This is a genomic window from Streptomyces sp. NBC_00259 (assembly GCF_036181745.1).
In the GTDB taxonomy this organism is placed as follows: Bacteria; Actinomycetota; Actinomycetes; order Streptomycetales; family Streptomycetaceae; genus Streptomyces; species Streptomyces pratisoli.
Map to the genome: position 1 here is coordinate 5,376,576 of NZ_CP108080.1, position 461,373 is coordinate 5,837,948.

Annotated in this window: 397 protein-coding genes, 6 tRNA genes, 3 rRNA genes, 4 pseudogenes and 1 riboswitch (1 of these 411 cut by a window edge); of the genes and pseudogenes, 258 read left to right on the plus strand and 152 right to left on the minus strand. The window is 70.6% G+C overall.

Annotation, left to right across the window (positions count from 1 at the left end):
* The first annotated feature begins 190 nt into the window (after window positions 1-190).
* From OG766_RS24460 to OG766_RS24505, 10 genes are all read left to right on the plus strand, one after another.
* A complete protein-coding gene (locus tag OG766_RS24460) occupies window positions 191-628 on the plus strand; it encodes a hypothetical protein (RefSeq protein ID WP_266383254.1) in 438 nt (145 codons plus the stop codon).
* A gap of 274 nt (window positions 629-902) precedes the next feature.
* Entirely contained in the window at window positions 903-1,673 is a 771-nt protein-coding gene (gene atpB, locus OG766_RS24465; protein ID WP_266384465.1) for a F0F1 ATP synthase subunit A, read from the plus strand.
* 78 nt (window positions 1,674-1,751) lie between these two features.
* Complete coding sequence (gene atpE, locus OG766_RS24470; protein ID WP_017949948.1) at window positions 1,752-1,988, plus strand: ATP synthase F0 subunit C; 237 nt, start codon at window positions 1,752-1,754, stop codon at window positions 1,986-1,988.
* Between the two features lie 39 nt (window positions 1,989-2,027).
* Complete coding sequence (locus OG766_RS24475) at window positions 2,028-2,576, plus strand: F0F1 ATP synthase subunit B (RefSeq protein ID WP_266383256.1); 549 nt, start codon at window positions 2,028-2,030, stop codon at window positions 2,574-2,576.
* A complete protein-coding gene (locus OG766_RS24480) occupies window positions 2,573-3,388 on the plus strand; it encodes a F0F1 ATP synthase subunit delta (protein WP_266383259.1) in 816 nt (271 codons plus the stop codon). The genes OG766_RS24475 and OG766_RS24480 overlap by 4 nt, the downstream gene beginning before the upstream one ends.
* A gap of 123 nt (window positions 3,389-3,511) precedes the next feature.
* Window positions 3,512-5,110 (plus strand): F0F1 ATP synthase subunit alpha, encoded by a 1,599-nt coding sequence (gene atpA, locus OG766_RS24485; protein WP_266383261.1) that lies wholly within the window; start codon window positions 3,512-3,514, stop codon window positions 5,108-5,110.
* Window positions 5,111-5,130: 20 nt separating this feature from the next.
* A complete protein-coding gene (locus tag OG766_RS24490; RefSeq protein WP_266383264.1) occupies window positions 5,131-6,054 on the plus strand; it encodes a F0F1 ATP synthase subunit gamma in 924 nt (307 codons plus the stop codon).
* The gene (gene atpD, locus OG766_RS24495) at window positions 6,054-7,496 is read left to right on the plus strand and encodes a F0F1 ATP synthase subunit beta (RefSeq protein WP_266383267.1); all 1,443 of its coding nucleotides are present in this window, start codon (window positions 6,054-6,056) and stop codon (window positions 7,494-7,496) included. Before OG766_RS24490 ends, atpD begins: the two co-directional genes overlap by 1 nt.
* A gap of 164 nt (window positions 7,497-7,660) precedes the next feature.
* The gene (locus tag OG766_RS24500; protein ID WP_266383270.1) at window positions 7,661-8,032 is read left to right on the plus strand and encodes a F0F1 ATP synthase subunit epsilon; all 372 of its coding nucleotides are present in this window, start codon (window positions 7,661-7,663) and stop codon (window positions 8,030-8,032) included.
* Window positions 8,033-8,166: 134 nt separating this feature from the next.
* Window positions 8,167-8,613 carry a DUF2550 domain-containing protein gene (locus OG766_RS24505; protein ID WP_266383272.1) on the plus strand — a complete coding sequence of 149 codons (447 nt, stop codon included), beginning with the start codon at window positions 8,167-8,169 and terminating at the stop codon, window positions 8,611-8,613.
* A gap of 106 nt (window positions 8,614-8,719) precedes the next feature.
* On the opposite strand, the gene OG766_RS24510 is transcribed toward OG766_RS24505, so the two are convergent.
* From OG766_RS24510 to OG766_RS24520, 3 genes are all read right to left on the minus strand, one after another.
* Window positions 8,720-10,570: a glycoside hydrolase family 18 chitinase gene (locus OG766_RS24510; RefSeq protein WP_266383275.1), complete on the minus strand. Its 1,851-nt coding sequence runs from the start codon at window positions 10,568-10,570 to the stop codon at window positions 8,720-8,722.
* 157 nt (window positions 10,571-10,727) lie between these two features.
* Window positions 10,728-11,375 carry a response regulator gene (locus tag OG766_RS24515; RefSeq protein ID WP_266383278.1) on the minus strand — a complete coding sequence of 216 codons (648 nt, stop codon included), beginning with the start codon at window positions 11,373-11,375 and terminating at the stop codon, window positions 10,728-10,730.
* Window positions 11,372-12,583, minus strand: a complete 1,212-nt coding sequence (locus OG766_RS24520) for a sensor histidine kinase (RefSeq protein WP_266383280.1) — start codon at window positions 12,581-12,583, stop codon at window positions 11,372-11,374. The genes OG766_RS24515 and OG766_RS24520 overlap by 4 nt, the downstream gene beginning before the upstream one ends.
* Before the next feature lie 152 nt (window positions 12,584-12,735).
* Here OG766_RS24520 and OG766_RS24525 point away from each other — a divergent pair, with 152 nt between their 5' ends.
* Window positions 12,736-13,362, plus strand: a complete 627-nt coding sequence (locus OG766_RS24525) for a hypothetical protein (RefSeq protein ID WP_328726216.1) — start codon at window positions 12,736-12,738, stop codon at window positions 13,360-13,362.
* Here the strand turns inward: OG766_RS24525 and OG766_RS24530 are convergent.
* The 3 genes from OG766_RS24530 to OG766_RS24540 are packed head-to-tail and all read right to left on the minus strand — an operon-like array spanning window position 13,279 to window position 15,438.
* Window positions 13,279-13,851 carry a cob(I)yrinic acid a,c-diamide adenosyltransferase gene (locus OG766_RS24530; RefSeq protein ID WP_266383285.1) on the minus strand — a complete coding sequence of 191 codons (573 nt, stop codon included), beginning with the start codon at window positions 13,849-13,851 and terminating at the stop codon, window positions 13,279-13,281. The genes OG766_RS24525 and OG766_RS24530 overlap by 84 nt on opposite strands.
* A gap of 29 nt (window positions 13,852-13,880) precedes the next feature.
* Window positions 13,881-14,630 (minus strand): ABC transporter permease, encoded by a 750-nt coding sequence (locus tag OG766_RS24535; protein ID WP_328726217.1) that lies wholly within the window; start codon window positions 14,628-14,630, stop codon window positions 13,881-13,883.
* Window positions 14,631-14,655: 25 nt separating this feature from the next.
* Window positions 14,656-15,438 (minus strand): ABC transporter ATP-binding protein, encoded by a 783-nt coding sequence (locus tag OG766_RS24540; RefSeq protein ID WP_266383289.1) that lies wholly within the window; start codon window positions 15,436-15,438, stop codon window positions 14,656-14,658.
* A gap of 80 nt (window positions 15,439-15,518) precedes the next feature.
* On the opposite strand from OG766_RS24540, the gene OG766_RS24545 reads away from it, so the two are divergent.
* The 4 genes from OG766_RS24545 to OG766_RS24560 all read left to right on the plus strand — a co-directional run bounded on the left by OG766_RS24545 (window position 15,519) and on the right by OG766_RS24560 (window position 20,462).
* Entirely contained in the window at window positions 15,519-16,157 is a 639-nt protein-coding gene (locus tag OG766_RS24545; protein WP_266383292.1) for a TetR/AcrR family transcriptional regulator, read from the plus strand.
* 242 nt (window positions 16,158-16,399) lie between these two features.
* The gene (locus tag OG766_RS24550; RefSeq protein WP_266383295.1) at window positions 16,400-17,248 is read left to right on the plus strand and encodes a 3-hydroxyacyl-CoA dehydrogenase family protein; all 849 of its coding nucleotides are present in this window, start codon (window positions 16,400-16,402) and stop codon (window positions 17,246-17,248) included.
* A gap of 190 nt (window positions 17,249-17,438) precedes the next feature.
* The gene (locus OG766_RS24555; protein ID WP_041984301.1) at window positions 17,439-17,762 is read left to right on the plus strand and encodes an STAS domain-containing protein; all 324 of its coding nucleotides are present in this window, start codon (window positions 17,439-17,441) and stop codon (window positions 17,760-17,762) included.
* Between the two features lie 219 nt (window positions 17,763-17,981).
* A complete protein-coding gene (locus tag OG766_RS24560) occupies window positions 17,982-20,462 on the plus strand; it encodes an ATP-binding protein (RefSeq protein ID WP_328726218.1) in 2,481 nt (826 codons plus the stop codon).
* A gap of 537 nt (window positions 20,463-20,999) precedes the next feature.
* Here OG766_RS24560 and nucS read toward each other — a convergent pair.
* Window positions 21,000-21,662 (minus strand): endonuclease NucS, encoded by a 663-nt coding sequence (nucS, locus tag OG766_RS24565; RefSeq protein WP_266383301.1) that lies wholly within the window; start codon window positions 21,660-21,662, stop codon window positions 21,000-21,002.
* A gap of 286 nt (window positions 21,663-21,948) precedes the next feature.
* On the opposite strand from nucS, the gene OG766_RS24570 reads away from it, so the two are divergent.
* Window positions 21,949-22,341, plus strand: coding sequence for an SCO5389 family protein (locus OG766_RS24570; protein WP_266383303.1), 393 nt, complete (start codon window positions 21,949-21,951; stop codon window positions 22,339-22,341).
* Window positions 22,342-22,469: 128 nt separating this feature from the next.
* On the opposite strand, the gene OG766_RS24575 is transcribed toward OG766_RS24570, so the two are convergent.
* Complete coding sequence (locus tag OG766_RS24575; protein ID WP_328726219.1) at window positions 22,470-23,498, minus strand: LLM class flavin-dependent oxidoreductase; 1,029 nt, start codon at window positions 23,496-23,498, stop codon at window positions 22,470-22,472.
* A 216-nt stretch (window positions 23,499-23,714) separates the two neighbouring features.
* Between OG766_RS24575 and OG766_RS24580 the strand changes: the two genes are divergently transcribed.
* Entirely contained in the window at window positions 23,715-24,044 is a 330-nt protein-coding gene (locus OG766_RS24580; protein WP_266383309.1) for an ATP/GTP-binding protein, read from the plus strand.
* Window positions 24,045-24,074: 30 nt separating this feature from the next.
* Here the strand turns inward: OG766_RS24580 and OG766_RS24585 are convergent, their stop codons facing one another.
* The 7 genes from OG766_RS24585 to mce form a co-directional block, all read right to left on the minus strand.
* Window positions 24,075-24,935 (minus strand): ABC transporter permease subunit, encoded by an 861-nt coding sequence (locus OG766_RS24585; protein WP_266383312.1) that lies wholly within the window; start codon window positions 24,933-24,935, stop codon window positions 24,075-24,077.
* Window positions 24,935-26,152 carry an ABC transporter ATP-binding protein gene (locus OG766_RS24590; protein ID WP_328726220.1) on the minus strand — a complete coding sequence of 406 codons (1,218 nt, stop codon included), beginning with the start codon at window positions 26,150-26,152 and terminating at the stop codon, window positions 24,935-24,937. The genes OG766_RS24585 and OG766_RS24590 overlap by 1 nt, the downstream gene beginning before the upstream one ends.
* Window positions 26,153-26,285: 133 nt before the next feature.
* Complete coding sequence (locus tag OG766_RS24595) at window positions 26,286-27,065, minus strand: ABC transporter permease (RefSeq protein WP_266383317.1); 780 nt, start codon at window positions 27,063-27,065, stop codon at window positions 26,286-26,288.
* A gap of 3 nt (window positions 27,066-27,068) precedes the next feature.
* Complete coding sequence (locus OG766_RS24600) at window positions 27,069-28,019, minus strand: ABC transporter ATP-binding protein (RefSeq protein WP_266383320.1); 951 nt, start codon at window positions 28,017-28,019, stop codon at window positions 27,069-27,071.
* 142 nt (window positions 28,020-28,161) lie between these two features.
* Window positions 28,162-29,100: a cellulose-binding protein gene (locus OG766_RS24605; protein ID WP_266383323.1), complete on the minus strand. Its 939-nt coding sequence runs from the start codon at window positions 29,098-29,100 to the stop codon at window positions 28,162-28,164.
* Between the two features lie 114 nt (window positions 29,101-29,214).
* Window positions 29,215-33,198, minus strand: coding sequence for a polarized growth protein Scy (scy, locus tag OG766_RS24610; RefSeq protein WP_266383326.1), 3,984 nt, complete (start codon window positions 33,196-33,198; stop codon window positions 29,215-29,217).
* Window positions 33,199-33,373: 175 nt separating this feature from the next.
* Window positions 33,374-33,814 (minus strand): methylmalonyl-CoA epimerase, encoded by a 441-nt coding sequence (gene mce, locus OG766_RS24615; RefSeq protein ID WP_266383329.1) that lies wholly within the window; start codon window positions 33,812-33,814, stop codon window positions 33,374-33,376.
* A gap of 148 nt (window positions 33,815-33,962) precedes the next feature.
* Between mce and OG766_RS24620 the strand changes: the two genes are divergently transcribed.
* Window positions 33,963-35,165 carry an acetyl-CoA C-acetyltransferase gene (locus OG766_RS24620; RefSeq protein WP_328726221.1) on the plus strand — a complete coding sequence of 401 codons (1,203 nt, stop codon included), beginning with the start codon at window positions 33,963-33,965 and terminating at the stop codon, window positions 35,163-35,165.
* Between the two features lie 23 nt (window positions 35,166-35,188).
* A complete protein-coding gene (gene meaB, locus OG766_RS24625; RefSeq protein WP_266383335.1) occupies window positions 35,189-36,145 on the plus strand; it encodes a methylmalonyl Co-A mutase-associated GTPase MeaB in 957 nt (318 codons plus the stop codon).
* Here meaB and OG766_RS24630 read toward each other — a convergent pair.
* Window positions 36,132-36,371 (minus strand): hypothetical protein, encoded by a 240-nt coding sequence (locus OG766_RS24630; protein WP_328726222.1) that lies wholly within the window; start codon window positions 36,369-36,371, stop codon window positions 36,132-36,134. The genes meaB and OG766_RS24630 overlap by 14 nt on opposite strands.
* An 80-nt stretch (window positions 36,372-36,451) precedes the next feature.
* Complete coding sequence (locus tag OG766_RS24635; RefSeq protein WP_266383338.1) at window positions 36,452-36,985, minus strand: PepSY domain-containing protein; 534 nt, start codon at window positions 36,983-36,985, stop codon at window positions 36,452-36,454.
* Between the two features lie 129 nt (window positions 36,986-37,114).
* On the opposite strand from OG766_RS24635, the gene OG766_RS24640 reads away from it, so the two are divergent.
* Both OG766_RS24640 and OG766_RS24645 read left to right on the plus strand, forming a co-directional pair.
* On the plus strand, window positions 37,115-37,780 hold the full coding sequence (locus tag OG766_RS24640) for a response regulator transcription factor (protein WP_266383342.1): 666 nt from the start codon (window positions 37,115-37,117) through the stop codon (window positions 37,778-37,780).
* The gene (locus tag OG766_RS24645) at window positions 37,777-39,144 is read left to right on the plus strand and encodes a sensor histidine kinase (protein ID WP_328726223.1); all 1,368 of its coding nucleotides are present in this window, start codon (window positions 37,777-37,779) and stop codon (window positions 39,142-39,144) included. Before OG766_RS24640 ends, OG766_RS24645 begins: the two co-directional genes overlap by 4 nt.
* Window positions 39,145-39,346: 202 nt before the next feature.
* On the opposite strand, the gene OG766_RS24650 is transcribed toward OG766_RS24645, so the two are convergent.
* The 4 genes from OG766_RS24650 to OG766_RS24665 form a co-directional block, all read right to left on the minus strand.
* Complete coding sequence (locus tag OG766_RS24650; RefSeq protein WP_266383347.1) at window positions 39,347-39,823, minus strand: MarR family winged helix-turn-helix transcriptional regulator; 477 nt, start codon at window positions 39,821-39,823, stop codon at window positions 39,347-39,349.
* A gap of 130 nt (window positions 39,824-39,953) precedes the next feature.
* Complete coding sequence (locus OG766_RS24655) at window positions 39,954-40,739, minus strand: AIM24 family protein (protein WP_266383350.1); 786 nt, start codon at window positions 40,737-40,739, stop codon at window positions 39,954-39,956.
* Window positions 40,736-41,386 carry an AIM24 family protein gene (locus OG766_RS24660; RefSeq protein WP_266383354.1) on the minus strand — a complete coding sequence of 217 codons (651 nt, stop codon included), beginning with the start codon at window positions 41,384-41,386 and terminating at the stop codon, window positions 40,736-40,738. Before OG766_RS24660 ends, OG766_RS24655 begins: the two co-directional genes overlap by 4 nt.
* Window positions 41,386-42,018, minus strand: coding sequence for an AIM24 family protein (locus OG766_RS24665; protein ID WP_328727523.1), 633 nt, complete (start codon window positions 42,016-42,018; stop codon window positions 41,386-41,388). Before OG766_RS24665 ends, OG766_RS24660 begins: the two co-directional genes overlap by 1 nt.
* Window positions 42,019-42,198: 180 nt before the next feature.
* Between OG766_RS24665 and OG766_RS24670 the strand changes: the two genes are divergently transcribed.
* The 6 genes from OG766_RS24670 (at window position 42,199) to OG766_RS24695 (ending at window position 46,104) form a co-directional block, all read left to right on the plus strand.
* Window positions 42,199-42,543 carry a DUF3817 domain-containing protein gene (locus OG766_RS24670; protein ID WP_266383358.1) on the plus strand — a complete coding sequence of 115 codons (345 nt, stop codon included), beginning with the start codon at window positions 42,199-42,201 and terminating at the stop codon, window positions 42,541-42,543.
* Entirely contained in the window at window positions 42,540-42,842 is a 303-nt protein-coding gene (locus OG766_RS24675; protein ID WP_266383360.1) for an MTH1187 family thiamine-binding protein, read from the plus strand. The genes OG766_RS24670 and OG766_RS24675 overlap by 4 nt, the downstream gene beginning before the upstream one ends.
* Window positions 42,843-42,965: 123 nt before the next feature.
* Window positions 42,966-43,475: a MarR family winged helix-turn-helix transcriptional regulator gene (locus OG766_RS24680; RefSeq protein WP_266383362.1), complete on the plus strand. Its 510-nt coding sequence runs from the start codon at window positions 42,966-42,968 to the stop codon at window positions 43,473-43,475.
* Window positions 43,476-43,531: 56 nt separating this feature from the next.
* Complete coding sequence (locus tag OG766_RS24685; RefSeq protein ID WP_328726224.1) at window positions 43,532-43,864, plus strand: DUF3817 domain-containing protein; 333 nt, start codon at window positions 43,532-43,534, stop codon at window positions 43,862-43,864.
* Between the two features lie 72 nt (window positions 43,865-43,936).
* Window positions 43,937-45,637, plus strand: a complete 1,701-nt coding sequence (locus OG766_RS24690) for an acyl-CoA mutase large subunit family protein (protein ID WP_266383368.1) — start codon at window positions 43,937-43,939, stop codon at window positions 45,635-45,637.
* A 53-nt stretch (window positions 45,638-45,690) separates the two neighbouring features.
* The gene (locus OG766_RS24695; RefSeq protein ID WP_266383371.1) at window positions 45,691-46,104 is read left to right on the plus strand and encodes a hypothetical protein; all 414 of its coding nucleotides are present in this window, start codon (window positions 45,691-45,693) and stop codon (window positions 46,102-46,104) included.
* Here OG766_RS24695 and OG766_RS24700 read toward each other — a convergent pair.
* Both OG766_RS24700 and OG766_RS24705 read right to left on the minus strand, forming a co-directional pair.
* Window positions 46,070-47,473, minus strand: coding sequence for a sensor histidine kinase (locus OG766_RS24700; protein WP_266383374.1), 1,404 nt, complete (start codon window positions 47,471-47,473; stop codon window positions 46,070-46,072). The genes OG766_RS24695 and OG766_RS24700 overlap by 35 nt on opposite strands.
* Complete coding sequence (locus OG766_RS24705) at window positions 47,470-48,159, minus strand: response regulator transcription factor (protein WP_328726225.1); 690 nt, start codon at window positions 48,157-48,159, stop codon at window positions 47,470-47,472. Before OG766_RS24705 ends, OG766_RS24700 begins: the two co-directional genes overlap by 4 nt.
* Window positions 48,160-48,222: 63 nt before the next feature.
* On the opposite strand from OG766_RS24705, the gene OG766_RS24710 reads away from it, so the two are divergent.
* The gene (locus OG766_RS24710; protein WP_328726226.1) at window positions 48,223-49,497 is read left to right on the plus strand and encodes a UDP-N-acetylglucosamine--N-acetylmuramyl-(pentapeptide) pyrophosphoryl-undecaprenol N-acetylglucosamine transferase; all 1,275 of its coding nucleotides are present in this window, start codon (window positions 48,223-48,225) and stop codon (window positions 49,495-49,497) included.
* On the plus strand, window positions 49,494-50,474 hold the full coding sequence (locus tag OG766_RS24715; protein ID WP_266383382.1) for an SDR family NAD(P)-dependent oxidoreductase: 981 nt from the start codon (window positions 49,494-49,496) through the stop codon (window positions 50,472-50,474). Before OG766_RS24710 ends, OG766_RS24715 begins: the two co-directional genes overlap by 4 nt.
* Window positions 50,475-50,514: 40 nt before the next feature.
* Here the strand turns inward: OG766_RS24715 and OG766_RS24720 are convergent, their stop codons facing one another.
* Window positions 50,515-51,147: a TetR/AcrR family transcriptional regulator gene (locus OG766_RS24720; protein ID WP_266383385.1), complete on the minus strand. Its 633-nt coding sequence runs from the start codon at window positions 51,145-51,147 to the stop codon at window positions 50,515-50,517.
* Window positions 51,148-51,409: 262 nt separating this feature from the next.
* Between OG766_RS24720 and OG766_RS24725 the strand changes: the two genes are divergently transcribed.
* The 4 genes from OG766_RS24725 to OG766_RS24740 all read left to right on the plus strand — a co-directional run bounded on the left by OG766_RS24725 (window position 51,410) and on the right by OG766_RS24740 (window position 55,605).
* Complete coding sequence (locus OG766_RS24725) at window positions 51,410-52,384, plus strand: tetratricopeptide repeat protein (protein WP_266383388.1); 975 nt, start codon at window positions 51,410-51,412, stop codon at window positions 52,382-52,384.
* A 649-nt stretch (window positions 52,385-53,033) separates the two neighbouring features.
* Window positions 53,034-53,687 (plus strand): DUF6230 family protein, encoded by a 654-nt coding sequence (locus OG766_RS24730; protein WP_266383390.1) that lies wholly within the window; start codon window positions 53,034-53,036, stop codon window positions 53,685-53,687.
* A gap of 96 nt (window positions 53,688-53,783) precedes the next feature.
* Window positions 53,784-54,323: a DUF6114 domain-containing protein gene (locus OG766_RS24735; RefSeq protein WP_266383393.1), complete on the plus strand. Its 540-nt coding sequence runs from the start codon at window positions 53,784-53,786 to the stop codon at window positions 54,321-54,323.
* Window positions 54,298-55,605: a hypothetical protein gene (locus tag OG766_RS24740; RefSeq protein ID WP_266383395.1), complete on the plus strand. Its 1,308-nt coding sequence runs from the start codon at window positions 54,298-54,300 to the stop codon at window positions 55,603-55,605. Before OG766_RS24735 ends, OG766_RS24740 begins: the two co-directional genes overlap by 26 nt.
* A gap of 76 nt (window positions 55,606-55,681) precedes the next feature.
* Here the strand turns inward: OG766_RS24740 and OG766_RS24745 are convergent, their stop codons facing one another.
* A complete protein-coding gene (locus tag OG766_RS24745) occupies window positions 55,682-55,972 on the minus strand; it encodes a hypothetical protein (RefSeq protein WP_328726227.1) in 291 nt (96 codons plus the stop codon).
* A gap of 82 nt (window positions 55,973-56,054) precedes the next feature.
* Here OG766_RS24745 and OG766_RS24750 point away from each other — a divergent pair, with 82 nt between their 5' ends.
* Window positions 56,055-56,435, plus strand: coding sequence for a hypothetical protein (locus tag OG766_RS24750; protein WP_328726228.1), 381 nt, complete (start codon window positions 56,055-56,057; stop codon window positions 56,433-56,435).
* 41 nt (window positions 56,436-56,476) lie between these two features.
* On the opposite strand, the gene OG766_RS24755 is transcribed toward OG766_RS24750, so the two are convergent.
* The gene (locus tag OG766_RS24755; protein WP_328726229.1) at window positions 56,477-57,202 is read right to left on the minus strand and encodes an XRE family transcriptional regulator; all 726 of its coding nucleotides are present in this window, start codon (window positions 57,200-57,202) and stop codon (window positions 56,477-56,479) included.
* A gap of 131 nt (window positions 57,203-57,333) precedes the next feature.
* On the opposite strand from OG766_RS24755, the gene OG766_RS24760 reads away from it, so the two are divergent.
* Entirely contained in the window at window positions 57,334-57,558 is a 225-nt protein-coding gene (locus tag OG766_RS24760; RefSeq protein ID WP_328726230.1) for a hypothetical protein, read from the plus strand.
* Between the two features lie 309 nt (window positions 57,559-57,867).
* On the opposite strand, the gene pyk is transcribed toward OG766_RS24760, so the two are convergent.
* The 3 genes from pyk to pta all read right to left on the minus strand — a co-directional run bounded on the left by pyk (window position 57,868) and on the right by pta (window position 62,715).
* Window positions 57,868-59,298, minus strand: a complete 1,431-nt coding sequence (gene pyk, locus OG766_RS24765; protein WP_266383406.1) for a pyruvate kinase — start codon at window positions 59,296-59,298, stop codon at window positions 57,868-57,870.
* Between the two features lie 97 nt (window positions 59,299-59,395).
* Complete coding sequence (locus OG766_RS24770; RefSeq protein ID WP_328726231.1) at window positions 59,396-60,637, minus strand: acetate kinase; 1,242 nt, start codon at window positions 60,635-60,637, stop codon at window positions 59,396-59,398.
* Complete coding sequence (gene pta / locus OG766_RS24775; protein ID WP_328726232.1) at window positions 60,634-62,715, minus strand: phosphate acetyltransferase; 2,082 nt, start codon at window positions 62,713-62,715, stop codon at window positions 60,634-60,636. Before pta ends, OG766_RS24770 begins: the two co-directional genes overlap by 4 nt.
* 245 nt (window positions 62,716-62,960) lie before the next feature.
* Between pta and OG766_RS24780 the strand changes: the two genes are divergently transcribed.
* Window positions 62,961-63,986: an ATP-dependent 6-phosphofructokinase gene (locus tag OG766_RS24780; protein ID WP_266383413.1), complete on the plus strand. Its 1,026-nt coding sequence runs from the start codon at window positions 62,961-62,963 to the stop codon at window positions 63,984-63,986.
* A 109-nt stretch (window positions 63,987-64,095) separates the two neighbouring features.
* On the opposite strand, the gene OG766_RS24785 is transcribed toward OG766_RS24780, so the two are convergent.
* The 7 genes from OG766_RS24785 to OG766_RS24815 form a co-directional block, all read right to left on the minus strand.
* Complete coding sequence (locus OG766_RS24785; RefSeq protein ID WP_328726233.1) at window positions 64,096-64,755, minus strand: HAD family acid phosphatase; 660 nt, start codon at window positions 64,753-64,755, stop codon at window positions 64,096-64,098.
* Window positions 64,756-64,920: 165 nt separating this feature from the next.
* Window positions 64,921-65,529: a helix-turn-helix domain-containing protein gene (locus tag OG766_RS24790; protein WP_266384472.1), complete on the minus strand. Its 609-nt coding sequence runs from the start codon at window positions 65,527-65,529 to the stop codon at window positions 64,921-64,923.
* Between the two features lie 143 nt (window positions 65,530-65,672).
* Window positions 65,673-66,533, minus strand: coding sequence for a carbohydrate ABC transporter permease (locus tag OG766_RS24795; RefSeq protein WP_266384476.1), 861 nt, complete (start codon window positions 66,531-66,533; stop codon window positions 65,673-65,675).
* Window positions 66,534-66,544: 11 nt separating this feature from the next.
* A complete protein-coding gene (locus OG766_RS24800) occupies window positions 66,545-67,426 on the minus strand; it encodes a carbohydrate ABC transporter permease (RefSeq protein WP_266383418.1) in 882 nt (293 codons plus the stop codon).
* Between the two features lie 4 nt (window positions 67,427-67,430).
* Window positions 67,431-68,798, minus strand: a complete 1,368-nt coding sequence (locus tag OG766_RS24805) for an ABC transporter substrate-binding protein (RefSeq protein ID WP_266383422.1) — start codon at window positions 68,796-68,798, stop codon at window positions 67,431-67,433.
* A gap of 259 nt (window positions 68,799-69,057) precedes the next feature.
* Window positions 69,058-69,747 carry a response regulator gene (locus tag OG766_RS24810; RefSeq protein WP_266383425.1) on the minus strand — a complete coding sequence of 230 codons (690 nt, stop codon included), beginning with the start codon at window positions 69,745-69,747 and terminating at the stop codon, window positions 69,058-69,060.
* Window positions 69,744-71,468 (minus strand): sensor histidine kinase, encoded by a 1,725-nt coding sequence (locus tag OG766_RS24815; protein ID WP_266383429.1) that lies wholly within the window; start codon window positions 71,466-71,468, stop codon window positions 69,744-69,746. The genes OG766_RS24810 and OG766_RS24815 overlap by 4 nt, the downstream gene beginning before the upstream one ends.
* A 127-nt stretch (window positions 71,469-71,595) precedes the next feature.
* Here OG766_RS24815 and OG766_RS24820 point away from each other — a divergent pair, with 127 nt between their 5' ends.
* Window positions 71,596-72,975, plus strand: a complete 1,380-nt coding sequence (locus OG766_RS24820; protein WP_266383432.1) for a cation:dicarboxylate symporter family transporter — start codon at window positions 71,596-71,598, stop codon at window positions 72,973-72,975.
* Between the two features lie 111 nt (window positions 72,976-73,086).
* Here the strand turns inward: OG766_RS24820 and OG766_RS24825 are convergent, their stop codons facing one another.
* Window positions 73,087-73,620 (minus strand): PaaI family thioesterase, encoded by a 534-nt coding sequence (locus OG766_RS24825; protein WP_266383435.1) that lies wholly within the window; start codon window positions 73,618-73,620, stop codon window positions 73,087-73,089.
* A gap of 71 nt (window positions 73,621-73,691) precedes the next feature.
* On the opposite strand from OG766_RS24825, the gene OG766_RS24830 reads away from it, so the two are divergent.
* Window positions 73,692-74,654: a GlxA family transcriptional regulator gene (locus OG766_RS24830; protein WP_266383438.1), complete on the plus strand. Its 963-nt coding sequence runs from the start codon at window positions 73,692-73,694 to the stop codon at window positions 74,652-74,654.
* A 132-nt stretch (window positions 74,655-74,786) separates the two neighbouring features.
* Window positions 74,787-75,107 (plus strand): GYD domain-containing protein, encoded by a 321-nt coding sequence (locus OG766_RS24835; RefSeq protein WP_266383441.1) that lies wholly within the window; start codon window positions 74,787-74,789, stop codon window positions 75,105-75,107.
* Between the two features lie 154 nt (window positions 75,108-75,261).
* Here the strand turns inward: OG766_RS24835 and OG766_RS24840 are convergent, their stop codons facing one another.
* From OG766_RS24840 to OG766_RS24855, 4 genes are all read right to left on the minus strand, one after another.
* A complete protein-coding gene (locus OG766_RS24840; RefSeq protein ID WP_266383444.1) occupies window positions 75,262-76,206 on the minus strand; it encodes a DUF1996 domain-containing protein in 945 nt (314 codons plus the stop codon).
* 16 nt (window positions 76,207-76,222) lie between these two features.
* The gene (locus OG766_RS24845) at window positions 76,223-77,686 is read right to left on the minus strand and encodes a glycoside hydrolase family 16 protein (RefSeq protein WP_266383447.1); all 1,464 of its coding nucleotides are present in this window, start codon (window positions 77,684-77,686) and stop codon (window positions 76,223-76,225) included.
* A 178-nt stretch (window positions 77,687-77,864) separates the two neighbouring features.
* Window positions 77,865-78,746, minus strand: a complete 882-nt coding sequence (locus OG766_RS24850; RefSeq protein WP_266383450.1) for an aldo/keto reductase — start codon at window positions 78,744-78,746, stop codon at window positions 77,865-77,867.
* Window positions 78,746-79,684 (minus strand): NAD-dependent epimerase/dehydratase family protein, encoded by a 939-nt coding sequence (locus OG766_RS24855; RefSeq protein ID WP_328726234.1) that lies wholly within the window; start codon window positions 79,682-79,684, stop codon window positions 78,746-78,748. The genes OG766_RS24850 and OG766_RS24855 overlap by 1 nt, the downstream gene beginning before the upstream one ends.
* A gap of 113 nt (window positions 79,685-79,797) precedes the next feature.
* Between OG766_RS24855 and OG766_RS24860 the strand changes: the two genes are divergently transcribed.
* The gene (locus OG766_RS24860) at window positions 79,798-80,280 is read left to right on the plus strand and encodes an Lrp/AsnC family transcriptional regulator (protein WP_266383456.1); all 483 of its coding nucleotides are present in this window, start codon (window positions 79,798-79,800) and stop codon (window positions 80,278-80,280) included.
* Window positions 80,281-80,362: 82 nt separating this feature from the next.
* A complete protein-coding gene (locus OG766_RS24865) occupies window positions 80,363-81,247 on the plus strand; it encodes an NAD(P)-dependent oxidoreductase (protein ID WP_328726235.1) in 885 nt (294 codons plus the stop codon).
* Here OG766_RS24865 and OG766_RS24870 read toward each other — a convergent pair.
* On the minus strand, window positions 81,244-82,335 hold the full coding sequence (locus OG766_RS24870) for an IS630 family transposase (RefSeq protein ID WP_328727524.1): 1,092 nt from the start codon (window positions 82,333-82,335) through the stop codon (window positions 81,244-81,246). The two genes, OG766_RS24865 and OG766_RS24870, sit on opposite strands and share 4 nt — an antisense overlap.
* A 109-nt stretch (window positions 82,336-82,444) precedes the next feature.
* Window positions 82,445-83,731, minus strand: coding sequence for a DUF418 domain-containing protein (locus OG766_RS24875; protein WP_328726236.1), 1,287 nt, complete (start codon window positions 83,729-83,731; stop codon window positions 82,445-82,447).
* Between the two features lie 294 nt (window positions 83,732-84,025).
* Between OG766_RS24875 and OG766_RS24880 the strand changes: the two genes are divergently transcribed.
* A complete protein-coding gene (locus tag OG766_RS24880) occupies window positions 84,026-86,284 on the plus strand; it encodes a HelD family protein (RefSeq protein WP_328727525.1) in 2,259 nt (752 codons plus the stop codon).
* Here OG766_RS24880 and glgB read toward each other — a convergent pair.
* From glgB to OG766_RS24900, 4 genes are all read right to left on the minus strand, one after another.
* Complete coding sequence (gene glgB, locus OG766_RS24885) at window positions 86,241-88,451, minus strand: 1,4-alpha-glucan branching enzyme (RefSeq protein WP_323137328.1); 2,211 nt, start codon at window positions 88,449-88,451, stop codon at window positions 86,241-86,243. The genes OG766_RS24880 and glgB overlap by 44 nt on opposite strands.
* A gap of 58 nt (window positions 88,452-88,509) precedes the next feature.
* The gene (locus OG766_RS24890) at window positions 88,510-89,925 is read right to left on the minus strand and encodes a maltokinase N-terminal cap-like domain-containing protein (protein ID WP_266383467.1); all 1,416 of its coding nucleotides are present in this window, start codon (window positions 89,923-89,925) and stop codon (window positions 88,510-88,512) included.
* A 286-nt stretch (window positions 89,926-90,211) separates the two neighbouring features.
* Entirely contained in the window at window positions 90,212-91,987 is a 1,776-nt protein-coding gene (treS, locus tag OG766_RS24895) for a maltose alpha-D-glucosyltransferase (protein ID WP_266383470.1), read from the minus strand.
* The gene (locus OG766_RS24900) at window positions 91,984-93,969 is read right to left on the minus strand and encodes an alpha-1,4-glucan--maltose-1-phosphate maltosyltransferase (protein ID WP_266384480.1); all 1,986 of its coding nucleotides are present in this window, start codon (window positions 93,967-93,969) and stop codon (window positions 91,984-91,986) included. The genes treS and OG766_RS24900 overlap by 4 nt, the downstream gene beginning before the upstream one ends.
* A 452-nt stretch (window positions 93,970-94,421) precedes the next feature.
* Here OG766_RS24900 and glgP point away from each other — a divergent pair, with 452 nt between their 5' ends.
* A complete protein-coding gene (glgP, locus tag OG766_RS24905; protein ID WP_328726237.1) occupies window positions 94,422-96,998 on the plus strand; it encodes an alpha-glucan family phosphorylase in 2,577 nt (858 codons plus the stop codon).
* An 87-nt stretch (window positions 96,999-97,085) separates the two neighbouring features.
* Here glgP and OG766_RS24910 read toward each other — a convergent pair whose 3' ends face one another.
* From OG766_RS24910 to OG766_RS24930, 5 genes are all read right to left on the minus strand, one after another.
* Window positions 97,086-99,116 carry a M4 family metallopeptidase gene (locus OG766_RS24910; protein WP_328726238.1) on the minus strand — a complete coding sequence of 677 codons (2,031 nt, stop codon included), beginning with the start codon at window positions 99,114-99,116 and terminating at the stop codon, window positions 97,086-97,088.
* Between the two features lie 170 nt (window positions 99,117-99,286).
* A complete protein-coding gene (locus tag OG766_RS24915; protein ID WP_266383478.1) occupies window positions 99,287-99,454 on the minus strand; it encodes a hypothetical protein in 168 nt (55 codons plus the stop codon).
* 153 nt (window positions 99,455-99,607) lie between these two features.
* Window positions 99,608-100,663 carry a YVTN family beta-propeller repeat protein gene (locus OG766_RS24920; RefSeq protein WP_266383481.1) on the minus strand — a complete coding sequence of 352 codons (1,056 nt, stop codon included), beginning with the start codon at window positions 100,661-100,663 and terminating at the stop codon, window positions 99,608-99,610.
* Between the two features lie 122 nt (window positions 100,664-100,785).
* A complete protein-coding gene (locus tag OG766_RS24925; RefSeq protein WP_328726239.1) occupies window positions 100,786-102,825 on the minus strand; it encodes an ABC transporter ATP-binding protein in 2,040 nt (679 codons plus the stop codon).
* Window positions 102,822-104,618 (minus strand): ABC transporter ATP-binding protein, encoded by a 1,797-nt coding sequence (locus tag OG766_RS24930; protein ID WP_328726240.1) that lies wholly within the window; start codon window positions 104,616-104,618, stop codon window positions 102,822-102,824. The genes OG766_RS24925 and OG766_RS24930 overlap by 4 nt, the downstream gene beginning before the upstream one ends.
* Window positions 104,619-104,767: 149 nt before the next feature.
* Between OG766_RS24930 and OG766_RS24935 the strand changes: the two genes are divergently transcribed.
* From OG766_RS24935 to OG766_RS24950, 4 genes are read left to right on the plus strand one after another with little or no spacing between them, the layout of a single operon-like run.
* Window positions 104,768-105,670, plus strand: a complete 903-nt coding sequence (locus OG766_RS24935) for an ABC transporter ATP-binding protein (protein ID WP_328726241.1) — start codon at window positions 104,768-104,770, stop codon at window positions 105,668-105,670.
* Window position 105,671: 1 nt separating this feature from the next.
* On the plus strand, window positions 105,672-106,415 hold the full coding sequence (locus OG766_RS24940) for an ABC transporter permease (RefSeq protein ID WP_266383492.1): 744 nt from the start codon (window positions 105,672-105,674) through the stop codon (window positions 106,413-106,415).
* A 32-nt stretch (window positions 106,416-106,447) separates the two neighbouring features.
* The gene (locus OG766_RS24945) at window positions 106,448-107,686 is read left to right on the plus strand and encodes a sensor histidine kinase (protein WP_328726242.1); all 1,239 of its coding nucleotides are present in this window, start codon (window positions 106,448-106,450) and stop codon (window positions 107,684-107,686) included.
* Window positions 107,679-108,317 (plus strand): response regulator transcription factor, encoded by a 639-nt coding sequence (locus OG766_RS24950; protein ID WP_328726243.1) that lies wholly within the window; start codon window positions 107,679-107,681, stop codon window positions 108,315-108,317. The genes OG766_RS24945 and OG766_RS24950 overlap by 8 nt, the downstream gene beginning before the upstream one ends.
* 8 nt (window positions 108,318-108,325) lie before the next feature.
* On the opposite strand, the gene glgX is transcribed toward OG766_RS24950, so the two are convergent.
* Entirely contained in the window at window positions 108,326-110,596 is a 2,271-nt protein-coding gene (gene glgX, locus OG766_RS24955; RefSeq protein ID WP_328726244.1) for a glycogen debranching protein GlgX, read from the minus strand.
* 201 nt (window positions 110,597-110,797) lie between these two features.
* On the opposite strand from glgX, the gene OG766_RS24960 reads away from it, so the two are divergent.
* The 5 genes from OG766_RS24960 to OG766_RS24980 all read left to right on the plus strand — a co-directional run bounded on the left by OG766_RS24960 (window position 110,798) and on the right by OG766_RS24980 (window position 116,670).
* Window positions 110,798-112,027: a L,D-transpeptidase gene (locus OG766_RS24960; RefSeq protein WP_266383503.1), complete on the plus strand. Its 1,230-nt coding sequence runs from the start codon at window positions 110,798-110,800 to the stop codon at window positions 112,025-112,027.
* 176 nt (window positions 112,028-112,203) lie between these two features.
* Entirely contained in the window at window positions 112,204-113,451 is a 1,248-nt protein-coding gene (locus OG766_RS24965) for a L,D-transpeptidase (RefSeq protein ID WP_328726245.1), read from the plus strand.
* Between the two features lie 85 nt (window positions 113,452-113,536).
* On the plus strand, window positions 113,537-114,304 hold the full coding sequence (locus tag OG766_RS24970; RefSeq protein ID WP_328726246.1) for an enoyl-CoA hydratase/isomerase family protein: 768 nt from the start codon (window positions 113,537-113,539) through the stop codon (window positions 114,302-114,304).
* A gap of 274 nt (window positions 114,305-114,578) precedes the next feature.
* Complete coding sequence (locus tag OG766_RS24975) at window positions 114,579-115,082, plus strand: ATP-binding protein (protein WP_266383513.1); 504 nt, start codon at window positions 114,579-114,581, stop codon at window positions 115,080-115,082.
* Window positions 115,083-115,491: 409 nt separating this feature from the next.
* Window positions 115,492-116,670: a YVTN family beta-propeller repeat protein gene (locus OG766_RS24980; RefSeq protein WP_266383515.1), complete on the plus strand. Its 1,179-nt coding sequence runs from the start codon at window positions 115,492-115,494 to the stop codon at window positions 116,668-116,670.
* Between the two features lie 100 nt (window positions 116,671-116,770).
* Here OG766_RS24980 and OG766_RS24985 read toward each other — a convergent pair whose 3' ends face one another.
* A complete protein-coding gene (locus tag OG766_RS24985; protein ID WP_328726247.1) occupies window positions 116,771-117,409 on the minus strand; it encodes a GNAT family N-acetyltransferase in 639 nt (212 codons plus the stop codon).
* A 94-nt stretch (window positions 117,410-117,503) separates the two neighbouring features.
* On the opposite strand from OG766_RS24985, the gene OG766_RS24990 reads away from it, so the two are divergent.
* A complete protein-coding gene (locus OG766_RS24990; protein ID WP_266383520.1) occupies window positions 117,504-117,719 on the plus strand; it encodes an EF-hand domain-containing protein in 216 nt (71 codons plus the stop codon).
* A 119-nt stretch (window positions 117,720-117,838) separates the two neighbouring features.
* Window positions 117,839-118,417: a hypothetical protein gene (locus tag OG766_RS24995; RefSeq protein WP_266383523.1), complete on the plus strand. Its 579-nt coding sequence runs from the start codon at window positions 117,839-117,841 to the stop codon at window positions 118,415-118,417.
* Between the two features lie 140 nt (window positions 118,418-118,557).
* Here OG766_RS24995 and OG766_RS25000 read toward each other — a convergent pair whose 3' ends face one another.
* The 4 genes from OG766_RS25000 to gcvT form a co-directional block, all read right to left on the minus strand.
* On the minus strand, window positions 118,558-119,925 hold the full coding sequence (locus OG766_RS25000; protein WP_266383526.1) for an L-serine ammonia-lyase: 1,368 nt from the start codon (window positions 119,923-119,925) through the stop codon (window positions 118,558-118,560).
* 142 nt (window positions 119,926-120,067) lie between these two features.
* Window positions 120,068-121,327, minus strand: a complete 1,260-nt coding sequence (gene glyA / locus OG766_RS25005) for a serine hydroxymethyltransferase (protein ID WP_328726248.1) — start codon at window positions 121,325-121,327, stop codon at window positions 120,068-120,070.
* Between the two features lie 26 nt (window positions 121,328-121,353).
* Window positions 121,354-121,728: a glycine cleavage system protein GcvH gene (gene gcvH, locus OG766_RS25010; protein ID WP_266383531.1), complete on the minus strand. Its 375-nt coding sequence runs from the start codon at window positions 121,726-121,728 to the stop codon at window positions 121,354-121,356.
* Between the two features lie 64 nt (window positions 121,729-121,792).
* The gene (gcvT, locus tag OG766_RS25015; protein ID WP_266383533.1) at window positions 121,793-122,908 is read right to left on the minus strand and encodes a glycine cleavage system aminomethyltransferase GcvT; all 1,116 of its coding nucleotides are present in this window, start codon (window positions 122,906-122,908) and stop codon (window positions 121,793-121,795) included.
* 150 nt (window positions 122,909-123,058) lie between these two features.
* A riboswitch (glycine riboswitch) is annotated at window positions 123,059-123,156 on the minus strand.
* 128 nt (window positions 123,157-123,284) lie between these two features.
* Here gcvT and OG766_RS25020 point away from each other — a divergent pair.
* The 10 genes from OG766_RS25020 (at window position 123,285) to OG766_RS25065 (ending at window position 133,774) form a co-directional block, all read left to right on the plus strand.
* Complete coding sequence (locus OG766_RS25020) at window positions 123,285-123,980, plus strand: AAA family ATPase (RefSeq protein WP_328726249.1); 696 nt, start codon at window positions 123,285-123,287, stop codon at window positions 123,978-123,980.
* Window positions 123,981-124,236: 256 nt separating this feature from the next.
* A complete protein-coding gene (locus OG766_RS25025; RefSeq protein ID WP_266383538.1) occupies window positions 124,237-124,977 on the plus strand; it encodes an enhanced serine sensitivity protein SseB in 741 nt (246 codons plus the stop codon).
* A gap of 114 nt (window positions 124,978-125,091) precedes the next feature.
* A complete protein-coding gene (locus OG766_RS25030; protein WP_328726250.1) occupies window positions 125,092-125,877 on the plus strand; it encodes an enhanced serine sensitivity protein SseB C-terminal domain-containing protein in 786 nt (261 codons plus the stop codon).
* 209 nt (window positions 125,878-126,086) lie between these two features.
* Window positions 126,087-127,757 (plus strand): ABC transporter substrate-binding protein, encoded by a 1,671-nt coding sequence (locus tag OG766_RS25035; RefSeq protein ID WP_266383544.1) that lies wholly within the window; start codon window positions 126,087-126,089, stop codon window positions 127,755-127,757.
* Window positions 127,758-127,863: 106 nt separating this feature from the next.
* Window positions 127,864-128,868 carry an ABC transporter permease gene (locus tag OG766_RS25040; protein ID WP_266383546.1) on the plus strand — a complete coding sequence of 335 codons (1,005 nt, stop codon included), beginning with the start codon at window positions 127,864-127,866 and terminating at the stop codon, window positions 128,866-128,868.
* A complete protein-coding gene (locus tag OG766_RS25045) occupies window positions 128,868-129,830 on the plus strand; it encodes an ABC transporter permease (RefSeq protein ID WP_266383549.1) in 963 nt (320 codons plus the stop codon). The genes OG766_RS25040 and OG766_RS25045 overlap by 1 nt, the downstream gene beginning before the upstream one ends.
* Before the next feature lie 4 nt (window positions 129,831-129,834).
* Window positions 129,835-130,827, plus strand: coding sequence for an ABC transporter ATP-binding protein (locus OG766_RS25050; RefSeq protein ID WP_328726251.1), 993 nt, complete (start codon window positions 129,835-129,837; stop codon window positions 130,825-130,827).
* Window positions 130,824-132,050 carry an ABC transporter ATP-binding protein gene (locus tag OG766_RS25055; RefSeq protein WP_328726252.1) on the plus strand — a complete coding sequence of 409 codons (1,227 nt, stop codon included), beginning with the start codon at window positions 130,824-130,826 and terminating at the stop codon, window positions 132,048-132,050. The genes OG766_RS25050 and OG766_RS25055 overlap by 4 nt, the downstream gene beginning before the upstream one ends.
* Window positions 132,051-132,172: 122 nt before the next feature.
* Complete coding sequence (locus OG766_RS25060; RefSeq protein ID WP_266383559.1) at window positions 132,173-132,835, plus strand: trimeric intracellular cation channel family protein; 663 nt, start codon at window positions 132,173-132,175, stop codon at window positions 132,833-132,835.
* A gap of 66 nt (window positions 132,836-132,901) precedes the next feature.
* Window positions 132,902-133,774 (plus strand): thioesterase family protein, encoded by an 873-nt coding sequence (locus OG766_RS25065; protein WP_328726253.1) that lies wholly within the window; start codon window positions 132,902-132,904, stop codon window positions 133,772-133,774.
* 172 nt (window positions 133,775-133,946) lie between these two features.
* On the opposite strand, the gene OG766_RS25070 is transcribed toward OG766_RS25065, so the two are convergent.
* Window positions 133,947-134,624: a TetR family transcriptional regulator gene (locus OG766_RS25070; protein WP_266383563.1), complete on the minus strand. Its 678-nt coding sequence runs from the start codon at window positions 134,622-134,624 to the stop codon at window positions 133,947-133,949.
* 91 nt (window positions 134,625-134,715) lie between these two features.
* Here OG766_RS25070 and OG766_RS25075 point away from each other — a divergent pair, with 91 nt between their 5' ends.
* The 3 genes from OG766_RS25075 (at window position 134,716) to OG766_RS25085 (ending at window position 136,393) form a co-directional block, all read left to right on the plus strand.
* Entirely contained in the window at window positions 134,716-134,874 is a 159-nt protein-coding gene (locus OG766_RS25075; RefSeq protein WP_266383564.1) for a hypothetical protein, read from the plus strand.
* A gap of 21 nt (window positions 134,875-134,895) precedes the next feature.
* Window positions 134,896-135,168: a DUF4190 domain-containing protein gene (locus OG766_RS25080; RefSeq protein WP_266383565.1), complete on the plus strand. Its 273-nt coding sequence runs from the start codon at window positions 134,896-134,898 to the stop codon at window positions 135,166-135,168.
* A gap of 61 nt (window positions 135,169-135,229) precedes the next feature.
* Complete coding sequence (locus OG766_RS25085; RefSeq protein WP_266383567.1) at window positions 135,230-136,393, plus strand: cysteine desulfurase family protein; 1,164 nt, start codon at window positions 135,230-135,232, stop codon at window positions 136,391-136,393.
* Here the strand turns inward: OG766_RS25085 and OG766_RS25090 are convergent.
* Window positions 136,386-137,075, minus strand: coding sequence for an N-acetylmuramoyl-L-alanine amidase (locus OG766_RS25090; RefSeq protein WP_328726254.1), 690 nt, complete (start codon window positions 137,073-137,075; stop codon window positions 136,386-136,388). The two genes, OG766_RS25085 and OG766_RS25090, sit on opposite strands and share 8 nt — an antisense overlap.
* Before the next feature lie 83 nt (window positions 137,076-137,158).
* Here OG766_RS25090 and mnmA point away from each other — a divergent pair, with 83 nt between their 5' ends.
* Complete coding sequence (mnmA, locus tag OG766_RS25095) at window positions 137,159-138,286, plus strand: tRNA 2-thiouridine(34) synthase MnmA (RefSeq protein ID WP_266383573.1); 1,128 nt, start codon at window positions 137,159-137,161, stop codon at window positions 138,284-138,286.
* A gap of 18 nt (window positions 138,287-138,304) precedes the next feature.
* Here the strand turns inward: mnmA and OG766_RS25100 are convergent, their stop codons facing one another.
* Window positions 138,305-139,150 (minus strand): alpha/beta fold hydrolase, encoded by an 846-nt coding sequence (locus tag OG766_RS25100; protein WP_423247095.1) that lies wholly within the window; start codon window positions 139,148-139,150, stop codon window positions 138,305-138,307.
* Window positions 139,151-139,260: 110 nt separating this feature from the next.
* On the opposite strand from OG766_RS25100, the gene OG766_RS25105 reads away from it, so the two are divergent.
* The 5 genes from OG766_RS25105 (at window position 139,261) to OG766_RS25125 (ending at window position 146,094) form a co-directional block, all read left to right on the plus strand.
* On the plus strand, window positions 139,261-139,800 hold the full coding sequence (locus OG766_RS25105; protein WP_266383576.1) for a TIGR00730 family Rossman fold protein: 540 nt from the start codon (window positions 139,261-139,263) through the stop codon (window positions 139,798-139,800).
* Window positions 139,801-139,816: 16 nt separating this feature from the next.
* Entirely contained in the window at window positions 139,817-140,506 is a 690-nt protein-coding gene (locus OG766_RS25110) for an SDR family oxidoreductase (RefSeq protein ID WP_266383579.1), read from the plus strand.
* The gene (locus OG766_RS25115) at window positions 140,503-141,501 is read left to right on the plus strand and encodes a methionine synthase (protein WP_266383582.1); all 999 of its coding nucleotides are present in this window, start codon (window positions 140,503-140,505) and stop codon (window positions 141,499-141,501) included. The genes OG766_RS25110 and OG766_RS25115 overlap by 4 nt, the downstream gene beginning before the upstream one ends.
* A 35-nt stretch (window positions 141,502-141,536) precedes the next feature.
* A complete protein-coding gene (ligA, locus tag OG766_RS25120) occupies window positions 141,537-143,720 on the plus strand; it encodes an NAD-dependent DNA ligase LigA (RefSeq protein ID WP_266383585.1) in 2,184 nt (727 codons plus the stop codon).
* Window positions 143,721-143,961: 241 nt separating this feature from the next.
* Window positions 143,962-146,094, plus strand: coding sequence for a putative bifunctional diguanylate cyclase/phosphodiesterase (locus tag OG766_RS25125; protein ID WP_266383588.1), 2,133 nt, complete (start codon window positions 143,962-143,964; stop codon window positions 146,092-146,094).
* Window positions 146,095-146,203: 109 nt separating this feature from the next.
* Here OG766_RS25125 and OG766_RS25130 read toward each other — a convergent pair whose 3' ends face one another.
* Complete coding sequence (locus tag OG766_RS25130) at window positions 146,204-148,180, minus strand: phosphocholine-specific phospholipase C (RefSeq protein WP_328726255.1); 1,977 nt, start codon at window positions 148,178-148,180, stop codon at window positions 146,204-146,206.
* A 50-nt stretch (window positions 148,181-148,230) separates the two neighbouring features.
* Window positions 148,231-149,661, minus strand: coding sequence for an endonuclease/exonuclease/phosphatase family protein (locus tag OG766_RS25135; RefSeq protein WP_328726256.1), 1,431 nt, complete (start codon window positions 149,659-149,661; stop codon window positions 148,231-148,233).
* A 336-nt stretch (window positions 149,662-149,997) separates the two neighbouring features.
* Here OG766_RS25135 and gatC point away from each other — a divergent pair, with 336 nt between their 5' ends.
* From gatC to gatB, 4 genes are read left to right on the plus strand one after another with little or no spacing between them, the layout of a single operon-like run.
* Window positions 149,998-150,294: an Asp-tRNA(Asn)/Glu-tRNA(Gln) amidotransferase subunit GatC gene (gene gatC, locus OG766_RS25140; RefSeq protein ID WP_015036350.1), complete on the plus strand. Its 297-nt coding sequence runs from the start codon at window positions 149,998-150,000 to the stop codon at window positions 150,292-150,294.
* A 6-nt stretch (window positions 150,295-150,300) separates the two neighbouring features.
* Complete coding sequence (gene gatA, locus OG766_RS25145; RefSeq protein ID WP_266383596.1) at window positions 150,301-151,800, plus strand: Asp-tRNA(Asn)/Glu-tRNA(Gln) amidotransferase subunit GatA; 1,500 nt, start codon at window positions 150,301-150,303, stop codon at window positions 151,798-151,800.
* Window positions 151,797-152,036, plus strand: a complete 240-nt coding sequence (locus tag OG766_RS25150; protein ID WP_266383598.1) for a hypothetical protein — start codon at window positions 151,797-151,799, stop codon at window positions 152,034-152,036. Before gatA ends, OG766_RS25150 begins: the two co-directional genes overlap by 4 nt.
* A 16-nt stretch (window positions 152,037-152,052) precedes the next feature.
* Complete coding sequence (gene gatB, locus OG766_RS25155; RefSeq protein WP_266383601.1) at window positions 152,053-153,567, plus strand: Asp-tRNA(Asn)/Glu-tRNA(Gln) amidotransferase subunit GatB; 1,515 nt, start codon at window positions 152,053-152,055, stop codon at window positions 153,565-153,567.
* 323 nt (window positions 153,568-153,890) lie between these two features.
* Here gatB and OG766_RS25160 read toward each other — a convergent pair whose 3' ends face one another.
* Window positions 153,891-154,799, minus strand: coding sequence for a hypothetical protein (locus tag OG766_RS25160; protein ID WP_266383603.1), 909 nt, complete (start codon window positions 154,797-154,799; stop codon window positions 153,891-153,893).
* A 190-nt stretch (window positions 154,800-154,989) separates the two neighbouring features.
* Here OG766_RS25160 and OG766_RS25165 point away from each other — a divergent pair, with 190 nt between their 5' ends.
* The 3 genes from OG766_RS25165 to OG766_RS25175 all read left to right on the plus strand — a co-directional run bounded on the left by OG766_RS25165 (window position 154,990) and on the right by OG766_RS25175 (window position 160,395).
* Window positions 154,990-157,134, plus strand: coding sequence for a phosphocholine-specific phospholipase C (locus OG766_RS25165; RefSeq protein ID WP_328726257.1), 2,145 nt, complete (start codon window positions 154,990-154,992; stop codon window positions 157,132-157,134).
* A 204-nt stretch (window positions 157,135-157,338) separates the two neighbouring features.
* Window positions 157,339-159,807 carry an MMPL family transporter gene (locus OG766_RS25170; protein WP_328726258.1) on the plus strand — a complete coding sequence of 823 codons (2,469 nt, stop codon included), beginning with the start codon at window positions 157,339-157,341 and terminating at the stop codon, window positions 159,805-159,807.
* Window positions 159,808-159,831: 24 nt separating this feature from the next.
* Window positions 159,832-160,395: a GNAT family N-acetyltransferase gene (locus OG766_RS25175; protein WP_266383609.1), complete on the plus strand. Its 564-nt coding sequence runs from the start codon at window positions 159,832-159,834 to the stop codon at window positions 160,393-160,395.
* Window positions 160,396-160,470: 75 nt separating this feature from the next.
* On the opposite strand, the gene OG766_RS25180 is transcribed toward OG766_RS25175, so the two are convergent.
* The gene (locus OG766_RS25180) at window positions 160,471-161,547 is read right to left on the minus strand and encodes a phosphotransferase family protein (RefSeq protein WP_443045617.1); all 1,077 of its coding nucleotides are present in this window, start codon (window positions 161,545-161,547) and stop codon (window positions 160,471-160,473) included.
* 291 nt (window positions 161,548-161,838) lie between these two features.
* Here OG766_RS25180 and OG766_RS25185 point away from each other — a divergent pair, with 291 nt between their 5' ends.
* Complete coding sequence (locus tag OG766_RS25185) at window positions 161,839-162,033, plus strand: hypothetical protein (RefSeq protein ID WP_266383611.1); 195 nt, start codon at window positions 161,839-161,841, stop codon at window positions 162,031-162,033.
* A 60-nt stretch (window positions 162,034-162,093) separates the two neighbouring features.
* Window positions 162,094-165,165: a helix-turn-helix transcriptional regulator gene (locus tag OG766_RS25190; protein WP_423247201.1), complete on the plus strand. Its 3,072-nt coding sequence runs from the start codon at window positions 162,094-162,096 to the stop codon at window positions 165,163-165,165.
* A gap of 122 nt (window positions 165,166-165,287) precedes the next feature.
* On the opposite strand, the gene OG766_RS25195 is transcribed toward OG766_RS25190, so the two are convergent.
* Together OG766_RS25195 and OG766_RS25200 are read right to left on the minus strand one after the other, a co-directional pair.
* Window positions 165,288-166,448: a PQQ-dependent sugar dehydrogenase gene (locus OG766_RS25195; protein WP_266383617.1), complete on the minus strand. Its 1,161-nt coding sequence runs from the start codon at window positions 166,446-166,448 to the stop codon at window positions 165,288-165,290.
* 147 nt (window positions 166,449-166,595) lie between these two features.
* Complete coding sequence (locus OG766_RS25200) at window positions 166,596-167,597, minus strand: aldo/keto reductase (RefSeq protein ID WP_266383620.1); 1,002 nt, start codon at window positions 167,595-167,597, stop codon at window positions 166,596-166,598.
* A gap of 90 nt (window positions 167,598-167,687) precedes the next feature.
* Here OG766_RS25200 and OG766_RS25205 point away from each other — a divergent pair, with 90 nt between their 5' ends.
* The 6 genes from OG766_RS25205 (at window position 167,688) to serA (ending at window position 177,610) form a co-directional block, all read left to right on the plus strand.
* Complete coding sequence (locus OG766_RS25205; RefSeq protein WP_266383623.1) at window positions 167,688-168,638, plus strand: 2-hydroxyacid dehydrogenase; 951 nt, start codon at window positions 167,688-167,690, stop codon at window positions 168,636-168,638.
* Between the two features lie 383 nt (window positions 168,639-169,021).
* On the plus strand, window positions 169,022-171,874 hold the full coding sequence (locus OG766_RS25210) for a putative bifunctional diguanylate cyclase/phosphodiesterase (RefSeq protein WP_328726260.1): 2,853 nt from the start codon (window positions 169,022-169,024) through the stop codon (window positions 171,872-171,874).
* A 228-nt stretch (window positions 171,875-172,102) separates the two neighbouring features.
* Window positions 172,103-173,989 (plus strand): acetolactate synthase large subunit, encoded by a 1,887-nt coding sequence (locus OG766_RS25215; protein WP_328726261.1) that lies wholly within the window; start codon window positions 172,103-172,105, stop codon window positions 173,987-173,989.
* Between the two features lie 22 nt (window positions 173,990-174,011).
* A complete protein-coding gene (ilvN, locus tag OG766_RS25220; protein ID WP_019889675.1) occupies window positions 174,012-174,536 on the plus strand; it encodes an acetolactate synthase small subunit in 525 nt (174 codons plus the stop codon).
* Between the two features lie 183 nt (window positions 174,537-174,719).
* Window positions 174,720-175,721, plus strand: a complete 1,002-nt coding sequence (gene ilvC / locus OG766_RS25225) for a ketol-acid reductoisomerase (RefSeq protein WP_266383631.1) — start codon at window positions 174,720-174,722, stop codon at window positions 175,719-175,721.
* A 287-nt stretch (window positions 175,722-176,008) separates the two neighbouring features.
* On the plus strand, window positions 176,009-177,610 hold the full coding sequence (gene serA / locus OG766_RS25230) for a phosphoglycerate dehydrogenase (protein WP_328726262.1): 1,602 nt from the start codon (window positions 176,009-176,011) through the stop codon (window positions 177,608-177,610).
* Between the two features lie 170 nt (window positions 177,611-177,780).
* Here the strand turns inward: serA and OG766_RS25235 are convergent, their stop codons facing one another.
* From OG766_RS25235 to OG766_RS25250, 4 genes are all read right to left on the minus strand, one after another.
* The gene (locus OG766_RS25235) at window positions 177,781-178,161 is read right to left on the minus strand and encodes a peptidase inhibitor family I36 protein (protein ID WP_266383636.1); all 381 of its coding nucleotides are present in this window, start codon (window positions 178,159-178,161) and stop codon (window positions 177,781-177,783) included.
* Window positions 178,158-178,835, minus strand: a complete 678-nt coding sequence (locus OG766_RS25240) for a hypothetical protein (RefSeq protein ID WP_328726263.1) — start codon at window positions 178,833-178,835, stop codon at window positions 178,158-178,160. The genes OG766_RS25235 and OG766_RS25240 overlap by 4 nt, the downstream gene beginning before the upstream one ends.
* A gap of 3 nt (window positions 178,836-178,838) precedes the next feature.
* On the minus strand, window positions 178,839-179,222 hold the full coding sequence (locus OG766_RS25245; protein WP_328726264.1) for a hypothetical protein: 384 nt from the start codon (window positions 179,220-179,222) through the stop codon (window positions 178,839-178,841).
* A gap of 154 nt (window positions 179,223-179,376) precedes the next feature.
* On the minus strand, window positions 179,377-180,783 hold the full coding sequence (locus tag OG766_RS25250) for a helix-turn-helix domain-containing protein (protein ID WP_328726265.1): 1,407 nt from the start codon (window positions 180,781-180,783) through the stop codon (window positions 179,377-179,379).
* A gap of 183 nt (window positions 180,784-180,966) precedes the next feature.
* Between OG766_RS25250 and OG766_RS25255 the strand changes: the two genes are divergently transcribed.
* The 6 genes from OG766_RS25255 (at window position 180,967) to OG766_RS25280 (ending at window position 186,289) form a co-directional block, all read left to right on the plus strand.
* Window positions 180,967-181,893 (plus strand): proline dehydrogenase family protein, encoded by a 927-nt coding sequence (locus tag OG766_RS25255; protein ID WP_328726266.1) that lies wholly within the window; start codon window positions 180,967-180,969, stop codon window positions 181,891-181,893.
* 56 nt (window positions 181,894-181,949) lie between these two features.
* Window positions 181,950-183,581: an L-glutamate gamma-semialdehyde dehydrogenase gene (gene pruA / locus OG766_RS25260; protein WP_328726267.1), complete on the plus strand. Its 1,632-nt coding sequence runs from the start codon at window positions 181,950-181,952 to the stop codon at window positions 183,579-183,581.
* Window positions 183,582-183,730: 149 nt separating this feature from the next.
* Entirely contained in the window at window positions 183,731-183,967 is a 237-nt protein-coding gene (locus OG766_RS25265; RefSeq protein WP_266383651.1) for a hypothetical protein, read from the plus strand.
* Window positions 183,968-184,141: 174 nt separating this feature from the next.
* Complete coding sequence (locus OG766_RS25270; RefSeq protein ID WP_266383654.1) at window positions 184,142-185,194, plus strand: S1 family peptidase; 1,053 nt, start codon at window positions 184,142-184,144, stop codon at window positions 185,192-185,194.
* A gap of 160 nt (window positions 185,195-185,354) precedes the next feature.
* On the plus strand, window positions 185,355-185,909 hold the full coding sequence (locus OG766_RS25275; protein WP_328726268.1) for an aminoglycoside 2'-N-acetyltransferase: 555 nt from the start codon (window positions 185,355-185,357) through the stop codon (window positions 185,907-185,909).
* Between the two features lie 236 nt (window positions 185,910-186,145).
* A complete protein-coding gene (locus OG766_RS25280) occupies window positions 186,146-186,289 on the plus strand; it encodes a hypothetical protein (protein ID WP_266383659.1) in 144 nt (47 codons plus the stop codon).
* Between the two features lie 40 nt (window positions 186,290-186,329).
* Here OG766_RS25280 and OG766_RS25285 read toward each other — a convergent pair.
* A pseudogene (locus OG766_RS25285) lies at window positions 186,330-186,506 on the minus strand (phosphoesterase); the annotation flags it as partial.
* A gap of 140 nt (window positions 186,507-186,646) precedes the next feature.
* On the opposite strand from OG766_RS25285, the gene OG766_RS25290 reads away from it, so the two are divergent.
* Window positions 186,647-187,690, plus strand: coding sequence for a 3-isopropylmalate dehydrogenase (locus tag OG766_RS25290; RefSeq protein WP_266383665.1), 1,044 nt, complete (start codon window positions 186,647-186,649; stop codon window positions 187,688-187,690).
* 247 nt (window positions 187,691-187,937) lie between these two features.
* A complete protein-coding gene (locus OG766_RS25295) occupies window positions 187,938-189,026 on the plus strand; it encodes a branched-chain amino acid aminotransferase (RefSeq protein WP_266383668.1) in 1,089 nt (362 codons plus the stop codon).
* A 200-nt stretch (window positions 189,027-189,226) separates the two neighbouring features.
* Here OG766_RS25295 and OG766_RS25300 read toward each other — a convergent pair whose 3' ends face one another.
* Window positions 189,227-190,654: a cytosine permease gene (locus OG766_RS25300; protein ID WP_266383671.1), complete on the minus strand. Its 1,428-nt coding sequence runs from the start codon at window positions 190,652-190,654 to the stop codon at window positions 189,227-189,229.
* A 193-nt stretch (window positions 190,655-190,847) separates the two neighbouring features.
* Between OG766_RS25300 and ureA the strand changes: the two genes are divergently transcribed.
* The 4 genes from ureA (at window position 190,848) to OG766_RS25320 (ending at window position 195,012) form a co-directional block, all read left to right on the plus strand.
* Window positions 190,848-191,588 (plus strand): urease subunit gamma, encoded by a 741-nt coding sequence (ureA, locus tag OG766_RS25305; RefSeq protein ID WP_266383674.1) that lies wholly within the window; start codon window positions 190,848-190,850, stop codon window positions 191,586-191,588.
* Window positions 191,585-193,276, plus strand: coding sequence for an urease subunit alpha (locus OG766_RS25310; RefSeq protein ID WP_266383676.1), 1,692 nt, complete (start codon window positions 191,585-191,587; stop codon window positions 193,274-193,276). Before ureA ends, OG766_RS25310 begins: the two co-directional genes overlap by 4 nt.
* Window positions 193,277-193,286: 10 nt before the next feature.
* Window positions 193,287-194,306, plus strand: a complete 1,020-nt coding sequence (locus tag OG766_RS25315) for an agmatine deiminase family protein (RefSeq protein ID WP_266383678.1) — start codon at window positions 193,287-193,289, stop codon at window positions 194,304-194,306.
* 82 nt (window positions 194,307-194,388) lie between these two features.
* On the plus strand, window positions 194,389-195,012 hold the full coding sequence (locus OG766_RS25320; RefSeq protein ID WP_266383681.1) for a TetR/AcrR family transcriptional regulator: 624 nt from the start codon (window positions 194,389-194,391) through the stop codon (window positions 195,010-195,012).
* 63 nt (window positions 195,013-195,075) lie between these two features.
* Here OG766_RS25320 and OG766_RS25325 read toward each other — a convergent pair whose 3' ends face one another.
* Window positions 195,076-195,915 carry a hypothetical protein gene (locus OG766_RS25325; protein ID WP_266383685.1) on the minus strand — a complete coding sequence of 280 codons (840 nt, stop codon included), beginning with the start codon at window positions 195,913-195,915 and terminating at the stop codon, window positions 195,076-195,078.
* A gap of 368 nt (window positions 195,916-196,283) precedes the next feature.
* On the opposite strand from OG766_RS25325, the gene cimA reads away from it, so the two are divergent.
* From cimA to OG766_RS25350, 5 genes are all read left to right on the plus strand, one after another.
* A complete protein-coding gene (cimA, locus tag OG766_RS25330) occupies window positions 196,284-197,909 on the plus strand; it encodes a citramalate synthase (protein ID WP_266383688.1) in 1,626 nt (541 codons plus the stop codon).
* 92 nt (window positions 197,910-198,001) lie between these two features.
* A complete protein-coding gene (locus tag OG766_RS25335; RefSeq protein ID WP_266383690.1) occupies window positions 198,002-199,333 on the plus strand; it encodes a hypothetical protein in 1,332 nt (443 codons plus the stop codon).
* On the plus strand, window positions 199,333-199,605 hold the full coding sequence (locus OG766_RS25340; RefSeq protein ID WP_266383692.1) for a DUF1876 domain-containing protein: 273 nt from the start codon (window positions 199,333-199,335) through the stop codon (window positions 199,603-199,605). Before OG766_RS25335 ends, OG766_RS25340 begins: the two co-directional genes overlap by 1 nt.
* Window positions 199,606-199,831: 226 nt before the next feature.
* Window positions 199,832-200,347, plus strand: a complete 516-nt coding sequence (locus OG766_RS25345) for a GNAT family N-acetyltransferase (protein ID WP_328726269.1) — start codon at window positions 199,832-199,834, stop codon at window positions 200,345-200,347.
* Between the two features lie 74 nt (window positions 200,348-200,421).
* Complete coding sequence (locus OG766_RS25350) at window positions 200,422-200,697, plus strand: DUF2087 domain-containing protein (RefSeq protein WP_328726270.1); 276 nt, start codon at window positions 200,422-200,424, stop codon at window positions 200,695-200,697.
* Window positions 200,698-200,801: 104 nt separating this feature from the next.
* On the opposite strand, the gene OG766_RS25355 is transcribed toward OG766_RS25350, so the two are convergent.
* A complete protein-coding gene (locus OG766_RS25355; RefSeq protein ID WP_266383701.1) occupies window positions 200,802-201,410 on the minus strand; it encodes a YceI family protein in 609 nt (202 codons plus the stop codon).
* Between the two features lie 254 nt (window positions 201,411-201,664).
* Between OG766_RS25355 and OG766_RS25360 the strand changes: the two genes are divergently transcribed.
* The 3 genes from OG766_RS25360 (at window position 201,665) to OG766_RS25370 (ending at window position 207,876) form a co-directional block, all read left to right on the plus strand.
* The gene (locus OG766_RS25360; RefSeq protein ID WP_328726271.1) at window positions 201,665-205,504 is read left to right on the plus strand and encodes an endo-alpha-N-acetylgalactosaminidase family protein; all 3,840 of its coding nucleotides are present in this window, start codon (window positions 201,665-201,667) and stop codon (window positions 205,502-205,504) included.
* A gap of 563 nt (window positions 205,505-206,067) precedes the next feature.
* Entirely contained in the window at window positions 206,068-207,651 is a 1,584-nt protein-coding gene (locus OG766_RS25365; RefSeq protein WP_266383707.1) for an acyl-CoA carboxylase subunit beta, read from the plus strand.
* 21 nt (window positions 207,652-207,672) lie between these two features.
* Window positions 207,673-207,876, plus strand: coding sequence for an acyl-CoA carboxylase subunit epsilon (locus OG766_RS25370; protein ID WP_266383710.1), 204 nt, complete (start codon window positions 207,673-207,675; stop codon window positions 207,874-207,876).
* A gap of 176 nt (window positions 207,877-208,052) precedes the next feature.
* On the opposite strand, the gene OG766_RS25375 is transcribed toward OG766_RS25370, so the two are convergent.
* The 8 genes from OG766_RS25375 to OG766_RS25410 all read right to left on the minus strand — a co-directional run bounded on the left by OG766_RS25375 (window position 208,053) and on the right by OG766_RS25410 (window position 218,455).
* Window positions 208,053-208,634, minus strand: a complete 582-nt coding sequence (locus tag OG766_RS25375; RefSeq protein ID WP_266383712.1) for a GTP-binding protein — start codon at window positions 208,632-208,634, stop codon at window positions 208,053-208,055.
* Entirely contained in the window at window positions 208,615-209,181 is a 567-nt protein-coding gene (locus OG766_RS25380; RefSeq protein WP_266383714.1) for a DUF742 domain-containing protein, read from the minus strand. Before OG766_RS25380 ends, OG766_RS25375 begins: the two co-directional genes overlap by 20 nt.
* A gap of 99 nt (window positions 209,182-209,280) precedes the next feature.
* A complete protein-coding gene (locus OG766_RS25385; RefSeq protein ID WP_018551717.1) occupies window positions 209,281-209,694 on the minus strand; it encodes a roadblock/LC7 domain-containing protein in 414 nt (137 codons plus the stop codon).
* A 10-nt stretch (window positions 209,695-209,704) separates the two neighbouring features.
* Complete coding sequence (locus OG766_RS25390; RefSeq protein ID WP_266383716.1) at window positions 209,705-212,974, minus strand: sensor histidine kinase; 3,270 nt, start codon at window positions 212,972-212,974, stop codon at window positions 209,705-209,707.
* 337 nt (window positions 212,975-213,311) lie between these two features.
* Window positions 213,312-213,893: a GTP-binding protein gene (locus OG766_RS25395; protein ID WP_266383718.1), complete on the minus strand. Its 582-nt coding sequence runs from the start codon at window positions 213,891-213,893 to the stop codon at window positions 213,312-213,314.
* Entirely contained in the window at window positions 213,874-214,281 is a 408-nt protein-coding gene (locus tag OG766_RS25400; RefSeq protein ID WP_266383720.1) for a DUF742 domain-containing protein, read from the minus strand. The genes OG766_RS25395 and OG766_RS25400 overlap by 20 nt, the downstream gene beginning before the upstream one ends.
* A 157-nt stretch (window positions 214,282-214,438) precedes the next feature.
* On the minus strand, window positions 214,439-214,852 hold the full coding sequence (locus tag OG766_RS25405; RefSeq protein ID WP_266384487.1) for a roadblock/LC7 domain-containing protein: 414 nt from the start codon (window positions 214,850-214,852) through the stop codon (window positions 214,439-214,441).
* Window positions 214,853-214,861: 9 nt separating this feature from the next.
* Window positions 214,862-218,455 (minus strand): sensor histidine kinase, encoded by a 3,594-nt coding sequence (locus tag OG766_RS25410; RefSeq protein WP_328726272.1) that lies wholly within the window; start codon window positions 218,453-218,455, stop codon window positions 214,862-214,864.
* A 563-nt stretch (window positions 218,456-219,018) separates the two neighbouring features.
* On the opposite strand from OG766_RS25410, the gene OG766_RS25415 reads away from it, so the two are divergent.
* The 10 genes from OG766_RS25415 to OG766_RS25460 all read left to right on the plus strand — a co-directional run bounded on the left by OG766_RS25415 (window position 219,019) and on the right by OG766_RS25460 (window position 223,825).
* The gene (locus tag OG766_RS25415) at window positions 219,019-219,195 is read left to right on the plus strand and encodes a hypothetical protein (RefSeq protein WP_266383724.1); all 177 of its coding nucleotides are present in this window, start codon (window positions 219,019-219,021) and stop codon (window positions 219,193-219,195) included.
* 98 nt (window positions 219,196-219,293) lie between these two features.
* Window positions 219,294-220,079: a fumarylacetoacetate hydrolase family protein gene (locus tag OG766_RS25420; protein WP_328726273.1), complete on the plus strand. Its 786-nt coding sequence runs from the start codon at window positions 219,294-219,296 to the stop codon at window positions 220,077-220,079.
* Window positions 220,072-221,550: a glutamate--tRNA ligase gene (gene gltX, locus OG766_RS25425; RefSeq protein WP_328726274.1), complete on the plus strand. Its 1,479-nt coding sequence runs from the start codon at window positions 220,072-220,074 to the stop codon at window positions 221,548-221,550. The genes OG766_RS25420 and gltX overlap by 8 nt, the downstream gene beginning before the upstream one ends.
* Window positions 221,551-221,672: 122 nt before the next feature.
* Window positions 221,673-222,353 carry a DUF4241 domain-containing protein gene (locus OG766_RS25430; protein WP_266383729.1) on the plus strand — a complete coding sequence of 227 codons (681 nt, stop codon included), beginning with the start codon at window positions 221,673-221,675 and terminating at the stop codon, window positions 222,351-222,353.
* 146 nt (window positions 222,354-222,499) lie between these two features.
* Complete coding sequence (locus tag OG766_RS25435; RefSeq protein ID WP_328726275.1) at window positions 222,500-223,222, plus strand: HAD family hydrolase; 723 nt, start codon at window positions 222,500-222,502, stop codon at window positions 223,220-223,222.
* Between the two features lie 92 nt (window positions 223,223-223,314).
* Window positions 223,315-223,386 (plus strand) — tRNA-Gln (locus OG766_RS25440).
* A 21-nt stretch (window positions 223,387-223,407) separates the two neighbouring features.
* Window positions 223,408-223,480: transfer RNA gene (locus OG766_RS25445), tRNA-Glu, on the plus strand.
* A gap of 84 nt (window positions 223,481-223,564) precedes the next feature.
* Window positions 223,565-223,637, plus strand: a tRNA-Glu gene (locus OG766_RS25450).
* A gap of 16 nt (window positions 223,638-223,653) precedes the next feature.
* Window positions 223,654-223,725: transfer RNA gene (locus OG766_RS25455), tRNA-Gln, on the plus strand.
* A 27-nt stretch (window positions 223,726-223,752) separates the two neighbouring features.
* A tRNA-Glu gene (locus tag OG766_RS25460) sits at window positions 223,753-223,825 on the plus strand.
* A gap of 58 nt (window positions 223,826-223,883) precedes the next feature.
* Here the strand turns inward: OG766_RS25460 and OG766_RS25465 are convergent.
* A complete protein-coding gene (locus OG766_RS25465) occupies window positions 223,884-224,522 on the minus strand; it encodes a MerR family transcriptional regulator (protein WP_266383733.1) in 639 nt (212 codons plus the stop codon).
* Between the two features lie 111 nt (window positions 224,523-224,633).
* Between OG766_RS25465 and OG766_RS25470 the strand changes: the two genes are divergently transcribed.
* Complete coding sequence (locus OG766_RS25470) at window positions 224,634-225,092, plus strand: DUF4188 domain-containing protein (protein ID WP_266383735.1); 459 nt, start codon at window positions 224,634-224,636, stop codon at window positions 225,090-225,092.
* An 87-nt stretch (window positions 225,093-225,179) separates the two neighbouring features.
* On the opposite strand, the gene ndgR is transcribed toward OG766_RS25470, so the two are convergent.
* Complete coding sequence (ndgR, locus tag OG766_RS25475) at window positions 225,180-225,896, minus strand: IclR family transcriptional regulator NdgR (protein WP_266383737.1); 717 nt, start codon at window positions 225,894-225,896, stop codon at window positions 225,180-225,182.
* 179 nt (window positions 225,897-226,075) lie between these two features.
* Between ndgR and leuC the strand changes: the two genes are divergently transcribed.
* From leuC to OG766_RS25495, 4 genes are all read left to right on the plus strand, one after another.
* Window positions 226,076-227,500 carry a 3-isopropylmalate dehydratase large subunit gene (gene leuC, locus OG766_RS25480; RefSeq protein WP_266383739.1) on the plus strand — a complete coding sequence of 475 codons (1,425 nt, stop codon included), beginning with the start codon at window positions 226,076-226,078 and terminating at the stop codon, window positions 227,498-227,500.
* A 5-nt stretch (window positions 227,501-227,505) separates the two neighbouring features.
* Window positions 227,506-228,099 carry a 3-isopropylmalate dehydratase small subunit gene (leuD, locus tag OG766_RS25485; RefSeq protein ID WP_266383741.1) on the plus strand — a complete coding sequence of 198 codons (594 nt, stop codon included), beginning with the start codon at window positions 227,506-227,508 and terminating at the stop codon, window positions 228,097-228,099.
* A gap of 104 nt (window positions 228,100-228,203) precedes the next feature.
* Window positions 228,204-228,431, plus strand: coding sequence for a hypothetical protein (locus tag OG766_RS25490; RefSeq protein WP_093653521.1), 228 nt, complete (start codon window positions 228,204-228,206; stop codon window positions 228,429-228,431).
* Between the two features lie 171 nt (window positions 228,432-228,602).
* Window positions 228,603-229,232, plus strand: coding sequence for an HU family DNA-binding protein (locus OG766_RS25495; protein ID WP_266383743.1), 630 nt, complete (start codon window positions 228,603-228,605; stop codon window positions 229,230-229,232).
* A gap of 76 nt (window positions 229,233-229,308) precedes the next feature.
* Here OG766_RS25495 and OG766_RS25500 read toward each other — a convergent pair whose 3' ends face one another.
* Together OG766_RS25500 and cofC are read right to left on the minus strand one after the other, a co-directional pair.
* Complete coding sequence (locus OG766_RS25500) at window positions 229,309-229,512, minus strand: hypothetical protein (RefSeq protein ID WP_266384490.1); 204 nt, start codon at window positions 229,510-229,512, stop codon at window positions 229,309-229,311.
* A gap of 74 nt (window positions 229,513-229,586) precedes the next feature.
* Complete coding sequence (cofC, locus tag OG766_RS25505) at window positions 229,587-230,228, minus strand: 2-phospho-L-lactate guanylyltransferase (protein WP_323137329.1); 642 nt, start codon at window positions 230,226-230,228, stop codon at window positions 229,587-229,589.
* Between the two features lie 147 nt (window positions 230,229-230,375).
* Here cofC and OG766_RS25510 point away from each other — a divergent pair, with 147 nt between their 5' ends.
* The 3 genes from OG766_RS25510 (at window position 230,376) to OG766_RS25520 (ending at window position 233,438) form a co-directional block, all read left to right on the plus strand.
* The gene (locus tag OG766_RS25510) at window positions 230,376-231,128 is read left to right on the plus strand and encodes a lysophospholipid acyltransferase family protein (RefSeq protein ID WP_266383747.1); all 753 of its coding nucleotides are present in this window, start codon (window positions 230,376-230,378) and stop codon (window positions 231,126-231,128) included.
* Window positions 231,125-232,162 (plus strand): NAD(P)H-dependent glycerol-3-phosphate dehydrogenase, encoded by a 1,038-nt coding sequence (locus tag OG766_RS25515; protein ID WP_328726276.1) that lies wholly within the window; start codon window positions 231,125-231,127, stop codon window positions 232,160-232,162. Before OG766_RS25510 ends, OG766_RS25515 begins: the two co-directional genes overlap by 4 nt.
* A 103-nt stretch (window positions 232,163-232,265) precedes the next feature.
* Complete coding sequence (locus OG766_RS25520) at window positions 232,266-233,438, plus strand: D-alanine--D-alanine ligase family protein (protein WP_266383751.1); 1,173 nt, start codon at window positions 232,266-232,268, stop codon at window positions 233,436-233,438.
* Here the strand turns inward: OG766_RS25520 and OG766_RS25525 are convergent.
* On the minus strand, window positions 233,435-233,935 hold the full coding sequence (locus OG766_RS25525; protein ID WP_328727527.1) for a DUF3515 domain-containing protein: 501 nt from the start codon (window positions 233,933-233,935) through the stop codon (window positions 233,435-233,437). The two genes, OG766_RS25520 and OG766_RS25525, sit on opposite strands and share 4 nt — an antisense overlap.
* Window positions 233,936-233,958: 23 nt before the next feature.
* Complete coding sequence (locus OG766_RS25530; RefSeq protein ID WP_017947604.1) at window positions 233,959-234,192, minus strand: Lrp/AsnC family transcriptional regulator; 234 nt, start codon at window positions 234,190-234,192, stop codon at window positions 233,959-233,961.
* A gap of 242 nt (window positions 234,193-234,434) precedes the next feature.
* Between OG766_RS25530 and OG766_RS25535 the strand changes: the two genes are divergently transcribed.
* Together OG766_RS25535 and thiD are read left to right on the plus strand one after the other, a co-directional pair.
* Window positions 234,435-235,397 (plus strand): thiamine-phosphate kinase, encoded by a 963-nt coding sequence (locus OG766_RS25535; RefSeq protein WP_266383753.1) that lies wholly within the window; start codon window positions 234,435-234,437, stop codon window positions 235,395-235,397.
* On the plus strand, window positions 235,394-236,191 hold the full coding sequence (gene thiD, locus OG766_RS25540) for a bifunctional hydroxymethylpyrimidine kinase/phosphomethylpyrimidine kinase (RefSeq protein ID WP_266383756.1): 798 nt from the start codon (window positions 235,394-235,396) through the stop codon (window positions 236,189-236,191). Before OG766_RS25535 ends, thiD begins: the two co-directional genes overlap by 4 nt.
* Before the next feature lie 132 nt (window positions 236,192-236,323).
* On the opposite strand, the gene rpmB is transcribed toward thiD, so the two are convergent.
* On the minus strand, window positions 236,324-236,509 hold the full coding sequence (rpmB, locus tag OG766_RS25545; protein ID WP_003957616.1) for a 50S ribosomal protein L28: 186 nt from the start codon (window positions 236,507-236,509) through the stop codon (window positions 236,324-236,326).
* A gap of 266 nt (window positions 236,510-236,775) precedes the next feature.
* Between rpmB and OG766_RS25550 the strand changes: the two genes are divergently transcribed.
* Window positions 236,776-238,368, plus strand: a complete 1,593-nt coding sequence (locus tag OG766_RS25550; RefSeq protein WP_266383759.1) for a DAK2 domain-containing protein — start codon at window positions 236,776-236,778, stop codon at window positions 238,366-238,368.
* A gap of 598 nt (window positions 238,369-238,966) precedes the next feature.
* Here the strand turns inward: OG766_RS25550 and OG766_RS25555 are convergent.
* The gene (locus OG766_RS25555) at window positions 238,967-241,957 is read right to left on the minus strand and encodes a tetratricopeptide repeat protein (RefSeq protein ID WP_266383762.1); all 2,991 of its coding nucleotides are present in this window, start codon (window positions 241,955-241,957) and stop codon (window positions 238,967-238,969) included.
* Window positions 241,924-243,747 carry an HSP90 family protein gene (locus OG766_RS25560; RefSeq protein WP_266383764.1) on the minus strand — a complete coding sequence of 608 codons (1,824 nt, stop codon included), beginning with the start codon at window positions 243,745-243,747 and terminating at the stop codon, window positions 241,924-241,926. Before OG766_RS25560 ends, OG766_RS25555 begins: the two co-directional genes overlap by 34 nt.
* A 171-nt stretch (window positions 243,748-243,918) precedes the next feature.
* Here OG766_RS25560 and recG point away from each other — a divergent pair, with 171 nt between their 5' ends.
* The 8 genes from recG to mutM all read left to right on the plus strand — a co-directional run bounded on the left by recG (window position 243,919) and on the right by mutM (window position 251,376).
* The gene (recG, locus tag OG766_RS25565) at window positions 243,919-246,096 is read left to right on the plus strand and encodes an ATP-dependent DNA helicase RecG (protein WP_266383766.1); all 2,178 of its coding nucleotides are present in this window, start codon (window positions 243,919-243,921) and stop codon (window positions 246,094-246,096) included.
* A 133-nt stretch (window positions 246,097-246,229) separates the two neighbouring features.
* Complete coding sequence (gene rsmD / locus OG766_RS25570; RefSeq protein ID WP_328726277.1) at window positions 246,230-246,814, plus strand: 16S rRNA (guanine(966)-N(2))-methyltransferase RsmD; 585 nt, start codon at window positions 246,230-246,232, stop codon at window positions 246,812-246,814.
* A complete protein-coding gene (coaD, locus tag OG766_RS25575; protein WP_266383772.1) occupies window positions 246,811-247,320 on the plus strand; it encodes a pantetheine-phosphate adenylyltransferase in 510 nt (169 codons plus the stop codon). The genes rsmD and coaD overlap by 4 nt, the downstream gene beginning before the upstream one ends.
* A 153-nt stretch (window positions 247,321-247,473) precedes the next feature.
* On the plus strand, window positions 247,474-248,532 hold the full coding sequence (locus OG766_RS25580) for a cell division initiation protein (RefSeq protein WP_328727528.1): 1,059 nt from the start codon (window positions 247,474-247,476) through the stop codon (window positions 248,530-248,532).
* A gap of 75 nt (window positions 248,533-248,607) precedes the next feature.
* Window positions 248,608-249,306, plus strand: coding sequence for a YceD family protein (locus tag OG766_RS25585; RefSeq protein WP_266383775.1), 699 nt, complete (start codon window positions 248,608-248,610; stop codon window positions 249,304-249,306).
* 2 nt (window positions 249,307-249,308) lie between these two features.
* Window positions 249,309-249,482, plus strand: coding sequence for a 50S ribosomal protein L32 (gene rpmF / locus OG766_RS25590; protein ID WP_026165248.1), 174 nt, complete (start codon window positions 249,309-249,311; stop codon window positions 249,480-249,482).
* 19 nt (window positions 249,483-249,501) lie between these two features.
* Window positions 249,502-250,335 (plus strand): ribonuclease III, encoded by an 834-nt coding sequence (gene rnc, locus OG766_RS25595; RefSeq protein ID WP_266383778.1) that lies wholly within the window; start codon window positions 249,502-249,504, stop codon window positions 250,333-250,335.
* 159 nt (window positions 250,336-250,494) lie between these two features.
* Window positions 250,495-251,376 carry a bifunctional DNA-formamidopyrimidine glycosylase/DNA-(apurinic or apyrimidinic site) lyase gene (mutM, locus tag OG766_RS25600; RefSeq protein WP_328726278.1) on the plus strand — a complete coding sequence of 294 codons (882 nt, stop codon included), beginning with the start codon at window positions 250,495-250,497 and terminating at the stop codon, window positions 251,374-251,376.
* On the opposite strand, the gene OG766_RS25605 is transcribed toward mutM, so the two are convergent.
* Window positions 251,328-251,747, minus strand: a complete 420-nt coding sequence (locus tag OG766_RS25605; protein ID WP_266383784.1) for a winged helix-turn-helix transcriptional regulator — start codon at window positions 251,745-251,747, stop codon at window positions 251,328-251,330. The two genes, mutM and OG766_RS25605, sit on opposite strands and share 49 nt — an antisense overlap.
* Window positions 251,748-252,094: 347 nt before the next feature.
* On the opposite strand from OG766_RS25605, the gene OG766_RS25610 reads away from it, so the two are divergent.
* Window positions 252,095-252,787, plus strand: coding sequence for a calcium-binding protein (locus OG766_RS25610; RefSeq protein WP_328726279.1), 693 nt, complete (start codon window positions 252,095-252,097; stop codon window positions 252,785-252,787).
* Window positions 252,788-252,927: 140 nt separating this feature from the next.
* On the opposite strand, the gene OG766_RS25615 is transcribed toward OG766_RS25610, so the two are convergent.
* Window positions 252,928-253,788, minus strand: a complete 861-nt coding sequence (locus OG766_RS25615) for a CAP domain-containing protein (protein WP_266383790.1) — start codon at window positions 253,786-253,788, stop codon at window positions 252,928-252,930.
* A 154-nt stretch (window positions 253,789-253,942) separates the two neighbouring features.
* Between OG766_RS25615 and OG766_RS25620 the strand changes: the two genes are divergently transcribed.
* The 4 genes from OG766_RS25620 (at window position 253,943) to OG766_RS25635 (ending at window position 260,480) form a co-directional block, all read left to right on the plus strand.
* Window positions 253,943-254,224: an acylphosphatase gene (locus OG766_RS25620; RefSeq protein ID WP_266383791.1), complete on the plus strand. Its 282-nt coding sequence runs from the start codon at window positions 253,943-253,945 to the stop codon at window positions 254,222-254,224.
* A 381-nt stretch (window positions 254,225-254,605) separates the two neighbouring features.
* Entirely contained in the window at window positions 254,606-254,821 is a 216-nt protein-coding gene (locus OG766_RS25625; RefSeq protein WP_266383794.1) for a hypothetical protein, read from the plus strand.
* Window positions 254,822-255,059: 238 nt separating this feature from the next.
* Window positions 255,060-258,824 carry an AAA family ATPase gene (locus OG766_RS25630; RefSeq protein ID WP_328726280.1) on the plus strand — a complete coding sequence of 1,255 codons (3,765 nt, stop codon included), beginning with the start codon at window positions 255,060-255,062 and terminating at the stop codon, window positions 258,822-258,824.
* Window positions 258,825-259,052: 228 nt separating this feature from the next.
* On the plus strand, window positions 259,053-260,480 hold the full coding sequence (locus OG766_RS25635; protein WP_266383800.1) for a sugar porter family MFS transporter: 1,428 nt from the start codon (window positions 259,053-259,055) through the stop codon (window positions 260,478-260,480).
* A 49-nt stretch (window positions 260,481-260,529) separates the two neighbouring features.
* On the opposite strand, the gene OG766_RS25640 is transcribed toward OG766_RS25635, so the two are convergent.
* Window positions 260,530-261,501: an LLM class flavin-dependent oxidoreductase gene (locus tag OG766_RS25640; RefSeq protein ID WP_328726281.1), complete on the minus strand. Its 972-nt coding sequence runs from the start codon at window positions 261,499-261,501 to the stop codon at window positions 260,530-260,532.
* A 60-nt stretch (window positions 261,502-261,561) separates the two neighbouring features.
* Window positions 261,562-263,037: a cytosine permease gene (locus OG766_RS25645; protein ID WP_328726282.1), complete on the minus strand. Its 1,476-nt coding sequence runs from the start codon at window positions 263,035-263,037 to the stop codon at window positions 261,562-261,564.
* Window positions 263,038-263,223: 186 nt separating this feature from the next.
* Here OG766_RS25645 and ftsY point away from each other — a divergent pair, with 186 nt between their 5' ends.
* Window positions 263,224-264,447, plus strand: coding sequence for a signal recognition particle-docking protein FtsY (gene ftsY / locus OG766_RS25650; protein ID WP_266383808.1), 1,224 nt, complete (start codon window positions 263,224-263,226; stop codon window positions 264,445-264,447).
* A gap of 145 nt (window positions 264,448-264,592) precedes the next feature.
* On the opposite strand, the gene OG766_RS25655 is transcribed toward ftsY, so the two are convergent.
* Window positions 264,593-265,255, minus strand: coding sequence for a bifunctional DNA primase/polymerase (locus OG766_RS25655; RefSeq protein ID WP_266383811.1), 663 nt, complete (start codon window positions 265,253-265,255; stop codon window positions 264,593-264,595).
* A 489-nt stretch (window positions 265,256-265,744) separates the two neighbouring features.
* Here OG766_RS25655 and nsdA point away from each other — a divergent pair, with 489 nt between their 5' ends.
* From nsdA to ftsH, 6 genes are all read left to right on the plus strand, one after another.
* A complete protein-coding gene (nsdA, locus tag OG766_RS25660; protein ID WP_328726283.1) occupies window positions 265,745-267,220 on the plus strand; it encodes a transcriptional repressor NsdA in 1,476 nt (491 codons plus the stop codon).
* A gap of 383 nt (window positions 267,221-267,603) precedes the next feature.
* On the plus strand, window positions 267,604-268,959 hold the full coding sequence (locus OG766_RS25665) for an ammonium transporter (RefSeq protein ID WP_266383815.1): 1,356 nt from the start codon (window positions 267,604-267,606) through the stop codon (window positions 268,957-268,959).
* Entirely contained in the window at window positions 268,956-269,294 is a 339-nt protein-coding gene (locus tag OG766_RS25670) for a P-II family nitrogen regulator (protein WP_266383816.1), read from the plus strand. Before OG766_RS25665 ends, OG766_RS25670 begins: the two co-directional genes overlap by 4 nt.
* A 14-nt stretch (window positions 269,295-269,308) precedes the next feature.
* On the plus strand, window positions 269,309-271,762 hold the full coding sequence (locus OG766_RS25675; protein WP_328726284.1) for a [protein-PII] uridylyltransferase: 2,454 nt from the start codon (window positions 269,309-269,311) through the stop codon (window positions 271,760-271,762).
* A 109-nt stretch (window positions 271,763-271,871) separates the two neighbouring features.
* Entirely contained in the window at window positions 271,872-273,422 is a 1,551-nt protein-coding gene (gene ffh, locus OG766_RS25680; RefSeq protein ID WP_328726285.1) for a signal recognition particle protein, read from the plus strand.
* A 191-nt stretch (window positions 273,423-273,613) separates the two neighbouring features.
* Window positions 273,614-275,536, plus strand: a complete 1,923-nt coding sequence (ftsH, locus tag OG766_RS25685; protein ID WP_328726286.1) for an ATP-dependent zinc metalloprotease FtsH — start codon at window positions 273,614-273,616, stop codon at window positions 275,534-275,536.
* A 102-nt stretch (window positions 275,537-275,638) separates the two neighbouring features.
* Here ftsH and OG766_RS25690 read toward each other — a convergent pair whose 3' ends face one another.
* A complete protein-coding gene (locus OG766_RS25690; protein WP_266383827.1) occupies window positions 275,639-276,502 on the minus strand; it encodes a methyltransferase domain-containing protein in 864 nt (287 codons plus the stop codon).
* Window positions 276,503-276,709: 207 nt separating this feature from the next.
* Between OG766_RS25690 and proS the strand changes: the two genes are divergently transcribed.
* From proS to OG766_RS25785, 19 genes are all read left to right on the plus strand, one after another.
* The gene (gene proS, locus OG766_RS25695) at window positions 276,710-278,125 is read left to right on the plus strand and encodes a proline--tRNA ligase (protein ID WP_328726287.1); all 1,416 of its coding nucleotides are present in this window, start codon (window positions 276,710-276,712) and stop codon (window positions 278,123-278,125) included.
* A 221-nt stretch (window positions 278,126-278,346) separates the two neighbouring features.
* Window positions 278,347-278,976: a hypothetical protein gene (locus OG766_RS25700; RefSeq protein ID WP_266383833.1), complete on the plus strand. Its 630-nt coding sequence runs from the start codon at window positions 278,347-278,349 to the stop codon at window positions 278,974-278,976.
* Between the two features lie 230 nt (window positions 278,977-279,206).
* Complete coding sequence (gene rpsP / locus OG766_RS25705; protein ID WP_266383836.1) at window positions 279,207-279,650, plus strand: 30S ribosomal protein S16; 444 nt, start codon at window positions 279,207-279,209, stop codon at window positions 279,648-279,650.
* A gap of 2 nt (window positions 279,651-279,652) precedes the next feature.
* Window positions 279,653-279,892 carry an RNA-binding protein gene (locus tag OG766_RS25710; protein WP_266383839.1) on the plus strand — a complete coding sequence of 80 codons (240 nt, stop codon included), beginning with the start codon at window positions 279,653-279,655 and terminating at the stop codon, window positions 279,890-279,892.
* Window positions 279,893-279,971: 79 nt separating this feature from the next.
* Window positions 279,972-280,529, plus strand: a complete 558-nt coding sequence (gene rimM / locus OG766_RS25715) for a ribosome maturation factor RimM (RefSeq protein WP_266383842.1) — start codon at window positions 279,972-279,974, stop codon at window positions 280,527-280,529.
* Window positions 280,529-281,350 carry a tRNA (guanosine(37)-N1)-methyltransferase TrmD gene (trmD, locus tag OG766_RS25720; RefSeq protein ID WP_266383845.1) on the plus strand — a complete coding sequence of 274 codons (822 nt, stop codon included), beginning with the start codon at window positions 280,529-280,531 and terminating at the stop codon, window positions 281,348-281,350. The genes rimM and trmD overlap by 1 nt, the downstream gene beginning before the upstream one ends.
* Before the next feature lie 129 nt (window positions 281,351-281,479).
* A complete protein-coding gene (gene rplS / locus OG766_RS25725) occupies window positions 281,480-281,830 on the plus strand; it encodes a 50S ribosomal protein L19 (protein WP_266383848.1) in 351 nt (116 codons plus the stop codon).
* Window positions 281,831-281,902: 72 nt separating this feature from the next.
* Window positions 281,903-282,688 (plus strand): signal peptidase I, encoded by a 786-nt coding sequence (gene lepB / locus OG766_RS25730; RefSeq protein ID WP_266383851.1) that lies wholly within the window; start codon window positions 281,903-281,905, stop codon window positions 282,686-282,688.
* Window positions 282,681-283,703: a signal peptidase I gene (gene lepB / locus OG766_RS25735; protein ID WP_266383853.1), complete on the plus strand. Its 1,023-nt coding sequence runs from the start codon at window positions 282,681-282,683 to the stop codon at window positions 283,701-283,703. The genes lepB (OG766_RS25730) and lepB (OG766_RS25735) overlap by 8 nt, the downstream gene beginning before the upstream one ends.
* The gene (lepB, locus tag OG766_RS25740; RefSeq protein ID WP_328726288.1) at window positions 283,657-284,496 is read left to right on the plus strand and encodes a signal peptidase I; all 840 of its coding nucleotides are present in this window, start codon (window positions 283,657-283,659) and stop codon (window positions 284,494-284,496) included. Before lepB (OG766_RS25735) ends, lepB (OG766_RS25740) begins: the two co-directional genes overlap by 47 nt.
* Window positions 284,497-284,887: 391 nt before the next feature.
* Window positions 284,888-285,802, plus strand: a complete 915-nt coding sequence (gene lepB, locus OG766_RS25745) for a signal peptidase I (RefSeq protein ID WP_443045536.1) — start codon at window positions 284,888-284,890, stop codon at window positions 285,800-285,802.
* Between the two features lie 50 nt (window positions 285,803-285,852).
* Window positions 285,853-286,602: a signal peptidase I gene (gene lepB, locus OG766_RS25750; protein ID WP_266383859.1), complete on the plus strand. Its 750-nt coding sequence runs from the start codon at window positions 285,853-285,855 to the stop codon at window positions 286,600-286,602.
* Window positions 286,595-287,134: an NUDIX hydrolase gene (locus OG766_RS25755; protein ID WP_443045537.1), complete on the plus strand. Its 540-nt coding sequence runs from the start codon at window positions 286,595-286,597 to the stop codon at window positions 287,132-287,134. The genes lepB (OG766_RS25750) and OG766_RS25755 overlap by 8 nt, the downstream gene beginning before the upstream one ends.
* Window positions 287,135-287,189: 55 nt before the next feature.
* On the plus strand, window positions 287,190-287,498 hold the full coding sequence (locus OG766_RS25760) for a DUF2469 domain-containing protein (RefSeq protein WP_003965949.1): 309 nt from the start codon (window positions 287,190-287,192) through the stop codon (window positions 287,496-287,498).
* A gap of 167 nt (window positions 287,499-287,665) precedes the next feature.
* Complete coding sequence (locus OG766_RS25765; RefSeq protein WP_328726289.1) at window positions 287,666-288,046, plus strand: YraN family protein; 381 nt, start codon at window positions 287,666-287,668, stop codon at window positions 288,044-288,046.
* Window positions 288,046-289,671: a YifB family Mg chelatase-like AAA ATPase gene (locus tag OG766_RS25770; RefSeq protein WP_328726290.1), complete on the plus strand. Its 1,626-nt coding sequence runs from the start codon at window positions 288,046-288,048 to the stop codon at window positions 289,669-289,671. The genes OG766_RS25765 and OG766_RS25770 overlap by 1 nt, the downstream gene beginning before the upstream one ends.
* A 28-nt stretch (window positions 289,672-289,699) precedes the next feature.
* Window positions 289,700-290,866: a DNA-processing protein DprA gene (gene dprA / locus OG766_RS25775; protein ID WP_328726291.1), complete on the plus strand. Its 1,167-nt coding sequence runs from the start codon at window positions 289,700-289,702 to the stop codon at window positions 290,864-290,866.
* 255 nt (window positions 290,867-291,121) lie between these two features.
* Complete coding sequence (whiG, locus tag OG766_RS25780) at window positions 291,122-291,958, plus strand: RNA polymerase sigma factor WhiG (protein ID WP_266383870.1); 837 nt, start codon at window positions 291,122-291,124, stop codon at window positions 291,956-291,958.
* Window positions 291,959-292,053: 95 nt separating this feature from the next.
* Window positions 292,054-292,614 carry a TetR/AcrR family transcriptional regulator gene (locus tag OG766_RS25785; RefSeq protein WP_266384502.1) on the plus strand — a complete coding sequence of 187 codons (561 nt, stop codon included), beginning with the start codon at window positions 292,054-292,056 and terminating at the stop codon, window positions 292,612-292,614.
* A gap of 340 nt (window positions 292,615-292,954) precedes the next feature.
* Here the strand turns inward: OG766_RS25785 and OG766_RS25790 are convergent.
* Window positions 292,955-293,341: pseudogene (locus tag OG766_RS25790) on the minus strand (peptidoglycan DD-metalloendopeptidase family protein); the annotation flags it as partial.
* Window positions 293,342-293,600: 259 nt separating this feature from the next.
* On the opposite strand from OG766_RS25790, the gene rpsB reads away from it, so the two are divergent.
* From rpsB to OG766_RS25840, 11 genes are all read left to right on the plus strand, one after another.
* Window positions 293,601-294,539 (plus strand): 30S ribosomal protein S2, encoded by a 939-nt coding sequence (gene rpsB, locus OG766_RS25795; RefSeq protein WP_266383873.1) that lies wholly within the window; start codon window positions 293,601-293,603, stop codon window positions 294,537-294,539.
* 109 nt (window positions 294,540-294,648) lie between these two features.
* On the plus strand, window positions 294,649-295,485 hold the full coding sequence (tsf, locus tag OG766_RS25800) for a translation elongation factor Ts (RefSeq protein WP_328726292.1): 837 nt from the start codon (window positions 294,649-294,651) through the stop codon (window positions 295,483-295,485).
* 158 nt (window positions 295,486-295,643) lie between these two features.
* Window positions 295,644-296,426, plus strand: a complete 783-nt coding sequence (gene pyrH / locus OG766_RS25805) for a UMP kinase (RefSeq protein WP_266383878.1) — start codon at window positions 295,644-295,646, stop codon at window positions 296,424-296,426.
* 216 nt (window positions 296,427-296,642) lie between these two features.
* Entirely contained in the window at window positions 296,643-297,200 is a 558-nt protein-coding gene (gene frr / locus OG766_RS25810) for a ribosome recycling factor (protein WP_266383881.1), read from the plus strand.
* The gene (locus OG766_RS25815) at window positions 297,200-298,306 is read left to right on the plus strand and encodes a phosphatidate cytidylyltransferase (RefSeq protein ID WP_266383883.1); all 1,107 of its coding nucleotides are present in this window, start codon (window positions 297,200-297,202) and stop codon (window positions 298,304-298,306) included. Before frr ends, OG766_RS25815 begins: the two co-directional genes overlap by 1 nt.
* Before the next feature lie 230 nt (window positions 298,307-298,536).
* Window positions 298,537-299,067, plus strand: a complete 531-nt coding sequence (locus tag OG766_RS25820) for a hypothetical protein (RefSeq protein ID WP_328726293.1) — start codon at window positions 298,537-298,539, stop codon at window positions 299,065-299,067.
* 223 nt (window positions 299,068-299,290) lie between these two features.
* Window positions 299,291-299,509, plus strand: a complete 219-nt coding sequence (locus OG766_RS36765) for a DUF2180 family protein (RefSeq protein WP_443045618.1) — start codon at window positions 299,291-299,293, stop codon at window positions 299,507-299,509.
* A 201-nt stretch (window positions 299,510-299,710) separates the two neighbouring features.
* A complete protein-coding gene (gene rlmN, locus OG766_RS25825; RefSeq protein WP_266383889.1) occupies window positions 299,711-300,817 on the plus strand; it encodes a 23S rRNA (adenine(2503)-C(2))-methyltransferase RlmN in 1,107 nt (368 codons plus the stop codon).
* 243 nt (window positions 300,818-301,060) lie between these two features.
* The gene (locus OG766_RS25830) at window positions 301,061-302,161 is read left to right on the plus strand and encodes a thiamine ABC transporter substrate-binding protein (RefSeq protein ID WP_266383892.1); all 1,101 of its coding nucleotides are present in this window, start codon (window positions 301,061-301,063) and stop codon (window positions 302,159-302,161) included.
* 92 nt (window positions 302,162-302,253) lie between these two features.
* Window positions 302,254-303,879: an ABC transporter permease gene (locus tag OG766_RS25835; RefSeq protein WP_328726294.1), complete on the plus strand. Its 1,626-nt coding sequence runs from the start codon at window positions 302,254-302,256 to the stop codon at window positions 303,877-303,879.
* Window positions 303,879-304,907, plus strand: a complete 1,029-nt coding sequence (locus OG766_RS25840; RefSeq protein ID WP_328726295.1) for an ABC transporter ATP-binding protein — start codon at window positions 303,879-303,881, stop codon at window positions 304,905-304,907. Before OG766_RS25835 ends, OG766_RS25840 begins: the two co-directional genes overlap by 1 nt.
* 56 nt (window positions 304,908-304,963) lie before the next feature.
* Here OG766_RS25840 and OG766_RS25845 read toward each other — a convergent pair whose 3' ends face one another.
* From OG766_RS25845 to OG766_RS25870, 6 genes are all read right to left on the minus strand, one after another.
* On the minus strand, window positions 304,964-305,908 hold the full coding sequence (locus OG766_RS25845; protein ID WP_266383902.1) for a hypothetical protein: 945 nt from the start codon (window positions 305,906-305,908) through the stop codon (window positions 304,964-304,966).
* Between the two features lie 160 nt (window positions 305,909-306,068).
* Window positions 306,069-307,217, minus strand: a complete 1,149-nt coding sequence (locus OG766_RS25850; protein WP_328726296.1) for an LOG family protein — start codon at window positions 307,215-307,217, stop codon at window positions 306,069-306,071.
* Between the two features lie 42 nt (window positions 307,218-307,259).
* Entirely contained in the window at window positions 307,260-308,402 is a 1,143-nt protein-coding gene (locus OG766_RS25855; RefSeq protein ID WP_328726297.1) for a hypothetical protein, read from the minus strand.
* A complete protein-coding gene (locus OG766_RS25860; protein ID WP_266383908.1) occupies window positions 308,384-309,112 on the minus strand; it encodes an ABC transporter ATP-binding protein in 729 nt (242 codons plus the stop codon). The genes OG766_RS25855 and OG766_RS25860 overlap by 19 nt, the downstream gene beginning before the upstream one ends.
* A gap of 213 nt (window positions 309,113-309,325) precedes the next feature.
* Window positions 309,326-310,705 carry an aspartate aminotransferase family protein gene (locus OG766_RS25865; RefSeq protein WP_266383911.1) on the minus strand — a complete coding sequence of 460 codons (1,380 nt, stop codon included), beginning with the start codon at window positions 310,703-310,705 and terminating at the stop codon, window positions 309,326-309,328.
* Window positions 310,690-311,181, minus strand: coding sequence for an Lrp/AsnC family transcriptional regulator (locus OG766_RS25870; protein WP_262007703.1), 492 nt, complete (start codon window positions 311,179-311,181; stop codon window positions 310,690-310,692). The genes OG766_RS25865 and OG766_RS25870 overlap by 16 nt, the downstream gene beginning before the upstream one ends.
* A gap of 192 nt (window positions 311,182-311,373) precedes the next feature.
* On the opposite strand from OG766_RS25870, the gene OG766_RS25875 reads away from it, so the two are divergent.
* Entirely contained in the window at window positions 311,374-312,813 is a 1,440-nt protein-coding gene (locus tag OG766_RS25875) for a gamma-aminobutyraldehyde dehydrogenase (RefSeq protein WP_266383913.1), read from the plus strand.
* A 320-nt stretch (window positions 312,814-313,133) separates the two neighbouring features.
* On the opposite strand, the gene OG766_RS25880 is transcribed toward OG766_RS25875, so the two are convergent.
* Both OG766_RS25880 and OG766_RS25885 read right to left on the minus strand, forming a co-directional pair.
* Entirely contained in the window at window positions 313,134-313,691 is a 558-nt protein-coding gene (locus tag OG766_RS25880) for a TetR/AcrR family transcriptional regulator (RefSeq protein WP_266383916.1), read from the minus strand.
* Window positions 313,688-314,050 (minus strand): DUF1304 domain-containing protein, encoded by a 363-nt coding sequence (locus OG766_RS25885; RefSeq protein WP_266383919.1) that lies wholly within the window; start codon window positions 314,048-314,050, stop codon window positions 313,688-313,690. The genes OG766_RS25880 and OG766_RS25885 overlap by 4 nt, the downstream gene beginning before the upstream one ends.
* 135 nt (window positions 314,051-314,185) lie before the next feature.
* Between OG766_RS25885 and OG766_RS25890 the strand changes: the two are divergent.
* Both OG766_RS25890 and OG766_RS25895 read left to right on the plus strand, forming a co-directional pair.
* Window positions 314,186-314,587: pseudogene (locus tag OG766_RS25890) on the plus strand (HXXEE domain-containing protein); the annotation flags it as partial.
* Window positions 314,588-314,618: 31 nt separating this feature from the next.
* Window positions 314,619-315,197: a hypothetical protein gene (locus OG766_RS25895; RefSeq protein ID WP_328726298.1), complete on the plus strand. Its 579-nt coding sequence runs from the start codon at window positions 314,619-314,621 to the stop codon at window positions 315,195-315,197.
* A gap of 21 nt (window positions 315,198-315,218) precedes the next feature.
* Here OG766_RS25895 and OG766_RS25900 read toward each other — a convergent pair whose 3' ends face one another.
* The 3 genes from OG766_RS25900 to OG766_RS25910 are packed head-to-tail and all read right to left on the minus strand — an operon-like array spanning window position 315,219 to window position 317,767.
* Window positions 315,219-316,019: an SAM-dependent methyltransferase gene (locus tag OG766_RS25900; RefSeq protein WP_266383928.1), complete on the minus strand. Its 801-nt coding sequence runs from the start codon at window positions 316,017-316,019 to the stop codon at window positions 315,219-315,221.
* Window positions 316,016-316,723, minus strand: a complete 708-nt coding sequence (locus OG766_RS25905) for a glycerophosphodiester phosphodiesterase (protein ID WP_328726299.1) — start codon at window positions 316,721-316,723, stop codon at window positions 316,016-316,018. Before OG766_RS25905 ends, OG766_RS25900 begins: the two co-directional genes overlap by 4 nt.
* A gap of 18 nt (window positions 316,724-316,741) precedes the next feature.
* Window positions 316,742-317,767 (minus strand): adenosine deaminase, encoded by a 1,026-nt coding sequence (locus tag OG766_RS25910; protein WP_328726300.1) that lies wholly within the window; start codon window positions 317,765-317,767, stop codon window positions 316,742-316,744.
* Between the two features lie 107 nt (window positions 317,768-317,874).
* Here OG766_RS25910 and OG766_RS25915 point away from each other — a divergent pair, with 107 nt between their 5' ends.
* Window positions 317,875-318,600: a DUF4190 domain-containing protein gene (locus OG766_RS25915; protein ID WP_266383934.1), complete on the plus strand. Its 726-nt coding sequence runs from the start codon at window positions 317,875-317,877 to the stop codon at window positions 318,598-318,600.
* A 90-nt stretch (window positions 318,601-318,690) separates the two neighbouring features.
* Here OG766_RS25915 and OG766_RS25920 read toward each other — a convergent pair whose 3' ends face one another.
* Window positions 318,691-319,272: an NADAR family protein gene (locus OG766_RS25920; RefSeq protein ID WP_266383936.1), complete on the minus strand. Its 582-nt coding sequence runs from the start codon at window positions 319,270-319,272 to the stop codon at window positions 318,691-318,693.
* Between the two features lie 175 nt (window positions 319,273-319,447).
* Here OG766_RS25920 and OG766_RS25925 point away from each other — a divergent pair, with 175 nt between their 5' ends.
* The 8 genes from OG766_RS25925 to OG766_RS25960 all read left to right on the plus strand — a co-directional run bounded on the left by OG766_RS25925 (window position 319,448) and on the right by OG766_RS25960 (window position 329,231).
* Entirely contained in the window at window positions 319,448-320,965 is a 1,518-nt protein-coding gene (locus OG766_RS25925; RefSeq protein ID WP_328726301.1) for a gamma-aminobutyraldehyde dehydrogenase, read from the plus strand.
* Window positions 320,966-321,035: 70 nt separating this feature from the next.
* Window positions 321,036-322,286: a polyamine ABC transporter substrate-binding protein gene (locus tag OG766_RS25930; RefSeq protein WP_266383940.1), complete on the plus strand. Its 1,251-nt coding sequence runs from the start codon at window positions 321,036-321,038 to the stop codon at window positions 322,284-322,286.
* A gap of 45 nt (window positions 322,287-322,331) precedes the next feature.
* Window positions 322,332-323,483: an ABC transporter ATP-binding protein gene (locus tag OG766_RS25935; protein ID WP_328726302.1), complete on the plus strand. Its 1,152-nt coding sequence runs from the start codon at window positions 322,332-322,334 to the stop codon at window positions 323,481-323,483.
* Window positions 323,480-324,415 carry an ABC transporter permease gene (locus tag OG766_RS25940; protein WP_328726303.1) on the plus strand — a complete coding sequence of 312 codons (936 nt, stop codon included), beginning with the start codon at window positions 323,480-323,482 and terminating at the stop codon, window positions 324,413-324,415. The genes OG766_RS25935 and OG766_RS25940 overlap by 4 nt, the downstream gene beginning before the upstream one ends.
* Window positions 324,415-325,212 carry an ABC transporter permease gene (locus OG766_RS25945; protein ID WP_266383947.1) on the plus strand — a complete coding sequence of 266 codons (798 nt, stop codon included), beginning with the start codon at window positions 324,415-324,417 and terminating at the stop codon, window positions 325,210-325,212. The genes OG766_RS25940 and OG766_RS25945 overlap by 1 nt, the downstream gene beginning before the upstream one ends.
* 20 nt (window positions 325,213-325,232) lie before the next feature.
* Window positions 325,233-326,648: an NAD(P)/FAD-dependent oxidoreductase gene (locus OG766_RS25950; RefSeq protein WP_328726304.1), complete on the plus strand. Its 1,416-nt coding sequence runs from the start codon at window positions 325,233-325,235 to the stop codon at window positions 326,646-326,648.
* Window positions 326,649-326,863: 215 nt separating this feature from the next.
* A complete protein-coding gene (locus OG766_RS25955) occupies window positions 326,864-327,340 on the plus strand; it encodes a hypothetical protein (RefSeq protein ID WP_328726305.1) in 477 nt (158 codons plus the stop codon).
* Between the two features lie 94 nt (window positions 327,341-327,434).
* Window positions 327,435-329,231 carry a chitinase gene (locus OG766_RS25960; RefSeq protein ID WP_328726306.1) on the plus strand — a complete coding sequence of 599 codons (1,797 nt, stop codon included), beginning with the start codon at window positions 327,435-327,437 and terminating at the stop codon, window positions 329,229-329,231.
* Here OG766_RS25960 and OG766_RS25965 read toward each other — a convergent pair.
* Together OG766_RS25965 and gabT are read right to left on the minus strand one after the other, a co-directional pair.
* Window positions 329,170-329,982 (minus strand): phosphatase PAP2 family protein, encoded by an 813-nt coding sequence (locus OG766_RS25965; RefSeq protein ID WP_266383957.1) that lies wholly within the window; start codon window positions 329,980-329,982, stop codon window positions 329,170-329,172. The two genes, OG766_RS25960 and OG766_RS25965, sit on opposite strands and share 62 nt — an antisense overlap.
* 124 nt (window positions 329,983-330,106) lie before the next feature.
* Window positions 330,107-331,441, minus strand: coding sequence for a 4-aminobutyrate--2-oxoglutarate transaminase (gene gabT, locus OG766_RS25970; protein ID WP_328726307.1), 1,335 nt, complete (start codon window positions 331,439-331,441; stop codon window positions 330,107-330,109).
* 331 nt (window positions 331,442-331,772) lie between these two features.
* On the opposite strand from gabT, the gene OG766_RS25975 reads away from it, so the two are divergent.
* The 12 genes from OG766_RS25975 (at window position 331,773) to OG766_RS26030 (ending at window position 348,939) form a co-directional block, all read left to right on the plus strand.
* Complete coding sequence (locus OG766_RS25975) at window positions 331,773-334,055, plus strand: ATP/GTP-binding protein (RefSeq protein WP_266383961.1); 2,283 nt, start codon at window positions 331,773-331,775, stop codon at window positions 334,053-334,055.
* A 115-nt stretch (window positions 334,056-334,170) separates the two neighbouring features.
* Entirely contained in the window at window positions 334,171-335,754 is a 1,584-nt protein-coding gene (locus tag OG766_RS25980) for a PucR family transcriptional regulator (protein WP_328726308.1), read from the plus strand.
* 131 nt (window positions 335,755-335,885) lie between these two features.
* Window positions 335,886-336,896, plus strand: coding sequence for an EamA family transporter (locus OG766_RS25985; protein ID WP_328726309.1), 1,011 nt, complete (start codon window positions 335,886-335,888; stop codon window positions 336,894-336,896).
* Window positions 336,897-337,073: 177 nt separating this feature from the next.
* Window positions 337,074-338,519, plus strand: a complete 1,446-nt coding sequence (locus OG766_RS25990; protein ID WP_266383966.1) for an aldehyde dehydrogenase family protein — start codon at window positions 337,074-337,076, stop codon at window positions 338,517-338,519.
* A gap of 192 nt (window positions 338,520-338,711) precedes the next feature.
* A complete protein-coding gene (locus OG766_RS25995; protein WP_328726310.1) occupies window positions 338,712-340,694 on the plus strand; it encodes an acyl-CoA dehydrogenase family protein in 1,983 nt (660 codons plus the stop codon).
* Window positions 340,695-340,775: 81 nt separating this feature from the next.
* Window positions 340,776-341,630, plus strand: a complete 855-nt coding sequence (locus OG766_RS26000) for a hypothetical protein (RefSeq protein WP_328726311.1) — start codon at window positions 340,776-340,778, stop codon at window positions 341,628-341,630.
* A gap of 47 nt (window positions 341,631-341,677) precedes the next feature.
* Window positions 341,678-342,940, plus strand: coding sequence for a 1-deoxy-D-xylulose-5-phosphate reductoisomerase (dxr, locus tag OG766_RS26005; RefSeq protein ID WP_266383972.1), 1,263 nt, complete (start codon window positions 341,678-341,680; stop codon window positions 342,938-342,940).
* The gene (locus tag OG766_RS26010; protein WP_266383975.1) at window positions 342,937-344,238 is read left to right on the plus strand and encodes a M50 family metallopeptidase; all 1,302 of its coding nucleotides are present in this window, start codon (window positions 342,937-342,939) and stop codon (window positions 344,236-344,238) included. The genes dxr and OG766_RS26010 overlap by 4 nt, the downstream gene beginning before the upstream one ends.
* 162 nt (window positions 344,239-344,400) lie before the next feature.
* The gene (gene ispG, locus OG766_RS26015) at window positions 344,401-345,558 is read left to right on the plus strand and encodes a flavodoxin-dependent (E)-4-hydroxy-3-methylbut-2-enyl-diphosphate synthase (RefSeq protein WP_266383978.1); all 1,158 of its coding nucleotides are present in this window, start codon (window positions 344,401-344,403) and stop codon (window positions 345,556-345,558) included.
* A gap of 188 nt (window positions 345,559-345,746) precedes the next feature.
* On the plus strand, window positions 345,747-346,592 hold the full coding sequence (locus OG766_RS26020) for a GNAT family N-acetyltransferase (RefSeq protein WP_266384507.1): 846 nt from the start codon (window positions 345,747-345,749) through the stop codon (window positions 346,590-346,592).
* A 28-nt stretch (window positions 346,593-346,620) separates the two neighbouring features.
* Complete coding sequence (locus OG766_RS26025; RefSeq protein WP_266383981.1) at window positions 346,621-347,163, plus strand: GNAT family N-acetyltransferase; 543 nt, start codon at window positions 346,621-346,623, stop codon at window positions 347,161-347,163.
* Window positions 347,164-347,244: 81 nt separating this feature from the next.
* A complete protein-coding gene (locus OG766_RS26030) occupies window positions 347,245-348,939 on the plus strand; it encodes a proline--tRNA ligase (RefSeq protein ID WP_266383983.1) in 1,695 nt (564 codons plus the stop codon).
* A 413-nt stretch (window positions 348,940-349,352) separates the two neighbouring features.
* Here the strand turns inward: OG766_RS26030 and OG766_RS26035 are convergent, their stop codons facing one another.
* Genes OG766_RS26035 through OG766_RS26045 form a run of 3 tightly spaced genes read right to left on the minus strand, consistent with a single transcriptional unit; the run spans window position 349,353 to window position 351,219 of the window.
* Window positions 349,353-350,225, minus strand: a complete 873-nt coding sequence (locus tag OG766_RS26035) for an aminoglycoside phosphotransferase family protein (RefSeq protein ID WP_266383985.1) — start codon at window positions 350,223-350,225, stop codon at window positions 349,353-349,355.
* Window positions 350,226-350,242: 17 nt separating this feature from the next.
* Complete coding sequence (locus OG766_RS26040) at window positions 350,243-350,668, minus strand: ferritin-like domain-containing protein (protein WP_266383987.1); 426 nt, start codon at window positions 350,666-350,668, stop codon at window positions 350,243-350,245.
* Window positions 350,668-351,219, minus strand: coding sequence for a hypothetical protein (locus OG766_RS26045; protein ID WP_328726312.1), 552 nt, complete (start codon window positions 351,217-351,219; stop codon window positions 350,668-350,670). The genes OG766_RS26040 and OG766_RS26045 overlap by 1 nt, the downstream gene beginning before the upstream one ends.
* 152 nt (window positions 351,220-351,371) lie before the next feature.
* Between OG766_RS26045 and rimP the strand changes: the two genes are divergently transcribed.
* The 9 genes from rimP to OG766_RS26090 all read left to right on the plus strand — a co-directional run bounded on the left by rimP (window position 351,372) and on the right by OG766_RS26090 (window position 363,283).
* Window positions 351,372-351,884 carry a ribosome maturation factor RimP gene (gene rimP, locus OG766_RS26050; RefSeq protein WP_266383993.1) on the plus strand — a complete coding sequence of 171 codons (513 nt, stop codon included), beginning with the start codon at window positions 351,372-351,374 and terminating at the stop codon, window positions 351,882-351,884.
* Window positions 351,885-351,886: 2 nt separating this feature from the next.
* Entirely contained in the window at window positions 351,887-352,882 is a 996-nt protein-coding gene (gene nusA / locus OG766_RS26055; RefSeq protein WP_266383995.1) for a transcription termination factor NusA, read from the plus strand.
* 158 nt (window positions 352,883-353,040) lie between these two features.
* Entirely contained in the window at window positions 353,041-353,334 is a 294-nt protein-coding gene (locus OG766_RS26060; protein ID WP_266383998.1) for a YlxR family protein, read from the plus strand.
* A 156-nt stretch (window positions 353,335-353,490) separates the two neighbouring features.
* The gene (infB, locus tag OG766_RS26065) at window positions 353,491-356,595 is read left to right on the plus strand and encodes a translation initiation factor IF-2 (RefSeq protein WP_266384001.1); all 3,105 of its coding nucleotides are present in this window, start codon (window positions 353,491-353,493) and stop codon (window positions 356,593-356,595) included.
* A 139-nt stretch (window positions 356,596-356,734) separates the two neighbouring features.
* Window positions 356,735-357,028, plus strand: a complete 294-nt coding sequence (locus tag OG766_RS26070) for a DUF503 domain-containing protein (protein WP_266384004.1) — start codon at window positions 356,735-356,737, stop codon at window positions 357,026-357,028.
* A gap of 27 nt (window positions 357,029-357,055) precedes the next feature.
* Window positions 357,056-357,508 carry a 30S ribosome-binding factor RbfA gene (gene rbfA / locus OG766_RS26075; RefSeq protein WP_266384006.1) on the plus strand — a complete coding sequence of 151 codons (453 nt, stop codon included), beginning with the start codon at window positions 357,056-357,058 and terminating at the stop codon, window positions 357,506-357,508.
* Window positions 357,505-358,407, plus strand: coding sequence for a tRNA pseudouridine(55) synthase TruB (truB, locus tag OG766_RS26080; protein WP_266384009.1), 903 nt, complete (start codon window positions 357,505-357,507; stop codon window positions 358,405-358,407). Before rbfA ends, truB begins: the two co-directional genes overlap by 4 nt.
* A gap of 239 nt (window positions 358,408-358,646) precedes the next feature.
* The gene (locus tag OG766_RS26085; RefSeq protein ID WP_328726313.1) at window positions 358,647-362,279 is read left to right on the plus strand and encodes a trypsin-like peptidase domain-containing protein; all 3,633 of its coding nucleotides are present in this window, start codon (window positions 358,647-358,649) and stop codon (window positions 362,277-362,279) included.
* A gap of 53 nt (window positions 362,280-362,332) precedes the next feature.
* Window positions 362,333-363,283, plus strand: coding sequence for a bifunctional riboflavin kinase/FAD synthetase (locus OG766_RS26090; protein ID WP_266384015.1), 951 nt, complete (start codon window positions 362,333-362,335; stop codon window positions 363,281-363,283).
* A 62-nt stretch (window positions 363,284-363,345) separates the two neighbouring features.
* On the opposite strand, the gene OG766_RS26095 is transcribed toward OG766_RS26090, so the two are convergent.
* The 9 genes from OG766_RS26095 to eccE all read right to left on the minus strand — a co-directional run bounded on the left by OG766_RS26095 (window position 363,346) and on the right by eccE (window position 375,354).
* Entirely contained in the window at window positions 363,346-364,359 is a 1,014-nt protein-coding gene (locus OG766_RS26095; RefSeq protein ID WP_266384017.1) for an ABC transporter ATP-binding protein, read from the minus strand.
* Window positions 364,356-365,327, minus strand: coding sequence for an ABC transporter ATP-binding protein (locus tag OG766_RS26100; protein WP_266384018.1), 972 nt, complete (start codon window positions 365,325-365,327; stop codon window positions 364,356-364,358). The genes OG766_RS26095 and OG766_RS26100 overlap by 4 nt, the downstream gene beginning before the upstream one ends.
* A complete protein-coding gene (locus OG766_RS26105; RefSeq protein WP_266384020.1) occupies window positions 365,324-366,205 on the minus strand; it encodes an ABC transporter permease in 882 nt (293 codons plus the stop codon). Before OG766_RS26105 ends, OG766_RS26100 begins: the two co-directional genes overlap by 4 nt.
* Entirely contained in the window at window positions 366,202-367,281 is a 1,080-nt protein-coding gene (locus tag OG766_RS26110) for an ABC transporter permease (protein WP_328726314.1), read from the minus strand. The genes OG766_RS26105 and OG766_RS26110 overlap by 4 nt, the downstream gene beginning before the upstream one ends.
* A gap of 3 nt (window positions 367,282-367,284) precedes the next feature.
* Window positions 367,285-369,192: an ABC transporter substrate-binding protein gene (locus tag OG766_RS26115; protein ID WP_266384025.1), complete on the minus strand. Its 1,908-nt coding sequence runs from the start codon at window positions 369,190-369,192 to the stop codon at window positions 367,285-367,287.
* Between the two features lie 208 nt (window positions 369,193-369,400).
* Window positions 369,401-372,397 (minus strand): SCO5717 family growth-regulating ATPase, encoded by a 2,997-nt coding sequence (locus tag OG766_RS26120; RefSeq protein WP_328726315.1) that lies wholly within the window; start codon window positions 372,395-372,397, stop codon window positions 369,401-369,403.
* Between the two features lie 439 nt (window positions 372,398-372,836).
* Window positions 372,837-373,070 carry a DUF397 domain-containing protein gene (locus OG766_RS26125; protein WP_266384031.1) on the minus strand — a complete coding sequence of 78 codons (234 nt, stop codon included), beginning with the start codon at window positions 373,068-373,070 and terminating at the stop codon, window positions 372,837-372,839.
* 230 nt (window positions 373,071-373,300) lie between these two features.
* Window positions 373,301-374,020, minus strand: coding sequence for a hypothetical protein (locus OG766_RS26130; protein WP_266384034.1), 720 nt, complete (start codon window positions 374,018-374,020; stop codon window positions 373,301-373,303).
* Complete coding sequence (eccE, locus tag OG766_RS26135) at window positions 374,020-375,354, minus strand: type VII secretion protein EccE (RefSeq protein WP_266384038.1); 1,335 nt, start codon at window positions 375,352-375,354, stop codon at window positions 374,020-374,022. Before eccE ends, OG766_RS26130 begins: the two co-directional genes overlap by 1 nt.
* A 181-nt stretch (window positions 375,355-375,535) precedes the next feature.
* Between eccE and eccB the strand changes: the two genes are divergently transcribed.
* From eccB to OG766_RS26170, 7 genes are all read left to right on the plus strand, one after another.
* Window positions 375,536-377,056, plus strand: a complete 1,521-nt coding sequence (eccB, locus tag OG766_RS26140; RefSeq protein ID WP_266384040.1) for a type VII secretion protein EccB — start codon at window positions 375,536-375,538, stop codon at window positions 377,054-377,056.
* A gap of 14 nt (window positions 377,057-377,070) precedes the next feature.
* Window positions 377,071-378,351 carry a type VII secretion-associated serine protease mycosin gene (gene mycP / locus OG766_RS26145; RefSeq protein ID WP_328726316.1) on the plus strand — a complete coding sequence of 427 codons (1,281 nt, stop codon included), beginning with the start codon at window positions 377,071-377,073 and terminating at the stop codon, window positions 378,349-378,351.
* A 235-nt stretch (window positions 378,352-378,586) separates the two neighbouring features.
* Window positions 378,587-379,036, plus strand: a complete 450-nt coding sequence (locus OG766_RS26150; RefSeq protein WP_328726317.1) for a hypothetical protein — start codon at window positions 378,587-378,589, stop codon at window positions 379,034-379,036.
* 6 nt (window positions 379,037-379,042) lie between these two features.
* Window positions 379,043-380,788 (plus strand): hypothetical protein, encoded by a 1,746-nt coding sequence (locus OG766_RS26155; protein ID WP_328726318.1) that lies wholly within the window; start codon window positions 379,043-379,045, stop codon window positions 380,786-380,788.
* 75 nt (window positions 380,789-380,863) lie between these two features.
* Window positions 380,864-382,069 (plus strand): S8 family serine peptidase, encoded by a 1,206-nt coding sequence (locus tag OG766_RS26160; RefSeq protein ID WP_328726319.1) that lies wholly within the window; start codon window positions 380,864-380,866, stop codon window positions 382,067-382,069.
* Window positions 382,070-382,190: 121 nt separating this feature from the next.
* Window positions 382,191-382,544, plus strand: a complete 354-nt coding sequence (locus OG766_RS26165) for a WXG100 family type VII secretion target (RefSeq protein ID WP_266384053.1) — start codon at window positions 382,191-382,193, stop codon at window positions 382,542-382,544.
* 67 nt (window positions 382,545-382,611) lie between these two features.
* On the plus strand, window positions 382,612-382,914 hold the full coding sequence (locus tag OG766_RS26170; protein WP_266384055.1) for a WXG100 family type VII secretion target: 303 nt from the start codon (window positions 382,612-382,614) through the stop codon (window positions 382,912-382,914).
* A 159-nt stretch (window positions 382,915-383,073) separates the two neighbouring features.
* On the opposite strand, the gene OG766_RS26175 is transcribed toward OG766_RS26170, so the two are convergent.
* The 7 genes from OG766_RS26175 to eccCa all read right to left on the minus strand — a co-directional run bounded on the left by OG766_RS26175 (window position 383,074) and on the right by eccCa (window position 393,049).
* Window positions 383,074-383,508, minus strand: coding sequence for a hypothetical protein (locus tag OG766_RS26175; protein ID WP_328726320.1), 435 nt, complete (start codon window positions 383,506-383,508; stop codon window positions 383,074-383,076).
* A 414-nt stretch (window positions 383,509-383,922) separates the two neighbouring features.
* On the minus strand, window positions 383,923-384,579 hold the full coding sequence (locus OG766_RS26180) for a hypothetical protein (RefSeq protein ID WP_328726321.1): 657 nt from the start codon (window positions 384,577-384,579) through the stop codon (window positions 383,923-383,925).
* 185 nt (window positions 384,580-384,764) lie between these two features.
* The gene (locus OG766_RS26185) at window positions 384,765-385,313 is read right to left on the minus strand and encodes a hypothetical protein (RefSeq protein WP_328726322.1); all 549 of its coding nucleotides are present in this window, start codon (window positions 385,311-385,313) and stop codon (window positions 384,765-384,767) included.
* Between the two features lie 73 nt (window positions 385,314-385,386).
* Entirely contained in the window at window positions 385,387-387,699 is a 2,313-nt protein-coding gene (locus OG766_RS26190) for a hypothetical protein (protein WP_328726323.1), read from the minus strand.
* A 2-nt stretch (window positions 387,700-387,701) separates the two neighbouring features.
* The gene (locus OG766_RS26195) at window positions 387,702-388,205 is read right to left on the minus strand and encodes a hypothetical protein (RefSeq protein WP_266384064.1); all 504 of its coding nucleotides are present in this window, start codon (window positions 388,203-388,205) and stop codon (window positions 387,702-387,704) included.
* 62 nt (window positions 388,206-388,267) lie between these two features.
* Entirely contained in the window at window positions 388,268-388,831 is a 564-nt protein-coding gene (locus tag OG766_RS26200; RefSeq protein ID WP_266384066.1) for a hypothetical protein, read from the minus strand.
* A 249-nt stretch (window positions 388,832-389,080) separates the two neighbouring features.
* Window positions 389,081-393,049, minus strand: coding sequence for a type VII secretion protein EccCa (gene eccCa, locus OG766_RS26205; protein WP_266384068.1), 3,969 nt, complete (start codon window positions 393,047-393,049; stop codon window positions 389,081-389,083).
* A 224-nt stretch (window positions 393,050-393,273) separates the two neighbouring features.
* Here eccCa and eccD point away from each other — a divergent pair, with 224 nt between their 5' ends.
* The 6 genes from eccD (at window position 393,274) to OG766_RS26235 (ending at window position 400,499) form a co-directional block, all read left to right on the plus strand.
* Complete coding sequence (gene eccD, locus OG766_RS26210) at window positions 393,274-394,776, plus strand: type VII secretion integral membrane protein EccD (RefSeq protein WP_266384070.1); 1,503 nt, start codon at window positions 393,274-393,276, stop codon at window positions 394,774-394,776.
* A 307-nt stretch (window positions 394,777-395,083) separates the two neighbouring features.
* Window positions 395,084-395,371, plus strand: a complete 288-nt coding sequence (gene rpsO, locus OG766_RS26215) for a 30S ribosomal protein S15 (RefSeq protein WP_030943387.1) — start codon at window positions 395,084-395,086, stop codon at window positions 395,369-395,371.
* Window positions 395,372-395,649: 278 nt separating this feature from the next.
* Window positions 395,650-397,878, plus strand: a complete 2,229-nt coding sequence (locus OG766_RS26220) for a polyribonucleotide nucleotidyltransferase (protein WP_266384072.1) — start codon at window positions 395,650-395,652, stop codon at window positions 397,876-397,878.
* Window positions 397,875-399,254 (plus strand): M16 family metallopeptidase, encoded by a 1,380-nt coding sequence (locus OG766_RS26225; protein WP_266384074.1) that lies wholly within the window; start codon window positions 397,875-397,877, stop codon window positions 399,252-399,254. The genes OG766_RS26220 and OG766_RS26225 overlap by 4 nt, the downstream gene beginning before the upstream one ends.
* Before the next feature lie 13 nt (window positions 399,255-399,267).
* Window positions 399,268-400,047 carry a 4-hydroxy-tetrahydrodipicolinate reductase gene (gene dapB, locus OG766_RS26230; protein ID WP_266384075.1) on the plus strand — a complete coding sequence of 260 codons (780 nt, stop codon included), beginning with the start codon at window positions 399,268-399,270 and terminating at the stop codon, window positions 400,045-400,047.
* An 8-nt stretch (window positions 400,048-400,055) separates the two neighbouring features.
* Window positions 400,056-400,499 carry a tetratricopeptide repeat protein gene (locus OG766_RS26235; protein ID WP_266384076.1) on the plus strand — a complete coding sequence of 148 codons (444 nt, stop codon included), beginning with the start codon at window positions 400,056-400,058 and terminating at the stop codon, window positions 400,497-400,499.
* Between the two features lie 53 nt (window positions 400,500-400,552).
* Here OG766_RS26235 and OG766_RS26240 read toward each other — a convergent pair whose 3' ends face one another.
* Both OG766_RS26240 and OG766_RS26245 read right to left on the minus strand, forming a co-directional pair.
* A complete protein-coding gene (locus OG766_RS26240) occupies window positions 400,553-401,110 on the minus strand; it encodes a hypothetical protein (RefSeq protein ID WP_266384078.1) in 558 nt (185 codons plus the stop codon).
* A gap of 125 nt (window positions 401,111-401,235) precedes the next feature.
* Window positions 401,236-401,484: a hypothetical protein gene (locus OG766_RS26245; RefSeq protein ID WP_328726324.1), complete on the minus strand. Its 249-nt coding sequence runs from the start codon at window positions 401,482-401,484 to the stop codon at window positions 401,236-401,238.
* Window positions 401,485-401,673: 189 nt separating this feature from the next.
* On the opposite strand from OG766_RS26245, the gene thyX reads away from it, so the two are divergent.
* The 7 genes from thyX to OG766_RS26280 all read left to right on the plus strand — a co-directional run bounded on the left by thyX (window position 401,674) and on the right by OG766_RS26280 (window position 411,231).
* A complete protein-coding gene (gene thyX, locus OG766_RS26250; protein ID WP_266384081.1) occupies window positions 401,674-402,411 on the plus strand; it encodes an FAD-dependent thymidylate synthase in 738 nt (245 codons plus the stop codon).
* 189 nt (window positions 402,412-402,600) lie between these two features.
* On the plus strand, window positions 402,601-403,500 hold the full coding sequence (gene dapA / locus OG766_RS26255; RefSeq protein ID WP_266384083.1) for a 4-hydroxy-tetrahydrodipicolinate synthase: 900 nt from the start codon (window positions 402,601-402,603) through the stop codon (window positions 403,498-403,500).
* Window positions 403,501-403,612: 112 nt separating this feature from the next.
* The gene (locus tag OG766_RS26260; RefSeq protein WP_266384085.1) at window positions 403,613-405,298 is read left to right on the plus strand and encodes a ribonuclease J; all 1,686 of its coding nucleotides are present in this window, start codon (window positions 403,613-403,615) and stop codon (window positions 405,296-405,298) included.
* Window positions 405,299-405,828: 530 nt separating this feature from the next.
* Window positions 405,829-407,354 (plus strand): 16S ribosomal RNA (locus tag OG766_RS26265).
* 309 nt (window positions 407,355-407,663) lie between these two features.
* Window positions 407,664-410,788: ribosomal RNA gene (locus OG766_RS26270) — 23S ribosomal RNA — on the plus strand.
* A gap of 86 nt (window positions 410,789-410,874) precedes the next feature.
* Window positions 410,875-410,991, plus strand: a 5S ribosomal RNA gene (gene rrf / locus OG766_RS26275).
* The 16S, 23S and 5S rRNA genes sit together here with 1 tRNA gene alongside, the layout of an rRNA operon.
* Before the next feature lie 167 nt (window positions 410,992-411,158).
* Window positions 411,159-411,231: transfer RNA gene (locus OG766_RS26280), tRNA-Thr, on the plus strand.
* A gap of 61 nt (window positions 411,232-411,292) precedes the next feature.
* On the opposite strand, the gene OG766_RS26285 is transcribed toward OG766_RS26280, so the two are convergent.
* Window positions 411,293-413,947, minus strand: a complete 2,655-nt coding sequence (locus OG766_RS26285) for a SpoIIE family protein phosphatase (RefSeq protein ID WP_266388558.1) — start codon at window positions 413,945-413,947, stop codon at window positions 411,293-411,295.
* Window positions 413,948-414,216: 269 nt separating this feature from the next.
* On the opposite strand from OG766_RS26285, the gene OG766_RS26290 reads away from it, so the two are divergent.
* From OG766_RS26290 to OG766_RS26335, 10 genes are all read left to right on the plus strand, one after another.
* Window positions 414,217-419,718 carry a HAMP domain-containing protein gene (locus tag OG766_RS26290; RefSeq protein ID WP_266388554.1) on the plus strand — a complete coding sequence of 1,834 codons (5,502 nt, stop codon included), beginning with the start codon at window positions 414,217-414,219 and terminating at the stop codon, window positions 419,716-419,718.
* A gap of 306 nt (window positions 419,719-420,024) precedes the next feature.
* Window positions 420,025-420,705 carry a response regulator gene (locus OG766_RS26295; RefSeq protein ID WP_266388550.1) on the plus strand — a complete coding sequence of 227 codons (681 nt, stop codon included), beginning with the start codon at window positions 420,025-420,027 and terminating at the stop codon, window positions 420,703-420,705.
* Between the two features lie 147 nt (window positions 420,706-420,852).
* Window positions 420,853-423,609, plus strand: coding sequence for a DNA translocase FtsK (locus tag OG766_RS26300; protein WP_266388546.1), 2,757 nt, complete (start codon window positions 420,853-420,855; stop codon window positions 423,607-423,609).
* A 187-nt stretch (window positions 423,610-423,796) separates the two neighbouring features.
* Window positions 423,797-424,618, plus strand: a complete 822-nt coding sequence (locus OG766_RS26305; RefSeq protein ID WP_266388887.1) for a helix-turn-helix domain-containing protein — start codon at window positions 423,797-423,799, stop codon at window positions 424,616-424,618.
* A gap of 95 nt (window positions 424,619-424,713) precedes the next feature.
* Entirely contained in the window at window positions 424,714-426,216 is a 1,503-nt protein-coding gene (gene rimO, locus OG766_RS26310) for a 30S ribosomal protein S12 methylthiotransferase RimO (RefSeq protein WP_266388541.1), read from the plus strand.
* A complete protein-coding gene (pgsA, locus tag OG766_RS26315; protein ID WP_266388539.1) occupies window positions 426,213-426,890 on the plus strand; it encodes a CDP-diacylglycerol--glycerol-3-phosphate 3-phosphatidyltransferase in 678 nt (225 codons plus the stop codon). Before rimO ends, pgsA begins: the two co-directional genes overlap by 4 nt.
* Complete coding sequence (locus tag OG766_RS26320; protein ID WP_266388536.1) at window positions 426,887-427,396, plus strand: CinA family protein; 510 nt, start codon at window positions 426,887-426,889, stop codon at window positions 427,394-427,396. Before pgsA ends, OG766_RS26320 begins: the two co-directional genes overlap by 4 nt.
* A gap of 109 nt (window positions 427,397-427,505) precedes the next feature.
* Window positions 427,506-427,886 carry a helix-turn-helix domain-containing protein gene (locus OG766_RS26325; protein ID WP_266388533.1) on the plus strand — a complete coding sequence of 127 codons (381 nt, stop codon included), beginning with the start codon at window positions 427,506-427,508 and terminating at the stop codon, window positions 427,884-427,886.
* Window positions 427,887-428,006: 120 nt separating this feature from the next.
* On the plus strand, window positions 428,007-428,477 hold the full coding sequence (locus OG766_RS26330; RefSeq protein WP_266388530.1) for a Dps family protein: 471 nt from the start codon (window positions 428,007-428,009) through the stop codon (window positions 428,475-428,477).
* Between the two features lie 188 nt (window positions 428,478-428,665).
* A complete protein-coding gene (locus OG766_RS26335; protein ID WP_266388527.1) occupies window positions 428,666-428,920 on the plus strand; it encodes a hypothetical protein in 255 nt (84 codons plus the stop codon).
* On the opposite strand, the gene OG766_RS26340 is transcribed toward OG766_RS26335, so the two are convergent.
* The 3 genes from OG766_RS26340 to OG766_RS26350 are packed head-to-tail and all read right to left on the minus strand — an operon-like array spanning window position 428,868 to window position 435,195.
* Entirely contained in the window at window positions 428,868-429,644 is a 777-nt protein-coding gene (locus OG766_RS26340) for an SDR family NAD(P)-dependent oxidoreductase (RefSeq protein ID WP_266388524.1), read from the minus strand. The two genes, OG766_RS26335 and OG766_RS26340, sit on opposite strands and share 53 nt — an antisense overlap.
* Before the next feature lie 49 nt (window positions 429,645-429,693).
* Complete coding sequence (locus tag OG766_RS26345) at window positions 429,694-430,515, minus strand: Fpg/Nei family DNA glycosylase (RefSeq protein ID WP_266388521.1); 822 nt, start codon at window positions 430,513-430,515, stop codon at window positions 429,694-429,696.
* A gap of 57 nt (window positions 430,516-430,572) precedes the next feature.
* Entirely contained in the window at window positions 430,573-435,195 is a 4,623-nt protein-coding gene (locus OG766_RS26350) for an ATP-dependent helicase (RefSeq protein WP_328726325.1), read from the minus strand.
* Between the two features lie 55 nt (window positions 435,196-435,250).
* On the opposite strand from OG766_RS26350, the gene OG766_RS26355 reads away from it, so the two are divergent.
* The 3 genes from OG766_RS26355 (at window position 435,251) to OG766_RS26365 (ending at window position 437,299) form a co-directional block, all read left to right on the plus strand.
* Window positions 435,251-436,084 (plus strand): AraC family transcriptional regulator, encoded by an 834-nt coding sequence (locus OG766_RS26355; RefSeq protein WP_328726326.1) that lies wholly within the window; start codon window positions 435,251-435,253, stop codon window positions 436,082-436,084.
* Window positions 436,085-436,205: 121 nt separating this feature from the next.
* On the plus strand, window positions 436,206-436,994 hold the full coding sequence (locus OG766_RS26360; protein ID WP_443045539.1) for an AzlC family ABC transporter permease: 789 nt from the start codon (window positions 436,206-436,208) through the stop codon (window positions 436,992-436,994).
* Window positions 436,991-437,299: an AzlD domain-containing protein gene (locus OG766_RS26365; protein ID WP_266388512.1), complete on the plus strand. Its 309-nt coding sequence runs from the start codon at window positions 436,991-436,993 to the stop codon at window positions 437,297-437,299. The genes OG766_RS26360 and OG766_RS26365 overlap by 4 nt, the downstream gene beginning before the upstream one ends.
* A gap of 20 nt (window positions 437,300-437,319) precedes the next feature.
* Here the strand turns inward: OG766_RS26365 and OG766_RS26370 are convergent, their stop codons facing one another.
* A complete protein-coding gene (locus OG766_RS26370) occupies window positions 437,320-438,225 on the minus strand; it encodes a hypothetical protein (protein WP_266388509.1) in 906 nt (301 codons plus the stop codon).
* A gap of 79 nt (window positions 438,226-438,304) precedes the next feature.
* On the opposite strand from OG766_RS26370, the gene OG766_RS26375 reads away from it, so the two are divergent.
* Entirely contained in the window at window positions 438,305-438,499 is a 195-nt protein-coding gene (locus OG766_RS26375; protein WP_266388506.1) for a DUF3046 domain-containing protein, read from the plus strand.
* Between the two features lie 265 nt (window positions 438,500-438,764).
* Entirely contained in the window at window positions 438,765-439,907 is a 1,143-nt protein-coding gene (locus tag OG766_RS26380; protein WP_323137369.1) for an AI-2E family transporter, read from the plus strand.
* A gap of 65 nt (window positions 439,908-439,972) precedes the next feature.
* Here OG766_RS26380 and OG766_RS26385 read toward each other — a convergent pair whose 3' ends face one another.
* Window positions 439,973-440,566 carry an MBL fold metallo-hydrolase gene (locus OG766_RS26385; protein ID WP_328726327.1) on the minus strand — a complete coding sequence of 198 codons (594 nt, stop codon included), beginning with the start codon at window positions 440,564-440,566 and terminating at the stop codon, window positions 439,973-439,975.
* 131 nt (window positions 440,567-440,697) lie between these two features.
* Here OG766_RS26385 and OG766_RS26390 point away from each other — a divergent pair, with 131 nt between their 5' ends.
* Window positions 440,698-441,606 carry a GlxA family transcriptional regulator gene (locus tag OG766_RS26390; protein ID WP_328727530.1) on the plus strand — a complete coding sequence of 303 codons (909 nt, stop codon included), beginning with the start codon at window positions 440,698-440,700 and terminating at the stop codon, window positions 441,604-441,606.
* Between the two features lie 398 nt (window positions 441,607-442,004).
* Here OG766_RS26390 and OG766_RS26395 read toward each other — a convergent pair whose 3' ends face one another.
* Window positions 442,005-442,556: a putative immunity protein gene (locus tag OG766_RS26395; RefSeq protein ID WP_328726328.1), complete on the minus strand. Its 552-nt coding sequence runs from the start codon at window positions 442,554-442,556 to the stop codon at window positions 442,005-442,007.
* An 868-nt stretch (window positions 442,557-443,424) separates the two neighbouring features.
* Here OG766_RS26395 and recA point away from each other — a divergent pair.
* Together recA and recX are read left to right on the plus strand one after the other, a co-directional pair.
* Window positions 443,425-444,552: a recombinase RecA gene (gene recA, locus OG766_RS26400; RefSeq protein WP_266388494.1), complete on the plus strand. Its 1,128-nt coding sequence runs from the start codon at window positions 443,425-443,427 to the stop codon at window positions 444,550-444,552.
* Window positions 444,435-445,154, plus strand: a pseudogene (gene recX, locus OG766_RS26405) (recombination regulator RecX); the annotation flags it as partial. The gene recA and the pseudogene recX, both read left to right, overlap by 118 nt.
* 299 nt (window positions 445,155-445,453) lie before the next feature.
* Here the strand turns inward: recX and OG766_RS26410 are convergent.
* From OG766_RS26410 to OG766_RS26440, 8 genes are all read right to left on the minus strand, one after another.
* Window positions 445,454-445,858, minus strand: a complete 405-nt coding sequence (locus OG766_RS26410) for a rhodanese-like domain-containing protein (protein ID WP_266388491.1) — start codon at window positions 445,856-445,858, stop codon at window positions 445,454-445,456.
* Complete coding sequence (locus OG766_RS26415; RefSeq protein WP_266388489.1) at window positions 445,855-446,382, minus strand: cysteine dioxygenase; 528 nt, start codon at window positions 446,380-446,382, stop codon at window positions 445,855-445,857. The genes OG766_RS26410 and OG766_RS26415 overlap by 4 nt, the downstream gene beginning before the upstream one ends.
* Before the next feature lie 148 nt (window positions 446,383-446,530).
* Window positions 446,531-446,617, minus strand: a complete 87-nt coding sequence (locus OG766_RS36770) for a putative leader peptide (RefSeq protein ID WP_311307652.1) — start codon at window positions 446,615-446,617, stop codon at window positions 446,531-446,533.
* Between the two features lie 31 nt (window positions 446,618-446,648).
* Window positions 446,649-448,283: an FAD-dependent monooxygenase gene (locus tag OG766_RS26420; protein WP_328726329.1), complete on the minus strand. Its 1,635-nt coding sequence runs from the start codon at window positions 448,281-448,283 to the stop codon at window positions 446,649-446,651.
* Window positions 448,284-448,457: 174 nt separating this feature from the next.
* Window positions 448,458-449,369, minus strand: a complete 912-nt coding sequence (locus OG766_RS26425) for an amino acid ABC transporter permease (protein WP_266388483.1) — start codon at window positions 449,367-449,369, stop codon at window positions 448,458-448,460.
* Window positions 449,366-450,031 carry an amino acid ABC transporter permease gene (locus OG766_RS26430; protein WP_328726330.1) on the minus strand — a complete coding sequence of 222 codons (666 nt, stop codon included), beginning with the start codon at window positions 450,029-450,031 and terminating at the stop codon, window positions 449,366-449,368. Before OG766_RS26430 ends, OG766_RS26425 begins: the two co-directional genes overlap by 4 nt.
* Before the next feature lie 84 nt (window positions 450,032-450,115).
* On the minus strand, window positions 450,116-450,967 hold the full coding sequence (locus tag OG766_RS26435; protein ID WP_328726331.1) for a glutamate ABC transporter substrate-binding protein: 852 nt from the start codon (window positions 450,965-450,967) through the stop codon (window positions 450,116-450,118).
* Between the two features lie 82 nt (window positions 450,968-451,049).
* On the minus strand, window positions 451,050-451,835 hold the full coding sequence (locus OG766_RS26440) for an amino acid ABC transporter ATP-binding protein (protein ID WP_266388476.1): 786 nt from the start codon (window positions 451,833-451,835) through the stop codon (window positions 451,050-451,052).
* Window positions 451,836-452,085: 250 nt separating this feature from the next.
* Between OG766_RS26440 and OG766_RS26445 the strand changes: the two genes are divergently transcribed.
* A complete protein-coding gene (locus OG766_RS26445) occupies window positions 452,086-452,787 on the plus strand; it encodes a response regulator transcription factor (protein ID WP_266388473.1) in 702 nt (233 codons plus the stop codon).
* 15 nt (window positions 452,788-452,802) lie between these two features.
* A complete protein-coding gene (locus tag OG766_RS26450) occupies window positions 452,803-454,221 on the plus strand; it encodes a sensor histidine kinase (RefSeq protein WP_266388470.1) in 1,419 nt (472 codons plus the stop codon).
* Here OG766_RS26450 and OG766_RS26455 read toward each other — a convergent pair.
* Window positions 454,211-455,209, minus strand: coding sequence for a TAXI family TRAP transporter solute-binding subunit (locus tag OG766_RS26455; RefSeq protein WP_266388467.1), 999 nt, complete (start codon window positions 455,207-455,209; stop codon window positions 454,211-454,213). The genes OG766_RS26450 and OG766_RS26455 overlap by 11 nt on opposite strands.
* Window positions 455,210-455,304: 95 nt before the next feature.
* Between OG766_RS26455 and miaB the strand changes: the two genes are divergently transcribed.
* Window positions 455,305-456,795 (plus strand): tRNA (N6-isopentenyl adenosine(37)-C2)-methylthiotransferase MiaB, encoded by a 1,491-nt coding sequence (gene miaB, locus OG766_RS26460; protein WP_328726332.1) that lies wholly within the window; start codon window positions 455,305-455,307, stop codon window positions 456,793-456,795.
* A 65-nt stretch (window positions 456,796-456,860) separates the two neighbouring features.
* Window positions 456,861-457,577 carry a class III extradiol dioxygenase subunit B-like domain-containing protein gene (locus OG766_RS26465; protein ID WP_266388461.1) on the plus strand — a complete coding sequence of 239 codons (717 nt, stop codon included), beginning with the start codon at window positions 456,861-456,863 and terminating at the stop codon, window positions 457,575-457,577.
* Between the two features lie 52 nt (window positions 457,578-457,629).
* On the opposite strand, the gene OG766_RS26470 is transcribed toward OG766_RS26465, so the two are convergent.
* The gene (locus OG766_RS26470; RefSeq protein WP_266388459.1) at window positions 457,630-457,902 is read right to left on the minus strand and encodes an antitoxin; all 273 of its coding nucleotides are present in this window, start codon (window positions 457,900-457,902) and stop codon (window positions 457,630-457,632) included.
* 23 nt (window positions 457,903-457,925) lie between these two features.
* Window positions 457,926-458,231 carry a hypothetical protein gene (locus OG766_RS26475; protein WP_328726333.1) on the minus strand — a complete coding sequence of 102 codons (306 nt, stop codon included), beginning with the start codon at window positions 458,229-458,231 and terminating at the stop codon, window positions 457,926-457,928.
* Between the two features lie 356 nt (window positions 458,232-458,587).
* Here OG766_RS26475 and miaA point away from each other — a divergent pair, with 356 nt between their 5' ends.
* The 4 genes from miaA to OG766_RS26495 all read left to right on the plus strand — a co-directional run.
* Window positions 458,588-459,526, plus strand: coding sequence for a tRNA (adenosine(37)-N6)-dimethylallyltransferase MiaA (miaA, locus tag OG766_RS26480; protein WP_266388455.1), 939 nt, complete (start codon window positions 458,588-458,590; stop codon window positions 459,524-459,526).
* Between the two features lie 107 nt (window positions 459,527-459,633).
* Window positions 459,634-460,086: a hypothetical protein gene (locus OG766_RS26485; protein ID WP_266388875.1), complete on the plus strand. Its 453-nt coding sequence runs from the start codon at window positions 459,634-459,636 to the stop codon at window positions 460,084-460,086.
* Between the two features lie 66 nt (window positions 460,087-460,152).
* Window positions 460,153-461,034: a diaminopimelate epimerase gene (gene dapF / locus OG766_RS26490; RefSeq protein ID WP_266388453.1), complete on the plus strand. Its 882-nt coding sequence runs from the start codon at window positions 460,153-460,155 to the stop codon at window positions 461,032-461,034.
* A gap of 228 nt (window positions 461,035-461,262) precedes the next feature.
* On the plus strand, window positions 461,263-461,373 hold the 5' end (the start) of the coding sequence (locus tag OG766_RS26495; RefSeq protein WP_266388449.1) for a RelA/SpoT family protein. It continues 2,022 nt past the right edge of the window; only the first 111 of its 2,133 coding nucleotides appear in the window; it begins with the start codon at window positions 461,263-461,265; its stop codon lies beyond the right edge, outside the window.

Below are 461,373 nucleotides of genomic sequence, written 5' to 3' on the forward strand. Positions count from 1 at the left end.
ATGTGTGACAGTTGGCACACCCTATGGGTAAAGACCTATTCAAATAGTTTGTGATACGGTTCACGAGAGCCGGAGACAGAGCCGAAGGACCGTAGTGCGCGGTTTCCTCGGCCCCGGGACCTGCCTCGGACCGGATCTACGCTCGTCCATGACGACACCACTGCCCCCACCACCCCGCGGAGCTGCCGCCATGCCGTCCAACGACGTCCGGACTCTCCTCCAGACCGCCGTGCCCACTGCTGCCGTCGGCGTGATCGCCGCCGTGATCAGCGGTGTGCTCGCCGGCGGCAAGGGAGCGCTCGGCGCGGTCGTCGGCACCCTGGTGGTCATCCTCTTCATGGGCATCGGGATCGTCATCCTGCAGCGGACCGCCAAGCAGTTCCCGCAGCTGTTCCAGGCGATGGGCCTGATGCTCTACACGACGCAGTTGCTCGTGCTGTTCATCTTCGTCGCCGCCTTCAAGGACACCACCCTGTTCAACCCCAAGGCCTTCGCCGCCTCGCTCGTCGCGGCGACGCTGGTCTGGGTGGCCGCACAGGCCCGTGCCCACATGAAGGCCAAGATCCTTTACGTCGAGCCGGAGCCGTCCGATCCCCGCAAGGGCGAAAAGACGGGGCCGTCGTCGTGACGGGTAGGGCCGGGATAAGTAGGCGTTCGAGATCCTGCTATCGTCCGGTGCCAACTGCGGCACTGCGGGCGCGGGCATCTGAGCTGACGCCTGCTCGAACGCGAGGCCTCGATGCCTGACCGCCGCCCCCACATCCGAAACACCAGTCCGGTGCCGACTCGCGGCTGCGCGCCGCGCCGACACAACGAGGTTGCCGAACCCATGCGTCACGCCGAAGGAGCCCGCGGTGAGTGCTGAACAGACCACGCTCGCCTTTGACTGGAGCTGCCGCATCCTGGCCGACAACGGCTGTGGCTTTCCGGCACCGGGCCTGCACTCCTTCCTCTTCCAGCCGCTTTTCCACGTCGGCGGCTTCGAGTTCAACAAGGTGATGCTGCTCGCGCTGCTCACCACGCTGGTGGTCGTCACCTTCTTCTGGGTGGCCTTCGGCAAGGCGAAGGTCGTCCCGGGCAAGGTGCAGATGATCGGCGAGGCCGGCTACGACTTCGTGCGCCGCGGCATCGTCTACGAGACCCTCGGGAAGCGGGAGGGCGAGAAGTACGTCCCGCTGATGGTCTCGATCTTCTTCTTCGTCTGGATCATGAACATCTGGTCCGTGATCCCGCTGGCCCAGTTCCCGGTGTCGTCGATCATCGCGTACCCGATCGTTCTCGCGGTCATGGTCTACGTGATCTGGGTGTCGCTGACCTTCAAGCGCCACGGTTTCGTGGGCGGCTGGAAGAACATCACGGGCTACGACCCGTCGCTGGGCCCGATCAAGTGGCTCGTCTCGTTCATCGAGCTCTTCTCGAACCTGCTGGTCCGCCCGTTCACGCACGCGGTGCGACTCTTCGCCAACATGTTCGCCGGTCACCTGATGCTGGTGATGTTCACCGTCGCCTCCTGGTACCTGCTGAACAGCTACATGATCCCGGCCGCCGGCGTCTCGTTCGTGATGACGATGGCCATGATCGTCTTCGAGCTCTTCGTCCAGGCCGTCCAGGCGTACGTCTTCGTCCTGCTGGCCTGCTCCTACATTCAGGGCGCTCTCGCCGAGCACCACTGAGTCAACTCCCGCCCGCACCACCCCGGAAACGTCCGGTGGCCAACCCCCACCGGTCCGTAAAGAAAAGGAAGAATCAGCATGGCTGCCACTGAGACCCTCGCCGCCGTCACCGGTTCGCTCGGCTCCATCGGCTACGGCCTCGCCGCCATCGGCCCCGGCATCGGCGTCGGCATCGTCTTCGGTAACGGCACCCAGGCTCTGGCCCGTCAGCCCGAGGCTGCCGGCCTGATCCGTGCCAACCAGATCCTCGGCTTCGCGTTCTGTGAGGCGCTCGCCCTCATCGGCATCGTTATGCCGTTCGTGTTCGGTCGCTAATTCTCAGCTACCTGACACTTTTCGACGAAAGGCATTGATGTGATCGCCAACTTCGTTCAGCTGGCGGCCGGGGAGGAGCAGAGCCCGCTCGTTCCTCCGGGTCCCGAGCTGCTCATCGGCGCCATCGCCTTCGCCATCGTCTTCTTCTTCCTGGCCAAGAAGCTCCTCCCGAACATCAACAAGGTTCTGGAAGAGCGCCGCGAGGCCATCGAAGGTGGGATGGAGAAGGCCGAGGCGGCCAAGGTCGAGGCCCAGAGCGTGCTGGAGCAGTACCGCGCTCAGCTCGCCGAGGCCCGCCACGAGGCCGCACGGCTGCGCCAGGAGGCCACGGAGCAGGGCGCCGCGATCATCGCTGAGATGCGCGCGGAGGGTCAGCGGCAGCGCGAGGAGATCGTCGCCGCCGGTCACGCCCAGATCGAGGCCGACCGCAAGGCCGCGGCGTCCGCGCTGCGCCAGGACGTGGGCAAGCTCGCCACCGACCTGGCCGGCAAGCTGGTCGGTGAGTCGCTCGACGACCACGCCCGCCAGAGCCGCACCATCGACCGGTTCCTCGACGAGCTCGAGGAGAAGGCCGAGGCTGCCCGATGAACGGAGCGAGCCGCGAGGCACTGGCTTCCGCACGTGAGCGTCTCGACGCGCTGACCGACAACACGTCGGTCGACGCGGCGAAGCTCGCCGAGGAGCTGGCCGCCGTTACCGCGCTGCTCGACCGCGAGGTGTCGCTGCGTCGGGTCCTGACCGACCCGGCGCAGGCCGGTGAGGCCAAGGCCGAGCTCGCCGCGCGACTGCTGAGCGGTCAGGTGGGCGGCGAGACCGTCGACCTGGTCTCCGGCATGGTGCGTTCCCGCTGGTCGCAGTCGCGTGACCTGGTGGACTCGGTCGAGGAGCTGGCGGCCACCGCCGACCTCACCGCCGCCCAGCGGGCCGGTGCACTGGACAACGTGGAGGACGAGCTGTTCCGGTTCGGCCGGATCGTCGCCTCCAGCACCGAGCTGCGTGCCGCGCTGACCGACCGGACCGCGAAGGTCTCCGCCAAGGGCGAGCTGCTCCGCAGCCTGCTCGGAGGCAAGGCCAACCCGGTCACCGAGCGTCTTGTGGTCCGTCTTGTGACCGCGCCCCGGGGACGTAGCCTGGAAGCGGGCCTCGAGTCCCTTTCCAAGCTCGCCGCGGCGCGCCGGAACCGGACGGTCGCCGTGGTCACCACGGCGGTGCCGCTGAGCGACCAGCAGAAGCAGCGTCTCGGAGCCGTACTGGCGAAGCTGTACGGCCGTGAGATGCACCTGAACCTGGACGTGGACCCCGAGGTCCTCGGCGGGATCTCGGTGCTGGTCGGCGACGAGCAGATCGACGGGACGATCGCGGACCGGATCGCCGAGGCGAACCGCCGCATCGCCGGCTGACAGGCCACCAACTCAACAAGCATGTGCTAGAGCGGCCCGGTTGGGCCGCAGAGGATTCCTGGGGGTCGCCCCCAGACCCCCAAAGTGAAACTTCGGGCCCAACAAGGAGAGCAGGGAACCCAGATGGCGGAGCTCACGATCCGGCCGGAGGAGATCCGGGACGCGCTGGAGACCTTCGTCCAGTCGTACAAGCCGGACGCGGCCTCGCGCGAGGAGGTCGGCACGGTCAGCCTTGCCGGCGACGGCATCGCGAAGGTGGAGGGTCTTCCCTCGACCATGGCCAACGAGCTGCTGAAGTTCGAGGACGGCACCCTCGGCCTCGCCCTCAACCTCGAGGAGCGCGAGATCGGTGCCATCGTCCTCGGTGAGTTCAGCGGCATCGAGGAGGGCCAGCCGGTCCAGCGCACGGGCGAGGTCCTGTCCGTCGCCGTCGGCGAGGGCTACCTCGGTCGCGTTGTCGACCCGCTCGGCAACCCGATCGACGGCCTTGGCGAGATCGAGACCTCGGGCCGCCGCGCCCTTGAGCTGCAGGCCCCCACGGTCATGCAGCGCAAGTCGGTGCACGAGCCGATGGAGACGGGCTACAAGGCCGTCGACGCGATGACCCCGGTCGGCCGTGGCCAGCGTCAGCTGATCATCGGTGACCGTCAGACCGGCAAGACCGCGCTGTGCATCGACACGATCATCAACCAGCGCGAGAACTGGCGCTCGGGCGACGTGAACAAGCAGGTCCGCTGCATCTACGTCGCCATCGGCCAGAAGGGCTCCACCATCGCGTCCGTGCGCGGCGCGCTGGAGGAGGCCGGCGCCCTCGAGTACACGACGATCGTCGCCGCCCCGGCGTCCGACCCGGCCGGCTTCAAGTACCTCGCGCCGTACACCGGTTCGGCCATCGGTCAGCAGTGGATGTACGAGGGCAAGCACGTCCTCATCATCTTCGACGACCTGTCGAAGCAGGCCGACGCCTACCGCGCCGTGTCGCTGCTCCTGCGCCGCCCGCCGGGCCGTGAGGCCTACCCGGGTGACGTCTTCTACCTGCACTCCCGTCTGCTGGAGCGCTGCGCCAAGCTCTCCGACGACATGGGTGCCGGCTCGATGACCGGTCTGCCGATCGTCGAGACCAAGGCGAACGACGTCTCGGCGTTCATCCCGACCAACGTCATCTCCATCACCGACGGCCAGTGCTTCCTGGAGTCCGACCTGTTCAACGCCGGTCAGCGTCCGGCCCTGAACGTCGGTATCTCGGTCTCCCGAGTCGGTGGCTCCGCCCAGCACAAGGCGATGAAGCAGGTGTCCGGCCGACTCCGTGTCGACCTGGCCCAGTTCCGTGAGCTGGAGGCCTTCGCCGCCTTCGGTTCCGACCTGGACGCCGCTTCGAAGTCCGCCCTGGAGCGCGGCAAGCGCATGGTCGAGCTGCTGAAGCAGGCCCAGTACGCGCCGTACTCGACCGAGAACCAGGTCGTCTCCATCTGGGCCGGCACCACCGGCAAGATGGACGACGTCCCGGTCGAGGACATCCGCCGCTTCGAGGCAGAGCTCCTGGAGTTCCTGCACCGTGAGCACAAGGGGCTGATGACCTCCATCGCCGAGGGCGGCAAGATGTCGGACGACCTGCTCGAGAAGCTCGCGGAGCAGATCGCGGCCTTCAAGAAGCAGTTCGAGACCTCCGACGGCAAGCTGCTCGGCGAGGACGCTCCGGCGACCGTCAACGCCTCGAAGTGACGACGGAAGGGACCTGACTCATGGGAGCCCAGCTCCGGGTCTACAAGCGTCGTATCAAGTCGGTCACCGCGACGAAGAAGATCACCAAGGCGATGGAGATGATCTCCGCCTCGCGCATCGTCAAGGCACAGCGCAAGGTGGCCGCCTCCACGCCGTACGCGACCGAGCTGACCCGCGCGGTCACGGCGGTGGCGACCGGATCGAACACCAAGCACCCGCTGACCACGGAGGCGGACGCTCCGAGCCGCGCCGCGGTACTGCTCCTCACGAGCGACCGCGGTCTGGCCGGCGGCTACTCCTCCAACGCCATCAAGTCGGCCGCCCGGCTCACCGAGCGGCTCCGTGGCGAGGGCAAGGAGGTCGACACCTACATCGTCGGCCGCAAGGGTGTGGCCTACTACGGCTTCCGTGAGCTGAAGATCGCGGACTCGTGGACGGGCTTCACCGACAATCCGTCGTACGCCAACGCCAAGACGGTCGCGGAACCGCTGATCGAGGCGATCGAGAAGGAGACGGCAGAGGGCGGCGTGGACGAGCTCCACATCGTCTTCACCGAGTTCGTCTCGATGCTGACGCAGTCGCCGGTGGACAACCGGCTGCTGCCGCTCAGCCTCGCCGAGACCAAGGCCGCGGCCGAGAGCGGCACGAAGGACGAACTGCTTCCGCTGTTCGACTTCGAGCCGTCGGCCGAGGACGTCCTCGACGCACTGCTTCCGCGGTACGTCGAGAGCCGCATCTACAACGCCCTGCTTCAGGCCGCCGCTTCCGAGCACGCGGCCCGGCGCAAGGCGATGAAGTCGGCGACCGACAACGCGGGTGACCTGATCAACACGTACACCCGACTTGCCAACGCGGCCCGCCAGGCCGAAATCACCCAGGAAATCAGCGAGATCGTCGGAGGCGCGAGCGCCCTGGCCGACGCGACCGCGGGGAGTGACTACTAATGACCACCACTGTTGAGACGGCCACGGCGACGGGCCGCGTCGCGCGGGTCATCGGCCCGGTCGTCGACGTGGAGTTCCCCGTCGACGCGATGCCGGAGATCTACAACGCGCTGAAGGTCGACGTGCCGGACCCGGCCGACCCGGGCACCACGAAGACCCTGACCCTCGAGGTCGCCCAGCACCTCGGCGAGGGCGTGGTGCGTACGATCTCGATGCAGCCCACCGACGGTCTGGTCCGCCAGGCCCCGGTGACCAACACCGGCAAGGGCATCACCGTCCCCGTCGGCGACTTCACCAAGGGCAAGGTGTTCAACACCCTCGGTGAGGTGCTGAACGAGCCGGAGGCCAACGGCCAGGAGACCGAGCGCTGGGCGATCCACCGCAAGGCCCCGAAGTTCGAGGACCTCGAGTCGAAGACCGAGATGTTCGAGACCGGCCTGAAGGTCGTCGACCTTCTCACCCCGTACGTCAAGGGTGGAAAGATCGGTCTGTTCGGTGGCGCGGGTGTGGGCAAGACCGTCCTCATCCAGGAAATGATCATGCGTGTGGCCAAGCTGCACGAGGGTGTTTCCGTGTTCGCCGGTGTCGGTGAGCGCACCCGTGAGGGCAACGACCTCATCGCGGAGATGGAAGAGTCCGGCGTTCTGGACAAGACCGCGCTGGTCTTCGGCCAGATGGACGAGCCCCCGGGCACCCGTCTGCGCGTGGCCCTGGCCGGTCTGACCATGGCGGAGTACTTCCGCGATGTGCAGAAGCAGGACGTGCTGTTCTTCATCGACAACATCTTCCGCTTCACCCAGGCCGGTTCCGAGGTGTCCACCCTGCTCGGCCGTATGCCGTCCGCGGTGGGTTACCAGCCGAACCTGGCGGACGAGATGGGCCTCCTGCAGGAGCGCATCACCTCGACCCGTGGTCACTCGATCACCTCGATGCAGGCGATCTACGTCCCCGCGGACGACCTGACCGACCCGGCGCCGGCCACCACCTTCGCCCACCTCGACGCGACGACGGTTCTGTCCCGTCCGATCTCCGAGAAGGGCATCTACCCCGCGGTGGACCCGCTGGACTCCACGTCCCGCATCCTGGACCCGCGCTACATCTCGCAGGACCACTACAGCGCGGCCATGCGCGTCAAGGGAATCCTGCAGAAGTACAAGGACCTCCAGGACATCATCGCGATCCTCGGTATCGACGAGCTGGGCGAGGAGGACAAGCTCGTTGTCCACCGTGCCCGTCGTGTCGAGCGCTTCCTGTCCCAGAACACCCACGCGGCGAAGCAGTTCACCGGTGTGGACGGTTCGGACGTGCCGCTGGACGAGTCGATCTCCGCGTTCAACGCGATCTGCGACGGTGAGTACGACCACTTCCCGGAGCAGGCGTTCTTCATGTGCGGTGGCCTCGAGGACCTCAAGGCCAACGCCAAGGAGCTCGGCGTCTCCTGAGTCCCGGGACTCGTAGAGGGGGGCGGGGTCCCTCCCGTCCCCCTCTTCACGCCCTCCCCGGGACCCCCCGGGGGTGAGCCCCGGCGCTTGTGCGTCCGGAGCACTACTAGACTTATGACCCAACACCCGGCATGACCGCCGGGTGGTGACCCGAGGAGCCACCCTTGGCTGCTGAGCTGCACGTCGAGCTGGTCGCCGCCGACCGCCAGGTCTGGTCCGGCGAGGCCACCCTGGTCGTGGCGCGCACCACGTCCGGCGACATCGGCGTCATGCCCGGTCACCAGCCGCTGCTCGGTGTGCTGGAGTCGGGCCCGGTGACCATTCGTACGAGCGAGGGAACGGTCGTCGCCGCTGTGCACGGCGGCTTCATCTCGTTCGCCGACGACAAGCTGTCGCTGCTGGCGGAGATCGCCGAGCTGGCGGACGAGATCGACGCCCAGCGCGCCGAGCGTGCGCTGGAGCGCGCCAAGGCCGACGACGACGCCGTCGCCGCGCGGCGCGCCGACGTCCGGCTGCGCGCGGTGGCGGTGCACTGATCGCACCCCCGCCGATGAACCACACTCAGCCGCGGCCCGGGCTGGACTTCTCCAGACCGGGTCGCGGCTGAGGCGATGCAGGTGCAGATGCAGGTTGTATTCCGCTACGGGACGAAGCGAGGAGGTCGGTGGAGATGTTCCTCGCTCTGCTTGTGAGCGGACTGGTCGTCGCACTGGTGGTGATCGGGCTCTTCGTCTTCGGCCTGCGCCGCAGGCTGATCCAGCGCTCGGGCGGCACCTTCGACTGCAGCCTGCGCTGGAACGTGCCGGAGGAGAGCGATCACTCCGGCAAGGGCTGGGTGTACGGGGTGGCCCGCTACAACGGCGACCGGGTCGAGTGGTTTCGCGTCTTCTCCTACGCGCCCCGACCGCGCCGCGCCCTGGAGCGCTCGTCGATCGAGGTCCTCTCCCGTCGTACGCCGGAGGGCGAGGAGGAGCTCGCGCTGCTGTCGGACGCGATCGTGCTGGGCTGTCTCCACCGGGAGACGCGCCTCGAGCTGGCGATGAGCGAGGACGCGCTGACCGGCTTCCTCGCCTGGCTGGAGGCGGCGCCTCCCGGCCAGAGAGTGAATGTGGCCTAGCCGGCGCAGAGCATGAAGCGGGCGCGGAGTACGAACTGGCCGCAGAGCATGAAGCGGGGGCGGTGCGTGATGCACCGCCCCCGCTGCCGTACCCGGCCGAAGGGTGTTATCCCAGGCCGCTGTTGATCGCGCTCACCAGTTCACCGTTCGTGGTGTCACCGCTGAACTCCCAGAAGAAGGCGCCTCCCAGGCTCTGGTTCTTGGCCCAGCTCATCTTTCCGCCGATCGTCGCCGGCGTGTCGTAGCTCCACCAGTTGCTGCCGCACTTGGCGTAGGCGGTGCCGGCGATGGTGCCGGTGGACGGGCAGGACGTCTTGAGGACCTTGTAGTCCTCGATGCCCTGCTCGTACGTGCCCGGGGCGGGACCGGTGGCCGATCCGCCCGGTGCCGCCTGGGTCACGCCCGTCCAGCCGCGGCCGTAGAAGCCGATGCCGAGCAGCAGTTTCGCCGCCGGCACGCCCTGGGCCTTGAGCTTGGCGATGGCGTCAGCGGAGGTGAAGCCCTGCTGCGGGATGCCGGTGTACGAGGTCAGCGGCGAGTGCGGGGCGGTCGGACCGTCCGCGTCGAAGGCGCCGAAGAAGTCGTACGTCATGACGTTGAACCAGTCGGAGTGCTGCGAGGCGCCCGCGTAGTCGGTCTTCTCGATCTTGCCGCCGCTGCTCGCGTCGGCCGTGATCGCCGCGGTGACCAGGTTGTTCGGGCCGAACCTGGCGCGCATGGCCTGCATCATGTTCTTGAACGCGGCCGGGCCGCTGGTGTCACAGGACAGTCCGCACGCGTTCGGGTACTCCCAGTCCAGGTCGATCCCGTCGAAGACGTCCGCCCAGCGCGGGTCCTCGACCAGCTGGTAGCAGGACTCGGCGAAGGCGGTCGGGTTCTGGACGGCCTGCGGGAAGCCGCCGGACCAGGTCCAGCCGCCGAAGGACCAGAGCACCTTGATGTGCGGGTAGCGGGCCTTGAGCTTGCGCAGCTGGTTGAAGTTGCCGCGCAGCGGCTGGTCCCAGGTGTCGGCGACACCGTCGACCGACTGGTCCGCGGTGTAGGCCTTGTCGTAGTCGGCGTAGGAGTCACCGATGGTGCAGCGGCCGCCGGAGACATTGCCGAAGGCGTAGTTGATGTGCGTGATCTTCGACGCGGAACCGGAGGTCACCAGGTTCTTCACGTGGTAGTTGCGCTGGTAGACGCCCCAGTTGGTGAAGTAGCCCAGCTTGACCTTGCCGCCGGGGCCGGGGTCCGGGTCACCGCCACCGGTGGTGCGCACCGCGCGGGCGCCGCTGACCGGGCCGGTCTGGTCGGCGGTGTCGCGGGCCTGGATCGTGTACGAGTAGTCCGTGCCCGCGGTCAGCCCGGTGTTGGTGTACGTCAGCCCGGTGACCGTGGCGACCCTCGTGCCGTCGCGCAGGACGTCGTAGTTCTTGATGCCCTTGTCGTCGGTGGCGGCGGTCCAGCTCAGCGTCACGGCGGTGTTGGTGATGCCGCTCGCGGACGGGGTGCCGGGGGCGGACGGCGGGTTGTCGCCGGGGACGGTGCCGCCGTCGCAGGAGCCGCCGTTGAGGCGGCAGTTGGAGGGCGAGCCGGGGCCGGCGCCGTTGAACCCGAAGGACACGGAGGCGCCGGGGGCGAGGGTGCCGTTCCAGCTCTTGTTCTTGGCGGTCCAGCGGGTGCCGGAGCTGGTGACGTCGGCGTCCCAGGCGGAGGTGACGGACGTACCGGAGGGGAAGTCCCACTCGACGGTCCAGGACGCGATCGAGGTGGTGCCGGTGTTCTTCACCGTCCACTTGCCCTCGAAGCCGCTGCCCCAGTCCTGGACCTTGGCGTACGTGGCGGTCGCGGAGGTGGCCGCCGCGGCGGGCGTGGCGAGGCCGACCATGGCGGCGAGGGGGAGCAGCAGGGCGGTGAGTCCCGCCGTCGCTCTGGATCTGAATCTGCTTCTGGTACGGGGGGTGCTCGTGCTCAAGGGATGCTCCTCGAGTTCGCGGACGGACAAAAGGGGGGCCGGTCCGTGCAGCACTCCGCGGGGCTCACCACGGTGTGCGTGCGGTGAGATTAGGAAGGTCTGGACCAATCGTCAAGAGGTCCAGACCAAAGTCGAAGGCCGGTGCGCCCCAGGTCCCTCAGATCCCCAACTCCTGCGCCAGAACGGCCGCTTGAACCCTGCTGCGCAACTCCAGTTTCCCCAGCAGTCTGCTCACATGAGTCTTCACGGTCGCCTCCGCCATCTGCAGCCGCACCGCGATCTCGGCGTTCGACATGCCCTCGCCCAGACACGAGAGCACTTCGCGCTCACGCCTCGTCAGGACGTCGAGTACGGCGGGGTCCGGGGCGTCCGGCGAACGTACCGGGGAGGGTGAGGCGAACTCGGCGAGCAGCCGTCGGGTCACGGCCGGCGCGATCAGCCCCTCGCCGCGCCCCACCGTCCGTACCCCCTCGACCAGATCCTTCGCCTCGGCGTTCTTCAGCAGGAAGCCGGCGGCGCCCGCGCGCAGCGCCCCGAACACGTACTCGTCGAGATCGAAGGTCGTCAGCACGAGAACGTCCGCGAGCCCTTCCCCGACGACCTGCCGGGTCGCCGAGACCCCGTCCAGCCGTGGCATCTGCACATCCATCAGCACCAGGTCCGGCCGCAGTTCACGGGCGAGGCGCACCGCCTCCTCCCCGTCCCCGGCCTCGCCGACCACCTCGATGTCCGGGGCACTGCCCAGGATGAGGACCAGACCGGCCCTGACGGCGCTCTGGTCCTCCGCGACCACGACCCGGATCATGCCGAGGGCTCCTTGTCGTCCACCATGGGCAGCACCGCCCGCACCCGCCAGATCTTCGCCGGGCCGTCGGCCGGGCCGGGCTCGGGGCCCGCCTCGAACACGCCGCCCAGCAGCGCGACCCGCTCCCGCATCCCCACCAGTCCGGAGCCGGAGCCCGGCACGCGCGGCCCCCGCGTCCTGCCGTAGGGGCTGGTCACCGTCACGGTCAGGGCGTCGCCCGGCGCGCCGCCCGTCAGCCGCACGACGACCTCGCCCGCGTGCGCGTGCTTCAGCGCGTTCGTCAGCGACTCCTGCACGATCCGGTAGGCGGCGAGCGCCACCGGCGCGGGCGGCGCCGCGTCCTCCTCGACGGCGTCGTCCAGGGTGAAGCTCAGCCCGCTCGCCTCGCCGTTCGTACGGGCCTGGACGACCAGTGCGTCCAGGCCGGCCAGCGTGGGAGCGACGGCCGGCTCGGCGTCGTCCCCGCTGTCGCGCAGCAGCCCGATCAGCCGGCGCATCTCCGCGAGACCCTCCACGCTGTTCTGCCGGATGACCGTGAGCGCCTGCCGGGTGGTCGCCGGCTCGTCGAGGGAGAGCGCGGCGGTGGAGTGGATGGCGATCGCCGAGAGATGGTTGGCGACCATGTCGTGCAGTTCGCGGGCCATCCGGGCACGCTCGGCGATGACCGCCTGGCTGCGGTCCATCTCGGCGAGCAGCGCGGTCTGCTCGGCCCGCAGCCGCGCCGCGTCCGCGGCCTCGCGGTGGTTGCGTACGAGCGCGCCGGTGGCGGCGGGACCGAACGCCACCAGCCCGACGACCACCCCGAGCAGCAGCGCGGCGGGCTTCTGGAACCAGGCCAGGAAGCCGACCGTCGCCGCGACCGTGACCAGCCCCGTGGTGTAAGGGATGCGACGGGCCGAGGCGGGCGTCCCGTACACGACGGCGGCGTACACGATGTCCGTGTACATCAGGACCGTCGCGATGTTGCCCGGAGTGAACTGGTCCACCACGATCGCGAGCGTGCCCACGGCGAGCGCCGTCCTCGGCATGGTCCGCCGCAGCAGTTCCATGCAGGACATGACGACGAGCGGCCCGAGCGTCGCCCAGTCACCGGAGAGCGGGCGGCGGTCCTCGGTGAGGTTCAGGCCGAGCGACCACAGGAGCAGACCGCCGACGAGACCGGCGGCCGCGATGAGCGCGTCGTCGCGGTGGGGGCGGGGGAGTCTCACCACCCCATGAAACACGGAAGGGGAGGCTCCTGGCCTCCCCGTCCGGGCTGAGCCGGCGATACATCGAAGGATGCAGTCGCGGTTCCTCACTCACGACGACGAATCCCCGCTGCGGGCCCGCGAGCCTGGAACGGTACGAAGGGAGAGCCGTCGTGATCGTCACGCTCATCGTGATCTGTGAGATCGGTTTCTGGGTGCTGCTGGCCGCCGGTCTGGCCGTGCGCTATCTGCTGAGGATGCCGCGGACGGGACTGGCCGTCCTGCTGATGGAGCCGTTGCTGGAGATCGTTCTGCTGGTGGTCACGGCCATCGACCTCAAGAACGGAGCCGAGCCGAGCTGGAAGCACGGGCTCGCCGCGCTCTACATCGGCTACACCGTCGGTCACGGCCACCGCACCATCAAGTGGCTCGACGGCCACGCCGCGCACCGCTTCGGCGGCGCACCGCCGCCGGTGAAGCCGCCGCGCCACGGACTGGGCCGCGCCAAGCACGAGGGCAAGGTGTGGCTCGGCACCGCCGTCCCGGCCGCCGTCACCACCGCGCTGCTCCAGATCGCCGTCTGGTACGTCGGCGACCCGTCCAGGACCGGCTCGCTGCAGGATTGGATGCAGGTCGCCTGGCGGGCGGCCGCCATCCACGGCCTGATCGCGCTCAGCTACGCGATCTGGCCGAAGAAGGCACCGGCCCCTGCCGGGTCAGCGCTCCCCGCCCGGCACCCAGAGGACGTCCCCGACCTCCTTGTTGGCGGTACGGGCAAGGATGAAGAGCAGATCCGATAGCCGGTTGAGGTACGTCGCCGTCAGCACGTTCATCGTGTCGCCGTGCACCTCCAGGGCCGCCCAGGTGGAGCGCTCGGCACGCCGGACCACCGTGCACGCCTGGTGCAGCAGCGCCGCACCGGGCGTACCGCCCGGGAGGATGAAGGAGCGGAGCTTGTCCAGCTCCGCGAGGAAGCGGTCGCAGTCCGCCTCCAGTTTGTCGATGTACGTCTGCTCCACGCGCAGCGGCGGGTACTCCGGGTTCTCCACGACCGGCGTGGAGAGGTCCGCGCCCACGTCGAAGAGGTCGTTCTGGACCCGGACGAGGACCTTCACGACCTCTTCGGGGAGCCCGCCGAGCGCGATGGCCGTGCCGAGCACCGCGTTGGCCTCGTTGGCGTCCGCGTACGCCGAGATCCGCACGTCCGTCTTGGCGGTGCGGCTCATGTCGCCGAGCGCCGTGGTGCCCTTGTCGCCGGTGCGCGTGTAGATGCGCGTCAGATTGACCATGTGACCAGCCTAGGCTCGGCCCCGCCCGGTCACGCGCCCGCCCTGCGGAAGACCCGTGTGCCCGCGGTCACCCCGAGCGCCGCGAACGCGAGGGCGACCAGCGCGCCGTACAGCATCGTCGTGCTCGCGTAGTCGCCGACGTAGCCGGCCCGGACCGCGTCCACCAGGTAGCGGAACGGCATGACGTGCGACAGGGCGTCCAGCCAGCCCGGTGCCAGTGCCATCGGCAGCATCAGCCCGGACAGCAGCATCGACGGCATGGTCAGCGCGTTGACGACCGGCCCGAACTCGTGCGGCCCGGCGACCTTCATCGCCAGCGCGTACGACAGCGAGGCGAGCGCGACCGTCAGTACGGCGAGGAAGGCGAAGCCGATCAGGATGCCTCCGAGCGGTGCCCGCAATCCCATCGCCAGCGCGGCCAGCACCAGCAGAAGGGCCTGGAACAGCAGGACCGCGGTATCGCGCAGCACCCGGCCCAGCAGCAGCGCGAGCCGGCTGACGGGGGTCACCCGCATCCGCTCGACGACGCCCGTGTGCTTCTCGGCGATGATGGCGAACCCGGCGAACGAGGCACCGAACAGACCGAGTTGGAGCAGCAGTCCCGGCACCAGCATCTGCCAGGAGTCGCCCTGGGTGCCGAGGGGCAGTCCGGTGAGCAGTGGCCCGAAGAACACCAGGTAGAGCAGCGGCATCAGCATCCCGAAGAGCATCTGGAGCCTGGAGCGCAGGGTCTGGCGGGCGTACCGGCCGAAGACCAGCGCGGTGTCGTGCATGAGCACGGGGAACTCCTTGACGTACGGCCGGTCAGACGGCGACGGGTGTGGTGTCCACCGGCGCGGGGCCGCGTCCGGTGATGGCGAGGAAGGCGTCCTGGAGGGAGGCGTCCGCCGATCCGGCGTGGCGCTCCTTCAGCGCCGCCGGGGTGCCCTCGGCGACGACGGTGCCGTTGTCGATGACGACGAGTCGGTCGGACAGCTCGTCCGCCTCGTCGAGGTAGTGCGTGGTGAGGAAGACGGTCGTGCCGTACTCGTCACGCAGCCGCCGCACGAGCTTCCACAGGTCCGCGCGGCTGCCCGGGTCGAGTCCGGTGGTCGGCTCGTCGAGGAAGAGGACCTCGGGCCGGTGGGTGAGCGCCATCGCGATGTCGAGCCGGCGCCGCTGGCCGCCCGAGAGCGCGGCGCAGGGGCGGTCGAGAAGCCCGGTGAGGTCGAGTTCGTGCGCCAGTTCCTCGGCTCGGGCGGCCGCGTCGGCCCGGGAGAAGCGGTAGAACCGCGCCTGGGTCGCGAGCTCTTCGCGCACGGTGACGGTCGGGTCGACACCGCCGGACTGGGCGACGTACCCGATCTTCTCGCGTACGCCCGCGGGGTCGGTCGTGAGATCGCGGCCGGCGACGGTGGCGGTGCCGCCGGTGGGCGGCAGCAGCGTCGTGAGCATGCGCAGGGTCGTGGTCTTGCCCGCGCCGTTCGGGCCGAGGAATCCGAGGATCTCGCCGCGCTCGGCGGTGAGGTCGATGCCGCGGACCGCGTCGACGGGGCCGCTCTTCGTGGTGAACGTCCGGGCGAGGCCGGAGGTCATGAGGACTGCCATACGGCAAGAAAAACAGAGTCAGTGAAAGTTTGCAATGACTCCAAAAAACAAATGTCCCCAGCGACGGCTACGATGGGCGCATGGCTGAGGGGCTCAGGGAGCGGAAGAAGCGCCAGACCAGGCAGCACATCTCGGACGTGGCCACGGGCCTGTTCATGGAGCGCGGCTTCGACGCGGTGACCATCGCGGAGATCGCGCAGGCCGCGGACGTCTCCGTCAACACCGTCTACAACTACTTCCCGGCCAAGGAGGACCTCTTCTTCGACCGTGAGACCGCACTCGTCGACCGGCTCGCGCGCTGGGTCCGCGGGCGGGACGAGGGCGAGTCGGCGGCCGTGGCCGTCCTGCGCGAACTGCGCACCGAGGTCGAGGCCGTCTCGCCACAGGTCGGACTGATGGAGGGATATGACCGCTTCCTTCGTGTCATCCACGGTGCCTCCACCCTCCAGTCGCGGGTGCTGACCTTCCAGCGGGAGATCGTCGACCGCCTGGCCCGGACGCTGCGCGAGGAGACCGGCGCCGCCCCCGACGACCCGATGCCGGCTCTGATGGCGGGTCAGATCAACTGGCTGTACGAGACCGCGATGGGCACCATCGGGCGGGAGATGATGGCCGGCCGCCGCCCCGTCGAGGTCTCCCGCGAGGTCCTCGTGCTCCTCGACGTGATGGAGGAGCTGCTCGGCGAGAGGGTCCTCGGCTACGCGGTACGGTCCGGCTGAGGGCCCGCGGCTCACCCGACGGCGATGCGCCCCACCCCACCGCGGTGCACCTCACCTGACGGCCCATATCGGTGTGATGTCCGTCATGGGAGAAGGAACTGCGGCCGGGAAGTCCTCGTTGAGGGCCTGCGGCCGGGCGACGGGCGGGCGTGACGCGCATCTCTTCACCGCCACAGGGCCGCCCGTGACCGCTAATCTCCGGCAGAGATCGGATAAATAAACGTGTGTTAAGGGGTGCAGCAGTGGCCAGGAAGCTTGCCGTCATCGGGGCCGGACTCATGGGGTCCGGAATCGCGCAGGTCTCCGCCCAGGCGGGCTGGGACGTCGTGCTGCGTGACGTGACCGACGCGGCCCTGACCCGTGGCACCGATGGCATCAAGGCCTCGTACGACAAGTTCGTCTCCAAGGGCAAGCTCGAAGCGGCCGACGCCGAGGCGGCCTTGGCGCGCATCACCACGACCACCGACCTCGACGCCGTCGCCGACGCGGACATCGTCGTCGAGGCCGTCTTCGAGAAGCTCGAGGTCAAGCACGAGATCTTCCGCACCCTCGACAAGCTCGTACGGGACGAGACGGTCCTCGCCTCCAACACCTCGGCCATCCCGATCACCAAGATCGCGGCCGTGACCGAGCGCCCGGAGCGCGTCGTGGGCGCGCACTTCTTCTCGCCCGTCCCGATGATGCAGCTCTGCGAGCTCGTCCGCGGCTACAAGACCAGCGACGAAACCCTCGCCACCGCTCGCGAGTTCGCCGAGTCCGTCGGCAAGACCTGCATCGTCGTCAACCGTGACGTCGCGGGCTTCGTGACCACCCGCCTCATCTCGGCGCTCGTCGTCGAGGCCGCCAAGCTGTACGAGTCGGGCGTCGCGACCGCCGAGGACATCGACATCGCCTGCAAGCTCGGCTTCGGCCACGCCATGGGGCCGCTCGCCACCGCCGACCTGACCGGCGTCGACATCCTGCTGCACGCGACCAGCAACATCTACACCGAGTCGCAGGACGAGAAGTTCGCGCCGCCGGAGCTGATGCGCCGGATGGTGGACGCCGGTGACATCGGGCGCAAGAGCGGGCAGGGCTTCTACAAGCACTGAGTGCGCAGGGGGCCGTACGCCCCTGCGCATCGTCACCCCTCAGGGTGAATTCGGTATCGGTTCGCTTACAGGCGGCAACTTCTATGCCCGTAGGGCAGTCAGTTGTTGCAAAAGAACAACGCAGTCGGAACGCGAGCAGAGCAGACAGAGAAGTCGGATCTGACAGACAGAGCACTCTCGGGGAGCGCATATGCACATCAGGGGCGACCACGCCGAGCTGGTCGTCGGGGGCCGCCTCGACGTCCGTAGCGCGGCGGACGCCCGAACGGTCCTGCACTCGGCCGTCGACGACGGAGTCGGCGACCTGGTACTCGACCTGACCGATCTGGACTCCTGGGACGCGACCGGACTCGGGGTCATCATGGGGGCGCACCGACGGGCGGGCCGCTGCGGCCGACGGCTCGTCCTGCGCGGCGTACCGCCGCAGATGCAGCGCCTCCTGGTGGCCACCCGGCTGCACCGAATCCTGGCCATCGAGGGCGGAATCGCCGCAGAGTCCCTGCCTCGGGTCTGAGCGGACGACACCTGGCAGGGTGCGCAATCCTCACGAGACCGTGACGTCCTGGGCGGCCCGCGACCCCGGCTGTTCCCGGATACTCGACAACGGTCTAGGGTTCGGTCGCCCACCGATTCACAGACCCACACGGCGGGCACCGGACCAGGAGCGGCAGCGGAGCGTGCAGACCGGCCGGGAGGGGCTTCCGCACGAGACGCCATCTGGGGGGCTTTGACCATGGACCCGATGAACCGGGGACCGGAAGAGTACGGCCACGACAACGAACGCGGCGACGACGGCGCAGGCGCGCAGCGCCCGCCGCGCGACGCCGTGCCGGCCGACTTCGCGCAGACACCCACGCCCGCCCGCACCGTCCGGCTGGTCGCGGGCGACTTCACGCTCACCGTCAATCCCGTCGACGGAAGCGAGATAGAGCCCGGCCGCCCCGGCGAGCAGCCGGCCGCGCCCGCGCGCCACACCGCCGAGGAGCGCGAGGAACTGCGGCGCGCCGGCCGGCCACCGGTGCCGGCGGGCCCCGCCGCGCCCCCGCTGCCCCTGCTGGAACGCCAGGAGGAGCGTGAGCGGCTCGTACGACTCCTCGGACGCGGCCGGTCGGTCCGGCTGACCGGGCCCGCGGGATCGGGCCGTAGCGCCCTGCTCGACGCCGTCGCCGCGGACTGCGCGGGCCTCGCGCCCGACGGAGTGATCCGGCTCTCCGGCTACCGCCGGACGGCGACCGAGCTGCTGTACGAGCTCTTCACCGCCGTCCACAGCGCCACGCTGCACCGGCCCGACCGGACGACGCTGCTCGAACACGTCCGTGGGATCGGCGCCGTCGTCCTCCTCGACGACCTGGAGTTCGGCGGCAGCGCGCTGGACGAGCTCCTCGACGCCACACCGGAGTGCGCCTTCCTGCTCGCCGCCACCCCCGATGTCGCGGCGCCGACGGCAGACTCCCACCTCGAAGAGGTGTTCCTTTCCGGGCTCGAACGCGGCGCGGCGCTGGAGCTGCTGGAGCGGGCCGTGGACCGGCCGCTCACCGACGACGAGGCGAACTGGGCGGGGGACCTCTGGTTCGAGTCGGAGGGCCTGCCGCTGCGGTTCGTCCAGGCGGGCGCGCTGCTCCGGCAGCGCGACGCCCTGCGCGCCCTGGCCGAGGGACCGGGCCACGACGACGATGACGACGACGCGGACGACGTCTTCGCCGACGGGCACGACGTACCGCTTCCGACGATCGGTGAGGGCGCGGCCCCCGCCGCGCTCCTCGCCTCCCGGCTCAGCGAATCGGCGCGCGACGCCCTGCGGTTCGCCGTCGCCCTCGGCGGCGAGGTACCGCATCAGGCGCATCTGCCGGCGCTCGTCGGCGACACCCACGCGGACGCCGCCATCGGCGAACTGACCAGCTGCGCCCTGCTCACCCCCGTCGGCTCCCGCTACCGGCTGGCCGCCGGTGTCGCCGCACAGCTGGAGGCCGTCGGCTACGGCGAGGGCGCCGTGGCCCGGGCCCACACCGCCGCCCAGCACTACGCCTGGTGGGCCGGCCACCCTTCGGTGGCGCCGGCACGCGCGGCCGCCGAGGCCGACGCGATCCTCGCGGCGATGGGCGTACTGGTGCCGGGCCAGGAGGCGGGGCACGCCAGCGCCGCGGTGCTGCTGGCCCGCAGCGCCGCGCCCGCGTTCGCCGCCGGGCTGCACTGGGGCGCCTGGGAGCGCACCCTGCGGAACGGGCAGGAGGCGGCCCGGATCGCCGGCGAGGTCGCCGAAGAGGCCTACTTCCACCACGAGCTGGGCGTGCTCGCCCTCTGCACGGGGAATCTGGACCGGGCCCGCGCCGAGCTGGAGGCGTCCATCGCCCTGCGCGGCGCGCTGGCCGACAAGCGCGGCACGGTCGCGGGACGACGGGCGCTCGCCCTCGTCGCCGACCGTGAGGGAAGCCTGCCGCCCGACGGGCGTTCAGCGGCGGGGGAGGAGAACCCCGCCGCGGGCAACGAGGAGTCGGCGTCCCCGTCCGGCGGCGTCCCGGCCGCTGTTCCGTCCCTGGAAACCCTCGTCACCCGTCGCGACACCCCGACGCCGACGTCCCTGCTCGCCGGCGCCCGCCGCGCCGTCCTGTCCGGCACCCGCCGCAACCTGGTCGCGGCCGGTGCGGGCGCGCTGCTCGCCGTCGTCCTCGGCACGGTGGTGACCCTGGGAGCGACGTCCGGCAACGAGGACCCCGCGGACCGGGTGACCAACGAGCAGTCGGCGAACGAGGACGACGGCAGCGACAGCCTCAACGCGGACGAACCGGCCGACGACTCCACCGGCAGCCCCGCCGCCACACCCGACGCCACCAAGTCGGGGAAGCCCACCACCGCCCAGCCGGGCGAGAGCGGCTCGGCGGACGACCCGTCGGCGCCGGGCGACGGCTCGTCGTCGACGACGGGCGGCGGCGGCTCCGGCACGAGCGGTTCGACGACCGGGGGTTCCTCCACGACGGGCGGGACCTCGGGCGGACCGTCCACGACGGGGGGCACGTCGACAGGCCCGACGGGCACGCCGAGCGAGACCCCCACCGGTACGCCGAGCGAGAGCCCCACCAGTACGCCGACGGAGCCGACGGGCACGCCGAGTGAGACGCCGCCCTCCGGCACGGCCGTCGGCATGAGCAACGGGGCAACAGCCACCACCGGCAGCCCCAGCAGCAGCCAGGCGCTGTCGAGCAGCTCCTCGACCTGACGGAGCGTCCCGTGAGGGACGACGTACGGGCGTATCGGCGCCGGGTCCACCGCCCCGTCGGGGGTGGCACCCGGCCGTCCCCGCGCCTTGCCCTGCTGCGGGCTGTGCGGTCCGACTGTTCGGCTGCTGACGGCTGCGGTCTGCCGGTGCGTCGGACAGGTCCGGCGGCCCGGCCGGGAGCGTGCCGGACGGTCCGGAGCCGACGGCTGCCCCTGCCCCACAACCCGCGCCAGTCCGCGCCGCGGACTGCCGTGCCGGGGGCGCAGGCGCCGTGAGGTCCGTGCTGAGCGCTGCGGCGGGCTGTGTCTGCCCGGCTCAGTTCACCCTGGGGTGGGTCGCCCGCGCGGTCCGGTGCCGACGGCTGCCGTCCGCCGCTGCCTCAGGCAGTGACACGGGCCCGGCACGGGGCTGTGGACCGGTTCCGTGGCCGGCCTTGCCCGCGCCGGGCGGGTCGGCCGCCGGCTGTGGCCCCCGTACCCCCGAACCGGAACCGGGCCGGGACCGGGTGCACCGGGTCCGGCCCGGAGGGGGGTCCCGTCAGAACAGACGCAGCTTGTCGTCCTCGATGCCGCGCAGGGCGTTGTAGTCCAGCACCACGCAGCCGATGCCGCGGTCCGTCGCCAGTACCCGCGCCTGGGGCTTGATCTCCTGCGCCGCGAAGACACCGCGGACCGGCGCCAGATGAGGGTCGCGGTTCAGCAGTTCCAGATAGCGGGTGAGCTGCTCGACACCGTCGATCTCGCCGCGCCGCTTGATCTCCACCGCCACCGTCGCGCCGTCGGAGTCCCGGCAGAGAATGTCCACCGGGCCGATCGCCGTCGGGTACTCGCGCCGGATCAGGCTGTAGCCCTCGCCGAGTGTCTCGATCCGGTCTGCCAGAAGCTCCTGCAGGTGTGCTTCCACGCCGTCCTTGATGAGGCCCGGGTCCACACCCAGCTCGTGGGACGAGTCGTGGAGGACTTCCTCCATCGTAATGATCAGTTTCTCGCCCGTTTTGTTGATGACCGTCCAGACGTTGTCATCACCCTCCTTGAGCGTGCACGGAGGGGACATCCAGTTGAGCGGTTTGTACGCCCGGTCGTCCGCGTGGATGGAGACGCTGCCGTCTGCCTTGACCAGGATCAGACGGGGGGCGGAGGGCAGGTGGGCGGTGAGCCGGCCCGCGTAGTCCACGGAACAGCGGGCGATGACGAGACGCATGGGGCGCAACGCTACTCGACCGACCTCCCCGCGCGCGATTCCTCCACCTGTCGCCCACCCCGCCCCTGTCCGAGTCCCTACGGGTCGCCCCTCTTGTGCACTTACGTTATTGGCCGGTTGTGTTCCCATTCTCCTGGTGCGGACCAGACAGCGCGCCTAACGTGGAAGCAGGAGGTCGTCGGTCGTGCACTCTGCGTCGTCGTTATCGCCGTACTCAGGCATGCGCCGTCGCGCCTCCTTCCCTGCCCGTAAGACCCCGCTCGTCGGGGTCGCGAGAGGAGAACCCATGTCGCTCGACGTCTCACCGGCGCTGTTGGAACAGGCCGAGCGAGGCGAGGTCGACGAAGCTGCATTCGTCGACTGCGTCCGGACCTCCCTGCCTTTTGCATGGGAGATGATCAGTTCTCTGGTGGCTCAGCTGAAGGTGGACGGCGGAGAGTTCGCCGACAACCAGACGCCGCCGCCGGACGAGCAGGCACGTGGTCAGCTGTTGCGCGCACTCGCGAGTGACGCCATCCGGGGTGCGCTGCAGCGGCACTTCGGGGTGCGGCTCGCTTTCCAGAACTGCCACCGCGTCGCGGTGTTCCCGCTGGACCCCTCGGTGGACGAGCGGCACGCCCGCTTTACTTCCGTAAGGGCCCAGCTGCTCAATCAGTCGCCCGAACTGCGCGACTGCTGATGTCTTTTGCTGCCGCTCCGCACCGCCGGAGGCTCTTCGCACACCGGGGCGGCAGCCTCCGCCGGACGACGGGCCGGGGGAGGAGCGCGGGCCGCACGCAGGTGCGGCCCGCCTGCTCGTCCGCCCGCTCAGCGGAGCAGCGGCAGCACCTCGGTGCCCAGCCGCCGTACGTTCTCCTCCGTGGCCGCCAGATCACCGGAGCCCTCGGAGAGCAGTGCGAAGCGGGTGATGCCGGTGCGCTCCGACGTCGCCGCCAGCCGGTCCGCCGCCAGTTGGGGCGGGCCCACCGGATGCAGCCTGCACAGCAGCTCCGTGTACGCGACGGGGTCGCGCATCGCGCGCGTCCTGCCGTCGACCGTGACATGGGCGTCCAGTCCCTGCTTGAGCCAGCCGGGCATGGCCTTGACGAGAGTCTCCTCCGCCACGGCTCGGCTGTCCTCGATCTGTGCCACGCCGGCCGACACATGCCCGGCTCCCGCGACGGCGTCCGGCGCATGGCCCGCCGCGAGGGCGTGACTGCGCCACAGGGCGACCATGTCGGCCTTCTCCTCGTCGCCGCAGTGCATCCCGAGGAGCATCGGCAGCCCACGCTCGGCGGCCAGCCGCACGCTCGCGGGCGAGGTGCAGGCAACGATCACTTCCGGTCCTTCGGGGCCGTCCAGCAGCTCGTCCGGCCGCGGTACGACGGGGACTTCACGGAAGGCGAATCGCTCGCCCTCGGCCGAGACGCGGGGGTCGCGCAGCCAGCGCAGCAGCAGATCCAGCGACTCGGGGAAGCCCTTCTCGTAGGACGCGAGCCCGGAGCCGAAGACCTCCAGGTCGACCCAGGGGCCACCGCGGCCGACCCCGAGCGAGAACCGCCCACCGGACGTGAGATGCAGCAGCGCCGCCTGCTCGCCCAGCGCCACGGGATGGGCGGTCGGCAGCACGCTCACCGCAGTGCCGACCTGGATCCGCTGCGTGCGGCCGAGCAGCAGTGCGGCCAGGGTCACCGCCGACGGGCACACCCCGTACGGCACGAAGTGGTGCTCGGCCAGCCAGACCGAGTCGAGCCCGGCCGCCTCCGCTGCTTCGGCGGACCGCACCGCCCGGTGCAGCGCCTCCCCGTGGCCCTGCCCCGGGAACTGGGCGGCCAGTACAAAAGCTCCAACGCGCATCGCCTTTTGCCTCCTTGCGGCCGACGCGGCACTCCCCCCACATAGGCAACAACGTCTGACACGTGCCAAGGGCACGGCCCCACGTGAAGTTGTTGCGATTTTCCGGTAACTGGCCCCTGTGGGTGCCGTGCTCCGGCGTCGTACGGGGCGTCTACCCGGGGCCGGGGACCGTAGGCTTGAAGGGAACTGTCCGCTCTGCCCCCCCTGAGGTGCCACGTGTCCCCGCGCCGGAACCGCCCCCGTGGCGGCGAGAAGCCGACCGACCGCGCGAGCGAGGCGGGCGAGCGCTACGGCGGCGTGGAGCGGTCCGAGAGCTGGCAGGGCGAGGACTGGCGGGTCAGGCTGGTCGCCGGGGCGAGCGCGGCGGGCAAGCGCTACCGCTGCCCCGGCTGCGACCAGGAGATCCCGTCCGGGACGCCGCATGTGGTGGCCTGGCCGGAGCACGGCGGCGTGGACGACCGGCGCCACTGGCACAAGGCGTGCTGGAACGCGAAGGACCGCCGCACCTCCCGGGTGCAGCGGTCCCGTAACGCTCCCCGGTACTGAGCGGCGGCCGCCGCTCAGTACCGGACAGGATCAGACGTCGCGCCTGGCGAGCGAGAAGCCGGCGCCCACCAGCGCGACGACCGTGGCCCCCAGCATGATGAACAGCGGGTCCCAGCCGGTCGGCCCCGAGTCCGTGACCGGGGCGCTGTACAGCACACCGAGCTGGCTCGGGATCGAGTACTCGAAGAGCGCCTCCTGCACCTCGCGCAGCGACGGCGAGAACATGAACAGCGCCAGGACCAGCGGCAGCAGCACCAGGCCGATCATGATCGTGATCGCGCCCGCGGAGTGCCGGATCAGCGCCCCGACGGCGAGCGAGAGCAGACCGAGCAGCGCGACGTACAGGCCGACGCCCACGGTGGCCCGGAGCCAGTCCTCGCCGGTGTTGACGCCGCTGGTCACGATCGACGTCTGCAGGGCGCCGACGATCCCGGCGGTCACGGACGTGATCACGAAGACCAGGAGGAAGAAGACGATCGCCTTCGCCGTCAGCACCCGGCCGCGGCTCGGGCAGGCGGTCAGGGTCGTCCGGATCATTCCGGTGCCGTACTCGGAGGCGATGGTCAGCACGCCGAGCGTGATCACACAGATCGAGCCGAGCAGAACGCCGAAGAAGCCGAGGCTGAGGACCGACTCCTCGCCCAGCGGGGCGTCGGAGGCGGACACGGCGTAGGCGGAGAGCAGGCCGATGCCCACCATGAGCACGATCATGATGCCGAGCGTCCACATCGTGGACCGGACCGAACGGATCTTGGTCCACTCGGAGGCGAGCGCGTCGCCGAGGTGCGCGGCCCGCACGGGAATCGGGGAGTCGTACCCGGCCTGTGGGTAGGCGGCCGGGGAGTAAGCGGCCTGCGGGTGCGCGCCCTGCTGCTGGTACGGGGTCGTCATCAGGCGTCCTCGGTGTTGCTCTTGGTCAGGTCTGCGGGGGCGGGCGCGGGCGCCGGGGCGGGCGCGGGCGCCGGGGCGGGCGCGGCGCCGGCCGGAGATGCGGCCGGCGCGGCGGGAGGCGCGGCCTGGGGTGCGGCCGGTGCGCCGGACGGAACGGGCGCCGGTGGAGTCGCGTACGGGTTCTGCCCGGGCGGCGGCGGGGCGTACCAGCCCTGCTGCGGCACCTCGGGCACGACGACCGGCTGCGCCGGCGGGGCGTACCCCATCGGCGGCTGCTGCATCAGACCGGCCTTCTGGTCGTCCGTCGAGCGGTAGTCCACGGCGCCCTGCGTCATCCGCATGTACGCCTCCTCCAGCGAGGCCTGGTGCGGTGAGAGCTCCCACAGCCGTACGTCGGCGCCGTGCGCCAGATCGCTGATCGCGGGCAGCGCGAGCCCCGTGACCCGCAGCCCCCCGTCCGGCTCCGGCATGACCTGGCCGCCGGCCTCGGTGAGGACGTTCGTCAGCTTCTCCCGCTGCTGCGGCTCGGTCGCCGGCGTCCGCACCCGGGCGAAGTCGGCCGAGTTGTGCGAGATGAAGTCCTTGATGCTCATGTCCGAGAGCAGCTGTCCGCGCCCGATCACGATCAAGTGGTCGGCGGTGAGGGCCATCTCGCTCATCAGATGCGAGGAGACGAAGACGGTACGGCCCTCGGCGGCCAGCTGCTTCATCAGATTGCGCACCCAGAGGATGCCCTCGGGGTCGAGTCCGTTGACCGGCTCGTCGAAGAGCAGCACCTGTGGGTCGCCCAGCAGCGCCGCCGCGATCCCGAGCCGCTGCCCCATACCGAGCGAGAAGCCCTTGGAACGCCGCTTGGCGACGTCCTGCAGCCCGACGACGCCGAGGACCTCGTCGACCCGCCGGGCCGGGATGCCGGACAGCTGGGCGAGCGACAGCAGGTGATTGCGCGCGCTGCGCCCGCCGTGCACGGCCTTGGCATCCAGCAGCGCCCCGACCTGGCGAGGTGCGTTGGGCAGGCTCCGGAAGGGATGGCCACCGATCGTGACATGGCCGGAAGTCGGCTGGTCAAGTCCGAGGATCATGCGCATGGTCGTCGACTTGCCGGAGCCGTTGGGCCCGAGGAAGCCGGTGACGGCACCGGGCCGTACCTGGAAGGAAAGGTTGTACACGGCCGTCTTGGCGCCGTAGCGCTTTGTCAGGCCGACTGCCTCGATCATTACTCCAGCCCCATCGACAGGTCAGGTCGTCGGGGCACGGACCATGCTGCGGCCGCAGGCCCCCGTAAGAGTTAGGAGGATATCCGCGGCTTGACGGTTCCAGCCAAGCTGCACGAGTCCCACATCTGGCGGATCAGGCGTCCCGCTCCTTGAGCACCAGGAATCCGCCGAGCAGGGCCACCGCCACCCAGATGAGCATGATGCCGAGGCCGCCCCAGGGGCCGTACGGAGCCTCCGCGCTGTTCATCGCCTGCGGCACCACCTGCATGATCTTCGAGCCCGCCTGGTCCGGGAAGTAACGGGCGACGTCCTTCGCGTACGGCACGGCCGCCAGGATCTGGGAGACCAGGAAGAAGAACGGCATCAGGATGCCGAGCGACAGCATCGAGCTGCGCAGCATCGCCGCGACGCCCATCGAGAAGATCGCGATCAGGCTCATGTACAGCCCGCCACCGATCACCGCGCGCAGCACGTTCTCCTCGCCGATCGAGGTGCCGTGCTCACCGAGCAGGGCCTGGCCGAGGAAGAAGCTGAGGAAGCTCGTCGCCATCCCGACGAACAGCGCCAGCACCCCGGCCACCACGACCTTGCTGAAGAGGAACGTCGCGCGCTGCGGCACGGCGGCCAGCGAGGTGCGGATCATGCCCGAGCTGTACTCGGTGCCGACCACGAGCACGCCGAAGACGACCATCGCGAGCTGGCCCAGCGCCATTCCGGAGAAGCTGATGAGCGTCGGGTCGAACGTGGCGCGCTCCGGCGCCGGCAGATCGTCGAAGTTCGAGGACAGCAGCGCGGACAGCAGGCCGCCGAGGGCGACCGTCACGGCGAAGGCGCTGACCAGGGTCCAGGTGGTGGAGGCGACCGAGCGGATCTTGGTCCACTCGGACCGGAGAACGGCGGGTACCGAGGCCATGGGTCAGGCTCCCTTGTCGCGCGGGGCCCACTGGGGGCCGGAACCGGGGGCGGAATGGGCGTGGTACTCCACCGCGCTCGCCGTCATCTGCATGAACGCCTCCTCCAGCGAGGCACGCTGGGCGCTCAGTTCATGGAGCACGATCCGGTGCTCTGCGGCCAGCTCACCGAGCCGTTCCGTGGTGGCGCCGTCGACCTCCAGCGTGCCGTTGCCGGCCTCGACTGCGGTCAGTCCCGACTCGTGGATGACGTCCCGCAGCCGCTCCTGCTGCGGGGAGCGCAGCCGGACATAACTGCGCGAATTCTGATGAATGAAATCAGCCATCGATGTGTCCGCGAGCAGCCGGCCCTGGCCGATGACGATCAAGTGTCCGGCGGTGAGGGCCATTTCGCTCATCAGATGCGAGGAAACGAAGATCGTCCGCCCCTCGGCCGCGAGCTGCTGCATCAGATTGCGGATCCAGTGAATTCCCTCGGGGTCGAGTCCGTTGACCGGCTCGTCGAACATCAGGATCTCCGGATCGCCGAGCAGCGCGGAGGCGATTCCCAGCCGCTGGCCCATGCCGAGGGAGAAACCCTTCGTCTTCTTCCTGGCCACCGCTGTCAGCCCGACCAGGTCGAGGACTTCGGCCACCCGGCTCTCCGGGATCCGGTTCGCCTGGGCCAGGCAGAGCAGATTGTTGTACGCGCTGCGGCCGCCGTGCATCGCCTTCGCGTCCAGCAGCGCGCCGATGTACTTGAGCGGCTCCTGAAGGTCCCGGTAGTGCTTGCCGTCGATCCGGACCGTCCCGCTCGTGGGATTGTCCAGATCCAGCATCATGCGCATCGTCGTCGACTTGCCCGCGCCGTTCGGCCCGAGAAAGCCGGTCACGACGCCCGGTCGCACCTTGAAGGTGAGATGGTCGACCGCGACCTTGGCGCCGAAGCGCTTGGAGAGACCCTCGAGCTCGATCATGCGTTCACGCTACGGGCGGCGGATGCCCTGCGCCACCGCTTTGGGTAACCGGAGGATGACGCCGCCGTGCCCCCAGCGCAACGGCAAACGCCCGTGCCCGGCGCCGTGGAGGCGCCGGGCACGGGCGTAGGAGAGCGACGCGTCAGCGGGTCTGCTGCGCCGGCACACCCCGGGAGATCGGCTCGTCGTCGGCAGGCGTACCCGCCGCGGCGACCGCCGCACCCGTCAGCGTGGCCAGCATCTCGCGGACGTTGGTCAGCTGGGCGTTGATGGAGTCGCGACGGTTCGTCAGCGCCGCCAGCTCGCGCTCCGATTCGCTGCGGATACGGTCCGCCTTCGCGTTCGCGTCCGCCACGATGTCCTCGGCCTGGCGCTGCGCGGTCTCGACGGTCTGACGCGCCCGGCGCTCCGCGTCCGTACGCAGCTTCTCGGCCTCCAGGCGAAGCTGCTCGGCCCGGTGCTCGATCTCGGCGAGCCGCTTCTCCGCCTTGGCCTGACGCGACGCCAGGTCACGCTCGGACTGCTCGCGGCGCTTCGCCAGGTTCGTCTCGAAGTCCGCGGCGGCCTGGGCGGCCTTGGCGCGGGTCTCCTCGAAGAGGGCGTCCGCCTCCTCGCGCTTGGACTGGGCGTCCTTCTGCGCGTCGGCGCGCAGCGAGTTCGCCTCGCCCTGGGCCTTCTCGACGATGCGGACGCCCTCGTCCTCGGCCTTCTGCTTGCGCTCGGACGCGAACGCCTCCGCGTCGTTGCGCACCTGCTGGGCCGCCGACTCGGCGAGCTCACGGTGCTGCTCGGCGGCGCGACGGGCCTCCTCGCGCAGGTCCTTCGCCTCCTCCTCGGCGAGACGGAGGATCTTCTCGACACGCGCACCGAGTCCCGCGTACGACGGTTCCGCGTCGTTGACCTGGGCCTGGGCATTCTGCGTCTCGAGGTGGAGCTCCTCGATGCGCTTTTCCAGAGAGGTGATTCGTGCAAGAGCACTGTCACGATCGGCGACGAGTTTGGTAATGCGGTCATCCACCTGACCGCGGTCGTACCCACGCCGCACGAGCTCGAAGCCGAAGGGGGAGGAAGTGTCGCTCATGGGGTTCCTGTCGAATGAGACCGGTGAGGTGTTAGGGGGAATCCTAGGCGCCGAGGCGGCGTGTCATCGAGCGGATGCCCGTTTGATATGGAGAATGTCCAGCCTTTTGAGTGGCTAGCCGTCGGAGGACTTGCCACTCGAACGTGTAACCCCCGCTGTCGCCCCCGCCTTGACCCCGCCGGAGCCGCTGTTGGCGCCGCTGTTGGACCCGGACTTGCCGCCGCCCGGCGCCTCGAACGACTCCAGTGCTTCCAGAACGTCCTGAACCCGGGAGATCTCCGCCTGGATGTCCTCGCGCCGGCGCACCAGCACATCGAGCTCCCGCTTGCCCTCCGCGATCATCTGTTCGGCCTCGCGCTCCGCCTCCGCCTTGACCTTCTCGGCCTCGCGCACCAGCTCGGCCTTCTTCAGCTCGGCTTCCTTGAGCAGCGCCTCGGCCTTCCTCACCGCGGCGATCCGCACCTTGCCGGCCTCCGAACTGGCGTCCGACAACAGCTCCTTGGCCTTCGCCCCGGCCTCGGCCTGCTGCTCCTGCGCCGCCTTCACCAGCTGGTCGCAGCGCTCGCCCGCGGCCTTCATCTGCTCGGCGGACTCCCGGCGGGCCCGCTCGTGCAGCTCCTCGACCTCGCCCTCGACGCGGGTCCGCAGCTCGTCCGCGCGCTCCCTGATGGCGGTCGAGTCGCTGCGCGCCCCCACCAGCAGCTCATCGGCGTCCGTACGGGCCTTCTCCACCAGCGAGTTGCCCTCGACGGTCGCCTCGGCGACCAGCCGCTCGGCCTCCTTGCGGGCCGCGCCGACCATCGTGTCGGCCTGCGACTCGGCCTCGGTGGTGGCGCGCAGCGCCTCCTCCTGGGCCTTCGCCATGAGCTGGTCGGCCTGCTCGGCCGCGTCGGCACGGCGCTTCGCCGCGTCCTGACGGGCCGTGTCGAGCGTACGGTCGGCCTCCTCGCGGGCCTCCGCGCGCATCTGCTCGGCCGCGCTCTCGGCGTCCGTACGCACCCGGTCCGACTCGGTCCTGATGCGCTCGGCGGCCTGCTGGGCGGAGCCCACGGTCTCGGCCGCCTCGGCCCGCAGCCGCTCGGCCTCGGCCGCCGCCTCGGCGATGAGCTGGTCGGCCTGCTCGGCCGCGTCGGCGCGGCGCTTGTCCGCGGCCTTCCTGGCCTCGTCCAGCACCCGCTCGCCGTCCGCGCGGGCGGCCGCGCGCAGTTCCTCGGCCTCGCGCTCGCCGTCCGCCCTGACCTGCTCGGCCTCGGTACGCAGTCGGGTCGCGTCCTGCTCGGCCAGCGACAGCAGCTCCGTGGCCTCGGTGGTGATCCGGTCCGACTCGCTGGTGGCCTCGCCCACCAGCCGGTCGGCCTGCGCCGCGGCCTCGGAGCGGATGCGGTTGGCGTCCTCACGGGCCTCGGCCCGGGTCCGCGACGCGTCCTGCTCCGCGGAGGCGAGCGCGTCCGACGCCTCCGTACGCATCCGCTGGGCGTACTCCGCAGTGTCCGCGCGCAGCCGGTCCGACTCGGAGATCGCGTCGGCCATGGTCCGCTCGGCGAGCGACTGGGCGGCCTCCGCCTCCTCGTCGGCGCGGGCCCGGACGCGGCGCGCGTCCTCGGCGGCCCGCTCCCGCTCCGCGTAGGCGTCGGCGCGGACGCGGTCCGCCTCCTCCTGCGCCTCGGTCCTCGTGCGCTCCGCCGCGTGCTCGGCGGCGTTGCGCAGTCCGGTGATCTCCTGCTCGGCCTGCTCCTGCAGACCGGAGACGGAGTCCCGTACCTGCTGGGCGGTCTGCTCGGCCGCCGACACCATCTCGGTGGCCCGCCGGTCCGCCTCCTCGACCAGCCGCTGGGCCTCGGTCTGCGCCTCCTCGACCCGGTTGCGGGCGGAGGCGAGCAGTTCCTCGCTCTGCTCGCGGGCCAGTTCCCGCTCCTGGTCGGCCTCCGTACGGGCCGCGCCGAGCGTCTCCTCGGCCTCCCGGCGGCGCCGGTTGGCCTCCTCCTGCGCGGCGGCGAGCGCCTCGGTGGCCTCCTGACCGACCCGCTCGGCGGCGGCCCCGGCCTCGCTGCGGATCCGGTCGGCGCTCTCCTGCGCCTCCGACTTGAGCCGCTCGGCCTCCGTGGCGGCCTCGGTGCGCAGCCGTACGGCCACGGCCTCGCCCTCGGCCCGCGACGCCGAGGCGTCCGAAGCGGCCTCGTCGCGCAGCCGTTCGGCCTCCTGCTCGGCCTGAGCCTGGAGCGTACGGATCCGCTCGGCGGCCTCGGTGCGCAGCCGCTCGGTCTCCTCCGCGGCCTCCCTGCGGATCCGCTCGCTCTCGGCGCGCGCCCCGGTCAGCGCCTCCTCGGAGGACGCGAGACGTGACTCCGCCTCCGTGTGCAGCCGGGTCAGCTCGTCGGCCGCCTCGGCCTGACGGGCGGCGACCCCGCGTTCGGTCTCCTCGCGCATCTCGGCGGCGGCGCGCTCGGCGGCCGCCTTCGCCTCGTCGGCCTGCTCCTCGGCCTCGGCGCGCAGCCGGTCCGCCTCGGTGCGGGTGCGCTCCAGCGTCTCCTCGGCCTGCCGGCGCAGCGTCGTGGCCCGCTCGATGGCCTCCGTGCGGACCCGCTCGCTGTCCGTGGTGGCCTTGGAACGCGCCTCGTCGGCGTCGGCCTTCGCCTTCGTCAGCAGCTCTTCGGCGGACCTGGCCGCCTCCTCGATCTGCTGGACGGCCTCACGGCGCGCCTCGCCGCGGATCCGCTCGCCCTCGGCGACCGCCTCCGCGCGCAGCTGCTCGGCCTCGCCGCGCAGCCGGCGCGCCTCCTCCTGCAGTTCGACCGTCTTGGCGCGGTACTCCTTGGTGTCGTCCTTCGCGGCGCCCTTGAGTTCCTCGGCCGTGTCGTGGGCCTCGCCGCGCAGGCGGTCCGCCTCCGCCTCGGCCTCGCGGCGGATCCGCTCGGCCTCCTCGGTGGCCTTGCGCGTGGTGTCCTTGGCGTCCTCGGAGGCCTTGTTCAGGACCTCCTCCGCGGTACGGGCCGCCTTCGCGAGCTGGGCGGCGGAGTCCTCCGCCGCAACCGTACGGGCCTTCTCGGCGGCCTCCGCGACGAGCTTCTCCGCCTCGGCCCTGGCGTCCGCGAGCGACTGCTCGGCGTCGGCCTTGAGGGTCTCGGCCTCCTTGGTGGCCTCGCCGACCAGACGGGCGATCTCCGACCTGGCGGTACGTGTGCGCTGCTCGTTCGCCGACTCGGCGCTCGCGAGCAGCTTGCCCGCGGCGTCCTTGGCCTCGCTGACGGCCTTCTCGGCCTCCGCGCGGGCCTCGCGCAGCTTCTCCTCGGCCTCCTGCATCCGCTGCTCGGCGGCCCGGCTGAGTTCCGTGGCCTGCTGGCGGGCCTGGTCGGACTCGGCCGTGGTGGTGGAGCGCAGCTGCTCGGCGTGGCTGGTGGCTTCCTGGGCCTGGTTGGACGCGGCATTCAGCAGCCGCTCGGCGTCCTTGCGGGCGCGCAGCAGGATCGCTTCGGCTTCGGCGCGGGCGGACTCCGCCTCGGAGCCGAGCCGCTGCCGTGTCTCCTCGGCGACCCGGGCGGCCTCGCTCCTGGCCGCGGCCAGCCCCTGCTCGGCCTCCGCGCGCGACTCGTCGAGCAGCCTGCGGGCCTGGGACTCGGTGCGGGCGCGGAGCTGCTCGGCCCAGGCCACGTTCTCGTTGACGTGCGCCTCGACGGTCTGGCGGCGCTCGGCCAGCTCCTGGTCCAGGCGCTGGCGGCGCTGATTGGCCTCGGCGTGCAACTCCGCCTGGAGCCGCGCCTGGTGCTCGGCGTGCTCCTGGAGGATGCGCTGCGTCTGCGCACGGACGTCGCGCAGCTCGCGCTCGGCGTCGGAGCGCAGCTGGTCGGCCTGGACCTGGGCGTTACGCAGCAGCTGCTCGGCCTGGTAGCCGAGGTCGGCGCTGTCGTAAGCGGGACGGGACGCGAGGGAGCGGCGCGCCTCGTGGAGCTTGGCGCGCAACACCTCGACCTGGTATCCGAGGTCCTCGGCGTGCTGGACGGCCTTCTCCCGCTCGGTCTTCAGCCGGTCCATCTCGGCTTCGAACCGCGAGAGGTGGTCGTCGTCAGCTCGGTGGCTCTCCTGGCGTTCGTAGCCCCGCACTGCGCGGTCCCATCCGTCCCCTGGTCGCAACTCAACTCAGACGAGAACCGTTCGCGGTGAACGGCCCCCCGGGGAATGGTGTCAGATCAGATACGTCAACCATGAGCCGCGGCGCGGCTCCGGTCCCGGCCCCGGCCCGGAGCGGCCCACTCTACCGGGCCGGGATTCGTGTCGTTCAGTGCTCCGCTGAGGACGGGTCGGCGGAAGTGACCAGTTCGGTGAGGACACCGTGGCAGTCCTTGGGGTGCAGGAAGGTGATCCGGGACCCCATCGAGCCGATGCGCGGCTCGTCGTAGAGCACCCGTACCCCCTTGTCCCGGATCGCCTGGGCGTCGCCGTCGACGTCCGCCGTGCCGAAGGCGATGTGGTGGACCCCCTCGCCGTTCTTCGCCAGCCACTTGCCCACGGCGGAGTCCTCGCGGGTGGGCTCCAGCAGCTGGAGGTAGGAGGCGCCGCCGTCCGAGGTCTCGTTGATCTTGAGCATGGCCTCCCGTACGCCCTGCTCCTCGTTGACCTCCGTGTGGAAGACCTCGAAGCCGTACGTGGCCCGGTAGAACTCGACGGTCTTGTCGAGGTCGAAACAGGCGATCCCGATGTGGTCGATTCGCGTCAGCATGGCTCCAGTGCAGCGCTCCCGGCGGTGATTACGCAACGTGCGCGCGATCACACCGGTCGGCCGGTGACCCGAACGCATACCGCTCAGTACAGTTCGAGTAAACCCTCGTTCACTCCTCAGCCGCCGCGCTGGAAGGGGAACCCCTCTCATGACTGGAACGAACAGCACCACCTCCGTGATCGTCGCCGGGGCACGCACGCCCATGGGGCGGCTGCTCGGGTCCCTGAAGTCCTTCTCCGGCGCCGATCTGGGCGGTTTCGCCATCAAGGCCGCGCTGGACCGGGCGGGGATCGGCGGCGACCAGGTGCAGTACGTGATCATGGGCCAGGTGCTGCAGGCCGGCGCCGGGCAGATCCCGGCCCGGCAGGCCGCCGTCAAGGCCGGCATCCCCATGAGCGTCCCGGCGCTGACCATCAACAAGGTCTGCCTCTCCGGACTCGACGCGATCGCGCTCGCCGACCAGCTGATCCGAGCGGGTGAATTCGACGTCGTGGTCGCCGGCGGCCAGGAGTCCATGACCAACGCGCCGCACCTGCTGCCGAAGTCCCGCGAGGGCTTCAAGTACGGCGCGATCGAGATGCTCGACGCGATGGCGTACGACGGTCTGACCGACTCCTTCGAGGGCATCGCCATGGGCGAGTCGACGGAGAAGCACAACACGCGGCTCGGCATCGCCCGTCCCGAGCAGGACGAGATCGCCGCGCTGTCCCACCAGCGCGCCGCGGCGGCGCAGAAGAACGGCCTGTTCGAGGCCGAGATCACGCCCGTCGAGATCCCGCAGCGCAAGGGCGAGCCGGTCCTCTTCAGCCAGGACGAGGGCATCCGCGCCGAGACCACCGCCGAGTCGCTCGGCAAGCTGCGCCCCGCGTTCGCCAAGGACGGCACGATCACGGCCGGTACGTCCTCGCAGATCTCCGACGGCGCGGCCGCGGTCGTCGTGATGAGCAAGGCCAAGGCCCAGGAACTCGGCGTGGAGTGGATCGCGGAGATCGGTGCGCACGGCAACGTCGCGGGCCCCGACAACTCGCTCCAGTCCCAGCCGTCCAACGCGATCGCGCACGCGCTGAAGAAGGAGGGCCTGGAGGTCTCCGACCTCGACCTCATCGAGATCAACGAGGCGTTCGCCGCGGTCGCCGTGCAGTCGATGAAGGACCTCGGGGTATCCCCGGAAAAGGTGAACGTCAACGGTGGTGCGATCGCCCTGGGCCACCCGATCGGCATGTCCGGCGCGCGTCTCGTCCTGCACCTGGCGCTGGAGCTGAAGCGGCGCGGCGGCGGGGTCGGCGCGGCCGCGCTGTGCGGCGGTGGCGGTCAGGGCGACGCGCTGATCGTCCGCGTACCCGGCAACTGACGACCCACGAAGGAGCACGCACGATGGTGGACGTCCCCCAGCTGGTCGCCCAGGCGAGGGAGGGCAGGCCGCGGGCCGTGGCCCGGCTGATCTCGCTCGTCGAGGGGGCGTCCCCGCAGCTGCGCGAGGTCATGGCGGAGCTGGCGCCGCTGACCGGCGGTGCGTACGTGGTGGGCCTGACCGGTTCGCCGGGCGTCGGGAAGTCCACGTCCACCTCGGCGCTGGTGACGGCGTACCGGCGGGCCGGGAAGCGGGTCGGCGTCCTGGCCGTCGACCCGTCCTCCCCGTTCAGCGGCGGGGCGCTGCTCGGCGACCGGGTCCGGATGTCCGAGCACGCCTCCGACCCCGGCGTGTACATCCGCTCGATGGCCACCCGCGGCCATCTGGGCGGTCTCGCCTGGGCCGCGCCCCAGGCGATCCGCGTCCTGGACGCGGCCGGCTGCGACGTGGTGCTCGTCGAGACGGTCGGCGTCGGCCAGTCGGAGGTCGAGATCGCCTCCCAGGCCGACACGTCGGTGGTGCTGCTCGCGCCCGGCATGGGCGACGGAATCCAGGCCGCGAAGGCGGGCATCCTGGAGATCGGCGACGTGTACGTCGTCAACAAGGCGGACCGTGACGGCGCCGACGCGACGGCCCGCGAGCTGAACCACATGCTCGGGCTGGGCGAGTCCCGGGCGCCGGGTGACTGGCGGCCGCCGATCGTGAAGACGGTCGCGGCGCGATCGGAGGGCATCGAGGAGGTCGTCGAGGCCCTGGAGAAGCACCGCGCCTGGATGGAGGAACACGGCGTCCTCACGGAGCGCCGCGCCCGCCGCGCGGCGCACGAGGTCGAGACCATCGCGGTCACGGCCCTGCGCGAACGCATCGGCGACCTCCGCGGCGACCGCCGCCTCGACGCACTCGCGACACGCATCGTCGCGGGCGAACTGGACCCGTACGCGGCGGCGGACGAACTGGTCGCGGGCCTCACCGGCGAATAGCCCGGGGCAGGCCTTCGGGGGCGGGGCCGTGTGCCTCGGTCATCATGCCCGCGGGGCCGTGTGCCTGGGCCATCATGCCCGCGGGGCCGTGTGCCTCGGTCATCATGCCCGCGGGGCCGTGTGCCTGGGCCATCATGCCCGCGGGGCCGTGTGCCTCGGTCATCATGCCCGCGGGGCCGTGTGCCTGGGCCATCATGCCCGCGGGGCCGTGTGCCTGGGCCATCATGCCCGCCCGGGCCCCGCGCGGTGGACCGGCGATCGGGCCGGTCGGCGCGGGGCTCGGTGAGGGCCGGTGAAGGGGGCCGGTCAGTCGTGGTCCGGCGACTCGACGGTGACCTTCTCCGTCCTCGCGTCCACCGTCAGCTCGTGGTGCCGACCGTCCTTGCCCCGGACGTCCGCCTCCCAGACGAGCCCGTTGGCGCTGTGCCGGTGGTCCAGGTCGATCGAGGTCACCGTGCCCGGGACGGCCTTGGTGGCGGCCTGGGCCGCGACGGAGGCGGAGACCGGGGCGTCCGTGGGGGAGGGGGCGCGATCGTCGCTGTCCGAGCGCTCGTCCTCCCTGACCTTGCCCGTGGTCGCGTCGAGCGTCACGTCGTGCCAGACGCCGTCCTTGCCATGGACGTCGATCTCCCATGCGGAGTCGTCCAGCCCGGCGCTGGTGACCGTGCCGGGCACGGCGCGCAGGGCCGAGTCGATGGCATCCGTGACGGTGACCTTCACGGTGCCGCCGTTCCCGTCGTCGTCCCCGTTCCCGTGCGAGACGGCGAAGGCCGTGGCGGTCCCGCCGCCGGCGAGGACAGCCGCGGTGAGGACCGCGATGGTCAGCTTGCGTCGCTTCATGAGTCGTACCTTCCGGTGACTGGTCGTGATGACGTCTGTGATCACGTGGACCACACTGCCCGGGCGACGCTGAAGCCCACCTGAAGGCGCCTGAAGGCGCCTTCAGGTTCCGTTTGCGACCCTGTGCCCATGAGGCTGTTGATCGTGGAGGACGAGAAGCGACTCGCGCTGTCCCTCGCCCGGGGGCTCACCGCGGAGGGCTTCGCCGTGGACGTGGTGCACGACGGCCTGGAAGGGCTGCACCGCGCCGGCGAGGACGCGTACGACCTCGTCGTCCTCGACATCATGCTGCCGGGGCTGAACGGATACCGCGTCTGCGCCGCCCTCCGCGCCGCGGGCAATGACGTCCCGATCCTGATGCTCACCGCCAAGGACGGCGAGTACGACGAGGCCGAGGGCCTCGACACCGGCGCCGACGACTATCTGACCAAGCCGTTCTCGTACGTCGTCCTCGTCGCCCGCGTCAAGGCGCTGCTGCGCCGCCGCGGCCGCGCCGGGGCCGCCTCGCCGGTGCTCCGCGCCGGCGGGCTCACCGTCGACACCGCCACCCGCCGTGTGCATCACGGGGAGGAGGAAGTCGTCCTGACCGCGAAGGAGTTCGCCGTACTGGAACAGCTGGCCCTGCGGCCCGGCGAAGTGGTCGGCAAGCCGGAGATCCTGGAGCACGTCTGGGACTTCGCCTACGACGGCGACCCGAACATCGTCGAGGTGTACGTCAGCGCGCTGCGCCGCAAGCTGGGCCCGTCGGCGATCCAGACCGTGCGCGGCGCCGGCTACCGGCTGGCGGACCGGTGACGTCGGTACGGGCGAAGGCCGCGCTCGGCGCCACGCTCGTCGTCGCCGCCGCGCTGATCGCCGCCGGGCTGGCCGTGGTGCTCGTCCTCCGGGCGAACCTCACCGGCCAGGCCGGGCTCCAGGCCGAGGTCGCCGCGCGGGAGGTCGCCACGCAGATCGACCGCGGTGTCGCGTACTACCGGCTGGACCTGCCGGACGGCGAGGACAGTCCCGTACGGGTGATCGACGAGGACGGCCGCGTACTGGCCGCGGGCGAGGACGTGCAGGCCATGTCCCTGACCCCGTCCGGCGGCGACGACGGCGGGGACGGCGACGACGACGAACCGAGGCTCCGCAACGGCACCGCGACGGTGGACGGGAAGACGGCGGAGTACCGCTTCGCGGCGGTACGCGCGACGGACAGCGCGGGCGAGACCGTCACCGTGTACGCCGGGGTGCCGCTCACCACCGAGCAGCGCGCGGTCGGCACGGTGCGCGACGCGATGCTGATCGGCCTGCCCGTGCTGCTGCTGGTCGTCGGGGGCGTGACCTGGCTGGTGACGCGGCGCGCGCTGCGGCCCGTCGAGGGCATCCGGGCCGAGATGGCGGCGATCACCGCCTCCGAGGACCTCTCGCGGCGCGTGCCCGAGCCGGACTCGCGCGACGAGGTCGCCCGGTTGGCCCGTACCACCAACGAGACGCTCGCCGCACTGGAGGCCTCGGTCGAGCGCCAGCGGCGTTTCGTCGCGGACGCCTCCCACGAACTGCGCAGCCCGATCGCGTCGCTGCGCACCCAGCTGGAGGTGGGCGCCGCGCACCCGGACCTGCTGGATGTCCCCGGTGCGGTCGCCGACACCGTACGGCTGCAGCAGTTGGCGGCCGATCTGCTGCTGCTGGCCCGGCTGGACGCGGGGGAGCGGCCCGGGCGGGCGCGCTTCGATGCGGTGGCGATGGTCCACGAGGAGGTGGCCCGCCGGGGCGCGGCCGACCGGCTGCCGGTGGACGTGAACGTGACCGTGGCCGCCGACGAGGCGGTGGACGTGGTCGGATCGCGGGGGCAGTTGGCGCGGGTCCTCGGAAATCTGCTGGACAACGCGCAGCGGCACGCGCGCAGTGAGGTCTCGGTGACCGTGCGGCGTGAGGGCGCCGACGAGATCGTGCTGGCGGTCGCGGACGACGGTCCGGGCGTGCCTGAAGCCGAGCGTGAGCGGATCTTCGAGCGCTTCGTACGTCTCGACGCCGCCCGCACGCGCGACGCGGGCGGCGCGGGTCTCGGCCTCGCCATCGCCCGGGACGTGGCCCACCGCCACGGCGGCACCCTGACCGTCTCCGGCGCCCCCGGGGGTGGCGCCCTCTTCGAGCTCCGCCTGCCCACGGCCTCCTGACCCGCCCGGCCGGGCGGGCCCGTGCCGGGGCCGGCCCACCCCGGACCGCTCACCCCGGACCGCTCACCCCGGACCGCTCACCCCGGACCGCTCATCCCGGACCGCTCACCCCGGACCGCGCCCGGGCGGCGCTGCCCGAAGGCCGGTCGTGGGCCGGTCGTCGGCCGCGCGGCGTGGGGTCCGGCGGGGGAGCGGACCCCCGTCAGATCCTGCCGCGACGGCCGCGCAGATGCTCCGCCACCGGCCTCAGCGACTCGTGCAGGTCGGCGAGCGCCTCCGGCGACAGCAGGTCGATGAAGTGCTGGCGCACGGACTCGACGTGGTGCGGCGCGACCTTCTGCATCGTCTCCATGCCCTGGTCGGTGAGCACGGCGTACAGCCCGCGACGGTCGGACTCGCAGTTCTCCCGGCGGACCAGTCCCGCGTTCTCCATGCGGGTGATCTGGTGGGAGAGCCGGCTCTTCGACTGGAGCGTGGCCCCCGCGAGATCGCTCATCCGCATGCGCCGGTCCGGGGACTCGGAGAGATTGACGAGGATCTCGTAGTCGTTGTTGGTCAGGCCGAACGGCTGGAGGTCCTTCTCCATCTGATACGTCAGCAGCCGATTGACGTCCAGATACGTGCGCCAGGCGCACTGTTCCGTATCGCTCAGCCAGCGCGTGGCAGTCTCGGTCTCCATGTATGGATACTACCCTAAGAAGTTGAAATCCGGACGAAGATGGGGGTAGTGACATTGGTAGCGACATCTGGCGCCCAGGTTCCCCCGCCAAGGGCGCACACGTTCGATGTCACACTCCGCAGCCTACCGCTCACAAGCCGAAGCGACGCTGGAGGTCCCCCAGTTGACCGGGGAGGCGAGGGGAGGACCCGTGTTGACCAGGCGCTCCGTGGCCGCCGTGACCTCCGCCCGGCACCCCGTCCGCATGGGGCACCGTGCCCGTCGCCTGCTCGGGCATGAGGGTCTCGGTCGACTGCAGCAGCACCGTGCCGGCGCCCACGAACTCGAACTGGTGCTCCTCGCCGGACGCCCCGCCGATCCCGGACAGCTGCCGCAGACCGCCCATGACCCCGCTCATGTACCCGTGGTCGTAGTGGTGGCACGGCGACGGGCAGTCCGCCCACCCGACCAGCGCCTGCGGGTCCACCCGGATCGGCGGCTCCAGGAAGACGACGGGCCCGTTCGACGCCGCCACGAACTTCCCCGTACCGATCAGCGTCAGAAAGCCCGGCACGATCGACTGCTTGAGGGCCAGCGTCGGCTGGTACGCGAGGAGGTTCCCGGCCCGGATCGTCAGATTGCCCTCGTCCAGGTCGAACGAGTTGACGTCGAAGGCCCGGTCCGCGAGCAGCATCTTCCCGCTGCCCTCGGCCACCACCCAGTCGCTCGCGTGCAGCGGCGAGTGGAAGCTCGTACGCATCAGCCGGTCCAGCCGGCCGTGGCCGATCCCGTTGAAGTCGATGCGCCCGTAGTAGGCGATCATCTTGCCCTTCTGCAGGAACCACTGCGATCCCTTGAGCTCCACGCAGAAGGTGTACGGATTGACGTTGTCGTCGCTCGGCAGGGTCATCGGGTCAAGAACCACGGGCGTGCTCACAGCTTCTCCTCCGACGCCTGGACGTAGACCGCACCACTGCCGCTCAGCTCCAGCTGGAACGCCTCGCCCGAGCCGCGCCCCACCATGTCGCGCCAGCCCAGCGCGGTGGAGAGCTTGTTCCGTACGTCGCCGTGGTGCGCGACGTAGGCCTGCGGGTCGACATGGACCGGCCGGCCGGGGGTGATCGGCAGTTCGATCACTCCGCCGTGCGCCATGACCGCGACCGCGCCGTGCCCCTTCAGGGTCGTGGTGAACAGGCCCTGGCCGGTGACCTGGCCGCGCACCATGCCCATGACCCCGCCCTGCGAGCCCATGAACATCGTGCCTTGCTGCAGCGTGCCGTCGAAGGCGAGCAGCCGGTCCGCCTCGACGTAGAGGGTGTCGCCGGTCAGGCCGATGATCTGGATGTGGTGGCCGCCGTGGCCGAACATCACGGTCCCGGAGCCCTCGACGGTCATCAGCGGGGTCGCCTCGTCGGCCACCCGCCGTCCGATCATCGACATCAGGCCGCCCTGGCCGCCCGCCGTGTTCGGGGTGAAGGAGACGTCCCCCTTGTACGCGAGCATCGCGCCGCGCTGGCTGAACATCTTCTGGCCGGGGACCACCGTCGCCTCGACCACTTTCGAGTTGATCTCACGGAACGGCATCAGACGTCTCCTCCGATGGTGTTCCGCTCGCTCGGCTGTACGTACACGAGCCCGTCGCCCTCGAACCGGATCTGGAAGGCCTCGCCGCCGCCCTCGCCCATGAGCGTCCGGAACGTGACTCCGGACTGGAAGTTCTGCTGGAGATTGCCCTGGTGCGCGACATAGGCGCCCGGGTCGACGGAGAGCGGGTACTGGGGCGTCACCCGCAGCACCACGGCCGGGCCGTCCGACATGATCGCCGCCTGACCGCTGCCCTCGATGGTCGTCGTGAAGAGACCGTTGCCGGTGGCGCCGCCGCGCAGCCCGGTGAAGCTGGTGCCGGTGCGCAGTCCGCCGTCCGTGCAGAGCAGATTGCTCGATTCGACGTACAGCTTGTCGCCGTGCAGCGAAACGAGATTGATCTCGGACGCGCGATCGGCGAAATAGCAGGTGCCCTGGCCCTTCACCTCCATCATGGTCATCTGCTCGCCGGTGAGCCGGCGGGTCACCATGCCGCGGATGCCCTCACCGCCGCCGGAGAGCTTCTTGAAGTTCATCTGGCCGTCGTACGCGACCATCGACCCGTTCTTCGCCTTGACGGAGTCCCCGGTCATGTCGACGGCGAGCACTTTGCTGCCTTGAAGTCGGAACATTGCCACGGAGTGAAGGTACTGGGCAGGGTGCGTTCCCGGACAGGCCCTCCTGAATGAACCTGAACCGTGACCCGGCCCCGAGCCCACCCGGGTAAAGAACCGGGAAAGCGCGATGCCACAATGGACCCGCTTGTGCGTGCGTTCACAAGACCATCGCCCCCTCCACCGAAGGTGCTTTTCGTGGACTTCAAGACCGCCTCCGCCCTGCACCGCCTCCGGCTCGTCTCGGCGCCGGAGGCCGTGTCGTTCCTGCTGCTGCTCGTCTGCTCTGTGCTCAAGCGCACGACGGAGTTCAACGCGGTTCCGGTCATGGGCGCCATCCACGGCGTCCTCTTCATCCTGTACGTGATCTTCTGGCTGGACGCCTGGAACCGCACCAAGTGGGACATCAAGACGGCCGCGCTCTACTTCGTCCTCTCCGTCCTGCCCTTCGGTGGCTTCTTCGCCGAGCGCAAGCTCAAGCGCGCCGCCGAGGACGCCGTCATCGCCGCCCGCGCCCGTCGCGAGGGAAAGGTGAGCGCATGATCGTCGCCTTCTCCGTCAGCCCGCTCGGCGTGGGCGAGGACGTCGGTGAGTACGTCGCCGACGCCGTCCGCGTCGTCCGCGAGTCCGGGCTGCCGAACCGCACGGACGCGATGTTCACCTCGATCGAAGGTGAATGGGACGAGGTCATGGACGTCGTCAAGCGCGCCGTCGCGGCCGTGGAGGCCCGCGCCCCGCGTGTCTCCCTCGTCCTCAAGGCGGACATCAGGCCCGGCGTCACGGACGGCCTGACGAGCAAGGTCGAGACGGTCGAGCGGCATCTGTCGGCAGAGTCCTCCTGATGACCCTCCTGCCGGGCTCCGCACGGGGCCCGGCAGTGGTCCGGCAGCGGTCCGGCAGCGGTCCCAGTACCGAAGTTCGAGACAGGGCTGACCAGCATGTGACCAGTGGGTAAGGTCGGTGCCGTGCCGAAGCCGCTCAGCCTCCCGTTCGACCCCATCGCCCGAGCCGACGAGCTCTGGCAGCAGCGCTGGGGCCCCGTGCCCTCGATGGCCGCGATCACCTCCATCATGCGCGCGCACCAGATCCTGCTCGCCGAGGTCGACGCCGTCGTCAAGCCGTACGGACTGACCTTCGCCCGGTACGAGGCGCTGGTGCTGCTCACCTTCTCCAAGGCCGGTGAGCTGCCGATGTCGAAGATCGGGGAGCGGCTGATGGTGCACCCGACCTCCGTGACGAACACGGTGGACCGGCTGGTGACGTCCGGTCTGGTCGCCAAGCGCCCCAACCCCAACGACGGCCGCGGCACGCTCGCCTCCATCACCGAGAAGGGCCGTGAGGTCGTCGAGGCGGCCACCGGCGATCTGATGGCGATGGACTTCGGGCTCGGGGCGTACGACTCCGAGGAGTGCGGGGAGATCTTCGCCCTGCTGCGGCCGCTCAGGGTCGCCGCGCACGACTTCGACGAAGGCTGAGCCGAGGGTCCGACCCGCTGCAAGATCGGCCGAAGTGGGCCGTTACGCTCGTCGGCATGAAGAAGAGCGTCCTGACCCGCTACCGGGTGATGGCCTACGTCACCGCCGTCATGCTGCTCGTGCTGTGCACCTGCATGGTGTTCAAGTACGGCTTCGACACGGGTGAGGACATCACGTTCGCCGTCTCCCAGGCGCACGGCATCCTCTACATCATCTATCTGATCTTCGCCTTCGACCTGGGCTCCAAGGCCAAGTGGTCGTTCGGCAAGCTGCTGTGGGTGCTGCTCTCCGGGACGATTCCCTTCGCCGCCTTCTTCGTGGAGCGCAAGGTCACACGCTCGGTAGAGCCGCTGGTCACAGGCCCTGTCCCCGCGGTCGCCAAGGCGTAACGCCACCGCCGTACGACACGTACGGCGGTCTGCCATCGACATTTACTAGGACGTCCAAGTAAATTTGAGGGCATGGACGCTGACGCCATCGACGAGGGCCGCCGCCGCTGGCAGGCCCGGTACGACACCGCAAAGAAGCGGAACGCCGACTTCACCACGCTCTCCGGTGATCCGGTCGAGCCGGTCTACGGGCCGCGGCCCGGCGACACCTATGACGGCTTCGAGCGGATCGGATGGCCCGGCGAGTACCCGTTCACCCGCGGTCTGTACCCGACGGGCTACCGCGGTCGCACATGGACCATCCGCCAGTTCGCCGGCTTCGGCAACGCCGAGCAGACCAACGAGCGGTACAAGATGATCCTCGCCGCCGGCGGCGGTGGGCTCAGCGTCGCCTTCGACATGCCGACGCTGATGGGGCGCGACTCCGACGACCCGCGCTCGCTCGGCGAGGTCGGCCACTGCGGTGTCGCCATCGACTCCGCCGCCGACATGGAGACCCTCTTCAAGGACATCCCGCTCGGCGACGTCACGACCTCGATGACGATCAGCGGCCCCGCCGTTCCGGCCTTCTGCATGTACCTCGTCGCGGCCGAGCGCCAGGGCGTCGACCCGGCCGTGCTCAACGGCACGCTCCAGACCGACATCTTCAAGGAGTACATCGCGCAGAAGGAGTGGCTCTTCCAGCCCGAGCCGCACCTGCGCCTCATCGGCGACCTGATGGAGCACTGCGCCCGCTCCATCCCCGCGTATAAGCCGCTGTCCGTCTCCGGCTACCACATCCGCGAGGCGGGCTCGACGGCCGCGCAGGAGCTGGCGTACACGCTCGCGGACGGCTTCGGATACGTCGAGCTCGGCCTGAGCCGCGGTCTGGACGTGGACGTCTTCGCGCCCGGACTGTCCTTCTTCTTCGACGCGCACCTCGACTTCTTCGAGGAGATCGCCAAGTTCCGCGCCGCCCGTCGCATCTGGGCCCGCTGGATGAAGGAGGTCTACGGCGCGAAGACCGACAAGGCGCAGTGGCTGCGCTTCCACACCCAGACAGCCGGTGTGTCGCTGACCGCCCAGCAGCCGTACAACAACGTCGTACGCACGGCCGTCGAAGCCCTCGCCGCCGTCCTCGGCGGCACCAACTCGCTGCACACCAACGCCCTCGACGAGACCCTCGCCCTGCCGTCCGAGCAGGCCGCCGAGATCGCCCTGCGCACCCAGCAGGTGCTGATGGAGGAGACCGGCGTCGCCAACGTGGCCGACCCGCTGGGCGGCGCCTGGTACGTGGAGCAGCTCACCGACCGGATCGAGGCCGACGCCGAGAAGATCTTCGAGCAGATCAAGGAGCGCGGACTGCGCGCCCACCCGGACGGCAAGCACCCCATCGGGCCCATCACCTCCGGCATCCTGCGCGGCATCGAGGACGGCTGGTTCACCGGCGAGATCGCCGAGTCGGCCTTCCGCTACCAGCAGTCGCTGGAGAAGGGCGACAAGCGGGTCGTCGGCGTCAACGTCCACCACGGCTCGGTCACCGGCGACCTGGAGATCCTCCGCGTCAGCCACGAGGTCGAGTGGGAGCAGGTCCGCATCCTGGGCGACCGCAAGGCCGAGCGCGACGACGCACGCGTACGGTCCTCGCTGGACCGGATGCTCGCCGCCGCCCGTGACGGCTCGAACATGATCGAGCCGATGCTCGACGCGGTGCGTGCCGAGGCGACGATGGGCGAGATCTGCGGCGTGCTGCGCGACGAGTGGGGGACGTACACGGAGCCGCCCGGCTTCTGAGCCGCCCCGTAAACCGCTGGATGGACCGGCCATCACGCCCCTACCGTGGCGGGATGGCCGGTCTTCCCGTTCCCGTGCGCGGCGTTCGCGTCGCCTTCCAGTACATCTGCTGCGGCCCCTTCGCGCGGCTCACCGCCGACTTCGAGCCGCCCGGGGACGGCGACGAGCCGGACATCGTGAACACCGTGCCCGACGAACTGCTGCCCGCGGAGTACCTGCCCGCGATCCGGGCGGGCCTGCTGGAGGGCCTCGACGGAGTGGCCGCCCGCGTCCGGATCACCGACGGCCGCCACCACGAAGTGGACTCCTCCGAGTACGGCTTCAAGATGGCCGGGCGGATGGCGGGCCGTGCCGCGCTCGTCGGTGCCGGTCTGCTGCCGCCCGAGGAGGCGGAGCAGCTCCCCAAGGTGACCTGGCCGGGCAAGCCCGCGCTCACGGATGACCGGGGGCGGCGGCCGGAAACGTGAGACGGAACAGCGCACCGCCGCCCGGGGCGTTCTCCGCCGTCAGCTCGCAGCGGTGGGCCCGGGCGATCTGCCGGGCCATCGCCAGTCCGAGACCCGAGCCGGGCAGCGCCCGCGCCGACTCCGCACGGTAGAAGCGGTCGAAGACATACGGAACGTCCTGTGGCGCGATCCCCGGACCGTGGTCGCGGACCGTCAGGCCCACGGTGGTCAGCGCGACCTCGACGGCCGCTCCCGGAGGGCTGAACTTCGCCGCGTTGTCCAGCAGGTTCGTCAGCAGCCGGGACAGCCGTGCCGGCACACCCGGCAGGGTGAGTTCCGCCACCGCGTCATCGGTCCACAGCGTGAAGCGCGTGGCCGGCCAGTGTGCCCGCGCCGTCTCGACCACATGCTCGGTGAGCTGCCGGAGCGCCACGGCCTCCAGCAGCGGATCCGGCTCCTCGTCCCTGGCCAGCTCGATCAGGTCGTTCACCAGCCCCGTCACCTCGCGCAGCTGCCGGGCGAGCGCCGCCGACGCCCGCTCGCGCTGGGAGTCCGTGAGCCGGTCGGCGCGGGCGAGCAGCTCGGCGTTGGTCCGCAGCGAGGTGAGAGGTGTACGCAGTTCGTGGGAGGCGTCCGCCACGAGTCGCCGCTGCGCCGTGACCGACTTCTCCAGCTCGCCCAGCATGGTGTTGAACGTGGTGGCGAGCCGGGTCACCTCGTCCTCGCGCCCCGGCGGGCCGGGCGGCAGCTCGATCCGGTGACGGGGGTCGCGGGTCGCGGCGATACGCTCCGCCGTCGCGGTGAGCCGGGCCACCGGGGCCAGACCCGTGCGCGACACCCCGTAACCCAGCGCCCCGGCCAGCACCACCCCGGCCGCCCCGACCAGCGACAGCAGCCAGGCCGCCTGCCGCACACCCTGCTCCACCTTGTCGGCGGAGAGGGCGACCTGGAGCGCCTTGTCCCGCCCGAAGGTGGTGGTGAGCATCCTGGCCGGACCGCCCGCGACCGTGATGTTGGTGAAGTACGGCGCCCGCGCGCCCGCCGCCACCTCGCGGACCGGAGCCGAGACCGGCAGCGGATACGGCGGTGCGGACGGATCGTCCGCCGGATCGGCGGGCACGATCTGCGCGCAGGCGGGAGCAGCCAGAAAGCGGCACTCGCCCGCCAGGACATCCGGCGCCGCACCCCGGTGCTGCTGGGTGACCTGGGTCGCGGACTGGGTCAGGTTCAGATCCAGCTGGCGGTACATCGCGTAACGGAGCACGACGAACGCGGCGGCGCACACCCCCACCGCGACCACCGCGACGGCAGCGGAGGCGGCGAGGGCCAGCCTCGTACGCACCGGCCTGCGGCGCCGCCAGCGCGCGCCCAGCCTGCGTACGCCGCTCACGGGACGTCCAGCCGGTAGCCGACGCCGTGCACCGTGTGGACCAGTCTCGGCTCACCGCCCGCCTCCAGTTTGCGCCGCAGGTAGCCCACGTACACGGCGAGCGAGTTGGAGGCCGGCCCGAAGTCGCGGCCCCAGACCCGTTCGTGGATCAGCTCCCGCGTGAGCACCTGCCGTGGATGGCGCAGCAGCAGCTCCAGCAGCGCGCACTCGGTACGGCTGAACTCCAGGGGGCGTCCGCCCCGGCTGCCGGTGCGGGAGTCGGGGTCCACCACCAGATCCGCGAAGCGCAGTTCGGCCGCGTCGTCCGGGTCGCCGGGAGCCGCCCGGCGCAGCAGGGCGCGTACCCGCGCGGTCAGTTCGTCGAGGGCGAAGGGCTTCACCAGATAGTCGTCCGCCCCCGCGTCCAGGCCGTCCACGCGCTCGCTCACCGAGTCCAGCGCGGTGAGCACGATCACCGGCGTGCGGTCCTCCAACGCGCGCAGCCGCCGGCACACGGCGAGCCCGTCCAGGACCGGCATCATCACATCGAGGACCAGCGCGTCCGGCTGCCAGGCGGCCATCTCCGAGAGCGCGGACAGACCGTCCGGCGCCTCCCGCACCTCGTAGCCCTCGACACAGAGGCCGTCGGCCACCGCGGCCCGCACCTCCGGATCGTCGTCGACGACCAGGATCTTCGCTGCTCCCATGACCTCAAGACTGCCAAACCGGCTTCTTAGATCTCTCTTAAGGCGTTCCGCGAGCGTGCCGTCATGCGTACACCACCACAGCCCCGCCCGGCGGAGCGACCCCGGCCCGCGCCGGCGAACGGTCCGTCGACCGATTCCTCCCACGGTCCCTGGCACGGCCCGTCGACCGTCTCGCAGCCAGGTGCGCGACCCGGTCCGTGGACCGCCGCGGAGCCGCTGTCCGTCGTCATCGGCGCCGGCGGTACCGGTGGCCACATCTACCCGGGCCTCGCGCTCGCCGAGGCGCTGCGCCGGGCCGTACCGGAGGCGGTGATCTCCTTCGTCGGCACGACGCGCGGTCTGGAGACCGAGCTGATACCGGGCGCGGGACACCGCCTGCACACCGTCGACATGATCCCCTTCGACCCCTCGCTGGGCGCCAGACGCTATCTGCTGCCGGCCGCGCTGCTGAGGTCCGGCGCCCAGTGCCGCACGATCCTGCGCGCTCAGCGGGCACACATCGCCGTCGGTATGGGCGGCTACCCGAGCGCGCCCGTCATCCTCGGCGCCCGACTGGCCGGGCTGCCCAGCCTGATCCACGAGTCCAACGCCGTACCCGGCCGGGCCAACCAGTTCGCCGCCCGGCTCACCCCGCATCTCGCGGTCGCCTTCGACCGCAGCCGCGCGCACCTGTCGGGCGGCGAGAACGCCCTGACCACCGGAATGCCCATCGCCGCGGCGCTCGCCGGACTCGACCGCCCATCGCTGCGCGAGCACGCCCGCCGCGAACTGAGCATCCCCGACGGGGCGCGGCTGCTGCTGGTCAACGGCGGAAGCCTCGGCGCTGCCCGGCTCACCGAGGCCGCGATCGGCCTCGCACAGCGATGGCACGGGCGCACCGACGTCCATCTCCTCATCAAGACCGGGCCCGCCGCACTGCAGGAGACCCGCCGCCGGCTCGGTGACTCGCCCGTGGCCCGGGCCGTCCCCTACCTCGACCGGATGGACCTCGCCTACGCCGCCGCCGACCTCGTCGTCAGCCGGGCCGGCGCGGCGACCGTCGCCGAACTCGCCACCACCGGAGTGCCGGCCGTCCTCGTCCCCTATCCCCACGCCCCGGGCGACCACCAGACGCACAACGCCCGGGTCCTCACCGACGCCGGCGCGGGACTGCTGCTCCCGGACGCCGACACCACCGCCGAACGGCTCGACGCGCTCACCGCTCCGCTGCTCGCCGATCCGGCGCGGCTGGCCGCGATGAGCACGGCCGCCGACCCGGGGCCGCACGCCCGTGCCGCGGATCTGCTGGCCGCCCGTGTCCTCGAACTCGCCTCGTCCACCAAGGAGTACGCAGCATGAACTGGAACGACCGCACCGTCCTCGTCACCGGCGCCGAGGGCTTCATCGGCTCCACCCTCGTCGATCTGCTCGTGGAACGCGGGGCACGCGTCCGTGCCTTCGTCCACTACAAGCCGTACGCGGAGAAGGGCCATCTGGCGCACCTCATGGGCGAGGTGGAGATGCTCGCGGGCGATGTGCGCGACGCGGGCCGGGTGATGGACGCCGTCGCCGGCTGCGACACGGTCTTCCATCTGGCGGCGCTGATCGGCATTCCGTACAGCTACGACTCGCCCGGCGCCTACGTCCAGACGAACGTCAACGGGACGGAGAACATCGCCGAGGCCTGCCGCAGGCACGGGGTCCGCCGGCTGGTGCACACCTCGACGAGCGAGGTGTACGGCACGGCCCTCACCGTCCCCATCTCCGAGGACCACCCGCTCCAGCCGCAGTCCCCGTACTCCGCCTCGAAGATCGGCGCGGACATGATGGCGCTGTCGCACCGGCACGCCTTCGACCTGCCGGTCACGGTGGTCAGGCCCTTCAACACCTACGGTCCGAGGCAGTCCGCGCGGGCCGTGATCCCGACCATCCTCGCCCAACTGCACGCCGGCGCACGGGAGATCAGGCTCGGCTCGCTCAGCCCGACCCGGGACTTCACCTATGTCACGGACACGGCCCGCGGCTTCCTCGCGACGGCGGCCTGCGACCGGGCTCTCGGACAGGTCGTCAATCTCGGTACGGGGCGCGAGATCTCGATCGGGGACCTTGCGGCCGAGCTCATCGAGGCCTCGGGGCGGCGGGCCGAGATCGTCGTCGACCCGGCGCGGCTGCGGCCGTCGGGCAGCGAGGTGGAGCGGCTGCTGTCCGACAACCGGCGTGCGCGGGAGTGGGCGGGCTGGGAGCCGGAGGTCCCGCTGGAGGAAGGGCTGAAGCGGACGTCGGAGTGGGTGGCGGAGAACCTGCACCTCTTCGCCGCGGACCGGTACCAGGTCTGACTCCCGAGCGAGGCGGGGCGGGGCGGGGCGGGAGCGCGGCTCAGGCCTCTCGGGCCGTCGCTCCCAGGCCGCCCAGAAGGACCGCGGTGAAGCGACGTACCCAGTCCTCGTCGACCGGTTCGCAGCTCACCAGTGCCCGGTGCACCACCGCGCCCGCGATCACGTCGAAGATCAGGTCGGCGGTGCGGGCGGCCGCCACGGGGTCGGACTCCGTCGGCAGCTCGCCACGCGCCTGGGCCCGCTCCCGTCCCTCCAGGACGAGCCGTTTCTGGCGGTCCACGATCGAGACCCGGATCCGCTCGCGCAGCGGCTCGTCGCGGGTCGACTCGGCGACCACCGCCATCAGCGCGGTCCTGGCCTCGGGCCGCTCCAGCAGCGCCGCGAACTGGAGCACGACACCCTCCACGTCTGCGGCCAGACTGCCCCGGTCCGGCAGCTCCAGCTCGTCGAAGAGGACCGCGACCGCGTCCACGACCAGTTCGTTCTTGCCGGCCCAGCGGCGGTAGAGGGTGGTCTTGGCCACGCCGGCGCGGGTCGCCACATCGCCCATCGTCAGCTTGGACCAGCCCAGCTCGACCAGGGCGGCCCTGGTCGCGTCGAGGATGGCGGCGTCCGCCTCGGCGCTGCGCGGACGGCCGGTGCGGGTCGTGCTCCGGCGGCTGTGACTACACATGACGGCGACCATACCGGCCAGTAGGTGGATTGCTGTGAGCCACTTCACCGGGTGAACCTTCCCGGTGAAGTGGTACAGGAGTTACGCTACGACTCGTAGCGAAAGCTGAGCGCGAGTTCGGCCAAAGCGACAGCCACAGGCGCCAGGTGGGGACCCGGTGCCACACGGTACCGACGCACAGGAGTGGTGCTCGGGACCGGAGTACACGACCGGTACTCCACGGACTTTTCACTCGTGCGCGCGGAAGGGGGAGGATGTACTCATGCAGCCTAGGAACATGTCCATGAGCGGCGTCGTCGACCTCGCCGCGGTGAAGGCGGCCGGTGAGGCCAAGGTCAAGGCGGAGCAGACGCGCGCGGAAACCGCCCGCCAGGGCGGCGGCGGTGCCGTGCCCCCCTCCAGCCTGGTGATCGATGTCGACGAGGCGGGCTTCGAGCGCGATGTCCTCCAGCGCTCCGCGGAGGTCCCGGTCGTCCTCGACTTCTGGGCCGAGTGGTGCGAACCGTGCAAGCAGCTGAGCCCTGTGCTGGAGCGGCTGGCCACGGAGTACAACGGCCGCTTCGTGCTCGCCAAGATCGACGTCGAAGCCAACCAGATGCTGATGCAGCAGTTCGGGATCCAGGGCATCCCGGCCGTCTTCGCGGTGGTCGCCGGCCAGGCGCTGCCGCTCTTCCAGGGCCTCGCGCCCGAGCCGCAGATCCGCCAGACCCTGGACCAGCTGATCCAGGTCGGCGAGCAGCGCTTCGGCCTGACCGGCCTCACCGTCGACACGGACGCCGAGGAAGGCGCCCCCGCCCCCGAGGCCGAGATCCCGGCGGGACCGTACGACGCGCTGCTCGAAGCGGCCGTCCAGGCGCTCGACGCGGGCGACCTCGGCGGCGCCGTGCAGGCGTACAAGAACGTGCTCGCCGACGACCCGGGCAACTCGGAGGCCAAGCTCGGCCTCGCCCAGGCCGAACTCCTGTCCCGGGTGCGGGACATGGACCCCCAGAAGGTGCGCACGGACGCGGCGGACGCGCCGGGCGACGTCCAGGCGCAGATCGCCGCGGCCGATCTGGATCTGGTCGGCGGCCATGTCGAGGACGCCTTCGGCCGGCTCGTCGACACCGTGCGGCTCACCGCGGGCGACGACCGCGACGCGGCCCGGCTGCGACTGCTGGAGCTCTTCGAGGTGATCGGCCCGGACGACCCGCGGGTGTCCGCGGCACGTACGGCGCTCGCGAGGGTTCTGTTCTGACGGCCCTGGTTTGAAGTCGACCGCCCTGCGCGAGCAGCGGCAGGGGGCGCCGGCGCCCGGCTGATATCGCCCGGAGCGGTGGCCGATTTGGCGACAGAGTGACAATGGGCGGCCGCGCTTTACCAAAACTTGGTAAACGCGGCCGCTGTTACTCGCAGTAAATCAACGCCGTTGTTCTGTCCGCTTTTTCACTCCAATCTCCGCATCTGTCGATGGGGCCCGAGGCACCCTGTGTTGCCGGGCGACACCACCCTGTCGTGGCGTGGTTATCCGTCCGTTACTAGTCAGTAACGAACCCCCTTGTGCCCCGGCTCGTAATGCACCACGATCGGCGACGCTCGGTCCATCACCGCACCAGCCCGGCAGCCAGCCGCGTACCGCGGTCCTGGGTCCCCACCGAGTCGGCCGGCGGCAGAGGCGCCGACCGCGGACAGGGGGGTTCCTGCCCGACCGGCAGGGCCTGTCCATCGAGGTTGCGCGAAGGCGTGGCCAGTGGTTGTCGCTCGGGGGTGATCGCCGGTGATTCGGACGCGGCTCGCGCCTGATGCACAGGCGCTCTCCTTCCCGAGGACGTAGCACTTCTCCCATCCCAGGTCCGGATCCTTCGAGGTCCGTACCGGAGATGTACGTCCGAGAAGGAGGAACTTATATGTCCCAGGTACGTGGTGGGACCAGATGGAAGCGGTTCGCCGTTGTCATGGTGCCGTCCGTGGCCGCGACGGCTGCGATAGGCGTCGGACTGGCACAGGGCGCGCTCGCCGCGTCGTTCGCGGTGTCGGGCCAGGAGTTCAAGGTCGAGGCCGGTTACCTGCATGGCTACGGCTTCGCCCAGTACGGCGGCGTCGACATGGGGTACAAGGACCTCAAGGGCGACGAGAAGGTAGCCCGTCCGGTCGCGATCTCGACCTTCGAGACCGCGACGATCACGGACATGTGTCAGTCCGTTGTCTCCGACGTTCCGCTGCTCGGCAAGATCACGCTGCAGCTGAACGCCGGTCAGGACGGCAAGAAGGTCAAGGCCAAGGACCTCTACCTCGACGTCACCGACCTCAAGGCCGACGCGAAGTTCACGAACATCGACATCGGCGTCGCGGCCAAGGACACCGACCAGCGCGCCGGTGGCAAGGGTCCGATCGTCAAGGACAAGTCGATCCTGCCCAACGGCTTCGCTCAGCAGGCCGATGAGGCGGAGCTGACCGGGGTCCAGCAGAAGGCGTGGGCGACCACTGCCGGCACGTTCGAACTCGGCGGACTCCAGATGAGCCTGCACAAGGGCGACGGCCCCAAGGTCGAGTGCTACTGACGGTCATCCCGTCCGGGCGGGCGGGGGAGCTGATACGGCTTCGCCCGCCCGCCCAACTCTCCACACTGCAACACCAGTTCCAGGGAGCTGTTTTCCATGAGCGCCGAGTCCACGGGGCAGAACGAGCAATTCCTCCGCGTCATCCGGCAGCGCTTCCGCGACTGGCGGGGGCAGCGACCCTTCTGGGCAGGCCTGTTCACCCTGCTCGGTGGCATTCCGATCGCCTACTTCCCGTACGCGAGTCTCAAGCTCGGGCACATGACGCTCTCCATGGCGACCACGGCGGGCGCGGGCTCACTGATCATCGGCGTACTGCTGGTCACGCTCGGCCTGACCATGTGGTACCAGCCCCTCGTCAGGGTGTTCGCGGGTGTTGCCGCGATCCTGCTCGCGCTGGTGTCCATCCCGGTCGCCAACCTGGGCGGCTTCATCATCGGCTTCCTGCTCTCGCTCATCGGCGGTGCGCTCTCGCTCTCCTGGGCACCGGGCAAGCCGAAGGCGGAAGCGGACAGGGCCGAGGAGCCGGTGCCCGCCGGTGCTCCGGACAAGGCCGACCAGGAGCCGTGGGGCCCGTACGACCCGAACACGCACGAGACCACCATCGACGCCCATGGCGGGAGGAACAGTGCAGGGTGATGTCACACCGCTGACCACGGCCGGGGGCGATGGGGCGGAAGCGAGAAAGGGGCCGCGTCACGCGGCTCCGCGCAAGTCCCTGCTGACCAAGCTCCACAAGCCGGCCGGCAAGGCGATAGCCCTGGCCGCGATGCCCACCGCCGTGTTCGTGGGCATGGGCCTCACTCCCAAGCTCGCACTCGCCGACGAGAAGGACATCCCCTTCGCCGCCGGCCCGTGCGTGACCCGCTCCGACGAACCCGCGGAGTCCGAGTCGCCCAAGCCCTCCGAGTCGGCGAAGCCGTCCGACGAGGAGTCCGACAAGCCCGAGCCGTCCCCGAGCGGTTCCGCGGACGACAAGGACGACGAGCCCGAGCCGGGTGCGACTCCGTCGGCCTCCGAGTCCGGCCGTACGGACGAGAAGGATCCGGAGCAGACGAGCCCGTCCCCGGCCCCGAGCGAGTCGGAGACGCGTAACCCGCTCGACCCGCTGGGAGTCGGCGACGCCCTCAAGGACCTCTTCGACGGCCCCGACAAGGAGCCGACGGCGACACCGACGCCGAGCGAGACGGCGAAGCCGTCCGAGACGGCCTCGCCCAAGCCCGCCGAGGACGCCACGTCCAAGCCGGCGGACGCGGTCAAGGACGTGACGGACGAGGTCGACGAGGCGACGGACAAGACCAAGGACGCCATCAAGGACGCGGCCGACAAGGCCGGCGCCGAGGTGGAGGAGCTGGACGACAAGGTCAAGGGCCTCGACCCCATCAAGGACGAGGACATACCCGTGGGCGCGGACGGCAAGCCGCGCTTCCCGTGCCCGACCGCCGACCCCGAGGCCCTGGCCGCCGCCGAGCTGGAGCCGGGCATCCCGTCTCTGCCGGACGACCCCTGGGTGCTGGAGAGCTCGAAGCTCACGCTGACGGGCCTCGACTACAAGGGCATCGTCGAGGTCAGGACCGGTGGCGGCAAGACCAAGAAGGTGCTGAAGTTCACGGCTTCGGGCGTGGACATCAAGGACCTCCACCAGCTGGTCGTCGGCCCGAACGGGACCACGGCACACGTCGAGGCGGAGAAGGGGTCGACCTCCACGATCCGCAACGGCACGGTGACGATGTACACGGAGGAGCTGAAGGGCAACCTCTTCGGCCTGATCCCCGTGACCTTCAGCCCCAAGACCCCGCCGCCGCTGAACGTCCCGTTCGCCTTCTTCACCAACGTGAAGGTGACTCAGGCCGGCCAGTTCGGCGGCACGCTGTCGGTGCCGGGATTGCACAACTACTTCACCGGTGGCAACGCCGGCTGATTTTCCGGGAGCCGCGGAAAAAGCTGTGGGCCGCACCCCTTCGGGGGTGCGGCCCGCAGCTCTTGTGCACGGACGGTCAGTCACCGACGAAATAGAGGTAACCGGACGTGCGGATGGCCGGCTTCGCGGCGTCGAGCACCCGCTGGATCACCGGAGTCATCTCTTCCTCCGGAAGGCTCTCCAGCTCTTCCACGAAGCGATACAGCTGGAACGAGTTGAACATGGTGTGCCCGTGCGCCAGAACGCCGCTTCGCAGACTGGTGTCCGGCGCCCTGTCGCACATGCGCCGGAACGAGTCGTCAGGACTGTCCCCGAAGACGTCGATCTGATCATGCCTGAGATCCCTGACGTAGATGTCGAGGCTCATTCGAGTGCAGTCCTCCTCGCGGGAATGCCTCACCCCGATATTTCGAGGAGTGAACGCCCGTGAGGATCCGACAATGAGTCGCATGCTGTTCGTGCTCCGGTACAGCAACGGTGAGCCTGAGCCCTTGGACATGGATCTCGTACGGGACGTCCTGGGATCGTACGTCGTCGACACCGACGACGATCTCATGAACGGGGTGCTGATCCGGACTGCCGACGACCGCGAGGTCGGGTTCGACGTCAACCCGCTCTGTCTCGCCGTCAGCCGCTTCCCGCCCGGACAGTTCTTCGACATCCTGGCCCAGCTTGTGGACCGCCTCGGTGCAAGCGTGCTCCCGACGGATCGCCCGGCGATCCTCCGTGAGGAGGGGCACCGGGCCCACCTTCCCGAGCCGGCCCGGGAATCCGCCGCCGTCGTCGAGATGACGGGGTCGGCCCTGGAGAACTTCCTCAGCGGCTCCTGATCGGGAGCCCGTGTCGGTTACCGGGGACGACGCCCGCGAGCTCAGAGTGATGCGCCCCTGCTCCACAGCTCCTCCGTGTGCTCCGCGAACCTGTCGAACATGCCACCGTCGCCTTGGCGCCGCAGGTGCAGCAGCGGGGAGTCGTGGCCGACCAGCCTCGCCAGGTGCGGGGTGACGAGAGCGTTGTCGTCGAAGCGGAACACGGACAGGGAAACGTGATTGACGGCGTCGTCCGCGTTGCTCAAGCGGGCCTCCAGGCCCTCCATGGGGCCAAGGCGCTCCAGGTTTTGAAGGGTGACTCTGATGCGCGTGGAGACACTGAGTGTGACGTCCTCGATTGCCTCGCGCCGACGGGTGACCTCCGCATCGGGATCCCCCAGCAGGAATCGCACCCGGCAGCCGGACGCAACCTTCCGGCGCAGGGTATCCACGAACGCCGGCTGCTCCAGCCAGACGAAGTAATTCGTGTACCCGGCAAAGAAGATCTCTTCGGTCGCGCCCTCGATGAGCTCGCCCCACACGGTGGACGGGCAGGCGGACCGGTACGGGTAGGCGTGTACCAACTCCCGGTCGTGGCCGGTCTTGACGCGGTCCTGTACAGCTTTCGGCCAGATCATCTCTTCGTCCACCTTCAGCGCCGCGCAGGCGTCGACACGGTTCCTTGCATGGGGTACGAGCTCGGCGTCGGCCAGCCACCGTTCCACGGTCTTGGGTGCCACACCGATGCGAACGGCGAGCTTCCGGGGTGTGAGCTTGGCGTCTGCCATAGCTGATCGTAGAGCGACGTTCAAGGCTTCCCCCAGCGACGTTTGGGCCTTCTTGAACCGTAGCGAGGGAAGGCTCAACTGTCCTTGGTCCGGGCGAAGATACGTCCCTGAGGGGGCGCCACTATCGCGCCATGAGCACCGAGAAGACCACCATGGGCCCAGCTGTACATCTGATGTACCCGCCGGAGCCTCCGCTGCCGATCCCGGACTGCGGAGTGTGTGTGGCTCTGGCCAAGCAGCGGCAGCAGGCCAGGGACCGTGGCGACTTCTCCGCGGCGACGGACGCCGACGTGGAGATCCGTAACCATCCGCACCGGACAAGGGGGCGCGGCGATGGACATGCAGCGATGGCGTGACGGTCGCGCGGCAGCCGACGGAGCGACCCACGCATTCAAGCGGGTCCTTGGCCGGCTTGGCGTCCCGGAGCGCCATTACAGGCACGTGCGCTCAAGGGTCGCCCCCTCCGGAAGGCCGTACGTGTACGTCGGGCAGGTCCCCGTTGAGATCGTCGAGGTGATGGTCGAGGCATTGCGCTCGGCATCGACGGCCGACTCTTGGCAGCACGCGCGCAGATCGACTTCCCGGGCCGTCCGCTGGGCGATGAAGCGGCTGTGGGCCGCACCCCCACAGGGATGCGGCCCACAGCCGTACGTGCGCGAAAGGCGTCAGTCGTGCTTGCCGCCGCCCAGGTGGTGCACCCGCACCATGTTCGTCGTGCCCGGGACGCCGGGAGGGGATCCGGCCGTGATGATCATGGTGTCGCCCTCGTTGAAGCGCTGGAGCTTCAGCAGGGCCGCGTCGACGAAGTCGACCATCGCGTCCGTGGTCTCCACGAAGGGGGCGATGAAGGGCTCCACGCCCCAGCTCAGGGTGAGCTGGTTGCGGGTCGACTCCTCCGTCGTGAAGGCCACGATGGGCGGCTGGGCCCGGTAGCGGGAGAGGCGGCGGGCCGTGTCGCCGGACTGGGTGAAGGCGACCAGGGCGCGGCCGCCGAGGAAGTCGGCGATCTCGCAGGCCGCGCGGGCGACGGAGCCGCCCTGGGTGCGCGGCTTCTTGCCCGGGACCAGGGGCTGGAGGCCCTTGGAGAGGAGTTCCTCCTCCGCGGCCGTGACGATCTTGGACATCGTCTTGACCGTCTCGATCGGGTACGCGCCCACCGAGGACTCCGCCGACAGCATGACCGCGTCGGCGCCGTCCAGGATCGCGTTGGCGACGTCGGACGCCTCGGCGCGGGTCGGGCGGGAGTTGGTGATCATCGACTCCATCATCTGGGTCGCGACGATCACCGGCTTGGCGTTGCGGCGGCACAGCTCGATGAGCCGCTTCTGCACCATCGGGACCCGCTCCAGCGGGTACTCGACGGCCAGGTCGCCGCGCGCCACCATCACGCCGTCGAAGGCCATGACGACGTCCGCCATGTTCTCGACGGCCTGCGGCTTCTCCACCTTGGCGATGACGGGGACCCGGCGGCCCTCCTCGTCCATCACCTTGTGGACGTCCTTGACGTCGCTCGCGTCGCGCACGAAGGACAGCGCGACGAGATCGCAGCCCATCCGCAGCGCGAAGCGCAGGTCCTCGACGTCCTTCTCGGAGAGGGCCGGGACGTTCACCGCCGCGCCGGGCAGGTTGATGCCCTTGTGGTCGGAGATGACACCGCCCTCGATGACGACCGTCTTGACCTGCGGGCCGACGACCTCGACGACCCGCAGCTCGACGTTGCCGTCGTTGATCAGGACCTGGTCGCCCTTGGAGACATCGCCGGGCAGGCCCTTGTACGTCGTACCGCAGACGGACTTGTCCCCGGCGACGTCCTCGGTGGTGATGGTGAACTCGTCACCGCGGACCAGCTCGACCGGGCCCTCGGCGAAGGTCTCCAGACGGATCTTCGGCCCCTGGAGGTCGGCGAGCACGCCCACGGGGCGGCCGGTCTCCGCCACCGCCCTGCGGAGACGGTCGTACCGCTCCTGGTGCTCTGCCTGGGTTCCGTGGCTCATGTTGAATCGGGCCACGTTCATGCCGGCCTCGATGAGCGCTTTCAGCTGCTCGTAGGAGTCGACGGCGGGGCCCAGTGTGCAGACGATTTTGGAACGGCGCATGAGGCGGATCCTATCGGTTTGTTTCTACGCGGAATATTCCGTCTGGTGGAATGTACAAATGGGCGCTCGGCCGCTCAGGCGTGGCCTGCCGGGCCGCTCAGGCCCCGGCCGGCCGGCCCGCGTCGTCCGGCCCCGCGTCGACCAGGGCGAACGTCTGCCGGGCGATCTCCAGTTCCTCGTCGGTCGGCACCACCGCGACCGCCACCCGCGCGTGGTCGGGCGAGACGATCCGCGGCTCGTCCGACCGTACGGCGTTGAGGTCCGTGTCCACCACAAGGCCGAGTTCCTCCAGACCGGCGACGGCCGCTTCCCGCACGGGAGCCGCGTTCTCGCCCACGCCCGCAGTGAACACCACCGCGTCCACGCGCCCGAGAACCGCGTAGTAAGCGCCGATGTACTTCTTGAGCCGGTGGACGTAGATCTCGAAGGCGAGCCGCGCGCTGCGGTCGCCCTCGTCGATCCGCCGCCGGATCTCCCGCATGTCGTTGTCGCCGCACAGTCCGACCAGACCGCTCTTCTTGTTCAGCAGGACGTCGACATCATCCTCGGACATCCCGGCGACCCGCTTGAGGTGGAAGGTCACCGCCGGGTCGATGTCACCGGAACGGGTCCCCATGACCAGCCCCTCCAAGGGGGTCAGCCCCATGGACGTGTCCACGCAGCGGCCGCCCGCGACCGCCGACGCGGACGCCCCGTTGCCCAGGTGCAGCACGATGACGTTGACGTCCTCCGGCGCCCTGCCCAGCAGCTCGGCCGCCTTGCGCGACACATACGCGTGCGAGGTGCCGTGGAAGCCGTAGCGGCGGATCCGGTGCGCGTCCGCCGTCTCGACGTCGATCGCGTACCGGGCCGCGTACTCCGGCATCGTCGTGTGGAACGCCGTGTCGAAGACCGCGACCTGGGGGAGGTCGGGGCGCAGGGCCTGGGCCGTGCGGATGCCGGTGATGTTGGCCGGGTTGTGCAGCGGCGCCACCGGCACCAGGCGCTCGATCTCCGCCATCACCTCGTCGGTGATCACGGTCGGGGCCGTGAACTTCAGGCCGCCGTGCACCACGCGGTGGCCGATCGCCGCCAGCTCGGGGGAGTCCAGGCCGAGCCCGTCGTGCGTCAGCTCCTCGGCGACGGCCTTCAGCGCGGCGGCGTGGTCCGCGATCGGGCCCGTACGCTCACGCTTCCCGGCCCCGTCGCCGGCCAGCGGGGTGTGCACCAGCCGGGACGTCTCCTCGCCGATCCGCTCGACCAGGCCGACGGCCAGCCGGGAGCCGTCGCGCATGTCGAGCAGCTGGTACTTCACCGACGAGGAGCCGGAGTTGAGGACGAGGACGCGCGAGGCGGTCATGCGGGAAGCTCCTGAGCCTGGGACTGGATCGCGGTGATCGCGACCGTGTTGACGATGTCGCTGACCAGCGCGCCCCGCGACAGGTCGTTGACCGGCTTGCGCAGACCTTGCAGCACCGGTCCCACGGCCACCGCGCCGGCCGAGCGCTGCACGGCCTTGTAGGTGTTGTTGCCGGTGTTGAGGTCGGGGAAGATCAGGACGGTCGCCTGGCCCGCCACCTCGGAGTCCGGCAGCTTGGTCGCCGCGACGGACGGCTCGACCGCCGCGTCGTACTGGATCGGGCCCTCGATACTCAGCTCCGGGTGGCGCTCACGCACCAGCTTGGTCGCCTCGCGCACCTTGTCCACGTCCGCGCCCGAGCCGGACGTCCCGGTGGAGTACGACAGCATCGCGATCCGCGGCTCGACGCCGAAGCGGGCCGCCGTCGCCGCCGACTGCACCGCGATGTCCGCGAGCTGCTCGGCGTCCGGGTCCGGGTTGACCGCGCAGTCGCCGTACACGAGCACCTTGTCGGCGAGGCACATGAAGAAGACGGAGGAGACGATCGAGGCCCCGGGATCGGTCTTGATGATCTCGAAGGCCGGGCGGATCGTCGCCGCGGTGGAGTGGACGGAGCCGGAGACCATGCCGTCCGCGAGGCCCTGCGAGACCATCAGGGTGCCGAAGTAGTTGACGTCCGAGACCACGTCGTGCGCCAGCTCCACCGTCACGCCCTTGTGGGCGCGCAGCCCCGCGTACAGCTCGGCGAACTCCTCGCGGAGCTCGGAGGTGGCCGGGTCGATCAGCTGCACCTGGGAGAGATCGATGCCGAGGTCGGCGGCCTTCTTGCGGATGACGTCGGTGCCGCCGAGGAGGGTCAGGTCGCAGACGCCGCGCCGCAGCAGGACGTCGGCCGCGCGCAGCACCCGCTCCTCGGTGCCCTCGGGCAGCACGACGCGGCGGCGCTGGGAACGGGCCTGCTCCAGCAGGTCGTGCTCGAACATCATCGGGGTGACCCGGCCGGTACGGGCCACCTCGAGGCGGGCGAGCAGCCCCGCCGTGTCGACGTGGCGCTCGAACAGACCGAGCGCGGTCTCCGCCTTGCGAGGCGTCCCGGCGCTCAACTTGCCTTCGAGCGCGAAGAGTTCGGCCGCGGTGGGGAAGGAGCCGCCGGGCACCGAGAGCACGGGTGTGCCCGGCGCCAGCCTGGCGGCCAGCGTGAGGATCGAGTCGGCCGGGCGCTCGTCGAGGGTGAGCAGCAGGCCCGCGATGGGCGGGGTGCCCGCGGAGTGCGCGGCGAGCGAGCCGACCACCAGGTCGGCGCGGTCGCCGGGGGTGACGACCATGCAGCCGGGGGTCAGGGCCTTCAGCAGGTTCGGCAGCATCGCGCCGCCGAAGACGAAGTCGAGCGCGTCCCGGGCGAGCCCGGAATCGTCCCCGAGCAGCACGGTGGCCCCCAGGGCCTGGGTGACCTGCGCGACCGTGGGCGCGGCGAGCGCCGGCTCGTCGGGCAGCACGTAGCAGGGGACGGGGACGCGGGCCGCGAGCCGCTCCGCGATCACCTGGCGGTCCTCCGGGGCCACCCGGTTCACGGCCATCGCGAGGATGTCGCAGCCCAGCACCTCGTAGGCGCGGTGGGCGTTGCGGGCTTCCGCCCGTACGGACTCCGCCGTCTGGCCCTTGCCGCCCACCACGGGTATGACCGAGGCGCCGAACTCGTTGGCCAGCCGGGCGTTCAGCGCCAGCTCGTCGGGGAGTTGGGTGGCGTGGAAGTCCGTGCCGAGGACGAGGACGACCTCGTAGTCGCGTGCGACCTGGTGGAAGCGGTCGACCAGCTGGGACACCAGCTCGTCGGTGCCCTTCTCGGCTTGCAGCGCGGCGGCCTCGTAGTAGTCCATGCCGTACACGGACGCCGGGTCCTGGGAGAGCCGGTAGCGCACACGCAGGAGATCGAACATGCGATCGGGTCCATCGTGCACGAGTGGGCGGAAGACCCCCACCCGGTCCACCTGGCGCGTCAGGAGCTCCATGACCCCCAGCTCCACCACCTGGCGACCGTCTCCGCGATCGATCCCGGTCACGTACACGCTCCGCGTCACGCGTGCTCTCCTGTCCTGCTCATCGGTGAGTGTCCTGCTGAACTGCGAGCTCATGTGTGCACTCATGCGCTCGAAATAACTCGATAGGGTGGCATTGCCCCCTTGACAATACCTCTGCGGGTGGGTAGGGCGCCCGCCATGCGAAGCCGGACCGGCGGAGGGTCCGGAACGGCGCGGTCCAGACCGGGCGTGTGAGAATCGAGAAGGGCTCACAGGTACCGCTAGCGAGCAGGAGACACAGCACGATGCGCATCGGAATTCTCACCGCAGGCGGTGACTGCCCCGGCCTGAACGCAGTGATCCGGTCGGTCGTGCACCGTGCCATGACCGGTCACGGGGATGAAGTCATCGGCTTCGAGGACGGGTTCAAGGGGCTGCTCGACGGCCACTACCGGCCCCTCGACCTCAACGCGGTGAGCGGCATCCTCGCCCGCGGCGGCACGATCCTCGGCTCGGCCCGCCTGGAGCGCTCCCGGCTGCGCGAAGCCGCCGAGAACTCCGGGGAGTTGGCACGCCGGTACGGCCTCGACGCGCTCATCCCGATCGGCGGCGAGGGCACGCTCACCGCGGCCCGGATGCTGGCGGACGCCGGGATGCCCGTCGTCGGCGTACCGAAGACCATCGACAACGACATCTCCTCCACCGACCGCACCTTCGGCTTCGACACCGCCGTCACCGTCGCCACCGAGGCCATCGACCGGCTCAAGACCACGGCCGAGTCCCACCAGCGGGTCATGGTCGTGGAGGTGATGGGCCGGCACGCCGGCTGGATCGCGCTGGAGTCCGGCATGGCGGGCGGCGCCCACGGCATCTGCCTGCCCGAGCGGCCCTTCCATGTCGAGGACCTGGTGAAGATGGTCGAGGAGCGCTTCTCCCGCGGCAAGAAGTTCGCGGTCATCTGCGTCGCCGAGGGCGCACATCCGGCCGAGGGCTCCATGGAGTACAAGAAGGGCGAGATCGACCAGTACGGTCACGAGCGCTTCACGGGCATCGGCACCCGGCTCGCCGGGGAGCTGGAGCGCCGGCTCGGCAAGGAGGCCCGCCCCGTCATCCTCGGCCATGTGCAGCGCGGCGGCGTCCCGACCGCGTACGACCGGGTGCTCGCGAACCGCTTCGGCTGGCACGCGGTGGAGGCCGTGCACCGCGGCGAGTTCGGCATGATGACCGCGCTGCGTGGTACGGAGGTGGCCATGGTCCCCCTCGCGGAGGCGGTCACCCGGCTGAAGACCGTGCCCGAGGACCGGATGCACGAGGCCGAGTCGGTCTTCTGAGCCCGTCCGGGACCCGGGAGCCCGGGACCGGGACGCGTGGTGCACCGTCCGCCGGTCGCGGCCGTGAGGCGGCAGGACCGGCGGACGGGCGGGTTCGCGCGGGAACGCGTCAGGACAGCTTGCCGTCGTAGTCCGGCAGCTTGAACGTGCGCTCGGCGTGACCGCCGACCAGGTCGCTGGACCTGTTGCCGACGTTCGCGATGATCGTGTAGCCCTTGGCCTCGATCTCCGCGCGCTTACCGGTCTTGTACGCGCTGACCTCCTCGAACAGATCGGGGATGCTGCGTACGTACAGCCCGTCGACCGGGTAGCCGGCCTTGTGGAGGTTGTACGAGGTCAGCGACTCGATGATGCCGGGCCGGGCCGTGACGAAGAAGATGTCCACGCCGCGGGAGTCGGCGTAGCGGGCGAGGTCCAGCACCTGCTCGACCGCGGGGGTCGGGTACTCCCAGAAGTAGTGGAAGTCCGTCTCCAGCGAGGTGTTGTCGATGTCCAGCACCATCGCCAGCCGCCGGCCGGACGCGTCGGCCGTGCGCTGCTCGATGTACGGCCGTGCGGTGGCGACGACCGCCGAGACATCGCGCTGCCAGGTCGCGTAGTCGACACCGCCGAGCGCGGCGAAGGTGGCGCCGGTCCGCTGCACCGCGGGAGTGGGTGCGGGTGCCGTGGTGGGTGCGGTCGCGGCCGTGGCGGTGGCCGTCATCGACGCGGTGAGGGCCAGCGCGGCGAACGAGACCGCGGCGCGGGAGGTCCATCTGCGTACATGCATGGGGGGTTCACTCCTGAGGAGGTCCGGTGGACGCCTTGTCGGGCACGGAGTGCCGAAAGGGCCTTGGCATGTTCGCGTTCAACAATGGACGGAATGCGGCGTTCCCTCTACCCCCGGGTAACTACGTTGTTTCGGAAGGGAGTAGGGCGCGTCGCGGCCACGGGCTCAGCCGGGAGCCAGTATCCAGAACTCGTGCACGATCCGGTCGAGGAACTCCTTGCCCGACTCGCCGGAGCTCTCCGAGGCACCCCAGCTGGAAGTGGCCGCCATACGGGCGTGGTAGCCGGCGTGCAGCTGTTGCAGGATGCCCTCCAGCCGGCGCTTCGGCATCGGCAGAATCTTCGCCACCGGGCGTACGTACGCTTGCCAGCGGGTCGTCGCCGCGCTGCGGAGCAGATCCGCCAGCTCCTCGTTCCGGCCGGTCGCCGTCAGCAGCTCGCGCGGGGACAGGGCCAGGGCCTGGGCGAGCGCCGCGGTCTGGCGTTCGTTGCCGCGCCAGTGGTTCGCGTCCTCCATGCGCCGGTACGCGGCGGAGTCCAGGCCGACGCGGCGCGCCAGGTCGTCGGGGCTCAGTGCGCGGGCCATCCGGTGCTCGCGCAGGCTCTGGGGTGCGCCGAGCAGTTCGGCGGGGGAGCACCACAGCACCCCGGCGAGCGCGGTCAGTTCCTGGGAGTCCGGCGCCAGCTGACCTCGTTCCCAGGCGACCACGACGTCCGGCGTTGTCCGGAGGCCGTACTGTGCCTGGAGTCCGTAGGCGACATGCCCGGGTGCCATCCCCAGGGCCTCGCGCAGGCGGCGGGCGGCGGGGGCGTTGAAGGGCGGGGTGGAGTGCACGCGCACACCGTAGGAGCGGACAGTCACTGCTGGCTACGGTGGGTTTACCCAAAGCCCGGAACTCGTAGGAAACTCCAGAGTGATCATCCCTTGACCGAGCCGCCGAGCGTGAAGCCGCCCCCGAGCCGCCGGGCGATCAGCACGTACAGCACCAGCACCGGCAGCGAGTAGAGGATCGAGAACGCCGCCAGCTGGCCGTAGACCACCGAGCCGTAGTTGCCGAACAGGGTGAAGACGGAGACGGACGCGGGAAGCTGCTCGGGGGAGAGCAGCAGCATGAAGGGGACGAAGAAGTTTCCCCAGAGCATGATGAACGTGTAGATCATCACCACCGTGACCCCCGGGCCCATCAGGGGCAGCACCACCCGGGTCAGGGTCTGCGTCATCGACGCTCCGTCGGTCCACGCCGCCTCCTCCAGCACGAGCGGGACGCCGTCCATGAAGTTCTTCATCAGCCAGATGGCGAACGGAAGCTGGGAGGTCGCGAGGAACAGCGCCGTCCCGTGCATCGTGTCGATCAGCTCCACCTGGACGAACAGGCCGTACACCGGAACCATCACCGCCGTGATCGGCAGACAGGTCGTGAAGAGGATCGTCAGCAGGAACGGCCGGTTGAAGCGGGACCGGTAGCGGGAGAGCGGATAGGCCGCCAGCGCCGCGCAGACGACCGTGACGACGGTCGCACCGCCGCACAGCAGCAGACTGTTGAGCATCGGCGTGAAGGTGATCTCGTCGGTGAGTACGGCGTCGAAGTGCTCGGCCGTGACCGAGCCGGGCAGGCGTACCCGCAGATCGGCGTCCGCGTTCACCGACGCCAGCACCAGCCAGAGCAACGGAAGCGCGAAGCCCGCCGCGGTGAGCAGCAGCGCGGCGTCGGCGGCGAGGCGGGCCTTCGTACGCCGGTGCACCGGCCCCCGTGCCCGGCCGCGCAGCGATCCGCGCATCGGACCACGCATCAGACCTCCACCTTCAGCAGCCGCAGGTACACGACCGAGAACAGCGAGCCGACCAGGAGCAGCAGCAGCGCCACCGCCGTCCCGTACCCGATCAGACTCTTCAGGAACGCCTGGTCGTACATGAACACCGGCAGGGTCTGGCTGCGATTGCCGGGCCCACCGCGCGTCATCGCCCAGATGAGACCGAAGACGGACAGCGTGGAGAGCGTGTTGAGCATCAGCGTCGTCCCGATGGAACGGCGGATCATCGGCAGCGTGATGTACCGCAGCCGGCGGACGCCCCCGGCGCCGTCGACCTCGGCGGCCTCGGTGACGTCGCGCGGGACCTCGGCGAGCGCGGCCGAGTAGATCAGCATCGAGAACGCGGTGCCGCGCCAGACGTTGGCGAACGACACCGCGAGGATCGGCAGCGTGAACAGCCAGTTCTGGGACGGCAGATGCAGCCAGTCCAGCACGGCGTTGAGCGTGCCCTCGCGACGGAAGAACGCGTACAGCAGGAACGCCGCGACGATCTCCGGCAGCACCCAGGCCGTGATGACGAGCGCGCCCGTGAGCGTACGCACCGGCCGGGACGCGGCCCGCATCAGCCCGGCAAGCGCCAGCCCCAGCGTGTTCTGCCCGAGGACCGCCGAGACCACGGTGAAGACCAGCGTCAGCCAGACCGCGTTGCGGAAGTCCTCGTCGGCGAAGGCGCGGCGGAAGTTGTCCAGGCCGACGAAGTGCGAACCGGACGCCCCGGTCAGCTGGGTGTCGGTGAAGGCGATCCACACGCAGTAGCCGATCGGCCCGGCGAGGAACAGCAGCAGGAGCAGCGTGGCGGGGGTCAGCGGCACCCACCGCCACGCCCGGGCTCCGCGGGAGTCCCGGCTGTCCCGGCTCACCGGCTCACTTCTCCACGACCGCGCCGTCGGCGATGGTCCGCAGCTGTTCGTCGTACGCCTTCGCCGCGGCCGCCGGAGAGGCGTCACCGGTCGTCACCTTCTCCATCGCCTCGCCGATGGCCGTGGACACCTGGGGATAGACGGGCAGCGCCGGCCGGTAGTGCGTGTACGGCACGAGCTGGGTGAAGAACCTGATGCCCGGCATGGACGACAGATAGCGCGGGTCCGCGGCCACGTCCTTGCGCACGGCGATCTGGGCGCCCACGACGTCCCACCGCACCGCGTTCTCCCGCGACTGCAGCGTCTTGAGGAACTCCCAGGCCAGATCCGGGTTGTTCGCCTTCTGCGGGATCGCCCAGGTCCAGCCGCCGGACATGGACACCTTGCCGGGAGCCTGGCCGTGCTGCGTGGGCATCGGGGCCTGCGCCAGGTCCTTCTCCCAGGCCGGCCACTCCTTGGGGCCCTTGTTGATCCAGTTCTGGCCCATCCAGGAGCCGTCGAGGGAGATGGCGAGCTTGCCCTCGGGGAAGAACTCGGTCGCGACACGGGTGCCGACGTTCGGGTCGAGCGCGTCCGAGACGTCCGGGCCGAGCTTCTCCCCGTACACGGTCCGTACGAATCCGAGTGCGTCCTGGAAGCCCTTGCCGCCCGCGACCCACTTCTTGGCCGCCGGGTCGTACAGCGGGTCCGCGCCCGTGCCGTACAGCAGCATCTCGAAGCCCTGCATCACGGCCGCCTCGCCGGGGCCCTTGCCGGTGTAGACGTTGAGCGGGATGACGCCGGGGACCTCGCGCTTGACGGTGCGGGCGGCGTCGAGGACCTCGTTCCAGTTCCTGGGCCGCCAGTCGGCGGGCAGGCCCGCCTTGGCGAAGATCTCCTTGTTGTACCAGAGGCCACGGGTGTCCGTGCCGTCCGGGACGCCGTACGTCTTGCCGTCCTCGGCCTTCGCTGCCGCGCGGGCCGTGTCGACGAACTGGTCCCAGGCGTCCCACTTCGCGAGGTAGTCGTCGAGGGGCTTCAAGTACCCGGCCTTGATGTCGGAGTTGATGCGGAAGGTGTCCTCGTAGACCAGGTCGGGGGCGGTCTTCGGGGAGCGCATCATCTGCTGCGCCTTGGTGGCGTAGTCGTTGTCCGGGGCCTGGACGGGGATCAGTTTGACCGTCTTGCCGGGGTGGGCCTTCTCGAACTCCTTCTTCACGGACTCCAGGAAGGCGTCCTTGAAGCGGATGTTGTTGTCGGTCGAGCGGTTGTAGACCACCTCGACGGTGTTCGTGTCGCCCGCGCCGGAGCCGCCGCCGCAGGCGGTGAGGACGAGCCCGAGGGCGAGGGCGAGTACCGGAGGGGCGAGGGTCGGTGGAGCGTTGGGGCGCACGGGCACGACCTCCTCTGTCAGCCGTGGGGGCTGCCAGGTGACCGTAGGTCCGGCCCGGAATCAAGGTCAATGCCCGTGCACGAAAGGGCTTTCGGTCGGATGGTCCGGCGGTCCGGCGTCACGGCTCCGGTGGTCGCGTGATGCGGCGGTGCGGCGTTACGGCTCCGGTGGTCGCGTGGTGCGCGTTACGGCTCCGGTGGTCACGTGGTGCGGCGGTCCGCTCCGGTGGTCGCGTGGTGCGGTCGGCCGCCGGGGCGGCTCAGCGGGCCGAGCGGATCCAGCGGTACTGGAGCTCCGGGCGGCCGATCTGGCCGTACTGAGGGCTGCGGGCGGCGCGTCCCTCGGTGACCAGGTGCTCCAGGTAGCGGCGCGCGGTGATGCGCGAGATGCCGACCGACGCGGCCGCCTCGGCCGCGGTGAGGCCGGCCTCGGTGTCCCGCAGGGTGCGGGTCACGGCCTCCAGCGTGGGCGCGCTGAGGCCCTTCGGGAGGGTGGTGGGCTGAGGGGTTCGCAGCGTCGCGAGCGCCCGGTCCACCTCGTCCTGACCGGACGCCTCGCCCGCGGTGGCGCGGAACTCGGCGTACCGGTCGAGCCGGTCGCGGAGCGTGGCGAAGGTGAACGGCTTCAGCACGTACTGGACCACGCCGAGGGACACGCCCTCGCGGACGATGGCCAGATCGCGCGCGGACGTCACGGCGATCACGTCGGCGGAGTGCCCGGCGGCGCGCAGGGAGCGCAGCAGTTGCAGCCCGTGCCCGTCGGGCAGATACAGGTCGAGCAGGATCAGCTCGACGGGTGTGCGCTCCAGCACCCGGTACGCCTCGGCCCGTGAATGCGCCACCCCGGCGACGGTGAACCCGGGCATGCGGCGGACGTACAGGGCGTGCGCGTCGGCGGCGACGGGATCGTCCTCGACGACGAGTACGCGGATGGCGGCGGGTGCGGTCATGCGCTCACCTCCGCGGCTCTGAGCGGCAGTCGTACCGTGAACTGAGCGCCACCGTAAGGGCCCTGCTCCACCTCGACCGTGCCCCGGCCCCGGTGCGCGGCCTGCCGCACAAGCGCGAGCCCCAGCCCCCGCCCGGGGCCCCTGGTCGACCAGCCGCGCTCGAACACGGCCTCCACGTCGCCGGAACGCACCCCGGGGCCGGAGTCGCTGACGCGCAGGACGAGTTCGCCGTCGTCGGTGCGGGCCGTGACGACGACCCGGGGGTGGCGGTGCGCGGACCCCGCCGTCCCCGGCGAGGAGGAATGAGGGTCTGCCTCCGTGTCCCCGGACCGGGAACTCCGGGCGCCGGGGACGGTGGCGTGCGGGCGGGGCGCGGCGTCGGCGGGCGCGTCCGTGGCCGGGGCGCCCGACGACGCCTCGACCGCGTTGTCGATGAGGTTGCCGAGCACGGTGACCAGATCCCGCGGCGGCAGCCACGGCGGCAGGACCCCGTCGTCGATGCGGCTGTCGTCGGTCAGGACCAGTTCGACGCCGCTCTCGTTGGCCTGGGCCGCCTTGCCCAGCAGCAGCGCCGCCAGCACCGGCTCGCCGACCGCGCTCACCACACGGTCCGTGAGGACCTGGGCCAGTTCGAGCTCGGCCGTGGCGAACTCGACCGCCTCGTCCGCGCGGCCCAGCTCGATCAGGGAGACCACGGTGTGCAGCCGGTTCGCGGCCTCGTGGGCCTGGGCGCGCAGCGCCTGGGTGAAGCCACGCTCGGAGTCGAGCTCGCCGGTGAGCGCCTGGAGTTCGGTGTGGTCCCGCAGGGTCACGACCGTGCCCCGGCGCTCGCCGCCGACCACCGGCTGGGTGGACACGACCAGCACCCGGTCCGCGGTCAGATGCAGCTCGTCGACCCGCGCCTCACTCGCCAGCAGCACCCCCGTCAGCCCGGGCGGCAGGCCCAGTTCGCCCGCGCTCCGGCCCACCACGTCCGCGTCCAGGCCGAGCAACTCGCGTGCGCCGTCGTTGATCAGGGCGATGCGCCGCCGCCCGTCGAGCATCAGCAGCCCCTCACGTACCGCGTGCAACGTGGCCTCGTGGTAGTCGTGCATCCGGCTTAGCTCCGATGCGTTCATCCCGTGCGTGTGCCGGCGCAGCCGTGCGTTGATCACGTACGTACCGACGCCGCCCAGCGCCAGTGCCACCCCCGCCATCCCCAGCAGCGCGGTGACCTGCTCCCGTACCTGCTCGCTGATCCTGTCGATGGTGATGCCCGAGCTCACGAGCGCGACGATCCGGCCGTCCTCGCGCACCGGCGCCACCGTCCGTACCGAGCGGCCCAGCACTCCCATGTGCGTCTCCGAGAACGTACGCCCGCGCAGCGCCTCGTCGATGTGCCCCAGATACGTGCGGCCGATCTGGTCCGGCTCCGGATGCGTCCACCGTGTGCCGTCCGGAGCCATGATCACCACGAAGTTGACGCCCGAGTCCTTCCGCAGTCGCTCGGCGTAGGGCTGCAGCACCGCGGTCGGATCGGGTGACCGCACGGCGGCCACCACCGAAGGCGAGTCCGCCACCGCGGTCGCGGTGGCGGTCACCTGCCGGCGGGCCGTTTCCTCGGCCTGCTCGCGATCGGTGAGATAGGCGAAGAACGCGCACCCCGCCACGATCGCGGCGACCAGGACCACCTGCATCGCGAAGAGCTGGCCGGCGAGGCTCCGTGGGCGGGGTATGTGCATGGGTCAAGTCTGCCTGGCTGATTTCGTGTGAACGAAACGCACGCAAGGGTGACCGGAGTCACAGGCTGCTGAATAGTCACCGGCATCCACCGGGACGTGGATGCTCATCAGCCGAGGAGGAATCCCTGTGGCAAGCGCAGCCGCACCAGCAGCCGCAAGGCGGGACCGCACCCACTATCTGTATCTCGCCGTCATCGGTGCCGTCGTCCTCGGCATCATCGTGGGCTTCGCGGCCCCCGGAGTCGCCGTCGAGCTCAAGCCGATCGGCACCGGGTTCGTCAACCTGATCAAGATGATGATCTCCCCGATCATCTTCTGCACGATCGTGCTCGGCGTCGGCTCGGTCCGCAAGGCCGCCAAGGTCGGCGCCGTCGGCGGCCTCGCCCTCGGCTACTTCCTGGTCATGTCGACGGTGGCGCTCGCCATCGGGCTGATCGTGGGCAACATCCTGGAGCCGGGCGCCGGACTGGACCTCACGGAGGCCGCGAAGGCCGCGGGCGAGAAGCAGGCCGCGGGCGCCAGCGAGGGCACCGTGGACTTCCTCCTCGGGATCATCCCGACGACGCTGGTCTCCGCCTTCACCGAGGGCGAGGTGCTGCAGACGCTGGTGGTCGCCCTGCTCTCGGGCTTCGCGCTGCAGGCCATGGGCACGGCGGGTGAGCCGATCCTGCGCGGTATCGGGCACATCCAGAAGCTCGTCTTCCGCATCCTCGCGATGATCATGTGGGCGGCGCCCGTCGGTGCCTTCGGCGCGATCGCGGCGGTGGTCGGCGAGACCGGTGTCGACGCGCTGAAGTCGCTCGCGGTGATCATGATCGGCTTCTACATCACCTGTGCGCTCTTCGTGGTCCTGGTGCTCGGCGGACTGCTGCGGCTCGTCGCCGGCATGAACCTGTTCGCGCTGCTGAAGTACCTCGGCCGGGAGTTCCTGCTGATCCTCTCCACCTCGTCGTCCGAGTCCGCCCTGCCGCGGCTCATCGCCAAGATGGAGCACCTGGGCGTCTCGAAGCCCGTCGTCGGCATCACCGTCCCGACCGGCTACTCGTTCAACCTCGACGGCACCGCGATCTATCTGACGATGGGCTCGATCTTCGTCGCCGAGGCGATGGGCACCCCGCTCTCGATCAGCGAGCAGATCTCGCTGCTCGTCTTCATGGTCATCGCGTCCAAGGGCGCGGCGGGCGTCACCGGAGCGGGTCTGGCGACCCTCGCCGGCGGCCTCCAGTCGCACAAGCCCGCGCTGGTCGACGGCGTCGGTCTGATCGTCGGCATCGACCGGTTCATGAGCGAGGCCCGGGCCCTCACCAACTTCGCGGGCAACGCCGTCGCCACGGTCCTCGTCGGCACCTGGACGAAGGAGATCGACAAGGAGCGGGCTGCCGGGGTCCTCGCCGGGCACATCCCGTTCGACGAGAAGACCCTCGTCGACGACCATGCCCCGGCCGCCCACGCCGACGTACCGGAGCAGCGGGACGGGGCCGTCGCCGAGCCGGTCGCCAAGGTCTGAGCACCTCGACACCCCCGTCCGAGAACCCCGGACACCTCGTCCGAGAACCCCGGACACCCGTCCCGCGACACCCCCAGGGGCCCCGGCACCACGCCGGGGCCCCTGCCCGTGTCAGCCGACGGGGAAGGAGAACACCGCACACGTCGTCGACCCGTGCGCGTACAGCTTCCCGTCCTCGATCCCCACCACCCGCGCCTCGGCCGTCGCCGTGGTCCGCCCGACGTGCAGCGCCGTCCCCGTGACCCGCAGCGGCGGGGTGTCCGCGAAGACCGGACGGATCAGATGCAGACCCAGCTGCGTCGTGGTGTACGTGGAGCCCGCGGGCAGCCGGCTCATCACCGCCGAGCCGAGCGCCGCGTCCGTCACCGACGCCAGATAGCCGCCGTGCACGCTGCCCATCGGGTTGTAGAGGTGCTCGCCGTGCTCGGTCTCGAAGACCGCGAGGCCGTCCCCGACCTCGACGAACCGGAACCCGAGCGTGCTCATGATGGGCGCGGAGGGGAAGCGGCCGTCGATCCCGGCCTGCAGGATCTCCCGCCCGGTCATCCCGAGGATGTCGGCCGTCGGCCGTACCGGCGCGCCCCAGGTGTGCGTACGGGACCGGGTGTCCCGGAGGGCTTCTTCACTGCTGATGTCCATGCTCATACGGAGAATCCAAGCCCGGCGCCGATCGCCACGGGAGTGTCGGATCCGACGTCGTTGATACGATTCCCGACATGAAGGTGGCCGTACTCGCGCTCGACGGGGTGTTCGGCTCCGGGCTCTCCGCGATCCTCGACGTCCTGCACACGGCGAACGCCCTGCGCGGTGAGCTGCCTCAGCCCCCGCCCGAGTGGGAGATCCACACCGTCGGATTCCGCCGCCGGGTCACCACCGGCGTGGGCCACACCGTGCACACCGAGCCGGCCGGCTCCGTCGCCGACGCGGACCTGCTCGTCGTCCCCGCCACCACGGAGCGCCGCCCCGACGCCCTGGTCACCTACGTCTCCGGAGACACGACCCGGCCCGCGCGCGGGCTGCTCACCGAGGTCCGGTCCGCGGGCACACCGGTCGCCTCCGCCTGCACGGGCACGTTCCTGCTCGCCGAGTCCGGGGTGCTCGACGGACAGCGGGCGACGACGAGTTGGTGGCTGTCGCCCGTGTTCCGGGCCCGCTACCCGGCCGTCGGCCTCGACGAGACCTCGATGGTGACGGTCTCCGGCGGGATCACCACCGCGGGAGCCGCCTTCGCGCACCTGGACCTCGCCCTGTCCGTGGTCCGCACCGCCAGCCCGGCCCTCGCCGAACTCGTCTCCCGCTATCTCGTCGTGGACGACCGGCCCTCCCAGGCCGCGTACGCCATCCCCGCCGCGCTCGCCCAGAGCGACCCGACCGTCTCGGCCTTCGAACGCTGGGCCCGCGAGCACCTCCACGAGCCGCTCGTCGTCTCCGAGGCGGCGCGGGCGCTGGGCATCAGCGAACGCACCCTGCAACGGGCCGTGTCCAGAACGCTGGGCACCACCCCGGTCCGCTTCGTCCAGGATCTGCGGGTCGAGCAGGCGAGCCATCTGCTGCGGACCACGACCCTGCCCCTCCCCGTCATCGCCCGCCGCGTCGGCTACGAGAACCCGGGCACCCTTCGACTGCTGCTCCGTACCCGCGCGGGCACGACGGCGACGAGCCTGCGCGGCCGGGCCTGAAGCCCGCCGGGCCGCCGGCCGGCGAGTCCCGGCCCCCGGGCCCCGCCCGGACCCGCTCGGATGGCCCGAACCCGGCCGCTGCCCAAGGGTGGATCCCAGGTGGATCCCCAGGCGATCGAACGGAAGAGGCACATGCCGAAATACCTGATCCAGGCCAGCTACAGCGCCGAGGGCACCAAGGGCCTGCTCGCCGAGGGCGGCACGGGCCGCAGGGAGGCCGTGGTGCGGACCCTCGCGTCGTGCGGCGGCACCCTCGAATGGATGTACTTCGCCTTCGGCGACGACGACCTGTACATCGTCGCCGACATGCCCGACGACGTCTCCATGGCCGCCACATCCATCGCGGTGCGTGCCACGGGGGCGATCCGCTCCCGGGCCGTACCCCTGCTCAGCCCGGAGGACATCGACGCGGCCACCACGAAGGCCGTCGACTTCCGGGCGCCGGGTGCCTGACCGTCCGGAACATCACGCCGTACGGAATGCCGTACGGCATGCCGACGCCGCCGGGACACCCGTCCCGGCGGCGCGGCACTCCTGTCCGCCGTCTGGCGGCTCCTTGCCTTCTGCCGGCTCCTGTCCGCCGGCTCAGGACTGCTGACTCATCGGCTCACTGCTCGATCGGACGTCCGTCCGTCCCGCACACGTAGCCCGCGACGATGCAGTCCCGCACCCGGCGCTCCAGCTCCGCCTGGTCCCAGGCGTTGAAGAAGTCGCCGTGGAAGGTGTAGCCGGGCGCGTCGGTCACGTTCGCCCCGTCCCGGGTGCCGGCGAGGGTGAGCCCGCCGCCCTGAACCGGCCAGGTGATCAGCAGCTCCAGCCGGGGCACGACCACGGGGTGACTGGACGGGCACGTCTGGCCGGTCGCGTACGCCATGTGGTCACGATGGTTGGCGCTGTCCAGGTTCTTCCCGTCCCAGCAGGTGGGGAAGTCCAGATAGTTCTCCAGCTTGGTGCCGGCCGGGCAGTTCATGAAGTCCCGGCTCGACTCGGGCCGTCCGACACAGGACCAGCGCGCGGCCGGATTCTGGTCGGGCGAGGTGGCGAGGGCGTTGCCGACGACGTACCGCAGTCCGCGCGGGTGGGCGACGGCACGCGTCCGGTCGGTGATGCCCTGGTAGTAGACGGTGACCCGCTCGGGGGCCACGGGCACTCCGTTCCGGTAGAGGGTGGGCGTCCAGTAGGAGGAAAGGTCGGTCTGCGGGGTGCAGTTGGTGGTGCCCGCGCTCAGCGACTGGAGCGTCGAGGAGGCGTTCGCCGTCCTGTTCCCGTAGAACTCGTGGATGTGGGAGCGGCCCGCCTGGCCGGGGAAGACGATCGGGTCGTCGCCCTGCCGGTGGCTGGAGAAGCAGTCGGCGCGGAATTCGCTCCCCCGCAACGGGGCCGCGGCCTGGGCGGTGATCGCCGCCGCCTGGGCCTTGGTGTACGTGTAGGCGTGGGCTTTGTGGTTCGTCCGGTCGTGGCCCGCGCCGCCGTGGTCGTTCCCGGTCGCGCATCCGGCCGTCGTCAGGAAGAGCACGGCCGCCGCGCCCGCGAGCAGCCTGCGGATCAGCATGTCCGTCGTCCTCCTGTCAGCCGAACGGGATGCGGACGACGGACTGGTTGCCGATGCCCAGGGTGCTGGCGCCGTTGCCGATGGCGTTCCACACCTCGATCCGCACCTTGCCGTTCGTCAGGTTCCCGTGCGTACCGGTGGCGGACTGCAGTCCTCTGGCCTGTGTGTAGTGCTCGTAGCCCGGCGCGGGATCGGTGGCGAAGTAGTGGTACGTCTCGGTGCGGTCCCAGGTCCCGTCCCCCGTGCGGTCGTAACTCACCCTCACCTGCTGGCCGTTGGCGACGGTCGTGCCCGCGTCCACGAAGAGGTCGAACTGGGTCGAGCCGCCGTTGTACGCCCTGGTGATCGGGCCCGAGGTGAACACCTGAGGACTGTGCGGGCTGCCGTCGTGGTTCGCGCCCCCGGCCGAGGCGAGCGCGACGGTGGAGCCTGCGCCGGTCGCGTCACCGGCGGCGCCGCTGCCCCGCAGATACAGCTGGGAGGAGCCGGACGGGGGCGGGTCGGTCGGGTCCGGCGGGGTCGTGCTGCCGCCCCGGGTCCACACGCCGACGTAGTCGACCAGCATCGGGCGCCCGGGGACGGTCGCGGCCGTCGGGGTCTTCCCGGCCAGCGCGTCCGGGAAGGCACCGCCGATCGCGACGTTGAGCAGGAGGAAGTAACCCGCGTGCTCGGTCATGTTGGCCCAGGTGCCCGCGTCCACCCGGTTCTGGTCCACGCTGTGGAAGAGCTGGTCGTCCACGTACCAGCGCAGCGCGTTGGGCGAGGCGGAGCGGTCCCACTCGAAGCGGTACGTGTGGAACGCCGACTGGCAGCTGGCGCCGGGGCAGGTGCGGCTGGCGCCGAGGCCGGTCGTCTCGTTGCACGGCCCGCCCGGGTTCACCCCGCAGTGGAGCACGCCCCAGACGGAGTTGATGCCGTTGACGTTCTCCATGATGTCGAACTCGCCGATGCCGGGCCAGTTCCAGTAGTTGCCCCGGTACGGCGCGCCGAGTGCCCAGAAGGCGGGCCAGTAGCCGAGTGCCGCGTCACCGGTCACATTGGGCATCTGGATGCGGCCCTCGATACGGAGGGTGCCGCCGGCCGGGGCCTTGAAGTCGGCGCGGCGGGTCTCGATCCGGGCGGAGGTCCAGTTCCCGGCGCCGTCGCGGAGCGGGGTGATGCGGAGGTTGCCGTTGCCGTCGAGGCTGAGGTTGTCGGGACTGGACGTGTAGTTCTGGATCTCGCCGGTGCCCCAGTTGCCGGGGCCGCCGGGGTAGCCGTGACCGGTGTCGATCTGCCAGTCGGCGGAGGACGGCAGGGACCGGTCAGGACCGGTGAAGTCGTCGCTCCACTGCAGGGTCCAGCCGGGTGCGGGCGGTACGTCCCCGCGCGCGGTCCCGGCGCCGCCGACGGCGAGGAAGCCGGTGAGGGCGACCACGGCGGCGAGGACGGCGGTGAGGGCGGGGAATCGCGAGAGTCTGCTGATGCGGCTCGTGCTCAAGGAAGACCTCCGGAGGGGGGTGGTGCCGGAGTGGGGCTGAGAGCGCTCTCAGAGAGTTTTTGTAGATGGAGACAGGGCAGCCGTCAATGCCTTGCGTGCCTTAACTTCCCGAACGCACAAGCTGGTTGGCGACACGGCAGTGGCCCGTACGGTGTCGCCGGGCACCCCCTCGACCGCGTCACGCCGCGTCGAGCAGCCGGACCTCTTCGTCGCTGAGCACGATCCCGGCCGCGGCGGCCGAGTCCCGTACCGACTCCGGTCTGCTCGCCCCCGGGATCGGGATCACCACGGGCGATCGCGCCAGCAGCCAGGCGAGCGCCACCTGCTGGGGGCTCACCCCCCGCTCCCTGGCCACCCGGTGGAAGCCCGCGAACGCCGGCTCCTCGGCCTGCCCCGACGTTCCGTCCAGTGAGCTGCGCGAGATCCCGCCGAGCGGACTCCACGGCAGGAACGCCAGCCCCAGTCCGGCACAGAGCCGAAGCACCTGCTCGCTGTCCCGCACGGCGGGCGAGTAGCGGTTCTGCACCGACACCAGCCGCTCGCCGAGAATCTCGCGGGCCTGGCCGATCCGCGCCGCGTCGGCGTTGGAGATTCCGGCCAGCCGGATGGTGCCCTCGTCGAGCAGCTCGCGGATGGCGCCCAGCGAATCGGCGTACGGCACCGCGGGATCGGGCTTGTGCAGCTGGTACAGCCCGATGGCCTCGACGCCCAGCCGCTGGGCGGACTCCCGCGCGGCACGCTTGAGATGGCGGGGGTCGCCGTTCACGGACCAGCCGCCGTCGGCGGCGCGGCCCCTGCCGCCCTTGGTGGCGACGAGGACATCGCCGGTGTCGCCGCCGTACGCCGCGAGCGCGCGGGCGACCAGCAGTTCACCGGAGCCCGGCTCGCCGCTCGGCGGATGGTAGGAGTCGGCCGTGTCGATCAGCGTCACCCCGGCGTCGAGGGCGGCGTGGACCGTGGCGACGGCGCGTGCCTCGTCCGGGTGGCCCTCGATGGACAGCGGCATGGCGCCGAGCCCTATCGCGCCGACCCGTACGCCTCCGATCGTGCGGTGGTGCATCACCGTTCGCCCTTTCCGTCCTGCGTCGCGTGCACGGCCTCGGCGATCGCCCGCGCCAGCCAGTCCGAGGTGTGGCGGAAGGCGAAACCGAGCCGCTCGGCGCGGGAATTGTCCATTCCGTAGGAGCGCGTGAAGGAGAACGGTGAGGTCTCACCGTCCTCGACCTCACGGAACACGGCCTTTCCGCCCACTTCCGTTTCGATCGCGGCGCAGATGTCCGACGTGGTGAGGGGGCCATGGGAATGGGCGTTGACCGGGCCGGTGAAATCCTGGACCGCCGTCCAGGCGAGGAAGTCGGCGATCTCCTCGACGTACACATACGTCGCGGGCTGGTTCCCGACCGGTACGCGCACGGGTTCGCCGGACCGGATCCGCCGCGCGTAGTGGTCGACGCGCCCGGTGAAGTCGTCGTCCCCGCCCAGCACATGAGCGACGCGCACCGCCACGTACGAGAAGGCCGGGTCCCGGGCGAAGACCGCTTCGGCCTGCCGCTTTCCCTCTCCGTAGTGCGCGTCGAGGAAGTCCGGGTCGTCCCAGGGCAGGGTGGTGTCCACCGGCACGGAACGCGGATCGACAGCCTCCTCGCGGACCGGCAGCGGCGAGTGCTCGTACTCGTACACCTCGACCGTCGACGTCATGACATAGCGCCGGGTGCGCGGCCCGAACACACGGCGGGCGATCTCCGCCTGGCGCGGTGTGTAGCAGACCTGGTCGATGACGACGTCGAAAGTGCGTGAGGCGAGCGCGGCATTCAGGGAATCCTCGTCATCACGGTCGGCCATGAGATGAGTGGCACCCGCGGGCGGTCTCGACGAACCTCGATTGACGACCGTCACCCGGTGTCCGCTCCGCAGGAGCCGCGATATCAGCCGTCTGCCGAAATAGCGGTTCCCGCCGATGACGCATATCCCGAGCTCCCCGCCCTTGTCGCTGCCCATTACCGGTTCCCTTCAACTCCCTTTTGCGGCACACCAAGTGTTACGTTTGCGGGCCATGACCTGAAGGGGGAACCGTGGGAGATCCGACTGCCGCACCGAAAGAACCACGGCATTTGCGCCCCGCCACTGTCGAAACCTCGGCGGCCGCCTTCGACGCCGTCGACCGGCAGATCCTGGAGCTCCTCCAGAGCGACGGCCGCATCAGACTCAGCGAGCTCGGCCGCCGTGTGCGGCTCAGCCCGGCGGCGGTGACCGAGCGGGTGCGCCGGCTGGAGGCGTGCGGCGCGATCACCGGGTACGGCGCGCATGTGTCCCCGGCCCGCCTGGGGTACGGCATCCAGGCCTTCATCCGGGTCGACCCGCACGGCGGCTACACCCTGAAGCACCCCAGGACGCTGGAGCTGACCTCCCGCCCCGAGGTCCTGGAGGTCCACCACGTCGTCGGCGAGGACTGCTGGATCATCAAGGTCGCCGTGACGGACACCGTGCACCTGGAGGACGTTCTGGAGCAGACCTCGGCGCTCGGGCGTACGACGACCTCGATCGTGCTGTCGTCACCGGTGCAGCGGAAGCCGCTGCTACCCCCGAGCCGCTGAGCTGGATCATTACCTCCAGGTGAGTATCCGACTTCTTTGTCGGTACTTGTGGGGTTGTGTGCGGCGAACAAGCATGATCCGTATGCCTACCGACAGCACCACCAAGCCTCCCGTCACCGTCCTCGGCCTCGGCGCCATGGGCCAGGCCCTCGCCGGAGCGCTGCTCGCCGCCGGCCATCCGACCACCGTCTGGAACCGCTCGCCGGGCAAGGGCGACGCACTCGTCGCACGCGGCGCCGTGCGCGCCGCCAGTGCCGAAGAGGCCGTACGCGCCGCCGAGTTGACCATCATCTGCGTGGTGGACCACGAGGCGGCCGGGGCGATCCTCGAACCGCTCGCCGACGCGCTCCGGGGCCGGGTCCTGGTCAACCTCACCTCCGACACCCCCGAGCGCTCCCGCGAGAGCGCCGCCTGGGCCGCCGGGCACTCCATCGCGTACGTCGGCGGCTCCGTGATGGTGCCGACCCCGCTGGTCGGCACGGCCGACGCGCTGCTCTTCCACTCCGGCTCGCAGGAGGCGTTCCAGCGGCACGAGTCCACCCTGAAGGCGCTCGGCGGCCGGACCGTCTTCGTGGGCACGGACCCCGGACTGGCCGCGCTCTACGACCTCTCGCTGCTGGACTTCTTCTACGGCAGCATCTCGGGCCTGGTGCACGCGTACGCGCTGGCCGCGGCCGACGGTGTCAGGGCCGTGGACATCGCGCCGTACCTCGGGACGATCGTGCAGATCCTGCCGCCCATCGCCGAGTACACGGCGGAGAACATCGACGCGGGCACCTACCCGGGCGACCAGGCCAACCTCGGCATGATGGCGACGGGCGTCGACCACATCCTGCGCGCCGCCCGCCACCGCGGACTCGATGTCTCGCAGCTGGAATCCATCAAGGCCGTGGCGGACCGGGCGATCGCCAAGGGGCACGGTGGCGACGACTGGGCGAGCACGGTGGAGGCGCTGCGGGGCGCCTAGTGACCCGGTTCGGAGATGCGTGAGCAGTAGCGGCAGATGCGGTCGAGGATCTGGTCGGCGGTCTTGGTCCACTTGAAGGGCCGGGCGTCGTCGTTCCAGACCTTGGTCCAGTTTTCGAGTGCGGTCTTGAGGTCGTCGAGGGAACAGAACACCCCACGTTCCAGGCAGCGCCGTTCCAGCTCGGCGAACCATCGTTCGACCTGGTTGATCCAGGACGAGTAGGTGGGGGTGAAGTGCAGCTGGAACCGGGGGTGCGCGAGCAGCCACGTGTGCACCACCGGTGCTTTGTGGGCGGAGAGGTTGTCGCAGATGACGTGGACCGCCAGGCCCTTGTCGGTCTGGCGGTCGATCTCGTCGAGGAAGTCGCGGAAGTCCACGGCCCGGTGCTGGGCGGACAGTTTCGTGATCACTTTGCCGGTGGCGGTGTTCAGGGCGGCGAACAAGTCGACGGTGCCGTGCCGGACGTAGTCGAAACTGCGCCGCTCGGGCACTCCCGGGATCATCGGAAGCACCGGCGCGGTCCGCTCCAGGGACTGGATCTGAGGTTTCTCGTCCACCGCGAACACCACCGCGTTCGCCGGCGGAGCGAGATACAGGCCCACGACGTCACGGATCTTGTCGATCAGGAACGGGTCCGGGGAGATCTTGAACGTCTCGGTTCGCCATGGCTGCAGACCGAAGGCGTGCCAGATCCGCAGGACACTGGCCGGCGAGATCCCCACGGCCTTGGCCAGCTCCCGCTTGGACCAGTGGGTCCCGCCGGGAGGCGTCTCCTCCAGAGTACGGACCACCACGTCTTCGACCTGGGCGTCTGTGATGGTCCGCGGCACCCCCGGCCTCGGCTCGTCGGCGAGTCCGTCGAGCCTGGCCCGCAGGAACCTTGTGCGCCATTTGGCGACGGTGCCCCGGCTGACTCCCAGGCGGGCAGCGACCGCCAGGTTCGGCCCGCCCTCCGCACACGCCAGCACGATCCGGGCCCGCAGGGCCAGACCCTGCGCGGTCGTCCGGCGCTTGACCCAGTCGTTCAGTACCTGCCGCTCGGTCTCACTCAGAACCAACGGCTCCAGCCTGCTGTCACCCACAACCAACAGCAGACCGAAGCTGTCCAGCACCCGTCAGGCAAACCCACGAATTGGTACGCAAAGCAACTCATGGGGTGCCCAACGAACTCACAACCAGATCACTAGGCCTGCGTCGTCAGGCCCGCCCCGCCCGCCTCGTTCCGCCGTACATCAGCCGCCGCAGCACCGCCTCGGCGGGGCCGCGGCGGCCCCGGCCTTCCAGGGCGTACGCGCCGGCCACCGTGAGCAGCCAGACGGCGGTCGCGAACAGGGCCGTCGTCGCGCTCGTGAGGTGCTCGCCGAGGCCCAGGCCCCAGGCCGCGAGGAGCGGCGCGAAGACGAGTGAGTGCGCGAGGTAGCAGGACAGCGACCGCTTGCCGACCGCGGACACGGCGGTCACGGCCGTGGCGCCCGGAGTGCGCCCGCGGGCCGGACGAGCGGTCCACCAGTGCGCGAAGAGGGCGATCGCGGCGACGTATCCGAGGCCGGCGGCGTTGCCGGTGACGTCGCGGAGGACGGTCAGGGCTCCCGACTCGCTCTGCGCCGCGTCCGGTACGCGCAGTGCGCCGATGTGGGCGAGGGCGGCGGGCAGTCCGCCGAGCCAGCCGACGGTGATGCCGACGACGGCTGTGCGGCGCAGCAGCGGCAGATGGCGACCGGGCTCCTCCAGGACGCGCCGCCGGGCGGCCCGGAAGCCGAGCAGGAAGATGACGTAGGTGCCGCCGACGAGGGAGAGCGGCGCGGCGGCGAACGTCACGAACAGGCCGGTGGTCAGCCGGGTGCCGGCCGCGGCGAGCCAGCTCTCCTCACCGCCGGCGTACGCCAGGTGTCCCGGCTCCGCGCCCGCGTCCCCGAGCGAACCCAACTCGCCCCGGATCAGGGCGAACAGCGCCGGCCCCGCCGTCAGGAGCACCAGCTGAGCGGTCGCGATCCCGATCCACCAGGTCAGCGCGCGGTCGCTGCGGCGCAGGAAGAACCAGCCGAGCACGAGGCTCAGCAGCCCGTAGTAGCCGAGGATGTCGCCGGCCATCAGCAGGGTCGCGTGCGCGAGACCGATGACGAGCAGCCACAGGCTGCGCCTGCGCAGAATGCCGACCGCGTCGCGCTCGGAGGTCCCGGCCGCGGTCTGGCGCAGGTAGAGCTGCGTCATCCCGTAGCCGAAGAGGAACGCGAAGAGCGGGTAGACGCGCAGATCCAGCACCACGATCATCGTGAACTGCACCGCCCGGTCCGGCCACGACCCGTCGACCGGCTGCCATCCCGAGGGACCGCGACGTGCGGTCCACAGATGGAACGCGGTGTTGGACAGCACGATGAGCAGGAGCATCAGCCCCCGCGCGAAGTCGGGCGCGAGCGCGCGTTCCCCGGTGCGTACGGGCACGGGCCCGGGGCGGGACGCCGGCGACGTGGTCTCAGCGGTCATGCGGGCACGCTAGGGAGGCCGACCGGCTGCCGGACATCGGTCTTACGTCCATGCCGGACCGACGAAGGTATGCGGCCTTCCGTGAGCACGCTGCCCGCCGGGCGTGAGCCGCGTCCCGGCGCCGCGTACACAAACAGGCCCCGTACACAAACACAAAAGCCCCGGTCCGCATTTGACGGCCGAGGCATTTTCTCGCGTATATTGAATAGTTCCGTGTGCGCACGTGACAAAGCGCACGGAGAAGTTCAATAAACTTACTCTAGCGGTTCAGGAGCTGCATTGTCAACCGAGGAAATGCGGCAGGAACAACGATTCGTCTCGCTCGCCCATGAGCGCCTCGACCAGCTCCGGGCCGAGGCCGAGGCCGCCGTCCGCGCCACGATCGCGCAGGTCAGCACCGACCGGCAGGCGCGTGTGGAGCGCGATATCGGCGTGGCCGAGCACTCCGCGTCGCTCGCCGCGCTGAATGCCGCGGACGCCGGGCTCTGCTTCGGGCGTATCGACCGGCGTGACGGAGTCACCCATCACATCGGGCGCACCGGAATCCGCAAGGACGACACCGAGCGCACTCCGCTGCTGATCGACTGGCGCGCTCCAGTCGCGCGTCCGTTCTATCTCGCGACCGGATACGAGCCGATGGGGCTGCGCCGCCGCCGGCACATCACCAGCGAGGGCCGCACCGTCACCGCGCTGCACGACGAGATCATGGATCTCGCCGATCCCACCCGCACCGGCTACGAGTCGCACGACGCCGACGAGGTGCTGCTCGCCGCGCTCGGCAGTGCCCGCACCGGACGCATGGGTGACATCGTCTCGACGATCCAGGCCGAGCAGGACCACATCATCCGCGCCCCGCAGCGCGGACTGCTCGTCGTCGAGGGCGGGCCGGGCACCGGGAAGACCGCGGTCGCGCTGCACCGGGCCGCGTACCTGCTGTACGCGCACCGGGAGCAGCTCGCCAAGCGGGCCGTGCTGATCGTCGGGCCCAACCCCGCCTTCCTCGGCTACATCGGAGAGGTGCTGCCCTCGCTCGGTGAGACGGGCGTACTCCTGGCGACGGTCGGCGAGTTGTTCCCCGGTGTGCACGCCACGGGCACCGACAGCCCCGCGGCCGCCGCAGTCAAGGGCCGCGCGGACATGTCCGCCGTGCTGGCCGAGGCCGTACGGGACCGGCAGCGGGTGCCCGAGAAGGGCGAGCCGATCGTCATCGCGCACGACGACGGGGAACTGGTCCTCGACTGGGACATGGCCGTGGAGGCACGTCACAAGGCCCGCGAGACCGGACTTCCGCACAACCTCGCCATGCCCTACTTCGCCTTCCGGATCGTCGACGACCTGACCGACCAGCTCGTCGACCGCATCGGCGCCGACCCCTACGGCGGCCCGAACTTCCTCGGCCCCGACGACATCGCCCAGCTGGGCAAGGCCGTCGCCGCCAGCAGCGAGGTGCACGCCGCGATCAGGTCGCTCTGGCCGTCGCTCACCCCGCAGGAGTTCCTCGCGGACTATCTCGCCGACCCCACCGGTCTCCCCGACGAGGACGCCGCCCTGATCCGGCGCACCCGGGGCCCCTGGACATCCGCCGACGTGCCCCTCCTCGACGAGGCCGCCGAGCTCCTCGGCGAGGACGACTCCGCGGCGCGCGCCGCCGCCGAGGCCGAGCGGGCCCGCCGTATCGCGTACGCGCAGGGCGTCCTCGATGTCTCCTACGCCTCCCGTACGTACGAGTTCGAGGACAAGGAGGACGTCGACGCCGACGCCTCGGAGGTGCTGTCCGCCCACGACATCATCGACGCGGAGCGGATGGCCGAGCGGCACGAGGAGGCCGACCACCGCAGCGCCGCCGAGCGCGCGGCCGCCGACCGGACCTGGGCGTTCGGGCACATCATCGTCGACGAGGCACAGGAGCTGTCGGCGATGGCCTGGAGGCTGCTGATGCGCCGCTGCCCGACACGCTCGATGACCCTCGTCGGCGACCCGGCGCAGACCGGTGACCTGGCGGCACCTCCCACGCCCAAGGCCGTGGGGGACGGAGGGGACTTCTGGCAGCAGATCCTCGGGCCGTTCGTCGAGGACCGCTGGGAGCTGGCGCGGCTCGGGGTCAACTACCGTACGCCCGCCGAGATCATGGAGTACGCGGCCGGGCGGCGCCGGGCCGGCGACCCCGGATTCACCCCGCCGCGCTCCATCCGCTCCACGGGCGTGCACCCCTGGGAGCGCACCGTCGCGCTCGCCGAGGTGGCGCGGCTGGCGCAGGAAGAGGCACCGGCCGAGGGCCGGCTCGCCGTCATCGCCCCGCGCGAACTCCACGCGCGGCTCACGGGCCTCGGCGACGACGGGCCGCTCGACCTCTCCCGGCCCGTCGTGCTGATCGACCCGCGCCAGGCCAAGGGCCTGGAGTTCGACACGGTGCTGGTCGTCGCGCCCGAGCTGATGCTGCCCAACGACCTCTATGTGGCGCTGACCCGGGCCACCCAGCGGCTCGGGGTCATCACACCGGCCGCCCCGGTCACACCGGCTTCAGCCACACCGTCGCCAGTGGCGGCAGGGTGAGCTGGACGCTCGTACGGTGGCCGTGGGCGGCGACGGACTCCGGCTTCAGCGGCTCCTCGGTGCCGACGTCGCCGCCGCCGAACCGCGCCGCGTCCGTGTTCAGCACCTCCGCCCAGGCGGACACGGACGGCGGGACCCCGATCCGGTACTCGTGGCGCACCACGGGCGAGAAGTTCGACACCGCGAGCAGCGGGGCCCCCTCGGCGTCGAAGCGGAGGAAGGCGAGGACATTGTCGTCGGCGGCCCCGCCGTCGACCCAGGCGAAGCCCTCGGGGACGGTGTCCTGCTGCCACAGCGCCGGGGTCGCCGCGTACACCGCGTTCAGCTCGCGCACCAGGTCCCGTACGCCACGGTGGTCCGGCTCGGCTTCGTACGACGGGTCGAGCAGCCACCAGTCCGGGCCGTGGCCCTCCGACCATTCCGCGCCCTGGGCGAACTCCTGCCCCATGAAGAGCAGTTGCTTGCCGGGGTGGGCCCACATGAAGCCGAGGTACGCCCGGTGGTTGGCGCGCTGCTGCCACCAGTCGCCGGGCATCTTCGACACCAGTGCCCGCTTGCCGTGCACGACCTCGTCGTGCGAGATCGGCAGCACGTAGTTCTCGCTGTACGCGTACACCATCGAGAACGTCATCTCGTTGTGGTGGAACTTGCGGTGCACCGGCTCGTGCTCCATGTAGCCGAGCGAGTCGTGCATCCAGCCCATGTTCCACTTCAGGCCGAAGCCGAGTCCGCCGAAACCTCCCGGTCCGACATGGTGGGTCGCCCGGGTCACCCCGTCCCAGGCCGTGGACTCCTCGGCGATCGTGACGACGCCCGGACACCGGCGGTAGACGGTCGCGTTCATCTCCTGGAGGAAGTCGACGGCGTCCAGGTTCTCCCGGCCGCCGTGCTCGTTGGGGCTCCATTCGCCGTGCTCGCGCGAGTAGTCGAGGTAGAGCATCGAGGCGACCGCGTCCACCCGCAGTCCGTCGATGTGGAACTCCTCGCACCAGTACACGGCGTTGGCGACGAGGAAGTTACGGACCTCCTTGCGGCCGTAGTCGAATTCGAGGGTGCCCCAGTCGGGGTGCGCGGCACGGGCCGGATCGGAGTGCTCGTACAGCGGACGGCCGTCGAACTCGGCCAGCGCCCAGTCGTCCTTGGGGAAGTGCGCGGGCACCCAGTCGACGATGACCCCGATGCCGGCCCGGTGCAGTGCGTCGACCAGATGGCGGAAGTCGTCCGGGGCGCCCATCCGGGCCGTCGGCGCGTAGAAGCCGGTGACCTGGTAGCCCCACGACCCGCCGAAGGGATGCTCCGCGACCGGCATGAACTCGACATGGGTGAAGCCGAGATCCCTGACGTAGGCGGGGAGTTGGGTGGCGAGCTGCCGGTACGTGAGCCCCGGACGCCAGGACGGCAGATGCACCTCGTAGACGGAGAGCGGCGCCTCGTGCACGGGCCGGCTGCCGCGCTGCTCCATCCACTCCGCGTCGTGCCACACATGGTGGGACTCGGTGACGACGGACGCGTTGGCGGGCGGAGCCTCGGTGCGGCGCGCCATCGGGTCGGCGCGGACCGTGCGGGTGCCGTCGGGCCGGGTGATCTCGAACTTGTAGAGCGTGCCGTCGCCGATGCCGGGGAGGAACAGCTCCCAGATCCCCGACGAGCCGAGCGAGCGCATCGAGGAGGCCGTGCCGTCCCAGTAGTTGAAGTCCCCGACGACCCTGACGCCGCGCGCGTTCGGCGCCCAGAGGGTGAACCGGGTCCCGGTGACGCCCTGGTGCGTCATCGGCCGGGCCCCGAGGGCCTGCCACAGTTCCTCGTGTCGGCCCTCGCCGATCAGATGCAGATCGAGGTCGCCGAGCGCGGGCAGGAAGCGGTACGGGTCGGCGAACTCGACCGTGGTGTCCTCGTACGCCACCTGGAGCGTGTACTCGGGCGCCTTGCGCAGCGGCAGCAGCGCCGAGAAGAAGCCGTCGCCGTCCGCGTGCAGCTCGGCACGCAGCCCCTTGGCCAGCAGCGTCACCGACTCCGCGTACGGCCGCAGCACGCGGAACACCACCCCGCCGCGGACGACGTGCGCGCCGAGCAGGGCATGCGGATCGTGATGCGTGCCACTGAGCAGCCGCTCCCGGTCGGATTCATCGAGCGGTTTGGCGGGGCGAATGCCATTGCGGGGAGTCACGGGGGACGGCCTCCTTGTACGTGGGCGGGGGGAGTGGGCAGGGTCAGGGCAGGCGGGGTCAGCCCGCCGGGCCGGCGAGTCGCCGGATCGCGGACATCGGGACCGGCAGCCAGTCCGGCCGGTGCCGGGCCTCGTACACGACCTCGTACACCGCCTTGTCGGTCTCGTAGGCACGCAGCAGTTCCGGCTCGGTCCGCGGGTCGCTGCCCGAGGCCTCGGCGTAGCCGTCGCAGTACGCCGCACGGCAGCGCGCCGCCCATGCCGGGTTCCAGGGGCGGTGCGAGCGGGCCGCGTAGTCGAAGGAGCGCAGTATCCCCGCGATGTCGCGCACCGGCGGCTGGACCTCGCGGCGCTCGTCGAGCGGACGGGCCGGTTCGCCCTCGAAGTCGATGACCGACCAGCCGCCGTCGGGGGTGCGCAGCGTCTGGCCGAGATGCAGATCGCCGTGGATGCGCTGGGCCCGGCCGTCGCCGTCGAAGGTCGCCCCGGCGATCGCGTCGAAGGCGGTGCGCAGCCCCCGGACGTACGGCAGCAGGGCGGGCACGGCGCGCACGGCCGCGTCCAGCCGTTCGTTCATCGCGGTCGCCAGATCCTCGGTCTGCGGGCGGCTCAGCGACACCGTCGGCAGGGCCGCCGCGAGCGCGGTGTGCACCTCGGCGGTGGCCCGGCCCAGGGCCTGGGCCTCCGCGGTGAAGTCCCGCCCCGCGGCGAGCGCCTTCAGCGCCAGCTGCCAGCCGTCCTGGGAGCCGCGCAGATAGGGCTGGAGGACGCCCAGGGTGCAGGGTTCGGGAGCGTCCGACTCGAACCAGGCGACGGGTGCGGGCACCCGGTCGCAGCCCGCCCCGGCGAGTGCGAGCGGCAGCTCCAGATCGGGGTTGATGCCCGGGTACACCCGACGGAAGATCTTGAGGATGTACGAATCCCCGTACACCAGCGAGGAGTTGGACTGCTCGGCGTCCAGCACCCGGGCGGGCAGCCCGCCCAGCACGGGCACCGCCCGGTCGAAGCGGAGCGGGCCGAACCGGCCGGGGGTGCGCAGCCGCTCCAGCAGCAGCGCCGCGAGCCGTGGGTCGTGCAGGCCCTCGTAGACGGTCCGGCCGGCCAGCGGGCCGTCGGTCACGCGGCCGATCAGCGCGGAGGCGAGATACGGCGGCGGCGTCGTCCTGACGCCGAGCAGCAGCTGGTAGCAGTCGCCGCCGTGCGGCGCGTCCCGCTTGCCGCCGGCGGTCCTGCCCCCGGCGCCGGTGGCCTTCCCGGTGGCCTGCCCGGCCTGCTGGACGCGCAGCAGCAGATGCAGCAGACCGGGGCCGGTCGAGTCGACCGGCAGCAGCTCGGCCGCCGCCACCAGGGAGAAGCCGGTGACCGGGCGTCCCTTTCCCGCGAACCACCGCTGCCGGGGCAGCCACTCGCGCAGCAGTGGCGAGAGCGAAGGCAGCAGGGCGACGGGGGTCCGGGTGGATGCAGCCTCCGACATGGCATCGCGTCCTTTCCCCGGGCACACCACAGGATGCGAAGAGTGTCCCGGATTGCGGCAAATAATAGCTGTCCGGGCTGTGCATGGGGCTCCCCCCGCCGCAGGCTGGGGGAGTGTCGGGTGAGGATGGTCCGTACGGACTCGGAACCGGTCACGGAACAGGTCGCGGAACCGGTCATGGAACCGGTCTCGCGATCCGTCCTGGAACCAGCCTCGATATGAGGGGAATCGTGCCCCGTGCGGGGCGGTGACAACCGCCCCGCACACGACATGGCATGTGCCGGAATCACGCGCGCCTGGGGGCCGCCGTCTTCCGTGCCGTCCCGTTCGCCGCGGTCTCGCCGGCGACGGCCTCGCCGCGCAGCCGGAACCAGTAGAAGCCGTGCCCCGCGAGCGTCAGCAGATACGGCCACTCACCGATCGCGGGGAACCGCACCCCGCCGATCAGCTCCACCGGATGACGGCCGTTGTACCTCCGCAGGTCGAGCTCCGTCGGCTGGGCGAACCGCGAGAAGTTGTTCACGCACAGCACCAGATCGTCCGTGCCGTCCTCCGTCGAGGGGGCCTCGCGCAGATACGCCAGCACGGCCGGGTTCGACGACGGCAGTTCGGTGAAGGAGCCGAGCCCGAAGGCACGGTTCTGCTTCCGGATCTCGATCATCCGCCGGGTCCAGTGCAGCAGCGACGACGGCGACGCCATCGACGCCTCGACATTGGTGACCTGGTAGCCGTAGACCGGGTCCATGATGGTCGGCAGATACAGTCGGCCGGGATCGCAGGACGAGAAACCGGCGTTGCGGTCCGGCGTCCACTGCATCGGCGTGCGCACCGCGTCCCGGTCGCCCAGCCAGATGTTGTCGCCCATCCCGATCTCGTCGCCGTAGTACAGGATCGGCGAGCCGGGCAGCGACAGCAGCAGCGCGGTGAACAGCTCGATCTGGTTGCGGTCGTTGTCGAGCAGGGGCGCGAGCCGCCGCCGGATGCCGATGTTGGCGCGCATCCGCGGGTCCTTGGCGTACTCCGCGTACATGTAGTCGCGCTCCTCGTCGGTGACCATCTCCAGGGTCAGCTCGTCGTGGTTGCGCAGGAAGATCCCCCACTGGCAGTTCTTGGGGATCGCCGGGGTCTTGGCGAGGATCTCGGACACCGGGTAGCGGGACTCCCTGCGTACCGCCATGAAGATGCGCGGCATCACCGGGAAGTGGAACGCCATGTGGCACTCGTCGCCGCCCGCCGGGAAGTCGCCGAAGTAGTCGACGACGTCCTCGGGCCACTGGTTGGCCTCGGCCAGCAGCACCGTGTCCGGGTAGTGGGCGTCGATCTCCTTGCGGACGCGCTTGAGGAACTCGTGCGTCGCCGGGAGGTTCTCGCAGTTGGTGCCCTCCTCCTGGTAGAGGTAGGGCACCGCGTCCAGCCGGAAGCCGTCGATGCCGAGGTCGAGCCAGAAGCGCAGCGCGGAGACGATCTCCTCCTGCACGGCCGGGTTCTCGTAGTTGAGGTCCGGCTGGTGGGAGAAGAAGCGGTGCCAGTAGTACTGCTTGCGGACCGGGTCGAAGGTCCAGTTGGAGGTCTCCGTGTCGACGAAGATGATCCGCGCGTCCTGGTACTGCTTGTCGTCGTCGGCCCAGACGTAGTAGTCGGCGTACGGGCCGTCCGGGTCCTTGCGGGACTCCTGGAACCACGGGTGCTGGTCGCTGGTGTGGTTCATGACGAAGTCGATGATGACCCGCATACCGCGCTGGTGCGCGGCGTCGACGAACTCGACGAAATCGGCGAGGTCGCCGAATTCGGGGAGGACGGACGTGTAGTCGGAGACGTCGTAACCGCCGTCCCTGAGCGGGGACTTGAAGAACGGCGGCAGCCACAGGCAGTCGACGCCCAGCCACTGCAGATAGTCCAGCTTGGCGGTGATGCCCTTGAGGTCACCGACCCCGTCGCCGTTGCTGTCCTGGAAGGACCGTACGAGCACTTCGTAGAAGACGGCGCGTTTGAACCAGTCGGGATCCCGGTCCTTGGCCGGGGTGTCCTCGAAGAGGTCGTGGACGGGCTCGTTGACGATCATGATGTGGGTGACCCTCCGATCGGCGGGGACGGTCGCAGGACCACGATGTGCGCAGGCGTGACGCCCGGCTCGAGGCGCACATAGGCGGCCCTGCCCCAGTGATAGGTCTCGCCGGTGAGCTCGTCGCGCACCGGTACGGTCTCGTGCCAGTCGAGGCCGAGTTCCGGCATGTCAAACGAGACCGTCGCCTCCTGGGTGTGGTGGGGGTCGAGATTGACGACCACCAGAACGATGTTCGAACCCGTTCGCTTGCTGTACGCGATCACGGCGTCGTTGTCGGTGTGGTGGAAGTGGATGTTCCGCAGCTGCTGGAGCGCCGGGTGACGACGCCTGACCCGGTTGAGCGTGGTGATGAGCGGGGCGATGCTGCGCCCCTCGCGCTCCGCCGACTCCCAGTCCCGGGGCCGCAGTTGGTACTTCTCGGAGTCCAGGTACTCCTCGCTGCCCGGCCGCAGCGCGGTGTTCTCGCACAGCTCGTACCCGGCGTACACGCCCCAGGTGGGCGAGAGCGTCGCGGCAAGCACCGCACGCGCCTCGAACGCCGGCCGGCCGCCCTCCTGGAGGTAGGAGTGCAGGATGTCCGGCGTGTTCGCGAAGAAGTTGGGGCGCATGTACGCGGCCGACTCGCCGGACAGCTCGGTCAGATACTCGGTCAGCTCCTGCTTGGTGTTGCGCCAGGTGAAGTACGTGTACGACTGCTGGAAGCCGATCGCGGCCAGCGTGTGCATCATCGCGGGGCGGGTGAACGCCTCGGCCAGGAAGATCACGTCGGGATCGGTGCGGTTGATCTCACCGATGACCTTCTCCCAGAAGACCACCGGCTTGGTGTGCGGATTGTCGACGCGGAAGATGCGCACCCCGTGCGCCATCCAGTGCCGCAGCACCCGCAGGGTCTCCTTGACCAGGCCCTTCATGTCCTGGTCGAAGGCGATCGGATAGATGTCCTGGTACTTCTTCGGCGGGTTCTCGGCGTAGGCGACGGTCCCGTCTGCGCGGTGGTGGAACCACTCGGGGTGCTGCTCCACCCAGGGGTGGTCCGGGGAGCACTGCAGCGCGAAGTCCAGAGCCACCTCCATCCGCAGATCGCGGGCGCAGCGGACGAAGTCGTCGAAGTCGGCGAGGGTCCCGAGGGCGGGGTGGACCGTGTCGTGGCCGCCCAGGGGCGAGCCGATCGCCCAGGGAACGCCGACGTCGTGCGGACCGGCCTCCAGCGAGTTGTTGGGGCCCTTGCGGAAGGTGTTGCCGATGGGATGGATCGGCGGCAGGTACACCACGTCGAAACCCATCGCCGCGATGGCGGGCAGCCGCTGCGCCGCGGTCCTGAAGGTTCCCGAGACCGGCCTGCCGCGGTTGACCGTCGCGCCCTCGGACCGCGGGAAGAACTCGTACCAGGACCCGAACAGCGCCCTGGTGCGCTCCACCTGGAGCGGCAACGGCGGCGAGGACGTGACCAGTTCGCGCAGCGGATGGCGGTCGAGGGCGGCCACCGCCGCCGGGTCGAGCGCGGCCGACAGCCGCTCCCGGTCCGTCCGGCCGCCGTCCCGCAGTCCGTCCGCGGCGGCGAGCACCGCCTCCCGGCCGTCCTTCTTCGGCACGCCGGCGGCGGCCCGCTCGTACAGCTCGGCGCCCTCGGCGAGCACCAGCGCCGTGTCGATCCCGGCCGGGATCTTGATCCCGGCGTGATGGCGCCAGGTGGCCACCGGATCGCTCCACGCCTCGACGCCGTACGTCCACTGCCCCTCGGCGTCGGGGGTGACCTCGGCCCCCCAGCGGTCGGTACCGGGCGCCAGCTCACGCATCGGGGCCCAGGGACCCGGCCTGCCGCCGGGGTCGCGCAGGACGACGTTCGCGGCGACCGCGTCGTGCCCTTCACGGAACACGGTGGCGGTGACATGGAAGGTCTCGCCGACCACCGCCTTCGCGGGCCTTCGGCCGCAGTCGACGAGCGGGCGTACGTCCAGGACGGGAATGCGGCCAATCAGAGGGTTCACGGCATCACCTGGGGGCTGTGCGGGCATGGCGGGTCGAACGGGCGGTTCCGCCTCACGGGATGCGGCTTCACGGGGTGTGTCTCTGCGGGACGCGGCTTCACGGGGTGCGGGAGTTCTTTGTAGCTGCTCCGTTGACGGCTGGCGGGCTGCGGGCATGGCCGCTCCTGTCCGCGTTCACTCGAATGGAAGGGTCGCGAGTGTGCTCCGGTGCGTACCGGGGGAGCCTTCCCACGCCCTTCGGGTGCGCAATCCGGTGGTTCGTTAACTACTGGGTCGTAGCCGTACGGGCAAGACGGTTCAGACATCCGCCGAAGGTGGCACGGCCCGATGCGCCCTCCTCGCGCCGTGGTCGCTGAACGCGCGACGCCACTACGGTCGAAGGGTTGGGCGGACGCACAGCGCTGTGCGTCCCCGGCTGAACCTCCGCTTCGAAGGTGGGACCTGTGAAGGCCATTCGTCGATTCACCGTCCGCCCCGTCCTCCCCGAACCCCTCGCCCCGCTCAGCGAGCTGGCCCGCAATCTGCGCTGGTCGTGGCATGCGCCGACGCGGGAGCTGTTCCGCACCGCGGACCCCGCCGGATGGCAGGCGGCGGGCGGCGACCCGGTGCGGCTGCTCGGCTCCGTGTCCGCGGGGCGGCTCGCGGAACTCGCCACCGACCCGGACTTCCTGGTCCGCGTCCAGGACGCCGCCCGCGATCTCGACGACTATCTGCGCGGACGCCGCTGGTACCAGGAGCAGTCCGGCGACGGGGTGCCGCTGCCCGGGGCCGTCGCGTACTTCTCGCCGGAGTTCGGCATCACCGCCGCGCTCCCGCAGTACTCGGGCGGTCTCGGCATACTCGCCGGAGACCACCTCAAGGCCGCCAGCGATCTCGGTGTCCCGCTGATCGGCGTCGGGCTGCTCTACCGGCACGGCTACTTCCGCCAGACGCTGTCACGCGACGGCTGGCAGCAGGAGCACTACCCCGTCCTCGACCCCGACGAGCTGCCGCTGACCCTGCTCCGTGAGCCCGGCGGCGCACCCGCCCAGGTGTCCCTCGCGCTGCCCGGCGGCCGGGCGCTGCGGGCCCACCTCTGGCAGGCGCAGGTCGGCCGCGTACCCCTGCTGCTCCTCGACTCCGACGTCGAGGAGAACGCGCCGGGCGAGCGCGACGTCACCGACCGGCTGTACGGCGGCGGCAGCGAGCACCGGCTGCTCCAGGAGATGCTCCTCGGCATCGGCGGCGTCCGCGCGGTCCGCACGTACTGCCGGCTCACCGGCCATTCGGAGCCCGAGGTCTTCCACACCAACGAGGGCCACGCCGGATTCCAGGGCCTCGAACGGATCCGTGAGCTCCTCCCGTACGGACTCGACTTCGACGCCGCGCTCGAGGCGGTCAGAGCCGGCACCGTGTTCACCACCCACACCCCCGTCCCGGCCGGGATCGACCGCTTCGACCGTGAGCTGGTCGCCCGTCACTTCGGCGACGGCGGCGAGCTGTCCGGGGTGGACGGCGGACGGGTCCTGCGCCTCGGCATGGAGAGCTACCCGGGCGGCGAGCCCAACGTGTTCAACATGGCCGTGATGGGCCTGCGCCTCGCGCAGCGCGCCAACGGCGTCTCGACGCTGCACGGCGCCGTCAGCCGCGAGATGTTCCAGGGCCTGTGGCCGGGCTTCGACGCACCGGAGGTCCCGATCACCTCCGTCACCAACGGGGTCCACGCCCCCACCTGGGTGGCGCCCGAGGTGCTCGCTCTGGGCGACGACTTCGCCGCCACACCGGGTGCCGACCTGTGGGAGCTGCGCCGGGAGCTGCGCGAGCAGCTGGTGCACGAGGTACGGCGGCGGCTGTACGCGTCCTGGCGCCAGCGCGGTGCCGGGACCGCGGAACTGGGCTGGATCGACGGGGTGCTGGATCCCGATGTGCTCACCATCGGTTTCGCCCGCCGTGTTCCCGCCTACAAACGGCTCACCCTGATGCTGCGCGACCGCGACCGGCTGATGGAGCTGCTGCTGCATCCGGAGCGGCCGGTGCAGATCGTCGTCGCGGGCAAGGCGCATCCCGCGGACGACGGGGGGAAGCGGCTGGTCCAGGAGCTGGTGCGGTTCGCGGACGACCCGCGGGTGCGCCACCGGATCGTCTTCCTGCCCGACTACGGCATGGCGATGGCTCGCACGCTCTACCCGGGCTGCGACGTGTGGCTCAACAATCCGCTGCGGCCGCTGGAGGCGTGCGGCACCAGCGGAATGAAGGCCGCCCTCAACGGCGGGCTCAACCTCTCGGTGCTCGACGGCTGGTGGGACGAGTGGTACGAGCCCGACTTCGGCTGGGTCGTGCCCACGGCCGACGGCAGCGCCGCGGACGACGAGGACCGCCGGGACGATCTGGAGGCCGCCGCGCTGTACGGGCTGATCGAGGAGCGCATCGCGCCGCTGTTCTACGGCCGGGACGCGGACGGGCTTCCGGGCCGCTGGGTCGAGATGGTCCGCCGCACGCTCACCTCGCTCGGACCGAAGGTGCTGGCGGACCGGATGGTGCGCGAGTACGTGGACCGGCTCTACGCTCCGGCGGCCGGCGCCCATCGTGCACTCGCCCTGGACGGGGAGACCGCCCGTGAACTGGCCCGCTGGAAGGGCCGGGTGCGGGTGGCCTGGCCCGGTGTCTCCGTCGACCATGTCGAGGCGGGCGCGGCCGTGGGCACGGCGGAGCTGGGATCCACACTCGCCCTGCGCGTCTGTGTCACCCTCGGCGCACTCCAGCCGGAGGACGTGGAGGTGCAGGCCGTGGCGGGGCGGGTCGACCCGGACGACGCGATCGGCGACGCCCAGACCTTCCCGCTGAAGCCGGCTCCCGGAGGTCCCGACGGGACCGGCCGCCGGATCTACGAGGGCCCGCTCGCGCTCGACCGCACCGGGCCCTTCGGCTACACGGTCCGTGTGCTGCCCGCCCATCCGCTGCTGCCGCACGGCGCCGACCTCGGGCTGGTGGCGCTGCCGACGGGGACGACGGCGGAGGGCGCGGGGGTGCTGATGCGCTGACGCGGCGCGTCCTTCGGAAGCCGCGGTCCGAAACGCGGAGGCTGCCCGGGGGCAAGGGCCCCCGGGCAGCCTCGGTTGCGCGTCGGCTCAGAAGGTGAGCTTGACGCTGTTGATGTAGCCCGTGTCGTACGCCGCCCGGTCCTGGACGCGCAGCTTCCAGACGCCGTTGGCGACCTCGGAGGAGGCGTTGACCGTGTAGGTCGTCTGCACGTTGTCCGCCGAGTCGGAGGAGCTGAACGGCTTCAGGTTGTAGACCGTCCCGTCCGGGGCGACCAGGTCGACGACCAGGTCACCGCGCCAGGTGTGGATGATGTCCACGCCGACCTTGAGGGCGCTCGGCGCGTTGCCCGAGCGGCCGGAGACGGTGACCGAGGAGGTGACCGCCGCGCCGTTGTCCGGGATGGAGACGTCCGCGGTGTTCTCGAAGACGGTGCCCGGGTCGGGGTCGCCGCCGCCGGGCCGGGAGCCGACGTTGATGCCCGCCCAGGCGTCGGTGACGGACTTGACCTCGGCGCTGGCCGCGCCGTACAGCTCGGTCGCGACCGCGATCGTGCCGGTGCGCGCAGCCGCGTAGTTGGTCGTCGAGTTGAACTTCGTGGTGAGCGCCTTGAACCAGATCAGGGAGGCCTTGTCGCGGCCGATCCCGGTGACCGGCAGACCGTCCGAGGTCGGCGAGTCGTAGTTCACGCCGTTGATGCTCTTGGCGCCGCTGCCCTCGGAGAGCAGGTAGTACCAGTGGTTCGCCGGGCCCGAGGAGTAGTGCACGTCGATGCCGCCGAGGCCCGAGTACCAGGCGTCCTTGGAGGCACCGTCCTTGCTGGGCTTGTCCATGTAGCGCAGCGGGGTGCCGTCGCCGTTGATGTCGATCTTCTCCCCGACCAGGTAGTCGCCCTTGTCCTGGGGGTTGTTGGCGTAGAACTCGACGGCGGCCGCGAAGATGTCGGACGTCGCCTCGTTGAGGCCGCCGGACTCCCCGCTGTAGACGAGCTTGGCGGTGTTGGAGGTGACGCCGTGCGTCATCTCGTGCGCGGCCACGTCGATCGACGTGAGCGGCTTGGCGTTGCCGGAGCCGTCGCCGTACGTCATGCAGAAGCAGCTGTCGGACCAGAAGGCGTTGACGTAGTTGTTGCCGTAGTGGACCCGGGAGTACGCGCCGACGCCGTCGCCCTTGATGCCGGAGCGGCCCTGCACGTTCTTGTAGTAGTCCCAGGTGAGCGCCGCGCCGTAGTGCGCGTCGGCCCCGGCCGTCTCGGCGTTCTGCGCGGTGCCGTCGCCCCAGATGTCGTCGGAGCCGGAGAACAGGGTGCCGGTGCCGGACGTGCCGCGGTTGAGGTTGTACGTCTTGTGGTTGCCGCGTCCGGTGTCGGTCAGGGTGTACGACGGCGCGGTGCCGAGCGTGACCTGGCCGCTGTACATCGTGTTGCCGGTGCCCTGGTGGATCGACTGCCACTCGTAGAGCTTCTTGCCGGTGGTGGCGTCGGTGACGACGTGCAGCTCGTTGGGCGTGCCGTCGTGCTGCAGGCCGCCGACGACGGTCTCGTACGCGAGAACCGGCTTGCCCTGGGCCAGCCAGACGACCTTGCGCGGCGCCCGGTCGGCGGCCGTCTCCTTCGAGCCCTCGGAACGGGCGGCGGCGACGGCCTGCCGTGTGGCGGCGGCAGGGGTGACGTCCGCGCTGGTGTCGACGTTCTTCAGCACGGCCGCGGACGCCTTGGTGACGGACTCGGTCCGTCCGGCCTTGGTCTCGGCGACGACCAGGTCACCGCCGAGGACGGGCAGGCCCGCGTAGGTGCGCTCGTAGCGGGTGTGCGTGGTGCCGTCCCGGTCCTGGACGACATCGCGGACGACGAGCTTCTCCTGGGCGCCGAGGCCGAGTTCGGCGGCGGTGGCCGCCGTGGTGGCGGTGGCGGCGCGAATGAGCTCCGCCCGCTGGGCGGGGGAGAGCTGCGCGGGCAGCGCGCCGGGGTCGGCCGCCGAGGCGGCCTGCTGCTTGGGGGCGGCCGGGGCGGCATCGGGTGCCGCGGAGGCGGCGCCGGACTGGACTCCGACGGCCAGGAGGGCTGCGGCTGCGAGCAGAGCGCCGGTCGCGGACGCGCGACGGCTGGGCGTGGGTCTCACGCGAACTCCTTCTGCGAGGGGGGTTACGGGCGGCTGGGTGGGCCGTCCGGCAGAGCGACGGAGCATGTGGTGCGTGGATCGATGGAAGAGTCGCAGGAACAGACAACTGCTGTCAGGAGCGCGTCAAGAGAATGGCCGGAATGCGTCCGTTGTGTGAAAGCCCGTGTTCGTTAAGCGGACGTTTCATGGATCTTCACGGCGGCGTCGCCGAACGGGCGGGCCAGCCCGAATCCGAGGAGCGTGCCAGGATCCGGGCCGCACACGTCCCGCTCGAAGAGAGCGGTGAGCAGAGGGTACGCGTCACACGTCGCGATGTCCTCGAACGTGGCCCGTTCCATGCCCTCACCCCACCGCCCGACGGAACCGCTGTCCTGCGGCGCCGGTGATTCCGGTTCGGCCGCGGTCGGCACTCCCCGCGCCGGGCGAGGGCGCGGGCTGCGTGGGGATTGTCTGAAAAGGCGTCAGACATGCGGAGGAGCGGGATCCGTTGTTCACCGCAGGGCCCCGGCAGCCGCGGGCGCGGAGCGGCTCCGGTGGCCATCGCGCCGCCTTGCCGGGGTGATCGCCACTCCGGTGGGGCTGTCGCCGACGTCGATCGTGGCCGTGACGGCGTCGGTCGCGGTGTCGATCACCGACACGTCGTCCGTGTCGGCGTTGGTGACGTGGACGCGGGAGCCGTCAGGCGTGACGGCGACGCCGTTGGGGCCGTCGCCGACGGGGACGGTGGCGAGGACCCGGTCGGTGCGGGTGCCGATCACTGTCACATCGCCCGAGCCGAAGTTGGCGACGTACACGTGCCGGCCGTCCGGCAGCACCACCAGTCCGCTGGGCTCGTCGCCGGCGTCGACGGTGTCGACGACCCTGCCGGTGCGGACGTCGATCACCGACACGTCGTCCGAGGTGAGATTGGTGACGTAGACCCGGGAGCCGCGCGGGGTGATCGCCAGTCCGGTGGGTCCGCTGCCCACGGGGACGGTGCCGACGACCGTGTTGGTCGCGGTACGGACGACCGAGACGTCGTCGCTGCCGGCGTTCGCGACGTAGAGCGCGGAGCCGTCCGGCAGTACCGCCAGGCCCAGCGGGAAGTCGCCCACGTCGATGGTGTCCTCGACCGTGCCGGTGCGGGTGTCGATCACGGACACGTCGTCCGAGGCGACGTTGGCGACGTACACGCGGCGGCCGTCCGGGGACACCGTCACCCGGCTCGGTTCGTCGCCGACACCGATGGTGTCCGTGACGTCGTTCGTGCGGGCGTCGATGACGGAGACCGTGTCCGCCGCGGAGTTGGTGACGTAGACGCGCGATCCGTCCGGGGAGACGGCCACGCTGTCGGGTCCGCTGCCGACGGGGACGGTGTCGACGACCGCGTTGGTGCGGGTGTCGATCACCGAGACGGTGTCCGAGCCGAGGTCGGCGACATAGGCGAACGCCGCCCTGGCGGGCGGGGAGACGGGGGAGGAGGCCGACGGGGAGGCGGAGGCGGCCGGTACGGACAGCATCATCAGCCCCGCCAGTCCCGCCGCTGCCTGCCATCCGATACCCGGCATGAGGACCTCCCGCGACGCACCGCCGACACGTTGCCTCCAGGGAAGCTACGGGCCGTGCCGCCTCCCGGGCGCGAGGCTCGCCACGCCGGACCCGCCATGGGCACCCGCTGGAGCAGGCGACGTCAGACCAGGCTCTCCTGCCACGCCCGGTGCAGCCCCGCGAACCGCCCCGTTCCACCGATGAGTCCGGCCGGCGCGCCGTCCTCGACGATCCGGCCGTGCTCCATCACCAGCACCCTGTCGGCGATCTCGACCGTCGACAGCCGGTGGGCGATGACGATCGCCGTACGGCCGCTCAGCACCGTGTTCATCGCGCGCTGCACGGCCCGCTCGCCCGGGATGTCCAGGGAGCTCGTCGCCTCGTCGAGGATCAGGACCGCCGGGTCGGCGAGCAGCGCCCGCGCGAAGGCGACGAGCTGGCGCTGGCCGGCCGAGATCCGGCCGCCGCGCTTGCGTACGTCCGTGTCGTAGCCGTCCGGCAGCCCGCAGATGAAGTCGTGCGCGCCGATCTCCTTCGCGGCCTGCTCGATCTCCTCACGGGTCGCGTCCGGCCGGCCGATCGCGATGTTCTCCGCGACCGTGCCGGAGAACAGGAACGCCTCCTGGGTCACCATCACCACCCCGCGGCGCAGTTCCGGCGTGGCCAGCTCGCGCAGGTCGACGCCGTCGAGGAGGACGCGCCCCTCCGTCGGGTCGTAGAAGCGGGCCAGCAGCTTCGCGAGCGTGGACTTGCCCGCGCCGGTGGAGCCGACGACCGCGACGGTCTGGCCGGCCGGGATCGTCAGCGCGAAGCGGGGGAGGACCTCGCCGCCGGTGCGGTAGGCGAACCGGACGTCCTCGAAGACCACCTCCCGGCCGGGTCCCGCGGCACCTTCCCGGTCGGGTCCCGCGGCCGGGCCGGCGCCGGTGCGTGCCGGCAGCCGCGAGGGGCGCTCGGGCTCCGGCACGGACGGCCGCTGGGCCAGCAGGCCCGCGATCTTCTCCAGCGACGCGGCCGCCGACTGGTAGGAGTTGAGGAACATGCCGAGCCGGTCGATCGGGTCGTACAGCCGCCGCAGGTACAGCACGGCGGCCGCCAGCACTCCGAGCGCCAGCGTCCCCTCGGTCACCCGGTACGCGCCCCACAGCACCATGCCCGCCACCGCGGTGTTCGCCACCAGCCGGGAGCCGACGACATAGCGGGCCATCTCCAGCAGCGCGTCGCCGTTGCTGCGGGCGTGCCGCTCGTTCAGCACACGGAAGCGCTCGTCGTTCGCGCGCTCACGGCGGAAGGCGCGCACCGGCCGGATGCCGTTCATCGTCTCCGCGAACTTCACGATGACGGCGGCGATCGCGGTGGACCGCTCGGCGAACACGACTCCGGCCCGGCGCTGGTAGAGCCGCACGAGCAGATACAGCGGTACGAAGCTGAGGACGGCGAGGCCGCCGATGCCGAGGTCCAGCCAGAGCAGCATCGCCGAGATGTAGACGAAGGCCAGGACGACGCCGATGAGCTCCTGCAGTCCCTCGCTGAGGAGCTCGCGCAGTGACTCGACATCGGTGGTGGAGCGGGAGATCAGCCGCCCCGAGGTGTACCGCTCGTGGAAGTCCACACTGAGCGCCTGGGCGTGCCGGAAGATGCGGCCGCGCAGATCGAGCAGGACGTCCTGGTTGACGCGCGCTGCGGCGCGGATGAAGGCGTACTGGAACGCGCCGGACGCGACCGCGCACACGGCGTACCCGGCGCCGACCACCACGAGGGGCCCGTGGTCGCCGCGTCGCAGCGCGGGCACACCGCTGTCGATGGCGTACGCGACGAGCAACGGGCCCGCCTGCGCGGCGGCCTGCTGCAGGAACAGGAGCAGCGCGGCGAGGACGACACGGGCACGGCGGGGCGCCAGCAGTGACCGCAGCAGCGCTCCGGTGGCGCCCTCTGGCGTGGGCAGGGAGTCCCGGTCGAAGGGATCACCCTTGTCCGTGTCCGTGTCCGTGTCCGCGTCGGTGTCGGCGTCTGCGTCCGGCGTGCTCGCTCGTCGGGTGTCCTTGTGTCCACCGCCGGCGGAACCGGCGACCGCGGAACCGGCGACCGCGGAACCGACGGCCGTGGAGGCGCCGACCGCGGTGCTCCCGTCCGCCGCCCCGTCCGCGTCCGGCTGCGGCGTCGTGTCCGTCGATGAGGTCATCGGGCTCGCTCCTCGGCGTGATCGCCCGACATCAGCCAGGCGTACTCGGCGTTGTCCCGCAGCAGTTCGTGATGCGTGCCGACGGCGGCGATACGGCCGCCCGACAGCAGCGCCACCCGGTCGGCCAGCAGCACCGTGGACGGCCGGTGCGCCACGACCAGGGCGGTGGTGTGCTCCAGGACGCGCCGCAGCGCGGCCTCCACCAGCGCTTCCGTGTGCACGTCGAGCGCCGACAGCGGGTCGTCGAGCACCAGGAACCGCGGTCGCCCGACGACCGCACGCGCGAGCGCGAGCCGCTGCCGCTGACCGCCCGAGAGGCTGAGGCCCTGCTCACCGACCTGGGTGCGGGCGCCCTGCGGCAATGACTCCACGAACCCGGCCTGTGCCACGTCCAGTGCCCGCCGCACCTCCTCGTCCCCCGCGTCCTCGTCGCCCATCCGCACGTTCTCCCCGACGCTCGCCGAGAAGAGCGTCGGCTCCTCGAAGGCCATCGACACCAGCCGGCGAAGCTCCTCGCGGGGCATCGCGGTGATGTCGCGCCCGTCCAGGGTGATCCGCCCGCCGGTCACCTCGTACAGCCGTGGCACGAGCGCGGTCAGCGTCGTCTTGCCGCTGCCCGTGCCTCCGACGAGGGCCATGGTCTCCCCGGGGCGGATGTGCAGATCGATGCCTCTCAGCACGGGTGCCGCGTCCGCGGACGCGTCGGGGAAGCGGAACTCGACCCCCTCGAACCGCAGTCCACCGGCGGCCGCCCCGCCCCGGCCGGGCCGGGAGAAGGGCCTTTCCTCCCCGTCGGACTCCTCCGCCGCGTCCAGGACCTCGAAGTACCGGTCCGTGGCCGTCGCCGCCTCCTGACTCATCGCGAGCAGGAACCCCATCGCGTCCACCGGCCAGCGCAGCGCCAGCGCCGTGGACAGGAAGGCGACGAGGGTGCCGGCCGACAGCGTGCCGTCCGCGACCTGCATCGTGCCGGCGACCAGCGCCGCACCGATCGCCAGTTCGGGGATGATCATGATGGTCGCCCAGATGCCCCCCAGGAGCCGGGCCTTGACCAGCTCCGTGCCGCGCAGCCGCCCGGCCAGAGCGCGGAAGGCAGCCGCCTGGCTGCGGTGCCGGCCGAAGCCCTTGACGATGCGGATGCCGAGCACGCTCTCCTCGACGACCGTCGTCAGATCGCCGACCTGGTCCTGCGCCGTCCGCGCGACCGTCGAGTAGCGCCTCTCGAACCTCGCGACCACGAACACCAGCGGGGCGACCGGCGCCAGCAGCATCAGCCCCAGCGTCCACTCCTGGGCGAGCAGAATCCCCGCGCCGACGAGGATCGTCACCCCGTTGACGAACAGGAACGTCAGCGGGAACGCGAGGAACATCCGCAGCAGCATCAGATCCGTCGTCCCGCGCGACAGCAACTGTCCCGACGCCCACCGGTCGTGGAACGCCACCGGCAGACGCTGCAGATGCCGGAACAGGTCGGCGCGCATGGCGGCCTCCACCCCGGCCAGCGGGCGGGCCACCAGCCACCGCCGGAAGCCGAAGAGCACCGCCTCCGCGAGGCCGAGCAGCAGGAGATACAGCGCCCCCAGCCACACCCCGCCGGTGTCCCGCTCCGCGACCGGCCCGTCCACCATCCACTTGAGGACCAGGGGGATCACCAGGCTCAGACAGGACGCGACGACCGCGACGCACGCCGCGGTGAACAGCCGGGCCCGCACCGGCCGTACGTACGGCCACAGCCGGAGCAGTGAGCGGACGGCGGACCGGTCATCGTGGGTGACTGCAGCTGTGGTGGACATCAGGAGCGAGCCTACGGTTCACCACTGACAGAGCCCACCGAGTTTTCGCGCCCCCGCGAGGTCGTACGGCCCATCAACCGATCGGCTGATGCGTCTTCGAGCGCGTCGGCCGATACCGCGCACGGACGCCGGCCAGCACCCTCGTACCCATGGCGATTGTCGAAGTGCAGGGACTGCGCAAGTCCTACGCCGGCCGGCCGGTGGTGGACGGAGTGACCTTCCGCGTCGAGCAGGGCGAGATCTTCGGGATCCTCGGCCCCAACGGCGCGGGCAAGACCACCACCGTCGAATGCGTCGAGGGACTGAGGCTGCCCGACGCGGGCACGGTCCGCGTCGCCGGGTTCGACCCGGTGACCGACCACGACCGCGTGACGCGCATCCTCGGCGCGCAGCTCCAGGAGAGCGAACTGCAGCCGAAGCTGACCGTGCGGGAGGCCCTGGAGCTGTACGCCGCGTTCTACCCGGAGCCCGCCGACTGGCGGCCGCTCGCCGAACGGCTCGGACTCACCGGCAAGCTGACCACCCGCTTCGCGAAGCTCTCCGGCGGCCAGAAGCAGCGGCTGTTCATCGCGCTCGCGCTGATCGGCAACCCCCGCGTGGTCGTCCTCGACGAGCTCACCACCGGACTCGACCCGCGGGCCCGCCGTGACACCTGGAGCCTGATCGAGGAAGTCCGGGCCGGCGGCGTCACCGTCCTCCTGGTCACGCACTTCATGGAGGAGGCTCAGCGGCTCTGCGACCGGATCGCCGTCATCGACAGGGGCAGGATCGCCGCACTCGACACGCCGTCGGGCCTCATCCGCCGCACCGGCGGCGGCACCGTCATCTCCTTCACCCCGTCACGGCCCCTCGACGAGGCCGACCTGGCCGGACTGCCCCGAGCGGCCTCCGTCGAGACCAGGGAAGGCCGGGTCGTCATCCACGGCACCGACGAGACGGCCAACGCCGTGATCACGCTCCTCGCCCGCCATCGCGTCACCGCCCACCAGCTCCGCGTCACCGAGGCCACCCTCGACGACGCGTTCCTGGACCTCACTGAGGAGAAGATCTGACATGCCGTCTCCCGCAGCCGCCGTCCTGAGGACCGAGTCGCGGCTCTTCACCCGCGAACCCGGCAGCCTCTTCTGGATCCTCGTGTTCCCCTCCGTCCTGCTCACGATCCTCGGCCTCGTCCCGTCCTTCCGGGTGGTCTCCGACGACCTCGGCGGCCGGCGCGTCATCGATCTGTACGTCCCCGTCGCCGTGCTCCTCGCCATGATCGTGGCCGGGCTCCAGGCCATGCCGCCCGTACTCACCGGCTACCGGGAACGCGGCATCCTGCGCCGGATGTCGACCACACCGGTGCGCCCGGCCGCGCTTCTCACCGCGCAGCTCGTGCTGCACGGCGCCGCGGCCCTGCTCTCGGCGCTGCTCGCCCTCGCCGTCGGGCGGATCGCCTACGGCGTCGAACTGCCCCGGCAGCCCGTCGGCTACCTCCTTGCCCTCGTCCTCACCACGGCAGGCGCGCTGGCACTCGGCGCGACCGTCTGCGCGGTCTCCCGTACGCAGAAGATCGCGACGGCGATCGGCTCGGTCGTCTTCTTCCCCGCGATGTTCACCGCCGGGGTGTGGCTGCCGGTGCAGGCCATGCCGGACATGCTCCAGCGCATCGTGGGCTTCACCCCGTTCGGCGCGGCGTCCGAGGCACTGGACCGGGCGGCGGCGGGCGGCTGGCCGGGCTGGACCGCCATCGGGGTCACCGCGCTGTGGACGGCGTTGCTGACCGGTGTCGCGGTCCGCTGGTTCCGGTGGGAGTGACCCTTCCCCGGCACCCGGGGGACACTGGGCGCATGACCACCGCCGAACAGCGCTGGGAACAGTTCCTCCGCCACGGCCCGTACGCCCTGCTCGGCCTCTCCGCCCCGATCGCGGCCGCCACCGCGCCGTCGCTGACGCCCGGCACCGAACGGTACGTGGCGCTCGTCCTGCTGCCGGTGGCACTCGTCCTGGAGCTGTGGTGGAGCCGCACCCGGCCCGGGACACCGGAGTTCGCCGCACCCGCGCGGATCTACTACGCGGCCCGTACCGTCCTCGCGTTCGCGCTCACCTGGCTCAACCCGTTCTTCGCCATCTACGCCGTGCTCGGCTACTTCGACGCCGGCATCCTGCTGCCGCGCCGCTGGGCGTACGCCGGACTGGTCGCCACCGCCGTGACGATGGCGGGCTCGCAGTCCGGCGGGCTGCCGCCGGCGACGGCGATGAACTGGGTCGCGTTCGGCGCGCTGTTCGCCCTCAACGCCTGTCTGTCGCTCGTCTTCGCCAGGATCGCGGTGGAGGAGGCCGAGAGCGCTCGGCAGAAGGCCGCCACGATCGCCGAGCTGGAGCGCACCAACGCCCGTCTGGAGCAGGCGCTGGAGGAGAACGCGGGGCTGCACGCCCAGCTCGTCGTCCAGGCCCGGGAGGCGGGCGTCGCCGACGAGCGGCGCCGGCTCGCCGCCGAGATCCACGACACGATCGCCCAGGGACTGACCGGCATCGTCGCCCAGTTGCAGGTGGTCACCGGCACCGACGACGCGGCCGTCGCCCGCACGCACGCGGAGCGGGCCGCCGCCCTCGCCCGGCACAGCCTCGGCGAGGCCCGCCGCTCGGTGCAGAACCTCTCCCCGTCGGCCCTCGCCCACGACGAACTGCCCGAGGCGCTGGAGAAGACGGTCGCCCAGTGGTCGGAACGCAGCGGTGTCCCGGCCCGCTTCACCGTCACGGGAGCCGTGGAGACCCTGCACGTCGAGGTCGCCGCCACGCTGCTGCGGATCGCCCAGGAAGCCCTCGCCAACACCGCCCGGCACGCCCGCGCCGACCGGGCCGGGGTGACCCTGTCGTACATGGGCGACGAAGTGACGCTCGACGTCCGGGACGACGGGCGCGGCTTCGACCCCCGCGTCCTGCCCGCCCGTACCGGCACGAGCGGCTTCGGTCTGGACGGTATGCGCGCCCGCGCCGCACGCATCGCCGGCACGGTCTCCGTCGAATCCGAGCCGGGCGGCGGTACCGCGGTCTCGGCTCGCGTACCGTTGGTGCGCCATGGCTGACCGGACCATCTCCGTGCTGATCGTCGACGACCATCCCGTCGTACGGGACGGGCTGCGCGGCATGTTCGAGTCGGCGCCCGGCTTCGCGGTGCTCGGCGAGGCGGCCGACGGGGTCCAGGGTGTCGCGCTCACCGAGCGGCTCGACCCCGATGTCGTCCTCATGGACCTGCGGATGCCCGGCGGTGGCGGGGTCGAGGCCATCGCCGAGATCACCCGCCGGCGATACCGTGTCAAGGTCCTCGTCCTCACCACGTACGACACCGACGCCGACACGCTCCCGGCCATCGAGGCGGGCGCGACCGGCTACCTCCTCAAGGACGCCCCGCGCGAGGAGCTGTTCACCGCCGTCCGTGCCGCCGCCGAGGGCCGTACGGTCCTCTCCCCGGCGGTCGCCTCACGGCTGGTCTCCCGCGTCCGCAATCCCGTCCCGCGCGACGAGCCCCTCAGCGCACGCGAGCGCGAAGTGCTCGCACTGGTCGCCAGGGGCACCTCGAACCGCGAGATCGCCGCCGTGCTGTTCATCAGCGAGGCCACCGTGAAGACCCATCTCACCCACATCTACGCCAAGCTGGCGGTCAAGGACCGCGCGGCGGCCGTGGCGGCCGGCTACGACCGGGGCATCCTGGGCTGACCGGCGCGTCACCGCCCGTCGCACACCCGCAGCAGCAGCACCGACCGCCCCGGCACCGTCACCCGCTCGCCGCCCCGGTGCACCGTTCCCGGCGCCGACGACTGCTCCTCCAGCGAGGTGTCGACGACCAGTTCGTACGCCTCCGCCCACGGCGGCCCCGGCAGCTGGAAGGCCGTCGGCCGGTCGGCCGCGTGCAGGATCGTCAGAAAGCTGTCGTCGACGACCTGTGCGCCGCGCGTGTCCCGGCCGGGGATGTCCCGGCCGGAGAGGAAGAGCGCGACCGTCGAGGCGGGCGCGTACCAGTCCTGTTCGGTCATCTCCTTGCCGCGCGGGGTGAACCACGCGAGGTCCCGCAGTCCGTCGGCGGTCTGCGGCCGGCCGGAGAAGAACGCCCGGCGGCGCAGCACCGGATGCGCCCCGCGCAGGGCGAGCAGCCGGGAGGTGAGGGCCAGCAGCCCGCTCGACCCAGGCTGCTCCAGCAGCGACCAGTCGAGCCAGCCGACCTCGTTGTCCTGGCAGTACGCGTTGTTGTTGCCGCCCTGCGTACGGCCCATCTCGTCGCCGGCGACCAGCATCGGCACACCCGTGGACAGCAGCAGGGTGGTGAGCAGGTTGCGGATCTGGCGCCGACGCAGCGCGTTGATCCGGGGGTCGTCGGTCTCGCCCTCGGCACCGCAGTTCCAGGAACGGTTGTCGTTCGTGCCGTCCCGGTTGCCCTCGCCGTTCGCCTCGTTGTGCTTGCGCTCGTAACTGACCAGGTCGCGCAGGGTGAAGCCGTCGTGGGCGGTGATGAAGTTGACCGAGGCGTACGGCCGCCGGCCGCCCCAGGCGTACAGGTCGCTGGAGCCGGAGAGGCGGTAGCCGAGGTCGCGTACGTCGGGCAGCGCACCGCGCCAGAAGTCCCGGACCGCGTCCCGGTAGCGGTCGTTCCACTCCGTCCACAGCGGCGGGAACGCCCCCACCTGGTAGCCGCCGTTGCCGACGTCCCACGGTTCGGCGATCAGCTTCACCCGCCGCAGCACGGGGTCCTGGGCGATCACGGCGAGGAACGGGGAGAGCATGTCCACGTCGTGCATCGAGCGGGCGAGCGCCGCGGCGAGATCGAAGCGGAAGCCGTCGACGCCCATCTCGGTGACCCAGTAGCGCAGTGAGTCGGTGATCAGTCGCAGCACATGGGGCTGGACGACATGGAGGGTGTTGCCGCAGCCGGTGTAGTCGGCGTAGCGGCGGGCGTCTGCCTGGAGGCGGTAGTAGCCGCGGTTGTCGATGCCCTTGAGACTGAGCGTCGGCCCCAGTTCGCCCGCCTCCGCCGTGTGGTTGTAGACGACGTCGAGGATCACCTCGATGCCCGCGGCGTGCAGTGCCCGCACCATCCGCTTGAACTCGCCGACCTGCTGCCCGGCCGTCCCGGACGCGCTGTAGGCGGCGTGCGGCGCGAAGTAGCCGATGGAGTTGTAGCCCCAGTGGTTCCTCAGCCCGCGCCGCAGGAGATGGTCCTCGTGGGCGAACTGGTGCACCGGCAGCAGCTCGACCGCGGTCACCCCGAGCCGTACGAGATGCGCGATCGCCGCCGGATGGGCGAGGCCCGCGTACGTACCGCGCAGCTCCTGGGGGATGTCCGGGTGGAGCTTGGTGAAGCCGCGTACGTGCAGTTCGTAGATGACCGAGTCGGCCCACGGCGTCTTGGGCCGCCGGTCGTCGGCCCACTCGTCGTCCGGCGCGTCGTCGTGGACGACGACGCCCTTGGGGACGTACGGCGCCGAGTCCCGGTCGTCGCGCACGGTGTCGGCCACATGCTGCTGCGGCCAGTCGCGCACATGCCCGTACACCTCGGGCGGCAGGGCGAACTCGCCGTCGACGGCACGGGCGTACGGGTCGAGGAGCAGCTTCGCCGGGTTCCAGCGGCCGCCGGTCCAGGGGTCCCAGCGGCCGTGGACCCGGAAGCCGTAGCGCTGGCCCGGCCGTACGCCGGGTACGAAGCCGTGCCAGATCTCATGCGTCAGCTCGGCCAGCGGCAGCCTGGTCTCCGTCCCCGCCCCGTCGAACAGACACAGCTCTACGGCCTCGGCCCCGCCAGCCCACAGCGCGAAGTTGGTGCCGGCGACCCCGTCGGGACCGACCCGGTACCGCGCGCCCAGCGGGGTCGGTGCCCCCGGCCAGACGGGCGGTACGGGGACCTCCGCCTCCCCGCGCCGTCCGTTCGGGCCCGGACGCCGCCCCACGGCGGGAAGGGGACGCTCCCCTTCCCGCACTGCCTCCTGCTCGGCTGCGCTCGACACGTGTCGGCCTCCCGCGGCTCGTCGGGCCCCGCCGGCTGCTGCACACGGCGTCCCGGCCGCTGCCCCCGCGCGTGGTCCTCCCACCAGTTCTGCCCGCGCTGTGCTACTCCCAACATGACCCGCTGTCACGTTTCCCCAGGAGGGTGGCGGTCGTTGGGCGGAACGTGCTGTGTCTTTGCGACCCCCACGAGGTGGACTGAAGTGAGCAACGCGGTGAGGCGGACGAGGGCCACGCTGGTCGTCGCCCTGCTGTGGACAGGACTGCTGGCCGGGCTGACCGGCTGTACCGGCGGCGTTCCGGGCACCGAGGGCGACAAGCCACGGGCGCCCGGGGACACCATCCGGATCACGCCCGAGGACGAGGCCGAGGGCGTCGCCGCGGACGGCAGGCTGGAAGTGACCGTGCCCGACGGGCGGCTGGAGCGGGTCGAGGTGACGCAGATCGAGGACGCGCGGCCCGCCAAGGTCCCCGGTGCGATCTCGCAGGACGGGCTGAGCTGGCGGCCCGCCGACGGCACCCGGCTGGCACTGGCCGCCAAGTACCGCGTGGACGCGGTGGCCCTGGACGCCCACGGCCGTCGTTCGGCCCGGCACACCACGTTCACCACCGTCGTGCCCGAGCAGCGGTTCACCGGCTACGTCATCCCGGAGAACCGCACCACCGTCGGCACCGGCATGATCATTTCGTTCGACTTCAACCGGGGCATCAAGAACCGCGCCGCCGTGGAACGCGCCATCCGGGTCACCTCCGTACCGCCGGTGGAGGTCGTCGGCCACTGGTTCGACGCGGAACGGCTCGACTTCCGTCCGCGCGCGTACTGGAAGCCGGGCACCAAGGTGACCGTCGACATGCGGCTGCGGGACGTCGAGGGCGCGCCCGGTGTGTTCGGCATCCAGCGCAAGACCATCGCTTTCACCGTGGGACGTTCGCAGACCTCCGTGGTCGACGCCAGGGAACGCACGATGGAGGTACGCCGCGACGGCCGGCTGGTGACGACCCTGCCGGTCACCACCGGGGGGAAGAAGACGCGGACGTACAACGGCAAGATGGTCGTCAGCGAGATGTTCGACGTCACCCGCATGAACGGCGCCACGGTCGGCTTCACGGACCGGCAGGGCAAGAGCGAGTACGACATCAAGGACGTGCCGCACGCGATGCGGCTCACCACCTCGGGCACCTTCCTGCACGGCAACTACTGGGTCGACCCGCGCATCTTCGGCCTGCGGAACGTCAGCCACGGCTGCATCGGACTGCGCGACGAGAAGGGCGGCAGTCAGGACTCCCCGGCGGGCTGGTTCTTCGACCGGACACTGATCGGCGACGTGGTGGAAGTGGTCAATTCCCCTGACCGGGTCGTGGCGCCCTGGAACGGTCTGAGCGGCTGGAACATGAACTGGCGGGATTGGCAGATCGGCTCGGCGCTGAGATGACCCCGGCCGTTCCGCATGGCCTGCATGGTTACCGGGCAGATTTGCGACGGAACGGTGACATTTGCAAGAAGCTCCCGAGGCTTGCGGTGTGATTATCTATCGCAGTACGCGCCGGTCGAGCGCGTGGGGGTGCGGGCCATGGCGGGGCCAGGCCGTGCGAGGGGAGACAGCACATCGTGAACGGGCAGCCGATATCGGGGGCATCGGTCCGCAAGGGCCGGCGACGCGGGCGTGCCGCGCTGCCGGCCCTCGCCATGGGGGCGTTGCTGCTGCTGGTGTCCGCCTGCGGGGGCGGCGGCAACGACAGCGGCAGTGGCGGCGACAAGGGCGTCAAGGACGGCGGCAAGGTCGGTACGGCGGCCTCGCAGGCGGTCGTCACCATCGCGCCCAAGGACGGCGCCGACTCGGTCGCCACCAGCGGCGCGCTGAAGGTGAGCGCCGACAAGGGCAAGCTGACCGAGGTCGCCGTCCAGGACGACAAGGGCAACGCGGTCGAAGGGAAGATCGCCGCGGGCGGCACGAGTTGGGAGCCGCTCGCGCATCTCGCCGCCGCGACCAAGTACAAGGTGCACGCGGTCGCCAAGGACGCCGAGGGCCGGGAGTCCGCGAAGGACACGACCTTCACCACGCTCGTCCCGAAGAACACCTTCGTGGGCCACTACACGCCGGAGGACGGTTCCACCGTCGGCGTCGGCATGCCGGTCTCCATCAACTTCACCCGCGGCATCACCAACCCCGAGGCCGTCGAGAACGCCATCAAGGTGACCGCCGAGCCGTCGGTCCCGGTCGAGGGCCACTGGTTCGGCAACGACCGGCTGGACTTCCGCCCCGAGAAGTACTGGGCCGCGGGCACGAAGGTGACGGTCAAGCTGAACCTCGACGGCGTCGAGGGCCGGCCCGGCGTGTACGGCAAGCAGGCCAAGACGGTGACGTTCACCATCGGCCGCAGCCAGGTCTCCACCGTGGACGCCAAGGTCCACACCATGAAGGTCGTGCGTGACGGCAAGGTCGTCAAGACCATCCCGATCACCGCGGGCGCCCCGTCGACGACCACGTACAACGGCCAGATGGTCATCAGCGAGAAGTACAAGGTGACGCGCATGAACGGCGCCACCGTGGGCTTCGGCGGGGAGTACGACATCAAGGACGTGCCGCACGCGATGCGCCTGTCCACGTCGGGCACCTTCATGCACGGCAACTACTGGGCATCGAGGGGCACCTTCGGTTCCGCCAACGTCAGCCACGGCTGTGTGGGTCTGCGCGATGTGCGCGGCGCGTACGACGGCGGTACGCCGGCGGCGTGGATGTACAACAACTCGATCATCGGCGACGTCGTGATCGTGAAGAACTCCAAGGACAAGCAGATCTCCCCGGACAACGGCCTGAACGGCTGGAACATGTCCTGGGCGGAGTGGACCAAGTAGGTCCGCGACGCATACGGACGCGGGGCCCGGTGCTGTGACGGACAGCACCGGGCCCTCGTGCGTTAACGGGGGCTAACCTCCCCGTATGACAGTCGAACTCGAAGTCTCCGAAGGCGTCGGCACCATCCGCCTGGACCGCCCGCCGATGAACGCCCTGGACATCGCCACCCAGGACCGGCTGCGCGAACTCGCCGCCGAGGCGACCGACCGCGACGACGTACGGGCCGTGATCATCTACGGCGGGGAGAAGGTGTTCGCGGCGGGCGCGGACATCAAGGAGATGCAGGTCATGGACCACGCCGCGATGGTCAAGCGGTCCAAGGCCCTCCAGGACTCGTTCACCGCCGTCGCCCGTATCCCCAAGCCCGTCGTCGCCGCCGTCACCGGCTACGCCCTGGGCGGCGGCTGCGAGCTGGCGCTCTGCGCCGACTTCAGGATCGCCGCCGACAACGCCAAGCTGGGTCAGCCGGAGATCCTGCTCGGCCTGATCCCGGGTGCGGGCGGCACCCAGCGGCTCGCCCGGCTGGTGGGCCCCTCCAAGGCCAAGGACCTGATCTTCACCGGTCACCAGGTGAAGGCCGAGGAGGCCCTGGCCATCGGCCTGGTCGACCGGGTCGTCCCGGCCGCCGAGGTGTACGAGCAGGCCCACGCGTGGGCGGCGAAGCTGGCCCAGGGGCCGGCGCTGGCCCTGCGGGCCGCCAAGGAGTCCGTCGACGCCGGGCTGGAGACCGACATCGACACCGGTCTCGCCATCGAACGGAACTGGTTCGCGGGGCTGTTCGCGACCGAGGACCGTGAGCGGGGCATGCGCAGCTTCGTCGAGGAGGGCCCGGGCAAGGCGAAGTTCGTCTGAACTGCCCTTGCCGGGCTCCTGGTTGGACACGGAGGCTCGGAGCGTCAACCTCGTGTGCGGCTTAATCGAGCCTTAAAGAAACCTTAAGGCGTTTGGCGTCACTGCTTGTGGCGAGCATGCGTGTGCGGTGCGTCACCGCAGGTCAGTCGGGCTGTGATGGTCCTCCTCCTGTCAGGGGCATATGTCGGGCCGATGTCCCGGAACGGTGCGTTCCGGGACATCGATTCCTGGGGAACGGCCCCTGGAGGGGCCTGATGCGGCCATGATGGGGGCCATGGCGGGGCTGGAAGGTGCTGAGCAACCGTGGGCGCGGGGCGGCGCGACCGCCGCGCGGTGGTTGCCGGCCGTCGAGGACGAGCAGGCGCTCAGGGCGGTCGAGTTGTTCGGTGATCCGACGGACGAGGAGGTCCAGCTCCCGTCCCGTCCCGAGTCCGCGGCCACCGCCCGAAGGCTGACGCAGTGTGTGGTCCTGCGTCAGTGGGCGCTTTCGCCGCAGATCGCCGAGCACGCGATCCTGCTCGTCTCCGAGCTCGTGGGCAACGCGGTGCGGCACACCGGCGCGCGGGTGTTCGGGTTGCGGATGGTGCGACGGCGCGGCTGGATCCGTATCGAGGTGCGTGACCCCTCGCGCGGGCTGCCCTGTCTGCTGCCCGTGCACGAGCTGGACACCAGTGGGCGCGGGCTCTTCCTCGTCGACAAGCTCTCCGACCGGTGGGGTGTCGATCTGCTGCCGCGCGGCAAGACCACCTGGTTCGAGATGCGGGTCTCCGAACGCTGACGCACGAAAGCCCCCTGTCCGCCGTGCTGCGGCGCTGAGGGGGCTTCGCGTGTGCGGTCGTGGACGGAGGGGGTGTATCCACGGCCCGCTTCTTCTGGACGACCTGGCCCGGGTCAGTGGGGGTCGTGCCACCGACTATGGCAGACATGCGACCTACTGCCAAAAGTACCTATCAGTTCAAACTCGGACATAAGTTGACATTTTAATGTTGAATTAAAGGTGAACTGGGCCACTCACCTGGTAAACCGTGAATAGGTATGGGCGCATCCGGGTGAAGCATCGGTTGGTGTAGACCTGACGCGCGAGCCGCGAAGGTCCTGAAGTGTGCCAATCGTTACTTTTCGCCTGCATCGCCCCTACCGTGCGGGCACCGACCGCCCGCGGTGCCGATCACGGAGCTGCCGACCTGATGCTGCATCTCACCAAGCGATCCCTGCCTCTCCTCGCGGCCGCCCTGCTCGCCGTCCCCGGTGCCGGCTGCAGCGCACCCGAAGAGCGGGACGCGGACGTCCCGCGGTCCGCGCTGCCGCTTCGGAGCAGGGAGGCCGTCGCTCCGGCCGGGCTGCCCGGTATGCCGCCGCTCCTCGATCCCAAGGACGTCTACGCCGCCGACCGCCCCGGCAGGCTCTCGCCGGTGGTGAGGGACTTCCCGTCGCGGGTCTACGTCCCCAACACCAACTCCAACACGGTCTCGGTCATCGACCCGGCCACGTACAAGGTCGTCGAGACCATCCCGGTCGGTGTCCAGCCCCAGCACGTCGTGCCGTCCTGGGACCTCAAGACCCTCTGGGTGAACAACAACCGTGGCCACTCCCTCACCCCGATCGACCCGGCCACCGGCATCGCGGGCGAGCCCGTCGAGGTCCATGACCCGTACAACCTCTACTTCACGCCCAACGGCCGCCACGCCGTCGTCATGGCCTCCCTCGACCGGGAACTGGTCTTCCGTGACCCGCACACGATGCGGACGGTCAAGACCACGCCGGTCTCCTGCTACGGCGTCAACCACGCCGACTTCTCCGCGGACGGGCGGTACTTCATCGTCTCCTGCGAGTTCTCCGGGGAACTGCTCAAGGTCGACACGGAGACGATGGAGGTCATCGGCCAGCAGAAGCTTCCGTACGGCGGCGCGATGCCGCAGGACGTGAAGATCTCGCCGGACGGCAGGACCTTCTACATCGCCGACATGGTCGCCCACGGCGTGTGGGTCCTGGACGGAGAGAAGTTCACCACGCCGAACCTGCTGCTCACCGGCAAGGGCTGCCACGGCCTCTACGTCAGCCGTGACTCGCGGGAGATGTACATCACCAACCGTGGCGAGGGATCCATCTCGGTCTTCGACTTCGCCCGGGACAGGCTGACGAAGAAGTGGCAGCTGCCGGGCGGCGGCTCACCGGACATGGGCGGCGTCTCCGCGGACGGCCGGGTCCTGTGGCTGTCCGGGCGCTACCACTCCGAGGTGTACGCGGTCGACACCACGACCGGTGAACAGCTCGCCCGCATCCCGGTCGGCAGCGGCCCGCACGGACTCGCGGTGTATCCGCAGCCGGGACGCTACTCGCTCGGCCACACCGGGGTCTTCCGCTGACCCGACCGCGGGTTGGGCTCCGGAGACGACCGCACGGCCGGGCGACGGTACGGCCGGGCGACGGCGCGCGCGGCGCCCGGAGCGTGCGGCGCCCGGGGCGTCAGCCGGCGGTCAACAGGGCCTCGGAGCCGACCGGTCGATAGCCGGCCTGCTGGAACGTCCGTACGCTGCGGGCGTTTCCGGGTGACTGCTGGGCCCAGATGTGTGTGCCGGGGACCAGATGGCGTGCCGCGAGCGCGAGCTCCACCCCCAGTCCCGCGCCACGAGCCTCCAGGTCGACCTCGATCGCGGCCTCCCAGCGCCCGGCGACCCCGCGGCCCAGCACCAGCACCCCGCCGTCCGCGGCCCACACCCGTACCTCGTCGCGGTACTTGAGCGCCCGTGCGACCCGCGGATGCGCCGGGTCCTCGATCTCCCGCAGCGCGAGCCCCGGTGGCCCGGGACGTGCGTCGGCGACGGTCAGCAGATCGATGGTGTTCATGGAACGGCCGGTCCTGGTCATCAAGGCGTGCAGGAAACCGGGGTTCATGCTCGCGGCGAGGGGATCGCTCGCCGCGGCGGCCAGGGCGCCCCGTACCCACTGCGGATCCTCGTCGGTGAACACCACCGAGTGCGCCGTGAAGGCCAGCACGCCCGCGTCCCGCGCACCGGGCTGCGGGACCACGGTGGTACGGCCGTCCTGCGGCGGGAAGTCTCCGCGCGCGGCCGCTGCCAGGATCCGTGCCACCGATTCGCTCATGTCCCCATCGTCCCCGATGCCCCCGCGGGCCGGATCACCGCCCGCCGCCGATAATCTGGCCTCCGTCAGTGATGCATGAAGAAGGGGTGGACCTGTGGCGGACATCGAGTCGGCACGTAAGGCCTTCGATCGATTCGACCTGAACGGCGACGGGCTGATCTCTGCCGCCGAGTACAAGAGCGCCATGGCGCAGCTCGGCGACTTCCACGTGACCGAGACGGTCGCGGAAGCTGTCATCAAGACCAAGGACGGCAACGGCGACGGCATGCTGACCTTCGACGAGTTCTGGGCGTCGATCGACCAGGCCTGACCGGTCCCGACGCCGACGGCGTACATAGGACGGCCCCGGCGCATGCGCCGGGGCCGTCCTCGTGTCGTCGGGGCCGGCCCTCGCAGGAGAGCCTTGACATCGGGAAGGAGGCCTTGAACATGCCGGAATCCCCATCCTCTGACCGTTCCCCTGAAGCGCGCGGCTGCCACGGGAGCGGGCGCCGGTTCCTCGGTTCTTCGCTGGAGGACCTGGAACGGTACGTGCTGACACCCGAAGCGGGGGCCCGCTCGCTGGAGTACTGGGAACAGGTGCGTGATTTCGCCGTCGGCGGCATGCAGTCCCACGATCTCTCGTGCGAAACCAGGCTCCGATGGGGTCGTCTTGCTCTCTCCGCAATCTCAAGAAAGGAGCGGAGCCGGACGCCACAGCAGGCGATGGCCGAGTCCGCCCACGTGCGTGCCTACATGATCCGGGAGTTCGGGGTCAGCACCGCGGATGCGGCTCGGGACCTTCCCGCTCTCTGCTCAGAGATCCTGCGGAACGTGGGAGTGTCCCCGGAGGCAGGCGCGCGGCTCGCCGAAGGGTGGAGATCGGCGTCGCGGGATCAGATGCTGCACCTGCGCCGAATCAAGAACATGCTGACTCCGCTGCTTCCCCTCCGCGCACTCCTGGAAGGTGACGACCGCGCCTTCCGGGAGACGCGAGCCTGGCTGGAGCTCGTTCCGCGCCTTCCTTGAACGACGCTCTTCCCGCTCAAGTTTGTGCTGGATGAGGGGCCTCCGTCGGAGGTCAGGCAGCCATGGCGTCCCCGCCGCGGAGGCAAGGAAGGCCCTGACAGCGCTGAAAGACATGAAAGCGCTGGTCAGGGCCTAGGTCCTCAGCACTCGATGATGTTCACCGCGAGACCGCCGCGCGCGGTCTCCTTGTACTTCACGGACATGTCCGCGCCGGTCTCCTTCATGGTCTTGATGACCTTGTCCAGGGAGACCTTGTGGCTGCCGTCGCCCCGCATCGCCATCCGGGCCGCCGTGACGGCCTTGACCGCCGCCATGCCGTTGCGCTCGATGCACGGGATCTGCACGAGGCCGCCGACCGGGTCGCAGGTCAGGCCCAGGTTGTGCTCCATGCCGATCTCCGCGGCGTTCTCCACCTGCTCCGGGGAGCCGCCGAGCACCTCGGCGAGCGCGCCGGCCGCCATGGAGCACGCCGAGCCGACCTCGCCCTGGCAGCCGACTTCGGCGCCGGAGATCGACGCGTTCTCCTTGAAGAGCATGCCGACCGCTCCGGCCGCCAGCAGGAAGCGGATCACCCCGTCCTCGTCGGCGCCGGGCACGAAGTTCATGTAGTAGTGCAGGACCGCGGGGATGATGCCCGCGGCGCCGTTCGTCGGGGCGGTGACGACGCGGCCGCCCGCCGCGTTCTCCTCGTTCACGGCCATCGCGTAGAGCGTGATCCACTCCATCGAGAGCGCCAGCGGGTCGCCCTCGGAGCGCAGCTTGCGCGCGGTGGTGGCGGCCCGGCGGCGCACCTTCAGACCGCCCGGCAGGATCCCCTCGCGGGACATGCCGCGCGAGACACAGGCCTGCATGACCCGCCAGATGTCCAGCAGGCCCTCGCGGATCTCCTCCTCGGTGCGCCAGGCCTTCTCGTTCTCCAGCATCAGCGCGGAGATCGACAGGCCGGTCTCGCGGGCGAGCCGCAGCAACTCGTCACCGGTGCGGAAGGGGTACTTCAGCACGGTGTCGTCCAGCTTGATCCGGTCCTCGCCGACGGCGTCCTCGTCGACGACGAAGCCGCCGCCTACCGAGTAGTACGTCTTCTCCATCAGCGTGGCGCCCTCGGCGTCGTACGCCCACAGGGTCATGCCGTTCGCGTGGTACGGGAGCGCCTTGCGGCGGTGCAGGACGAGGTCCTCGTCGAAGTCGAAGTCGATCTCGTGTGCCCCGAGCACGTTGATCCGCTTGGTGGCCTTGATGCGCTCGACCTGGTCGTCGGCGGTCTCGACGTCGACGGTGCGCGGGGACTCGCCCTCCAGGCCCAGCAGGACGGCCTTCGGGGTGCCGTGGCCGTGGCCGGTCGCCCCCAGCGAGCCGTACAGCTCGGCCCGTACCGCGGTGGTGTGGGCGAGCACGCCCTCGTTCTTCAGCCGGCGGGCGAACAGGCCGGCGGCTCGCATCGGGCCGACCGTGTGGGAGCTGGACGGGCCTATGCCGATCGAGAACAGGTCGAAGACCGAGATGGCCACGGGGTACTCCTTGAGGTGGTAGACGCCGTCGTCTGCCAGGGGTGTGGTGCAGAGGGGCGGTACGTGGTGCGGGGCACCGCACTCACTGTCCAGTGTGCGCGGTGCCCCTGTTGTTCTGCTGCGGGCTGCTTGCGGGCTTCGCTTACAGACCAGGGTAAAGCGGGTGCTTCGCGGCCAGCGCCGAGACGCGTGCCTTCAGGGCCTCGGCGTCGTACGACGGCTTGAGCACCTCGGCGATGACGTCGGCGACCTCACGGAAGTCCTCCGCCTGGAAACCGCGGGTGGCGAGCGCCGGCGTACCGATACGCAGGCCCGAGGTGACCATCGGCGGACGGGGGTCGTTCGGGACCGCGTTGCGGTTGACCGTGATGCCGACCTCGTGGAGCCGGTCCTCGGCCTGCTGGCCGTCCAGCTCCGAGTGTCGCAGGTCCACCAGGACCAGGTGGACGTCCGTGCCGCCGGACAGGACCGAGACACCCGCCTGCTTGACGTCGTCCTGGACCAGACGCTCGGCGATGATCTTCGAGCCGTCCAGGGTGCGCTGCTGGCGCTCCTTGAACTCCTCGGAGGCCGCGACCTTGAAGGAGACCGCCTTCGCCGCGATGACGTGCTCCAGCGGACCGCCCTGCTGGCCGGGGAAGACCGCGGAGTTGATCTTCTTGGCCAGCTCGGAGGTGCAGAGGATCACGCCACCGCGCGGGCCGCCCAGCGTCTTGTGCGTGGTCGTGGTCACGACATGGGCGTGCGGCACCGGGTTCGGGTGCAGACCGGCCGCGACCAGACCCGCGAAGTGGGCCATGTCGACCATCAGGTACGCGCCGACCTCGTCCGCGATCCGGCGGAACGCGGCGAAGTCCAGCTGGCGCGGGTACGCGGACCAGCCGGCCACGATCAGCTTCGGCTTGGACTCCTTGGCGAGCCGCTCGACCTCGGCCATGTCGACCTGGCCGGTGGCGTCGTCGACGTGGTACGCGACCACGTTGTAGAGCTTGCCGGAGAAGTTGATCTTCATGCCGTGGGTCAGGTGCCCGCCGTGGGCGAGGTTCAGACCCATGATCGTGTCGCCCGGCTTGAGCAGCGCGAACATCGCCGCCGCGTTGGCCTGGGCACCCGAGTGCGGCTGGACGTTGGCGTGCTCGGCGCCGAACAGCTCCTTGATGCGGTCGATGGCGATCTGCTCGACCACGTCGACGTGCTCACAGCCGCCGTAGTAGCGGCGGCCCGGGTAGCCCTCGGCGTACTTGTTGGTGAGGACGGAGCCCTGTGCCTCCATGACCGCGACCGGGGCGAAGTTCTCCGAGGCGATCATTTCCAGGGTGGACTGCTGACGGTGGAGCTCGGCGTCGACGGCGGCGGCGACATCCGGGTCGAGCTCGTGGAGAGAGGTGTTGAGAAGCGACATCACGCGATCCCTACGGTCGGGTCTGGTCAGCTGGCGAAATCGGTGTACTCGGCGGCGGAGAGCAGGTCCTTCGGCTCCTCCGCGACGCGCACCTTGAACAGCCAGCCACCCTCGAACGGGGCGGAGTTCACCAGCGACGGGTCGTCCACGACGTCCTGGTTGGCCGCGACGACCTCGCCGGTCACCGGGGAGTACAGGTCGCTGACCGACTTGGTCGACTCCAGCTCACCGCAGGTCTCGCCCGCGGTCACCGTGTCACCGACCTCCGGGAGCTGGACGTACACGACATCGCCGAGGGCGTTCGCCGCATGCTCCGTGATGCCGACCGTCGACACGCCGTCCTCGGCGGCCGACAGCCACTCGTGCTCCTTGCTGTAACGCAGCTGCTGGGGGTTGCTCATGACCTGAATTCTCCTGTACGCGGGGGAGTGCTGCTGATGGGGGCTGCTGAAGCTGCTGGAGTGACTACTTCTGGCGCTTGTAGAAGGGGAGCGCCACGACCTCGTACGGCTCATGGGTACCGCGGATGTCGACGCCCACGCCTTCGCTGCCCGCTTCGGCGTGCGCCGCGTCCACGTAGGCGATCGCGATCGGCTTGCCCAGGGTCGGGGACGGGGCACCGGAGGTGACCTCGCCGACGACCTCGCCGCCGGCGACCACGGACATGCCCGAGCGCGGCACCCGGCGGCCCTCGGCGATCAGGCCGACGAGCTTGCGCGGCGGGTTGTCCGCGGCACGCTCGGCGGCGGCCTCGAGAGCCGCACGCCCGACGAAGTCGCCTTCCTTCTCGAACTTCACGACCCGCCCCAGACCCGCGTCGAAGGGGGTGAGCGAGGTGGTCAGCTCATTGCCGTACAGCGGCATGCCCGCCTCCAGGCGCAGCGTGTCGCGGCAGGACAGACCGCAGGGGACGAGACCGACCGGCTCTCCCGCCTCGGTCAGCGCCTTCCACAGCTTCTCCGCGTGCTGCGGCTCGACGAACAGCTCGAAGCCGTCCTCGCCGGTGTAGCCGGTACGGGCGATCAGGGCGGGGACGCCGGCGACGGTGCCGGGGAGGCCCGCGTAGTACTTCAGTCCCTCCAGGTCGGCGTCGGTGAGCGACTTGAGGATGCCGGGGGACTCGGGGCCCTGTACGGCGATGAGCGCATATGCGTCACGGTCGTCGCGTACAGCCGCGTCGAAGCCGCCCGCCCGCTCGGCGAGGGCGTCCAGGACGATCTGCGCGTTCGAGGCGTTGGCGACGACCATGTACTCGGTCTCGCCGAGGCGGTAGACGATCAGGTCGTCGAGGATGCCGCCGTCCTCACGGCAGATCATCGTGTAGCGGGCACGGCCGACGGCGACGCCGCCGATGTTCCCGACCAGCGCGTGGTCCAGCAGGGCTGCGGCCTGCGGCCCGGTGACGGTGATCTCGCCCATGTGGGAGAGGTCGAACAGACCGGCCTTGGTGCGTACGGCGTTGTGCTCGTCGCGCTCACTCGCGTATCGCAGCGGCATGTCCCAGCCGGCGAAATCGGTCATCGTCGCGCCCAGCGAGCGATGCAGGGCATCGAGGGCGGTGAGACGGGGGGCGTTGCTCATGGATGGGGCTCCCAGGGCATGACTGGCGAGGACGATCCTCCCCATCTGTCATCGAAACCTGAGAGGTTCATCACGACCACATATGCGGGTGATCGCGACTTGCACCTTGGGTGGAGCCACAGGAGCTGCGGCCCGCTTTTCAGATCTGCCTCATCGCGCGCGGTACGGGGCCTGAGAGATTCAAGGGAGGGACTTGCTCCTTCGGCGCCCGGCCCACACAGTGGCCAGGACTCTCCCGCGCGGATTCAAGCGGCCGGTATGCAGTTTGCGCGGACATCATTGCACGGGCGCCCTGATCGGCAAATCACTTGTTGGTCATTACCTTTTCTTTAAGCTTCTTGGGCAGGGTCTCGTCAGACCCGACAGGGGGAGAGTGATGACGTTGCATCGGACCGGTGCGTATCCGGCGACGGCCGGGGTGCCCGCCCGGCCACGAGTTCCGGCTCGGCCGGGTGCGCCACGGCGCGAGCTCCTGGGTGTCGCCACGGACACGCCGGTCGTGCGTGACCTGCGGGAACGGGGCGGGCGCGGCCCGCGCGTGCTCGCCTTCGGCCGCGGGGACGTGGTGGTGATCTCCGGGCTGCCCGGAAGCGGGAAGTCCACGCTGATCCGGCGCACGGCCGAGGGCGGCGGGATCGACTCGCAGGACGCCCGCGACCGCTGGGCCCGCTGGATGCCACGGCGGCTGCCGTACGCCGTCTACCGCCCGCTCGTCCGTCTGGCCCACTACGCCGGGCTGTGGCGCGCACTGCACTCCGGAGCGAGCGTGGTCGTCCACGACTGCGGGACGCAGTCCTGGGTGCGGCGCTGGCTGGCCCGCGAGGCCCGCCGCCGTGGCCGTGCCCTCCACCTCCTCCTGCTGGACGTGACCCCGGACGTCGCCCGCGCGGGCCAGCGGGAGCGCGGCCGGGGCGTCTCCGGCTACGCCTTCGCCCGCCACCGGCGCGCGGTGGGCCGCCTCATCCGCGACGCGGAGCGCGGCCGCCTTCCCGCGGGCTGTGCCTCCGCGGTCCTCCTGGACCGCGAGGGCGCCTCGGCCCTCTCCCGCATCGCCTTCACCGAGGCGCCCTGACCGGAGCGTTCGATCCCCATCGCCGGACGGACCCGGCTGGAGCCGTCCGGCGACGGGGGATGCGGCCACGGTGGCCTGCCTCGCCCGTTCCCCGCGCCCGCGGGGGACGCGGCGAGCGGGCTCAGGGGCCGGGAGCGGGTTCGCGGGCCGGAGCCCCGGAAGCGGGCGCCCGGGACGGGGCCGCGTCCGTGCCCGTTACCCTGCTGCGCAGGACATCACGGCCCCACGGGGCCGGACGGGGAAGCAGGGAACGCACGTGGACACGACATGGCCCGCCAATGAGCTCGAAGAGGTGCTCGCCGCCTCGGTCGGCAACCCCGCGGCCGGTGGCCGCCTCGTCGAGGTGCTGGCCCGCAGCGCCGTCTGGGTGCCCCTGCCCAACGGCGGCGGCCCCGACAGCCCCGGCCTCGACCTGCCGACCCTGGAGATCGACGGCGCGCCGTACGTCCCCGTCTTCAGCTCCCAGCACCAGTTCCTCCTCTGCATGGGCGACCAGATGTCCGGCACCGTCGCGCCGGCCGTCGAGTTCGCCCGCGGGCTGCCCCCGCAGCTCGGTATCGCCGTGAACCCCGGCGGCGCCGTGGGCGTACCGCTCCCACCGCCCGCCGTCGCCGAGCTGTGCCGGGGAGGTCGTACGGCACTGGACGGTTCGGCGAGCGGCGGCCGCGTCCGGCTCTTCGAACCGGACTGGCAGGAGGAGCCGGTCGACTTCCTCGCCGCCGCCGCGGGCGAGTTCGAGTCCACCCGGGTCGTGCAGACCGCCCGCCGGGTGCTGGCCAGCGTCGAGGGCGGCGACCCCGTCCTCTTCGTCGGCGTCCAGCTCTCCGCCTTCGACGACCCCGACCGCACCGCGCCCATGGACGCGCTCGGCCGCGCGCTCGGCCGCGTCGCCGTGAAGTGGCCGGTCAACCTCGTGCTGCTGGACATCGCCCAGGACCCGGTCGGCGACTGGATGCTCAACCGGGTACGGCCGTTCTACACCCGCCAGTACGCGTAGTCGTCAAGTTGGTGTCGGTACGGCCGCTTAAGCTGGTTTGATGACGTGGTCGCCGCACTCGTGTGCCCAGGGCGGCCCGAGGGAACGGCGGATCGAAGAGGGGCGGGACCCAGAGTGAGTGCGTCAGGCACCGCTGCGGCCGGGCAGGTCGAGCACATGCTGCGCCAGGTGACGCCCGGGCGCTACGACGCGTACGAGGCGCTCCTGCACGCCCTCTCCGACGGCCGGGTCTGGATGCTCCTCTGGCACGGCCGGGCGGGCTCCCCCGACGCCCAGTACGGAAACATGGAGGTGGACGGCCTCGGCTACGCGCCCTGTGTCACCTCCGCGCAGGAGCTCTCCGCCTCCGGCTGGACCAGGTCGCACGAAGTGGTCGGTGGCGTCGACATCGCCCGCGCCCTCTACCCCGACCGCTGGGGTATCTGGCTCAACCCGCACGCGCCGGGCGGCGGCGTCGGCATCCCCTGGGCCGATCTGCGCCGGATCGCCACCGGCCTCGACCGGATGCCCGCCGGGCCGTTGAGGCTTTCCGAGCCGGCCATCGAGATCCCGCAGTTCTTCGCCCTCCTCACGCAGAACGCCCACCGCACCCCGGCCGTCCGCTCGTTGCGCCGCGCCTGGGTGCAGCCCGCGCTCGGCGCCCCGTATCTCGCCATCGGCCTCGACCTGTACGACACGGGCCAGCAGTCCGTCGACACGGTGCGCGCGATGATGCAGCAGTCGATCGCCGCCGTCCCGGACGGACTCCCGGTGTCCACCGTCGCCATGTCCGACGAGTACGACCCGGTGACCATGTGGCTGCGGGCCAATGCCCGCCCCTTCTACGACCGTGAGGCCCACGCCGCGCCGCCCGAGCAGCCGGGCTACGGCTACCCGCCACCCACCGCCCAGTACCGCTGACCCACCCCCCGGCGGGCCGCCCGCCCAACGGCGTTCCGTGTCCTGGAAGTTAACGGGACGCGGTCCGATGTCCCGGATGGACCCGTTTTGGCGAGTGTCCGGGTCTCAGGTGTGCATCACCGCTATGCGGACTGTTCTCCCGTTCGAGACTCGTCTGTAGTGTTCGGCCGGTCAAGACCTCCTCCACAGGCGGATTCCAGGGGTGGACCATGCCAATATTCAAGTCCAGAGCCGTCAGGGTGATAACGGCGGCCGTCGCGGTCGGCCTCATCGCCACGGGTTGCTCGAGCGAGCGCGACAAGGGCGGCGACAAGGGTGACGCCAAGGACACCTTTGTCTTCGGCGCTCCGGGCGACCCGGGCTCCCTGGACCCGGCCCTCGCGAGCGACGGTGAGACGTTCCGCGTCACCCGTCAGGCCTTCGAGGCGCTGCTGGAGCACGAGTCCGGCGGCAGCAAGCTCGTCGGCGGTCTCGCCGAGAAGTGGTCGGCCGACCCGGCCGGCAAGGTCTGGACCTTCAACCTCCGCAAGGGCGTCAAGTTCCACGACGGCGAGGCGTTCAACGCGGCCGCGGTCTGCGCCAACTACGACCACTGGTTCAACTGGACGGGCACGTACCAGTCGAGCGCGGTCTCGTACTACTGGCAGACCATCATGGGCGGCTTCGCGAAGAACGAGGACAAGGAGACGCCGAAGGCGAACTACAAGTCCTGCACCGCCAAGGACGAGAACACCGCGGTCATCGAGGTCAACGAGACCTCGGCCAACCTGCCCGGCGGCTTCTCGCTCCAGGCCCTCGCCATCCACTCGCCGAAGGCGCTGGCGGAGTACAAGAAGCAGGACGCGACCGCCAAGGGCGACGCGATCACGTACCCCAAGTACAGCCAGGAGGCCGGCACGGTCGCCGGCACCGGCCCGTACAAGATCGCGAAGTGGAACAAGGGCAACAAGGAAGTCACCCTCGAGCGCTTCGACGACTACTGGGGCGAGAAGGCCAAGGTGAAGAACCTGGTCATCCGCACGATCGACACCGAGGACGGCCGCCGTCAGGCGCTGCAGGCCGGTGACATCGACGGCTACGACCTGGTCGCCCCCGCCGACATCAAGACGCTGGAGAGCGCCGGCTTCAAGGTGCCGACCCGTGACGTCTTCAACCTCTTCTACCTCGGCATGTCCCAGGAGAAGAACCCGGCGCTGAAGAAGCCCGCCGTGCGCCAGGCCATCGCGCACGCCATCGACCGCGAGAACCTGGTCAAGACCCAGCTGCCCGAGGGCGGCAAGGTCGCCACGCAGTTCATGCCCGACACGGTCGCCGGCTTCTCCGAGAACGTGAAGAAGTACCCCTTCGACACGGCCAAGGCCAAGTCGCTGCTCGCCTCCGCGGGCGCGGGCAACCTGTCGATCGACTTCTGCTACCCGACCGAGGTCACCCGCCCGTACATGCCTGCTCCGCAGGACATCTTCGAGCTGATCAAGGCCGACCTGGAGAAGGCCGGCGTCACGGTCACCCCGAAGCCGATGAAGTGGGCCCCGGACTACCTGGACGCCACCGAGGCCGGTTCCTGCTCCCTGCACATGCTCGGCTGGACCGGTGACTTCAACGACGGCTACAACTTCATCGGCACCTGGTTCGCCGAGTACGACAAGCAGTGGGGCTTCAAGGACCCGAAGGTCTTCGCCGCGGTGAAGGCGGGCTCCATCGAGGCCGACCCGACCAAGCGTGTGGACCTCTACAAGAAGGCCAACGAGGCCATCATGGAGTACCTGCCGGGCGTGCCGCTGTCCTCCTCGCCGCCGGCCATCGCCTTCGGCAAGAACGTCAACCCGCCGAAGGTCTCCCCGCTGACGCAGGAGAACTTCGCCGAGGTCTCCTTCAAGTAGCACACCGCATGGGGTCCGCCCGGCCGACGGAACGCCGTTGGCCGGGCGGACCCGCATCCCATTCCTGTACCACTCGTACAACACACGCAAGAAAGGGGCATGCGGGGTGTTGCGACTCGTCGTACGACGACTGCTACAGCTGATACCCACCCTGCTCGGCCTGTCGGTTCTGCTCTTCATCTGGCTGAACCGGCTGCCCGGCGGACCCGCCTCAGCGATCCTGGGCGAGCGGGCGACCGAAGCCGAAGTGGCACGCATCAACCGCGCGCTCGGACTCGACCAGCCGCTCTACGTCCAGTACGGACGCTTCCTCAAGCGGATCTTCGAGCTCGACCTCGGCACGTCGACCCAGACCGGACAGCCGGTGTGGGACGAGTTCGTCCTGAGATTCCCCGCCACCGTGGAGCTCAGCGTCGCGGCGATGCTGATCGCCGTGGCGGTCGGCATCCCGCTCGGCTACCTCGCCGCCCGCAAGCGCGGCGGCTGGATCGACGTGGCCTCGGTCTCCGGGTCGCTCGTCGGGATCTGCATCCCGGTCTTCTTCCTCGCCCTGCTCCTCAAGGGCATCTTCGCGGTCAACCTCGGGCTCTTCCCCAGCTTCGGCCGCCTCGAGACAGGACTCGACGCCACCACGGTGACCGGATTCGCCGTCCTCGACGGTGTCCTCACCGGTGAGTTCGACGCCTCCTGGGACGCGATCATGCACCTGGTGCTGCCCGCGATCGCCCTCTCCTCCATCCCGCTCGCCGTCATCGTCCGGATGACCCGCGCCAGCGTGCTGGAGGTACTCGGCGAGGACTATGTCCGCACCGCCGAATCCAAGGGCCTGGAGCGCAGGGTCGTCCGCGGCCGGCACATCCTGCGCAACGCGCTGCTGCCCGTGGTCACCACGATCGGTCTGCTGACCGGCAGCCTGCTGTCGGGCGCGGTGCTCACCGAATCGGTGTTCTCCTTCGGTGGCATCGGCGACTTCATCCGCAAGGCGATCGACGCCCGCGACTACCCGGTGCTCGTCGGCTTCATCATGTTCATCGCGACCGTGTACGTCCTGATCAACCTGCTGGTCGACCTCGCGTACAGCGTCATTGATCCGAGGGTGCGGGTGCACTGATGAGCCTGGCAACTACCAAGACGTCGAAGATCGACCGGCTCGCGGAACTCACCGCGCAGACCGAGAGCTCCAGCGGTGCCAGCCTCTGGCGCGAGGCGTTCCGCCGCCTTCGCTCCAGCAAGATGGCCATCATCGGCGCCGTCGTCATCGCCCTCTTCGTCGTGATCGCGATCGTGGGGCCGTGGTTCGCCCCGCACACACCGACCGCGCAGACCTGGCGCGGTGAAGTCTTCCCCAACCAGGGCAAGTTCGTCGGCGCCCGGGGGGAGAACTGGTTCGGCCTGGACCACCTGGGCCGCGACCTGTTCTCCCGCATGCTCGTGGGCGCCCGGCAGACGCTGCTGGTCGGTGTGGTCTCCATGCTCATCGGCCTGGTCCTCGGCGCCCTCGTCGGCGCCCTGTCGGGCGCGGCGGCCACCCTCGGCGGGCGCGCGGGGCAGCGCGTCGACGACACCATCATGCGGGTCACCGACATCCTGCTGGCCCTGCCGTCGCTGCTGCTCGCCGTCTCCGTCGCCGCGGTGATGGGACAGTCGCTGACCACGGTGATGATCGCCGTCGGTGTGGTGCAGATCCCCATCTTCGCCCGGCTCCTGCGGGGTTCGATGCTCGCGCAGGGCGGCAGCGACTACGTGCTCGCCGCGCGCGCCCTCGGCGTACGCAAGCGGCGCATCGTCATGACCCAGATCATGCCGAACTCGCTCAGCCCGGTGATCGTCCAGGCGACGCTCAGCCTCGCCACCGCCATCATCGAGGCCGCGGCACTCTCCTACCTGGGTCTCGGCAATCCCGACCCGGCCGTCCCGGAGTGGGGCGTCATGCTCTCCCAGGCACAGCGCTTCTTCGACAACGCGCCGATGATGTCCTTCTATCCGGCGGTCGGCATCATCATCACCGCCCTCGGCTTCACTCTGCTCGGCGAGGCCATGCGCGAAGCCCTCGACCCGAAGCTGCGAGGTTGATGTCATGCCACTGCTCAACGTGGACGAACTCACCGTCACCTTCGGCGGACGCGGCCGCAGGGACGTCAAGGCCGTCAACGGGGTCTCCTTCTCCGTCGACGAGGGCCAGGTCGTCGGACTCGTCGGCGAGTCGGGCTGCGGAAAGTCCGTCACCTCGCTCGCCCTGATGGGCCTCCTCCCGGCCAAGGGCGTCACCCTCGGCGGGCGGGCCGACTTCGACGGCGCCGACCTGCTGACGATGAGCTCCCGCAAGATCCGGGACCTGCGCGGCAGCAAGCTCGCGATGATCTTCCAGGACCCGCTGTCCTCGCTGAACCCGGTCATCCCGATCGGGGTCCAGGTGACCGAGATCCTCCAGCGCCACCGCGGCCTGAAGGGCGAGGCCGCCCGCAAGGAGGCCGCGCACCTGCTGGACCGGGTCGGCATCCCCGACCCGACGCGGCGGCTCAAGGAGTACCCGCACCAGCTCTCCGGCGGAATGCGGCAGCGCGCCCTGATCGCCATGGCCGTGGCCTGTGCGCCCCGGCTGCTGATCGCGGACGAGCCGACCACCGCGCTCGACGTCACGATCCAGGCGCAGATCCTGGAGCTGCTCAAGGAGCTCGTCGACGAGGAGGGCACAGCCCTGCTGATGATCACCCATGACCTGGGTGTCGTCGCCGGGCTCTGCGACCAGGTCAACGTGCTCTACGCGGGCAAGGTCGTCGAATCCTCCGGGCGGCGCGAGCTGTTCGCCCACCCGACGCACCCGTACACCCACGGGCTGCTCGGTTCCATCCCGCGGCTCGACGCCCCGCGCGGCGAGTCCCTCAACCCGATCCGCGGGTCCATCAACGACCAGATCGCCTGGGCCGACGGCTGTGCCTTCGCGCCGCGCTGCGACCGCTACGAGCTGGAGTGCCTCACCGGCACGCCCGAACTGACCGAACCACGCGAGGCCGGGCACCGGGCCCGCTGCGTCAACCCGGTCCTGGCCACGACGGAGGTCCCGGCATGAGCCTGCTCGAACTCGACGGAGTGAAGGTCCACTTCCCCGTCAAGAAGGGCATCCTCTTCGACCGCACGGTCGGCCACGTCTACGCCGTGGACGGCGTCTCGCTGTCCGTCGAGGCCGGTCAGACGTACGGCCTCGTCGGCGAGTCCGGCTGCGGCAAGACGACGCTGGGCCGGGCGGTGCTCCGCCTCGTCGACATCACCGACGGCGAGGTCGTCCTCGACGGCACGGACCTGGCGAAGCTGCCCGAGAAGGAGATGCGCACCTTCCGGCGCCGGCTCCAGATGGTCTTCCAGGACCCGCTGGGAAGCCTCAACCCGCGCCAGAACATCGAGTCGATCCTCTCCGAGGGCATGGCCGCGCACGGCATCGGCGCGAACCAGGACGAACGCCGGGAGAAGATCAAGGAGATCCTGGCCAAGGTCGGGCTCCCGACGAACGCGCTGTCCCGCTACCCGCACGAGTTCTCCGGCGGTCAGCGGCAGCGGATCGGGATCGCCCGGGCGCTGGTGCTCGAACCGGACGTGATCATCTGCGACGAGCCGGTCTCGGCGCTGGACGTCTCGATCCAGGCGCAGGTCATCAACCTGCTGGAGGAGCTCCAGGAGTCGCTGGGCCTGACCTACCTGGTCATCGCCCACGACCTCGCCGTCGTCCGGCACATCTCGGACGTGATCGGGGTCATGTACCTCGGCTCCCTGGTGGAGGAGGCCCCGAGCGACGCGCTGTACGCGGAGCCCAAGCACCCGTACACCAAGGCGCTGATGTCGGCGGTGCCGGTGCCGGACCCGGAGGTCGAGGACCGTCGCGAGCGCATCCTGCTGGTCGGGGACCTTCCGTCGCCCGCGAACCCCCCTGCGGGCTGCCGCTTCCACACGCGCTGCCCGTGGAAGCAGGACACGCTGTGCGCCACGAAGCGGCCCGAGCTGAAGGACCTCGGCGGCGGTCACAAGGTTGCGTGCCACTTCGCGGCGGAGATCGCCGCGGGCGAGATCGCCCGCACGTCGGGCGAGGTCGTCCCCGCGGTCCGCGAGGGCGTCGAGGACGTCGATCCCGAGGTCGTCGCCACGTCGGGGTCGGTGGCCGAGGCGTCCGAGGACGCGGCGGAAGCGGCGGAGGACGAGGCGGAGACGTCGGAGGCGCCGGTCCCGTCTCCCCGCGAGGAGCCGGCCGGCGGCGTGGAGGACTCCGCGGAGAACACCTCGGAGGCTCCCGCGAGCAAGTAGCCAGGGATACGTCCACCGGGGCGCGGGCCATGGTGCCCGCGCCCCGGCCCGTTCTCCGGCCCCTGACGGGGGCTGGACGGGGGCTGGACGGGCCTCCTGCCGGGAGGCGGCACAATTGGTCGGTGCTCCGCGAACTGTTCACCCCCTCCGTTCAGCATGCCCTGGACCTCGTCGGCATCTTCGTCTTCGCGATCTCCGGCGCCCTCCTTGCCGTACGCAAGAACTTCGACGTCTTCGGCATCGCCGTCCTCGCCGAGGTCACCGCCCTCGGCGGTGGCCTGTTCCGCGATCTGATCATCGGTGCCGTGCCGCCCGCCGCGTTCACGGATCTCGGATACTTCGTGATGCCGCTCGTCGCCGCCGGCCTCGTCTTCTTCCTCCACCCCGAGGTCGAACGCATCCAGGGCTCGGTCAACGTCTTCGACGCCGCCGGTCTCGGCCTCTTCGCCGTCACCGGGACGACCAAGGCGTACGAGTACGGCCTCGGCCTGACCGCCTCGGCGACCCTGGGCCTCGCCACCGCCGTCGGCGGCGGTGTGCTGCGCGACGTGCTCGCCAACGAGGTGCCGTCGCTGCTGCGGTGGGACCGTGACCTGTACGCCGTTCCCGCCATCGTCGGCGCCACGATGGTCGTCCTCTTCATCCGCTTCGACATGCTCAACGCCGTCACCAGCGGACTCGCGGTCCTGACGGCGTTCGCCATACGTCTGCTCGCGATGCGCTTCCACTGGCGGGCGCCGCGCGCCTGGAACCGGCGTTCGTCGGCCGCGGAAGAGACCGCCTGAGCCGGAACGGGCAGCCCGCCCACCGAAAAGCTACCGCTTAGTAGTTATCTGTTGTACGGTTCAGGCATGGCACAGGTGGCACAAGTGGCACAGGCAAGCATCGGAGACAGCGAGTTCGACCGCGACACCGCTGTCACCCTCCGGGACGCGGACGTCCCCGGTGTGTACGACGCGGAGCTCTCCGCGGGCTGGACGATCATCACCGCCGTCAACGGCGGCTACCTGCTGGCGCTGCTCGGCCGCGCCCTGGGGGACGCCCTCCCGCACCCCGATCCGTTCGCCGTCTCCGCGCATTACCTCAGCCCCTCCGAGCCGGGCCCCGCGGTGATCCGTACCGAGACGATCCGGACCGGACGCACCCTCTCCACCGGCCAGGCCTCCCTCTTCCAGTACGCGCAGGACGGCACCGAGGTCGAGCGCATCCGCGTCCTCGCCACCTACGGCGACCTCGACGGGCTGCCCGACGAGGTCCGTACGAGCGCGAAGCCCCCGGCCATCCCCCCGTACGAGCACTGCCTCGGTCCGTCCGACGGGCCCGCGCCCGCCATCCCCGGCTCCTCCGCGATCACCGAGCGGCTGAACATCAAGCTCGATCCCGCGACCGTCGGCTGGGTCGTCGGCGCGCCCTCGGGCAAGGGCGAGATGCGCGGCTGGTTCGGCCTCGCCGACGGCCGTGACGCCGACCCGCTGTCGCTGCTGCTCACCGTGGACGCCCTCCCGCCGACCTCGTTCGAGCTGGGCCTCAAGGGCTGGACCCCCACCGTCGAGCTCACCACCCACATCCGCTGCCGCCCGGCGCCGGGCCCGCTGCGGGTCGCCATCACCACCCGTAACCTCGCCGGCGGCTTCCTGGAGGAGGACGCCGAGGTCTGGGACAGCGCGGACCGGCTGGTCGCCCAGTCCCGCCAGCTGGCGAAGGCGCCTCTGTCGCGCGGCTGACCCGCGAACGGGCCGGGCTGCCCCGCGGTCGGGCGGGGCAGCCCAGCAGGGCGCCCTCCCCGTCCACCTCCGGCCGGGTGGCCCGGCCACCGGAGAAGGGCACCGCCTAGCCTCGGACCTGACCTGGGGGTTTGACCTGGGCCTGCCGCGGCCGGGCTCCGGGCTGCGGGGCTCAGGACGGGCGGTGTCCGGGATCGCGCGCCACCCAGTGACGGCGGCCCAGGGAGACCAGGCGGAGCCGGTCGCGGGCCGTGCGGGCGATCTGCTCCTCGTCGGGTTCGGCGCGGGAGCCGGGCTCGCCGGACTCGCCGGCCTCGTGGGCCGACAGAAACGCGGATGCGGTCATCACCATGTGCTCGACGTACACGCCCGCCAGCATCCGCAGATCCTCCTCGCTCCACCCCTCCGACACGGGTTCGCGGGCCAGCGCCGCGGTCACCTCCTCGGTGAAGCCGTGCAGTTGGGACGCGATGGCCGCGCGCACCGGCCCGACGCCGCCGTGGCGCTCGCGCGCGATGAAGCGGAAGTGGGCGGGCTGCTCGCGCACATGACGGGCGATGAGATCCACGGTGCGGTCGATCCGTACCTCGCTGTCGCCGGTGTCGGCGAGGATCTCCGCGATCAGCCCGTGCAGGCTGCCCAGCGTCTCCTCGACCAGCGCCACACCGAGCTCGGCCAGATCCGCGAAGTGCCGGTAGAACGCGGTCGGCGCCACGCCCACGGCACGGGTCACCTCGCGCAGCCCGAGGCTGCTCAGGCTCTGCTTCTCCAGCAGCCGCAGGGCGGCGTCCAGGAATGCCTGACGGGTCTTCAACTTCTGGGCCTGGCGGATGCCGATGGTGTGACTCATACCATTCAGTAAACAACTGTTCTCTGGGATAGGGAAGACTAGACTGGGAAGTCAGTTAACACTCGTACTCTCAAAGGAGGGGTGGGGGAAGATGCTCGCCCTCGTCGCCGCGGTCGCCCTGCTGGGCGTCCTCCTGGGCGCCGTGGCCCAGATCCCGCTGTCCGTGTCCACCGCGGCCGCCGCCGTCATCGGCGTCTGGCTGCTCGGCTTCGCCGTACGTGAGCGCCTCGCGCGCCGCGCGGCGCGCTGACCGAAAAGGAGCGGCACCACCATGGAACTCACCTCGTCCGCCCGCCGGTTCACCGGCACGCGCGACGCCGACGGCATGGCCGTCGCCTCGTTCGTCCTCGGCCTGGCCGGGCTGCTCGTGATGAACATCGTCCTCGGACCCGTCGCCATCGTCCTCGCGGGCCTCGCCCTGTGGCGCGGTACGGCCCGGCGTGGACGGGCTCTGCTGGGGCTCGCGCTCGGCATTGCCGACCTCGTCGTCCTCGCCACGCTCGTCGTCGGCAACGGGATGGTCGTCTGGAGCCCGGGCGGCTGACGGCCCCTGGCCGCCCGGGGGCGGAAGCCGGCCCCGGGCGGCTCGTAGAATCGTCTGCACCATGGCTTACCTCGACCACGCCGCGACCACTCCGATGCTTCCGGAGGCGATCGAGGCGATGACCGCCCAGCTCGCCGTCACCGGCAACGCCTCGTCGTTGCACGCCGCGGGCCGCCGGGCCCGCCGAACCGTCGAGGAGGCCCGCGAGACCCTCGCCGAGGCGCTCGGGGCGCGCCCCAGCGAGGTCGTCCTCACCGCGGGCGGCACCGAAGCGGACAACCTCGCCGTCAAGGGCCTGTACTGGGCCCGCCGCGCCGCCGACCCGCGCCGCACCCGCGTCCTGGCCAGCCCGGTCGAGCACCACGCCGTGCTCGACGCCGTGCACTGGCTCGGCGAGCACGAGGGCGCGAGCGTCGAGTATCTGCCCGTCGACGCCCATGGCCGGGTGCACCCCGAGGCGCTGCGCGAAGCCATCGAGCGCGACCCCGCGGATGTGGCCTTCGTCACCGTCATGTGGGCCAACAACGAGATCGGCACCGTCATGCCGGTCCGTGAACTCGCCGGGATCGCTGCGGAGTTCGGCATTCCGCTGCACTCGGACGCGGTCCAGGCCTTCGGGCAGCTCGACGTCGACTTCGGCGCCTCCGGCCTCGCCGCGATGACCGTCAGCGGCCACAAGATCGGCGGCCCGTACGGGATCGGCGCACTGCTGCTCGGCCGTGAGTACAGCCCGGTGCCGGTGCTGCACGGCGGCGGCCAGGAGCGGCACGTACGCTCCGGAACCCTCGACGTCCCCGCCGTGGCCTCCTTCGCCGTCGCCGGCCGGCTCGCCGCCGAGCGCCGCGACGACTTCGCCCGCGACATCGGCGCACTGCGCGACAAGCTCGTCGACGCCGTGCGCGGCGCCGTACCCGACGCGATCCTCGGCGGTGACCCGGAGAACCGGCTTCCGGCCAACGCCCATTTCACGTTCCCCGGCTGTGAGGGCGACTCGCTGCTGCTCCTCCTGGACGCCCAGGGCATCGAGTGCTCCACGGGCTCCGCCTGCACGGCCGGCATCGCCCAGCCCAGCCATGTCCTCCTCGCCACCGGCACCGACCCGGACCTGGCCCGCGGCACGCTCCGCTTCAGCCTCGGTCACACCTCCACCGAGGAGGACGTCGAGGCCGTCGCCAAGGCGATCGGGCCGGCGGTGGAGCGGGCCCGGACGGCGGGGCTCAGCTAGCGGTCGTGGTGCTCGGGCCGGTGCTGGGCGAAGGCGACGCTGCCGGAACCGCGCGCACCAGCCGTATGTACCGGTCCCAGTCCCAGTGCGGACCCGGGTCGGTGTGGTCCGTGCCCGGCACCTCCACATGGCCGATGATGTGCTCCCGGTCCACCGGGATGCCGTACCGCCGGCATATCCCGGCCGTCAGCCGCGCCGACGACGCGTACATCGCGTCCGTGAAGTCCCGCGGGCGGTCGACGAAGCCCTCGTGCTCGATGCCGATGCTCCGCTCGTTGACGCCGCGGTTCCCGGCGTGGAAGGCGACGTCGAGCTCGCGGATCATCTGGGCGACCCGCCCGTCCTTGCCCACCACGTAGTGCGCCGCCGCGCCGTGCCCCGGGTCCTTGAAGACCCGCAGCGCCGTCCGGTAGCTGCCCTGGACGACATGGATCACGACGCGGTCGATCGTGTAGTCGTCGGGCCGGTCCGCACGCCGCCAGTTCGACCGCGAGGCCGCCGTCCACACCGCGCCCGCGTGGTCCAGCTCGCCCTCCACGCGCTTCTTCTCCATGCCGGGCAGCCGCCACCAGGCACGCGCCAGCTCCTCCCGGGCCGCCACACCCACCCCGACGAGCGCGGCTCCGCCGCCGATCAGCACGGCCCGCCGGCCGAAGCCGCGCTGCCCCTCGTTACGCCCCATGCCACCCCTCTTCGCTCCCGATCACTTCCCGAACGTTTACTCGTGAGCTTTCGGTTCCCGCCGCCCCGTACTCTGGTAGGGCTATGACTGAGACTCGCCAGCGCCCCCTCCGTGTCCTCGCCGCCATGTCCGGCGGGGTGGACTCCGCCGTCGCCGCCGCCCGTGCCGCAGAAGCGGGCCATGACGTGACCGGGGTGCACCTGGCGCTCTCAGCGAACCCGCAGTCGTTCCGTACCGGCGCGCGCGGCTGCTGCACCATCGAGGACTCGCGCGACGCACGCCGCGCGGCGGATGTCATCGGCATCCCGTTCTACGTCTGGGACCTCGCCGAGCGGTTCCGCGAGGACGTGGTCGAGGACTTCGTCGCGGAGTACGAGGCGGGCCGCACCCCGAACCCGTGCCTGCGCTGCAACGAGAAGATCAAGTTCGCCGCGCTCCTGGACAAGGCGCTGGCGCTGGGCTTCGACGCGGTGTGCACCGGTCACTACGCGACCGTGGTGCTCCGCGAGGACGGCACCCGCGAGCTGCACCGGGCGAGCGACATGGCCAAGGACCAGTCGTACGTGCTCGGCGTGCTCGACGAGAAGCAGCTCGCCCACGCCATGTTCCCGCTGGGGGACACCCTGACCACCAAGGACGAGATCCGCGCGGAGGCCGAGCGGCGCGGTCTCGCCGTGGCGAAGAAGCCCGACAGCCACGACATCTGCTTCATCGCCGACGGCGACACCCAAGGGTTCCTGGCCAAGCGCCTCGGCAAGGCCGAGGGCGACATCGTCGACGAGTCCGGTGCGAAGGTGGGCACCCACGAAGGCGCGTTCGGCTTCACCATCGGTCAGCGCAAGGGCCTGCGCATCGGCCACCCGGCCCCCGACGGCAAGCCGCGCTACGTCCTGGACATCTCGCCCGTCGACAACACCGTGACCGTGGGACCGGCCGAGTCCCTGGAGGTCACCGCCCTCACCGCGATCAAGCCCCGCTGGTGCGGAACGGCACCCTCCGGCCCCGGCACGTACACGGCGCAGCTCCGTGCCCACGGCGGTGAGACCGAGGTCTCCGCCGAACTGGTCGACGACGAGCTGCTGGTGACCTTCACCGAGCCCGTCCGCGGCGTGGCACCCGGCCAGGCGATCGTGCTGTACGACGACACACGCGTCGTCGGCTCGGCGACGATCGCGACGACGACCCGGCGACGGCACGCGGTCACGGCCTGAGCCGCGCGCGGACCTCGTTCAGGCCGCGCCCGCGAAGAATCCCTCCAGCACCGGCGCCAGCACATGCGGTGCCACCTCATGGGTCTGGCCCGTCAGGGTGCGGTGGCGGCCGCGGGGGAGTGCTTCGGAGACCGCGCGGACCGTCTCCCGCTGCCATGAGGGACTCGCACCGCCGTCCACGACCATCACCCGTGCGGTGACCTCGCGGAGCCGCTCGGCGGGTACCCGCGCGTCGCCCAGCACCGCGTGGTCGTACACCAGGGTGTGCGCGAGCGCCTCGAGCTCCGCCCACAGGGGGGAGCGCCGCAGCCCGCCGAGCACACCGGGCGCCAGCACGTCCGTCAGGAACAGCTCCAGCGCGTCACCCCGCCGGTCGCGGGCGAGCAGGTCCTCCAGCCGGGACCGATGGGCCGCGGTCGCCTCCCGGCCGGCCGGGTCGGTGACGAACGGCGGCTCGTAGACGGACAGCTGGACCATGGGCAGCCCGGCGGCCGCCGCCTCCAGGGCCAGCGCCCCGCCCGAGGAGGTCCCATGGACGGACGCGCTCCCGCCCGCCTCCTCGACGATCGCGGCGAGATCCTCGACCTCCCGCTCCACGGCGTACGGGGCCGTGTCGCCGCTGCCGCCACGCCCCCGCCGGTCGTAGCTGATCACACGGAACCGGTGAGCGAGCAGCGAGGCGAGCGGCGCCTCGTCGGCGGCGGTGGCGAGCGCGCCGCTCACCAGGACGAGGGGTGGCCCGTCGCCCCGGCGCTCGTACGCGATGGCGGTGCCGTCCTGCGACTTCACCGTGCCGCGGGTCCTGCTCGACGTCGAGTTCGGCTTCTCCATGCACGGCAGACCGGCGGCGCGCCGCGAACTCATCGGCGCCGGAGGGACTTTCCCGGAATCCGCAGGGCGCGCAGGGCGCCGGAGCGGGCACCGGGCCGGCCGCCGCGGGACCGGATGTCGGTGGCGGCCCGTACCGTGGCGGCATGAACATCTGCGTCTTCCTCTCCGCCGCCGACCTCGACGAGCGCTACACGCGCCCCGCCCGCGAATTCGCCGAGCTGCTCGGCAAGGGCGGCCACACCCTGGTCTGGGGCGGCTCCGACGTCGGTCTGATGAAGGTCGTGGCCGACGGTGTGCAGGAGACGGGCGGGCGCCTGGTGGGAGTCTCGGTGGAGTTCCTGCAGGACGCGGCCAGGCCCGTCGCCGACGAGATGGTGGTCGCGCGCGACCTCGCCGAGCGCAAGACGCTGCTGCTGGACAGGGCCGACGCGGTCGTCATCATGGTCGGGGGCACGGGCACGCTGGACGAGGCCACGGAGATCCTGGAGCTGAAGAAGCACGGCAAGACCACCAAGCCCGTGGTGCTGCTCAACACGGCGGGGTTCTACGACGGGCTGAAGCAGCAGTTCCGCCGTATGGAGGACGAGGGCTTCCTTCCCGTCCCTCTCACCGACCTGGTCTTCTTCGCCGAGGAGCCGGTGGGCGCGCTGGCCTACCTCGAGGAGAGTGCCGGGGTTCTGTGATGCGAGCATGGCCGGTATGGCTACCCATCTGATCACCGGGGCGGGCTCCGGCATCGGCGCGGTCGTCGCCCGCCGGCTGCATGAGCGCGGCGACGACCTCGTCCTGCTGGCCCGCGACGCCGGGCGCGCCAAGGAGCTGGCCCAGGCCCATCCCGGCGCCCGCACCCTCGTCGGCGACCTCGGCACGCCCGACCGGCTCTCCTGGGCCTTCTCCCACCAGACCCTGCCCGAGCGCCTGGACTCGCTGCTGCACATCGCGGGCATCGTGGACCTGGGCCGCATCGGCGACCTCACGCCGAAGACCTGGCAGGCCCAGCTCAACGTGAACCTGGTGAGCCCGGCCGAGCTGACCCGGCTGCTGCTGCCCCAACTCCGGGTCTCCCAGGGCACGGTGATCTTCGTCAACTCCGGCGCGGGTCTCAACGCCCACGCCGAATGGGGTGCCTACGCCGCCTCGAAGCACGGCCTCAAGGCACTCGCCGACTCGCTGCGCCAGGAGGAGAGGGCGAACGGCGTCCGGGTCACCTCCGTCTATCCCGGCCGCACCGCCAGCCCCATGCAGGCCAAGGTGCACCAGCAGGAGGGCAAGGAGTACGACGCGTCGAAGTGGATCGACCCCGAGTCGGTCGCGACGACGATCCTCATGGCCCTTGACCTCCCGCGCGATGCCGAGGTCAACGATCTGACGGTCCGGCCGGGCCGGTGAGCGACATCGTGTGGGGCCCCGCGACCGGGGTCGGTTCCATGCCGGGCGGGGACGCCCGCGAGGCTGCCAAGGCCGTCACCGGTACCTTCGAGGACTTCCCGTATCTGCCCGAGCTGCCCGCCCGCGGCCCCGGCGCCGACATGATCGGGCGCGGTCTCGGCATGCTCGTCGAGATGTACGCGCACGTCGAGCCGAGCGGCTGGCGCATCAGCGACCGGCCGGGCCGCGACACCCGCCGGGCGCGTTCGTGGCTCGGGGAGGACCTGGACGCGCTGGAGGAGTTCACCCAGGGGTACGAGGGCCCGCTCAAGGTCCAGGCCGTGGGGCCGTGGACGCTCGCGGCCGCCCTGGAGCTCAGGAACGGCGAGGCGGCGCTGTCCGACCCGGGCGCCTGCCGCGACCTGACGGCCTCGCTCGCCGAAGGACTCCGTGTGCACCTCGCGGAGCTCCGGCGGCGCGTCCCCGGTGCCCGCCCGGTGCTGCAGCTCGACGAGCCGTCCCTGACGGCCGTGCTGCGCGGCCACGTGAGGTCCGCCAGCGGCTACCGGACGCATCGCGCCGTGGACCGGCAGATCGTCGAGAGCGCGCTGCGGGACGTGACGGGTGCCGTCGGCGACGGGCAGGTGATCGTCCACTCCTGCGCGCCCGATGTCCCGTTCGCACTGCTGCGCAGAGCCGGAGCAGCGGGCGTCTCGTTCGATTTCGGGCTGCTCACCGAGCGTGATGAGGAGGCGATCGGCGAGGCGGTGGAGGGCGGTACGAAGCTCTTCGCGGGAGTCGTGGCGTCCACCGACGGTCCATTGTCAGACCCTGCCGGTAGCGTCATGGGTGTCAGGACGTTGTGGCGCAGGCTGGGGCTGAATCCGGGGACTCTCGCGGGTTCCGTGGTGGTCACCCCTTCGTGCGGGCTGGCGGGTGCTTCGCCCGCGTATGCGCGCGCGGCTCTCGCGCACTGCGTCCGGGCGGCGCGATCGCTCGCGGACAACCCTGAGTAATGGGCTGAGGGCTGAGGTAACGGGAGGACGAAACGGTGGCTGTCGAACAGCAGGGGCCGGTGCCGGCGCAGGCACGGGAGAAGCATGCCCAGCTGGCCGAGCAGGTCGAGGAGCACCGCTTCCGGTACTACGTGAAGGACCAGCCGGTCATCAGCGACGCGGAGTTCGACACACTGCTGCGGTCGCTGGAGGCGCTGGAGGAGGACTATCCGGAGCTGCGCACGCCCGACTCGCCGACCCAGAAGGTCGCGGGGCCGTACGAGACGGAGTTCACCGCGGTCGAGCACCGCGAGCGGATGCTCTCGCTCGACAACGCCTTCGACGAGGCGGAGCTCGTGGGCTGGGCGGACCGTGTCGCCAAGGAGGTCGGCACGTCGGAGTACCACTTCCTGTGCGAGCTGAAGGTGGATGGCCTCGCGGTCAATCTGACGTACGAGAAGGGCAGGCTGACCCGTGCCGCGACCCGTGGCGACGGACGCACCGGAGAGGACATCACCCCCAACGTCCGCACGATCTCGGACATCCCGGAGCGGCTGACGGGTGACCGTGTCCCGGATCTCGTCGAGATCCGCGGCGAGGTCTACTTCCCGATGGAGGCCTTCCAGGAGCTGAACGCCCGGCGCGTGGCCGCGGGCGAGCAGCCCTACGCCAATCCCCGCAACTCCGCGGCGGGTTCGCTGCGCCAGAAGGACCCCAAGGTCACCGCCACCCTTCCGCTGCACATGGTGGTGCACGGCATCGGTGCGCGCGTCGGCCTGGAGCTCCGCCGCCTCTCCGAGGCGTACGAGCTGCTCCACGAGTGGGGCCTGCCCACCGCCAGGCACAACAAGGTGGTGGACTCGCTCGACGAGGTCCGCGAGTTCATCGCGTACTTCGGCGAGAACCGCCACTCCGTGGAGCACGAGATCGACGGCGTCGTCGTCAAGCTCGACGAGATCCCGCTCCAGGGCCGGCTCGGCTCGACGTCGCGGGCGCCCCGCTGGGCGATCGCCTGGAAGTACCCGCCGGAAGAGGTCAACACCAAGCTGATCAACATCCGTGTGGGCGTGGGCCGTACGGGCCGGGTCACTCCGTACGCGCAGGTGGAGCCGGTCACGGTCGCGGGTTCCGAGGTCGAGTTCGCCACGCTCCACAACCAGGACGTGGTCAAGCTCAAGGGCGTCCTCATCGGCGACACGGTCGTGCTCCGCAAGGCGGGCGACGTCATCCCGGAGATCCTCGGGCCCGTCGTCGACCTGCGGGACGGCACCGAGCGGGAGTTCGTGATGCCGGCCGAGTGCCCCGAGTGCGGTACGGCGCTGCGGCCGATGAAGGAGGGCGACGTCGACCTCCGGTGCCCCAACGCCCGGGCCTGCCCGGCCCAGTTGCGTGAGCGCGTCTACTACCTGGCGGGGCGCAAGAGCCTGGACATCGAGGCGTTCGGGTACGTGGCGGCCGCGGCGCTGACCAAGCCGCTCGAGCCGGCCGAGCCGCCGTTGACCGACGAGGGCGATCTGTTCGATCTGACGGTCGAGCAACTGCTGCCCATCAAGGCCTATGTGCTGGACCAGGACAGCGGACTGCCCAAGCGTGACCCGAAGACCGGCGAGGAGAAGGTCGTCACGGTCTTCGCCAACCAGCAGGGCGAGCCGAAGAAGAACACGCTGACGATGCTGGAGAACATCGCGGCGGCCAGGCAGCGCCCGCTCGCCCGCATCATCACCGGCCTGTCCATCCGCCATGTCGGACCTGTCGCCGCCGAGGCCCTGGCCCGTGAGTTCCGCTCCATCGACAGGATCGAGCAGGCCACGGAGGAGGAGCTGGCGGCCGTCGAGGGCGTGGGCCCGACCATCGCCGCCTCCCTCAAGCAGTGGTTCGAGGAGGACTGGCACCGCGAGATCCTGCGCAAGTGGCGGGCCGCCGGTGTCCGGATGGAGGAGGAGAGCACCGGCGAGGACGAGGGTCCCCGTCCGCTGGAGGGCCTCACCGTCGTCGTGACGGGAACGCTTCAGGACTTCACGCGGGATGGCGCAAAAGAAGCGCTCCAGAGCCGTGGAGCGAAAGTGACAGGTTCCGTTTCGAAGAAGACCGCCTTCGTTGTGGTGGGTGACAACCCCGGTTCGAAGTACGACAAGGCCATGCAGCTGAAAGTCCCCGTGCTGGACGAGCAAGGGTTCGCTGTCCTGCTTGAACAGGGGCCGGAGGCCGCTCGTGACGCCGCGGTTCCGGTCGCCGAGTAGGACGGATGTGCGGGCCGAACTCCCGGCGGGGTTCACCCGTTCGGCGCATATCAGATGGATAAGGGTGGCCGGGCCGCATTCGGGCAAGAGCTGTAGAGCGCTGCCCGTCAGGGGCTTCCGCGGCCTACTGTTGAGATGTGCGCCTGTCGTGCATGGCTGCGTGGTGGGATTCCGGCCGTGGTCGCATGACAACGGGGGCCATCGCGTGGCATCGGCACCGCCGGCTGTGAGAGGGACGGGAATGAAACCGACCGAGAGCGCCGCCCCGGTCTCACGGCCGCGTGGTTTCGCGGGACTCGCGTTCGTCGCGGGCATCGCCTCCACGCTGCCCTACCTCATCATGGGACTCGCCGCCGTCGCCCTGGCGGCCGGTCTGTTCAGCTCTCTGCGGGACGGGCACGCGCTCTTCCCCGGCGGCACCGAGGGCTGGTCCCTCGCCGTCCTCACCGGCGTCATCGTCGGTCATCTGGTCGCCCTCGGGCGCGACCGCTGGTGGGGCGGTACCGGTTCCGGTGCCGCCCTCACCCTCGCCGTGCTGATGCTGTACGGCTGGGTGCCCGCGGGCATGGTCAGCCTCGCCGTCGTGGTGCTGGCCGGAGTCGCCCGGCGGCACCGCCGGCAACAGGGCGTACTGCACGGCGCCGCCGACGTCCTGGGCCTCGGCGCGGCCGCCCTCGTCCTGACCGCGTTCGGCGAGACGCCGACGGTCGAACAGCCGTGGCAGCCACTGCAGTGGGGCCCGGGCGCGGTCCTCGAAGTGGTCCTCGCCGCGGCCGCGTATCTCGCCGTCACCCGCCTGCTGCTCTGGTACGCCCTGGCACCGCAGGCCGCCGGCCTGCCCACCGTCGCCAGGACGGCCCTGCTCCGGCAGGGGCTCGTCGCCGTCGCCCTGCTCGGCATCACCCCGCTGATCTGCGTGGTCGCGACGGCCATGCCCATCCTGCTGCCGCTCTTCGCCGTGCCGCTGATCGCCCTCGACTCCACACTCTGGATCGCCCGCGCCCGGGCCGAGGAGCAGCTGCGCGACCCGCTCACCGGACTGCCCAACCGCCAGTGGCTGCTGGAGCGCACCTGGGCGGCACTGGAGGAGGCCGAGGGCGTCGGCGCCCGCTCGGCCCTCGTCCTGATCGATCTCGACCGCTTCCGCTCGGTCAATGACACGCTCGGCCATCTCGCGGGCGACCGGCTCCTCCTTCAGATAGCCGAACGGCTGAAGCTGGCACTGCCGCGCGGGGCCGAGGCGGCCAGGCTCGGCGGCGACGAGTTCGCCGTGCTCCTGCCCGTGGCCGACTCCACCACCAGCGCCCAGCGGGTCGCCCGCCATCTGGTCGGCCAGCTGTCCTCGCCGCTCGACCTCGACGGACTCACGCTGGTGCTGGAGGCCAGCGCGGGCCTCGCCGTCTTCCCGGACCATGCGCTGGACGCCGAAGGACTGCTCAGACGCGCCGATGTGGCGATGTACCAGGCCAAGCGTGACCGTACGGGCGTCGAGGTGTACGAATCCAAGCGGGATTCGAACACCCCGGACCGGCTCGGACTGCTCGGCGATCTGCGCCGGGCGCTGGACGCGGGCGAGGTCGAGCTCCACTACCAGCCCAAGGTCGGCTTCGACGGCCATGTCGCGGGACTGGAGGCGTTGGTGCGCTGGGTGCACCCGGACCGGGGCCGGGTCCCGCCCGACGAGTTCATCGCGATAGCCGAGTCCTCCGGACTGATGCCCCATCTGACGGAGTACGTCCTGGAGACCGCGCTCGGCCAGGTCGCCAAGTGGCGCGCCCAGGGGCTCGAAGTGCCCGTCGCGGTCAATGTGTCACCGCGCGACGTCCACACCCCGGGTTTCGCGGGCGCCGTCGCGGCCCGGCTCGCCCGGCACGGCGTCCCGGCCGGCGCGTTGCAGCTGGAGATCACCGAGCATGTGCTGCTGGAGGACCCGCAGCGGGCCGCCGACACCCTCGCCGCACTCACCGGCCACGGTGTGAAGATGTCGCTCGACGACTTCGGCACGGGCTACTCGTCGCTGGTCCATCTGCGCCGGCTGCCCGTGAGCGAGCTGAAGATCGACCGTTCGTTCGTCGCCCGGCTCGCGATCGACACCGAGGACGCCGAGATCGTCCGCTGCACCGTCGACCTCGCCCACTCGCTCGGACTGCTCGTGGTCGCCGAGGGCGTCGAGGACGACGAGACCTGGGAGCGACTGCGCGACCTGGGCTGTGACGCGGTACAGGGCTGGCTGGTGGCGGCCGCGATGCCGCCCCAGGAGACCACGGCATGGCTGCGGGCCCGCGGCGAACACGGCTGGCGCCGCCCCGTCGCAGAGCTCCCGGCCGTCCCGCCGACCGAGGCGGAGCACCCCTCGGGCCACGTCGTGAACTAGGCCACGCGGAAAGCCCACGCGGAAAGCCCCCGCGGAAAGCCCACGGGGAAAGCCCCCGGGGGAGAATGCCCCCCGGGGGATCAGGGGCCCGCAGCAGACGGCGGTGAGGCTACGCCGTGGCGTGCACCGTGCCCGCGTAACGGCGGACGAAGCGGGACCCGTTCGCCGCCGTCACCTCCAGGTCGTAGCGGCCCTCGCGGATCTCCCAGGTCAGCGAGGAGCGGTCGCCCGGCCCCACCCACACCGTGCGGGCGGCCCTCGCGTCGCCGTCCGGGGTGACCGTGAAGGACACCTCCGTCTCGCCCGCGTTGGCGAACCTCAGCTCCACCGTCGCCCGCTCGGGACGGCGGCCGTGCAGTGAGGCCGTCACCGACGGCACCGGCGCGGCGGCCTCGCGTCCGGAGCGCACGACCGTGCCGGAGAAGCGGCGCACGAAGCCGTCCGCGCCCATCACCGTGAAGTCGTACCGCCCGTCGGTCTCCGAGGCGTCCCACGTGTACGTCCGCGACGTGCCCGGTGCCACGGTGAACGGGGTGCCCGTGAACGGCTTGAGCGTGTTCGGCAGCACGGTGAAGTGGAAGGTCTCCGTCCCCTGGTTGGCGAGGGTGCAGACGACCTTGCCCGTCTCCCGGTCCACCGCCACCTCGGCCCACGGCCGGTACGGCAGCGGCCGGTGCGGCCGGGAGCCCGGCTCCTGGGTGGGCATCGACTGGCCGCCGCTCGGCGGCAGCTTCACCGCCGGCAGCGCATGGGCCGCGTCCGCCTTCGCCATCAGCTCGTTCGTGTCCGGCAGCGCCGGTATCGAGTAGTCCGGCCTGCTGAAGTCGAAGCAGCTGGTCAGGTCGCCGCAGACGGCCCGCCGCCAGTCCGAGATGTTCGGCTCGCGCACCCCCGTCACCACCTCGAGGAACCGCAGCACCGACGTGTGGTCGAACACCTGCGAGTTGACCCAGCCGCCGCGCGACCAGGGGGAGATCGCCCACAACGGCACCCGGTTGCCGAGGCCGATCGGCCGTCCCTCGGCGAACTCCTCCGGAGTTCCCGCTTCCGGGAACGGGGGCAGGACATGGTCGAAGTAGCCGTCGTTCTCGTCGTACATCAGCAGGAACACGGTGTGCTTCCACACGTCCGGGTTCGAGAACAGCGACTGCAGCGCCGTGTCGACCCAGTGCGCGCCGTAGTTCGGGCCCGCCTCCGGGTGCTCGCAGAACAGATACGGCGCCACCAGCCAGGAGACCGTCGGCAGGGTGCCGTCCTTGCAGTGTGCGTCGAAGGCCGTCAGATCGAACTTGGTCATCGCGTTGATGTACCGCGGGTCGTCCTTCGGGAACGCGTGGAACTGCCCGAAGTACGACAGCCCGTTGTCGTCGTAGTCGCCGTACCGCTCGTCCTTCGACGGGTTGTGGTAGACGCGCCAGCTGACGCCGGCGTCCTCCAGCCGCTCCGCGTACGTCGTCCAGTCCGCGACGGGGTTGTCCGTGACCGGGGTGTTGTCCGTCCACGGTCCGGTCGTACCGTCCTTGCCGGGGCCGCACGAACCGGACCACAGGTACAGCCGGTTGGGGTCGGTCGGCCCGGCCTGCGAGCAGAAGTAGGCGTCGCAGAGGGTGAACGCGTCGGCGAGGGCGAACTGGTAGGGGATGTCCTCGCGGGTGAAGTACCCCATGGTGCGCTCGCCCTTGGAGGCGACCCACTTGTTCATCGCACCGCCGTTGACGGCCGTGTGGCCGGTGCCCCAGTCGTGCGGGAGGCCGGAGGCGTTCTGGGCGTTGTACTTCGTCGTGTCCATGCGGTACGGCAGCATGAAGCCGTCGGCACGCCCGGGAGCCGGCTGCTTGAAGACGGAGTCGCCGCCGGGGAAGGTCAGCGCCTGGCGGTCGTCGAAGCCCCGGGCACCGCTCAGGGTGCCGAAGTAGTGGTCGAAGCTGCGGTTCTCCTGCATCAGGATCACCACGTGCTTCACGTCCTCGATGGACCCGCGCGGTCGCGGGGCGGCCGAGGCGTCCGCCTCGGGAAAGCCGACGGCGGCAACGGCGGCGGTCGCGGCGGACGCGCCGACGAAGGCGCGGCGGCTCAGCGGAGTCATGGCGTGGGTGTCCTTCGGTTCAGCGTGCGGCTGTGGTGGCATGGCCCCGCTCAGCGGAGCGAGAAGGTGACGGCGGGGGCGGCGTGGTCGGAGGGCCAGCTGTTGCCGGCGCTGTCCGGAACCGGGCGCGGCCATCCCGTGCACAGGGTGTACGCGCCCTGGACGCGCAGCGGACCGGCGTACTGGACCTGGTCGATCCGGTCCTGCGGCTCGTCGCCGCGAGCCGGCGACCAGGTGACCCCCGGCTCACGCGCGGCGTTCGGGTGCTCGTCGCGGAAGGCGTCGGTCAGCCCGGCCCTGCCGAGGGCGACCGTGACCGGCCAGCGGACCGCGCCGCGGCCCTTGCGGTCCAGATGCGAGGGGGAGGCCAGCCCGGCGGCGAGGATCACCGGCGCCGTACGGGACGCGGCGAGGTCGGACCGCATCGCCGCCAGCAGCGCGCCGGTCTGCCGGTGGCGGACGGTCCTGAGCTCGGCGGCCTCGACCTCGGCGGGCGTGTGCCCCGCCCTGAGGGCGTACGGCCCGTACGCGGCCTCGTCGAGCTGGGCGCCCCACAGTCGTACGTTCCGGCCGCCGGGCAGCCGGAGCGTCGCCGCGACGGCCGGGACGTCAGCCGTGGGCGGGGACGTGATGTCCGAGAGCGGGAAGCGGCTGATCAGGCCGACCCCGGCCGCGCTGTCACAGGCGTACCACCCCAGCGCGTCGGCCAGGGGGCGGGCGGCGGTGCCGCCGGTCTCCTGGAGCGCCACGGCGTCGAGTCCCTGCCCGAGGATCAGCCGGAGCAGCTTCTCGTGGGCGTCGGCGACGTTCCCGGCGGCGTCCCACAGGTTCAGCGAGGCGACCGTCAGCCGAGGCCGCGCCGAGACCGGCCGGACCGGCACCTGCACGGTCACCGTGTCCGTGCCGCCCGCGCTGTCCTTGACCGCGACGGTGATCCGCGCGGGGCGGGAGCGAGGTCCTGCGGACGCGATGCCGGTGACCTTGCCGTCGGAGGAGACGCCCAGCCAGGAGTTCCCGGTCAGCCGCCGGAAGGAAGGGGTGCCGGAGGCATTGCCCTCGGGGCGGATCCACAGCGGGCCGAGCGCGACGGAGACGCGGGTCCCCGGTGCGCAGGCGCCCGTCGTGAACGAGTCGACGACGCAGTGCGGGGGCGTCACGGGCGGCCGGAACGCGACGGTGAACGGCTCGGTCCTGGCGAGGATGTCGTATCCGTCCTTGGCCAGCAGATACGCGGTGTAGGTGCCCTCGCCGAGGCCCGTGGTGTCGAGCGTGGTGTCACCGGACGCGTCGGTGACGTACGACCACACCAGCGAGGAGCCGACGCCGGGCTTGCGGTCGCCGTCGTAGATCCCGATCCAGTTCTTGGCGTGGGGTGCGTCGGTGGTCCAGCGGAAGGTCAGCCGGTCACCCTCGCGGGGGCTGGTGGGTGAGAGCAGCGACAGGGCGCTGCCGCCGGAGGCGGCGTTTCTGAATGGGGACACCGGACTTGAGGTCCTCTCCGCCCGGGAGAAGACCCCGGCGCCAGAAGTTGTTCGGACAACTTGAGTCAGTGAGCCAGCCCTCGGCACACTCGACATGAACGGGACATGACCGGTGTCCGGAGAGAGTGGGAACGGGGACCTCGGACCGCGCGCCCGGACCGCGCGGGTGCCCGCCGACCGTCCGGCGGTGGGCAGGCCGGCGGCCGGCCGGTGGTGGTCCGGGCAGGGTCCCGAGGCGGGCCGTGAGTGCTCCCGCGGCAAAGGGTTTCGCGGGCACCCGGCCCTGGCCCATAGGATTGGGCCAAAACCATCACACTCACCCCTGAGGATCGCTGCATGCCTGGCATCACGCGCGAGGAGGTCGCCCACCTCGCACGGCTGGCGCGTCTGGAGCTGAAGGGCGAAGAGCTCGACCACTTCGCCGGACAGCTCGACGACATCATCGGCGCGGTCGCCCGCGTCTCCGAGGTCGCCGACCAAGACGTACCGCCGACCTCCCACCCGCTGCCGCTGACCAATGTCATGCGCGCGGACGAGGTCCGTCCGTCGCTCACCCCCGAGCAGGCGCTCTCCGGCGCCCCTGCACAGGAGCAGCAGCGTTTCAAGGTGCCGCAGATCCTGGGGGAGGACTAAACAGTCATGACGGACAGCATCATCATCAAGCTGACCGCGGCCGAGATCGCCGCGAAGATCGCTTCCGGGGAGCTCACGGCCGTCGAGGTCACCGAGGCGCACCTCGCCCGGATCGAGGCCGTGGACGAGAAGGTCCACGCCTTCCTCCACATCGACCGTGAGGGCGCGCTCGCACAGGCCCGCGCCATCGACGAGAAGCGCGAGCGCGGCGAGAAGCTCGGCCCGCTCGCCGGTGTGCCGCTGGCGCTGAAGGACATCTTCACCACCGAGGGCATCCCGACCACCGTCGGTTCCAAGATCCTCGAGGGCTGGATCCCGCCGTACGACGCCACCCTGACGCGCAAGCTGAAGGAGGCCGGCGTCGTCATCCTCGGCAAGACCAACATGGACGAGTTCGCCATGGGGTCCTCCACCGAGAACAGCGCGTACGGCCCCACCGGCAACCCCTGGGACCTGACCCGCATCCCCGGCGGCTCCGGCGGCGGTTCGTCCGCCGCCCTCGCCTCCTACCAGGCCCCGCTCGCCATCGGCACGGACACCGGCGGCTCCATCCGCCAGCCCGCCGCCGTCACCGGCACGGTCGGCGTCAAGCCGACCTACGGCGGTGTCTCCCGCTACGGCATGGTCGCCTTCTCCTCGTCCCTCGACCAGGGCGGCCCGTGTGCCCGCACGGTCCTCGACGCGGCGCTGCTGCACGAGGTCATCGCCGGCCACGACCCGCTCGACTCGACCTCCATCGACGCCCCGGTCCCGCCGGTCGTCGAGGCGGCGCGCAACGGCTCGGTCGCCGGGATGCGCGTCGGCGTCGTCAAGCAGTTCCGCGGCGAGGGCTACCAGACCGGTGTCGTCCAGCGCTTCGACGAGGCCGTCGAGCTGCTGAAGGGACTCGGCGCCGAGATCGTCGAGCTGGACTGCCCGTCCTTCGACCTCGCGCTCTCCGCGTACTACCTGATCGCGCCGTCCGAGTGCTCCTCGAACCTCGCGCGCTTCGACGCCATGCGCTACGGCCTGCGCGTCGGCGACGACGGCACGAAGTCGGCCGAGGACGTCACCTCGCTGACCCGCGAGGAGGGCTTCGGCGACGAGGTCAAGCGCCGCATCATGCTCGGCACGTACGCCCTGTCGTCCGGCTACTACGACGCGTACTACGGCAGCGCCCAGAAGGTCCGCACGCTCATCACCCGTGACTTCGAGAAGGCCTTCGAGCAGGTCGACGTGATCGTCTCCCCGACGACGCCGACCACCGCCTTCCCGATCGGCGAGCGCGCCGACGACCCGATGGCGATGTACCTCGCCGACCTGTGCACCATCCCGACCAACCTGGCCGGCAATGCGGCGATGTCGCTGCCTTGCGGCCTGGCTCCGGAGGACAACCTCCCGGTCGGTCTGCAGATCATCGCCCCCGCCATGAAGGACGACCGCCTTTACAAGGTGGGTGCCGCCGTCGAGGCCGCCTTCGTGGAAAAGTGGGGGCACCCGCTGCTGGAGGAGGCACCGTCACTGTGAGCACGTTGCAGAAGGCCAAGGGCTTCAAGAAGTCCAAGACCGGCACGTACCTGTCCATCGGCACCACCGCCTTCGGGGCGATCAGCGTCGCCAAGCAGGTCAAGAAGGCTCGCATGGAGCACGACACGCTCCGGCTGATCGACGCCGCCGTGTCCGCCGCCGCCATCATCACCGGCCTCGCGCTGCTCTACCGCGAGCTGAAGCGCCTGGGCGACGACGACGTCCTGCTCGGCTGAGAGGGAAAGTTTCACCGTGACCGTCACGACTGACCTGGTGCCGTACGAGGACGCTCTCGCGTCGTACGACCCCGTCATGGGCCTGGAGGTCCATGTCGAACTCGGTACCAGGACCAAGATGTTCTGCGGCTGCTCGACCGAGCTGGGCGCCGAGCCCAACTCGCAGACCTGCCCCACCTGCCTCGGCCTGCCCGGCGCCCTGCCGGTGATGAACGCCGTGGGTGTCGAGTCCGCCATCAAGATCGGCCTCGCGCTGCACTGCGACATCGCCGAATGGTGCCGCTTCGCCCGGAAGAACTACTTCTATCCGGACATGCCGAAGAACTTCCAGACCTCGCAGTACGACGAGCCGATCGCCTTCAACGGCTATCTGGACGTCCAGCTGGAGGACGGAGAGATCTTCCGCGTGGACATCGAGCGCGCCCACATGGAGGAGGACACCGGCAAGTCGACCCACGTCGGCGGTGCCACCGGCCGTATCCACGGCGCGTCCCACTCCCTGCTCGACTACAACCGCGCGGGCATCCCGCTCATCGAGATCGTCACCAAGCCGATCGTCGGTGCCGGTGAGCGCGCCCCCGAGGTCGCCAAGGCGTACGTCGCCGAACTGCGTGAGCTCATCCGGGCCCTCGGTGTCTCCGAGGCACGCATGGAGATGGGCCAGATGCGCTGCGACGTGAACCTGTCGCTGCGGCCGAACGGCACCGAGAAGTTCGGCACCCGCTCCGAGACGAAGAACGTCAACTCGCTGCGGTCGGTCGAGCGCGCGGTCCGCTTCGAGGTCATGCGCCACGCGGCGGTGCTCTCGTCGGGCGGCACGATCGTCCAGGAGACCCGTCACTTCCACGAGGAGGACGGCTCGACGACCTCCGGGCGGGTCAAGGAGGAGGCGGAGGACTACCGGTACTTCCCGGAGCCCGACCTCGTCCCCGTCGCCCCGGCCCGTGAGTGGGTCGAGGAGCTGCGCGCCGGACTGCCCGAGCTGCCGCGGGTCCGCCGGAACCGGCTCCGCGAGGAGTGGGGCGTCACCGAGCACGACATGCAGTCGATCCTCAACGCGGGCGCGGTCGATCTGATCGTGGCCACGATCGACGCGGGCGCCGACTCCGGCTCCGCGCGCAAGTGGTGGATGGGCGAACTGGCCCGCAGCGCCAACGAGTCGGGCGTCGCGCTCGACGAGCTGGCGATCACCCCGGAGCAGGTGGCCCGGGTGACCGCCCTGGTCGCCGACGGCTCGCTCAACGACAAGCTGGCCCGCCAGGTCATCGAGGGCGTCCTCGCGGGCGAGGGCGACCCGGACACCGTCGTCGAGAAGCGCGGCCTGAAGATCGTCTCCGACGAGGGTGCGCTCGGCGCGGCCGTCGACGAGGCGATCGCCGGCAACGCGGGGATCGCGGACAAGATCCGCGGCGGCAAGGTCGCGGCCGTCGGCGCGCTCGTCGGTGCGGTCATGAAGGCCACCCGCGGCCAGGCCGACGCGGCCCGCGTCAAGGAGCTGATCCTGGAGAAGCTGGGCGTGACCGAGGGCTGACGCCTCCGCACGATCGCAGGACGACCACAGGGGCGGGACACCGGAACACGGTGTCCCGCCCCTGCGCGTGCGCGTCGCCTCCGCTGCCCGGCCGAGCGACCGGCCGACCGGCCGCCTGCCGGGAGCCGTGGCGCGCCGCAGCCCGGCCTCGGCTCGGTGTCCGGGCTTGGTTCGTACGCCTGGTGGTGCGGGCCCGCCTCACCCGTGCGCCGAATCGAGGGGCGCGCGTCCGTGTGTGCCCGACGGGCGCCTCGCCAAGGCCCGATGCCCCGCCTCCGGCCGCGGGCCGATCAGCCCGGGCCGTGCCCTGTACGCCCGGCCCGTCAGTGCGTTCGTATCCCGAGGCCCGGCAGCCACAGTTCGCCGCGGTCGTTGACGCCGGCGTCGCGGGAGGCCAGTTCCTGCGGGCCGGTGGCGCCGCGGCAGCGGAGTTCGGTGACGGCCAGCCGGGCCGAGGCCGCCGCGGAGTTCTCGTAGGCCTCCGGGAACACCGACTGCCACCAGCCCCGGTCGTGGCCCTGCCAGCCGCGCTCGCGCATCTGACGCACGCGCTCCGGGCCCTGCTCCGCGTCCCGGTCGTCGATCGCGACGCCCAGCCCTTCGCCCGGACTGTAGGAGACGACCAGATCGCGCCCCGGGTCGCGGTCGGCCACGATCGTGAAGCCCGCCCAGTCACCCGGCACCTGCACGGGAAGCTGCTCCGTCCAGGCCGCGAGCATCAGCCCCAGGGCGCTCTCCAGATGCTCCCAGCCGCCCGCGAGCCGGCGCCCGGGGATGTCGCCGGGCTGCTCGCCGGGCCCGCTCCGGTACAACTGCCAGCTGTACGGCAGGAGATCGAAGTCGTGCGGCTCGTCCACCGACCAGGCACCGCCCCAGGTGAAGCAGCGGTGCTCGTCCCGCTCCAACTCCTCGGGCCGGTGCACCGAGAGCGTGACCTGGAACCGGTCCCCGGACAGCAGCACCAGCCGGGCGCCGTCACGCCAGCGGACATTGGGGCCCCAGGCCGATCCGCCGTACAACGTCGGCTCGCCGATCCTGGCCACGATCGGGCCGTACACCGCACGGAACGCCTCGCGCCGCTCCAGCCGCGTCGCCTCCGGCGGATACGCCACGATCACGACCGGCGGCCGGCCGAGGTGCTCCCGTGGCGCTCCGTGGAGCCGCTCCGCGAGCTCGGCGGCGTCGACGGGCGTGGTGACGGCGACAGCATGCGATTCCCCCGGACTGGTCATGACCCCATGGTGGCAGGCCCCGCCGACATGGCTGCCGTGTCCGGTCCGGAAGCCCGCCTTCCGGTGGCGCGATCTCGTCCGGACTCCGCGGTCACTCTTGGACGTTCATCCCGCTGACGTCCCCGGGCCTTTCCTCCGCCATCTGCTCTCACTAGCTTCCGGGCGGTAACGCGCGACTCGGGAGGATCACTTGGCCACGGACATCTCACGGCGACGGCTGTTCGCACTCGGCGGGGGCGCCCTCGGTGCCGCGGCGGCCGGGTCCCTGCTGCCTCCGTCCCTGCAGCAGGCGCTGGCCGCCGAGGCGCCCTCCGGTGGTCTGCGCGCGATTCGCCACGTGGTGATCCTCATGCAGGAGAACCGTTCTTTCGATCACTACTTCGGCACGCTCCGCGGCGTTCGCGGCTTCGGCGACCGCAACGCCGTCGAACTCCCCACGGGCAAGCCGGTCTTCGAGCAGCCCGGCCCGCTCGGCACCGTGCTGCCCTTCCCGGTCCGCGACGCCGCCGAGACGCAGGCGAAGGACCTCCAGTACATCGGCGACCTCGACCACTCCTGGGGCGGCGGGGCCAAGGCCTGGCGCGACGGCTGGATGGACGGCTGGATCTCGGCCAAGACCGCCGCGACCATGGCGTACTACGACCGCCGCGACATCCCGCTGCACTACGAGCTGGCCGACACGTTCACCATCTGCGACGCCTACCACTCCTCGATCCACACCTCGACGAGCCCCAACCGCAACCACCTGTGGAGCGGCTGGACCGGCTTCGAGGCCGACGGCAGCCGCGCCGTGACCAACGCCGCGTACGCCGAGGGCAGCCATCCCGGCTACCCGTGGCCCACCTACGCCGAGCGGCTGGAGAAGGCGGGCCGCAGCTGGAAGACGTACCAGGAGTGGGAGAACTTCACCGACAACAACATCGAGTTCTTCACCACCTTCAAGAAGATCGCGCGGAAGGCGCTCGCCAAGGCCGGCGACTTCACCTTCATGGAAGCCTTCTACGCGCGGGTCCGCGACACCTCCGACGCCGCCGAGCGGGCCCGGCTGCTCGCCGCGCTGGAGGAGGGCGTCGCCACCCTCACCGACGAGGAGCGCTCCCTCTTCGAGCGCGGGCTGCGGCGCGGCGAGACCGGCAGCCTCGCCGATCAGTTCCGCGCGGACGTGGCCGCGGGCGCGCTGCCCGAGGTGTCGTACCTGGTGCCCTCCGCGGTCGACTCCGAGCACCCCGGCTCCTCCTCGCCGATCGCCTCCGCCACCCTCGTCTACAAGGTGCTGGACGCACTCGGCTCGCACCCCGACGTGTGGCGGCACACCGTCGTCCTGATCAACTACGACGAGAACGACGGCTTCTTCGACCACGTCCCGCCGCCGGTGCCGCCCGCCGACAACACCAGCGAGCGCTGGCAGGGCAAGCCCACCGGCCTCGGCATCCGCGTCCCGCTGCTCGTCGTCTCGCCGTGGACCGTCGGCGGCTACGTCTGCTCCGAGACCTTCGACCACAGCTCGGTCGTCCGCTTCCTGGAGAAGTGGACGGACGTCGAGGAGCCCAACATCACCGCCTGGCGGCGCGGTGTCACCGGCGATCTCACCTCCGCCTTCGACTTCCGCCGAGGCCGGCCGCTGCCCGAGGTGGAGCAGCCCGGTGCGATCCCGCCGTTCACCGGCCGCTGGCGGCCGCAGCCACCGCTGGTCCAGCACATGCCCGTGCAGGAGCCGGGCGCCCGGCCCGCGCGTCCGCTGCCCTACCAGCCCGACGCCTCCGCGAAGTCCGGCGACGGCACGGTGAAGGTCGCGCTCACCAACACGGGGCGGGCGAGCGCGCACTTCGCGCTGTACCCGTACGCCGGTGAGTTCCCCGTGCCCCAGCACAAGGACGTAAGGGGCACGGCACAGTGGAGCGTGCCCCTTACCGGGGACTCGTACCGCTTCACGATCACCGGGCCGAACGGCTTCCGTCGCGAGTTCGCGGGACCGGCCACCGGGTCCGGTGCCGAGGTGACCTCGCGCATCGACCACCACGACCGCGATCTGCACCTCACGTTGCGCAACGGCGGCGACCGGACCATCACCTTCACCGTTCGCCCGCTCGGATACGTCGACGAGGAGGACCTGCGGGACTGGACCCGGCAGCTCACGGTGAAGCCCGGCCGCAGCCGCAGCGTCGTCCACTCGGCCGCCGACGCCCACGGCTGGTACGACATCGAGGTCACGGCGGACGACGGCACCGAGAACGACGCCGCTGAGAGCGCCACCGCTGCGGACCACGGCAGTGTCGCCTTCCGCAGGCGCCTGATGGGGCACATCGAGAACGGACGCCCCAGCATCTCCGGGTGACATCACCGGCCATACGTGAACCTTCAGGGCTGTGCGGAAATCGAGGAACTCCGCTCCGCATTCCGCGCAGCCCTGTGAGTATGGCCACGAACCGGGCGAACGGGTCCTAACGATCACCATCACCTGACAGAGTGATGTTCCGTAGGTCATGCGTTCTTTACGGGCAGTTCCCAGTGAAGATCCACGAACCAGGGAGCTCGTCCGTTGGCCGCCATCGCCCGGTGGTGCATCAGGCACCGTCTCGTTGCCGTCCTGCTCTGGCTGCTCACCCTTGGCGGTGTCTCGGTCGCGGCGGGCTTCGCGGGCACGTCGTACTCCTCCGACTACGACGTGCCGGGTACCGAGTCGGGCCGGGCCACCGAACTCCTCCGGGACGGCTTCCACGGCCAGGGCGGTGCCGGGGAGACCATCGTCTGGCACAGCGAGCACGGCAGCGTACGGACCGCCGCCGTCAAGCAGCGCACGACCGCGATGCTCAAGCAGGTCGCGCGGCTGGACGGGGTCGCCTCCGTCACCGGTCCGTACGAGACCACCGCGAAGGCTCCTGCCGCGAAGGCGTCCAAGGGCACGGGCAAGAGGGCGTCCGAAGCCAGGTCGAAGGACAAGGCCGAGACCAAGGACAAGGCCGAGACCAAGGCCGAGACCAAGGCCGAAGGCGAGACCAAAGCCGAGACCAAGGCCAAAGCCGAGGCCAAGGGCGACGCGAAAGCCAAGACCACGGACGGCAAGCGCGATGACAGCGCCGCCGCCGCGGCGGCCGCAGGCGGCACCGGAGGCGTCCTCGGCCCGGACGGCCCCGTACAGATCAGCGAGGACGGCCGCACCGCCTACGCCACGGTCGTCTTCGACGCGCAGGCCGAGGACGTTCCCAGGGCTCAGGCGCAAGCCGTCGTCGACACGGCCAGGACGGCCGCCGGCGACGGACTGCAGGTCGAACTCGGCGGCAGTGCCACTGCCCTGACCGAGGCGCCCACCTCGCACATCGCCGAGATCGTCGGCGTCGGCGTCGCCGCTGTCGTCCTCTTCCTCGCCTTCGGCTCGCTCGCCGCCAGCCTGCTGCCCATCGCCACGGCACTGGTCAGCGTCGGCACCGCGTACTCGGGCATCGCGCTGCTCGGCCATGCGATGGACGTCGCCGACTTCGCGCCCGTGCTCGGTCTGCTGATCGGCCTCGGCGTCGGCATCGACTACGCCCTGTTCATCGTCACCCGGCACCGCAAGGGCCTCAGACGGGGACTGCCGGTCGCCGAGGCCGCCGAACGTGCCGTGGCGACCACCGGGCGCGCCGTCGTCTTCGCCGGCCTGACCGTGTGCATCGCGCTGCTCGGCATGCTGATCCTGCGCCTCTCCTTCCTCAACGGAGTGGCGATCGCCGCGTGTCTGACGGTCCTCCTGACCGTCGCCGCCTCGGTGACCCTGCTGCCGGCCCTGCTGTCCTGGATCGGGATGCGCGCCCTGGGCCGTCCCGAGCGTCGCCGCTTCGCCCGGCGCGGCCCGCGGCCGGAGCTCCCGACCGGATTCGCCGCCCGCTGGTCCGCCTTCGTGGAGCGTCGTCCGAAGCTGCTGGGGCTGGTCGCCACCGTGGTGATGGCGGTGCTCGCGCTGCCCACCTTCTCGCTCCACCTCGGCACGTCCGACCAGGGCAACAGTCCCGCCACCAGCACCACCCGCAAGGCGTACGACCTGATCGCCGAGGGGTTCGGGCCCGGCACCAACGGTCCGCTCACCCTCGTCGCCGCGCTCGACGGCGCCGACGACCGACTGGCGCTGCAGAAGCTGCCCGCCGTTCTCCGGGACACCGAGGGCGTCGCGTCCGTCAGCCCCATCACCTTCAACGGCAGCGCCGACACGGCCGTACTCACCGTCGTACCGGAGACCTCGCCCCAGTCGCAGCGCACCAGCGAGCTCGTCGACCGGCTGCGTTCGGACGTCCTGCCCGTCACCGAGAGTGGTACCTCGCTGGAGGTGTACGTGGGCGGAGTGACCGCGAGCTACGACGACTTCGCGGGGATCATCGTCGGCAAGATGCCGCTGTTCGCCGGCGTGGTCATCGCGCTCGGCTGTGTGCTGCTGCTGCTCGCCTTCCGCTCGGTCGGCATCCCGGTCAAGGCGGCGCTGATGAACGTGGCCGCGGTCGCCTCCGCGTTCGGTGTCGTCGTCGCGATCTTCCAGTGGGGCTGGGGCAGCGAACTCCTGGGACTGGGCAGCGCCGGGCCGATCGAACCCTTCCTGCCCGTGATCATGATCTCGGTGCTCTTCGGGCTCTCCATGGACTACCAGGTGTTCCTGGTCAGCCGGATGTACGAGGAGTGGCTGGAGACCGGGGACAACCGGCGTGCCGTACGCGTCGGGCTCGCCGAGACCGGGCGCGTGATCAACTCCGCGGCGGTCATCATGATCTCCGTCTTCCTCGCGTTCGTTCTCAGCGGAGACCGCGTCATCGCCATGTTCGGCATCGGACTCGCCGCCGCCGTCGCACTGGACGCGTTCGTCCTCCGTACGCTGCTGGTTCCGGCGTTGATGCACATGCTGGGCAGCGCGAACTGGTGGCTGCCCCGCTGGCTGGACCGCTGGCTGCCCCGTATCAGCATCGAAACTCCCGAGAGGCTTTCGCCCGCACATGCGAAGATCCCGGAGTTGCGTGTGAGCGAGGACAGCCCGCTCGCGCGGTAGCCCACCACGAGGAGAGGGAGCGGGATGTTCGCGATACCCCTGGGGGACGGCGCCGAGCTGCGGCCCATCGGCCCCTGGCAGGCGGAGGAGTTCCTCGACCACATCGGACGGGCACGGGAGTACGCCGGCCCGTGGGTGCCGCTCACGGTGAACGTGACGGACGTCGAGTCGGCCCGCGCGCTGCTCCAGAGCTACGCCGACAAGCAGGCCGCGGACACCGGCCACCTCTGGGCCGTCCGGCTGGACGGCGTCCTCGTGGGCGGAGTGCTCTTCCGGATCTTCGACACCCAGAGCGAGTCCTGCGAGGTCGGCGTCTGGCTGGAGCCGTCCGCGGCCGGCCGGGGGCTGATCACCCGGGCCGTCGAGCACCTCATCGACTGGGCGGTGGACGAACGCGGGATGCACCGCGTCGAATGGCTCGCCTCCTCCGCGAACCAGCGCTCCCTCGCCGCCGCCAAGAGGCTCGGGATGAGCCGTGACGGAGTCCTCCGCGAGAGCTTCCCGTGGCAGGGCGTCCGCCACGACATGGAGGTCTGGTCCGTGCTGGCCCCCGAGTGGCGCGAGCGGCGCGCGGCCGACCGGCGCTGATCGCCGAGGCGACCGCGGCGCCGGGTCGGGCCGGCGGGGCGATCGTGAACCGCCGGCCCCGACCCGGCCGGGGACTCAGCCGAACCGGTCGAAGAGAGCCTGGAGATAGTCCTCCAGCCTGCCGGTGAGGACCTCGGAGGTCAGATCCGTACGGCCGAGCTCCCGCCAGGGGAGTCCGACCTTCTCGGCGTCCGGTGCGAACGCCAGCGCGTCCAGCAGCCGCCAGTACAGCTGCGCCGCCGGATCCTCGGCGAGCCTCCCGCCGGCCGCCAGATACAGGTCGGCGAAGCGCATGCCCGTGGGAGCACCGTGCAGCAGGGCCAGCGTGGTGGAGCAGTGCGCCACGTCCAGGTCGGCCGGTCCCCACGACGTCTCCACCCAGTCGACGACCCCGCTGATCCGCAGGTCGTCGCCGGTGCCCGAGCCGGTGCCGGTGCCGGTGCCCGCGCCCGAGTCCGAGTCCGTGCCCGAGTCCGTGCCCGAGCCGGTGCCCGTGCTCGTGTCGGTGCCGGTGAAGAGCACGTTGCCCGGGTGGAAGTCACGGTGCAGGAAGCACCCCTGGTACTCGGGCGGTGCCTGCCGGATCACCTCCACCGCCCGCTCCCACAGTCCGGGCCGTCCGCCGTCCGCAGGCGGCGTGACCCGCTCGGCGGAGGTCCACGGCTGGTAGGTGCGCGGGCGTGACTCCTCGGTCACCCGTACCCGGTGGATGCGCAGCAACTGCTCGGCGAGCAACTGCGCCCGCCGGCCGACGCCTTCGTCCTGGACCCGTACTCCGCCCGGCAGCAGGGTCATCAGCAGCGAGGGGAAGTCGCAGTGCTCCGCGGTCGCGTCCACGGCGACGAGCGAGGGCGCGGGCACCTCCGTTTCCCCGAGCAGCCGCAGCACGTCCGCCTCGCGACTCAACAGGCCCGGCGCATGACGTACGAAAAAGGGTCTGACGAAGGACCGCAGCACCATCGCGCGCTCCCCGGCGGGGCCCTCGATGCGCAGGCGCCGCATCTCGGAGGTCCAGCCTCCGCGCAGTCGTACGGCCTCGGTGACGTGCTCGCCCTCGGCCAGCGCCTTGGTCACCCAGGCGTGCGTCGCCGCCCGGTCCTCGCTCCGGTCATGTCCGGCCTCCGCGCCCCATGCGGCGCCCCCGTTCCCGATCACTGCCGCAGGCTATCGTCCGGGCTCGCGCACCTGGCCTGCCCGCCTTACGTGCCCGCCTTACGTGCCCGCCCGGCTCGGGCATCGGAACCCTCGGTGGAGCCCCACCCGGTCGTGAACCGGGGGGACTTAGGTCGACCGGGCCCTCCGGACGCGCCCGTCTAAGGACCTCGCGGCGCGAAGATGCGGCACTCTCCCGATGCGGGCGCACCCCCTTGGGGACGAGAGTTGAGACATCGCGGAAAGCGAAGGCCCCCACAGGCCGCCGGCCCCGTCACCAGGGAGAACATCATGTTCGAGCACCACCTTCACGAGATCCGGCACGCCGAGATGCTCCGCCGGTCGGAGAACGAGCGGCTGGCCCGCGAAGTACGCGACGCACGCCCTGCCACCCGGCGGGCCGCCCGCCGTGCGGGCCGCTCATCGGCCGTACACGCACCGGAGGGCCGGGTGAGCAGTCAGGGCCGGTACGCCCGGATCGCCTGACCGGCCCGGGACATGACGGTCACCCTGAAATTCCCCGCCGACGGCCCGGACCTCTGTGCGATGCTCGGCGGCGTGGAGACCAGGTCCGTCAGCCCCGTGTTCGTCGGTCGCACCGGCGAACTGACCGCACTTGCCCATGCGCTCTCCCGCGCCACCGCGGGAGAGCCGCAGGCGTTGCTCATCGCGGGCGAGGCCGGAGTCGGCAAGTCCCGGCTCGTCGAGGAGTTCCACGACGAGGCGTGTCGCGAGGGCGCCGTCTTCGCCCTCGGCGGCTGCGTCGAGATCGGCGCGGACGGGCTGCCCTTCGCGCCGTTCTCCACCGCGCTGCGGGCCCTGCGGCGGCAGTTGCCCGACGAACTCACCGCGGCGGCCGTGGGCCAGGAGGAGGAACTGGCCCGGCTGCTGCCCGAGCTCGGCGAGTCCCCGCCCGGCCGGCGGGGCAGGCCCGACGAGGACAGCACGGCCCGGCTCTTCGAGCTGACCGCCCGTCTGCTCGAACGCATGGCGGTGGAACGTACGGTCGTCCTCGTACTGGAGGACCTCCACTGGGCCGACGCCTCCACCCGTCACCTCCTCGCCTACCTTCTGCGCACCCTGCGCCGCGGCCGTCTCGTCGTCATCGCCACCTACCGATCCGACGACATCCACCGCCGCCACCCGCTGCGGCCCCTCATCGCGGAACTCGACCGGCTGCGCACCGTCCAGCGCGTCGAACTGCCCCGCTTCAGCCGCGACGAGGTCGCGCGCCAGATGGCCGGCATCCTCGCCGCGGAACCGGCCCCGTCGCTCGTCGACGACATCTTCGAACGCTCCGACGGCAACGCCTTCTTCGTCGAGGAACTCGCCGTCGCCGCCCACGAGGGCTGCCGGACCGGACTGACCGACTCCCTTCGCGACCTCCTGCTCGTCCGTGTCGAGAGTCTGCCCGAGCACACCCAGCGGGTCGCCAGGATCGTCGCCGAGGGCGGCTCCGCCGTCGAGCACCCGCTGCTCGCAGCCGTCGCCGGTCTCGGCGAGGACGAACTCATCGAGGCGCTGCGCGCCGCCGTCGGCGCCAACATCCTGCTCGCCACACCCGACGGCGACGGATATCGCTTCCGGCACTCCCTGGTGCGCGAGGCAGTCAGCGACGATCTGCTCCCGGGCGAACGGTCCCGCCTCAACCGCCGCTACGCCGAAGCCCTGGAAGCAGCCCCCGGCATCGTCCCCGCCGACCAGCGGGCCACCCGGCTCGCCAGCTACTGGTACCACGCGCACGACGCGGCGCGTGCCCTCCCCGCCGTGCTGCTCGCGTCCGTCGAAGCCCGCAAACGGCACGCCTACTCCGAGCAGTTGCGGCTTCTGGAACGGGCCATGGAGCTGTGGGACGACGTCCCCGCGGAGGCCCGCTCCACACTCCGGCCGATGGACTACGCGGGCGCCTACCCGCCCTGCGGCTGCGACCCCGGCACCACCCCGCTGCGCTTCCTCGACCTGCTCGCCGAGGCCGCCGTCGCCGCCCGGCTCTGCGGCGAACGCGAACGTGCCCTCAAGATCGTCAAGACCGCCCTGCGGCTGCTGGCGGCCGAGGACGACGCCCCGGACGCCACCCACTCCGGCGGTACGGACTTCCAGCGCGCGGCCTGGTTCTGGACCGAGCGCTCCAAACTGGTGCAGAACCTGGCCCGCGGCGACGGCTGGGAAGAGATAGCCACCGCCCAGGAACTGGTGCGCGGACTCCCGCCGTCGGCCGTCCACGCCCAGGTCCTGGCCACCGCCGCCGGCTGGGGCATGCTGCACGCTCCCGGGCCGGAGAGCCTTGCCGCCGCTGAGCGTGCCGTCGAGTACGCCCGCCTCGTCGACGCCGAGGAGATCGAACTCAACGCCCGCCTCACGCTGGGCGGCCTCATGGTCGACGCCGGCGACATCGACGGTGGTCTCGCCGAGATGTGCGCAGTGCGGGACCGCACCCTGGAACTCGGACTGGTCGCCGAGGCGGGACGCGCCTACACCAACATCGTCTCCCAGCTCCAGTCGCTCGGCCGCTCCCGCGAAGCGGTGGCCGCCGGGGCGGAAGGGCTGAAGCTCTGCCTCACCCATGGCCTGGTGGACAACGCGGACTGGGTCCTCGGCAATCTCGTCTCCGCCCAGTTCTCGATCGGCCTCTTGGACGAGGCGGAGCGTGGTGCTCTCCGGCTGCTCCAGACCGCGCACAGCTCCAAACCACGCGGCGCCGCGAGCTGCCTCCTCGCCCGGATCGCCCTCACCCGCGGCGAACCGGTCACCGCCGCCCGCCACTTGACGGATGCCGTCGAGCACTACGGCCCGCACGATCCGATGCCGCAGAACTCCCTTCTGCTCGCCCGTGTCTCCCTGGCGATCGCTGCGGCGCAGGGGCGAGTCGCCGATGTCCGGGCCGAGTTCGCCCGGGCCGCGGAGGGCGGCTTCCCCACCGGCACCCATCGCTACGCCTGGCCGATGGTGCTCCTCGCCGCCACCACCGAGGCCGAGTCACGCGGTCTCCCGGCAGCCGAGGACGGCCGCGCCGAGGCGCTCCGGCTGATCCGCGCCACCGCCAAGCGGCTCGCCGCACCGGTGGCCCTCTGGCAGGCCCACGCGCTCTACGCCGAGGCCGAACTGCTGCGCGCCGAGGGCCGGGAGAGAGCCGACCGCTGGCGGGAGACGACCGCCGCCTTCGCACGCCTGGAGCGCCCTTACGAGCTCGCCGTCGTCCAGCTCCGCACGGCGGACGCCCTCCTCGGCGAGGGCGGCCGGCGGGACGAGGCCGCCGCGCTGCTCCGGGCCGCCCACACCGCCGCACGGAGCCTCGGCGCCCGCCGGCCCGCAGAGGACGCCGAACTGCTCGCCCAGCGCGCCCGCATCCGTCTCACCGCGCCGGAGCCGGAGCCCGAGCTCATGTCCGCCACGGTCCCGGCCCCCGCCGAGGACTTCGGGCTGACCCCGCGCGAACAGGACGTCCTGCGCCTGGTCGCGGCAGGCCGCACCAACCGCCAGATCGCAGAGGAGCTCTTCATCTCACCCAAGACCGCGAGCGTCCATGTCTCCAACATCCTGGCCAAGCTCGGCGTCACCGGCCGGGGCGAGGCAGCCGCCCTGGCGCACCGCCTCCGCCTCTTCCCGGCGACCGCCTGACCGCGTGACTGCGCCTGACCACCGGATGGCGTGACTGCCTGACCGCGTGACTGCGCCCGACCACCGGATCGCGTGACTGCCCGGCCGCATGACGCCCCTCACCGCGACCGTGCGGCAAGGTGTCACTCGACCTGCAGCCGCAGGACCCTGTCGTCACCCGGTTCGGGCGTGCCCCGGTTGTCCGTCTCACTCGTGACCAGCCAGATCTCGCTCCCACCGCCGGAGCCGGCGACCGGCAGGACCGTACGCAGCCGGCCGTACTTCCCTTCCAGGAACGGCTGGGGTTCGGCGGACGGTGCCGCTCCGGCCAGCGGGATCCGCCACAGGCGCTCACCCCTCAGACCGGCCATCCATATCGATCCCGCGGCGTAGGCGATCCCGCTCGGGGACGCCTCCTCCGTCCGCCACTGGGCCACCGGGTCCGCGAAGCCCGGCTTGCCGCCCTTGCCCTCGACCTCGGGCCAGCCGTAGTTCTTGCCGGGCTCGATCAGATTCAGCTCGTCCCAGGTGTTCTGCCCGAACTCGGCGGCCCACAGCCGCTTCTGGGAGTCCCAGGCGAGACCCTGCACATTGCGATGGCCGTACGAATAGACCACGGAATCCGCCGACGGATTGCCGTGCAGCGGCTCCCCGTCCGGGGTCATCCGGAGGATCTTGCCGCCCAGCGACTTCTTGTCCTGCGCCAGCCCCGTGTCTCCCGACTCGCCCGTGCCCGCGTACAGCATCTTGTCGGGGCCGAAGGCGATCCGTCCGCCGTTGTGGATGCGGCCCTTGGGGATGCCCCGGAGGATCGTGTCGGGAGCGCCGAGCTGCTGCCCGGCCGGCTTGCCCTCGTCGTAGAGCATGCGGGCGATGCGGTTGTCCGAGGCGGTGGTGAAGTAGGCGTAGACGAGGTTGTCGGAGGCGAAGGACGGGGAGACGGCCAGCCCCATCAGGCCGCCCTCACCGGCCGGGGCGACGCCCGGCACCGAGCCTATGACCGTCTTCTTGCCGGTCTCGGCGTCGATCCGCGTGATCGTGCCCTCGTCACGCGACGACACCAGCAGATCGCCGTCGGGCAGGGCGGCCAGGCCCCAGGGGGACTTCAGATCCCGGGCCAGAGTGGCCGCGACCTTCACCGACCCCTTCGCCGGCGGTGCGCTCGCGCCCGCCCCGCCGGCCGTGGCGGACGGGGAGACCTGACCGGACGGGGCGGCGTCGTGGCCCCCCGTCGGTCCTGTCCCGCCGTCGGACGAGCACCCGGTGGCGAGCAGCAGCGCGGCAGCGGCCAGCACGGCCGTCACAGCTGAACGTTGCACTGTTCTTGATCCCTTCGCCGGGGAACGGGTGGCGTGAGCCGTACGAGCCGCACGCCTACTGTTCATACACCGCAACCCGGCCCGAGGTTCCCGATCTTCGCGAGGACCGCGGCGATTGCGGGACACAGGCCGTCACTGATCCCAGGATCCCCTGGCCGGCGGCAGTGCCGCGATCTCGGCGACGTCCCGGTCGGTCAGCGCCAGCCGCGCGGCCGCCGCGTTCTCCACGGCCCACCGCTCCCGCTTGGCCCCCGGAACCGGCACGACATGACGACCCTGCCCCAGCACCCAGGCCAGCGCCACCTGGGCCGGGGTGGCACCGGGGCCATGCCGCCCGGCGACCCGCCGCAGCCCGGCCACCAGCGGCTGGTTCGCCGCCATCATCTCCGCGGTGAACCGCGGGTGCCGCGCCCGCAGATCATCCGGTTCGAACCCCTCCCCGGGCGTCAGCGTGCCGGTGAGGAAGCCGTTGCCCAGCGGCATCGCGGCCAGAAAGCCCACACCCCGCGCCTCGCACCACGGCAGCAGCGTGCCGAGCGCGTCCGGAGACCACACCGAAAGCTCCGCCTGGACGGCGCTCACCGGGAAGACCTGCTGCACCCGCTCCAGCTGCCGGATCGTTCCGTCATGGAGCCCCGCACCCGGTCTGCGCGCGGCACGCGCTCCCACCGCGCACAGCCCCAGGGCCCGTACCTTCCCCGCGGACACCAGCTCCGCCATCGCACCCCAGGTCTCCTCCACCGGGACCTCCGGGTCCGCGCGATGGAGCTGGTACAGATCGATGACGTCGGTCCCGAGCCGGCGCAGCGAGGCGTCGCACGCCCGCCGCACATAGCCCGGCCGGCCGTTCGCCACGAGGTGCTGGTCACCGACCAGCAGCCCGACCTTCGTCGAGACGAAGGCGTCGGCCCGCCGCTCCTTCAGCACCCTGCCGAGCAGCAGTTCATTGGTGAACGGGCCGTACATGTCGGCCGTGTCGAGCAGACTCACCCCCGCGTCGAGCGCCGCGTGCACGGTGCGCAGCGACCGGTCACCACGCTGCTGCGAACGGGTGTACGCCCAGGTCATCGGCATACAGCCGAGGCCGATCGCGCCCACGCCGAGCGCCGCCGCACCGATTGTCCTGCGGTCCACCTGCTCGTACCCCTCCCTGTGCCGCTCCCCAAACTAACGTCTGCCTGCCGGGGCGCCGCGCTCAGCCTCCCGGCGGTTAGCCTCCTGACCATGACTGCTGACGTGTGGCTCCCCATTCCGGCCGACCAGATCGAGGGGCTCCCCGCTCCCGCGGAGTCGGGACTCAACTACCGCTTCTGGGACGGCGGACGGGACTTTCCCGCCGACCCCGCGGACTGCGTCTTCTACGCCGTCCCGTACATGAGGGGCACGGAGGTCGCGGTACGCCCGCTGGCCGCCATGACATCCGTGCGGGTCGTTCAGACCCTCTCGGCCGGCATCGATCACGTCGAACCGGGCCTCGGTACGCTGTCCGCGGGCGTACGCCTCTGCAATGCCAGGGGAGTCCACGAGGCGAGCACCGCCGAGCTCGCCCTCGCCCTGATTCTCGCCTCCCTGCGTGGCATCCCCCGTTTCGTGGAAGGCCAGCGGCGCGAGGAGTGGTACGCGGGCTTCTATCCGGCGCTCGCCGACAAGTCGGTGCTGATCGTCGGCTACGGCTCGATCGGCGCCGCCATCGAGGACCGGCTCGCGCCTTTCGAATGCGCGCGGGTGGCGCGCGTCGCGCGCTCCGCACGTACCACCGAGCGCGGCGAAGTGCACGCACTCACCGACCTGCCGGAGCTGCTGCCCGAGGCCGACGTCGTGATCCTTTCCACCCCGCTCACGCCGGCCACCCGCCATCTCGCGGGCGGCGGCTTCCTGTCCCGGATGAAGGACGGCGCCCTGCTGGTGAACGTCGCCCGCGGACCGGTCGTCGACACCGAAGCCCTGCTCAAGGAGGTCGAGACCGGCCGGATCACCGCCGCCCTCGACGTCACCGACCCCGAGCCGCTGCCCGCCGGCCACCCGCTCTGGCACGCCCCCGGCGTACTCATCAGCCCCCATGTCGGCGGCTCCACCTCGGCGTTCATGCCGCGCGCCAAGCGCCTGCTCGCCGGACAGATCGCCCGGTACGCGACAGGAGAGCCTCTGCGAAACGTGGTCCTCACGACCGAATAGACGCCACACTGGAACGCGCCGGACACGCAGCGGAGTCGGGCGGATGCATCCTGTGTCGGTGAACTCGCCTGTAGTCACTGAGAGTAGATAAGCTATGTCCCTGAGTGACGACTCTGGTGTATCGTCCCGACTTGGGGGCTGCGTCGGGTTCGAGATCGGCGCTGCGGAGCGATCAGACTTCGAGGGGGGCGACGGGCGATGCACGGCCAATGGACAAACCATCCGACGCGGCGGGGGCGCCGCCGACCACCCTCGCGCGCTCCGATGCGCGGACCGGTCGTCCCGACGGGCGGGCCGGACGTCCCGCGCAGGCGCACCCGAGGCGGCATGCATGTCCGCCCCCGTCGGCGGAGCCGGCTGAAAGCGCTGTCGGGAGCGGGCCGGTGAGCGCCCCGGCCGCACTCCTCGCCCGCCGCCCGGTCCAGGAGAGCGGTGGTACGGGACTGCTCCCGCAGGTGCTGCTCGGTCTCGCCAGCGGGGGCTACGCCCTCGGTGCCGCCCTGGGCTGGGGATCCGAGCAACTCGCGCTGATCATGGGTGACTTCGGGCTCAGTGTCGCCGCCCTGATTGCCTCGGTCTCCTGTTTCCTCTACGCGCGTGCGCGCGACAGCCGCTTCCGGCCCGCCTGGGTCCTGTTCGCGGTCTCCTCCGCCATGGCCGCCTGTGGGAACGCGGTCTGGGGCTGGTACGAGGTGGTCCTCGGCCGCGCGGTGCCGAGCCCGTCCCTGGCCGATCTGTTCTTCCTCTGCTTCGCGCCGCCCGCCATCGTCGGACTGCTCGTCCTCGCCAAGCGGCCGGTCACCCGGGCCGGCTGGGTCTGTCTCGCGCTGGACGCCTGGCTGATCGGCGGCTCACTGCTCACCCTCTCCTGGAGCCTCGCCCTCGCGCACACGGCGCATTCCGAGGGGGAGAGCGTGGCCGAGGCGGCGCTGGCCCTCGCCTATCCGCTGCTTGACATCGTTCTCGTCAGCATGGTGCTCGCCCTCCACTTCCGCCGGTCGCACGTCAACAGGTCGGGGATCAACACGGCGATCGCCGCGCTCGCCCTGACCGTGCTGTGCGACGCGCTGTTCACCTCACCGCTGCTGCGGGAGAACTACCGCTCGGGACAGCTGCTCGACGCCGGCTGGTTCGCCGCGTCGCTCCTTCTCGCGTACGCGCCCTGGGGAGTGCGCAGGCTGGAGCCGAGCGCCGGACCTCCCCGCGCCGCCCGCCCCGCCGTCCGGCCCATCGCCGGCTCCCTCGCCGCCCTCACCCCGTACCTGGCGGCGGCCGTCTGCACGCTCGGCATCCTCTACAACGTCATCGAGGACCGCAGCGTGGACCGGGTCGTGGTCTTCACCGGCTGCACCGTCGTCCTCGCCCTGGTCGTCCGGCAGGGCATCATGCTGCTCGACAACATCGCCCTCACCCATGAACTGGCCCAGAAGGAGAACCACTTCCGCTCCCTGGTGCAGGGCTCCAGCGATGTGATCATGATCGCCGCGCCGACGGGCATACTCCGCTACGTCAGCCCGGCCGCCGCCGGAGTGTACGGCCGCGACGCGGACGAACTCATCGGCTCCGAGCTGGCAACACTCATCCATCCCGAGGACCTCGGCCGGGTCGTGCACGAGGTGCGCCGCTTTCTGGCCGCTCCCCCTTCGGAGGAGCCCACGACCCGGATCGAGTGCCGCTTCAGGTCCGGCACCGGCCAGTGGCTGAACGTCGAATCCACGGTCAAGCGCCACCAGGGCGGGCTGATCTTCAACAGCAGGGACGTCACCGAACGGGTGCGCCTCCAGGCCCAGTTGCAGCACAACGCCGAGCACGACCCGCTCACCGACCTGCCCAACCGGGCGCTGTTCACCCAGCGGGTGCGGCAGGCGCTCGGCGGCCGCCGGGCCGGCGACGCGGGCACGGCCGTGCTCTTCATCGACCTGGACGGCTTCAAGGGCGTCAACGACCGCCATGGCCACCAGGCCGGGGACGAGCTGCTGATCCAGGCCGCCCGCCGGCTCCAGGACTCCGTACGGGCCGGTGACACCGCGGCCAGGCTCGGCGGTGACGAGTTCGCCGCCCTCATCCTCGGCGACGGCTCCAGGGACGGTCCCGCCCGGGAGCTCCAGGTACAGGAGATCGCCGACCGGTTGCGGCTCATGCTCTCCCAGCCCTACCGGGTCGAGGGCAACGAGGTGCGGGTGGCCGCGTCGATCGGCGTCGCCTTCGCCGAGCCCGGCATCAGCGCCGGCGAGCTGCTGCGCAACGCCGACCTGGCCATGTACCGGGCCAAGGCCGGCGGCAAGGACAGGGTCGAGCTGTACGTGCCCCAGATGCAGGCCGATGTCGTCCGCCGGACGGACCGGGCCACCCGGCTGCGCACCGCGCTCCACGAAGGCGAGTTCGCGCTGCTCCACCAGCCCGTGGTCAGCCTCGCCGACGGCCGGATCGCGGCCGTCGCCGCGCAGGCCCGCTGGAGATCGGCCCAGGGCATCCTCTTCACGCCCGCCGAGTTCCTGAGGGTCGCCGATGACGGCGGCCGCACCGCGGAGCTCGGCCACCGGCTGCTGGAGGAAGCCGTCGAGCAGGCGGCGGAGCGTGGCCGGCTCGGCCACCGGGCGCCCGTGTCGGTGCGGCTCCCCGCCCGCCGGTTGCTGGACCGGTCCATGCCCCTCGGCTCCATCGAGGGTCTGCTCACCCGCCATGGACTGCCGTCGGGCTCCCTCGTGATCGAGCTCGCCGACAGCGACCCGCGGATCTCCTTCGACGAGCTGGAGCAGCGCCTCGTCGCGCTGCGCAGACTCGGCGTACGGATCGCCCTGGACGGCTTCGGCAGCGGGTACGCCGCGATCAACGCACTGCGCCGGCTCCCCATCGATGTGCTGAAACTCGACCGGGGCCTGGTCGAGGGCGTCGTGGAATCGGCCAGACTGCACAAGATCACCGCGGGACTGCTGCGGATCGCCCGCGACCTCGGCATGCAGTCCGTGGCGGACGGTGTGGACGTGCCGGAGCAGGTGCTGGCCCTGCGTGCCATGGGGTGCACCCACGGCCAGGGGATGGCCTTCTCGGGGCCGCTCGACGAGTACCGGCTGCGCCGCGCCCTGGCGTGCGGCGAGTTCCCGGTGCCCGGAGGGGCCGCCCTGCCGGTCCTCTCGGGCCGTGCGCTGCCCGCCCGGCGCTCCCCGGCGCCGCCGGAAGTCTTCGAGCATCCCCCGATGCGCTCAAATAATGAGACGCCTGTCCCACCCACTTGACAGTGACAGTGCGCCGGGGGGAGGGTCAGTGCCATGCGCACCCGAATTCTCGTACTTGGAAAGCGCGTCGGCTGAAGCAGGGCCCTGCACGGGCTCTGCAGACCGCACCGGCGCGCTCCCCTCGCTTGCCTCACGGCACGAGGGGTTTTTTGTTGCACTGGTACTTATCAAAACCCCGCAAAACCCCCAGCTTCGAGACCCGCAGAAACCCTCAGCTTCGAGAAGAGAATGCCGATGACCGAGCAGGCCACCGGGGCCCACCATCCGCAGCCGCGGGCCCGTACCGGCGGACAGACCACCGTCACCACCGAGCACGTCACGGGCGCGCAGTCCCTCATCCGCTCTCTCGAGGAAGTCGGGGCCGAGACGGTGTTCGGCATCCCCGGCGGCGCCATCCTCCCCGCCTACGACCCGCTGATGGACTCCTCCCGGGTGCGCCACATCCTGGTCCGTCACGAGCAGGGCGCCGGCCACGCCGCCACGGGCTACGCGCAGGCCACCGGCAGGGTCGGCGTGTGCATGGCCACCTCGGGTCCCGGCGCCACCAACCTGGTCACGCCGATCGCCGACGCCCACATGGACTCCGTCCCGCTGGTCGCGATCACCGGCCAGGTCGCGAGCAAGGCCATCGGCACGGACGCCTTCCAGGAGGCGGACATCTGCGGCATCACGATGCCGATCACCAAGCACAACTTCCTGGTCACCAAGGCCGAGGACATCCCGCGGACGATCGCCGAGGCCTTCCACATCGCCTCCACCGGCCGCCCCGGACCTGTCCTGGTCGACATCGCCAAGGACGCCCTCCAGGCGCAGACCACCTTCAGCTGGCCCCCGGTGACCGAGCTGCCGGGCTACCGGCCGGTCACCAAGCCGCACGCGAAGCAGATCCGCGAGGCCGCCAAGCTGATCACCCAGGCCAAGCGCCCGGTGCTGTACGTCGGCGGCGGCGTGCTCAAGGCCAATGCCACCGCCGAGCTGAAGGTCCTCGCCGAACTCACCAACGCCCCCGTCACCACCACCCTGATGGCGCTGGGCGCGTTCCCCGACAGCCACCCGCTGCACGTGGGAATGCCGGGCATGCACGGTGCGGTCGCCGCCGTCACCGCGCTGCAGAAGGCCGACCTGATCGTCGCCCTCGGTGCCCGCTTCGACGACCGGGTCACCGGAAAGCTGGACAGCTTCGCCCCGTACGCCAAGATCGTCCACGCCGACATCGACCCGGCCGAGATCGGCAAGAACCGCGCCGCGGACGTCCCGATCGTCGGGGACGCCCGCGAGGTCATCGCCGACCTGGTCCAGGCCGTCCAGGCCGAGTACAGCGAGGGCAACGCCGGGGACTACAGCGCCTGGTGGCAGGACCTCAACCGCTGGCGCGAGACCTACCCCCTCGGCTACGACCTGCCGGACGACGGCAGCCTCTCGCCGCAGCAGGTCATCCAGCGCATCGGCCAGCTCGCCCCCGAGGGCACCATCTACGCGGCCGGCGTCGGCCAGCACCAGATGTGGGCCGCCCACTTCATCGACTACGAGAAGCCGGCCACCTGGCTGAACTCCGGCGGCGCCGGGACCATGGGCTACGCCGTCCCGGCCGCCATGGGCGCCAAGGCCGGAATGCCGGACCGCACCGTCTGGGCGATCGACGGCGACGGCTGCTTCCAGATGACCAACCAGGAACTGGTCACCTGCGCGCTGAACGGCATCCCGATCAAGGTCGGGATCATCAACAACGGTGCGCTGGGCATGGTCCGCCAGTGGCAGACGCTGTTCTACAACGAGCGCTACTCCAGCACCGTCCTGCACTCCGACGAGACCGGCCACCGCACGACCGGCTCCCAGGTCGGCGCCAGCCAGACGCCCCGCAAGGGCACCCGCGTCCCGGACTTCGTGAAGCTGGCCGAGGCCATGGGCTGTGTCGCCCTGCGCTGTGAGGACCCGGCCGATCTGGACAAGGTCATCGCCGAGGCCAACGCGATCAACGACCGCCCGGTCGTGGTCGACTTCATCGTCCACGAGGACGCCATGGTGTGGCCGATGGTCGCCGCCGGCACCTCCAACGACGAGGTCCTGGCCGCACGGGGCGTCCGCCCCGACTTCGGCGACAACGAAGACGACTGAGCGAGAGAGAGACACCCCGACCATGTCCAAGCACACGCTCTCCGTCCTGGTGGAGAACACCCCGGGCATCCTGGCCAGGATCGCCGCCCTGTTCTCCCGTCGCGGCTTCAACATCGACTCGCTCGCCGTCGGCGTCACCGAGCACCCCGACATCTCCCGCATCACGATCGTGGTCAATGTCGAGGACCTGCCGCTGGAGCAGGTGACCAAGCAGCTCAACAAGCTGGTCAACGTCCTGAAGATCGTCGAACTCGAGCCCAGCGCCGCGATCCAGCGCGAGCTCGTCCTGGTGAAGGTCCGTGCCGACAACGAGACCCGCTCCCAGATCGTCGAGATCGTCCAGCTCTTCCGCGCCAAGACCGTCGACGTCTCGCCCGAGGCCGTCACCATCGAGGCCACCGGATCGAGTGACAAGCTCGACGCCATGCTGAAGATGCTGGAGCAGTTCGGCATCAAGGAACTCGTCCAGTCCGGCACGATCGCCATAGGGCGTGGCGCCCGTTCCATCACGGACCGCAGCCTGCGCGCCCTCGACCGCAGCGCCTGACCCGGCACGCCTGACCCGGCACGCCTGACCCGGCCCGCCCGGCCGGCGCGCCACCCGGGCGGTGCCACCGGACGGTGCGACCAGCACCCGGTCGCACCGCCCGGATGGCGAGACCAGAAGACCCCCTCATCCCTCCCCGCCGTACGGTGGGATGCAACACCAGCACACCCAAGGAGAAACCCAGTGGCCGAGCTGTTCTACGACGACGACGCCGACCTGTCCATCATCCAGGGCCGCAAGGTCGCGGTCATCGGCTACGGCAGCCAGGGCCACGCCCACGCGCTGTCGCTGCGTGACTCCGGTGTGGACGTCCGCGTCGGTCTGCACGAGGGGTCCAAGTCCAAGGCCAAGGCCGAGGAGCAGGGCCTGCGCGTGGTGACGCCGTCGGAGGCCGCCGCCGAGGCCGACGTCATCATGATCCTGGTCCCGGACCCGATCCAGGCCCAGGTGTACGAGGAGTCCATCAAGGACAACCTGAAGGACGGCGACGCCCTCTTCTTCGGTCACGGCCTGAACATCCGGTACGGCTTCATCAAGCCCCCCGCCGGTGTGGACGTCGCGCTCGTCGCCCCCAAGGGCCCGGGTCACCTGGTGCGCCGTCAGTACGAGGAGGGCCGCGGCGTTCCGTGCATCGCCGGTGTCGAGCAGGACGCGACGGGCAACGCCTTCGCGCTGGCGCTCTCGTACGCCAAGGGCATCGGCGGCACCCGCGCCGGCGTCATCAAGACCACCTTCACCGAGGAGACCGAGACCGACCTGTTCGGTGAGCAGGCCGTCCTGTGCGGTGGCACCTCCGCGCTGGTCAAGGCGGGCTTCGAGACCCTGGTCGAGGCCGGCTACCAGCCCGAGATCGCGTACTTCGAGTGCCTGCACGAGCTGAAGCTGATCGTGGACCTCATGTACGAGGGCGGCCTGGAGAAGATGCGCTGGTCGGTCTCCGAGACCGCCGAGTGGGGCGACTACGTCACCGGCCCGCGGATCATCACGGACCAGACCAAGGCCGAGATGAAGAAGGTCCTCGCCGAGATCCAGGACGGCACGTTCGCCAAGAACTGGATGGACGAGTACCACGGCGGTCTGAAGAAGTACAACGAGTACAAGACGCAGGACGAGAACCACCTCCTGGAGACCACGGGCAAGGAGCTGCGCAAGCTCATGAGCTGGGTCGACAACGAGGAGGCGTAAGCCCCGGTGCGGCGGGTCCTTCGGGGCCCGCCGCACGTCGTTCGGACGGTCCCCGGATCCGTCCCCCTGGAGCCCGCGCGGTTCAGGAACCGCCGTTGGACACCAAGTCCAACCCGGACGGGTGATCCTTCCGCCAAGGCGGAGAACCAGCCGCTCAGCACCACTAGAGTGGTCAGTACATACGCGTCAGGTCAGGCCCACAGCGTCGTGCGTCTTCCACGCGGCTAGCCCCTCCACCGCCAGCGGCCGTCGGGACGGCCGTCCGCATTGGACCAGTGAGGACTCACGTGAGCACTGCGCCCCGTAAACCCGTTGTACTCATTGCCGAAGAGCTGTCGCCCGCCACCGTGGACGCGCTCGGCCCGGACTTCGAGATCCGGCACTGCAACGGCGCGGACCGCGCCGAGCTGATCCCTGCCATCGCCGATGTCGACGCGATCCTGGTCCGCTCCGCCACCAAGGTCGACGCCGAGGCGATCGCCGCCGCCAAGAAGCTCAGGGTCGTCGCCCGCGCCGGTGTCGGACTGGACAACGTGGACGTCTCCTCCGCCACCAAGGCCGGCGTGATGGTCGTCAACGCGCCGACGTCCAACATCGTGACCGCCGCCGAGCTCGCCTGCGGTCTGCTCGTCGCCACCGCGCGCAACATCCCGCAGGCCAACACCGCGCTGAAGAACGGCGAGTGGAAGCGCTCCAAGTACACCGGCGTGGAGCTCAGCGAGAAGACCCTCGGTGTCGTCGGCCTCGGCCGGATCGGTGTGCTGGTCGCCCAGCGGATGTCCGCCTTCGGGATGAAGATCGTCGCGTACGACCCCTACGTACAGCCCGCGCGTGCCGCGCAGATGGGCGTCAAGCTGCTGACGCTGGACGAGCTGCTGGAGGTCTCGGACTTCATCACCGTCCACCTCCCCAAGACGCCCGAGACGCTCGGCCTGATCGGTGACGAGGCGCTGCACAAGGTCAAGCCGACCGTCCGCATCGTCAACGCCGCGCGCGGCGGGATCGTCGACGAGGAGGCGCTGTACTCGGCGCTCAAGGAGGGCCGGGTCGCGGGCGCGGGCCTCGACGTGTACGCGAAGGAGCCGTGCACCGACTCCCCGCTGTTCCAGTTCGACCAGGTCGTCTGCACCCCGCACCTCGGCGCTTCCACCGACGAGGCCCAGGAGAAGGCCGGTATCTCGGTCGCCACGTCGGTACGTCTCGCGCTCGCCGGTGAGCTGGTCCCGGACGCGGTCAACGTCCAGGGCGGAGTCATCGCCGAGGACGTGCGCCCGGGTCTGCCGCTCGCCGAGAAGCTCGGCCGGATCTTCACCGCGCTGGCGGGCGAGGTCGCGGTCCGTCTCGACGTCGAGGTCTACGGCGAGATCACCCAGCACGATGTGAAGGTGCTCGAACTGTCCGCGCTGAAGGGCGTGTTCGAGGACGTGATCGACGAGACCGTGTCGTACGTGAACGCGCCGCTGTTCGCGCAGGAGCGCGGTGTCGAGGTCCGTCTCACCACCAGCTCCGAGTCCCCGGACCACCGCAATGTGGTGACCGTGCGCGGCACGCTCTCCGACGGCGAGGAGGTCGCGGTCTCCGGCACGCTGGCCGGGCCCAAGCACCTGCAGAAGATCGTCGCCGTGGGTGACTACGACATCGACCTGGCGCTGGCCGACCACATGGTCGTGGCGCGCTACGAGGACCGCCCGGGTGTCGTCGGCACGGTCGGCCGGATCCTCGGCGAGGCCGGGCTCAACATCGCGGGCATGCAGGTCGCGCGGCAGGAGGAGGGCGGCGAGGCGCTGGTCGTGCTGACCGTCGACGACACCGTGCCGCAGCCCGTGCTGAACGAGATCGCCGAGGAGATCGGTGCGACGTCGGCCCGTTCGGTGAATCTGACCGACTGACGCCGGGGTCTCGGCCCGTCGACACCCGTACCCACCCCGTGAACGCTTCTGTGCTGGGCGCGTTCGAGGGGTGGGTACGCCGCGTTCAGAGGCCCTGAGGGCGATCATGGTGTGGCCGGCGCCGGGAACGGCCCCGCACATGACGTGCGGGGCCGGCTGGGCGGGGGTGTTCAGCAGCCCATGGCCCAGGTGTGGGAGTCGCCGTTGTCGTTGGCCGCACCGTTGTAGTTGACCTCCTGGCCCGGAGCCAGACAGATCGTCATGTGCCCGCCCAGATTGGCACTTGAGTACACCTTGACGTGGTCCTTGATGCCGGGGCCGGAGATGCCGTGGTTCGCCCACGAGGAGTCCTCGTCGGCGATCCAGCTCTCCCACCAGTGGTCGTCGCCCGACCAGTTGGCGCGCTGTCCGCTGAAGTCCGCGTTCTCCCAGGTGCAGAACTCCCCGCTCGGGCAGTCGGCGGCCCCGGCCGGCGAGGCGGCCGCGGCGAGAGCGCCGGCGAGCAGAAGGACGGCGGTCGCGGCGGAGGCGAGGGTGCGCTTCACGGTCATGGAGTGGGAAAGCCTTTCTCTGTGGTGTTCCTCTGGAGATGCGCGGAGGAGAGCTCCGCCGCGCGATGCAGTGCGCGGGTGCGCAGCCGCGTATAGGCGTCCAGCTGGTCGCGCCGCAGGGCGCGGACCTCGGCCAGCCGGGCGGGTTCGAGCCGGGCCTCCACGTCGGCCAACCCGCTCTCCCGCGCGCAGTGGCCGGCGGTGGACGACGCGGTGCAGCGGGTGAACCGCGCGAGGGCGGCGCGATGGGCCGGATCGGTCCGCATCCGCGCCCCGGCCTCCGTACGCACGTTGTTGTAGGTCACCTGAGCCCGGAACCAGCGGCGCTGGTCGCCGTAGAGGGCGCGCTGGGCGGAGGCCAGACAGCCGTCGGTGTGGGCGCTGACGGTGTGGCCGCCGGGGAGGGTGAGGGACAGCTCGGCCGGGCCGGTGCCGAAGAGGGCCGCCTGGAGCCGCCTGCCCTCGGCGGGGGACGCGGGTCTCGGGCCGGTGGTGCTCAGCCCCTGGTCGGCCAGGCAGCGGGACACCAGAACCTGCTGGGCGGACCGGATGAGGTCGTCCCTGGCCCGCTCGGTCGTGGGCAGGGCGGGCCCGGAGGGCCCCGTGGCACAGCCCGACAGGCCCGACAGGACGAGCGCCGCGGTGACGGCGCCCGCCGTGCGGAGAGCGCTCACGGGTCAGCCGGCCTCGCAGCCCTGGTTCGTGTCGGCGACCCCGTCGATCCGGGAGCCCCAGGACCAGTTGTCGCTGTAGTCGTACGCGCGGATCAGCCGGGCGTAGCAGGTGCCGCGGGCCCAGTCGATCGCGTACACGTCGCGGTTGAGGTCCGAGCGGAAGGACACCGCCTTGTCGTGCAGGAACTCGGGAACGTCCGCATAGCCCGGTGGGCCGTAGCACCATCCGGTGCCGTGCTGTCCGGCCCCGGTCCAGAAGCACACCTGCCCGGGGGCGTGCGCGGCCGGGGGCCCGGCGGCGTGCGCGGCCGCGGCCGGGGCGGGGAGGAGCGCCGGGACGAGGGCGGCGAGGGCGGCGGCTGCGGGCATGGCGAGTCTGCGGAGCATGACGACTCCCGGTGTGCGGTGGAGGAGGTCCCCGTCCAAGGGCGACGGGGGTGCGATGGACGCGATCAAGCTGCCCTGCCCCGATCACCGCCATGCGTCATTCACCCGAAGGGGTACGCGACCGCCGGAAGGAGCGTTTCTGCAGGTCACGGGCTCAGAGACGTACGGCCTTCAGCGCCATGTGCAGCAGCAGCCGGTCCTCGCCCTCGTCCAGATCGAGGCCAGTGAGCTGCTCGACCCGGGAGAGCCGGTAGTAGAGGGTCTGGCGGTGGATGCCGAGGGCGGAGGCGGCGCGGCCCGCCTGGCCCGCACAGTCGAGGAACACCTCTGCCGTGCGGGCGAGTTCGGCATGGGCCGGGCCGAGCAGGGGGGCGGTCGCGGGGTCCGGCGAGGGCGCCGGAGGGAGCGCGGTGAGCAGCCGGTACGGGCCGATCGACGCCCAGTCGGCGATCGGCCCGAGCCGGGGCTCGGCCCGAGCGGCGCGGGCGGCGGAGGCGGCCTCGCGCCATGAGGTGCTGAGATCACCGATGCCGCGCCGGGGGAGTGCGATGCCCGCGACGGCGGGCCCTGCGGATGCGGACCCCGCGGACCCCGTGGTGCCGGACAGCCGGCCGGCCGCGGTCACGGCGGGAGCGAGCACATCGGTGGCGCGCAGCCGCACGAGCACGGCGAGCGCATGGCCGCCGTCCTCGGTGTCGGACGGCTGCGCTTCGGCGGCCCTCGCGCCGCTGTGGTTGCCCGCCCGGGACGCGCCCGTCCCCGTCCCCCCTCCTGCCGCCTCCCCGCCGGAGGCCCCACGACCGGTCCTGCCGCCGTGCCCGGTCGCGCCCGGGCCCGTCGCCTCGCCGCCCGGCTGCCTGCGACCGGCCGCGCCGCCGCCCGTACCGGACCTGGTGTCACCCGGAGAGCCGTACGCAACGGCGGCCGTCGGCCACAGCCACGGAACCGTGCACAGCGCCGACGCCCCCGCGACCGTGCGCGCCGACGGGGCCTCACCGGACGGCCACGGCGCCACGCACACCACCGCGTGCAGCCCGTCCGCGTCCGGGCCCAGCGCCGTGCGGAGGGCCGCGAGGGCCATGTCGTACTGCCAGCCGCGTTCGGCGGTCAGCACCGCGCGGAACTCGCGGGACAGATCAGTGCCCGCCCGCTCCTCGTCGGCGAGCAGCAGGCCGATCCGGTCGGTCACCTCCATCGCCGCGGACAGCTGTTCATGGGTCGGCCCGGGGTCGGCGTCGAGCAGCCAGACGTAGCCGAGGACGATCGCGCGATGGCGGACCGGCAGACAGATCCGGTCGCGGAAGACCCCCGCCTCCGGGGCCGCCGGGATCCGCACCGGGCCGGTCGCCCGTGCGATGCCGAAGCCCTCGAACCAGGCCCGGACCGCCGGTGTCGACTTCCTGGTGAGGATCGAACGCGTGCGGACGGGGTCCATGGCGCTGTCGTCGTCGCTGTCGTGCGCGCCGAAGGCGATCAGTTCGAAGTCCCGGTTCTCCAGGGTCGCTGGGGCGCCGAGCAGCCCGGAGATCTCGTCGACAAGGTCCTGGTAATCGCCCTTCACCCGGACATTCTCGCACCGGTCGGGCGCCTCTTCAGACAAATGTCTGAAGAAGGGGGACCGGATGCGTGACAGCTGTAGATGGCCCAGCATCGGACCGATATCTAGGTTTCACGGTGGTTCTCCGTGCCGTACCCGGATCGTTGGGTTTCGGCCCCCCGCTATCCGTGTTCCGTGGAGGTGCCCGTGCTGGGTCCCGTGATCCTCGCCGCGTCGCGCAGCGACAAGATGCGTCGCCTTGTGTCGGCCGCCCCGATGACGAAGCCGGTGGTCAACCGCTTCATTCCGGGCGAGACGGTCGACGAGGTCGTGCCGATCGTCGCGGACCTGACGGACAAGGGCCTCGAGGTCACCCTCGACGTCGTGGGCGAGGACATCACGACCCGCGAGCAGGCCGCCGCCGCCCGCGACGCCTACCTGGAGCTGATCGAGCGGCTCGCGCCGCTGGACCTCGGCACGCGGGCCGAGATGTCGGTCAAGCTGTCGATGTTCGGCCAGTCCCTGGAAGGCGGCCACGAGCTGGCGCTCGCCAACGTCCGCCCGGTCGTCGAGGCCGCCGCCGCGATCGGCACCACGGTCACCCTGGACGCCGAGGACCACACCACCCTCGACTCGATGTTCGCCGTCCACGAGGAGCTGCGGAAGGACTTCCCGGCGACCGGCTGTGTGATCCAGGCGTATCTCTTCCGCACCGAGGAGGACGCCCGCCGCCTCGCCGCGAACGGCAGCCGTGTGCGCATCGTGAAGGGCGCGTACAAGGAGCCGGCCTCGGTCGCGTACCAGGACAAGGCCGAGATCGACAAGGCGTACGTCCGCATCCTGAAGATCCTCATGGACGGCGCGGGCTACCCGATGATCGGCTCCCACGATCCGCGACTGATCTCCATCAGCCAGGAGCTCGCGCGCCGTGCCGGGCGCAAACTGGACGAGTACGAATTCCAGATGCTGTACGGCATCCGCGGCGAGGAGCATGTGCGGCTGGCGGCCGAAGGGCACCGGATGCGTGTGTACACCGCGTACGGGACCGACTGGTACGGCTACTTCATGCGCCGCCTCGCCGAGAAGCCGGCCAACCTCCTGTTCTTCGCACGGTCGATGATCACCAAGAACTGACCCAGGGCCCCAGGACTGAGCCCTCCCACCCCTCTCAAAAAGGAGTCAAGGAACTCATGGACGCTGTGACCCAGGTCCCCACCCCCGTCAACGAGCCGGTGCACGGCTATGCGCCCGGATCCGCCGAGCGTGGCCGGCTGGAGGCCAAGCTCAAGGAGCTGGCCGAGAACCCCATCGACCTCCCGATGACCATCAACGGTGAGAAGCGCATGGGTGGCGGCGAGGAGTTCAAGGTCGTCCAGCCGCACAACCACCAGGCCGTCATCGGCACCTTCCGCGGCGCCACCCAGCAGGACGCGCAGGACGCGATCGACGCCGCCCTCGCCGCCGCCCCGGCGTGGCGCGCGATGTCGTTCGACGACCGCGCCGCGATCATCCTGCGCGCCGCCGAGCTGCTGTCGGGCCCCTGGCGCGAGACGCTGGCCGCCTCCACCATGCTGGGCCAGTCGAAGACCGCGCAGCAGGCCGAGATCGACACTCCCTGCGAGCTGATCGACTTCTGGCGCTTCAACGTGGCGTACGCCCGCCAGATCCTGGCCGAGCAGCCGCCGGCCAACTCCCCGGGTGTGTGGAACCGCCTCGACCATCGCCCGCTTGAGGGCTTCGTCTACGCGATCACGCCGTTCAACTTCACGGCCATCGCGGGCAACCTGCCCACCGCCCCCGCCCTGATGGGCAACGTGGTGGTGTGGAAGCCGTCCCCGACGCAGACGCACGCCGCCGTGCTGCTGATGCAGCTGCTGGAGGAGGCCGGTCTGCCCAAGGGCGTCATCAACCTGGTGACGGGCGACGGCATCGCCGTCTCCGAGGTGGCGCTGAACCACCCCGACCTGGCCGGTATCCACTTCACCGGCTCGACCAAGACCTTCCAGCACCTGTGGAAGACGGTCGGCAACAACATCGAGAAGTACCGCTCCTACCCGCGCATCGTCGGTGAGACGGGCGGCAAGGACTTCGTCGTCGCGCACCCGAGCGCCGACCGCGCCATCCTGAAGACCGCGCTGACCCGCGGCTCCTTCGAGTTCCAGGGCCAGAAGTGCTCCGCGTCCTCGCGTGCGTACGTCCCGGCCTCCATCTGGAACTCGGGCTTCAAGGAGGAGTTCGCGGCCGAGGTCGACGGCATCCGGATGGGTGACGTCACCGACCTGACGAACTTCATCGGCGCCGTCATCGACGAGCGTTCGTTCGCCAAGAACAAGGCCGCGATCGACCGTGCCAAGCAGGACCCGACCTGCACGATCGTCGCGGGCGGTACGTACGACGACTCGGTCGGCTACTTCGTCCGTCCGACGGTCATCGAGTGCACCGACGCGTCGAGCGAGGTCTTCACGACCGAGTACTTCGGCCCGATCCTCGCCGTGTACGTCTACGAGGACGACGCGTACGACGAGATGCTGACGCAGATGGAGTCGGTGTCGGCGTACGCGCTGACCGGATCGGTCATCTCCGGTGACCGTGCGGCGACCGCGTACACGATGGACAAGCTCCGCTACGCGGCGGGCAACTTCTACATCAACGACAAGTCGACCGGCGCCGTCGTCGGCCAGCAGCCCTTCGGCGGCGGCCGCGCCTCCGGCACCAACGACAAGGCCGGTGCCCCGCAGAACCTGATGCGCTGGACGCTGACCCGCGCGATCAAGGAGACGCTGGTGCCGCCGACCGAGTACGGCTACCCGCACATGGGCTGACGCCCGCACCGGGCCGCACGGCCCGTCCCGTGAACACCGCCCCCCGCCGGTCCCCCACAGACCGGCCGGGGGCGGGCTCATGTCCGGCGCACGGTCCTGGGCGGGCTTAGGCTGCTGACCAGGGGGACCCGCGCCGAGGAGGGACAACCATGCCAGGTTCCACGACTCTCGGCCCCGGTCACGGGGCCGACGCGATCGAGCATCCCGATGCGCAGCGGCTCGCTTCCGTGCTGACGGAACTGCACCGGCTGCTGGACGCGGCGGGGCCCGACCGGATCACGGATCCGCAGGTCGCCGCGTTGGGCGGGGGCAAGGCACACCGGGACGAGTTCACCGAATGGGTGGGGCGGGTCGCCCGGCAGCTCGAGAAAACCACGTCCTCCTAGGTCACCCAGCGGCGTCGCCGCGGTGCCCCCGGCCGTCCGGCCGGGGGCATCGTCGTGTGCGTTCCTGTGCGATCGGGGGCCGGATTGGTCCAGACCCTTGCGTTGATGATGTGGCCATGCCAAATTGCTTCGTCGGTACGTCCCCACACGTAACCGTCGAAGGAGACCCCTCGTATGAGACGCACCATCCGTGCGCGCATAGGTCTTTCCGTCCTTCTCGTCGCCGGCTCGATCGGGCTGGGCGCCGCCCCCGCCGCAGCCGCCGTCGAGCCCACACCCGCCCCCCTCCCGCTCAACGCGCTCGACGTCCAGGTCGAACGGCAGCTCGGCGGCGACAGCGCAGGCACCTACCAGGACCGGGCGAGCGGAAAGCTCGTCGTCACCGTCACCACCGAGGCCGCGGCCGAACGGGTCCGGGCTGCCGGAGCGGTTCCGAAGCGGGTCCAGCGCAGCGCGGCCCAGCTGGACGCCGCCATGGCCGCCCTGGAGTCCAGAGCGAAGATCACCGGTACGTCCTGGGGCGTCGACCCCCGGACGAACCAGATCGCGGTCGAGGCCGACGAGTCCGTCTCGGCGAGGGACATGGCCCGGCTGCGCCGGGTCGCCGACTCGCTCGACGGGGCCGTCCGCGTCGCCCGTGTCCCCGGCACCTTCCATCGCGAGGTCGCGGGAGGCGACGCGATCTACGGCGGCGGCTACCGCTGCTCGGCCGCCTTCAACGTCGCCAAGGGCTCGACCCGTTACCTCCTGACCGCCGGGCACTGCACCAACGCCGGCGCCAACTGGTCGGCCACGTCCGGTGGTCCGGTGATCGGAGTCCGTGAGGGAACCAGCTTCCCGACCAACGACTACGGCATCGTGCGCTACACCGACGGCTCCGCGCCGTTCGGCCACGTCAACCTCTACAACGGCAGCAACCAGGACATCACCTCCGCCGCCGACGCCGTCGTGGGCCAGTCGATCCAGAAGAGCGGGTCGACCACCAAGCTGACCAGCGGCACCGTCACCGCCGTCAACGTGACGGTCAACTACGGCGACGGACCGGTCTACAACATGGTCCGTACGACCGCCTGTTCGGCCGGCGGCGACAGCGGCGGCGCGCACTTCGCCGGCTCGGTCGCCCTCGGCATCCACTCGGGCAGCTCCGGCTGCACGGGCACGAACGGCTCCGCGATCCACCAGCCGGTGCGGGAGGCGCTGGCCGCGTACGGCGTCAACGTGTACTGACAGCGGGTACTGATGCCGTGTACTGACGCCGCGGACGTGCTTCCCCGGGAGGCCGTCGATCGGTGAAGCGGTCCGGGGCGCGCTGCGTGCGCGCCCCGGACCGTCCTGATGAGCGCATACGAGCGGTGGCCGGGCGTGTGACCCTGACAGAGTGGCGCACATGACGGACACCACGACGCAGCTGCGTACAGCCCACACCTACCAGCTGTCCGCGGCCACGCTCGACGAGATCCGCCTCATGCTCGACGGAGCCTTCGACGGCGACTTCGGCGACGAGGACTGGACCCACGGGCTCGGCGGCATCCACGCCTTCATCGGCGACAGTGACGGGATCGCCGCCCACGGCAGCGTGATCATGCGCCGGGTGCTGCACGCGGGACGCTCGTACCGCACCGGCTACGTCGAGGCCGTCGGCGTCCGCGCCGACCGCCGCCGCGAGGGCCTGGGCGGCCGGGTGATGGCGGCGCTGGAGACGGTCATCGACGGCGCGTACGAACTCGGCGCCCTCTCCGCCTCCGACGACGGCGCCACGCTGTACGCCGCACGCGGCTGGCAGCTGTGGCGGGGCCGGATCGAGGCGCTGAGCCCCGACGGCGTCATCCACCTCCCGGACGAGGAGGGCTCCGCCTACCTCAGGCCCGCCGCCAGCGGCCCCCTGCCGGACGCCGCCACGTCCGCGCTGCTCTTCGACTGGCGGGACGGCGACGTGCTCTGAGCCAGGTGCCCGCTCTCACCAGCACCGCTTCAAGATCGCGTCTCAGATAGTAGGAAGTCCGACTAATTGTAGAGACAGCGAGGCCCGGCTCCCTTAGCTTTGTAGGAGCCGAACGTCTCGCTCGATCCAGCGAATGGCGGCCCCGAGCCGGTGCCCCAAGCAGGCAACCCCTGCGGCCCCGCTCCCCGCCCCTTCCGGCGCCTTCGATCGTTTGTGATCTCAAGGAGTCGATCACCATGCCCGAGACGACCTTCCGCCGCCGCGTCCGTCACACGCCCCGCACCAGCGAGTCCGACCGCAAGAGCGCCGCCGCGAACGCCGCCGCCGCCTTGCAGCGAGCCCTCGACCGCAGGGACAACGGCGGCGAGACCGGGCACTGACCCGGCGGCACCGGGCCCTGACCTCCGGGGCGCCCCGGGGTCACTGACCGCGCCTGACCTCGAAGTAGTCGATGCGCTCGCCGTTCTCGGCGAGCGCGGAGACCTTCAGCTTCGCCGCCGCACCGGTCTCCGCCTCCACCGCGAGGAAGGAGAAGCCGGGGTAGCGGACGCGCGACCACTCGACCGTGTCCGGGTCGGGCAGCCGCAGCTTCGTCCAGATGCGGGGTAACTTGCCAGTAACTTGCGGCCCTTCGCCAGACTCCGGATGAACGGAGTTCAACGAAACCGCGTGTGAGAAGTGCGTCCGTATGGTGGACGTCGAATGTCATTCGCTGGGACGCGGAGTACGGTGCCGATATGTCTCGCAGCCTCAATCTCGCAGTGATCCCCGGTGACGGCATCGGCCAGGAGGTCGTGGCCCAGGGCCTCAAGGTCCTCTCGGCCGTGCTTCCTCAGGACGTGAAGCTGGAGACCAAGGAGTACGACCTCGGTGCCAAGCGCTGGCACCGCACCGGCGAGACCCTCCCGGACGCGGAACTCGAATCCCTCAAGCAGCACGACGCGATCCTGCTCGGCGCGATCGGCGACCCCTCCGTGCCGTCCGGCGTCCTGGAGCGCGGGCTGCTGCTGAAGCTCCGGTTCGCCTTCGACCACTACGTCAACCTGCGTCCGTCGAAGCTCTTCCCGAACACCGCGACCCCGCTCGCGGGCCGCCCGGACATCGACTTCGTCGTCGTCCGCGAGGGCACCGAGGGCCCGTACACCGGCAACGGCGGCTCGCTGCGCACCGGTACGCCCGCCGAGGTCGCCACCGAGGTCAGCGTCAACACCGCGTACGGCGTCGAGCGTGTCGTGCGTGACGCTTTCGAGCGAGCCAAGGCCCGCCCCCGCAAGAAGCTGACGCTGGTTCACAAGAACAACGTCCTCGTGTACGCGGGCCACATGTGGAAGAACATCTTCGACAGGGTCGGCCAGGAGTATCCCGAGGTCACCACCGACTATCTGCACGTCGACGCCGCGACGATCTTCTTCGTCACCCAGCCCGAGCGCTTCGACGTCATCGTCACCGACAACCTTTTCGGTGACATCCTGACCGACCTGGCCGCTGCCGTGACCGGCGGCATCGGACTGGCCGCCTCCGGAAACGTCAACCCGACGGGCGCGTTCCCGTCCATGTTCGAGCCCGTCCACGGCTCCGCGCCGGACATCGCGGGCCAGGGCAAGGCCGACCCGACGGCCACGATCCTGTCCGTCGCCCTCCTCCTGCGCCACCTCGGCCACGAGACCGAGGCCGTGCGCATCGAGGACGCCGTCGCCGCCGACCTGGCGGAGCGTGACGGCGGCACCGCCCGCACCACCGACGAGATCGGCGACGCGCTCGCCGTACGAGTAGCGGGCTGATCCGTCGACTCTCGAAACCTCGAAGCCGCCGGGTCGCAACGCACCCGGCGGCTTCTCCTTTGCGGCCTCCGGGTGCCACCATCAAGCCATGGGCCGCGATTCACGCCGTTCTGCTGTGTTCTGCTCCGGCCCCCACGCGCTGCGATAATCGGACGTGGGGCCGCACCATGCGGGGAAGCTCGGACGTCCTAGCAGAGACGGTCATGGGTTCGGTCCGTCACAAACACACGGTGAAGGACACGCAGACATGACGACGACCACGATCGAGCTCAAGCCCTCCTCGAACCCGCTGTCCGACGCGGAGCGCGAGGCGATCCTGGCCAACCCCGGATTCGGCCGCCACTTCACCGACCACATGGTGACGATCAAGTGGACCGAAGGGCGCGGCTGGCACGATGCGCAGCTGACCCCGTACGCGCCGCTGTCCATGGACCCGGCCAACATGACGCTGCACTACGCGCAGGAGATCTTCGAGGGGCTGAAGGCCTACCGCAGGCCCGACGGCTCGGTCGCCACCTTCCGGCCCGACGCCAACGCGGAGCGCTTCCAGGTCTCCGCCCGGCGTCTGGCCATGCCGGAGCTTCCGGTCGAGACGTTCATCGCGGCCTGTGACGCGCTGGTCCAGCAGGACAAGGCGTGGGTCCCGGCGCACGGCGGCGAGGCCTCGCTGTATCTGCGTCCGTTCATGTTCGCCAACGAGGTCGGTCTCGGCGTGCGTCCGGCCAACGAGTACCTCTTCATCGTCATCGCCTCACCGGCCGGCCCGTACTTCCCCGGTGGCGTCAAGCCCGTCTCGATCTGGCTCTCCGAGGACCGCGTCCGCGCGGTGCCCGGCGGCATCGGTTTCGCCAAGACCGGCGGCAACTACGCCGCGTCCCTGCTCGCCCAGGCCGAGGCCGCCGCGAAGGGCTGTGACCAGGTCGCCTACCTCGACGCCGTGGAGCACAAGTGGGTCGAGGAGCTGGGCGGGATGAACCTGTACTTCGTGTACGGGGACAAGATCGTCACGCCCGAGCTCACCGGCTCGCTGCTCGCGGGCATCACCCGTGACTCGCTTCTCAAGCTCGCCCGCGACCTCGGCTACGAGGCGGTGGAGGACCGGGTGTCCATCGACGACTGGAAGCGCGACACCGAGAACGGCACGCTGCACGAGGTCTTCGCCTGTGGCACCGCCGCCGTCATCACCCCCGTCGGCACGGTCAAGTCCGCCCACGGCGAGTGGTCGCAGGCGAACGGCGAGCCGGGCAAGGTCACGATGGAGCTGCGCAAGGCGCTGCTCGACATCCAGACGGGCGCCGCGGAGGACCCGCACGCCTGGATGCACACGCTGGGCTAGGAGCGGGCTAGGAGCCCCTTTCCGGATCGGTGACCCACACCGCGGCAAGGTCACCGCGGCGAAGGCACCGCGGCGTAGGCACCGAGACGAAGGCGCCGCGGCGAAGCACCACGGCGAAGGCTCCCGCACGCACCGCGTGCGGGAGCCTTGCTGTTCGCCCGGCGACCGCGTGGCGGTCCATGGCCCCGGAGGGCGAGCCTTCAGTCCACGGCGGTCATGATCCGGCCGGCCGGTTCGGTGGCGGGCGCCGCCTCCGGCCGCGGCCGAAGCACCGCGTACACCAGGCCACCCGTCACACCGGACAGGACGAAGCTGCAGTCCACGCCGCCGGTCAGGGCGAGCAGCGGGCCCTCGTGGAACGGGGTCGAGACGGAGAGCAGGCCCACCCCCGCGCCCAGCGTCCAGGCGATGGCCGCCCGTGGCTCCCAGCCCGCGCGGAACCAGTAGACGCCGCCCCGGGCACGCCGGTTGTAGACCTGGAGCGCTTCGGCGTCGTACGCGCCGCGGCAGCGCAGATGGCCCATGAGGGTGATGACGGCCCAAGGGGTGCCGATCGCCGTGAGCAGCAGCACGAACGAGGTCATCGCCGACCGGGCGTCCCAGGCGAAGTGCCCGAGGAAGACGAAGACGGTGGCGACGACCGCGACGATCACGGTGGACGCGGTGCGGCTGGCCCTGGGGACGATCGCGTCGAGGTCGAGGCCCATCGAGTACAGCATCAGCCCGGCGTTGCCGACCGAACCGGCCGCGGCGGCGAGCAGCAGCGGCAGCAGGTACCAGGTGGGGGAGGCCTCGACCAGCGGGCCCGCGTAGTCCTGCGAGGCGCGGGCGGCCAGCGCGGTGAAGGTGCCGAACAGCTGCGGGATCAGGAGTCCGGCGAACAGGCCCAGACAGGTCGCGTTCAGCACCGCGCGCGGGGTGTGCCGCCGCGGCGAGATGTAGCGGGTGTAGTCGCCGAGCAGCGTGATGAAGGCGATCGGACCGCTGAGCCCGGCGGCCACGGCCGAGAGCGCCCAGGTCGGCCAGAAGGAGCCCATCAGATACGGGGCGTCGGGCGGCGCCGCGGTCGTCAGGTCCGGCGCGTACGCCACGAGGCCCAGCGTGAGCAGCGCGATCATCCCGAGGGCCAGGACCTTGCTCATCCGCAGCAGCAGCCGGTAGCCGAAGACCGCACCGATCACGGTGCACGCGGCCAGCAGGGCGTAGACCAGGGCGTGGCTCGGGCCGCCGGCCGGCAGACCGGTCAGCCGGGCCAGGGTGCCGACCATCACGTCGCCGCCGATCCACAGGGTCAGCGCGGTGTACCCGAGGGACAGCAGGAGGCCGACGACCGAGCCGATCAGCCGTCCGCGTACGCCGAAGAAGGCGCCGCTGGACGTGGAGAGATTGGTCGCCGTGCGCAGTGAGACGAGCGCGAGCGGTGCCGTCACGAGCACACCGGCGACCGTGCCCGCGACCACCGAGGTCACCGCGCCCCACAGGCCGAGGCCGAAGGAGACCGGCAGCCAGCCGAAGACGATCACACCGAGGCAGAGGTTGGAGCCGAGCAGGATCGCGACGAGATCGCGGGGACCGCTGGTCCGTTCCGCTTCGGGGATGGTGTCGACTCCGCGCTGTTCGATCGGCATCGGGCTCTCCCTGGTCCACAGGCGTCGTTTGAGTGCTGCTCTATGTGAACCCGGCGAAGAGCTGGCGTCAATGCTTCCGGTCAAGGAAAGTGCGGGTTAGAGTGTCGTTCAAACGTCTGGAATCGGATTCAGAGATTCCGGAGCGATGCACCCAGCAGGAGGCCGCGGTGGACCTCCAGGGAGGCGTGGTGACGTGCGACTGACCCCGACCGAGCGCGACCGGCTGCTGCTGTTCGGCGCCGCCGAACTGGCCCGGGCGCGGCGTGCCCGTGGGCTCAAGCTCAATGTCCCCGAGGCGACCGCACTGATCGCCGACACCGTCTGCGAGGCGGCCAGGGACGGGCGCCGGCTCGCCGAGGCGATCGAGGCGGCCCGCTCCGTACTCGGCCCCGGCGATGTCCTGCCCGGTGTGGCCGATGTGGTCACCGAGGTCCATGTCGAGGCCGTCTTCGACGACGGATCCCGGCTCGCGGTGGTCTCCGACCCCATCGGGGGCGGCGGCCTCGGCGACGCGGCCCCCGGCGCCGTCCTGCCCGGACCCGCGCAGCCCGCACCCGAGCCCGCGGTGCGGCTGACCGTACGCAACACCGCGACCGTCCCCGTCAGCGTCACCTCCCACTTCCACTTCTTCGAGGCCAACCCCCGGCTCGACTTCCCCCGGGCGGCGGCCTACGGCATGCGCCTCTGCGTCCCCGCCGGGTCGTCCGTCCGCTTCGACCCGGGCGGCGAGGCCGAGATCGGACTCGTACCGATCGGCGGCGACCGCATCGCCATCGGCTTCGCCGGCCTCGTCGACGGGCCGCTCGACGCGCCGGGCGCGAAGGCCGAGGCCCTGCGCCGAGCGGCGGCCTGCGGCTATCTCGGCGCCGACGCGGAAGAGCAGGTGCAGCGGCAGGTGCAGCAGGACGAGCAGCAGCAGGAGGAGGACCGGTGACCGGTAACGATCCGCACGAGTACGCGAGCGTCCACGGCCCCCGCGCCGGGGACCGGGTCGTGCTGGGCGACTCCGGACTCGTCGTCCGTGTCGAGTCCGACTCCCAGAAGTCCGGGGACGAGTTCCTCGCCGGCTTCGGCAAGACGGCCCGCGACGGAATTCATCTGAAGGCCGCCGCGGTCCGCGAGACCTGTGACGTCGTCATCAGCAACGTCCTCGTCATCGACGCCGTCCAGGGCATCCGCAAGGTGTCGATCGGCATCCGTGAGGGCCGCATCGCCGGTATCGGACGCGCCGGGAACCCGGACACCCTCGACGGTGTGGACGTCGTCGTCGGCACCGGCACGTCGATCGTCTCCGGCGAGGGCCTCATCGCCACCGCCGGCGCCGTCGACACCCATGTGCATCTGCTGTCGCCGCGGGTCATGGAGGCCTCCCTCGCCTCCGGTGTCACGACGATCATCGGCCAGGAGTTCGGCCCCGTCTGGGGCGTCGGCGTCAACTCGCCCTGGGCCCTCAAGCACACCTTCAACGCCTTCGACGCCTGGCCCGTCAACATCGGCTTCCTCGCCCGCGGTTCCTCCTCCGGCGACGCCCCGCTCGTCGAGGCGCTCGCCGAGGGCGGCGCCTGCGGCTTCAAGGTCCACGAGGACATGGGCGCCCACACCCGCGCCCTCGACACCGCGCTGCGGGTCGCCGAGGAGTACGACGTCCAGGTCGCCCTGCACAGCGACGGCCTCAACGAATGCCTGTCGGTCGAGGACACGCTGAACGTCCTCGACGGCCGGACCATCCACGCCTTCCACATCGAGGGCTGCGGCGGAGGGCACGTACCGAACGTCCTCAAGATGGCGGGCGTGCCGAACGTCATCGGCTCCTCCACCAACCCCACCCTGCCGTTCGGCCGGGACGCCGTCGCCGAGCACTACGGAATGATCGTCTCCGTACACGACCTCAAGACCGACCTGCCCGGTGACGCCGCCATGGCCCGCGACCGCATCCGCGCCGGGACGATGGGGGCCGAGGACGTCCTGCACGACCTGGGCGCGATCGGCATCACCTCCTCGGACGCCCAGGGCATGGGCCGTGCCGGCGAGACCGTGCGCCGCACCTTCGCCATGGCCGGGAAGATGAAGGCCGAGCTGGGTCCCATGGACGGCGACGGCGCCCACGACGACAACGCGCGCGTCCTGCGCTACATCGCCAAGCTGACGATCAACCCGGCCGTCGCCCACGGTCTCGCGCACGAGATCGGCTCGATCGAGAGCGGCAAGCTCGCCGACATCGTGCTGTGGAAGCCGCAGTTCTTCGGGGCGAAGCCGCAGCTCGTGCTGAAGGCCGGCTTCCCGGCGTACGGGGTGACCGGCGACCCGAACGCCGCGACCGACACCTGCGAACCGCTCGTCCTGGGACCGCAGTTCGGCGCCCACGGGGCAACCCCCGCGGACATCTCCGTGGCGTTCGTGTCCCAGGCCGCGGCCGCGCTCGGCGACGACAGGATGCCCACGCGCCGGCGTCGCGTCGGGGTACGCGGCACCCGGGGCATCGGCCCCAAGGACCTGCTCCTCAACTCCCGGGTCGGCGACGTGGCCGTGGACGCGCACAGCGGACTGGTCACGCTCGACGGCGATCCGCTCCGCTCGGACCCGGTCGAATCCATGTCCCTCAACCGCCTCTACTTCCTCTAGGACTCACGTCATGACGTTCCGTATGCCGCCCGAGTGGGCCCCCCACGAGCGCACCTGGATGGCCTGGCCAGGTCCCAACCCGACCTTCACCGACGACGAGGAACTCGCGGAGGCGCGCGCCGCGTGGGCGGACGTGGCCCGTGCCGTACGCCGCTTCGAGCCGGTCACCATGGTCGTCGGGCCCGGGCAGCGCGAAGGCGCCCGTGAACTCCTGGGCGAGGACGTGGAGATCGTGGAGCGCGAGCTCGACGACGCCTGGATGCGGGACATCGGCCCGACCTTCGTCGTCGACGGCGAGGGCGCTCTCGCCGCCGTCGACTGGGTCTTCAACGGCTGGGGCGCCCAGGACTGGGCGCGCTGGGAGCACGACTCCAAGATCGCCCGCCATGTCGCGGACCTCGTGAACGTCCCCGTCCACTCCTCGGGCCTCGTCAACGAGGGCGGCGCGATCCACGTCGACGGCGAGGGCACGGTCCTGCTGACCGACACGGTCCAGCTCGGCGCCGGCCGCAACCCCGACTGGACCCGGGAACAGGTCGAGGCCGAGATCCACGCCAGGCTCGGCACCGAGAAGGCGATCTGGCTGCCGCACGGTCTGAGCGGCGACTACGGCATGTACGGCACGCAGGGCCACGTCGACATCGTCGCCGCGTTCGCCCGGCCGGGCGTGGTCCTCGTCCACAGCCAGAAGGACCCCGCCCACCCGGACCACGAGCGCTCCCGGACCTATGTCGAGCTGCTGCGCGGCCGGACGGACGCCCGTGGCCGGGCCCTGGAGGTCGTCGAGATCCCGGCGCCCACCGTCCTCAAGGACGAGGACGGCGAATGGGTCGACTACTCGTACATCAACCACTACCTCTGCAACGACGGCGTGGTGCTGTGCGCCTTCGACGACCCGAACGACGAGATCGCGGCGGCGGTCTTCCGGCGGCTGTTCCCGGACCGTACGGTGACCCTGGTGGACGCGAGGGCGATCTTCGCGGGCGGGGGCGGCATCCACTGCATCACCCAGCAGCAACCGCGTGTCTGACCCGGATTCCGGGGCGGGGCACGGGTCATCCGCGGGGCACCGGCCATCCGCGGGGGCCGGGCGGATCGGGTACAACGTACGGGTGAACGTTCCCCCGCCCCCTCGACGCCGCAACGCCGCCCCGCCCCGTGAGGAACTGCTCGCCGCGGCGATGGCGACCATCGCCGAGCGCGGGCTCGACGGGCTCACCATGGCCGGGCTCGGGCGCGAGGTGGGGATGAGCAGCGGGCATCTCCTCTACTACTTCCGCACCAAGGACGAGCTGCTGCTCCAGACCCTGGAGTGGAGCGAGGGCCGCCTCGGCGCGGAGCGCAGCTCCCTGCTGTCCAGGCTCGGGCCCGCACGCGAACGGCTCGACGCCTACGTCGACCTGTACGTCCCCGACGGCCACCGCGACCCGCACTGGACGCTGTGGCTGGAGGTCTGGAACCGCTCGCAGAACGCCGACGACGACGCCCGCGCCCGCCAGGCCGCCATCGAGGGCGCCTGGCACCGCGATCTCGTCGCGCTGCTCGCCGAGGGCAGCTCGCGCGGCGAGTTCCGCGCCGTCGACGCGGATCGCTTCGCCGCCCGGCTGCGCGCGCTGCTCGACGGCTTCTCCGTCCATGTGGCGGTGGGGATACCGGGCACGAGCCGGGAGCAGGTCCTGGGCCACGTAAGGGAGTTCATCGACGAGGCACTGACGCCGGTGACCCCGGGAACGTGACGCACGCAGGTACTGCCGATCGTTGCCGTCCCGATCATGACGCCCGGCCGTCGTGCACGGCGGTCACCCGCCCGTGGCCGCCGCCTCCGGCTGCTGCACGAGGCGCTGCTGCATCTTCTGGAGCGAGTCCGCGGCGTACTTGTGGATCTGCGGGTCCAGCTTGCTGCTGCCGACCACGTAGGCGCTCAGGACACTCTTGCCGTCCCGTCCGGTGGCGATGACGTAGAGGTCGTCGACCTTGCCCCCGTTCGCGGTGACGACCTGGTGGCCCTCCTCGGACACCAGCTCGTCGAAGCCGGTCACCTGCGGCGGGGTCGCCTCGCGCACCCCGTTCCAGCGTTCCTTGGCCCGGTGCTGTTCCGGACAGCGGTGGATGTTGTCCCGGGCGTCGGCGAGGTACTGCTTCGCCGTGGCCTCGTCCACGAACACCTTGACCTCGGACGTCCCCGCGATGCCCGACGACGTCTGGTACACGTTGCGCTGCAGGGAGGCCAGCGTGCCGGCCCGACTGGGACGGCTGGCGAACTCGCAGTCCTCCCGCACCAGCGACTCCGGCGCGGGGTCCACCTCGTACGGATCGTGCTGGGTGAAGCCGGCACCCCAGTCCGGGGGTGCCAGGGCCACCCGGGTCGCGACCGCGTGGGCGTCCGCCTCCGCAGCCTTCGTGTCGACCGGGGTGGGGGAGCCGGAACCTCCGCCGCCGTCGTCCCCGTCGCCGCCGAGTGACAACACCAGCACCACGACGAGGGCCAGCACCGCCGCCGCCCCGCCGACGAGCAGTGCGAGGGTACGACGGGAGCGTCCGCCGGACGGGCCGGGACCGGGCGGCGGCGGACCGGCAGCCGGTCCGGACGGCCGGGGCACGGGTCCGGACGGCGGTCCTGTGGGGGGTTGTGAACTCATGGGTTTCCCCTACCACTCCGCCGGGCGGCACCCCGCCCGCTGAACGGGTGCGGGGGCGGGTCACCGGACGGCGCCCGCATACTGAGACCGCTGTCCATGCTGGCACGCACATGTGGCAGACTGCCACTGTGCTCGCATTCGCCATGATTATCGGCAGCAGCGCGCCGGTCCGCAGTGACCGCTGACCCGTGGCCAGTAACCCCCGCGGCAGCGGCACCGTGCCCCAGACCCGCGCGCAGACCTCTCGCACCCGCGAGGGGTCTTTTCGTTTTACGGCCCCACCCCGGCCGGACGAGAGGCGCGCGAAGATGGGGGCAAGTGGAGCCAAGAATTCCGGAGCCACTCATCCGACAGGAGTCACAACAGCCATGACCACAGAGGCCACGGACACCGATAGGGACGGCGTCACCGACGACGGTTTCCATGTCTTCGACACCACGTTGCGCGACGGCGCGCAGCGCGAGGGCATCAACCTCACCGTCGCGGACAAGCTGACCATCGCCCGGCACCTCGACGAGTTCGGCGTGGGCTTCATCGAGGGCGGGTGGCCGGGCGCCAACCCCCGGGACACCGAATTCTTCGCCCGGGCCCGCCAGGAGATCGACCTCAAGCACGCCCAGCTCGTCGCGTTCGGCGCCACTCGCCGGGCCGGCGCCACGGCCGCCGAGGACCCGCAGGTCAAGGCACTGCTCGACTCCGGTGCGCCGGTGATCACGCTGGTCGCCAAGTCCCACGACCGCCATGTCGAGCTCGCTCTGCGCACGACGCTCGACGAGAACCTGGAGATGGTCCGCGACACCGTCACGTACCTGCGCTCCCAGGGCCGGCGCGTCTTCGTCGACTGCGAGCACTTCTTCGACGGCTACCGGGCCAACGCCCAGTACGCCAAGGCCGTGGTCAGGGCCGCCTCCGAGGCCGGTGCCGACGTGGTCATCCTCTGCGACACCAACGGCGGCATGCTGCCCGCCCAGATCCAGGCCGTCGTCTCCACCGTCCTCGCCGACACCGGCGCCCGCCTCGGCATCCACGCCCAGGACGACACCGGCTGCGCCGTGGCCAACACCCTCGCGGCCGTCGACGCCGGCGCCACACACGTCCAGTGCACCGCCAACGGCTACGGCGAGCGGGTCGGCAATGCCAACCTCTTCCCCGTCGTGGCCGCGCTGGAGCTGAAGTACGGCAAGAAGGTGCTGCCCGCCGGCGCCCTGCAGGAGATGACCCGGATCTCGCACGCCATCGCCGAGGTCGTCAACCTCACGCCGTCCACGCACCAGCCCTATGTGGGTGTCTCCGCCTTCGCCCACAAGGCCGGACTGCACGCCTCCGCGATCAAGGTCGATCCGGACCTGTACCAGCACATCGACCCCGAGCAGGTCGGCAACACCATGCGGATGCTCGTCTCCGACATGGCCGGCCGTGCCTCCATCGAACTCAAGGGCAAGGAGCTCGGCGTCGACCTCGGCGGCAACCGCGAGCTCGTCGGCCGGGTCGTGGAGCGGGTCAAGGAGCGCGAGCTGAGGGGCTACACGTACGAGGCCGCGGACGCCTCCTTCGAACTGCTGCTGCGCGAGGAGGCGGAGGGCAGACCGCGCCTGTACTTCCGTACGGAGTCCTGGCGCGTGATCGTCGAGGACCGCCCCGACGGCACCCACGCCAACGAGGCCACGGTCAAGCTGTGGGCCAAGGGCGAGCGGATCGTCGCGACGGCCGAGGGCAACGGGCCGGTCAACGCGCTGGACCGGGCGATGCGGGTGGGGCTGGAGCGGATCTACCCGCAGCTCGCCAAGCTGGAGCTGGTCGACTACCGGGTCCGCATCCTCGAAGGCCGCCACGGCACGGGGTCCACCACCCGCGTACTGATCACGACGGGCGACGGCACCGGCGAGTGGTCGACGGTCGGCGTCGGTGACAACATCATCGCCGCCTCCTGGCAGGCCCTGGAGGACGCCTACACCTACGGACTGCTGCGGGCCGGGGTCGAGCCGGCGGAGTAGCCGGAGGCGGTTCCGGAACCGCCCGTGCGGTTCCGGAGTCCCCTCACCTGCGGCTATGTCCTATTTCATGCCATTCGGGTAGCTTCGATGGTATGAGGACCAGGCCGTTCGCCCTGCTGTCTGCCCTCGCCGGGCTGACACTCTTCCTGCTGCTGGCCCTGGCCCCTGGCGCGGGCGCCAGGGCCACGGGCATCTCCGACGCGGCCGAGGCCCTGAAGCAGGGCCCGGTCTACGTCGATCCGGGGGCTCGCTCCCAGCTTTCCGAGGCCGACCAGAAGGCCCTCGCGCAGAAGATCGAGAACGCGGACAAGCCCGTGTTCATCGCCGTACTGCCCGAAGGCTCGCAGTTCCCCGCGGACAGCGTGCTGCGCGATCTGCGCACCGCGACGGGGATCACCGGGCTGTACGGAATCCGGCTCGGTGACGGCTTCGACGCGGGCGCGGACAGAAGCGTCATGCCCGCCAACGCCGTGCAGAACATCGTGTCCGGAGTGAAGGCGCCGGGCGTCGACGCCGCCACCCAGCTCGACAACTTCGTCGACCAGGCCCTCCCGACCGTCCGCGGCACCGCACCCTCCTCCTGGAGCAGCGGCTCCGAGGGCGGCGGTGCCTCCACCGGCTCGCTGATCGCGATCGGCACCGTCCTCGTCGCGGGCGGCGCCGGCGCCTACGCCCTGGTCCGCCGCGGCCGCCGCCGCAAGGCGGAGGAGGAGAGGGACGCGCTGGAGAAGCTGCGCGTCGTCGTCGACGAGGACATCACCGCGTACGGCGAGGAACTCGACCGGCTCGACTTCCACCCCTCCGAACGCGGCGCGGACGACGCGATGCGCGCCGACTACGAACGCGCCCTGGACTCGTACGAGGACGCCAAGTCCGCCATGGCGTCGGCCGAGCACCCGCACGACGTCCGCGGCGTCACCGAGGCACTGGAGGAAGGCCGCTACTCGCTCGCGGTCCTTTCCGCACGCCGCGAAGGCGCTCCGCTCCCCGAACGCCGGGCGCCGTGCTTCTTCGACCCGCGCCACGGACCTTCCACCACCGACATGACCTGGACCCCGTCCGGCGGTTCACCCCGCGAGGTCCCGGTCTGCGCCGCCGACGCGGTCCGTCTGCGGGACGGCGAGGACCCGCTCGGCCGCACCGTCGAGACCGAGTCCGGCCGCCGCCCGTACTGGGAGGCCGGTCCGGCCTACGGCCCCTGGGCCGGCGGCTACTACGGCGGCGGCCTGCTGCCGGGCCTGCTCGCGGGCACCCTGCTCGGCAGCGCACTGTCCACCCCCGCCTACGCGGCCGAGTACGGCGGCGGTGACTTCGGCGGCGGTGATGTCAGCGGCGGTGACTTCAGCTCCTCCGACTTCGGTGGCGGCGGCTTCGGCGGCGACTGGGGCGGCGGGGGCGGCTTCGACGGAGGCGGTGGCTTCTGATGCGCACCAAGAAATGGAACGTCGAGATCGTCATCACCGAGAACGACCGCACGACCCAGGCGGAGGCCCGGCTGCGGGGCCAGAACGCCGAACTCTTCGTCGGCGAGGGCACGGCCCACCGCAACCGCTCCGACCAGGACATCCCCCACATCGGCGACGAGCTGGCCGTGGCGCGTGCGCTGACCGGTGTGAGCCACTCGCTGCTGCACGAGGTGGCCTCGGAGATCGAGACCAGGACGGGCGAGCGCGTGGAGCGACTCCGGGAGGGATGACCGGACGGCTTCACGGCCCCGCAAATGTACGGCCCCGCAAAGCGAGTCGGACGGAATCCCGATCCGTTCGGTGACTCGCTGTGCGCGAAGCGTGACCAATATGGCGCGAACCTTCCTTGAGCCGGCCGGGTGGCGGCAAAAGACTTCTCCTGTGCCGGGGCGGGCAGTTGCCCGTACGGGGGTCCACGGCACTTCATCCGCATGCCCGATGTGAGGAAGTCCCCGTATGCCTGACGCCGGCGCTCGACGCACCGCACACCCGATCACGCTGACCGACGGCACCAGTACCCGGACCCGGGAGGTGACCCCTGACGATCTCGGGCCCGTCCAGGCGCTGCACCGCCGCTGCTCACCGGGCAGCCGCGCGCTGCGCTACCACTCGGGGAAGCCCGAGCTGTCCGCGGCGGGATGGCGGCTGCTGACCGACCCGGAGCGCGGCACCACCCTGGTCACCACCACCGCCCAGCGCATGGACCACATCATCGCCATGACCAACGTCATGCGTACCGACCGGCAGGGGGTGGGCGAGTTCGCCGTGCTGATCGAGGACGCGTGGCAGTCCAAGGGTCTGGGCACGGCACTGGCCGCGCACGCGGCCGATGTGGCCCGCCGGGACGGACATCACACCCTGACCGCGGCGGTCGCCGCCGGCAATGCGCCGATGCTCCATGTCCTGGAGAGACTCGACGCGCCGCCGGCCCACGCCTGCGGGCCGGTCCTGGACATCCACATACCGCTGTAGCGGGCACGCGCCCCTGGGGCACGCGCCGGGAAAACGCGTTGCGCGGCGCGGACCGGTGCAGGAGGCTTCCGGCCATGTCCGACAATGAATCCGGCGGATCGCAGGACGTGAGCGCCCTCTTCTCCCAGGGACGGCTCACGTCGATCCCCCGTAAGGCGGCGCGCCGTGAGCAGTTGCTCGTCCACCTGGCGCGGACCCTCTTCGAGCCCGACCGGGCGTACACCGAGCCCGAGGTCAACGACGCGCTCCGCACCGTCCACGACGACTGTTCGGCGTTGCGCCGCTATCTGGTCGAGGCGCACCTGCTGACCCGTACGCGGGACGGCGGCACCTACCGGCGGGCCGCGTAACCGCGCCGGGCGGCACCGTCGAACGCGCCGAACCCCCGTCCGGTCGGGACGGGGGTTCGCCGGCTGCCGTGGAGCCCGTGCTGTAGCCGTGGTGGGGCCTACGGTCAGGCAGCGGCCTTGATCGCGGAGATGTCGAAGTTCAGCTTCACCTTGTCGCTGACCATCACGCCGCCCGTCTCCAGCGCGGCGTTCCACGTCAGACCCCAGTGGGAGCGCAGGATCTCGGCGCTGCCCTCGAAGCCGACGCGCTCGTTGCCGTAGACGTCCGTCGCCACACCGTTGAACTCCAGGTCGATGGAGAGCGGGCGGGTGACGTCCTTGATGGTGAGGTCGCCGGTGATGCGGTACTTCTCGCCGCCCAGCTGCTCGGCCGAGGTCGAGCGGAACGACATCAGCGGGAAGGTCTCGACGTCGAAGAAGTCGCCGCTGCGCAGGTGGCCGTCACGGTCGGCGATACCGGTGTCGACGCTGGCGATCTTGACGTCGATGGCAGCGGTCGAGGAGGCCGGGTCGGAGCCGTCCAGTCGCAGCGTGCCCTCGTGCTCACCGAAGCTGCCGCGGACGTTGGTGACCATGGCGTGGCGGACGGTGAAGCCGATGCTGCTGTGGGCGGGGTCGATGGTGTAGTCACCGCTCAGCGCGGCGAGCGCGGGGTCCACCTCGCGCGGGGCGACGGCGGTGGTGGTCTCGTTCTTGCGGTTGAACAGGCCCATGACTTCTCCTCGTGGATGCTGTGGTCGGGCGGGGTGGTGGCCTTCCCGGCCACTCGTTGAACCTTCAACGACGACCACCATAGAGTCATTCCCGTTCAACGTTCAACATTTCCGTGGGATTTTTCCCGCTCTCCTCCGTGAGCGGATGGTCACACTCCGCCACTTGGACTAACGGACCGACGTTGTTGGACTGGCGGTGCCGCTGCCGTACGACTTCGTTGACCCCGCCCCGGCGCGGCCGCTACCCAGTCCCCATGTCGCTCATCAGAAGGCCCCGCACCGCCTGCGTGGTCGCCGCCGTCACGGCCGCCCTCATGGCGCCGACCGGGCCGGCCCTCGCGGTCCCCGGCCAGGTCCCGGCCGCCACCGCCGCCTCGCCGGTGCTCACCTCGGGGCAGCTCGCCGTCGCCGTCGCGGACGACTTCCCGCGCGTCCTGTCGTACACCGACCGCGCCACGGGCGCCCGTCTGCTCGGCAGCACCCGCCCCGTCACCGAGGTCACGCTCAACGGCACGGCCCACGCCGTGCGGCTCAAGGCCGCACCCGTCGTCCGGGGAGCCGCGGCGGCGTACACCCTGACGTTCCCCGGCCTCCCCGGCGTCGAGATCGACACGACCCTCTCCGTGGCCGGCCGGACCACCACCTTCAAGGTGACGGCCGTGCGCGACACCGAGGCGTTCCGGGTCGGGACCATCGACATTCCCGGGCACGACCTGGTCTCGGTGGGCAGTACGGACGACGGCGCCGCGACCGCGTTCACCCGGCTCGATCCCGACTCGACGAAGACCGCCGACGTCTTCGGCCGGGTCACGGACGAGACCCCGGCCGACGCCTCGCCCGTCGGCGCCTCGTACGCCCTCCTCAACACGGGCGCGCTGGCCGCCGCCGTCGAGTCCAACTCCAGCTACGACAAGCCCTCCGGCGCCACCGGCGGCGACGATGCCCGCTTCTGGCACCAGGCCCGCACGGCGGACGACGGATCCGTCCGCGTCGGCGTCTGGTCCGGGCAGTGGACCTACCGCGGCGACGGCGCCCCACGGCCCGAAAGCGGCAAGGACCTGCCGTGGGCCAAGGTCGTCGTCACTCCCGACGCCAACGCCGACGGAGAGACCGACTGGCAGGACGGCGCCGTCGCGTTCCGCACGATCGGTATCGAGGCGCCGGGCGGCGACGCCACGCCGGACCGGGTCGTCACCCACATCCCGTTCAACTTCGCCAGCCAGGCCACGCACCCGTTCCTGCGCACCCTCGACGACGTCAAGCGCGTCTCGCTCGCCACGGACGGACTCGGACAGCTGGCCGTGCTCAAGGGGTACGGCTCCGAAGGGCACGACTCCGCCCACCCCGACTACGGCGGCAACTACAACAAGCGCGCCGGCGGGCTCCAGGACCTCAACACGCTGCTGAAGGCCGGAAGGAAGTGGGGCGCGACCTTCGGCGTGCACGTCAACGCCACCGAGTCGTACCCGGAGGCCGGGAACTTCAGCGAGACCCTCGTCGACAGGACGAAGCCGGGCTGGAACTGGCTCAACCAGAGCTACTACATCGACCAGCGGCGTGACATCAACAGCGGCGACCTCGCCCGCAGGTTCCAGCAGCTGCGCGACGAGACCGACCCCAACCTCAGCCTGCTCTACATCGACGTCTACTACTCGCACGGCTGGATCGCCGACAAGACGATGCAGGCCGTGCAGAAGCAGGGCTGGAACGTCGCCACCGAGTGGGCCGACAAGTTCGAGCGGGCCTCGCTCTGGTCGCACTGGGCCAACGACCTGGACTACGGGGGCGCCACCAACAAGGGGCTCAACTCCCAGATCATCCGCTTCATCCGCAACGGCGAGAAGGACATCTGGAACAACCACCCGGTGCTCGGCCAGACGGCCCTGGAGGACTTCGAGGGCTGGACCGGGGAGACCGACTGGAATGCCTTCCACGCCAACATCTGGCAGCGGAACCTGCCCGCGAAGTTCCTGCAGCAGGAGCGGATCACCCGCTGGGAGGGCAATGACATCGCCTTCACCGGAGGGCTGCGGGGGACGGTCGAGGACGGCCGCCGCACGTTCCACGACCACGGGCGCAAGGTCCTCGACGGCGACCGCTATCTGCTGCCGTGGGACGGCGGGAAGAAGCTGTACCACTACAACAAGACCGGTGGCACCAGCAGTTGGGCCGTCCCCGGCACGGGCGGCTACACCGTGTACAAGCTCACCGACAACGGACGGGTGAAGGCCGGGACCGTACGCCCCGCCGACGGGAAGGTCACCCTCACCGCCGAGGCCGGACAGCCGTACGTCCTCTACCCGGACCGCGCACCCGCGCCGCGGGACGCCCTCTGGGGCGAGGGCGGCAAGGTCGAGGACCCCGGCTTCAACGACGCACGGCTCGGATCGTGGACGAAGACCGGCGCGGTCGCACGCGACACCGACGATCAGGGGCGCAACAGCGCCGAGCTGACCGGCCGGGCGGCCGCCTCGCTCGCCCAGCGGATCACCGGCCTCACGCCGGGCAAGCGGTACACCGCCTCCGCGTGGATCGAGGTCGAACCGGGAGCCTCACGCCGTACGGTCCTCTCCGCCGGCGGTCGGTCCGTCACCGTCGAACGCTCCACCGCCGAGAACATGGTCGCGGCCTCCGACTGGCACTCCACCTCCTTCCAGCGGGCCAAGGTCAACTTCACCGCCCCGGCCGGCGGCACCGTGACCCTGAGGATCGACGCCGCGCAGGGATCCCCGGCCGCGGTCCGGGTCGATGACGTCCGACTGATCGAGAACGCGCCCGCGGTCAAGGACGGCACGGTCGTGTACGAGGACTTCGAGGCCGTCGACCAGGGCTGGGGACCGTTCCTCAAGGGCGACGCCGGCGGCGTGACCGACCCGCGCACCCATGTCAGCCAGCTGCACGCCCCGTACACCCAGGCCGGGTGGAACGGGAAGGCGGTCGACGATGTGATCGGCGGCGCGGAGTCGCTGAAGGCGCACGACGAGAACAGCGGGCTGGTGTACCGGACCGCGCCGTGGACCGTGCCGATGAAGGACGGGCACACCTACCGGGTCGAGTACGACCACCAGTCGAGCCACGCGGGCGCGTACGAATGGGTCACCGGCTACGACCGGGCCACCGGGGGATCCGTGGAGACCCGCCGGACCCCGATCGGGGCCCAGCGGACCACCGGGCACTTCACCGAGACCGTCACGGCGGGCTGCGGGGACACCTGGACCGGGCTGCGGAAGCGCTCCGACGCCCCCGAAGGTGCCGACTTCGTGCTGGACGGCTTCACCGTGACCGACCTCGGGGCGGCCGGGGCGGCGCCGGCCTGCGGAACGCTGAGCGTGGCCGCGGCCGCCGAGACCCTGGAGCCGGGCCGCGGGAACGAGGTCGAGGCCGTCTTCACCAACGACGAGGCGAGCGCCGCCACGGACGTCTCGGTCGGCCTGGAGCTGCCCGCCGGATGGACGGCGGAGCCCGCGGGCCCGATCGCCTTCGCGTCGGTCGCACCGGGGGAGACGGCCACCGCCACCTGGCAGGTGACACCTCCCGTGGACGCCGAGTACCGGACGTACGAGCTGGGTTCGGCGGCCACGTACACCGTCTCCGGCGGCAGCCGTACGCTCGGCGCGAGGACGAGCGTGCGGACCCTGCCGCCACCGCCGGCCGCCGACACCTGGGCGAGTGATCTGGACTGGACCTCCGCGGAGAACGGCTGGGGACCGGTCGAGCGCGATCTCTCCAACGGGGAGACGGGCACCGGCGACGGCAGCCCCCTGAAGATCGGGGGGGTGGCCTACGCGAAGGGCCTCGGCACGCACGCCCCGGCGAAGGTCCGCTACTACCTGGGCGGCCGGTGCACCTCCCTCACGGCCGAGGTGGGTGTGGACGACGTCCAGACCTCCCGCGGCAGCGTGCAGTTCGCCGTGGCGGCGGACGGCGCGGAGAAGGTGAAGTCGCCGGTTCTGCGGGCCACGGACGCGGCGTGGCAGCTCACCGCGGACCTCACCGGCGCCCAGTATGTCGATCTGACGGTCAGCGACGGCGGCGACGGCAACGGCAACGACCACGCGGACTGGGGCGGCGCGCGCTTCCGCTGCGGCGGCTGACGGCCCGGCCGGGGTGTGGGGTGCCGTCAGGGCACCCCACACGCCCGTCCGGGCACGGGACCGATCCGGTGAACTCGTCGTACGTGTACATCCTCATGCCCGGGGCCTCCCGACAGGCCGTGGCCCACCGTGCCGCCGACCGGCACCGGCTGGAGATCCTCGACAATTCCGGCACCTGCCGGTCCGTCTCCGTCCCCCTCGCCCCGTCCCACCGCGGCGAACTTCCGGCAGCCCGCTACGGTGGGCGCGCACACCGTCACCGCCGCGGCGGGCGTGCTCGTACGCCGCCGGGCCCCGGCCGCTACCCTCCACATCGGCGAACCCATGCGTTCCGGGCCGCGTCCCGCGACTGCGCGTCACTTCGGGTACGGCAGGTGACGTACATGGCTGGGAGATGGCCATCGGTCGACGTCCTTGTTGGATCACGACAATTCGGTGGCCTGTTCAACTGGTACTTCGCCTGCAGCGCGGAACGGTTCTGTACGGGGCTGACAGCAGAACGGGCGCGAGACTGTACGGAGTCAACGGCAGGATTTCCTCGGTCTGCTCCGTAGGGTTCGTACATGACCGTTTTGGACGAGACCGCGGGCGAGCCGACCGACGCACGAGGGCGTGTGGCCGAGCTGCACGCCCTTCGCGAGCAGGCGCGGCGCGGACCCAGTGACCGTGCGACCGAGGCGCAGCACGCCAAGGGCAAGCTGACCGCGCGTGAGCGCATCGAGCTGCTGCTGGACGCGGGGTCGTTCCGTGAGGTCGAGCAACTGCGACGGCACCGGGCGTCGGGCTTCGGCCTGGAGTCGAAGAAGCCGTACACGGACGGTGTGATCACGGGCTGGGGCACGGTCGAGGGCCGTACGGTCTTCGTCTACGCGCACGACTTCCGGATCTTCGGCGGCGCGCTCGGCGAGGCTCACGCCACGAAGATCCACAAGATCATGGACATGGCCATCTCGGCCGGTGCCCCGCTGGTGTCGCTGAACGACGGCGCCGGCGCCCGCATCCAGGAGGGCGTCTCCGCCCTCGCGGGCTACGGCGGCATCTTCCAGCGCAACACCAGGGCCTCCGGTGTCATCCCGCAGATCAGCGTGATGCTCGGCCCGTGCGCGGGCGGCGCCGCCTACTCGCCGGCGCTGACGGACTTCGTGTTCATGGTCCGCGAGACCTCGCAGATGTTCATCACCGGCCCCGACGTGGTCAAGGCGGTCACCGGCGAGGAGATCACCCAGAACGGCCTCGGCGGCGCGGATGTGCACGCCGAGACGAGCGGCGTGGCGCACTTCGCGTACGACGACGAGGAGACCTGCATCGCGGAGGTCCGCTACCTCCTGTCGATGCTGCCCTCCAACAACCGCGAGAACCCGCCCCAGACGCACGGCGAGGACCCGGCCGACCGCCGCTCCGACGTGCTCCTGGACCTGGTCCCGGCGGACGGCAACCGTCCTTACGACATGCACAAGGTGATCGAGGAGATCGTCGACGACGGCGACTACCTGGAGATCCACGAGCGCTGGGCCCGCAACATCATCTGCGCCCTGGCCAGGCTCGACGGCCAGGTCGTCGGCATCGTCGCCAACCAGCCGCAGTCGCTGGCCGGTGTCCTCGACATCGAGGCGAGCGAGAAGTCCGCGCGCTTCGTCCAGATGTGCGACGCCTTCAACATCCCGATCATCACGCTGCTGGACGTGCCCGGCTTCCTGCCCGGCGTCGACCAGGAGCACGGCGGCATCATCCGCCACGGCGCGAAGCTGCTGTACGCGTACTGCAACGCGACCGTGCCGCGGATCTCGCTGATCCTGCGCAAGGCGTACGGCGGTGCGTACATCGTCATGGACTCCCAGTCCATCGGCGCCGACCTCACCTACGCCTGGCCGACGAACGAGATCGCCGTGATGGGCGCGGAGGGCGCGGCCAACGTCATCTTCCGCCGCCAGATCGCCGACGCCGAGGACCCCGAGGCCATGCGCTCCCGCATGGTCAAGGAGTACAAGGCCGAGCTCATGCATCCCTACTACGCCGCGGAGCGCGGCCTGGTCGACGACGTCATCGACCCGGCCGAGACGCGCGAGGTGCTCATCCGCTCCCTCGCCATGCTCCGCACGAAGCACGCCGACCTGCCGTCCCGCAAGCACGGCAACCCCCCGCAGTAACCCACGAGGAGAATGCTGCACATGACCATGCCCGCCGAATCCCTGCTCCGGGTCGAGAAGGGCCACGCCGACCCCGAGGAACTGGCCGCGATCACGGCCGTCCTCCTCGCCCGCGCCGCCGCGCAGCCGCAGGACGCGCCCGCGCACCGCGGCCGCAGCACCGCCGGGTGGCGCCGCCTGGAACGCCAGTCCGGCTTCCGCGCCCCTCACTCCTGGCAGGGCTGACGCCCTACCCGCCACCAAGGCCCCGCCGCCCCCACCAGGGGCGCCGGGGCCTTCGCGTACCCACCGCGCGCAAGCCCCGGCCTCTCCTGTCCACGCTCGGGAACGGGGAAGGCCCCGCACTCCGTGTGGAGTGCGGGGCCTTCCCGCGTACGGGACCGGTACGGCGACGGAGGCGGCTACCGCAGGCGCGCCATGAGTGCGTGCTCGACCAGGGTGATGAGCGCGCTCTTGGCGTCCGCGCGGTGGCGTGCGTCGGTGGTGATGATCGGGGCGTCGGGGCCGATCTGCAGCGCCTCGCGCACCTCGTCGGGCGTGTACGGCTGATGCCCCTCGAAGCCGTTGAGAGCCACGACGAAGGGCAGACCGCTGTTCTCGAAGTAGTCGACCGCGGGGAAGCAGTCGGCGAGTCTGCGGGTGTCGACGAGGACGACGGCGCCGATGGCACCGCGCACCAGGTCGTCCCACATGAACCAGAAGCGGTCCTGTCCGGGGGTGCCGAACAGGTACAGGATCAGGTCCTGGTCCAGGGTGATACGGCCGAAGTCCATGGCCACCGTGGTGGTGGTCTTGTCGCCGGTGTGGGTGAGGTCGTCGATGCCGGCCGACGCGGACGTCATCACGGCCTCGGTACGCAGCGGGTTGATCTCCGAGACGGCGCCGACGAACGTGGTCTTGCCCACGCCGAAGCCGCCCGCCACCACGATCTTCGCGCTGGTGGTTGAGCGGGCTGCACCGCCGCTAGAGCTTGCGAAGTCCACTGAGCACCCTTTCGAGCAGTGTCACGTCTGGCTGGCCGCCGGCGGCCTCGTCGCCGCCGGGCTGGTGGATGGCGACAAGTCCGGCCTCCGCCAGGTCGGCTACGAGGATCCGGGCGACGCCGAGGGGGATGGAGAGAAGTGCCGAGATCTCAGCGACCGACTTGATCTCGATGCACAGCCGGCAGATCCGCTGGTGCTCGGGCAACTGCCCTTGCAGCCGCGCGGGATCGGCCGTGGTGCTGACCAGCGCCTCGATGGCGAGCTGGTAACGCGGCCGGGTCCGGCCGCCGGTCATCGCGTACGGACGCACCAACGGGTTGTTGTTGCTCGACGCGGGTGCCGGCTCCGGTGCCCGCCGAGGAGCCACCGGCTGGATCCGGGGCCCCTGCGGCTGGTTGTAGGACGGGTCGTACGGCTGCTGCGGCCGCTGGTACGGCTGCGCACCGCCACCTCTGCTCGGTGCCGAGGGAAAGTTGAAGCGGTTCTGCCCCTGCTCACCCGGAGACTGGTGAGCACCGTCATATGGATGTCCTGGGGGTGTTGCCACTTTTCTCCTCCTCCGAGTGCCGTACGCCCGGTCCATGTCCCTGTGATACCGCGCCACCGCACCCTATGGTGCGGTGGCGGGAAACGCACTGCCGTTCTGCTAGTTGAGAAGACTTCCCTGGAGTTCGGCGCGCAGGTCCGGGGTGAGGACGCTGCCGGCACGATCGACCAGGAGCGCCATCTCGTAGCCCACGAGGCCGATGTCGGCATCGGGGTGGGCGAGCACGGCCAGTGAAGAGCCGTCCGAGACGGACATGATGAAGAGGAACCCGCGTTCCATCTCCACAACAGTCTGGTTGACCGCGCCGCCCTCGAAGATGCGGGAGGCGCCCGCGGTCAGCGAGGTCAGCCCGGACGCGACGGCCGCCAACTGGTCGGCACGATCACGCGGGAATCCCTCGGACATCGCCAGCAGGAGTCCGTCGGCGGAGACCACCACCGTGTGGGACACCCCAGGGGTGTTGTCCACAAAGTTGGTGATCAACCAGTTCAGATTCTGCGCCGCCTGGCTCATCGGGCTCACACTAACGCTCCTGGTTGTAGGTGCTACCCGGGCCGAAGCCCGATCCGTTCGTGTCCGTTCCCGCGCTGCGTCCCTGCTGGACACCGCGCCGCAGGTTGCTCAACCTGCCACGCACGTCCTCAGGGGCGCGGGACACCTGGGGTCCGCCCTGCGGGGTCTGCTCCGCCGTGCCCTCGACCAGGTTGGCCTTGGGAACGCGGCGGGGAAGGCCGGACGAGGTGACCCCACCCGCCTTGGGCTCCCGGAGCTTCTCGGCCCGCTGCCAGCGCTCGTCGTTCTTCGAGCGCCAGTCACCGGAGCCGTCGGCGTCCGTGTTTCCGCCCTGCGGGGTCTGGGGGGCCTGCGGGGCCTGGCCCGCCTGGCCGTTGCGGGCGTCGGCGGAGGACTGCCCCTGCTGGCCGCCGCCACGACGCGGCAGACCGGCGTTGGTCATCTGGTGACCGGTACCGGCGGCCGGGCCCGGACGCTCGAAGCCTACGCGCTCGGGGGCGTTCGCGGGAGCGGAGGGAGCAGATTCCGCATCCGCCCGGTACTCCGGCTCGTACGCACCCTGGTACGTGCCCTGATCCGTCCACTCTTCCTGGTGGGACTGGGGGGCGAAGGTGTCGTCGTACTGCGGCGCGGCACCCTGCGGAGCGTCGTACGCGGCCTCCGCATAGCCCTGCTCCTGGTGCTCCGGGTAGCCGCCGGAGGCCGGGAACCGACCGGTGTTGTCGTAACCGTTCTGCTCGTAGCCGCCCTGGCCGTAGCCGTTCGGCTCGTAGCCGTTCTGCTCGTACGCGGACTGCGGCTGCTGCGCGTAGCCCTGGTCGTACTGGGCCCCGGCGTAGTTCTCCTGCTCGCCGTACGGCTGCTCCGCCTCGTCGCGGAACAGCGGGCGGTCGCCGTGCGACTGCGCCTCGAGCGCGGCACGGCGCTCCTCGCGCATCAGCGAGCGGTTGACCGGGTCCAGCTGGCGGGGGTCCTCCGCGGGCTGGTCCTCGTAGCGGGAGTCGTCGAAGCCGAGCTCGGCCGCGGTGAGCATCGGGGCGGGCTCGAAGGACTGCTGCTGAGGGATCATCTGCGAGACCGTGAAGTCGTCGTTGGGGAGCGGTTCGCCACCGCCACCGTGGGTGATCGCGTCCGGGAGCATGACCAGGGAGGTCGTACCGGCCTGTTCACCCGAGGGGCGCAGCTGGACGCGGACGCCGTGCCGGTCGGCGAGGCGGCCGACCACGAAGAGGCCCATGCGCTGCGAGACGGCGGCGTCCACCGTCGGCGGGTTGGCCAGCTTGTGGTTGATGTCGGCGAAGTCCTCGGCGGTCAGGCCGATGCCCTTGTCGTGGATCTCGATCATGACCCGGCCGTCGGGCAGCCGGGTCGCGGTGACCCGGACCTTGGTCTGCGGCGAGGAGAACGTGGTGGCGTTCTCCAGCAGCTCGGCGAGGAGGTGCACGAGGTCGGTCACGGCCTGGCCGTGGATCTCGGTCTCCGGGACGCCGGTGAGCTCGATGCGCTCGTACGACTCCACCTCGGAGGAGGCGGCGCGGAGCACGTCCACCAGCGGGACCGGCTGGTTCCAGCGGCGGCCGGGCTCCTCGCCGGCGAGGACGAGGAGGTTCTCGCCGTTGCGGCGCATACGGGTCGCGAGGTGGTCCAGCTTGAAGAGGTTCTCCAGCTGGTCCGGGTCGGCCTCGTTGTTCTCCAGGTCGGTGATCAGGGTCAGCTGGCCCTCGATCAGCGACTGGTTGCGGCGCGACAGGTTGGTGAAGATCGCGTTGACGTTGCCACGGAGCAGGGCCTGCTCGGCGGCGAGCCGCACGGCCTCACGGTGGACCTGGTCGAAGGCGCGGGCGACCTCGCCGATCTCGTCCTTGCTGTCGATCGGGATCGGCTGGACGCGGGTGTCGACCCGGCCCGGCTCGGTACGCGACAGCTGGTCGACCAGCATCGGCAGGCGCTGCTCGGCGATGCCGAAGGCGGCGGTGCGCAGCTGGCGCATCGAGCGGCTCATCTGGCGGGCCACCATGCCGGCCAGGATGAACGCGGCGAGCAGCGCGATGATGACGATCAGACCGTTGACGATGGCGTCGGTCTTGGCCTCGTCGGAGATCCGGGCCGCCTCGGCGACGGACCGGTCGACGAGGTTCTTCTCGATCTCGGTGTAGCCCTCGAACTTGGCGGTGGAGGCCGGCAGCCAGACGTCCGGGATCACGCCCTTCTCGGCGAGTTCCTCGGGCCCGGCACCGGTGCCGATCGCGCCGACCATGCCGTCGAGGATGGAGCCGTTCTCGGCCTTCGGCGGACGCGTGAACTTCACGTCCGCGGCGGCGGCCTGGGCCGCGGCGGCGTCCAGCTTCTTCTGGCCGGCCTCCGTCTTGCGGGCCATGACGTCCTTCAGCCTCTGGACGTCCTCGTCCGTGCCACCGGACTGGTACTCGCCGAGGGCGATGCCCTCCAGGTAGGCGTAGGAGGTGAAGGCGATCGTCTGGCCGGCCTTGATGTTCTTCTTCTCGTTCGGCCGGACGAGCAGTTCCACGCCGATGGAGCGCTGCAGGGACCCGGCGGCCTTGGCGAGCTGGATGGCGTACACCATGCGGCCGAAGCTGGTGATGTTGCCGGTGCCCAGGCCGAGCTCGTTGGAGAACTCCATCAGGTAGTGATGGACGAGCGTGTAGCTCTCCTGGGTGGCGACCGGTCCGCGCTTGTCGTCGGTGGGGTCGTTCGCGTTGCCCTCGGACTTCGTCGCCGTCTCGAAGCGCTCCGTGTACGCGACCTGGCGGAGGTTCTGCAGGGCCGGCTCAGCGGCACGGAAGAGCTTGAGGCGCCGCTCCATGCCCTGCTTCTCCGGCATGTCCTTGACGGCCTCGTCGAACTTCTTCTTGGCGGCGTCCGTGATGGCACGCGGGCCGGCGACCCCCGGGTCGCTCGCGCCCTTGCCCTCGAGGAGCGGCTTGGCGGTGAGGTCGCGCTCGTTGAGCAGGGCCTGGCCGTACTCCGAGGCGGCGCGCACGACGAGCGCCGTCTTCTCGGCGTCCTGAGCCTCGTTCCAGGTGTCGATCGACCCCTTCACCTGGAAGCCGCCCATGACGAGGCCGACCAGCGCGGGTATGAGGAGGATCGCGTTCAGCCGGGTCGGCACACGCCAGTTGCGCGGGGACAGCCTGCTGGAGCTGCCACTGGTGGGGGGCGCCACGGGCTGCACATCCGCAGGCGACGCCGCTGCACGCGGGGGCGGGGTGAAGTTGCCCCGCGCCATCTGCTCTGCGGAGCTCGTTTTGCTTCGCCTCACTCGACCAACAACCTCTCGGCGTCGGCACCTACGTTGTGCCGATTATTGTTCAGGGCCGTACTACTCACGAGTTCGTTGATTTCAGCACGCCGAGCGGGTCCGTTCCAAACAGCGGGAACTGGCCGTTCCGAGTGCTCCAGGCCTCAGATAAAACGGGCATAAAGAGCGAGCCCCGTCAAATGGAGGGGCCTTTGTGAGCGCAGTGGTACCAGCCGGATGCGTCGGGTGTCCGAGCCCGGAGAATTCTCTGTCGAAACGTTATGAACATGGAGGCGGACCGTGTCAAAGGACACGGCCCGCTTCGCACACGTCTACGACAACTGGCGTACGGCCACTTCTACTTGAGACGTGCCATGAGTGCGTGCTCGACCAGGGTGATCAGCGCGCTCTTGGCGTCCGCGCGGTGGCGTGCGTCGGTGGTGATGATCGGTGCGTCGGAACCGATCTGCAGCGCCTCGCGCACCTCGTCGGGCGTGTACGGCTGATGCCCCTCGAAGCCGTTCAGAGCCACGACGAAGGGCAGACCGCTGTTCTCGAAGTAGTCCACCGCGGGGAAGCAGTCCGCGAGTCTGCGGGTGTCCACGAGAACGACGGCGCCGATGGCACCGCGCACCAGGTCGTCCCACATGAACCAGAAGCGGTCCTGTCCGGGCGTGCCGAACAGGTACAGGATCAGGTCCTGGTCCAGGGTGATACGGCCGAAGTCCATGGCCACCGTGGTGGTGGTCTTGCCCCCGGTGTGGGTCAGGTCGTCGATGCCGGCCGACGCGGACGTCATGACCGCCTCGGTACGCAGCGGGTTGATCTCCGAGACGGCGCCGACGAACGTGGTCTTGCCCACGCCGAAACCGCCCGCCACCACGATCTTCGCGCTGGTGGTCGACCGGGCCGCACCGCCGCTAGAGCTTGCGAAGTCCACTGAGCACCCTTTCGAGCAGTGTCACGTCCGGCGTGCCGCCGGCCTCTCCGTTGCCCGGCTGGTGGATCGCCACCATGCCGGCCTCCGCCAGGTCCGCCACCAGGATCCGCGCCACCCCGAGCGGCATCGACAGCAGGGCCGACACCTCGGCCACGGACTTGACCTCCCGGCAGAGGTGGCAGATCCGCTGGTGCTCGGGCAGGAGCGTCGAGAGGTGCGCCGGGTCGGCCGTGGTGCTGACCAGCGCCTCGATGGCGAGCTGGTAACGCGGCCGGGTCCGGCCGCCGGTCATCGCATAAGGACGCACCAGCGGCTGGTCGCCCTCATATCCGTAGTCGGTGTCCACGGGGACACCGTACGGATCGTGAGAGGCGGGGGGCGGGGTCATGAATCCTCCGGGCGTGACAGCAAGTGGTCGGCTGTGCCGTCTGAGTGGGCCGGTGGGGGGCCGGGTGAGGCGGCCTGACGGTATGGACGTATGAGGGGGCTACCCCGTGGGGTGTGCCTTGGGGCGCACACCCCGGGGGCGGGCTTGCTGAGGGCTCCTAGTGGAGCAGACTCCCCTGGAGCTCGGCGCGCAGGTCCGGGGTGAGGACCGTGCCGGCACGATCGACCAGGAGAGCCATCTCGTAGCCCACCAGACCGATGTCGCAGTCCGGGTGGGCGAGCACGGCGAGCGAGGAGCCGTCCGAGACGGACATGATGAAGAGGAACCCGCGTTCCATCTCCACCACGGTCTGGTTGACCGGGCCCCCCTCGAAGATCCGGGACGCCCCCGCGGTCAGCGAGGTCAGGCCGGATGCCACCGCCGCCAGCTGGTCGGCGCGGTCACGCGGAAACCCCTCGGACATCGCCAGCAGCAGACCATCGGCGGAGACCACCACCGTGTGCGACACCCCAGGGGTGTTGTCCACGAAATTGGTGATCAACCAGTTCAGATTCTGCGCCGCCTGGCTCATCGGGCTCAACTATCGCTCCTGCTGGTGAGTGGGGCCGACGTTGAAGCTGCCGGTGGTACCGGAGCTGCCCGCCTGACGACCCTGCTGGATGCCCCGACGGAGGTTGGTCAGCCGGCCCCGTACGTCATCAGGGGCACGGGAGACCTGCGGACCGGACTGGTGGGTCGGCTCCTGGGCGGTACCCGGCACCAGATTGGCGCGCGGCACCCGACGGGGCAGACCCGAGGTGGTGATACCGCCGGCCGCGGGCTTGCGCACCCGCTCGGCCTGGCGCACCAGCTCGTCGTTGGGCGAGGTGCGCCAGGAAGCGGCACTCGCGTTGTGCTGACCGGTCTGGCCGGACTGGCCCGCGGGAGGGGCGGCCGGACGGCGCGGCGGCGCCGGCGGAGCAGGACGCCCGGCGGGCGGCTGCTGCGGCGCGGCAGGGGCCTGCGGGGCCCCGTTCGCCTGACCGCCCTGGCCCTGGTGGAACCAGTTCGTCTCCAGCGTGTCGTACAGCGGCGTACGGCCGTCACCGGGGCCCGCCGGCGGCAGCGCCTCGGGCTGCGGCTGCGCGGGCAGACTGCCGACGGGCGGACGCGGTGCGGCGTAGCCGGCGCCACCCTGGCGCTGGTGCTGGCCTCCCTGCTGCCCCTGACCCTGTTGGGGCGTGGGCGGACGCTGGCCGCCGCCCCCGTAGCCTCCGGCAGGGCGCTGAGGAGCACTGCCGAAGTCCGGGCGGGCGAACTGCTCCGTGGCCGCCGGGTCCTGGGCACCGGGCCGCGGACCGTTGTAGTCGGGCCTGGCGAACTGCTCGGTGGCACCGGGACCCTGCCGGTCGCCCGCCGCGCCCGTCGGGCGGGCGTACTGACCGGTGGAATCGTGCTCCTCGTGACCGCGCGGCGCGTCCATCGAGGAACGCGACTGCGGGGCCGACGGCTGCTCGTTGCCCCAGCTGGTGCTCTGCGGGCGCTGCTGCTGACCGCCGCCGGGAAGCTCGCCACGCGGGGTACCGGCCGGCGGCAGCTGCTGTCCGCGGTCGCCGCCCGTCCGGGCGGTGTGCCGACCGGAGTTGCGGCCCCGTCCACGGTCCTGTGCACCGGGCGCCTGCGGAGCCGCCGGACGGCCACGGCCGCTGTCGGCACCGAACGCATTCGCGGGAGCGCCGCCCTGGCGGGAGAAGTCCTGCTGTGCGGAGTCCTGACCCATGCCGCCCTGCTGCGGGCCGCCCTGGAACGGGGCGCCGTCCCGCGGGGGAAGCGCCGCACGCGGAGCCGATCCCGCACCGACCTGGCCGCGCTGCCCACCGGGACCACCGGAGCCGGCCGAAGGACCGCCGCCGAGCCCCGGACGGCCGCCTGCCGCACCGGGACCGCCGGTCAGACCGCGTCCGCCGCCACCGGCACCCGACGGCACCTGCGAGTTGCCGTTCTGAGCGCCGGCGCCGGGCTTGGCCGGGGGCTTCTTGCCGCCCTGGGCGACATCGACGGGGAGCATGACCAGCGCGGTCGTACCACCGGAGTCGGAGGGACGGAGCTGGATACGGATGCCGTGCCGCAGGGACAGGCGGCCGACCACGAACAGACCCATGCGGCGGGAGACGGAGACGTCCACGGTGGGCGGCGACGCCAGCCGCTCGTTGATCGCGGCGAGGTCCTCGGGGGAGAGGCCGATGCCGGTGTCGTGGATCTCGACGAGGACGCGTCCGTCCGGCAGCGCGTGACCGGTCACGCGGACCTTGGTCTGCGGCGAGGAGAACGACGTCGCGTTCTCCAGTAGCTCGGCGAGGAGGTGCACGAGGTCGTTGACGACCCGGCCGGCGACCTCGGTACCCGGGACGGCGGCCAGTTCGATGCGCTCGTACTGCTCCACCTCGGAGGCGGCGGCACGGAGCACGTCGACGAGCGGGACGGGCCGGGTCCAGCGGCGGCCCGGCTCCTCGCCCGCGAGGACGAGGAGGTTCTCACCGTTACGGCGCATACGGGTCGCGAGGTGGTCCAGCTTGAAGAGGGAGGACAGCTGGTCCGGGTCGGCCTCGCGCGACTCCAGCTCGGAGATCAGCGACAGCTGACGCTGGATGAGACCCTGCGAACGACGCGACAGGTTGGTGAACATCGCGTTGACGTTGCCACGGAGCAGGGCCTGCTCGGCGGCGAGGCGGACCGCCTCACGGTGCACGTCGTCGAAGGCCGCGGCCACCTTGCCGATCTCGTCCCGGGAGTGCACACCGACGGACTCGACCGTGGTGTCGACGTCCTGCGGGTCGGACTCGGACAACTGCTTGACCAGCTCGGGAAGCCGGTCCTGGGCGACCTTGGTGGCGGTGTCCTGCAGCCGGCGCAGCGAGCGGATCATGGACCGGGCCACGACGAAGGCGCCGACGAGCGAGACGCCGAGCACGAGCAGGATCAGCGCACCGTTGATGATGGCGTCCTGCTGCGACTCCTGCTTGAGCTCGCGGGCCTTGCTCTCCATCTCACCGAGAAGCGTCTTCTCGATGGTGTTCATGGCGTCGATCTTGGTGTCGGCCTTGTCGGTCCAGTCCTTGTAGGTGCGGCGATCCACACCCGCCAGGCCGTTCGGCCTGTTGAGCACGCGGTTCGCGTAGTCGTTCGCGTCCTCGATCTCGGAGTTGCCGTCCACCAGCGGGGCGGTCAGATCCTCCGCGTTGCCGCCGAGCGAGGCGTAGATGCGCTTGAACGAGGCGAGCGACTGCTTCTCGTTCTGCGCGGCGTCGTCACCGGTGAGACGGTCGTTCTCGTTCATGCTGCCGTCGGTCTTGGTGTCCGCCGGCAGGGCGGCGGCGATGATCGCGCGCTGGATGGACGCGTACTCCTTGGCGGCCGAGAACGCCGCCAGCGCACGCGTGCGCTTGATCATCTCCGGGTTGCTGGTCGCCTGGGCCATGTCCTGGGACAGGGTGAGGAGCGACTCGATCAGCCGGTTGTACCGGCTGATCGTCTGCGTGGTCGAGCCGACGCCGCCGCTCTCGGCGTAGGCGGTGCCACGGATCGTGGCGATCGTGTTGACCTGCTGGGCGATCTGGCTGACGTTGGAGTGGATGCTCTCCAGCGCCTCGTCACCCGTGGTGTCGCCGATGTCGACGGCCGCGTCGAGGAAGGCCCTCTTCTTGCGGTCCGTGTCCCTACGGGGGTTGTCGACCTCGAAGCGGCTGGCGGGGACGCCATGGTTCAGCGGGCCCGCCGCGTGGTCGCGCTCCTCCTGGAGCGCCTCGGCGAGGGCCGTGGCTTCCTTGGTCAGCTTCGTCAGCAGCTGCATGTGGTTCAGCTGCTCGATGTCGTCCATCGACTGGTTGATACGCAGTCCACCCAGCGTGGTCGCCGCGACGACGGGGAGGGTGAGCAGAGAGACCAGTCGGGTGCTGATGCGCCAGTTGCGCAGGGCTATTCGTGAGCCCGTGTCGGAAGGGCTCTTGGACTTGGGGCGATCCGCCGGCTCGGCGGTGGACGAAGCCGCGCCGGGGCGCGCTCCGCGGTCACCGGCGTCGCCGGCCTGGCCCTGGTTCTGGGTGTGCTGGGGCGAGGGGCCGCGGTCTGTCCCGACGCGCGGCTCCTGTTCAGCGGCAGCTTCCCCTTGGCCCTGGCGGGCCTGGGGACGCCCCATGCCATCCTTCTTGAAACGTCCCTGCACTAGCGTCGCAACCTCTGGACCAGGCGTCCCCCCGCAGAACGGCGGGACGGTGTCGGCGTCGTGGGGCGGTGGAGACGCCCCAAGTCGGTCGTGGAGTGACCGGCGCTTCTCCCCCTTCCGCCGCCACTCGGCGCAGCGTTGCGCCCCTGCGCGCCGGATGAAACCCGCGGCGGTGCGTGGAATTCCAGCACAGTGCCGGATCTCCAACAAGGGCCGTGTACCGGGCTGTGACCTGAGTGACACGTTGTGAGCGTCGTGTCACAACTCGTAGAAAGTGATTCTGGATGAATGGGGCATTCGGCGACGAGTCGCTTACGGGTGGGGGGTGTCCCAGTCGCCATGATCAGGAGCGGAATAGCGCGTTCAGGCGCGCAATGTCCGTTTCTGCGAGGGGTCTTGGTGGTCCGGAATGACGGAAATGCCTGTCGCTCCGTGAGCAAACTCACACGTAGATCGTTGGCTCTTCCACGCTTTCGCAGGGAAATCGATGTTTAGCCTGACGCTTTACAAGCACCGGCACTCTGACTAGGCGAGCGATGAAGACGACGATGATGTTCCGCAACATAGCCAACCCCCGGCGCACGACGCTGGCGCACCTCGAGGACGCCGTCGAACTGCAGCCGGAGGCTCAGCCGGAGCACTCGGCCGATCTTCCCCTCCAGACCGCCAACCCCCGCCGCACCACCCTGATGGACGCCCCGGTGGTGCCGTAACCCCGGCGGCGCCCTCATACGGGCGGCCAGGCCCCTCTCGCGCGTTAGCCTGGAGCGTCAGACTCCAGCCAGCGGAAGCAGAGGGGCACGAGCCACCCGTGCGCATCGCCAGATTCTCCATCGACGGGAATGTCGCCTTCGGCGCGGTCGAGGGCGAGGGAACCGGCGATCCGGCCGGTCTCGTTCTCGACATCATCAAGGGCATTCCCTACACGGACTTCGAGCTCTCCGGTACGAAGGTGCCCCTGAGCAAGGTCCGGCTGCTGCCGCCCGTCCTCCCCAACAAGGTCGTGGCCATCGGCCGCAACTACGCGGAGCACGCGGCGGAGCTCGGCAACGAGGTGCCCGAGGTCCCGGTGGCCTTCTTCAAGCCCACCACCTCGGTGATCGGCTCCGGCGACGCCATCGAGTACCCGTCCTTCTCCGAAGAACTGCACCACGAGGCCGAGCTCGCCGTCGTCATCGGCCGGCTCTGCCGAGAGGTCCCGCGCGAGCGCGTGAAGGACGTCATCTTCGGCTACACCTGCGCCAACGACGTCACCGCCCGCGACGCCCAGAAGCGCGAGAAGCAGTGGGCCCGGGCCAAGGGCTTCGACACCTCGTGCCCGCTCGGCCCGTGGGTGGAGACCGACCTCGACCCCGCCGACCTCACCATCCAGTGCACGGTCAACGGCGAGCAGCGCCAGCTGGGTCGTACGAGCGACATGATCCGCTCCATCGAGGACCTGGTCGTCCACATCACCGAGGCCATGACGCTGCTACCCGGAGACGTCATCCTCACCGGCACCCCCGCCGGGGTCGGCCCCCTCAACGTCGGCGACGAGGTCGCCGTCACCATCGAAGGCATCGGCACTCTCACCAACAAGGTGATCAAGCGTGGCTAACGCGACGAACGTCCGCGTACGTTTCTGTCCCTCGCCGACCGGCAACCCCCATGTGGGCCTGGTCCGCACCGCTCTGTTCAACTGGGCGTTCGCCCGGCACAACCAGGGCACCATGGTCTTCCGCATCGAGGACACCGACGCGGCCCGCGACTCCGAGGAGTCGTACAACCAGCTGCTCGACTCGCTGCGCTGGCTCGGCCTCGACTGGGACGAGGGCCCCGAGACCGGCGGCCCGCACGAGCCCTACCGCCAGTCGCAGCGCATGGACATCTACCGGGACGTCGCCGAGAAGCTCCTGGCCGGCGGGTACGCGTACCACTGCTACTGCACGGTCACCGAGCTGGACGAGCGCCGCGAGGCCGCCCGCGCCGCCGGCAGGCCGTCCGGCTACGACGGCCACTGCCGCGATCTCACCGAGGAGCAGAAGGCCGCCTACGTGCGCGAGGGCCGTGAGGCCATCGTCCGCTTCCGGATGCCCGACGAGCCGATCACCTTCACCGACCTGGTCCGCGGCGAGCTCACCTTCACCCCGGACAACGTGCCCGACTACGGCATCGTCCGGGCCAGCGGCGCGCCGCTCTACACGCTCGTCAACCCGGTCGACGACGCCCTGATGGAGATCACGCACGTGCTGCGCGGTGAGGACCTGCTGTCCTCCACCCCGCGCCAGATCGCGCTCTACAAGGCGCTGATCGAGCTCGGCGTCGCCAAGGAGATCCCGGCCTTCGGCCACCTCCCGTACGTCATGGGAGAGGGCAACAAGAAGCTGTCCAAGCGCGACCCCCAGGCCTCGCTCAACCTCTACCGCGAGCGCGGCTTCCTCCCCGAGGGCCTGCTCAACTACCTCTCGCTGCTGGGCTGGTCGTTCTCCGCGGACCAGGACGTGTTCTCCATCGCCGAGATGGTCGAGAAGTTCGACATCGCGGACGTCAACGCCAACCCGGCCCGCTTCGACCTGAAGAAGGCCGAGGCGATCAACGCCGACCACGTCCGGCGGCTCGATGTGAAGGCCTTCACCGAGGCCTGCGAGCCCTGGCTGCGGGCCCCGCACGCCAATTGGGCGCCCGAGGACTTCGACCAGGCCGCGTGGGAGGCGATGGCCCCGTACGCCCAGACCCGGCTGACGGTCCTCTCCGACATCACCGCCAATGTCGACTTCCTGTTCCTCAAGGAGCCGGTCGAGGACGAGGCGTCCTGGCAGAAGGCGATGAAGGAGGGCTCCGACGCGCTGCTGCGCACCGCGCGCGAGAAGCTCGACGCCGCCGACTGGTCCAGCCCGGAGTCGCTGAAGAACGCGGTCCTGGCCGCCGGCGAGGAGCACGGCCTCAAGCTCGGCAAGGCGCAGGCCCCGGTCCGCGTCGCGGTGACCGGCCGCACGGTGGGTCTGCCGCTCTTCGAGTCGCTGGAGATCCTGGGCAAGGAGCGCACGCTGGCCCGCGTCGACGCCGCGCTGGCGAAGCTGTCCGCGTAGGCGTCTCCCGTACGTCCCTCAGGGGCGGCAGCCGTTGCGGCTGCCGCCCCTGAGGCGTTGCCGTCGGCTGCGGCTAGGGTGCGGGCATCCACGGCCACCGATCTCTCGCTGGGGGACCTCCGATGCCCATGTCCGCGCCCGACTACGCCTGGCACTTCACGCCGGGGAACGAGTTCGAGGACGAGCCCGGGGTCACCGGCACCCTGGCCGTGGTTCCCGGGGGCGAGCTGTGGCTGCCCACCGGTCGCGTCGTCGCCTGCGACCCGTTCGTCGAGCTCGGGTGCGGCGAGGCCGAACCCTTCGTCGCGGAGGTCGCGCCGGGCCGTTACCGGGTGGAATGCGCCGTGGCCACGCTCACGGACCCGGAGGAACCGGAGCCCGACGGTCCGCCCCACCGGCGGATCGCCGCCGCGCGCCTCGTGATCAAGGACACGCCCACCGAGTCCTGGGAGATCGGCACCCGGGCGGGCCAGGACCCCGCGGAGCTCGGTGACGACGAGTTCTTCGGCTACCCCGTCGACGTCGCGACCGGCTGCTTCTACGACGCCGCCTGCGACGGCACCTTCCCGCAGAGCGAGGAGGAGGAAGGGCTGCTGTGGGACACCCTTTACAGCGCCGACTGGTTCTCGGGGCCGCAGCTGATCACCGACCCGTCCACCGGCCACACCGTGGCCGCGTTCATGACGGGCTGGGGCGACGGCACCTATCCGACCTGGGTGGGCCGCGACGCCGCCGGCGAGGTCACCTGCTTCGTGACCGACTTCTTCGTCGTCCCCGCGGAGGCGGTCCCCGCCTCCGCGTGACCGCGGACCTGCCGATCCGGGCGGTGCCGGGGCCGGCCTCGATGTCATGCCGATCCGAGCCGTCCTCCGGGACATCGACACTGCGCTTTCCGGGGGGCGACCCCCGGACCCCCGGCCGGGGCTCCGCCGGGGCTAGCCTCGGTGTCATGCCGATCCGAGCGGTCCTCTGGGACATCGATGACACGATCTTCGACTACGCCGGCGCCGACCACGCCGGTATGGAGCGGCATCTCGAGGCGGAGGGCCTGGCCGAGGGGTACGGCTCCGTCGACCAGGCCCTCGCCCGCTGGAAAGAGCTCACCCGCTTCCACTGGCGCCGCTTCGAGACCGACGGGGTCGGCTTCGAGGCGCAGCGCCGGGACCGGGTGAGGGACTTCCTCGGGGTGCTCGGCATGAGCGACGCCGAGGCCGACGAGTGGTTCGCCCGCTACGTCGCCCACTACGAGGCCGCCTGGCAGCTGTTCCCCGACGCCCTGCCCGTACTGGACCTGCTGGCCGCCGACTTCCGGCACGGCGTGCTCTCGAACTCCTCGATCCACAACCAGCACCGCAAGCTGACCGTGCTCGGGGTACGGGACCGCTTCGAGGCGGTCGTGTGCGCGGCCGAGCTGGGGGTCGCCAAGCCCCAGGCCGCGGCCTTCCACGCCGCGTGCGAGGCGCTCGCGCTGCCGCCGCGGGACGTCGCGTACGTGGGCGACCACCCGGACATCGATGCGGAGGGGGCCGGGGCGGCGGGGCTGACCGGCATCTGGCTGGACCGCGGTGGGCTGGGCGGACGGCCGGAGCTGATCCGGATCACGGGACTGGACGAGCTTCCCGCCCTGCTGCGGCGCGATACCCGTTTTGGAGCGCCGTCCACCTTCAGGTAATGTTCTTCCTGCGCCGAGGGGTGCGGGCCGCAAGCCCGGAACCGGAAGCGCACAACCCGAACGAAACCCCCGTAGTGGGGGTTGAGTTTTGGTGGCCTATGGTGTAATTGGCAGCACGACTGATTCTGGTTCAGTTAGTCTAGGTTCGAGTCCTGGTAGGCCAGCTCGCAGAGCTCATCTGCAAAGCCCCCGTTGTGTAGCGGCCTAGCACGCTGCCCTCTCAAGGCAGTAGCGCCGGTTCGAATCCGGTCGGGGGTACAGATCCATCCTGCTGGTCATCAGGGTCGCTCCCGATGCCCGCGCAGTGACAACACCCGGCTCACGCCGGGTGGGATCGCTAGGGCCCCCGTTGTGTAGCGGCCTAGCACGCCGCCCTCTCAAGGCGGTAGCGCCGGTTCGAATCCGGTCGGGGGTACTGGTCTATACCACCATGGGCTATGGTGTAATTGGCAGCACGAGTGATTCTGGTTCATTTAGTCTAGGTTCGAGTCCTGGTAGCCCAGCGGATCCACTCGATGGATCAAGATCTTGCCCCCGTTGTGTAGCGGCCTAGCACGCCGCCCTCTCAAGGCGGTAGCGCCGGTTCGAATCCGGTCGGGGGTACGCGAAGAGAAGGCCCTTCCTGTTCGGGGAGGGCCTTCTCGCGTGCCCGGTGCCCCGTTCAGCCGAAGCGGCGGTTGGACTCCTCGGTCTGGGCCAGCCTGCGCAGACTCAGCAGCACCGGCTCGTACAACACGGTGAACGCCACCGCGGCCTCCACCTGCTCCTCCTCGGACTCGTACCGCTCCACCAAGTCCAGGTCGGTGACGGCCAGTTCGGACGCGCTCCGGGCGTACGGCAGCAGTTCCTCGATGCCGCAGGGATAGCCGAGGCGGAGCATCGTGGCGATCCCGGCGACCAGCATCCGGTACGCGGGCGACCGCGCCCCCGTCTCGCGTCCGAACTCCCAGTCGAGCCGCTCCAGCAGCGCTTCGGCGGTGCGGTGGGCCGTCGCGGTGGCGGGGTCCTCCTCGTCCGGGTCCTGGCCGTGCGGAATGGACCAGACGGCCGCGCCGAGCCGCATGTGGTGGTCGAGGCTGTCGTCGGCGATGGCGGCCAGTACCTGGCGCGCGGTCGCCACGGGGATGCGGCCGACCTGGATCAGCGCCCGGACCAACCCGAGCCGGCGCAGATGCGTGTCGTCGTACTCGGCCTGGGTGGCGGTGATCCGGTGCCCGGGCGGCAGCAGCCGCTCACGCAGGTAGTACTTGATCGTCGGTATCGGCACCCCGCTGCGTTCGCTGAGTTCCGCCAGTCTCATGCACTTGCGCCCTTCATTGGAGAGTGTCACTATCCAATCATGGATAGCAGGACTATCCAACGGCTCACGAAGGGGGAACCGGTGATGGGCAACACTCCGATTCACGGGCGCATGACCGCGGAGGGGCAGACGGAGGTCGTCGTCTTCCTCATCGGGATGCGCATCAACAGCTTCAGGGCGGTGCGGAGTTGGTGGCCCGTGTTCAGGGCCATGCCGCGCATGCTGAAGGAGCTGTCCAAGGACGGGGACAGCGGACTGCGCGGCTATCAGCTGCTGCTGGGCGGTCCCCGGCTCGTCTACACCGTCCAGTACTGGGAATCCAGGGAGAAGCTGTTCGCGTACGCGACGGCGCAGGACAAGGAGCACCGCCCGGCCTGGGCCGCGTTCAACCGCCGGATGCGCGAGGGCAAGGGCAAGGTCGGCTTCTGGCACGAGACCTACATCGTCCCCGCGGGCTCGTACGAGAACGTCTACGTCAACATGCCGGCGTTCGGGCTCGGCGCGGCGACGGGCGTCGTCCCGGTCGCCCAGCGCGGTGAGCGTGCGGCGGACCGCCTGAAGGCGGGATGAAGGCGGCGCTGACAGCGACGGAGGAGCTCCCCGCGGGAGCTCCTCCGTCGGTACGTCCGAGGCTCGCCGGGAGGCGAGCCCGGCAGGTCAGCCCGAGCGGCGCAGGGCGTCCGAGAGCCGGCCGGCCGCGTCGATGACCGCCTGGGCGTGCATCCGGCCCGGGTGGCGGGTCAGGCGCTCGATCGGTCCGGAGACCGAGACCGCGGCCACCACCCGGTTCGAGGGGCCGCGCACCGGCGCGGAGACCGAGGCGACACCCGGCTCGCGCTCGCCGATCGACTGTGCCCAGCCGCGGCGCCGTACGCCGGACAGTGCCGTCGCCGTGAACCGCGCGCCCTGGAGGCCGCGGTGCAGCCGCTCCGGCTCCTCCCAGGCCATCAGGATCTGGGCGGACGAGCCGGCCTTCATCGTGAGCGTCGACCCGACGGGCACCGTGTCCCGCAGTCCGGACAGCCGCTCGGCGGCCGCCACGCAGATACGCATGTCTCCCTGCCGGCGGTACAGCTGCGCGCTCTCGCCCGTCACGTCGCGCAGATGCGTCAGCACCGGTCCCGCCGTGGCGAGCAGCCGGTCCTCGCCCGCGGCCGCCGCGAGCTCCGCAAGCCGCGGGCCCAGGATGAACCGCCCCTGCATGTCCCTCGCCACCATCCGGTGGTGTTCCAGAGCCACGGCGAGACGATGTGCCGTGGGTCGTGCAAGCCCTGTCGCCGCGACCAGCCCGGCGAGGGTGGCCGGACCGGACTCCAGGGCGCTCAATACCAGAGCAGCCTTGTCGAGAACGCCGACGCCGCTAGAGTTGTCCATGCAACGATATTCACGTCTCACTCTGTGAAACGCAAGTTCAAATTCTCCGAGAAGTTGCGAACCTGGATGTACGGCCGCACAAGGGCCCGCGTTCCCCCGCCCGGCACCCGTGGTGCGGACGGCTTGCGCAATCGATCTCTAGTTGGGCCCGGCGACGTTGCCGGGCCGGAGGGAAAGCGATGGGTAGGACACTCGCGGAGAAGGTCTGGGACGACCACGTCGTCCGGCGCGCCGAGGGCGAGCCCGACCTCCTCTTCATCGATCTCCACCTCCTGCACGAGGTGACGAGCCCGCAGGCGTTCGACGGCCTCCGCCAGAACGGCCGCCGTGTGCGGCGGCTCGACCTCACCATCGCGACCGAGGACCACAACACCCCGACCCTCGACATCGACAAGCCCATCGCCGACCCGGTCTCCCGCACCCAGCTGGAGACGCTGCGCAAGAACTGCGCGGAGTTCGGTGTCCGGCTGCACCCGCTCGGCGACGTCGAGCAGGGCGTCGTCCACGTCGTGGGACCGCAGCTGGGGCTGACCCAGCCCGGCACCACCGTGGTCTGCGGTGACTCCCACACCTCCACGCACGGCGCCTTCGGCGCGCTGGCGTTCGGCATCGGCACCTCCCAGGTCGAGCACGTCCTGGCCACCCAGACGCTGCCGCTGGCCCGCCCCAAGACCATGGCGATCACCGTTGAGGGCGAGCTGCCCGACGGCGTCACCGCCAAGGACCTGATCCTGGCGATCATCGCCAGGATCGGCACCGGCGGCGGCCAGGGCTACATCCTGGAGTACCGCGGCTCGGCCATCGAGAAGCTCTCGATGGAGGCCCGCATGACCATCTGCAACATGTCGATCGAGGCCGGCGCCCGTGCGGGCATGATCGCCCCCGACCGGACCACGTTCGACTATCTGCAGGGTCGTGACCACGCCCCCCGCGGCGAGGACTGGGACGCGGCGGTCGCGTACTGGAAGACGCTGCGCACCGACGACGACGCCGTCTTCGACGCCGAGGTCTTCATCGACGCCACCGAACTCTCCCCGTTCGTCACCTGGGGCACCAACCCCGGCCAGGGTGCGCCGCTCTCGGCGAGCGTCCCCGACCCGGCTTCGTACGAGGACGCTTCGGAGCGGCACGCGGCCGAAAAGGCCCTGGAGTACATGGGGTTGACCGCCGGGCAGGCGCTGCGCGACATCAAGGTCGACACCGTCTTCGTAGGCTCCTGCACCAACGGCCGTATCGAGGACCTGCGCTCCGCGGCCTCGATCCTGGACGGTCGCAAAGTCGCCGACGGCGTACGGATGCTGGTCGTCCCCGGCTCGGTGCGGGTCGCGCTGCAGGCCGTCGAGGAGGGCCTGGACAAGGTCTTCAAGGAGGCCGGCGCCGAATGGCGGCACGCGGGCTGCTCGATGTGTCTGGGCATGAACCCCGACCAGCTGGCCCCCGGTGAGCGCTCCGCGTCCACCTCCAACCGCAACTTCGAGGGCCGTCAGGGCAAGGGCGGCCGGACCCATCTGGTCTCGCCGCAGGTCGCCGCCGCCACCGCGGTGCTCGGCCACCTGGCCTCACCCGCCGACCTGTCCGACACCCGTACGCCCGCCGGAGTCTGAACACCATGGAAGCTTTCACCACGCACACCGGCCGGGCCGTCCCGCTGCGCCGCAGCAACGTCGACACCGACCAGATCATCCCGGCCCACTGGCTGAAGAAGGTCACCCGCGACGGCTTCGAGGACGGGCTCTTCGAGGCCTGGCGCAGGAACGACGACTTCATTCTCAACCAGCCGGAGCGACAGGGCGCGACGGTCCTGGTCGCGGGCCCCGACTTCGGCACCGGCTCGTCCCGTGAGCACGCCGTCTGGGCGCTCCAGAACTACGGCTTCAAGGCCGTCGTCTCCAGCCGCTTCGCGGACATCTTCCGCGGCAACTCGCTCAAGAACGGCCTGCTGACCGTGGTCCTCCCGCAGGAGACCGTGGATCGGCTGTGGGAGGTGACCGAGGCCGACCCCAACGCCGACATCACCGTCGACTTGGAGCGGCGCGAGGTCCGCGCGCCCGGCATCACCGCCGATTTCGAGCTGGACGAGAACGCCCGATGGAGGCTGTTGAACGGACTCGACGACATCAGCCTCACCCTTCAGAACGAAGCGGACATCGCGGCGTACGAGGCGGCACGGCCGGCCTTCAAGCCCCGCACAATTGAGGTCTGAGCAGCGCTTTTCCCGTCCTGCGCCCCCCACCGCCCGGTGGGGGGCGCAGTCGCTTGTTGAGACCCTGTGGGGCGACAACTCGCCCCAGATGGCACAATCGGTGCATGGAACGCGACAGCCAACTCGAGCTCTACGAGGCAGTCGCGGCCCGATTGAAGGAAGCGCACACAAGGGTGCGTGAACTGCAAGTCCCAGAGGGCGTAAGGATGGCGCTCTCCCGGAAGCTGCTGGCAGTGACGGCCGTGGCGAAGCACGATCTCGCAGACGCCGCAAGGCGCCTGGACCGGTTGATGAAGGACCTCGATGAAGGTCGTTTCCCCCAAGGTGACTGACCACCCGGCGACTGGGGCTATATGCGGCTCCGTCGCGTGGCCGTGACGGTCGACTTCGTTGCGGCACTAGGGTGATTAGCCCGTTTCGTGTTTGATTTGCGGTATATATCTGCCTAACGTGCGAAAAAGCTTGAACAGTTTCGTTCCGGCGATGTCTCCGAAGGGGAAGACGTGAACAAGGCGCAGCTCGTAGAAGCGATTGCCGACAAGATGGGCGGCCGACAGCAGGCCGCCGAGGCTGTCGACGCGGTACTCGACGCGATCGTCCGCGCGGTTGTCGGCGGCGACCGGGTTTCGGTCACCGGCTTCGGCTCGTTCGAGAAGGTTGACCGTCCGGCCCGCTACGCCCGCAACCCGCAGACGGGTGAGCGCGTCCGGGTCAAGAAGACCTCGGTGCCGCGGTTCCGCGCGGGCCAGGGCTTCAAGGACCTGGTCAGCGGCTCGAAGAAGCTCCCCAGGGGTGGCGAAGTGGCCGTCAAGAAGGCTCCCAAGGGCAGCCTCCAGGTCGGTACCGTCGCCAAGAAGGCCGCCGCGAAGAAGGCCACCGCCAAGAAGGCGGCGGTGAAGAAGACGACGGCCGCGAAGAAGACCACCGCGGCGAAGAAGGTCGCCGCGAAGAAGACCACGGCCAAGAAGGCCACCGCCAAGACCACGGCGGCCAAGAAGACCACTGCCAAGAAGACGACGGCTGCGGCCAAGAAGACCGCTCCCGCCAAGAAGGCGACGGCCAAGAAGGCGCCCGCGAAGAAGGCGACGGCGCGCAAGACCACCGCCAAGAAGACCACCGCGCGCAAGAAGTAAGCGGCGCGACACCTCAGGGCCACTCACGCGACGGGCCGGACTCCCTCCGGGGAGCCCGGCCCGCGGCGCGTCCGGGTCAGAGCGTCTGCAGCGTCACCAGCGTGATCCGCAGGGACTTGCCCTCGCCCTCGGTCTCGATGCGCACCCGCTGGCCGGGGCGCAGCAGCCGCAGCCCGCCGGCGTCGAACGCCGCGGTGCCGAAGTCCACCGGAGTCCCGTCGTCGAGCAGCACACTCCCGCTGCGGGTCTCTGAGTCGTACGTGTACGCGGTCGCCTGCATGCCCAGAGCGTATCCGGCGCCGGCGACGGGCGTTTCGTCCAGGGTCCGGGCCCGCACGGGCCCGTCGCCGGTGGTCAGGACCCCCACGGCGCCGGTGCCGTCGCGCACTGCGCGGCCGTCCGCGGGCCCACCCCCAGCGCGAGCGCGGCCCGCAGATCGTCCCCGGTGTCCACGTCACGGCGTACCGACTCCACGCCGACCAATTCGATTTCCACGGCCCCGGAGACCAAATGGCGGCGCCGTGAGCGCCCGCCGAAAGCCGGACGCAATTCCGCCCCCGGCCGGGCCGACAGGAATGTCGTCCCAATTCCCGCGGTGTCCGCGAGGAAAGTCCGCGGAGATTTCCCGGCCGTGGCGAGCACCCGTTCCAATTCGGCGGTACGCAGTGCGGGCAGATCCGCGTTGAGCGCCGCCACCGCCGCGCCGGGACGCAGTGCCCGCACCGTTCGCGCACCGTGGGCCAGCGCCGCGTTGAGCCCCGCTCCCGGTGAGTCCGGCACGATGCGCGCGCCCAGCGCGCCCAGCTCCGCCGCCGCCAGCGGATCGTCCGTGACGACGACCACATCCCTTACCGCGCCGCACGACAGCACGGCGGCCACCGTGTCCTGCGCGAAGGCGAGCGCGAACTGTGGGCGCATCGCGCCGCCCGCGGCCTCCGACAGCCTGCTCTTGGCCAGCGCGAGGGGCTTCAGCGGTACGACCAGTGACCAGTGCACGGGCCCATTGTCGCCTGCGGGCACCACGGCCCGGGGCCCTGGCGCGGGAGGCGGGGCGTACGGTGTTCTCGACAGACCAGGGGCCTGGGGCGACACTTGACCCCCAGCAGCCAGGCAGCAGCCAGGTCCAAAGAGGAAGGTGTCCGAGTGTCCCGCCGCAGAATCGGCTTCTGGTACCGCTTGGCGGCGGTCATCGCGAAACCGCCGTTGGTCGTTCTGTTCAAGCGGGACTGGCGAGGAATGGAGCACATTCCGGCCGACGGAGGATTCATCACCGCGGTGAATCACAACTCCTACCTGGACCCGCTCTCCTACGCGCACTACCAGTACAACACCGGACGCGTCCCGCGCTTTCTGGCGAAGGCCGCCCTTTTCAAGGTGTCGTTCGTCGGCATGATGCTGCGCGGCACCGGCCAGATCCCCGTCTACCGTGAGACGACGAACGCCCTCGACGCGTTCCGCGCCGCCGTCGACGCCATCGAACGCGGCGAATGCGTGGCGTTCTACCCCGAGGGAACGCTGACCCGCGACCCCGAGATGTGGCCCATGGCCGGCAAGACCGGCGCCGCCCGCATCGCGCTGCTCACGAAGGCCCCGGTCATCCCCGTCGCGCAGTGGGGCGCCAACCTGGCGATGCCGCCGTACGCCAGGGAGAACAAGCTGCGGCTGTTTCCCCGGAAGACCCTGATCGTGCAGGCCGGACCGCCCGTCGACCTCACCCGGTTCTACGGTCAGGAGGCCACTCCCGACGTACTGCGCGAGGTCACCGAGGTCATCATGGCCGCGATCACCGCGCAGCTGGAGGAGGTCCGGGGCGAGAAGGCGCCGGCCGAGCCCGTCGACCACCGTACGGCGAGGGCCGAGCAGCGGCGCAAGGCCGCCGGGGAGGGAACCAAGTGACTCGTTCCGTCAAGGCCGCCGTCTTCGGCACCGGCTCATGGGGCACGGCCTTCTCGATGATCCTCGCCGACGCGGGCTGCGAGGTGACCATGTGGGGCCGCCGCGCGGAGCTCGTCGACGTCATCAACAGCACGCGCACCAACCCCGACTATCTCCCCGGCGTCCAGCTCCCGGAAGCGGTACGGGCCACCACCGACCCCGCAGAGGCCGCCCGCGACGCCGATTTCACCGTCCTCGTCGTGCCCTCCCAGACCCTTCGCGCCAACCTCACGGAGTGGGCGCCGAAGCTGGCCCCCGACACCGTGCTCGTCTCCCTGATGAAGGGCGTCGAACTCGGCACCGCCAAGCGGATGAGCGAGGTCATCGAAGAAGTGGTCGCCAAGGCGCCTGCCGGGGGTGCCCCCGACGACGTCAGGCGGAGGGTGGCCGTCCTCACCGGGCCCAACCTGGCCAAGGAGATCGCCGACCGCCAGCCCGCCGCCGCGGTCGTGGCCTGCGCCGACGAATCGGTCGCCCAGCGGCTCCAGTCCGCGTGCATGACCCCGTACTTCCGGGCCTACACCAACACCGACGTCGTCGGCTGCGAACTCGGCGGAGCGGTCAAGAACGTCATCGGCCTCGCCGTCGGCATCGCGGACGGCATGGGCCTCGGCGACAACTCCAAGGCCACCCTCATCACCCGCGGCCTCGCCGAGACGACCCGCCTGGGCCTCGCGATGGACGCCGACCCGATGACCTTCGCCGGCCTCGCCGGCCTCGGCGATCTCGTCGCGACCTGCTCCTCGCCGCTCTCCCGGAACCACACCTTCGGCACCAACCTCGGCCGCGGTATGACGCTCCAGGAGACCATCGCCGCCACCAAGCAGACCGCCGAGGGCGTCAAGTCCTGTGAGTCCGTACTGGATCTGGCCCGCAGGCACGGCGTCGACATGCCCATCACCGAGACGGTCGTGTCGATCGTCCACGAGGGCAAGCCGCCGGTCGTCGCGCTCAAGGAACTGATGTCGCGCAGCGCCAAGCCGGAGCGCCACTGACCCGCGCCACGCGTGGGGACGTACGCCGCCGGAGCACGCTCGTCCGTTTGACGGCCGCGCGCCCCTTCGACCCGATCGGGGCGCAGGGTACGCTCGTCGCGATATGAGCGAGAACCAGTCCCAGAGCACCGGCGTTGCCCCCACCAGTGGCGAGGCGCTCCGCAAGCCGCGCGTCGCGGTCGTCTTCGGCGGCCGCAGCTCCGAGCACGCGATCTCCGTCGTGACGGCCGGCGCCGTTCTGCGTGCCATCGACCGCAGCAAGTACGACGTCCTGCCCATCGGCATCACGACGGACGGCCGCTGGGCGCTGACGGCCGACGAGCCCGACCGGATGGCCATCGCCGACCGGCAGCTGCCCTCCGTCGCCGACCTCGCGGAATCGGCCGAGGGCGGCGTGGTCCTCTCCGTCGACCCGGCCAACCGCGAGGTGGTCTACAGCGAGCCGGGCTCCGTGCCCAAGGCGCTCGGCGAGGTCGACGTCGTCTTCCCCATGCTGCACGGACCGTACGGCGAGGACGGCACCCTCCAGGGCCTGCTGGAGCTCTCCGGCGTCCCGTACGTCGGCTCGGGCGTCCTGGCCTCGGCCGTCGGCCAGGACAAGGAGTACATGAAGCGGGTCTTCATCTCCTTCGGCCTGCCCGTCGGTCCCTACGAGGTGATCCGGCCCCGTGAGTGGGTGCAGGATCCTTCCGCCGCACGCAAGAAGATCATCGACTTCGCCGGCGAGCACGGCTGGCCGCTCTTCGTGAAGCCCGCCCGCGCCGGGTCCTCGATCGGCATCACCAAGGTCGACGACCTCTCCGGACTGGACGAGGCCGTCGAGGAGGCCCAGCGCCACGACCCGAAGATCATCGTGGAGGCGCTGCTGCGCGGCCGCGAGATCGAATGCGGAGTGCTGGAGTTCGAGGACGGCCCGCGCGCCAGTCTGCCCGCCGAGATCCCGCCCGTCTCCGCCCACGACTTCTACGACTTCGAGGCCAAGTACATCGACTCGGCGACCGGACTCGTGCCCGCGCCGCTCACCGACGAGCAGACCGCCGAGGTGCGGCGGCTCGCGGTCGACGCCTTCGAGGCCGCGTCGTGCGAGGGACTGGTCCGCGCGGACTTCTTCCTCACCGAGGACGGCGAGTTCGTGATCAACGAGATCAACACCATGCCGGGCTTCACGCCCATCTCCATGTTCCCGCGCATGTGGCAGGAGACCGGCGTCGGCTACGCGGAGCTCGTCGACCGGCTGATCCAGGCGGCGCTGCGGCGCTCCACGGGCCTGCGCTAGGGCGTACCGGAGTTGCCCGGGGCGCTCGGCACCGCCTCGAAACGTGGCGGGACCGTCTTCGCGACCGGTCCCGCCAGCTCCGTCAGCGGCCCCACGTCGGTGAACTGCTTCGACAGCGTCACCTCGACATAGGTCTTGCGGTACGTGGTGGTGAACCGGGCGCCGTCGTCGAGTTCCTCGGCGAACCATTCGACGCCGTTCACCGACACCCCGTCCGCCTCCTCACTCAGCAGCCCCGCGGGGCGGGGAACGCCGCAGCGCAGTACGATCGCGGCGTCCCCCCACCCGGCGGTCAGCTCGGAACGCGGCTCGGGATCACGGCGGCTCTCACCGCCCACCGACTCCGGCAGCGCCTCGTGCAGCGCCTGGCACAGGGCCTTCTCCTCGGCGGGGGGAGCGGGAACCGTGATCGACGCGGGCGCGTCCGTGGAGGAGCAGCCCGCGGCAGCCAACAGCACAGCGGCGGCGGGCAGAGACAGAAGCCGGTGGTGAGACATCACCGGCCAAGCGTAGACGGGGGCTACAGGTGCACGACCGGACACGTCAGCGTACGCGTGATGCCGTCCACCTGCTGGACCTTGGCGACCACCATGCGGCCCAGCTCATCGACCGTGTCCGCCTGGGCACGCACGATCACGTCGTACGGCCCGGTCACGTCCTCGGCCTGGATCACCCCCGGGATCTTGGAGATGGTGTCGGCGACCGTCGACGCCTTGCCCACCTCGGTCTGAATAAGGATGTACGCCTGTACCACGGAACCTCCAGGGCGGCCACGAGGATCATGTGGGGAGAAGGGACGCCACGGTATCGCGTCGCCGCGGGCCGCGGGGAGACCTGCGCGCCCCGAGGCGCTCGCAGCGTGGCGTACACGGCACAGAAGTTGACGGCCGACGGGGCCTACTCGACGGTACCTACAGCGGTGACGGCTCGCGACCGCACGAAGATCAGGTGGGCCGGGCCGTCCGGCGGCACCGCGGCGACGAAGGGCATGACGAGATGAAGGGCACTGTGGGCGAGCTGGGGGAGTTCGGGCTCATCAGGGAGCTCACCTCCAGGCTCACCTCCACCCCCGCCGTACGGCTCGGACCCGGCGACGACGCCGCGGTCGTGGCCGCACCCGACCGCAGGGTCGTGGCCAGCACCGACCTCCTGCTGGAGGGACGGCACTTCCGGCGCGACTGGTCGACCGCGTACGACGTGGGCCGCAAGTCGGCCGCGCAGAACCTCGCCGACATCGCGGCCATGGGCGCCGTACCGACCGCGCTGCTGCTCGGTCTCGTCGTCCCCGCAGACCTCCCGGTCACCTGGGCCACCGAGCTGATGGACGGCATCCGCGACGAATGCCAGGTCGCGGGCGCGGCGGTGGTCGGCGGTGATGTCGTACGAGGCGACACCATCACCGTCGCGATCACCGCCCTCGGCGATCTGCGCAACCACGACCCGGTGACCAGGGCCGGCGCCCAGCCCGGCGATGTCGTCGCCTACACCGGCTGGTTGGGCTGGTCCGCCGCCGGGCACGCGGTCCTCTCCCGTGGCTTCCGCTCGCCCCGGGCCTTCGTCGAGGCCCACCGGCGCCCCGAACCGCCGTACCACGCGGGCCCGGCCGCCGCCGGACTCGGCGCCACCGCGATGACCGACGTCAGCGACGGGCTCGTCGCCGACCTCGGCCATATCGCCGAGGCCAGCAAGGTCCGCATAGACCTGCGCTCCGGACTCATCGACATCCCCTCGCAGATGAACGACATCGGCCAGGCCGTCGGGGTCGACCCGCTCCAGTGGGTGCTCTCCGGCGGGGAGGACCACGCCATCGTCGCGACCTTCCCGCAGGACGTGAAGCTGCCCGCCCGCTGGAAGGTGATCGGCGAGGTCCTCAACCCGTCGGCACTGCCGCAGGTGACCGTCGACGGAGCGCCCTGGACCAGCAAGGGCGGTTGGGACCACTTCGGGGAGGGCTCATGACCCGGCAGGCACCGCCGCGGGTGCTGACCGTCGCCGGATCCGACTCCGGCGGCGGGGCCGGCATCCAGGCCGACCTCAAGACGATGCTCGCCCTCGGTGTGCACGGCATGAGCGTCATCACGGCCGTCACCGCGCAGAACTCGCTCGGTGTGCAGGGTGCCTGGGAACTTCCCGTCGAGGCGGTGCGCGCGCAGTACCGGAGCGTCGTCGACGACATCGGCGTCCAGGCGGTCAAGACGGGGATGCTCGCGTCGGCCGAACTCGTCGAGACCGTCGCGGAGCTGTTGTCCGGGACGGACGCGCCCGTCGTCGTCGACCCCGTCGGCGTCTCCAAGCACGGTGACTCGCTGCTCGCCGCCTCGGCGCTGGACTCCGTACGCAAGAGGCTGCTTCCCGTCGCGACGGTGGCGACTCCGAATCTCGACGAGGTCGCCCAGCTGACGGGCGTACGGACGCAGTCCGAGAGCGATCTGCGGCGCGCGGCCGAGGCGGTCCTCGCGCTCGGGCCGCGCTGGGCGCTGATCAAGGGCGGGCATCTCGAAGGCGACGCAGTGGACCTGCTCACCGACGGCACCGAGACCCACTGGCTGCGTGCCCCCCGGCTCGACAACCGGCACACACACGGCACCGGCTGCACCCTCGCCTCGGCGATCGCGGCGGGGCTGGCGAAGGGGCTGAGCGTCCCGGAGGCCGCCTCGGCCGCGAAGGACTACGTCACCGGCGCGATCGCCGAGGGCTTCGCGCTGGGCGGCGGGATCGGACCGGTCGACCACGCCTGGGTCTGGCGCGCGTGACGACGGCCGGACCGTCATGACAGCGGGCTCGTGACGACGGCCGGACCGTAGGCACGGCAAAAAGCCGGTCCACCGAGGTGGACCGGCTTTTCAAGGCAACCGCAGGGGCTGCGCTACGACGAAACGTCGGCGTTAGCGCGAGACCTTGCCGGCCTTGATGCACGAGGTGCAGACGTTGAGCCGCTTCGGCGTCCGACCGACCACGGCACGCACGCGCTGGATGTTCGGGTTCCAGCGACGAGACGTACGGCGGTGCGAGTGCGAAATGTTGTTGCCGAAGCCCGGCCCCTTGCCGCAGACGTCGCAGTTGGCAGCCACGGGTCACTCCAAAGACTTCAGATGCACTTACAGTGAATTCCGGCGTGCCGGAATCAGTGATCTGAAGTGGCCTGCCGGGGGAATGGCCCGATTTTCATCGGGCAACCGGAGCAGCATACAACGGCTGCACCCGTAGAACGAAACTACCATGGCTTCCTCCGCCCCCGCCCCGGCTCCCGGCCCCTCCCGGGGCTACCCTGCGGTGCAGCCCAGCCTCCCCTCCGCGCGCCCTGGGGACGTGGAGGGACCCCCGAAGGAGGACCTAGTTGCCGCAGCCCCTCGATGCCCTGGCGGTCCGCACCTGGTGCTCACTCGCTCTGGAGGCGCTGGGCAGGGAGCGCGAGGAGATCGACGCGATCAACGTCTATCCGGTCGCGGACGGTGACACCGGCACCAACCTGTACCTGACCGTCGAGTCCGCGGCGCGGGCCGTGGAGGCGGTGTTCGCGGCCTACGAGACCGGCTCCGACGCCCCGGGGCTCGCGGACGCGGTGCGGGCCATGGCGCACGGGGCGCTGATCGGGGCGCGCGGCAACTCGGGCACGATCCTGGCGCAGCTGCTGCGGGGCATGGCCGAGGTGCTCGGCGAGCGGGACGGCGGGGCGGCCGAGGCGCTGCGGCGGGCCGCGGAGTCCGCGCGCGAGGCGGTCGCGCATCCCGTGGAGGGCACCATCCTGAGCGTGGCGTCGGCGGCGGCGGAAGCCGCGCACGCCGCGGGCGCCGGGGACGACGCCACCGCGGTGACGGCCGCGTACGCACGCGCCTGCAGCGCGCTGGAGGAGACTCCCGGGCAGCTCGAAGTGCTCGGCCGGGCCGGAGTCGTGGACGCGGGGGGCCAGGGGCTGCTGGCGGTACTGGGCGCGTTGTTCGAGGCGGTGACGGGTGACGCGCCGGCCGCACGGCCCTCCTCGCGGGCCCATCCGGTGGTGTCCGCGACCACCGAGCCGTGCGACGAGTCGGGCCCCGCCTTCGAGGTGATCTACCTCCTGGAGGCGGACGAGGCCGCCGTGACCCGCCTCAGGTCCCGGCTCGACGGGCTCGGCGACTCACTCGTCGTGGTCGGCGGTGACGGACTGTGGAACGTCCATGTGCACGTCGACGACGCGGGCGCGGCGGTCGAGGCGGGCGTCGAGGCGGGCCGGCCGTACCGGATCCGGATCACCCACTTCGCCGCGGCCGAGCACACGGAGCCGAGGGAACGCGTCCAGCGGGCCGTCGTCGCGGTGGTGCCCGGGGAGGGACTCGCGGGCCTGTGCGCGGAGGCGGGTGCGACGACGGTGCTCGCGCGGCCCGGGGAGCCCCCGGCCAGTGGCGAACTCGTCGAGGCGATCAGGCGGGCGCACGCCCGTGAGGTCGTGCTCCTGCCCAACGACTTCGACCTGCGGCACACCGCGGCCGCGGCCGCGGAACAGGCCCGGGACGAGGGCGTCCGCGTCGCGCTCATCCCCACCCGCTCGGCGGTCCAGGGCATCGCGGCGCTCGCCGTCCACGAACCGGACCGCCGTTTCGACGAGGACGTCGTCGCCATGACCTCGGCGGCGGGCGCGACACGCTACGGCGAACTGGCCGTCGCCGAGCGGCAGTCCTTCACCTCGGCGGGCGTGTGCCAGGCCGGGGACGTCCTGGGACTGATCGAGGGCGATGTGGCGGTCATCGGCGCGGACCTGGCGACCACGGCGGAAACGGTTCTGGACCGCATGCTCTCGGCCGGCGGCGAACTGGTCACCCTCGTGCTCCCGGACGGGGCGGCGGAGGGGCTGGCGGACCGCCTGGAGGCGCATGTGCGGTCGGGATACCTGGCGGTGGACACGGTGATCTACCACGGCGGCGGCGCGCCGCTGCTCATCGGGGTGGAGTGACGCGGGCACCGCGCAGCGGGCCGCGGCGGGTGGGAGGCGAACCGCCTCCCGGCTCGGGTTGGGGCATGGCTTCGGGGCGCGGCCGAGCACCGGTCGGGGCTCGTGGTCGTGGTTGATCGTTCCGCGGCGCGCGGCGGGTAGGGCACGAACCGCCTCCCGGCCCGGGTCGGGGCATGGCTTCGGGGCGCGGCCGAGCACCGGTCGGGGCTCGTGGTCGTGGTTGATCGTTCCGCGGCGCGCGGCGGGTAGGGCACGAACTGCTCGCCGGCCCGGGCCGGGAGGCGGCTCAGGGGCCGGATCGAGGTCGTCCATGGCGCCCGGGTCTTCGACGACGTCATCGGCTTCGACGGGCCTGTGCGCGATCCGCACCCGCGTCCCTCCGGAACTCGCCGGGCTCGCGTGCCCTGGCGGGTGCTCCGTACCCCTCCGGTCACGGGGGTACCCCGCGCCGCGTCGGCGTCAGCCGCCGACGCCGGTCACGGGGCACCGGACCACGCTCGCCTTCGGGACCCGCCCGACGGACCCGCCCGACGGACCCGCCCGACGGACCGAGCCGATGGACCGGGCCGATGATCCGGCCCGGTCCCAGCGGCACGTGCTAGCCGGAGACGTACTCCAGCAGCTGTTCCGCCTCCGCGCGGCGGGATTCCGCCGTCTCGTCCGACGCGGTCGCGTAGGCGGCCAGGACCGCTCGCGCCCGTGTCGTCGCCGAGTCCGTCGCGCCGAGGTCCGCCTCCAGCCAGGCCGCCATCAGCTGCGCCCCCGTCCGTAGATCCGCGAAGTCCTCGCCCGCCTCCTCGAAGCAGGCGATCGCCTGCTCGACGTGCGGCAGGGCCTCCGCGTACGTCTCCGAACCCTCGCCCTGGCCGGCGATCAGTTCGCCGGTCTGCCGGTGGGTGTCCGCGAGCTCCGCGCGCAGGCGCGCTCCGGACGCCGGATCGTCGGCGTCCGCGAGCGCCTGCTCGCACTCCTTCTCCGCCGCGGACATGAACGCCCGCGCCGCCTCCGGCCCCGCCTGCCCCTCGCGGACCGCGATCCACGCACGCACCCGCAGCGCGCGCACCACCGCGTGGACGTCGCCCAGCTCGCGCCAGAGCGTGGCGGCGCGCTCGTACACGCGGTCGGCCTCCTCGTTCAGGCCCGCGCGGTACAGCGCCTGGCCCGCGAGGTTCGCGAGCATCGCGTGGTCCCGCTGCTCGGGCCAGCCCCGGGCGATGTCGGCCGCCTTCAGCCACTGCTCGGCGGCCTCGCGCGACTGCCCGAGCACCGTCAGCGCGTCACCGAGCCACCACAGGGTCTGGACGACCATCCCTTCGCCGTGGTCGTCGACGGTCAGATCCGGAAGGACAGCTTCCAGAATGGCCGCCGCCTCCTCCGTCCGCCCGGCGCGCAGCAGCCAGCCGCCCAGCTGGTGCCGGGCGTACGTGCCGAAGCCCGCACTCTCGCCGGCCTCGTCGGCCCAGTGCGCGGCCTCCAGCGCATGCCCGGCGGCCTCCTCGAACCGGCCGCTCTCGCCCAGGACTTCGGCCAGCTGGAGGTGCAAGCGGGTGTGCCCGAGCGTGTCCACGTACGAGGAACCGTGCTCCAGGGCCGCGCGGGCCGCGCGCTCCGCCGTCTCCAGATCGCCGAGGTGGCGGGCCACCGGCACGAGACGGGCCTCCGGCTCGACCGCGTACCAGGGCAGCCCGGCCCGGTGGTAGAGCGCGGCCGAGGCCTCGTACCGCTCGGCGGCGGCCTCGGCGTCCCCGCGGTGCGCCGCGAGATCACCGAGGACGCTCTCCGCCTCCGCGACCCGGTCGGCCACCCGCGGGTCCTCGTGATGCGGTTCGGCGAAGGCCAGCAGTTCGGCCACCGCCCCTTCCAGCGCCTCGGCCCGCTCGTCGACGTCGGAGTCGGCGTCGGCACCAGCGCCGTCGTCGGCGCTTGTGGCGTCTTCGTCGTGGAGCCGCGCCAGATGGATCCGTACCCGGTTGAGCAGCGCCCCGGCGGCCTGGCCGGCGCCGGTGGCGCCTTCGGCGTGCAGCGCGAGCACACGTGCGCAGGGTTCCTCGACGGCGGCAAGAGCCTCGTCGGTACGGCCGTCGCGCGCTGTCGCGTACGCGGCGCGGGCCAGCGCGGCCGCAGCCTCTCCCGGGTCGCCGAGGGCCTCGTACCGCTCCGCCGCGGAGCGGAACAGTCGCGCGGACTCCGCCGGCTCGGTCCTGTGGGACATCGCGCGGTGGTCGTCGATCTCGGCGAGCGACCGGTCGTCGAGCTCCGTGGCGTCCGCCGCCTCGGCGAGCGCCGCCCATGCGGCCCCGGCGTCCGGATGCCGCTGCTCGGTCAGCCGGCGCGCCTCGGCCAGCAACTCCTCGGTACCGGCCGGGGCGGGCCGCGCCGCGGACACCGGCGCAGGTGCGGACGCGGATGCGGTCGCGGGCGCCGCCGACGACGGCTCGGCGGCGGTCAGTCGAACCGCCCGGATGCCCAGCGGAAGCCGCTCCAGCAACGGCCGCCGCGCCATCCGCTCGCGTACGAGCGTGCTCACCGACACCGTGCCGTTGCGCTCGTCGAAGCGTCCGGCGATCGCGAGGGCCTGCGCCCGCGCGTGCTCCGCGAGGGCGCCGGCCGTCCAGGACGTCCCCGCGGGCCCCGGCACGCCCTGGTCGCCGTGCCCGAGCGCCACGAGCCGGTCCATCAGCAGCGCGGTGACGGCGAGATGGTCCATGAGCGAGTCGGGGTCGCCGTCGTCCGTGAAGTAGGCGGGACGGTCGGCGAGGATCTCCAGCGCCCGCGCCTCGTTGCCGGTCAGCGCGCAGAACTCGACGTGGAGCGACACCGAGCCCCGCATGCTCTCCATGGGGCGCACCATCCGGTACCCGCGCAGGTGGTTGGCGCGCGCGTCGTCGGTCCGGCCGAGCCTGACCAGCGGCAGCAGCGAGGACGCCAGCACGGCGTGCGGCTCATGGGCGCAGGTGTGCTCGCCCGCGAGGACCGGCTGCCAGATCTCCAGGGCGCGGGCGTCGTCGTCGAGCTCGGCCTGCCAGGAGCCCTGCCCGTGCAGCTCGCAGGCGTGGCAGTCGCTCATCCGGTCCCGGTCGGCGGCGAGCCACCCGGTGTACGCGCGCTGCGCCCGCTCCCGGTCGCCCAGATGCCGGGCGACCCGGAACTCACCCTGCCGCACGGCCCGTTCGGAGTGGCCGGCCAGCCGGTAGCGGTGCTCCATCTCGCCGAGCCACTTCTCGATCGAGGCGAGCGGGATGTGCGGCTGGTCGAGCATGCCGCTGGACACCCACTTGAACACCCAGTGCAGGGAGTGGGTCTCGAAGTCGTCGAAATCCCCGGGCTGTTCGTCCCACATCCGCAGCAGCCGCGCGAACGGGACGAACATCTTGGCCTTCTCGGAGCTGTAGTTGTAGACCTGCAGCTGGTGCCCGAGGGCCTCGATGACGGCCAGCGGCTCACCGAGCTGCTCGGCCTCGGCGAGCAGCCGCTCCGCGCGTGCGTTGCGGGCGGGGCCCTCGGGCTGGGCGAAGTTGTCCCGCATCGCCTCGCGCAGGGCCTGGAACGTGAGGGTCAACGGTCCTCCTCCTGGTCGTGGGTGGCCCATTCGAGCAGGCCGATGAACGCACGGTTGAGCAGGGCCGAGTCGGCGGGACGCAGCGGGCGCTGCGCCATCAGCAGGGCCTGCCCGTACAGCGACTCGACGGCCGTGCCCGTGAGCTGCGGGTCGAGGGCGCTGATCCTGCGGATCAGCGGGTTGAGGTGGTTGAGGACGAGGCGGGCCCGCGGCGCGCTGCCGCGCAGCGAGCCGAGAATGCCCGCCCACAGGTCGTCCGCCTGCTCCTCCGCGTCCGCGCGGGCCTGCTCATGGCGGGCCGCCCGGTCGTCGAGGTGCAGTGCGGGCACGGTCACGGGGTGGAACGAACGCAGGGACACGTCGCAGCCGAGGGGATCCAGCGTGGCACGCGCCACTGACAGGAAGCCCGCGAGGGCCAGTTCGTCGGCCGGGTCGACCGCGTCGAGGTGGGCGGTGACGGTGTCGGCGTCGAGCTCGGCGACCGCGGTTCCGGGGCGGACCGAGGGAAGCCGCCCGACCAGTTCGGAGTCGTAGGTGTAGCCGCCGTTGACCACGCCGATGCCCTGCGCGGACGCGATCGGCGCGACCTGCCGGTACTCCTCGACGCTGCGGGTGAAGTGCACCACCGGATGCCGCTGGGCGAACTCCTCCAGCGACAGCCGGCCGTCCGTCGTCTCGAACGGCAGCCACGGCAGCATCGTGCGCAGCATGCCGTCGTCGTGCCGGGCCAGCGACTTCACGCCCAGGTGGTGGACGGAGAGGAACTGCGCGAGCCGCTCGGGATCGCCCGCCGCGAGCCCCGTCAGCCAGTCGCGCACACGGGCGCCGAGAGCGTCCCGTACGCCCGCGAGCGTCTCGTCCGCGTACAGCGACTCGCGCGACGCGGTCGGCCGCAGGCTGTCGGTGTCCAGAACACAGCGTACGAAGAAGGCCCAGTCGGGCAGGAGTTCGTCGGCCCGGTCGGTCAGCAGCATGCCCTTGAGGTGCACACGATGGCCCGCGCGCTGCGCCGGGCTCACCGCGGAGGGCAGCACGTACGCGACACCGCGGACGCCCACGAGCGGCAGGTCCAGCTCGATCGAGTCGAGCGGGGTGAAGCCGAACAGCTCGTGGCAGTGGCCCGCGAGGGCCACCCGGCGCGCCGCCGGACTCGGATGGCGGCGGTCCCACGGCGCCGGCAGATCGGTGACCGGCTCCTCGCCCACGCGCACGTCGTACGGGAGCAGCGAGCCGAAGTCCCGGGCCAGCGCCCGGACCCGGTCCTCCGTGAGCCAGTCACCGCTGCCGGGGCGGGCGGTGAGGTACACGGTCGTGCCGGGCTCGGTGCGGGCACCGTCCGGGAGCGTGCGCACGGTGTACGAGCCGTCGTCGCGCGCCGCCCACTCCACGGGCGGCGCGTCCGGCGTCCGCGCGGACCGGCTGACGACCCGGATCTCCGCGGCGACGACGAAACAGGCGAGCAGGCCGATGCCGAACTGGCCGAGGAACTCGGCCCGCGCGGACTCCAGTCCGCCGTCCCGCTTGGAGCTGCGTCCGATGGTGGCGAGCAGGCTGTGCACGTCCTGTTCGGTCAGCCCGATGCCGCTGTCCTCGACCCGCAGCCGGCCGTCCTCGGCGTACAGCCGTACCCGGGCGGGCGCGTCCGGCTGCTCGGCCCGGCGCGCGGTGATCGCGTCCACGGCGTTCTGCAGCAGCTCGCGCAGATAGACCTTGGGACTGGAGTAGAGATGGTGGGAGAGGAGATCCACCAGGCCGCGCAGATCGACCTGGAAGGTGTGCGGAGTGGGCACGGTGGACTGTGGTGTGGTCTCAGAAGTCATCGTCGCTGCGCCGGGTGGGGGGACGAGCGGCGGCGCGGGTAGGGCGATCCCGGTCGACGGTGATCGCGGCGTGGGAAGGCGGGGGAGACCGCGCCATCCTAGGGGGCACGGCACCGACGTGACCAGGGGATATCCGGTGGTGCGCGACGGTTGTCGGTGCGGTGGTGTGCAATGGACCGCGTGTTGGACGAACCGCTGAAGAAGACTCTCGGCCCCGCGACCGCGAAGGTCATGGCCGAGCACCTCGACCTGCACACCGTCGGAGACCTGCTCCACCACTATCCGCGCCGGTACGAGGAGCGCGGCCAGCTGACCAGGCTCGACGAGCTGCCGCTCGACGAGGACGTGACCGTCGTCGCCCAGGTCGCGGACGCGCGCGTGCTCACGTTCAACGGCGGACGCGGCCAGCGGCTGGAGATCACCATCACCGACGGCAGCGGACGGCTGCAGCTGGTGTTCTTCGGCCGTGGCATCCACAAGCCGCACAAGGACCTGCTGCCCGGCAGCCGCGCGATGTTCGCCGGCAAGGTCTCGATGTTCAACCGCAAACTGCAGCTGGCCCATCCCACGTACGAGCGGCTGGACGCCGACAGCGGCGACGGCGTGGTGAGTGCCTTCGCCGGCAGGCTCATCCCGATCTATCCGGCCTGCAAGGGGCTGGAGTCCTGGAAGATCGCCAAGGCCGTCGACGCGGTCCTCCCGCAGGCAGGGGAGGCCCTCGACCCGCTGCCGCCCGCGCTGCGTGAAGGCCGTGGCTTCGTCCCGCTCCCCGAGGCCCTGCTCAAGATCCACAGGCCAGGGACCAAGGCCGACATCGAGGACGCCAGACAGCGACTGAAGTGGGACGAGGCCTTCGTCCTCCAAGTCGCCCTCGCCCGGCGGCGCCACGCGGACGCACAACTCCCCGCGGTCGCCCGCAGACCGGTCCCGGACGGGCTGCTCGACGCCTTCGACGCACGGCTGCCCTTCACCCTCACCGAGGGCCAGCAGAAGGTGTCCGCGGAGATCTTCGGCGACCTGGCCACGGAGCATCCGATGCACCGGCTGCTCCAGGGCGAGGTCGGCAGCGGCAAGACCATGGTCGCCCTGCGGGCCATGCTCGCCGTGGTCGACGCGGGCGGCCAGGCGGCGATGCTCGCGCCGACCGAGGTCCTCGCCCAGCAGCACCACCGGTCGATCACCGAGATGATGGGCGATCTCGCCGAGGGCGGCATGCTCGGCGGCGCCGAGCGGGCGACCAAGGTCGTGCTCCTCACCGGCTCGATGGGGGCCGCCGCCCGCCGTCAGGCGCTGCTCGACCTGGTCACCGGCGAGGCCGGGATCGTCATCGGCACGCACGCCCTGATCGAGGACAAGGTGCAGTTCCACGATCTGGGGCTGGTCGTGGTCGACGAACAGCACCGCTTCGGCGTGGAGCAGCGCGACGCGTTGCGCGGCAAGGGCAAGCAGCCGCCGCATCTGCTGGTCATGACCGCCACGCCCATTCCCCGTACGGTCGCGATGACGGTCTTCGGCGATCTGGAGACCTCCGTGCTGGACCAACTGCCCGCCGGGCGCTCGCCGATCGCGACGCATGTGGTCCCGGCCGCGGACAAGCCGCACTTCCTGGCGCGGGCGTGGGAGCGGGTGCGCGAGGAGGTGGAGGGCGGGCACCAGGCGTATGCCGTGTGCCCGCGGATCGGCGACGACCAGGACGAGCAGCGGAAGAAGTCGGCGGAGGACGAGGCCGAGAAGCGGCCGCCGCTGGCCGTGCTGGACGTGGCGGGGCAGCTGACGGCGGGCCCCCTGAAGGGGCTGCGGGTGGAGGTGCTGCACGGCCGCATGGCCCCCGACGACAAGGACGACGTCATGCGCCGCTTCGCCGCGGGCGAGGTGGACGTGCTGGTCGCCACCACCGTCATCGAGGTCGGGGTGAACGTGCCGAACGCGACCGCGATGGTGATCATGGACGCCGACCGCTTCGGCGTATCGCAGCTGCACCAGCTGCGCGGCCGCGTCGGCCGGGGCTCCGCCCCCGGACTGTGCCTGCTCGTCACGGAGATGCCGGAGGCGAGCCCGGCCCGCGCCCGGCTCGGGGCGGTCGCCGCCACGCTGGACGGCTTCGAGCTGTCCCGTATCGACCTCGAACAGCGCCGTGAGGGCGATGTGCTGGGCCAGGCCCAGTCCGGAGTGCGTTCCTCGCTCCGGGTCCTCGCGGTCATCGACGACGAGGAGGTCATCGCCGCGGCCCGCGAGGAGGCGGTGTCCGTCGTCACCGCCGACCCGGAGCTGGAGCATCTGCCGGAGCTGCGCACGGCGCTGAACGCCCTGCTGGACAAGGACCGCGAGCAGTACCTCGACAAGGGCTGACGCCGGGGGCGGGCCCGGGGCCGACGCCCGGTACGCGACCGGGGCCTGCGCCCCCGCCGCCGACAGCCCATATCGTGGAGGTGACCGGTCCGGATCGAACCGGACCGGACGAACGTCTTCGTGAAGGACTCAGATGACCCGCGTGATCGCCGGCGCGGCCGGCGGACGCCGCCTGGCCGTGCCGCCGGGCAACGGCACCCGCCCCACCTCCGACCGGGCACGCGAGGGCTTGTTCTCCACCTGGGAGTCCATGCTCGGCACCCTGCAGGGCATCCGTGTCGCCGATCTCTACGCGGGCTCCGGCGCCGTCGGCCTGGAGGCGCTGTCACGCGGCGCGTCCCACGCGCTGCTCGTCGAGGCCGACGGCCGCGCCGCCCGCACGGTCCGGGAGAACGTGCGGACGCTCGCCCTGCCCGGTGCCGAGGTCCGCACGGGCCGGGCCGAGCAGATCGTCCAGGGACCCCCGCCGACGGCACCGTACGACGTGGTGTTCCTCGACCCTCCCTACGCCGTCACGGACGACGATCTTCGCGAGATTCTCCTCACACTCCGCTCGGGAGGGTGGCTCGCGGAGGATGCGCTCGTCACCGTGGAGCGCAGCACCAGGGGCGGTGAGTTCGCCTGGCCCGAGGGAATCGAGCCACTGCGGGCCCGTCGCTACGGCGAGGGAACGCTTTGGTACGGTCGCGCCGCCTCTACGTGCGAAGACGCACCATGACCGGACCGGAGAGCGAGGGAATTCAGTTGCGCCGCGCCGTCTGTCCGGGGTCGTTCGACCCCATCACCAATGGACATCTCGACATCATCGCCCGCGCCTCCAAGCTGTACGACGTCGTGCACGTCGTGGTGATGATCAACCAGTCCAAGCAGGGACTGTTCACCGTCGAAGAGCGGATCGAGCTGATCCGCGAGGTGACCGCCGAATACGGCAACGTCGAGGTCGAGGCCTACCACGGCCTGCTCGTCGACTACTGCAAGGAGCGGGACATCCCCGCCATCGTCAAGGGCCTCCGCGCCGTCAGCGACTTCGACTACGAGCTGCAGATGGCCCAGATGAACAACGGCCTCTCGGGCGTCGAGACGCTGTTCGTGCCGACCAGCCCGACCTACAGCTTCCTGTCGTCCTCGCTGGTCAAGGAGGTCGCGGCCTGGGGCGGGGACGTCTCGCACCTGGTGCCCCCGGTCGTCCTCGCGGCACTGACCGACCGGCTCCCGAAGAAGTGATGCCGGAACCGACGCCGGAAGCGATGCCGGAAGCGGCATCCTGACGGGCCGTCACCCGGTGTCGTCCGGGCGCCGACTGCCCGTACAGTCGTTCCGTCCGTCTCCATATCGGCCGTAGTGGCCGAAGTGACTGTAGAGAGTGGCGAGCACACGGTGGACGTGCAGAAGAAGCTCGACGAGATCGTCGAGGCGGTCGGGAACGCCCGGTCCATGCCCATGTCGGCCTCCTGCGTGGTCAACCGCGCCGAGTTGCTCGCGATGCTCGAAGAGGTGCGCCAGGCACTGCCCGGCTCGCTCGCCCAGGCGCAGGAGCTGATCGGCGGCCGGGACCAGATGGTCGAGCACGCCCGCCAGGAGGCCCAGCGGATCATCGAGGCCGCCCACTCGGAGCGTGGCTCGCTGATCTCCGACACCCAGATCGCCCGGCAGTCCCAGGACGAGGCCGACCGCATCCTCGCCGAGGCCCGCCGGGATGCCGAGGAGATCCGCGCCGAGGCCGACGACTACGTCGACTCCAAGCTCGCCAACTTCGAGGTCGTCCTCAACAAGACCATCGGCTCGGTCGACCGCGGCCGCGAGAAGCTGCTCGGCCGCGGGCCCGGGCTGGACGAGCAGGGGTACGCCGACGAGGACGCCCCCGAGTACAGCGCGGACCCGCAGACGCTGATCCAGCGCGCCGACGACTACGTGGACGCCAAGCTCGGTGCCTTCGAGGCGGTGCTCTCCAAGACGCTCGAGGCCGTCGGCCGCGGCAGGCAGAAGCTGCACGGCCGTATCGCCACCGACGATCTCGGCGCGCACGTCGCCGCCCAGGACGCCGCCGGGGGCATGCAGCACACGAGCGACGCGGACTACCTGGCCGGGCTGGCGGAACTGGCGGATCCCGCGCCGCAGGTCCAGCAGGCGGTGCAGATCCCCGCGCAGGCGGATCAGTACGCCTACCAGCAGCAGGACCAGCAGCAGGCCCAGCCCCAGCCCCAGTACCAGGACACGTACGCTTACCAGCAGGACCCCTACGCGTACCAGCAGCAGGGCTACGACCAGGCGTACGCGTACCAGCAGCAGGCTCAGCCCCAGCACCAGGACCCGTACGCGTACCAGCAGCCCCAGGCCCAGCCGCAGCCCCAGGCCGCCGCGCTGGACGAGACCAGCTTCTTCGACACGAGCATGATCGACCTGGAGCAGCTGCGGCGCTACGAGCAGGGTCGCTGATCCGGTACGGACCGGATTGGGCCTGGAGCGAACGGTCCAGTATCCTGGCTCTTCGGTCGCGCGTGCGTGCAGCCGATGCTGCGCCGAAACCGCGGCCCCCCACACGATCCGAAAGCAGGAGAAGCCCTGAACGCCCGCCTCGACCACCGCAACCCTCTCGTGTTCGACACACACGAGCTGGGCCGGCGGCCCGGTGCGCTCCAGCGGCTCTCCCGCTCGGTTCCGGCGCCCGGTGCGCCGGCGATCCTCGGCATCGAGGGGGTCATCGGCGTGCCGGAGGGCGCGCCTGTGGAGCTTGAGCTCCGCCTCGAGTCCGTCATGGAAGGGGTGCTTGTCACAGGCACCGCCCGTGCAGCGGTCGAGGGGGAGTGCGTAAGGTGTCTGGAGCCGCTGCGCCAAGAGGTCGCGGCGGACTTCCAGGAGATGTTCTCGTACCCCGACGCCGACGAACGGGGCCGCCCCAAGGCGGAGCCCGTCGACGACGCCGAGGACGACGAGGACAGGCTCTTCCTCGAGGACGGTTTGTTCGACCTCGAGCCTGTGCTGCGTGATGCGGTGGTGCTCGCACTGCCGATGCAGCCGGTGTGCCGGGAGGACTGTGCAGGACTGTGTTCCCAATGCGGGACCAACCTGAACGACGACCCGGAGCACCACCATGACGCCGTCGACATCCGTTGGGCGGCACTGCAGGGACTCACCGATTCACTCGGAACCGGTGAGAAGGACGAGATGAGCGGCGCCGAAGCGGGCGTCGACGAGAAGCAGGAGAAGTAGCCGTGGCTGTTCCGAAGCGGAAGATGTCGCGCAGCAACACGCGCCACCGCCGGTCGCAGTGGAAGGCTGCGGTCCCCACCCTGGTTTCGTGTGAGCGTTGCCAGGAGCCGAAGCAGCAGCACATCGCGTGCCCGAGCTGCGGCACCTACAACAAGCGCCAGGTCCTCGAGGTCTGAGCGGCTGGTGAGAGGCACGATGTCCGACAGCATCAGTTCTGCCTCGTCCCACACGCTTCTGGAAGGGCGGCTCGGGTATCAGCTCGAGTCCGCCCTTCTGGTGCGTGCGCTGACCCACCGTTCGTACGCGTACGAGAACGGCGGCCTGCCCACCAATGAGCGGCTCGAGTTCCTCGGGGACTCGGTGCTCGGACTGGTGGTCACGGACACGCTGTACCGCACCCACCCCGATCTGCCCGAGGGCCAGCTGGCCAAGCTCCGGGCCGCGGTGGTCAATTCGCGTGCGCTGGCGGAGGTCGGCCGTGGCCTCGACCTGGGCTCCTTCATCCGGCTCGGCCGGGGCGAAGAGGGCACGGGCGGCCGGGACAAGGCGTCCATCCTCGCCGACACCCTGGAAGCGGTGATCGGCGCGGTCTATCTCGACCAAGGCCTCGACGTGGCGTCCGAGCTGGTCCACCGGCTCTTCGACCCACTGATCGAGAAGTCCTCGAACCTCGGGGCCGGCCTGGACTGGAAGACCAGCCTCCAGGAACTCACGGCGGCCGAGGGGCTCGGCGTCCCGGAGTACCTGGTCTCCGAGACCGGTCCGGACCACGAGAAGACCTTCACTGCTGCTGCCCGCGTCGGTGGTGTCTCGTACGGCACCGGCACCGGCCGCAGCAAGAAGGAAGCGGAACAGCAGGCGGCGGAGTCCGCGTGGCGCGCGATCCGCGCCGCGGCGGACGAGCGCGCGGCGGCGGACGAGCGCGCGGCGGCGGACGAGCGTGCGGCGGCGGCGAAGGCCGCGGAAGCCGCTCAGCCCGCAGACGACGAAGGGGCCGCCGACACTCCTTCACCTCGGGCCACGGCCTGAGTCCCCGCTTCCGGCCTCCTGCCGCGCGTATGCGCGGCAGGAGGCTTTTCCTTTCCCGGCCGTCTGCCCCCGAGCTGAGGGGAGCGGCCCCGTGGCCCGGGCCGGGGAGGGCGAGAGGTACGCTGCGAGCGTTGTAGCGAGAGAGCTCCGGAGGGGTCCGTGCCCGAGTTGCCCGAGGTGGAAGTCGTGCGACGGGGGCTTGAGCAATGGGTCGCCGGCCGGACCGTGGGGAGCGTGGAGGTCCTGCATCCGCGCGCCGTGCGCAGGCACCTCGGTGGCGGCGAGGACTTCGCCGCACGGCTCGAGGGGCATCGCATCGGGGTGGCCCGGCGACGCGGGAAGTACCTGTGGCTGCCGCTGGAGGACAGCGGTGCCGCTGTCCTCGGGCATCTCGGCATGAGCGGGCAGCTGCTCGTCCAGCCCGAGGCCGCCGCCGACGAGAAGCACCTCCGGATCCGGATCCGGTTCGAGGACGGCCTCGGCACGGAGCTCCGCTTCGTCGACCAGCGCACCTTCGGCGGACTCTCGCTCCACGACACCACCCCCGACGGCCTGCCGGACGCGATCGCCCACATCGCCCGGGACCCGCTCGATCCCGAGTTCGACGACGCCGCCTTCCACACGGCGCTGCGGCTGCGGCGTACGACGGTCAAGCGCGCCCTGCTCGACCAGTCCCTGATCAGCGGGGTCGGCAACATCTACGCCGACGAGGCCCTGTGGCGCGCCAAACTGCACTACGACCGGCCCACCGCGAGCCTCACCCGCCCCAGGTCCGCCGAACTCCTCGGCCATGTACGGGACGTGATGAAGGCCGCCCTCGCCGTCGGCGGCACCAGCTTCGACAGCCTCTACGTCAATGTGAACGGTGAATCGGGCTACTTCGACCGGTCGCTGGACGCCTACGGGCGCGAGGACGAGCCCTGCCGCCGCTGTGGCACACCGATGCGCCGACGCCCCTGGATGAACCGGTCGAGCTACTTCTGCCCGCGCTGTCAGCGCCCGCCGCGCCCGGTCCGCTCGCTGCCGCGCGTCTCGTCGTAACGCTCGCGCGTCAGGTCGTAGCGCTCGCGCGCCGCCAGTACCTCCGGCATGCGGCCCTCCACCAGGTGGATCAGGCCGAGCAGCCGCCCGGCGACCTCGCGCCCGAGCGGCGTCAGTTCGTAGTCGACCCGCGGCGGGTTGGTGTGCTGCGCCTCGCGGTGCACGAGCCCGTCCCGCTCCAGGGCGTGCAGCGTCTGCGAGAGCATCTTCTCGCTCACCCCGTCGACGCGCCGCCGCAGCTCGTTGAAGCGGGAGCCGCTCTCGTACAGCGCGCCCAGCGTCAGGCTGCCCCACCGACCGGTCACGTGCTCCAGCGTGCCGCGCGACGGACACTGCCGGTCGAACACGTCGAAGGCGATGGCGTCGTCCATGCGCGACACCCTACGCCCGCACAGCGCTCACCGAGGGAGAGCGCTGTGTGCCGGTATGCGCCGGACCGGCCCCCCTTCTCTGTGATCGCTCCGTGCGGGTGGCGGCCGAAGGAGTGCTTATGGGGCCCGGTCCATCGGCCGTGACCTGCGTCAACGGCTCGTGGGCGATTGTGGCCGCTTCGGGTGGCGCAGCGAGCTGGGCGGAAGTGTGACTTTCTGTGAAGGACAGCTGCGCACCTCACCCGGGAGACAGCCGAGCCATGTCCCAGCTCCGCCCTTTTGACGACGACCGGTCGACGACGTCTCCAACTGGGTGCTCCGGCCTGCGCCGTGCCAGCGCCCGGTCGGTGTCCGCACTCGTCGTGCTCGTCGTCGGGGGGCCGTTCTTCCTGTCCACCTCCACCGTGGCCGCCGCACCCGGAACACGGAGCCGAGCCGTCGAATCGACCCCCTCGATCCAGTCGAGCACCACGTCCCACTCGAGCGACTCGAAGTGCGAGGACGCCAGACCCACCAGAGTGGGCACCGAGGAGAACGACGTCATCATCGGCACCCCCGGCAACGACGTCATCTTCGCGCTCGGAGGCAGTGACACGGTCTACGCACTCGGGGGCAACGACCTCATCTGCGGCGGCCCGGGCAACGACACCCTCAACGGCGACCGGGACAACGATCGGCTCACCGGTGGCCCGGGCGACGACCAGCTCTTCGGCGGCTGGGGCAACGACAACCTCGAGGGCGAATCGGGCAACGACGAGCTGCGCGGTGAGACGGGCAACGACGAGCTCTCCGGCGACTCGGGCAACGACAGGCTCTCCGGCTTCCTGGGCGACGACACCCTCTACGGCGGCAGGGGCAACGACGAGCTCCGCGGCGGAAGGGACAACGACCAGCTCTTCGGCAAGGCGGGCAACGACCGGCTCTTCGGGGAAGCCGGCGACGACGCCCTGGACGGCGGAGAGGGCACGAACCGCAACAACGGCGGAACCGGGATCAACTCCTGCGTCGACCCGAGCGACGGCCCCGGCTGCAACGACTGAACCCGGCAACGCCCGGCACGCCCCGCTCACGAGGCCGCCGGTGCGAAGCCGGTGCCGCGCACGACGTGGGCCGCCTCGGTCGCCGATGACGGCTCCGAGACGGCCCACGAAAGCTGGCAGGTCGCTGACCTGAGGAGATGTCAGTAGCCGAAGTCCTGCGTCCACCACGGGCCGCCCTCGGCGAAGGAGACACCCACGCCCAGCGTCCGGTACTCGCAGTTGAGAATGTTCGCGCGGTGGCCGTCGCTGTTCATCCAGGAGTTCATGACGGTCCGGGCGTCGGCCTGGCCGCGGGCGATGTTCTCGCCGCCGAGTCCGCCGACACCGGCCTGCGAGGCCCGGTCCCACGGGGTGTCCCCGTCCGGGTCGGTGTGGTCGAAGAAGCCGCGCGCCGCCATGTCCGAGCTGAACCTGTCCGCGAGGGAGGCCAGCGACGCCTTCGGGCGGACCGGGCTGCAGCCGGCCTTCGCGCGCTCCTGGTTGACCAGGGCCAGCACCTCTGCCTCGGCCGCGGACTCGCCGGAGCCGACGGGAGCGTGGGTGCGGGGCGGCTTCGTCGGGAGGGGCTTGAACCTGCGCTCCGGGGCGGTGGTCCGCTTCGCCGGGGCCTTCGCCTCAGGGGCCGCCGGCCGCTTCGCCTCGGGCGCCTTGGGCGCGGGCTTCTGCTTCGTCGGCGTCGCGGACGCGGACGGCGACGGCTTGCTCGACGTGGAGGACAGGCCCTTCGACGACTTCGCCGCCCCCTCGGCGCCACGGCTCATCGACGCGGAGGGACGCTCGGACGGGGTGGCGGAGGCGCCGCCCAGGGCGTTGAGGTCACCGGAGCGCGCCTCGCGCACCTGCTGAGCGCTGGTCTTCTCACTTCCCCCGGTGAACACCTCGCTGCCCGGCAGCAGACCGGCGGCCACGGCCACGGCGCCCACCGCCATGGCGGCGGAGACCCCGAGAAGCCCGGTACGTACGGGCACCGCGGCCCGGTTCTTCCGGCGATGGCGTCCCATCCAGCTCGCCCTTCCTCGTCCTGAATGCAAGTCGACAATGTCTGGACTGACCCGAATGAGTGGAGTCCATTTCGTCGGGACTGTACGCGAATACGGCAGTGAGGGAAGTGAGGCGAGGGCGATCGATCGATGGGCTCACGTGTAGCTTGCGCGCATGAACGAACACGCACGGCTCACCGCGTGGGTACGCGGCCGAGTACAGCGCGTGGGCTTCCGCTGGTTCACCAGGGCAAACGCCATGGAGATCGGCGGCCTCCACGGCTTCGCACTCAATCTGGACGACGGCAGGGTGCAGATCGTGGCCGAGGGTCCACGTGAGAATTGCCACCGTCTCCTGGAGTGGCTCAGGTCCTCCGACACGCCCGGCGCCGTCGACGGTGTCACGGAAATCTGGGGCGATCCGCGCGGGGGCTACGACGGGTTCGCGATCCGCTGAGCGGATGTCCGCGATACGGCCACACCATGTGTTCAGATGACTGCCCCCAGCACACGTGTTCGCAAGAAACGCGCTGGTGGTTGCCAATTACGGTCCTGCCGTGCCAGGCTGCCGCAGTAAGGATGATCTCCACGCCCCCGGGGCCCGCAGGAGAGCCGCGGCCGTGTGTCTCACGGTCGTGAGCCCGCGGCTCGCCCGTCGATACGGGGTGTGATCGTGTTGACCGTCAAACTTTTTGGTGAGACGCTGGAAGCCCCGCGCACCTCAGCTGTTTGGCAGTACGAACCGCAGTAAACACAAGCGCTGCCGAGCACCGCGGGTGCGAATCCCTCACGACCCACACCGCATCGGTCGGTCACTCAGTGTGGAGGACCATCCATCATGGCAAAGGCGCTTCTCGGTTATGTCGGCGGTTCCGACCCGCGACTCCTCGCCGAGATGCGACGGCTTCAGCAGCGCGTCCAGGACCTGGAGTCCGAGCTCGTACGGATCCAGTCCGAGAACGACGCGCTCAGCGCCGCCGCACAGCACCATGGCGAGTCGTTGCTCGAAGGCATCGACATCGACGTACCCAAGGGCGAGCCGGCGCTCACCTGATCCCAGTCCCCGTCGGGGTCCGGTGAGAAACTCTCTCGCAAGGCAGGTATGTATGCAAGGGACGCTTCGGCGTCCCTTCTTTCTTTGTTTCCCTCGTTGTAGTGCGCCGCTTACCGTCTGATGTGCCCTGCGCCCTCATGGGTGAAACGCACGCGGCAGCCGGGACAACTGCCGGTGCGGCAGCCGGGAACCGACATCTCCGGTGATCTCCGGGCGACGGGAGGTAAAGTCCAGCGGCGTGCACCTCAAGGCCATGACCCTGCGCGGGTTCAAATCCTTCGCCTCCGCGACGACGCTGCGCTTCGAGCCCGGCATCACCTGTGTCGTGGGGCCGAACGGTTCCGGCAAGTCCAATGTCGTGGACGCGCTGTCCTGGGTCATGGGTGAACAAGGGGCGAAATCCCTGCGCGGCGGGAAGATGGAGGACGTCATCTTCGCCGGGACGACCGGGCGGCCGCCGCTCGGCCGCGCCGAGGTGTCGCTGACGATCGACAACTCCGACGGGGCGCTGCCGATCGAATACGCCGAGGTCACGATTACGCGGATCATGTTCCGCAACGGCGGCAGCGAATACCAGATCAACGGGGACACCTGCCGGCTGCTGGACATTCAGGAACTGCTCTCCGACTCGGGTATCGGGCGCGAGATGCATGTCATCGTCGGGCAGGGACAGCTCGACTCCGTGCTGCACGCCGACCCGATGGGGCGCCGGGCGTTCATCGAGGAGGCCGCGGGCGTTCTCAAGCACCGCAAGCGGAAAGAGAAGGCGCTGCGGAAACTGGACGCGATGCAGGCGAACCTGGCCCGCGTCCAGGACCTGACGGACGAACTGCGGCGTCAGCTCAAGCCGCTGGGGCGGCAGGCCGCCGTGGCGCGCCGGGCCGCCGTCATCCAGGCGGATCTGCGCGACGCGCGACTGCGCCTGCTCGCCGACGACCTCGTACGGATGCGGGAGGCGCTCAGGACCGAGGTCGCCGACGAGGCCGCGCTGAAGGAACGCAAAGAGGCCGCGGAAGCGGATCTCAAGGCGGCGCAGGCGCGTGAGGCGGATCTCGAGGACGAGGTACGGCGGCTGGCGCCACGGCTGCAGCGGGCCCAGCAGACCTGGTACGAGCTGTCGCAACTGGCCGAGCGGGTCCGGGGCACGGTGTCGCTGGCCGACGCCCGGGTCAAGAGCGCCACGGCGGCGCCCACGGAGGAACGGCGCGGCCGCGATCCCGAGGACATGGAGCGCGAGGCCGCCCGGATCCGCGAGCAGGAGGCGGAGCTGGAGGCCGCGCTGGATGCGGCCGAACGCGCGCTGGACGACACCGTCGCCCATCGGGCCGAACTGGAGCGCGAGCTGGCGGTCGAGGAGCGCCGGCTGAAGGACGTCGCACGGGCGATCGCCGACCGGCGTGAAGGGCTGGCCCGGCTGAACGGTCAGGTCAACGCGGCCCGTTCGCGTGCCGCCTCCGCCCAGGCGGAGATCGGCCGGCTCGCGGCTGCCCGGGACGAGGCGCAGGAGCGGGCGACAGCGGCCCAGGAGGAGTACGAGCAGCTCAAGGCCGAGGTCGACGGGCTGGACGCGGACGACTCGTCGCTCGCCGGACAGCACGACGCCGCCAGGCGCGAACTGGCCGAGGCGGAGTCCGCTTTGTCCGCCGCACGGGAAGCGGCCACGGCGGCGGAGCGCAAGCGCGCCGCCGTCGCCGCCCGCCACGACGCTCTCGCCCAGGGCCTGCGCCGCAAGGACGGCACCGGCGCCCTGCTCTCCGCCCGGGACAGGCTGTCCGGCGTGCTGGGCCCGGCCGCCGAACTTCTGACGGTGACCCCTGGCTACGAGATCCCGGTCGCCGCGGCCCTCGGCGCGGCGGCGGACGCGATCGCCGTCACCGACCCCGCGACGGCCGCCGAAGCGATCCGTCTGCTGCGCAAGCAGGACGCGGGCCGGGCGTCCCTGCTGCTGTCCGTCCCGAAGCAGGCCGCCTCCGACGGAGCCGGCGCCGCCCCGGCCACCGGCGACGGGGCCATGCCGGGCGGCGGACTGCCCGCCTCGGCGCGCGAGCCCGTGCCGGGCCCGGCGCCGGCCGGTGGCGCGGCGTCAGTTCCGGCTCGGGCGGCGCTCGACGACGGGGCCGGGAGCCCTGCGCACGCGCGGGACCGCGTCCCGTCGGTGCCGCTCCAGGACCGGGGCGTCGTCTCCGACGTGGCACCCGGCGGACCGCCGCGGGTCGCCGAGCTGGTGCGGGGGCCGGGGGAGCTGATGCCCGCGGTGGAGCGCCTCGTACGGGAGATGGTGGTCGTCGGCACCCTGGAGGACGCCGAGGACCTGGTCCGGACGCGGCCTGGGCTGATCGCCGTCACCGCCGAAGGCGATGTGCTCGGCGCGCACTTCGCGCACGGCGGCTCCGCGGGGGCGCCCAGCCTGCTGGAGGTGCAGGCGTCGGTCGACGAGGCCGCCGCCGAGCTGGAGGAGCTGGCCGTACGGTGCGAGGAACTCGCCGTGCGGCAGCACGAGAGCACCGAGCGGCGCACGGCGTCCGCCGCGCTCGTCGAGGAACTGGGCGAGCGGCGGCGGGCCGCCGAGAAGGAGAAGGCCGGCTTCGCCCAGCAGCTGGGCCGGCTGGCGGGACAGGCGCGTGGGGCGGCCGGGGAGGCCGAACGTACGGCCGCGGCGGCCGAGCGCGCCGAAGAGGCGCTGGAGAAGGCGCTGTACGAGGCGGAGGAATTGGCGGAGCGGCTGGTCGTCGCCGAGGAGACTCCCGTCGAGGAGGAGCCGGACACCTCCGTACGGGATCGGCTCGCGGCCGACGGCGCCAACGCCCGGCAGACCGAGATGGAGGCGCGGCTCCAGGTCCGTACCCACGAGGAGCGTGTGAAAGGGCTCGCGGGGCGCGCCGACGCGCTGGACCGTGGCGCACGCGCCGAGCGCGAGGCACGGGCGCGCGCCGAACAGCGCCGCGCGCGGCTCCGCCACGAGGCCACCGTGGCCCAGGCGGTGGCCCATGGCGCCCGTCAGCTCCTCGCACATGTCGAGGTGTCCGTCGTACGGGCCGAGCAGGAACGTGCCGCCGCCGAGGCCGCGAAGGCCGAGCGCGAGCGGGAGCTGACCGCCGCCCGCGCCGAGGGCCGGGACCTCAAGAGCGAGCTCGACAAGCTCACCGACTCGGTCCACCGCGGCGAGGTCCTCGGCGCGGAGAAGCGTCTGCGCATCGAGCAGCTGGAGACCAGGGCCCTGGAGGAGCTGGGCGTCGAGCCCGCGGGCCTCGTCTCCGAGTACGGCCCCGATCAGCTCGTACCGCCGTCACCGCCCGCCGAGGGCGAGGAGCTTCCGGAGGACCCCGAGCATCCGCGCAACCAGCCGCGGCCGTTCGCCCGCGCCGAGCAGGAGAAGCGGCTCAAGTCCGCCGAACGGGCGTACCAGCAGCTCGGAAAGGTGAATCCGCTCGCTCTGGAGGAGTTCGCGGCGCTGGAGGAACGTCATAAGTTCCTGTCCGAGCAGCTGGAAGACCTGAAGAAGACCCGCGCCGACCTCCTGCAGGTCGTCAAGGAGGTCGACGAACGCGTCGAGCAGGTGTTCACGGAGGCGTACCGGGACACCGCACGCGAGTTCGAGGGCGTCTTCTCGCGGCTCTTCCCCGGTGGTGAGGGCCGGCTCATTCTGACCGACCCCGACAACATGCTCACCACGGGCGTGGACGTGGAGGCCCGGCCGCCGGGCAAGAAGGTCAAGCGGCTGTCGCTGCTGTCCGGCGGTGAGCGCTCGCTGACCGCCGTGGCGATGCTGGTGTCGATCTTCAAGGCGCGGCCCAGCCCGTTCTACGTCATGGACGAGGTCGAGGCGGCGCTCGACGACACCAACCTCCAGCGGCTCATCCGCATCATGCAGGAGCTGCAGGAGAGTTCCCAGCTGATCGTGATCACGCATCAGAAGCGGACGATGGAGGTCGCGGACGCCCTTTACGGCGTCTCCATGCAGGGTGACGGCGTCTCCAAGGTGATCAGCCAGCGTCTTCGCTGATCGTCGATGCGTATGCCCTCCCACCTGGATCTTCAATACTTGTACACAAGTCCCTGGAGTCTTGCGGGTTCGGTGACGCCATGACGCGGCCTTGACTTCGAAACTTGAACGCATAGTCTCTGCAACGTTGCTTTTACCTTCAAGTGGTGGGCGGCGTCATGTTGTGCGCCACTGGAAGGGCTCGCCCCCCACGCCCGGCGCCGTTGCCGGGTGGCCCCAGGAGTACACGTGACCAGCACCCCGCAGGCGCCGGCACCGGAAGGCCGCAAGGCCAGGCCGGAGCACCTCAGCCATGTCATCTTCATCGCGGCGGCGGCCGCGATGGGAGGCTTCCTCTTCGGCTACGACAGCGCGGTGATCAACGGTGCCGTCGTGGCCATCAGGGACCGCTTCGACGTCGGCCCGGAGGCCCTGGCCCAGGTCATCGCCGCAGCGCTGATCGGCTGTGCCATCGGTGCGGCCACCGCCGGACGGATCGCCGACCGCATCGGCCGCATCCGCGTCATGCAGATCGCCTCGGTGCTGTTCACGGCCAGCGCCATCGGGTCCGCGCTTCCGTTCGCCCTCTGGGACCTCGCCATGTGGCGCGTCATCGGCGGTATCGCCATCGGCATGGCCTCGGTCATCGCCCCGGCCTACATCGCCGAGGTCTCCCCGTCCGCGTACCGTGGCCGGCTCGCCTCCTTCCAGCAGGCCGCCATCGTCACCGGCATCGCCATCTCACAGCTGGTCAACTGGGGCGTCCTCAACCTCGCGAACGGTGACCAGCGCGGCCGCATCGGCGGCCTCGAGGCCTGGCAGTGGATGCTCGGCATCATGGTGATCCCGGCCGTCCTCTACGGACTGCTCTCCTTCGTCATCCCCGAGTCGCCCCGCTACCTGATCTCCGTCGGCCGTCACGACCAGGCCCGCAAGGTGCTCCGCGACGTCGAGGGCAAGGCGGTGAACCTCGACACCCGGGTCGCCGAGATCGAGCAGAACATGCGCCACGAGCGCAAGCCCTCCTTCAGCGACCTGCTCGGCGGCAAGTTCCTCTTCCTGCCGATCGTCTGGATCGGTATCGGCCTCTCCGTCTTCCAGCAGCTCGTCGGCATCAACGTGATCTTCTACTACAGCTCGTCGCTGTGGCAGTCGGTCGGCATCAACCCGGAGAGCTCGTTCTTCTACGCCTTCGAGACCTCGATCGTGAACATCATCGGTACGGTGATCGCGATGGTCCTGGTCGACCGGCTCGGCCGTAAGCCGCTCGCGCTCATCGGCTCCGTCGGCATGGCGATCTCGCTGGGCCTGGCCGCCTGGGCCTTCTCGTACAAGACCGAGGTCGGCGGCGTGGTCTCGCTGCCCAGCCTCCAGGGCACGGTCGCGCTCTTCGCCGCCAACTTCTTCGTGCTGTTCTTCGCCCTCTCCTGGGGCGTCGTGGTGTGGGTGCTGCTCGGCGAGATGTTCCCCGGCAAGATCCGTGCCGCCGCGCTGGGCGTCGCCGCCTCCGCCCAGTGGATCGCCAACTGGCTGATCACCGTGACGTTCCCGTCGCTCTCGGACTGGAACCTGTCCGGCGCGTACATCATCTACACGATCTTCGCCGTGCTCTCGATCCCGTTCATCCTCAAATGGGTGCCGGAGACGAAGGGCAAGGCGTTGGAGGAGATGGGCTAAACCCCGCTGCCCCTCTCCTCGGCCACCGAGGCCATGGAACTGCCCCGGCTCAGCCCTTGAGCCGGGGCAGCACCTGTTCGCACAGCAGATGGACGCTGCGCCAGCCCTCGTCCACCGGCATCCCGCCGCACAGCGGATGCAGGACGAGGCTGTCGGCGCCCAGCTCCACGCACTCGTCCGGGGTCACCACCCGGTAGACCCCCTCCGTCCGCAGCTCGGCCACCGTGGTCGCCGAGGACTTCACCGCCGAGCGGATCTCCGTGGACTGCCAGGACGCGTACGTTCGGGCCTCGTGCAGGAAGTGCTCCCCGTAGCGAGCCCAGGTCTCGTCCGGGTCCTCCGCGATGTGCAGCAGCGGCACCCGCGCCGCCGGCATCATGCAGAACCCCTCGGTCCCCAGCTCCTCGCGCTGCTGGTGGTAGTAGGCCTCCAGCTCCGGCAGATGGGCGCTCGGGAAGAACGGCAGCCCGAGGCGGGCGGCACGGCGGGCGGCGGCCTTCGAGGAGCCGCCGACCAGCAGCAGCGGATGCGGCTGGGTGTACGGGCGCGGGGTGACCCGTACCGTACGCCCCCGATGGGTGAACTCCTCGCCGGTCCAGGCCGCGAGCAGGGTCTCCAGTAGCTCGTCCTGGAGCGCGCCGCGCCGGTGCCAGTCGACGCCGTGGGCCGCGTACTCCTCCCGCCGGTAGCCGATGCCCGCCACCGTGACGAGCCGGCCCTTGCTCAGCAGGTCCAGTACGGCGATGTCCTCGGCCAGCCGCAGCGGATCGTGCAGCGGGCCGATGATCGCCGAGACGGTCACCGCGATCCGCCGGGTCGCCCCGAACACCGCTCCGGCGAAGGTGAAGGGGGAGGGCAGCCAGTTGTTGACGGCGCCGTGGTGCTCCTCGGTCTGGATCGTGTCGACGCCGCGGTCGTCGGCGTACGCCGCCATCTCCAGGGCCGCGCGGTAGCGGGCCGCGAGGGACTCGGGCGTCGCCGAGGGATCGACGAGGTTGAACCGTACGACGGTGAAGGCCATGACGAGCGTCCCCCTCTACCGGGTGTGAGCAGGCGGAGAGGGACGCTAGCTGACGTCGCGTCAGATGGAAACAGGCGCGGGCGCAGGCTCTTCCGCGGGGTCCTGCGCCGGCTCGGTCGTCGGCTCCGCGGGGGACTCCGCGGCCGTGCTCGTGCGCGGCAGCGCCGCGTACAGCGCGGCCGCCACGACGATGGTCGCCACCCAGCCCAGACCGTTCTTCCCGACCCAGGACGTGGCGAGCGGGCCGCTGAACCAGTCGACCTTGGTGAACAGCAGGCCCACCACCAGGGCGACGGCCCAGGCCGTCATGGCCTGCCAGGCGAAACCGCCCCGGTACCAGTACGCGCTGGTGCGGCCGGTGTCCATCAGCGCGTCGCCGTCGTACGTACGCCCGCGCAGCATGTCGGCACCGAAGACACCGATCCACGCGGAGAACGCCACGGCGAGGAGCGTCAGGAAGGAGATGAACGAGCCGATGAAACTCGTCGCCACCACCATCAGCAGGAAGCCGAAGACCAGCGAGATGACCCCGTTCACGCTGACCGCCCAGGCCCGCGGCACGTTGATGCCCAGCGTCTGCGCGGTGAAGCCGGCCGAGTACATCGACATCGCGTTGATCAGTAGCATGCCCACCAGCGCGATCAGCAGATACGGCACCGAGATCCAGGCCGGCAGCAGCTCGCCGATGAACGACACCGGGTCCTTGGCCGACGCCAGGTCCGGCGTGGCCACGGCCATCACCGCACCCATCAGCACCATCGGCAGCACGACGATGCCGGCGCCGCCGACCGTCGAGGCGACCACCGCACGGCCGGACGCGGTGCGCGGCAGATAGCGGGTGAAGTCCGGGCCCGACGGCACCCAGCTGATGCCGCCCGCCGCGATGGTGCCGATGCCCGCGATCATCATCGCGGTCGATCCCGCCGGCTTGCCCAGCACGGCCGACCAGTCGGTGTTGGCCGCCAGATGGACCAGGACGAGTACGGAGAACGCCCCGAAGAGATAGGTCGACCACTTGCTGCACGCCCGTAGCGCGTTGATGCCGAGGCCGGACACGAGGAGGGTCGCCGCGACGAAGAGCAGGAGCGTGACGACGATCAGCGTGGTGTTCGGCCGGACGCCGAAGAGCAGGTCGAGCACGGTCAGCAGGGCGTATGCGCCGGTGACCGCGTTGATGGTCTCCCAGCCCCAACGGGCCACCCAGATGAGGGAACCCGGGAAGCGGTTGCCCCGCTGACCGAAGACCGCGCGGGAGAGCGCCATGCCCGGGGATCCGCCGCGCTTGCCGGCGAGCGAGATGAGGCCGACGATCCCGTACGAGAGGACGGGCGCCGCGATCCCGACGACCAGGACCTGCCAGATGTTGAGGCCGTTGAAGACGATCAGGCCCGCACCCATGGTGAGCAGCAGCACACTGATGTTCGCGGCGACCCAGGTCGGGAAGAGTTCGCGGACGTGGCCGGTGCGCTCACCGTCGGGGACGGGCTCGAGGCCACGGGTCTCTATCGCGCCTTCGGACTCGGAGGCGTGGGGCATTGAAGAGGCTCCGTAGGAAAGGTGGGGAGTCCGGGGGCTGCGGGCCCCGGGAGAGCGCCGACCGCGAGACGGCCGGAAGAGCCATCGTAACGTTCTCTGGCAAAAGGCCCAAAAATGGGCGCGGATCCTTGTGTGATCCTCTGAGCAGGCCGGTCCTCACCGGACGTGGCCGATACTGGGTGGGTTATGGAAATCGTCATCCTTGCTGTAGTCATCGCCCTGGTCGCGATCGGCGCGATCAGCGGGCTCGTGGTCAGCAGCCGCAAGAAGAAGCAGCTGCCGCCCTCGGCACCGTCGAGCACGCCGACCATCACCGCTCCGCCCGCCGAGCCGCATGTCGGCGAGGAGGCGGAGACACCGCGGGAAGAACCACGCCGCACCATCGAGGAGGTCGACCTCCCGACGGCGGAGGAGGCCGTCGAGACCCCGGCCGCCGTCGAGGACCCGGTCGTCGCCGAGCCCGAGGCTCCCGCGATCGAGATCCCGGAGCCGACCGCGGGCCGTCTCGTACGGCTGCGTGCCCGCCTCGCCCGCTCGCAGAACACGCTGGGCAAGGGACTGCTGACCCTGCTCTCGCGCGAGCACCTCGACGACGAGACGTGGGAGGAGATCGAGGACACGCTCCTCACCGCGGACGTCGGCGTCGCACCGACGCAGGAGCTCGTCGAGCATCTGCGCGAGCGGGTGAAGGTGCTCGGCACGCGCACGCCGGACGAGCTGCGGAACCTGCTCCGCGAGGAGCTGCTCGCCCTCATCGGCACGGACGTCGACCGCGAGGTGAAGACCGAGAGCGGCCTGGACACCCCGGGCGTCGTGATGGTCGTCGGTGTCAACGGCACCGGCAAGACGACGACCACGGGCAAGCTGGCGCGGGTGCTCGTCGCGGACGGGCGCAGCGTCGTCCTGGGCGCGGCGGACACGTTCCGCGCGGCCGCCGCCGACCAGCTCCAGACCTGGGGCGAACGGGTCGGCGCGCGTACGGTGCGCGGGCCCGAGGGCGGAGACCCGGCGTCGATCGCCTTCGACGCCGTCAAGGAGGGCATCGCGGAGGGCGCGGACGTCGTGCTCATCGACACCGCGGGGCGGCTGCACACCAAGACCGGCCTCATGGACGAGCTGGGCAAGGTCAAGCGAGTCGTCGAGAAGCACGGCCCGCTGGACGAGGTCCTGCTCGTCCTCGATGCCACGACCGGTCAGAACGGCCTGGTGCAGGCCCGTGTCTTCGCCGAGGTCGTGGACATCACCGGCATCGTCCTGACCAAGCTCGACGGCACGGCCAAGGGCGGCATCGTGATCGCCGTCCAGCGTGAACTCGGCGTTCCCGTCAAGCTCGTCGGCCTCGGTGAGGGCCCGGACGACCTGGCCCCGTTCGAGCCGGAGGCATTCGTCGACGCGCTGATCGGCGACTAGCTGATCGGCCACCAGCGGACACCCGGGGCTCCGCCCCGGACCCCGCCTTACGGTGCACTGCCCCGAAGCCCCGGTCCTCGGGTGCCGGACGGGCTGGAAGACCCAGCCCGTCCGGCACCGGAGGACGCGGCAGGACCCCGAGGGGTCACGCCGCGGTGGAGCGGTGGCAGACGTACGCCAGCGTGCCCAGCAGAAGCCGTGCCTGGGGCGGGGCCCCGAAGGCGTCGAGGGCCGGCGGGCGGAGCCAGCGGGCGGGGCCGAGGCCCGCGTGGTCGGAGGGCGGCGCTGTGAGGTGGTGGCCCGGCCCCAGGCAGTGCAGGTCGAGGTCCGCGTCGTCCCAGCCCATGCGGTAGAGCAGCTCGGGCAGCTGGGCGGCGGCCCCGGGGGCGACGAAGAACTGTGCGCGGCCCGTCGGCGTCGCGCACACCGGTCCCAGCGGCAGCCCCATCCGCTCCAGCCGGACCAGGGCGCGCCGGCCGGCCGACTCGGCGACGTCCAGGACGTCGAACGTACGGCCCACCGGAAGCAGGATCGCCGCGCCGGGCACCTCGGCCCATGCCTTCGCCGCGTCGTCGAGCGTCGCGCCCGCCGGCACCTCGGGCGCGAAGGCCAGTGGATGTGCTCCGGGGGAGGCGCACGCGGCGTCGCCGCACGAGCACCGCCCCGCCGAGGCGCGGGCGCCCAGGGCCACGTCCCAGCCCCACAGTCCTGTGTACTCGGCCACTGCCGTGCACTCCGTCGTGCGGCCGCGGCGTCGTGCGCCGGGCCGGATCTCCCGGACCCGGGAGCCGCCGATCGTGAAGCCCATGCCCCCTCCAACGTGTCGAACTCGCCGGTGGTTACGACCCGGAGTCTGCCGGTGACGCTGCGTCGCCGTCGTGCTGTCCCGTCGGCGCGAAGTGTCGCTCGAGGTGGTGCGTCCGGTCGCGCGCGCCCTGGCGCACAACGCTCCGCTTGCTCCCGATCGTCGTGTGTCAAGTGAATCGCGCCTGGCCGCAGACGAGTTCATTCGAAGGGGTGGCGAATGGTGGCGTTTCTGGAATCGCCATGGCGGGACCGGTGATCGTAGGATTACTTTCGGTACACGGACCCTGGATTTCTTCGCATCCGTGGGTATGCCGGAGGCAACTCGGTTTCCTGTTCGAAGGGTGCGATCCCCGTACGGAAAGCCGCAACTCGCGGCATTCTGCCGGTGATTCGAAAACCGGTCCGCGCGACCAGGCATCGCGGCAGGACTTCGTGGCAAGACATGTGCGCGGCAAGGCATGCAAGGACATCAGTGGATGGGGGCGTTCCCGTGAGCGGCAGCGGCGCAGACGGTACGAGCACCGGCAAGCGCCCGAACGAGCAGCTGGGCTCGTGGTTCGTGCGCAGCGGCTGGTCGAAGGGCGAGCTCGCACGTCAAGTGAACCGCCGGGCACGGCAGATCGGCGCCCACCACATCAGCACCGACACCTCGCGGGTCCGCAGATGGCTGGACGGCGAGCAGCCGCGAGAGCCGATCCCGCGCATCCTCTCCGAGCTGTTCTCCGAGCGGTTCGGCACCGTCGTCGCCATCGAGGACCTCGGACTCCGCACCGCCCACCAGTCACCCTCGGTGTCCGGAGTCGACCTCCCCTGGGCCGGCCCCCAGACGGTCGCGCTGCTCAGCGAGTTCTCCCGCAGCGACCTCATGCTCGCCCGCCGGGGCTTCCTCGGCACCTCGCTCGCGCTCTCCGCAGGGCCCGCCCTCATCGAGCCGATGCAGCGCTGGCTGGTGCCCTCGCCGCCGGCCGACCCAGGCCCCGGGGAATCGGCCGCGGTCAGCCGCCGCCCCTCCCGGCTCTCCAAGCCGGAGCTGGACCTCCTGGAATCCACCACCGCCATGTTCCGCCAGTGGGACGCCCAGTGCGGCGGCGGACTGCGCCGCAAAGCGGTCGTCGGCCAGCTCCACGAGGTGACCGACCTGCTCCAGGAGCCGCAGCTCGCGGCCACCTCCAAGCGGCTCTTCACCTGCGCCGCCGAACTGGCCGAACTGGCCGGCTGGATGAGCTACGACGTCGGTCTGCAGCCCACCGCGCAGAAGTACTTCGTCCTCGCCCTCCACGCCGCCAAGGAGGCCGGTGACAAGCCCCTGGGCTCGTACATCCTCTCCTCCATGAGCCGCCAGATGATCCACCTCGGCCGGCCCGACGACGCCCTGGAGCTCATCCACCTCGCGCAGTACGGCAGCCGTGACTGCGCCACCCCGCGCACCCAGTCCATGCTGTATGCGATGGAGGCCCGCGCCTACGCCAACATGGGCCAGCCCAGCAAGACCAAACGGGCCGTCCGCATGGCGGAGGACACCTTCGCCGACGCCCTCGAGGCCGACGAGCCCGAGCCCGACTGGATCCGCTTCTTCTCCGAGGCCGAGCTCAACGGGGAGAACGCCCACTCCTACCGCGACCTCGCCTACGTCGCGGGCCGCAGCCCCACCTACGCCTCGCTCGCCGAGCCCGTCATGGAGCGCGCCGTCGAGCTCTTCGGCAAGGACGACGAGCACCAGCGTTCGTACGCACTCAACCTGGTCGGCATGGCCACCGTGCATCTGCTCAAGCGCGAGCCGGAGCGGTCCACACAGCTCGCCGAGCAGGCGCTGGGCATCGCCAAGCGGGTCCGCTCCGAGCGGGTCAACACCCGGCTGCGCAAGACCGTCGACACGGCGGCCAGGGACTTCGGCGACGTCGCCGAGGTCGCCCACCTCACCGATCTGCTCACCGCACAGCTGCCCGAGACCGCGGAAGCGGTCTGAGCGGCCCGTCCCCCGGACCCCGGCGCGACGGTCACCCCGACAGCCCGACTCGGCCCCCCACGCCAGGTCAAACGGGTGACCGTCGCGCCGGACGCATGGCCCGCGGAGGGGCGGACGCACGGAACGCCGAGGGGCGAACGCACTGCCCGGGGAGGGTACGCGCGTGATCTTCCCGTGACCCTTCAGTTCATGGGCGCGTAACACGCCCGACCTCTTCGTCACTGCGGCGAAACATCGTGCGGCATCGTCGGAAACCGCGGCGCGCCAACCTCTGGCGCATAACCGGCCGACTCCACAGGCAGCCGTACCGGAGCCGGTCGAACAGGCTGCCGGCCGAACAGGCTCCCGCCCCGCACAGGCCGTACGACGACGAGGAGACGCCGATGCCCCCAGGCATCACGCTTGCCGCAGACGCCCCTGAGCTGTCTGCCGCCAACACCGGGTTCATGCTCATCTGCTCCGCACTGGTGATGCTCATGACGCCTGGGCTGGCCTTCTTCTACGGAGGCATGGTCCGCGTCAAGAGCACCCTCAACATGCTGATGATGAGCTTCATCAGCCTCGGGATCGTCACGATCCTCTGGGTCCTCTACGGCTTCAGCCTCGCCTTCGGCACCGACTCCGGCTCCCTCATCGGCTGGTCCTCCGACTACGTCGGACTCAGCGGCATCGGGATCACCCAGCTCTGGGACGGCTACACCATCCCGGTGTACGTCTTCGCCGTCTTCCAGCTGATGTTCGCCATCATCACGCCCGCGCTGATCAGCGGCGCCCTGGCGGACCGGGTCAAGTTCACCGCCTGGGCCCTGTTCATCACGCTGTGGGTCACCGTCGTCTACTTCCCGGTCGCGCACTGGGTCTGGGGCGCGGGCGGCTGGCTGTTCGAGATGGGCGTCATCGACTTCGCCGGTGGTACGGCCGTCCACATCAACGCCGGTGCCGCGGCACTCGGCGTGATCCTCGTCATCGGCAAGCGCGTCGGCTTCAAGAAGGACCCGATGCGGCCGCACAGCCTGCCGCTGGTGATGCTCGGCGCCGCTCTGCTGTGGTTCGGCTGGTTCGGCTTCAACGCCGGCTCGTGGCTCGGCAACGACGACGGCGTGGGCGCGGTCATGTTCGTCAACACCCAGGTCGCCACCGCCGCCGCGATGCTCGCCTGGCTCGGGTACGAGAAGATCCGCCACGGCTCCTTCACCACCCTCGGCGCCGCCTCCGGCGCGGTCGCGGGCCTCGTCGCCATCACCCCGTCCGGCGGCTCCTGCTCCCCGCTCGGCGCCATCGGCATCGGTGCCATCGCCGGTCTGCTGTGCGCCATGGCCGTCGGCCTCAAGTACAAGTTCGGCTACGACGACTCCCTCGACGTCGTCGGCGTCCACCTCGTCGGCGGTGTCGTCGGCTCCCTGCTCGTCGGCTTCTTCGCCACCGGCGGCGTCCAGTCCGACGTCAAGGGCCTCTTCTACGGCGGCGGACTCGACCAGCTCGGCAAGCAGGCCGTCGGTGTCTTCGCGGTTCTCGCCTACTCTCTGATCGTCTCCGCGATCCTCGCCTTCGCCCTCGACAAGACGATCGGCATGAGGGTCCCCGAGGACGACGAGATCTCCGGAATCGACCAGGTCGAGCACGCCGAGACCGCGTACGACTTCAGCGGAGCGGGCGGCGGCGCCGGCTCCCGCAAGACCGCCCCCGTACCCGCCGAGACCGCGCCGGCCGCACCGCAGAACAAGAAGGTGGACGCATGAAGCTCATCACCGCAGTCGTGAAGCCGCACCGGCTGGACGAGATCAAGGAGGCCCTGCAGGCCTTCGGAGTCCAGGGGCTCACGGTCACCGAGGCCAGCGGCTACGGACGGCAGCGCGGTCACACCGAGGTCTACCGGGGCGCGGAGTACACCGTCGACCTCGTCCCGAAGATCCGGATCGAGGTGCTGGCCGAGGACGGTGACGCCGAACAGCTCATCGACGTGGTGGTGAAGGCGGCCCGCACCGGCAAGATCGGAGACGGCAAGGTGTGGAGCGTGCCGGTCGACACCGCCGTACGGGTCCGGACCGGCGAACGCGGCCCGGACGCGCTGTAGACAGGAGTTGCTGGGTGACGAGCGTCGATCTGACCACGGAAACCGAAGACTCGGGACCCAGCGGGTATGCGGCGGCCCGGCTGCGCCTTCTCCAGGAGAAGGCGCAGTCCGGGCCGCCGCGCCGTGCCGCGCTGGCCCGGCTGACCGACGACTGGCTCTCCGCGCTCTTCACCGCCGCGGCGCAGAGCACCGGAGTGCGCGGCGCCGCCCTCGTCGCCGTCGGCGGATACGGCCGCGGCGAACTCTCCCCGCGCAGCGACCTCGACCTGCTCCTGCTGCACGACGGCAGCGCGGCCGCCGGGGCGCTGGCCGCGCTCGCCGACCGGATCTGGTACCCGATCTGGGACCTCGGGCTCGCGCTCGACCACTCCGTACGCACCTCCGCCGAGGCCCGGAAGGCCGCGGGCGACGACCTCAAGGTCCAGCTCGGGCTGCTCGACTCCCGCGCCGTCGCCGGAGACCTCGGGCTGCTCGCCGGGCTGCGCACCGCCGTCCTCGCCGACTGGCGGAACCAGGCGCCCAAGCGCCTGCCCGAACTCGACGAACTGTGCCGTGAACGCGCCGAACGCCAGGGCGAACTCCAGTACCTGCTGGAACCCGACCTCAAGGAGGCCCGCGGCGGGCTGCGCGACGCCACCGCCCTGCGCGCCGTCGCCGCGTCCTGGCTCGCCGACGCACCCCGCGAAGGCCTCGCCGAAGCCCGCCGCGTCCTCCTCGACACCCGTGACGCGCTGCATCTGACCACCGGGCGCGCCACCGACCGGCTCGCCCTCCAGGAGCAGGACCAGGTCGCCGCCGATCTCGGCCTGCTGGACGCCGACACGCTGCTGCGCCAGGTGTACGAGGCCGCACGGACGGTCTCGTACGCCTCCGACGTCACCTGGCGCGAAGTGAACCGCGTGCTCAGGTCCCGGTCCGCGCGGCCCCGGCTGCGCGCCATGTTCTCCGGCGGCCGGCGGCCGGAGCCCGAGCGCACCCCGCTCGCCGAAGGCGTCGTCGAGATGGACGGAGAAGCCGTCCTCGCCCGCAGCGCCAGGCCCGAGCGCGACCCGGTGCTGCCGCTGCGGGCGGCCGCCGCCGCGGCCCAGTCCGGACTGCCGCTGTCCCTGCACGCCGTACGGCACCTCGCCAGGGCCACCAAGCCGCTGCCCGTGCCCTGGCCCGCCGACGCCCGCGAGGAACTCGTCACGCTCCTCGGCGCCGGTGAACCCACGGTCGCGGTCTGGGAAGCCCTGGAGGCCGAGGGCCTCATCACCCGGCTGCTGCCCGACTGGGAACGGGTCCGCTGCCGGCCGCAGCGCAACCCCGTGCACACCTGGACCGTGGACCGTCACCTCGTCGAGGCCGCCGTGCGTGCGTCCGCCCTCACCCGCCGCGTCGGCCGCCCCGACCTGCTCCTGGTCGCGGCCCTCCTCCACGACATCGGCAAGGGCTGGCCCGGCGACCACTCCGTGGCCGGCGAGACCATCGCCCGCGACGTGGCCACCCGGATCGGCTTCGACAAGCACGACGTGTCGGTCATCGCCACCCTCGTACGCCACCATCTGCTGCTCGTCGAGACCGCCACCCGCCGCGATCTCGACGACCCCGCGACCGTGCGCTCGGTCGCGGACGTCGTGGGCTCGCCGAGCACCCTGGAGCTGCTGCACGCGCTCACCGAGGCCGACGCCCTCGCGACCGGGCCCGCCGCCTGGTCGGCCTGGCGCGGCTCGCTCGTCGCCGACCTGGTCAAACGGGTTGCCGCGGTGCTCGCGGGGGAGACCCCCGACGAGCCGGAGCCCGCCGCCCCCAGCGCGGAACAGGAACGGCTCGCCATCGAGGCGCTGCGCACCGACGGGCCCGTACTGGCCCTGCACGCCCAGACCGAGACCCCGCAGCCGGACGGCGAACCCGAACCCGTCGGCGTGGAACTCCTCATCGCCGTGCCCGACCAGCACGGTGTGCTGCCCGCGGTCGCCGGCGTCCTCGCCCTGCACCGGCTCACCGTGCGCGCCGCCGATCTGCGCGCCGTCGAGCTCCCCGGCGAGGTCGGCCCGGGCGCCGTGCTCGTACTGAACTGGCGGGTCGCGGCCGCCTACGGCTCGCTCCCGCAGGCCGCCCGGCTCCGCGCCGATCTCGTACGCGCCCTCGACGGCTCACTGGACATCCCGGCCAGGCTCGCCGAACGCGAAGCCGCCTATCCACGCAGGCGGGGGGTCACGGCCCCGCCTGCCCGGGTCACCGTCGCCCCGGCCGCGTCCCGGCTGGCCACGGTCATCGAGGTGCGGGCCCAGGACGTGCCGGGGCTGCTGCACCGCATCGGCCACGCCCTCGAATCGGCGGAGGTCCGGGTACGCAGCGCCCATGTGTCGACCCTCGGCGCCAACGCCGTCGATGCGTTCTACGTCACAGGGCCCGAAGGCGCCCCGCTGCCGGCCGGGGAGGCCGCGGGCGTCGCGCGGACGCTGGAGGCCGCACTGCGCGGGTGAAGGGCCCGGGGCGGGAGCGTGGACAGGGGGCAGACCCCATCCCACGCGGCCGGATACCCTTGGGACACATCTGTCCGCCCGCCCCCGAGACTGAGGATCCGCGACCGCCGTGTTCGACACCCTCTCCGACCGCCTTGCAGCGACATTCAAGAACCTCCGGGGCAAGGGCCGCCTGTCCGAGGCGGACATCGACGCCACGGCGCGCGAGATCCGTATCGCGCTGCTCGAGGCCGACGTGGCACTGCCCGTCGTGCGCGCCTTCATCAAGCAGATCAAGGAGCGCGCCCTCGGCTCCGAGGTGTCCCAGGCGCTGAACCCCGCCCAGCAGGTCATCAAGATCGTCAACGAGGAGCTCATCGGCATCCTCGGCGGCGAGACCCGCCGGCTGCGCTTCGCCAAGCAGCCGCCCACCGTGATCATGCTCGCGGGTCTCCAGGGCGCGGGCAAGACCACGCTCGCCGGAAAGCTCGGCCTCTGGCTCAAGAGCCAGGGCCACTCGCCGCTGCTCGTCGCCTGTGACCTCCAGCGCCCCAACGCGGTGAACCAGCTGGCCGTCGTCGCCGAGCGGGCCGGCGTCGCCGTCTTCGCACCCCAGCCGGGCAACGGCGTGGGCGACCCGGTCCAGGTCGCCAAGGAGTCGATCGACTACGCGAAGACGAAGGTCCACGACATCGTCGTCGTGGACACCGCCGGCCGCCTCGGTATCGACCAGGAGATGATGCAGCAGGCCGCGGACATCCGGGACGCGGTCAGCCCCGACGAGGTCCTCTTCGTCGTCGACGCCATGATCGGCCAGGACGCGGTCAACACCGCGGAGGCCTTCCGTGACGGCGTCGGCTTCGACGGTGTCGTGCTGTCCAAGCTGGACGGCGACGCCCGAGGCGGCGCCGCGCTCTCCATCGCGCACGTCACCGGCAAGCAGATCATGTTCGCCTCCAACGGCGAGAAGCTGGACGAGTTCGACGCGTTCCACCCGGACCGCATGGCGTCCCGCATCCTCGGCATGGGCGACATGCTCTCGCTCATCGAGAAGGCCGAGCAGACCTTCAGCCAGGCCGAGGCCGAGAAGATGGCGGCCAAGCTGGCGAAGGGCCCCAAGGAGTTCACGCTCGACGACTTCCTGGCGCAGATGGAGCAGGTCAGGAAGATGGGCTCCATCTCCAAGCTGCTCGGGATGCTGCCCGGAATGGGCCAGATCAAGGACCAGATCAACAACATCGACGAGCGCGACGTCGACCGCACCGCGGCGATCATCAAGTCGATGACGCCCGGTGAGCGCACCGACCCGACGATCATCAACGGCTCCCGCCGGGCCCGTATCGCCCGCGGTTCCGGTGTCGACGTCAGCGCCGTCAAGAACCTGGTCGAGCGGTTCTTCGAGGCCCGCAAGATGATGTCGCGGATGGCCCAGGGCGGCGGCATGCCGGGCATGCCCGGGATCCCCGGCATGGGCGGCGGCCCCGGCCGCCAGAAGAAGAAGCAGAAGCAGGCCAAGGGCAAGCAGCGCTCCGGCAATCCGATGAAGCGCAAGGCCGACGAGGAGGCCGCGGCCGCCCGCCGCGAACAGGCGGGCCAGGGCAACGCTTTCGGGCTCCCCGCCGGCGGCCAGGACGCTCAGGACTTCGAGCTGCCGGACGAGTTCAAGAAGTTCATGGGCTGACCGGCCCCGGACGATGTGCGAGCAGGGCCCCGCGGTCACCGACCGCGGGGCCCTCGCCCGTCCGGGGCGCTGCCCGGCCGATCGCGGTGGTCCTCCCTTGCTCCGTCCGTTCCCCTCCGGGTGGCAGGGCACCGGCATCTGTGCGGTCATGGGCAGAGATCACCGGAGCGGCACAGGGAGTGAGGGCGGACGTGGCCAATTCCGTACCCCCGCGTGATCGCACGGACCAGCCCTGGCGTTCCGAGGGAGCGCCCCCGCCCACGCCGCCGAAGCGGAAGATGCCGGGCGGCTGGCCCGGACTCGTCCTCGCCGCGATCCTGGTCTTCTGCATCGCCTTCGTGGCCCTGTCGTACTTCACGAACGGCGACGAGCGGACGATCTCGTACACCGAGTTCACCAAACAGGTCACCGCCGGGAACGTCACCAAGATCTACGCCAAGGGCGACACGATCGAGGGACAGCTGAAGAACGAGCAGCCGGTTCCCGACGGCAAGGGCGACTACACCAAGTTCACCACCCAGCGCCCGGCGTTCGCCGACGACGACCTCTGGCAGCAGCTGACCCGCAAGGGCGTCACCGTGACGGCCGAGCCGGTCGTCGTCCAGCGCAGCCTCCTCGCCAATCTGCTGCTCTCCCTCGCGCCGCTTCTGCTGCTCGTCCTCCTCTGGGTGTTCCTCGCCCGGCGGATGGGCGGGCGGCTGGGTGCCGGGCCGCTCGGCCGCAAGGCGCCGCCCAAGCCCGTCGAGGTGACCTCGGGCAAGCGCACCACCTTCGAGGACGTGGCGGGGATCGACGAGGTCGAGGGCGAGCTGAGCGATGTCGTCGACTTCCTCAAGAACCCCCAGGCCTACCGCGAGATGGGCGCCCGGATGCCTGGAGGCGTCCTGCTCTCCGGACCGCCCGGCACCGGGAAGACACTGCTCGCGCGCGCGGTGGCGGGCGAGGCCGGGGTGGCCTTCTTCTCCGCGTCCGCGTCCGAGTTCATCGAGATGATCGTGGGTGTCGGCGCCTCACGCGTACGGGAGCTCTTCGCCGAGGCCCGCAAGGTCGCCCCCGCCATCGTCTTCATCGACGAGATCGACACCATCGGCCGGATTCGCGGCGGCGGCGCGAGCATCGGCGGCCACGACGAACGCGAACAGACCCTCAACCAGATCCTCACCGAGATGGACGGCTTCACCGGCTCGGAAGGCGTCGTCGTGCTGGCCGCCACCAACCGGGCCGACGTCCTCGACCCCGCACTCACCCGGCCCGGCAGGTTCGACCGGATCGTGCAGGTCAGCCCGCCCGACCGCGGCGGCCGCGAGGCCATCCTCCGGATCCACACCCGGGACATCCCGCTCGCCGGGGGAGTCGACCTCGCCCAGGTGGCCCGTACGACACCGGGGATGACCGGTGCCGAACTGGCCAACCTCGCCAATGAGGCCGCGCTGCTCGCGGTCAAGCGCCGGCAGCGCGAGGTCACCCAGGGCGATCTGTCCGACGCGCTGGAGAAGGTCCAGCTCGGCGCCGAGCGGGCGCTCGTGATGCCCGAGGAGGAGCGTCGCAGGACCGCGTACCACGAGAGCGGCCACGCGCTGCTCGGGATGCTCCAGCCCGGCGCCGACCCCGTCCGCAAGGTCACGATCGTTCCCCGGGGCCGGGCGCTCGGCGTCACGCTCTCCACACCGGACTCCGACAAGTACGCGTACACCGAGGACTATCTGCGCGGCCGCATCATCGGGGCGCTCGGCGGAATGGCGGCCGAGCACGTCGTCTTCGGCATCGTCACCACCGGCTCGGAGAACGACCTCGAACAGGTCACCAGGCTGGTCAGGGGGATGGTCGGACGCTGGGGCATGAGCGAACGCGTGGGCCGGTTCACCGCGATCGGAGGTGACGGCCAGGAGCCCTACGGACTCACGGCCGCCCCGGCGACGCTGGACGCGGTGGACCACGAGATGCGCCGCATCGCCGACGAGTGCTACGAGAGCGCCTGCCGGCAACTGCGCGACAACCGCGACCGGCTGGACGCGCTGGCGCAGGCGCTGCTCGCGAGCGAGACGCTGGACGAGGAAGCGGCGTACCGCGCGGCGGGCATCGCCCGCCTCACGAAGAACCCCTCGGACGCGTGAGGCGACGGGCTGCCCGAAGGCGGGGGCGACGGGCTGCCCTAAGGCGGACGGACGCGCTGCCTGCGCCGCGTACCCGCGAGGCCTCCCGCGTACGGGCGATGTCTACGGAGTACGCGCGATCAGGTACCGGAAGACGTTCGGCATCCACACCGTCCCGTCGGCCCGCACATGCGGATGGAGCGCCTCCGTGACCTCCTTCTCCACCTGCGCCTGGTCCGTGGCCCGTACGGCCGCGTCGAACAGTCCGGTCGACAGCAGCCCCCGCACGGCGCTCTCCAGGTCCGCGTACCCGAAGGGGCACGCCACCCGCCCCGAGCCGTCCGGCTTCAGGCCCGCCCTGGTCGCCACGTCCTCCAGATCGTCCCGCAGAGTCGGCCGCCAGCCGCCGCCCGCCCGCAGCCGCTCGGTGAGCCGGCTCGCCACGCGCAGCACCGCCGAGGTGGCACACCGCTCCGGCGGGCCCCAGCCGGCGAGCACCACGGGGCTGCCGCGCTCGGCGAGCGGGGCCACCGCCCGCAGCGCGGGCACCAGACCTTCGGAGTCGCCGGCCGTACACCCGATCGGCTGAAAAACGGTGATCATGCTGAACCTGGAGCGCCCGGGGCCTGCCGCGTCCCCGGGCTCGCCCACCACCAGGCGCGCGATCTCCGGCGCGCCATCCCGCTCGCCCGACAGCTCGGGATCCGGGGTGAGCCGCTCGCGCGCCAGCGCGATCCTGGAGCGGTCCGTGTCGACGCCGGTGACGCGCGCCCCGCGCGCCGCGGCCATCAGCAGGGCGAGGCCGGAGCCGCAGCCGAGCCCCAGCACCCGAGAGCCCGCGCCGACCTCCAGGTGCTCGTACGCCGCCTCGTAGAGCGGCACCAGCATCCGTTCCTGGATCTCTGCCCAGTCACGGGCACGCGCCGCCGGATCCACCGGGGGCGCGGAAGCCGTGCGGGGGTGGTGCGGGACGAGCGTAGGAGTCATCGAAAAGCGCCCCAATCCGACGAGAGGTCAGCTGTGCCCTGAGTGACAGCCCCCGTGTACGTTCGCTCGCGCTCCCCCGTATGCCAGGGAACTGCGCATCCGTCCGTACGTCCAGGGGTCGCACCGCATTGCCTCGCATGCCCCGGTCGTGCGCCCCCGCGCCGATCGGTTCCGCATCCAGAGTGCAGCGGCCGTACGATTCCCGCCATGGCAAAGGCACCCGTCCTCACGCCGCAGGCGGAGGACTTCCCTCGCTGGTACCAGGACCTGATCAACAAGGCGGAGCTCGCCGACAACGGCCCGGTGCGCGGCACGATGGTGATCCGGCCGTACGGATACGGGCTCTGGGAGCGGATGCAGCAGGACCTGGACGCCCGGATCAAGGAGGCCGGGGCGTCCAACGCGTACTTCCCCCTCTTCATCCCGCAGTCGTACCTGACGAAGGAGGCGGAGCACGTCGAGGGCTTCGCCCCCGAACTCGCGGTCGTCACGCACGGCGGGGGCAAGGAGCTGGAGGAGCCGGTCGTCGTCCGCCCCACCTCGGAGACGATCATCAACGACTACTTCTCCAAGTGGGTGCAGAGCTACCGGGATCTGCCGCTGCTCATCAACCAGTGGGCGAACGTGGTCCGCTGGGAGATGCGGCCGAGGGTCTTCCTGCGCACGACCGAGTTCCTCTGGCAGGAGGGCCACACCGCCCACGCCACCTACGAGGAGGCCCGGGACTACGCAGCCCACATCCACCGGAACGTCTACGCACGCTTCATGACCGACGTCCTCGGCATCGACGTCGTGCTGGGCCGCAAGACCGCGAGGGAGCGCTTCGCCGGCGCCGTCAACACCCTGACGCTGGAAGCGATGATGGGCGACGGCAAGGCGCTCCAGATGGGCACGAGCCATGAGCTCGGCACGAACTTCTCCAAGGCCTTCAACACCACCTACCTGTCGAAGGACGGCAAGCAGGAACTGGTCTGGCAGACGTCCTGGGGCTCCTCCACGCGGATGATCGGCGGACTGATCATGTCGCACGGCGACGACAGCGGACTGCGCGTGCCACCCCGGCTGGCCCCCGTCCAGGCCGTCGTCCTCGCCATCAAGGGCGACGAGGCGGTGCTCGCGAAGGTCCGTGAGACCGGCGACCGGCTGAAGGCCGCGGGCATCCGGGTCCAGGTCGACGACCGCACGGACACCCCGTTCGGCCGCCGCGCCGTGGACTGGGAGCTCAAGGGAGTGCCGGTACGGATCGAGATCGGCCCGCGCGACCTGGAGAGCGGTACGGCGATGCTGGCCCGGCGCATCCCCGGAGGCAAGGAGCCCGTCGCGCTCGACGCGCTCGCCGGGCTGCTGCCCACGGTGCTGGAGGAGGACCAGGCGCTGCTGCTCCGCCAGTCGCGTGAACGCCGCGAGGCACGCACGGCCGAGGTGCGCACCGTCGAGGAGGCCGCCGAGGCCGCGGCCGCGGGAGGCTGGGCGCGGATCCCGTGGGCGGCACTGGGCACCGAGGGCGAGATCGCGCTCGCCGATCAGTCGGTGTCCGTACGGTGCCTGGTGGCGGAGGACGGGTCGGTGCCGGAGGGGGACGACGCCCCGGGTACGCTCGCGATCGTCGCGCGCGCCTACTGAGCGCGCTGAGCGCGCCCCCACCGTGCCATCCGCGCCTCCGGCGCACGGAAAGTGAGCACGCGCCCCTGGCTCATGCCTCCGGCACTGCCGCGTAGACGGCGTGGCTACGTACCACCTTGTTGTGAGCTGCGAGGCTTCTCCGCAGATCAGCGCACCCGCCCTCGTCAGGACGCATCAATGGCAACTGACGGGTACGTGCAAATTATTTGGGATGCCCCGGAATGGAACCCGCAGGGGGCCCGGCTCGTTATCACGACGTGAGCACGACACCACCTGTTCTCGCCGCAGAGCTGGCACAGGCGTGGGCCGACATTCAGCGGCACCACCCCGAGCTGCCCGATCTTGCCGCGCCAGAGTCACTGATCGGAGAGTCCTCGTCGGCCTGCGGGCACGAGCTCTCCTTCGAGCGACTGCTCCATGAGGCAGTCCACGGCATCGCCGCCGCCCGAGGAGTGCGGGACACCTCGCGCGCCGGCCGCTACCACAACCGCCGGTTCCTGGCGATCGCCGAGGAGATGGGCCTGGACCACCCGGAGGAGCCGCACCCGAGCAGCGGTTTCTCACTGGTCACGCTCACCCCCGAGGCGAAGCGGCGGTACCGCCCGACGATCGAGCGGCTGCAGCGCGCCCTCGCCGCGCACACGGTCGCCACCGCATCCGACACCAAGCGGACCTTCCGGGGCCCGGCCGCCAGGCACGGTTCGTCCGGCGGCGGCGTCCGGGTGAAGGCCGTCTGCGACTGCGGCAGGAACGTCCGGGTCGTTCCCTCCGTCCTCGCTCAGGCGCCGATCGTCTGCGGCGGCTGCGGGAAGCCCTTCCGCATCCCCGAGCCGGTGGCCGCGGCGAGCTGATCCGTCACCTTCCGAGGGCGGCGGGAGCGACCGGCCGGCCCCGGGCCCGGGGTCCCACGGCCTCGGGCCCGCCGGTCCGGATCCGTGTGGCACAATGTCTAGCTGTACTCGACAGTCGCATAGGACCCCTCTCTCCTCCGGCTGACGCGTCCATCGGGCCATCGGGTACCGCAACCCCACGCGGCATCTCGTTGTGCCCAACCACGTCAAATCCAGGAGAACCCACTCCCGTGGCAGTCAAGATCAAGCTGAAGCGTCTGGGCAAGATCCGTTCGCCTCACTACCGCATCGTCGTCGCCGACTCCCGTACCCGCCGTGACGGCCGGGCCATCGAGGAGATCGGTCTGTACCACCCGACGTACAACCCGTCGCGTATCGAGGTCGACTCGGAGCGTGCCCAGTACTGGCTGTCCGTCGGCGCCCAGCCGACCGAGCCGGTGCTCGCGATCCTCAAGCTCACCGGTGACTGGCAGAAGCACAAGGGCCTGCCCGCCCCGGAGAAGCCGCTGCTGGCCCCGGCGACGAAGGAAGACAAGCGTCGTTCCTTCGACGACTTCGCCAAGGCCATCGAGGGCGACGACGCCAAGGGTGACGCCATCACCCAGAAGTCGAAGAAGACCGAGAAGAAGGCGGACGAGGCCGAGGCCGCTCCCGCCGAGTCGACCGAGGCCTGAGCATGCTCGAGGAGGCTCTCGAGCACCTCGTGAAGGGCATCGTCGACAACCCCGAAGACGTGCAGGTGGCCTCCCGCAATCTGCGGCGCGGCCAGGTGCTCGAAGTTCGGGTGCACCCCGACGATCTCGGTAAGGTGATCGGCCGCAACGGCCGCACCGCTCGCGCCCTGCGCACCGTCGTGGGCGCCATCGGCGGCCGTGGTATCCGTGTCGACCTCGTCGACGTGGACCAGGTCCGCTGACTCGTTCGAAAACCGGCGTGGGCCGGGGAGGGCCTACCGGCCCGCCCCGGCCCGTCGTCGTATGACAGGAGCATCAAGCGTGCAGTTGGTAGTCGCACGGATCGGCCGAGCCCACGGCATCAAGGGCGAGGTCACCGTCGAGGTACGTACGGACGAGCCGGAGCTGAGGCTCGGCCCCGGAGCCGTGCTGGCCACCGAACCGGCCTCCGCCGGACCGCTGACCATCGAGACGGGGCGGGTGCACAGCGGCCGTCTGCTGCTGCGTTTCGAGGGCGTGAGGGACCGCAACGGTGCCGAGGCGCTGCGCAACACCCTGCTGATCGCCGAGGTCGACCCGGACGAGCGGCCGGACGAACCCGACGAGTTCTACGACCACCAGCTGATGGACCTGGACGTGGTGCTCGCCGACGGGACCGAGGTCGGCCGGATCATCGAGATCTCCCATCTGCCCTCGCAGGACCTCTTCATCGTCGAGCGCCCCGACGGCAGCGAGGTGATGATCCCGTTCGTCGAGGAGATCGTCACCGAGATCGATCTCGACGAGCAGAAGGCCGTCATCGACCCGCCGCCCGGACTCATCGACGACCGGGCGGAGATCGCGTCGTCGCGGGACGACGACGCCGGGGAAGGCGCCTGATGCGGCTCGACGTCGTCACGATCTTCCCCGAGTACCTGGAACCGCTGAACGTCTCGCTGGTCGGCAAGGCGCGGGCACGCGGACAGCTCGACGTCCATGTGCACGACCTGCGCCGGTGGACGTACGACCGGCACAGCACTGTCGACGACACCCCGTACGGCGGCGGCCCCGGCATGGTCATGAAGACCGAGCCCTGGGGCGACGCACTGGACGACACCCTCGCCGCCGGATACGAGTCGGGCGCGCACGCGCCCGCGCTCGTCGTGCCGACCCCCAGCGGCCGCCCGTTCACCCAGGAGCTCGCGGTCGAGCTGTCCGAGCGGCCCTGGCTGATCTTCACCCCTGCCCGCTACGAGGGCATCGACCGCCGGGTCATGGACGAGTACGCCACCCGGATACCGGTGTACGAGGTCTCCATCGGGGACTACGTGCTCGCCGGCGGCGAGGCGGCCGTCCTGGTCGTCACGGAGGCCGTGGCGCGGCTGCTGCCGGGCGTCCTCGGGAACGCCGAATCGCACCGCGACGACTCCTTCGCGCCCGGCGCCATGGCCAACCTCCTGGAGGGGCCCGTCTACACCAAGCCCCCGGTCTGGCGCGGCCACGGCATCCCCGACGTCCTGCTCAGCGGGCACCACGGCAGGATCGCGCGATGGCGGCGGGACGAGGCGTTCCGCCGCACGGTGCTGAACCGGCCCGACCTCATCGAGCGCTGCGACCCGTCGGCGTTCGACAAGAAGGACCGGGAGATCCTCTCCATCCTGGGCTGGGCACCCTCGCCCGACGGCCGATTTTGGCGCAGGCCGGAGGCCGTGGAAGAATAGGCCGCTGCCGTACGTCCGGCGTGCGCCCCTGCCACAGGGGGACACGACGCCCGCTCCGACGCCGCGGCTCCCATCTCATCTCCAGATACCGCTGATGACCTGTGGCATCGGTGAAGAAAGCAGACGAACATGTCGCACGTGCTCGATGTGGTCAACTCCGCCTCGCTGCGGACCGACCTCCCCGCCTTCCGTCCCGGTGACACCGTGAACGTCCACGTTCGCGTCATCGAGGGCAACCGCTCCCGTATCCAGCAGTTCAAGGGTGTCGTCATCCGCCGCCAGGGCTCTGGCGTCAGCGAGACCTTCACCGTCCGCAAGGTCTCCTTCTCCGTCGGCGTCGAGCGCACCTTCCCGGTGCACAGCCCGATCTTCGAGAAGATCGAGCTCGTCACGCGCGGTGACGTCCGTCGCGCCAAGCTCTACTACCTGCGTGAGCTGCGCGGCAAGGCTGCGAAGATCAAGGAGAAGCGCGAGAACTGAGCTCCGGCTCACACCCGCGCCCTGCTGCGGCCTCATACGGTTCTTACGGCGGCCGGATAGCATCTGGCCCCAATGGACACCGAAGCACAGCACACGGAGCGCGACCGCTCTTCCGCATCCGAGACCGAACGGTCCGGGGTCGAAGAGCGGTCGCGCTCCGTGCGCGTATCCCGGTGGCTCTCCTGGCTCTCCTGGCTTTCCTGGCGGCGGACCGGTCTGCTCGGCGGCGTCTGCGCCGTGTTCCTGCTGCTGCTCAGCCACTTCGTGGTGCAGCCGTTCCTGATCCCCAGCACCTCCATGGAGCCTGCCCTGGAGGTCGGTGACCGGGTGCTGGTGAACAAGCTGGCGTACCGCTTCGGTTCCGAGCCCCGGCGCGGGGACGTGGTCGTGTTCGACGGCACCGGATCCTTCGTGCAGGAGGGTGTGCGGGAGAATCCGGTCAGTGCACTGACGAGGGAGGCGTTCGCCTCCGTCGGCCTCGCGGAACCGTCCGAGACCGATTTCGTCAAACGTGTGGTGGGGGTGGGCGGCGACCGCGTGGTCTGCTGCGACAAGAGGGGGAGACTCGAGGTGAACGGCGTACCGGTCGACGAGCGCTATCTGTACGCCGGTGATGCCCCGTCCCAGGTCCGCTTCGACATCGTCGTACCCCAGGGCACCCTGTGGGTCATGGGTGACCACCGCAGCAAGTCCCGTGACTCCCGCGACCACTTGGGCGAGCCGGGAGGCGGAATGGTGCCCCTGGACAACGTGATCGGCCGCGCCGACTGGATCGGCTGGCCGGCCGGCCGCTGGTCCGTGCTGCGCCCGACCGGCGCCTTCGACCGTGTGGCCGCACCGGACGGCGCCCATGGGTAACCGCGGACGCCGTGCGAGCCACCGCTCCGACACCCGGCTGCCGACCGGCACCCGTCCGACGAACGGCGGCCGGACGCTCCCGGGTCGTGCGGAGCGGCGCAAGCTCGCGAAGAAGGTGAAACGCCGGCGTCAGCGGTCCGCCGTCAAGGAGATCCCGCTCCTCATCACCGTGGCGCTGCTGATCGCGCTGGTCCTCAAGACCTTCCTCGTCCAGGCGTTCGTGATCCCCTCCGGCTCGATGGAACAGACGATCCGGATCGACGACCGGGTGCTGGTGGACAAGCTGACGCCGTGGTTCGGCTCCCAGCCGGAGCGCGGAGACGTGGTCGTCTTCAAGGACCCCGGCGGCTGGCTCCAGGAGGAACAGGCCCCCCAGCAGGACGATCCGGTCGTCGTCAAGCAGGTCAAGGAGGCGCTGACCTTCATCGGTCTGCTCCCGTCCGACGACGAGCAGGACCTGATCAAGCGGGTCGTCGCGGTCGGCGGGGACACCGTCAAGTGCTGCGACCAGGACGGCCGGGTCACGGTCAACGGCGTACCGCTGAACGAGCCCTATCTCCACCCCGGCAACGCCCCCTCGACCCTGAGGTTCGAGGTACGGGTCGCGGCCGGACGCATCTTCGTGATGGGCGACCACCGCTCCAACTCGGCCGACTCGCGGGCTCATCTGGACGAGGAGTACGACGGCACGGTGTCCATGGACGAGGTCGTGGGGCGGGCCGTGGTGATCGCCTGGCCGCTCGGCCACTGGCGCGGGCTGGAGGAGCGCGAGACGTACGCGTCGGTGCCCGATACCCGTGGTGGTGCGACCGTCGCGCACGGCCCGTCGCATAGTGTGTCCAGTCAGGATCCGAACGGAATGATCCAGCTCCCGGGCTCTGCGGAACTCCCGCTCGCCCTGGGGGCGGTGGGCCTGCATCGTCTCCGGCACGGGGCGCGGCACGGAGCGAGGAGTGAATGTGGGGGACGTGGCGGTCGACGCGCGATCCGGACACGAAGAACCCGAAGACACTGATCCGGACGGGGCCCGCCCGCAGGGGGGTGGTGCCCGGGGGCACCGCTCCTTCTGGAAGGAGTTGCCGCTGCTGATCGGCATCGCGTTGGTGCTGGCGTTGTTGATCAAGACGTTTCTGGTGCAGGCGTTCTCGATTCCGTCGGATTCGATGCAGGACACGTTGCAGCGTGGTGACCGGGTGTTGGTGGACAAGTTGACGCCGTGGTTCGGTGGGGAGCCGGAGCGTGGTGAGGTGGTGGTGTTCCATGATCCGGGTGGCTGGCTGGACGGGGAGCCGACTCCTGAGCCGAATGTGGTGCAGAAGTTCCTGAGCTTCATCGGTCTGATGCCGTCGTCCGAGGAGAAGGATCTGATCAAGCGGACGATCGCGGTCGGTGGTGACACGGTGGAGTGCCGTAAGGGTGGTCCGGTGAGGGTCAATGGGACGGCGTTGGACGAGCCGTACATCTATCCCGGTGACACTCCCTGCGACGACATGCCCTTCGGACCGTTCAAGGTGCCGGACGGCAAGATCTGGGTGATGGGCGACCACCGCCAGAACTCGCAGGATTCGCGCTACAACCAGCAGCTGGCACACGACGGTTTCGTGCCGGTCGACGATGTCGTGGGGCGGGCCGTGGTGGTGGCCTGGCCGGTCGACCGCTGGGCGACGCTGCCGGTTGCGGACACCTTCGAGCAGCCTGGTCTGGGGGCCGCGGCGGCCGTGGCGCCCGGTGCGATCGGCCTCGCCGGGGCGGTGCCGATCGTGCTCTGGCGCAGGCGGAGGCCGGGAGGCCCTGGATCCCGCCCGTAAAGGCGACTGACGGTCGGTCACGAGCTGTTGCTCCATCAAAGCCGCCATCGGCTGAGCCCGGCTCGCGGCTCGGCTCGCGGCTCGGCTCGCGGCCCGGCCGGCCCGGAGGCGGCCCGGTCGCTCGGGCCATCCGGTATGCGCGATGATGGATTCGGTGCCGCTCGCCGGTACCGGAAGGCACTTGAACCGCCCCTCGGTCCACTCGGCGAGCACGCCGACCGAACCGGGGGGCGTTCGTCGGTGACGGGCGGGCCGGAGCGTCGGCGCCCGTCGGCGGGAAGGCGATCGGAGAACGGCAGTAGCCCTGCGGAACTCCCGCTCGTTGTTCGGTAGTGGGCCCGTGATTGGCGGGGCCCAGAGGGCAGGCGTTGACGCTGAGTGAGGAGCGGATGTGAGCGACGTGGCCGTCGGTGCACGATCTGGACATGGAGAGCCCGAGCAGAGGCCCGAGCAGTCCGCCGAATCTGCCTCCAGCACTGCGGGCGAGAGACAGGATCCGGAAGCGCCCGAGAGCGCGCACGCCGCGGACGGGGGCGACAGGACGGCGAGGAAGCCGCGCTCCTTCTGGAAGGAGTTGCCGCTGCTGATCGGCATCGCGTTGGTGCTGGCGTTGTTGATCAAGACGTTTCTGGTGCAGGCGTTTTCGATTCCGTCGGATTCGATGCAGGACACGTTGCAGCGTGGTGACCGGGTGTTGGTGGACAAGTTGACGCCGTGGTTCGGTGGGGAGCCGGAGCGTGGTGAGGTGGTGGTGTTCCATGATCCGGGTGGCTGGCTGGACGGGGAGCCGACTCCTGAGCCGAATGTGGTGCAGAAGTTCCTGAGCTTCATCGGTCTGATGCCGTCGTCCGAGGAGAAGGATCTGATCAAGCGGACGATCGCGGTCGGTGGTGACACGGTGGAGTGCCGTAAGGGTGGTCCGGTGAGGGTCAATGGGACGGCGTTGGACGAGCCGTACATCTATCCCGGTGACACTCCCTGCGACGACATGCCCTTCGGACCGTTCAAGGTGCCGGACGGCAAGATCTGGGTGATGGGCGACCACCGCCAGAACTCCCGGGACTCCCGCTATCACACCGAGGACGCGAACAAGGGCTTCGTGCCGGTCGACGATGTCGTGGGGCGGGCCGTGGTGGTGGCCTGGCCGGTCGACCGCTGGGCGACGCTGCCGGTTCCGGACACCTATGACCAGCCTGGTCTGGGGGCCGCGGCGGCCGTGGCGCCCGGTGCGATCGGCCTCGCCGGGGCGGTGCCGTTCGTGCTCTGGCGCAGGCGGAGGCTGACGAGCGACCGTACCGCCGGGTAGGGTGCCGCTCGGATCAGCGATCGTCGGTCTCCGAGGTGGGGAGCGCTGGGATGAGCGGAACAGGACGTACGGAAAGCGGCCACGGCCGGCGCGGCAGCGTGCTGTCGGGGCTGGCCGTGGCTGTGGGCTGTGTGCTCTTCCTCGGTGGGTTCGTCTGGGGGGCACTGATCTACCAGCCGTACACGGTGCCCACCGACTCGATGTCCCCGACCGTGAAGCCCGGCGACCGGGTGCTGGCACAGCGGATCGACGGTTCCGAGGTGCGGCGCGGTGATGTCGTCGTCTTCACCGACAAGGTGTGGGGCGACGCCCCGATGGTGAAGCGGGTGGTCGGCGTCGGCGGCGACAAGATCGCGTGCTGCGATGCCGGCGGCCGGATGAGCGTCGACGGACAAGCGGTCGAAGAACCGTATCTGCGGGGCGAGGGGCCGGCCTCGCCGACCGGATTCACCGTCACCGTGCCCAAGGGGCACCTCTTCCTCCTCGGCGACGAGCGCATGGGCTCCCTGGACTCCCGTTCGCATCTGCAGGACACGGCGCAGGGCTCCGTGCCGCGTGAGGCCGTCAGCGCCCGGCTGGACGCCGTCGCCTGGCCGATGGAGGGGCTGGTGGAGCGACCGCGGAGCTTCGCGGAGCTGCCCGGCGGGATCTCGCAGCCAGGGCCCATCCGGCTGGTGATCGGGGCCGTGGTGATCGGCGCCGTGCTGATCCTGGGCGGCGCTGCGTACGGGCCGCTCGCGCGGGCGCTCGGCCGCGGGAAGAAGCCCGCCGCCCGCAGCAGGGTCACCGCGGGTGTCTGAGGAGCAGCGGGAGGGCCCTGCCTCCCGTGACGCCAGGGGTGAGCCCGGGCGGGAGCTGCGCCGGGTCGCCCGGGTGGTGCTCCTCGATCCCCGGGACCGCATTCTTCTGCTGCACGGCTTCGAGCCGGACGATCCGGCCGACGACTGGTGGTTCACGCCCGGTGGCGGGGTCGAGGGCGCGGAGACCCGCGCGGAGGCCGCGCTGCGCGAGGTGGCCGAGGAGACGGGAATCACAGACGTCGAGCTGGGGCCGGTGATCTGGCAGCGCGAGTGCTCGTTCCCGTTCGACGGGCGGCGCTGGGACCAGGACGAGTGGTACTACCTGGCACGTACCCGGCAGACGGCCACGAGCCTCACCGGCCTGACGTGGCTGGAGCGGCGCAGCGTAGCGGGCCTGAGGTGGTGGACCTCCGCCGAACTGTCGGCGGCGCGTGAGACGGTGTACCCGACCAGACTCGCCGAGCTGCTGCGCACGCTGCTCGTCGAGGGTCCTCCGAGTGCACCGGTGGTTCTGGCCCGGGAAATCGTCTAGGGACGTACGGGGCTGGCGCACAATAGGGGGACGCACGGCTGAAGGGGAACATGCCATGAGCGCCGAGGACCTCGAGAAGTACGAGACCGAGATGGAGCTGAAGCTCTACCGGGAGTACCGCGACGTCGTCGGTCTGTTCAAATACGTGATCGAGACCGAGCGTCGTTTCTATCTCACCAACGACTACGAGATGCAGGTGCACTCGGTGCAGGGTGAGGTCTTCTTCGAGGTCTCGATGGCGGATGCCTGGGTCTGGGACATGTACAGGCCGGCCAGGTTCGTCAAGCAGGTCCGGGTGCTCACGTTCAAGGACGTGAACATCGAGGAGCTGAACAAGAGCGACCTGGAGCTTCCGGGAGGCTGAGCCTTCGCACTCCCGCCGGGTGACGCGGGTGAGGGCTGAGCGGTGTGTGGAGGCTGAGCCGTCTCGCTCGTGTGGGTGACGGAGTTATCCACAATCGGTCGGTTGTCCACCAAGATCCATTCGCTCGGTCCGCGCGCGGCACAGTCGGTGCCGGAGGTGGTGCCGAGATGAACGCGACGGGGGCACTGGGGCGGTACGGCGAGGAGCTGGCGGCCCGCCGGCTCGCCGAAGCCGGAATGGCCGTTCTGGCACGGAACTGGCGGTGCGGGCGGACCGGCGAGATCGACATCGTCGCCCGGGACGGCGAGACGATGGTCGTCTGCGAGGTCAAGACCCGCAGAGGCGGGCCAGGAGGGCGGGAGCCCTTCGAGCACTCGATGGCAGCGATCACACCCGCCAAGGCGGACCGGCTCAGACAGCTGGCGGCCTGCTGGCTGGAGCGGTACGGCGGACCACCACCCCCGGGCGGCGTGCGGATCGATCTGATCGGGGTGGTCCTGCCCCGGCGCGGCGCGCCCCAGGTCGAGCATGCGCAGGGGGTGGCCTGATGGGATTCGCGCGTACGTGCTCGGTGGCGCTCGTGGGCGTCGAGGGCGTCGTCGTCGAGGTCCAGGCCGACCTGGAGCCGGGGGTGGCGGCCTTCACCCTGGTCGGACTGCCCGACAAGAGCCTGGTGGAGAGCCGGGACCGGGTCAGGGCGGCCGTCGTCAACTCGGACGCGGAATGGCCGCAGAAGAAGCTCACGGTCGGCCTCAGCCCCGCCTCCGTGCCCAAGAGCGGCAGCGGCTTCGATCTCGCCGTCGCCTGCGCGGTGCTGGGAGCGGCGGAGCGTATCGACCCGAGGGCGATCGCCGATCTGGTGCTCGTCGGCGAGCTCGGTCTCGACGGCAGGGTGCGGCCCGTGCGCGGGGTGCTTCCCGCGGTCCTCGCCGCGGCCGAGGCCGGCTACGAGCAGGTGGTCGTTCCGGAGCGGACCGCCGGCGAGGCCTCGCTCGTGCCCGGCGTCTCGGTCCTCGGGGTGCGGAGCCTGCGCCAGCTCATCGCCGTGCTCAATGACGAGCCCGTGCCCGAGGAGGAGCCCGACGGCGCGGGCCGGCCGGACGCCATGCTGGCCGGACTGATGGTGCCCGGCGCCGGGGTCGGCACGGGGCTCGCCGCCGGAGCGGGTCGCGGCGAGGGGCCCTGGCCCGACCTCGCGGACGTGGCCGGGCAGTATGTCGCGCGCACCGCTCTGGAGGTCGCGGCGGCCGGGAGCCACCACCTGCTGCTCCAGGGACCGCCGGGCGCCGGCAAGACCATGCTGGCGGAGCGGCTGCCGGCCGTGCTGCCGCCGCTGACCCGGCAGGAGTCCCTGGAGGTCACCGCCGTCCATTCGGTCGCGGGCATCCTGCCGCCCGGCGAGCCCCTGGTGCGTACGCCGCCGTACTGCGCCCCGCACCATTCGGCGACGATGCAGTCCCTCGTCGGCGGCGGCCAGGGTCTGGCGAGACCCGGAGCGGTGTCCCTGGCGCACCGCGGTGTCCTGTTCCTCGACGAGGCCCCCGAGTTCTCCGGCAAGGCGCTCGACGCGCTCCGCCAGCCGCTCGAATCCGGGCATGTGGTCGTCGCGCGCAGCGCGGGAGTGGTCCGGCTGCCCGCCCGCTTCCTCATGGTGCTGGCGGCCAACCCCTGCCCCTGTGGCCGGCACACCCTGCACGGCTCCGGATGCGACTGCCCCGCCTCGCTGATCCGGCGCTACCAGGCCCGGCTGTCCGGACCCCTGCTCGACCGGGTCGACCTGCGCGTCCAGGTGGAGCCGGTCAACCGGGCAGACCTGATGGGACAGGGCGCACGAGGGGAAACCTCCGCGGCCGTCGCCGCCCGGGTCGGCGAGGCGAGAGCCAGAGCGGCCGACCGGCTCGACGGCACACCGTGGAGCGTCAACAGCGAGGTGCCCGGGCACGAGCTGCGTACCCGCTGGCAGGTGGCCCCGGGCGCGCTCGCCGCGGCCGAGCGGGACATGGAGCGGGGGCTGCTCACCGCCCGTGGCCTGGACCGCGTGCTCCGCGTGGCCTGGACGATCGCCGACCTCGCGGGCCGCGCCCGGCCCACCGCCCAGGACGTGGACCTGGCCCTGGAACTGCGCACGGGCATCGCCAGGGGCGTCCCGGTGGGCATCGGAGCCGAGCGGTGAGCGGGAGCGCGTGGCCGGAGGGCGGGACATGACGGCGGGAGTGAGTGACGAGGAGCGGATGGCACGTGCGGCGTTGACGCGGGTCGTCGAACCGGGTGATGAGCGCGCGGGGAGGTGGCTCGCGCGCCATGGGGCCGTGGAGCTGATGGCACGGCTCACCGCTCCGGCGCTGCCCGAAGGCACGCTGCCGGGAGCGGGGGAGCGGCGCGTCGAGGGCTATCGGATCCGGGCGGCGGCGGCCTGCCCGGAGCGCGACCTCGACACGGTGGCGGCGGCCGGCGGCCGTTTCCTCTGCCCGGGCGACCCGGAATGGCCGGGACAGCTGGACGACCTGGGGGAGGCGAGACCGGTCGGGCTCTGGGTGCGGGGACGCCCCGACCTGCGGATATGGGCGCTGCGTTCGGTCGCGGTGGTGGGCGCCAGAGCCTGCACCCCGTACGGCGCCCATATCGCCTCGAGCCTCGGCACGGGCCTCGCCGAGCGCGGCTGGGTCGTCGTCTCCGGCGCGGCCCACGGGGTCGACGGCGCGGCCCACCGGGGTGCGCTGGCCGCGGGTGGTGCGACGGTCGCGGTGCTGGCCTGCGGTGTCGACGTCGTCTATCCACGGGCCCATGCGGAGTTGGTCGGCCGCATCGTGGAACAGGGGCTGGTGATCGCCGAGTTGCCGCCCGGCGCCCATCCGACCCGCGGCAGATTCGTGACGCGGAACAGGGTGATCGCGGCCCTGACCCGGGGCACGGTCGTCGTGGAGGCCGAATACCGGAGCGGTTCGCTGGTCACCGCCCGCGCCGCGCAGCGCCTCGGCCGCTTCACCATGGGCGTCCCGGGCCCGGTGACCAGCGGACTCTCCGCGGGAGTGCATGAACTGCTGCGGGCGGAGGCCGTGCTGGTCACCGACGCCGACGAAGTGGTCGAGCTGGTCGGCGACATCGGGGACCTCGCCCCGGCGCGCCGGGGACCCGTGCTCCCGAGGGACCTTCTCCGCCCCGGCTGCGCACGGATCCTGGACGCCCTCCCGGCCAGAGGCGCCCTCGGCGGGCCCGATCTCGCCCGGCGGGCCGGGACCACACCCGACGAGGCGCTCGCCAGGCTGTACGAACTGCACTCGCTGGGTTTCGTCGAACGGCACGGCGATCACTGGCAGTTGGCGACGGCCGCGACACCGGGGTCGAACGCACGGCGAGGCGGTACTTGACCTGGCGCATTCGGGTGAAAAGGTGATGCCGATGACCCTCGCGGCCCACTCGGTGACACCGGGAGGGCCGGCGCGTTCGGCGTCGGCCCTCGTTCGAAGGTGTGGCCGACGGTACATACCCGCGGAGGCGCGATACGCCGCTGTTCGCGCACCGCAATCCTTCAGTCACGCTACGCTCACCAGGTTCACCGCCCAGCCATCGGCACAGACAACCCGTCCCTACACACTCCACAGCAGAACGGCTCAAGGCAACGCATGCCCCAGCACACCTCCGGGTCTGACCACGCGGCAGTGCCCCCCGCCGCCCGTGGCACCGTGCGGCCGCCCGCGCCGTCGTCGCTCGAAGAGCTGTGGCGGTCCTACAAGACCACGGGCGACGGCAGGTTGCGGGAGCAGCTGATCCTGCACTACTCACCGCTGGTGAAGTACGTCGCGGGCCGGGTGAGCGTCGGGCTGCCGTCCAACGTCGAGCAGGCGGACTTCGTCTCCTCCGGAGTCTTCGGCCTCATCGACGCGATCGAGAAGTTCGACATCGAGCGCTCGATCAAGTTCGAGACGTACGCGATCACCCGCATCCGGGGCGCCATGATCGACGAACTCCGGGCGCTGGACTGGATCCCCCGATCCGTGCGGCAGAAGGCGCGCAATGTGGAGCGCGCCTACGCCACGCTGGAGGCGCAACTGCGGCGGACCCCCTCGGAGGGCGAGGTCGCCTCGGAGATGGGCATCTCGCTGGAGGAACTGCACTCCGTCTTCAGCCAGTTGTCCCTGGCGAACGTCGTGGCGCTGGAAGAGCTGCTCCACGTCGGCGGCGAGGGCGGCGACCGGCTCAGTCTGATGGACACGCTGGAGGACACCGCTGCCGACGACCCGGTCGAGGTCGCCGAGGGCCGCGAGCTGCGCCGGCTGCTCGCCCGCGCCATCAACACCCTCCCCGACCGTGAGAAGACCGTCGTCACCCTCTACTACTACGAGGGCCTCACCCTGGCCGAGATCGGCAACGTCCTGGGCGTCACCGAGAGCCGGGTCAGTCAGATCCACACCAAGTCGGTGCTGCAGCTCAGGGCGAAGCTGGCCGACGTCGGCCGATGACGCCCTGCGCGACGCCGGGGAGTCCTTCCCTGCCCCACCCCCGGATGGCGCCCCGGTCGTAGAGTAGGCGCGTGCCCAGGATTCGAGCGGCCTCCGTGGCCGAGCACCGGACCATGCAGCGAGGCGCCCTGCTGGACGCCGCGCGTTCCCTGCTGTCCGAAGGTGGTACGGAGGCGCTGACCTTCCCCGCCCTCGCCGAGCGCACGGGCCTCGCCAGGTCCTCGGTGTACGAGTACTTCCGCTCCCGCGCCGCGGTCGTCGAAGAGCTCTGCGCCGTCGACTTCCCGGTCTGGGCGGCCGAGGTCGAGGCCGCCATGGAGGGGGCCGAGACGCCCGAGGGCAAGGTCGAGGCGTATGTGCGCCAGCAGCTGGAACTGGTCGGCGACCGGCGCCACCGGGCCGTCGTCGCGATCTCCGCGAGCGAGCTGGACGACGGCGCCAGGGAGAAGATCCGCGCAGCGCACGGCGGGCTCGTCGCGATGATCGTGGAGGCGCTCGGGGAACTGGGCCATCAGCAGCCGCGGTTGGCCGCCATGCTCCTCCAGGGCGTCGTGGACGCCGCGGTCCGGCGCATCGAGCTCGGTGCGGCCGAGGACCCCTCCGCCATCTCCGAGGCCGCGGTCTCGATGGCGCTGCGTGGCGTCCTGGGCGACTGAGCCTGCCCGTCCCACCCGCCCCAGCCGTCCCGGCCGCCACGCGGAGCTGATCCGTCCCGTCCGGACAGGCTCGCGGACGCCGCAGCGCCCTGTGCGACCAGGCCGCGGCCACGGCGAGCACCAGTGCCTGGACCGGGTCCCCATCCGCCATGCCCGCCCGAGCCACGACCGCCGACGCCGCGGCCGGGCCGGCGGGAGCTCCGTGCGGCACCGGCACCCCGAAGACGGGCAGCAGCCGGGACGGCCCCCGGCGCAGGGCCGCCGGAGGGAGCAACGACAGCGGGTCGAGGTACTGCTCGCCGCGGCGCAGACCCCAGTGCAGACACCCCTGCGGGCAGTGCGAGGGCCCGTCCGCCAGAACGGCCACCACCTGGTTCTCGGCCACCTCGGTCCCCGGCGGGACCAGCGGGCGCACCGGCTCATAGGTGGTGCGCAGCGGAGGGTCACCCGTGCCCGTCAGGGCGATCGAGAGCACCCCGCGCCCTGCCACCGCCCCCGCGAAGGACACCCGCCCCGGCGCCGCCGCACGCACTTCCGTACCCGCAGGCGCCGCCAGGTCGACACCGCGGTGGCCCCGCCCATATGCCGAGGCCGGCGGCTCCCAGCCCCGGACCACCGCGGGGCGCGGCGGACCCACCGGCCAGTCCGCCGCCCATGCCGCCCCACCCGGCAGCAGCACCAGCAGCACGGCCGCCAGCGCGATCGTCACGACCCGTACGCGATTCATGACTCAGACGGTCCCTCAAACCGCCCATCCACGCTGATCATGGTCCGGATCTGTGGACAACCGGCCGGTTGTGGACAGCGCCGTCACCCGGCACCGCGGCGGTCCCGTACACTTCTTCTGGCGATCCGGGTCACCGGGTCGACTTCGCACGCCCCGCCACCACCCTCGTTCGCGGTCGGTGGCCGCGCTCCTCGGTCCCTTGTGGCACGGCGCGTCGGGGCGTCAGGACATAACCGAGAAAACTCAAGGAGATACGGCCATGGCCGTCGTCACGATGCGGGAGCTGCTGGAGAGCGGCGTCCACTTCGGTCACCAGACCCGTCGCTGGAACCCGAAGATGAAGCGCTTCATCTTCACCGAGCGCAACGGCATCTACATCATCGACCTGCTCCAGTCGCTGTCGTACATCGACCGCGCCTACGAGTTCGTCAAGGAGACCGTCGCCCACGGCGGCTCCATCATGTTCGTCGGTACCAAGAAGCAGGCGCAGGAAGCCATCGCCGAGCAGGCGACCCGCGTCGGCATGCCCTACGTCAACCAGCGCTGGCTCGGCGGCATGCTCACCAACTTCTCCACCGTCTACAAGCGCCTTCAGCGTCTGAAGGAGCTCGAGGCGATCGACTTCGAGGACGTGGCCGCCTCCGGCCTCACCAAGAAGGAGCTCCTGGTCCTCTCCCGCGAGAAGACCAAGCTGGAGAAGACCCTCGGTGGTATCCGCGAGATGCAGAAGGTGCCGAGCGCCGTCTGGATCGTCGACACCAAGAAGGAGCACATCGCCGTCGGTGAGGCGCGCAAGCTCCACATCCCGGTCGTCGCGATCCTCGACACCAACTGCGACCCCGACGAGGTCGACTACAAGATCCCGGGCAACGACGACGCGATCCGCTCCGTCACCCTGCTCACCCGCGTGATCGCCGACGCCGTCGCCGAGGGCCTCATCGCCCGCTCCGGCGTCGCGACCGGCGACTCGAAGCCGGGCGACAAGGCCGCGGGCGAGCCGCTGGCCGAGTGGGAGCGCGACCTGCTCGAGGGCGAGAAGAAGGCCGACGAGACCCCGGCCGACGAGACCCCGGCCGACGAGACCCCGGCCGCCGAGGGCACCCCGGCCGCCGAGGCCGAGAAGCCGGCCGAGGCTGCTGCCGAGGCCCCCGCCGAGGCTCCGGCCGAGGCTCCGGCTGCGGACGCCGAGCAGGCCTGACACCCAGGTTCGGATGTTGACGGCGGGGGCCCACGAAGCCCCCGCCGTTGACCCGTAGATCGTTCGAATCTTCGACTTCAGCTCTTCGACTTCAGAGAGATTCACAGACATGGCGAACTACACCGCCGCTGACGTAAAGAAGCTCCGCGAGCTCACCGGCGCGGGCATGATGGACTGCAAGAAGGCGCTCGACGAGGCCGACGGCAACGTCGACAAGGCCGTCGAGGCACTGCGCATCAAGGGCCAGAAGGGCGTCGCCAAGCGCGAGGGCCGCTCCGCCGAGAACGGCGCCGTGGTCTCCCTGATCGCCGAGGACAACACCTCCGGTGTCATCCTCGAGCTGAAGTGCGAGACGGACTTCGTCGCCAAGGGTGAGAAGTTCCAGGCCGTCGCGGGTGCGCTCGCCGCTCACGCCGCCAAGACCGCCCCGGCCGACATCGCCGCGCTGCTCGGCTCCGAGATCGAGCCCGGCAAGACCGTCCAGGCGTACGTCGACGAGGCCAACGCCAACCTCGGCGAGAAGATCGTCCTGGACCGCTTCGCGCAGTTCTCCGGCGCCTTCGTCACGGCCTACATGCACCGCACCATGCCCGACCTGCCCCCGCAGATCGGTGTTCTGGTCGAGCTCGACAAGCCGAACCCCGAGATCGCCAAGGGCGTCGCGCAGCACATCGCCGCCTTCGCGCCGAAGTACCTCTCCCGTGAGGACGTTCCGGCCGAGGTCGTCGAGTCCGAGCGTCGCGTCGCCGAGGAGACCACCCGCGCCGAGGGCAAGCCCGAGGCCGCGCTCCCGAAGATCGTCGAAGGTCGCATCAACGGCTTCTTCAAGGACGCCACCCTCCTTGGCCAGCCGTACGCGCTCGACAACAAGAAGTCCGTCCAGCAGATCCTGGACGAGGCCGGTGTCGCCCTGAAGCGCTTCTCGCGCATCAAGGTCGGCATCTGAGCCGGTACGCGATCGACACGGGATCCCGCTAGGGTTTCCCAGCAGTCGTCGGCCGCGTGGACGCCGGACGACCGCAGATCTGACGAGGAGGCCATTGCCGCAGGGACACCAGCACCCACCGGCAATGGCCTTCTTCGTATGTGCACGAGGAGATCTCCATGAACAAGGGCGCGGACGCCAATCCGGCTGCCGACGACAACAGCGACCACACCGGCCAGAAAGCCGGCCGCTTCATGCTGAAGCTGTCCGGGGAAGCCTTCTCCGGCGGCGGCGGCCTGGGCGTCGACCCCGACGTCGTACACGCCATCGCACGGGAGATCGCCGCGGTCGTCCGTGACGGCGCGGAGATCGCGGTCGTCATCGGCGGCGGCAATTTCTTCCGCGGCGCCGAACTCCAGGTGCGCGGCATGGACCGGGCACGGTCCGACTACATGGGCATGCTCGGTACGGTCATGAACTGCCTCGCCCTCCAGGACTTCCTGGAGAAGGAGGGGATCGACTCCCGCGTCCAGACGGCCATCACCATGGGCCAGGTCGCGGAGCCGTACATTCCGCTGCGGGCGGTGCGCCACCTGGAGAAGGGTCGCGTCGTCATCTTCGGCGCCGGTATGGGCATGCCCTACTTCTCCACCGACACCACCGCGGCCCAGCGCGCCCTGGAGATCGACGCCGAAGCCCTGCTCATGGGCAAGAACGGGGTCGACGGGGTGTACGACTCGGACCCGAAGGCCAACCCGGACGCCGTGAAGTTCGACGCGCTGGAGTACGGGGAGGTGCTCGCCCGCAACCTGAAGGTCGCCGACGCCACCGCCATCACGCTCTGCCGCGACAACAATCTGCCGATCCTCGTCTTCGAACTGCTCGCCGCAGGCAATATCGCGCGGGCGGTCCGGGGTGAGAAGATCGGCACGCTCGTGAGCGACCGGGGCACCCGGGCCTGACCCTGGGCGCCACCCTCCGGGATGGACAAAGCCCTGCCGGTCGGACACCGTGCAGGAAAAGACGCGCCGCCAAGTTTTCACCGGCCTCGTACTCGTGACGCGACATCGGGACACGGAATCGTGGAGCGGACCCGCAACGCGGATTCGCCACGCGTATCCGTGAACCGGACCGTCACCCGTACACGCCGGGCCCACCAAGACACGCAGGAGCAAGTGGTGATCGAAGAGACCCTCCTCGAGGCCGAGGAGAAGATGGAGAAGGCCGTCCTGGTCGCCAAGGAGGACTTCGCCGCGATCCGCACCGGGCGTGCGCACCCGGCGATGTTCAACAAGATCGTGGCCGACTACTACGGCGCGCTGACGCCGATCAACCAGCTCGCCTCCTTCTCGGTGCCGGAGCCGCGCATGGCCGTGGTGACGCCGTTCGACAAGAGCGCGCTGCGCAACATCGAGCAGGCGATCCGGGACTCCGACCTGGGCGTCAACCCCAGCAACGACGGCAACATCATCCGGGTGGTGTTCCCCGAGCTCACCGAGGAGCGCCGCCGTGAGTTCATCAAGGTCGCCAAGGGCAAGGCCGAGGACTCCCGGATCTCGATCCGCTCCGTGCGCCGCAAGGCCAAGGAGGCCATCGACAAGCTGATCAAGGACGGCGAGGTCGGCGAGGACGAGGGCCGTCGTGCGGAGAAGGAGCTCGACGACACCACCGCGAAGTACGTCGCGCAGGTGGACGAGCTGCTCAAGCACAAGGAAGCCGAGCTGCTCGAGGTCTGATGAACGACTCTTCCTGGGGGGCCCCGCCGAGCGCCGGCTACTGGGGCCCGCCCGACCAGGGGGCTGCCCCGGCGGGTCCCGCATACGATGAGCTTGTCGCCCAGCAAACTCGGCCCATGCCCATCGTGCCGGACGATCCCGACGCAGGTAGAGACGCTGAGGACCGCGAAAACCGCGACCGGGGGGCCGCTCGGCCGAGTGGCCCCCTGTTCCGTGACGAGATGCCGCAGGAGCCCATGCCCAGCCCCCCGCCGCCTGCGGCTTCCCAGCCGTCGCAGCCGCCGCAGAAGAAGCGCGCCGGCCGCGATCTTCGTGCTGCGATAGGGGTCGGCGTCGGGCTCGGGGCGGTGATCATCGCCGCGCTGTTCGTCGTCAAGGCCGTGTTCGTGGGCGTGATCGCGGTCGCCGTGGTCGTCGGCCTCTGGGAGCTCACCTCCCGCCTTCAGGAGCGCAAGGGCATCAAGGCGCCCCTGGTACCGCTCGCGGTGGGCGGTGCGGCGATGGTCGTGGCCGGCTATGTGCGAGGAGCCGAGGGCGCCTGGGTGGCCATGGCCCTCACCGGGCTCGCGGTGCTGGTCTGGCGGATGACCGAACCGCCCGAGGGCTACCTCAAGGACGTCACGGCCGGGCTGTTCGCCGCGTTCTACGTGCCGTTCCTGGCCACGTTCGTCGCGATGATGCTCACCGCCGACGACGGCCCCCAGCGCGTCTTCACCTTCCTCCTGCTGACGGTCGTCAGCGACACCGGCGCGTACGCGATCGGCTGGCGTTTCGGCAAGCGCAAGCTCGCACCGCGCATCAGCCCCGGGAAGACCCGCGAGGGTCTTGTCGGAGCCGTGGCGTTCGGGATGGCGGCGGGCGCCCTGTGCATGCCGCTCCTGATCGACGGCGGCACCTGGTGGCAGGGCCTGCTCCTCGGGCTCGCGGTCGCCGTCAGCGCGACCCTGGGCGACCTGGGCGAGTCGATGATCAAGCGGGACCTGGGCATCAAGGACATGGGCACGCTGCTGCCGGGCCACGGCGGCATCATGGACCGGCTGGACTCGCTGCTGCCGACGGCGCCGGTGGTGTGGCTGCTCTTCGTGGTGTTCGTCGGCGCCGGCTGAGCGGGGATTTCCGGAGCAGGGGCTCGTCGTCCACGGGACGGTGGGCCCCTTTCTCGTTCTCCTCGGGAGGCCCTTCTGTCGTCTCCGACCGTCTCCGACCGCCCCCCATGGCCGCCCGCCGGCCGTGCCTCGGCGGTGACGAGGGCTGTCCTCGGGAGCCCCGGGCCTCCATGCTGGGCCGGAGCCGGAGTAGCCGGAGTAGCCGGTGCCGGGGCGACAGGGGGCTGAGCATGCCGAGGCGGATCGTCTGCGGAGCGGGACTGCTGGCCGTACTCATGACCATGACGAGCTGTGCGACGGACGGCGGCGACGCCGCGGAACCCTCGCCCTCCACCAGGTCCGGCTCGTCGGCACCGGTCGCCACCACCGGCACACCGGTGCCCGGCACACCAGCGCCCAGCCCGACGTCGGACCCGGCGACCACGCCCGACAGGCACTCCGTGCTCGTCACGTTCACCGAGAGCGGCGGCATCGACGGTCGGCACAACTCCCTCGTCGTGTACGAGGACGGCCGCTTCCTTCGCGTGGCACCCCGGTCGCCCGACCGCCCAGGCCGGATGACCCCGGCCGACCTGGCCGCACTGCGCGCCGCCCTGGACGACGTGGACTTCACCCGCCTGCCGTCCCGCCCCACCGGGCCGCCCGTCATGGACGGCCTCACCCGCGTAGTGGTCCACGACGGCCACACCGCGGTCGACGACGGCACCGACACCCCTGCGGCGCTGGCCGACGTCTACGCGGCGCTGCCGCCCCTGACCTGACGGTCACCGCTGCCTCGTCCCGTTCCTTCGGAATGCGTACCGGCCATGCTGGAGGCACGCTGGAAGGGCGGCTTCTGAGGCCTCCCTACCAGTGATGATGCTCAACTCTGGGTATACCGCAGCTTCGTCGGCCGGCGCGGCGACGGGGGACGTCATCGCCCTCCTGTGCCTCCTCCCCAGCCAGCGGTACGGGAAGGCTCAACAGTTCGGAAGGGCGGTCGCCATGCATTGCTATGACTGCGCCACTGACGCGCTCCGACCGGTACAGGCTGTCGCTGTAGCCACGTGCGCCCGATGCGGTGCCGGGGTGTGCCGCACGCATCTGCATGTCACCAGCGATCCGGTGTCCGGTGTGCCCAACCCCCCGCCCAGGCCCGAAGCCAGACGACTGACGTGCGGCGTGTGCTACTCAGCGGAGAGCGCGGCCGCCGCTCCTGCCTGAGTGCCCCGCAGGCAGGGCTCGCCCCCTGCGCAGAACCCGGGACCACTCTCTGACCTGCGTGGACGCTCGATGGGAAGGCTCGGTCCGGGCCGCCCGCGGGTCGTCGTAGGAGGGCCGGACGGCCGGAGACGGCCAATGACGACCACCGCGCGCGGATGAGGCCCTGGGCCGGGCGAGTGGATCTGCGACACTGGTACGGCCATGCCTAAGCCCGGAGAACTCACTTTCGTCGCCCCCCGCGGAGCCAAGAAGCCCCCGCGGCACCTCGCCGACCTGTCGCCCGCAGAGCGCAAGGACGCTGTCGCCGCCATCGGCGAGAAGCCGTTCCGCGCCAAGCAGCTGTCGCAGCACTACTTCGCGCGGTACGCCCACGACCCCGCCCAGTGGACCGACATCCCCGCGGCCGCGCGCGAGCGGCTCGCGTCGGAGCTGCTGCCCGACCTGATGTCCGTCGTCCGGCACATCTCCTGCGACGACGACACCACCCGCAAGACGTTGTGGCGGCTCCACGACGGCACGCTCGTCGAGTCCGTGCTGATGCGCTACCCGGACCGGGTCACGATGTGCATCTCCTCGCAGGCCGGCTGCGGTATGAACTGCCCGTTCTGCGCCACGGGCCAGGCCGGGCTCGACCGCAACCTGTCCACCGCCGAGATCGTGCACCAGATCGTCGACGGCATGCGCGCCCTGCGCGACGGAGAGGTCCCCGGAGGCCCGGCGCGGCTGTCCAACATCGTGTTCATGGGCATGGGCGAGCCCCTGGCCAACTACAAGCGGGTCGTCGGGGCCGTCCGCCGGCTCACCGACCCCGAGCCGGACGGGCTCGGCCTCTCCCAGCGAGGAATCACCGTCTCCACCGTCGGCCTGGTCCCGGCGATGCTGCGGTTCGCCGACGAGGGCTTCAAGTGCAGGCTCGCCGTCTCGCTGCACGCCCCGGACGACGAGCTGCGCGACACTCTCGTCCCGGTCAACACGCGCTGGAAGGTGCGGGAGGTCCTGGACGCCGCATGGGAGTACGCGGAGAAGTCCGGCCGCCGCATCTCCATCGAGTACGCCCTGATCCGCGACATCAACGACCAGGCATGGCGCGGTGACCTGCTCGGCCGTCTCCTCAAGGGCAAGCGGGTGCACGTCAACCTGATCCCGCTCAACCCGACGCCGGGTTCGAAGTGGACGGCCTCCCGTCCCGAGGACGAGAAGGCCTTCGTCGAGGCGATCGCCGCCCATGGCGTACCCGTGACCGTCCGGGACACCCGGGGCCAGGAGATCGACGGAGCCTGCGGACAGCTCGCGGCCTCCGAGCGCTAGAACCCCGCCCGAAGGGCCCATGTAATCTGGGCTCGAAACATCTTCATATTCCGACAGGGGAGCGCCACAGCGCTGAGAGTGCGGCAACCGTCAAGGCCGCAGACCCTCTGAACCTCGCCCAGGTCATTCTGGGTAGGAAGTTCGGACGAGACTCAAGCTGTTGCGCCCTGCCCGGCTCCGGATGTGCGATCCGGAGCCGGGCAGGGCCGCGTCTCTTCCTGGTCATGCCCAGGAGGAATCTCAGTGAGCACCACCAAGAAGATCACGGTCACCGTGCTGGCCGCCGCCCTCGGCGTCAGTACGCTCGCGGCCTGCGGCGGGGAGTCCAAGGACGACTCCGCCGGTGAGGGCGCCGGGAGCGGTTCCAAGACCGTGACGCTCGTCAGCCACGACTCCTTCAACGCCTCCCCGGCGGTGCTGAAGGAGTTCACCAAGCAGACCGGATACACGGTCAAGGTGCTGAAGAGCGGTGACGCGGTCGAGGCGCTCAACAAGGAGATCCTCACCAAGGGATCCCCGCAGGGCGACGTGTTCTTCGGTGTCGACAACACCACGCTCTCGCGGGCCCTCGACAACGACCTCTTCACGCCGTACGAGGCCAAGGGCCTGGACCGGATCCCCGAGGCCGTGCAGCTCGACGGCGGCGAGCACCGGGTCACGCCCGTCGACACCGGCGACATCTGCGTCAACTACGACAAGAAGTACTTCGCCGACAAGAAGCTCGCCCCGCCGCGGACGCTCGACGACCTGATCAAGCCCGCCTACAAGGACCTCCTCGTCGTCGAGAACGCCGAGCGCTCCTCGCCCGGCCTCGGCTTCCTCCTCGGGACCGCCAGCGCCTACGGCGACGACGGCTGGCAGGACTACTGGAAGAAGCTGCGGGCCAACGGCGTGAAGGTCGTCGACAGCTGGGAGCTCGCCTACAACCAGGAGTTCTCCGGCTCCGCCGGCGGCAAGGCGGCCAAGGGCGACCGGCCGCTCGTCGTCTCGTACGCCTCCAGCCCGCCGGTCGAGGTGCTGTACGCCAAGCCGCAGCCCAAGGAGGCCCCCACCGGCGTCTCCACCGGCACCTGCTTCCGCCAGACCGAGGCCGCCGGCCTGCTCAAGGGCGCGAAGAACGAGGCCGGCGGAAAGGCCCTGCTGGACTTCCTGATCAGCAAGAAGTTCCAGGAGGACATGCCGCTCAACATGTTCGTCAACCCGGTCGTCGGGGACGCGAAGCTCCCCGCGCTGTTCACCGAGTTCGGTGAGGTGGTCGCCGAGCCGCGGACCATGACCCCGGAGAAGATCGCCGACAACCGTGACCAGTGGATCCAGTCGTGGTCCTCACTCGTCCTGAAGTAGCCGAATCACCGGGCGGTGACGCGGACCCGCGCGGGAGGACCTCCGCGCGCGGGTCCGCGTCCCTGCGCGGGAGCGCGACCCGGCTCGCGCTGATGGCCGTGCCCGTCGCGTTCTTCGCGCTCTTCTTCGCCTACCCCGTGGCCGCGATCGTCGGCCGCGGGCTCCAGGTGGACGGCGCCTGGCAGTTGGGCCGCATCGGCGAGGTCCTGGGCCGGTCCGACATCCTCGACGTCCTCTGGTTCACCGCCTGGCAGGCGCTCGCCTCCACCGGGCTGACCCTGCTGATCGCCCTTCCCGGCGCGTATGTGTTCGCCCGCTTCGACTTTCCCGGGAAGCAGTTGCTGCGGGCGGTCGTCACCGTGCCGTTCGTCCTGCCGACGGTCGTGGTCGGCACCGCCTTCCTGGCCCTCGTCGGCCGTGGCGGACTGCTCGACGAGCTGTGGGGCGTACGCCTCGACACGACCGTCTGGGCGATACTCCTCGCCCATGTCTTCTTCAACTACGCCGTCGTCGTACGGACCGTGGGCGGCCTGTGGGCACAGCTCGACCCGCGCCAGGAGGAGGCCGCACGCGTCCTCGGCGCGGGCCGTTTCGCGGCCTGGCGGCGTGTCACCCTGCCCGCGCTGACCCCTGCCGTGGCCGCCGCCGCGCTGATGGTGTTCCTCTTCACCTTCACCTCCTTCGGCGTCGTCCAGATCCTCGGCGGACCGGCGTTCGCCACGCTCGAAGTGGAGATCTACCGGCAGACCGCGCAGGTCCTCGACCTGTCGACGGCCGCCGTGCTGACGCTCGTGCAGTTCGCGGCGGTCGGCGCGATCCTCGCCGTCCACGCCCGGACCGTACGGCGACGGGAGACCGCACTGCGGCTCGTCGACCCGGCCCACACGGCGCACCGGCCGCGCGGCGCGGGCCAATGGGCCCTGCTCGCGGCCGTTCTGACCACGGTCGTTCTGCTGATCCTGGCGCCGCTCGCGGTCCTGGTCGAGCGGTCGCTCGCCGAGGGGAACGGGCCCGGCGGCTACGGCTTCACCTTCTACGAGGCCCTGCGGTCGGCGGAGGCGAGCGGCGGCACCTTCCTCGTACCGCCGCTGGAAGCCGTCGGGAACTCCCTCCAGTACGCGCTCGCCGCCACCGCCATCGCGCTCGTCATCGGCGGCCTCGCGGCCGCCGCCCTCACCCGGAAGGCGGGCCGGCTGGTCAGGGGCTTCGACGCGCTGCTGATGCTGCCGCTCGGAGTCTCCGCCGTCACCGTCGGCTTCGGATTCCTCATCACTCTCGACGAGCCGCCGCTCGATCTGCGCACCTCCTGGATCCTGGTGCCGCTGGCCCAGGCCCTGGTGGGGGTGCCCTTCGTCGTACGGACCATGCTGCCGGTGCTGCGGGCCGTCGACGTCCGGCTGCGCGAGGCCGCGGCCGTCCTCGGCGCCTCGCCGCTGCGGGCGTGGCGCGAGGTCGATCTGCCGCTGGTGCGCCGGGCGCTGCTCGTCGCCGCGGGCTTCGCCTTCGCCGTCTCGCTCGGTGAGTTCGGCGCCACCGTCTTCATCGCCCGGCCCGACAACCCGACGCTCCCGGTCGCCGTGGCGCGCCTCCTGGGCCGCCCGGGTGAGCTCAACTACGGGCAGGCGATGGCCCTTTCGACCATCCTCATGCTGGTCTGCGCGGCGGCTCTGCTGCTGCTCGACCGGCTCCGTCCCGACCGTTCCGCCGGGGAGTTCTGATGCTGACGATCGAGGACGCGACCGTACGGTTCGGCCGGCGGACGGCGCTGGACGCGGTGGACCTGGAGGTCGCCGACCACGAGATCGTGTGTGTGCTGGGGCCGAGCGGCAGCGGCAAGTCGACGCTGCTACGGGCCGTCGCCGGGCTGCAGCACCTCGACGGCGGGCGGGTGCTGCTCGGCGGAGCCGACCAGGCCGGAGTGCCGGTGCACCGGCGCGGGGTCGGCCTGATGTTCCAGGACCACCAGCTCTTCCCGCAGCGCGACGTCGCGGGCAACGTCGCCTTCGGGCTGCGCATGCACGGCGTACCGAAGGCCGAACAGGGCCGTCGCGTCGAGGAGTTGCTGGAACTGGTCGGCCTCCCGGGCGCCGGGAAGCGGGCCGTCGCCGCCCTCTCCGGCGGTGAGCAGCAGCGGGTCGCCCTCGCCCGCGCTCTCGCGCCACGGCCACGGCTGCTGATGCTCGACGAACCGCTCGGCCAGCTCGACCGTACGCTCAGGGAACGGCTGGTCGTCGAACTGCGCGGCGTCTTCGGCCGGTTGGGTACGACGGTGCTCGCCGTCACCCATGACCAGGGGGAGGCCTTCGCGCTCGCCGACCGGGTCGTGGTCATGCGGGACGGGCGGATCGCCCAGAGCGGTACGCCGCGCGAGGTGTGGCAGCGGCCCGCTTCCGAGTTCGTCGCCCGTTTCCTCGGCTTCGACAATGTGGTCCCGGCGACGGTGACCGGGGGGACGGCCGAGACTTCCTGGGGGAGGATCCCCGTCCCGGCGGGTGCTCCCCAGGGCGTGTGCCGGCTGCTGGTGCGGCCTGCGGCGGTACGGCTCGGTCCGCCGGACGCGGGGCTGCGGTGCGTGGTCGAGTCGCTGACCTTCCGCGGCCACCATGTCGCGGTACGGCTGAGGCCCACCGGCGCGCCGCCGCTGGAGGCCGAGTGCGGGCTGAAGGACGTGCCGGAGGTGGGGGCGGAGGTCGGCGCCGGTTTCGCCGCGGAGGACGTGGTGGTGCTGGCGCCGACCTCCGGCTGACCGGGCGTCCGTACGCGGACGAACGCCCGCCCCGCCCGGCCTTCACGCCGCCGCCCTCACACCCCCGACAGGCTCGACACCGGCTCCGGCCGCTCGGGCTCCACGGATGCCGGTCCCGGCGGACCGGCCTCGCCGCCGTGGCCTTCCGGGTCGCCGAACCACGCCACCGCGACGGCACCCGCGACGGCGAGCACGAACCCGGTGATCGCCGCCCAGGCGAACCCGGGCCGTGAGGAGTCGCCCAGCCACAGCACTCCGATCATGCCCGGCAGGACGGTCTCTCCGACGACCAGCGCCGCCGTGGCGCCGTTGACCGAGCCGATCTGCAGGGCGATGGTGTGCAGATACATTCCGCCGATACCGGCCACCAGGATCGCGTAGAGCGCCGGGTCGGACAGCAGGGCGCCCAGGTCGAACGGGTCGATGCCGTTCAGCACGCGCACCCCGACGCCGAGTGCGCCGAACCCGAGGCCGGACAGCAGACCGGCCAGGATCGCGGCCCGTGCTCCCAGAAGACGTACGACGACGGTGCCGCCCACCATCAGCAGCAGCGAGACCGCCAGCAGCCACCAGTGCGTGGAGATCGGTGTGTGGCCGCTGCCCTCAGGGCCCGCCGCGGTCGCCAGCAGCACCAGCGCGGAGCAGACCACGGCGATCGACGTCCACTCCGCGCGGTTGAGCCGGATCCCGAGCAGCTTGACGGCCAGCACCGCCGTGATCACCAGATTGGCGCTGATCACGGTCTGCGACAGGAAGAGCGGCAGCATCCGCGCCGCCAGCGCGCCCAGCCCGAACCCCACGAAGTCGAGGATCGTGCCGACGATGAACTCCCAGGTCATCGCCGCCTTGGCGGTCGAGGAGAGACTCGGTCCGCCGTGCTGGGTGACACTGCCCGCGGCGGCTTCCCGGCGGGCGGACTTGCGCGAGCCCACGGCCTGGAGGACGGAGCCCGTGCCGTAACAGATGGATGCCGCCACGGCGGTCAGCAGTCCTATGAGCACCGAAAGCTCCGTTCGCGTCTGGTCGGTCCTGTTCGTTCCGACTGCCAGACGTCGGTTTCGGTGCGGAAGTTGCCTTTCCTCTTCGAACGGCCCTCAGGATGGTCCTCGAGGCGGACTCAGGACGGTCCTCCGGGCGGATCCTTCGGACGGACCGTCACCGTCAGGCGGACTGCCCTGACGCCGTGAGCCGCGCCAGCGCCTGCGGCACCTCGTCCACCGAATCCACCAGAGTGATGCGGGCGTCCATGGAGCGGCTGTCGGCCAGGGCCCGCAGGAGCGGCCAGGCCGGGAGCTTCTCCGTCCAGTGCGCGCGGTCGACCAGGACCATCGGGGTCGGCTCACCGCGCGACTCGTAGTAGTTCGGGGTCGCGTTGTCGAAGATCTCCTGCACCGTGCCCGCCGCGCCCGGCAGGAAGACGACACCGGCGGTGCAGCGGGCGAGGAGACCGTCCTCACGGGTGGCGTTGGCGAAGTACTTGGCGATGTGCCCGGCGAACGGGTTCGGCGGCTCGTGGCCGTAGAACCAGGTGGGGATGCCGATCGAGTCGCCGCCCCGCGGCCAGCGGGAGCGCACCTCGAAGGCCGCGGCCGCCCAGTCCGTGACGGACGGGGTGAACGAGGGGGCCTTGGCGAGGAGTTCGAGTGCCTCGTCGAGCATCGGGTCGGGGTGCGGGGCAGCGTACGCGCCGAGGTTCGCCGCCTCCATCGCGCCGGGGCCGCCACCGGTGGCGACGGTGAGTCCGGTACGGGCCAGGGCGCGACCGAGCCGGGCGGCGCCGGCGTACGCCTCCGTGCCGCGGCCCATCGCGTGACCGCCCATCACACCGACCACGGGAACGCCGTTCAGCAGTTCGTCGAGCGCGTCCGAGACCGCGTCGTCGTGCAGGGCCCGGAGCATCGAGGCGTAGATGTCCCGGTCGGCCTTGGTCTCCTGGAACCACTCGTAGGTGAGCGCGTCGCAGGTGACCTCGTAGCCGCCGTCGTCGAGCCCGTCGAACAACTCGTCGGGGGAGTACAGCAGACCGCGGTACGGATCGAACGGCAGGTCCGGTATCGGCGGGAAGACGAGCGCACCGTCCGTGCGGACCTTGGCCGCGGCGTCGGGCTCCATGGCGCAGCCGAGGAACATCGCGCCCGTGGTGTCGGCCGAGAGCAGTGCGAAGGTGCGTCCTGTCAGGTCGACGGACTGGACGCGGTGTCCCGCGAGGCTGCCGCGTCGTGTGACGACCTGGTCGAACTCCTCCAGCGTCTCGATCTCCCGGTCGTCGTCGAACGACGACCCCAGCCGCGGCCTCTCTGCGTTCACCATGCGCCCACGATAGGTGCCGCGTTCGGGGCCGCCGTGCCCGGGTCAGCGCCGCAGCGGCAGCGCGGCGAGTTCCGCGACCGCCCAGGTGATCGGGGCGAAGACCACCAGCAGCACCACCGCTCGGAGCGCGACGGTGGCGCGCAGGAGGCCCGCCGGGGCGCCGAGATCGAGGAGGCCCTCCCGAGTCGTGGCACGGGCGTGCTTGGCCTCCAGGGCCGAGGTGAGCAGCGCCGCGACGGTGCAGGCCACGACGAGTGCCGCGCCGAGCCCGGTCAGCGGGCCGAACGGCTGGGGGCGTTCCCCGGCGAGCGCGGAGGCCGCGATCAGGGCGGACACCACCGCGCTGACGACCCCGAGCGGACGTCCGATGCGGCGCGCGTCGTCCATCAGGGCACGCCCGGCGAGCAGCCGGACGGCCCCGGGGTGCAGGGACTGCAGAACGCGCCCGCACACGTGGGCGATGCCGGGGCCCGCCATCGCGAGGCCCACGGCGGTGAGGGTCCAGCCGGCGAGCACGCCGGCCGGTGTGCCGCCTCCGCCGCCGGTGCCCCGGCCCGCGTACGCCTCGACCGCGGCGCCCACGGCCGTCAGCGCGACGCCCCAGGGGAGTCCGCCGGGCGGGGCCTCGAAGGCCGGTTCGGGCTCGTCGTCGTCGATGCCCTCGCCCCAGACCGAACGGCGCGGGCGCAGCGCGAGCGCCGCCGCCCCGGCTCCCACGACCGGTACGAGCGCGAGGAGCAGGAGCACGGCGCCCAGGGGCAACGGCTGTCCCGCGGCGAGCAGTTCGGCGGCGTCCCCGTCGAACGGCATCCCGGTCAGATCGCCCCGCAGATGCAGGAAGAACAGCAGCGCCACCATGCTGCCGAGGGTGCAGGACACGGCCGTCGACGCCGCGGCCAGCGCGGTCAGCCGCACCGGTCCGAGACCCACGGCGGACAGCCCCTGCCGGGGCCTCGCGCCCGGGTCCGTGCGCGCCACGGCGACGGCGAACTGGACGGTCGCGGCGAGCGGCGCGAGACACCACGCCAGCCGCAGCAGTGCCGGGTCGGACGGATGCGGTCCCGCCACCGCGTAGGACAGGGTGCACAGCAGAAGGAAGCCGACTCCCGCGGAAGCCGCCGCGACCATCAGCCGGCGCAGCAGGACCAGGGGATGGGCACCGCGGGCTAGACGGAGAGCGAGCACGCGGCCCGGCCTTCCGCCTCCGTGCCGCTCGCCGGGTTCACGCGCCGGCCGTCGATCAGCGACACCGCGCGGTCGGCGAGCGTCGCGACCTCCTCGTCATGGGTGGCGAGCACGACGGTGATGCGATGCGAGCGGGCCGCGGTGGTGAGCGTACGCAGCACCTGGGCGCGGTCCGTGCTGTGCAGCGAGGCGGTCGGCTCGTCGGCGAAGAGCACCGCGGGCGTGATGGCGAGCGCGCGGGCGAGGGCGATCCGCTGCCGCTGCGACTGCAGCAGCGCGCGGGGGCGCTTGCGCGCGCAGCCGCCGATGTCGAGCCGCTCCAGCCACTCCAGGGCGGCGGTCCTGGCCTTGCGGTGCGAGGAACCGCGCAGCAGCAGCGGCAGGGCCGCGTTCTCCCAGGCGGTCAGTTCGGGCACCAGCTGGGGGTCCGGGCCGATCCAGCCGAAGCGGTCGCGCCGCAGTCGCTCGCGGACCAGCGGACCCATGGTGTGGACGGGGCTGCTGTTGAACCAGACCTCGCCCTGCTGTGCGACGAGCTGGCCCGACAGACAGCGCAGCAGGGTCGTCTTTCCGCTGCCGCGGGGGCCGTTCACGGCGAGGATCTCTCCCTCGCGCACGCCGAGGGAAACTCCGCAGAGGGCGGGCGAGCCGCGGTAGGCGTGGTTCAGGGAGCGCGCCCAGAGCACATCGTTGTCCGGCGGGACCACCATGGCGTACACCTCGGTTCAGATCCGTTGGTTCCGTTCCCCCGTACGGGCGAACGACCTCAAGGCCGATCGGTCACAGCACCGTAGGTACTCGGAGCCGGGTGTACGGACAGCACGCGGCCCGGATGCTTCCCTTCTCACTCGAAGGGGTGCACCCGGGCCGCGTAAAAGCCGACGATCGGACGGCGTGCGCCGTGTCCGCTCTGCCGTCCGCGTCTACAGCTTCGTCCAGGCCTCGCTGAGGACGGACCGCAGGATCTGCTCGATCTCGTCGAACGTCTCCTGGGTGGAGATCAGCGGCGGGGCGAGCTGGACGACCGGGTCACCGCGGTCGTCGGCGCGGCAGTACAGACCGGCGTCGAACAGCGCCTTGGAGAGGAACCCGTACAGGACGCGCTCGGTCTCCTCCTCGTTGAAGGACTCCTTGGTGTGCTTGTCCTTCACCAGCTCGATGCCGTAGAAGAAGCCGTTGCCGCGGACGTCGCCGACGATCGGCAGGTCGTGCAGCTTCTGCAGCGTCGAGAGGAACGCGCCCTCGTTGTCGAGGACGTGCTGGTTGAGCTTCTCGCGCTCGAACAGGTCGAGGTTGGCGACGCCGACGGCGGCGGAGACCGGGTGGCCGCCGAAGGTGTAGCCGTGCAGGAAGGTGTTGTCGCCCTTGTAGAACGGCTCGGCGAGCCGGTCGGAGACGATGCAGGCGCCGATCGGGGAGTAGCCCGACGTCATGCCCTTCGCGCAGGTGATCATGTCCGGCACGTAGCCGAACTTGTCGCAGGCGAACGTCTTGCCGAGGCGGCCGAAGGCGCAGATGACCTCGTCGGAGACGAGCAGCACGTCGTACTGGTCGCAGATCTCGCGGACCCGCTGGAAGTACCCGGGCGGCGGCGGGAAGCAGCCGCCGGCGTTCTGCACCGGCTCCAGGAAGACCGCGGCGACGGTGTCGGCGCCCTCGAAGAGGATCTGCTGCTCGATCTGGTCGGCGGCCCAGCGGCCGAAGGCCTCGGGGTCGTCGCCGTGCAGCGGGGCGCGGTAGATGTTGGTGTTGGGCACCTTGTGCGCACCGGGCACCAGCGGCTCGAACGGGGCCTTCAGGCCCGGCAGGCCGGTGATGGACAGGGCGCCCTGCGGGGTGCCGTGGTAGGCGACGGCACGGGAGATGACCTTGTACTTGGTCGGCTTGCCGACCAGCTTGAAGTACTGCTTGGCCAGCTTCCAGGCCGTCTCGACCGCCTCGCCGCCACCCGTGGTGAAGAAGACCTTGTTCAGGTCGCCGGGGGCTTCGTTCGCGAGACGCTCGGCCAGCTCGACGGCCATCGGGTGGGCGTACGACCACACGGGGAAGAACGCGAGCTCCTGGGCCTGCTTGGCGGCCACCTCGGCCAGTTCCCTGCGGCCGTGGCCCGCCTGGACCACGAACAGACCGGCGAGCCCGTCGAGGTAGCGCTTGCCCTTGTCGTCGTAGATGTAGGTGCCCTCACCACGCACGATGGTGGGCACGGGTGAGTTCTCGTACGACGACATGCGGGTGAAGTGCATCCACAGGTGGTCGTAGGCGGTCTTGGAGAGGTCCTTGCTCACGGCTATCGGGTTCCCCACATGTAGGTCTGCTTCTTGAGCTTGAGGTAGACGAAGCTCTCGGTGGAGCGCACGCCGGGGAGGGTGCGGATGCGCCGGTTGATCACTTCAAGCAGGTGGTCGTCGTCCTCGCAGACGATCTCCACCATAAGGTCGAACGAGCCCGCCGTCATGACGACGTACTCGCACTCCGACATGGCAGTCAGCGCGTCGGCCACCGGGTCCAGGTCGCCCTCGACGTTGATCCCGACCATCGCCTGGCGTCGCAGACCCACGGTGAGCGGGTCGGTGACGGCGACGATCTGCATCACGCCTTGATCGAGCAGCTTCTGGACGCGCTGTCGGACCGCCGCCTCGGAAAGGCCCACGGCCTTGCCTATCGCGGCGTACGGACGGCGCCCGTCCTCCTGCAGCTGTTCGATGATCGCCAGGGAGACTGCATCGATCGTCGGGGACGATCCGCTCCCGGTCCTGGAGTCCGTGCTTCGACTGGCCACGAGCACACTGTGCACCGGAGTCGTCGATCCCGCAACCCGTCCGCAATGAAATTCGTTGTTCTCGGTCCCGAATCTCACTGATTTCGAAGTCGAACGGCGTTGGGTCTGTCGAAAGCGTCGCTCGTCGGGCTAGCCTGAGCGACGTAGTGTGGGGGTGTCTCACCCATCGGACATCTGACAGGAGGGGTGGCTGTGACCACCGAACTGCGTCGTCTGCGCAATTACATCGACGGAGAGTTCCGGGACGCCGCGGACGGGCGGACCATCGAGGTGGTCAATCCGGCCACGGGAGAGGTGTACGCGACCTCGCCGCTTTCCGGTCAGGCGGACGTCGACGCCGCCATGGCCGCCGCCGCCGCGGCGTTCCCGGCCTGGCGTGACACCACGCCGGCCGAGCGCCAGAAGGTACTGCTGAAGATCGCGGACGCCTTCGAGGAGCGGGCGGAGGAGCTGATCGCGGCCGAGTCGGAGAACACGGGCAAGCCGCTGGAGCTCACCCGCACCGAAGAGATCCCGCCCATGGTCGACCAGATCCGCTTCTTCGCGGGTGCGGCCCGGATGCTCGAGGGCCGCTCGGCCGGCGAGTACATGGAGGGCATGACCTCCATCGTCCGCCGTGAGCCGGTCGGCGTCTGCGCGCAGGTCGCGCCGTGGAACTACCCGATGATGATGGCGGTGTGGAAGTTCGCGCCGGCGCTCGCCGCGGGCAACACGGTCGTGCTGAAGCCGTCGGACACCACCCCGGCCTCGACGGTCCTGATGGCCGAGATCATCGGCGCGATCGTGCCGAAGGGCGTCTTCAACGTCCTGTGCGGCGACCGCGACACGGGCCGCGCGATGGTCGAGCACCCGGTTCCCGCGATGGCCTCCATCACCGGTTCGGTACGGGCCGGCATGCAGGTCGCCGAGTCGGCCGCCAAGGACGTCAAGCGCGTGCACCTGGAGCTGGGCGGCAAGGCGCCGGTCGTCGTGTTCGAGGACACCGACATCCCGAAGGCCGTCGAGGACATCTCGGTCGCGGGCTTCTTCAACGCCGGCCAGGACTGTACGGCCGCGACCCGGGTGCTCGTGCACGAGTCCATCCACGACGAGTTCGTCAGCGCGCTGACGAAGGCCGCCGCCGACACGAAGACCGGCCGGCCGGACGACGAGGACGTGCTCTACGGTCCGCTGAACAACGCCAACCAGCTGAAGCAGGTCTCCGGCTTCATCGACCGGCTGCCCGCCCACGCGAAGGTCGAGACCGGCGGTCACCGGGTCGGTGACAAGGGCTACTTCTACGCCCCGACGGTCGTGTCCGGCCTCAAGCAGGACGACGAGATCATCCAGAACGAGGTCTTCGGCCCCGTCATCACGGTCCAGTCCTTCCGCGACGAGGACCAGGCGCTCGAGTACGCCAACGGCGTGGAGTACGCGCTCGCTTCGTCGGTGTGGACGAAGGACCACGCGCGGGCGATGCGCATGTCGAAGTCCCTGGACTTCGGCTGCGTGTGGATCAACACCCACATCCCGCTGGTGGCGGAGATGCCGCACGGCGGCTTCAAGAAGTCGGGCTATGGCAAGGACCTGTCGGCGTACGGCTTCGACGACTACACGCGCATCAAGCACGTGATGACGTCCCTGGACGCGTAACGCCTCCGGCGGCGTGCGGAACCGAAGGGCGGGCCTGCGGGCCCGCCCTTCGGGCTGTTCAGCGCCGTCCGCCTTCGCCGGAAGGAGGTTCGCCCGGACCCCGGCGTGGGCTCGGGCCCCGTCCTCGATGGGCGGACGGAGCCGGAGGATCCAGCCGTCCGGCGGGATCCGGGCGGGCGGAGCCCTCGTGTCGGCTGCGCCGGCTTTCCCCAACGCCCCCGCGGGCGTAGGAGGAGTTGGAGGTGCGGGCTTCAGGTGGCGGCCACCGCGGAGGCGATCAGGTCCGCCGCGGGCGTCACCCGGCGCCGGCCGCGCCGGAGTCAGGGCAACGGCGTCATGTGCAGGGCCAGCAGGAGGCGCCAGACCTGCTCCGCCATGGACTCCGGCGTCGCGGGGACGCGGTCGTGCAGCCAGTCACCGAGGACGCCCGTGAAGGTGGCGGCCACCGCGGAGGCGATGAGGTCCGGCGCGGGAGCGCCCGCCAGTTCACGCTCACGGTGGCTGCGGGCGCGGAGTTCGCGGTGCAGGAGAACGCCGAGCGGCCCACCGCCGCCCTCACGGAGCAGCGTGCGGTAGAGCGCGGCGTGCGCGACGATCCCCGTGAAGAACTCCGTCAGCGCGGCGGGCGGAGCGGCCGGGTCGGGCACCCCGCGCCAGGCGTGCAGCGCCTCCACCGCGTCCCGGACGATCTCGGCGCAGGCGTCCACCGCGAGCGCGTCCAGGTCCGGGTAGTGCAGATAGAACGTGGCGCGGCCCAGGCCCGCCCGGCGGACCAGGCCCGCGACGCTGACCTCCGCCAGCGGCCGCTCGGCGCACTCCTCCAGCAGGGCCCGCCGCAGCCGGTCCCGGGTGCGCTCGGCCCGTGGGTCCCCGCTCATCCCGCCACCAGCACCGCGGCCAGCGCCAGCGCGCCCGGCAGGGCCTGGGCCACGTAGATGCGCCGGTTCGCGGTGGCGCCGCCGTACAGCCCGGCGATCACTACGCACACGAGGAAGAACACCTGCACCCGGTGGCCCGTCGGGTCCGCGGCGATCAGGCCCCAGATCAGGCCGGCGGCGAGAAAGCCGTTGTAGAGCCCCTGGTTGGCGGCCAGCGGCGCCGTCGCGTGAGCGGTCTCCGCGTCGAAGCCCGACAGTGCCCGTCCCGGTGGCCGCTCCCACAGGAACATCTCCAGCACCAGGAAGTAGACGTGCAGCGCGGCCACCAGAGCGACCAGGACGTGAGCGGTGACGGTCACGGAAGACCCTTCCCTCGATGATGGATCCATCAGTTCATGGACACTCGTCCAGGAAGTATAGACAGATGCCCATGATCGACAGGGTGTCGGTGCCGCGGGCTCCCGCTCGACGCACCGTCCATTGCCGCGCGCACCGGTCGCCCCGAGAGTCTCTGGAGCCTCATGGAGTCCGTCGACGTACGCGAATTCGCCGTCGCCGTGGGTGCCATGGCCACGATCGTCGGTGCCGCGGCCGTCGCCGGGCACCGGTCCGGCGGCCGCTCCGGCTTCTACCAGGGCGCGCTCGGCGGATTCGGGCTCCACGGCCTCGTCCATCTCGGCCAGGCCGCCGCCTTCCGCGGCTACACCCCCGGCTCCGCCACCTCGGCGCTGCTCGTGGTGCCCTTCACCCTGTGGGCGCGGGGGCGGCTGCGGCGTGCGGGCGTGCTGCGGCCCACTCGGCCGCGCGATGTGCTGACCGGGCTGGCGACGGCCGCGGCCGCCACCGTCGTCTCTCACGCGGTGGCCAGGGGACTCACCGGAGCCCCCCGTTTTTGAACACGTTCATGAGGGGGCGTACGCTGCGGACATGAGCGAGCGAAGAGCGCTTCTGCGCCGCATACGCGTGTGGTTGGCCGTCTTCATCGTCTGCCTCGTCCTGAGCGGACTGACGGCCTTCCCCCTCGTCACCGAGCTGCACCTCGCCCAGGACGCCCTGTCGTCCTGGGCCTCCCCGGTCGCCGATGCCTTCCCCGGCCTGCAGACGTGGATCGACCGGGTCCGCACCGGCCTGGACGTCGCCGACAAGCAGTACGCCTTCCTGCTGTACGGCACCGACTGGCTGGCCTTCGCCCACCTCGTCATCGCCGTGGCCTTCTACGGCCCCTACCGCGATCCCGTACGCAACATCTGGGTCATCGAGTTCGGCATGATCGCCTGCGCCGGGATCATCCCGCTGGCCCTGGTCTGCGGCCCGATCCGCGGGATCCCGTTCTGGTGGACCGTCATCGACATGTCCTTCGGCGTCTTCGGAGTGATCCCGCTCCTCGTCCTGCACCGCATGACCAAGCGGCTGGAGAGGCTGACGACCGGACCGGCTGGGGAAACGGCAACGGCTACGGAGACGGCACCTCCGGCGCAGGCGGCGGCACCGACCGCCGCCGCCTGAGGCCTTGCCCCCGTGTCCACGTCAGCGCTTGCGGCCCACCGCGCCGAACTGCGCCACCTCCACGGTCGTCGCGCCCCCGTCGCGCCAGCGGGCGCAGGACACGATGCCCGGCTCCAGCACGTCGAGCCCGGCGAGGAAGCCCGCGAACTCGGTGCGGGTGCGGGCCGTGATCGGCGGGGTCGCGTTCTCGTTCCAGAACGCCATCGCCTCCGCGTTGCCCTCGCCGCCCAGCTCCAGCGTGGGGTGCGTGAGCACGAGATAACTCCCGGACGGGACCGCGTCCATGATGCGGTGGACGATCGAGGTGGCCGCGTCCGTGTCGAGGATGAAGTTGAGGATCCCCAGCATCATGACCGCGACCGGCCGCGACAGATCGAGCGTCGGCTCGACGGCCCGCAGGATGTCCGCGGGGCGGTGCGCGTCCGCGTCGATGTACTCGGTGCGGCCCTCGGGGGTGCTGGTCAGCAGGGCGCGGGCGTGGGTCAGCACGATCGGGTCGTTGTCGACGTACACGACCCGCGACTCGGGGGCGATGCGCTGGGCGACCTCGTGGGTGTTGTCGACGGTCGGCAGGCCGGTGCCGATGTCGAGGAACTGGCGCACACCGTCCTCACCGGCGAGAAGGGAGACGACCCGCCCCAGGAACGCCCGGTCCGCGCGGGCGACTTGACCGATGCTCGGGTACATCCCGGTGACCTGGTCACCCACCTGCCGGTCGATCAGGTAGTTGTCCTTGCCACCCAGCCAGTAGTTCCAGACCCGGGCGTTGTGCGCGATGTCGGTACGGATCCTGTCCTGGCCGGTGTCCTCGGACTGCGTCACGATGTGCGTCCCTTCCCTGTCCCGGATCCGCGCAGTACACGGACGAGCGCGTCCACGCGGTTCGTGGTGATCGAGTCGACTCCGCGACCCACGAGCCGGCGCATCGTCCCACGAGTGTCGGCGGTCCAGACAGAGAGCAGATAACCGTCCCCGTGAATCCGGTCCGCCAGCTCCCTGCTCACCAGCCCGAAGCGGTAGTTGAGCCAGCGCGGCCGCAGCGCGCCGAGCAGGACCGGACGGGGAGGGGCGAGCGTCGACCAGGTCAGGGCGATCTCCGCGTGCGGATCGGCGTCGCGTACGGCGAACATCCCGACCGGACCGCCCGTGTAGTAGACCCGCTCGCCCGCGCCGCATTCACGGACGGTGTCGACGATCGCACGGACCGCCGCCTCGTCGGCGCCGGGCAGATCGAGCATCAGCCGGTGGCTGCCGACCGAGATCAGTGCCTCGCGCAGGGTCGGCACCGCGCCGTACGTCAGCTCGGTGAGCTGCCCGTGGGTGAGCCGGGCCAGCGGACGGTCGTGCCCCCACAGTCGTTTGAGCGTGTCGTCGTGCAGCAGTACGGGCACACCGTCGCGCGTGAGGCGGACATCCACCTCGACGGCGTCCGCGCCCCGCTCGATCGCGGCCCGCAGCGACGGCAGTGTGTTCTCCCGCGCGACATACGGGTCGCCACGATGTCCTACGACGGTGACAGTGCGCATGCGACACCCCTCACTTCGTCAGTTCGCCGGCCGGCGCTCCGTGTACGCGTCGATCTCGGCGGCGATCCGCGCCTTTCCGGCCGCGTCGAGGAAGGACGCCTCCACGGCGTTCTTGGCGAGCGCGGCGACGCCCCGCTCGTCCAGTTGCAGCAGCCGGGCGGCGACCGCGTACTCGTTGTTGAGGTCGGTCCCGAACATCGGCGGGTCGTCGCTGTTGACGGTCACCAGCACACCGGCATCCACCATCTCCTTGATGGGGTGCTCGTCGAGCGTGGCGACGGCGCGGGTGGCGATGTTGGAGGTCGGGCAGACCTCCAACGGGATGCGGTGCTCGGCGAGATGGGCCAGCAGCTTCGGGTCCTTCGTGGAGCTGGTGCCGTGGCCGATGCGCTCGGCCCGCAGGTCGTTCAGCGCGTCCCAGACGGTTTCCGGGCCCGTCGTCTCGCCGGCGTGCGGCACGGACCGGAGACCGGCGGCGATGGCCCGGTCGAAGTACGGCTTGAACTGCGGCCGGGGCACACCGATCTCGGGCCCGCCGAGACCGAAAGAGACCAGGCCCTCCGGGCGCAGATCGACGGCGAGCCGCGCCGTCTCCTCGGCCGCGTCGAGTCCCGCCTCGCCCGGGATGTCGAAGCACCAGCGCAGGATCACGTCCAGCTCGGTCTCGGCGGCCTTGCGGGCGTCCTCGATCGCCTCCATGAAGCCCTGCTCGGGGATGCCGCGACGGGTCGAGCTGAAGGGGGTGACGGTCAGCTCGGCGTACCGGATGTTCTGCCGGGCCATGTCCCGGGCGACCTCGAAGGTGAGCAGCCGGACGTCGTCGGGGGTGCGGACGAGATCGACGACCGAGAGATAGACCTCGATGAAGTGCGTGAAGTCGGTGAAGGTGAAGTAGTCGGCGAGGGCCTCCAGGTCGGTGGGGACCTTGGAGTCCGGGTGCCGGGCGGCGAGCTCGGACACGATGCGCGGTGAGGCGGAGCCGACGTGGTGGACGTGCAGCTCGGCCTTGGGCAGGCCCGCGATGAAGGGAAGCAGATCGGTCACCGGGTCCTCCGTGTGCTCAGCCGTACCGGTCAGGGATCATCGTAGGCGGGGCGGGTGACGCGCGGAGCGGCGCCCGTAGCATGACAAGTCCACGATGGGGGAGGCCCATGTCAGACCAGAGCGACCAGCGGCCCGGTGAGAACGGGCCGGCGGATCCCTGGGCTCCGCCGGAGCACCGGGCGCCGCAGGACAAGGTGGAACTCGGCAAGGCCACGCCCGGCGGCCGCCCGCCGGGCGTCCACGACCAGCCGACGGTGACCTCGATGCCGGCGGCGGGAGACCCCTTCGCCGCCCCCGGTACCGGTGCGGACACCGGCTCCGGACCCGCGCCCGGTGCCGTGCCGCCGCCCCCGACGGCTCCGGGCGGACCCGCGCAGACGGTGCCCGGTCCCTACGGCTACCCGGCCGCCGCGCCCGGTGCGCCGCAGGGCCCCGCCTCGTACGGCGGCCACCCCGGCCACCCCGGATACCCGGGCTACCCCGGCTACGGCCAGGGAGGCTGGGTACAGGCCCCGGCGAACGGCATGGGCATCACCGCGCTGGTGCTCGGCATCATCGCCGTGGTCGGTTTCTGTATGTACGGCCTCGGGATCATCCTCGGCGTCCTCGCGCTGATCTTCGGTTTCCTGGGACGCGCCCGCGCCCGGCGCGGTGAGGCGAACAACGGTGGCATGGCGCTGGCCGGGATCATCCTGGGCGCCATCGGCATCGTGATCAGCGCGGCGTTCCTCGGCTTCCTGATCTGGGCGATCACCCATGACCCGGATTTCACCGACAGCTCGGACGAGGACCCCTGGGAGACGACGCTGACCGTGGCCACGGCCACGCGTTAGCCCCTGCCCGGCGGATCCCGCCGGGCCCGTGACGGGTATCCGGGCGGCCCCCCGCGCCGCCCGGCCCCCGCCCCCGCCGTGGCCGCGCCGTCAGGCGCCGGACGGGCCGGCGGTCACCTGCCCGAGACGCTGCCGCGCCTCCATCAGCGCGAAGCCCAGCAGATTCAGCCCGCGCCACCGCGCCGGGTCATGAGCACGCTCGTCGTCCGCCGCGAGGCCGATGCCCCAGATCCGGTCCATGGGGCTTGCCTCCACCAGCACGCGGTCGCCCGTGGCCAGCAGGAACGCGCGCAGATCCGCATGCTGCGAAAACTTGTGCACACTGCCCTCGACGACGATCGCGAACCGCTCGCGCTCCCATATCTCGGCGCTGAAGCCGCGCACCAGCCGGCCCGCCTTCTTCGCGAGCGCCGGATTCGCCGCTTCCACGGCCATGCGCTCCGCGTCCCGGTCACCGAAGACGCGGGCCTTCCCGGCCATCATCCAGTGCTCGGCGGTCGCATACTCGATTCCGTCCACCGTGAACGGCGACGGCCACCACTGGCTCAGACAGCCGGCACCGACGGCGCCGTCGGGCCGCGGCCTGTGCCCCCAGAAATGCAGATACCTGACCCGCTCGCCATTCTCGACCCGCTCGATCAGAGCCTCGGCCGATGCCTCGATCATCCCCATGCACGCGAGTCTGGCAGCCACCACTGACAGTTCGTACGGGGATGCTCGCCCCGACCCGACACATGGTCGACCGAATCCGTCGCGTAACCAAAAGGCAACTACGGAATCACTTGTTGACGAAGTTGGCCTCTGTCAGGATCGGCACTCACTTCGATCTGGAACAACGGAGAGCGTCATGGGCAACCGCTTCCAGGTGCATGACCGTTTCAAGAACGGCGCACAGTACATCGACGGACAGGTGCGCCCCGGCACATCAGGACGTAACCACGCAATCGTAGACCCGGCCACCGGGGAGCGGGTCCTCGAGTACGAGCTGGCCGGCCCCGACGACGTGGACGCCGCCGTCGCCGCGGCGCGCGACGCGTTCCCGGGCTGGGCGGGTGCCACACCCGGCGAACGCTCCGACGCCCTGCACCGCTTCGCGTCCGTACTCGCCGAGCAGGCCGAGGACTTCGCCCAGGCCGAGTCGCTGCAGTGCGGAAAGCCGATCAAGCTCACCCGGGAGTTCGACGTCCCCGGCACCGTCGACAACACCGCGTTCTTCGCCGGAGCCGCCCGCCATCTGCAGGGCCAGTCCGCGGGTGAGTACAGCGGGGACCACACCTCGTACGTACGCCGGGAGCCGATCGGCGTCGTCGGATCCATCGCGCCCTGGAACTATCCGCTCCAGATGGCCGCCTGGAAGGTCCTCCCGGCCATCGCCGCGGGCAACACCATCGTCCTCAAGCCCGCCGAGATCACCCCGCTGACCTCGCTGATGTTCGCCCAGGCGGCGACGGAGGCCGGCATCCCCGCCGGTGTCGTCAACATCGTCACCGGCGCCGGCAAGGACGCGGGCGAACACCTCGTCGGGCACCCGGACGTCGCCATGACCTCGTTCACCGGCTCGACCCCGGTCGGCAGGCGCGTCGCGGAGATCGCCACCGCCACCGTCAAACGGCTGCACCTCGAACTCGGCGGCAAGGCCCCCTTCGTCGTCTTCGACGACGCCGATCTCGACGCCGCCGTGCAGGGCGCGGTCGCCGGCTCACTGATCAACACGGGCCAGGACTGCACCGCCGCCACCCGCGCCTACGTCCAGCGTCCGCTCTACGACGCCTTCGTCGCCGGGGTCGCCGACCTGATGGCGACCGTACGCCTCGGCGACCCCTTCGACCCGTCCACCGACCTCGGCCCGCTGGTCTCGCACACCCAGCGCGACCGGGTCGCCGGCTTCGTCGACCGGGCCCGTTCGTACGCCACCGTCGTGACCGGCGGCAAGGCACCCGGCGGGGCCCTGGAGCAGGGCGCCTACTATCTGCCGACCCTGATCGCCGGGGCCGCACAGGACAGCGAGGTCGTCCAGTCCGAGATCTTCGGGCCCGTCCTGGTCGTCGTGCCCTTCGACTCCGACGACGAGGGCATCGCCCTCGCCAACGACACCCCGTACGGTCTCGCCGCCTCCGCCTGGAGCCGGGACGTGTACCGCGCGGGGCGCGCCACCCGTGAGATCAAGGCGGGCTGCGTGTGGGTCAACGACCACATCCCGATCATCAGCGAGATGCCTCACGGCGGCTACAAGGCGAGCGGGTTCGGAAAGGACATGTCGGCCTATTCCTTCGAGGAGTACACGCAGGTCAAGCATGTGATGTACGACAACACGGCGGCGGTCAGGAAGGACTGGCACCGCACGATCTTCGGGGACCGGCTGTAACACCCGGCTGAGGCCGCGTGGCAGCCCACGTCCCGACCGACGGCGACCATCCCGAAAGGCAACACAGCGCATGAAGCAGTACCAGCCCGAACGCCTCTCGGAGGCTCAGCTGGCCGCTATGCGGCGCAGCATGACGAACGGCCGGGGTGCCCTCTCCCGCCGCTCCCTGCTGCGGGCGACCGGCATCGGCGCCCTCACGGTGGGCGGGGCGGCCGCGCTCGGCGCGTGCGGAATCCCTCCCGCGAAGCGGGAGGGCGAAGGGGCGGCAGCCTCCGACGACCGCTCGGCCCAGGAGAAGCAGATCAGCTTCTCCAACTGGACGCAGTACATCGACATCAGCGAGGACGAGAAGAGCCGTCCCTCGCTGGGCGCGTTCACCAAGCGCACCGGGATCCAGGTCAAGTACACCGAGGACATCAACGACAACGTCGAGTTCTTCGGCAAGATCCGGCCGCAGCTCGCCGCCGGCCAGGAGACCGGACGCGACCTCATATGCGTCACCGACTGGCTCGCCGCCCGCATCATCCGGCTCGGCTGGGCGCAGAAGCTGAACCCGTCCAACCTGCCGCACGCCTTCGCCAATCTCTCGCCCCAGTTCCGCAGCCCCGACTGGGACCCGGGCCGGGCCCACTCGTATCCGTGGACCGGTATCTCCACCGTCATCGCCTACAACTCCAAGGCGACCGGCGGCCGGAAGATCGAGAGCGTCTCCCAGCTGCTGGAGGACCCCGCGCTCAAGGGCCGGGTCGCCTGTCTGTCCGAGATGCGCGACACCATCGGCATGACCCTGATCGACATGGGCAAGGACCCGGCCAAGGTCACCGACGACGACTTCAACGCGGCCGTCGCCAAGGTCCAGAAGGCCGTCGACACCAAGCAGATCCGCCGTTTCACCGGCAACGACTACACCTCGGACCTGGACAAGGGCGATATCGCGGCCTGTCTGGCCTGGGCCGGTGACCTCGTGCAGCTGCGGGTCGACAACCCCGACATCCAGTTCGTCGTCCCCGACGCCGGCTACATGACCTCCAGCGACAACCTGCTGGTCCCGGCGAAGGCCAGGCACAAGACCAACGCCGAGAAGCTCATCGACTACTACTACGAGCTCCCGGTCGCGGCCCAGCTCGCCGCGTACATCAACTACGTCTGCCCGGTCGAGGGCGTCGGCCCCGAACTCGCGAAGATCGACCCGGCGCTCGCCAAGAACACGCTGATCCTCCCGGACAAGGCCATGGCCGCGAAGTCCCATGCCTTCCGCTCGCTCAGCAGCGAGGAAGAGACGGCGTACGAAGAGAAGTTCGCCAAGCTCATCGGCGCCTGACCCTTCCTGCTCCCCTGCTCCCCCTAGACCCTGGGACCGCGACCCATGACTGACAAGACAGCGGGCGGCGACGTCCGCCTCTCCGGGATCAGCAAGACGTACAGCTCGTTCACCGCGGTGCACCCGCTGGACCTGACCGTGCCCGAGGGCTCGTTCTTCGCCCTCCTCGGCGCCTCCGGCTGCGGCAAGACCACCACGCTGCGGATGATCGCCGGACTGGAGGACCCCACCACCGGCACCGTCTTCCTCGGCGACAAGGACGTCACCGACCTGCCGCCGTACAAGCGCCCGGTCAACACCGTCTTCCAGAGCTACGCGCTCTTCCCGCACCTCACCATCTACGAGAACGTCGCCTTCGGCCTGCGCCGCCGCGGAGTGAAGTCCGTGAAGAAGCAGGTCGGCGAGATGCTCGACCTCGTCCAGCTCGGCGACTTCGCCCAGCGCAAGCCGCACCAGCTCTCCGGCGGCCAGCAGCAGCGCGTCGCCGTCGCACGCGCGCTCATCAACCACCCGCAGGTGCTGCTGCTCGACGAGCCGCTCGGTGCCCTCGACCTCAAGCTGCGCCGCCAGATGCAGCTGGAGCTGAAGCGGATCCAGACCGAGGTCGGCATCACCTTCATCCATGTCACCCACGACCAGGAGGAGGCCATGACGATGGCCGACACGGTCGCGGTGATGAACGGCGGCCGCGTGGAGCAACTGGGCGCCCCCGCCGAGCTCTACGAGAACCCGCAGACGACGTTCGTCGCCAACTTCCTCGGTACCTCGAACCTCATCGAGGCCGAGGTCGCCGAGGCCACCGGCACAGAGGTCGTCGTCACGGCCGCCGACGCCAAGCTGCGGCTGCCCGCGGGACGCTGTGCCACACAGCCCCGCACCGGCGGCAAGCTGCTCGTCGGCGTCCGCCCGGAGAAGATCTCGCTGGCGCACGCCGACGACGCCGGTGACATAGCCGCGGGCCGCAATCGGTTCACCGGAAAGATCGCCGACTCCAGCTTCATCGGCGTCTCCACCCAGTTCGTCATCGACAGCCCCGTCTGCCCGGAGCTGGAGGTGTACGTCCAGAACATCGAGCGCGACAGCCGCTTCGTGCCCGGCGCCGAGGTCGTTCTGCACTGGAACCCGGAGCACACGTTCGGCCTCGACGCAGCTCAGGACATCGATGCGGGTGTGGAGACGGTGGAGGAGAGCGCATGACCGTCACCGAGGCACCCCCCGCCTCGCCCGCGCCGGCCGCCCCCGGGCCGGAGCTGCGCAAGCAGCCGGTGCGCCGCAAGCTGGTGCCGTACTGGCTGCTGCTGCCGGGCGTCCTGTGGCTGCTGGTCTTCTTCGCGCTGCCGATGGTCTACCAGGCCTCGACGTCCGTGCAGACCGGCTCGCTGGAGCAGGGCTTCCAGGTCACCTGGCACTTCCAGACCTACTGGGACGCGCTGAGCGAGTACTACCCGCAGTTCCTGCGGTCCGTGCTGTACGCCGGCACGGCCACCGTCCTGTGTCTGATGCTCGGCTATCCGCTCGCCTACCTCATCGCGTTCAGGGCGGGCCGCTGGCGCAATCTGCTGCTGGTGCTGGTCATCGCGCCGTTCTTCACCAGCTTCCTCATCCGCACGCTCGCCTGGAAGACGATCCTCGCGGACGGCGGACCGGTGGTGGAGGTCCTCAACACCGTCGGCTTCCTCGACGTCACCAGCTGGCTCGGGATGACCGAGGGCAACCGGGTGCTGGCCACCCCGCTCGCGGTCGTGACCGGTCTGACGTACAACTTCCTGCCGTTCATGATCCTGCCGCTGTACACCTCGCTGGAGCGGATCGATCCCCGGCTCCACGAGGCGGCCGGTGATCTGTACGCGAAGCCGTCGACCGTCTTCCGCAGGGTGACGTTCCCGCTGTCGATGCCGGGCGTCGTGTCCGGAACGCTGCTGACCTTCATTCCGGCCAGCGGCGACTACGTCAACGCCGAACTGCTCGGCTCCACGGACACCCGGATGGTCGGCAACGTCATCCAGTCGCAATTCCTGCGGGTGCTCGACTACCCGACCGCGGCCGCGCTGTCGTTCATTCTCATGGCGGTCGTGCTGATCATGGTGTCGGTCTACATCCGCCGGGCCGGGACGGAGGATCTCGTCTGATGCGCTGGATACGCCGCAACCTCGTGGTGATCGCGGGTCTGCTCACGCTCGCCTACCTGATCCTGCCGAACATCATCGTGATGGTGTTCTCCTTCAACAAGCCGGCCGGACGGTTCAACTACTCCTGGCGGGAGTTCTCCCTCGACGCCTGGAAGGACCCGTGCGGCGTCGCCGACATGTGCGACTCGCTCAGCCTGTCCCTCTGGATCGCGTTGTGGGCGACGGTCGGCGCCACCGTCCTCGGCTCGATGATCGCCTTCGCGCTGGTCCGCTACCGCTTCCGGGCGCGTGGCGCGATCAACTCGCTGATCTTCCTGCCGATGGCGATGCCCGAGGTCGTCATGGCCGCCTCACTGCTGACGCTCTTCCTCAACCTCGGTGCGGAGCTGGGCGCGACGACCATCCTCATCGCCCACACCATGTTCTGCCTCAGCTTCGTCGTCGTGGCGGTCAAGGCGCGCGTGCTGTCGATGGACCCGAGGCTGGAGGAGGCGGCGAAGGACCTCTACGCGGGGCCGGTGCAGACCTTCCTGCGGGTCACGCTGCCGATCGCGGCGCCCGGTATCGCCGCGGGCGCGATGCTCGCCTTCGCGCTCTCCTTCGACGACTTCATCATCACCAACTTCAACTCGGGCAACACCGTCACCTTCCCCATGTTCGTGTGGGGCTCGGCCCAGCGCGGCACGCCCGTCCAGATCAACGTCATCGGTACGGCCATGTTCGCCATCGCCGTCATCGTCGTCGTCGCCGGTCAGGTCATCAGCAACCGGCGGAAGAAGACCGCAGCAGCCAAGTAGGCCCTGAAGGAGTGGAAACCATGGCCCCAGCAGCCATGACCTTTGCCTCATCACTCTCCGACGCCCAGCCCGTCCCCTTCTGGCTGGAAGACCCCGGCAAGCCCGCCGCGCTGCCCGCCCTCACCGGAGACGAGAAGACCGATCTGCTCGTCGTCGGCGGCGGATACAGCGGACTGTGGACCGCGCTCCTCGCCAAGGAGCGCGACCCCCAGCGGGATGTCGTACTGATCGAGGGCCGCGAGGTGGGCTGGGCCGCCTCGGGCCGCAACGGCGGCTTCTGTGCCGCGTCGCTCACCCATGGACTCGGCAACGGCCTCGCCCGCTGGCCCGACGACATGGCCAGGCTGGAGGAGCTCGGCGCGCGCAACCTCGACGCCATCGAGGCCGCCGTCGCCGCGTACGGAATCGACTGCGACTTCGAGCGCACCGGTGAGATCGACGTGGCCACCGAGCCCCATCAGCTCGAAGAACTCCATGAGATGTACGAGGAGGCCGGGCGCCTCGGCTTCACCGAAGGCATGGAGCTGCTCGACCGGAACGCGGTCCGGGCGCAGGTCGACTCGCCGACCTTCCTCGGCGGGCTGTGGGACCGCGACGGCGTCGCCATGCTGAACCCGGCCAAGCTCGCCTGGGGCCTCAAGCAGGCCTGTCTCGACCTCGGCGTACGGATCTACGAGAACACCCGCGCGCTCGAACTGGCCTCGTCCGGCGCCGGGGCGGCCGTGCGCACCGCCTACGGCCGGGTCCACGCCCGCCGTGTGGCGCTCGGTACGAACGTCTTCCCGTCGCTGGTGAAGCGGGTCCGTCCGTACACGGTCCCGGTGTACGACTACGCGCTGATGACCGAGCCGCTCTCGCCCGCGCGGCTGGAGTCCATCGGCTGGCGCAACCGCCAGGGTCTCGGCGACAGCGCCAACCAGTTCCACTACTTCCGGATCACCGCCGACCACCGCATCCTGTGGGGCGGCTACGACGCGATCTATCCGTTCGGCGGGAAGGTCACCGCCGAGATGGACCACCGCCCGGAGACCTATCTGAAGCTGGCGGGCCAGTTCTTCGCGTGCTTCCCGCAGCTGGAGGGTCTGCGCTTCAGCCACGCCTGGGGCGGCGCGATCGACACCTGCTCGCGCTTCTCCGCCTTCTTCGGCACGGCGCACGGCGGGAAGGTCGCGTACGCCGCCGGGTACACCGGACTCGGTGTCGGCGCGACGCGCTTCGGCGCGGAGGTCATGCTCGATCTGCTCGCCGGTGAGCGGACCGAACGCACCGAGCTGGAGATGGTCCGCAAGAAGCCGCTGCCCTTCCCGCCGGAACCGGTGGCATGGGCCGGGATCGGCATCACCAAGTGGTCGCTGGCCCGGGCCGACGCCCAGGGCGGCCGGCGCAACCTGTGGCTGAGGGCCATGGACCGTCTCGGACTCGGCTTCGACAGCTGAGTCCCGCTCCGCCTGATCGGCGGCCGTGCGCCGAGGGCGCGCGGCCGCCGTTCGTCGTGCGGGCCGCGTTCGTCCTCCGGCCCTCTCCGGCCTTGCGCACGTCTTTCTCCAACCGGCACCCGGAACCCGCGTCATCGTGCGGGCCGGCCTCGCTCTCCTCCTGTGTACGCAGCGCCCGCGTACACGACACCGGCACGGAACGGAGGCTGTTGGCGATGACCGGCTCAGGGGACCCGGAGGCCAGGACCGCGGTGGAGTGGCTGGTGGCGGCGGCGCCGGATCCCGGCGCCTGCCGCAGGGAGTGGGAGCGCAACCCCCGGGAGTTCGCGCTGCTTCCGGCCGGCAGGCACTGGGACGTGATCGTGCTGCCGGGCGACATCGGCTGCCCGACGCTGGACGTACTGACCCGGCTCGTCGACCGGCCGGGTCCGGTGCTCGCCGACCTCGGGAACGCCCGGGTGGGCTTCTTCGTGCCGCCGGGGACGTCGGAGCGCTGGGTGGGGACGGACATGCGGGTCGTGGGTGCCGGCACCTGGATCGTCGTGCCGTACCCGGGCCGTTCCACCGGAGGTGTGCGCTGGCTGATCCTGCCGGACGGCTGGGGCACGCTCACCGACCCCTCGCTGCTGGAGCTGTCCATGCACGAGGCGGTGGATTCGATGGCCGGGGGCGAGGACGGGCCGGGCCGGTGAGACGGCCGTGGCTGCCACAGGTCTTGACAACCTGATTGGTCTGGACCATGTTGTGCGCGCTCCACTCGGAACACCCCCACCCCCGGAGGCAGTTGTGGACCGCACCAGACCCCTCGCCGTCGTCGTGGCGGCGGCGCTCGCCGCGGGCGGGCTCGTCGCCTCGGCCCAGAGCGCGCAGGCCGCCGACGCCGAGCTCGCGCGCAACGGCGGCTTCGAATCCGGCCTGGACGGCTGGAGTTGTACGGCGGGCAGCGGCGCCGCCGTGCCCTCACCCGTGCACGGCGGCAGCAAGGCGCTGCAGGCGACCCCGGCCGGCAGCGACAACGCCAGGTGCTCGCAGACGATCGCGGTACAGCCCGACTCGTCGTACACACTCAGCGGTTGGGTGCGGGGCGCCTATGTGTACCTCGGCGCCTCCGGCACCGGCACGACCGACGTCTCCACCTGGACGCAGTCGGCGCCCGACTGGCAGAAGCTGACGACGACGTTCCGTACCGGTGCCGCCACCACCTCCGTGACGATCTACACCCACGGCTGGTACGGCACGGGCGCCTACCAGGCCGACGACCTCTCCCTGTTCGGCCCGGGCGGCGCCCCGGTCCAGATACCCGCCGCACCCGGTGGCCTGACCGCGGGCGCGCCAACGTCCTCCACCGTGCCGCTGTCCTGGTCGTCCGTGTCGGGGGCGACGGGCTACAACGTCTACCGGGGCGGCACCAAGGTCCTCTCGGTCAGCGGGACTTCGGCCACCGTGACCGGACTGGCCGCGGCCACCTCCCACAGCTTCCAGGTCACCGCCACCAACAGCGCGGGGGAGTCCCCGAAGTCGTCCGCCGTCACGGCCACCACGACGAGCGGAGGCGGCCCCGGTCCCGGCCTGCCCGCCCACGCCCTCGTCGGCTATCTGCACGCGAGCTTCGCCAACGGCTCCGGCTACACCCGCATGGCCGACGTCCCCGACTCGTGGGACGTCATCAACCTCGCCTTCGGTGAGCCGACCTCGGTGACCTCCGGCGACATCCGCTTCAGCCTCTGCCCGGTGAGCGAGTGCCCGAACGTCGAGTCCGCCGCCGACTTCAAGGCCGCCATCAAGGCCAAGCAGGCCGCGGGCAAGAAGGTCCTGATCTCCATCGGCGGCCAGAACGGCCAGGTGCAGCTCTCGACCACGGCCGCCCGGGACACCTTCGTCTCGTCGGTGTCGAGGATCATCGACGAGTACGGGCTCGACGGCCTCGACATCGACTTCGAGGGCCACTCGCTGTCGCTCAACACCGGCGACACCGACTTCCGCAGCCCGACCTCGCCGGTGATCGTCAATCTGATCTCGGCGATCAAGTCGCTCAAGGCCAGGTACGGCAGCGACTTCGTGCTGACGATGGCCCCGGAGACCTTCTTCGTGCAGCTCGGCTACCAGTTCTACGGCTCGGGCCCGTTCGGTGGCCAGGACCCGCGGGCCGGCGCGTACCTCCCGGTCATCCACGCCCTGCGGGACGACCTCACCCTGCTGCACGTCCAGCACTACAACTCGGGACCGATCATGGGCCTCGACAACCAGTACCACACCATGGGGAACGCGGACTTCCACATCTCCATGACCGACATGCTGCTCACGGGCTTCCCCGTCGCGGGCAACTCCGACCGGTTCTTCCCCGCCCTGCGCCCCGATCAGGTGGCCATCGGCCTGCCGGCCACGACCACCGCGGGCAACGGCCACACACCGCCCGCCGAGGTCGGCAAGGCGCTGGACTGCCTGACCAGGAAGGCCAACTGCGGCTCGTACCAGACCCACGGCACCTGGCCCGCGCTGCGCGGACTGATGACCTGGTCGATCAACTGGGACCGGTTCGGCGGCTGGGAGTTCTCCAGGAACTTCGACGCGTACACATGGTGATCAGCAACAGCAGAACGGCGCACAGGCACCAGCTGCCCAGGACGTCCAGCGGCCAGTGGTAGCCGCGCAGAACGAGGCCGATGCCCGTCGCCGCCGTCAGGAGTGCGGCGACGGGCATCAGCCATCTGCCGATCAGCAGCGCCGCCCCGACGTAGGCCACCATCGCGGTCGCCGCGTGTCCCGACGGGTAGTAGCCGGTCTCGGCCGTCAGCGGACCGGGGCGGCCGGTCAGCGCCTTCAAGGGGGCGACCAGCGCGGGCACGAGGGCGATGGCGAGCACGGCGGCCAGGGCCTGGGTGCGGCGGCGCCGGTACAGCGCGTACGCGACGGCCGCGCCGAGCACCGGGAGGGCGACCTGCATGGTGCCGAGGTCGGCGAGGAACTCGGTGAGCCCCGTCGGCCCCTCGCCCACGACCGCGCGACCGCTGCGCTCGTCGAGCGCGCGCAGCGGTCCGTGGTCCACGATCTGCCAGGTGATCACCGCGAAGAGGACGGCGCACAGTGCCGCGGAAACAGCCGCGAGAAGGAAAGGAGTCGGCCGCCCCGGAACAGGGGGGGTGGTTCCGGAGCGGCCGCCAGGACCGGTTTGCCGCGCGCCCCGGGGGGTTTGGGGCGGGCGGCCATCCGATCGGTGAGGAGTTCCGGAGCCGGAGGCCCCGGTGGTGTGCGCGAGGGCACGACCAGGGCGGAGCTGGGGAGGCCACGCCCTGGAGTCGCCCGCAGTCTCCTGCGAGCGGGGTGTTTCTCTCATCTGCGGAAACCGTACGACAGCAGGTGGGGGGACCGACAGCCGGAATGCCATCCCGCCATTGGCCCCCCACACGTTCTTCACAGAGAGCGCGCGATTACGGGCGGTTACCCACCGCGCGCCGGGCTCACACGCCCGCGAGCGCCGTCTCGATGACGTCCAGGCCCTCGATGAGCAGGTCCTCGCCGATCACCAGCGGAGGCAGGAAGCGGAGCACATTGCCGTAGGTGCCGCAGGTGAGGACGAGGACGCCCTCGGCGTGGCACGCCTTGGCGAGCGCCCCGGCGGCCTCCGCGTTCGGCTCCTTGGTGGCGCGGTCCTTGACCAGCTCGATCGCGATCATGGCGCCGCGGCCGCGGATGTCGCCGATGATGTCGTACTTCTCCGCCATCGCGGTCAGACGGGCCTTCATGACCTCCTCGATGCGCTTGGCCTTGCCGTTGAGGTCCTGCTCGCGCATGGTCTCGATGGCGCCGAGCGCACCGGCGCACGCCACCGGGTTGCCGCCGTACGTGCCACCCAGGCCGCCCGCGTGCGGGGCGTCCATGATCTCGGCGCGGCCGGTGACGGCGGCGAGCGGCAGACCGCCGGCGATGCCCTTGGCCGTGGTGATCAGGTCCGGGACGATGCCCTCGTCCTCACAGGCGAACCACTGGCCGGTGCGACAGAAACCGGACTGGATCTCGTCCGCGACGAAGACGATGCCGTTGTCGTTGGCGAACTTCACGATCGCCGGGAGGAAGCCCTTGGCCGGCTCGATGAAGCCGCCCTCGCCGAGGACCGGCTCGATGATGATCGCGGCGACGTTCTCCGGGCCGATCTGCTTGGTGATCTGGTCGATGGCCTGGGCGGCGGCCTCGGGGCCGCAGTTCTCCGGGCCGGTCGGCCAGCGGTAGCCGTAGGCGACCGGGACGCGGTAGACCTCGGGGGCGAACGGACCGAAGCCGTGCTTGTACGGCATGTTCTTGGCGGTCAGCGCCATGGTGAGGTTGGTGCGGCCGTGGTAGCCGTGGTCGAAGACGACGACGGCCTGGCGCTTGGTGTACGCACGGGCGATCTTGACGGCGTTCTCGACGGCCTCGGCGCCGGAGTTGAACAGCGCCGACTTCTTGGCGTGGTCGCCCGGGGTCAGCTCGGCGAGCGCCTCACAGACCTCCACGTAGCCCTCGTACGGCGTGACCATGAAGCAGGTGTGGGTGAAGTTCTCCAGCTGAGCGGAGGCACGGCGTACGACGGCCTCGGCGGAGGCACCCACGGAGGTCACGGCGATACCGGAACCGAAGTCGATCAGCCGGTTGCCGTCGATGTCCTCCACGATGCCGCCACCGGCACGCGTGGTGAAGACCGGCAGGACGGAGCCCACGCCGCCCGCGACCGCGTTCAGGCGGCGGGCCTGCAGCTCCTGCGACTTGGGGCCGGGGATGGCGGTGACGACGCGGCGCTCCTGCGGAATGGCGCTCATGAGGGCTCCTGGGGGTGTCTTGCGGACTTTCGGACGCACTTCTGCTTTCTTCGCAGGCTAGGTCCGGGTCGGGGGGTCCGGCATGCTCCGTTCGGTAGTGGTGGGAGCGTGTCGTTGTCCGTCTCGGACATAGAGTCTCGGACATGGGGCGGGTGCGGGCCCGGCAGGCAGGCACCAGGGCGTGGCGTCCGGTCCCGCCGTCGCGGCGGGCACCGGTGACCGGCTCGCGATGGCGTACTCGCGACGCCGGAACGCTGAACTCCCCGCTGCCTGCCACTAGATTGACGGTTGCACGGACGCGCGGTCCTGGCTGGTCAAGGGGCAGGGGTTGATGGAGACCGAAGGCACGTACGACGCACGCGGCCCGCGAACGGGCGGCGCCCACCCCGTCCCCCGCCCGGCGGGCCCACCCCCGGTGCCCCCCGCCCCCACCCACGCACCCGCCCCCGCCCACGGCACGACCATCACCGACTGGCTGCGCACCCCGCGCCCTGAGGCCGCACCCGGCATCTGGCGGCTCGGCCACCGGGCGCGTCCGGAGCAGGAGCCGGAGTCCGTCCCCGCCCGGCCGCTGATCAGCGGTGCGGTGATCGCGTTCCTCGCCGGCTGGCTGTTCTGGTCCCTGCTGTGGAACCACTACCTCGAAGGGTGGTGGTTCTTCGTCAAGGACTGGTGGCTGCTGCCCATGCTCTGGCTGGTGCCCGAGTCCTGGCGGAACGGGGCCAGCGACCAGGTCGGGCTCTTCGTCACGGCGACCTACCTCTACAACGGCCTCGTCCTGACCCTGCTCGCGGTGGGCTCGGGCCGGGTCGGCAACTGGAACGAGATCTGGCGCCGGTACGGCGTGCCGCTGTGGCCGCTGTTCGTGCTGCTCCCCGGCGTGTGGCGGGAGATGCCCAGGAGCGTCTGGTGGCTCGAATGGGCCTCGAACCTCTACTACGTGTGCCTCGTGGCCGCCCTCGTCGCGGTGCTCGGCAGGGCCGGTACCTGGCCGGTCTTCGCCCGCCGCAGGGCGGCCGAGCCGGCCGCACACGAGCCGCGGGAGCCGCAGGACGACCCCGCCGACTGGCCCGAGCTGCGGGCCGCGGGGCTGGACGAGGCGGCCCGTACGCTCGCCGAGGCGACGCGGAAGGGCACGCTCGGGGACGTCGACTACGCGCGGATCCGGCGGGCCTGGCAGGGGGTGCGGACGCGGCCGGAGCGGTTGCCCGCGTTCACCGACGCCGTACGGGCCGACGGGGCCGCCGCCTGTGGGCACCCCTCCGGGGAGCGGGACCTGCCGGTGCGTACCGCCGTGCACGACCTGGCCACCGGGCAGGTCAGGATCGGCGCCGCGGCCGACCACCCCCGTAACCCCTACGCCCGCCGCACCACCGGCGTCGCCCTGGAACCCGCGCTCCTCGGCACCTCGCTGCTCGCCGTCGGCCCCTCCGGGTCGGGGAAGACCGTGCGGCTCGTACGGCCCGTCGTGGAGGCGATGTGCCTGCAGGCGCTCGCGAACCGGGCCGCCGTCGTCGCCGTCACCGCGCACGGCACGGCCCTCGCTCCCGACGGCGCGTTCGACCTGGTCATCGCCCCCGGCCGGCCGGAGTCGACTCACGACCTCGATCTGTACGGCGGCAGCGACGACCCCGACGAGGCCGCCCGCGTCCTCGCCGAGGCGCTCGTCGGCGATCTGGCGGCCGACAGCCGCCGGGCGGCCACCGCGCTCGCGCAGCTCATCGGGCCCTACCGAAGCGTCCACGGTCACTTCCCGGCCGTACCGGAACTGCGCGACCTCGTCGGTGGCGTGCCCGCGGCACTGGGGGAGCTGCGTACCGTCCTGGAGGCCGGGGGCGAGGCGTCACAGCTCCGCGAACTCGACGCCCGCGTACGGCAGTCGGAGCGCGCCGACGACGTCGGTGTGCTGCTCGCCGAGCGGATCGCGTTCCTCGACCGGCCCGCGTTCGCGCAGTTCTTCCGCACCGACGGCGAGGGCCGGCAGTTCTCGCTGCGCGCCATCGAGCACCCGCTGCGGGTCCGCGTCGATCTTCCCGAACGGGGCCATTCGGAGGCCTCCCGCATCATCGCCCGGCTTCTCCTCGCCCAGTTCACCGAGGCCGCGCTCGCCCGTACCGACCGTTCGCTGTTCGCCTGCCTGGTCCTCGACGACGCCACGTCCACGGTCACCGCCGACTCGGTCAGGGCCGTGCAGCGACTGCGCTCCGCGCACGCCGGTGTCGTCCTCGCGCTGCGCACCCTGGAGGACGTGCCCGAGCCGCTGCGCGGGCCGCTGCTGGGCGCGGTCGGCTGCCGGATGGCGTTCGCGGGGCTCGCGCCCTGGGACGGCGGACGGTTCGCCGAGACCTGGGGCACCGAGTGGGTGCAGACCAGGGACGTCACCAACCGGCAGATCATCTCCGATGAACCCCTGACCAAGGCGCTCCACTTCATGCGGCGGCTGGTGACCGGCAAGGCCGCCACCGCCGAGGCGGTGACGGTCCGCGAGGTCGAGCGCGAGCGCTGGTCGGCCTCCGAGCTGGCGCACTCCGTGCCCGCCGGGCACGCCGTGCTGTCCCTCGCCTCGGTACGCGGGGACCACGCACCGCCGCTGCTGGTGGATCTGCGGACCTGACCCGGGCAACCGTACGCAGTGGCAGAATCGAGGTATGCCGTTCATACGGGACGGCGAAAAGGCCCAGCAGCGCACGCCCACCCCTTCTGTCCCTCTGCCGAAAGTCCGCGGTCCCATGCCGGTCACCCTCGCCTCCCTCGTCCAGCACTCCGCGCTCAAGCTGACCGTGCGCGCGGGGGAGGACCGGCTCGGGACCCCCGTGCGCTGGGCGCACGCCAGTGAGCTGGCCGACCCCGTGCCGTACATGGAGGGCGGCGAGCTGCTCCTCGTCACCGCCATGACGCTGGACGCCGCGGACCGCGAGGCGATGCGCCGCTACGTACGGCGTCTGGCGGGCGCGGGTGTCGTCGGGCTCGGCTTCGCCGTCGGCGTCAACTACGAGGACATCCCCGACGCGCTGCTCGAGGCCGCCGAGGCCGAGGACTTCCCCCTCCTCGAAGTACCGCGCCGCACCCCCTTCCTCGCCATCAGCAAGGCGGTCTCGGCGGCCATCGCCGCCGACCAGTACCGGGCCGTCACGGCGGGCTTCGAGGCCCAGCGGGAGCTGACGCGCGCCGCGCTCTCCGACGGCCCGGCGGCCCTGCTGGCCAAGCTCGCCGCGCACGTGGACGGCTGGGCCGCGCTGTACGACGCGTCCGGAGCCGTCGTCGCCGCCGCTCCCGACTGGGCCACCCGCCGCGCGGCCCGGCTCACCGGGGACGTGGAGCGGCTGCGCGAGCGGCCCGCGCCCGCCAGTGCCGTCGTCGGCGGCACGGACGACCGCGTCGAACTGCAGTCGCTGGGTACGGGACGGCGGGTCCGGGGCGCCCTCGCGGTCGGTACCGGCGCGCCGCTCGGCACGGCCGAACGGTACGCCGTGCACTCCGCCGTGGCGCTGCTGACCCTGACGACGGAACGCTCCCGCTCGCTGCAGGCCGCCGAGCAGCGGCTCGGCGCCGCGGTGCTCCGGATGATGCTGTCCGGGCAGCACGACCACGCCAGGGCGGTCGCCGGGGATCTGTACGGAGGCCTGCTGGACGCGCCGTTCCGGCTGCTGATCGCCGAGCCGGTGGGCGAACCCGACCCGGCGGCCGAGCATCCCGTGCACGCGTTCGCCGAGTTCCTGGAGTCCGCCGCGTCCCGGGCGGCGGAGCCGGTGCTCACCGTGTCCGAGAACGACGGACGGCTCGTCGTCCTCGCCGCGGACGGGGGAGCGGTCGCTCTCGCCTGCGAGCCGTACACGGAGCGCGAGGCCGAGGAGGCGGGAGTCGCCGTCGGCATGTCCGCCCCGACCGGACCGATCGCGGCCGCGGGCGCCTACAAGCAGGCGGAACAGGCCCTCTCGGTCGCCCGCCGGCGGGGCCGCGCCCTCGTCGAGCACGAGGAACTCGCTGCCGGGTCCGTGCTGCCGCTCCTCGCCGACGATGCCGTGCGTGCCTTCGCCGACGGCATGCTGCGCGCCCTGTACGAGCACGACGCGACCGGCCGCGGCGATCTCGTCGCCTCCCTGCGCGCCTGGCTCTCCCGACACGGACAGTGGGACGCGGCAGCCGCCGATCTCGGCGTCCACCGACACACCCTGCGCTATCGCATGCGCCGCGTGGAGGAGATCCTCGGCCGCTCCCTGGACGACCCGGACGTCCGCATGGAGCTGTGGCTCGCCCTCAAGGCGACGGAGAACGCCACCATGAGGCCGGCCCCGGACCCGGCTCCCGAGTGAGGGAATCCCGTTCGGCTGCCCGAACTCGGGCAGAAAACATGGCGTTTGCGTGTTGGGCTGTCTAGGGTCCTGCCTCGTGACAGCAGCTGGGCGGGGACACCGGCCGGCCGTCCACGAGACGAGAAGGACCGATGACACAACCCACCGCCGACACCGGCATGCCCGCACCCGGCAGCTCCGGCGCGAGCACCGCGCCCGCCGGACCGACCGCGCCCGTCGAGTCCACCGCGCCCGCCGGACCGACCGCGCCCGGCCGCCGGATATCGGGGGCCGTGTGGGGCGCGCTGGCCATCGTCTACGTCGTGTGGGGCTCCACGTACCTCGGTATCCGGGTCGTCGTCGAGACCATGCCGCCGTTCCTCTCGGCCGGCGCGCGCTTCATCGCCGCCGGGCTGATCCTCGCCGCGATCATCGCCTGGCGCCAGGGTCTCCCGGCGCTCAAGGCCACCCGCGCCCAGCTGGCCTCCGCCGCGCTGGTCGGCCTGCTGCTCCTCCTCGGCGGCAACGGCCTCGTCGTCCTCGCCGAGACCGCAGTGCCCTCCGGCCTCGCCGCGCTCCTCATCGCCGTCGTCCCCGCCTGGGTCGTCGTGCTGCGTCGCGCCTCCGGTGAGCGGCCCGGGCTCGCGGCGTACGGCGGTGTGCTGCTCGGGCTCGCGGGCCTCGCCGTGCTGACCGTGCCGGGTCTCAGCGGAGACGTCCGCCTGTGGGGCGTGTTCACCGTGATCGCCGCGACCGTCATGTGGTCGGTGGGGTCCTTCTCGTCCTCCCGGATCCCGATGCCGGCCAACCCGTTCGCGGCCAGTGCGTACGAGATGGTCGCGGGTGGCATCGGCTGTCTGCTCGTCGGCCTGGGCCGCGGCGAACAGCACGGATTCGTGCTCTCCGAGGTCTCCGGCCGCTCCTGGACCGCCCTCGCCTATCTCGTCGTCTTCGGCTCGCTGATCGCGTTCACCGCGTACGCCTGGCTGCTCCACTCGGCGCCGCTCTCGCTGGTCGCCACGTACGCGTACGTCAACCCGGTCGTGGCCGTCCTCCTCGGCGCGCTGGTCCTGGGCGAGCAACTGACCTGGCCCATCGCCCTCGGCGGCGCGGTCGTCGTGGCGGGCGTCTTCCTGATCGTCAGCACGGAACGCCGCCGCTGAGCAGCTGCCCGCGTGTCGCCCCCCGCCTGCCGCCGGCACCTGCAGTGACCTGCGCACTCGCCAAAGCGGCAGGGGTGGCTCCGCCGACCACTCCAACGCGGACAAACCCCGATCGGGCCGAGCCGCCCTACCGTGTGGGAAGAGCACCCCACTACTTCGGAAGGGCCGGGACCCCCTATGACTTCCACGCACGCCTTCTGGCTCGCCGGCCGCCAGGCCACCGGCGAGACGACCTTCGACGTGACCTCCCCCTGGGACGGCCGTCTCGTCGGCACGGTCGCCGTTCCGACCGATGCCCAGGTCGAGGAGGCCGTGGCCGCCGCGCACGCCGTCATCGACGAGTTCGCGGCGACCCCCGCCCATGTCCGCGCGGCCGCCCTCGACCATGTGTCGAAGCGCCTCGTCGAGCGCACCGAGGAGATCGCCCAGCTGATCTCCGCCGAGAACGGCAAGCCCGTCAAGTGGGCCCGCGGCGAGGTCGGCCGCGCCATCTCCGTGTTCCGCTTCGCGGCCGAGGAGGCCCGCCGCTTCAACGGCGGCGAGGCCCAGCGCCTCGACACCGACGCCGGCGGCCAGGGCCGGCTCGCCCTCACCCGCCGCTTCCCCAAGGGCGTCGTCCTCGGTATCGCGCCGTTCAACTTCCCGCTGAACCTGTGCGCCCACAAGATCGCCCCGGCCATCGCCGTCGGCGCGCCGATCATCCTCAAGCCGGCGCCCGCCACCCCGCTGTCCGGACTGATCATCGGTGAACTGCTCGCCGAGACCGAGCTGCCCGCAGGCTCCTGGTCCGTGCTGCCGGTCCCGAACGACAAGATGCCCGCCCTCGTCCAGGACGAGCGCCTCCCGGTCATCTCCTTCACGGGCTCCGACAAGGTCGGCTACGCGATCATGGACTCGGTGCCGCGCAAGCACTGCACCCTGGAGCTCGGCGGCAACGGCGCGGCCGTCGTCCTCGGCGACTTCGCCTCCGAGGAGGACCTGGACTGGGCGGCGACCCGTATCGCCACCTTCTCCAACTACCAGGGCGGCCAGTCCTGCATCTCCGTGCAGCGCGTGATCGCCGATGCCTCCGTGTACGACCGGCTGCTGCCGAAGATCGTCACCGCGGTCGAGGCCCAGGTCACCGGTGACCCGTCCGACTCCGCCACCGACGTCGGCCCGCTGGTCAACGAGGACGCCGCCAAGCGTGTCGAGTCCTGGGTCGACGAGGCCGTCGAGGCCGGCGCCCAGCTCCTGGCCGGCGGCAAGCGCGACGGGGCCTCCTACGCGCCGACCGTCCTCACCGGTGTACCTGCGGACACCACCCTCGCCCGCGAGGAGGTCTTCGGACCGGTGCTCACCGTGCAGAGCGTGAACGGCGAGGCCGAGGCCTTCGCGGCGGCCAACTCCTCCAAGTACGGCCTCCAGGCGGGCGTGTTCACCCACGACCTGCAGGCCGCGTTCCGCGCGCACCGCGCGCTGGAGGTCGGCGGCGTGGTCATCGGCGACGTCCCGTCCTACCGCGCCGACCAGATGCCGTACGGCGGCGCCAAGCAGTCCGGCGTGGGCCGCGAGGGCGTGAAGTTCGCGATGGACGACTACACCTACGAGCGCGTGCTCGTCCTCACGGGTCTCGCCCTCTAGGCCGTCCGGGACGGACGGCCGGAGCCCACTGTGCGGGGGCTCCGGCCGTCCTTTTGTGCTAGCGGGGCAGGATCCACCCGGCTGCCCCGCAGGACTGGTGGGCCGGTCGATAATCGGGTAGATACGGACGAGTAGCACCGGACGGTAATTCCGGTCCGGCCGCCCTCGATTCAGCGGCGAGGTGAGTCCCTCATGTCCGCCCCATCCACTCCGCAGGACGCCCCGAAGGTCACCGTGACCCCAGACGTCACCGGGGCACCAAAGGTCACCGAGCGTGAGGCACGTCAGGTCGCCGAGGCCGCGCGCGAGCAGGGCTGGCGCAAGCCCAGCTTCGCCAAGGAACTGTTCCTCGGCCGTTTCCGGCTCGACCTGCTCCACCCCCATCCGCTGCCGTCCTCCGAGGACGTGCAGCGCGGCGAGGAGTTCCTCGCCAAACTGCGCGACTTCTGCGAAACGAAGATCGACGGCGCACTGATCGAGCGCCAGGCCAGGATCCCCGACGAGGTGATCGGCGGGCTCAAGGAGCTCGGCGCCCTCGGCATGAAGATCGACACGAAATACGGCGGTCTCGGCCTCACCCAGGTGTACTACAACAAGGCCCTGGCCCTGGTGGGCTCCGTGAGCCCCGCGATCGGCGCGCTGCTGTCCGCGCATCAGTCGATCGGCGTACCGCAGCCGCTGAAGATCTTCGGCACCCAGGAGCAGAAGGACACGTTCCTGCCGCGGCTGGCCCGCACCGACATCTCGGCGTTCCTGCTCACCGAGCCGGACGTCGGCTCCGATCCGGCGCGCCTGGCCACCTCGGCCGTCCCCGACGGCGACGACTACGTGCTCGACGGCGTGAAGCTGTGGACCACCAACGGCGTCGTCGCCGACCTCCTCGTCGTCATGGCCCGGGTCCCCAAGTCCGAGGGCCACAAGGGCGGTATCACCGCCTTCGTCGTCGAGGCCGGCGCCGAGGGCATCACGGTCGAGAACCGCAACGCCTTCATGGGCCTGCGCGGCATCGAGAACGGCGTGACCCGCTTCCACCAGGTCCGCGTCCCGGCCGCGAACCGCATCGGTCCCGAGGGCGCGGGCCTCAAGATCGCCCTGACCACGCTCAACACCGGCCGGCTCTCGCTGCCCGCGATGTGCGTGGGCGCCGGCAAGTGGTGTCTGAAGATCGCCCGCGAATGGTCCGCGGTGCGTGAGCAATGGGGCAAGCCCGTCGCCACGCACGAGGCCGTCGGCGCGAAGATCTCCTTCATCGCCGCCACCACCTTCGCCCTCGAAGCGGTCGTGGACCTGGCGTCCCAGATGGCCGACGAGGACCGCAACGACATCCGCATCGAGGCCGCCCTCGCCAAGCTGTACGGCTCCGAGATGTCCTGGCTGATGGCCGACGAACTGGTCCAGATCCGCGGCGGCCGGGGCTTCGAGACCGCGGACTCGCTGGCCGCCCGCGGCGAACGCGCGGTCCCCGCCGAGCAGTTGCTGCGCGATCTGCGCATCAACCGCATCTTCGAGGGCTCGACCGAGATCATGCATCTGCTGATCGCACGTGAGGCCGTCGACGCACACCTCTCGGTCGCCGGCGACATCATCGACCCCGACAAGTCCTTCGGCGACAAGGCGAAGGCGGGTGCGGCCGCCACGGCGTTCTACGCCCGCTGGCTGCCCAAACTCGTCGCGGGGCCCGGGCAGCTGCCGCGCTCGTACGCCGAGTTCCACCCGCGCGGCCACGAGGACCTCTCCACCCATCTGCGGTACGTGGAACGCGCGGCGCGCAAGCTCGCCCGCTCCACGTTCTACGCCATGTCCCGGTGGCAGGGCCGGATGGAGACCAAGCAGGGCTTCCTCGGCCGCATCGTCGACATCGGTGCGGAACTCTTCGCGATGAGTGCCGCCTGTGTGCGGGCGGAGCTGCTGCGGAAGACCGGCGACCACGGTCGCGAGGCGTACCGGCTGGCCGACGCGTTCTGCCGGCAGTCCCGCATCCGCGTCGAGGAGCTCTTCGGCCGGCTGTGGACCAACACCGACGACCTCGACCGTTCGGTGGTGAAGGACGTCCTCGCCGGCTCCTACACCTGGCTGGAGGAGGGCGTCATCGACCCCAGCGGCGACGGCCCCTGGATCGCGGACGCCTCTCCCGGCCCGTCGGCGGCGGAGAACGTCCACCGTCCCATCCGCTGACCCTCGCCGCGGTGGCCGTCCCCCTGCGGGGCGGCCACCGCGGGCCCCACTCGTCCCGGCGGCGTGTACGCCGGACGCCCCGTGAGCCACAATCGTGCGGCGACGCACGATCACGCGGAACTCGACGCTGGGGGCAGGATGTTCGGGGCGGGGAACCACACGCGCGGCAGGCTGGTCGGACACGGCCCGCGGGGCGGACGGCAGACGCTTCGCGCCGCCGCGGCCACGGCCGTCGTCGCCGCGGTGCTCACCGGCACCGCCGCCTGCGGCGGCGAGGCGCAGGACTCCGCGAAGCCCGATGCGACCCCACGATCCACGGCGGGTGCCGGAACCGGCGCGCTGACTCAGCAGCAGCTCACCGCCCTCGCCTTCACCGACGGCGAGCAGGTCGGCCCGTACACCGCCTCCGAGTTCAGCCTCGGCGAACCGTACGGCGAGGACTTCACCGCCGATCCCGCCGACTGCCAGCCGCTCGTCAGCCTCGCCTCCGACGTCACGTCGTTCCACCCCGTGGCCGAGGTGCACCGCGAGGTCGACGATCCCGACGAGATGATCGGCCCCAGCGTCGCCGTGCAGCTGCGCTCGTACGCCGATGACGGCGCCGCCCGGGTCATGAAGGCCCTCGACACGGCGGGCAGGCAGTGCGCCCGCGGATTCACCGAGGTCCGCGCCATCGCGCGGGCGAAGTACCTGAAGGCCGAACCGGCCAAGGCCCCGGCCATCGGCGACGAGGCGAAGGCGTACCGCTTCACCATCCTCGACGTCAAAGGCAAGCTGAAGCTGTACGAGTACCTCACGGTCGTCCGCTCCGGCACGACCACGCTGTCCTTCCGCGCGGGGATCACGGACACGAAGGACATCGGGGGAGTGCCCCAGGAAGTGATCAAGGCCCAGTGGGTCAAGTTCGCGGCGGGGAAGCCGGCGGGCGGCGCGTAGGGGACGCCCTGTCCGTGCCCGCGGCCGGAGCGGCCACAATGGGGGGCATGAGCGACAGCCCATCCCCCCTCGCCGACCCGCACATCGCCTTCGATCCGTCCGAAGGCCGCCGGGACATCGTCGTCCTCGGCTCCACCGGGTCCATCGGCACGCAGGCCATCGACCTGGTCCTGCGCAACCCCGGCCGCTTCCGCGTCACCGCACTCTCCGCCGCCGGCGGCCGGGTCGGACTGCTCGCCGAGCAGGCGTACCGACTGCGGGTGCGCACGGTCGCCGTCGCCCGCGAGGACGTCGTGCCCGTGCTCCGGGAAGCGCTGCGCGAGCAGTACGGAACGGGCGAGCCGCTCCCCGAGATCCTGGCGGGGCCCGAGGCGGCGACCCAGCTCGCCGCCTCCGCGTGCCACACCGTCCTCAACGGCATCACCGGCTCCATCGGCCTCGCCCCGACGCTCGCCGCCCTGGAGGCGGGCCGCACGCTCGCGCTCGCCAACAAGGAGTCGCTGATCGTCGGCGGCCCGCTGGTCACGGCGCTGGCGAAGCCCGGCCAGATCATCCCCGTCGACTCCGAGCACGCCGCCCTGTTCCAGGCCCTGGCCGCCGGCACCCGCGCCGACGTGCGCAAGCTCGTCGTCACCGCCTCCGGAGGCCCCTTCCGCGGCCGCACGAAGGCCGAGCTCGCCGATGTCACGCCGGAGGACGCCCTCGCCCACCCCACCTGGGCCATGGGCCCGGTGATCACGGTCAACAGCGCCACGCTGGTCAACAAGGGGCTGGAGGTCATCGAGGCGCACCTCCTCTACGACATCCCGTTCGACCGGATCGAGGTCGTCGTCCACCCCCAGTCGTACGTTCACTCGATGGTGGAGTTCACGGACGGTTCGACGCTCGCCCAGGCCACCCCGCCGGACATGCGCGGCCCGATCGCCATCGGGCTCGGCTGGCCCCAGCGGGTGCCGGACGCGGCTCCCGCCTTCGACTGGTCGAAGGCCTCCACCTGGGAGTTCTTCCCGCTCGACACCGAGGCCTTCCCGTCCGTGGGACTCGCCCGGCACGTCGGGGAACTGGGCGGTACCGCCCCGGCGGTGTTCAATGCCGCGAACGAGGAGTGCGTGGACGCTTTCCTCGCGGGACGGCTGCCGTTCAACGGAATCATGGATACGGTCACGGCAGTCGTCGGCGAACACGGGAACCCCGGGCGGGGAACCTCGCTGACGGTCCCGGACGTCCTGGAAGCGGAGACCTGGGCGCGCGCACGCGCCCGGGAACTGGCTGCACTGGCAGCGAAGGCGACAGCGGAGGCTCGCGCATGACGATTCTGTTGACGGTCCTCGGCATAGCGCTCTTCGCCGTCGGGCTGCTCTTCTCCATCGCCTGGCACGAGCTCGGCCATCTGTCCACGGCCAAGCTCTTCGGCATCCGCGTGCCCCAGTACATGGTCGGCTTCGGCCCCACGATCTGGTCGCGGCACAAGGGCGAGACGGAGTACGGGATCAAGGCCATCCCGGCCGGTGGCTACATCCGCATGATCGGCATGTTCCCGCCAGGACCCGACGGCCGTATCGAGGCCCGCTCCACCTCCCCCTGGCGGGGAATGATCGAGGACGCCCGCTCGGCGGCCTTCGAGGAGCTCAAGCCCGGCGACGAGACCCGGCTCTTCTACACGCGCAAGCCGTGGAAGCGGGTCATCGTGATGTTCGCGGGCCCGTTCATGAACCTGGTCCTCGCCGTCGCGATCTTCCTCGGCGTCTCGATGTCGTTCGGCTTCGCGACCCAGACGACACAGGTCGCCGGCGTCCAGAAGTGCGTCATCCCGCAGAGCGAGGAGCGCAGCACCTGCGAGGCGACGGACCCGACGTCACCGGCCGCGGCCGCCGGGCTGCTGAAGGACGACCGGATCGTCGCCTTCAACGGCCTCCCGGTCAAGGACTGGGGAGACCTGTCCAACCGCATCCGCGAGAACATCGGCCCCGCCACCATCACGGTCGACCGCGGCGGCCAGGAGAAGGTCCTCCAGGCCACCCTGCTCAAGAACATGGTGGCCAAGAAGGACGCCGACGGGCAGGTCGTCCCCGGGGAGTTCGTCCCGGCCGGCTATCTCGGCTTCGCCGCCAGGACCGAGATCATGCCGCAGACCTTCGGCCAGTCCCTGGACCGCATGGGCGACATGTTCGAGAACGGCGTGGAGTCGATCATCTCGCTGCCCGCCAAGGTGCCCGACCTGTGGTCCGCGGCCTTCGGCGACGGCGAGCGCAAGGACGACTCCCCGGTCGGAGTGGTCGGCGCCGCCCGCATCAGCGGTGAGGTGCTCAACCTGGACGTGCCCACGCAGAACATCGTGGCCACGTTCCTGATGCTGCTCGCCGGCTTCAACCTCTCGCTGTTCCTCTTCAACATGCTGCCGCTGCTGCCGCTCGACGGCGGTCATATCGCGGGAGCGCTGTGGGAGTCCGTACGGCGCAATGTCGCCCGGGTCTTCCGCCGGCCGGATCCCGGACCCTTCGACGTCGCGAAACTGATGCCGGTCGCCTACGTGGTCGCGGGGATCTTCATCTGCTTCACGCTGCTCGTGCTGGTCGCCGACATCGTCAACCCGGTGAAAATCTCGTAGCAGCCCGCTGTTCACCGCGGCCGGACACCATGAGGTGTCCGGCCGCGTCCCTTCGGGTGGTTTGCCGCCGCGGTGTGCTGGGGTCCAGGCCCGTGGCGTAATCTCGAAGGCTGGAGCCCGCCCTCTCGGGGCCTCGATCCACACCTTGGGGTTGCACAGCAGATGACCGCGATTTCTCTCGGAATGCCGGCCGTTCCGACCAAGCTCGCCGACCGGAGGGTCAGCCGCAAGATCCAGGTCGGCTCGGTCGCCGTCGGTGGCGACGCACCCGTCTCGGTGCAGTCGATGACGACGACGCGGACCTCCGACATCGGCGCCACGCTGCAGCAGATCGCCGAGCTCACCGCGTCCGGCTGCCAGATCGTCCGTGTCGCCTGCCCCACGCAGGACGACGCCGACGCGCTGTCCACCATCGCCAGGAAGTCGCAGATCCCCGTGATCGCCGACATCCACTTCCAGCCGAAGTACGTGTTCGCGGCCATCGACGCGGGCTGCGCCGCCGTCCGCGTCAACCCCGGCAACATCAAGCAGTTCGACGACAAGGTCAAGGAGATCGCCAAGGCGGCCAGGGACGCCGGCACTCCCATCCGCATCGGCGTGAACGCGGGCTCCCTCGACCGCCGGCTTCTCCAGAAGTACGGCAAGGCCACCCCCGAGGCGCTCGTCGAGTCCGCGCTGTGGGAGGCCTCCCTCTTCGAGGAGCACGACTTCCACGACATCAAGATCTCGGTCAAGCACAACGACCCGGTCGTCATGGTCAACGCCTACCGCCAGCTCGCCGCCCAGTGCGACTACCCGCTCCACCTCGGCGTGACCGAGGCCGGCCCGGCCTTCCAGGGCACCATCAAGTCCGCCGTCGCCTTCGGCGCGCTGCTGAGCGAGGGCATCGGCGACACCATCCGGGTCTCGCTCTCCGCGCCGCCGGCCGAGGAGGTCAAGGTCGGCATCCAGATCCTGGAGTCGCTGAACCTGCGCCAGCGCCGTCTGGAGATCGTCTCCTGCCCGTCCTGCGGCCGCGCCCAGGTCGACGTCTACAAGCTGGCCGACGAGGTGTCCGCGGGTCTGGACGGCATGGAGGTGCCGCTGCGCGTCGCCGTCATGGGCTGCGTCGTCAACGGACCCGGTGAGGCCCGTGAGGCCGACCTCGGCGTCGCCTCCGGCAACGGCAAGGGCCAGATCTTCGTCAAGGGCGAGGTCATCAAGACCGTCCCCGAGTCGAAGATCGTCGAGACCCTCATCGAGGAGGCGCTGAAGATCGCCGAGCAGATGGAGAAGGACGGCGTCGCCTCCGGAGAGCCGGAGATCTCCGTCAGCGGCTGACCTCGTGCGACGTGAAGGACCGGGCCGCCCCAGCCGGGGCCCGGTCCTTCCGCACGAGGGGGTACCGTCCGGCGTCTCCAGGTAAAGTGCACAGACCAGCAGGCCGCAGCCATCGCAGGGCGCGTGCCGACGCTAGCCGACCGAGCGGCACCTGTCGTTGCCCGCAAGGAGTGATGGAGGGCCCTCTCGTGCTGACGCAGACCACCACTCGGGTCCTCGACCCCGGCGATCTCGGCGCCGCCCTCGCCGTCCTGGAGAGCGACCCCGTCACCAACGCCTTCGTCACCGCCCGGGTCCAGGTCGCCGGCCTCGACCCCTGGCGCCTCGGCGGCGAGATGTGGGGCTGGTACAGCGACGGAATGCTCCGCTCGCTCTGCTACTCCGGCGCCAACCTCGTCCCCATCTGCGCCACCCCCGAGGCCGTCCGCGCCTTCGCCGACCGCGCCCGCAGGACCGGCCGCCGCTGCTCCTCCATCGTCGGACCGGCCGAGACCACCGCCGCCCTGTGGCAGCTGCTGGAGCCCAGCTGGGGACCGGCCCGCGAGGTCCGCTCCCGCCAGCCGCTCATGATCACCGAGTCCATGCCCCCGGACGTCGCGCCCGACCCGTACGTCCGGCGCATCCGCAAGGACGAGATGGACGTGATCATGCCCGCCTGCGTGGCCATGTTCACGGAGGAGGTCGGGGTGTCCCCGCTGGCCGGCGACGGCGGACTGCTCTACCAGGCCCGCGTCGCCGAACTCGTGGGTGCCGGCCGCTCCTTCGCTCGTATCGACGACGGCCGGGTCGTGTTCAAGGCCGAGATCGGCGCGGCCACTCCACTGGCCTGCCAGATCCAGGGCGTCTGGGTCGACCCCGCGTTCCGCGGCCGCGGCCTCTCCGAGACCGGGATGGCGGCCGTGATCCGCTACGCCCTCGCCGAAGTCGCACCGGTGGTCAGCCTGTACGTCAACGACTACAACACCGCGGCCCGCGCGGCGTACCGACGTGTCGGATTCCGCGAGGTCGGTGCGTTCATGAGCGTGCTGTTCTGAGCGGCTGACGGCGAAGTAGGGTTCCCGCATGGAACACGATGTCGAGGTCGCTCCGGTCAACCTCGCCGCACGCGTGGACGACGCCCTCGCCGTGCAGGCCCTCGCTTTCGGGCTCACCGAGGACGAGATCGGGATCCGTCGCCATATCGTGCTCCGGCATCTGCTCTGCCCCGGCGCCCACGCCCTCGGAGCGACGACGCCAGAGGGCCGTCTGGTGGGCTTCGTCTACGGCATGCCGAACGACCGCACCCACTGGTGGTCCACCGTCGTCGAGCCGTACCTCCGCGGCAACGGCTGCGACGACTGGCTGGACGACTCCTTCGTGATCACCGAGCTGCACGTCCACCCGGCGTACCAGGGGCGAGGCATCGGCCGCTCGCTGATCACCACCATCACGGACGGCGCCTCCCAGCCCCGCTCCATCCTCTCCGCGATCGACGTGGAGAGCCCGGCGCGCGGACTGTACCGGGCGCTCGGCTACGAGGACCTGGCCCGCCAGGTCCTGTTCCCCAGCGCACCGAAGCCGTACGCGGTGATGGGGGCGCCGCTTCCGCTGATGCGGGGCGCGTGAACGCGGAACTGATTTCCGCCCGCTGGCACCGCCCGGCTAACCTCCTGCACATCACCCTTCCTTGCACGCAGGAGTTAACCCATGGCAGCCCAGGTCCAGCGCATGTCCCGTCTGATGGTCAAGACACTGCGCGACGACCCGGCGGACGCCGAGACGCTCAGCCACAAGCTGCTGGTCCGCGCGGGCTTCGTCCGTCGCAACGCGGCGGGCATCTGGAGCTGGCTGCCGCTCGGCATGCGGGTCCTGGAGAACGTCGCCCGCGTCGTCCGTGAGGAGATGGACGCCATCGGCGCCCAGGAGGTGCTGCTGCCGGCCCTGCTGCCCAAGGAGCCGTACGAGGCGACCGGGCGCTGGGAGGAGTACGGCGCCGAGCTGTTCCGCCTCCAGGACCGCAAGGGCGCGGACTACCTCCTCGGTCCCACCCACGAGGAGATCTTCACCCAGCTGGTCAAGGACCAGTGCACCTCGTACAAGGACCTCCCGGTCATCCTGTACCAGATCCAGACGAAGTACCGCGACGAGGCCCGTCCGCGCTCGGGCATCCTGCGCGGCCGTGAGTTCCAGATGAAGGACTCCTACTCCTTCGACACCTCCGACGAGGGCCTGGCGGAGTCCTACCGGCTGCACCGCGAGGCCTACATCAAGATCTTCCAGCGCCTCGGCCTGGAGCACCGCATCGTCTCCGCCGTCTCCGGCGCGATGGGCGGCTCGGCGTCCGAGGAGTTCCTGGCCCCGGCGCCCGCGGGCGAGGACACCTTCGTCTACTGCCCCTCCTGCGACTACGCGGCGAACACGGAGGCCGTCACCTTCGCGCTGAAGCCCGCCTCCGGTGAGCACGGCCCCGTCGAGGAGCTGGACACCCCCGACACCCCCACCATCGAGTCGCTCGCCGAGCACCTGGGCGTGCCGGCGTCCGCCACGCTCAAGAACCTCCTCGTGAAGGTCGACGGCGAGATCGTCGCGGTCGGCGTGCCCGGTGACCGCGAGGTCGACCTCGGCAAGCTCACCGACCACCTCGCACCGGCCACCGTCGAGCTGGTCACGGCGGAGGACTTCGTGGGCCGCCCCGACCTGGTGCGCGGCTACGTCGGCCCGCAGGGCCTGGAGAAGGTCCGCTACATCGCGGACCCGCGCGTCGCGCCGGGCACCGCGTGGATCACCGGCGCCAACAAGCCGGACACGCACGCCCGCAACGTCGTGGCCGGCCGTGACTTCGAGGTCGACGACCACCTCGACGTGGTCGTCGTCGAGGACGGCGACCCGTGCCCGTCCTGCGGCACCGGGCTGAAGCTCGACCGCGCGATCGAGATCGGCCACATCTTCCAGCTCGGCCGCAAGTACGCGGACGCCTTCCAGCTCGACGTTCTGGGCCAGAACGGCAAGCCGGTCCGCGTGACCATGGGCTCGTACGGCATCGGCGTCTCCCGCGCCGTCGCCGCGCTGGCCGAGCAGCACGCCGACGAGCAGGGCCTGTGCTGGCCGGGCGAGGTCGCCCCGGCGGACGTCCACGTCGTCGCCGCGGGCAAGGCGCTCCAGACCGAACTCGCGCTCGACGTCGCGGAGAAGCTGGGCGCGGCGGGCGTACGCGTGCTGGTGGACGACCGGGCCGGGGTCTCCCCGGGCGTGAAGTTCACCGACGCGGAGCTGATCGGCGTCCCGAAGATCCTGGTCGCGGGCCGCCGCTCGGGCGAGGGCGTCGTCGAACTCAAGGACCGCCGTACGGGCGAGCGCGAGGAACTCACCGTCGCCGAGGCCCTGGCCCGCCTCACGTCCTGACCTCCGTCCCACGGCGCCCGGCTCTGTCCCGGGCGCCACGGGCCGTACCACCCACCACTCCCCGGCATGCGGACGTACGACGGCCCCGTGCCCGGCAGCGCCCCGTGGGTCCCGCGCGAGGCCGCGTCCGGTGCGTGCTGTCGAAAGGCGGCGAGGGTAGCCCCGGCCGAGGCTGGCGGAGGTCGTCCGCGTCCCGCACGTACGGGATGATCCCGGCAACGCGCCACGGGGGCATCTCCCGTGCCCGGAGGGCTACGGGGGGCGTCTCCCGGGCACAGGCGCCCGGAGTGGGAGCACCCCCCCAGACACGAGCTACGGGGGCGGGGGCCGTCTCCGTGCACACGCACCGGGAGAGTGCCGGGCGTCCGCGCGCCAGGCGGGATTCGCCGGAACGCCGGAACGCCGGAAACGGGCTAGAGCCAGCCGGCGAACTCCAGCGAGAGTTCGCCCTCCGCGCGGCGCCCCGCGGCGATCGCGCGCGTGCCCGACTCCACCGCGCGGAACAGCGTCCAGCCGCGCAGGCGGTCCCGGTCGACGTCCAGGGAGTCCGCGAGGCGGTTCACCCGGCGTCGGGCGGAGGAGGCGCCGGCGGACGCGGCGATCAGGTCCTCGGCCCGGTCCCGGGCCAGCCGCGCGAGGTCGTAGGCCCGCTCGCCGACCAGCGGCTCAGGACCGACCGCGAGCCACGGCGTACGGTCGCCCGCGAGGACCTTGCTCTGGCGGAAGTTGCCGTGGAGCAGCAGTTCCTCGGGGGAGAGCGCGGTCAGCTCCTCCCGCGCGGACAGCGCCGCCGCCACGAGTGCCGGGGGCGCCACGTCCGCGTTGCCCGACAGCGCCGCCGCCTGACGCCCCGTGCGCTCGGCCACCGTCTCGAAGGCGTGCCCGGCCGGCGGTTCCACCCACAGTCGTCGCACGGTGCCCGCCGCCTCCAGCAGCGCCTTCGCGTCCGGCAGCGAGCGCACCGACATCTCGGGGTGCAGTCGCTCCAGCAGCAGCGCCTCCTCGGAGCCGCCCAGCAGCCGCACCGCACCGAATCCGTCCCAGTGCGCGAGCGCGGCCCGCTCCAGTTCCGGCGCCGCGAACGGCGGGACGATCTTCAGCGCGGCCGGCGTACCGTCCTGCTGCCGTACGAGGACGACCAGGCTGCTCCGGCCGCCCGGCGCCATCACCCGCTCGATCTCCAGACCGTGCCGGGCGACCGTCTCCTCGAAGAGCTTCGGCAGCCGTCCGAGCCAGTCGTTGTCGCCGAGCGCCCGCACCAGACGCTGGGGCGGTTCAAAACCCATGCGTGCGTCGTTCCCTTTCACTGCCCTGCGGCTCGCTCGGCAAGCCCAGGAAAGGCTACGCCGGTGCCCCGCCACCGCACCGCCCGCACCGCCGCCTCGCTCAGCGCGTCCGCCGCCTGTCGGCGCAGCGGCCCTTCCGCGGCGCGGACGAGATCGGAGTAGACGCCGGCGACCCTGTCCTCCAGCACCGCGGCGAGCCGTACCGCGGCCGCGGCGTCCGGCACCGCGAAGGGCAGAGCGTACGCGGCCTGCGCGGCGACGGGGTTCCCGCCGAGGTCACGGACGGTCCGCTCCCACGCGTCGCGGCGGACCAGGTGCGCCGAGTAGGCCGCCTTCGCCTCGGGGCGCCGGTCCTCACCGGCCCGGCCGCCGACGACGCCGTACCCGTACACCGCGGCGTGCTCGGCGGCGAGCACGGCCTGCACGGCGTTCAGCGTGCTCATCAGCGGGACCCCTTCGTCAGCAGATACACGTGCACGGCACCGGCCGCGGCGACCGAGGCGAGCAGCCGGGCGTACTCCGGCGGCGCACCGGTCAGCGCGGCGGTGTGCGCCGCGGCGGTACTCCGCTCGGCCGAGGCGAGTTCCCGCACAGCCGCACCGGCATCGGCGGGAACGGCCGCCGACGGCGACGCACTGGACGACGGCGACGGTGACGCCGCAGCCCCGGCCGACGACGACGACGACGGCGAGGACGCGGGCCGCGGCCGGTCCCCCGTCGGCGACAGCGCCTCCACATGCAGCGCCACCTGCGCCCGCAGCGGGGCCAGCCGGGGCGCCAGCCCCGGATGCGCGGCGAGGACCGCGTCGTACCGCCCGAGCAGCGCGCTGCTCAGCGCCGCGCTCCGCCGTCGCAGCAGGGTCTCCGCCGAGACGGACGGCGGCGCGTCGCGCCGGGCGCCGGGCTCGTCCGAGGAGCACCCGGACAGCGCCGCCGTGACGGCCGCTCCCGCCCCTATGAGCGCACGTCTGCGTGTCGTCCCGGTGCGCTCCACGCCCTGTCTCCTCGGCCTCGCTGTGATCACCGCAGGCGAGCGTACCTGCGGGTCATCCGTGGGTGGACGGCAACACCCCCCGGGACCGGATACCCTTTGTGCTGACACGCGACGAAACCCACAACAGCACACGCGGCCGAGGAGTCACCCGGATGAGCACCACCCAGAGCGAGAGGCTGCGCGGACTGCTCGAACCGCTCGTCAGCGCCGCGGATCTGGATCTGGAAGAGATCGAGCTGTCCCGGGCCGGCCGCCGCCGTGTGCTGCGTATCGTCGTGGACTCCGAAGAGGGTGTGGATCTCGACGCCTGCGCCGAGCTGAGCCGTGTCATCTCCGACAAGCTCGACGAGAGCGACGCCATGGGGGACGGCGAGTACCAGCTCGAGGTGACCTCCCCCGGCGCGGAGCGCCCGCTCAAGGAGCACCGCCACTACGTACGCGCCAAGGGCCGCCTGGCCAGGTTCCAGCTGATCACCCCGGAGGGCGCGCCCGCCGGCGAGCTGGTCGCCCGGATCCTCGACCTGGACGACGAGGGCCTCGACCTGGAGGTGCCGGGTGTGAAGGGCCGTAAGCCCACCACCCGCCGTGTCACCTTCGCCGAGATCGCCAAGGCGCGCGTGGAGATCGAGTTCAACCGCAAGGACAAGAAGGAAGAGGAGGCGTAGCCGTGGACATCGACGTGAAGCTCCTGAGGGGCTTGGCACAGGAGAAGGAGATTGCCTTCGACCTGCTGGTCGACGCGATCGAGTCGGCCCTCCTCATCGCGTACCACCGCACCGAGGGAAGCCGTCGGCACGCCCGCGTCGAGCTCAACCGGCAGACCGGGCATGTGACGGTGTGGGCGAAGGAGGACCCGGCGGAGCTCGAGGAGGGCCAGGAGCCCCGCGAGTTCGACGACACCCCGCACGACTTCGGCCGTATCGCCGCGTCCACCGCCCGCCAGGTCATCCAGCAGCGGCTGCGGGACGCCGAGAACGACGTCACCTTCGGCGAGTACGCCCGCCGCGAGGGGGATGTCGTCGCCGGCCAGGTCCAGCAGGGCAAGGACCCCAAGAACGTCCTGGTGAAGCTCGACGACAAGCTGGAAGCCATCCTTCCGGTGCAGGAGCAGGTCCCGGGCGAGGACTACACGCACGGACTGCGGCTGCGCACCTATGTCGTACGGGTGGCCAAGGGAGTGCGCGGTCCGTCCGTCACCCTGTCGAGGACCCACCCCAATCTGGTGAAAAAGCTCTTCGCCCTGGAGGTCCCGGAGATCGCCGACGGCTCGGTCGAGATCGCGGCGATCGCCCGTGAGGCCGGCCACCGTACGAAGATCGCCGTGCGCTCCACGCGCAGCGGCCTGAACGCCAAGGGTGCGTGCATCGGCCCGATGGGCGGCCGGGTGCGCAATGTCATGGCCGAGCTGCACGGCGAGAAGATCGATATCGTCGACTGGTCGGACGACCCGGCGGAGATGGTCGCCAACGCCCTCTCCCCGGCCCGTGTCTCCAAGGTCGAGGTCGTCGATCTCGGCGCCAGGTCCGCACGGGTGACGGTGCCCGACTACCAGTTGTCGCTGGCGATCGGCAAGGAGGGCCAGAACGCCCGCCTCGCCGCTCGGCTCACCGGATGGCGCATCGACATCCGTCCGGACACGGAACAGCCCGCCGAACAGGGCTGAGAACCTCCGGCCGACAGGCCGGGCCCCGGATCTCGTCCGGGAACAGATCACGGAACCGGCGCGTTCCGTGACCGAAGGATCGCCAAGAGTTTTGAGCCATCAACTGTTCGATTCTTGCCCCAAAGGGGTGAGGTCGGTACGGGGAGGTAGACTGAGTCGTGTCTGGTCGGACGCACGCCCGCGCATGCCCTGAGCGAACGTGCACAGGGTGCAGGGAGCGAGCGGCCAAGCGCGATCTGCTGCGCATCGTGGCGGTCGAGGGCGTATGCGTCCCCGATCATCGCGGTACGCTGCCCGGCCGGGGTGCGTATGTGCACCCCGCCTCGGTCTGTCTCGACCTGGCGGTCCGCCGCCGGGCGTTCCCGAGGGCCCTCAGGGTCCAGGGGCCGCTCGATACCGCGGATGTACGCCGCACCATCGAGGCGATGGCGGCGTCGCAGGCAGCACCGTAAGAAGGTAGGAAGCAGTACCGCACGGATCCCCATGCGGTCAGGTACCTCGCGAGTTGGAAGTAGGTCGAGATTGCGATGAGCACTCGATGAGTACGCGATGAGTACGCCCATGAAGTAGCAACGGTCCGGCGGTAACCCGGACCTAAAAGGAGCGAAGTGGCTAAGGTCCGGGTATACGAACTCGCCAAGGAGTTCGGTGTGGAGAGCAAGGTCGTCATGGCCAAGCTCCAAGAACTCGGTGAATTCGTCCGTTCGGCGTCCTCGACGATCGAGGCGCCGGTTGTACGCAAATTGACTGATGCTTTCCAGCAGGGCTCCGGGGCCTCCCCCGCGAAGCGCGCTGCCGGAAAGCCCGCGGCGCCGCGCAAGGCGGCCCCCGCGAAGCCCGCAGCGCCCTCCCCGGCGCAGGCGGCGCGTCCCGCTGTCCCCAATTCCCCCAAGCCCGGCGCACCGGCTCCCAAGCCGGCCGCTGCCGAGGCTCCCAAGAGTGCTCCCGCGGCTGCGGCTCCGGCCCCCGGCCCGCGGCCGACCCCGGGCCCCAAGCCCCCGGCCGCCCCGAAGCCGGCTCCGGTCACCCCGGCCGCTCCGGCCGCGCCCGAGTTCACCGCGCCCCCGGCCGCTCCGGCTGCCGGTCCCCGGTCCGGTGCGACTCCCGGTCCGCGTCCGTCCGCTCGTCCCGGCCAGGGTGGCCAGGGCGGCGGAGGCCGTCCCGGTGCCGGTGCGCCGCGCCCCGGTGGCGAGCGTCAGGGCTCGCGTCCCGGTGCCCGTCCCGCGGGCCCGCGTCCGGGCAACAACCCCTTCACGTCCGGCGGCTCCACCGGCATGGCGCGCCCCCAGGCGCCCCGTCCGGGTGGCGCCCCGCGTCCCGGTGGTGCCGGTGCCCCGGGTGGTCCGCGTCCGCAGGGCGCCGGTCAGGGCGGTCCCCGTCCGCAGGCCGGTCCCGGCGGCGCCCGTCCGACCCCGGGCGGCATGCCGCGTCCGCAGGCTCCGCGTGGAGCCGGTGGCCCCGGCGGCGGCCCCGGTGGTAACCGTCCGAACCCGGGCATGATGCCGCAGCGTCCCGCTGCCGGTCCGCGTCCCGGTCCCGGTGGTGGCGGCGGCGGTCGTGGCCCCGGTGGTGGCGGCGGTCGTCCCGGCGGTGCCGGTCGTCCTGGCGGCGGCGGCTTCGCCGGCCGTCCGGCCGGTCCCGGTGGCGGCGGTCGTCCCGGTGGTGGCGGCGGCTTCGCCGGTCGTCCCGGTGGCGGTGGCCCCGGTGGCGGCGGTGGCGGCTTCGGTGGCGGCGGTGGCCGTCCCGGCTTCGGCGGACGTCCGGGTGGTCCCGGCGGCCGCGGTGGCACGCAGGGTGCGTTCGGCCGTCCCGGCGGTCCGGCGCGTCGTGGCCGTAAGTCGAAGCGGCAGAGGCGCCAGGAGTACGAGGCCATGCAGGCCCCGTCCGTCGGCGGTGTGATGCTGCCTCGCGGCAACGGCGAGACCGTTCGTCTGTCGCGCGGTGCGTCCCTCACCGACTTCGCGGAGAAGATCAACGCCAACCCGGCGTCGCTCGTCGCCGTGATGATGAACCTCGGCGAGATGGTCACGGCCACGCAGTCCGTGTCCGACGCGACGCTGCAGATCCTCGCCGGCGAGATGAACTACACCGTTCAGATCGTCAGCCCGGAGGAGGAGGACCGCGAGCTTCTCGAGTCCTTCGACATCGAGTTCGGCGAGGACGAGGGCGGCGAGGAGTTCCTGGTCGCGCGTCCGCCGGTGGTGACCGTCATGGGTCACGTCGACCACGGTAAGACCCGGCTGCTGGACGCCATCCGCAAGACGAACGTCGTCGCGGGCGAGGCCGGCGGTATCACGCAGCACATCGGTGCGTACCAGGTCTCGACCAAGGTCAACGAGGAAGAGCGCCGCATCACCTTCATCGACACCCCGGGTCACGAGGCGTTCACCGCCATGCGTGCCCGTGGTGCCAAGTCGACCGACATCGCGATCCTCGTGGTGGCGGCCAACGACGGTGTGATGCCCCAGACGATCGAGGCGCTGAACCACGCCAAGGCGGCCGACGTGCCGATCGTGGTCGCGGTCAACAAGATCGACGTCGAGGGTGCGGACCCGACCAAGGTGCGCGGTCAGCTGACCGAGTTCGGCCTGGTGGCCGAGGAGTACGGCGGCGAGACCATGTTCGTCGACATCTCCGCCAAGCAGGGTCTGAACATCGACTCCCTGCTGGAGGCCGTGGTCCTGACGGCGGACGCCGCCCTGGACCTCCGCGCCAACCCGGAGCAGGACGCGCAGGGCATCGCGATCGAGTCCCACCTCGACCGCGGCCGCGGTGCCGTCTCGACCGTCCTGGTCCAGCGAGGCACCCTGCGCATCGGTGACACGATGGTCGTCGGCGACGCGTACGGACGTGTCCGCGCGATGCTCGACGACAAGGGCAACAACGTGGAGGAGGCGACCCCGTCGACTCCCGTCCTGGTCCTTGGTCTCACCAACGTCCCGGGCGCCGGCGACAACTTCCTGGTCGTCGACGAGGACCGTACGGCCCGTCAGATCGCCGAGAAGCGTGCCGCCCGTGAGCGCAACGCCGCGTTCGCCAAGCGCACCCGCAGGGTGTCGCTGGAGGACCTGGACAAGGTGCTCAAGGCCGGCGAGGTCCAGCAGCTCAACCTCATCATCAAGGGCGACGCGTCCGGTTCGGTGGAGGCTCTCGAGTCCTCGCTGCTCCAGCTCGACGTCGGCGAAGAGGTCGACATCCGCGTGCTGCACCGCGGTGTCGGTGCGGTCACCGAGTCGGACATCGACCTGGCGACCGGCTCCGACGCCATCGTGATCGGCTTCAACGTGCGCGCCGCCGGGCGTGCCACGCAGATGGCCGAGCGCGAGGGTGTGGACGTCCGTTACTACTCGGTCATCTACCAGGCGATCGAGGAGATCGAGGCGGCCCTCAAGGGCATGCTCAAGCCGGAGTACGAAGAGGTCGAGCTCGGTACGGCGGAGATCCGCGAGGTCTTCCGCTCGTCCAAGCTGGGCAACATCGCGGGTGTTCTCATCCGCTCGGGCGAGGTCAAGCGCAACACCAAGGCGCGCCTCATCCGCGACGGCAAGGTCATCGCGGAGAACCTCAACATCGAGGGCCTGCGTCGCTTCAAGGACGACGTCACCGAGATCCGCGAAGGCTTCGAGGGTGGTATCAACCTCGGAAACTTCAACGACATCAAGATCGACGACGTCATCGCGACGTACGAGATGCGCGAGAAGCCGCGCGGCTGACGCACACAGTGGTCGGGGCCGGTCGACGGGACGTAATCCCGTCGATCGGCCCCGGCCGTGCGTGTACGGTTCTTGATGTCCCTGCCAAGAGCGGGCAGGGCATCTACCGAACCCGTACCGGCGGGACATCCGGACATACATGTTTGTGGGGACGCTGTCCTTCGATCTGCTTCTCGGCGACGTTCGCTCGCTGAAGGAGAAACGCTCCGTGGTCCGCCCGATCGTGGCCGAACTCCAGCGCAAGTACGCGGTGGCAGTGGCCGAAGTGGGCGGTCAGAACCTTCACCGCAGGGCCGAGATCGGCCTTGCGGCGGTGTCCGGGGATCCGGGGCACCTCACAGACGTACTGGACCGGTGCGAGCGCCTCGTCGCCGCCCGGCCAGAGGTGGAACTGCTGTCGGTTCGACGGCGGCTCCACGGGGACGAAGACTGAGTAGTAAGCGAAAGAGGAGAAGGACCGGTGGCCGACAACGCGCGGGCCCGTAAGCTGGCCGATCGCATCCAGGTCGTGGTCGCGGAGACCCTGGACCGGCGAATCAAGGATCCGCGGCTGGGCTTCGTCACGATCACGGACGCCCGGGTCACCGGCGACCTGCGGGAGGCCACGGTCTTCTACACGGTCTACGGGGACGACGAGGAGCGTGCCGCGTCCGCCGCGGCGCTGGAGTCGGCCAAGGGTGTCCTCCGCTCCGAGGTCGGCCGGCAGACCGGGGTCCGCTTCACGCCGACCCTGAGCTTCGTCCCGGACGCCCTCCCCGACAACGCGCGCACGATCGACGATCTGCTCGACAAGGCGCGCGCCAAGGACGCGGAGGTCCGTGAAGCCTCCACCGGCAAGACGTACGCCGGCGACGCCGACCCGTACCGCAAGCCGGAGGACGAGGACGAGGACGGGGACACAGCCTCCGAATGACTCAGCACAACAGGACGCCGGACGGACTTGTCATCGTCGACAAGCCGTCCGGCTTCACTTCGCACGACGTCGTCGCCAAGATGCGCGGCATCGCCAGGACCCGCCGGGTCGGTCACGCCGGCACCCTCGACCCGATGGCCACGGGAGTCCTGGTCCTCGGCGTCGAGAAGGCCACCAAGCTCCTCGGTCATCTCGCCCTGACCGAGAAGGAGTACCTCGGTACGATCCGGCTCGGCCAGAACACCGTCACGGACGACGCCGAGGGCGAGATCACCTCGTCCACCGACGCCTCCGGGGTCGCGCGCGACGCCGTCTACGCGGGCGTCGCCGAGCTGACCGGCGACATCATGCAGGTCCCGTCCAAGGTCAGCGCCATCAAGATCGACGGCAAGCGCTCGTACGCGCGGGTGCGTGGCGGCGAGGACTTCGAGATCCCGGCCCGTCCGGTGACCGTGTCGTCCTTCCAGGTCTACGACATCCGCGAGGCGGTCGCCGCCGACGGCACCCCCGTCGTCGACCTCGTCGTCTCGGTCGTCTGCTCCTCGGGCACGTACATCCGGGCACTCGCCCGCGACCTCGGTGCCGGGCTCGGCGTGGGCGGACATCTGACCGCGCTGCGCCGCACCCGCGTCGGTCCGTACAAGCTCGATGTGGCGAAGACGCTGGACCAGCTCCAGGAGGAGCTGACGGTCATGCCGATCGGCGAGGCCGCCGCGGCGGCGTTCCCGCGCTGGGACGTCGACGAGAAGCGCGCCCGGCTGCTCCTGAACGGCGTACGGCTGGACATGCCGGCCTTCGACACGGAGGGCGCGGTGGCCGTCTTCGGCCCGGAGGACCGCTTCCTGGCGCTGGTCGAACAGCACCGGGGCAAGGCGAAGAGCCTCGCGGTCTTCGGCTGACGGCCGCGCCGCGGTCCTGACCGGTGCGTAGAGCCCGGTTCGCCGGAGGTTTCCGGTTTCCATCGTGGAGCGGGCACGGCCGCTGCCCGCTCCACGATCCCCCTCGCAGGGTGTCTATCCGCATCGCCGTGCGGATTCACCCCATCGGGCAGGCGCTCGGAGTGCACCGAGGGGGCACTGGGGGGCGCGTTCGCCCGGCGGCCTTCTCCCGGTGATCAACTCCGGCCTACCGTCGGGCCATGGGACGCGGGGACCTGGCGACGTTGGTGCGCATCTGTGATCCGGCGGGCCGGCCGCGTGGGACCGGGTTCGTCGCGGACGACCGGGGCACGGTCGTCACCAGCCATGAAGCCGTCGACGGGCTCGACAGGGTCATGGTGCGTGCACCGGGCGACGGTGTCGTGCGCCTCGCCGGCGGCGACGCCGTGGTGCCGGTTCCGGAGGCGGATCTCGCGCTCATCCGTACCGAAGGGCTCGACGTACGGCCGCTGCCGGTGACCGTACGGGACACGGTGGAGAGCGGCGCCTACGTACGCGTCCCCGCGGGTGGCTGGCGCGAGGCCCGGGTCCTCGGCGCGGCCCGGGCCACCTACACGGCGGCCGATCGCTTCCATCTCCTCGACGACGCCCTGGAACTGGCGATCGGCGCGGACGGGAGCGACGCCCTGCGGCCCGGCGGCACGGCCACGGGCGGACCCGTGCTGGACGCCACGACCGGTTCCGTCGTGGCGGTGCTCGGCACCGCGCTGCACACGGGGCATCCGGCGGCCGGATTCGCCGTACCGCTGCGGGCGACCGCGGCGCGTGATCCCGCCGGGCCGCTCGCCGAACTGCTGCGGCGCAACGCGGCGACGGTTCCCGGGTTCGGGGCCGACCTCAATGTCGCGGGCGCGCTGCGGCTCGCCGCCGTCTCCCTCGATCCGGCAAGTCCGGCCGGGAGCACCGGCGTCCGCGCCGACCCGGTCGAACGTCCCGTCGTCATCGAGGAGTTCGAGGCCTTCGAGGAGTCAGGAGCGCTCGTCCTCGGGCTGACGGGGGACGCCGGAACGGGCCGCACCACCGAACTCACCGCCCTCGCCGCCCGTCGCGCCAGGTCCCCGGAACCGGCCGTCAGCCTCTGGCTGCGCGGCGCCGACCTGCGCGAGGGCGACGCCTCCCTCGCGGACGCCGTCGCTCGTACGCTCAGCCGGTCGGGCCGTATCGTCGCCGGTGTCATGGCCCAGCGTCGTGGCTCGCAGGCCGTTCCCGGCGCCGGCTGGGAGGCCGGTCCCGGGGAAGTGGCGCGCGTCGCGCGGGAAGCCGGGCGCCCGCTGTTCGTTCTGCTCGACGGTCCCGAGGAGATGCCGGCCGCCCTCGCCGGCCGCCTCCGCGCATGGACGGCGCAGACGACGCGCTGGCTGCGTGAGAACGATGTACGGCTCGTGATCGCTTCCGGACACGACCACTGGGAACGGTCCGGGTACGGGGAGCAGCCCGGGGCGCTCCGTCCGCGGACCGCGGCTCGGACCGCAGTTCACCGCCCGGTGGTACGTCTCACCGCGCTCACCGAGCAGGAGGCGGAGGACGCCCGTGTCCGGTACGGACTGCCGCCCGGAGCCCTGACCGGCGCCGACGCCCGCCATCCGCTGGCGCTGCGGCTGCTCGCCGAGGTACGTGAGGCCCTGCCGGGTGACGTACCGGGGAGGCCGTCCCGGGACGAGATCTTCGGTGCGTACCTGGACCTGGTGTGCCTGCGGGCGGCGGCACGGATCGCGGCGGCGGAACGGCCCGAGCCGCGGGCGACGGCGGTGCGGCGGCTCGCGGCGCGCGTCTCGGGGCAGGTGCACGAGGCCGCGAGGCGGTCTCTCGGCTCCGGGGAGGGAGGGCTCGACCGGGAGACCTTCGGCGAGCTGTTCCCCTGGCGGACGGGCTGGGCGTCCGCGGTCCTGGGCGAGGGCCTGCTGGTCCGCGCGGGCGCCGGATACCGCTTCGCGCACGAGGAGTTCGCGCGGTGGCTCCAGGCGGCGCATCTCGACGTGGACGGGGTACTGCACCCGCTGCTCGGCCATGCGGGGCCGGACGCGGCGGAAGACGTTGCGCCCACGCCGCCGCGGCACCTGATCGGCACCGTGGTCCAGGCCCTGCTGCTCATCGACCGCCGCTCCGGGCCGTCCGCGCTGGGGCCGCGGCTGACGGCCCTGATCGAGGCGCTGGACGAGGGGTTCGACGAGGCGTCCGACGAGGCGTTCGGCGAGGGGGAGCCTTTGTCGGACGACGCGCGTTGGTGGGCGTGCGGGCTGCTGCGGGAGACGCTGCTGCGTGTCCCCGTGCCGCGCGCGTACCTCGGTGTCCTGCGCACCCTCGCGGACCGCGTCACCCGCCGCTCCCTGCGCGAGGGCGGACCGCGGAACCTGGGCGGACTGGGGGAGTTCGGGCCCAGGTTCTGGCAGCGGCTGCGCGTCGGCGAGGCGGAGCGGATGGATCTCTTCCGCCGTCTCGTCCCGGCGGACGGTGCTCCGGAGCGTGCCGCCGGGACCGCGCCGAGCGGCTCCCCGCCACGCTTCCTGGACGCGGTCGCCGAGGAGCTGGCCCGCTCGCCCCGGGACGTACAGCCGCTGCTCTGCCGCTGGTTCACCGATGACCGGCCCCTGCCCGCAGGGCCGGGAGCCGCGATGCGGCCCACCGTCGCCGGAGCCGCCCAGGCGCTGCTCCACACCCATCGCGGACGGTCGGTGGACGATCTGTGCGAGGCGCTCGTCAGCACCGCCCACCCCCGCGCGGCGGAGCTGCTGGCCGCTCTCGTGGAGGACGAGCCGTCCGCCGTCTGCCGGGCCGTCGACCGCTGGGCGCACGACGACAGCCGGCCCGGCCGTCGTCTCGCCGCGGCGACGTACGGTCCGGCCGTCGCCGTCCGGGTCACCGGCGGGACCGACCGGGACCTGCTGCGGTTCGCCGCACTGGCGCTGCTGGCCCGGCCGGCCGACACCGCACTGCACGGCGCCGCGCTCGCGCTCCTCGTACGGGACCCGCGCACCAGGCCCCGCTACCTCGGGCGGGCGCTGGCCGCGTACCGCCGCGGGGAGCAGGGGCTGACCGCGGAGGTCCTCGCCGGTGCGGCGTCGACCCATCCGGAGCCCGTGTTCGCGGCGTTCCGCGCCCGGCTGCGTGAGGCGGCCGACGGGCCGGGCGTCGCAGACGGCGTCGGCTCCGGCGACGGGGACGGTGCGGGCTCCGGCGACGGGGCGGGCGACGTCCTGCGGGCGCTGGCCGAGTTCGGCACGCCCGCGCTGGCCCGCCGCGCCGCCGTGCTCGTGGCCGAGCACGCCGGCTCCCGGCCAGATGCGGCGGCGGGCGCCGCGGCCTTCGTCGAGCGCCGGCTGGAACACGGCCCGGCCGCCCGTGCCGTGCTCGTCCCCCTCGTCATGGACCTGCTGCGGGGACGGTCCGTGGAGGTACGGGGCGCGCTGGCCGCCGTGCTCGCGGCGCCCCCGGGCTCGCCGGCCGCCGAGCCGCTGCGGGCCGGGCTGCTCGACGTACTTCTGGAGCACGAGCGGCACGAGAGCGGGAACCTGGCGGTCCTGGACGCGTTGCTCGAGGCCGCGGCACTCGGCTCCGGCCGGTGCGCGGACGCCCGGACCCGCGAGCTGGTCCACCGCACCGGCGTCCTGTTCGTCCGTACGCTCGAGGGCGCGAACCGCTTCGACCGCCGCCTCGTCGAGCTGGCCCACCGGGTGCCCGGCTTCGCCGCTCAGGTCGTGACCTGGCAGGCCGAGGCGCCGCGGGAGTGGGCGGCGTTGGTCGGCCCCAGCACACGCCGGACCTTGGAGGCACTGGGCAGGACGGTGCCGATGCCGACGGAGGACCGTGGGCATGGCAGTCTTAGACCTGCGTAAGACGCATCAATGCGTACACAGGTTTGATTCTGGTTGGGCGAGGAGCGGTCACAGTGCAGCGCTGGCGTGGCTTGGAGGACATCCCCCAGGACTGGGGGCGCAGCGTCGTCACCATCGGTTCCTACGACGGTGTGCACCGGGGCCACCAGCTGATCATCGGGCGGGCCGTGGAGCGGGCGCGCGAACTGGGTGTGCCGTCGGTCGTGGTCACCTTCGACCCGCACCCCAGCGAGGTCGTGCGCCCCGGCAGCCACCCGCCGCTGCTCGCCCCGCACCACCGGCGCGCGGAGCTGATGGCGGAGCTTGGTGTCGACGCGGTGCTGATCCTCCCGTTCACCTCGGAGTTCTCCAAGCTGTCGCCCGCCGACTTCATCGTGAAGGTGCTGGTGGACAAGCTCCACGCCCGCGCCGTGATCGAGGGACCGAACTTCCGCTTCGGCCACAAGGCGGCCGGCAACGTCGAGTTCCTGGCCGACCTCGGCCGGACGTACGACTACGAGGTCGAGGTCGTCGACCTCTACGTCCGCGGTGAGGCGGGCGGCGGCGAGCCCTTCTCCTCCACCCTGACCCGCCGCCTGATCGCCGAGGGCGACGTCGAGGGGGCGGCGGAGATCCTCGGCCGTCCGCACCGCGTCGAGGGCGTGGTCGTCCGCGGCGCCCAGCGCGGCCGTGAGCTGGGCTACCCGACGGCGAACGTCGAGACCCTCCCGCACACCGCGATCCCCGCGGACGGCGTCTACGCCGGCTGGCTCACCGCCGACGGCGAGCGGATGCCCGCCGCGATCTCGGTCGGCACGAACCCACAGTTCGACGGCACGGAGCGGACCGTCGAGGCGTATGCGATCGACCGCGTCGGCCTCGACCTGTACGGGCTCCACGTGGCCGTCGACTTCCTCGCGTACGTGCGCGGCATGGCCAAGTTCGAGTCCATCGAGGCCCTTCTGGACGCCATCGCGGACGATGTGAAGCGCGCACGCGAACTGACGACGGAGTACGACGCGTAACGTCTCCTGCGGGGCCCGCGCCAAGGCCCGGACATGACCTGGGCGCCGTGCACCTGAGGGACCTAGGCGCCGAGTACCTGAGCCGCCGCCCAGTGGCAGGCCACCGCAGCCGGGCCCGAGCCCGGCAGGACCGGCAGGTCCTCGGTGCGGCAGCGGTCGGCGACGCCCGTCGTCTCCGCCTCGCCCGACGCCAGGATCTGACAGCGTGCGTGGAAGCGGCAGCCCGCAGGGATCCGGGACGGGTCCGGGGGCTCCCCGGTGAGGACCACCGGAGGACCGGCGGACTCGGGGAGGACGGAGAGCAGCGCCCGCGTGTACGGATGCCGCGGCGCCGTCAGGACGTCCTCCACCGGCCCCGTCTCCACGATCCGGCCCAGGTACATCACGGCGACCCGGTCCGCGATGTTCCACGCCAGGCCCAGATCGTGGGTCACCACCAGTGCGGAGAGGCCCAGTTCGTCGCGCAGTCGCAGCAGCAGCGCCAGGATCTCGCCCCGGACGGAGGCGTCGAGCGAGGCCACCGGCTCGTCGGCGACGATGAGTTCGGGCTCCAGGACGAGCGCGCCCGCGATGACCACGCGCTGCCGCTGGCCGCCGGACAGCTCGTGCGGATAGCGCAGGAAGAACCGCTCCGGCGGCCGGAGCCCGGCCCGCGAGAGCGCCTCCGCGACCGCGGCGCGCTCGTCGCCCCCGTAGCCGTGGATCCGCAGGCCCTCCGCCACCGCCTCGTACACGGTGTGCCGGGGATTGAGCGACCCGCTCGGGTCCTGGAGCACCAGCTGGACGCGCCTGCGATACGCCTTCAGGGCCCTCGACCCGTACGACAGAGGCGCCCCGCCGAACGTCACGCGCCCCGCCGCCGGTTCGACCAGCCCGAGCAGCGTCCGCGCGAGGGACGTCTTGCCGCAGCCCGACTCGCCGACGAGCGCGACGATCTCGCCGGAGCCGATGTCGAGATCGACGCCGTCGACGGCGCGGGCCGCCGACGCGCCCCGTCGTCCGGGGAAGGTCACACGCAGGCCGGCCGCCGCCAGCAGGGAAGCCGCGGTCACGGGGGACTCCTCGACGCTCGTCATGCCTGCACCGCCGCCCCGGCGTGGACGCACGCGGCCTGCCGGCCAGGTCCCGCCTCGCGCAGCTCCTGCTCGTCCCGCGCACAGGCGTCCAGCGCCACGGGGCAGCGCGGATGGAACGTACAGCCCCTCGGCAGCGCCGACGGGTCGGGCGGATCACCGGGCAGCCCCTGTGGTGCCCGGCGCGAGGCAGGGTCCCCGATGCGGGGGAACGCCGCCGACAGCGCCCGTCCGTACGGGTGCTCCGCCGCGTCGTACACGGCCCGCGCGGGCCCCTCCTCGACCACCCGTCCCGCGTACATCACCGCGAGCCGGTCGCAGGTGTCGGCCAGCACCGCCAGATCGTGGCTGATCATCAGCAGGCTGATGTCCTGCGCGGCGACCAACTGCTCGATCAGCCGCAGGATCTGCGCCTGGATCATGACGTCCAGCGCCGTCGTCGGCTCGTCGGCCACGAGCAGCCGCGGATCACAGGCCAGCGCCATCGCGATCATCACGCGCTGCCGCTGCCCGCCGGACAGCTCGTGCGGATACGCCGCCGCGCGCGAGGCCGGCAGCCCCACCTGCTCCAGCAGCTCCCCGGACCGCCGCTTCGCCGCACCCGGCGTCGCCCGCCCGTGCACGAGCTGCGGCTCCGCGATCTGCTCCCCGATCCGGTGCACCGCGTTGAGCGAGTGCATCGCCCCCTGGAAGACGATCGACGCCCCCGCCCAGCGCACGGCCCGCAGCCGCCCCCAGGACATGGTGAGGACGTCCTCGCCGTCGAGGCGGATCTCGCCCGACAGCCGCGCCGACGCGGGCAGCAGCCGCAGCAGAGCCAGCGCCAGCGTCGACTTCCCGCACCCCGACTCGCCCGCGACACCGAGCTTCTGCCCCGCGCCGAGCGCCAGATCGACACCCCGTACGGCCGGGACGGCGGACGCCCCCGACCCGTACGTCACCCGCAGGTCCCTGACCTCCAGCAGACTCAACGCCCCACCCCCAGCTTCGGGTTGAGCACGGACTCGATCGCCCGTCCGCACAGTGTGAACGCCAGCGCGACCAGCGCCACGGCGATCCCCGGCGGGGCGAGGTACCACCAGTGCCCGGACGACACGGCTCCCGCCTCCCGGGCGTCCTGGAGCATGCCGCCCCATGACACGACCGACGGGTCGCCGAGCCCGAGGAACGCCAGCGTCGCCTCCGTCAGGATCGCGGTGGAGATGCCGAGCGTCGTCTGGGCCAGGACCAGCGGCATCACATTGGGCAGCACATGGCGGGCCATGACGTGCCGGTGCCCGCCCCCGAGCGCCTTGGCCCGCTCGATGTACGGGCGGGACTCGACCGCGATCGTCTGGGCCCTCACCAGCCGCGCCGTCGTGGGCCAGGTCGTGACGCCGATCGCCAGGATCACCGTCCACACGCTCCGCGACATCACCGTCGCCAGCACGATCGCGAGCACCAGCGTCGGCATCACGAGGAACCAGTCGGTGATCCGCATGACGACCGTGGCGAACCAGCCACCGTAGTGGCCGGCCACGATGCCCACGAGTGTCCCGATCGCCACCGACAGCACCGCCGCGAGCAGCCCCACGGTGAGCGAGATCCGCGCGCCCCACACCAGCAGCCCGAGCAGCGAGCGCCCGAACTGGTCGGTGCCGAGCGGGAACGCTCCGCTCGGCGACTCCAGCGCCCCGCCCGGGGCATGGGTGACGCTCTGCACCTCGCTGCCGACGAGCAGCGGTGCGGCGAACGCGACGAGGGCGAGCAGCGCGAGCCCGCCGAGTCCTGCGACGCCCGCGCGGTGCGTACGGTACGCGCGCCAGAACCGTACGACGGAGGCGCGGCGACGTGTCCAGGTGAGAGTCATCGGCCCACCCTCGGGTCCAGCATCGGATACAGCAGGTCGGCGAGCAGGTTCATCAGGATCATCGCGCCCGCGAAGACCACGAACAGGCCCTGCACCAGCGGCAGATCGGGCACGCTCAGCGCCTGGTAGAACAGCCCGCCGAGGCCGGGCCAGGAGAAGACGGTCTCGACGAGGATCGACCCGGCCGCCACATGGCCGAGATTGATGAAGACCATCGTGACCGTGGGCAGCAGCGCGTTCGGTACGGCGTGCCGGCGCCGCACCGCATCGTCCCGCAGCCCCTTCGCCCGTGCCGTCGTCAGATAGTCGCTGCCCATCTCGTCCAGCAGGGAGGAACGCATCACCAGCAGCGTCTGGGCATAGCCGACGGCGACCAGCGTCAGCACCGGCAGCACCATGTGATGGGCGACATCCAGGACGTACGAGACACCCGTCTCGTCCCCCGACTCCATGCCCCCGGTCGGGAACATGCCGGGGATCGGGCCGACGCCCACCGAGAACGTGATGATCAGCAACAGTCCGAGCCAGAACGACGGCACCGACCACAGCGTCAGCGCCACCCCGGTGTGGAGCCGGTCGCCCGTTCCGCCGTGCCGCCACGCCGAGCGTGTACCGAGCCACAGCCCGAGCGCCGAGTAGATCACCACGGCCACGCCCGTGAGCAGCAGCGTCGCGGGCAGCTTCTGCGCGATGAGCTCTCCGACGGGGGCGCGGAACTGGTACGACATGCCCAGGTCGCCGGTGAGCGCGCCCGCGCAGTAGTCGGTGAACTGCCGCCACATCGGCAGGTCGAGGCCGAACTGACGGCGCAGCGTGGCCAGTTGCTCCGCGCTCGTGGGCATGCCGTGGGTCATGACCTTGACCGGATCACCCGGGATGATCCGGAAGAGGAAGAAGCTGGTGACGAGTACGGCGAACAGCGACACGACCGCACCTGCCAGCTTCCCGGCCACATAGGCCGGGTACGCCGAGGCCGTCGCACCACCGCGCCGGTCGGCACGCGCTTCCGGGGCCCCCGGCGCCGCGGCCACGGGCGTCGTGGCCGGGGCCGTCTCCGTGCTCGCCGTGCCGCTCATCGGCTACTCACGGTCGTCCGCGGAGGCACGGCGGCGCCGGCTGGTGAGGACACCGACCGCTATGACCAGGACGACCGACACCCCGATGCCGATGGCCACGGCGGCGGAGGAACCGCCGCCGCCGGACGACGAGCCGCCGGCCGCGGCCGGCTCCGCCGACCACCAGCTCCAGTAGCCGTCCTGGCCGTACAGATTGCCGGCCGCCTCGGGCATCGTCGTGATGGACTTGATCTGGTCCGTGCGGTACGCCTCGAGCGCGTTCGGATAGGCCATCACGTTCATGAATCCGGTGTCGTACAGCCGGGACTGCATCTGCCTGACCAGAGCGCTCCGCCTGGTCGCGTCGTACTCGACGGCCTGCTGCGCGTACAGCTCGTCGAACTGCTTGTCGCAGATGAAGTTGTCCGTCGCCCCGGTGTCCCGGGGGGTGGCGGGGAGCGCGGAGCAGGTGTGGATGGACAGGACGAAGTCCGGGTCGGGATTGACGGACCAGCCGTCGAACGCCAGGTCGTAGTCGCCCTTGAGCCAGGGGTCGGAGACGTTGTCGAGGCAGTCGACCTTCAGCCCGACGCCGAGCGCGCCCCACCACTCCTGGAGGTACTTGCCGATCGCCTTGTCGTTCGGGTCGGTGGCGTGGCAGAGGATGCGGAAGTCCAGGGCCTTGCCGTCCTTGCCGACGCGCTTTCCACTGCTGTTCTTCCGGTATCCGGCCCGGTCGAGCAGGGCGGCCGCCATCGCCGGGTCGTACGCGATCCGCCGGGTGGTGTCCGGTTTCCAGAAGTACGGGCCGAAGCGCGGCGGGATGTAGCCCTCGCCCTCCACGGCGTGGCCCCGGAAGACCTTGTCGACGATGGTCTTGCGGTCGACCGCATGGAACAGCGCCTTCCGCACCACCGGGTCGAGGAGCGCCGGATGGCCGCTGCCGAATCGTCCGCCGTTCCTGGCCCGGGCGCCGGGGTTGGTGGCGAGGGCGAAGAAGCGACGGCCCGGTGCGTCGTTGACCTTGATGTTCTCGGCGTTCTCCAGCGCCGCGGCCTGGGCCGGGGTGAGGTTGGGAACGAAGGAGACCTCGCCCTTGCGCAGCGCGGCGACCGCCGCGTCCCCGTCCTTGTAGTACCTGAACACCAGCTCGTCGAACTTCGGTGCGCCGCGCCAGAAGGTCTTGTTGGGCCTGAACCTGATGTACTGGTCGACCTTGAAGTCGGTGAGGACGAACGGGCCGTTGCCGACGACCGGGAACTGCTTGTCGTTGTTGAACTTCGAGAAGTCGCCGACCTTCTCCCAGACGTGCTTGGGGACGATCGGCACATCGAGCGCGGTCATGTTCGCCTGGGGTTTCTTCAGCTCGATGACCAGCGTCTCGGGGTCCGGGGCGGTGACCTTCCGGAAGTTGGCGGTGAAGCTGCCGTTGGCGGTGGCGGCGTTCGGGTCCGTCATCATCTTGTTGAACGTCCAGGCGGCGTCGGCCGACGTCACCGGCCTGCCGTCGGACCAGGTGGAGTTCTTGCGGATCGTGTACGTCCACGTCAGCTTGTCCGCGGACGGCGTCCAGGCGGTGGCGAGGCCCGGGATCGGGCGCGCGTCCTTGGCGTCGTAGTTCGTCAGGTACTCGTAGACGAGGCGGTGGACGCTGGTGGAGACCAGTCGCTGCGCCAGGAACGGACTGAGGGAGTCCACGCTCTGCGAGACGGCGACGGTCAGGACGTTGTCCGCGCCGTCCTTGCCGTCCTTGCCGACCTTGCCGTCCGTTTCGGTCGTGACCGCCCGGGCATCGGCCGACGCCTGCGGATGCGGCGGTGCGACGGCGAGGGCTGAGGCCACGATGCCGGAGGCGACCAGCAGCCGGAGAACGCGACGCGGCCGGGGGAGGCCTTTCGGCCGACGGGTGAGGTGCGGAGCCGTTGTGATCATAGGACGTTGACCTCGCGTCGTAACTCGCTTGGAGGAGGCACGTGGATCTTCTGGGCGCCAACTGGTGATGCGAAGGTCTATCAGCGTGGTCCAGACGAGTCAACGATCCTGTGACGCCGCGTCAAGTCCGTTGTGGGCTGCGAGAACGCCGAAGAGCCCGCACCGTGGAACACGGTGCGGGCCCTCATTGGTCTGAACCGCTGAAGCCCTACTGCTGAGGAGCCGGCGGTGCCTGCGGGGGCTGTTGCGGCTGCTGCTGCGGGTAGCCGTATCCGGCGGGCGGAACGGCACCCGGGAGTTCGGGCTGACCGGGCTGCTCGCCGTGCGGGCCGGGCGGGCCGGGGATCTGGGCCTGAGCCGGAGGCTGGGCGGGCGGGCCCGGGAAGGGACCCGGCTGCGCCGGGGGCTGCCCGGCCGGGCTCGGCGCGGACTGCGCCTGGGGAGGCAGCGAATGGTGCCACTGCTGCTGCGCGCCCGGGACGGGTCCGCCGTACGGCTGCTGTCCTCCGTATGGCTGCTGCCCGCCGTACGGGGGCAGCCCGCCCTGCGGCTGCTGACCCGCCTGGGGCTGTTGTCCGGCGTGCGGCGGCTGGTGCGGGTTCGGCGGATAGGGCTGGCCCGGCTGCGGCTGGCCCGCCTGCGGCTGGGCCGCGTACGGCTGGTGCGGCATCGGCGGCGCCATGTGCGGGGGCTGGTGCCCCTGACCGCCGGCCGTCCACAGCCCCTGGGCCTGCTGAGCCCGTACGAAGTCCTCGGCGACCATCGCGGACAGATTGAAGTACGCCTCACGGGTCTTCGGTCGCATCATGTCCAGATCGACCTCGGCGCCCGCCGACAGGTGCTCGTCGAACGGCACGACCACGACACCGCGGCAGCGGGTCTCGAAGTGCTGCACGATGTCCTCGACCTTGATCATCTTGCCGGTCTCGCGGACACCGGAGATCACCGTGATCGAGCGCTGCACCAGATCCGCGTAGCCGTGTGCGGAGAGCCAGTCGAGCGTGGTGCTGGCGCTGCTCGCGCCGTCCACGGACGGGGTGGAGATGATGATCAGCTGGTCGGCGAGGTCCAGCACACCGCGCATCGCGCTGTAGAGGAGACCGGTGCCGGAGTCGGTGAGGATGACCGGGTACTGCTTGCCCAGCACCTCGATCGCACGGCGGTAGTCCTCGTCGTTGAAGGTCGTCGAGACGGCCGGGTCCACGTCGTTGGCGATGATCTCCAGACCGGAGGGCGCCTGCGAGGTGAACCGGCGGATGTCCATGTACGAGTTGAGGTACGGGATCGCCTGGACCAGGTCGCGGATGGTCGCGCCGGTCTCGCGCCGCACCCGTCGCCCGAGCGTGCCCGCGTCCGGGTTGGCGTCGATGGCCAGGATCTTGTCCTGGCGCTCGGTGGCCAGGGTGGCGCCGAGCGCGGTGGTGGTCGTCGTCTTGCCGACGCCGCCCTTGAGGCTGATCACCGCGATGCGGTAGCACGAAAGCACCGGCGTACGGATCAGCTCGAGCTTGCGCTGCCGCTCGGCCTCCTCCTTCTTGCCGCCGAGCTTGAAACGGGCGGCGGCACCGGAGGGGTTACGGCTCGACTTGGCCTTCTGCTTGTTGTTGCGCAGCAGGCGGTCGGAGGAGAGCTCGACGGCCGCGGTGTAGCCGAGCGGGGCGCCCGGCACGGAACGCTCACGCTGGTCGTGCGCGACGGGTGTGGGCCAGGCCGCCCCGGTCCGCGGGTCGACGGGAGCGGCCGGAGGCTGCTGGACCTGGTGCTGGTTCGGTGTCTGCGGTGTATGCGGTGTCTGCGGTGTCTGCGGTGTCTGCGGTGTGTGTGGCTGGTGTGGCGTGTGCGGTGCCTGCGGAACCTGGGGAGTCTGCTGGGCGGGCACACCGGGCTGCTGCTGCACCTGCGGGAAGCCGTAACCGCCGTGCACCGGCTGCGGGTTGGGGCCCGGCATGGCGGGCGGCAGGGGAACGCCGGGCTGCTGGGCCTGCGGCTGCTGGGCCTGCGGCTGGTGGGCCGGGAGGTGCTGGGGCTGCGGGAAGCCGTAGCCACCCTGCTGGGCGGGGAGGTTGGGGTTCTCCGCACCAGGCTGGGGGAAGCCGTAGCCACCCTGCTGGGCGGGGAGGTTGGGGTTCTCCGCACCAGGCTGGGGGAAGCCGTAACCACCCTGCTGGGCGGGGAGGTTGGGGTTCTCCGCACCAGGCTGCGGGAAGCCGTAACCACCCTGCTGAGGGCCGACGCCCGCGGTGTGCGCGGGCCAAGTGGGCTGCGCTTGCGGCTGCTGCGGCTGCTGTTGCGCCGGCATCGCGGGCTGGTCGGCCTGCTGTGCCTGTACGGGCCACTGAGGCGCCGCCGTCGGCGCGGCCGGCTGGAACGCGGGCGGCAGCGGGGGCAGGCCCGTGCCCTGCGCGCTCGGGGCGGTTTCCCCCGACGTGACCACCGGGGCGGAGTCCTGCGGAGCGGAGTCCTGCGGGGCGGAATCGCCGGGTGCGGCGTCGGCGGGCTCGACGACGGCCGGCTCGTCGGTGCTGTCCTCGTGCGCCGCACCGGTGTCGCTGTCCGCGTCCTGGTCCTCGGCCGTCGCCGCCGAAGCGGCGGCCACGGGGGTGTCGGCCCCGTCCGTCCTCTCACCCGCGGCCTCATCGGCGTCGAGTCCGGGGGCGGGGGCGGGGGCGGAGTCAGCGTTGGCCTCGGCCTCCGCCGCTGCGGCCGCCTCCCTCTCCGCGATCTCGCGCTTCAGCGCGGCGGGGGAGAACCGCATCGTCGCGCCGCTCTCGATGTCCCCGTCGCCGAACGGCTGAGGTGCGCCGCCGCCCGTATCGGCCGAAGCGGCGACAGGCGCGGGGGCTATCGGATCAACCGGGGCGACCGGCGCGGTCTCGGGCGCCGGCACCGGCGGCTGAGCGGGCACGGACGACTGCTCGGGCGTCTGGGTCTGCGCGGGTGCGGGCGTCACGGGCGGCCAGTTCGGCTCGAAGCCACTGCCCGGAGGCAGTCCGGGCACGGCGACCGGCGCTCCGGACGGCGGCGGAGGGGTCCCTCCCTGCGTGGCCGGGCCCCCCGCCGAATCCCCTGACGCATTCTGCGTGTACCAGGCAGGCGGGGTGTAGTCGATGGTGAACTCACCCGTCAGCTCCGCGGGCTCCGCGTCGGACTGATCGTCGACGGGCACGCTCCAGTCCCCGCGGATCTCGTCCCGATCGCCGTTCACTTTGCCTCCTGTGGTCGAGCACCCTTGTGCCGTGGTGGGTGGGGGCGACCGTGCCGTCTTCCGGTCCGCCCGGCTCTCCCCCGTACGACGCCGCGCACCTGCCCGCAGGTTCTCGCCGCGCTCTGACCCACCCTAATCGTCAACGCTGTCAGTACGGCAGGCCGGACCACCCGTCGACGACTGTCCGGTAGGTCACCCCTGCCTCAGCACTGCCCCCGTGTGACACGGGTGGGCCGCAGCGTGAGGGGTGAACCGGGCAAAGCCGTACGGACCATGCCAGTCGAGGCGCTACAGGATCGTCACATGCTGACGGCGCACGCCGCTCGCCGTACGGCCCCCGGTCAACTTCCGGACCCGGCCCCGGCCCCGGGTGCCCGAACCCGTACTCGGTTCTGGATCCGACCGTCCCGCCCCGGGGTCGTCCGGCCGCCGCAGGCGCTCAGCGCAGATCGAACTCCCCGTCGCGCGCACCCAGGACGAACGCCCGCCACTCGGCCTCGGTGTACCGAAGCACGGTGTCCCGGTCCATCGACGACCGCATCGCGACGGCACCGTCGGGCAGATACGCGATCTCGACCCGCTCCTCGTCCGCGGTGGTGCCGGGGGCGCCGTGCCACTCGACGCCGGAGATGTCGAGGGCGTAGAGCTCGTCCTTCTCTTGTGCGCTCCCCATGAGCCACGTTCCTTTCGGTGGTGCCGCTTTCGGTGGTGCCGGGGCGAAAGAGCCCGGAACGGCCCGGTCATGCCCCCTTTTCCAGGGGACTTCCCGTGAGGCGCCGCGCAGTTGGATGTTGCCCCCGTCACACCGGGCATCCTATCCAGCGGAGTTCGCGGCCACTCCCGTTCCGGAACGGGGCTCCCGATCTTCGGACCGCGCCCGCCGGCCCGCGCCGGCAGCCGTCCTCAGTCCATCCGGCGGGCCACGCCCAGCAGTCCGGTCTCGGCGTCCGTCGCGCTCGTCATCACCCATTGCCGCTCACGACCGGACACCCAGAGCGTGACCCCGTCCGCCAGCGTCGGCAGCGCGTCGCTCTCCGCCCGGGACAGCCCCAGGATCCGGCCGATCTGCTCCGCCTCCTGCGGCGAGACCCGCTGCACCCCCACCAGCGTCGAGTCACGCAGCAGCCGCGGCGCGACCGGGCTCAGATACGGAAGCAGTGTCAGCACCGACTGCCAGGGCGACGACACCACGCGCCCTCGCGGCGGCCGCATGCCGCAGTCCCGGATGACGACCACCGGACTGCCGACCGTGGCGCCCATCGGCGGGACGCGCCCCACATCGTGGAGCGTGATGCACTCCAGGCCCGCGCCCGCGGCCTGCGCCAGCATCGTCCACGCCTGGGCACGGCCCGTCTCCACCACCACCCGTGCGCCTGTGCCCGCCGCACGGAGCGCCAGCACCTGCGCCGTCCAGAGCCCGCCGATCAGCAGGACGTCGTAGGGAGTCGATCGGTGGAACCCCACCATCTGCGGGCGGCCCTCGGCGTCGTCACCGATGACGACGCCGTCGTCCCCGACGGGCAGGGAAAGCGCCCCGAGGTCGTCCGCCGCCATGGTGTGACCCGCGTGGCGCGGGCCGAGCAGCCCGCGCAGCCGTCCTGCCGTTCCGGTCGTCACGCCCATCACCGCGCACCTCCCAGCGGCATCGTCGCCAGCGCGCCGGGCAGCTGCTCGCGGTCCAGTCGCTGCAGTCCGACCTTCGCCGTCCGGGCTGCCTGCTCCAACACCCGCCGGACCCCGACCAGTTCGGTGTCCGAGCCGCCGGTGATCCGTACGTGGCCGCCCACGGTCATCGCTCCCTTGTGTGCACCCCGGCGCAGGGTGAGGCTGAAGGTGGTCGCGTAGGCCGGGGCCGAGGTGAGGGTCGACACCAGTTTGGGCAGCGGCTGCGCCCCGCGGCCCAGCTCGGGCCAGCGGCCGACGGCGTACGTCGTGTGCCAGCGGTCGTCGCAGCGCCAGACCCGCGACGTCTCGGTGGTGCGGCGCTGTGCGGTGGCACCCGGCCGGCCGGCGAGCGCCGCGGCCCTGGGACTCGCACAGGCCGCCGTCGCCATCGTGGAGTTGAGCTCCTCCTGGTCCAGGACCACGGCCTGGAACCCTGCTCCGGTGATACGGCTCGCCACATGGTCCGCGACGCGTACGAGACAGCGCTGGGCGCCCTCGGCCCCGCCGCCGCGGGCCTCGACCGCCTCGCGGCAGAGCTCCGGGTCCAGCTTCACCGCGACCCAGGTCATCCTCAACGCGGGTGCGCCGGTGCGCTCCTGGAGCGGGGCGTACGAGAGCCGGGCGACCGACTGCTGCGGCAGGTGCGGCGCGGGCGCCGAGCGCACCTGCTGCACCAGCTGTACCGACTCCAGCGTGATGTCGTCGACCTGGAGCGCACCGCCCAGCAGCGACAGCGGCAGGGCCCGCGCGCCGAAGGCGGGACGCAGTGCGGAACCGCTCGCCTCGACCCGTACGACGGCCGTCAGGAACGTGCCGTCGCCGAGCATGCCGACCGTACGCCGGTCACGGTCCACATAGGTGTGCGGGCGCAGTCCCGGCATCGCCTCGACGAGCGGCGCCAGCGAGGGGTCCAGATCCGCGGGGGAGGGCTCGGCGGCCCGCCGCCGCGCGCGCAGACCCAGCGCGGTCGCCAGCCAGTCCTGCAGAGCGTGGCCGCGTCGGCGCAGCACCGCGAGCAGCACCAGGACCGAGGCGACGACGACCGCGGGCACCAACCAGAGTCCGCCGAGCGCGGCCCCCACCACGACCAGCGCGAGTGCCAGCTCGACGAGCATCAGCTGCCGCAGCTGGAGAGGGCCGATCCGGCTGGTACGCGACAGGGGCCGCAGGGTCGTTGAGGCCGGGGCCGTCCGAGGGGGCGCGGCCGCAGGGACGTTGCTGCGTTGCCGCCGGGAACTGCCCGGGGCCTGTCCGGAAGTCCGCCCACTTCGCGCGCGCGTCGCCGTACCCATCGCCGCGTTGCCCCCTCGTGTCCGTATTTGCCAAATTCTTATGGGCGTTGACCGGGCGATCACCCTACCTGAGCAGTGGGGAGCAAGCGCCAGCAGGCATAGTAGGGGGCGGTGCGGCGGCGGGCCCCATGACGTGGGTGTGGGAATCTGGTCGCCCAGCGGGGAGAGGGACAGCGGACAGATGGCATCACGTCGGGACGAACTCAACGCATACACCTTCGCGAAGCGGAGACTGGTCGCGCAGTTCGTGCAGCCAAACACGACCGGCTCGGAGGAGGGCGCACCTCGTCCGTTGCGTGCGGTGGTTCCCGGAGCCATCGTCGGGGTGGTCGTGCTCGCGGTGTTCGGCGCCTGGGGAATGTTCAAGCCGGTGGCACCCCAGAAATGGGACTCGCCCGGCGAGAACGTCATCATCGCCAGCAAATCGACAACTCGCTATGTCGTTCTGAAGACCAACGGCAAGACGCAGCTCCACCCGGTCCTCAACATGTCGTCGGCGAAGCTGCTCCTCCTGCCCGACAAGGGCAAGGTCATCAACGTCGACGAGTCGGTCCTCGACAACGGCAAGATCCCGCACGGCGCCACTCTCGGCATCCCGTACGCCCCCGACCGGCTGCCCGACGCCAAGGACGCCGGCGTCGCCAAGCGCTGGGCCGTCTGCGAGCGGCCGGGCGAAGGCGGCCTGGCCATCCAGAAGGCGGCGTTCGTCCTCGCCGAGCGCGAGGAGAAGAAGACCGAGGGCGCGAACCGGCTGCGCGGCGGTGAACTGATGTACGTGGAGGGCCCGGACAAGGTCCGCTACGTCGTCGACGCCGAGGGCACCGCCTACCCCGTGGAGAAGGACGAACTGCTGCTGCGCCAGGTGGTGGGCCTCGGCCGCGAGGCCCAGCGGGTCTCCGCCGCCTGGCTGGAAACCCTCCACAAGGGTGACAAGATCGCGTTCCCGAAGATCCCCGGTGCCGGCCAGGACGCCGGCGTGCCCGGCGACCTGGAGCCCGGCGTGAACAAGGTCGGCATGGTCCTCAAGGCCACCGACGGCACCAGGACCCAGCAGTACGTCGTCCTGTCCGGCCGGGTGGCGCCCGTCACCGACTTCACCGCCAAGCTGCTGCTCAACAGCAAGGACCTGATCGACATGGGTCAGGACGGCCAGGCGAAGTCCGTCAGCGCCGCCACCTTCCAGCCGGGCGAGGCCTTCGGCCAGGACAAGAAGTGGCCGTCCCAGGCCCCGAAGCCCGTCAACTCGGCCGGCGCCGACGAGGGAAGCCGCAACACCGTGTGCAACGTCCTGCGCGAGGTGGACGACGACGGTACGACCACCCTCAGCACCTGGGCGGGCACCGACTTCCCCGCGCCCCTGCCGACCGGTTCGAGCAGCGCGTACGTCACTCCCGGCTCCGGTCAGCTGTTCCGCCAGTTCAAAGGGTCCCGCACGGACACGGGCTTCCTCTTCCTGGTCACCGACACCGGGCTGCGCTACGCGATGCAGTCCAACGGCGACAGCGCCACGGACGACTCCGGCATCGGGTCCTCGGGCTCGAAGAAGGAGAAGGAGGCGCGGGCGCAGGAGGCCCAGCAGGCCCAGAACCGGCTCGGGTACAAGGACGTGGATCCCGTACCGGTGCCCGCCGCCTGGTCCACCTTCCTGCCCACCGGCCCGCGCCTGTCCACCGGTGCCGCGAGCCAGCCGCAGGGTTCGTGAGGACCGGCCCCGACATGACGTACACACACGGCTCTCGCCCGCACCGGCGCGCCCTTCCGCGCCCTCGCCTGCTGACCGCCGCGGCCGCCACCGCGCTCCTCGCCGTCATCGGTCTGCCCGTGGCGCCCGCGTCGGCGGACACGACCGATCAGTGCACCTACCCCGGGAAGAAGTACGCGGGCCGCCCGTGGGCGCTGCAACGCGTGCTGCTGGACGAACTGTGGAAGCAGTCCACCGGCAAGGGCGTGCGGGTCGCCGTCATCGACACCGGAGTCGACGTCAGGAATCCGCAGCTGACGCGTGCGGTCGACGTCAAGAGCGGCGTCAACCTCCTGGACAAGAACCTCAAGGACGACGACGGCAACAAGATCGAGCGCGGCAAGGAGGACGGCACCACGGACACCGTGGGCCACGGCACCAAGGTCGCCGGCATCATCGCCGCCCGGCCCGCCAAGGGCACCGGGTTCGTCGGCCTCGCGCCCGACGCCATGATCATCCCCATCCAGCAGAACGACGCCGAGGGCCACGGCACCGCACAGACACTGGCCAAGGCCATCGACCACGCGGTGGCCAAGGAAGCCGACGTCATCAACATCTCCCAGGACACGGCCAACGCCGTGAAGCCCTCGCCCCTGCTGCAGCAGGCCATCGACAAGGCCCTGGTCAAGGACATCGTCGTCGTCGCCTCGGCGGGCAACGACGGAATGGGCGGCAACGTCAAGAAGACCTACCCGGCTTCGTTCGAAGGCGTCCTGGCCGTCGCCTCGTCCGACCGCAACAACGAACGGGCGGCGTTCTCCCAGTCCGGCGACTTCGTCGGCATCGCCGCCCCGGGCGTCGACATGATCTCCACCGTCCCCGGCGGCGGCCACTGCACCGACAACGGCACCAGCTTCTCCGCCCCGTACGTCGCGGGCATCGCCGCACTCATCAAGAGCAAGCACACGGACTGGACCCAGGAACAGATCGTCGCCCAGATCCAGCAGACCGCGGAACGCTCCGTCGCCGGCCACGACCGGCTCGTCGGCTGGGGCGTCGTCGACCCGGTCCGCGCCCTCACCGAGGACGACGAACCCATCGAGAAGCCGGTCGCCCACGAAGGCCTCACGCGCGCCGAGGCCCCGACCCCCGCCAAACTCCACCTCGGCGAATCCGCGGACGAACGCAACGCCCGCGTCGCGACGTACGTCGTGGTGGGCGGGGGAGTCCTGGTGGCGGTCATCGCCGGCGGTGCGGTGACGGTGCGGGACTCACGACGCCGCAAGCGGCGGACCGCTCGGAGTGCGGTGGGATGAGACGTTCGCAGCGAGATCGGGACGAGACGATGACGTTGCAGCAGCACACGGGTCCACGTCGGACCAACCGCAGAAGTCTCGTGACGGATAAGAGACTTGGGGCTGTCATAGCCCGTGGATAGAGTGGTGTACGAGGTAGTTGGCGGACCGTGGGACACCACGATCGCAGGTAGGACAGCAGTAGCAAACGGGGAGGATTGGCTCGTGCTCGAGGCAGTTGGTGACGGGGGCGGCAATGGCAGGTGACCTTGAGGTCGGAGTACGCGCGCTGAAGCAGTTCCGGAGCCGGGTCGACGCGGCCCTCGCCGACCTGGAGACCAGTGACGGCGGCAAGACAAAGGTCGCGGCGGAGCGGGTCACCCGCGGGTCGTTCGGCGTCGGGTTGCCGTTCGTGGAGGCCGAGGGCTTCTACAAGGAGTACAACCGCGTCCACAAGGCACTGGTCACGCTGTCGAAGTCGCTCGGCGACCAGATCGAGTTGCTCAGCATCGGCGTGCACGCGGCCGATGTCGGCTACGGCAACGTCGAAGAGGCGCAGCGCGCTCGGTTCCACGAGATCCGCGCCCGGCTGGACAGGGAGCGGGACGAAGCGTTCGAGCGCGAGCAGCAGCAGAAGCCCGCGCAGCCCGCAGAGCCCGCACAGCCTCGCCAGGATGCCAAGTCCGGCACCAAGGATCTGGGGTGACGAGTGATGAGTGAAGAGAAGCAGCCGAAGTCCGACACCAAGCCGCCCCTGACGACGCAGGAGCAGGAGCAGGCGAAGGACCAGGAGCAGATCGAAGGCCAGTTCGCCGCCACCGACATGGTGGAGCAGATGCAGGACTTCTTCGACGTCTTCGGCTTCGGATCCACCGGCAGCGTCTTGGGCTCGACCGTGTTCGACGGCCGCAAGCTCAACGAGATGCTGGACTTTCTCGAGAGCACCAACCCTGCCGACCTGGAGCACGCCGGCGAGGCTCTGGAGAGGGCGAACGTCGCCATCAACAAGGCTGCCAAGGAGCTCGAGGCTTTCGTCAAGAAGACCGACTGGGAGGGCGAGGGCGCCAAGGAGTTCCAGCGCTACGGCAAGGAGGTCGTGACCTACGCCTGGTCCGTCGGCAAGATGGCCAACGCGGTCGGCGCCCAGATGAAGGTCGCCAGCACCGGCCTGACCTCGGTCCGCAACGCGCGCCCGCCGCGCGACAACCGCGTGATCCAGAAGGACGTCAAGGACTTCAAGCTCCCCGAGCAGACGGCCGACAACCCGGAGTACCAGAGGGCCCTGCAGGTCGAAAAGGACCGGCAGGAGGCCATCAACCAGATGAACCGCCTGGCCTCGTTCTACGTGGTCTCCCAGAGCACGCTCGCCGCACAGGAGGCGCCGACGCCGCCGGCGGCGTACAAGGCTGCGGTGCCGATGCCTAAGGGCAGTATCGACAATGCCACGGGCTATGAGTCGGCTGGCGGCCGTTCGGGAGATTCGCGTACTCCCAGCCCAGCCACGAGCCTGGGAGAGTCCGGCGTCGCCGAGCCGGCACCGCGCACCGAGGCGCCCGGTAAGCCCGGTTCCGTCCCGGACTCCACATCGATGGAGATCGACAGCGTGGCCACGGCCCCGCCGCCGACGACCACCGGCCCGACCACGGCGCCGCCGACTGCCGTCAGCAACCCCAACCAGGGAAGCGGCCTGTCCACCCCGCCCCTCACCAACTTCGGTCTGCCAGGACGAGCCGGTCCGGCTCCTCGGACAGGCGATCCGAGGACCGCAGGGGGGCAGCCGAGCAAGGCTGTGGGCCGCGCCGGCACCACGGGTAGCTCGCAGCCGCCCATGGGACGCTCAGCCACGTCGACCGGGCGGGCCCCGGCAGCTCCGAACGCCACGTCGTCCGGCCGTTCGCCGATGATCGGTCGCCCGAGTGCCACCGGCATGCCTGGAGGAGGCGCTACCGGACGTCCCGGAACAGGCGGAGGCAGTAGCCAGGCCCCCATCGTGGGTCGCCCTGGAGGCACAAGCCAGCCTGCCGCAGGACGCAGCACCGGTACGAGCGGACAGAGCGGCGGTCGGGGCAACGGAATCATCGGTGGCACTCCTCAGCGTGCCACTGGCGGAAGCACGGGATCGCGCATTCCCCGCGGCACGATCATCGGTGGAGACAGTCCGGCCGCGGGTCGTTCGTCTGCCGCCCGGCCGAGCCAGGCAGGTGTTGTGGGGGCCAACTCCGCGAGCCAGGCCGCCCGACCGGTCGGGCGTGGTACGCCCAGCGTGAATGGAGTCGTCGGCGCCCCCCGCGCTCCCGGCGCGCGCCCCGGTGCCACAGGGGGTACCGGCGGTCGTGCCAACCAGCGGCGAAAGGGACCCGAGGAGCAGGAGGGCACAGCCCGCCCTGACTACCTGACCGAAGACGAAGAGACATGGGCGAACCGCCGACGCGGTGCTGTACCGCCGGTGATCGACTAACCACTGGAAGGCTCGGAAGTCAGAATGACGGCAGGAACGATCGAGGGCCGAAGGCTCCGGCGAGGTCTCGGCGCCATGGCTGTGATGGCAGCGATGGCGTGCGGATCCGTCATTGCTGCCCCTGCGGCGCAAGCTGCTGATGGACAGTCAATGCAGTGGTATTTGGGTGCCATGCATGCCGAGGAGATCTGGAAGACCTCGACCGGCAAGGGGATGAAGGTCGCCGTCATTGACAGCGGAGTCAACCCGGCTACCCCGTCCCTCAAGGGTCAGGTCCTCAAGGGAATGGATGTGGCGGAGGCCAAGGGCGACGAGACCGACGATTACTCCGGCCACGGCACGACAATGGCCGAAGTCATCGTCGGAACCGGTGCAGGCGGGGGCATCAAAGGGTTGGCTCCGGATGCTCAGGTGATTCCGTTTCGGGTCAGTGACACCGAGCTGCAGAACGAACAGAAGGTGAATGCCTTCGACATGGAGGAGGCGATCAAGGCTGCAGCAGACAGTGATGCGCGGATCATCAACGTCTCCATGGCCACCGACTTCTACAACTCCGCCAATCGGCAGGCCGTCCAGTATGCCCAGTCCAAGGGAAAGCTGCTTTTCGCGGGTTCCGGGAACAACGCCGATGAAGCCAACAAAGTTCAGTATCCGGCCGCCTATCCGGCGGCGGTCGCCGTTGCCGCAACGGGCAAGGATGGCAAGGTAGCCGACTACTCGACATTCGGGGACTACGTGGACATCGCTGCCCCCGGCAGCAACATGCCCAAGTGGTGCGACGAAAAGTTCAAGAGCTACTGCGAGGGCGAGGGCACCAGCTACGCCACCGCCATCGCTTCAGCGTCCGCCGCGCTCATCTGGTCTGCCCACCCCGACTGGACAGCGAACCAGGTCCTCCGTGTCATGTTCGAGTCCGCGGGACGCGGTGAGGACTGGAAGGAGGGCACGGTGAGCAACTACCTCGGCCACGGCATCGTCCGTCCCGGCGCTCACATCAACCGCGGCGTGGGCAAGCCCGGCGACCCGGGCATCAGCCCCCTCACCAACACCAAGGTCGGCGGGGGCACTGCCGGCGGCGACTCGTCCTCCGCCTCATCCGCCCCCTCTGCACCAGCTTCGTCACAAGCACCCAAGGGCAGGGCGGAGTCGGACGCCGTCGTGACAGGCTCCAGCAAGAGCACTGATGACGGCGGTCAGTTGGGACTCATCAGCGGGATCGGCGCAGCCGTGGTCATCGCAGTCGGCGCCTTCGTTGTCGTACGCAAGCGTCGCAGCGCCTGACCGAACGTCCGGGCCACCACGGCCCGTTCAGACCTTCACCTCACGTTGTGCTTCACTCGCCATTGCCTGGTGAAGCGCAACGCAGCCATTCACAACAGTAGTTCAGAAGGGAAACGCAACCGTGTCACAGGGCCAGCGGCTTTCAGACCAGCAAGTCATCCAGCTCGAGAAGCAGCTCTTCGAGAAGTTCAACTCGATCAAGGGCCAGCTCCAGCAGATTCAGGGCACGATCGACAGCCTTGAGGGCCAGTGGAAGGGCATCGGCGCCGGGGCCTTCAACACGAAGCAGCAGGAGATCAACACCTCCATGGTGGGTCTCGGCAACATCCTCGCGAAGTTCCTCGAGGCGATGAGCAGCTCGAGGAAGATCAAGGACGGCACGGAGGACGATGTCCGCGCTGCCGTGCAGGCGATCAACGTCGACCTCGGTGTCGGCACCAGCGCTGCTCCGAAGTCCGGCATCAGCAGCCTCTGAGCCGCTGGGTGCATTCGATCTCGGCGCGCGACAGCCGAGTGACCACAACACGTGAGATGAGGGAATCATGGGCATGAACTCGGGTGACGAGCTCGTCGTCAAGTACGACGGCCTCGACATGGCGGCGACCACGCTCGGCAACCAGGCCAAGAAGCTCGAAGAGGACCTGCGGGAGATCAAGACCGCTATGGCCACCGTTGCCGCCGGCTGGGAGGGCGAGGCGCACAACGCCTACGTCCAGGAGCAGGTGAAGTGGGACAAGGAAGCTGCGGACATCCACCGCGCCCTCATGCAGATCGGCCAGGTCGTGGCGAACGCGGGCGGCGACTACATGGGCGGCGACAAGAAGGCCGCCAGCTACTTCGCCTGAGCCTCCGGCTTCGGCCGACGCCTCGGGACGCTGACCAGGGGTGGGCACGCGCGAGGGGTGCCCACCCTCCGTCCGTCCGATGCGAGAAACCCCGGGAGCCGCACTGGCGGCTCTCGGGGTTTCTGCTGTTTGCTCAGATGCGCAGGGCGCGGACCCGTCTCATGACACGGGCCCTTTGCAGTCCGCCGAGTCGGTGACGGACTTCCCGTAGGCGAGCAGGAGCTTCTTGGCCGCGTCCGCATCCGAGAAATTCTTGTCCCAGATGAGGACTCTGACGAAGAGTTGGTTCAGGTCGGGATGGTCCTTGGCGGCCACCGGGCAGGGGATACGGCGCACGCCGCCGCGTCCGGACCACATGTACGTTCCGTCCTCGCTGGTGTGCTCATCGAGGTCAACGTACGGGTTGCTTCGGGCCACCTTCCTCACGGAGGCGTCCGCCTTCCACTCGGAGAAGGCGCTGAACACTGCCTTGTCATCGACGAACACCTCGCAGTGCGTGCGGCCCACCTCTCGCGACGACGCGCGCGCCTCCAGGTTCTTGCCGTTCTTGGGCAGTACCGCGTCGAGTGCGGCGGCGGCACCGGTGTGCCGCACAGGTCCGACGGCAGGGCGAAGGACCGCTTCTCCTCCGGCTGCGAGCATGCGGTGAGTACCAGCGCGAGCTGTGCGGCTACTGCGATAGCAGAGATCCGCCTGAGTGGGATAGGCCGCCGCGGAGCCAGCCGTCGAGGCGAAACGATCTCACCCCGTCTGGGAATTGTGTGTGGGCTGGCAGGTGTCATGGGGAGGAACCTCCATGGTGAGGTGGTCCGCCATGGCCTCGCCATTGGTGGCGGCATCGTTGAGATCGTTGTCGCGCCCGTAAGAGCCCATTCCGCTACCTATTCCTGATCGGGAAGCCCGTGGGACTCGGCCGCGTTGACGGCTGCAATCTGGCCGTGCGCGATGGATGCGCTCAGGTCCCTGGTTCTTCTCCCAGAGGGCGCTCGCATCCATACAGGCCAGCCGTTAGCCGGGCAGCCTGGAGGGAAGATCGCACTTCGCCTTCTGGTGGGAAAATCGCGCCGCGTTGATAGCGAGATCAATCAAGTCCTGGCGGACCTCAGGCTTGCCTGATCCTTCATGCTTCCTCAAGTCCACAACAACGCTGAGGCTGTACGTTCCACCTGGAATATGTCCGGGCGACGCGCACGGTACCAAGATGGCTGCCTTGCGAGCCACGTTCACACCTCTGGTTCCCGCTGTGAAACTCTTGATATCGGATTCGCGAACATTGAGGGCTTCCTTCGCCCAGTCGCGGACGTCGTAAGTCTCGGAACCCATGTTCTCGGCGGTCTCGGTGAGCATCATCTCGGTCCTGGCGCTGAGCAGGACGCGACCCTCGCCCCAAACGAGACAGTCGGCGGTGTAATCCGAGGCACCCTGCGTGATGTCTCTGCCGTCCAACCTGTCATCAAACTTGTACCCAGGCTCGCTTGGTAGCGATCCCTTCAGCGCTGGAACCACCTTTGCGGACTTGCCCAGGGACTCGCACACGTCGCTCGCTCTGATGTCGCCACGCCGCTCGAACGGAGGGAACCCGAATGCGTACGCTGCGGCAGTGGCCGAAGCGACGCACAGCAACGCTGCGAGGGGGATGACAACCTTCTTCGGCATGGCGGCCATGGATTCAGTCCTTCTTTGCGTCCATCTGGCGTGGAACTCCCTGACCTTCGATCAGCGGTCCCGGCCACACCTCCGGCTACGATGCCGCCCGGGCCGATAAGGGAGCCGCGCTGAGGTGGCGAACACGGCGGCAAAAACAGCCCGCAGTCTCCGGAGTTGGTCACGACAGCGAGCGGACGTACAGTTCACCCGCTAGAGCAGGCCTCGGATTCCCTGACTGATTTGGCGTACTCCGTGATTAGCTGCTTCATGGCGTCTGTGGTGCCGAGGTCGGGTGAACGCACTTCGATGATTGCGAACATGTCCCCCTTGAACGAGGGGTCCTGGCATGGTTCGACTCGGGCCACCGCGCCTCCGGCTTCGTAGAGATAGCTGCCAGTCGTCTCGTACGCCGCCATGTCGATGTGTTTGGTGTCGAGTGCCACCGCGGTGATCCTCGCCCCTTTCTCCCGCCATTCCTGGCTAGCCACCAGAGCAGGCTTCCCGTCGACACGGATTTCACACTGTTTGGTCCCCTTCACTGGGGCTTCCTCGGCTGACGAAAGTGAGGAGCCTCCCGGAAGGAAAGGAGTCAGAGACGCGGGCTTCACCCCCATGCCGCACAGCGAATTGGGAGCCGAGTACTTCTTCGCGTTCTGAGTTTCCTCGGAACATCCGGTCAGCGCTAGGCCGGCCATCAGGGCGGCACAGGCGAGCCTGAAGCTCGCCCTAAGCGGGACGGAGGATTTATTCAACGCAACCTCTTGTACGTTGTTGAAGGGATCCGATTGCGGCGGCGAAGTGCGATGCTGTCACAACCACATTGGTCTAGATGTCGGTCTGCAGGTCCTTGGCCACGCTTTCGGTGAAACCGCCACCCAGGTCGTAACCGTTCCGTGCACCGGTACGGGCGCTCTCCACAAGATCCGAGCCATTGGGGAGGTCGTGAACCCTTGCCGCAGTGTCGGCGGCGGTCACAGCGTGCTTGATGCTATCTTCCAGTCCGTTTTCCCACTTTTCGCCCATCTTGCCGCCGGCCTCATCCTTGGCCTTGCCCTCGGCATCCTGAAAGACCTGTTCGAGAATGACGCCGCTGATGGTGGTTGCCCCACCGCCAACCGCAGCGCCTACCACAGGGCTGGCGATGAAGGAAACACCCACGCCGATTCCGGTCCCAATTCCCCCGGAGATTCCGCTCTTCCATTGGGCAATGGACTGTTCGTACTTCTTGTCTGCTTCTTCTGCCGCGCCGGCCAGAGCTTCCTGCCTGCCTACGTTCAAAGAGGCTGAAACCTCGCCGGTCGAGTGCGCAATCTCATGGACAAGGAGCTTCTGGTCGCCGCTGTAGCGCTGGTACTCCGGGAGTTCTGGATTCAGGTGGTAGTCCATGAGGTCAGCCATGTAGCCCTTTTGGCTTACTTGTACGGCTGCGTATCCCTCCGGGTCCTGTCCTACGGAGAGCAGGAAACGCGACACATCTCGGTGGTCGAAAATTGCTTCTGAGCCGGCGACAGGGAAGAGTTTCTCCACATTTCCCCTCGCGGTCTTCTCCCCCTGGGTGGCATTTGGGTCCGGATTCGTGTCCGTCGTGGCGCGATTGATATCTGGTAGATATTCAGACGCGATCTGTCCCATGCTGTCGGACATGTAGCCGTACTTCGTCAGGCGTGTGTCGTCTTCCGCGATCGACTTGACGAGGGATTCCATCAGCCGGGCCTGCTGATCCGAGTGCGGCGCCAGGTCGGCCGTCGGCTTTTCGCCCGCCGGGTGGCCGGTCGTCGCTGCCTCCAGCGCCATGGCCAGGTTGTTACGCCCCGCGATGCTCTCCTCCATGTCCTTGTCGTAGTCCTTGGGCCAGTCGCGCTCTTCGAAGAAGTACTCGAAGTTGCTGAGAGACCGCCGGTCGTCCTTGCCCTCCACCTTGAAGTCGTGGTCCTCGTCCTTCGTGACGAACGTGTCGCCGAAGAACTCGGTGGCGGCCGCAGGGCTGTTGGCAAGAGCCTTGAAGTAGCCGGTCATCGGGTCCCAGCCGGAGTCGGTTCCCGTGTGGTTCAGCTGCGGGAACATGCCGATGGGCTGCCAGGCCACGTGGGCGCCGTTGTGGGTGAGCTTCTTCTCCGCCGCGACGAGCTTGTTGCCGTACTCGTTCAGGAACTTGTCGTCGTAGTCGCCCCACCGCATCAGGTTGCTCATGACCTGACCACCGAAGGGCATTCCGCCGTTCTTCTCCAGCGGCTTGTCGGCGAAGGCGACGACGTCCCGCTTCCATGTCTCCATGGCGGCCGTGTCGCTCTGACTGGCGGTCGCCAGTGTCAGGCCCAGACTCTTCTGGAGGTCGTCGAACTGTTCACGTCGCTCGTGCATGAGCTCGGGATTGACCATGGGCCTGTTGAGCTCCGCCCAGAAGTCCAGCGTTCCCTTGCCGCCGAGGTTCGTGGCGAACCGCTCGGCGAAGAGGTCGTCGTTGGCGTACTTCTTCAGGCCGGCGTTGAGTCGGTCGAACTCCTGGACGGTGAGGTCCTCGGGCTTCTTCTTCGCCAGCTTCGCCAGGTCGTCGGCTTCCTTGAGCGCGTCAGCGGCCGCGTCGCGGTCCGCGTAGTTGGCGTCGGAGAAGCCGAGCTTGCTCTGGTCGACGAGTGCCTTGAGGACCTTGGTCGCGGAGCTGTCGCTCTGGGTCGCGCCGTCGAGGATCTTCTGAACCTCGTCCCGGAGGGCCGTGACGGCCGCCTCGGTGTGACTGGGGACGCTCTTTCCTGTCCCGACCTGGTCGGGATGGATGTTCATGCTGACCGTGAAGCCGCTACCGGTCGTGACGACGGTCAGGTTCTTCTTGAGACCGCGTTCGATCGCGTCGTTGAGCTTGGTCCGGTAGTCCTTGAGCTCGCTGCAAGCGTCCCGCAGGATGTTGCGGATCGACGTGGCCTGGGTGTGCGCGTCGGCGAACTCGCCGGCCGTTCTGCCGATGAACTGCTTGGAGATCTTCGCGTTCTCGCCCGTCCAGCTGGCCTTGTTCGCCTGTTCGCGGAGCCCGTCGTCGGCGTCCTCCTTCAGGCTTGCCAGCTTGCCGACCAAGGTCGTCCAGTCGGCGACGGCTTCGTCGAGAAGGCCGAACTTCGCGGAACGAAGAGTTTCGAGATCCATGACTAGTCCTTGTCCTTCTCGTCCTTCTTCTTCTCGCCGTAGATCGGGTTCTTCTCGCCCGGCTGCCCCACGCGCTCGTCGAATCCGCTGTCCAGCGTGGCGATACTGCTGAGCTGCCCGGTGATGTAGTGCTCGTCGTTCTTGTGGATCTTCTTGGTCACCCGCATGTGGTTCGAGATGTGGGAGCAGGCGTCCCGGAGGGAGCCGAGCTGTTCGTCCCATCGCTTGGCCACGTGGGCGAGCCCTCCACCGAGTTCGAAGCCCTGGGTCTTGAGGTCTTCAGCGGCTTTGGAGCTGCTGGGGCCGGCCACACGCGCCTCGTCGTACAAGCGGTTGAACAGTTTGAATGCGTTCGACCCGATCTTCGCGAGATCGCTCTCGGAAGTCGTGAGGTCGCCGTAGCTGCCTCCGCCGCCGCCCTCGTCAGGCACCCGGTTCAACTGCATCTGCTCCGACTCACGGCCGGCCGCCTGCGTCTTGAGCTGTTCCCACTCGTCCCACGCCATCTGCCACACCTTTCCCGTTCTTCACCCGGCGCTTCAAGAGGAATCGATTGGGGTTTCTGTGCTCACTTCGTGCAGGGGCCCTCCGCGGCGGCGGCGCGCAGGTCGAAGTCGATCGGAGACATGCCCTCCGGCACCGGCTGGTCGGCCGAAGGCTTGGCCGTGACCTTCAGGCATGTGGTGCCGTCCGAATTGCTCACCTCGTAGTGCTCCACGTTGCCCTTCGGCGTCAGCTCGCCCGAACGCCACACCAGAAGCGCCGTCGGGTCGTCCCTCTCCGGTCCGTCGAGCTGTGGGTCCATGCGCTCGTTCCACGCGCCGTCGTCCCCTTCGAACACCGGGGACATCCTCGAGCCGTCCAGCCACTCCGCCACGGCGACGGTCCGTTCCAGCACCTCCGCCTGACCGGCTCCGTCGGGCCGCTCTCGTTCGTGGAGCTGGTAGTTGGTCCACGAGCCGTAGAACGCCAGGCCTGCCGCCGCGAAACAGCACAGCCGCTGGACGAGGAACCCGGCGCTGGAGGGCTCGGCGGCGGCAGGGTCGGAATGCCGCTGTGCCTGGAACCGCCACCAGATCGCCCGGTGATCCGCGAGGCCGAGCGCGATGAACGCCACGCCGAAGACCACCATGAATATGGCAAATCCAGACACTCCTCTGGTCCCTCTCTGCGAATGGCCCCCGGCTCGACGTCCGGCGTGTGCCCGCCCGTGCGGGCACACGCCGGGAGCTCTGGGGGCGTCCAGCCTCTGCGCGGTAGCCGCCGGCGCCCTTCCGAGGGCGCCAGGCACCGCATGCCAGGCACCTCACGCCAGGCACCGCACGCCGGTCAAGCAGCCAAGCGGTCAAGCGGTCAATCAAGCGGTCACGTCGTCACGCGGTCACTGCGGATCCCCCAGCCACCCCGTCTGCACCAACGGCTTCCCCCGCTGCCGGGACACGAAGATGCCTCGTCCCGCGGGCATGGGCCGCATACGGACGCCGAGCACCTCGCCCTCCTGCGGGTCGCCGGAGAGCAGGAGGCCCTGTGCGCCGAGTTCCATCATTCGTTGCACGAACGGCTCGTACGCCGCGCGGCTCGCGCCCGCCGAGTTGCGCGCGATGATGAAGCGGACACCGACGTCCCGCGCGAAGGGCAGGTGCTCCGTGAGCTTGGCCAGCGGGTTGCCGCTCGACGTGGACACGAGGTCGTAGTCGTCGACGACCACGAAGACGTCCGGGCCCTGCCACCAGCTGCGGTCGCGAAGCTGCTGGGCCGTGACGTCGGCGGACGGCGCACGGCGCTGCATCAGGTCCGCCAGCGCGTCGACGTGGTGCTCCATGTTGTTGGACATCGGCACGTACTCGGCCAGGTGCGTGGCGGGGGTGACGTCGAGCAGCGCGCGCCGGTTGTCGATCACGAAGAACTTGGCGGCGTTGCCGTCGTACCGTTGCGTCAACTGCTTGATGAGCAGGCGCAGCAGGTTCGACTTGCCGGACTCGCTCTCACCGAACACCAGGAAGAACGGGTCGCGGCCGAAGTCGGCGAACACGGGTTCCAGGTTGTTCTCGTCGATCGCGAACGACACTCCCCGCCGGGGTTCGGCGAACCCCGCGGGAAGCTGGTCCCCGGCGAGCTCGCGCGGGAGCAGACGCACCTTCGGGGCGGCGGCGCCCGGCCAGTGGCGACTGACCTCCTGCACCATCGCGGAGGTCGCCTCGGACAGGTCGCTGTCGGACTGGATGCCGTCGATACGCGGTACCGACGCCATGAAGTGCAGCTTCTCGGGAACCAGACCGCGGCCGGGGACTCCCTGCGGCACGTTCATGGCGATCTTGCGGTCCACCTCGGAGTCCATGGTGTCGCCCAGACGCAGTTCCAGGCGGTTCATCAGGTGGTCCTTGATGTTGGAGCGCACGTCCATCGACCGGGACGCCGTCAGGATCACGTGGATGCCGTAGCCCAGCCCGCGCACCGCCATGTCGACGACCGCGGACTCCAGTCCCTCGTAGTCGCTGCGGAAGTTGCCCCAGCCGTCGATGACCAGGAAGACATCGCCCCACGGCTGGTCCGTCACGGAGATCTCACCGCGGCTGCGGAGCCTGCGGTACGTGGCGATCGAGTCGATCCCGGCGCTGCGGAAGTACTCCTCGCGCCGGGAGAGGATGCCGTAGACCTCGGCCACGGTGCGGCGGACGCGCTCGGGGTCCAGGCGCGAGGCGACCCCGCCGACGTGCGGCAGTCCCGCGATGGACGACATGCCGCCACCGCCGAAGTCCAGCCCGTAGAACTGCACTTCCTGCGGTGTGTGCGTCAGCGCGAACGCCGAGATGAGGGTCCTCAGCAGGGTCGACTTGCCGGACTGCGGGCCGCCGACGATCTGCATGTGGCCCGCCGCCCCGGAGAAGTCCCGGTAGAGCACGTCACGGCGCTGCTCGAAGGGCTTGTCGACGACGCCCAGCGGGACGACGAGCTTGCCCGCGCCCTCGAATCCCGGCTGCGTCAGTCCGCGTCCCTCCACACCGGCGAGGTCCGGCAGGATCTCGTCCAGCGGCGGCGGGTTGTCCAGCGGCGGCAGCCACACCTGGTGAGCCTCCGCGCCCCGGCCCTCGAGCCGTCGCACGATCACGTCGAGCACGGAGTCGGCGAGCGCGTCGTCCTCCGGAGTACGCGCCTCCGGCACGGCGGCCTGGGCGGTGGGCGCGGCGTAGCGGACCGGCACGGGCGCGGCCGTGAACGGCACGGGCCTGCGGTCCACGGGCAGCGGACCGCCGGGCACCGCCGCGTGGTGCGCGTTCGACCGGTACACCCCGGAGACGTACGCGGCCTTGAACCGCACCATCTCGTCCGTGCCGAACTTCAGATAGCCGGAGCCGGGGACGTTCGGCAGCTGGTACGCGTCGGGGACGCCGATCGCCGCACGCGACTCGGCCGCGGAGAACGTGCGCAGACCGATCCGGTACGACAGATACGTCTCCAGGCCGCGCAGCCGGCCCTCCTCCAGACGCTGCGAGGCCAGCAGCAGATGGACGCCGAGCGAGCGGCCGATGCGGCCGATCTGGACGAACATCTCGATGAAGTCCGGCATCGCGGTGAGGAGTTCGCTGAACTCGTCGATGACGAGGACGAGCGACGGAATGGGCTGCAGCGGGGCACCGGCCGCGCGCGCCTTCTCGTAGTCGTGGATGTTGGCGTAGTTGCCCGCGTCGCGCAGCATCTCCTGCCGGCGGTTGAGCTCACCGCGGATGGAGTCGCCCATGCGATCGACCAGCGTCAGGTCGTCCGCGAGGTTGGTGATGACCGCGGCGACGTGCGGCATCTGCGACATGCCGGCGAAGGTGGCGCCACCCTTGAAGTCCGCGAGGACGAAGTTCAGCGTCTCCGACGAGTGCGTCACGGCGAGGCCGAGTACGAGCGTACGGAGCAACTCGGACTTTCCGGAACCGGTCGCGCCCACGCACAGCCCGTGCGGGCCCATGCCCTCCTGCGCCGCCTCCTTGAGGTCCAGCATGACCGGGGAACCGTCCTCGCCCACACCGATCGGGACGCGCAGCCGCTCGGCCTGCGAGCGGGGCCGCCAGGTGCGGCTGACGTCGACGGAAGCGGCGTCGCCCAGGTTCAGCAGATCGGTGAACTCAAGGTTGGCGAGCAGGGGTTCGTCGTCGTCACCGCCCATGGCGACGCGCAACGGGGCGAGCTGTCGGGCGAGCGCCTCGGCGGCCTCGACGCTGAGCCGGTCGGGCATTCCGTCGTACACCAGGCCGTGCCCCGACTCCAGTTGCAGGGAGTCGGGGTGGACCGAGACGGACAGCCCGCCGCGCATCGCGGCCATCTCACCGGGCACGACCTCGATGAGCGTCACACCCTGCAGCCCTTCGGCGGCGGCGAGCGCCGACATCGGGGGCACGGACTGACCGTCGAGCACGACGACGACGTGAGGCCGGTCGAGCAGCGGCTGGTGGCCGCCCTGGAAGCGGGGCCGCCCTTCGAGGTGGCTCGCGAGCATGTCCTGCAGTTCGCCCGCGTCGGTGGTGATGAGGCGGCGGCTGCCCGCACCGTCGGCGGCGCCGGGCGCCTGAACGTGCGGCAGCCACTTCGCCCACTCCCAGTGCGGAGCGGCGGCGGAGCCGGCCGCGATCGCGACCACGAGGTCCTCGGGGGAGTGCAGCGAGGCCAGCGAGCCGACCATCGCGCGCGCGGTGGAGCGCACCGACTCCGGCTCGCCGCTCACCGTCAGGTGGTAGAAGGCGCGCAGCGACACGGCCATCGGCAGCCCGTCGAGAGTGCCGTGCGTGCTGAGGAACTTCTGCATCGCGCCCGCGGTCAGCGGCTCCAGCTCGTCCACCGGCGCGGTGTCGGGCGCCATGAGCGGCGTCGCCAGCTGCTGGCTGCCCAGGCCGATGCGCACCTGCGCGAAGTCGTCGTCACCCGTCCGGCGTTCCCACACCCGGCTGCCCTCGGCGACCAGCGCCCACAGTTGCTCGGGCGACGGGTGCAGATAGAACTGCGCGTCCCGCTGCAGACGGGCGGTCCTCAGGACCGTACGCCGGGTCTGGGTCAGGTACTTGAGGTAGTCGCGGCGCAGATCGGCGAGCTGGCCCTGGGTACCGCGCCGGTAGCGCACCAGCATGGCGATGCCCATCGCGACCGTCGACGCGATCATCACCATGCCCATGATCCGCATGATCGGATTCGGCGTCATGAAGAAGAAGACGACGGAACCGCCCATACCGAGCATCGGCAGCAGCTGCATCAGCACGCCCTCCTGCTGCCCTCTGGGCAACTCGGGCGGTGGTTGCAGCTGCACCTGCTCGCCGGGCACTTCGGACGGCAGGGCCCGTGGTGGGCGCTTGACGACGATCTGACTCACAGCTCACCAATTCCCTTGCCGGACGGAAATGTTCCTATCGGCGCCCCCGTGGCGACGGGTTCCGTCCGCGGGGAGGGATCCTACTTGCGCGGGGGTGCGGGGGCGGGCGGTAGGGTGGCGCGACGTGTTTGCGCACGCATGAACTACCGCAAAAAAAGGGTCATTCGGAACGCAGTGCCGACCCGACGGTCCATGCGAATCACGAGGGGATGCAGCAGGTGAGTATGACGGCCCCAGCGGCGGCCACCGGATCCGGTCACCCGGGTCCCGCGACTCCGTCCGGCGGCGGAACCGGCTTCTGCCGGGTCACGGTCGTCGCGCCGGACAGTCGCGTCGACGTGGCTCTGCCCGAAGACATCCCCGTGGCCGACCTCTATCCGGAGATCCTCCGGCTGTCCGGGCAGAGCCCCGCGGCGGGCGCCCCGGTCGGCTACCACCTGGTGCGCCGCGACGGCACCGTGCTCGACGGCGCGCGCTCGCTCGTCGCGCAGCGCATCCTCGACGGCGAGCTGCTCTCACTGCGGCCCTTCGCCGAGTCGCTGCCCCCCGCGGTGTTCGACGACGTCTCCGACGCCGTCGCCTCCGCGGTCGCCCGCGACCGCACGCTGTGGAACGAAACCCTGATGCGCGGCGCCGGGCTCCTCGGCGGCTCGGCGCTGCTGGTGCTGCTCGGCTTCGTCCTGTGGTCGGCCGACCCGCGGCACAACATGCACAGCCTGCCGGGCATCCTGGCCGCCGTCGCCGGCGTACTGCTGCTCGCCCTGGCCTGCGTACGTGCCCGGGTCTACGACGACCGCGGGGCGGCCGTCGCCCTGGGCATCGGCGCGATGGCGAACGCCGCCGTCGCCGGCGCGGGACTGCTGCCGCCGGCGAGCGGGCAGGGCATCGGACGGCTGCAGTTCCTGCTGGCCTGCGCCGCCGTGCTGGTCGTCTCGGTGATCCTGATGATGGTCGCCCCCGGCGGGGACGGCCCCTTCGTCGCGTTCGTCTTCGCCGCGGCCATCGGCCTGCTCGTCACCTTCGCCGCGATCGTGACCGGGATGGAGCCGTCCGAGACCGCCGCGGTGTGCTCCCCGCTCGCCGTCGGGGCCCTGGCCTTCCTGCCCGGCCTCTCCACTCGCTTCGCCCGCCTTCCCGTGGGCTTCGAGCCGCCGCGCACCTCGGTCGGCGGCTACGGGGCCGAGCCCGCCTCGCCGCAGGGCCCGGTCGACGCCGAGCGCATCGCCGCCCAGGCCCGTCGCGGCCACGAGCTGCTCGTGGGCCTCGTCGGGGGCTGCGCCCTGCTGGCCGTCGGATCGGCCGCGGTGCTCGGGTTCTCCGACGACGTGTGGGGCCAGCTGCTCGCCCTCGCCACCGGCATCGCCATGCTGATGCGCGCCCACCTCTTCCGCTACACGGCGCAGGTCGGCTGCGCCCTCGTGGCGGGCCTCGGGTCGCTGATACTGCTCGGCCTCGGGCTGTGCCTGAACCCGCCCACCGAGCTGATGCACGCCGCCCTGAAGGGCGACGGCACCGCGCTCGACATCCGTACGGTCTGGCTGTCCGCCGCGGTCGCCGGTGTCGCCGCACTGGTCATCGCCATCGGGCTGATCGTTCCGCGCAAGGGCGTCACCCCCTTCTGGGGCCGTTTCCTGGAGATCGCGGAGACGACCGTCCTGCTGACGCTCGTGCCCCTGTGCCTCGCGGTCTTCGACGTCTACCACTCGATCCGGGCGCTGACCTCCTGACCCTGCGCGCAGAAGGACCGCCCGGAAGGTCCGCCCGGAAGGACCGCCGAGACCGGGGAGACGGACCGCCGAGCAGGACCGGGGAGACGGACCGGTGCGCCCCACGAGCGCGCCGGTCCCTGCACCCGGTCGGCCGGCTGCCGCGAGCTGGTACTCTGTGTAACGGCCGTTTGTGTACGCGTACCCCGGAGCATCGAAACTCTGGAGTTCAGCGCCCATCGTGCCTTCGCCTCCGAGCAACGGAAGCTCCCCTGAGACCAAGACCAGGGGCACTCGCAGGCGCATCGAACCGAAAGAGGAGTACCGAGTGTCTCTCGACGCCGCTACGAAGAAGCAGATCATGTCCGAGTTCGGCACCAAGGAGGGCGACACCGGCTCCCCCGAGGTCCAGGTCGCGATGCTCTCGCGCCGGATCTCCGACCTGACCGAGCACCTCAAGACCCACAAGCACGACCACCACTCCCGCCGTGGTCTGCTCATCCTGGTCGGTCAGCGCCGCCGGCTGCTGCAGTACCTGGCCAAGAAGGACATCCAGCGCTTCCGTGCGCTGGTCGACCGGCTCGGCATCCGCCGTGGTGCGGCGGGCGCGAAGTAAGACGCCGTGAAGGGAGCGGTTCCCACTCTGAGGGGGCCGCTCCCTTTGCTGTACGTGCGGGATGTCACAGACGCTTTGTAGTCTGGTCGCACAACGCAATACCGAAAACGGAACACCGAACGAGGAGGAGCGCCCCTCCGCCGCCGGTCCTCGGTAGTGGCCCCCGGAATCATCATCCGGGTGCTTCGATCGAAGACCGGCCCGCACACAAGGCGCGCTTCTCCGCCACCGTCCTCCCGCCACACGGGCCGGGGGACGCAGACGAGGAGATATCGCTAGTGGAGAACGAGACCCACTACGCCGAGGCCGTCATCGACAACGGCTCCTTCGGCACCCGTACCATCCGCTTCGAGACGGGCCGCCTGGCCAAGCAGGCCGCCGGTTCCGCCGTGGCGTATCTGGACGACGACACCATGGTGCTGTCGGCCACCACCGCGTCCAAGAACCCCAAGGACCAGCTGGACTTCTTCCCTCTGACGGTCGACGTCGAGGAGCGGATGTACGCCGCGGGCAAGATCCCCGGCTCCTTCTTCCGCCGTGAGGGCCGCCCGTCCGAGGACGCGGTCCTCACCTGCCGCCTGATCGACCGCCCGCTGCGTCCGTCCTTCAAGAAGGGCCTGCGCAACGAGATCCAGATCGTCGAGACGATCATGGCGCTCAACCCCGACCACCTGTACGACGTGGTCGCGATCAACGCCGCCTCCTGCTCCACGCAGCTGGCCGGCCTGCCCTTCTCCGGCCCGATCGGCGGCACCCGTGTCGCTCTGATCAACGGCCAGTGGGTGGCCTTCCCGACCCACACCGAGCTCGAGGACGCCGTCTTCGACATGGTGGTCGCGGGCCGCGTCCTGGAGGACGGCGACGTCGCGATCATGATGGTCGAGGCCGAGGCCACCGAGAAGACCATCGAGCTCGTCAAGGGCGGCGCCGAGGCGCCGACCGAGGAGGTCGTCGCCGCCGGTCTCGAGGCCGCGAAGCCGTTCATCAAGGTTCTCTGCAAGGCGCAGGCCGACCTCGCCGCCAAGGCCGCCAAGCCGACCGGCGAGTTCCCCGTCTTCCTCGAGTACCAGGACGACGTCCTGGAGGCGCTCACCGCCGCCGTCAAGGACGAGCTCTCGCAGGCGCTGACCATCGCGGGCAAGCAGGACCGCGAGGCCGAGCTGGACCGCGTCAAGGGTCTGGCCGCCGAGAAGCTGCTCCCGCAGTTCGAGGGGCGCGAGAAGGAGATCTCCGCGGCGTACCGCTCGCTGACCAAGTCCCTGGTCCGTGAGCGCGTCATCAAGGAGAAGAAGCGCATCGACGGCCGTGGCGTCACGGACATCCGTACGCTCGCCGCCGAGGTCGAGGCCATCCCGCGCGTGCACGGTTCGGCGCTGTTCGAGCGTGGCGAGACCCAGATCCTGGGCGTCACCACCCTGAACATGCTTCGTATGGAGCAGCAGCTGGACACCCTTTCCCCGGTGACCCGCAAGCGCTACATGCACAACTACAACTTCCCGCCGTACTCCGTCGGTGAGACCGGCCGCGTCGGTTCGCCGAAGCGCCGCGAGATCGGCCACGGCGCGCTCGCCGAGCGCGCCATCGTGCCGGTGCTGCCGACGCGCGAGGAGTTCCCGTACGCGATCCGTCAGGTGTCCGAGGCCCTCGGCTCCAACGGCTCGACGTCCATGGGCTCGGTCTGCGCCTCCACCATGTCGCTGCTGAACGCCGGTGTGCCGCTGAAGGCCCCCGTCGCCGGTATCGCCATGGGTCTGATCTCCCAGGAGATCGACGGCCAGACGCACTACGTCGCCCTCACCGACATCCTCGGTGCGGAGGACGCCTTCGGTGACATGGACTTCAAGGTCGCCGGTACGAAGGAGTTCGTCACCGCCCTCCAGCTCGACACCAAGCTGGACGGCATCCCGGCCTCCGTCCTGGCCGCGGCCCTCAAGCAGGCCCGCGACGCCCGCCTCCACATCCTCGACGTGATGATGGAAGCGATCGACACCCCGGACGAGATGTCCCCGAACGCCCCGCGGATCATCACCGTCAAGATCCCCGTGGACAAGATCGGCGAGGTCATCGGCCCCAAGGGCAAGATGATCAACCAGATCCAGGAGGACACCGGCGCCGAGATCACGATCGAGGACGACGGCACCATCTACATCGGTGCCTCCGAGGGCCCGGCCGCCGAGGCCGCCCGCGCCACGATCAACTCGATCGCCAACCCGACCATGCCGGAGGTCGGCGAGCGCTACCTGGGTACGGTCGTCAAGACCACCACCTTCGGTGCCTTCGTCTCCCTGATGCCCGGCAAGGACGGCCTGCTGCACATCTCGCAGATCCGCAAGCTCGCCGGTGGCAAGCGTGTGGAGAACGTCGAGGACGTGCTCGCGGTCGGCGCCAAGGTCCAGGTCGAGATCGCCGAGATCGACCAGCGCGGCAAGCTCTCCCTCATCCCCGTGATCGCGGACGAGGACGCTGCCGGCGACGATGCCGAGAAGAAGGACGACACCGACAAGTGACGTCCCGTAGTGCCAGGACGACGGCCCGCACCTCCTCGGAGGCGCGGGCCGTCGCCCGTACCCAAACGCTTCTCCAGGGCGAGCACGGCATCGGTACGGTGCGTAAGACCACCCTCCCCGGCGGCCTGCGCATCGTCACTGAGACCCTGCCGTCCGTACGCTCCGCCACCTTCGGCATCTGGGCGCACGTCGGCTCCCGCGACGAGACCCCCTCGCTCAACGGCGCCACCCACTACCTGGAGCACCTCCTCTTCAAGGGCACGCACAAGCGCTCCGCCCTCGACATCTCCTCCGCCATCGACGCGGTGGGCGGCGAGATGAACGCCTTCACGGCGAAGGAGTACACCTGCTACTACGCGCGGGTGCTCGACACCGATCTGCCGTTGGCGATCGACGTCGTCTGCGACATGCTCACCGGCTCGCTGATCCTCGACGAGGACGTCGACGCCGAGCGCGGCGTCATCCTCGAAGAGATCGCGATGACCGAGGACGATCCGGGCGATGTCGTCCATGATCTCTTCGCGCACACCATGTTCGGTGACACCCCGCTGGGCCGCCCCGTGCTCGGCACGGTCGACACCATCAACGCACTGAACCGCTCCCAGATCGCCCGCTTCTACAAGAAGCACTACGACCCGACCCATCTGGTCGTCGCAGCGGCGGGCAACATCGACCACGCGACGGTCGTACGCCAGGTCCGCAGGGCCTTCGACAAGGCGGGCGCCCTGACGCGTACGGACGGCCTGCCGGTCGCCCCCCGTGACGGCAGCAGGACACTGAAGACCGCCGGCCGTGTCGAGGTCCTCGACCGCAGGACCGAGCAGGCCCACGTGGTCCTCGGCATGCCGGGCCTCGCCAGGACCGACGACCGCCGCTGGGCCCTCGGCGTACTGAACACAGCCCTCGGCGGCGGCATGTCCTCGCGCCTGTTCCAGGAGGTCCGCGAGAAGCGCGGCCTCGCCTACAGCGTGTACTCGTACACCTCGGGCTTCGCCGACTGCGGACTCTTCGGCGTCTACGCGGGCTGCCGGCCCAGCCAGGTCCACGACGTACTGAAGATCTGCAGGAACGAACTCGACCGGGTCGCGAACGAGGGACTGGCGGACGACGAGATCGACCGCGCCATCGGCCAGCTCTCCGGCTCGACCGTCCTCGGCCTGGAGGACACCGGCGCGCTCATGAACCGCATCGGCAAGAGCGAGCTGTGCTGGGGCGCCCAGATGTCGGTCGACGACATGCTGGCGAACATAGCCGCGGTCACTCCCGACGACGTCCGCGCGGTGGCCCGTGAGGTCCTGGGGCAACGGCCCTCGCTGTCGGTGATCGGCCCGCTCAAGGACAAGCAGGCCGACCGACTGCACGAATCCGTCTCGTAGAGAGAGCAAGAGCATGAGCAAGCTGCGCGTGGCCGTTCTCGGCGCCAAGGGCCGTATCGGCTCCGAGGCGGTACGGGCCGTCGAAGCCGCCGACGACATGGAACTCGTCGCCGCGCTGGGCCGGGGCGACAAGCTGGAGACCCTTGCCGAGACCGGCGCCCAGGTCGTGGTCGAACTGACCAACCCCGCTTCGGTGATGGGCAACCTCGACTTCTGCGTACGCCACGGCATCCACGCCGTCGTCGGCACCACCGGCTGGACGGACGAGCGCCTCGCGCATCTGCGCACCTCGCTGGACGCTTCCCCCACCACCGGTGGGGAGGCGCCCACCCCGTCGACGGGTGTGCTCATCGCGCCCAACTTCTCCATCGGCGCCGTCCTCACGATGAAGTTCGCCGCCCAGGCGGCGCGCTACTTCGAGTCGGTCGAGGTCGTCGAGCTGCACCACCCCAACAAGGCGGATGCCCCCTCCGGTACCGCCACGCGCACCGCCCAGCTGATCGCCGCGGCACGTGCCGAGGCGGGCTGCGCACCGCAGCCCGATGCCACGGTCACGGCCCTGGACGGCGCACGCGGGGCGGACGTCGACGGGGTGCCGGTGCACGCCGTACGGCTGCGCGGGCTGCTGGCGCACCAGGAGGTCCTGCTGGGCGGGGAGGGCGAGACCCTCACCATCCGCCATGACTCCCTGCACCACAGCAGCTTCATGCCGGGCATCCTGCTGGGCGTGCGGCGTGTGGTGACGACCCCCGGGCTCACCTTCGGCCTCGAGCACTTCCTCGACCTCGGCTGAGTGCCCGGATGCGCGCGAAAGTCTCCTACTTCGTCACGGCTGCCGTCCTCGTCGTCTACTTCGTCCTGGTCGGCAGCCGGGGCGTGATGCTGATCCGGCACGGCACCCTGCTCACCGTGACCTTCGGCGTCGCGGTGCTGATCCTGCCGGTCATCGGTGTCTGGTTCCTCTGGAAGAACACCCAGTTCGTCAGGAAGGCCAACGCGCTGGCCGCCGAGCTCGACGCCGAGGGCGGACTGCCGGTGGACGAGCTGGCGCGTACGCCCGGAGGCCGGATCGACCGCGACTCGGCCGACGCCGTCTTCGCCCAGCGCCGCGCGGAGACCGAGGACTCCCCGGGCGACTGGCGCTGCTGGTTCCGGCTGGCCGTCGCGTACCACGACGCCAGGGACACCCCGCGGGCCCGCAAGGCCATGCAGAAGGCGATCGCCCTGCACGACGGCACGGCGTGAGCGCTGTCGTGGAGCCCGCCCCGGGATGAGTCACGGGGCGGGCGAAGCCGAGGTCAGCTTGCGGCGCCGTACTCCGCGCCCCAGGCCTCGACGGTGTCCGCGGCCCGGTCGAACGCCTCGACGCGTGACAGGAAGTCCGCGTTGTGATCGGTGAGCAGCGGGAGCGGCTCGTCGCCCTCACGGACGAGAACCAGTGCCTGCCCCTGCACGGTGCGCGGCAGCCCGAGCCACCGCACCGGCTGCTGCACCGTGCGCAGGGCCTTGACCTGCCCCCATGACAGGGTCGTCGTGGAGAAGAAGGCCACGCGCCGCAGCCCGTGCCGGCTCACCCAGGCGCCGATGCGCAGAAGCCGCAGCGCCGCGCAGATCATCAGCGACCCGATCCCGATGCAGACACCGGCGCCGGGCAGCGCGCCCGCGAAGGCGATGACCATGGCGGCCAGCAGCACGAACGACGCGAGCAGAAGGATCAGCGCGGCTGCTCCGACCCGCCAGGGGCCAGGACGGTACGGCCGTCGCCACTGGTCGTGGTCTTGATCGTCGAACGGCAGCGCGACATCGTCGTCCGTCGCGTCAAAGGCGCGGTCCGCCGTCAGAAAGGGCAGGGGCACGGCTGGTCCTCACTCATCACCACGATGGGGCTTGTGCCCGGTGAGGCTATCGAGGCGGCCATCAGCCGACCACCCCCGGGGGGCCATGGGGGTGCTTCCCGCCCCCGTTGGAGCGGTGGGGGAGGTCAGCGGCCGTCGGCGCCCCCGGACTGCTGGGCCTGGCTCGGCGCCTTGGGGGAGACCGGGGCCTCCAGGGCCGGCATGCCCAGGAGCAGCGATCCGACCAGCCCTGCCACCACGGTCAGGCCGATCAGCGTACGGCCGACGAGCTGCGAGGCACTGGGTCGCTGCGGGGAAGGCGGGGTGACGTTGCTACGGAAGCGCTCGGCCTCGGCGACGAATGTGAACGGAACGGCCTCTCGCCGGCGGAACATGGAGCGGGCCCCTTTCGGTGTGTGACGGTACGCGGCTACTGGTACAGACGCGTAGAACGGCCACTTGGTGCCCGATTCCGGCGAATTGGCACAGGGAAAATCGGGACGAGCCGCCCCGGCTGTCGTTGTAGTTGATGCGCCGTAGAGAATGGGCGCCGCCCGAGCGACGCAACTGGAAGGACCCCGCCGGTGACACACCCCCACGCCGACATCAAGCCCAGCTTCCGCAGCGATGTCACCGTCGAGCTGGTGAAGCACACCGCCGGCGACTCCGACGTGCTGTGGGCGGCCCGGGTCTCCACCGCGGGCGAGCAGTCCCTGGAAGAGCTCTCGAAGGACCCGGAGCGGTCGAAGGGGCTCATCAACTATCTGATGCGGGACCGCCACGGCAGCCCCTTCGAGCACAACTCGATGACCTTCTTCATCAGCGCCCCGATCTTCGTCTTCCGCGAGTTCATGCGCCACCGCGTCGGCTGGTCGTACAACGAGGAATCCGGCCGCTACAGGGAGCTGCAGCCCGTCTTCTACGTCCCCGACGAGTCGCGCAAGCTCGTGCAGGAGGGTCGCCCCGGGAAGTACGTCTTCGTGGAGGGCACCCAGGCGCAGCAGGAGCTGACCGGCCGGGTCATGGAGGACTCGTACCGCCAGGCGTACGAGGCGTACCACGAGATGCTCGGCGCCGGAGTGGCGCGCGAAGTCGCCCGCTCGGTCCTGCCCGTCGGCCTCTACTCGTCGATGTACGCGACGTGCAACGCGCGCTCGCTGATGCACTTCCTCGGCCTGCGCACCCAGCACGACCTGGCGAAGGTCCCGTCCTTCCCGCAGCGGGAGATCGAGATGGTGGGCGAGAAGATGGAGGAGCACTGGGCCAAGCTGATGCCGCTCACCTACGCCGCCTTCAACGGCAACGGCCGTGTCGCCCCGTAGAGCACAGATGTACGGTCAGCCTTACTCGGTGTCCGTATTGCGGCGTTTCGAGAAGTTCATCTAGGCTGATCAAACGGGCCCGGCACTGCCTGAACCCCCGAGCAGGCAGTGCCGGGCTCCACTGACCACGGCATACGTCACGTCCCCCGAGGGGGCCCTACGCGCTGAGCAGCGAGTAGCGTGTTACCCATGGCTCCGATCTCCACTCCGCAGATCCCCTTCGGGCGGGTCCTCACCGCCATGGTCACGCCGTTCACGGCGGACGGCGCACTTGACCTCGACGGCGCGCAGCGGCTCGCCACCCACCTGGTGGACGCAGGCAACGACGGCCTGATCATCAACGGCACCACGGGTGAGTCCCCGACCACCAGTGACGCGGAGAAAGACCAGCTCGTACGAGCCGTTCTCGACGCGGTGGGCGACCGCGCCCACGTCGTCGCCGGAATCGGTACCAACGACACCCAGCACAGCGTCGAGCTGGCACGCGCCGCGGAGCGCGCCGGCGCCCACGGCCTGCTCGCCGTCACGCCGTACTACAACAAGCCTCCGCAGGAGGGCCTGTACCGGCACTTCACGGCCATCGCCGACAGCACCGGCCTGCCGGTCATGCTGTACGACATCCCGGGCCGCAGCGGCGTACCGATCGACACCGAGACGATCGTCCGCCTCGCCGACCACCCGCGCATCGTCGCCAACAAGGACGCCAAGGGCGACCTCGGCCGCGCCAGCTGGGCCATCGCCCGGAGCGGACTGGCCTGGTACTCGGGCGACGACATGCTCAACCTGCCGCTCCTCTCGGTCGGGGCCATCGGCTTCGTCTCCGTGGTCGGCCATGTGGTCACCCCCGAGCTGCGCGCCCTGATCGACGCGTACACCGAGGGCGACGTCCAGAAGGCCACCGAGATCCACCAGAAGCTGCTCCCGGTCTTCACCGGCATGTTCCGCACCCAGGGCGTCATCACCACCAAGGCGGCGCTCGCCCTGCAGGGTCTGCCCGCGGGCCCGCTGCGCCTCCCGCTCGTCGAGCTCACCGAGGGCGAGACCGCCCAGCTCAAGATCGATCTCGCCGCCGGCGGGGTACAGCTGTAACCACAGACTTCACAACTGAATACGAACAACCCAAACGACAACAGCAAGTGCACGAATGTCATGCGCGCCACGTGCCCAAGCGGTACGTGGCGCGTGTGGTGAGGAGAGTCTTTTGAGTCATCCGCATCCTGAACTCGGCGCCCCGCCGAAGCTCCCCAAGGGCGGTCTGCGCGTCACACCGCTCGGCGGCCTCGGCGAGATCGGCCGCAACATGACGGTCTTCGAGTACGACGGCCGACTGCTCATCGTCGACTGCGGCGTCCTCTTCCCGGAGGAGGAGCAGCCCGGCATCGACCTGATCCTGCCGGACTTCACCACGATCAGGGACCGCCTCGACGACATCGAGGGCATCGTGCTCACGCACGGCCACGAGGATCACATCGGCGCTGTCCCGTACCTGCTCCGGCTCAAGCCGGACATCCCACTGATCGGCTCCAAGCTGACCCTCGCCCTGATCGAGGCCAAGCTGCAGGAGCACCGCATCCGCCCGTACACCCTCGAAGTCGCCGAGGGGAACCGCGAGCGCATCGGCCCCTTCGACTGCGAGTTCATCGCGGTCAACCACTCCATCCCGGACGCCCTGGCCGTCGCCATCCGCACCCCTGCGGGGATGGTCGTCCACACGGGCGACTTCAAGATGGACCAGCTCCCGATGGACGGCCGGCTCACGGACCTCCACGCCTTCGCACGCCTGAGCGAGGAGGGAATCGACCTCCTGCTGGTCGACTCGACCAACGCAGAGGTCCCCGGCTTCGTCCCCGCGGAGCGGGACATCTCGAACGTGCTGCGCGGCGTCTTCGCGGGTGCCCAGAAGCGCATCATCGTGGCCAGCTTCGCCAGCCACGTACACCGCATCCAGCAGATCCTGGACGCTGCCCACGAATACGGCCGCCGGGTCGCCTTCGTCGGCCGCTCGATGGTCCGCAACATGGGCATCGCCCGCGACCTCGGCTACCTCAAGGTGCCGGCCGGCCTCGTCGTCGACGTCAAGACGCTCGACGACCTTCCGGACCACGAGGTGGTGCTGGTCTGTACGGGATCCCAGGGCGAGCCGATGGCGGCCCTCTCCCGTATGGCCAACCGCGACCACCAGATCCGCATCGTCCAGGGCGACACCGTCATCCTGGCCTCGTCACTCATCCCGGGTAACGAGAACGCGGTCTACCGCGTGATCAACGGACTCACCCGCTGGGGCGCGAACGTCATCCACAAGGGCAACGCCAAGGTCCATGTCTCGGGCCACGCCTCGGCCGGCGAGCTGCTGTACTTCTACAACATCTGCAAGCCGAAGAACCTCATGCCGGTCCACGGCGAATGGCGCCATCTGCGCGCCAACGCCGAGCTCGGGGCCATGACGGGCGTCCCCAAGGACCACATCGTCATCGCCGAGGACGGCGTCGTCGTCGACCTGCTGGACGGCAAGGCCAAAATCACGGGCAAGGTCCAGGCGGGGTACGTGTACGTCGACGGCCTCTCGGTCGGCGACGTCACCGAGTCGTCCCTGAAGGACCGCCGCATCCTCGGCGACGAGGGCATCATCTCGGTCTTCGTCGTGGTGGACTCCACGACCGGCAAGATCGTGGGCGGCCCGAACATCCACGCCCGTGGCTCGGGTATCGAGGACGGCGCCTTCGACGCGGTGATTCCGAAGATCCAGGAAGCCATCCACAAGTCCGCGGCCGACGGGGTCTCCGAGCCCCACCAGCTGCAGCAGCTCATCCGTCGCTCGGTCGGCAAGTGGGTCTCCGACACCTACCGTCGGCGCCCGATGATCCTGCCTGTCGTGGTGGAGGTCTGACACCTCGTCGGGTGATCTTGGAGCGGGGCGGCCCTCGATTTGCATCGGCCGCTCCGCTCCAGTACGTTTACGGCTCCGCCTGAGGGAAGTCCAGCGCACTGATGTGCGCTCGGAAGGTCCACTCAACGGGGCGGGAATTCCGACTCAGAGTCTCTGATAAAGTCGGATCAGCCGAAAGGCAAAAGGCCCTCCAACGGCCACTGGAAACGAAATCCGAACCGGGAACGGAACGGAAAAAGAATCTGGTAAGGTTGGAAACACCGAAGGGAAGCGCCCGGAGGAAAGCCCCAGAGAATGTTCTGCGGGTGAGTACGAAGGAAGCGTCCGTTCCTTGAGAACTCAACAGCGTGCCAAAAATCAACGCCAGATTAGTTGATACCCCGTCTCCCATCGTGGAGATGAGGTTCCTTTGAAAAGTCCTACCGGCCCTTGTGGCGGGTAGGCGACACAGCGAGGACGCTGTGTGCGACCGGGACTATTCCTCTTGGTCGCACCGCTCTCGTGGTGTTCGCCCGGATTACCGGGAAGCATTCACGGAGAGTTTGATCCTGGCTCAGGACGAACGCTGGCGGCGTGCTTAACACATGCAAGTCGAACGATGAAGCCCTTCGGGGTGGATTAGTGGCGAACGGGTGAGTAACACGTGGGCAATCTGCCCTTCACTCTGGGACAAGCCCTGGAAACGGGGTCTAATACCGGATACCACTCTCTTCCGCATGGGAGAGGGTTGAAAGCTCCGGCGGTGAAGGATGAGCCCGCGGCCTATCAGCTTGTTGGTGGGGTGATGGCCCACCAAGGCGACGACGGGTAGCCGGCCTGAGAGGGCGACCGGCCACACTGGGACTGAGACACGGCCCAGACTCCTACGGGAGGCAGCAGTGGGGAATATTGCACAATGGGCGAAAGCCTGATGCAGCGACGCCGCGTGAGGGATGACGGCCTTCGGGTTGTAAACCTCTTTCAGCAGGGAAGAAGCGAAAGTGACGGTACCTGCAGAAGAAGCGCCGGCTAACTACGTGCCAGCAGCCGCGGTAATACGTAGGGCGCAAGCGTTGTCCGGAATTATTGGGCGTAAAGAGCTCGTAGGCGGCTTGTCACGTCGGATGTGAAAGCCCGGGGCTTAACCCCGGGTCTGCATTCGATACGGGCAGGCTAGAGTGTGGTAGGGGAGATCGGAATTCCTGGTGTAGCGGTGAAATGCGCAGATATCAGGAGGAACACCGGTGGCGAAGGCGGATCTCTGGGCCATTACTGACGCTGAGGAGCGAAAGCGTGGGGAGCGAACAGGATTAGATACCCTGGTAGTCCACGCCGTAAACGTTGGGAACTAGGTGTTGGCGACATTCCACGTCGTCGGTGCCGCAGCTAACGCATTAAGTTCCCCGCCTGGGGAGTACGGCCGCAAGGCTAAAACTCAAAGGAATTGACGGGGGCCCGCACAAGCAGCGGAGCATGTGGCTTAATTCGACGCAACGCGAAGAACCTTACCAAGGCTTGACATACACCGGAAACGGCCAGAGATGGTCGCCCCCTTGTGGTCGGTGTACAGGTGGTGCATGGCTGTCGTCAGCTCGTGTCGTGAGATGTTGGGTTAAGTCCCGCAACGAGCGCAACCCTTGTCCTGTGTTGCCAGCATGCCCTTCGGGGTGATGGGGACTCACAGGAGACCGCCGGGGTCAACTCGGAGGAAGGTGGGGACGACGTCAAGTCATCATGCCCCTTATGTCTTGGGCTGCACACGTGCTACAATGGCCGGTACAAAGAGCTGCGATGCCGCGAGGCGGAGCGAATCTCAAAAAGCCGGTCTCAGTTCGGATTGGGGTCTGCAACTCGACCCCATGAAGTCGGAGTTGCTAGTAATCGCAGATCAGCATTGCTGCGGTGAATACGTTCCCGGGCCTTGTACACACCGCCCGTCACGTCACGAAAGTCGGTAACACCCGAAGCCGGTGGCCCAACCCCTTGTGGGAGGGAGCTGTCGAAGGTGGGACTGGCGATTGGGACGAAGTCGTAACAAGGTAGCCGTACCGGAAGGTGCGGCTGGATCACCTCCTTTCTAAGGAGCTTCTAGGCCGCCGGGCTTGCCCGGGGGTCCAGAGCCACTACGTCGGCGAATGTCCGACGGTGGTTTGCTCAAGGGTGGAACGTTGATTATTCGGCACGATCAGGATGAGGACTGTTAGTACTGCTTCGGCGTGGAACGCGGAGTCTCGACTGGTTGTGCCGGGCGCGCTGTTGGGTGTCTGAGGGTGCGAGCGTGAGCTCGCCCTTCGCGATGCCGGCCCCAGTGAACTCGTCCTAGAAGGGCGGGGTGGTGGGTGGCTGGTCGTTGCTTGAGAACTGCACAGTGGACGCGAGCATCTGTGGCCAAGTTTTTAAGGGCGCACGGTGGATGCCTTGGCACCAGGAACCGATGAAGGACGTGGGAGGCCACGATAGTCCCCGGGGAGCCGTCAACCAGGCTTTGATCCGGGGGTTTCCGAATGGGGAAACCCGGCAGTCGTCATGGGCTGTCACCCGCTGCTGAACACATAGGCAGTGTGGAGGGAACGAGGGGAAGTGAAACATCTCAGTACCCTCAGGAAGAGAAAACAACCGTGATTCCGGGAGTAGTGGCGAGCGAAACCGGATGAGGCCAAACCGTATGTGTGTGAGACCCGGCAGGGGTTGCGCATGCGGGGTTGTGGGATATCTCTTGACCAATCTGCCGGTTGGTCGACGAGTCAGAAACCGTTGATGTAGGCGAAGGACATGCGAAAGGTCCGGCGTAGAGGGTAAGACCCCCGTAGCTGAAACATCAACGGCTCGTTTGAGTTATTCCCAAGTAGCACGGGGCCCGAGAAATCCCGTGTGAATCTGGCGGGACCACCCGCTAAGCCTAAATATTCCCTGGTGACCGATAGCGGATAGTACCGTGAGGGAATGGTGAAAAGTACCGCGGGAGCGGAGTGAAATAGTACCTGAAACCGTGTGCCTACAAGCCGTGGGAGCGTCGCGCATCGAGTTTACTCGGTGCGTCGTGACTGCGTGCCTTTTGAAGAATGAGCCTGCGAGTTAGCGGTGTGTAGCGAGGTTAACCCGTGTGGGGAAGCCGTAGCGAAAGCGAGTCCGAACAGGGCGATTGAGTTGCACGCTCTAGACCCGAAGCGGAGTGATCTAGCCATGGGCAGGTTGAAGCGGAGGTAAGACTTCGTGGAGGACCGAACCCACCAGGGTTGAAAACCTGGGGGATGACCTGTGGTTAGGGGTGAAAGGCCAATCAAACTCCGTGATAGCTGGTTCTCCCCGAAATGCATTTAGGTGCAGCGTCGTGTGTTTCTTGCCGGAGGTAGAGCACTGGATAGGCGATGGGCCCTACCGGGTTACTGACCTTAGCCAAACTCCGAATGCCGGTAAGTGAGAGCGCGGCAGTGAGACTGTGGGGGATAAGCTCCATGGTCGAGAGGGAAACAGCCCAGAGCATCGACTAAGGCCCCTAAGCGTACGCTAAGTGGGAAAGGATGTGGAGTCGCAGAGACAACCAGGAGGTTGGCTTAGAAGCAGCCACCCTTGAAAGAGTGCGTAATAGCTCACTGGTCAAGTGATTCCGCGCCGACAATGTAGCGGGGCTCAAGCGTACCGCCGAAGTCGTGTCATTGCAGCATGAGGGCCAACGCCCGCTGTGATGGGTAGGGGAGCGTCGTGTGCCGGGTGAAGCAGCCGCGGAAGCGAGTTGTGGACGGTTCACGAGTGAGAATGCAGGCATGAGTAGCGATACACACGTGGGAAACGTGTGCGCCGATTGACTAAGGGTTCCTGGGTCAAGCTGATCTGCCCAGGGTAAGTCGGGACCTAAGGCGAGGCCGACAGGCGTAGTCGATGGACAACCGGTTGATATTCCGGTACCCGCTTTGAAACGCCCAATATCGAATCAGACGATGCTAAGGCCGTGAAGCCGCCCCTGATCTCTTCGGAGTGAGGGGGAGTGGTGGAGCCGCCGGTCCAGATCTGTAGTAGGTAAGTGATGGGGTGACGCAGGAAGGTAGTCCAGCCCGGGCGGTGGTTGTCCCGGGGTAAGGGTGTAGGACGCACGGTAGGCAAATCCGTCGTGCATATAGTCTGAGACCTGATGCCGAGCCGATTGTGGTGAAGTGGATGATCCTATGCTGTCGAGAAAAGCCTCTAGCGAGTTTCATGGCGGCCCGTACCCTAAACCGACTCAGGTGGTCAGGTAGAGAATACCGAGGCGTTCGGGTGAACTATGGTTAAGGAACTCGGCAAAATGCCCCCGTAACTTCGGGAGAAGGGGGGCCATGTCCGGTGATGAGTCTTGCACTCTGAGCTGGGGGTGGCCGCAGAGACCAGCGAGAAGCGACTGTTTACTAAAAACACAGGTCCGTGCGAAGCCGTAAGGCGATGTATACGGACTGACGCCTGCCCGGTGCTGGAACGTTAAGGGGACCGGTTAGCTCCATTTCGGTGGGGCGAAGCTGAGAACTTAAGCGCCAGTAAACGGCGGTGGTAACTATAACCATCCTAAGGTAGCGAAATTCCTTGTCGGGTAAGTTCCGACCTGCACGAATGGCGTAACGACTTCTCGACTGTCTCAACCATAGGCCCGGTGAAATTGCACTACGAGTAAAGATGCTCGTTTCGCGCAGCAGGACGGAAAGACCCCGGGACCTTTACTACAGTTTGATATTGGTGTTCGGTTCGGCTTGTGTAGGATAGGTGGGAGACTGTGAAACTCATACGCCAGTATGGGTGGAGTCGTCGTTGAAATACCACTCTGGTCGTGCTGGATGTCTAACCTGGGTCCGTGATCCGGATCAGGGACAGTGTCTGATGGGTAGTTTAACTGGGGCGGTTGCCTCCTAAAGAGTAACGGAGGCGCCCAAAGGTTCCCTCAGCCTGGTTGGTAATCAGGTGTTGAGTGTAAGTGCACAAGGGAGCTTGACTGTGAGACCGACGGGTCGAGCAGGGACGAAAGTCGGGACTAGTGATCCGGCGGTGGCTTGTGGAAGCGCCGTCGCTCAACGGATAAAAGGTACCCCGGGGATAACAGGCTGATCTTCCCCAAGAGTCCATATCGACGGGATGGTTTGGCACCTCGATGTCGGCTCGTCGCATCCTGGGGCTGGAGTCGGTCCCAAGGGTTGGGCTGTTCGCCCATTAAAGCGGTACGCGAGCTGGGTTTAGAACGTCGTGAGACAGTTCGGTCCCTATCCGCTGTGCGCGTAGGAGTCTTGAGAAGGGCTGTCCCTAGTACGAGAGGACCGGGACGGACGAACCTCTGGTGTGCCAGTTGTCCTGCCAAGGGCATGGCTGGTTGGCTACGTTCGGGAGGGATAACCGCTGAAAGCATCTAAGCGGGAAGCCTGCTTCGAGATGAGGACTCCCACCTCCTAGAGAGGGTAAGGCTCCCAGTAGACGACTGGGTTGATAGGCCGGATATGGAAGCCCAGTAATGGGTGGAGTTGACCGGTACTAATAGGCCGAGGGCTTGTCCTCAGTTGCTCGCGTCCACTGTGTTAGTTCTGAAGTAACGAACACGCCGAGACCACCCCGTGGTCGGCCAGTTCACATCTTCATAGAGTTTCGGTGGTCATAGCGTTAGGGAAACGCCCGGTTACATTCCGAACCCGGAAGCTAAGCCTTTCAGCGCCGATGGTACTGCAGGGGGGACCCTGTGGGAGAGTAGGACACCGCCGAACAATTTTTGAGCCTCAACCCCCGGACCATGTCCGGGGGTTGAGGCATTTTTGCGTTCCACGGGCTGACGTGATGTCAGAAAGCTGGTGCCCGGGCCGATTAGGAGCACGCGTGAGTTCGCGCTAAGATCTGTCTTGTTGCCGCGCGGGAGACCGCGACAGGGCAACTGGCCCCTATAGCTCAGTCGGTAGAGCGTCTCCATGGTAAGGAGAAGGTCAACGGTTCGATTCCGTTTGGGGGCTCCGAACGGAAGAAAGGCCCTCGCCTCGTGGCGGGGGCCTTCTTCGTGTCGCCGGCGTCGGCTCAGCCCTGGTGCGGCTCCGGGACGCGCATCGCGAGGATCGCCATGTCGTCGGAGGCGGGCTCCGCGGCGAAGCGCTCGACCGCGCGGAGCACGCGTGCCGCGACCGCTCCGGCCGTCAGGCCCGTACACGTCGTCAGAACGTCGGTGAGGCCGTCGTCACCGAGCATGCGCGTGCCCTCACGGCGTTCCGTGACGCCGTCGGTGACACAGAGCAGGACATCGCCCGGGTCGAGAGTCACCGTCTGCTCGTACAGCTCCAGGTCCTCCATCACCCCGAGCAGCGGCTGCGGTTCGGCCGCCGGCTCGACCGAGCCGTCCTGGCGCAGACGCAGCGGGAGCGGATGGCCGGCGCAGACGACCTTGAGGAGCGCCGAGCCGTCCTCCTGGGGCCACAGCTCGCCGTACAGCAGCGTGAGGAAGCGGCTGCGGGCGCCCTCGTCGAGGATCGCCGCGTTGAGGCGCTCCAGTACCGCCGGGCCGCCGAATCCCTCGCGGGCGAGGAGGCGCAGGGCATGGCGGGCCAGGCCGGTGACGGCGGCCGCCTCCGGCCCCGTGCCGCAGACATCGCCGATGGCGAAGCCGTAGGCGCCGTCGCGGATGGGGAAGAGGTCGTAGAAGTCGCCGCCGACCTCGTTGCCCTCGCCGGCGGCGCGGTAGATCACCTCGACCTCGACGCCCGGGACCTGGGGGAGGCCGGGCGGGAGCAGGCTGCGCTGGAGGGCCTGGCTGATGGCCGTGCGCTCCGAGTACAGGCGGGCGTTGTCGAGAGCGAGAGCGGCCCGTCGGGAGAGGTCCTCGGCGAGTTCGAGGATCTCCTGGCGGAAGTGGTCGTCGGAGGGCTTGCCGAGAGTGAGCATGCCGATGACGCGGTTGCGGGCGACGAGCGGCAGGACGACCGTTTCGCCGCCGACCGCGGAAGCCGTGGCCAGGGTCGTGCCGATGCCGGACGACACATGCGTGGCGCCGAGGCCCAGTTCACGCATCGAGGTGCGCAAGGCTGCCTGGTGCGCGGCTTCGGCCGGGGCGTGCCAGGTGCGGGCGCCGGGCGTCGGCACCGGGTCCGGCGGGTCGATCTTGGACAGCAGTGCCTTGAGGCCGTCGATGCGCTCCTCGTCCTCGTGCAGCACGTACGAGAGGTACGGCTCGGAGGACTGGTCGGCGATCGTGTAGACGGCGCACCAGGTGGCGAGCGTCGGGACCGTCATCTGGGCCATGAGGGCCAGCGTCTGGTCCCGGTCCAGTGTGCCCGCCAGCAGGTCGGAGGCCTCGACGAGGAAGCTGAGGGAGCCGCGCCGGAGGCGTTCCAGCTCGCCGAGGCGGGCGGACTCGACGGCGAGCGCGATGCGGTCGGCGGCGAACTGCAGACGCAGCGCTTCCTCGTTGGCGTAGCGGCCGGCGGCCTCCGCGGCGACGCCGAGGGAGCCGGTGAGCCGGCCCTCGACCTTGAGCGGGACGGTGACGACGGAGCGCATGCCGGTGCCGCTGAGGAGCGGGACGGCGCCGGGGACGGCGTTGAGGTCCTCGTGGACGGCGGGCATGCGCGCCGAGCCGTAGCGCCCGGTGCCCGCCTCGACGGGGACGCGGGCGAAGCGCTGCCGGGCGGACGGGAGCCCGGTGGTGGCCCGTACCTCCAGCTCCGTCTCGTCGTCGGTGGCCAGCAGGAGGAAGGCCGAGTCGCCGTCGAGCATGTCGCGGGCGCGTTCGACCGTGCGTTGGAGGAGTCCGTCGAGGTCGTCCGGTGCCGGGGAGCCGATGAAGACCTCGAAGGGGTCGGCGTTGCGGCTCTCGTGGTTGGCGCCGTCGGTGGAGGGGGCGCGCATGGGGGTCTGCAGCACGGCGCGCTCGTAGTCCCGTACGAGGAGGCAGACGGTGGACGCCTCGCCCTGGGTGTCGCGCACGCGCAGGTGCGAGGCGTAGACGGGAATGACGCGACCGTCGGTGCCGCGGACGCCGTAGCTGCCCTCCCAGCGGGAGAGTCGCAGAGCCTCGGCGATGCCGGTGCCGATGCCCGGTGTGTGGGGCCAGGCCGCGAACTCGCCGAGGGGCTTGCCGAGAACCTGGTCCGCCGCGTAGCCGAAGAGGTGCTCGGCGTCGTCGTTCCAGGAGGAGATGGCTTCGTTGCCGTCGATCTGGAGGACGGCGACACGGACGCGCTCGTCGGCGACGGGGAGGAGGTCGACGGGCAGGACCGGGCCGGCCGAGCGGGTGCCCACCGTGCGCTGCGGCAGATCGAGTTGGAACCAGACGTGCTTGTGGGTCGGGGTGTACTCGACGCCCCAGCGGGTGGCGAGGGCCGCGCACAGCAGCAGCCCGCGGCCGTTCTCCCGGTCGGGGTGGGCGAAGGCTCTGCTGCCGCCCTGGATGGGGATCTCGCGTTCCGGGTAGTGGTCGGCGACCTCGACCCGTACGCCCTCCTCGGTCCGCAGGCAGAGCACGTCGGCGGCGGTGCCGGCGTGGATCACCGCGTTGGTGACGAGTTCGCTCGTGAGGACGACGGCGTCGTCGACGACGTCGGAGTGTCCCCAGCCCTGGAGTGTGTCGCGGACGAAGGCGCGGGCCGTCGCGACGGACCGCCCGACGGGGTCGAAGCTGGCAGCCGCCCGCGCGGTGATCACAGAGTTCCTCATACGCGTCTCGACGCCCGGCTCTGACATGGTCGGTGCCCGCCCCTCCCGGTGCCCGTTGGTAGTTCCTCGCGCCATGCCGCCCCCGCCGGGCGACCGGGGCGGTTGGACAGCCGGATGCCAGGTTACTTACCTTCGCTGTCCGAGCGGATGCCGGTCACCGCTGTTTCCGCCTTCCAGGGGCGGGGACGCTATGCGAAGCTGCCGAACTGTTATGGCCTGGTTCGGCTGTGGTGAAACACTGGGAAAGCTTCTGAGACAGCTCGATCACGATGGTCAACCCCTGCGGGAGGGACACGGTGGAGTCTGGTGCAGCGTCGCGTGGCACTGGCACGCGCGCACAAGGCGGACAGTCCCGGAGAAATCAGTCACGCGGGGGGACGACCGCGGTGGACACCGCGGCTCTGAACCGGCTGATGGCGGCCCTTGTGGCCATGCGGGACGGGAACTTCCGCAAGCGGCTGACCGTGTCGGGCGACGGCGTCATGGCGGAGATCGCGGCCGTCTTCAACGAGGTCGCGGACCGCAATCTGCATCTGACCGGAGAACTCGCGCGGGTTCGGCGTGTCGTCGGCCGTGAGGGAAAACTCACGGAGCGGCTGGAGCCCGGGGCCTGCGAGGGGTCCTGGGCCGCCGCGATCGACGCCTCGAACGAGCTGGTGGACGATCTGGCGCGGCCGGTGTCCGAGGTCGGCCGGGTGCTGTCGGCGGTCGCCGAGGGCGATCTGGAGCAGCGTATGGAGCTCCGTTCGCATGCGGCGGAGGGTTCCGACGGGACCGTGCGTCCGCTGCGCGGCGAGTTCCTGAAGGTCGCGCGTACGGTCAACAACCTGGTCGACCAGCTGTCGGCGTTCACCGACGAGGTGACGCGGGTCGCACTGGAGGTGGGCACCGAGGGCAAACTCGGCGGCCAGGCCCAGGTGCGAGGAATGTCCGGTTCGTGGAAGGACCTCACGGATTCGGTCAACACGATGGCGTACCGGCTGACCGCTCAGGTGCGTGACATTGCTCTCGTGACGACGGCGGTCGCCAAGGGCGATCTGTCGCGGAAGGTCACCGTGCATGTCGCCGGTGAGATGCTCCAGCTGAAGAACACCGTGAACACCATGGTGGACCAGCTGTCCTCGTTCTCCTCCGAGGTGACCCGGGTGGCCCGCGAGGTGGGCACGGAGGGCGAGCTGGGCGGTCAGGCGGCGGTGCCGGGCGTCGCCGGTGTGTGGAAGGACCTCACCGACTCCGTCAACACGATGGCGGGCAATCTGACCTCGCAGGTGCGGGGGATCGCCGAGGTCACCACCGCGGTCGCGAACGGCGACCTGTCGCAGAAGGTCACGGTCAGCGCGCGCGGCGAGGTCGCACAGCTCGCCGAGACCATCAACCAGATGACCGAAACCCTTCGTACCTTCGCGGACGAAGTGACGCGTGTGGCCAGTGAGGTCGGAGCCGAGGGTCTGCTCGGCGGTCAGGCGCAGGTGCCCGGCGCGGCCGGTACGTGGAAGGACCTCACCGACTCGGTCAACACCGTCTTCCGCAACCTCACCACGCAGGTGCGGGACATCGCCCAGGTGACCACCGCGGTCGCCAACGGTGACCTGTCGCAGAAGGTCACCGTCGATGTCGCGGGCGAGATGCTGGAGTTGAAGAAGACCGTCAACACGATGGTGGAGCAGCTCCAGTCGTTCGGTTCTGAAGTGACCCGGGTGGCCCGGGAGGTCGGCGTCGAGGGCCGGCTGGGCGGCCAGGCCGAGGTGCCGGGCGCGGCGGGGACCTGGAAGGACCTCACCGACTCGGTGAACACGGCGTTCCGCAACCTCACCGGTCAGGTGCGGGACATCGCCCAGGTGACCACCGCGGTCGCCAACGGCGACCTGTCCCAGAAGGTCACCGTCGATGTGGCCGGCGAGATGCTGGAGCTCAAGAACACCGTCAACACGATGGTGGCGCAGCTGTCGTCGTTCGCCGACCAGGTGACGCGCATGGCGCGGGACGTGGGTACGGAGGGCCGGCTCGGCGGCCAGGCCCGGGTCGACGGAGTGTCCGGTACGTGGAAGGAACTCACCGACTCCGTCAACTTCATGGCGGGGAACCTGACCTCTCAGGTGCGGCAGATCGCCCAGGTGACCACGGCGGTGGCGCGCGGTGACCTGTCGCAGAAGATCGACGTGGACGCGCGCGGCGAGATCCTGGAGCTGAAGAACACCATCAACACGATGGTCGACCAGTTGTCGGCGTTCGCCGAGCAGGTGACCCGGGTGGCCCGCGAAGTGGGTACGGACGGGCGGCTCGGCGGCCAGGCGCAGGTGCCCGGCGTCGCCGGTGTGTGGCGCGACCTGACGGACTCCGTGAACGGCATGGCCGGGAACCTCACGGCCCAGGTCCGCAACATCGCGCAGGTCGCCACGGCGGTGGCGCGCGGTGACCTGTCGCAGAAGATCGACGTGGACGCGCGCGGCGAGATCCTGGAGCTGAAGAACACCCTCAACACGATGGTCGACCAGCTCTCCAACTTCGCCGAGCAGGTGACCCGGGTGGCCCGCGAGGTGGGCACCGAGGGCATCCTGGGCGGCCAGGCGGAGGTGCAGGGCGTCTCCGGCACCTGGAAGGACCTCACGCAGTCCGTCAACTTCATGGCGAACAACCTGACCTCGCAGGTGCGCAACATCGCCGAGGTGACGACGGCCGTCGCCAAGGGCGATCTGTCGAAGAAGATCACCGTCGACGCGAAGGGCGAGATCCTGGAGCTGGTGACGACCGTCAACACGATGGTCGACCAGCTGTCCAACTTCGCCGACGAGGTGACCAGGGTCGCCCGTGAGGTGGGTACGGAGGGCATCCTCGGCGGCCAGGCCCGGGTGCGCGGTGTCACCGGCATCTGGAAGGACCTCAGCGACAACGTCAACCTGATGGCCAACAACCTGACCAGTCAGGTGCGGAACATCTCCCGGGTGTCGTCCGCGGTCGCCAACGGTGATCTGACGAAGAAGGTGACCGTCGAGGCGCGCGGCGAGGTCGCCGAACTGGCCGACACCGTCAACACGATGGTGACGACCCTGTCGTCGTTCGCGGCAGAGGTGACGCGGGTCGCCCGTGAGGTGGGTACGGAGGGCATCCTCGGCGGCCAGGCACGGGTGCCGGGCGTCGCGGGCACCTGGAAGGACCTCACCGAGTCCGTGAACTCGATGGCGTCCAACCTGACCGGGCAGGTGCGCCAGATCGCCACGGTCACCACCGCGATCGCCAAGGGTGATCTCACCAAGAAGATCGACATCGACGCGCGCGGCGAGATCCTGGAGCTGAAGGACACCATCAACACGATGGTCGACCAGCTGTCCTCGTTCGCCGAGCAGGTGACGCGGGTGGCCCGTGAGGTGGGTACGGACGGCATGCTGGGCGGCCAGGCCCGGGTCCGCGACGTCGACGGCACCTGGCGGGACCTGACGGAGTCCGTGAACGAGATGGCCGGGAACCTGACCCGGCAGGTGCGCGCGATCGCAGCGGTCGCCACGGCGGTGACCCGCGGTGACCTCAACCTCAAGATCGATGTGGACGCCGCGGGCGAGATCCAGGTCCTGCAGGACAACATCAACACGATGATCGCCAACCTGCGCGACACCACCCTCGCCAACGAGGAGCAGGACTGGCTGAAGGGCAACCTGGCCCGTATCTCCGGGTTGATGCAGGGCCGGCGGGACCTGGACGACGTCGCCTCGCTCATCATGAGCGAGCTGACGCCGGTGGTCTCCGCACAGCACGGCGCGTTCTTCCTGGCGATGCCCACGGGCGGCGGGGGTGAACTCGGTACTGGCAGCGAGGGTTCGTACGAGCTGGTGATGCGCGGCAGCTACGGCTACTCGGCCGGCCTGATGCCCACGTCGTTCCGGCCGGGGGAGACCCTGATCGGCACGGCGGCCGAGGAGAAGCGGACCATCCAGGTCAACGTTCCGCCGGGCTACCTGAAGATCTCGTCGGGGCTGGGCGAGGCCTCGCCGGCGCATGTGATCGTGCTGCCGGTGCTGTTCGAGGGGAAGGTCCTCGGCGTGATCGAACTGGCGTCCTTCCAGCCGTTCACCCAGATCCAGCGGGACTTCCTCAACCAGATCGCCGAGATGATCGCGACGAGCGTCAACACGATCAGCGTCAACACCAAGACCGAGGTGCTGCTGAAGCAGTCGCAGGAGCTGACCGAGCAGCTGCGTGAGCGCTCGGAGGAGCTGGAGAACCGGCAGAAGGCGCTGCAGTCGTCCAACGCCGAGCTGGAGGACAAGGCCGAGCTGCTGGCCCAGCAGAACCGCGACATCGAGGTGAAGAACACCGAGATCGAGGAGGCCCGGCAGGTGCTGGAGGAGCGGGCCGAGCAGCTCGCCGTCTCCATGCGCTACAAGTCCGAGTTCCTGGCGAACATGTCGCACGAGCTGCGCACCCCGCTCAACTCGCTGCTGATCCTCGCCAAGCTGCTCGCGGACAATGCCGACACCAATCTCACCCCGAAGCAGGTCGAGTTCGCCGAGACGATCCACGGCGCTGGCTCGGATCTGCTGCAGCTCATCAACGACATCCTCGATCTGTCCAAGGTCGAGGCGGGCAAGATGGACGTCAGTCCGACCCGTATCGCGCTGGTGCAGCTCGTCGACTACGTGGAGGCGACGTTCCGGCCGCTCACGGCGGAGAAGGGGCTCGACTTCTCGGTGCGGGTCTCGCCCGAGCTGCCGGCGACGCTCCACACCGACGAGCAGCGGCTGCTCCAGGTGCTGCGCAACCTGCTGTCGAACGCGGTGAAGTTCACCGACACCGGTGCGGTGGAGCTGGTGATCCGGCCGGCGAACGCCGACGTGCCGCAGTCGATCCGCGAGCAGCTGCTGGAGGCGGGTTCGCTGCGCGACGCGGACGGCGATCTGATCGCCTTCTCGGTCACCGACACCGGTATCGGGATCGCGGCGAGCAAGATGCGGGTCATCTTCGAGGCGTTCAAGCAGGCCGACGGTACGACGAGCCGTAAGTACGGCGGTACGGGCCTGGGGCTGTCGATCAGCCGGGAGATCGCCCGGCTGCTCGGTGGCGAGATCCATGCCGCGAGCGAACCGGGCCGCGGTTCCACGTTCACGCTCTACCTGCCGCTCCACCCGAGCGAACTGCCGCCGCAGGGCTACCCGCAGCTCGTTCCGGGGCCTGAGATGCCGATGAACGCCATGGACGACGCCGGGATCGCCGAGGCGGGCCCGCAGGCGCCGCAGACGCCGTCGGCGGCCCCGGACGCGCACAACGCCCCCGGGACGCTCTTCCGGCGCCGTCGCAAGGCACTGGGCGCCATGGACCTGCGGCACGCGCTGCCCGGCCAGCCCGCCGGGTCGCCGGGCGGGGCGCTGGAGGCCTGGGCGGGACAGCACCCGCAGGAGGGCGCGTCGGAGCCTCGCCCCACCTTCACGTTCCACAGCGAGAAGGTGCTCATCGTCGACGACGACATCCGCAACGTCTTCGCGCTCACCAGCGTGCTGGAGCAGCACGGACTGTCCGTGCTGTACGCGGAGAACGGGCGGGAGGGCATCGAAGTCCTGGAGCAGCACGACGATGTGACGGTCGTACTGATGGACATCATGATGCCGGAGATGGACGGGTACGCGACGACGACGGCCATCCGCAGGATGCCGCAGTTCGCCGGGCTGCCGATCATCGCGCTCACCGCGAAGGCGATGAAGGGCGACCGGGAGAAGGCGATCGAGTCGGGTGCGTCCGACTACGTCACCAAGCCGGTCGACCCCGACCATCTGCTGTCCGTCATGGAGCAGTGGATGCGCGGAAAGTGACGATGGTTGGTCGCGGGCGCATCACAGTCTGATTGCGGACTGTGCGGATTCTCGCGTGTTGCTGACTGACTGTGCTCGAAAGCGTGTGAGAGGGCGGTATCCGGGGAACCTTCTGGTCTCCCACCGCGTTTCTGCTACGTGCACAGTGACATCGCGGTGACAGGGTGTGGCGACGGGCGGGGTGCGGCTACCATGACCGGCACAAGGACGGGCGGCGCTAGGGAGTCGTCCCTCGGGGCGGCGCCCGGTGCTTCTCCCGGCTCTTCGAGCTGGGGAGACCCCAAGCCGGGGCGAGGAGGGCGAGGCATGGTGCAGAAGGCCAAGATCCTCCTGGTCGATGACCGGCCGGAGAATCTGTTGGCGCTGGAGGCCATCCTCTCTGCGCTCGATCAGACACTGGTACGGGCATCGTCAGGGGAGGAAGCGCTCAAAGCGCTGCTGACGGACGACTTCGCGGTCATTCTGCTGGACGTCCAGATGCCAGGAATGGACGGATTCGAGACCGCGGCGCACATCAAGCGCCGCGAACGGACCAGAGACATCCCCATCATCTTCCTGACCGCGATCAACCACGGACCGCACCACACCTTCCGTGGATACGCCGCGGGCGCGGTGGACTACATCTCCAAGCCGTTCGACCCATGGGTGCTGCGCGCGAAGGTCTCCGTCTTCGTCGAGCTCTACATGAAGAACTGCCAGCTGCGCGAGCAGGCCGCGCTGCTCCGCCTCCAGCTCGAGGGCGGCGGGCACGGCACGGGAGACACCAAGGAGCCGGCCGGTCTCCTGGCCGAACTCTCCGCGCGGCTCGCGGCAGTTGAGGAGCAGGCCGAGGCGCTCTCCAAGCAGCTCGACGACGAGTCCGCGGACGCCGCGGCCGTCGCCACGGCAGCCCATCTCGAACGCAAACTCACCGGTCTGCGCAGGGCGCTGGACGCCCTGGAGCCCGGAGCCGGCACCGGCACGCCCTCGCTGCCGTCACAGAGCTAGGGGCTGTCCTCCGGATCTGGCGTGCCGCTGGACCGGAGCCCCGACCGCTGATGGGACGTCAGTTTCCGGACCTGGCAAGGACGACACGAACGGGTGAACCGGTGGGCACACGTGTCCCCTGCCGGTCACACCGGTAACCTCACCACCATGGCCTCACGTACGTCCGGCAAGGGTTCACAGGGCGCGGCGGGCACCGCGAAGCCGCGCGCCGGCCGTACGACCGGCGCCGCGAAGAAGGCGGCGCCCGCCAAGAAGCCCGTGGCGAAGAAGACCGCAGCCAAGAAGAGCGCACCCGCGAAGAAGGCGGTGGCGAAGAAGGCGGTGCCCAAGCCCGCGCCCAATCCCACCGGGGGCGTGATCTGGCTGATGCGCGCCCTGTGGCTCGGCGTCGCACACGCCCTCGGCGCCATGCTCCGCGGCATAGGACGCGGCGCCAAGGGCCTCGACCCGGTGCACCGCAAGGACGGACTCGCGCTCCTGCTGCTCGCCCTCGGACTCATCGTCGCCGCGGGCACCTGGTCCAGCCTCCGCGGCCCCGTCGGCGATCTCGTCGAGATGCTCGTCACCGGCGCCTTCGGCCGGCTCGATCTGCTCGTGCCGATACTGCTCGTGGCGATCGCCGTACGGCTGATCCTCTATCCCGAACGGCCCGAGGCCAACGGCCGTATCGTCATCGGGCTCTCCGCCCTGGTCGTCGGTGTGCTCGGCCAGGTCCACATCGCCTGCGGTTCGCCGGGGCGCGACTCGGGCGCCGAGGCGATGCAGGACGCGGGAGGGCTGATCGGCTGGGCCGCATCCCAGCCGCTGATCTTCATGATGGGCGAGGTCCTCGCCGTACCGCTGCTGGTGCTGCTCACCGTCTTCGGACTGCTGGTCGTCACCGCCACCCCCGTCAACGCGATCCCGCAGCGGCTGCGCATGCTCGGTGCCCGGCTCGGTCTCCTCGACGCCCCGTACGAGCCCGGCGCGGCCGACGAGGCCGAGGACGGGCAGTACGACGACGGCTGGCGCGAGGCGCAGCCCGCGCGGCCCTCGCGCCGCCGCGGCCCGGCGGCCGGTGCCTCCGAGGTGTACGACGCCGAGAAGGCGGAACAGGAGGCGCTTTCCCGGCGACGGCGGCGCGGCGCCTCCGCACAGCCCGCCGGCGGCCGTCCCCTGGACGCGGTCGACGTCGCCGCGGCCGCCGCCGCGGCCCTCGACGGCGCTGTCCTCAACGGGATGCCGCCCTCCCCGGTCGTCGCCGGCCTGACCCGCGACCTCACCGCCGACCGGGAGCGCGCCGTCGGCCCCGTACCCGGCGCACGTACCGAGCAGCCCGCGCCCGCCGACGAAGGCGCCGCCAAGACCGCCGTACCGGACCTCACCAAGCCCGCGCCCGAGGACTCCCAGCCGCTACCGCCGCGCGCCGAGCAGCTCCAGCTCTCCGGCGACATCACCTACGCACTGCCGTCCCTGGACCTGCTGGAGCGCGGCGGCCCGGGCAAGACCCGCAGTGCCGCCAACGACGCGATCGTTGCTTCACTGACGAACGTCTTCGCGGAGTTCAAGGTGGACGCCGCCGTCACCGGCTTCACCCGCGGCCCCACGGTCACCCGCTACGAGGTCGAGCTCGGCCCGGCCGTGAAGGTCGAGCGGATCACCGCGCTGACCAAGAACATCGCCTACGCCGTGGCCAGCCCGGACGTGCGGATCATCTCGCCGATCCCCGGAAAGTCCGCCGTCGGCATCGAGATCCCGAACTCCGACCGCGAGATGGTCAATCTCGGCGACGTGCTGAGGCTGGCCGAGGCGGCCGGGGACGAGCACCCGATGCTCGTGGCGCTCGGCAAGGACGTCGAGGGCGGCTACGTCATGGCCAACCTGGCGAAGATGCCGCACGTCCTGGTCGCCGGTGCCACCGGCTCCGGAAAGTCCTCCTGCATCAACTGCCTGATCACCTCGGTCATGATGCGGGCGACCCCGGAGGACGTCCGGATGGTCCTCGTCGACCCGAAGCGGGTCGAGCTCACCGCCTACGAGGGCGTTCCGCACCTGATCACCCCCATCATCACCAACCCCAAGCGGGCCGCCGAGGCGCTGCAGTGGGTCGTCCGTGAGATGGACCTGCGCTACGACGACCTCGCGGCCTACGGCTACCGGCACATCGACGACTTCAACCAGGCCGTACGCAACGGCAAGGTCACACCGCCCGAGGGCAGCGAGCGCGAGCTGCAGCCCTACCCGTATCTGCTGGTGATCGTCGACGAGCTGGCGGACCTGATGATGGTCGCGCCGCGCGACGTCGAGGACGCCATCGTCCGGATCACCCAGCTGGCGCGCGCCGCGGGCATTCATCTGGTACTGGCCACCCAGCGGCCCTCCGTCGACGTCGTCACGGGCCTGATCAAGGCGAACGTGCCCTCGCGGCTCGCCTTCGCCACCTCCTCCCTCGCCGACAGCCGGGTCATCCTCGACCAGCCGGGTGCGGAGAAGCTGATCGGCAAGGGCGACGGGCTGTTCCTCCCGATGGGCGCCAACAAGCCCACCCGTATGCAGGGCGCCTTCGTGACCGAGGAGGAGGTCGCGGCCGTCGTCCGGCACTGCAAGGACCAGATGGCCCCTGTCTTCCGGGACGACGTGGTGGTCGGGACCAAGCAGAAGAAGGAGATCGACGAGGACATCGGCGACGACCTCGACCTGCTCTGTCAGGCCGCTGAGCTGGTGGTTTCCACCCAGTTCGGGTCGACGTCCATGCTCCAGCGCAAGCTCCGGGTCGGCTTCGCGAAGGCCGGCCGGCTGATGGACCTGATGGAGTCGAGGAACATCGTGGGACCCAGCGAGGGCTCCAAGGCGCGTGACGTTTTGGTGAAACCCGATGAGCTGGATGGAGTGCTCGCCGTGATCCGTGGGGAGTCTGATTCGTAAGGGAGGGCGAGGCAACCGTTTCCCTTGGTCGTACGTCCAGTTGGATGGAGGGACACCATGTGTCCGATCCTCACGCTGTCCGACCATTCTGATGGCGTACAAACTGCACCGCCCGGTTGCCCCACCCTTTCGTACCACCCATAGACTGAACCTCCAGCAGGTGGCTACACGCTCGAAAGGCGCCCCCGTGTCCATCGGCAACTCCCCCGAAGACGACCGGCCTTCCATCGAGGACGACCAGCCTTCGATCGGTCGTTCGCTCCAGCAGGCTCGCGCCGACGCAGGTCTGACCGTCGACGAGGTCAGTACGTCCACCCGCGTACGTGTGCCCATCGTGCACGCGATCGAGCAGGACGACTTCTCCCGCTGTGGTGGCGATGTCTACGCGCGCGGGCACATCAGGACACTCGCACGTGCCGTGGGGCTGGATCCGGCCCCGCTGATCGCGGAGTACGACGCGGAGCACGGTGGGCGTCCCTCTCCCACACCCGCTGCCCCCCTCTTCGAGGCGGAACGGATCCGCCCCGAGCCCAGGCGCCCCAACTGGACCGCCGCGATGGTCGCGGCGATCGTCGCCGTGATCGGATTCGTCGGCTTCACACTCTTCGACGGCGGCAACGACGGCAACGGCACCAAGCAGGTCGCCGAGGGCTCGACACCCGAGAAGTCCAGCCACAAGCCGGCCCCGGTCAAGCCGGTCGCACCCAAGCCCGAACCCTCCGAGAGCGCCATCGCCGCCGTACCGCAGGACAAGGTGACGGTGAAGCTGACCGCGGCCGACGACAAGAGCTGGATCTCCGCCAAGTCCGCCAACGGCAAGCTGCTCTTCGACGGACTGCTCCTCGCGGGCGAGTCCAAGACCTTCCAGGACGACGAGCGGCTGGACCTCATCCTGGGCAACGCCGGCGCGATCGAGCTGTTCGTGAACGGCAAGAAGATCGAGGACCGGTTCGAGAACGGACAGGTCGAGCGGCTGTCCTACTCGAAGGGCGACCCCGAGGCCGGCTGACCCGTCACGACCGAAAATCGTCGGCCCATCGCCCGCATTGCGGGCGGTGGGCCTCGCGGATCGGGCGTGGGCCGGGACAAAGTAGTCTTGAGCCCATGCCCGAACGCCGTACCGTCGCCCTTGTCACTCTTGGCTGCGCCCGTAACGAGGTGGACTCGGAGGAGCTCGCAGGCCGCTTGGCAGCGGATGGCTGGGAGCTCGTCGAGGAAGCCGCCGATGCGGATGTCGCGGTCGTCAACACCTGCGGGTTCGTCGAGGCCGCCAAGAAGGACTCCGTCGACGCGCTGCTGGAAGCCAACGACCTCAAGGACCACGGCAGGACCCAGGCCGTGGTCGCCGTCGGCTGCATGGCCGAGCGCTACGGCAAGGAGCTCGCCGACGCACTCCCCGAAGCGGACGGCGTGCTGGGCTTCGACGACTACGCCGACATCTCCGACCGGCTCCAGACCATCCTGAGCGGTGGCATCCACGCCTCGCACACCCCGCGCGACCGGCGCAAGCTGCTGCCGGTCAGCCCGGCGGAGCGGCACAAGGCCGACGTGGCCCTCCCCGGCCACGCCCAGGCCCCGGCTCCGGTCCTGGCTCCGGAGAACGTGCCCGCCGATCTGCCGGACGGTCTCGCGCCCGCCTCCGGGCCGCGCGCCCCCCTGCGCCGCAGGCTCGACACCAGCCCGGTCGCGTCGGTCAAGCTGGCCTCCGGCTGCGACCGTCGCTGCTCGTTCTGCGCCATCCCGTCCTTCCGGGGCTCGTTCATCTCGCGGCGGCCGAGCGATGTGCTCGGCGAGACCCGCTGGCTCGCCGAGCAGGGCGTGAAGGAGATCATGCTGGTCTCCGAGAACAACACCTCGTACGGCAAGGACCTCGGTGACATCCGCCTGCTGGAGACGCTGCTGCCCGAGCTGGCGGCCGTCGACGGCATCGAGCGGGTGCGGGTCAGCTATCTGCAGCCCGCCGAGATGCGCCCCGGTCTGATCGACGTCCTGACGTCGACGGAGAAGGTCGCGCCCTACTTCGACCTCTCGTTCCAGCACAGCGCGCCCGGTGTGCTGCGCGCGATGCGGCGCTTCGGCGACACCGAGCGGTTCCTGGACCTGCTGGAAACGATCCGCGACAAGGCCCCGCTGGCCGGTGTGCGGTCCAACTTCATCGTCGGCTTCCCCGGCGAGAGCGAGGCGGACTTCGCCGAGCTGGAGCGCTTCCTGGGCGAGGCCCGACTGGACGCCATCGGGGTCTTCGGGTACTCCGACGAGGAGGGCACCGAGGCCGCCGGTTACGACCGCAAGCTGGACCAGGACGTCGTCGACGAGCGCCTCGCCCAGCTGTCCCGGCTCGCCGAGGAGCTGACCGCTCAGCGCGCGGAGGAGCGCCTCGGGGAGACGCTGCACGTACTGGTGGAGTCCGTGGACGACGAGGGCGAGGACGGCGGTGCCGTGGGCCGGGCGGCGCACCAGGCGCCCGAGACCGACGGTCAGGTGATCTTCACGGGTGCCGACGGCCTCGTGCCCGGACGTATCGTCGAAGCGAAGGTCGTCGGTACGGAAGGTGTCGACCTCGTGGCCGAAGCCGTATCCGAGTGTCGTGAGGAGGCGCGCAGATGACCGGAGTCCCGGCATCCGCTGCGGGCGGGACCGGCAGGCCGGCGCCCGGTGGCAAGCTGGGCGCTGCGGCCGTCAACCAGGCCAGTCTGTGGAACATCGCCAACCTCCTCACCATGATGCGGCTGGTGCTCGTGCCCGCCTTCGTGGTGCTGCTGCTCATGGACGGGGGATACGACCCGGTCTGGCGTGCGTGGGCCTGGGCGGCGTTCGCCGTCGCCATGATCACGGACATCTTCGACGGACATCTGGCGCGTGCCTACAACCTGGTCACCGACTTCGGGAAGATCGCGGACCCGATCGCGGACAAGGCGATCATGGCGGCCGGGCTGATCTGTCTCTCGGCGCTCGGCGATCTGCCCTGGTGGGTGACCGGAGTGATTCTCTTCCGTGAGCTGGGGATCACGCTGATGCGCTTCTGGGTGATCCGGCACGGGGTGATCCCGGCCAGCCGCGGCGGCAAGATGAAGACGCTGGCGCAGGGCACGGCGGTCGGTATGTACGTGCTGGCGCTGACCGGCCCGCTGGCCACGCTGCGCTGGTGGGTCATGGCCGTGGCCGTCGTGCTGACGGTGGTCACCGGGCTCGACTACGTACGGCAGGCGGTCGTCCTGCGCCGCAGGGGGCTCGCCGCCGAGCGCCGGGCCGCCCGGGACGCGGCGGAGTCCTCACGATGAGTGACGCGGCCGGGGTCCTCGCGCTTCTCGCGGAGCGTGGCGAGACCCTGGCCGTCGCGGAATCTCTCACGGGCGGTCTCGTGGCCGCGGAGCTGACCTCCGTTCCCGGCGCCTCGAAATCCTTCCGCGGCTCCGTGACGGCCTACGCAACGGCGCTCAAGCGCGATCTCCTGGGGGTCGACGAGGCCCTTCTGGCCGAGCGCGGAGCGGTTCACCCGGAGGTCGCGGCGCAGATGGCGGCCGGTGCGAGGGCCCGGATGGCGGCCGGCTGGGGCATCGCCACCACCGGTGTCGCGGGGCCCGAGCCCCAGGACGGACAGCCCGTCGGAACGGTCTTCGTCGCGGTCGCGGCGCCGGACGGCACGCGGAAAGTGGCCGCGCTGAGATTGAACGGCGACCGCGCGGAAATCCGTAGAGAGAGCGTACGGAGCGTGCTGGAACTGCTCGCCGGCGAACTCTCGGCGAATGAGCGAGCACAGGATACGGAACAGAACGGGGGGAATTGATGTTTGCAGCCCTGAGTGAACACGACATCGCTCCCCGCACGGCCGCAGCGCGAGGCGGTACGGTGGGGCGTGAAGGATGCGGCTACGCGGTCCGAGGAGGGAGCCACCGATGATTCTGCTCCGTCGCCTGCTGGGTGACGTGCTGCGTCGGCAGCGCCAGCGCCAGGGCCGTACTCTGCGCGAAGTCTCCTCGTCCGCCCGAGTCTCTCTCGGCTATCTCTCCGAGGTGGAGCGGGGGCAGAAGGAGGCTTCCTCCGAGTTGCTCTCCGCGATCTGCGACGCGCTTGACGTACGGATGTCCGAGCTCATGCGGGAAGTGAGCGACGAGCTGTCGCTGGCCGAGCTGGCCGCGTCGGCAGCGGCGAGCGATCCGGTGTCCGCGCCGGTGCGCCCGCTCAATTCCGTGTCCGTGACATCGGTCGCGGGCGTGCCGACGGAACGGGTGACGATCAAGACGCCTGCGGAAGCGGTGGACGTCGTCGCTGCGTGATCTCGACGTATGAGCCCCGGCCGGGTGGGTACCCGACCGGGGCTTTGCTTTTCCCTCGAATAACCGTTTTGTGCCATTTATGCCATGGTGGAGAACGGTGTCGTTTGAACGGAGGTCACAATGTCCGTGGTGAAGAGCCCGCTGCCCGAACAGGCGCGCAAAGTCACCGGTGAGGCCCTCCAGGGCGCGCTGGTGGATCTGATCGATCTGGCACTGGTGGCCAAGCAGGTCCATTGGAACGTGGTCGGGCCGCGCTTCCGCTCGGTGCACCTCCAGCTGGACGAAGTCGTCACGACGGCTCGGACGCACTCCGACATCGTGGCCGAACGGGCTTCGGCGATCGGTGTGACGCCTGACGGACGGGCCTCGACGGTCGCCGCGGCGAGCGCCATCGGGAAGGTGCCGGACGGCTGGATCCAGGACTCCGACGTCGTGAACACGATGGTGAAGGCGCTGCGCGCGGTGATCAAGGGGATGCGGGAGCGCATCGAGGTCACGGCCGAGCCGGACCCGGTGAGCCAGGACATCCTGATCGGGCTCACGGCCGACCTCGAGAAGCACGCGTGGATGTTCCAGGCCGAGAGCGTCTAGTGGCCCTCTCCGCCGGGGAGCCGCCCGGGGCACGAGGCCTCGCGGCCGGTGCCGCGCGCGGGCGCATGGCCCGGAGCATGAACCTCTGGGGCGCCTGGCGCATACGCTGCGGGCGCGCCGGGTGTGCATCCGGTGCGCCCTGCCGCCGAGTGATCGGTCCGGTCTAGCGTCGACCGGAGGAGGCGGCCATGGTGAGGCGATGGGTCCTGCTGCCGGCGCTCGCACTGGGCGCGGTGTGGTGGTGGGCCGTTCTGCGGCTGGCGCTGGTGCCGGAGCATGCGGGGCTCGTCGAGGGGGCAGTGGCGGCAGGTGGGTGGGGGCTCAGTCTGCTGCCGGTGCACGTTGCGTCGCGTGCCGGGGATGCCGGTACGGCCGGGGGAACGACCACGGCTACCAGGGCATCGCGACGCCCCCGTTCGGCCGGAGGATCTGACCCGTCGTGAACGACGACGCGTCGGAGGCGAGATGGAGGACCGCGTGAGCGATGTCCCCGGGCTCGCCGACCCGGCCGAGCGGTGACAGCCTGACCATGGCGGCCTCCGCCTTCTGCTGCAGCCCCGCGTCATGACGGTCGGTCATGGGTGTACGGATCCAGCCCGGGGCGACCGCGTTGACGCGGATCGCGTACGGGCCGAGTTCGGCGGCCAGCGTCTTGGTGAGCTGGACGACGGCCGCCTTGGCCGCGCCGTAGCAGAGCAGGCCGGGATTCGCGGCGTCGACCGCCCCGGACGCCATGGTGATGATCGAGCCCCGGACGCCCGCGTCGATCATCGAGCGGGCCGCGGCCTGACAGGCGTACAGCACACCCTTGAAGTTGACCGCGAGGACGCGGTCGAGGTCCTCGTCGCGTGTCTCCAGAACCGGACTGGAGTGCATGATTCCGGCGATCGCCGCCATGATGTGCAGCGGGCCGGAGGCGGATACGGCCGCCGCGACCACGGCGTGGAGGCGCTCGCGGTCGCTCACGTCGACGACGTGGGTGTGCGCGGTGCCACCGGCGTCGTCGATCAGCGTCCGGGTCTCATCGAGGAGCTTCTCGGACACATCCGCGCAGTGGACGGTGGCGCCCGCCTCGGCGAGCAGTACGGCGGTCGCGCGGCCTATGCCGCTCGCCGCGCCGGTGACGAACGCGGCGCGGCCGGTCAGGTCGTACGCGGTGAGGGGCATGCCGGTGACCGTACGACCGTATCTGACGGGTCGTCAACCAGTCGGGTTCCTACGGCGTCGGGCCGGACTGGCAGCCCGGGCACCAGTAGGTGACACGGTCGTCCTGGCCCGCTTTGCGGACCGGGGTGCCGCAGCGCAGACAGGGGCGGCCCTCGCGTCCGTACACGAACAGATGCTGCTCGCCCGGGCGCTGCCCGGCCCGGCGCTGGTCCCCGCCGCGGGCGGCGGGGGTGGTGCGGCGGTCGAAGCGGTTCTTGTTCGCCTCCAGGAGGCGATGCGCCGTGGCCACCAGGCGCTCGGGGACACCGGAGGGCAGCTCGCCGATCGGCAGCCAGGGCGTGACCCGGGCCATGAAGGCCAACTCCGATTTGTAGACATTGCCGATGCCGGCCAGATTGCGCTGGTCGAGCAGGGCTTCGCCGAGAGGGCGCGCGGGGTCGGCCAGGAGGTTGCGCACGGCGGTGCCCACATCCCAGTCCGGGCCCAGCAGATCGGGCCCGAGGTGCCCCACGGCCTTGTCCTCGTCCTTGCTGCGGAGCAGTTCGAGGACCGGGAGGCGGTAGCCGACGGCCGTGTGCTCGCTGTTGCCGAGGACCGCCCGGATCTGGTGGTCAGGGCCGCCGCGCCATCGCTCGCCGGCCGCGTACACCCGCCAGGCGCCATCCATCCGGAGATGGGAGTGGAGGGTGAGCCCGCCCTCGACGCGGGTGAGGAGGTGCTTGCCCCGCGCCGTGACGTCGAGAACCTCCCGGCCGGTGAGATCGGCGGTGGCGAACCGCGGAACCCGCAGGTCGGAGAGCGTGAGGGTCCGTCCGGCCAGGGCGGTGTGCAGCTTCCGGGCGGTCAGCCAGACGGTGTCTCCTTCGGGCATGCATCCATGATGCGCGACGGGCGGCGCTTCGGGACGGGGTGGCGTGGGTCCGGTCCGTCAGGCCCGGATGCGCAGGCCCCGAGGGGTGGCGTGGAAGCCGGACTCCTCCAGCGGGCGGGCGAGTGGTGAGGTCAGGGCCGCGGTGCCGTTGATCCGCTCGACCGTGACCGTGCCGAGGGTGCCCGCCCGGGCCGCCGCGGCGAGCGACTCGGCCGCCGCCCGCAGCGGCGGGGCATCCGGCTCGGTCGGCCAGGACAGCAAGGTCTTCCCGCCGCGCTCCATGTAGAGCGTGAGCTCGCCGTCGACGAGGACGACCAGGGAGCCGGCCTTGCGTCCGGGCTTGTGGCCTGCGCCGGTCGGTGGCTCCGGCCAGGGCAGCGCCGCCCCGTACGCGTTCGCCGGATCGGCGGCCGCGAGGACCACGGCGCGGGGTGCGGTGTGCGCGTCGGCACGGTCACGGGCGGTCGACGCTGCTCGGAGCCGGTCCACCGCACCGTCCATGGCGAACTGCGCGGCACCCAGGCCCTCGACGACATAGCCCCGACGGGCCTGCCCGCTGTCCTCGAAGGCGGACAGGATGCGGTACGTCGCCGAGAACCCGCCCTCGACCCCTTCGGCGGCGACCGCGCCCCGGGTGACCACGCCGTGACGGTCCAGCAGCGTGCGGGCCAGGGCATGCGCGCGGTGCGTGGGGTCGGGCTCCGGAGCGGGCAGCAGGGACCAGCGACCGGAGACGGTGGGCGGGCCGCTCCGGGACGCGGGGCGCGCGGCTGCCCTCAGCGAGCCGTAACGCCCGCGCGGGACCGTGCGTTTGGCGCGGTGCGCCGTGGAGCCGGCGGTACGGCCCGAGCCGAGGAGCGAGCGCAGCGGCCCCAGGGTGTCGTTGGTCAGCCGCCCCGACCACGCCAGGTCCCAGAGCGCGTCGGCCAGTTGGGGATCGGTGACGTCGGGATGGGTGGTGGCACGGACCTGGTCGGCGATCTGGCGGAAGAACAGGCCGTATCCACCGGAGAGAGCCGTGAGGACCGACTCGTGGAGGGCCGTCGGCTCCAGTGGGTGCGGCTGCGGGAGAAGCAGCGGCACCGCGTCGGCGAGATAGAGGGAGATCCAGCCGTCCTTGCCGGGCAGCGCGCCCGCTCCTGCCCACACCACCTCGCCGGCCGTCGTCAGCTCGTCGAGCAGGCCCGGTGCGTAGCCGCTGACCCGGGACGGGAGGATCAGCTTCTCCAGCGCGGAGGCGGGGACGGGGGCGCCCTGCAACTGCTCGACGGCGCGGGCCAGTCCGTCGACGCCGCGCAGGCTGTTGTTCCCCAGATGCTGCCATTGAGGGAGGAAGGTCGCGAGCGCGGCGGGCGGGACCGGCTCCAGCTCCTGGCGGAGCGCGGCGAGGGAGCGGCGGCGCAGCCGCCGCAGCACGGCCGCGTCGCACCACTCCTGGCCGATGCCCGACGGGTGGAACTCGCCCTGCACCACGCGCCCGCCTGCCGCGAGGCGCTGCAACGCCCCGTCCGTGACGGCCGCGCCGAGCCCGAACCGTGCGGCGGCCCGGGACGAGGTGAACGGGCCGTGCGTACGGGCGAAGCGGGCCAGCAGATCGCCCAACGGGTCCTTCACGGGCTCCATGAACGCCTCGGGGACGCCGACGGGGAGCGCCGTGCCCAGCGCGTCCCGCAGCCGTCCGGCGTCCTCGATCGCCGCCCAGTGGTCGGCGCCCGCGATACGTACCCGGATGGCACGGCGGGCCCCGGCGAGCTCTTCCGGCCAGCGGGGGTCCGCGCCACGCTCGGTCAGCTCGGCCGTGGTGAGCGGCCCGAGGACACGCAATGCGTCGGCGACGCCTTCCGTGTCCTTGAGCCCCCGGTCCTCCGTGAGCCACTGGAGCTCCTGCTCCAGCTCCGCGAGGACATCCGCGTCGAGCAACTCCCGCAGCTCCGCCTGGCCGAGCAGCTCGGCCAGCAGTCGGGAGTCCAGGGACAGCGCGGCGGCGCGGCGCTCGGCCAGCGGTGAGTCGCCCTCGTACAGGAACTGCGCCACATAGCCGAAGAGGAGGGAGCGGGCGAACGGGGACGGCTCCGGGGTGGTGACCTCCACCAGCCGGACCCGGCGGGACTCGATGTCGCCCATCAGCTCTTCGAGCCCGGGGACGTCGAAGACGTCCTGAAGGCACTCCCGCACGGCCTCCAGGACGATCGGGAACGAGCCGAACTCGCTTGCCACCTGGAGCAGCTGGGCCGCGCGTTGACGCTGCTGCCAGAGCGGGGTGCGCTTGCCGGGGCTGCGGCGCGGCAGCAGCAGAGCGCGCGCCGCGCACTCGCGGAAGCGGGACGCGAACAGCGCGGAGCCGCCGACCTGGTCGGTGACGATCTGACGGATCTCGCCCTTGTCGAAGAGGGTGTCGGAGGCGCCGATCGGGGCCTGGTCGCTGTCGTACGCCGTGTCCAGGTGCACCGGGTCCTGGTCGAGCAGGTCCAGGCCCATCAGATCGGCGTCGGGCAGCCGCAGCACGATTCCGTCGTCCGCGTGCATGACCTGCGCGTCCATGCCGTACCGCTCGGCGAGACGCGCGCCCAGTGCGAGCGCCCACGGGGCGTGCACCTGGGCGCCGAACGGTGAGTGCACCACGACCCGCCAGTCGCCCAGCTCGTCACGGAACCGCTCGACGAGGATCGTGCGGTCGTCGGGCACATGTCCGCAGGCGCGGCGCTGCTCGTCGAGATACGAGAGCACATTGCCGGCCGCCCACGCGTCGAGACCGGCGGTCATCAGCCGCAGCCGGGCGTCCTCCTCGGGCAGCGAACCGACCTCGCGGAGGAACGCGCCGACCGCACGGCCCAGTTCGAGCGGCCGGCCGAGCTGGTCGCCCTTCCAGAACGGCAGCCGGCCGGGCACGCCGGGCGCGGGGGAGACCAGCACCCGATCGCGAGTGATGTCCTCGATCCGCCAGGAGGTGGTGCCCAGGGTGAAGACATCTCCGACGCGGGACTCGTAGACCATCTCCTCGTCGAGCTCGCCGACCCGGCCGCCTCCCTTCTTCGGGTCGGCCCCGGCGAGAAAGACACCGAAGAGACCCCGGTCCGGGATCGTGCCGCCCGAGGTGACGGCGAGCCGCTGGGCGCCGGGACGCCCCGTGACCGTCCCGGCGACCCGGTCCCACACCACCCGCGGACGCAGTTCCGCGAAGGCGTCGGAGGGATAGCGGCCCGCCAGCATGTCCAGCACGGCCGTGAAGGCCGACTCGGGGAGCGAGGCGAAAGGAGCGGCGCGCCGCACCACGGTGAGCAGATCGTCGACCTGCCAGGTGTCGAGGGCGACCATGGCGACGAGCTGCTGGGCCAGCACGTCCAGCGGATTGGCCGGGATACGGAGCGACTCGATCGAACCGGTGCGCATCCGCTCGGTGACCACGGCGGCCTGGACGAGATCGCCCCGGTACTTGGGGAAGACCACGCCTGTGGACACGGCGCCCACCTGGTGTCCCGCGCGGCCGACGCGCTGAAGACCGGAGGCGACCGACGGTGGCGACTCGACCTGGACGACCAGGTCCACCGCGCCCATGTCGATGCCCAGCTCCAGGCTCGACGTCGCGACGACCGCGGGCAGCCGGCCCGCCTTCAGATCCTCCTCGACGAGCGCGCGCTGCTCCTTGGAGACCGAGCCGTGGTGCGCGCGGGCGAGCAGCGCCGGTGCGCCCTGCGCGGCGCCCGACTGCGCCATGATCTCGGCGGGCGGAGCGCCTTCGGGAAGCGGCTCGCCGACTGCCCGTTCGTACGCGATCTCGTTGAGCCGGTTGCACAACCGCTCGGCCAGCCGACGGGAGTTGGCGAAGACGATCGTCGATCGGTGGGCCTGCACCAGATCGGCGATCCGCTCCTCCACATGCGGCCAGATCGACGGCTTCTCACCGGGACCGTCCGCCTCGGAGGCAGGCGAACCTCCGAGCTCGCCCAGGTCCTCGACCGGGACGACGACGGAGAGGTCGAACTCCTTGCCGGACGGCGGCTGGACGATCTCCACCTTGCGCTGCGGCGACAGATAGCGCGCCACCTCGTCCACCGGCCGGACGGTCGCGGACAGCCCGATGCGGCGCGCGGGGCGGGGGAGCAGCTCGTCCAGCCGCTCCAGCGAAAGGGCGAGATGCGCACCCCGCTTGGTGCCCGCCACCGCGTGCACCTCGTCCAGGATCACCGTCTCGACACCGGTCAGCGCCTCGCGGGTGGACGACGTCAGCATCAGGAACAGCGACTCGGGAGTGGTGATCAGAATGTCCGGCGGGCGGGTCGCCAGAGCCCGCCGCTCGGCGGCCGGGGTGTCACCGGACCGGATCCCGACCCGCACCTCGGGCTCCGGCAGCCCGAGCCGGACGGACTCCTGCCGGATTCCGGTCAGCGGGCTGCGCAGATTCCGCTCGACGTCGACCGCCAGCGCCTTGAGCGGCGACACGTACAGCACGCGGCAGCGCTGCTTCGCGTCCGCGGGCGGTGGAGCGGACGCGAGACGGTCGAGCGCCGCGAGGAACGCTGCCAGGGTCTTGCCGGAACCGGTCGGCGCCACGACCAGCACGTCCGACCCTCGCCCGATCGCCTGCCAGGCGCCTTCCTGGGCCGCGGTGGGCGCGCTGAACGCCCCCGTGAACCAGCCACGGGTCGCGGGCGAGAAGGAATCGAGTGCCGTCCTGGACATGCCCCCATCGTGCACCGCCCCACTGACAATCGCCCGGACCTGCGAGAATGACCTCATGGCAGAGGGTGAGTGGGCACGGTACTGGCAGCCCGAACGGCTGCCGGGCATCGATCTGCTCCGGGCCCGCTACGTCCGGCACACCTTCCCCCGTCACAGCCACGAGGGCTACGTCTTCGCCACCATCACCGGCGGTATCGAGGAGGTCGGGCTGCCCGGCGGTGTCGTGAACGCCGGACCCGGCACCGTCGTCATGATCAATCCGGAGGTCCCGCACAGCGCCAGGGCCGGGACCCCCGAGGGCTGGGTGTACTCGACCCTCTATCCGTCGGCGCAGGTGGTCGCCGAGATCGCCGAGGAGACCACGACGATCCGTGGTACCGCGGGCTTCGCCGAGACGGATGTGGTCGACCACCAGGCGGCCCGGCTGATCCGGGAGGTCCACCGCGCGGCCGAGGAGGGTAACGCGCTGGCCGCCGACAGCGTGCTGCGGATCATGGTCGCCCGCATGCTGCGCCACTACGGAAGCACCCTGCCGCCGCGCGAACCGCGCACGTCGGGCGCGCGCAACGCGGCGCGCGCCCGTGCGCTGCTGGAGGAGCGGATGGACGATCCGCCCACGCTCCAGGTCCTGGCCGCGGAGCTGGGGACCAGTCCGTTCGCCCTGCTGCGGGCCTTCCGCAACAGCTACGGCATGCCTCCGCACGCCTGGCTCACCGACGCGCGGGTCCGCCGCGCCCGTCGGCTGCTGGACCTGGGCACGGCCCCGGCGCAGACCGCCGTCGCCGTGGGATTCGCCGATCAGCCTCATCTCAACCGGCACTTCACGCGCATCGTGGGTGTGCCGCCCGGCGCGTACCAGCGGGGGCGTGGAGTCGGCAGGGCCCGCTGAAACGAGCCGAGCCCCCAGGATCGCGACGCCGCCTGGGCCTCGACCTCGCCTGTGCCTCGACCCCGCCTGGGTGCAAGAACGTACAAGACCCGGGACGCACCGCCCCCGTAACGTCCACGGCGTGGCAGAACAGACAGCATCAGCAGAGATACCCAGAGAGGGCGAACCCCGTGCAGCGGCCGGTGAGCCCGGCCGGGACACGGCCCTCGGCGCACCGGAGAAAGCGGACTCCGCCGTCGTACGGGACGCCCTGGGCGTCGGCGTCGCCGTCGGCCTGTCCGGCTTCGCCTTCGGGGTGACGGGCGCGGGCGCCGGTCTCGACGTCCTGCAGATCTGCGCCCTCAGCCTGCTCGTGTTCACCGGCGCCTCACAGTTCGCGCTGGTCGGCGCGCTCGCGGCGGGCGGCAACCCGTTCACCGCCGCTGCCGGCGCCTTCTTCCTCGGCACCCGCAACGCCTTCTACGGCCTCAGGCTGTCCCAGCTCCTCGCCCTGCCCCGGTCCGTACGTCCCTTCGCCGCCCACTGGGTCATCGACGAGACCACCGCCGTCGCCCTGGCCCAGCCCACCCGCCGGGCCGCACGCCTCGGATTCACCGCCACCGGCCTCACGCTCTATGTGCTGTGGAACCTCACCACGCTGCTCGGGGCGCTCGGCGCCGAGGCGATCGGCGACACGAACGCCTGGGGTCTGGACGCGGCCGGGCCCGCCGTGTTCCTCGCCCTGCTGGCCCCCATGCTGCGCACGACGACCGAGCGGGCGGTCGCGGGCATCGCCGTCGTCCTGGGCATCGGACTGCTGCCGGTGCTCCCCGCCGGAGTTCCGGTGCTCGTCGCGGCACTCGCCGCACCGGCCGTGCTGTGGTGGCAGGGCCGCACGATCATGAACAAGCGGAAGGGAGCGGACCGTTGAACGTCTGGATCGCGATCGGCGTGACCGCGGTCGCCTGCTACCTGGTCAAACTGGTCGGGCTACTGGTCCCCGCGGGGGCACTGGAGCGCCCGCTCGTCCAGCGGCTCGCCGCCCTGCTGCCGGTGGCCCTGCTGGCAGCGCTCACCGCGCAGCAGACCTTCAGCGCCGGGAACGCGCTGGTGCTCGACGCCAGGGCCGCGGGTCTGGGCGCAGCCGCGATCGCGCTGGTCCTGCGAGCGCCCTTCCTCCTCGTCGTCGCGGCGGCCGTGCTCGTCACGGCCGGGGTACGGGCGCTCGGAGGCTGAGGCGCCGCACCGCCCGTGCCTCAGCGCAGCACGCGTCCGTGCGCCCGCAACGTCCGCAGCGCCTCGATCGTCACGATGGGACGCCACTCCAGGGCCGTGCTCGGCGCCCACTGGCGCCACCGGACCGGCCAGCCGCCGTCCTCCTGCTGCTCACGGGCGAGATGGTCCAGGGACCGCTCCATCTCCTCGTCCGTGAACCAGCGGCGCGCCAGCGAATCCGGCACACGCGCGTAGTCGTACGCGAAGTGGTACTCGCCCGGCGCGTACCCGGCCGCCACCGGGTAGTCGTCCGACCGGCGCGGGTCCAGCACCACGAGCCGCTGCTCGCGGACGAGCCGCCCGAGCCGGTCCGCCGCCGCCTCGGCACGCGACCGGTCCGGGACACCGTCCAGGAACGCGATCGCCGCCTGGATCTCGTACGGATGCGACTTCTTCAGCCCCTCCACCGCGGCCCAGCAGAAGTCCGTCGCGCGGAACAGCCACGCGTGCCACACCTGGTTGCGGTGCAGCAGGCCGACCACCGGCCCGGTGGCCAGCAGCTCGCTCGGCGGCTCCGAGACGATCGGGATGAACGGAGCCGTCGGGTAGCCCCGCTGCGAGGGATGGATCACGGGCAGTGCCCCGTCCCGGGTGGCCACGTCCGTGAAGTAGCGGCACATCCGCTCCACGCGCAGCCCGCCGCAGCGCCCTACGGAGTCCAGGACGCGCAGGGCCTGCGCCGTGTGCAGCGGCTGGCTCACGGGGCCGCGCAGATCGGGCTCGAGGGCGTGGCCGTAGCCGCCGTCCTCGTTGAGGTACGCCGTCAGCGCCGCCTCGACCGGGTCCGCCGCCGCACCCAGGAAGTGGTACGCGAACCGCCGCTGTTCCAGCACGCGGGCCGTCAGCCAGACGAAGTGCTCGGCCCGCGCCAGAGGTGTTCCAGCCATGCTCCGACGGTAGGGCGGAAACGGGTTTCGGCAAGGCGTACGGGCAAGGCTGCACTCTCAGGAGGCGGATACTGGTGTCATGCGGTTGACGATTTTCTGGGAACGGATGGAAGAGCACTTCGGCGTGGCGTACGCCGACTCCTTCGCGCGTGACCATGTGATGGCCGAACTCGGGGGCCGCACGGTCCACCAGGCGCTGGCCGCCGGCTGGGAGACGAAGGATGTCTGGCGCGGGGTCTGCGCCGCGGTCGGCATCCCCGCGGACAAGCGTTGAGCGCCCGTATCCAGAAGTTGTCCACAGGCCCGCGCCGGTTGCCGCCGCGGTAGGCGAGACTGGCTCCGTGGCACCGACTGACGAAACCGCCCAGGACGAGAACCGCCCGACCACCCAGTACGCGGAGGCCGGGCGGCTCGACGACGACGCAGGCCGCCCGGCTGCCGGGCCCGAGGCACCGGCGAGGGTCCCCGCGCCCGCCACCGCTCCGGACGGCGGGGCCGGGACCGGCGGGCGTGCCGTCACGGCAGGCGGGCCGGGACGGATGCCGCGCTGGCTGCCCCGCGCCATGGTGCTGGCGCTGGCGCTCTACGGCTGCTTCCAGCTCGGGAACTGGGCCTTCCACCAGCTCATCGGCCTGCTGATCAACGTTCTGATCGCGTTCTTCCTCGCGCTGGCGATCGAGCCCGCCGTGGGCCGGATGGCGGCCCACGGTATGCGCCGCGGCGTCGCCACCTTCCTCGTCTTCATCGCCGTGCTGATCGCCGGCGTCGGCTTCGTCGTGCTGCTCGGCTCGATGCTGGCCGGCCAGATCGTCGAGATGGTCGAGGAATTCCCCCAGTACCTCGACCAAGTGATCAACTGGATCAACAAGACGTTCCACAGCGAACTGTCCCGGGTCGCGATCCAGGACAGTCTGCTGCGCTCCGACTGGCTGCAGAAGTACGTGCAGAACAGCGCGAGCGGGGTGCTCGACGTCTCGGCGACCGTGCTCGGCGGACTGTTCAAGCTGCTGACGATCTTCCTGTTCTCCTTCTACTTCGCGGCCGACGGACCCCGCCTGCGGCGCGCGCTCTGCTCGGTGCTGCCGCCGTCCAAGCAGGCCGAGGTGCTGCGGGCCTGGGAGATCGCGGTCGACAAGACCGGCGGCTACATCTACTCGCGCGGGCTCATGGCGCTGATCTCCGGCGTCGCCCACTACATCCTGCTGGCGCTCCTGGGCGTGCCGTACGCCCCGGCGCTGGCCGTGTGGGTGGGGCTGGTGTCGCAGTTCATCCCCACGATCGGCACGTATCTCGCGGGCGCCCTGCCGATGCTGATCGCGTTCACCATCGAGCCCTGGTACGCGCTGTGGGTGCTGGGCTTCGTCCTGATCTACCAGCAGTTCGAGAACTATGTGCTGCAGCCCAAGCTCACCTCCAAGACGGTGGACATCCATCCTGCGGTCGCGTTCGGCTCGGTCATCGCCGGCACGGCGCTGCTGGGCGCCGTCGGCGCGCTGATCGCGATTCCCGCGGTCGCCACGCTGCAGGCCTTCCTCGGCGCGTATGTGAAGCGGTACGCCGTGACGGAGGACCCACGCGTCCACGGCCACCGGCGCCACGGCGAGGCGGTCCTCGCCCGCCTCCAGCGCGCGCTGCGCACCAAGAGGGACGAGACGCCTCCTCCGGAGGAGAGCGGCGCCTGAGGCTTCCCGTCCGCGGCGCGCCGGCCGTCCTGTCCTGTGACGGCGGGCAGTTCATGTCGCCGAAGCTAGCGCGGCGTGGTGTCGTCGGCCCTGAACGGACCGCCGTGGCCGGGCACGATCAGGTCCGCGGCGGTCAGCACACGGAGCCGGGAGGCGCGCAACACCTCTCGGTCGGGGGCTACCGGGTCGTCCGCCGGGCCGTCCGCGTGCCACCACAGGTCACCGGCGAAGGCCACCACGCCCGAGTCCGTGCCCGCCAGCAGCGTGATGTCCTCGGCGCTGTGGCCCGGGGTGCGGATCAGCCGTAGCGACGGGGTGAGTTCGTAACCCTCCGCATCCCGGTTCCTCCACTGATCGCCGAGGTACTCCACCTTGTGGTCGTGCACCCGGGCCCGTCCGAACAAGCCCACGTTCATGGTGTTGTCCGGGTGGTGGTGGCTGAGCACCACGTCGGTGATGTCGTCGGGACCGAGCCCCAACTCATGGAGCGGGGCGAGGATACGGTCGCGACTCGCCACCATGCCCGGGTCGAAGATCACATGCCGGCCGGCGTCGGAGACGTAGGAGACGGTGGCGGCGACTCCGGGACCGGTGGAGCCGACGTATCCGGTGGTCAGGATCGTGTACACGGCGCTGCGGCCGAGCGGTGCGTCTGTCATGGCCCCAATCCTTCAGGGCAGGACGATCGTTCACGAGTGGCACAGCTGCCGCTGACCGCAGGATCAGTGCCACACTGGCACGTGTGCCTCCCTTCGTGACCGTCGCCGCGTACACCCCGCCCGAAGTCGGCATGCTCGCCGTCGGCATCGTCACCGAGGTCTTCGGCCCGCACGGCGAGACACTGCCCGGTTTCGACTTCGCCCTGTGCACCGACCGGCCCGGGCCGGTCCCCACCGACCTCGGCGTGCCGCTCACCATCACGCACGGCCTGGACCGGCTCGCCTCGGCCGATCTGGTGATCGCCCTGCCGTGGGCCGGCTTTCGCACACCACTGGCTCCCGCCGTGCTCGAGGCGCTGTCGGCCGCACACGAGCGCGGCTCAACGGTCGCGGCCCACTGCGTCGGCGCCTTCGCGCTCGCCGCCGCCGGACTGCTCGACGGCCGGCGGGCCACCACTCACTGGCGGTTCGCCGAACTGCTCGCCCGCCGCCACCCCGAAGTGACCGTCGAACCCGATGCCCTCTACGTCGACGAAGGACGCCTCATCACCGGCGCGGGAGCCGCCGCGGGCTTCGATCTCTGCCTGCACCTGCTGAGACGGGAGTACGGAGCCGCGATGGCCAACGCTGTTGCCCGGGACGTGGTGCTGCCCTCCCACCGCGACGGCGGGCAGGCACAGTATCTGGCCGCCCCCGTCCCCGAAGACTGCCGCGACGAGCGCCTCGCCGAGGTGCTCGCGTGGGCCTGCGAGAACCTCCACCAGCCGCTTCCCGTCGCGGAACTGGCCCGGCGTGCCGTGATGAGCAAACGCTCCTTCGCCCGCCGCTTCACCGCCGCGACCGGCACCACTCCCCACGCCTGGCTGCGGAGCCTGCGTCTGAGCAGTGCCGAGGAGCTCCTCGAGACCACGGACCTGCCGGTCGAGGAGATCGCCCATCGTGTCGGATACGGAAGCGCGGCCGTCCTGCGCGAACAGTTCGTGCGCCGCCGGGGAGTGCCGCCGCGCACCTACCGCCGCTCCTTCACGAACACGCCGTGACGAACAAGGCGAGCCAACACGCTCCCAGTAGGGCCGTCGCCTCCGGCTCCCGCAGGCACCTGGTCACGGATTGAGCTGCGGAAGTCCTTCCGGTCAAGCGTCGATGGCACGGATGCCCGGTCGTCAGACTCGATGGCAGTCGGTCAAGGTTCCCTGTCACAGGACAACTGCTTCCCAGCGGTCCGCTGAGAACAGGGACAACGCGAATCGTGCAGCTGCCGGAGGCGCTGATCCTCCCGACTACCCAGTGCAGCCCGTCCGTGCCGGTCCGGAACCGCACCACGTCGGGGGTCGCGGGCGAAGAAGCGGCGTACGCGGCGTCCATATGGTTGACCCGAGGTCGATCATCAGCTCCCCACCGAGCACGCGCCGACAGAGCTCCTGCTGCGGCGCCGTGACTAACCCTCAGCTTGGCGGGGCATGCGCAGAGATGCGTCCAGAATGGTCATGAGCTGTGCATCACGGCTCTTGCCAGTCGGCGCCAGCGGGTATCTGTTCAGAACATCGATCAGGACGGGTGTGGCGCGTTGTCGAGCCTCCTCGACCAGCCGGAGCCCGACGGCGAAGTCATCGTCCGCGTTCAATTCTCCAACGCGCGCGGCGCTTGCAGCGGCTCTGAGGATATGACCCACCTGGGTGGCTTTCGCGATCGGATGGAGGTAGGCCGCAGCGGCGGCATCTCCTGCGGCGCGTGCAGCGAGCCGTGCGGCCTCCGTGGTCGCTTCCTTTGCCGCCCGATGGGCATCCAAGGAGGTGATTCGCTGAAGTTTGGTCCTTCTCGCGCCGTTCACGAACTGCTGTGCGGCGTTGATGGCTGCACGAGGCCGAGGATCGCCGGGGTTGGCGTCCTCGAAGACAGGAAGAACTTCCTCAGCGCTCTCCAGAACGTAGTGTGCGACGACACGCAGTTCGTCCATCGTCAGTTCAAAGTCCCCAGATGCGATCGTCACGGACCCGATTCTCCCATCGAGCGATCACCTGCGGTCTCAGACGGGGTAGTCGGGACCGTCGGCGCATCCCGGCGGCGCCGGAGTTCACCGACCTCGCCTGTACCTGCACGCCCTCGTCCCCGCCCTCGTCACGGCCGGGCTGGAAGGGTACGAGGCCAAAGAGATCCACTACTGACAAGGGCTGACGAGCGCGCCGGTGTCGCTCGGCGAGGTGTCGCGTCCGGGCGTCCGGCTCGCACGTCGTCCAGGTAGTCGCCACCGGCCTACCACGCTCACGTCTTCAGAGCCTGCCGACAAGCGTTGTTACGGTCTGACCCACAGTGCCCCCGCAACCGTTCCGGCCCCGTATGGGTCCTCCGTATCGGGGTCCCGGGTGGGCCATGTGGTGCGTGAGGGTGGGGGAACGCCGTGTGGGCCCGACGGGCAGCGAGGGGTATCAGCGAGTTCGTGATGGAGAGGGTTGGGGGAAGCCGTCGCCGAGGTGATCCTCACCCTGGTCGCCTGCGTCCTGCTCGCTTGCCTGGCTTTGATCGCCTACCTGAGCTGGCTGGTCGCACCGTCTGACCTGCGGAGATGCCTGTTCGGCGCGTCGGGGACAGGGTCGAAGCTGCGTCCTCCATGGTGCGGGCGGCCAGCCATCACGCTCACTGGCCGACCACGACGCTCGGTCACAGCACCTCCGTCCCCGGTGCGGGTGGTGCGCTTGACACCAAAATCGAACATCCATTCTCATGGGAGTCCGGCCTTGGAATCCCGGGGTTTTCGCCGGGTTTTCCACAGGCTGGAGGGACGCCGGGGCGCATTGTCAGTGGCACGGGATAGCGTCTTTGACGTGAAGCGATCGACTCAAGCAAATCGGGTGGAACCCATGGCAGGAACCGACCGCGAGAAGGCGCTCGACGCCGCGCTCGCACAGATTGAACGACAATTCGGCAAGGGCGCCGTGATGCGCCTGGGCGAGCGGCCGAACGAGCCCATCGAGGTCATCCCCACCGGGTCGACCGCACTCGACGTCGCGCTCGGCGTCGGCGGCCTGCCGCGTGGCCGTGTGGTGGAGGTGTACGGACCGGAGTCCTCCGGTAAGACGACCCTGACGCTGCACGCCGTCGCCAACGCGCAGAAGGCCGGCGGCCAGGTCGCCTTCATCGACGCCGAGCACGCCCTCGACCCCGAGTACGCGAAGAAGCTCGGTGTCGACATCGACAATCTGATCCTGTCCCAGCCGGACAACGGCGAGCAGGCGCTCGAGATCGTCGACATGCTCGTCCGCTCCGGCGCGCTCGACCTGATCGTCATCGACTCCGTCGCCGCGCTCGTGCCGCGTGCGGAGATCGAGGGCGAGATGGGTGACTCCCACGTCGGTCTCCAGGCCCGGCTGATGAGCCAGGCGCTGCGGAAGATCACCAGCGCGCTCAACCAGTCCAAGACCACGGCGATCTTCATCAACCAGCTCCGCGAGAAGATCGGCGTGATGTTCGGCTCGCCGGAGACCACGACCGGTGGCCGCGCGCTGAAGTTCTACGCCTCGGTGCGTATCGACATCCGCCGCATCGAGACCCTGAAGGACGGCACGGAAGCCGTCGGCAACCGCACCCGCTGCAAGGTCGTCAAGAACAAGGTGGCGCCGCCCTTCAAGCAGGCCGAGTTCGACATCCTCTACGGCCAGGGCATCAGCCGCGAGGGCGGCCTGATCGACATGGGCGTGGAGCACGGCTTCGTCCGCAAGGCCGGCGCCTGGTACACGTACGAGGGCGACCAGCTCGGCCAGGGCAAGGAGAACGCGCGCAACTTCCTGAAGGACAACCCCGATCTCGCCGATGAGATCGAGAAGAAGATCAAGGAGAAGCTGGGCGTCGGAGTGAGCCCCGAAGCCCCGGCGGCCGAGCCGGCTGCGGACGCGGCGGCGAGCCCGACCGACGCGCCCGCGAAGTCGGTGCCCGCGCCCGCCGCCAAGGCGACCAAGGCCACCAAGGCGGCTACGGCGACCAAGAGCTGACCGGTACCGTGCCCGACCCCAGCACGCGGCGTACCGCGGACAGGCCGGGCGGCAGTTCCGCATCGTCGAGGGCCGACAACGAGCTGCCGCCCCAGGATCCCGGCGAGCGGGCGCGGGCGATCTGTCTGCGCTTGCTCACCGGCACCCCGCGCACCCGCAAGCAGCTTGCCGACGCGCTGCGCAAGCGTGAGATCCCGGAGGAGATCGCCGAGGAGGTCCTGTCCCGATTCGAGGACGTCGGCCTCATCGACGACGCCGCGTTCGCGGACGCCTGGGTGGAGTCCCGGCACCATGGGCGGGGCCTGGCCCGCCGCGCCCTCGCCCGCGAGTTGCGCACCAAGGGCGTCGACTCGGCGCTGATCGACGAGGCGGTCGGGCAGCTCGACTCCGATCAGGAGGAGGAGACGGCCCGCGAGCTGGTCGCCCGCAAGCTCCGCTCCACCCGCGGCCTCGACCGGGACCGCCGGCTCCGCCGTCTTGCGGGCATGCTCGCCCGCAAGGGATACCCGGAGGGCATGGCCCTGCGGGTGGTCCGCCGGGCCCTCGAGGAAGAGGGCGAGGACACCGAAGGCCTGGACGGCCTGGAAGACGGTCTGTCCTGAGCCCAACTGACGGAATGGCGCCGTCCGCCCGCAGCGCGTCGGCGGGATGCGTCAGACACAGCCCAGGAGTGCCCGGCCCGCCCGGCCCGACGTGGGGGCCGATCGAAAAGACCCACAGGAGCGGACCGGTGTCCCCGGAGGGGACGGGGCGAGGGAGACCGCGCCCCGGGACACCGGTCCGCTTCCGTGCTCCGCAGGCCGCCCTGTACCGCTGCTGAGGTCCGATCGCCGAGGCCTGCCCGGCTGAGGGGCCTCGGCCGAGGCCCGTCCGGTGCACGGGCCCGCGGTGCGGGGCCCGCCTACGCCCCTGCGCCCGGCACCCGGACCGGCAGCCCTTCCGCCCGCCATGCCTGGAAGCCGCCCGCGAGATCGGTCGCGCGGTGCAGCCCGAGCTGCTTGAGCGAAGCCGCTGCGAGCGACGAGGCGTACCCCTCGTTGCAGACGACCACGACCCGCAGATCGTGGCTGGTGGCTTCCGGTGCGCGATGGCTGCCCAGCGGGTCCAGCCGCCACTCCAGCTCATTGCGCTCGACGACGAGCGCCCCGGGGATCAGCCCGTCCCGGTCGCGCAGCGCCGCATAGCGGATGTCCACCAGCAGCGCCCCGTCCGCCGCCGCCTCGAACGCCTCGCGCGGCCCGACACGGTCCAGTCCCTCACGCACCCGCTCCAGCAAGTCGTCGATGCCCAGGGATCGTTCACTCACTGCCAGTCCTCCGGACGCTCGACCTGCTCAAGACGCAGCACCGCGCCGGTCCTGCTGAAACGGCGGATCAGCGGCAGCGGCGGATAGTACGCGTGGACCGAGACCGCGTGCTCGGCCGTGGACTCGTTGAGCACCTCGTGCACATGGTGCCGGCCGAACGCCCGCCCCTGCCCCGGGCCGAGCCGCCGCTCGCGGTCCACGTCCTCGGCCAGCTCCAGGGTCCTCCAGCCGCTCGCCGGGAGCCGTACAGCGAGGGAGTTCTCCTTGAGTTCGCCCGACGCCGTGGCGAAGGCACCGACCGATTCCGCGTGGTCGTGCCAGCCGGTGCCGGTGCCCGGCGGCCAGGCGATCAGCCACGCCTCACTGCCGCCCGGCCCGGTCAGCCGCACCCATGTGCGGCCCTCGGGGTCGAGGGGAAGCGAGGCGATCAGTTCGGTGTCGGCGGCGGTGTGCCGAACGAAGTCGAGCAGCTCGGCCGCGGTGGGCGCGGCCTCTTCCGTACGTACAGGAACAGACTGGGGCACGAGAACCGTCCTGGGAGTTCGCAGTGGTGCGCGCGGCCCCGGCGTACGCAGGCACGTAGGCGTGGATGCGCCGACGTGAGTGCGTGTGTACGTATGCGTGTACGCATCGCGCACGGACGTGGCCGCGAGGAGGAGAAGGAAGGCGAAGTCAGCAGGACGGGCGACACACGCAGCCCGCATAGCGGAGCAGATCCATATGGACCCTCCGCCACAGGCGCACATCGGTGTCGGTCATGCCCGGAGTACACCATGTGCGCCCGCGTCGGTCAATTGATGTCCGCAGTACGGTCGAAGGCTCGCCCCGACAGGCCAGAGGCGTGGTCCTCGCGCCGCGGCGAGGATCCTGGCGCACCGCCCCGTACCGCGTCCGCCGCCGCGTACAGCTCGGCGGGGCGCACGCCCCCGAAAGCCGTGACCAGGTGCCCGTCCGGCCGTACCAGCAGCACCGTGTGTGCCGAGGCCCCCGGATAGGACTCGGCGACGAGCAGCTCCGCCGGAGCGGGCAGCGCCGACACGGCGGAGGCGAGCCGGGGCATCACACCCGCCGTCATCCAGTGCCGTCGGTCCCACACCCCCGTGCCCGGAGCGACCAGGACCACCAGCATCCGGCCCCGCCCCAGCCGGTCCCAGAGCCGTACGGTCGTGCCGTCCGGCGCCATGACGAGCACATCGGCGACCGGTGCGCCGATCGGGGTCCCGACAGCCGCGTGCGCCTCGGCGTGTGGAGGCGCGAGGGGGGAGTGCCGGTACGCGGGGGGCGCACCCAGCGCGCCGAGCCCCAGGTGCCCGTCGGTCAGGAGGGTGTCGTGGCCGCGTGCCGCACCCGGCAGACAGGCCCGCAGCCCTCCGCTTCCGCGCAGTATCGGCAGCGACTGGTCGGCGGCGCGCAGCCGTGCGGCCACCGCTGTGCGCCGCTCGGCCTGGTAGCTGTCGAGCAGGGTGTCCGAGGCTCCGTGGTGCCAGGCCTGGGCCAGCTTCCACGCCAGGTTCTCGGCGTCACGCAGCCCCTCGTCCAGCCCTTGGGTGCCGACGGCACCGAGGAGATGGGCGGCGTCCCCGGCGAGGAACGCGCGGTCCACGCGCCACCGCCGGGCAAGGCGGTGGTGCAGGGTGTAGACGCCGGTGTCGATGAGGTCGTACTGCGGTGGCCCGTCGCACCAGCCGGACAGCGTGTCCCGTACGCGGGACACCAGCGCGTCGGGTGTCACCAGTTCGCCGCGGGCCGGCAGCAGCCAGTCCAACCGCCAGGCGCCGTCCGGCAGCGCCCTGGCGGTCACCTCCTCGCCGACCGCGCGCCACGGCGGCATCCGGTGCAGCACGGCCTCGCCCGGCCAGGGCAGTTCGGTACGCAGGGCGGCGACGGCATGGCGCTCCACCGCGGTACGGCCGGCGAAGCGGATGCCGAGCAGCTTCCGCACGGTCGACCGTGCCCCGTCGCAGCCGACCAGATAGCTCCCGCGCCACCAGGTCGCCCCCGGTCCGCGGGTGTGCGCGGTGACCCCGCCGGCGTCCTGCTCCAGTGCGTCGAGCCGGCTGTGCGTGGTGGTCTGCACCAGATCGACGGCGGCGACGGCGTCCCGCAGCCCCCGCATCAGAGCGTGCTGCGGAATGTGCACCGGGGCAGGCAGATCGTTTCCGCCGAGCCGCAGCGTGCGCAACTCCTGCTTGCGCCTCAGTGACCGCCAGCCGACCCAGCGGGCACCCTCGTCACGGATCGTGGCGCAGCCGAGCCGTTCCATCAGGGCGGCCGTGTCGGCTCGCAGGACGACCGTACGTGCGGTGCGCGGCTCGTCCTTCCCCGCGCCCTCGTCGAGGACGACGGAGGGAACGCCCTGCGCGGCCAGGGCCAGCGAGAGCGCGAGCCCCACGGGGCCCGCGCCGACGACGATCACCGGGTCCACGGCGTTGCTCCCGAGACCCGCAGGGACAGAGCGAACAGTGGGGTTGGGCCGGTTGGGGCCCGGTGCGCGATCACAGAACGTATGCAACCCACTGCCGGTGCCCCCGTCAAGCGACGAAGGGGCGACGGCGCTCTCGCGCCGTCGCCCCTCACCGACCGGGTGTCCTTCGGTCCGTCAGCTCGCGTTGCCGTCGTCGACCTTCAGGACGGGAGGGCCAACGGTCTCCAGACCGCCGCCGGGCCCGGCGTGCACCACCGCGCCCGTGCTCTTCTTGCCGCGCCGCAGCTTGCGCTCCAGCCAGCCCGCCATCGTGGTGAGGGCGAAGTTCAGGGCGACGAAGATGACGGCGACGACCGTGAAGCTGGCGATCGTGTTCGCACCGTAGTTGGCGCTCATCGGGCGGACCGAGGCCAGCAACTCGGAGAAGGAGAGCATCGCGCCCCCGAGCGCGGTGTCCTTCACGATGACCACCATCTGGCTGACGATCGCGGGGAGCATGGCCGTCACGGACTGCGGAAGCAGCACGTGCCGCATCGTCTGGCCCTTGCGCATGCCGATCGCCTTCGCGGCGTCCGTCTGGCCGCTCGGCAGGGACTGGATGCCGGCCCGGACGATCTCCGCGAGCACCGAGGCGTTGTAGAGCACCAGACCGGTGACGACCGCGTACAGCGGGCGCACGTCGCTGCTGATGTTCGTGAAGTCGGCGTACGCCTGGTTGGCGAACAGCATCAGGATCAGCACGGGGATGGCGCGGAAGAACTCCACGACCGTGCCGGCGGCACCGCGGACCCACCCGTGGTCGGAGAGCCGGGCGATACCGAAGACCGCGCCGAGCGGCAGCGCGATGACGAGGGCGAGAGACGCGGCGATCAGGGTGTTCTGCAGCCCGGGCCAGATGTAGGTCGTGTACGGCTGGGAACTCGTGAAGAACGGCTCCCACTTGATCCAGTCGAGCTGGCCCTTGGAGCTGAGACCGTCGTACACCCACCACACGACCAGGGCGAGCACGGCCGTGAACAGGATGGTGTACCCGATGTTGCGCCGCTTGGCACGGGTGCCCGGGGCGTCGTAGAGAACGGAGGTCATCGCTTCACCGCCACCTTCTTGCTCACCCATCCGAGCACCAGTCCGGTCGGCAGCGTGAGGCAGATGAAGCCGAACGCGAAGACCGCGACGATCGGGATCAGGGCGGCGTACGTCTCGATCCAGGACTTCATGAGGAGCGAGGCCTCCGCGACACCGATCACCGAGGCGACGGTGGTGTTCTTGGTCAGCGCGATCAGTACGTTGGCCAGCGGGTTGACGACCGACCGGAAGGCCTGCGGAAGGACGATGAGAGTCAGCACCTGGGTGAAGCTCAGCCCCAGGGCCCGCGCGGCCTCCGCCTGCCCGACGGGCACGGTGTTGATGCCGGACCTCAGCGCCTCGCACACGAAGGACGCGGTGTAGGCGATCAGTCCCAGCACCGCCAGCCGGAAGTTGATCACCTCGAAGACATCCCCGCCCAGGGTGACGCCCAGCGTCTGGAACAGCCCCAGCGAGGTGAAGAGGATGACGACGGTGAGCGGGATGTTACGCACGACGTTCACGTACGCGGTGCCGACGGCCCGCATCAGCGGCACCGGGCTGACCCGCATGCCGGCCAGCAGCGTTCCCCATATCAGGGAGCCGATGGCCGAGTAGACGGTGAGCTTCACCGTCACCCAGAAGGCGCCCAGCAGGGCGTCCATATTCAGAAAGTCGAACACGATCTCCCGCGCTTCCGCGTCTGCGTGTGGGAAGGACTCGGCGCGCCGCCGCCGTCAGCGGCGGCGCGCCCGGTCAGCCAAGCGTCACTTGACGATGTTGCCGATCTTCGGCGCGGGCTCGTTCTTGTAGCCGGCCGGGCCGAAGTGAGCCTCGACGGCCTTGTCCCAGGACTTGTCCTGGACCATCTTCTCCAGCGCCTTGTCGATCTTGCCCTTGAGCTCGGCGTCGCCCTTCTTCAGGCCGATGCCGTAGTTCTCGTTGCTCATCTTGAAGCCGGCGAGCTTGAACTTGCCCTTGAACGACTCCTGCGCGGCGTAGCCGGCGAGGATCGAGTCGTCGGTGGTGAGCGCGTCGATGACCTTGTTCTCCAGGCCGGTGAGGCACTCGGAGTAGCCGCCGTACGTCTGGAGCTGCGCCTTGGGGGCGAGCTTCTCCTTGACGTTCTGCGCCGAGGTCGAACCGACGACAGAGCAGAGCTTCTTGTTGTTCAGGTCCTCCGGGGACTTGATCGAGTCGTCGTCGGCGCGGACCAGGATGTCCTGGTGGGCGAGCAGGTACGGGCCGGCGAAGTCCACCTTGGCCAGACGCTTGTCGTTGATCGAGTAGGAGGCGACGATGAACTTGACGTCGCCGCGCTCGATCGCGGTCTCGCGGTCGGCGCTCTTGGTCTCCTTGAAGACGATGTCGCCCTCTTCGTAACCGAGCTCCTTGGCCACGTAGCGGGCCACGTCGACGTCGAAGCCCTGGTACTTGCCGTCCGGCGTCTTCAGGCCGATGCCCGGCTGGTCGATCTTGATACCGATCGTGATCTTGTCGCCGCCGCCCGCGGAACCACCGCCGGCCGCGTCGTCCTTCTTGCCGGAACCACAGGCGGAGACGGTGAGGGCGAGCGCGACGGCAGCGGCTGCGGCGGCGGAGGCCTTACGGAGCTTCATGGTGAACTTCCCTTGGTTAGACGTGATGTGGGCGATCAGCAGAACCCTGCCCCGGGCCAACGATGCCCAGGTGTGAATGGGTTCAGTGGTGCAGGATCTTCGAAAGGAAGTCCTTGGCCCGGTCGCTGCGCGGATTGCTGAAGAACTCCTCGGGCGTCGCCTCTTCGACGATCTTGCCGTCCGCCATGAACACGACGCGGTTGGCGGCCGAGCGGGCGAAGCCCATCTCGTGGGTGACGACGACCATCGTCATGCCGTCCCGCGCGAGCTGCTGCATGACCTCCAGCACCTCGTTGATCATCTCGGGGTCGAGCGCGGAGGTCGGCTCGTCGAACAGCATGACCTTGGGGTCCATCGCCAGGGCCCGCGCGATCGCGACGCGCTGCTGCTGACCGCCGGAGAGCTGCGCCGGGTACTTGTCGGCCTGTGAGCCGACGCCCACCCGGTCGAGCAGCTTGCGCGCCTTCTCCTCCGCGGCCTTCTTGTCCGTCCTGCGGACCTTGAGCTGGCCCAGCATGACGTTCTCCAGCACCGTCTTGTGTGCGAAGAGGTTGAACGACTGGAAGACCATGCCGACGTCGGCGCGCAGCCGTGCCAGCTCCCTGCCCTCCTCGGGCAGCGCCTTCCCGTCGATCGTGATCGAGCCGGAGTCGATCGTCTCCAGCCGGTTGATCGTGCGGCACAACGTGGACTTACCGGACCCGGAGGGCCCGATGACGACCACGACCTCGCCGCGCGCGATCGTCAGGTCGATGTCCTGGAGCACATGCAGCGCGCCGAAGTGCTTGTTGACGTTGCTCAGTACGACCAGGTCCGTCGCGGCCGGTACGGCGTCCTCGGCACCCTTGGTCACTGAAACTCCGCTCATCGGCTTCTTGCTCCGTCCTCCTCGGTTGGGAGGACCTTAATGACGGAGTGCGACCAGCGTCATTACATCTGAGCCGAATTTGAGCATAACGATCCGGCTTCAACCGGACACTCAGGGTGAACGGGGTGGTCGTCGCCGTACCGGGTGGGTAACGGAAACCCCGGGTTAACGGGAACCCTCTTGACGCGCACTGCGAAGATCGGTCTTTATGCCCAGGTAACAACGCGAGAGCTACGCCCGGAGGGGGGCCATGAGACTACTGCTCGTCGAGGACGACGACCACGTCGCCGCGGCCCTGTCCGCGGTGCTCACCCGGCACGGCTTCCAGGTGACCCACGCCCGCAGCGGCGAGGAGGCGCTCCACGCCGTGCTCCCCGCGGCCACCGAGGGAAAACCACCCTTCGGTGTGATCCTGCTCGATCTGGGTCTGCCCGACCAGGACGGCTACCAGGTGTGCGGAAAGATCCGGAAGCTGACCGCCACGCCGGTGATCATGGTCACGGCGCGGAGCGACGTACGCTCCCGGATCCACGGGCTGAACCTCGGCGCCGACGACTACGTCGTGAAGCCGTACGACACCGGCGAGCTGCTCGCCCGTATCCACGCCGTCAGCCGCCGCACCGCGCCCGGTGAGGAGTCGGCCCAGGCAGCGGGCAGCGCACTCAGGATCGGCGCGGTCACCATCGAACTTCCCACGCGCCGCGTCAGCGTCGACGGCGCGGACGTCCAGCTGACCCGCAAGGAGTTCGACCTGCTGGCGCTGCTCGCACAGCGCCCCGGTGTCGTCTTCCGCCGCGAGCAGATCATCAGCGAGGTGTGGCGCACGAGCTGGGAGGGCACGGGACGGACGCTCGAAGTGCATGTCGCCTCGCTGCGTTCCAAGCTCCGTATGCCCGACCTCATCGAGACCGTGCGCGGCGTCGGCTACCGCCTGGTCGCGTCCGCCGCGTAAAGGTCGCCGTTCCCGTTGAGTACCCGTCTCCTCCCGCTCCTCATCGTCCTCATGGCGGGCGTGCTGCTCGCCCTGGGCTTCCCCCTCGCGGTGAGTCTGGCGGCCGCGGAGCAGCAGAGTGTCGTGGTCGACCGGCTGGACGACGCCGCGCGGTTCGCGGCCCAGGCGCAGTTCGTCACCGACGGCGTCCCCGGTCAGGACGAGCGCCGCGCCGCCCTCGAAGAGGAACTGACCCGCTACAACGACGTGTACGGGATCCACGCAGGCGTCTTCTACCGCGGTGACGTTCCCATGGCCCAAGCACCCTGGTACTGGGAGGTCCCGCCGGCCGGTCAGGGCCGGCAGGCGTTCGCCGAGGCGCTGCTGGGGCGTCGCAGTCACGATCCGCAGCAGGTGTGGCCCTGGCAGCAGGACGGCCGGATCGTCGTCGCCTCACCGGTGGTACGCGACGGCGACGTCGTCGCCGTCGTCGTCACCGACTCGCCCACGGGACAGCTGCGATCCCGCATCCTGCAGGGCTGGCTGCTGATAGCGGCCGGCGAGTCCGCGGCGATGCTGCTCGCCGTCGGCGCGGCGGTCCGGCTCACCGGCTGGGTGCTGAGGCCCGTACGCGTCCTCGACGCCGCCACCCACGACATCGCGACCGGCCGGCTCAACTCCCGGGTCGCGCCGGCCGGCGGGCCTCCGGAACTCAGGCGCCTGGCCCGTTCGTTCAACGAGATGGCCGACAACGTCGAGGAAGTGCTGGAGCAGCAGCGCGCCTTCGTCGCGGACGCCTCGCACCAGCTCCGCAACCCACTCGCCGCCCTGCTGCTGCGGATCGAGCTCCTCGCCCTCGAACTGCCCGAGGGAAACGAGGAGATCGCCTCCGTCCGCACCGAGGGCATGCGCCTCGCCCAGGTCCTCGACGACCTGCTGGACCTGGCGCTGGCCGAGCATGCCTCGGCCGACATCCGGCTCACCGACATCGGCGAGCTGGCGGCGGAGCGGGTGGCCGCCTGGCGCCCCCTCGCGGAGGAGAAGGGGGTCCGGCTCACCGGGGACGGCCCCGCGGTCACCGCCTGGGCCGACCCGATCGCGCTGTCCAGCGCACTGGACGCCGTGATCGACAACGCCCTGAAGTTCACGCCGCGGGGAGAGGCGGTCACCGTCACCGCCTCCGCGGGCGGGGAGACCTCCACGATCGAGATCACCGACGGTGGCCCCGGGCTCACCGAGGAGGAGCTCACCCGCATCGGCGACCGCTTCTGGCGCAGCGGGCGCCATCAGAACGTGAAGGGTTCGGGACTCGGCCTCTCCATCACCCGTGCGCTGCTCTTCGCGGGCGGCGGCTCGATCGCGTACGCGCACCACGAGCCGCACGGCCTGCGGGTGACGGTCACACTGCCGCGCACACCCCCGGCGGCCCGGCCCGCCTTCGACCCTAGGGCTTGACCGACGCGTAGTAGCGCCGCGCCCCCTCGTGCAGCGGCAGCGGGTCGGTGTAGATCGCCGTCCGCAGATCCACCAGCTGTGCCGGATGCACCTCGCGTCCGATCCGGTCCCGGCTGTTGATCACGGTGCGGGTGAACTGCTCGGTCAGCTCCGGGTCCGCGCGATCGGTGGTGACGAGGAGATTCGCCACGGCTACGGTCTGCACCGGTGCCCTGGCGCTCGTCTTCGGATAGGCGTCCGAGGGGATCACCGCCGAGTGGTAGTAGCGCGTCGCCTCACCCGTGGCGTGGACCCGGCGGATCAGCTCGTCGTCGACCGGCACCAGCCGGACCGGAAAGCGGTCCGACAGATTCTGGACCGCACCGGTGGGGAGACCCCCCGACCAGAAGAAGGCGTCCAGCTCGTCCCGCTCCAGCAGGCCGGGCATCGTGTCGATGCCCGCGGAGACGGGGTCGATGTCCCGCACCGAGTCCAGGCCCGCCGCCGTGAGCACCCGGTCGGCGATGAGCCGTACGCCCGAGCCCTGCTGACCGACGCCCACCCTCTTGCCGCGCAGATCGGCCGGGGTACGCACGGGGGAGCCCCGCGGCACGACCAGCTGCACGTAGTCGTCGTACAACCGCGCACAGCCCCGCAGCCGGTCCGCGCCCGGCCTCGCGTCCCGCTGGTACTTCGCCACCGCGTCGGCGGTGGCGACGGTGAAGTCGGCCTCGCCGCTCGCCACCCGGGCGAGGTTCTGCTGCGACCCCTCGCTGGTCCTGAGGTCTATCGAGACCTTCGGCAGATCACGGGCGAGCGCACCCTTCAGGAGTTCGCCGTACCGCTGGTACACGCCGGAGTTCACGCCCGTACTGAACGTGAGCCGCCCGCTCGGGGCGCTCTCGCCGAGCGGCAGCAGCCACCACAGCAGCAGCCCGCACACGACAGCCAGCGCCGTGGCTCCCTGGAGGGCACGGCGACGACTGATTCGGGACAGGGCGGACAGCATGGCGCGATCCTGCCAGTTCACTCCCGGTGATGGCCAGGCCCGGCCGGGAACACCGGGGCGGCCAGGGGTCACCACCCCGTACCCTGGTGTGCGAGATGAGCGCGAAGACTTACGAGGTGCGCACCTACGGGTGCCAGATGAACGTCCATGACTCCGAGCGGCTTTCCGGACTGCTGGAGGACGCGGGGTACGTCCGCGCGCCCGAGGGCACGGGCGAGGGCGAGGCCGATGTCGTCGTCTTCAACACCTGCGCGGTGCGGGAGAACGCCGACAACAGGCTGTACGGCAATCTCGGCCGGCTCGCCCCCATGAAGGCCCAGCGGCCGGGGATGCAGATCGCCGTCGGCGGCTGCCTGGCGCAGAAGGACCGCGACACCATCGTCAAGAGGGCGCCGTGGGTCGACGTGGTCTTCGGAACGCACAACATCGGCAAGCTGCCGGTGCTCCTGGAGCGCGCCCGCATCCAGGAAGAGGCGCAGGTCGAGATCGCCGAGTCGCTGGAGGCCTTCCCCTCCACGCTGCCGACCCGCCGCGAGAGCGCCTACGCGGCCTGGGTCTCCATCTCCGTCGGGTGCAACAACACCTGCACGTTCTGCATCGTGCCCGCGCTGCGCGGCAAGGAGAAGGACCGCCGGCCCGGTGACATCCTCGCCGAGGTCGAGGCCCTGGTCGCGGAGGGCGTCTCCGAGATCACCCTGCTCGGCCAGAACGTCAACGCCTACGGGTCCGACATCGGCGACGGTGAGGCGTTCTCGAAGCTGCTGCGCGCCTGCGGGTCGGTCGAGGGGCTGGAGCGTGTCCGGTTCACCTCGCCGCACCCGCGCGACTTCACGGACGACGTGATCGCCGCCATGGCCGAGACGCCGAACGTGATGCCGCAGCTCCACATGCCGCTGCAGTCCGGCTCCGACACGGTGCTGAAGGCGATGCGCCGCTCGTACCGGCAGGAGCGCTTCCTCGGGATCATCGAGAAGGTCCGCGCCGCGATCCCGCACGCCGCCATCTCCACCGACATCATCGTGGGCTTCCCCGGCGAGACCGAGGAGGACTTCGAGCAGACGATGCACGCGGTTCGCGAGGCCCGCTTCGCGAACGCCTTCACCTTCCAGTACTCGAAGCGGCCCGGCACTCCGGCCGCGGAGATGGACGGGCAGATCCCCAAGGAGGTCGTCCAGGCGCGGTACGAGCGACTGGTGGCCCTCCAGGAGGAGATCTCCTGGGAGGAGAACAAGAAGCAGGTCGGCCGGGTTCTGGAGGTCATGGTCGCCGAGGGCGAGGGCCGCAAGGACGGCGCGACGCACCGGCTGTCGGGGCGGGCACCGGACAACCGTCTGGTCCACTTCACCAAGCCCAGCGGGGACGTTCGGCCGGGCGACGTGGTGACCGTCGAGATCACCTACGCCGCGCCGCACCACCTCCTCGCCGAGGGCGAGACGACCTCCGTGCGCCGCACCCGTGCCGGCGACGCCTGGGAGAAGCGCAACGCCGCCCCCCAGCAGCCGGCCGGTGTCATGCTCGGCCTCCCCTCCGTGGGCGTGCCCGCCCCGCTGCCGGCCCCGACGGGCGGCTGCTCGGCGGTCGGCTGAGCCGCGAAGCCGTCGGCGTGCGAGCGGGACCTCTGCGCCGACGGCCCACGCATTAGGCTGCGATCATGCTTGTCGCCGCCGCTGTCTGTCCCAGCCCTCCGCTTCTCGTGCCCGACGTGGCGGCCGGCGCCGCCCCCGAGCTCGACGCCGCACGGACCGCCTGCGCGGACGCGCTCGGCCTGCTCGCCGCGTCCCGCCCCGACCTGCTGATCGTGGTGGGCCCGGCCGGGGCCGATGAACTGCCCGGTCCCTACGCCCAGGGGACGCCCGGCTCGTTCGCGGGCTTCGGCGTGGGCATCGGCGTACGCCTGGGGGCATCCGAAGGCCCCGCGTCGGGGCGGGCCCTGCCCGTGTCGCTCGCCGTCGCCGCCTGGCTGCTCGACCGCGCGCGCTGGGCCGACGCCCCGGTCGAAGGCCTCGGCGTCGACACGGCCCAGTCCGCCGAGCGCTGCGCGGAGAGCGGCAGACAGCTCGCCGCCCGCGCGGGGCGGGTCGCGATGCTGGTGATGGGCGACGGCAGCGCCTGCCGCACCCTGAAGGCACCCGGCTACCTGGACGAGCGTGCCGCGCCGTTCGACGCCGAAGCCGCCCGGGCCCTCGGCGCGGCGGACCTTGCGGCCCTCGCCGCGCTCGACGTGCCCCTGGCGGAGGAGCTGAAGGTGGCCGGCCGCGCGCCCTGGCAGGTCCTCGCCGGCGCCGCCGAGGGCGCCGACCTGGGCGGGCAGCTGCTCTACGAGGACGCTCCGTACGGTGTCGGCTACTTCGTCGCCGCCTGGTCCTGACACGGCGGACGGCCGCGGAGCGTCTGCTCCGCGGCCGTCCGCCGTTTGAGTCTCAGGAGGCCGTAGGAGGGGTGCCCTCGTCCTTCGGGGCGGCCTCGCCCTTCGGTGTGCCGTCGTCCTTGTGGGCGAGGCGATCCAGGGCGCCCTTGGCCTTGCCGGTTCCCGACTCGATCTTGTCGCTGTACTTGCCCTTGGTCTTCTCGTCGACCGTCCGTGCGGCCTTGTCCAGACCGTGTTCGATCTTGTGCCCGTGCTGATGCGCGAGGTCAGAGACCTTCTCCCTGGCAGGGGCGAGCTTTGCCTTCAGAGTCTCCAGGATGCTCATGGGCCACCTTCGCTCGTGCGGATCTACTTACGGGCGCCCTCACCGGCCTCGCTGTCCGCGGCCTCCTCGGCGGACTGCTGCTTGGGGATCTCCACGGACTCCGTGGCCGATGCGACCGGGGAATCCGAGGAGTCCGAGGAGTCCGAGGAATCCGAAGGTCCGGATTCGTCCGACGGACCGGACGCCGTGGATGCGGCAGCAGCGGGAGCCTCCGGCAACTCGGGTCCGGATCCGGAACCCGGCTCGGCCCCGGCGTCAACCGTGGCCTCACCGTCGTCCGCGCCGGGCTCCAGGAACTCCGTAGGGCCGGTGGAACCGTCCGCAGACACCTCCACAGGCCCCTTCACGGCGCCCTCCGCAGGTCCCTCAGCAACGCCCTCCGTAACGCCCTCCGTAACGCCTTCCTCGGCGGATGCGGCCTTGGTGGTGCCGGCCGTGCCCTCCTCGGCAGACGCCTCGGCAGTTCCCTTGGCCTTCCGGCGAAACCTTGCAAAAACGCCCATATCTACTCCATAGCGTACTCGTGTGGGCGAAATTCCGCGCCGCCCGGGGCGTCCCATTGCGCCGCCCGGGGGCGCCGGTTCAAAAACCGGCGGCCGGAACCTCGCAACAGGCAACGACCCCGCCGAGGTGCCGTCACGTAGCTCGTTCGGGGACCACCCGTGACGTTTGGGAGACTGGGTCGGTGAGAAGCGCATCCCCCGCACCGCGGGTCATCGCCGTCGTCGGTCCCACCGCGGCCGGAAAGTCCGATCTGGGCGTCCACCTGGCCCAGCAGCTCGGCGGCGAGGTCGTCAACGCCGACTCGATGCAGCTCTACCGAGGGATGGACATCGGTACCGCCAAGCTGACGGCCGAGGAGCGCGGCGGTGTCCCGCACCATCTCCTCGACATCTGGGACGTCACCGAGACGGCGAGTGTGGCCGAGTACCAGAAGCTGGCCCGCGCGGAGATCGACAGGCTCCTCGCCCAGGGCCGTACGCCCGTCCTCGTCGGCGGATCGGGACTGTACGTGCGCGGCGCGATCGACGCCCTGGAGTTCCCCGGCACCGACCCCGGCGTACGCGCCCGGCTGGAGGCCGAGCTGGAGGAGCGCGGCTCCGGCGTACTGCACGCCCGGCTGGCCGCCGCCGACCCCGACGCCGCCCGCGCGATCCTGCCCAGCAACGGCCGCCGCATCGTCCGTGCGCTGGAGGTCATCGAGATCACCGGCAAGCCCTTCACCGCGAACCTGCCCGGTCACGACGCCGTGTACGACACCGTTCAGATCGGCGTCGACGTCGCACGCCCCGAACTCGACGAGCGCATCGCGCTCCGCGTCGACCGCATGTGGGAAGCGGGCCTCGTCGACGAGGTGCGCGCCCTGGAGGAACAGGGACTGCGCGAGGGGCGCACGGCCTCCCGCGCACTCGGCTACCAGCAGGTGCTCTCGGCGCTCGCGGGGGAGTGCACGCAGGAGGAGGCGCGCGCCGAGACCGTACGCGCCACCAAACGCTTCGCGCGCCGCCAGGACTCGTGGTTTCGCCGCGACCCGCGTGTCCACTGGCTGAGCGGCGCCCTCGCCGACCGCGCGGAACTGCCGCGGCGTGCCCTCACGTTGGTCGAACGACCGGTTACAGCCTGATCACGTGATGGCATCGGGACGCCCTGCCCGTCATCCCGGTGCCCGGGACCGTGCCATCATCGAGCATCGATCGACAAGCGGAGTCCGAGTTGGGAGGGCGCGTGGCGATGGAGGCCGGCCCTCGTGACAGAGAACAGCAGGCAGGGAACGACCTGCCCCGTCTGAGCCCCGACGGCCCTGACGAGACCCCCGACCTGCTCGCGGACGAGTCGGGCGGAGCGGCCGAGGTCGAGGTCGAGCTGCGCCCGCAGCGGCGGCTCAGGATCTGGCAGCTCGCCCCCATCGTGGGGCTCGCCGCGGTCGGCTCGCTGATGTTCGCGTTCCCTCTCGCCTTCGGCTCCGGGGACGGCGGCGCGGTGGTCGCCATGCTCGGGCTGCTGATCAGCTGCTGCGCCGCCGGCTGGGGCATGATGGCCGCCCGTCGCGTCGGCCACACCTGGCCGGGACTGCCCGAGCGCAGCTCTGGCGAGCGCCCCGACTGGCGCGTGATCGCCCTCTACGTCGCCGTGGCCGCGGCCCTGGTCGCCCTCGCCGTGTGGCGGGTGGCGCGGCTCCGCTGACCTGACGGTGGTGCGGCTCAGCCGACGGCCCGGGTGGGTGTCCGAACGGCCCCGTACGATGGTCGCGTGACCATCTCCGCAACCTCGCCGATCGCTTTCCTCAAGGGCCACGGGACGCAGAACGACTTCGTGATCATCCCCGACCCGGACAACACGATCGAGCTGCCCGCCTCCGTCGTCGCGACGCTCTGCGACCGCCGCGCGGGCATCGGTGGTGACGGGCTGCTGCACGTCGTGCGCTCCGCCGCGCACCCCGAGGCGCGCTCCCGGGCCGGCGAGGCCGAGTGGTTCATGGACTACCGCAACGCGGACGGCTCGATCGCCGAGATGTGCGGCAACGGGGTGCGGGTCTTCGCCCACTACCTGCAGCGCGCCGGCCTGGTCGACACGGGCGATGTCGCGGTCGCGACCCGAGGCGGCGTCAAGCGGGTCCACATCGACAAGGAGGGCGACATCACGGTCGCCATGGGCCGCGCCGTGCTCCCCGAGGACGGCGTCACCGTCACCGTGGGCGGCCGCAGCTGGCCCGCCCGCAATGTGAACATGGGGAACCCGCACGCGGTCGCGTTCGTCGAGGACCTGGACCACGCGGGCGATCTGCTGTCCGTCCCGCCCTACTCCCCCTCCTCCGTGTACCCCGACGGCGTGAATGTCGAGTTCGTCGTCGACCGCGGGCCGCGCCATGTCGCCATGCGGGTGCACGAGCGCGGCTCGGGCGAGACCCGCTCGTGCGGCACCGGCGCCTGTGCCGTCGCCGTCGCCGCGGCGCGCAGGGACGGCGCCGACCCGACCGTCACCGGCGCTCCGGTGACGTACACGGTGGACCTCCCGGGAGGTCGGCTGGTGATCACCGAACACCCCGACGGCGAGATCGAGATGACCGGCCCGGCCGTGATCGTCGCCGAGGGACACCTCGACCCCGCCTTGCTCGCGACGGTCCCGTCCTAGCCCGGACGCGTCGCCCACCCGCTCCCACTCCTCCCCCGGACTCGTCCGGAGGGGTTCCGGACGGCCGAGGGGAACAGGCATCGCCTGAACCATCGCTCGAATGGGTGATCCGATTCACGCTGAGCGAGAGGTGAACTCCGCCACGTGGTGGGCTCGGTAGCATCAAGCACCGGCCGGGAGGGCACGCCTGCTCTTCCCACCGCCGGTCGACGCTGCCGGAGGTGCCCCATGAGTGCAGAGGCCACCAACCCTGGTGCTCCCAGCCGCCGACGCGCCCGCGCCAGGATCGACCTCCGTCGGCTGGGCAGGGTCGCGCTTCTCGGTCCCACCGCACGGGAC

Coding starts and splice junctions, on each gene's coding strand:
- OG766_RS24460 (WP_266383254.1), top strand. CDS start 191: ATGCCGTCCAACGACGTCCGGACTCTCCTCCAGACCGCCGTGCCCACT.
- atpE (WP_017949948.1), top strand. CDS start 1,752: ATGGCTGCCACTGAGACCCTCGCCGCCGTCACCGGTTCGCTCGGCTCC.
- OG766_RS24480 (WP_266383259.1), top strand. CDS start 2,573: ATGAACGGAGCGAGCCGCGAGGCACTGGCTTCCGCACGTGAGCGTCTC.
- atpA (WP_266383261.1), top strand. CDS start 3,512: ATGGCGGAGCTCACGATCCGGCCGGAGGAGATCCGGGACGCGCTGGAG.
- OG766_RS24490 (WP_266383264.1), top strand. CDS start 5,131: ATGGGAGCCCAGCTCCGGGTCTACAAGCGTCGTATCAAGTCGGTCACC.
- atpD (WP_266383267.1), top strand. CDS start 6,054: ATGACCACCACTGTTGAGACGGCCACGGCGACGGGCCGCGTCGCGCGG.
- OG766_RS24505 (WP_266383272.1), top strand. CDS start 8,167: ATGTTCCTCGCTCTGCTTGTGAGCGGACTGGTCGTCGCACTGGTGGTG.
- OG766_RS24515 (WP_266383278.1), bottom strand. CDS start 11,375: ATGATCCGGGTCGTGGTCGCGGAGGACCAGAGCGCCGTCAGGGCCGGT.
- OG766_RS24530 (WP_266383285.1), bottom strand. CDS start 13,851: ATGGTCAATCTGACGCGCATCTACACGCGCACCGGCGACAAGGGCACC.
- OG766_RS24540 (WP_266383289.1), bottom strand. CDS start 15,438: ATGGCAGTCCTCATGACCTCCGGCCTCGCCCGGACGTTCACCACGAAG.
- OG766_RS24545 (WP_266383292.1), top strand. CDS start 15,519: ATGGCTGAGGGGCTCAGGGAGCGGAAGAAGCGCCAGACCAGGCAGCAC.
- OG766_RS24555 (WP_041984301.1), top strand. CDS start 17,439: ATGCACATCAGGGGCGACCACGCCGAGCTGGTCGTCGGGGGCCGCCTC.
- OG766_RS24560 (WP_328726218.1), top strand. CDS start 17,982: ATGGACCCGATGAACCGGGGACCGGAAGAGTACGGCCACGACAACGAA.
- nucS (WP_266383301.1), bottom strand. CDS start 21,662: ATGCGTCTCGTCATCGCCCGCTGTTCCGTGGACTACGCGGGCCGGCTC.
- OG766_RS24570 (WP_266383303.1), top strand. CDS start 21,949: ATGTCGCTCGACGTCTCACCGGCGCTGTTGGAACAGGCCGAGCGAGGC.
- OG766_RS24575 (WP_328726219.1), bottom strand. CDS start 23,498: ATGCGCGTTGGAGCTTTTGTACTGGCCGCCCAGTTCCCGGGGCAGGGC.
- OG766_RS24585 (WP_266383312.1), bottom strand. CDS start 24,935: ATGACGACCCCGTACCAGCAGCAGGGCGCGCACCCGCAGGCCGCTTAC.
- OG766_RS24590 (WP_328726220.1), bottom strand. CDS start 26,152: ATGATCGAGGCAGTCGGCCTGACAAAGCGCTACGGCGCCAAGACGGCC.
- OG766_RS24595 (WP_266383317.1), bottom strand. CDS start 27,065: ATGGCCTCGGTACCCGCCGTTCTCCGGTCCGAGTGGACCAAGATCCGC.
- OG766_RS24600 (WP_266383320.1), bottom strand. CDS start 28,019: ATGATCGAGCTCGAGGGTCTCTCCAAGCGCTTCGGCGCCAAGGTCGCG.
- OG766_RS24605 (WP_266383323.1), bottom strand. CDS start 29,100: ATGAGCGACACTTCCTCCCCCTTCGGCTTCGAGCTCGTGCGGCGTGGG.
- mce (WP_266383329.1), bottom strand. CDS start 33,814: ATGCTGACGCGAATCGACCACATCGGGATCGCCTGTTTCGACCTCGAC.
- OG766_RS24620 (WP_328726221.1), top strand. CDS start 33,963: ATGACTGGAACGAACAGCACCACCTCCGTGATCGTCGCCGGGGCACGC.
- meaB (WP_266383335.1), top strand. CDS start 35,189: ATGGTGGACGTCCCCCAGCTGGTCGCCCAGGCGAGGGAGGGCAGGCCG.
- OG766_RS24630 (WP_328726222.1), bottom strand. CDS start 36,371: ATGATGGCCCAGGCACACGGCCCCGCGGGCATGATGGCCCAGGCACAC.
- OG766_RS24635 (WP_266383338.1), bottom strand. CDS start 36,985: ATGAAGCGACGCAAGCTGACCATCGCGGTCCTCACCGCGGCTGTCCTC.
- OG766_RS24640 (WP_266383342.1), top strand. CDS start 37,115: ATGAGGCTGTTGATCGTGGAGGACGAGAAGCGACTCGCGCTGTCCCTC.
- OG766_RS24650 (WP_266383347.1), bottom strand. CDS start 39,823: ATGGAGACCGAGACTGCCACGCGCTGGCTGAGCGATACGGAACAGTGC.
- OG766_RS24660 (WP_266383354.1), bottom strand. CDS start 41,386: ATGCCGTTCCGTGAGATCAACTCGAAAGTGGTCGAGGCGACGGTGGTC.
- OG766_RS24665 (WP_328727523.1), bottom strand. CDS start 42,018: ATGTTCCGACTTCAAGGCAGCAAAGTGCTCGCCGTCGACATGACCGGG.
- OG766_RS24675 (WP_266383360.1), top strand. CDS start 42,540: ATGATCGTCGCCTTCTCCGTCAGCCCGCTCGGCGTGGGCGAGGACGTC.
- OG766_RS24685 (WP_328726224.1), top strand. CDS start 43,532: ATGAAGAAGAGCGTCCTGACCCGCTACCGGGTGATGGCCTACGTCACC.
- OG766_RS24690 (WP_266383368.1), top strand. CDS start 43,937: ATGGACGCTGACGCCATCGACGAGGGCCGCCGCCGCTGGCAGGCCCGG.
- OG766_RS24695 (WP_266383371.1), top strand. CDS start 45,691: ATGGCCGGTCTTCCCGTTCCCGTGCGCGGCGTTCGCGTCGCCTTCCAG.
- OG766_RS24705 (WP_328726225.1), bottom strand. CDS start 48,159: ATGGGAGCAGCGAAGATCCTGGTCGTCGACGACGATCCGGAGGTGCGG.
- OG766_RS24710 (WP_328726226.1), top strand. CDS start 48,223: ATGCGTACACCACCACAGCCCCGCCCGGCGGAGCGACCCCGGCCCGCG.
- OG766_RS24715 (WP_266383382.1), top strand. CDS start 49,494: ATGAACTGGAACGACCGCACCGTCCTCGTCACCGGCGCCGAGGGCTTC.
- OG766_RS24720 (WP_266383385.1), bottom strand. CDS start 51,147: ATGTGTAGTCACAGCCGCCGGAGCACGACCCGCACCGGCCGTCCGCGC.
- OG766_RS24725 (WP_266383388.1), top strand. CDS start 51,410: ATGCAGCCTAGGAACATGTCCATGAGCGGCGTCGTCGACCTCGCCGCG.
- OG766_RS24730 (WP_266383390.1), top strand. CDS start 53,034: ATGTCCCAGGTACGTGGTGGGACCAGATGGAAGCGGTTCGCCGTTGTC.
- OG766_RS24735 (WP_266383393.1), top strand. CDS start 53,784: ATGAGCGCCGAGTCCACGGGGCAGAACGAGCAATTCCTCCGCGTCATC.
- OG766_RS24740 (WP_266383395.1), top strand. CDS start 54,298: ATGGCGGGAGGAACAGTGCAGGGTGATGTCACACCGCTGACCACGGCC.
- OG766_RS24745 (WP_328726227.1), bottom strand. CDS start 55,972: ATGAGCCTCGACATCTACGTCAGGGATCTCAGGCATGATCAGATCGAC.
- OG766_RS24750 (WP_328726228.1), top strand. CDS start 56,055: ATGCTGTTCGTGCTCCGGTACAGCAACGGTGAGCCTGAGCCCTTGGAC.
- OG766_RS24755 (WP_328726229.1), bottom strand. CDS start 57,202: ATGGCAGACGCCAAGCTCACACCCCGGAAGCTCGCCGTTCGCATCGGT.
- OG766_RS24760 (WP_328726230.1), top strand. CDS start 57,334: ATGAGCACCGAGAAGACCACCATGGGCCCAGCTGTACATCTGATGTAC.
- pyk (WP_266383406.1), bottom strand. CDS start 59,298: ATGCGCCGTTCCAAAATCGTCTGCACACTGGGCCCCGCCGTCGACTCC.
- OG766_RS24770 (WP_328726231.1), bottom strand. CDS start 60,637: ATGACCGCCTCGCGCGTCCTCGTCCTCAACTCCGGCTCCTCGTCGGTG.
- OG766_RS24780 (WP_266383413.1), top strand. CDS start 62,961: ATGCGCATCGGAATTCTCACCGCAGGCGGTGACTGCCCCGGCCTGAAC.
- OG766_RS24785 (WP_328726233.1), bottom strand. CDS start 64,755: ATGCATGTACGCAGATGGACCTCCCGCGCCGCGGTCTCGTTCGCCGCG.
- OG766_RS24790 (WP_266384472.1), bottom strand. CDS start 65,529: ATGGCACCCGGGCATGTCGCCTACGGACTCCAGGCACAGTACGGCCTC.
- OG766_RS24795 (WP_266384476.1), bottom strand. CDS start 66,533: ATGCGCGGATCGCTGCGCGGCCGGGCACGGGGGCCGGTGCACCGGCGT.
- OG766_RS24810 (WP_266383425.1), bottom strand. CDS start 69,747: ATGACCGCACCCGCCGCCATCCGCGTACTCGTCGTCGAGGACGATCCC.
- OG766_RS24815 (WP_266383429.1), bottom strand. CDS start 71,468: ATGCACATACCCCGCCCACGGAGCCTCGCCGGCCAGCTCTTCGCGATG.
- OG766_RS24825 (WP_266383435.1), bottom strand. CDS start 73,620: ATGAGCATGGACATCAGCAGTGAAGAAGCCCTCCGGGACACCCGGTCC.
- OG766_RS24830 (WP_266383438.1), top strand. CDS start 73,692: ATGAAGGTGGCCGTACTCGCGCTCGACGGGGTGTTCGGCTCCGGGCTC.
- OG766_RS24835 (WP_266383441.1), top strand. CDS start 74,787: ATGCCGAAATACCTGATCCAGGCCAGCTACAGCGCCGAGGGCACCAAG.
- OG766_RS24840 (WP_266383444.1), bottom strand. CDS start 76,206: ATGCTGATCCGCAGGCTGCTCGCGGGCGCGGCGGCCGTGCTCTTCCTG.
- OG766_RS24850 (WP_266383450.1), bottom strand. CDS start 78,746: ATGCACCACCGCACGATCGGAGGCGTACGGGTCGGCGCGATAGGGCTC.
- OG766_RS24855 (WP_328726234.1), bottom strand. CDS start 79,684: ATGGGCAGCGACAAGGGCGGGGAGCTCGGGATATGCGTCATCGGCGGG.
- OG766_RS24865 (WP_328726235.1), top strand. CDS start 80,363: ATGCCTACCGACAGCACCACCAAGCCTCCCGTCACCGTCCTCGGCCTC.
- OG766_RS24875 (WP_328726236.1), bottom strand. CDS start 83,731: ATGACCGCTGAGACCACGTCGCCGGCGTCCCGCCCCGGGCCCGTGCCC.
- OG766_RS24880 (WP_328727525.1), top strand. CDS start 84,026: ATGCGGCAGGAACAACGATTCGTCTCGCTCGCCCATGAGCGCCTCGAC.
- OG766_RS24890 (WP_266383467.1), bottom strand. CDS start 89,925: ATGTCGGAGGCTGCATCCACCCGGACCCCCGTCGCCCTGCTGCCTTCG.
- treS (WP_266383470.1), bottom strand. CDS start 91,987: ATGATCGTCAACGAGCCCGTCCACGACCTCTTCGAGGACACCCCGGCC.
- OG766_RS24915 (WP_266383478.1), bottom strand. CDS start 99,454: ATGGAACGGGCCACGTTCGAGGACATCGCGACGTGTGACGCGTACCCT.
- OG766_RS24920 (WP_266383481.1), bottom strand. CDS start 100,663: ATGCCGGGTATCGGATGGCAGGCAGCGGCGGGACTGGCGGGGCTGATG.
- OG766_RS24925 (WP_328726239.1), bottom strand. CDS start 102,825: ATGACCTCATCGACGGACACGACGCCGCAGCCGGACGCGGACGGGGCG.
- OG766_RS24930 (WP_328726240.1), bottom strand. CDS start 104,618: ATGTCCACCACAGCTGCAGTCACCCACGATGACCGGTCCGCCGTCCGC.
- OG766_RS24935 (WP_328726241.1), top strand. CDS start 104,768: ATGGCGATTGTCGAAGTGCAGGGACTGCGCAAGTCCTACGCCGGCCGG.
- OG766_RS24940 (WP_266383492.1), top strand. CDS start 105,672: ATGCCGTCTCCCGCAGCCGCCGTCCTGAGGACCGAGTCGCGGCTCTTC.
- OG766_RS24945 (WP_328726242.1), top strand. CDS start 106,448: ATGACCACCGCCGAACAGCGCTGGGAACAGTTCCTCCGCCACGGCCCG.
- OG766_RS24950 (WP_328726243.1), top strand. CDS start 107,679: ATGGCTGACCGGACCATCTCCGTGCTGATCGTCGACGACCATCCCGTC.
- OG766_RS24970 (WP_328726246.1), top strand. CDS start 113,537: ATGACAGTCGAACTCGAAGTCTCCGAAGGCGTCGGCACCATCCGCCTG.
- OG766_RS24975 (WP_266383513.1), top strand. CDS start 114,579: ATGGCGGGGCTGGAAGGTGCTGAGCAACCGTGGGCGCGGGGCGGCGCG.
- OG766_RS24980 (WP_266383515.1), top strand. CDS start 115,492: ATGCTGCATCTCACCAAGCGATCCCTGCCTCTCCTCGCGGCCGCCCTG.
- OG766_RS24985 (WP_328726247.1), bottom strand. CDS start 117,409: ATGAGCGAATCGGTGGCACGGATCCTGGCAGCGGCCGCGCGCGGAGAC.
- OG766_RS24995 (WP_266383523.1), top strand. CDS start 117,839: ATGCCGGAATCCCCATCCTCTGACCGTTCCCCTGAAGCGCGCGGCTGC.
- glyA (WP_328726248.1), bottom strand. CDS start 121,327: ATGTCGCTTCTCAACACCTCTCTCCACGAGCTCGACCCGGATGTCGCC.
- gcvH (WP_266383531.1), bottom strand. CDS start 121,728: ATGAGCAACCCCCAGCAGCTGCGTTACAGCAAGGAGCACGAGTGGCTG.
- gcvT (WP_266383533.1), bottom strand. CDS start 122,908: ATGAGCAACGCCCCCCGTCTCACCGCCCTCGATGCCCTGCATCGCTCG.
- OG766_RS25020 (WP_328726249.1), top strand. CDS start 123,285: ATGACGTTGCATCGGACCGGTGCGTATCCGGCGACGGCCGGGGTGCCC.
- OG766_RS25035 (WP_266383544.1), top strand. CDS start 126,087: ATGCCAATATTCAAGTCCAGAGCCGTCAGGGTGATAACGGCGGCCGTC.
- OG766_RS25045 (WP_266383549.1), top strand. CDS start 128,868: ATGAGCCTGGCAACTACCAAGACGTCGAAGATCGACCGGCTCGCGGAA.
- OG766_RS25050 (WP_328726251.1), top strand. CDS start 129,835: ATGCCACTGCTCAACGTGGACGAACTCACCGTCACCTTCGGCGGACGC.
- OG766_RS25055 (WP_328726252.1), top strand. CDS start 130,824: ATGAGCCTGCTCGAACTCGACGGAGTGAAGGTCCACTTCCCCGTCAAG.
- OG766_RS25065 (WP_328726253.1), top strand. CDS start 132,902: ATGGCACAGGTGGCACAAGTGGCACAGGCAAGCATCGGAGACAGCGAG.
- OG766_RS25070 (WP_266383563.1), bottom strand. CDS start 134,624: ATGAGTCACACCATCGGCATCCGCCAGGCCCAGAAGTTGAAGACCCGT.
- OG766_RS25075 (WP_266383564.1), top strand. CDS start 134,716: ATGCTCGCCCTCGTCGCCGCGGTCGCCCTGCTGGGCGTCCTCCTGGGC.
- OG766_RS25080 (WP_266383565.1), top strand. CDS start 134,896: ATGGAACTCACCTCGTCCGCCCGCCGGTTCACCGGCACGCGCGACGCC.
- OG766_RS25085 (WP_266383567.1), top strand. CDS start 135,230: ATGGCTTACCTCGACCACGCCGCGACCACTCCGATGCTTCCGGAGGCG.
- OG766_RS25090 (WP_328726254.1), bottom strand. CDS start 137,075: ATGGGGCGTAACGAGGGGCAGCGCGGCTTCGGCCGGCGGGCCGTGCTG.
- mnmA (WP_266383573.1), top strand. CDS start 137,159: ATGACTGAGACTCGCCAGCGCCCCCTCCGTGTCCTCGCCGCCATGTCC.
- OG766_RS25100 (WP_423247095.1), bottom strand. CDS start 139,150: ATGAGTTCGCGGCGCGCCGCCGGTCTGCCGTGCATGGAGAAGCCGAAC.
- OG766_RS25105 (WP_266383576.1), top strand. CDS start 139,261: ATGAACATCTGCGTCTTCCTCTCCGCCGCCGACCTCGACGAGCGCTAC.
- OG766_RS25110 (WP_266383579.1), top strand. CDS start 139,817: ATGGCTACCCATCTGATCACCGGGGCGGGCTCCGGCATCGGCGCGGTC.
- OG766_RS25125 (WP_266383588.1), top strand. CDS start 143,962: ATGAAACCGACCGAGAGCGCCGCCCCGGTCTCACGGCCGCGTGGTTTC.
- OG766_RS25130 (WP_328726255.1), bottom strand. CDS start 148,180: ATGACTCCGCTGAGCCGCCGCGCCTTCGTCGGCGCGTCCGCCGCGACC.
- gatC (WP_015036350.1), top strand. CDS start 149,998: ATGCCTGGCATCACGCGCGAGGAGGTCGCCCACCTCGCACGGCTGGCG.
- gatA (WP_266383596.1), top strand. CDS start 150,301: ATGACGGACAGCATCATCATCAAGCTGACCGCGGCCGAGATCGCCGCG.
- OG766_RS25160 (WP_266383603.1), bottom strand. CDS start 154,799: ATGACCAGTCCGGGGGAATCGCATGCTGTCGCCGTCACCACGCCCGTC.
- OG766_RS25175 (WP_266383609.1), top strand. CDS start 159,832: ATGTTCGCGATACCCCTGGGGGACGGCGCCGAGCTGCGGCCCATCGGC.
- OG766_RS25185 (WP_266383611.1), top strand. CDS start 161,839: ATGTTCGAGCACCACCTTCACGAGATCCGGCACGCCGAGATGCTCCGC.
- OG766_RS25190 (WP_423247201.1), top strand. CDS start 162,094: ATGCTCGGCGGCGTGGAGACCAGGTCCGTCAGCCCCGTGTTCGTCGGT.
- OG766_RS25205 (WP_266383623.1), top strand. CDS start 167,688: ATGACTGCTGACGTGTGGCTCCCCATTCCGGCCGACCAGATCGAGGGG.
- OG766_RS25215 (WP_328726261.1), top strand. CDS start 172,103: ATGCCGATGACCGAGCAGGCCACCGGGGCCCACCATCCGCAGCCGCGG.
- ilvN (WP_019889675.1), top strand. CDS start 174,012: ATGTCCAAGCACACGCTCTCCGTCCTGGTGGAGAACACCCCGGGCATC.
- OG766_RS25235 (WP_266383636.1), bottom strand. CDS start 178,161: ATGACCGTGAAGCGCACCCTCGCCTCCGCCGCGACCGCCGTCCTTCTG.
- OG766_RS25245 (WP_328726264.1), bottom strand. CDS start 179,222: ATGCTCCGCAGACTCGCCATGCCCGCAGCCGCCGCCCTCGCCGCCCTC.
- pruA (WP_328726267.1), top strand. CDS start 181,950: ATGGACGCTGTGACCCAGGTCCCCACCCCCGTCAACGAGCCGGTGCAC.
- OG766_RS25265 (WP_266383651.1), top strand. CDS start 183,731: ATGCCAGGTTCCACGACTCTCGGCCCCGGTCACGGGGCCGACGCGATC.
- OG766_RS25270 (WP_266383654.1), top strand. CDS start 184,142: ATGAGACGCACCATCCGTGCGCGCATAGGTCTTTCCGTCCTTCTCGTC.
- OG766_RS25275 (WP_328726268.1), top strand. CDS start 185,355: ATGACGGACACCACGACGCAGCTGCGTACAGCCCACACCTACCAGCTG.
- OG766_RS25280 (WP_266383659.1), top strand. CDS start 186,146: ATGCCCGAGACGACCTTCCGCCGCCGCGTCCGTCACACGCCCCGCACC.
- OG766_RS25290 (WP_266383665.1), top strand. CDS start 186,647: ATGTCTCGCAGCCTCAATCTCGCAGTGATCCCCGGTGACGGCATCGGC.
- OG766_RS25295 (WP_266383668.1), top strand. CDS start 187,938: ATGACGACGACCACGATCGAGCTCAAGCCCTCCTCGAACCCGCTGTCC.
- OG766_RS25300 (WP_266383671.1), bottom strand. CDS start 190,654: ATGCCGATCGAACAGCGCGGAGTCGACACCATCCCCGAAGCGGAACGG.
- OG766_RS25315 (WP_266383678.1), top strand. CDS start 193,287: ATGACGTTCCGTATGCCGCCCGAGTGGGCCCCCCACGAGCGCACCTGG.
- OG766_RS25325 (WP_266383685.1), bottom strand. CDS start 195,915: ATGAGTTCACAACCCCCCACAGGACCGCCGTCCGGACCCGTGCCCCGG.
- cimA (WP_266383688.1), top strand. CDS start 196,284: ATGACCACAGAGGCCACGGACACCGATAGGGACGGCGTCACCGACGAC.
- OG766_RS25335 (WP_266383690.1), top strand. CDS start 198,002: ATGAGGACCAGGCCGTTCGCCCTGCTGTCTGCCCTCGCCGGGCTGACA.
- OG766_RS25340 (WP_266383692.1), top strand. CDS start 199,333: ATGCGCACCAAGAAATGGAACGTCGAGATCGTCATCACCGAGAACGAC.
- OG766_RS25345 (WP_328726269.1), top strand. CDS start 199,832: ATGCCTGACGCCGGCGCTCGACGCACCGCACACCCGATCACGCTGACC.
- OG766_RS25350 (WP_328726270.1), top strand. CDS start 200,422: ATGTCCGACAATGAATCCGGCGGATCGCAGGACGTGAGCGCCCTCTTC.
- OG766_RS25355 (WP_266383701.1), bottom strand. CDS start 201,410: ATGGGCCTGTTCAACCGCAAGAACGAGACCACCACCGCCGTCGCCCCG.
- OG766_RS25360 (WP_328726271.1), top strand. CDS start 201,665: ATGTCGCTCATCAGAAGGCCCCGCACCGCCTGCGTGGTCGCCGCCGTC.
- OG766_RS25365 (WP_266383707.1), top strand. CDS start 206,068: ATGACCGTTTTGGACGAGACCGCGGGCGAGCCGACCGACGCACGAGGG.
- OG766_RS25370 (WP_266383710.1), top strand. CDS start 207,673: ATGACCATGCCCGCCGAATCCCTGCTCCGGGTCGAGAAGGGCCACGCC.
- OG766_RS25385 (WP_018551717.1), bottom strand. CDS start 209,694: ATGAGCCAGGCGGCGCAGAATCTGAACTGGTTGATCACCAACTTTGTG.
- OG766_RS25400 (WP_266383720.1), bottom strand. CDS start 214,281: ATGACCCCGCCCCCCGCCTCTCACGATCCGTACGGTGTCCCCGTGGAC.
- OG766_RS25405 (WP_266384487.1), bottom strand. CDS start 214,852: ATGAGCCAGGCGGCGCAGAATCTGAACTGGTTGATCACCAATTTCGTG.
- OG766_RS25410 (WP_328726272.1), bottom strand. CDS start 218,455: ATGGGGCGTCCCCAGGCCCGCCAGGGCCAAGGGGAAGCTGCCGCTGAA.
- OG766_RS25415 (WP_266383724.1), top strand. CDS start 219,019: ATGAAGACGACGATGATGTTCCGCAACATAGCCAACCCCCGGCGCACG.
- OG766_RS25430 (WP_266383729.1), top strand. CDS start 221,673: ATGCCCATGTCCGCGCCCGACTACGCCTGGCACTTCACGCCGGGGAAC.
- OG766_RS25435 (WP_328726275.1), top strand. CDS start 222,500: ATGCCGATCCGAGCGGTCCTCTGGGACATCGATGACACGATCTTCGAC.
- OG766_RS25465 (WP_266383733.1), bottom strand. CDS start 224,522: ATGAGACTGGCGGAACTCAGCGAACGCAGCGGGGTGCCGATACCGACG.
- OG766_RS25470 (WP_266383735.1), top strand. CDS start 224,634: ATGACCGCGGAGGGGCAGACGGAGGTCGTCGTCTTCCTCATCGGGATG.
- ndgR (WP_266383737.1), bottom strand. CDS start 225,896: ATGGACAACTCTAGCGGCGTCGGCGTTCTCGACAAGGCTGCTCTGGTA.
- leuC (WP_266383739.1), top strand. CDS start 226,076: ATGGGTAGGACACTCGCGGAGAAGGTCTGGGACGACCACGTCGTCCGG.
- leuD (WP_266383741.1), top strand. CDS start 227,506: ATGGAAGCTTTCACCACGCACACCGGCCGGGCCGTCCCGCTGCGCCGC.
- OG766_RS25490 (WP_093653521.1), top strand. CDS start 228,204: ATGGAACGCGACAGCCAACTCGAGCTCTACGAGGCAGTCGCGGCCCGA.
- OG766_RS25500 (WP_266384490.1), bottom strand. CDS start 229,512: ATGCAGGCGACCGCGTACACGTACGACTCAGAGACCCGCAGCGGGAGT.
- OG766_RS25520 (WP_266383751.1), top strand. CDS start 232,266: ATGAGCGAGAACCAGTCCCAGAGCACCGGCGTTGCCCCCACCAGTGGC.
- OG766_RS25525 (WP_328727527.1), bottom strand. CDS start 233,935: ATGTCTCACCACCGGCTTCTGTCTCTGCCCGCCGCCGCTGTGCTGTTG.
- OG766_RS25535 (WP_266383753.1), top strand. CDS start 234,435: ATGAAGGGCACTGTGGGCGAGCTGGGGGAGTTCGGGCTCATCAGGGAG.
- thiD (WP_266383756.1), top strand. CDS start 235,394: ATGACCCGGCAGGCACCGCCGCGGGTGCTGACCGTCGCCGGATCCGAC.
- OG766_RS25555 (WP_266383762.1), bottom strand. CDS start 241,957: ATGGGCCACCCACGACCAGGAGGAGGACCGTTGACCCTCACGTTCCAG.
- OG766_RS25560 (WP_266383764.1), bottom strand. CDS start 243,747: ATGACTTCTGAGACCACACCACAGTCCACCGTGCCCACTCCGCACACC.
- recG (WP_266383766.1), top strand. CDS start 243,919: ATGGACCGCGTGTTGGACGAACCGCTGAAGAAGACTCTCGGCCCCGCG.
- rsmD (WP_328726277.1), top strand. CDS start 246,230: ATGACCCGCGTGATCGCCGGCGCGGCCGGCGGACGCCGCCTGGCCGTG.
- coaD (WP_266383772.1), top strand. CDS start 246,811: ATGACCGGACCGGAGAGCGAGGGAATTCAGTTGCGCCGCGCCGTCTGT.
- OG766_RS25585 (WP_266383775.1), top strand. CDS start 248,608: ATGCTGCGCCGAAACCGCGGCCCCCCACACGATCCGAAAGCAGGAGAA.
- rnc (WP_266383778.1), top strand. CDS start 249,502: ATGTCCGACAGCATCAGTTCTGCCTCGTCCCACACGCTTCTGGAAGGG.
- OG766_RS25605 (WP_266383784.1), bottom strand. CDS start 251,747: ATGGACGACGCCATCGCCTTCGACGTGTTCGACCGGCAGTGTCCGTCG.
- OG766_RS25615 (WP_266383790.1), bottom strand. CDS start 253,788: ATGGGACGCCATCGCCGGAAGAACCGGGCCGCGGTGCCCGTACGTACC.
- OG766_RS25620 (WP_266383791.1), top strand. CDS start 253,943: ATGAACGAACACGCACGGCTCACCGCGTGGGTACGCGGCCGAGTACAG.
- OG766_RS25625 (WP_266383794.1), top strand. CDS start 254,606: ATGGCAAAGGCGCTTCTCGGTTATGTCGGCGGTTCCGACCCGCGACTC.
- OG766_RS25640 (WP_328726281.1), bottom strand. CDS start 261,501: ATGGCCTTCACCGTCGTACGGTTCAACCTCGTCGATCCCTCGGCGACG.
- OG766_RS25645 (WP_328726282.1), bottom strand. CDS start 263,037: ATGCCCCACGCCTCCGAGTCCGAAGGCGCGATAGAGACCCGTGGCCTC.
- ftsY (WP_266383808.1), top strand. CDS start 263,224: ATGGAAATCGTCATCCTTGCTGTAGTCATCGCCCTGGTCGCGATCGGC.
- OG766_RS25655 (WP_266383811.1), bottom strand. CDS start 265,255: ATGGGCTTCACGATCGGCGGCTCCCGGGTCCGGGAGATCCGGCCCGGC.
- OG766_RS25665 (WP_266383815.1), top strand. CDS start 267,604: ATGCCCCCAGGCATCACGCTTGCCGCAGACGCCCCTGAGCTGTCTGCC.
- OG766_RS25670 (WP_266383816.1), top strand. CDS start 268,956: ATGAAGCTCATCACCGCAGTCGTGAAGCCGCACCGGCTGGACGAGATC.
- OG766_RS25690 (WP_266383827.1), bottom strand. CDS start 276,502: ATGACTCCTACGCTCGTCCCGCACCACCCCCGCACGGCTTCCGCGCCC.
- proS (WP_328726287.1), top strand. CDS start 276,710: ATGGCAAAGGCACCCGTCCTCACGCCGCAGGCGGAGGACTTCCCTCGC.
- OG766_RS25700 (WP_266383833.1), top strand. CDS start 278,347: ATGGAACCCGCAGGGGGCCCGGCTCGTTATCACGACGTGAGCACGACA.
- OG766_RS25710 (WP_266383839.1), top strand. CDS start 279,653: ATGCTCGAGGAGGCTCTCGAGCACCTCGTGAAGGGCATCGTCGACAAC.
- trmD (WP_266383845.1), top strand. CDS start 280,529: ATGCGGCTCGACGTCGTCACGATCTTCCCCGAGTACCTGGAACCGCTG.
- rplS (WP_266383848.1), top strand. CDS start 281,480: ATGTCGCACGTGCTCGATGTGGTCAACTCCGCCTCGCTGCGGACCGAC.
- lepB (WP_266383851.1), top strand. CDS start 281,903: ATGGACACCGAAGCACAGCACACGGAGCGCGACCGCTCTTCCGCATCC.
- lepB (WP_266383853.1), top strand. CDS start 282,681: ATGGGTAACCGCGGACGCCGTGCGAGCCACCGCTCCGACACCCGGCTG.
- lepB (WP_266383859.1), top strand. CDS start 285,853: ATGAGCGGAACAGGACGTACGGAAAGCGGCCACGGCCGGCGCGGCAGC.
- OG766_RS25760 (WP_003965949.1), top strand. CDS start 287,190: ATGAGCGCCGAGGACCTCGAGAAGTACGAGACCGAGATGGAGCTGAAG.
- OG766_RS25765 (WP_328726289.1), top strand. CDS start 287,666: ATGAACGCGACGGGGGCACTGGGGCGGTACGGCGAGGAGCTGGCGGCC.
- OG766_RS25770 (WP_328726290.1), top strand. CDS start 288,046: ATGGGATTCGCGCGTACGTGCTCGGTGGCGCTCGTGGGCGTCGAGGGC.
- dprA (WP_328726291.1), top strand. CDS start 289,700: ATGACGGCGGGAGTGAGTGACGAGGAGCGGATGGCACGTGCGGCGTTG.
- whiG (WP_266383870.1), top strand. CDS start 291,122: ATGCCCCAGCACACCTCCGGGTCTGACCACGCGGCAGTGCCCCCCGCC.
- rpsB (WP_266383873.1), top strand. CDS start 293,601: ATGGCCGTCGTCACGATGCGGGAGCTGCTGGAGAGCGGCGTCCACTTC.
- tsf (WP_328726292.1), top strand. CDS start 294,649: ATGGCGAACTACACCGCCGCTGACGTAAAGAAGCTCCGCGAGCTCACC.
- pyrH (WP_266383878.1), top strand. CDS start 295,644: ATGAACAAGGGCGCGGACGCCAATCCGGCTGCCGACGACAACAGCGAC.
- OG766_RS25815 (WP_266383883.1), top strand. CDS start 297,200: ATGAACGACTCTTCCTGGGGGGCCCCGCCGAGCGCCGGCTACTGGGGC.
- OG766_RS25820 (WP_328726293.1), top strand. CDS start 298,537: ATGCCGAGGCGGATCGTCTGCGGAGCGGGACTGCTGGCCGTACTCATG.
- OG766_RS36765 (WP_443045618.1), top strand. CDS start 299,291: ATGCATTGCTATGACTGCGCCACTGACGCGCTCCGACCGGTACAGGCT.
- rlmN (WP_266383889.1), top strand. CDS start 299,711: ATGCCTAAGCCCGGAGAACTCACTTTCGTCGCCCCCCGCGGAGCCAAG.
- OG766_RS25835 (WP_328726294.1), top strand. CDS start 302,254: ATGGCCGTGCCCGTCGCGTTCTTCGCGCTCTTCTTCGCCTACCCCGTG.
- OG766_RS25840 (WP_328726295.1), top strand. CDS start 303,879: ATGCTGACGATCGAGGACGCGACCGTACGGTTCGGCCGGCGGACGGCG.
- OG766_RS25850 (WP_328726296.1), bottom strand. CDS start 307,217: ATGGTGAACGCAGAGAGGCCGCGGCTGGGGTCGTCGTTCGACGACGAC.
- OG766_RS25860 (WP_266383908.1), bottom strand. CDS start 309,112: ATGGTGGTCCCGCCGGACAACGATGTGCTCTGGGCGCGCTCCCTGAAC.
- OG766_RS25880 (WP_266383916.1), bottom strand. CDS start 313,691: ATGAGCGGGGACCCACGGGCCGAGCGCACCCGGGACCGGCTGCGGCGG.
- OG766_RS25895 (WP_328726298.1), top strand. CDS start 314,619: ATGAGCGAGCGAAGAGCGCTTCTGCGCCGCATACGCGTGTGGTTGGCC.
- OG766_RS25905 (WP_328726299.1), bottom strand. CDS start 316,723: ATGCGCACTGTCACCGTCGTAGGACATCGTGGCGACCCGTATGTCGCG.
- OG766_RS25915 (WP_266383934.1), top strand. CDS start 317,875: ATGTCAGACCAGAGCGACCAGCGGCCCGGTGAGAACGGGCCGGCGGAT.
- OG766_RS25920 (WP_266383936.1), bottom strand. CDS start 319,272: ATGGGGATGATCGAGGCATCGGCCGAGGCTCTGATCGAGCGGGTCGAG.
- OG766_RS25925 (WP_328726301.1), top strand. CDS start 319,448: ATGGGCAACCGCTTCCAGGTGCATGACCGTTTCAAGAACGGCGCACAG.
- OG766_RS25930 (WP_266383940.1), top strand. CDS start 321,036: ATGAAGCAGTACCAGCCCGAACGCCTCTCGGAGGCTCAGCTGGCCGCT.
- OG766_RS25935 (WP_328726302.1), top strand. CDS start 322,332: ATGACTGACAAGACAGCGGGCGGCGACGTCCGCCTCTCCGGGATCAGC.
- OG766_RS25940 (WP_328726303.1), top strand. CDS start 323,480: ATGACCGTCACCGAGGCACCCCCCGCCTCGCCCGCGCCGGCCGCCCCC.
- OG766_RS25945 (WP_266383947.1), top strand. CDS start 324,415: ATGCGCTGGATACGCCGCAACCTCGTGGTGATCGCGGGTCTGCTCACG.
- OG766_RS25950 (WP_328726304.1), top strand. CDS start 325,233: ATGGCCCCAGCAGCCATGACCTTTGCCTCATCACTCTCCGACGCCCAG.
- OG766_RS25955 (WP_328726305.1), top strand. CDS start 326,864: ATGACCGGCTCAGGGGACCCGGAGGCCAGGACCGCGGTGGAGTGGCTG.
- OG766_RS25965 (WP_266383957.1), bottom strand. CDS start 329,982: ATGAGAGAAACACCCCGCTCGCAGGAGACTGCGGGCGACTCCAGGGCG.
- gabT (WP_328726307.1), bottom strand. CDS start 331,441: ATGAGCGCCATTCCGCAGGAGCGCCGCGTCGTCACCGCCATCCCCGGC.
- OG766_RS25975 (WP_266383961.1), top strand. CDS start 331,773: ATGGAGACCGAAGGCACGTACGACGCACGCGGCCCGCGAACGGGCGGC.
- OG766_RS25980 (WP_328726308.1), top strand. CDS start 334,171: ATGCCGGTCACCCTCGCCTCCCTCGTCCAGCACTCCGCGCTCAAGCTG.
- OG766_RS25985 (WP_328726309.1), top strand. CDS start 335,886: ATGACACAACCCACCGCCGACACCGGCATGCCCGCACCCGGCAGCTCC.
- OG766_RS25990 (WP_266383966.1), top strand. CDS start 337,074: ATGACTTCCACGCACGCCTTCTGGCTCGCCGGCCGCCAGGCCACCGGC.
- OG766_RS25995 (WP_328726310.1), top strand. CDS start 338,712: ATGTCCGCCCCATCCACTCCGCAGGACGCCCCGAAGGTCACCGTGACC.
- dxr (WP_266383972.1), top strand. CDS start 341,678: ATGAGCGACAGCCCATCCCCCCTCGCCGACCCGCACATCGCCTTCGAT.
- OG766_RS26010 (WP_266383975.1), top strand. CDS start 342,937: ATGACGATTCTGTTGACGGTCCTCGGCATAGCGCTCTTCGCCGTCGGG.
- ispG (WP_266383978.1), top strand. CDS start 344,401: ATGACCGCGATTTCTCTCGGAATGCCGGCCGTTCCGACCAAGCTCGCC.
- OG766_RS26025 (WP_266383981.1), top strand. CDS start 346,621: ATGGAACACGATGTCGAGGTCGCTCCGGTCAACCTCGCCGCACGCGTG.
- OG766_RS26030 (WP_266383983.1), top strand. CDS start 347,245: ATGGCAGCCCAGGTCCAGCGCATGTCCCGTCTGATGGTCAAGACACTG.
- OG766_RS26035 (WP_266383985.1), bottom strand. CDS start 350,225: ATGGGTTTTGAACCGCCCCAGCGTCTGGTGCGGGCGCTCGGCGACAAC.
- OG766_RS26040 (WP_266383987.1), bottom strand. CDS start 350,668: ATGAGCACGCTGAACGCCGTGCAGGCCGTGCTCGCCGCCGAGCACGCC.
- rimP (WP_266383993.1), top strand. CDS start 351,372: ATGAGCACCACCCAGAGCGAGAGGCTGCGCGGACTGCTCGAACCGCTC.
- OG766_RS26070 (WP_266384004.1), top strand. CDS start 356,735: ATGTTTGTGGGGACGCTGTCCTTCGATCTGCTTCTCGGCGACGTTCGC.
- truB (WP_266384009.1), top strand. CDS start 357,505: ATGACTCAGCACAACAGGACGCCGGACGGACTTGTCATCGTCGACAAG.
- OG766_RS26085 (WP_328726313.1), top strand. CDS start 358,647: ATGGGACGCGGGGACCTGGCGACGTTGGTGCGCATCTGTGATCCGGCG.
- OG766_RS26095 (WP_266384017.1), bottom strand. CDS start 364,359: ATGACGAGCGTCGAGGAGTCCCCCGTGACCGCGGCTTCCCTGCTGGCG.
- OG766_RS26105 (WP_266384020.1), bottom strand. CDS start 366,205: ATGACTCTCACCTGGACACGTCGCCGCGCCTCCGTCGTACGGTTCTGG.
- OG766_RS26110 (WP_328726314.1), bottom strand. CDS start 367,281: ATGAGCGGCACGGCGAGCACGGAGACGGCCCCGGCCACGACGCCCGTG.
- OG766_RS26115 (WP_266384025.1), bottom strand. CDS start 369,192: ATGATCACAACGGCTCCGCACCTCACCCGTCGGCCGAAAGGCCTCCCC.
- OG766_RS26125 (WP_266384031.1), bottom strand. CDS start 373,070: ATGGGGAGCGCACAAGAGAAGGACGAGCTCTACGCCCTCGACATCTCC.
- OG766_RS26130 (WP_266384034.1), bottom strand. CDS start 374,020: ATGGGCGTGACGACCGGAACGGCAGGACGGCTGCGCGGGCTGCTCGGC.
- eccE (WP_266384038.1), bottom strand. CDS start 375,354: ATGGGTACGGCGACGCGCGCGCGAAGTGGGCGGACTTCCGGACAGGCC.
- eccB (WP_266384040.1), top strand. CDS start 375,536: ATGGCATCACGTCGGGACGAACTCAACGCATACACCTTCGCGAAGCGG.
- mycP (WP_328726316.1), top strand. CDS start 377,071: ATGACGTACACACACGGCTCTCGCCCGCACCGGCGCGCCCTTCCGCGC.
- OG766_RS26150 (WP_328726317.1), top strand. CDS start 378,587: ATGGCAGGTGACCTTGAGGTCGGAGTACGCGCGCTGAAGCAGTTCCGG.
- OG766_RS26155 (WP_328726318.1), top strand. CDS start 379,043: ATGAGTGAAGAGAAGCAGCCGAAGTCCGACACCAAGCCGCCCCTGACG.
- OG766_RS26160 (WP_328726319.1), top strand. CDS start 380,864: ATGGCTGTGATGGCAGCGATGGCGTGCGGATCCGTCATTGCTGCCCCT.
- OG766_RS26170 (WP_266384055.1), top strand. CDS start 382,612: ATGGGCATGAACTCGGGTGACGAGCTCGTCGTCAAGTACGACGGCCTC.
- OG766_RS26180 (WP_328726321.1), bottom strand. CDS start 384,579: ATGGCCGCCATGCCGAAGAAGGTTGTCATCCCCCTCGCAGCGTTGCTG.
- OG766_RS26190 (WP_328726323.1), bottom strand. CDS start 387,699: ATGGATCTCGAAACTCTTCGTTCCGCGAAGTTCGGCCTTCTCGACGAA.
- OG766_RS26195 (WP_266384064.1), bottom strand. CDS start 388,205: ATGGCGTGGGACGAGTGGGAACAGCTCAAGACGCAGGCGGCCGGCCGT.
- OG766_RS26200 (WP_266384066.1), bottom strand. CDS start 388,831: ATGGTGGTCTTCGGCGTGGCGTTCATCGCGCTCGGCCTCGCGGATCAC.
- eccD (WP_266384070.1), top strand. CDS start 393,274: ATGACGGCCCCAGCGGCGGCCACCGGATCCGGTCACCCGGGTCCCGCG.
- dapB (WP_266384075.1), top strand. CDS start 399,268: ATGAGCAAGCTGCGCGTGGCCGTTCTCGGCGCCAAGGGCCGTATCGGC.
- OG766_RS26235 (WP_266384076.1), top strand. CDS start 400,056: ATGCGCGCGAAAGTCTCCTACTTCGTCACGGCTGCCGTCCTCGTCGTC.
- OG766_RS26245 (WP_328726324.1), bottom strand. CDS start 401,484: ATGTTCCGCCGGCGAGAGGCCGTTCCGTTCACATTCGTCGCCGAGGCC.
- dapA (WP_266384083.1), top strand. CDS start 402,601: ATGGCTCCGATCTCCACTCCGCAGATCCCCTTCGGGCGGGTCCTCACC.
- OG766_RS26285 (WP_266388558.1), bottom strand. CDS start 413,947: ATGTCAGAGCCGGGCGTCGAGACGCGTATGAGGAACTCTGTGATCACC.
- OG766_RS26295 (WP_266388550.1), top strand. CDS start 420,025: ATGGTGCAGAAGGCCAAGATCCTCCTGGTCGATGACCGGCCGGAGAAT.
- OG766_RS26300 (WP_266388546.1), top strand. CDS start 420,853: ATGGCCTCACGTACGTCCGGCAAGGGTTCACAGGGCGCGGCGGGCACC.
- rimO (WP_266388541.1), top strand. CDS start 424,714: ATGCCCGAACGCCGTACCGTCGCCCTTGTCACTCTTGGCTGCGCCCGT.
- pgsA (WP_266388539.1), top strand. CDS start 426,213: ATGACCGGAGTCCCGGCATCCGCTGCGGGCGGGACCGGCAGGCCGGCG.
- OG766_RS26320 (WP_266388536.1), top strand. CDS start 426,887: ATGAGTGACGCGGCCGGGGTCCTCGCGCTTCTCGCGGAGCGTGGCGAG.
- OG766_RS26325 (WP_266388533.1), top strand. CDS start 427,506: ATGATTCTGCTCCGTCGCCTGCTGGGTGACGTGCTGCGTCGGCAGCGC.
- OG766_RS26330 (WP_266388530.1), top strand. CDS start 428,007: ATGTCCGTGGTGAAGAGCCCGCTGCCCGAACAGGCGCGCAAAGTCACC.
- OG766_RS26335 (WP_266388527.1), top strand. CDS start 428,666: ATGGTGAGGCGATGGGTCCTGCTGCCGGCGCTCGCACTGGGCGCGGTG.
- OG766_RS26340 (WP_266388524.1), bottom strand. CDS start 429,644: ATGCCCCTCACCGCGTACGACCTGACCGGCCGCGCCGCGTTCGTCACC.
- OG766_RS26345 (WP_266388521.1), bottom strand. CDS start 430,515: ATGCCCGAAGGAGACACCGTCTGGCTGACCGCCCGGAAGCTGCACACC.
- OG766_RS26350 (WP_328726325.1), bottom strand. CDS start 435,195: ATGTCCAGGACGGCACTCGATTCCTTCTCGCCCGCGACCCGTGGCTGG.
- OG766_RS26355 (WP_328726326.1), top strand. CDS start 435,251: ATGGCAGAGGGTGAGTGGGCACGGTACTGGCAGCCCGAACGGCTGCCG.
- OG766_RS26370 (WP_266388509.1), bottom strand. CDS start 438,225: ATGGCTGGAACACCTCTGGCGCGGGCCGAGCACTTCGTCTGGCTGACG.
- OG766_RS26375 (WP_266388506.1), top strand. CDS start 438,305: ATGCGGTTGACGATTTTCTGGGAACGGATGGAAGAGCACTTCGGCGTG.
- OG766_RS26380 (WP_323137369.1), top strand. CDS start 438,765: ATGCCGCGCTGGCTGCCCCGCGCCATGGTGCTGGCGCTGGCGCTCTAC.
- OG766_RS26385 (WP_328726327.1), bottom strand. CDS start 440,566: ATGACAGACGCACCGCTCGGCCGCAGCGCCGTGTACACGATCCTGACC.
- OG766_RS26390 (WP_328727530.1), top strand. CDS start 440,698: ATGCTCGCCGTCGGCATCGTCACCGAGGTCTTCGGCCCGCACGGCGAG.
- recA (WP_266388494.1), top strand. CDS start 443,425: ATGGCAGGAACCGACCGCGAGAAGGCGCTCGACGCCGCGCTCGCACAG.
- OG766_RS36770 (WP_311307652.1), bottom strand. CDS start 446,617: ATGACCGACACCGATGTGCGCCTGTGGCGGAGGGTCCATATGGATCTG.
- OG766_RS26425 (WP_266388483.1), bottom strand. CDS start 449,369: ATGACCTCCGTTCTCTACGACGCCCCGGGCACCCGTGCCAAGCGGCGC.
- OG766_RS26435 (WP_328726331.1), bottom strand. CDS start 450,967: ATGAAGCTCCGTAAGGCCTCCGCCGCCGCAGCCGCTGCCGTCGCGCTC.
- OG766_RS26440 (WP_266388476.1), bottom strand. CDS start 451,835: ATGAGCGGAGTTTCAGTGACCAAGGGTGCCGAGGACGCCGTACCGGCC.
- OG766_RS26445 (WP_266388473.1), top strand. CDS start 452,086: ATGAGACTACTGCTCGTCGAGGACGACGACCACGTCGCCGCGGCCCTG.
- OG766_RS26455 (WP_266388467.1), bottom strand. CDS start 455,209: ATGCTGTCCGCCCTGTCCCGAATCAGTCGTCGCCGTGCCCTCCAGGGA.
- miaB (WP_328726332.1), top strand. CDS start 455,305: ATGAGCGCGAAGACTTACGAGGTGCGCACCTACGGGTGCCAGATGAAC.
- OG766_RS26465 (WP_266388461.1), top strand. CDS start 456,861: ATGCTTGTCGCCGCCGCTGTCTGTCCCAGCCCTCCGCTTCTCGTGCCC.
- OG766_RS26470 (WP_266388459.1), bottom strand. CDS start 457,902: ATGAGCATCCTGGAGACTCTGAAGGCAAAGCTCGCCCCTGCCAGGGAG.
- OG766_RS26485 (WP_266388875.1), top strand. CDS start 459,634: ATGGAGGCCGGCCCTCGTGACAGAGAACAGCAGGCAGGGAACGACCTG.